Origin of the sequence: Nocardiopsis gilva YIM 90087 (assembly GCF_002263495.1) — a bacterium.
Classification (GTDB): Bacteria; Actinomycetota; Actinomycetes; order Streptosporangiales; family Streptosporangiaceae; genus Nocardiopsis_C; species Nocardiopsis_C gilva.
Map to the genome: position 1 here is coordinate 4,447,384 of NZ_CP022753.1, position 461,373 is coordinate 4,908,756.

Consider the following 461,373-nt stretch of genomic DNA (forward strand, 5'->3'; position numbering starts at 1 on the left):
CGGCGTGCAGGAGCCGGTCACGCACATACCCGCACTCGGCAGCCTTGGTGTCGAGGGTGCCGAGCACCGCGACGGCGCGACCGTCCCGCCCGCTCACGCGTTCTCCATCGCGGGACTCCGGTCCGCCGGGATCTCACGAAAGTCGGGCGCGGCACGCAGCTCCTCCTCGGCCCCCGCAGGGCCGTACACGACGACCAGCCGCAGCACGTCCCACCCGGTGTTGTGGGTGGAGTGCGGGACGCTGCGTGGGATGTGCACGGTGTCCCCGGCCGCGATGGGGAACGCGGCCCCGTCGCCCACGGTCTGCTCCCCGGTTCCGGACAGCACGTAGATGACCTCGTCGGAGCCCTCGTGCAGGTGCCGTTCATGCCCCTTGCCGGGGAAGACGACGACATCGCCCACCGTGATCGCGGTCCCGGGGACGGTGCGTGGAGATACCCGCCATCTGATCCGTCCCCAGGCAAACAGCTGGGTGGGTGGGTCCGGTGGGGTGCCGTCGGAGGAAGTGGTCATGGGGGTCGCCTCCATCGTCGCGACGGGATCCTGGGCGCCGGGGCGCATGCGCACGAGCCTGCCTGGGAGGGAGCCTGGGGTCAACGGCCGGCTCCGGAAAGTAATTCGGGCGACTGGCATCCGGGAACACTGCCACCGTTGGCGAGAGCCGGGCTCAGTCCTCGGTGGAGCAGAGTCGCTCGGTCAGCTCGGCCAGGCGGGCTCGCGCGGTCATGCATACTCGCGCTCCAGCATGACGTTGTCGAAGTCGATGGGCGCCTGGCCGATCGAGGCCACGTTGACCACACGTGCGGGCGTCGATACGGCCAGCAGCGGCAGGAGTCGACACATCAGAACGGAGGGCGCCAGGTGGTTCACGGCGAACCTCAGTTCGTGACCCTGGCGGCTCACCTCGCGACGTGTCGGGTCGGTGCCGCCACTGTCCGTAGATTCGGATATTCGAGGCTGCGGAATAGCCTCGTGGCCCAGGGCTGCTCACTGCGGCGTCGAACAGCTCAGCCGTGATGCCTGCAACGGGTAGCCGCTAGTCCGGTTGCGAGTGCCGAGGTCATCCGGATCATGATGATCCAATGAGCGTGGACAGCGACAGCGTTGCCGAGGCGATCGCGCGAGAGTTGCAGCTGATGAACCCCGGGGTGCGGACATCGAGGCGGCTTGCAGACCAACTGCTCGATCCGGAATTTGTAGAGGTGGGTGCCTCGGGCCGTAGGTGGGACCGGGAGGCGGTACTTTCTGCGCTTCCGGACATGCCGGGTGGGGCCGCGGATGGCCCGCAGTATGAGCCTCTTGGTATGACGGGCACCGTATTGGCGCCGGGCTTGGTGCATCTCACGTACGAGACCACGATCGACGGGCGGCGAGCGCGAAGAGCTTCGATCTGGCGGAAGTTGGATGACGGTTCTGGATGGCGGATGTATTACCACCAAGCCACTCCTGTTCCAGGCGAGTAGACGGGGAAATCAGGATCGCCGGGCGACCTCAGCTGCATAGGCTGTTCTGACGGCCCCGGCCGACCAGCGTTCGGCAGACGTTGGGCTGATCCCGAGCAGGCGTTGAAGGACGGCCGGGGGGGGATCTGCGTGCACAGGTCGAGCAGGGCCGCGCCTCTGCCTCGTCACGCCCAGGCCATGACGGCCGTCCTCAAGAACCTCGAAGAGCGCGGCCTGATCGAACGGTCGGCCCATCCGTGGCATCAGAAGATGCTGGAGGCACGACTCACCCAGGCTGGCCAGGATGCGGTCGAACTCGCCGACAAAGAGGCCGTTCGCATCGAACGGCGCCTCGCCGACGAGTTCACCCCGAAGGAGCGAGAGACGCTCCGCGCGCTCCTGTCGCGCTGTGTCGACGCCATCCAGCGCGACGAGGTGTAACAAAGCGAGGGCGGTTTAGGCGGAGCTGGAAGCGATGTTCTTCGTAAAGATCACTCCATCGGTCTCCACCAGGTGGTCGGGCTCCAAGGCGAAGAAGTACCCGTCGCCGGTCCTCTGATCGGGGCGTCGAGTCGGTTCGGATTCCATGGCGTCCAGTGCCGCGGCCAAGCGACGGGAGTCGAGGACATAGTGGCCCTCCGGAAGGGTGCACAGAATCCCCTCAAGGGTGTCCTCGCTCGGAGTGTCCACGCCGTGGTGCTGGGCGCTGCCCAGGGCCGAGGCGATGAAGGCATAGTGATCACCGATCCGTGGGTCGATGATGGCCCCGGCGCTCCACCACTCCAGGGTCTGGTCGCCCATCTGGCAGTCGCTCCTGTGTCGCTGGAGGTGAAGATTGTGGGCGAACACCAGGGTCGGGCCTTGCCGGGCCTGGTTCGCGGCGATGGCGGTGAGGTTGTCGGACATCATCGCGTCGCGCAGACTCATCAGCCGCTGCCAGCGGGTGGGGGACGTGTCGGCCATTGTGGCGTGGTAGCGGAGCAGGCCTGCTGCGGTGCGGCCGTGGAAATGGGCCAGCCGCCAGTCGGTAGGTGAGGTGGCGGAGACCAGGTGTGGGGACTCCGACGTGAGGAGTGCCAGAAGGTCATCCGTGATCAGACGGAGTTTCGCGACGTCTGAGGAGGAACCCACCGACTGGGACGGATCCATCATGGCATCCGGGTTGGTCCAGCGCTCGTCGTCGCCGATCAAGGCGTCGATGGCGTCGAACGTGCACGGCCGTCGGTCGATGTCCACGTGGGGCGCAAGGTAGTCGTACAGCGTCGTGAGGACCGGGCGGGGGCTGGGCGCGCCGGTGATCTCCGTCGGGGCGTCGAATCCGAAGAATCGCAGGCGGTCCTCGGCGGGACGGCCCCGGTTGTAATCGCGCATCCACTCGACGAGTTCGCGGTTGGCCGCCGATTCTCCGAAGCCGTGGCTGAAGCCGCGCTTCATCACGTCGTCGAGCGATCCCGCTCCCCCCGCGATGTAGTCGTCGACCATCAGACCGGCCACACAGTCGCTCTCGATCGCGATCGACCGGTACCCCTCGTGCTGGACCAGGTACTGGAAAACCCGGTTACGCAGCCGGGGAAACGCCTCTTCCCCGTGCATGGGCTCGCCGAGGCCCAGGAGGCGCGGCTGGGTCGGAAGCGAGTGAAGAAACGACGCGAGCGCCGCGTGCAAGCTCGTGTCATCAGAGAAGGCACAACCGGCGTCGTGAATTGAAGGATGAGTCGTCATTACGGTTCCTGTTCTCTTCGATGAATTCGCTACTCCTTAAACCGTATCGTTGAACATTCGGTGTAATGTTGGAGTCGACTTATGCCGGAAACCGCAGGAAAAGTTTCAACAGGAGTGAACATGGGCCGTGATCGCCTCCGGCCGGTCGACCTCGCTCGGGAGCATGGCCTGTCCACGCAGGCGGTGCGCAACTATGAGGAGGCGGGCATCCTTCCGCCAGCGGAGCGCACGCCCAGCGGGTACAGGGTCTACGGTCCGCTCCATGCCCAGGCATTACGCGTCTTCCTGGCTCTCGTGCCAGCGCACGGCCACCCCACCGCGACGGCGATCATGCGGGCCGTGAACAAGGGGGACGTCGAGGGCGCTCTCGCGATGATCGACGAGAGTCACGCGCAGCTGCTCAAGGACCGGGAGACGCTCAAGGCCGTCGAGCATGCGCTCCGGGACCTGGCTCCGTCGGACCGCCCCGCCTCGATCCGACCAGGGCCGATGTTCGTCGGGCCGCTGGCCCGGCAGCTCGGGGTCCGGCCCGCCACCCTGCGGAAATGGGAGCGGGCCGGGTTGATCCGTCCGCAGCGCGACCCCGCGACCGGTTATCGCGTCTACGCGCCTGCCGACGTCCGGGACGCGCACCTGGCTCACCAACTCAGACGCGGCGGATACCTGCTCAATCAGATCGCTCCACTGCTTGAGCAGGTGCGGTCCGCCGGAGGGCTGGAGCCCCTGGAGTCCGCACTGAGCGATTGGCGCCGCCGACTCACGATGCGTGGCCGCGCCATGCTGGCGGGAGCGGGTGAGCTTTCCGGCTATTTGCAGGAGTGTGGTGATCGCCTGCCGCTCGATGGTGGGGGCTAGGTGCCCTCACGCGCCGCTGTCCAGGTGGTCGACCCACGCTGAGAGGCGGGAGAGGAAGGTCGTCCCCGTCTGCGGGATGGCTTCGTTGAGGATGACTGCGTGAAACACGTGCGGCATGCCCTCGTAGATGTCGAGGGTCGCGTCGACCCCGGCCGCTGTCGCCGCGTCAGCGAATCGACGCGCGTCGTCCAGCATGAGCTCGTCGCCGCCCGCCGCCAGCAGGACGGGCGGCAGTCCGCGCAGGTCGCCGAAGAGGGGTGACTGCGGGGCTTCGTCGGGGGCGGCACCGTTCAGGTAATCCTGCGCCAGGGAGTCGTCGCCCACTCCGCTGATGATGTCCTTGCCCTCGTTGGCCGTCATCGAAGGACTGGAGAAGGTGAGGTCCGTCAGCGGGCCGACCGCCACTGCCCCGCCCGGCAGGGCGGTTCCCTCCTCTTTCAGCACCAGCAGCGACGACAGCAGGAGCGTTCCGCCCGACGACTCCCCCGCCAGGATGATCCGCGACGCCGGCACCCCCTGGTCGAGCAGGCTCCGGTAGGCGGCGGTCACGTCCTCGATGGCCGCCGGGAAAGGGTGGTCCGGGACGAGGCGGAAGTCGACGCGCAGACCGGGGCGGCCGGTAGCGCGGGAGAGACGGTAGGTCAGGACGCGTTCGGCGTCGGGATTGGTGAAACGGAACCCGCCGCCGTGCACGTACATGAGCACGCCCGCTGATATCCCCCGGCGGTCGGCGTCGACCCAGCCCCCGGGGACGCCCCCGGTGTGCGGGAGAAGGTCGGTGGTGTCGGCGTCGGCCGGGATGTCGGCGATTGCCAGCGGCCATGCGGAGAGAAGTTCGCGGACGGCGGCTCGCTCGTCGGCGGTGGCGTCGATTCGGGTTGTGGTGGGCACTACTGTCGTCCTTTCGTGTTCGTGGGCTGGGCGCGCAAATCGTGCCGCGCTCTTAGGAGATGCCGCCGTTCAGCAGCGGGATCAGCTGTTCTTCCTCGTAGTCGAGGTGTGCCTCCACCGCGGCGATCAGGCTGTCGACGTCGGCCAGCGCCTGATCCGCGTCGACATCGCGGCCGGAGATATCCGAGATGCGGGACTGGAGGTCCTGGAGGAGACGTTCCAGTTCCTTGTGCTCGGCGCTCAGCCGGTCCAGGACCGGTGCCAACTCGGGGTGCTGTGCCCGCAGGCCGGGAAGCATCCCGCCGTCCTCCATGGCGTGGTGGTGGTCCAGCCCCTGACAGACCGTGAGGCAGTTGACGCGCAGCTGCGCCCCGAGCGCCCCTGCCCCGCTGGCGGCTATTTCGGCCCGAACCAGCGACAGCTCCCTGCGAAACGCGTCGTGGATCGCCTTGAGGCCGTCGCCGGGCGGCAGGTCCGGCGGGCTCCCGTCGAGCGGCTCCAGCGCGATGACGGGCAGCAGGCGGTCGGCCGTGACCTGGTACTCGCCCCATCCCGGGTCGGCTTCGACCGCGCGGGCGAACATGCGGTCGCGCTCCTCGCCCCGCAGCACCCGCGCCTCGGCGGTGTAGGTGAAGACGCCGTCTTCGACCGTGACCCGCGGGTCGGCGAGGATGTTGTGGTACCAGGCGGGGTGGCGCGGCGCGCCCCCGGCCGAGGCGATGACGATCTTGCGCCCGGTGCCCCCATCCGGCAGGTAGCCCAGCGGAGTGGTGCGGCGGAGCCCGCTCTTTGGTCCGGTGGTGGTGAGCAGGATCAGCCGGGCGCCTTCGAAGAACCCGCCCACGCGGCCCCGATTCGCTCGGAATTCTTCGATGACGTGCAGATGAAAATCGGCCGTGATGGTCGCTCTCGCTTTCTTACGTGAAGACATTAATGGGTACAGAGGCGAACACGGGCACACGTCGAATATGAATGGCCCGTGGGGTGTCGAAAGCAGGCGCTGCCACCACTCAGGCACCGCCGTCCGGGCAGGGAAATTCCATGCTTCGGCGCTGCGGCGACGGCAGCACTGCTGTGCTGAAGAACCGACCCTTCAAGGGCCAAGAAAGATGCGCGGAAGGCTCACGCGAAGGCAGGGAGAGAAACCCCGCCGAACGCGGGCGCGCGCAGGCGCGATGCGCTAGATGAGTCCAAAGAGACGTGCTGTCACGACATCTTCTCCGAGTACGGTGCCGCCCACTCGCCGCCTTACGTGCAGCGGCGCCACGCAGACACGATCGACATTCAATCCGTAATTTCCGTGACCGTCAAGTCGTGCTTCCGGCATTCAGGTCGGCGTCGCTCATCGGACGGGTGGATGCGTGCGCCGCTCTGCCATGCTCATACCTCCACTTCACGTGAGCTCACCGCGGACACGAAAACCGCTCCCCGTGGTTTCCGGGCACCGGAGCCCTTTCCGGCACCGCACATCTCATCAGGTTCGGCTCTCTTTCAGTCCATACCGTGGAAGGGTGGCGCTGTGCTGGAGAACCCCGACCGCCCCGGGCCTGCTCTGGACCACGTGGTGCCCGCCATGGACGCGGCTCTGGCCGCCTACACACGGGCCGGATTCCCAGTCACCGCCGCGCCGCAACGCGCACTTCGTGGCGGATGCCCTGGGGCTCGATGGTCCGACGACGGAACAGGACGACCGGTTGTACTGATCGCCGGACGCCGACGCCCAGGCGACATAGGTTGAAGGTATGAATCCACTGCGCCGCAATGGTCTGTCCCGCCAGGACCGCGCACGGTTGGGGCTGGAACGGGGAGAGCGGGTCCTCGCGCATGCGGAGGCGGCCGAGGGGACACTCGTGGCGACCACGCGTGCGCTGCATCTGCCCGACGGGCACGCCGCCCCTTGGGAGACCATCGACCGCGCCCGCTGGGCCGAGTCGGGGTTCCGTTTCACCGAAGTGGGTGTCGGCGAGCGCGTGTACGCGGTCCCCCACCCGGGACGGCTGGCCGAGGCCGTCCAGGAGCGGGTGACCGCGACCATCGTGGTGAGCAACCGCTACTCCCTCACCGGAGACCCGCGCGAACCGGGCTTCACCCTGGTCGCGCGCAGGCCACCGGGCGAGTCCGACATCACCTGGCGCGTCCACCTGGACGAGGGCGTCCACCCCGATGACCCGCGGCTGAACGAGGTCGTGCCCCGCGCGCTGGCCGCTCTGCGGGCGCAGACCGGTGTTTAGGGCTGTCGATGCTGTGCTTTCTGGCCGACCTGATTCTGGAGTCCGCGCGCTAGTGCCTCGGCCAGGTGCAGTGCGGGACGGCCGGTGTGCTGCTCGATCTGGGTCCGGCAGCTGAAGCCGTCGGCGAGCACCAGGGTGTCGGGGGCGGCGGCGCGGACGGCGGGGAGAAGGACACGTTCGCCGACCGCCGTGGAGACGTCGTAGTGCTCGGCCTCGAAGCCGAAGTTCCCGGCCAGGCCGCAGCAACCGGAGTCGAGCACCTCGCCGTCGATGCCCGCCTTTCGCATCAGCTCACGGTCGGGGTCGAAGCCGATCACGGCGTGCTGGTGACAGTGCACCTGGCTGATCGCCGCGGCGTCGATGTGCGGCGGACTCCAGTCGGGCGCGTAGGCCCGGAGGAACCCGGCGAGGGTGTGCACCGACTCCGCGACCCGTTCGCTCTGCCGCCCCGGCACCAGCTCCACCAGGTCGCTGCGGAGCGCCGCCGTGCAGCTCGGCTCCAGCCCCACGATGGGGACGCCGGCGGCGACGTGTGGGGCCAGAGCGCGCAGCGACCGCCGCATGACGGTGCGGGCCACCCCGAGTTGACCGGTGGAGACCCAGGTCAGCCCGCAGCACACCGGCCCTTGCGGCAGGACGACGCGGAAGCCCGCGGCCTCCAGGACCCGCACGGCCGCCACGGGAACCCGCGGGCTGAGGTGGTTGCCGAAGGTGTCCGGCCAGAGAAGGACCGTGCCCCGGTGACCTGCACCTGTACCGGCCTGGTCCGCCGCACGTAGGGCCCGACCCGCCGATGCGCGGCGGTGCCGCTTGAACCAGCGGGTGAAGGTGGTCCGGGAGAACTCCGGGATGGCGCGCTGCGGCGCGACCCCGCCCAGTCGCTTGAGCGCGTCGCCGAGGTACCGGGCGCCACCGAGCCGGTTCACCTCGGCCGGGGCCAGTGTCGCCAGCCGTGCCCACACCGGCAGCCAGCCCATCGAGTAGTGCGAGGCGGGGCGAACGCGCCCTTGGTAGTGGTGGTACAGGAACTCGGCCTTGTAGGCCGCCATGTCGACGTTGACGGGGCAGTCGCTGCGGCAGCCCTTGCACGACAGACACAGGTCGAGGCTGTCGCGGACCTCCTCCGAGCGCCACCCGTCGGTGATGACCTCGCCGTTGACCATCTCGAACAGCATCCGCGCCCGGCCGCGTGTGGAGTCCTTCTCCTCGCGGGTCACCATGTAGCTCGGGCACATCACACCGGGGCCCTCGTGGCGGCGGCACTTGCCCACGCCCGAGCAGCGGCGCAGGGCGCGGGCGAAGTCGCCCTGGTCCTCCGGGTAGGCGAGCACGGTCAGCGGTGCGCGGGGCGCGGCCGGGACGCGCAGGTCGGCGTCGAGCGGCTTGGGGTCGACGATGATCCCCGGGTTCATCTGGTTCTCCGGGTCCCAGATGGCCTTGAACTCGCCGAACGCCTGGCAGATCCGCTCGCCGTACATCCGCGGCAGCAGCTCCGAGCGCGCCTGGCCGTCACCGTGCTCGCCGGAGATGGAACCGCCGTGCGCCGCGACGAGGTCGGCGGCCTCCTCCATGAAGGTGCGGAAGCCGCGCTGTCCGGCCGGGTCGCCCAGTTCGAAGTCGATGCGGATGTGCATGCACCCCTCGCCGAAGTGCCCGTAGGCCACGCCGTCGCGGCCGTGCCGCCGCATCAGCGCGTCGAACTCGCGCAGGTAGGACCCGAGGCGCTCGGGCGGGACGGCCGCGTCCTCGAAGCCGGACCATGCCTCCGCTCCGTCGGGGGTGCGTGAGGTCAGCCCCGCCCCCTCCTCGCGGATGCGCCACAGCGCCCGGGTGTGGGCCGGGTCCGTGACGACGGCGGCCTCCAGCGGGCGCGCGGCCCCCGTGAGCCCGCGTACCAGGGCCTGGCCGGCCGCGGCCGCGTCGTCGCGGTCGGCGCCGCCCATCTCCACCATGAGCCAGGCATTCCCCTTGGGCAGGGCGACGCCGGAGCGCACCCCGGGGCGGTCGAGCCCCACGAGGAGCCGGTGGTTGAGTCCTTCGACGGTGAGCGGGCCGTGGTCCAGGAGTTCGGGGACGGCGTCGGCGGCCGACGCGGCGTCCGGGTAGCCGAGTACGACCAGCGCTCGGGCCGCCGGGGCCTCGGCCAGGCGCACGGTGGCGCCGAGGACGGTGACGCAGCTGCCCTCGGTCCCGGTGAGGGCGCGGGCGATGTGTCCGCCATGCTCCGGTAGCAGGCGGTCGAGGGCGTACCCCGAGACCCTGCGGGACAGCTGGGGCATGCCCGTCCGCAGGTCGGCCATGTAGGTGGCGGTGAGCTCGCGCAGCGCCGCATAGATCTGCCCCTCGCGGGTGGGCAGGGCGGCGCGGCGGTCGAGCTCCTCGGCGGAGGTGGCGCCCACGGTCATCCGGGTGCCGTCGTAGAGCAGGACGTCGAGGGATTCCACGTTGTCGGCGGTGGTTCCCCACGCCACCGAGTGGGCACCGCAGGCGTTGTTGCCGATCATTCCGCCGAGCGTGCAGCGGCTGTGGGTGGAGGGATCGGGGCCGAAGGTGAGGCCGTGGGGCGCCGCGGCGGCGCGCAGGTCGTCGAGGATGAGGCCGGGCTGCACCCGCGCGGTGCGGGCCGCGGGGTCCAGGTTCTCGACCGCGGTGAGATAGCGCGAGGTGTCGATGACGAGCCCGGATCCGATGGCGTTGCCCGCGATGCTGGTGCCGCCGCCGCGCGGGGTCAGTGGGACGCCGTAGGCGCGGGCGGCGGCCACGGCGGCGATGATGTCGTCGGTGGTCCGGGGGAGGGCGACGGCGAGGGGAACGTGCCGGTAGTTGGACGCGTCCGCGGTGTAGAGGGCGCGAGCGCCCCGCCCGAAGGACACCGTCCCGGAGAAGTCGGTGCCCAAGGCGCGTCGGAACCCGTCGAGGTCGATGTCGTCCGGTGCTGTGATGGTGCGGGGATCGACTGTGTTTTCCACGTGCCCTACCCTCGCGCCGCCGGACGGCGGCTGACAATACCGCCGCGCCGCCGCAAACCGACGCGCGTGCGGCGTGCGCGGCGCAGCGGTGTCCGCGCCGTCATTCCTGACACTTCCTGACACTCGGTGTCAGTCTCTACGCCGATACTTGCCGCTATGACGACGCCATGGAAAACGTTCAGTGATGAGGCGCCCGAGCTGGCAGCGGCGGTACGCGCCCGATTCGAGGCCACCAAGCACCATGTCCTGGCCACGCTGCGCGCGGACGACGCGCCTCGCGTCAGCGGGACGGAGGTCGGTTTCCAGGGCCCCGACATCGTTCTCGGCTCCATGCCGGACGCGCTCAAGGTCCGCGACCTGCAGCGCGACGACCGGTTCGCGCTCCACGCCAACCCCGGCGACGGGTCCATGGAGGGCGGCGACGCCAAGATCTCGGGGACGGCCGTGGAGGTGACCGACCCCGACGAGCTGGAGTCCTTCCGCCAGCCGGGGCAGCCGCCGGGGCCCTTCCACCTGTTCCGGCTGGAGCTGGCCGACGCGGTGCTGACCTCGGTGGAGAACGACCAGCTGGTGATCCGGCTGTGGCGCCCCGGTGCCGGGGTCACGCGGTTCAGCCGGACGTGAGCCGGTCCGGTGGCGAGAGAGCGGCGCGCCGCCCCGTGCCGCTCACTCGCCCTGTTCGAGCGACTCGTCCATAGCGGTGACCAGGTCGGCCTCGGGGTCCATGTCGAGGTTCCACATCATCAGCCCGCCCAGGTTCATCTCGCGAACGTAGGCGCCCTTCATCCGGACGATCTCGGGGGTGTCGAAGGTCCACCACTCGTTGCCGTCGTACAGCCAGTAGGCCCCGTTGATCGGGTCGTGGAAGCGTCGGCCGCTGCGGTACTTGAGTTCTCCGTAGGGGTCGACGGCCTCGCCGTAGGTGCCCTCCGCGCCCGAGTCGGCCGGGGCGTAGCGGCCGAAGTTCTCGGGGCTCACCCCGGTCCAGCCGCGCCCGAAAGCGGGGAAGCCGAGCACCAGCTTCTTCGCGGGCAGGCCGTAGTCGAGGTAGCGGCGCACGGTGCTGTCGGTGCTGGCGTCGTTGGGCGCTCCCTTGGGCGCGTACAGCTGGGAGTGGTGGTCGGTGACGTCGCTCCAGGCACCGGTGAAGTCATAGCCCTGCACCGTGGCGAAGTCGATCGATTCGAACATCTCCGGTTCGTAGCTCGTCGTGAGCTGGTCGGTGCCGTTGGCCAGTGACACCGACAGGTCGTACCGGCGCCCGGTCTCGGCCTCCAGGTCGTCCATCTGGCGCCGGAACTCCTTCACGGCGAGGGTGAGGTTGCGGCGGTCATCGGGGCTCTCGGTGTTGCCCTCCTTGCCGCCGGACACCGGCCACTCCCAGTCGAGGTCGATGCCGTCGAACGCACCGGCGGCGGCGCCCTCGCCGCCCTGGGGTTCCTTCCCGAGGACGGGAAGGTCGCCGCGCAGCCACAGGTCCACGCACGAGGACACGAACTCGCGCCGCGACTTCTCGTCCTTCACCGCCTCGGAGAAGTAGGTGGACCAGTTCCACCCGCCCAGGCTCAGGCTGACGCGCAGGTCGGGATACTTCTCCTTGAGCATGAGGAGCTGGTTGAGGCTGCCCGCCAGCGGCTGGTCATAGCTGTCGGCCTTGCCGTTGAGGCTCTCCTCGGCCTCATACCGCCGCTGGTACAGCTCCCACGGCTGGTCGGTGTCCTCGGGGATCGAGCACCGGCCTTCGTCGTCGACGTAACCGAACGCCCAGATGACGCGCGTGAGGTGCTCGGCGGCCCCGCTCTCGTCGACATCCTTGATCAGGTAGCCGCGGTTCGCGGTGTTCCAGTCGGCGAAGTAGGCCACCCGCTCCAGCCGGCCGTTCCCGCCCCCGGAGTCGGTGATCGCGGTGAACGCGCTGAAGAACAGGGCGCCGAGGACCACGGCCGCGACAACCCCGATGAGGGCGGGTCTGTGCCGCCCGAGTGGCTTCAGCTTCTGCGCCGACATCACCCTCGAAGGTAGCCTTTGCCCGCACACCATCGCACATATCTGGGGCAGAATCGGCCGCATCAGGCCGCCGCCCGGGCCCGCGGGAACTCCCATGCCCCACCACTCGTTAGATTTCTCCAGTTCGCAACGGGACGAGTGGGGGCAGCCGGCACCCGCTCGCCGGGTACTCCAGGTCGAGACCGGTGGTGGGAGGCTACTCCAGGAAGTCCCGCAACATCTGCGCGCGTGAGGGATGGCGCAGCTTCGCCAGGGTCTTGGACTCGATCTGGCGAATGCGCTCCCGCGTCACCCCGAACTCCCGTCCCACCTCTTCCAGGGTGCGCGGATGCCCGTCCACCAGGCCGAAGCGGAGCTGGATGATCCGCTGCTCGCGCTCGGACAACCCGTTGAGCAAGACCACCAGCTGGTCCTGCAGCATGATGAACGACGCCGCCTCGACGGGGACGACGGCGTCGGAGTCCTCGATGAAGTCGCCGAAGTCGGAGTCCTCCTCACCGATCGGCGCGTGCAGCGACACCGGTTCCTGGGCGATGCGCTGGATCTCCTGGACGCGTTCGTCGCCGAAGCCCAGCTCGCGTGAGATCTCACCGGGTGTCGGCTCGCGGCCGAGCTCCTGGTGCAGCTGGCGCTGCACCCGCATCAACTTGTTGATGGTCTCGACCATGTGCACCGGGATGCGGATGGTCCGCGCCTGGTCGGCGATGGCCCGGGTGATGGCCTGCCGGATCCACCAGGTCGCGTAGGTGGAGAACTTGAACCCCTTGGTGTAGTCGAATTTCTCCACCGCGCGGATCAGACCCAGATTGCCCTCCTGGATCAGGTCCAAAAACAGCAGGCCGCGTCCGATATAGCGCTTCGCAATGGACACCACCAGCCGGAGGTTCGCCTCGATCAGCCGACGCTTGGCGCGTTCACCTTCGTTGACGAGACATTCGAGTTCGGCGGCGTGTTCTCGGGAGACCTGGCCCGGCACCGCAGCGTGCTGCTCGTCGTGCAGCTTCTGTCCGGCGTACAGGCCGACCTCGATCGATTTGGCGAGTTCCACTTCTTCTTCTGCCGTGAGGAGCGGAACGCGGCCGATCTCCCGCAGGTAGATGCGCACCAGGTCGTTGGTGGAGGTGCGCCGCCCGAATTCGGACACCGAGGACGGCGGTTCGTCCGCGGCCGGGTCGATGACGTCGACCCCCCGCTGGGCGAGACCGCGGACCACCGGATCCAGAGACTCGGGAGGGGCATCCAGACGGTCCAGGGCGGAGGCGACGTCGGCAACGGTCACCGCCTCCCCGGATCGTGAATCCGCGACGAGTTGCGCCACCTGTCGGATCGGCGGCATTTCGCTGGGCAGCACCGATAGAGCCACCCTTACAGTGTGCCCGCTACCGGCCCCGTATAGAGAGAACTATTTTTGTCACCACGCTGCTACGTGGCACCGGAACCCTGCTCGCGTATCAGGCGTTTCTGCTGCTCAACCTGCATGAGTTCGGTGAAGACCCGCTCATATTCGGCGGCGTCGGACGCCGGATCCAGCCGTCCCAGCCGCGACTTCAGGTTTGCCACTTGGCGATTGATGGAATGAATCTTGATCGTGCCGAGAATTTCCTTGGCGTAATGTTCATCGAGTTCTCCATAGATCTCGATGGGCTCCACCGCCAGTTGCGTGACAAAGGCGCGCTGGGCGTCGTTGGGCGCCGCGTCGCGCAGCCACGTGGCCCACTGGCCGGGGTCGGTGGCCGCGGCCACGCCCCCGCTGCTCCGGATGAGCTCCACCATCGCGCGGTGCTGGGGCGCCGTGAAGGACTCCGCGTCCAGCGCGTCGAACTCCGTGGCCAGCCCCGGGTACTGCACCGCGATCTTCAGCGCCTGGCGCTCGCGCTGCAGTGAAGGGTCGCGCAGGTCGTAGGGGGCGACATCGGCCGCCCCGGGCGGCGGCAGCGCCGGGCGGGGCGGCCGCGCGCCGGGCGGCGCTCGCCCTCGGGGCGCCCCATGTGCTGGGCCACCCGCCGCAGCACCTGGCGCTCGTCCATGAACCCGGTCCACTTGTCGAGGTCCTTGGCGTACTCCTGGCGCAGCCCGGCGTCGCGGATGGTGGCGATGATGGGCGCGGCGGCGTCGATGGCGGCCAGGCGGCCCTCGTTGGTGTCGAGGTTGTGCTCGACGATGCGGCTGCGGATGACGAACTCGACGAGCGGCTTGCGGCTGGCGACCAGGTCGCGCAGCGCGCCGTCGCCCCGCTGGATCCGCAGGTCGCAGGGGTCGAGGCCGTCGGGCTGGACGGCCACGAAGCTGTCGGAGCTGAACCCGTGGGTCTCGTCGAAGGCGCGCAGCGCCGCCTTCTGGCCGGCGGCGTCGCCGTCGAAGGTGAAGATCACCTCGCCGCCCTGGTTGGAGCGGCCGAGCAGCATGCGGCGCAGCACCTTGGCGTGCTCCTCGCCGAAGGAGGTACCGCACGTGGCCACGGCGGTGGGGACCCCGGCCAGGTGGCAGGCCATGACGTCGGTGTAGCCCTCGACGATGACGGCCTGGCGGTTGCGCGCGATCTCGCGCTTGGCGAGGTCGAGGCCGTAGAGGAGGTGGCCCTTCTTGAAGATCGGGGTCTCGGGGGTGTTGAGGTACTTGGGGCCGTCGTCCTCGGGGTCGAGCTTGCGCGCGCCGAAGCCGACGACCTCGCCGGTGACCTCCCGCACCGGCCACACCAGCCGGTTGCGGAACTTGTCGTAGGCGCCGCGCCTCCCCTGGCTGGCGAGGCCGGCGGTGATGATCTCCTTGTCGGTGAAGCCCTTCTTGCGCAGGTGGGTGGTGAGGTTCTCCCACCCCGGCGGGGCGAACCCGATGCCGAACGTCTCCGCGTCGGCCCGGGTGAAGCCGCGCTCGCTGAGGAACCGCCGCCCCTCCTGCGCCCCCGGGCTCAGCAGCCGCTCGGCGTAGAACGCCGCGGCGGCCCGGTGCGCCTCGATGAGGCGCTGCCGCTGGCCCTGGTCGCCGCGCGAGGACCGTCCGCCGTGCTCGTAGCGCAGCTGGATGCCCGCCTGCTGGGCGAGGTGCTCCACGGCGTCGACGAAGCTGAGCTGCTCGATCTCCTGGATGAAGCGGATGACGTCACCGCCCTCGCCGCAACCGAAGCAGTGGTAGAGGCCGCGGGCGGGGGTGACGTTGAACGAGGGCGACTTCTCGTCGTGGAAGGGGCACAGGCCCTTCAGGGAGCCGCCTCCGGCGTTGCGGAGCTGAAGGTACTCGCCTATGACGTCGGCGATGGGTGAGCGCTCGCGGACGAGCGCGATGTCTTCGTCTCTGATTCGGCCGGCCACGCCTACGAGCGTATGTCCCGTCGACCCCTGGTTCATCGCCCTTCTCACTCTTGTGCATGGGATGTGGATTACGGACAGCCGTCGTGCGAAAGTCGGGTGAGGAGTATCACGACCGCGCGTATGGGAGAGCTCATGGAGGGTGGCCGATGATCCGAGCGCCGATCCCTGCTTCCGCGACCTCCGCTGCCGCCGCCGTCGTGCTGTGCCTGGCGGCCACGGGGTGCAGCATCATCGGTCCGGGGCGCGACCCCGACACGGTCACCGTCGTCTACCCGCACTACGGCGCCTTCCGCGCCGCCGACACCATGATGCGCAAGGTCAAGAAGAAGTTCGAGGCGGAGAACCACGGCGTCACCGTCGAGCTGCACCCGGTCGAGGCCCCGCCCGAGGACTACCAGACGCAGGTCAACCTGATGAACCAGTCCGAGGACGAGGCGCCGGACATCATCTTCGAGGACAGCTTCACCATCAACCAGGACGTGGACGCCGGGTACCTGGCCCCGCTCGACAAGTACTGGGCCGAGTGGGAGGACGCCAAGTACTACCGGGAGGCGGCCGACGCCGCGGTGACCGCACTGGACGGCAAGCGCTACGGGGTCATGGTCGGCACCGACACCCGCGGGCTCTGGTACAACACGAAGCTGTTCGACCGCGCCGGAATCGAGACGCCATGGGAGCCCGAAACCTGGGAGGACGTGCTCGACACCTCGCGCACCCTGCGCTCGAAGCTCCCCGGCGAGGTCACGCCGATCAACGTCTACGCGGGCACCCCGGCCGGCGAGGTGGCGTCGATGCAGGGCTTCCAGATGCTGCTGAGCGGCACCGGCGACACGCTCTTCGACGAGAAGGCGCAGAAGTGGGTCGTCGGCTCGCAGGGGTTCGTGGACGCGCTGACCTTCCTCCACACCATCTACTCCGAGGACCTGGCCGTGGATCCCCAGGACATGCTCAACGCCAACGTCGCCACCCTCGTCCATGAGGAGCGGGTCCCCGCCGGGGAGATCGCGATCAACCTCGACGGCTCGTGGATCACCCAGAGCTGGATCGCCACCGCGGGCAAGCCGTGGCCGGAGTGGCCCGAGACCATGGAGTTCACCGGCATGCCCACCCAGCACGGCCAGGAGCCCGGCGCCACCAGCATGTCCGGCGGGTGGACGCTCGCCCTCGGCGCGAAGAGCGCCAACCCTGACCTCGCGTGGGACGTCATGAAACAGACACTGAGCAGGGAGAACGCCACCCGGTTCGCCATCGAGGGGGCGCAGATCCCCGTCCGTGAGGACGTGGCCGAGTCCGAGGAGTTCCGAACGTACAAGCCGATCTCCGAGGAGGCGGCGGACCTGGTCGACGTGACCCACTTCCGTCCCGCCTACAGCGAGTATCCGCGTATCTCGCTGGCGATCCAGGAGGCCACGGAGGCGGTGATGCTGGGTGATGCAACGCCAACGGAGGCGGCCCGGGCCTACGACGAGAAGGTCGAGGAGATCGTAGGCTCCGACAACACCGTTTCCGGTGCGTGAGGCGTCATCGGGGGGAATGACGCCCGCGGCGACGCTGACGCAGACGCCGCAGTCGAGGGGGGAACGGCCGGGCAAAGGCGCACGCCGCGACTCGGACCGGCGCCGGGAGCGGGACCGAGCCCTACGCCGCCTGCTGCCGCTCGTGCCCGCGCTGCTCCTGCTGCTGTCGTTCTTCGCCGGGCCGATCCTGTGGACGGTATGGGCGTCCTTCACCAACGCCGCACTGACCGGCGAGAACGCGTCGCACACCGAGTTCGTCGGGTTCGAGAACTTCGCGCGGCTGCTCGGTGACTCCTCGTTTTTCGACGCCACGGTGCTCACGGCCGTCTTCCTGGTGGGGTCGGGGGTCATCGGCCAGACCGTCCTCGGCCTGGCCTTGGCGCTGCTCCTGTACAACCGGAGCGCCGTCGTACGGATGGCCGTCGGCGGCGTGGTGGTCGGCGCCTGGGTGGTGCCCGAGGTGGTGGCCGGGTTCGTCTGGGTGGCGTTCCTGGAGCGGGAGGGCACGCTCAACGGGCTGCTGGCGGCCATCGGGGTGGCGCCGCAGAACTGGCTCTACACGGCGCCGATCCTCGCGGTCATCCTGGCCAACACTTGGAAGGGGACCGCGTTCTCGATGATGACGTACTCGGCCGGACTGTCCGAGATCCCGACCGACCTGAAGGAGGCGGCGCGGGTCGACGGCGCGGGGCCGTTCCAGGTGGTGTGGCACGTGGTCCTGCCGCTACTGCGGCGCACCCTGGCCACCACGCTGCTGCTGGTGACCCTGCAGACGGTTCAGGTGTTCACGCTGATCTACGTCATGACGGCCGGCGGGCCGGGCGAGCGCAGCATGACGCTGCCGCTGCTGATGTACCGGGAGGCGCTGCGGTTCGGCGAGATCGGGTACGGCACCACGGTGGCGCTGGCGCTGCTGGTGGTGGCCGGGCTGTTCTCGGTGCTCTACGTGCGCGCCCTGCGACCGGAGGAGGTCCGGTGAGACGGTCGATCGCCTCGCCCTCGCGTGCGGTGGCGTCGGTGCTGGTCCACGCCGTGCTGGCGGCCCTGCTCGCGGTGTTCCTGGTGCCGCTGCTGTGGATGGTCCTGGCGGCGTTCGACTCCACGCCATCGCTGCGCGCGCGGCCGCCGACGTCGCTCACGCTGGACCACTTCGCGACGGTGCTGACGCCGCGGACGGTGTTCGTGCCGGTGGCGAACAGCGTGCTGATCTGCGGGGGCGCGGCGCTGGTCACGGTGGTGGCCTCGCTTTTGGCCGCCTACCCGCTGTCGCGCTACAACCTGCGATTCAAGCGTCCGCTGCTGTACGTCCTGCTGTTCGCGACGGGGCTGCCGATCACCGTGATCATGGTGCCGGTCTACGGCCTGTTCGTGCAGGCCGGGCTGCTGGACTCGCGGCTGGCCACGATGCTGTTCCTGGCCACGGCGAGCCTGCCGTTCGGGATCTGGCTGTCCAAGAACTTCCTCGACGGCATCCCCATGGAACTGGAGGAGGCGGCGTGGGTCGACGGGGCGTCGGTGTGGCAGTCGCTGCGCCTGCTGGTGCTGCCGCTGGCGGTGCCGGGGATGGCGGTCGTGGGCATCTTCACCCTGGTGCTCACCTGGGGGAACTTCTTCGTGCCGTTCATCCTGCTCAAGAGCCCCGATCGCCTTCCGGCGGCGGTGCGGATCTATCAGTTCTTCGACCAGTACGGCGGGGCGCGCTACGGCGAGCTCGCGGCGTACTCGCTGCTGTACACGCTGCCGGTGGTCGCGTTGTATCTCGCGGTGTCGCGGGCGCTCAGCGGGCGGTTCACCCTCGGCGGTGCCATGAAGGGGTGACACGGGCGAGCGGGAGCGGGGCCGGACGCGTGGAAGAGGCGACCGGACCCGGGGGGATTGTGGTCTCCGGCCGCCTCATCGAGTTCCCCCGCACCGAGGGGCGGGCGGGAGATCCGGTTCTCAACCTACCGACAGCACCCCCGCCGGATTGCCGCGTTTCCGCCCTGCTGTCCGACCGCGTAAGCGGATCGTGATACCAGGGCCGGAAGTGGTCACGTCGGACACCGGGGAGCATAGTGATCCCCGGGGACGGGTACCCGCCATCCGGCCCGTCCGCCGCCTGGCGGTTCAGGCCGCGCTGTAGACGACGAACGAGACCGCGATGTAGTGGCAGACGTAGGCGGCGATGGTCAGCGAGTGGAAGACCTCGTGGAAGCCGAACCAGCGCGGCGCGGGGTCGGGCCGCTTGGTGGCGTAGACGACCGCGCCGATGCTGTAGAGCAGGCCGCCGGCGATGATCAGGATCCAGGCGGCGGGGTGGGTGCCGCCGATGAGCTGCGGGAAGAAGAGCACCGCCACCCACCCGATGGCCAGATAGAGGCCCGTGGACAGCCAGCGCGGCGCGTTGGGTGTGAAGACCTTGAACAGCACCCCGGCGATGGCGCCGGTCCAGATGAGCGCGATCATCGCGGTGCGCAGTGTCCCGTCCAGGACGAGCACAACGAAGGGCGTGTAGGTTCCGGCGATGATCAGGTAGATGTTGGCGTGATCCATCCGGCGCAGCACCGCGACGGCGCGCTGGGACCACCGGCCCACGTGGTACACGGCCGACGTACTGAACAGCAGCATCGAACTGGCCGCGTAGACCGCGGCCGCGAGGCGGCCCGGCAGGGTCGGGGCCAGCGCGACGAGCACCAGGCCCGCCAGAGCCGCCACCGGGGCCGTCCCCAGGTGCAACCAGCCGCGCAGGCGGGGCTTGAGCGCGGCCAGCAGGTCGGTCTCCCGCAGGTCGGCGGGGAGGCTCGACCGGCCATCGGCCCGCTGGGCGACTGCGTCACCGCGGCGGCGTTCCGCCGCGTCACCGGACTGCTCTGCGGCCATCTGCTCTTCTCCGTCATGTAGCGCTCGGGGGCGGCCGGTCAGGGGCACGCGCCGAGGGGGCGGCGCCGGGTCTCCGCCCTCACTTTACCTACGCGACCGTAAGTTACTACTCGGTCAATCTGTGGCCCTCAGCACAGTCCGGATCGGTGTTTTTTGACGGATTGGATCAAAGTTTCACACCTTGGTCCTGCTACGGTGCAACCAAGCGCATCTGACCTGGCCTATCGCCACCTCGGTCAATCCCTTGAGGCCACTGTGACCCAGGCCATCCGTGCGTCTTTCCTGGACCATTGGTCTACACCGGTCAGGCGCCCATGACCTGGGTAAACATCAATACATGGACGTGGTGGAAAAAAAGTCCGCGGCGGTCTGGGTACAGTCGCCGCAATTCGAGGTCGAGCGACCGAAGAGAAGGAGCATCCCGTGCCCAAGTACGTCTACGAGTTCACAGAGGGCAACAAGGACCTCAAGGACCTTCTCGGAGGGAAGGGTGCGAACCTCGCCGAGATGACCAATCTCGGCCTGCCGGTCCCGCCCGGATTCACCATCACCACCGAGGCCTGCCGGCACTACCTCGAACACGGCCACAACCCCGACGGGCTCGACGCCGAGATCGACGCGAAGCTCAGCGGGCTCGAGGCGGCCATGGGCAAGAGACTCGGCCAGCCCGACAACCCCCTCCTGGTCAGCGTCCGCTCCGGCGCCAAGTTCTCTATGCCCGGCATGATGGAGACCGTCCTCAACATCGGCCTCAACGACGAGTCCGTCCAGGGGCTCGCCGCCCAGTCCGGCAACGACCGCTTCGCCTGGGACTCCTACCGCCGCCTCATCCAGATGTTCGGCAAGACCGTCCTGGACATCGACGGCGATCTCTTCGAGGACGCCATCGAGGCCGCCAAGCGCGCCAGGGGCGTCAGCGACGACCTCCACCTGGAGACCGACGACTTCCAGCGGCTCGTCGCCACCTTCAAGGACATCGTCGCCGAGCAGGCCGGGCGCCCCTTCCCCACCGACCCCCGCGAACAGATGGACCTCGCGATCGCCGCGGTGTTCAACTCCTGGAACGCGCCGCGCGCCGTCCTCTACCGCCGCCAGGAGCGCATCCCCGTCGACCTCGGCACCGCGGTCAACGTCTGCTCCATGGTCTTCGGCAACCTCGGCATGGACTCCGGCACCGGCGTCGCCTTCACCCGCGACCCCGCCTCCGGCCAGCAGGGCGTCTACGGCGACTACCTCGCCAACGCCCAAGGCGAGGACGTCGTCGCCGGTATCCGCAACACCGTCCCGCTGGGCGACCTCGAGAAGATCGACAAGACGAGCTACGACGAGCTCATGGCGATCATGGAGAAGCTCGAGAACCACTACCGCGACCTGTGCGACATCGAGTTCACCATCGAGCGCGGCAAGCTGTGGATGCTGCAGACCCGGGTCGGCAAGCGCACCGCCGCCGCGGCCTTCCGCATCGCCGACCAGCTCGCCGACCAGGGCATGATCACCCGCGAGGAGGCCGTCTCCCGTGTCAACGGCGACCAGCTCGCCCAGCTCATGTTCCCCCGCTTCGACGAGGCGACCGAGCGCCACCGCCTCGGCCGCGGCATGAACGCCTCCCCCGGCGCCGCCGTCGGCAAGGCGGTCTTCGACTCCTACACCGCCATCAAGTGGTCGCGCAGCGGCGAGAAGGTCATCCTGTGCCGCCGCGAGACCAACCCCGACGACCTTGAGGGCATGATCTCCGCCCAGGGCATCCTGACCAGCCGCGGCGGCAAGACCTCGCACGCGGCGGTGGTCGCCCGCGGCATGGGCAAGACCTGCGTGTGCGGCGCGGAGGAGCTCGACATCGACACCAAGAACCGGCGGATGTCCGCGCCCGGCGGCGAGGTGATCGAGGAAGGCGACGTCATCTCCATCGACGGCACCTCCGGCGAGGTCTTCCTCGGCGAGGTCCCGGTGGTCGACTCCCCCGTCGTCCGCTACTTCGACGGGGAGATCGACCCCGCCTCAGCCGACGCCGACGACCTCGTGCGCGCCGTACACCGCGTCATGGAGCAGGTGGACGCCGACCGCCGACTGGACGTGCGCGCCAACGCCGACAACCCCGACGACGCCGCCCGCGCCCGCCGGATGGGCGCGCAGGGCATCGGGCTGTGCCGCACCGAGCACATGTTCCTCGGTGACCGCCGCCAGCTCGTCGAGCGCCTGATCCTCGCCGACACCGAGGCCGAGCAGGAGAAGTCGCTGGCCGCGCTGCTCCCGCTGCAGCGCGACGACTTCGTCGGCATCTTCGAGGCGATGGACGGGCTCCCGGTGACCGTCCGGCTGCTCGACCCGCCGCTGCACGAGTTCCTGCCCGACATCACCGAGCTGTCGGTGCGCGTCGCCGTGGCCGAGTCGCGCGGCGAGAAGCACGAGAACGACCTGCGCCTCCTCCAGGCGGTCCACAAGCTGCACGAGCAGAACCCGATGCTGGGCCTGCGCGGCGTGCGCCTGGGCCTGGTGGTGCCCGGTCTGTTCACCATGCAGGTCCGCGCGATCGCGCAGGCCGCCGCCGAGCGCGTCAAGGCGGGCGGCGACCCGCGGCCGGAGGTGATGATCCCGCTCGTCGGCACCGTCCAGGAGCTGGAGATCATCCGCGACGAGTCGCTGCGGGTGGTGAGCGAGGTCGCCGCGGAACAGGGCGTCGACCTGGACTTCCCGATCGGCACAATGATCGAGCTGCCGCGTGCCGCGCTGACCGCCGGGCAGATCGCCCAGTCTGCGGAGTTCTTCTCGTTCGGCACCAACGACCTCACCCAGACGGTCTGGGGCTTCTCCCGCGACGACGTGGAGGCGTCGTTCTTCTCCGCCTACCTGGAGAAGGGCGTGTTCGGGATCTCCCCGTTCGAGTCGCTGGACGTCGACGGCGTGGGCCGGCTGATCCGGATCGCCGCCGAAGAGGGGCGCGCCGCGCGGCCCGACATCAAACTGGGGGTGTGCGGCGAACACGGCGGGGACCCGGGGTCCGTGCACTTCTTCCATGAGGTGGGGCTGGACTACGTGTCCTGCTCGCCGTTCCGAGTACCGGTCGCCCGGCTGGAGGCCGGCCGGGCCGCGGCGCGCGCGTAGGCGCGGGACAGGCACGGTCACAGCACCGGCACCGACCTGCGGACGAGGGCGGGGAGCGCGACGCTCCCCGCCCTCGTCCATCCCGGAACGAACGGACGTTCCTGGAATACCCGCTCGACTCCGACATCTCGGGCTTGCACCGGTACGGTGTGCACTCCGCGGTAGCCGCGGGCAGAACGGTGCGCGGCGTACCGTTCGTCATCGCCCCGACGTCGGCTATCGTCAGGCGAAATCAGGTACATCGCAGCTGGGGGTGAGAGGTGCGGTCGATGGGGGACGGGCGCGGCGAGGAGCCGCGCGACGAGCGGATGCGCGTCGTCGCCCAGGACGCGGAAGCCACGCGCGTGTTCACGCGCGACGACTCCGGCGCCGCCGACCTCGGCCCGACGGCCGCTGGTGGGTCCGGCGTCGCCGACATGACCGGCGAGCGGCAGCGCTCTCCCACGGGCGCCGACCAGCCCCACGCGGGGGCGACACGGCGGTTCGCCCGGACACCCACCGGGATCGTCGCCGCAGGGGCGGAGGATCCCGGCGCGCACGGCGGGGTCATCGACACGGCGGATCACCCCGGCGGTGAGGAGGAGGCCCCTCCCCGCGCCGATACCGTCGGCGCCGAGCGGACGCGCGCGTTCACCCGGGATACCCGGGACGCACCCCCGACGGCGCCGGGGGACGACCGCACCGGCGGCACCACCGGTGGCGCGGGACGGAGCACACGCCCAGCGCCGCGGCGCAGACGCGTGCGGATCCGCTGGATCGTCGCACTGCTGCTGGCCACCGTCCTGGCCCTGCCCCCAGGTACGTGGGTGTGGGTCTGGTACACCGCCCGCCAGGACGACCGTCCGCAGTCCGACGCCATCATCGTGCTGGGTGCCAGCCAGTACAACGGGCGCCCCTCCCCCGTCTTCGAGGCCCGCCTGCGCCACGCCGCGGACCTGTACCGGGACGGCGTCGCCCCGCAGATCGTCACCGTCGGCGGCAACCTCCCCGGCGACAACTTCACCGAGGCGGGCAGCGGTCGCAACTGGCTGGTGCAGGTGGGGGTGCCCCGAGACCGGATCGTCGCGATCGGCAAGGGCAACGACACCCTGCAGAGCATGACGGCGGTGGGGAAGGAGTTCACCGCGCAGCAGTGGTCCACCGCCGTGATCGTCACCGACCCCTGGCACACCCTGCGCTCCCGGAAGATGGCCGAGGACGTCGGTATCGACGCCAGCACCAGCCCCGCCCGCTCCGGACCGGCCGTCATCGAGCGCAAGACCCAGCTGTGGTACATCACCCGTGAGACGGCCTCGCTCTGGTACTACTGGATCTTCGACGACAGCAGCGACATCCGCGTCAACGCCGCTTGAGGGTGATCGAGCCTGCGGAGGCGGCGATGCCGACTGCCGTAGGCCCATGCGCACCGCCGGTGCAGCAGGCGAGGAACCCGAAAGCGGAAAACAACACCACCCGAGGGTGATCGAGCCTGCGGAAGCGGCGATGCCGACCGCCGGAGGCCCATGCGCACCGCCGGTGCAGCAGGCGAAGAACCCGAAAGCGGAAAATGGCGCCACCTAGCGGCACCCCCTGAGCTGCTGCGGAATCCGTCGAGACCCGCCCAGCGGGCAGGGCCGGACGGGGTTGTCCATCTCACCGGGGTGCGCCCCGGTTCCGTCGCCGCCGCTGCGTACAGTCGGAGCATGTCGCCGATTCCCGAAGCACCCGTCGCCGGTTACAGCGGTCGCGACCGTGAACGCTGGGCGGGCGAATCCGCCAAGAGCCGGGCCCGCGGGCCGTTCGAGCGCGACCGCGCCCGCGTCCTGCACAGCTTCGCCCTGCGCAGGCTGGCCGCCAAGACCCAGGTCGTCCAGCCCGGCGCCAGCGACTTCCCGCGCACCCGCCTCACCCACTCGCTGGAGTGCGCGCAGATCGGGCGGGAACTCGGCCGGGCATTGGGCTGCGACCCCGACCTCGTGGAGGCCGCCTGCCTCGCCCATGATCTGGGCCATCCGCCCTTCGGCCACAACGGGGAGAAGGCGCTGGACGCCGCCGCGGCGGCGTGCGGCGGGTTCGAGGGCAACGCCCAGAGCATGCGCCTGCTCACCCGACTGGAGGGCAAGGTGCTGGACGACGGCGGGCGCAGCGCCGGGCTCAACCTCACCCGGGCGACCCTCGACGCCACCCTGAAGTACCCGTGGCAGCGCGGGTGCGGCGGCACCACGCACAAGTTCAACTGCTACCCGGACGACACCGCGGCCTTCGAGTGGATCCGCGACGGGGCACCGAGCACCCGGACCTGCTTCGAGGCCGAGGTCATGGACTGGGCCGACGACGTCGCCTACTCCGTCCACGACCTGGAGGACGGCCTGTACGCCGGGCTGGTCCTGCTGGACGCGCTGCACTCCCCCACCGAGCGGACGCAGGTCAGCGCGATCGCCGCCCGGCACTACTGCGACGCGGAGGTCGGAGAGCTGGACGAGGTCTTCGCCGATCTCCTGGCCGAGCCGTTCTGGCCCCGCGACTTCACCGGCGACGTGGGCTCGCTGGCCGCACTGAAGAACCTGACCAGCGAGCTCATCGGGCGGTTCTGCCGGGCGGCCGAGCACGCCACCCGCGAGGTCTATGGGCCGGACCCACTGACCCGCTATGCGGCCAACCTCATCGTTCCCCGCCGCACCCTGATGGAGTGCGCGCTGCTGAAGGCGGTGGCCGCGCACTACGTCATGGGGCGCTCGGAGGCCCAGGCGTACCAGGCCCGCGAACGCGAGGTGATCGCCGAGCTCGTCGCCGCCGTCCGCCTCGGCGCCCCGGACACGCTCGACCCGTCCTGCCGCGCCGACTACGAGCGCGCCAGAGACGACGCCGCGGCCCTGCGCGTGGTCATCGACCAGGTGGCCTCGCTGACCGACACCTCCGCCCGCGCCTGGCACCGGCGCCTGACCAAGTGAGGCCTCGCCCCGGTTGATCTCGGGAACGTGCGCCAAATTCCGGCGATTTTTTGGCGCACTTTCCCGAGATCAACGGAGAACGCGGAAGAGGGGCCCGCCGCACGTTCCGGCAGGCCCCTCTATCGCGTCTGTCAGCAGCCGGGGAGGCGCTCCAGCAGGTACATCTCGACCTGGTCGAGGGAGACCCGCTCCTGGGACATGGTGTCGCGCTCGCGGACGGTCACCGCGTTGTCGTCCAGGGTGTCGAAGTCGACGGTGACGCAGAACGGCGTGCCGATCTCGTCCTGGCGGCGGTAGCGGCGGCCGATGGCGCCGGCATCGTCGAACTCCACGTTCCACCGCTTGCGCAGGGCCGCCGCGAGGTCGCGCGCCTTCGGCGACAGAGCGGCGTTGCGGGACAGCGGCAGCACCGCGGCCTTGACCGGCGCCAGTCGCGGGTCGAGGCCCATGACGGCGCGCTTCTCCATCTTGCCCTTGGCGTTGGGGGCCTCGTCCTCGCGGTAGGCGTCGAGCATGAACGCCAGCATCGCGCGGTCGACACCGGCCGCCGGCTCGATGACGTAGGGGATGTAGCGCTCGTTGTTCTCCTGGTCGAAGAAGGAGAGGTCGACGCCCGAGGCCTCGGCGTGCGTCCGCAGGTCGTAGTCGGTACGGTTGGCCACACCCTCCAGCTCGCCCCACTCGCCGCCGACGAAGCCGAACCGGTACTCGACGTCCACGGTGCGCTTGGCGTAGTGCGCGAGCTTGTCCTTCGGATGCTCGAAGAGCCGCAGGTTGTCCTTGGAGACGCCCAGGTCGACGTACCACTGCAGGCGGGTGTCGATCCAGTGCTGGTGCCATTCCTCGTCGCTGCCCGGCTTGACGAAGAACTCCATCTCCATCTGCTCGAACTCGCGGGTCCGGAAGATGAAGTTGCCCGGCGTGATCTCGTTCCGGAACGACTTGCCCACCTGGCCGATGCCGAAGGGGACCTTCCGGCGCGCGCTCTGCTGCACGTTGAGGTAGTTGATGAAGATGCCCTGGGCGGTCTCCGGGCGCAGGTAGGCCAGGCCGGACTCGTCCTGCACCGGGCCGAGGTAGGTGCGCAGCAGGCCGCTGAACGTGCGCGGCTCGGTGAAGGAGCCCTTGGCGCCGCAGTTCGCGCAGGCCAGGCTGGCCAGACCGTTCTCGGGCTGCTTGCCGTGCTTGTCCTCGTAGGCCTCGAGGAGGTGGTCGGCGCGGTAGCGCTTGTGGCAGGACAGGCACTCGGTGAGCGGGTCGACGAACGCCTTGACGTGGCCCGACGCCTCCCAGACCTCGCGGGCGAGGACGACGCTGGAGTCCAAGCCGACGACGTCGTCGCGCTCCTGCACCATCGAGCGCCACCACTGGCGCTTGATGTTGCTCTTTAGCTCAACGCCCAGGGGGCCGTAGTCCCAAGAGGCGCGCAGACCCCCGTAGATCTCGCTGGAGGGGTACACCAGACCCCGCCGCTTGGCGAGGTTGACGAGGGTGTCCATTGCCTCTGACTTGGCGGCCATAAGTTCTCAGACTCTCCATCCGGCTGGCGGTCGGCGGATCGCTCAACGCGATGCTCGAAGATTGACGATAAGCGCCCAGCTTAAGGGACCTGCGGGTACTGGCGCGCACCAAACGGCCACCCCCCGCGGGGGCGATGAGGATCGCACCAACGACAATACGCGCGAACGCGCACGGCATCGAACCGGTTTATCGTGGCCCCGGCGTGTGCCCGGACACCACCTCGAAGGCGGTGGGCTCGTCGTGCGCCAGGGAGAACAGCGGCACGGCCGCCATCCGCACGTCGTAGTCGGACAGGGCCCGCCTGTAGTAGCCGGGGCCCTCCCACTCCGTGACGATGGTCCACAGCATCGGTTCGTCGGCCGCGCGGCCGATCCAGGAGTCCTTGAACCCGGGACGGCCGCCGAGAGCCGTGAGCGCGGCCGATGCGCGCGCAACGAAGTCGTCGGCTTCCCCCAGTGGCACAGTGTAACGGGTGATGACGATCACGCCGCTATCCTCTCACCTCACGTGCCTCCGGTGCACCGGAGGACGACCGGTGCACCAGGGATGTCCGGGCGCGGAGGCCGACCGTCGCCGTTGCGCTCCTCGGCCGCCCCGGAGGGCGGCCGTCACGGACGGGGGTCAGCCGTCGCCGAAGACCCGGTCCACCACACGGGCGGCGGCATGTCCGTCGTCCAGGGGGCAGAACCGGTCGGTGAACGCCCGGTACTTGCCGCTGTAGTCGGCGGCGACCTCGTCGATGTCCAGCAGCGAGGCGATCACGTCGTCGGACTCCACCAGCAGCGGGCCGGGAGCCGTCTCCTCGAAGTCGAAGTAGAAGCCGCGCAGGTTGTCGCGGTAGCTCTCGATGTCGTAGGTGAAGAACAGCATCGGGCGGCCGGTGTTGGCGAAGTCGAACATCATCGACGAATAGTCGGTGACCAGCACGTCGGTGATCAGGAACAGCTCCATGATCTCCGGGTACAGCGACACGTCGTAGACGAAGTCCTTGCCGACGATCGGCACGCTGTCGACGACGCGGGGGTGCCGCCGGACCAGCAGCACGTGGTCGTCGCCGAGCTTCTCGTACATCCGCCGCAGGTCCAGGTGGAGGTCGAGCTTGTGCTTGCCGCGCGTGTAGTACTTGTCGTCCCGCCAGGTCGGTGCGTAGAGCACGACCTTCTTGTCGGCGGGCAGGCCGAGACGGCGCCGGGTGCGCTCGGCGATGGCCTCGCGCTCGGGGGAGAAGAAGATGTCGTTGCGGGGGTAGCCCGTTTCCAGGATCTCCCCGTCGAAGCGGAAGGCCCGGCGCAGGATGGGCGTGGCCCAGGGACTCGGCGAGACGAGATAGTCCCACTGCTTGGTCTCCCAGGCCAGCTTCTCGTGGTAGTCGCGGGACTTGCCGCGGATGTTCTCGATGTCGAAGCCGATGCGCTTGAGCATCGAGCCGTGCCAGGTCTGCACCACCACCTGGTCCGGACGGCGGGTGAACCAGGCGGGCTGGCGGGAGTTGGTGACCAGGTACTTGGAGCGGGCCAGCGCCTCGTAGAAGTCGCGGCCGTTGTGGCGCACCGCCGACACGTCGTCGGGCAGGTTCACCTGGCCGTCCTTGACCAGCCAGGACATCGGATAGTCGGCCCACGTCCCACCCCGCGAGCGCAGCTCGGCGTAGATGCTGTGCGGGCTGTCGGAGACCTGGCGGCCGGTGTAGCTGTCGAAGAGGATCTCCTCGCGCACGCTGTCCTCGCGCAGGACCGGGTAGACCTCCTCGCGCAGCCGCCGCTGGGCGAACGCGCCGCGCTCCTCGGGCCACAGGTCGCTGCCGACCCTGAGCACCGGCATGCCGGAGCCGGTGTGCTCGAAAGTGCAGGTGCGCTGGGGGGTGGTCATCTCCAGCGGCATCCGGCGGGTGACGTCGTCGCCGCATTCGGCGCTGACATCGCAGGTGGTGCCGTCGTCCAGGTGGACACGCCCCCACAGCTGGTAGCCGCCCGCGGGCAGCGGAAGCTCGCCCGACAGGGTGGGGATGGCGGCCGGGGTGAAGACCGCACGGAATCCCGTGCCGGCGCGGCGCACGTCCAGGACGTGCTCCTCGTCGCGGCCGCGCGCCTTGAACACGAGCTCCATCTCGGCGTCGGCGGCGTAGTGGCCGCTGAGCACCAGGTCGCGGTCGGACCAGGCGACCTCGTGAACCGCGGGCCGCGCCCACCCGGCGCGCAGCCGCAGGTGGCCGGTGGAGGTACGGTGCACCGCGACCTCGTGGTGGCTGTCGCCCGCCGCGTGGGCACCGACCTCGATCTCGTCGGGCAGGACTACCGGCAGGGTGCCGCCGTCGGCGGTGACGAGCTCCGCCGCCCACTGCTCCTGGCGGATGACGCCGCCGCCCTCGTCAACGGCGTTGGCGATCAGGTCGGCGGCCGGGACTCGGACGGTGAAGCCGGGGCCGTCGGAGCGCAGGGGGTAGCTGAGCCGCGCGGTGCCGGGCAGACGGGTCAGCCGCAGCTCGTGGGCGCTGGCCGCGGGAGCCGAGACGAACTCGCCGGTGATCTCCAGTTCCGGGCGCTCGCCGGAGTAGTCGACACGGTACTCGGCGACCCTGGCGCGCACCGGGGCCACCGCGATGCTGAGCTGGGAGTCGGCGTTCCACGCCGGGCGGATCCACACGTCACCGTGGACGCGCAGGTAGCCGGGGTTCTGCGGCGGACCGGCGACGGGGTTGCCGACGATGCGGCGGCGGATCAGGCCGCGGTTGAGGACGACGAGCTCCAGCTTCCAGTCGGTGGCCCGCCACTGGCCGGACAGCCGCAGCCGGGTGGGGTCGACCGTGATCTCGAAACCGCCGAAGTCGTGCCGGGCGGCGTTGGGGACGTCGGGCAGCCGGTACTCGGCCGCGCGCCGCACCTTGACCGGGACGCGGACGCGCCGACCGGTGTCGGAGTTGACCGCGAACGCCACCAGCTGCTGCTGCCAGCGGCGGCCGGCACGCAGGTGCAGGATCCCGATGCGCCCGCCGACGACGAGCTTGCCGCCGCGCCACTCCACGCTCTCGGTCTTCTGCCGCACGCGCAGTTCGGAGTCCATCCGGTAGACGCCGCGGGGAACCCCGGCGGCCTCGTCCTCGAAGAACGGGTAGCGGATGAAGTAGTTCAGGCCGCGCCGGACGACGGGGGCCTTCTTCAGCTCGACGCTCTTCTGGAAGGTGATGGCCTCCAGGACCCGCTCGTCCTGGCGCGTGCGCACCAGGTGGTAGTTGAGGCGGTGCAGCGCGGGCAGTCCCTCGACGACCTTGCCGCCCGCCGCGGCGAGGTAGTCGCCCACGTGGTCGTAGTAGCGCCGACGGGCGTCGTCGTCGGCGTCGTCCAGGCCCAGCAGGATCGAGCGCAGGTGGGTGCGCAGCGCCCGGTCGTCCCACAGGGCGCGGTCGGCCGGGCTCAGCGAGTCGGCCAGCGCGGCGATGGCGCCGATGCGGCGGGTCATGGCGTCGATCCGGCTGAGGTTCTCCCCGGACTCCCGGTCGCGCACCAGCAGGACGGGGGCCGTCAGCACGTCGATCGTCTGGGCGGCGAACAGGGCGCGCACCACGGCCAGATCGGCGTCGGCGTCGGTGAAGGAGGAGACGGCGGGAGGCAGCTTCTCCCAGAAGGAGCGCCGCCACATCTTGTTGCCGTGGAGCCGGTCGGCCATGAGCGAGGTGGTGACGCGGATGTCGACACCGGTGCGCTGCTTGGTGAAGACCTTGCGGTGCGCGGAGGAGCGGCGGACGCCGAGGTCGTTGAAGCGGTAGACGTTGCCTGTGGCCACGTCGGATCCGGAGGTGTCGAGGGCGTCGGCGAGGTAGGTCAGGGCGTAGCCGGTGAGGGCGTCGCCGCCGTGGACGAACACGAGGTAGTCGCCGCCAGAGGCGCGGCCACCGCGCTCGCGTGCCTCGGTGTGGGCAGGGGCCGGTTCGGGGAGCAGGGTGGCGGTGACCCCGCTGGGCGGGTCCGCGGCGAAGGCGCGGGCGGTGGCCAGGGCGTCGGCCTCGGCGGCATCGGCGGACTCGCTGTCCTCGCCGCCCTCGTCCCCGCTCTTCTCCGGCTCGGCGCCGGACTCCTCATCGGCAGCGGTGGCGTCGCCGTCGGCTGCGGTGTCGGCGTGGGCGTGGTCGTCGGTGTCGTCGGTGCCGTTGCCGGAGTCGTCGCCGGGGGACACGTCGTCGCCCGCGGCCTCGCGGCGGCTGGTCGTCGGTGTGGCAGGGGCACCGGGCCCGGCGACGGGGGAGAGCACGACCTCGATATCACCGTCGTGGAGCGCCTGCCCGCTCAGCGAGTCCAGGCAGTACTGCAGGTGCGGCTCTGTGACGTCGAACGACACGATGACGCTGAGCTTCGACACGGAAAACTACTCTCCCGGTTGTCACGTGTGGAATGGGGGGCGGGCACACAGATGCGGGACCATGCCAGGGTTTGGCGCCGCTGCGGCGCTCACCTTAGGTCACCGCCGGTAAGCCACTGGTAAGCGAGCGGCACGTTCCCTGCCTCGCGACGGACGTCGTGCGACGGTCCACCACCGCAACAAACATAACGGTTGGAACGAGTGGCTTTATGCACTGAGGAGGACTGTGATCCACCTGTTCGGGATATCGATACCTCAGTAGGCTGCCAGCCGGTGGTACGTCTGAGTTCGAGCAGTCCGAAGGAGCCGCGTGTCCCCCAAGCGCAAGAAGAAGCGCGAGAGCCTCTCCCGCCCGTGCCCGGCGGGTACCGGGTCGGCTCCCCGACCGCTCCCGCCCGGGGAGTCGTTCTTCACCCCGGACGCCGGTCCCCTGCGCCGGGAGATCGAACGGCGCAGCGCGGTCCCACTGGTGTGGCTGCACACCGCCCCGCGGTGGATCCTTCCGGTGGCCATGGCCGGGGTGTTCGTGGCGGGGCTGCTGCTGGCCGGACCGCTGGGCGCGCTGCTGCTGGCGCTGCTGGCCGGGTTCTTCGCCTGGCTGGCGTTTCTGGCGTGGCCGGGACTGCGCGGCGGGGAGCGGGCCATGCGGGCGGTCGTGGTCGTCACCCTGTTCGCGCTCGGCCTCCTGCAAAGCGGACTATTCTGATGGCTTCGGGCAGGGACGGCGCATACGGGATGTTTTGACAACCATTTTCGTTTTCGGCACACTTGACACGTGAACGTCGAATCCACCGGCGCGCCGGACCAGCGCCCCGCTCCTCCCGCGTTCTCCGTCACCGACGCCGTCGTGGCCTACGAGCGCACCCCCGTCCTCCGGGGCGTGACCTTCGACGTCCCCGCGGGCCAGACGCTGGCCATCCTCGGCCCCAACGGCTCGGGCAAGTCCACCCTCATGCGCGCCATGCTCGGCATCACGCCGCTTGTCAGCGGCCACGTCGAGGTGCACGGCACGCGGCTGAACCGGTTCCGCGACTGGGCCCGCATCGGCTACGTCCCGCAGCGCCTGTCCGCCGGGGGCGGGGTCCCCGCGACGGTCCGCGAGGTCGTGGCCTCCGGCCAGGTGGCGCGCCGCCGCCGGTTCCGCCGCGCCACGCCCGACGACCACTCCGCGGTCGCCAATGCCCTGGCCTCCGTCGGCCTCGCCGACCACGCCAACGACTCCGTACACGAGCTCTCCGGCGGCCAGCAGCAGCGCGTCCTCATCGCCCGCGCGCTCGCCGGGCGGCCCGACACCTTCGTGCTGGACGAGCCGATGGCCGGGGTCGACTCCGGCAGCCAGCAGGCCCTCGCCGACACCATCCGCAGTCTCGGCGAGCGCGGCACCACCGTCGTCCTGGTGCTGCATGAGCTCGGCCCCCTGGAGCCGCTCATCCAGCGCAGCCTGGTGCTGTCCGAGGGCCGTATCGCCCACGACGGCCACGCGTCGAGCCAAGGCCACGACCACATCCACCCGCACGCCGGCGAAGCCCCCGCGCCGACGACCGCGGTGCCCGACATCGAGGTACCCCGCCGTGCTTGATCTGCCCCTGCTCGACCTGCTGAAGTACGACTTCATGCAGCGGGCCCTCATCGTCGCCGTGTTGGTGGGCCTGATCGCCCCCGTTATCGGCACCTTCCTGGTGCAGCGCCGCCTCGCCCTGCTCGGCGACGGCATCGGTCACGTGGCACTCACCGGTGTCGCCCTCGGGTACCTGACCGGCAACTCCCCGGTCATCGTCGCCCTGCTCGTAGCGGGCGCCGCCGCCGTCTTGATCGAGCTGATCCGCGTGCGCGCCCGCGCCAGCGGCGACGTGGCGCTCGCGCTGCTCTTCTACGGCGGCATCGCCGGGGGCCTGCTGCTCATCGGCCTGACCCCGGGGGCCAGCAGCGCCACGCTGACGGCCTTCCTGTTCGGCTCGGTGAGCAGTGTCAGCCAGCAGGACGTCTGGGTGATCACCGGCCTGGCGGTGGTGGTGATCGCCGTCATCGGCTACTTCGGCCGCGAGCTGTTCGTGCTCTGCCAGGACGAGGAGGTGGCCCGCGCGCACGGGCTGCCGGTCCGCCTGCTCAGCATGGTCATCGCGGTCACCGCCGCGCTCACCGTCGTCCTCGCCATGCGGGTCGTGGGCGTGCTGCTGGTCAGCGCGCTCATGGTCGTGCCCGTGGCCGCCGCCCAGCAGCTGACCCGGAGCTTTCGGGTCACCATGGGGCTGGCCGTGGGCATCGGCGTGCTGTGCGCGGTGGGCGGCCTGTCCACGACCTACTATGTGGAGGTAGCGCCGGGTGGGGCGATCGTGCTGCTGGCGCTCGCGGTGTTCACGGTGGCGGTGGCCATCGGTCGGCTGATACGCGGACGGCGTGGCGCGCCCCGTACCCCCCGAGAGGAGGTCGAGGTCGCTGGGGCCGGTACGATGCCCCAGACCGATCGGGGGAGCGTATCCACATGAGTACACGTCGCGAGGCCGTCCGACAGGCGCTGAGTGAGAGCTCCGGCTTTCGCAGCGCTCAGGATCTGTATGCGGACCTTCGCTCCGAGGGCTCGAAGATCGGGCTCACGACCGTCTATCGCGCGCTGCAGGCACTGAGCGACGCCGGCGAGGTCGACGTGCTGCGCACCAGTGACGGGGAGGCCGTCTACCGCGCCTGTCTGACCGACACGCACCACCATCACCTGGTGTGCCGTGAGTGCGGTAAGGCCGTGGAGATCGAAGGCCCGGCCGTGGAGAAGTGGGCCGAGAGCATCGGCGTCCAGCACGGGTTCAGCAATGTCACCCACACCGTCGAGGTGTTCGGGACGTGCGCGTCCTGCACCTCGGCAGGGCAGTCGGAGCAGTAGCGGTCACCGGGGCCGTCGGGTCGCCCGGCACCGGGCCCTGTTCGCTCCACGGGCACACCGGCGGAAACAGCAAAGGCGCGCCACCGATCAGCGGATCGGTGGCGCGCCTCATGTGTGCCCGTCAGCCGGTGGGCGCGGCGGCGAGCCGACCGTCAGCGCAGCCGCTCGAGGTTCGGCCGCTTGGGGCGCACGCCATCTCCCGAGGAACGCCCGGTCAGGCGACGGCCGATCCAGGGCACCAGGAATTCGCGCGCCCAGTGCAGATCGTCCTGGCGGGCCATACGCCAGTCCCTGGGTGCCTCCGGCGGCCAGGGCTCGCGCCAGTCGGCGTCGACCGGCAGTCCCAGCACCTCGCACGCGCGCAGCGACAGTCGGCGGTGCCCCTCGGGGGACAGGTGCAGCCGGTCCCAGCTCCAGGCGCGGTGGTCCTGCAGGGGTTTCATGCTCCACAGGTCCACGACCAGGCACCCGTACTCGTCGGCGATGGCGCGCAGGTGCATGTTGTAGGTGGCGATCTTGCCCCGCAGGTGGCGCATGACCGGCTGGAACCCGGTGTCCATGCCGGTGAAGACCACGATGGTCGCGCCGGTCTCGCTGAGCTTGGCGATGGTGCGGCGGAAGATCTCGGCGATCTCGTCGGGGTCGGTGCCGGGCCGGATGATGTCGTTGCCGCCCGCGCAGATGGTGATCAGGTCGGGCCGCAGCTCCATGGCCCGCGGCACCTGGTCGGCCACGATCTGCCGGATGAGCTTGCCGCGCACGGCGAGGTTGGCGTAGCGCACCTCGGCCACGTTGTCGGCGAGGTGTTCGGCCAGGCGGTCGGCCCAGCCCCGGTACCGGCCGTTCGGCGTCTCGCCGCTGTCCGGGTAGGGGTCATCCATGCCCTCGGTGAAGCTGTCACCGAGAGCGACATAGGAGATGATGCCGTTCTGGTCCAAGTCAAAGCCGCGCATGGTATTTGATGATGCCTCGCGAGGCCAGGGTTACGCGATAGTAGGTTCGCTGATTTCACCAATTTGTAAGTGGTATCACGCGCTGGCGTGCAGCTGGATGTCAGTGGTGCGAGCAGCGAATTGTCCGTGGTGGCGGGCATCGGAAGGCCAGTGGCGGCTCCACGGCATGGCCGGACAGGGGGCTGTGGACCGTTGGAGCCGCCAGGGCCGCTCCCTGTCTCAGGCCTCGGCGCCATTCTGCGGCGAGGGGGCGGGCTCGACCGGGTTGGGGACGGCCCCGCCGTAGCGGCGGTCGCGGCTGGCGAAGATCTCGCAGGCATGCCACAGGTGGCGGCGGTCGAAGTCGGGCCACAGGGTGTCGAGGAAGACCATCTCGGCGTAGGCCGACTGCCACAGCAGGAAATTCGACGTACGCTGCTCGCCCGAGGAGCGCAGGAACAGGTCGACGTCGGGGACGCCCGGCTCGTCCAGGTAGCGGCCGATGGTGTCCTCGTCGATCTTGTCGGGATTGATGCGCCCCTCGACCGCTGCTCGGGCGATCTGCGCCGCCGCGTCGGCCAGCTCGGCGCGGCCCCCGTAGTTGACGCAGAACTGCAGGGTGAGCGCGGTGTTGTCCTTGGTCATCTCCTCGGCGTCCTGCAGCTCGGAGATGACGCTCTTCCACAGCCGCCCGGGCCGCCCGGCCCAGCGCACGCGCACGCCCATGGCGTGCAGCTCGTCGCGCCGCCGCCGGATCACCTCGCGGTTGAAGCCCATGAGGAAGCGGACCTCGTCCGGGGAGCGCTTCCAGTTCTCGGTGGAGAAGGCGTAGGCGGAGAGGTTCTCGATCCCCAGCTCCAGCGCGCCCTCGATCACGTCGAACAGCGAGCTCTCACCCGCTTTGTGGCCCTCGGTGCGGGCCAGTCCCCGCTCCTTGGCCCAGCGGCCGTTGCCGTCCATGACGATGGCGACGTGCCGGGGCACGAGCTCCTTGGGGAGCTCGGGCGGCCGGGCCCCGCTGGGGTGCGGATTGGGCCGACGGTATCCCCCGGCGGGGGCGCCGGCCGGCGACTTCGACGGGAAAGATTTGAACAGGCTCAAGAACGCTCCACAAGGCGCAGAGATCGGATTCCGTTTTCCAGGTGCCACTGCAGGTAGGCGGCGACGAGTCCACTGCACTCGTTGCGGTGCCGCTCCTCACTGGCGTCGGCCGTGGCCCAGTCGCCGCTGATGAGCGCCGACATCAGGCGGGTCGACTCGGGCGCGGGATGGGTGGTTCCGTGCGGCCGACAGGGCGTGCACACCATGCCGCCCGCGTGGACCGCGAACGCGCGGTGCTCGCCGCGCGTTCCGCAGCGCGCGCACTCCTGCAGGACGGGAGCGTACCCGGCGACCGCGAGTGAGCGCAGCAGGTAGGCGTCGAGGACCAGCCGGGGGTCGTGGCTGTTCTCGCCGAGCGTCCGCAACGCGCCGATGAGCAGCAGGAACTGGCGCAAGGCCGGGTCCTTCTCGACGACGACGATCTTCTCCGCCGTCTCCAGCATCGCGGTGGCCGCCGTGTAGCGGGGGTAGTCGGTGACGATGGTCTCGCCGTAGGCCCGCAGCGTCTCGGCCTGGGTGATGACGTCCAGCGTGCGGCCGGTGTACAGCTGCACATCGACGTGGCTGAACGGCTCCAGCCGGGCACCGAAGCGCGACTTGGTGCGCCGCACCCCCTTGCCGACGGCCCGCACCAGGCCGGTCCGCCGGGTCAGCAGCGTCACGATGCGGTCGGCCTCCCCCAGCTTCTGGGTGCGGAGGACGACCCCTTCGTCGCGGTAAAGGCTCACGCCTCCATTGTCGCGGATGCGCGAGGCGGACGTGCGCACGCGGGGGATTCGGCCCTCCCCTACGGCGTCCCCGCTCCCCGGTTGCGCGCCCCGCGCGGCCGCGTCCCGCACCGATGCGGAGTCGCCCGCACACCCGAAGAGCCCGCGTTTCCCCGGATTTCAGCCTCATGCTCCCCTTAGGACACGATTTGGTCTACGATCGCGCGAGCACCGACATTCCCTACCGAACGGGGGCTGGCTGTCATGGCACGCGGACGCCGTCGATTGCCGAGAAACCGCGACGAATCGCCCGGGGCGCGGCAGAGACCCAGGCCGTCCACCCGGTCGTCCACAGCGCGCGACCGGTGGAAACGGCCGCTCATCGGGGCGCTGGTCGCCGTTCCCGTCGGGCTCGGCGTGGCCGCCGGGCTGGTCCTCGTCTCGGTACCCCAGGGGCACGGCCCCGCCCAGGCGGGCTCGGACGCCGGGAGCGCGTTCCCGGACGACCGTCTACCACCCGCCGTCTCCGACGACGATTTCTTCGACGACGACACGGACAGCGGCAAGGACGACACAAAAGGCACGGACTCCGCCCCGTCCGCCTCCGGCGACTCCGGCCAGCGCGAGGCCGCCGCGACCGCCGAAGGCAAGGTCGAGGCCTCCGAGTCTCCGAAGGACGACAGCGACGGCTCCGGCTCGTCCAAGGGCGGCGACTCGACCGGGTCCGCGGGATCGTCGAGCGGCTCGGACTCCGCGGGCGGCTCCGACGGCGCAGGGGGCTCCTCCGCGTCGGACGCCCCCTCCTCGTCCTCCCCCTCGGGCGGCTCCTCCGCCCAGACTTCCCAGGTCGTCACCCTCGTCAACTCGGAGCGCGCCTCCGCCGGATGCGGGCCGCTGCGGGTGGACGACCGGCTCACAACGGCCTCCCAGAAGCACAGCGAGGACATGGCCGCCCGCGACTACATGGCGCACGAGACGCCCGAGGGCAAGAGCCCCCAGCAGCGCGCCCAGGAAGCCGGGTACACCGCCTGGTCCGGCGAGAACGTCGCCGCGGGCTACTCCTCCGCCGAAGACGTGATGGACGGCTGGATGAACAGCGAGGGCCACCGCGCGAACATCCTCAACTGCGACTTCAAGGCCATCGGCGTCGGCGAGGCCGACGGCCGCTGGACGCAGAACTTCGGCCGGGAGTAACCCGGCCCCGCAGACACCGGCGGCCGGTGCCCTCCCAGGGAGGGCACCGGCCGCCGCTTTCGCTCCGCCTCGCCCCTTCCGTTGATCTCGGAGATATTGGGGCCTCACGAGCGATTTTGACCCCAATATCTCCGAGATCAACGGAAGGGGCTGTGACTGCGGTAGTGAAAGGTCAGTGGTCGGTCGCGTGGCGCGCGGCCTGGCCGACCGCGCTGCACACGGCCTTCAGCGAGGCCCTGGTGATGTTGTGGTGGATGCCCACACCCCACACCGCGCGGCCGTCGACCTCGGCCTCGACATAGGCGGCGGCGCGGGCGTCGGTGCCCTCGCTCATCGCGTGCTCGACGTAGTCGACCACCCGTACCTTGATGTCGATCCCGGTCAGCGCGTCGCAGAACGCCGACAGCGGGCCCTGCCCGCTGCCGGTGATCTCGCGGATCTCGCCGTTGATCCGCACATCGGCGCTGATGCGGTACTCGGGGTCGTCGGTGCCGCCGTCCGCACCCGGCATGGACCGGTGCGCCAGCACCGCCACGGGGCCGTCGTCGGCCAGGTAGGTGGAAGAGAAGATCTCCCAGATGCGCTCGCCGGTGAACTCGCCGCCTTCGGTGTCGGTGCAGGCCTGCACCGCGTGGGAGAACTCGATCTGCAGGCGGCGCGGCAGGTCCAGGGCGTGGTCGCGCTGCAGGATGTAGGAGACGCCGCCCTTGCCGGACTGGCTGTTGACCCGGATGACGGCCTCGTAGTCGCGGCCGACCTCCTTGGGGTCGATGGGCAGGTAGGGCACCTGCCACGGGTGGTCGGCCACCGGGACGCCCGCCAGTTGGGCGTCGTCCTCCAGCGCGTTGAGGCCCTTCTTGATGGCGTCCTGGTGGGAGCCGGAGAAGGCGGTGTAGACCAGGTCGCCGCCATACGGGTGGCGGGGGGCCACCGGCAGCTGGGTGCAGTACTCGACGGTGCGGCGGATCTCGTCGATGTTCGAGAAGTCGATCATCGGGTCCACGCCCTGGCTGAACAGGTTCAGGCCCAGGGTGACCAGGTCGACGTTGCCGGTGCGCTCGCCGTGCCCGAACAGGCAGCCCTCGATGCGGTCGGCCCCGGCCATGACGCCCAGTTCGGCGGCGGCTATGCCGGTGCCGCGGTCGTTGTGCGGGTGGACCGACAGGCAGACGTGCTCGCGCCGGGTCAGGTTGCGGCTCATCCACTCGATCTGGTCCGCGTACACGTTGGGGGTGGCGCGCTCGACGGTGGCCGGCAGGTTGAGGATGATCTCGCGGCCGGGGCCGGGCTGCCAGACGTCCATGACGGCCTCGCACACCTCCAGGGCGAAGTCCAGCTCGGTGTCGATGAAGATCTCCGGGGAGTACTCGTAGCCGAAGTAGCCGCCCTCGGCCAGGGCGGAGTCGGCCAGGTACTTCTCGGCGAAGCGCATGACGTGGCGGGTGCCCTCGACGGCGATGGCCTTGCAGGCGTCGCGGTCGACCTTGAACACCACGCGGCGGAACTCCGGAGCGGTGGCGTTGTACAGGTGGACGGTGGAGCGCTTGGCGCCGACCAGGCTCTGCACGGTGCGCTCGATCAGGTCCTCGCGCGCCTGGGTCAGCACGGAGATCTGGACGTCGTCGGGGATTCTGCCGCCCTCGATCAGGCTGCGCACGAAGTCGAAGTCGGTCTGGCTGGCCGCGGGGAAGCCGACCTCGATCTCCTTGTAGCCCATGCGGACCAGCAGGTCGAAGATCTCGTGCTTGCGCTCGGGGTCCATCGGCTCGATCAGGGCCTGGTTGCCGTCGCGCAGGTCGGTGGAGAGCCAGCGGGGGGCGGTGGTGATGGTCTTCGACGGCCAGGTGCGGTCGGGCAGGTCGACCGCGGGAAAGGGGCGGTAGCGCTGGAAGGGCATACCGCTGGGCTGCTGCTGCGGAACCATGGAAGATGCTCCTTGGAAGTGTGCTCGCGATGTCGTGGCCGACCAGACCATGGCAAAGCCCCGCGGCGTGGGAGTCGACCTGTTCTTACCGACCCGCGCCGCGGCCGCTAAGGAGGAGCAGCTCGCGCAGCATAACGTTGATCACGCTACCAGACAGGTGACGGCGGGAGACGACACCCCCGCATTCGAACGTCGCGTCCCCGGGCACCGCGCGGCACCGGCGCGGCGAAGCGGAGAAGGGCGCCGCGGTGGCCCGGCCAAGTGGCCACCGCGGCGCCCTGGTCGTGGGCCCGCCCGCCGTCCACCCGCGCGGTGGTGGGGCGGGCCGTGGGCGGCGCGGACTACGCGGGGCCGCTTCGAACTCCTTGACCGCGTTGATGGACGGGCCGTGCGGAGTGTTGGCCTCGCGCTCGATCATGATCTCGACCAGGACCGGCCGCGAGGTGCGGCGCGCCTCCTTGCGGGCCCACTCCAGGGACTCGCGGATGTCCCCCGGATCCAGGACCCGGCGGCCGGAGCAGCCGTAGGCCTCCATGATCTTGACGTTGTCCGTGCCGTAGTCGTCGTAGTGGATGTCGACCTGGTAGTTCATGTCGTAGGGGATCTCCGCCTGGCGGATCAGCCCCAGGTACTCGTTGTTGATCATGATGAGGACGAACGGGACGTCGTACTGGGCGCCCACGGCCAGCTCCTCCACCATGTACTGGAAGCCGTAGTCGCCGACGATGCCGACGACCTCGGCGTCGGGCTCGGTGGCCTCCACCGCCTTGCGGACGCCGATCGCCGCCGGGATCTCCCAGCCGAGCGGGCCCGCCTGGCCGCAGATCTGGTAGTGCCGCGGCTTGTAGGCCTTCTGGTGCTGCCCGCCCCAGATCTGGTAGAGGCCGATGGCGGTGACGAAGTAGGTGTCGGCGTCGAAGACCTCGTTGATCTCCTTGTACACGCGCGGCGCCTTGATCGGCGTGGAGTCGAAGTCCTCGCGGCGGCCCATCGTCCGCTTGAGCTCGGCGATCCGCTCCACCCAGGCGCCCGGCCGACGGCCGGCCTCGCGCCGCTTGGCCGCCTCCAGCAGCGCGCCGAGGAAGCGCTTGGCGTCGGAGACGACGCCCAGGTCCGGCTCGAAGACCTTGCCGAGCTGGGTGGGTTCGATGTCGACGTGGATGAACTTCCGCTCGCCCCGGTAGACGTCCAGCTGGCCGGTGTGCCGGTCGCCGAACCGGGCGCCGACCGCCAGCACCAGGTCCGACTCCAGGAAGGAGGCGTTGCCGTAGCGCTGGGAGGTCTGCACGCCGGTCATGCCGGAGTAGAGCGGACTGTCCTCGTCGAAGGAGCCCTTGCCCATGAGGGTGACCTGGACCGGGATGTTCAGGTAGGCGGCGAGCTCGCGCAGCTCCTCGGCGGCCTCGGCGATGATGACGCCGCCGCCCGCCAGGATCAGCGGGCGCTCGGCCTCCAGCAGCATGTCCAGGGCGCGCTCCACGCGCGGCAGGTGCGGCTCCACGGTGCCGACGGCCAGCGGCGCGTCGATCGCGGGATCGTATTCGATGACCTGCTGGGCGATGTCGAGCGGGATGTCGACCAGGACGGGGCCGGGACGACCCTCGCGGGCGATCCGGAACGCCTCCCGGAAGATCCACGGGGCCTGGCCGGCCTCCTTGATCTGCACCGCCCACTTGGTCACGGGCTTGGCGATGTCGACGATCTCCACCGCCTGGAAGGCCTCCTGGTGCAGCCGCGTGGAGACCGCCTGACCGGTGATGCACACGATCGGGATCGAGTCCGCCAGCGCGGTGTAGAGGCCGGTGATCATGTTGGTGCCGGCCGGGCCGGAGGTGCCGATGGCGACGCCGACCCCGCCGTTGGTGCGGGCCCAGCCGTCGGCCATGTGGGTCGCGCCCTCTTCGTGGCGAACGACCAGGTGCTCGATCCCGCCGACCTCCTCCAGCGCCTTGTACAGCGGGAGGATCGCGGCGCCCGGGCAGCCGAAGGCGGTGTCGACGCCCTCGGATTTCAGGACCTCGACGACGGCGTTCATCGCGGGCATCTGTACCATCTTCACTGAACCCTTCACGTGCTAGGGGGTTTTAGGGGGTCCGCCGGCGGGCCATGGGGTGCGGCCAACACCCCGGTCGCCGGTTCTCGCGCGGAGCACAGATATAAGTCGCGAGTCCTGACGGCCAGAACCGCCGGCGGAAACCCGTTCTCTCGGGTCACACGACCGGGCCTTCTCACTCGACTCCGTTCAGCGGACCCAACCCTCTCAAGATCGGTTACTTCTCGGCCGTCGCGGACAGCTGCTCCACGAGCTTGAGCAGCGCGGAGTGGTCCAGCCCACCGTCGCCCTGCGCCTTGAGCGCGCCCACGAACTGCGCCACCAGGGCGCCGAGCGGAATCGTGACCCCGGCCTCGCGGGCGGCGGTCGTCACGATCTTCATGTCCTTGTCGTGCAGGGCGATGCGGAATCCCGGCGTGAAGTTCCGCTCGCGCATCTGGTCGCCCTTGCGGGTCATGACGGTGCTTCCGGCCAGTCCGCCGTTGAGCACCTGCAGCCCTGCCTCGGTGTCGACGCCGTGCGCCTCCAGGAAGACCAGGGCCTCGGCGACGAGCTGGATGTTCCCGGCGACGATGAGCTGGTTGGCGGCCTTGACCGTCTGTCCCGCGCCCGCGGGGCCGACCAGGACCGGAGTGGTGCCCAGCACGTCGAACACGGGGCGGGCGGCGTCGAAGTCGGCCTGCGCGCCGCCGACCATGATGGAGAGCTTGGCCTCGATGGCGCCGGCCTCGCCGCCGCTGACCGGGGCGTCGAGGACCCGGAAGCCGCGCTCGGCGCCTTCGGCCGCGAGCGCGCGGGAGACATCGGGGCGGATGGTGCTCATGTCGATGACGAGGGCCCCGGGCGCCGCGTTGGCGAACACGCCGTCCTCGCCGAGGAGGACGGACTCGACGTCCGGGGAGTCGGGGACCATCGTGATGACGACGTCGGCGTCGGCGACGGCCTCAGCGATGGACAGGGCGGCGTGGCCGCCCTGGGCGGCCAGCTTCTCGGTCTTGCTCGGGTCGAGGTTGACGCCGGTGACCCGGTAGCCCGCCTTGACCAGGTTGACGGCCATGGGCAGGCCCATGATGCCGAGCCCGATGAACGCGATGCTGCCGTCCCGGACGGGCTCCGGGGCCAGGACGTCGCCCTTGTGGGAGAGGTCGTGCGCGGTGGACATGTCGTGTCCTTTCCTCGTGGAGGTGGAAATCGTGGGGGCCGGGTGCCGTCTCGGCGTCCCGGCGGGAGGGCGCGGACGTCAGCGCTTCAGCCAGCCGAAGCTGTCGGCGCTGGGGACGGTCGGCTTGTACTCCAGGCCGACATAGCCGTCGTATCCGCCGGCCTGCGCGGCGGACAGCAGGGCGTCCAGCGGAAGCTCTCCGGTACCCGGTTCGCCGCGGCCGGGGGCGTCGGCGATCTGGATGTGCCCGAACTCCGTGGCGTGGTCGCGGACGACCGCGGCGACGTCGTCGCCGTTGACCGCCAGGTGGAAGAAGTCGGCGAGGAGGGCCACGTTGGCCGCCCCGGCCTTGGTGGCCTCGGCGACGAAGGCGAGCCCGTCGGCTGCGGTCTTCAGCGGGTAGTCCGCCGAGCCGCTGATCGGTTCGATCAGGACGGTGCCGCCGATCTTCTCGACCGCCTCGGCCGCTGCCAGCACGCTCTCCAGGGCGAGGCGGTCCTGCTCGGCCGGGTCGACACCCTCCTGGCGCAGGCCGTACAGGGCGTTGAACGCCCGGGTGCCGGTGCGCTCGGCGATGCCGATGACGACGTCGATGTTGTCGCGGAACTCGCCGACGCGGTTGGGCTGGGACAGCACACCGCGGTCGGGGCCGGGCAGGGCTCCGGCGAAGAAGTTCAGACCGGTGAGGCGGACACCCGCGTCGTCGAGCGCCGTGGTGAAGGCGTCGACCTCCTTGTCCGCGGGAACCGCGCTCTCGAACGGCCACCAGAACTCGACCGCCTCGAACCCCGCCGCGCGCGCGGCGGCCGGGCGCTCGTGCAGGGGCAGCTCGGTGAACAGCAATGAGCAGTTCACGGTGTAGCGCAGCGTGTGCCCCGATGCGCCGCCCGGTGCCTGGCTCATGTCTCGCCTCCTCGAACAGGGTGTGTTTTCCACGATTCGAAAACTACTTTTCGCTTGAAGGAATGATTTGAGTGTGCGTGTCCGCCGTGGCCTTGTCAACCACCCCCCGACGCCCAACCGAGGGGCGGGGGTGGTTTGTCCGGAATCGGCACGGCGCAGAATCTTGACAACAGCCGTGTGATCGGCGCTACAGTCCGACATGTAAAAGGGAGTTTCTGCACTACGAAATCTGTACGAAGCACGGGGTGCGGCCGCCATCGCCCCTGGTAGCGGCCCGTGGCCCCGTCCGCAGGTCACCGGTTGGCGTGCGCGTTGGCCGACGAGGCCGATGCACGGCCGCCAACCGGAAGACGACCTGCCCACTGGAGAAACGCATGCCTGACAGCACCACGGGAGAGGCGGTGAGCGACCCGGGCCTGCGGCGCGTCAACGCGCTGCCACCCGAGGAGTTCCGCACCGAGTTCGCCCGCTGCCTCGACGTCGACCGCTGGGTCCGCGCCCTGGAGGGCGAGCGCCCCTTCGCCTCACGCGAGGCGCTCCTCTCCGCCGCCGACACCCACGCCCGGCACATGACCGACGACGAGGTGCGGACCGCGATCGCCCGGCACCCCCGCATCGGCGAGCGCGCGGGTGGCGACGACACCGAGTCGACGTGGTCCCGGGGCGAGCAGTCCGCCGTCACCGCGGCCGGCGCCGACGCCGAGGTCGCGTTCAAGGCCGCCAACGCCGACTACGAGGCCCGCTTCGGCCATATCTACCTCGTCTGCGCCAGCGGGCGTTCCAGCGAGGAGCTGCTGGCCGACCTGCGGCACCGGATGGACAACGATCCGGCCACCGAGACCCGCGTCGTCGCCGGGGAGTTCCGCAAGATCGCACTGCTGCGCGTCGGAAAGGTACTGGACGGATCATGAGCCACGTGACCACGCACGTTCTGGACGCCGCCCTCGGCCGCCCCGCCACCGGGGTGCCGGTGCGCCTGGACGCCGCCGAAGACGCGGAGCGCTCCTCCTGGAAGCCGGTGGCCAGCGGCGCGACCAATGACGACGGGCGCGTCCCCGACTTCGGTCCCGACCAGCTGCCGGCCGGGACCTACCGGGTCACCTTCGACACCGCCCGCTACTTCGACCGCACCGGCCAGCGGGGCTTCTACCCCGAGGTCAGCGTGGTCTTCGACCTCAGCGACGAGGACGCCCACTACCACGTCCCGCTCCTGCTGAGCCCATTCGCCTTCTCGACCTACAGGGGGAGCTAGACGACCCACGGAAACCGACGTTTTCCCTCTTCGAGTGCGTGATAGGTCCTTCCGCATGACCAGCGGTCCTCCCTCGGGCGCACCAGACGCGGCACTCCACTGACGCCCCGGAGTCCCCGCCCGGCGGGCCCCGCGTGCGCGGACACCGCGTCGGCAGATCCTCCATACATTCCTGACACCGGATGGAGTTGACCCCACGTGGGAATCCGACTCGGAGACAACCAGTACGGCAAGGCCGAGGTACGCCTGGTCCACATCGACCGCGGTACCGACGTCCACCGCATCAAGGACATCAGCGTCACCTCCCAGCTGCGCGGCGACTTCGACGCCGTGCACGTGGAGGGCGACAACGCCAACTGCGTCCCCACCGACACGCAGAAGAACACCGTCTACGCCCTCGCCAAGGAGAACAACGGCGTCGGCGCCATCGAGGACTTCGCCCTCCTGCTCGCCCGGCACTTCGTCGACGAGCACGACTGCGTCGAGGGCGCCCGCCAGGAGATCGAGGAGTACGGCTGGGACCGCATCGACACCGCTGACGGCCCGCACGACCACTCCTTCGTCCGCCGCGGCGGCGAGACCCGCACGACGGTCGTCACCAAGGACGGCGACCAGGAGTGGGTCGTCTCCGGCCTGGACGGACTGACCGTGCTCAAATCCACGGGGTCGGAGTTCCACGGCTACCCCAAGACGAAGTACACGACGCTCAAGGAGACCACCGACCGGATCCTGGCCACCGATGTCACCGCGCGCTGGCGATACGTCGGTACTGACGGCATTGCCTGGGACAAGGCCTACGCGTCGGTCCGGGCGATCCTGCTGGAGACGTTCGCGACCACGCACAGCCTCGCCCTGCAGCAGACGCTGTACGCGATGGGCACGGCCGTGCTGGAGGCGCACCCGGAGATCGCCGAGGTGAAGTTCTCCATGCCCAACAACCACCACTTCCTGGTCGACCTGTCCCCGTTCGGGCTCGACAACCCCAACGAGGTGTTCTTCGCGGCCGACCGCCCCTACGGCAAGATCGAGGCCACCGTCGAGCGCGACGACGCCCCTGACGCCGGCCGGGCGTGGGAGACGGTCCCCGGCTTCGTGTGATCCCGCGGCGGCGCGACGGCCGGGGCGGTCCAGGTCCCCTCGGCCCCGGCCCGTCATGCGCCGCCCCTTTTCCCCCGCTCCTCCCCCACCCCACTCCCGTGAGAACCGCACGTCCGCGCGTGCGGTGACGGGCGTCGAAGGCGTCGATCCGCCCTCCACCGGCGTCTCCTTCGTGTCCCCGCAGTGCCCAACCACCCGCAACGACCCGATCTCCCACCGGTCGACCTCCCCGCGCCGGTGATCGGGACCGGGCAGCATAGATCGCAAGGGGCTGGAAACCGGCATGAGATTCTCAAAGTCCGCCAAGGACGACTCGGCCGCAACAATCGCCACCGCGAACGACCCGGAGCACTCCACCACGGGCCTCCCTGCTGACGGGAGCCCGCCGACGCGGCCCGAGGACCAGTGGCTCCCCCCGAAACTGCTCCTCCTCTACGGGCTGCAGCACATCCTCACCATGTACGCCGGAGCCGTCGCCCCCGCCCTGGTCCTCGGGGCCGCCGCCGGGGTCGACGCCGCCGGGATGGGCGTCCTCATCAGCGGCGCCCTGCTCGCCTCCGGGGTCGCCACCCTGCTCCAGAGCCTGGGGCACCGGCGCATCGGCGCGCAGATGCCGATCGTCGTGGCGGCCTCGTTCGTCCCCGTGGGCGCGATGACCGGCATCGCCGGTGACCACGGACTGCCCGCGGTGTTCGGCGCCTCCCTAGCCGGAGGGCTCTTCGCACTGTGCCTCACCCCGTTCTTCGGGCAGCTCGTCCGCTTCTTCCCGCCGGTCGTGACAGGCACCATCATCACCGTCATCGGCCTGTCCCTGATGCCGGTGGCCGTGGGCTGGATCACCAACGGCCACACCGCCGTGGTGGACGGGGCCGAGACGTCCGTGCCGACCCTGGGCGACCTCGGGCTGGCCGCCGCGACACTCGGCTGCGTCCTGCTGTTCTCCCGGGTCCTGCCGGGGCTGCTCGGCCGGATCGCGGTTCTCCTCGGCCTCGCCGCCGGAACGCTGATCGCGCTGCCCTTCGGCAAGGTCGACTTCGGCGCGGTGGCCGAGGGGCCGGTGTTCGCGCTCGGCTCCCCCTTCTACTTCGGCTTTCCGGAGTTCCGGGTCGCGGCTGTGCTGACCATGTGCGTCATCATGCTGGTCGTGCTGACCGAGGGCGCGTCGCACATCATCGCGGTCGGCGAGATCACCGGGTCGCGCGTCGACGCCGCGCGGATCTCGGCCGGGCTGCGCGCCGACGTCAGCGCCTCACTGGTCGGCCCGATCTTCAACGCCACCCCGGGCAGCTCGTTCGCGCAGAACATCGGGCTACTGGCGCTCACCGGTGTGCGCAGCCGCTACGTCGTGGGCACGGGCGCGGGCCTGCTGATCGTCCTCGGACTGTTCCCGGTGCTCGGGCGGGCCGTGGCGGCCATCCCCATGCCGGTCCTGGGCGGGGCCGGGCTGGTGCTGTTCGGCAGCGTCGCCGCCAGCGGAATCCGCACCCTGGGCCGGGTCGACTTCTCCGACAACCTCAACCTCATCCTGGTGGCCACGTCGCTGGGCTTCGGCCTCATCCCTCTGGCCGCCCCGGGCTTCTACGAGGGATTCCCCGACACCATCGAACTCGTGCTGCACTCCGGCATCGTCGCCGCGGCGGTCAGCGCGATCCTGCTGAACCTGTGCTTCCACATCATCGGCGGCCGACGGCCCAGCATTCGACGGTGACGCGGTCGTAGGAGATCTCCCCGCCGCCGATGGCGGTGACGCTCCCGACCCGGCGGATGCCACGCCCGCCAACCAGCCGCCGCGGACCCCGCGGTCCCCTCGGTCACCAGCGCGAGGTCGGGCGCGCTGGTGACCGCAGCGGGTTCCGCCCCGAAGAGCAATGATTCGTGCACGGTGGGCCGGGGGCGTAGCGGATGTCATCGAGATGGACAATCCTCCACCCATGATATGGCCGATTGTGGCCAATCGACTCCGCTGCGCAACCGACCCTACCTGCCGAATGCCGGATTTGGCGGCAAATCAGGCACGAGATCTGTCTTGTTCAAGTATTGACGATTCACTCCCATATATCTCAAATGGGCAGTGCAGTTCAGCGCCTCACCTCCCCCACATCCCCCACAGGAGGCACTGTGCAACGGAGCAGACTGTTCATCCCCGCTGCCCTCATCCCCCTCGTTCTGAGCACCGCCATGACCGCCAGCGCCGCCCCCGCGACCGCCGGGGACGAGGCGTCGCCCCAGCGCTACGCGGTCGCGGGCCCCTCGACTCCCCAGGAGCGCACCGAGATCGCCCAGACCGGCGTCGCCATCGACGAGGTGGGCGAGCAATCGGTGGTCATCACCGCCACCCCCGCTGAGGCCGACCGAGTCGACGCGCTCGGCTACGACCTCGTCGAGCTCCCCGATCCCAGCGCGTCCGACGCGCCGGGACTCCAGGACTTCCCGCCGAGCGACTCCGCCTTCCACAACTTCGACGAACTGACCGAGGTCGTGGACACAACGGTCGCCGACCACCCCGACATCGCGAAGAAGCACGTGATCGGCTCCACCTACCGGGGCCAGGACATCATGGCCGTCAAGATCAGCGGCAACGTCGAGACCGACGAGGACGAGCCGGAAGTCCTCTTCACCCACTCCCAGCACGCGCGGGAGCACCTCACCGTCGAGATGGCGGTGTACCTCCTGGGCATATTCACCGACGAGTACGGCCAGGACCCGGAGATCACCGAGTACCTGGACAGCAGGGAGATCTGGATCCTGCCCAACCTCAACCCCGACGGCAGCGAGCACGACATCGCCACCGGCAGCTACCGTCACTGGCGCAAGAACCGCCAGCCCAACCCCCGCACCAATGCGGTGGGCACCGACATGAACCGCAACTGGGACTACAACTGGGGCTGCTGCGGCGGATCCTCGGGATGGCCCTCGTCCCAGACCTACCGCGGCGCGTCCCCCGAGTCCGCCCCCGAGGTCAAGGCCGTCGCCGACTTCGTGCGCGGCCGGGTCGTCAACGGCGAGCAGCAGATCACGGTCGCCATCGACTGGCACACCTACAGTGAGCTGGTCCTGTGGCCCTACGGCTACACCTACGACGAGACCGGCCCGGGCATGACGCCGGACGACTACGACACCCACGCCGAACTCGGCCGCCTCATGGCGGGACCAACGGCTACACCCGGAGCAGTCCAGCGACCTGTACATCACGGACGGGACGATCAACGACTGGCTGTGGGCGAGCAGCGGATCTTCAACTACACCTTCGAGATGTACCCTCCAGCCAGTCCGGCGGCGGCTTCTACCCGCCGGACGAGGTGATCCCCAGGGAGACCACGCGCAACCGCGAGGCCGTCATGCACCTCCTCGACTACGCGGACTGCCCCCAGCGCGTCATCGGCAAGGAGGCCGAGTACTGCGGCTAGGGCCTGTTTTTTGAATCGGCGGGTGGAGTGGGGCTCGCGCTGGCAATCTTGGTGAGCGTGTCCGGCCGTCATGAACTCACCGATGCCGAGTGGGCCCTGCTCGCCCGCTCATGCCCGACAACCCGCCCAAAGGCGGCCAATGGGCCGACCACCGCCGCGTCATCAACGCCGTGCTGTTCCGAACCCGCACCGGGATCCCTGGCGTGACCTGCCCGAACGCTACGGCCCCTGGGAGACCGCGGCCGGGCGCCACCGCCGCTGGTGCCTGGACGGCACCTGGCAAAGGATCGCCGACCGGCTGCGCATCGACGCCGCCACCGGAGAAGACCTGGTGGTCGGCATCGACTCCACCAGCGTGCGCGCCCACTCCCACGCCGCCGGAGCCGCGAAAAAGGGGAAGCGGTACGGGACGAAGCGGACGGCTCGGAAGCACTGGGACGTTCCCGGGCGGGCTGACCACCAAGATCCACCTGATCGCCGACCAGCGCAGGCGGCCGCTGGTGACCGCGACCAGCCCGGCCAGCGCGGTGACGCGCCCATGTTCGAGCCGCTGATGGTCGCCCTGCACCTGCCCGCTCGGTCGGGCGCCCCGGACCAGGCCCGACCGGCTGCTCGCGGACAAGGCCTACTCCTCAGCGGCGATCCGCTCCCACCTGAGCAGGCGCGGTATCAAGGCGACCATTGCCCAGCCCGCCGACCAGCGGGCCAATCGCAGGCGCAGGGATCGGCGGGCGGTCGGCCCCGGCTTTCGACCGGGGTGCCTACCGCGGCCGCAACACTGTAGAACGGGCGATCAACCTGCTCAAGCAGAACCGGGCCGTGGCCACCAGGTACGACAAGCGCGCCGCGATCTACGACGGGACCGTCCAGCTCGCCTCGATACGGATCTGGCTACGCGACCTCACCCGTTCGAAAAACACTGCCTAGCCCGCACCCCTACTCCGTCTCCCGCCGTGTCGGGCAGGGGCCGAGGGACACCCGTCCCTCGGCCCTGCCACCCGCCCACATGCCATCGTGGCGGGAGGGGCTCGACGACAAAATCCGAACGCCCGATCGAGGGCAAACGGCATTCCAGCCGCCATTCGGACACCGGCATCGATTTCATTCCGTTGCGCGGACGCACGCCCGTGTTTCCATGGGTGCGACGCGGCAATTCCGCCATCGGTTTCCGAGTCGAATGAGGTTGGGCGTACCCGCATGCCAGGATTCCCTCCCCTCTACAATATCTTCACCCCACCGCCCCCACCCGAGATAGCGCAGGACTGCGATGCGGCGCCGCCCGACTTTGTCGGCGTGGGAACGATGAAGTCAGGAACCACCTGGTGGTGGTCGATCCTCATGAGCCATCCGAATGTCTTCTCGTCGCGCGAATCCGCTTCTCCCGGTCATCCGCCACGCAGTCTCCACGACCTGAACGATCAGATCTACGGGGCGAAGGAAATTCATTTCTTCAACCACTACGGCGGTGTGCGGGATATCGATCCCACGCTCTACCACCGCTATTTCCCACGACCCCCCGGCACCATCACCGGAGAGTGGACGCCGCGGTATATGTACGATTTCTGGGTACCGCCCATGCTGCGGCGGGCGGCCCCCGATGCCAAGCTCCTGATTCTGCTCCGCGACCCCGTGGAGCGGTTCGTGTCCGCGCTCGCCCACCAGTCGGCCTGGGGATCCGACCTCGACCCCGTCTCCATCGACCACCAGTTCAGGAGGGGGCTGTACTGGCAGCAGGCGCGGAATCTGCTGAGCTACTTCGATCGGGACCAGATCCTGGTGCTGCAGTACGAGCGGTGCGTGCTCGATGTCCACCAGGAGGCCAAGCGCACGTTCGCCTTCTTGGGGCTCGACACGGACACATGGCGACTACCTCAGGACTGGAATCGCCGCGTCGGGCTTGACCACCCCAAACCCGATATCGACCAGGCCACGCGCGATGCCGTGCGCGCTGCCTACCAGCCGGACGTCGAGCGGTTGTTGGCCGAGTTCCCCTCCGTGGACGGATCCCTGTGGCCGACCGCGCCGTGACGCGCGCCTGGTGTCCCACAGCGCGTCGGGCGCGGTCATCCGTCCGCCGAGGAGGGCTCGCTTCGCCCACCGCGACGCCCGGCCGTGGCGGCCCCGGTCAGCTCCGGGAGAGCAGACGGCCCTGCGGGTGGGCGGTGTCGACCCGCTGTCCACGCAGCCAGGTCTGGCGGACCACGCCGGTGAGTTCGCGGCCGTCATAGGCGCTGAGGGGATGCTTGTGCTGCAGCGTCGCGGCGTCGATACGGGTGGAGGCCGCGGGAGCCACCACGGCGAAGTCGGCGTCGTAGCCGACCTGCAGCCGCCCCTTGCCGCGCACGCCCGCGATCTCGGCGGGGCGCCGCGCCATCCAGCGCACCACGTCGCTCAGCGCGTATCCGCGCGCGCTGGCCTCCGTCCAGACGGCCGGGAACCCGACCTGCAGGCCGGACACCCCGCCCCACGCCGTGCCGAAGTCGCCGGTGGCCAGATCCTTGAGGTCCGGGGTGCTCGGCGAGTGGTCGCTGACGACGCAGTCGATGAGGCCCCCGCCCAGGGCCTGCCACAGGGCGTCCCGGTTGGCCGCACCGCGGATGGGCGGGCAGCACTTGAACTGCGTCGCCCCGGCCGGCACCTCTTCGGCCGCGATGGTGAGGTAGTGGGGGCACGTCTCGACGGTGAGCGGGACACCGTCGTCCTTGGCCTCCTTGATCAGCGGCAGCGCGGTCGCGGTGGACAGGTGCAGGATGTGCGACCGGGTGCCGGTGGCCCGCGCGGTGTCGATGACGAGCCGGATCGCCGCGTGCTCGGCCTCGTCGGGACGAGAGGCGAGGAAGGAGTCGTACGCGCGGCCCTGGGCCGGCGGGGCGGCGTCGAGGACCTGCGGGTCCTCGGCGTGCACGATGATCATCCCGCCGAACGCGCCGATCGCGGCGACGGCGGCACGGAACTCCTCGGGGCTCAGGTGGCCGAACTCGTCGACGCCCGACGGCGAGAGGAACGACTTGAAGCCGTAGACGCCCTCCTCGTGCAGGGCGCGCAGCTCCGCGGCCGTCTCCGGTCCGGTGTTCTCCGGTACGGCCCCGCCCCAGAACCCGACGTCGACGGCGACCTGGTCGCGCGCGACGGCGCGCTTGACGTGCAGCCCGTCGACCGTCGTCGTGGGCGGGACGCTGTTCAGCGGCATGTCGACGATCGTGGTGACGCCCCCGGCAGCGGCGGCGCGCGTGGCCGTGGCGAAGCCCTCCCACTCGGTCCGCCCGGGTTCGTTCACGTGCACGTGGCTGTCGACCAGGCCGGGGAGCAGCACCTCGTCCTCGGCGAGTTCGACAGCTCTCTCGGCGTCCAGCCCGGCGCCCGGATCCGCGACGGCGGCGATCCGCCCGCCGCTCACCCCGATCTCGACGGCGCGCTCGTCATCCCCCACGATCGCCCGCCGGGCGCGGATGGTCAGGTCGTAGTCGTGTTGTGCCATGTCGTCCGATTCCACTCGTGGTCCACAGGTCGATTCATCGCGATGGAGGCGCGGCCCGCCGTCCGGGTTGACGGGGTGCAAGGGGTTCCCCCGAGAACCCCGCGTCCGCCATGCCCGGGCGCCGGGGCCGACTCAGCCCACACGGCGGGCGGCCAGCGCGGTGAGGGTGTCGACTCCCGCCCCCGCGGCCTTCTCGACTTCGGTCTCGCCCAGCGCGCCGCAGCGCAGGCCGCGGACCAGGGCCGCGGACAGGGCCTGGGCGGTCGCCGGTTCGTCCTGCACGCCGCTGTCCAGCGCGCCGAGGTAGGCCCTGAGGCGGTCGGCCGCCGGGGCGAACGCCTCCCGGTAGAAGGCGTAGGTGGCCAGGTAGCGCGTGGGGAGCTGGTGCGGGTGCATATCCCAGCCCTGGTAGAAGGCCCGCTCCAGGGATCGGCGGACCAGTCCGGCGTGCAGCCGCCAGGCCGCGTGCACCTCCACCGGCGTTCCCACCGGGAGTACGTTGGTGGAGCCGTCCGACAGCCACACCCCCGTTCCGGCGGCGGCCAGCTGCATGACCGCCTTGGCGTGATCGGCCACCGGGTGGGCCATGCTCTGGTAGGCGGCGGTGACCCCGCACGCGGCGCTGTAGTCGTAGGTGCCGTAGTGCAGGGCGGTGACGCGCCCGGCGCCCGCGTGCACCATGCGGGCCACGGCGGCGGTGCCGTCCGGGGCGAGGACGGACTGCGGGGTCTCGATCTGCAGCTCGAAGCCGAGCCGCCCCGCGTCGAGCCCGAACCGCGACTCCAGCTGCTCGGTCACCCACACCATCGCTGTGACCTGCTCGACCGAGGTGATCTTGGGCAGGGTCAGCACGAAGCCGTCGGGGAGGTCGCCGGCGCCCTCGAGCACGGTCCCGATGAAGAGGGCCAGACTGCGCAGGCCCCGGTGCCGCCCGGCGGCCTCCATGCCCTTCATCCGGATGCCGACGTAGGGCGGGGCCGCGCCCGCCGCCAGATCGGCGCACAGCGCCGCGGCGGCCTCTCGCACGTGCCCGTCCTCCTCGGCGTCGGAGCGGGCGCCGTAGCCGTCCTCCAGGTCGATCCTGAGGTCCTCCACGGGTTCGGTGCGCAGCTTGTCCAGAACGCGCGGGAGGCAGTCGGCCACCATGTCCTCGGCCAGGCCGGTCGCCGTCGCCAGTGCCGCGGCGTCGGGGGCCGCCTCGCCCAGGATCTCCAGGGCCTGGTCACCCCACGCACGCGCGATTCCCGCGTGGACGCGGTCGGCCGGGATGTAGACGGTGTGCACCGGCTGACGCCGCCCCCGCTCCCCCGGATATCGTTCCAGCAGGCTGGCATCGGCATCGGCCAGCCGCCTGTCAAGGGCATCGTTCAGATCGTCCAGGCCGATAGCGGCCAGGTCCGCGCCGCCCTGCGGAGAACCCTGCATACCCACTGCTGATGACCCTTTCCGTGTGTGACTCCGGTCGGCCACGGCCGGGCTTGCCCCTACAGAATCCCGATCCGAGTGCTTCTATATAGCGGACATTAACTTCTACAATTCGGAAGAACAAGAGCAAGCGGCGGAGACACCACCCCCGAGGCCACCACGAACACCACCACCAGGCCCTCGGGAACCCCGAACGGGTATCGTCCACTGCTTCCGTATCGCAGAATAAGAACTCCGAAGAGTGTGACCGCGAGGATCCGCGAACAGCGATCGATCGGAGCGGTCACGTGTTGGGAGCTGGAGACCCTTGGCAACGTCACCGACAGCGGCCGGCGGCAACGGCGCCGCCGATCCCCTCGCCTCCGGAGCCACCGGCGCCCCCGTCGGGTCGGACTCCGATCCCCTGTCCGGCCCCCGCCCGCGCCCCGGCGGGGTCCAATCGCTGGACCGGGCCTTCGCGCTGCTGGAGATCATGGCCGACGCGGGCGGGGAGATCTCACTGAGCGAACTGGCCGACGCCTCCGGCCTGCCCCTGCCCACCATCCACCGGATCATCCGCACGCTGGTCGGCAACGGCTACGTGCGCCAGCTGCCATCGCGGCGGTACGCCCTGGGCCCCCGGCTGATCGGCCTCGGCGAGAGCGCCTCCCGCATGCTCGGCACCTGGGCCCGGCCCCACCTGTCCCAGCTCGTCGAGGACCTCGGCGAGACCGCGAACCTGGCGATGCTCGACGGCGACAAGGTCGTCTACGTCGCCCAGGTCCCCTCCCCGCACGCCATGCGCATGTTCACCGAGGTCGGCCGGCGCGTCCTGCCGCACTCCGCCGGTGTCGGCAAGGCCCTGCTCGCCCAGCTGCCCGAGGACGAGGCACTGGCCACCGTCCGGCGCACCGGCATGCCGGCCGCCACCGACCGCACCATCACCACACCCGAGGCGTTCGCCGCCGAGCTGGCCAAGATCCGCGAGCGCGGATACGCCATCGACGACGGCGAACAGGAGATCGGCGTGCGCTGCCTGGCCGTCGGCGTCCGGGGCGGCCCGGCCATGATGGCCGTCTCGATCTCCGGTCCGGAGGCCCGGGTCAGCTGGGACTTCGTCGAGAAGGCCGCGCCCATCGTGCAGCGCACCGCGGCGTCTCTGGCCGGAGACCTCAACCACCAGAACTGATCGCCCGCGGCGGCGCCGAAACACCTCGCCCCACCCGGAGAGGCTCCGGGTGGGGCGGAGATCAGCGCGGGTCGGCCGCCGACGTCAGGTCTGCTGGTCGAAGCCCAGCCGGCGCAGCTGCTTGGGGTCGCGCTGCCAGTCCTTGGCGACACGCACCCGCAGGTCCAGATAGACGCGGCTGCCCAGCAGGCCCTCGATCTGTTTGCGCGCGGCCGACCCGACCTGGCGCAGCCGCGCGCCCTTCGTGCCGATGACGATGGCCTTCTGGCTCGGGCGCTCCACGTACAGCGAGGCGTAGATGTCGATGAGCTCCTTGCCCGGCGGGGTGTCCGCGCGCGGGGCCATCTCGTCGACCACCACCGCGATCGAGTGCGGCAGCTCGTCGCGGACCCCTTCGAGGGACGCCTCCCGGATGAGCTCGGCGACCAGCATCTCGTCGGGCTCGTCAGTGAGATCGCCGTCCGGGTACAGCGGCGGCCCCTCGGGCAGGTGGCCGCAGAGAACGTCGGTGACGGTGTCGACCTGGAACCCGCTGTCGGCCGAGACCGGCACGATGTCGGCCCACTCCCCCAGCCGGTCCACGGCCATCAGCTGCTCGCCGATCTGCCGCTTGTCGGCCAGGTCGGTCTTGGTGACCACCGCGATGACCGGGGTGTCGGTCTGCGCGGCGAGCTCGCCCGCGATGTAGGTGTCGCCGCGGCCGATCGGCTCGTTGGCCGGGACGCAGAACACGATGACGTCGACCTCGACCAGTGTCGAGCGCACGAGGCTGTCGAGCCGCTCGCCCAGCAGCGTGCGCGGCTTGTGCAGCCCGGGGGTGTCCACGACGATCAGCTGGGCGTCGTCGCGGTGCACGATCCCGCGCACCGTGCGCCGGGTGGTCTGCGGGCGATTGCTGGTGATCGCGACTTTCTGTCCCACCAACGCGTTCATCAGCGTCGACTTGCCGACGTTGGGCCGGCCGACGAAGCAGGCGAACCCGCTGCGGAACCCCTCCGGGTAGGAGGGCATGGCGAGCGGGACTCGCAGCTTCTCGAGGTCGAGGTCGTTCATTACTCCAGTGTCACCTGTGTCAGGAGCGCTCGGGACCAGGAACGGGCGTGCGTCGGCGCACGTGGGCGCCGGTCCCGGGCTGTGTCGTCACGTCAGCTCGTGCCGCCGCGCAGGGAGCCGTCGGGGGCGACCAGCAGCAGCGTGGCCGTCTTCAGATCCGCCGCCACCGCGGTGTCGGTCTCGGGCAGCTCGTCGGCGTCGGTGACCACGACGGCCGCCTCCAGCCGCTCGGCTTCACTGGAGACCGCGGCCGCGACGGCGGCCTGCAGGGCCGACAGGCGCAGCGCGGGCAGGTCGACCGTGGTCGCCACGTACGTGCGACCGGTCTCATCGCGCACCGCCGCGCCCTCGCGCGCCCCGTTGCGGGCGCGGGACGCGCGGGCCAGCGTGATGAGCTTCTCGTCCTCGGGGTCGAGGTCGCGGGGGGGCGTGTCGGTCACGGGTCTGTTCTCCATTCGTCAGGTCACCGGTGAACTGATCACCGATCATGCGGCGGGCCGGGTGCCGGGTGTCAGCCGCTCTCGGCGGAGTCGGGGTGGCCCGTCTCCGCCGGCTCGTCCGGGATCCGTTCCACCAGGACTGTCGCGGTCCGGTTGCGGCGCCCGACCGCGTCCTCGGCGGTCAGCCTGAGCCCAGCGTAGTCCGCCCGGGACCCGCTGATGGGGACCCGCCCCAGGGCGTAGGCCAGCAGGCCCCCGACGGTCTCGACATCGGCGGTGTCCAGCTCCACCTCGAACAGCGCGGCCAGCTCGCCCAGCGGCAGCCGGGCGGTGACCCGCGCCCGGTCCTCCCCGAGCCGCTCGATCGGCGGGATCTCGTCGTCGTACTCGTCGGTGATCTCGCCGACGATCTCCTCGACGATGTCCTCGATCGTGACCAGTCCGGCCGTGCCGCCGTACTCGTCGATCACCACCGCCACGTGCGTGCGCTTGTGCTGCATCTCGCGCAGCAGCCCGTCGATGGGCTTGGAGTCCGGCACGTAGTAGCCGACCCGCATGACGTCGCGCGCGGTGGTCCGCTCGGACGCCGCGGGGTCGCCCTTCTCGGCCCACAGCTCGCGCATCCGCGCGGCCACGTCCTTGATGTAGAGGATTCCGATGACGTCGTCCTCGTCCTCCCCGATCACCGGGATGCGGGAGAACCCGCTGCGCAGCGCCAGGTTCAGGCAGTCGTCCAGCACGGCGTCGTGGTCGACGAACACGATGTCGGTGCGCGGCACCATGACCTCGCGGACCGAGGTGTCGTCGAGCTTGAACACCGAGTGGATCATCTGCCGTTCCTCGGCGTCGATCACATGCCCCCGCTCGGCCAGGTCGACCATGCGCCGCAGCTCGTCCTCACTGCTGAACGGCCCCTCGCGGTCGCCCTTGCCGCGCGGGGTCAGCCCGCGTCCGACGCGGACCAGGACGCGCGCCAGCGGACCGACAAGTACGCCGATCGGCGTCACGAGGGCCGCGCTGGCCAGCGCGATGGACTCGGCGAACTGGCGGCCCAGGATGCGGGGGGTCACCCCGATGAGCACGTAGTCCACGAGGACCATGAGCACGCCGGTCAGCCCGACGGCCGTCCAGCTCAGCCCGAAGCGGCCGATGAAGCCGACCGCCAGCGCCAGCCCCGCCAGGACCTCGCAGACCACCCGGAGCAGCAGCACCACGTTGAGGTGGCGCACCGGATCGGCGGCGATGGCCTCCAGGCGCCGCGCACCGATCCGCCCCGTGTCGACGACGTGGCCGACGCCCATCCGCGCGGTGCGGGTGACGGCGACCTCGGCGCTGACGAAGAACGCGGCGAGCACGGTGAGGACGGCCGCAGCGGTGAACGCGCCGATGGGCGGGATCGCGCTGTGGACCGCGACGGCCGGCGCGACCGGTCCGGCGTACTGCGAGGCGACCGCCGAGAGGACCGAGAGAACAGGGCCTTCGGCGGCGCCGGTGGCGCTCATCGGGTGGTGTCGTTCCTCTCCCCGGCGGAATCGGCGGCCTCAGCCGCGAGGAGTCCCCGCCACCCCGCCAGGATCTCGCCCTGCAGGCCGAACATCTCCCGGTGCTCCTCAGGCTCGGCGTGGTCGTAGCCGAGCAGGTGCAGGATGCCGTGCGTGCACAGCAGGTCGGTCTCGTCCTGCGCGCTGTGTCCGGCCTTCTCCGCCTGCTTCGCGGCCACCTGCGGGCAGATGATCACATCGCCCAGGATCCCCGGCTCCGAGGTGCGCTCCCCGCTTCCCGGACGCAGCTCGTCCATGGGGAAGGACAGCACGTCGGTGGGGCCGGGCTCGTCCATCCAGCGGATGTGCAGCTCGGTCATGGGGCCCTCGTCGACGAGGACGATGGACAGCTCCGCGAGCGGGTGCACCCGCATCGCGTCGAGGGCGTAGCGGGCCAGCCGGGCCAGCCGCTCCTCGTCCGCGGGGACGCCGGACTCGTTCGCGACGTCGATACTCATTGTTCAGCGCGCCTTATCTGTTCGTGGGCCCTACGGGGTCGCCCGCGGGGGGTCATCCGGCGCCGCCGGTGGTGCCGTCGGAGTCGGGCGCAGGGTCCGAGCCGCGCGCGCCCGCCGACGGGGTGCCCGAGCGGGTGCCGGAACGGCCCTTGCGATGGCTGTTGCCCTGCTGGTCGGTCTGCCGGTTGCTCTGCTCATAGTCATACCGCCCATAGGCGTCGACGATCGCGCTCACGAGCTTGTGTCGCACCACGTCGTTGCTGTCGAGCCAGCAGAAGTCGATGTCGTTGAGACCGTCCAGGATCTTCGCGATGGTGCGCAGGCCGCTGGACGTCCCGCCGGGCAGGTCGACCTGGGTGACGTCACCGGTGACCACGATCTTCGAGCCGAAGCCGAGCCGGGTCAGGAACATCTTCATCTGCTCGGGCGAGGTGTTCTGGGCCTCGTCGAGGATGATGAAGGAGTCGTTGAGGGTCCGGCCCCGCATGTAGGCCAGCGGTGCCACCTCGATGGTCCCCGAGTCCATCAGCTTGGGGATCGAATCGGGGTCCAGCATGTCGTGCAGGGCGTCGTAGAGCGGCCGCAGATACGGGTCGATCTTCTCGTAGAGCGTGCCGGGCAGGAAGCCCAGCCGCTCTCCGGCCTCGACCGCGGGGCGCGTGAGGATGATCCGGTTGACCTGCTTGTTCTGCAGCGCCTTGACCGCCTTGGCCATCGCCAGGTAGGTCTTGCCGGTCCCGGCCGGGCCGATACCGAAGACGATCGTGTGCTTGTCGATGGAGTCGACGTAGCGCTTCTGGTTGAGCGTCTTGGGGCGGATCGTGCGGCCGCGCGCCGAGAGGATGTTCATCGTCAGCACGTCCGCGGGGCGCTCGCCGCTCGCGGAGCGGAGCATGGCCAGCGTCCGGTCGACGGCGTCGGGGGTGAGGTGGGCGCCGTTCTTGGCGAGCTCGATAAGTTCTTCGATCAAGCGCACGGCCATCGCGGTCTCTTCGGGGCTGCCGCTGATGGTGATCTCGTTGCCCCGGACGTGGATGTCGCTCTCGAAGGAGCGCTCGACCGTCCGGAGGAGTTCGTCGCCGGATCCCAGCAGGTTGACCATGGTGTGCTCTTCGGGCACCACGATCTTGACCTGGGTGCTGTGTTGTGTTGACTCGACCATGGTGTGGCCTTGCGGCCGTCTCGCCCCTACCTCTCGCGTCCGTCGGCATCATGGTGACTCAGGGGCTCCGACTGAGAGGCGATGCGACCACTCACGCTCAGTGGCGTGATCGCAGAGGTCCCAGCGAAGGCTGCCGTCGATTGAATTCTATCAACGGCGCCACCTCGGGCCCGCGAGCCGCAGGCCTACCCGGGCGGCCACTCCAGACCGCGGCCCCCCAGCAGGTGTCCGTGCACGTGGAAGACGGTCTGCCCGGCTCCGGCGCCGGTGTTGAAGACCAGCCGGTAGCCGCTCTCGGCGATGCCCTCGACCACGGCCACCTCGTGCGCCTCGCGGGCGATCTCGTCCATCAGGCCGAGGTCCGCCCGGCCGACCGCCCCGGCGTCGGGGTAGTGGTCCCGCGGGACCATCAGCACGTGGGTGGGCGCCTGCGGGTTGATGTCACGGATGGCGACCGTGCGCTCGCCTTCCCGCACCATCTCAGCGGGCACCTCTCCCGCGACGATCTTGCAGAACAGGCAGTCGGGTGCGGTCCTGGCCACCGGCCCTCCCTCGTTGTCTCCTCTACGGCCAAGCAAATGTCCACCCCGCACTCTAGCGAGGACTGCGGCCGGACGCGTGCTCCCGCCCGCCCTCAGCGGCGATGCCGAGGCCCGGCCCGCTGGCCGGAGGCGGGCGGGGCCGGATGTGGCGCCGGTTCCCGCCCCCAGGGCCGACCGAAGAGGGCTATTCTGTTGCTTCGCGTGACTTCGCCCACGCCGCGCCGGTTTTGCTATGGTCGCTTCGCTCACGGACGGTGACGGCGCGGCGAATCGCGCCCGAAGGGAACCGATGACCCCTCCCGGCACACAACAGGGTCGGACAACACAATCAGGTGAGAAGAACCGGCATGCCCTTTCGTAAACCCGGCGACAAGGGCGCGCGTCCAACGGACGTGACAGAAACGATGGTCGCGGGAGCCTCCGCAGCGGCGGTGACATCGGTCGGATGGGATGCCGACCAAGCGGTGACTCAGCTGTACAGCGAGCACTATCGGCCCCTGGTCCGTTTGGCCGTCCTCCTCGTTCGCGATCACGCGACCGCCGAAGAAGTCGTCCAAGACGCATTCGTCGCCATGCACGGCGCTTGGCGCCGGTTGCGGGACCCGAGCAAGGCGCTGTCCTATCTGCGCCAGTCCGTGGTCAACCGCGCCCGGTCGGTGCTGCGGCACCGGGCCGTCGTCGAGAAGCACGCGCCCAAGGCGCTCCCCGACGCCCCCAGTGCCGAGCATGGTGCCCTCGGTGAGCTGGAACGCGCGGCGGTGATCGAGGCGCTGCGCCGACTGCCCACCCGCCAGCGCGAAGCTATCGTGCTCCGGTATTACGGTGATCTCTCAGAGGCACAGATCGCCGACGCCATGGGCATCAGCCGGGGTGCGGTGAAGAGCCATACCGCGCGGGGCATCGCCGCGCTCCGCACGGTTCTGGAGCAGACGACATGACCGATCCATACGACGAGGGCATCGATGAGCGCCTGAGCGCCATCCTGCGCGCCGAGGCCGACTCCGTCATGCCCTCTCCCGAGGGGCTGGAGAAGATCCGCGCCCGCACCGAGCAGCGCCGGGTGTGGTCGACCTTCGGTCTGCCCTGGATCCGCCCGGTCCTGGCCGTGGGCGCGGCGGCACTCATCGCCGGGTCCGTTCTGATCGGCACCCCGCAGGTGCGCGACCAGCTCCTGCCGTCGTCGCTCACCTCGCCGACCGGTCCGAGCGACATCACGCGCGAGAGAGACAGCGGCGACCGGGCCGCCGGAGAGCTGGACGGACCGGTCGCATCGGACTCCGGGACGCGCGGGCAGAACCCGGAGCAGAGCCCGTCCCCGACCGATCCCGAGGCAGGGGACGCCTCGCCCGGCGACGGTGCGTCCGGCGACGGTGCGGCCACGGCGGCCGCCTGCCCGCCCGGCCGCACCCCCAGCGGACGGCCGTCCAAGGAGGCCGACAAGGGCGACGGCTCCGACGACACGGACGGCGGCCAGGCGTCGGGCGGAGACCACGACGGGACCGACTGCGTTCCGACCCAGGACCCCGAGAACCCCGACGACACCGGGGGAAACGACCCCGATGGCACCGATACCGGCGGCGACAACGGGGACCAGGGCTCGGGCGGTGAGGACGGCACCGACGGCGCCACGCCCTCGCCCGGTACCAACACCGGCGATACCAACGACGCCTCCGGCGAGACGCCGGTCCCGGCGACCGGCACCCCGGAGATGTAGCCGGACGGGCTACCAGCGGCCGCTGCGGGCCTGCAGAACGGCGAGCGCGGCGACGCCCGCGGTGGAGGTGCGCAGCACGGTCGGCCCGAGGAGCGCACGCACGGCGCCGGCCTCCTCGAAGGCCCGCAGTTCCGCGTCGGTGAACCCGCCCTCGGGGCCCACCACCACGACGATGCCGCCCGCCGGAGCGTCCCCCGCCGCCGCGCCGCTCTCGGGGAGCTTGAGCGCGGACAGCCGCTCGTCGGTGTCCTCGTGCAGGACGATGCCCAGGTCGACGGTGGCGAGCAGGGCGGCGACGTCGCGGGTGGCGGCCAGATCAGCGACCTCCGGGATCCGGCTGCGCCGGGCCTGCTTGGCCGCCTCGCGGGCCGTGGCCCGCCACTTGGCCAGCGACTTGGCGGCGCGCTCGGCCTTCCAGCGGGTCACGCAGCGCTCGGCTGACCACGGCACGATCGCGTCGACCCCGGCCTCGGTCATGACCTCGACGGACAGCTCGCCGCGGTCGCCCTTGGGCAGCGCCTGCACGACCGTGATGGCCGGGCTGGGCCGCGGCTCGACGCGGCGCTCCCGCACGGCGCAGACCACGGAGTCCTTGCCGACGTCGGTGACCACGCAGCGCGCCCGCGTCCCCGCACCGTCGACGAGATCCACGGTCTCGCCGACGGTGATACGGCGGACCACGGCCGCGTGCCGCCCCTCGGGCCCGGACAGCAGCACGCGGTCCTGATCGAGCTCACCCGCCCCGGCCAGGAAAACCGGAGGTGTCAACGCAATCCCCTTGTTTCCCTGTTACCTGGCGCCGAACGCGTCACGCAGCTTGGAGAACAGGCCGCTGTGGCCCGGACTGAACTTGCCCGGCGGCTTGTCCTCGCCGCGCAGCTCGGCGAACTTGCGCAGCATCGCCTCCTGCTCCTCGTCGAGCTTGGCCGGCGTCTCCACGTCGACCTGGATCATCAGGTCGCCGCGTCCGCTGCCGTCGAGCCGCTTGCTGCCCCGGCCGGCCAGCGTCATGACGTGCCCGGAGTTGGTGCCGGGCCGCAGGTCGATCTCCTCGGTGCCGTCCAGGGTCTCGAAGGTGAACGAGGCGCCGAGGGCCGCGGCCGTCATGGGGACGGTGATCGTGCAGTGGAGGTCGTCGCCGCGCCGCTCGAAGATGGGGTGCGGACGCTGCACGATCTCCAGGAAGATGTCGCCGCGCGGGCCGCCGTTGGGGCCGACCTCGCCCTCGCCGGCGAGCTGGATCTGGGTGCCGTCCTCGACACCGGCCGGGATCTGCACCTTGCGGGTGACCTTCTCGCGGACACGGCCCTCGCCCGAGCAGTCGGCGCACGGGTCGGTGATCACACTGCCCTGGCCCGAGCACTGCGGGCAGGGGCGGGTGGTCATGACCTGGCCCAGGAAGGAGCGCGCGACCTGGGAGACCTCACCACGCCCGTGGCACATGTCACAGGTGCGGCGGTGGCTGCCCTTGGCCGTCCCCTCGCCCTGACAGGTGTCGCACAGGACGGCGGTGGGGAATGTCACGTCCTTGGTGACACCGAAGGCCGCCTCGGAGAGGTCGAGCTCGACGCGCACCTTGATGCTGCGCCCGCGGCGCACCCGGTCGCGCGGGCCGCGCCCGCCGCCGGGCTGCCCGCCGCCGAAGAAGGCGTTCATGATGTCGTCGAACGGGAAGCCCGTCGCGCCGAAGCCGCCGGCTCCGGCACCGGCGCCGCCACCGGGCGCGAACGGGTCGGCGCCCATGTCGAACATGCGCCGCTTGCTGTCGTCGGAGAGGACCTCGTAGGCCTGCGTCACTTCCTTGAAGCGCTCCTGGGTGGCCGGGTCGGGGTTGACGTCCGGGTGCAGCTCACGGGCGAGTCGGCGGTAAGCCTTCTTGATCTCGTCCTTGGACGCGTCCCGGCGCACACCGAGGATCTCGTAATAGTCGTTCGCCACTTACTGCCCCGCCAAAATCGTGCCTACGTACCGAGCCACAGCGCGTACCGCTCCCATCGTTCCGGGGTAATCCATGCGTGTCGGACCGACCACACCGAGCTTGGCCAGCGAGTGATCACCGATGCCGTAACCAGCGGAGACGATCGAGGTCGATCTGAAGCCCTCATGGGAGTTCTCTTCGCCGATGCGTACCGTGAGCGAGGAGGGGTCCCCCGCCTCACCAAGCAAACGGATGAGGACCACGTTCTCTTCCAGCGCTTCGAGTACCTCCCGAAGGCTAGCCGAGAAATCCATCGCGGCGAGATTCGCTGTTCCCGCCAGGACGATCTTCTCCTCGCGGCTTTCCACGAGGCTTTCCAGCAGGACCGACAGCACCGACGCCGCCATCCGCCGCTCGTCCGAGGGAACGAGCGTCGGCACATCGGCCAGGGCGGGCGGCACGTCGGTCAGCCACTTGCCGACCAGCAGCCGGTTGAGCAGAGTCCGGAGGTTCTCGACGCTGTCGTCGTCGACCCAGTCGAGGTGGTCGATCACCCGCTGCTCCACCCGTCCGGTGTCGGTGATCAACACCATCATCACCCGCTGCGGCCCCAGCGGCACGAGCTCGACGTGCTGCACGGCCGAACGGGTCAGGGACGGGTACTGGACGATCGCCACCTGCCGGGTCAGCTGCGCGAGCAGCCGCACCGTGCGGGTCACGATCTCGTCGAGGTCGACCGCACCGCCGAGGAACGTCTCGATCGCCCTCCGCTCCGCAGCGGACAGGGGCTTGACGGTGGACAGTCGGTCGACGAAGAGGCGGTAGCCCTTGTCCGTGGGGATGCGGCCGGCGCTTGTGTGCGGCTGGGTGATGTACCCCTCTTCTTCGAGAGCCACCATCTCATTGCGGATCGTCGCCGGTGAGACACCGAGGGTGTGCCGATCCGACAAGGCCTTCGATCCCACGGGCTCCTTCGTGGACACGTAGTCCTCGACGATGGCACGCAGAACCGCGAGTTTCCGGTCGTCGAGCACGCGCTCACCTCCTGGCACTCCGTGGTCTTGAGTGCTAATTCTATCCTCCATCGCAAGGTCGTTCCGGGATCGGACCGGCGGCCCGCCCCCGTCCGGGCTAAGCCGCCCCCGCGACAGCGCCCGCGATCAGGGGCGTCCGCGCCGGGGTGGCCGCCGCCACCGGGATGGCTGGAGGGGCTCCGGTCTTCAGGCGCGGGAATCCGGCTCCCTACGTATGCGGGGCAGGAAACGTCGTTCCGCCCCGGCGGAACGACGTCAGGTAATAGGATGCTCGCGTCAGGTACCGCCGGACGGGCGGGAACGGAGCCGTCAGGCTCGAAAGCCTGTGGAGACCTTGGTAAGACCACCCGAAGCGGCGGCTCTGGTCGCTGAAGCAGGAACCCACCGAGACCCGCAGAGGCGGGTGGCAGGGATCCCGGGCCTGCAGGCCCGGGAGGACGTCAATACAATCCGGGGCCGTGTGCATCCACTCACCCAACAGCAGCGAGACCGGTTCCGGACGGCGGCCCAACGGCGACCGCTACGGCGGCGACGTCCTGGCGGGCGACTGGCGCCGCCCCCGCAAGGGCAGGGTCGCCGAAGTCCCCATCGAGCGCGACCTGGTGGTGGAGTCCGCCGACGAGCGGTTCTGCGGAGCCGTGGTCGATTGGGACAAGACCACCGTCACTCTGGAGGACCGGCACGGCGGGCGGCGCGTGTTCGACCTCACCCCGGCCGCCTTCCTGGTCGACGGTGAACCCGTCACGCTCGTGCGCCCGGCGGCCGCACCGCGCGGGCCGGCGCGCAGCGCCTCCGGCTCGATCGCGGTCCAGCACGCGCGCTCCCAGGTGGCCAAGGAGAGCCGGATCTATGTGGAGGGTGTCCACGACGCCGAGCTCGTGGAGCAGGTGTGGGGCCACGACCTGCGCGTGGAGGGCGTGGTCGTGGAGTACCTGGAGGGGGTCGACCACCTCCCCGAGGTCGTGCGCGACTTCGCCCCGGGGCCGCGTCGGCGGCTCGGGGTCCTGGTGGACCACCTCGTGCCGGGCTCCAAGGAGAGCCGGATCGCCGCCGAGGTGGCCTCGCCGCACGTCCTGGTCACGGGCCATCCCTTTGTCGACGTCTGGCAGGCGGTGAAGCCGTCCGCCGTGGGCATCGACGCCTGGCCGCAGGTGCCGCGCGGCGTCCCGTGGAAGGAGGGGGTGCTGCGCGCTCTGGGCAGCCGGGAGGAGCCCGGGGAGGCCTGGCGGCGCATCCTAGGATCGGTACGGTCGTATGCCGATCTGGAACCAGAACTACTCGGGCGCGTCGAAGAACTGATCGACTTCGTTACCGCCCCGTACGTGGTGGAAGACTAGGGTCGCCTGAGAACCGACCGCGAGCACGCCTCGCGGTGCCCCCAATCCCGGGCGGTCGGACGTGACGATCGGCCCAACGCAAGCGGCATACCCAAGGGACATGATGAGCGAGACCCCGCCCAACGGACCACAGCCCCAGGACCGTCCGGCCGACGGCCAACCGGAGCCCGGCCCCACCCCTCCCGACGCGCAACCGGGTGCGGGGCAGGCGGGGACCGGTGGGCAGCCCGGGTACGGCGATCAGCCCCAGCCCCCGCAGCAGCCCGACTACGCCCAGCCGTACCAGCAGCAGCCCCCGCCGGGCTATGGGCAGCCGCAGCCGGGGTACGCCCAGCCCAGCGGCGGGCAGCAGCCCTACCCCGGGTACGGTCAGCAGCCCTACCCGCCGCAGCAGCCCCAGCAGCCCGGCTACGGGCCGCCGCCCCAGCAGCCTCCTCAGCCCCCGCAGGGCTACGAGCAGCAGCCGGGCTACGCCCAGCCGAGTGGCGGACAGCAGCCTCCGCAGGGCTTCGAGCAGCCGCAGCCCGGGTACGGCCAACCGCCCTACCCGCCGCAGCAGCCCCAGCAGCCCGCCTTCGGGCAGCCGCCCCAGCCGGGGATGGGCTACGAGCAGCAGCAGTTCCCGCAGCAGGGCTTCCAACCGCAGCAGGGGTACGGGCAGCAGGGCGCCGCCGACGACACCACGTGGGCGATGATCGCGCACCTGTCCGGCATCATCATGGCCTGCCTCGGCTGGCTGCCCGCGCTGATCGTCTTCCAGGTGAAGAAGACCCACTCGGCCTATGTCCGGCACCACGCGAGTGAGGCGCTCAACTTCCAGCTGACGCTGCTTATCCCCTACGCGCTGTCGTGGATCGTGTTCCTCGGCCTCGGGGTCTTCTACCCCGACCAGTCGTGGATCGGCTCCGTGCTGATCGCGGTGTTCTGGGCGGTGGCCATCCTGTTCGGGGTGCTGGGCTCCCTCGGCGCCAACAAGGGCGCCTGGTACCGCTACCCCGTGGTGATCCGGCTGGTGAAGTAGGGGTCCGATGCGTCCCTGTGGGCGGTCCGGAACCGGGCCGCCCACAGGGACGTCCCATCGGTGGAAGGGACCCCGTCCTCGCACGTCCCGTCGGCACCGGCGCTACGGTGGCGGAACGCGGACGTGTGACATCGACCGGTGCGGTCGGCAGAAATCGAGGAGATCATGAGCAACCCGTATCCGCCCGGCCCGCCGTACGACGGGCAGAACACCCCCTACAACCATCCCGGTGGGTACTCTCCCCCGCCCGGCGGTGACCCGGGCTACGGCCCTCCGCAGGGCGCTCCGGGTATGGGGCAGCAGCCCTATCCGCAGCAGTACCCGCAGCAGCCCTACGGCGGCCAGTACCAGCAGCCCTATCCGCAGCAGCCCGGCGGGCCGGCCAACTCCGACGACCGCACCATGGCGCTGCTCGCCCACCTCGGTGGCCTCTTCCTGGGCTTCCTTGTACCGCTCGTGCTCTACCTGGTGAAGAAGGACGAATCGCCGTTCGTCCGGCACCACGCCGCCCAGGCGCTCAACTTCCAGATCCTGGTGTTCATCGGCTACTTCGTCTCGGGACTGCTGATGATGGTCTTCATCGGCTTCCTCACCTTCGTCGCGGTCTGGATCGCCTCGATCATCATGGGGATCAAGGCGGCCATGGCCGCGAACAACGGCGAGTCGTACTCCTACCCGGTCAGCATCCCGGCCGTGAACTGACCGAGGTCGCTGCGCCTCCGGAAGAGGGCGGGCGGCCCGGGGCCGCCCGCCCTCTTCCGGTCCGGCGTCAGTGCTGTCTGCTGCGCTCACGCTCCTCCCTCGCTCCACCGCCGAAGCGAACCGGCCTTCGACGATCGGCATCGACGCCTACGCTCGCTCGATCACGTTCGCGTCGGTACTTCCCCCGCGCTCACGCTCCTCCCTCGCTCCACCGCCGAAGCCACCCGGCCTACGGCAAACAGCATCGACGCCTACGCTCGCTCGATCACGTTCGCGTCGGTACTTCCCCCGCGCTCACGCTCCTCCCTCGCTCCACCGCCGAAGCCACCCGGCCTACGGCAAACAGCATCGACGCCTACGCTCGCTCGATCACGTTCGCGTCAGTCGAAGCCGCGGTCGCGCGCGTGGATGCTGACCACCAACCCGATCGCGATGAGGTGGGCGACGGTGGCGGTGCCGCCGTAGGACACGAAGGGCAGCGGCAGTCCGGTGACCGGTGCGACGCCCAGGGTCATCCCGATGTTGATGAAGCTCTGGAAGACGAACCAGGTGGCCACACCGACGCAGACGAGACGCGCGTAGGGCTGGGAGCACCCCGCGGCCACCCGCAGGATGCGCTGGATGATCAGCGTCAGCAGGCCGATGACCGCTATGCCGCCGATGAATCCCAGCTCCTCGGCGGCCACCGTAAAGATGAAGTCCGTGTGCTGCTCGGGCACGAACCGCCCACTGGTCTGCTGCCCCTGGAACAGGCCGGTGCCGTTGAACCCGCCCGACCCGATGGCGATGATCGCCTGGTTGGCGTTGTACCCGGCGCCCTGCGGGTCGGCACTGGGGTCGATCATGGTGGCGACACGGTCCAGTTGGTAGGGCTTGAGCAGTTCGAACCACCACATGCTGAACGCGGCGAGGGCGCCGCAGAACAGCAGTCCCACGACCCACCGCAGCGGCGCCCCCGACAGCGTGAGCATGCCGAGGAAGATGGCGCCCATGACCAGGTCGGTGCCGAGGTCGGGCTGGAGCGCGATGAGGGCCAGCGGGACCGACAGCGCGATCAGGCTGATAACCACGTCGCGGGTGGTGGGGGCGTACTCGCCGTCGCGGGGCTCGCCGAGCAGCATGGCGATGGCGAGGAGCAGCCCGATCTTGGCGAACTCACTGGGCTGGGCCTGGATCCCGAAGATGACGATCCACCCTTGGGAGCCGTTGATGGTCTCACCCAGCGGGGTGAGGACCACCACCAGGCCGATCAGGGAGACCACGTACACGATCGGGGCGTAGGCGCGCGGCGTGCGGTAGTCGACCGCGGCGACCAGCAGGCACAGCACCGCCCCCACGGCGACGTGGAGGAGCTGGCGCTCCACATACCCGAGCGCGCCCCCCGGGTCGCGCGGGTCGTAGGTCGAGGCGCCGACCAGGAGCACGCCGATCGCGGAGAGCGCCAGGACGGCCCCCAGCAGGACCCAGTCGAAGCGGCGCGGTCGCCCCGCGGCGATGAGGCCGCCGACCCGTCCGCTCAGGCTCGGGTGGGGCAGGTGCGGGCTACTGTAGGGAATCATCGCGTGTCCTGCCGCTCCTGGCCGGTGTGGTGCGCCGTTCGCTGTCCTGCCGCCATCGGTTGCTTCCCGGTCCCCCGATCCCGCACGGTCACTCGCCCGCCGCGGCGATGATCCCGTCGGGGCGGATCTCGGGCAGCTCCGAGGGAGGCTTCCCGCCGGGAAGCGCGGGTTCGACCTTCTTCGTGCCCTTCTTGCCGTCCTTCTCGGCGCCGCCCTCGGACGGGGCGAAGCCGTAGATCCCCTCGTAGATCTCCCGAGCGATGGGCGCGGAGGTGGTGCCGCCGGTGCCGCCCTGGGAGACCAGCACGGCCACAGCGAACTGCGGGTCGTCGGCCGGAGCGTAGGAGGCGAACCAGGAGGTCGTCTCCTTCCCGACGATGGTGGCCGACCCGGTCTTGCCCGCGATGGACACCTTGTCCTGCGGGAAGCCGTTGAAGGCGCCCGCCGCCGTTCCCTTCTTGGGCACCTGGGTCAGGGCCTTCTGGAGGTACTTCAGCGTCCGGTCGTCGATGTCGAGCTCACCGGCCTTCTTCGGCGGGATCTCCTTGGTCTGCTTGCCGTCGGCGGAGACGAACGCCTTGCCCACCCGCGGTTCGTACTGCGTGCCGTCGTTGGCGACGGCGGCGTAGGCGTTGGCCAGCTGCAGTGGGGTGACCAGCACGTCGCCCTGCCCGATGGCGAAGTTCACCGCCTCACCCGCGCGCCACTGGTAGCCGATCTCGCAGTGTTCCCTGGCCAGCTTCTTGAGGTAGGCGGCGCGCGACGCGTCCTCGACCTCCGGGTAGCCCGTTTTCGCCCGTTTGCATTTCTGCTCGCGCGTGGCCTCCCAGAAATCGCGCTTCCACTGCCGGTCGGGGATGCGGCCGGCGCTCTCGTTGGGCAGGTCGATGCCGGTGGGCGCGTCGAAGCCGAAGTCGCGCGCCGTATTGGCCATGACCTCCTTGGGGTTCTTCGCCGGCGTGACCCCGCCGTCCTCCTTCCACATGTCGTAGCCGAACTTGTAGAAGACGGTGTTGCAGGAGACCACGATCGCGCGGTGCAGGCTGATGCTGCCGTGCCCCCGGCCGGCGTAGTTGCTGAAGGACTGGTTGCCGACACTGATGGAGCCCGGGCAGGAGTAGGTGCCGTCCAGTGAGGAGCCGTTGTTCACCGCGGCCGACAGCGAGGAGACCTTGAAGGTCGAGCCCGGCGGGTACTGGCCCTGCAGCGCCCGCGATATCAGCGGTTCGCCGGCGTCCTTGCTCAGCATCCTGTCGTAGTCGTCCTGGTCGATGCCGCCGTTCCACACCTCGGGGTCGTAGGTCGGCATGCTCGCCATGGCGACCACCCCGCCGTTGCGGACGTTGAGCACCACGGCCGCAGCCGAGTCGGCCACATACCCCCGGCCGAGGCCGCGGGCGCGCTTCATGCCCCGCTTCAGCGCCTTCTCGGTGACGGCCTGGACCCGCTCGTCGAGGTGCGTCACCAGGTGCATGCCGGGCTCGGGCGGCTTCTCGTCCAACACGCCGATGATGCGGCCCTTGCTGTTCACTCCGAGGGTGCGCACCCCGGCGTTGCCGCGCAGCTGCGCGTCGTACTGCGCCTCCAGTCCGTCGCGGCCGACCTGGTCCACACCGCTGAACTGGACGCGCAGCTCCTCGCGCGCCTCCAGCTCCTCCTGGGTGACCGGCTGGAGGTAGCCGAGCACCTGCGCGGCGCGCTCACCGTGGGGGTACTCGCGGACGGCGTGCTGCTGCGCGGTGATGCCGGGGAAGTCCTCCTGGCGCTCCAGAATCTGCAGCGCGACCTTGGCGTCGACGCCCTCGGCCAGCGTCACCGGCTGGTAGGGCGACCCCGGCCAGCAGGGGCGGCTCACCTCCGGGCCGCACAGCCGGATGCGCTGCCGCAGCTCCTTCTCCGGCACGTCCAGGACCTGGGCCACCTTGCGCAGGACCGCCGTCCCGTTGTCCTCTTGGGCGTGCAGCGCGTGGTAGTCGGCGGAGACGACGAGCTCGGTGCGGTTGCGCACGAGGGGGCGGCCGGAGGAGTCCAGGATCTGCCCCCGGGTGGCCGGGACGATGAGCTTCTGGGAGTGGTTGGCCACCGCGAGGTCGCGGTAGTGCTCGTTCATCGGCACCTGGAGGTACCACATTCGTCCGACCAGCACCGCGAACAGGGAGTACACCAGTACCTGGGCGACGAGCATGGTGATGGCGCCGGGCGGACGGCGCGGGGCATAGCTCGACGGGGGCCGTCGCTTGCGGAGGTGCCAGCCCCTCCAGCTCTTCCAGCGGCGTCTCATCGGCGCAGACTCCCAGCTGCCCACGGCGCTCCGGCGATGGAGGCGAAGTCGTCACGGGACAGGTAGCGCATGATCCGACCGACGGGCAGCATCACCAGGGGGCTCACCAGCATGGTCATGGCCACGCTGAGCAGGACGGCGGAGGCGGCGCCGGCGAGCGAGACACGGGGGTCGCCGATCAGGAGCCCGATGAGGGAGAACCCGGTCGCCACCCCGAAGGCCGTGAGAGCGGCCACCGGGTAGGGGCGCATGCCGAAGGACGGCGCGTATCCGACGAGGTACCCGGCGAGGCAGAGCACGAACGCGTAGCGGCCCAGCTCGTGATCGGCCGGGGGGAGCACGTCCACGGCCAGCCCGGCCGTGAAGCCGATCACCGCGCCCGTCATCGGGGTGGTGGCCAGGGCGACCGCCACCACCGTGAGCACCACCAGGTCCGGGCCGATACCCCACGGCAGCGGCAGCCGGTTCACGACCGCGGTCTGCGCCAGTACCGCGGTGATCAGGAGCAGGGTCGTCACTAGCGGCTTCATCACGCCTCCCCCGATGAGCCCGATGAGATCGCCTCCGGCGGGCGCATGGCCGCGTTGCGCCGCTCCTCGGGCTCCGGTGGGAGCACCGAGTCGCGCGGGTCCTTCTCCGGCCCCGCGACGACCACGCCGACGATGTCCAGCGCGGCGACGTCCGCGGCCGGGTCGACGTCCGCGATGCGGCTGAGAGCGCCCGGTGTGTCGCGCACGTTGGTGACCGTCCCGATGGGAACGCCCGGAACATAGGGAGCGCCGTCGTGCGATCCCAGGGTGACGATCCTGTCCCCCTCTTGGACCTGCGCGTCGGCGTCCATCAGCTCGAATCTGAGCGGAACGCTATCGCCGATGCTCCGCGAGCCGCCCTCGGCCACGCCGATTCTCTGGGATCCTTCGAGGCGTGCCCCGACGGCCGAGGAGGCGTCGGTGAGCAGCAGGACCGTGGACGTGTCCTTTCCCGCGCGGGTCACGCGTCCGACCAGGCCGTCGCCGTTGAGCACGGTCATGTCGGAGTGGACGCCGTCGCGGGTTCCGACGTCGATCGTCACGGCCGACGCCAGGCCGCGGGACGTCACCTGGGTCACCGCCTGCGCCGGGACGATCTCATAGCGGCCGCGACCGGACAGGCCGAGCAGCCGCTCCAGGTCCTGGGCCCGGCGGTCATCGCGTTCCCGGTCGTCCAGGCGTGCGGACAGCTCGGCGTTCTCGGCCTCCAACTCGGCGATCCGGTCCTGTGCGCCCGGCGCCGCGACGAGCGTCCGGTAGGTCCCCTTGAAGGGCCCGCCGACAACGGAGACACCGGCCGAGACCGGTGCGAAGACGGCGTCGCCCGCCGCGCGGGCGACGGCGGAGACGGGGTTATCCCCGTCGCGCGAATCGAGGATGATCAGGGCGAGGGCGATGGCGAGGAGCAGGGCGAGCCGCGACCGTGAGGTGCCGCGTCCCACCCTCACCGCCGCCGTTCCGGGACCAGCACCTGACTGAGGCGCTCATAGTTCTCGACGCAGGTGCCCGACCCGATGGCGACCGAGTCGAGGGCGTTCTCAGCGAGGTGGATCGGCATTCCGGTCTCGTGGCGTAGCCGGTCGTCGAGCCCCCGTAGCAGGGCGCCTCCGCCCGCTACGGCGATCCCCCGGTCCATGATGTCGCCCGACAGCTCGGGCGGGCATTTGTCGAGTGAGGTCCGCACCGCGTCGATGATCGCGGTGACGGGTTCCTCGATGGCCTGGCGGATCTCGACGGCCGAGAGGACCACGGTCTTGGGCAGCCCGCTGATCAGGTCGCGCCCGCGCACCTCGGCGTGCAGCTCCTCGGTTCCGGTGGGATACGCCGAGCCGATGGCGAGCTTGATCTCCTCGGCGGTGCGCTCCCCGATCATCAGGGAGTGCTCCTTCTTGACGAAGGTCATTATGGCCTCGTCGAGCTCGTCGCCGCCGACCCGGATGGACTGGGACGTCACGATGCCGCCCATGGAGATGACCGCCACCTCGGTGGTGCCGCCGCCGATGTCGACGACCATGTTTCCGGTGGGCTCGTGGACCGGAAGCCCCGCGCCGATGGCGGCGGCCATGGGCTCCTCGATGATGTACACGCGGCGCGCCCCGGCCTGGTATCCGGCTTCTTTGACGGCCCGGTGCTCCACTGAGGTGATCCCGCTCGGCACGGCCACAATCACGCGGGGCTTGGCGAAATGCCGTCTACGGTGGATCTTCTGAATGAAATAGCGCAGCATGCGCTCGGTGATCTCAAAGTCGGCAATGACGCCGTCCTTGAGCGGCCGGACGGCCGTGATGTTACTGGGTGTCCGCCCGATCATCTGTTTCGCCTCGATGCCGACCGCGACGATCTTTCCCGTCGAGGTGTTCAGCGCGACGACCGAGGGCTCGTTCAGCACGATCCCTCGTCCACGCACGTACACCAGGGTGTTCGCGGTCCCGAGGTCGACCGCCATGTCACGGCCGAGAAAGGCGAGATTGTTGGTCATGAATCGTCCTCAGCGGCACCAAATCAGGTGCTGCACCCATGGGGCGGCCAATACGGTCTCGTTCCTGCACGAAGCGGATTCAGTACCCGTATCGTAACGCTCGGCACTTCGATGGTTACGCTAAACACACCGAATTGATGGGGCTGTCAAGGACAGAAAATGCCTGGCCACAGCCCGGCAAGGCGGAATAGGCGCCGGGCGGTGCCCGGCGCCGGGTTCCCCGGCGTCGGAATGGATCAGGCGGCCAGGTCCGGGAAGAACAGCTTGATCTCGCGCTCGGCCGAGTAGGTGGAGTCGGAGCCGTGCACGATGTTCTGCTGGACCTCCAGCGCGAAGTCACCGCGGATGGTTCCGGGACCGGCGGCGACGGGGTCGGTGGCACCGGCCAGCGCGCGGAAGGCCTCGACGGCGCGCTCGCCCTCGACCACCATGGCGACCAGCGGCCCGCCGGTGATGAACTCGACAAGCGACTCGAAGAAGGGGCGCTCAGCGTGCTCTTCGTAGTGCGTCTTGGCGATGTCGGGCGTCAGCGTGCGCAGGTCCATCGCGATGATCTTGAGGCCACGGCGCTCGATGCGGCTGATGACCTCCCCGATGATGTTGCGGCGAACGCCATCGGGTTTGATCAGGACAAGGGTGCGCTCCACGGTACTTCTCTCCTCGGCTGATAGCTGATGATCGGCGGGGACTCGGCAGGAGGACACCGCGCCCGAAACAGGGGGAAGAGCTGCGACGACCGCCGACCCGGCCATCCGTAACCCTATCGCCTTACCAACCCTTTCCGAGGCGGAACGGCTGAGTGCGCAAGGGATTCGGAAGACGGGGCGCCGACAGCGGCCCGAGGGGAAGGTGGAGAGGTCGGCTCATCCCCCCGAATTCGGCGCGGAGTTCGCCTGCGCGTCGCTCTCGGCCGCTGCCGCGTAGGCCGCCTTCATGGCATCGGTACGCCGCCCGAGCATGACCCCCGCAATCCACAGCCCGACGAAGATAACGCCCAGCACCGCCAGTCCCGGGACGAGGAAACCGCTGGCCAGGAAGGCCGCCTGGAGCACCCAGGCGGCGTAGAAGCCCCAGCGGAAGCGCTGCAGCGCGGCGAGCACCAGCGCCGCGGCGGCCAGTCCGCCCCACACGCCGCCGGCCAGCGCCGGGGAGTACCCGCCGAGCTGGATGGCCACCGGGATGGCCAGGCCGATGACGATGACCTCGAAGGCGAGCACGACCGCGCAGATCGTCCGCATGGTTAGCGCTCCCCCTTCATGAGGTGGAGGGCGTCCCCGGCGGTGACGACCGAGCCGCTGATCAGGACACCGGTGCCGCCGAACTCGCCGGTCTCCTCGGCCAGGGTGACGCCCAGGTCGATGGCGTGGTCGAGCCGCGGGGACACGTGCACCCGCTCGGCGCCGAAGATCGGCTCCGCGATGTTGCGGAGTCCCTCGGGGCTGAGGCTGCGCGGCGAGGAGTTTCGGGTGACCACAACCTGGGAGAGAAGGGGTTCGAGCGGCTCCAGGATGCCCTCGACATCCTTGTCCTCCATGATCGCGACGACCCCCACGAGGCGGGTGAACCCGAAGGCCTCCTGCAGCGTCTCCGCCGACGCCGCCATGCCCGCCGGGTTGTGCGCGGCGTCCACCAGCACGGTGGGGCTGGTCCGCACGACCTCCAGGCGGCCCGGCGACTCCACCCCGGACAGCGCGGTCGACACGAGCTCCGGGTCCAGCCGCTCGTCGCCCTCGGCGGGGGCGGCGAACGCCTCGACGGCCGCGATGGCCACGGCCGCGTTCCCGGCCTGGTAGCCGCCGAACAGCGGCAGGAAGATCCCCTCGTAGCCGCCGCGCAGCCCCTTGATCGAGAGCTGCTGGCCGCCTACCGCGACCTCGCGCTGCACGACGCCGAACTCCAGCCCCTCACGGGCCACATGGGCGCCGGTCTCCGCGGCGTGCCGCAGCAGCACCTCGGCGGCCGGAAGCTGCTGCTGGGCCAGAACGGCGACCGAGCCGGGCTTGATGATCCCGGCCTTCTCCTCGGCGATGCCCTCGACGGTGTCGGGCAGGAACTCGGTGTGGTCGATGGCGATGGGGGTGACCACGGCGACGTCGGCGTCCACCACGTTGGTGGCGTCCCAGCTGCCGCCCATGCCGACCTCGACGACGGCCACGTCCACCGGGGTGTCCGCGAACACGGCGTAGGCCATGGCGGTGAGCACCTCGAAGAACGACAGCGGCACGTCGGAGTCGGCGTCGACCATGTCGACGTAGGGCCGGATGTCGTCGTAGGCGGCGACGAACTGCTCCTCGGAGATGGGCTCGCCGTCGATGACGATCCGCTCGCGCATGGTGCGCAGGTGCGGGCTGGTGTAGCGGCCGACGCGCAGCTGGCGCTCACGCAGGAGCGCGTCGATCATCCGCGCGGTGGACGTCTTGCCGTTCGTCCCCGTCAGGTGGATGGTGCGGTAGGCGCGCTGCGGTTCGCCGAGCAGGTCGAGAAGGGCTCGGATGCGGTCGGTCGACGGCTCGATGTCGGTCTCGACGCGCCGAGCGGTGATCTCGGCCATGACCTGGGTGTAGCGCTCGTCGGCGCCCTTGCTACTCACGACGGGAGATGGATCGGGGTCTGCACGTCCCTCAGCCTACTCATTCACGTGGCCGGACACGCACACCACGCGAGCGAGGTGCGTGAGCGCGGCACGAACACAGCCGCGCTGGTCGGCGCTGGCCGAACGGGAGTCGGCCCGGCCGCGCGGGTGTTGTATTACTAAGGGCATGCCGAGCTTCGAGACCTTCTTCTCCGAATGGCGCCTCAAGCGCCAGGGCTACCACCGCAGCCTGTCCCGCGCCCTGGACCTGCGGCGTGAGCTGGACATCTCCGAACCCCCCGTGCTGGGGGTCGTGGGGTCCAAGGGGAAGGGGACGACCGCCACCTACGCGTCGGCCTGCCTGGCCGCCGCGGGGCTGAACGTGGTAACGGTCACGGGCCCGAGCTTCCGCAGCCACCGGGAGCGTGTCCGCTTCAACGGCGTGGCGATCGACGAGGCCGCACTGGACGAGATCGCCCAGCGCATCGAGAAGGCCCGGGAGCGCCTGGGGCCGCCGTCGGAGGACGGCTACCTCTCCCCCAACGCGCTGTTCATGACCGCCGGTCTGCTGGAGGCGGAGCGCCGCGGCGCCGATGTCTGCGTTGTCGAGGCGGGGATCGGCGGGCACCGCGACGAGCTGCGGTTGCTGGAGCCGCGGGTGGTGGCGATGGCGAAGGTCTTCGCCGAACACGTGGGGCTGCTGGGGGACACGGTGGCCGAGATCGCGTGGGAGAAGGCGCGCGTGGCCGGGGAGCGGACCGAGGGGTTCGTCCGGCTGGCACAGACCGAGGAGGTGGCCGAGGTCGTGGACCGCGCCGTGGCCGAGGTGACGTCGGGGCGGGTGCGGCCCGACGTGGTGCGGCCCGGGTCGGGTCAGGGTCCCGCGCCGGAGGTGCTCCCGCCTGGTCTGTCGGCGGCGTCGGCGGAGCTGGGCTGTGCGGCCGCGGAGCGGATGCTGGCGGTCCTGGGCCAGGAACCGGCCTCCCCTGAGCGGCTGCACGGGGTGCTGTCCTCACTGCGGCTGCCCGCGCGGCTCTCCCGGCACACGGTCGGCGGCACCGAGCTGCTCATCGACTCGGCGATCAACCGCACCGGTATCCAGGTGGCGCTGGAGCACGCGCGGCGGGTGTGGCCGCGCGTCGACCACGCGCTGATCTGCTTCCCGGACCACAAGGACGTCGACGGTGCGATCGCGGAGCTCGGGTCCATCCCGGTGACGTTCGCCCGGCTGCCCGAAGAGCACCTGCGCTTCGAGCACGACCGTCCGGCCGCGTGGAACGTCATCGAGGCCGCGGCGCTGACCCAGGCCGACATCACCGCCCTCGGTGAGCACGTGCTGGTGCTGGGCACGGTGTACTTCACCGGCCGCGTGCTGGACGTCATCGACGCCGAGACCGAGCGGCTGTTCTCCGCCTGACCTCTCCCGTCCAGCGGCGGCACCCGCGAATCAGCGGGCGGGCGCCGCGCCGATGGCCGGACACACGGTGGCCCGCGGTCCTCTCGGGATCGCGGGCCACCGGCCTGTCAGCGCTCGTGCGGGATCACGAGGTCCCCGCCAGGCGTGTGCTCGCTATCTAGCGGCCGGGCTTGTAGCGCGGCTGGCTCTGCGGGTTGAACTCCTCGTAGGTGACCTTCTCGGCCGGCTTGAGCCGCCGGTCGTCGACCTTGAGGACGTCGAACCCTCGGGCGATCTCGTTGGAGTAGATGTAGCCATTGTAGTAGTACGCCGACCAGCTGCCGCCGCTCACGAGCCGGTCCTCGTTGACGGGGCCGCGGTCGAAGTAGCCGATCTCCTTGGGGTCGCTCGGGTCGTTGAAGTCGATGATGGAGACGCCGCCCTGGTACCAGGCCTGTACGAAGAAGTTCTGGCCCGGGACCGGGATCAGCGAGCCGTTGTGCGCCACGCAGTTCTCGGCGTTGGTCTGGTGGCGCGGCAGCTTGTAGTAGCCCTCGAAGTCGAGCTTGCCGCCCTTGAGGGAGTAGATCGCGTCGGCACCGCGCTGGGGGCCGATGCGCTCGTTGCACGTGGCGGCACCGCCACCGCCGAGCTCGTCGTGGAACAGGACGGTCGTGGCGTCGTTGGTGAAGGTCGCCGAGTGCCAGAACGCGAAGTTCTCGTCCCGCACGCGCTCGGTCACCACCGGGTTCACCGGGTCGCTGATGTCCATGAGGATGCCGTCGCCCATGCAGGCACCGGCGGCGATGTCCTTCGACGGGTAGCTGGTGAGGTCGTGGCAGCCTTCGGTCGGCCGCAGCAGGCCGGGCTGGTCGTGGTTGCCGCCGTCCGGGAAGAGCACCGGCTCGTTCACGATCGCCGCCGAGGCCGGGTCGTTCTTGTCGACCTCGATGATCGTGATCTTGTCGTGCGGCGTCTGGCAGTTGGGGTACCGGTCGGAGGGCGCGTAGGAGGACACGTAGATGTAGTCCGTCTCGCCGTCCTTGCCCGGCACCAGCGTGTTGGTGTGCGAGCCGCAGTCGGTCCGCACGGCCGAAACGTACTTCGGCGCCGACTTGTCAGAGATGTCGAAGATCCGCATGCCCTCGAAGGCGTTGGGGTCCGCCGGGGAGCTCTGCGCCGCGCCGCACTCCTCACCCGCCCGCGGGTAGTCGACGGAGAAATACAGCAGGTCACCGCTGACGGTGACGTCGCCCTGGCCCCCTTCGCACAGCACGGTGCTGACGATCTTCGGGGATTCGGGGGTGGAAATGTCGTAGATGACGAAGCCGTCGTAGTTTCCGGAGATCGCGTAGTCGCCGGTGAACGCGAGGTCGGAGTTGGTGTTGTCCACCGGTGAGGGTTTGGGGAAATTCGCCACGTGGGTGACGTTGTCGCTGGTCTCGACGTCGTCAGCGCTGGAGCCGTCCAGGGCCGCGGCGGGCGCGGCTACCGCCCCCAGGACCAGGGACGCGGCTCCGGCGAAGGTGAGAAGGGTGCGTCTGGCTTGTGACCGAACGGGTCTTCTCGGGGATGGCGTGGGGGATGTGGGCATCTGGACTCCTTTATTCCGATGCACGCCGAAACATCAGAAAACTACATACTCTTCCGGCTTGTTGTACAGAGTTGCCGCATCCCAAGATGAAGTCTGGACAATTTGCCACCCATCGCCCGAGATACGATCACACACCCGTTACCTGGGGCGAACCATCGGGATACTGGACAAATCACACATCGGACGAGTAGAAACTCCGGGGACGGCCGGTGCGGCCGCGCAAGGTTGCTCGATATCGATCAGGGCCGCGCGTCATCGGGCCCGAACCGGAAGGAGCCGTCCGTGCGGCGTTGGATGCTGGCGGCGGGTGCCGCCCTGGTGCTCGCGGGAGCGGCGGCCTGCTCCGGATCCGGGGAGGAGGGCGCGGACGGCCCGCCCGCCCTGGACCCCGGCGCCCCCGGCGATTCGCCCACCCCCGCCTCTGAGGAGCGGTTGGCGAACGCCGCCAAGGAGACCGGACACAACAAGGCCGACGTCGACTTCATGCTGCAGATGATCGAACACCACAGCCAGGCCCTGGAAATGTCCGACCTCGCCGAGGAGCGGGCCGAGGGCGAGGCGATCACGAAGATCGCCGACCGCATCGCCGCCGCCCAGAGCGCGGAGATCGAGTTCATGGAGGGCTGGCTGGAGGAGCACGTCTACGCGCCCGCCCGCGAGAACTCCAACCACCAGAACTACTGCGGCCTCAACAAGGACGAGGAGGACGGCGGGGGCTCCCACCACAGGGGAGACGTCACCTGCCCCACGAACCTCGACCACTCCCAGATGCCCGGCATGGCCACCGAGAAGCAGATGGACGACCTGAGCAAGGCCACGGGCACGGAGTTCGACGAGCTCTTCGCCGAGCTGATGATCGCCCACCACCAGGGCGGCGTCGACATGGCCGAGGACATCAGCATCGATGGCAAGAACACGGCCATCCTGAAGTTCGCCGGTGACGTCATCGCCGAGCAGAACGCCGAGATCAAGCGGATGCGCGAGGCCGTCGACTAGCGTCGGCGCCGCCGTTCCCGAAACACGTGACGGCCGCCGGTGGAACCGGCGGCCGTCAGTACGCGCGTGGTCGGCGGCTCGGACGCCCTAGGCGCTCTTCTCCTCGCGCTCCGGGCCGGCCTCGGTGCGGGGGACGATGGTGGGGTTGACGTGCTCCAGGACGGCCTCGCGGGTGATGATCACCTGGCCGACGTCCTCGCGGCTGGGCACCTCGTACATCACCGAGAGCAGGACCTCCTCGATGATGGCGCGCAGGCCGCGGGCGCCGGTGCCGCGGATGATGCCCTGCTCGGCGATGGCGTCCAGGGCGTCGTCGGTGAACTCCAGCTCGACGTTGTCCAGCTCGAACAGCCGCTGGTACTGCTTGACCAGGGCGTTGCGCGGCTCGGTGAGGATGCGGATGAGCGCGGCGCGGTCGAGGTTGTGCACGCTGGTGATGACCGGCAGTCGGCCCACGAACTCCGGGATCATCCCGAACTTCAGCAGGTCCTCGGGCATGACCTCGGAGAACTGGTCCTCGGACTGCTCGATCTTGGGCCGGATCACGGCGTTGAAGCCCATGCCCTGGCGCCCGACCCGCGACTCGATGATCTTCTCCAGACCGGCGAACGCACCGCCGCAGATGAAGAGCACGTTCGTGGTGTCGATCTGGATGAACTCCTGGTGCGGGTGCTTGCGCCCGCCCTGCGGCGGCACGCTCGCGGTGGTGCCCTCCAGGATCTTCAGCAGCGCCTGCTGCACGCCCTCGCCGGAGACGTCGCGGGTGATCGACGGGTTCTCGCTCTTGCGGGCGACCTTGTCGACCTCGTCGATGTAGATGATCCCGGTCTCGGCCTTCTTGACGTCGTAGTCGGCCGCCTGGATCAGCTTGAGCAGGATGTTCTCGACGTCTTCGCCGACGTACCCGGCCTCGGTGAGGGCGGTGGCGTCGGCGATCGCGAAGGGGACGTTGAGGATCTTGGCCAGGGTTTGGGCCAGCAGGGTCTTGCCGGATCCGGTGGGACCCAGGAGCAGGATGTTGGACTTGGCGATCTCTACGTCCTCCTCGCGAGGGCGGTCACCCTCGGAACGGACGCGTTTGTAATGGTTGTAGACCGCGACTGACAGCGCCTTCTTCGCCTGTTCCTGCCCGATGACATACGAATCGAGGAACTCGTAGATCTCCCGCGGCTTGGGAAGGCTGTCCCAGGTGAGCTCGGTGGCGTCGGCGAGTTCCTCTTCGATGATCTCATTGCACAGATCAATGCATTCATCGCAGATGTAGACGCCGGGGCCGGCAATGAGCTTCTTCACCTGCTTCTGGCTCTTGCCACAGAACGAGCACTTCAGCAGGTCTCCACCGTCGCCGATGCGTGCCACCCAGCTTCTCCTTAAAACGTAGGCCGCCCCGCCATCTCCTCCGCCCGCAATGCGGCGGACCGCGTCTCGCGCTCCCGGCGCATCCCACGCGGATGGCGTGCCCTGTAGTAAAGCAAGCTACCGCTATTGCAGGATATGCGCTCCCGGCGGAGTGATGGTCAGGACGATCTGTGCGTCGCTCTTGTCGAGACTAGGCGAAGAAGTGGACCGGCTTCACCACACGGTGCCCGAGCAGTGTCGGATTCACCGGTCCACATCGACGTTCAACGCCCGTGGGTCGACCCTACTTCAGGGAGGTCTTGCGGTACGGGAGCACGAAGTCGACGATCCCGTACTCCTTGGCTTCCTCCGCCGTGAGGATCTTGTCGCGTTCGATGTCGCGGGAGACCTGCTCCTGGGTACGGTCGGTGTGCTTGGCCAGGGTGTTCTCCAGCTGCTCACGGATCCGCATGATCTCGTTGGCCTGGATCTCGATGTCGCTGGCCGGGCCGAACGTGCCCTCGGTCGCGGGCTGGTGGATCAGGATCCGCGCGTTGGGCAGGCACCCCCGCTTGCCCTTGGTGCCGCCGGCGAGCAGCACGGCGGCGGCCGACGCGGCCTGGCCGATACACACCGTCTGCACGTCGGGGCGGACGAACTGCATGGTGTCGTAGATGGCCATCAGCGCCGTGAACGACCCGCCCGGCGAGTTGATGTACATCTGGATGTCGCGCTCGCCGTCGATCTGCTCGAGGGTGAGCAGCTGCGCCATGATGTCGTTGGCGGAGGTGTCGTCGATCTGCACCCCGACGAAGATGATCCGCTCCTCAAAGAGCTTGTTGTACGGATTCATCTCCTTGACGCCGTACGACGTGCGCTCGACGTACGACGGCAGCACGTAGCGGCTCTGCGGACCCGCCGGCGCCATGCCGCCGGCCGGGCTGAGGTTGTACTCGCTCATGTTCGGGCCTTCCCAAAAGCGCCTATCCACGGACTGGACTCACCGATCAACGGGCCTGCGTACCGGTCACGTCGAGGGTGCCCTCGAGCACCTCGTCGATGAAGCCGTACTCCTTGGCCTCCTGGGCGGTGAACCAGCGGTCCCGGTCGGCGTCCTTCTCGATCTGCTCCTGGGTCTGCCCGGTGTGCAGCGAGATGCGCTCCAGGAACATCTTCTTGATGTAGAGAAGCTGGTCGGCCAGGATCCGGATGTCGGAGGCGGTCCCTCCGATACCCCCGGACGGCTGGTGCATCATGACGCGGGTGTGCGGCAGCGCGTAGCGCTTGCCGGTGGTACCCGCGCAAAGCAGCATCTGGCCCATCGATGCGGCCATCCCCATGCCCACGGTGCGGACATCGTTGGGGATGTACTGCATGACGTCGTAAATAGCCATGCCGGCGTAAACCGAACCACCCGGTGAATTGATGTAAAGCGTGATGTCCCTGTGCCGGTCCTCGGCGGACAGCAGTAGCAGCTCACCCACGATGCGGTTCGCGATCTCGTCGTCGACCTGCTGGCCGAGGAAGACGATGCGCTCACGCAGCAGGCGCTGGGACGTCTGCTCGAAGATCGGGGGAAGCGGCGACTCGGGCGTACGGGCGTCGATTCGCATGGACTCATTGAAGGTCGGCGGCACTCTCGTCACCTGCTCCGGATTCGAAACGGTTGCGACGCTTGCGACACTAACGCGGTTCGGACGCGTGCTCGCACGGATCGCTTTCCTGTTCGCTTTGAGCGCAGGTCGCATCCCCGCCACCTTGGGCTTTGCAGCCCTAAGCGAACGAGCCCCGCGCCCGCCCCTCACGGGGGTGGGAGCGGGGCTCGCCCATGACCACTGGCGCGGGCGCGGCCGATGGCCGGCCCGTCGCCGCCGGGTCAGGAGGTGACGACCTGCGCTGTGGCCTACTCCGCGTCCTTGTCGGCGTCGGCCGCGGGGGCCTCGGCCTCAGCGGAGTCCGCAGCGGTCTCCTCGGACTCCTCGGACTCCTCGGTCTCGTCGGCCTTGCTCTCCTGCTCGACCACGTTGCCGGACTCGTCGGTGATCTTGGCCTTCTCCAGGACCAGGTCCATGGCCTTGGCGCGGACCACCTCGGTGTAGGCGACGCGGATCTGGTTGGACTCGACCAGGTGCTGGGCCAGCTGGTCCGGGGAGACGCCCATGCGCTGGGCCTGCTCCACGACGTACTGGCTGAGCTCGTTGTTGTCGGCGGAGAGCTCCTCCTGCAGCGCGAGCTGGTCGAGGATGAACCCGGCCTTCACGGCGGAGGTGGCGCCCTTGGTCAGCTCCTCCTCGAACTCCTCCTCGCTCTGCTCCTGGGACTCGAGGTAGGACTCCTTGGTCAGACCGCTCTGCTCGAGCTGCGCCTCCAGGCTCTCGCGGCGGCGCTTGACCTCGTCCTCGATGACGGCGTCGGGCAGCGGGATGTCGATCGAGTCGACCAGCTTCTCCAGGGCGCGGTCGCGGCCCTGGGACAGCTGCTGCAGGCGGCGCGTCTGCTCCAGGCGGGAGCGGACGTCGCCGCGCAGCTCCTCGATGGTGTCGAACTCGCTCGCCAGCTGGGCGAACTCGTCGTCGAGCTCGGGGAGCTCCTTGACCTTGATGCTGTGCACGGTGACGGTGACTTCGGCGTCCTTGCCCTCGTACTCGCCGCCGACCAGCTTGGTCGCGAAGGTCGTGGACTCGCCCTCGGACAGGCCCTGGATGGCGTCGTCGAGGCCGTCCAGCATGGTGTTGGTGCCGACCTCGTAGGACAGGCCGCTGGCCTGGACGTCGTCGAGCTTCTCGCCGTCGATGGCGGCGGACAGGTCGATGGAGACGTGGTCGCCGGACTCGGCCGGGCGGTCCGCACCGACGAGGGTGGAGAAGCGCTCACGCAGGTTCGACAGCTGGTCCTCGACCTGCTCGTCGGTGACCGTGGCGTCGTCGACGGTCACCTCGATGCCCTCGTAGTCGGTCACCTCGAACTTCGGCCGGATGTCGACCTCGGCGGTGAAGGCGATCTCCTCGTTGTCCTCCAGCTTGGTGACCTCCACGTCGGGCTGGCCGAGCGCGAAGATCTCCTCCTTCTGGATGGCCTCGTTGTAGAGCTCGGGAACGGCGTGGTTCACCGCTTCGCTGATCACCGCTCCGCGCCCGACGTAGCGGTCGATCAGCCGGGCGGGCGCCTTACCCGGGCGGAAGCCCTTGATCCGGACCTGCTTGGCGAGCGACTTGTAAGTCACGTCGAAGGCATGCTCGAGTTCCTCGAAGGGAACCTCGATGGTCAGCTTGACCCGGGTCGGGCTGAGCTCCTCGACATCGGTCTTCACGGGGCGGTACTCCTAGATTTCCGGCTTGTTTTCCGGGACGACCCGGCTCGAACAGGCACGCTGTCGTGCGGCCACTGGGACCATCCCCGTGCGGACGGGGAGCTGGACTCCACATGATGCCTTCCGGCCACGGTACGGCATACGCCGACGACCGTGGGCTGCGAAGGCGAGCAGTGGGACCTGCCGAGAGGCGGGGTCTTATTCGCGGTTCTTTCTGCTGATCACGCCAAGTCTAGGGCAGGCGCGCAGGAGCTGACGGCAGCCGGACGGACGCGTCCGACGTGCCGTGAGCCGCATTTCGTCGGGGTGGCGGGATTCGAACCCGCGGCCTCATGCTCCCAAAGCATGCGCGCTAACCAAGCTGCGCTACACCCCGTTGACTCATGCCCGTACCCATCGAATGTGTACAAGCAGCCCCACAGAGACGGTAATGTTGTCCCCGTCGGCTCCACGAGTCTAGAGGAAACTCTGACGAGCTGACGCCATGCGGGCGTAGTTCAATGGTAGAACTCCAGCCTTCCAAGCTGGCCGTGCGGGTTCGATTCCCGTCGCCCGCTCCACGTGGCCCAGGGCCAGGGAGCCGGAGGTCTCCGGCTCCCTGGCCCTGGTGCGTTTCACAGCCCTTACGCAGGGGGCCTTCCGCGGAATATTCGCGGCCGCGGGGTACGTTGTCGATGCGGGCGCCGTCGGCACGGCGGCCCAGAAGGTCGTTCGCGCCGGTTGCGAAAGTTGAGTCGATGTCGAGTCCCGATCCGCTGTTCGTGCGTGTGCCCGGACTGGTGTCGCGGTGGTTCTCCGATCCCGTCGTCGAGGTGTCGCCCGCCGTGGTGACCGGCGTCTTCGATGTTCTGCACGTCGGGCACGTGCGTTTTCTCTCGGCCATCCGCGACCGCGGCCTGCCCCTCGTGGTGGGTGTCGAGGACGACGAGCGCGTGCGCGCGTGGAAGGGGCGGGGACGACCGGTGAACCCGGATGTCGAGCGCGCCGAGATGCTCGACGCCCTCGCGTGTGTCGAAGGTGTGTTCATCATCTCCGGCCCGCCCGAGACCGCCGACTGGGAAAGCTACGCCGATCTGCTGCGCCCGCTGAGCCCGGCCGCGCTGGCGTTCACCGCCGGGGACACCTACGCCGAGGCCAAGCGGCGCGGAGCCGCGGCCCTGGGCGCCGAGGCGTGGGAGCTGCCGCTGACGCCGGGGCGGTCCACGACGGCCGCGCTCGGCCGCCTGGCGCGCTCGCTGTAGTCGCGCCCGCCATGCGGGGGAAGCAGCCGGGATCCGCCGGTGTTAGGGCGGATGCGGTGGATACGTCCTGGTGAGTGAGGGCTCCTCTCCCCCGCTGAGCGGGAACCGCGAAACGGGAGTGGACGAGCGCAGTCGCGGGACACGATCCGCCCCGCACCCCGGCCGGCGACGGCGTCGACGGGTTCCGCAGACGGAAGGTGGAGAGCACAGATGATGACGGGTGGCCCGCCTCTGTACCGGACGTTGGTCAACGACGGCAGCGCCACGAGGAGCCAGCTTCCCCCGGGCATCGTCCGCCGGATCGTCTCCTACGCCCGGCCGCACTGGCGCACGATCCTGTTCTTCCTGATCACCACCTCGTTCGGCGCGGCGATCGTGGTCGCCAACCCCCTGCTGCTCAAGGCGATCATCGACCGCGGTGTCGCGCATGGGAACTCCGGGCTCGTCACCTGGCTGGCGCTGGCCGTCGGCGGACTGGCCCTGCTGGAGGCGGCGCTGAGTCTGACGTCGCGGTGGCTGTCGTCGCGCATCGGCGAGGGCGTCATCTACATGCTGCGCACGCAGGTCTTCACGCACGTACAGCGGATGCCGCTGGCGTTCTTCACCCGCACGCAGACCGGGTCGCTGATCAGTCGGCTGAACACCGATGTGGTGGGCGCGCAGCGCGCCATCACCTCGGTGCTGCAGTCAGTGGTGTCGAACCTGATCAGCACGGTCGCCGTCATCACCACGATGCTCCTGCTCTCCTGGCAGATCACGCTGCTCGCTCTGCTGCTCATCCCCCTGTTCGTGCTGCCGGCCAAGCTCATCGGGCGCCGGGTCGCGGGGGTCTCCCGGGACGGTATGGACCTGAACGCCGAGATGAGCTCGCTGATGACCGAGCGCTTCAACGTCGGCGGCGCGATGCTGGTCAAGCTGTACGGCCGCCCCGAGGAGGAGTCCGCCGGGTTCGCCGAGCGTGCCGGGCGGGTGCGCGACATCGGGGTCACCCAGGCGGTGTTCGCGGGTCTGCTGTTCACCCTGCTCGGACTGATCACCGCGCTGGCCACGGCCGTGGTCTACGGGTTCGGCGGCAACCTGGTCATCGACGGCGCGTTCGAGTTGGGCACGCTGGTGGCCCTGACGACCCTGCTGGCGCGCCTCTACGCCCCGGTCACGGCGCTGTCGAACGTCCACGTGGAGGTCATGACCGCGCTGGTCAGCTTCGACCGGGTCTTCGAGATCATCGACCTCAAACCGATGATCTCGGAGCACCACGACGCCGTCGACCTGCCCCTGGGGCGGCTGGCCGTGCAGTTCGACGGCGTGTCGTTCCGCTACCCCGGGGCCGAGGAGTCCTCCCTGGCGTCGCTGGAGCTCACGCCGCAGGCCGAGACCCTGGAGGACACCCAGGTGCTCAGCGACGTCTCCTTCACCGCCGAACCGGGGCAGCTGGTCGCGCTGGTCGGCCCGTCGGGCGCCGGTAAGACGACCCTGACCCACCTGGTCGCGCGACTGTACGACCCGACGCAGGGAGCGGTGCGCATCGGCGGGGTGGACCTGCGCGAGGCCACGACGAGGTCGCTGCGCGAGGCCGTCGGCGTGGTCACCCAGGACGCCCAGCTCTTCCACGACACCGTGGGCCGCAACCTGCGCTACGCGCGCCCGGAGGCCACCGATGAGGAGCTGGTCGAGGCGATGCGCGCGGCCCAGCTCGGCCGGCTGCTGGAGACGCTGCCCGATGGGCTGGACACGATGGTGGGCGACCGCGGGTATCGGCTCTCGGGCGGTGAGAAGCAGCGGCTGGCCATCGCGCGGCTGCTGCTGAAGGCCCCGTCGGTGGTGGTGCTGGACGAGGCCACCGCGCACCTGGACTCGGAGTCCGAGGCGGCGGTGCAGCAGGCGCTGCAGACCGCGCTGACCGGTCGGACCTCGCTGGTGATCGCGCACCGCCTGGCGACGGTCCGCGAGGCCGACCAGATCCTGGTGCTGGAGGACGGCCGGATCCTGGAGCGCGGCACGCACGATCAGCTGCTGGCCAATGGCGGCCTGTACACGGCGCTGTACCGCACCCAGTTCGCCTCCCAGGAGAAGTCCCGCGCCTAAGCGACGCCCGCCCCCCGTGCCGCCCCGAGTGTGGCCACTATCGGCCGATTGCCGTCGGCTCGGCCTCGCCTGCCCGCCCTCTCCCCCGCGTCGGATCGGGCCGTGCGCCCGCCCCGCACTGGCCTCCGAGATGCAGATCACGCATTAGTGCGTTTTGAGAAAAATTGCAGTTGGTGCAAAAATAGCTCTGGAGATGAGGGAGGTGACGGCGATGGGGCTCCGCGAGCGCAAGAAGCGCGCGACCCGCCGGGCATTGCAGCGCGCGGCGGTCCAGTTGGCGATCGAGCGCGGCCTGGAGCACGTCACCGTGGACGACATCGCCGCTGCCGCCGACGTCTCCACCCGCACGTTCTTCAACTATTTCTCCGGCAAGGAGGACGCGCTCATCGGCGATGGGCCGCCCACCCCCGGAGAGGAGGCGCGGCGGGTGTTCGTCGACGGGGGGCCCACCGGTGACCTGGTCGACGACCTCAAGGTCTTCCTCCTCGCGCCGATCATCGACGACGAGGAGGCCCTGCCCCTGCTCGAAGACCTGCGGCAGCGCAAACGCCTCATCGAGCTGGAACCCCAGCTCATCCCCCGTGTCATGGCCACGTTCCACGCGATGGAGCAGGTCGTGGCCGAGGCCGTCGCCGCCCGTCTGGGCGACGCCGCCGACGATCTGCGACCGCAGCTCCTCTCGACCGTGGCGGCGGCCGCGATCCGCTTCACGATGAAGCGGACCACCTGGTCCGGCCAGGAGGGCCCGGAGAACATCCGAGCGATGTCCGACGAGGTCTTCGACGTCCTGCGGCGTGCCTTGGCCCGCGAGGACCGCTGAAGACGCACATTGGAGGGCGGCGACTCCCCCCAGTCCACCCACCCCAGGACCCCCCACCCACCGCACCACCCGATCCACCCGCAGACCACCGGGGCGACCACGCACCGGTTCCACACATGTCCGGTCCTGCCTTACGCACGAGCGCGCCCTCGGCGAAGGAACCGACTGGGGAAGCGAGCACCACTTCGATGACATCGACACCCGCGGCTCAACAGCCGCCCGATCCAACGGCACCGGCGGCGGACGCGTCCACCGGTCCGTTCACCAAGAAGCAGATCCGCTGGGTCTTCCTGGGCGTCATGCTGACGATGCTGCTGGGCGCCCTGGACCAGACCATCGTCTCCACCGCCCTGCCCACCATCGTGGGCGAGCTCAACGGGCTGGAGCACCTGTCCTGGGTCATCACCGCCTACATGCTGGCCGCCACGATCGGGCTGCCGATCTACGGCAAGGCGGGCGACCTGTTCGGGCGCAAGGTCGTCTTCCAGTTCGCCATCATCGTGTTCCTGGTCGGATCGGTCCTGTGCGGCGTGGCCCAGGACATGAACCAGCTCATCCTGTTCCGCGCGCTGCAGGGCATCGGCGGCGGCGGGCTGATGATCAGCGCTCAGTCGATCATCGCCGAGGTCGTCTCCGCGCGGGAGCGCGGCCGCTACATGGGCGCCATCGGCGGCGTGTTCGGGTTCTCCTCCATCGCCGGTCCGCTGCTCGGCGGGCTGTTCACCGACCAGCTCGACTGGCGCTGGATCTTCTACATCAACCTGCCGCTGGGCGCCCTAGCGCTCATCGTCACCTCGGTCGTGCTCCAGCTGCCGCGCCGCGTCGGCCCCAAACCCAAGCTCGACTACCTGGGCACGCTGCTCCTCGCGGCGGCCAGCGTCTGCGTCGTGCTGTTCACCAGCTGGGGCGGCAGCACCTACGACTGGGACAGCCCGCAGATCATCGGGCTGGGCGTCGGCGCCGTGGTCGCCGCGGTCCTGTTCGTCGCCGCGGAGCGGCGCGCCGCCGAGCCGATCATCCCGCTGCGGCTGTTCCGCGACCGCGACTTCGTGCTGACCGCACTCATCGGTATCAGCGTCGGCATCGCGATGTTCTCCACGGTCTCCTACCTGCCCACCTTCCTGCAGATGGTGAACGGGGTCAGCGCGACCGTGTCGGGCCTGCTGATGATCCCCATGGTCGTCGGCATGCTGGTCGCCACCATCGGCAGCGGGCGGAGGATCGCCACCACGGGCAAGTACAGGATCTGGCCGATCATCGGCACCGGCGTGGTCATCGCGGGCCTGGTCCTGCTCGGCGGCATGGACGCGGACACGCCCTATGTGTACAACGCGAGCGGCATGCTGCTGCTCGGCCTGGGTGTGGGCATGGTGCTGCAGAACCTGGTGCTGATCGTGCAGAACACCGCGCCGCCGCAGGACCTGGGAACGGCGACGTCGGCCAACAACTACTTCCGGCAGATCGGCGCGTCGTTCGGCATCGCGGTCTTCGGGTCGATCTTCGTCGGCCGGTTGAACGACCGGATGGCGGACCTCCCGCCGCAGGCGGCCGGGAAACTGCCGACGCAGGGCGGTGAGGCGGGCATCAGCTCGATGACCCCCGACATGCTCCAGGGCCTCCCCGACCAGCTGCGCGAGTTCATCGTGCACGCGTTCGCCGGGGCGCTGGCGCCGATCTTCTACTACGCCGTCCCGGTCGCGGTCGTCGGGTTCGTGCTGTCGTTCTTCCTGACCGAGAAGCCGCTGTCGACGGAGGTCGGGACCTCGGGCGGCGGGAGCGGACCGGAGGCCGTGGCCGCCGACTGACGGAGCACGGCTCCAGCGGGGCGGATCACCGACCGGCGTGGGACGGGCCCACTGGGCACGCGGCTCGTCCCACGCCTCATGGCTACTACTTCTTGGCCTTCTTGTCGGCCTTCTTGGCCGTGGCGGACTTCTTCGCCTTCTTGGCCTTCTTCTTTTTCTTGTCCTTCTTGCCCCCGGGCCGCGCCTCGTCCTTGCGCTTGGCCCTGTCGGCGTCCGCGGCCTTCTTCTTGGCCTTCGCCTTCTTCCGAAGCTTGGACTTCTTCGGCTTCTTGGCGTTCTTGGAGGTCAGGTGGGGCTCCAGGGACTCCGGCACCGGCGCGATTCCGGGGCCGCCCTCGAAGATCCAGTCGTCGAGGTCGTCGATGAGCCGGTCCTCGGTGAACTCGCCGAGCCAGACCGGTCGGCCCCCTCCGGCACGTCCCTGGGCGGAGGGCTGTACGACCACCACGTTGGCCTTGAAGCAGATTCCGAGGCACTTGCTGACGCGGACCGGCACCTGGCGCCCCTCGTGGTCCTCAAGCCCGCTCAGACGCTCCAGCTGGCCCTTGTGATCGACACCCGGCCGCTTCTTCTTTGTGCCACAGCAGCACCCGCGGCACACCACGAGTTGGCACGGCTTCCCTGACGGGGACACCGCTGGTCGTACCTCCTGCATCGGGGGGGAATGCCCACTGAACTGTCCCACACCGTATCGTCGCAGCTCATAACATGTGCAATCGGGCACTGCCGGACAGCACACGGCACAGACCGCGGACAGCGGTGTGCCCCGGCCCGAAACGGACCGGGGCACGCGCGTGGCACAGCGGGGTCAGCGGTCGCGGTCGTCCCGCTTCTCGGCCTGTTCGTCGACGAAGTCCTTGCCCTTTTCGGCGGCCTTGTCGATCTTGTCGTCGTACTTGCCGCCGGTTTTCTTCTTGGCGGCTTCGGCAGCGGTGTCGACCCCCTTCGCGACCTTGTCGCGGTTCTGGCTCGCTGCCTTCTTGAGCTTGTCCATGGCGTCCTTGAGACCGGACATGCGCTCACCCCCTCGTTGGTCCGAGATCGGTGCTCGAAGGCACCGACGACGCCATACCCACCGCGCCTGGGGCCGAACCGCGCGGGCGGCGCCGCCCGGCGGCCGTTCAGGGTCACAGGCCGAGGATCATCTGGGCCACGGAGAAGTAGATGAGCAGCCCGGTGGCGTCCACCAGCGTCGTGACCAGCGGGGCCGAGACCACCGCGGGGTCCACCCCCACACGCCGCGCGATCAGCGGCATCGTGCTCCCGATGATCGCCGCCCAGGTACACACGGCGATGACCGAGATCGCCACCGCGACCGCGACCCCTCCAGGCACCACCAGCCAGCCGACGGTCAGCGCGATGAGGGCCAGCGCGGAGCCGAGCAGGAACCCGACCCGGCACTCCTTCCAGGCCACTCCGGGCAGGTCGCGGACGCGCACCTCGCCGACAGCCAGGGCGCGCACGATCGCGGTCGCCGACTGGGAGCCGACGTTGCCCCCGGTTCCGGTCAGCATGGGGATGAACAGGGCCAGCGCGGTCACCTGCGCCAGGGTCGCCTCGAAGTGGCTCAGGACGGTGACGGTGAGCGTGGAGGCGACGATGAGCAGCAGCAGCCACACCACCCGGGCACGCGCCAGGCGCGCCACCGTGACCGACACGTAGTGTCCGGCGACGGGGCTGGCCGCGGACTGGCGGGCGATGTCCTCGGAGTCGGCGGCCTCGATCAGCTCCAGGGCGTCGTCGAAGGTGAGCAGGCCGACGAAGCGCTCCTCGGAGTCGACCACCGGCATGGCGACGAGGTTGGCCTCCTGCATCAGACGCGCGGCGCCCTCCGCGGGCTCGGTGGCGCTCACACGCGGCACGAAGACGTCCACGATGTCCTTGACCAGGCTCTCGTCGTCGCTCACGACGAGGTCGCTGAGCTGCACCATCCCGGCCAGACGGCGCCCGTCGTCGACCACGGGCAAGACGTAGACGGTCTCGGCGTCGGCGCCCTTGGCCCGCACCACCTCCAGAGCGCGTCCCACGGTGAGGTCGCGGTGCAGGATGACCGTCTCCGGCGTCATGTACCGGCCGACCGACTCCTCGGGGTAGCCGAGCAGCGCGGCGGTCATCTTGCGCTCCGCCGTGCTGAGCCCTGCCAGCGCCCGGGTGGCGATCTTGGCCGGGGCCTCGCCGATGAGCCGCGCCCGGTCGTCGGGGTCCATCTCCTCCAGGAGCTCGTGGAACGCGGAGTCGCGCAGGCCGACCAGGATCTCCTGCTGGTGGACGGGGTCGAGCTCCTCGAAGACCTCCAGTTCCCGGTCCTTGTCGAGCAGCCGGAACGGCACGATCATGAAGCGGGCGTCCATCCGCTCCAGCTCGTCGGCGATCTCGTAGGGCGGATGCTCGGCCAACCAGAGTCGAATGCCGGTCAGGTCGTTTTCGGCGATCATCTCGATGAGGTCTTCGCCGATCTCGTCAGCCATGCTGAGCACCCCCTTGTCGTACCGCGACCCTGCCCCGGGCCGGACCGGCGCGTCCGTGCGACGCAGGGCACGGGGGGTGGGCGTGTGGGATACCCGAATGCGGCGCACCGCCGTGTGGACCCGGCCCCGTGGGCACACGGTCGCCCGAGCGTTCAAGCCATGCGGACGCTCGTGGAAGCCCAGGGATTAACCGAAACCCTACCGGTAGCGGGCTGCGGGGTGTGCCTCCGCCACCGCGGACCGGACGCACCGATCGGTGTGTCGATGGGGGAAGCGGGTCAGGACCGCCAGATCACCACGAGGGCGATGTCGTCGTTCTTGCCCTCGCTGAGCGTGTCCACAACCTCCTCAGCCCCGGTGCCGAAACCGGCGGCGACCAGGCGGCTCGACACGCCCAGCAGGCGTTCGACCCCCGAGTCGAGGTCCTCACCGGGGGTCTCGATGAGGCCGTCGGTGTAGAGCATGATGGCGTCGCCCGGCCGCAGCCGCCCCGCGACGGGTGCGTAGGTCATCCCCGGGATAACGCCGAGGACGACCCCCTTGGCCTCGGTGGCCGACCACGCACCGGTGCCGCGGTCGAACTGGACCGCGGGCGGGTGTCCGGCCGACGTGATGAGGTAGTCGCCGGTGACGAGGTCGAGGCTGAGGTGGACGGCGGTGACGAAGCCCTCGCCCAGTGCGGTGCGGGTCAGGTGATCGTTGCAGTGGGTGAGGAACTCGCTGCTGGGGACGGCACTGAGGAGGCCGCTGAACGCGCCCGAGAGCAGGAGGGCGCGCGTCCCGGCGTCCACGCCCTTGCCGGAGACGTCGACCACGGCGATCTCCAGCCGGTCGCCGTGGCGCATGGAGACGACGAAGTCGCCCCCGAACGAGGACCCGCCGGCTTGCCGGAGGATGGCGGTGGCGCCCCACGCCTTGGGCAGGTCGGGCAGCCGCCCCTGGTCGCGCAGGCGGTCGCGCAGCTCCAGCAGCATCTTCTCGCCGCTGAGCCCCTGCATCCCGAGCCGCTCGCGCACGCCCGACAGCAGATAGGCCAGTACGGCGGTGACCCCGATGGTCACCAGCAGCCCCGGCCCCACGTGCCCGAAGTCCAGGGCGAACCCGGTGAACAGCAGCACGGCGGCGACCACGACGAGGAGGAACGCCAGGCTCTTGCGCTTGAGGAGCAGGCCGCCGGCCAGCACGGTGAGGATCACCGCGCTCGGCGGGAACCATCCGGGCGGCCCCCAGACCGCGCCGACCCCGATGCCGACGGCGAGCGCCACCAGGGTGATGAGCACCAACCGGTAGCGGAACAGCACCTTGCGCCGGAGAAACGCGACCGCGCGCTGCCCCAGCGAACGAACCTGCCGTGCCACCCGGACCGACATGGGGATGGTCATCACGGGCGCGCGAACGGACGGGGAACCCGCGCGGGGGCGCCGACCGTGCGGCGGGCCCGCCGCGGCCCCGTCGAGTGGACGGTCCGATACCCGCCGCATGTCACTCCGGATCTCCAGGCAGAACTACGCATGTTCAAGTATGGCCGGAGAAGGACTCCGCCGTCAGGCGTCCACCGGGGCCGCCGTCGAATCGTTGAAAAATCGCCGACCCCGCCAATCATGAATCCTCAATGCGGCCGGTTCACAATCTACGGCGTATTCGCGGCGGATGCATCGAGGCAGCTCCGGGCGTGCGCCAGAGCGGGCACCACGGCGAAAAACCACTCGCCCGCCCATCGCCCCGGGTGATAGGGACAGGAAGCATGTCGCACTCTCGCTCTGAGGCTTCTCACCCCGCGTCGTCTTCCGCTTCTCCGGCCGGGTCGGACTGGCCCACCCGGGCCATCGCCCCCGACGAACTCCCGACGTTCCACCGCGTCCTCGGCGAGGCCATGCTCTTCGGTGACATCACCGAGACCAGGAGCGAGGCCTACGGCGGCATCATGGAGTTCGACCGCAGCCTGTGCGCCTTCGACGGCTCCCAGATGGTCGGCGCCAGCACCACCCACTCCCTGGAGATGACGCTGCCGGGCGGTCCGCGACCGGTCGCCGGCGTCTCCGCGGTCGGCGTGTGGCCCTCCCACCGGCGCCGTGGTGTCCTCAGCGCGATCATGCGCCGCCAGCTGGCCGACACCCGCGAGCGCGGCGAGAACGTGGCCGCCCTCTTCGCCAGCGAGGGGGCGATCTACGGGCGGTTCGGCTATGGCCCGGCCTCACGGGCGTACGCGGTCACCGTCCGCACCCACGAGGTGGACCTGCGCCCCGACATTCCGCGCGACCCCGCCCTGCGCCTGCGGCTGTCCACCCCCGGAGCGGCCGGCAAGGAACTGGCGACCGTGCACCGCACCGCCGCAGCCCAGCGGGTCGGGGAGTTCCAGCGCGACGAGCGCTGGTGGAAGGCGATCCTGGCGGACGAGCCCGAACGGCGCGGCGGTGCCAGCGCCTACCGGTGCGCGATCGCCGAGGACGACGCGGGCCCGCTCGGTTACGTCGTGTACCGCATCACCGGCCAGTGGACCGACCACGGCACGCCCGACGGGCGGATCGATGTCGCGGAACTCGTCGCGACGGCACCGGCGGCCTACGCCCTGCTCTGGGAGTACCTGCTCACCCGGGACCTGGTGACGACGGTCAGCGCCGAGCTGGTCGCGCCGGACGATCCGCTGCTGCACCTGGTGACCGACCCGCAGCGCATCCACCGGCAGGTGACCAACGGACTGTGGATCCGGCTGGTCGACGTGGCCGCCGCCCTGGAGCAGCGCTCCTACGCCGCACCGGTGGACGTCGTCCTGGAGGTGAGCGACGCCTCCGCCCCGTGGAACGCCGGACGGTGGCGGCTGACGGCGGACACCGAGGCCGCCCGGTGTACGGGGACCGACGCCGAACCCGACATCCGGCTGGACGTCTGCTGGCTCGGCGCCGCCTACCTCGGCGGGACCACCTTGGGGACCTACCGCACGGCCGGACTCATCACCGAGGAGACCCCGGGCGCCGTGGACCGTCTCGACACCGCGCTCAGCCGGTCCGAACAGCCGTTCTGCGGGGAGATCTTCTAGTATCCGCGCGCTGCGGGGGCTTTTCACCGGCGTCGGCGCGTATTACCGTCACGGGCAGGAGCGTGACCGGAAGAAACCTTCGAACCAGCTCGTGAAGCGGGGAGATCCGCACATGGCGCGTACGCACGTCACCCTGTCCGCCGCAATGCGGGCACGGGACGTGTCACGTCCGCGCCCGGATCACGACCCGCCTCCGGCGGAGGCACTCCCGGACCACGCGGACCCCGGCCCGGTCACGGGCGACGGGGGGCACGAGGGACCCGCGCACCGGCAGCGCCGCGGATCCTGCGAGCCGCCCGTCGGATCCCCGAAACCAGCGACCGGGCCGGACGGTCCTCCCACCCCATCGGCGTCCGAGCCCCTGCGCGTTCCTCCGGCGCCCGGACCGCGGAAACGCGGCCGCCGACGGCGCCGGTCGGGCCGTCGGCGGTGAACGACGCGGTCTTCGATCGGACGCCGCGCGGCACTGGCGGCCGGCGGCGTCGTTCCTACGGCAGCGGCGGCAGCTCGCCGGTCCGCTCGTACCCAGAGAGCATGGTGATGCGGCGGGTGTGGCGCTCTTCCCCGCTGTAGGGCGTGGCCAGGAAGAGCTCGACGAGGCGGGTGGCCTCGTCCTGCGAGTGCATCCGGGCGCCGATGCTGATCACATTGGCGTCATTGTGCTCGCGCGCCAGCGTGGCCGTGTCCTCACTCCAGGCCAGCGCGGCGCGGACGCCCGTGACCTTGTTCGCGGCGATCTGTTCGCCGTTGCCGGAGCCGCCGATGACGATGCCCAGGGAGCCCGGGTCGGCCGCGACGCCCTCGGCGGCGCGCAGCACGAACGGCGGGTAGTCGTCCACCGCGTCGTAGACGGCCGGGCCGGCGTCCACGACCTCGTGTCCCCGCTCTTTCAGCCAGGAGACGAGGTGCTCTTTGAGTTCGAAGCCTGCATGATCGGATCCAAGGTATACACGCACGGCACCAGTGTGGCAGGTCAGCGGGGTACACGTGCGCGCGGGAGGGGCCGAGCCGCCGCTCGGCGGCCGGGTCGCGTCGTAACGCACCGTGCCCGCCTTCCGTGAGCGGAAGGCGGGCACGGTGGAGTCCGCGGTCGCGGGACCTCGGCGCCGACGTCTGCGCCAGTGGCCGGGTCCCTAGAAGCCGACGCCGGTCGCCGCGTGGGCGATGCTCAGCCCCATCGCCGCGAACAGGGCCATCGACCCGATCGCGGTGATGTTCGCGATGACCATGAACTTGACGTCCTTGCCCAGCGGGCTGGCCTTGGACTCCTGGGGCTTGCTGCTCAATGTGCTTACCTCGGCTGCTGAAGGGCCTGACATTCCATACCAGATCTTGCCATATGCCGTGGTCAAACCGGACATGACCCTACGTCGGCCCCACTCCTGTCGCGCCTGTGCTCCGCGGCCTACAGCTGGATGGCCTTGACCTCGCAGAACTCCTCCAGGCCGTGGAGTCCCCACTCCCGTCCGACACCGGACCGCTTGTAGCCGCCGAAGGGCGCGCGCGGGTTGAAGCCGCCGCCGTTCACCTCGACCTGCCCGGCGCGCAGCCGCCGCGCGACCGCCAGCCCGCGCTCGGCGTCGGCGGCCCACACCGCGGCCGCGAGCCCGTAGTCGGTGTCGTTGGCGATCTGCACGGCCTCCTCCTCCGAGTCGTAGGGGATCAGCGCGAGGACCGGGCCGAAGATCTCCTCGCGGGCGATGCGCATGTCGTTGCGCACATCGGCGAAGATCGTCGGCCGCACGTAGTAGCCGCGCTCGATGCCCTCCGGGGGCTCGGCCCCACCGGTGACCAGCCGCGCGCCCTCCTGCACGCCGACCCTGATGTAGTCGCGGACACGCCTGCGCTGCGCCGCGGAGACCAGCGGCCCGAGCCGGGTGCCCGCGTCGAGGGGGTCGCCGGGGACGTACTTCTCGGTGGCCTCGGCCGCCAGCCGCACCGCCTCTTCGTAGCGGGAACGGGGGACGACCATGCGGGTGAGGGCGTCGCAGCTCTGCCCGCTGTTGCGCATGACGTCGGCGACGCCCCGCTTGACGGCGGCGCCCAGGTCGGCGTCGGGCAGGATCACGTTGGGGGACTTCCCGCCGAGTTCCAGCGCGACCTTCTTGACGGTCGCGGCGGCCAGCTCGCCCACCCGGGTCCCGGCGCGGGTGGATCCGGTGAAGGAGACCATGTCGATGCCGGGGTGGGCGGCGATCGCCTCCCCGACGACCGGGCCGGTGCCGGAGACGAGGTTGAACACGCCGGGCGGCAGTCCGGAGTCGTCGAACGCCTCGGCGAGGAAGGAGGCGCTGAGCGGGGCGACCTCGCTCGGCTTGAGCACGAGGGTGTTCCCGGCCAGCAGCGCGGGGACCACCTTGAGCACGACCTGGAGCAGGGGGTAGTTCCACGGGGTGATGGCGCCGACCACACCGATCGGTTCGCGGACGACCAGCGAGGTGCCGACCTTCTCTCCGGTGAAGTAGCGCTCGCCCACCTCGTCGGCGACGTCGAGGAAGGTCTCGAACATCACCAGCGGCACCCCGGTGTGCACGCGGGAGGCCAGCGTCAGCGGGGCGCCCAGGTCGGTCACGATGAGGGCGGCGAGGTCGTCGGCGCGCTTCTTGAGCAGGTCCAGGGCGCGGGCGAGGTGGGCGCGGCGCTCGGCGACGGGGAGTGCGGCCCAGGGGCCGAAGGCGTCGGTGGCCGCGGCCACGGCCTGGTCGACATCGGCGGGGTGCCCGGCCGGGACCGAGGCGATGACGTCTTCGGTCGCGGGGTTGACGACGTCGACGGACTCGGAGGAGGCCGATCCGGTCCAGGCGCCGTTGAGGTACAGGGATCGCATGCGATCCACCTTCCCCCAAAGGAGGCGGGTCATCCCCGCGGCGACACGGCGCCGCCCCGGGGATGGCCCGCGCCGTTCAGCCCCAGTGCGGCGGACGGTCCTCCAGCAGCCGGGCGGTGTCGTCGTCGGTGTCGGAGACATGCTCGCCCCACCCGGGACCGCGCTCGTCGCTGGTGGTGTCGGGCAGGATCTCCAGGCCGTCGTCGAACAGGTCGACCGGCCGCTCGTCCTCCGGTGTGCTCATCGCTTTCCTTCGTGCCTTCCGTGCTGTGCGGTCCGGGCGGACAGACCCTGTCCTACGAACGGCCGTCACCCGTCGGCGGTTCCGTGGTGGCCGCTCCCCGTGGACGCGTGTCAGTCGAAGATGGGGTCGCGCGTCCGGCTGCGCTTGAGCTCGAAGAAGCCGTCGGTCCCCGCGACCAGCAGGACGCCGTCCCACAGTTTCCCGGCTTCTTCGCCCTTGGGGGCGGGCGACACGACGGGGCCGAAGAACGAGACCCCCTCGACCGAGATCACCGGGGTGCCGACCTCCTGGCCCACGCGGTCCATACCGTCGTGGTGCGACCGGCGCAGGGCCTCATCGTAGTCCGTCGAGTCCATGGCTTCCATCAGGTCCTCGGGCAGCCCCACCTCGGCCAGGGCGTCCTTGACCGCCGCGTCGGACCGGTCCTTCTCAAGGTGGATGCGGGTGCCCAGCGCCGTGTAGAGGGGACCCAGGACGTCGTTGCCGAACCGCTGCTCGGCCGCGATGGCGAGCCGGACCGGTCTCCACGCATCGCGTATGGCCTGCCGGTACTCCTCGGGAACGTCCTTGTCCTCGTTGAGCACTGACAGGCTCATCACGTGCCAGCGGGCCCGCACCGGGCGGACCTTCTCCACCTCCAGCAGCCACCGCGACGCCAGCCACGCCCACGGGCAGGCCGGGTCGAACCAGAAGTCCACCGGTGTCGGTTCCGTGCTCATCCGTTTCCTCCGCGAAAGTTCGATCATGTGCCCGCCCGTCCCAGGCGCTCGGACGCGCGTTTCTCCTTCCCCTCTCGCAACCCCGCCTCCTGGTTCCGCATTCCGGGGGGAGGCGTGGCAGGATCTAGGACGACGACAACTCAAGGGACGGCCCGCTGTGCGCGGATCCGCACCGCGGGCGGTCATCATCTCCGGCCGGCGAGGACGGCGGCCGTGAAGGGAGTGAACGTGGCGGGCAACCTGACACGCGACGAGGCACGTGAGCGCGCTCGGATCCTCAACGTGGCCTCGTACGACGTGGAGCTCGACCTCACAACGGGCGAGGAGACCTTCCGGTCCGGCACCGTGGTGCGCTTCGACTGCTCTGAGCCGGGTGCCGAAACGTTCATCGACTTGGTCGCCCCCAATGTGCTTTCCGTCGTGCTCAACGGGCGGGAACTGGACACCGGCACCGTGGTGGAGGACGGGCGCATCAAGCTGCCCGACCTTGCCGCCACCAACGAGCTGCGGGTGATCGCCGACGCCGCCTACATGCGCACCGGTGAGGGTCTGCACCGGTTCGTCGACCCGGTCGACGCGAGCGTCTACCTGTACACGCAGTTCGAGACGTCCGACGCGCACCGGATGTACACCTGCTTCGACCAGCCCGACCTCAAGGCGAAGTTCGAGCTGACCGTGCTCGCCCCGGCCGACTTCGAGGTGGTCTCCAACAGCGCGCCCGACGTCGCGCGCGAGGCGGTCGAGGACGCCGAGGGCGGACCGAAGACCCGCTGGCACTTCCCGGCGACCGAGCCGATGTCCACCTACATCACCGCGCTGATCGCCGGCCCCTACCACGTGGCGCGCGACGAGCACGACGGCATCCCGCTGGGCGTCTACTGCCGCAAGTCCCTGGCCGAGCACCTCGACGCGGACGCGATCCTGGAGATCACCAAGCAGGGCTTCGACTTCTACCACGGCCTGTTCGGCCTGCGGTACCCGTTCGGCAAGTACGACCAGCTGTTCGTGCCGGAGTTCAACGCCGGCGCCATGGAGAACGCGGGTGCGGTGACCTACCTGGAGGACTACGTCTTCCGCTCCCGGGTCACCGACGCCCACTACGAGCGCCGCGCCGAGACGATCCTGCACGAGATGGCGCACATGTGGTTCGGCGACCTCGTCACCATGCGCTGGTGGGACGACCTGTGGCTGAACGAGTCCTTCGCGACCTTCGCCAGCGTCCACTGCCAGGCCGAGGCCACCCGCTGGAAGGACGCCTGGACCACGTTCGCCAACGTGGAGAAGTCGTGGGCGCTGCGCCAGGACCAGCTGCCCTCGACGCACCCGATCGCCGCGGACATCCCGGACATGCAGGCGGTCGAGGTCAACTTCGACGGCATCACCTACGCCAAGGGCGCCTCGGTGCTCAAGCAGCTGGTGGCCTACGTCGGCGTGGACGCGTTCTTCGCGGGGGTGCGCGAGTACTTCAAGGAGCACGCCTGGGGCAACACCGAGCTGCGCGACCTGCTGGTGAAGCTGGAGGAGGCCTCCGGGCGGGACCTGGCCTCCTGGTCGCGCGAATGGCTGGAGACCGCGGGCGTCAACACCATGCGCCCGGAGTTCAGGGTGGACGAGAAGGGCGCCTTCACCTCCTTCGCGGTGCTGCAGGAGGCCGCGCCCGACTACCCGACGCTGCGCTCCCACCGGCTGGCCATCGGCCTCTACGACCGCACCGACGCGGGCATCGTGCGCCGCCGTCGCGTCGAACTCGACGTCTCCGGCGCCCGGACCGAGGTGCCGGACCTGGTCGGCGAGGTCCAGCCGGACCTGGTGCTGATCAACGACGACGACCTGACGTTCACCAAGATCCGCCTCGACGAGCGCTCGCTGCGCACCGTGGTGGAGGGCGTCGGGGAGATCCAGGAGTCGCTGCCGCGCGCGCTGTGCTTCTCGGCGGCCTGGGACATGACCCGCGACGCCGAGATGGCGGCGCGCGACTACATCGAGCTGGTCGTCTCCGGTATCAGCGGAGTGAAGGACGTCTCCGTCGCGCAGATGCTGCTGCGGCAGGCGATCGCGGCGCTGCACAGCTACGTCGCCCCGGAGTGGCGCGAGACCGGCTTCAACCGGCTCGCGGCGCGGCTGCGGGACCTGCTCACCGCGGCCGAGCCCGGGAGCGACCTGCAGCTGGCCTACACCCACGCGTTCGCCGACGCGGCCGTCGACAGCGAGCACCTCTCGCTGCTGCGGGGGCTGCTGGACGGCGCGATCACGGTCGAGGGCCTGACGATCGACACCGACCTGCGCTGGCGGCTGCTGCGCCGTCTGGTCGCCGGCGGCCAGGCCGGAGAGAAGGAGATCGGCTCCGAGCTGGAGGCCGACCCGACCGCGACGGGCGAGCGGCACGCGGCCGGGTGCCGCGCGGCGATCCCCACGGCCGAGGCCAAGGCCGCGACCTGGGAGCGGCTGCAGTCGGCCACCGAGATGGCCAACGCGGAGTTCCGGGCCACCCTGAGCGGTTTCAACGAACCGGCGCACCGCGAGCTGTACCGGCCGTATGTGGACCCCTACTTCGGTCTGCTCGCCGAGGCGTGGAAGAACTGGACCGGCGAGTTCGCCCAGTCCTTCGCCGAGGGCGCCTACCCCGGGAACCTCATCGAGGAGGACACGCTGCGCCGGACCGACGCCTACATCGAGAGCGAGGACCCCGCCCCCGCTCTGCGCCGCCTGCTGATCGAGGGGCGCGCCGGTGTCGAGCGCGCGCTGAAGGCGCAGCGCCGCGACGCCCAGGCCGGCTAGCGCCAGCGGAACAGCACTGCGGACGGCCGCCGCGCTCCTGCACCCGGAGCGCGGCGGCCGTCCCTCGTCCGGGGTACCGACGTCGGTTCTTCCGTTGATCTCGGAGATATTGGGGTGAAAATCGCCTCTGAGACCCCATTATCTCCGAGATCAACGGGAGCGGTCAGCGGTGCTGCGCGCACCGGACCTCTCTTCGGTGAGCGGGCGCAGGGCGCGGCGCACCTGCGCGCAGAGCTGGGGGTCGGCGATGAGTTCGTCGAGCAGGATCGGCTCGCCCTCGGCACTGGTCAACGGGATGCGCCAGTTGGGGTACTCGGTGCTGGTGCCCGGCTGGTTCTGCATGCGGCGGTCGCCCACCACGTCGGTCAGCGCGACCCCGATCATCCGCGCCGGGGTGCGGGCGAGGTAGGCGTGCAGGGCCACCACGACGTCGGCGGGGGCCGAGATGGGGTCGGTGTCGGGGGCCAGCAGGCCGAGCTCGATGAGCATCGCCCGCCACACGGCCACCTGCTCCTCGGCGTCAGCCCGCTCCTCCTTGGCCGGGCGGCGCAGCAGGCCGAGGCGGTCGCGGAGCTCGACGTGCTCGGCCGACAGGAACGAGGCCACGGGCGGCAGGTCGTGGGTGGCGACGGTCGCCAGGCACTCGGACCGCCACTCCTCGGGGCGGCGCGGCTGGCCCTTGCCGTCCCTCTCGAACCACAGCACCGACGTGCCCAGAATGCCGCGCTCGGCCAGGTGGTCGCGCACCCAGGGCTGCACCGTCCCGAGGTCTTCGCCGACCACCACCGAGCCGGTCTCCTTGGCCGTCAGGGCCAGGGCGCCCACCATCCCCTCGTGGTCGTAGCGGACGTAGGTGCCCTCGTCGGGTGCGGCGCCTTCCGGGATCCACCACAGCCGGAACAGGCCCATGACGTGGTCGGCGCGAACGCCGCCGGCGTGGCGCATCGCCTGGCGGAGGACCTGCCGGAAGGGGGCGTAACCCTGTTCGGCCAGTCGGACGGGGTGCCAGGGCGGCTGTGCCCAGTCCTGGCCCTGCTGGTTGAAGGCGTCGGGGGGTGCGCCCACCGTGACGCCGCTGACGAGGGCGTCACGGTACATCCACGCGTCGGCGCCGCCGTCGCGCACGCCGATCGCCAGGTCGTGCACGATGCCGACGGACATGCCCGCGGCACGCGCACCGGCCTGCGCGGCGGCCAGCTGGTCGTCGAGGATCCATTGCAGCCAGCGGTGGAACTCGATGTCGGGCCACCGGCGCAGCGCCTCCTTGCCGACGGTGTGCGAGGTGACGTCGCGCAGTCGCTCCGGCCAGTCGCGGTAGTCGGAGCCGTACTGCTCGGCGAGGGCGCACCAGGTGGCGTACTCCACCAGGGAGGCCCCCTCGCGTTCAAGGAAGGCCTGGTAGGCGGCTTCGCGGGCCGCCGTGCGGCGGACGTTGAACAGGGCGAGCAGGGCGGCGCGCTTGGCCTCCCAGACGCTGTCGCGGTCGAGGAGGTCGGCGGTGCGCCCGCGTTCGCGCAGTGGCCGGGCGAGTCGCTGGATGCCCTCGCGCTGAGCGGATTCCAGCCGGGTGTACTCCGGGATGTCCTCGATGCGGATGTAGAGCGGGCTGGCGTAGCGACGGCTGACCGGCAGGTAGGGCGAGGGTTCGATGGGCGGACCCGGCTCGGTGGCGTGCACCGGGTTGATGACGGTGAAGTCGGCGCCCAGGTCGCGTGCGCTCCAGTCGGCGAGTTCGGCGAGGTCGCGCAGGTCGCCCATGGACCAGGAGGCGCGGGAGCGCAGTGAGTACAGCTGCACCATCAGGCCCCAGGCGCGCTGGTCGTGCAGGGCGGGCGGAAGCTCCAACCGGTCGGGCACGACCAGCATCGGGGCGCTTTGGGTGACGGTGGTGGCGGCGCTGCCGTTCTTCGTGACCGGGGCGTGTTCGACGTGGATCCGGTGGACGCCGAGCGGGAGCCCCGGATCGGGCTCGGCGTACTCACCGCTGTCGAGCTCCACCCAGGTGCGGGCGCCGTCGGGCAGTGGGAGGCGGGGCAGGTGCCCCTGGCGGACGACGACGGCGGGTGGCAGCAAGCGGTGCTCCTGCACGGCCCAGTGCGCTTCGAGCGCGGCCCGCGGATCCGACACATCGACGCCGAGCGCGGACAGGACGTGCCGGAGTGTGTCGGCCCCGACGTGCACGGTCCGGCCGCGCCAGTCCTCGTACACCGTCGCAACGCCGTGCTCCTCGGCCAACCGGGCCAGCTCCGCATCCCTCACACCAACTGATGATGCCCTACCACGCGCTTCTGTCACGGCTTCGCCATACCTTGATCGCGCGTTCGGCCCGCCGTAATGCGTTGGTGCGACCCCGGGCTCTCCGGCCTCACGAGTTGCCAAATCATCGCTTTTCAGGGCGGATGGCCGAAACCGGCGCATGGCGAGAAATTCACCCCATGATCCCGACAATGGCGTGCATAATCGGATGGTGCTCCAGTCCTACCGTCGGCTCTTCACGCTCCCCCACGTCTCCTCCCTTCTGGTCTGGTCGCTGGCGTCCCGGCTGTACATGCCGGGTCAGCCGATCGCGATCACGTTCCTGGTCGCCGATTGGACCGGGTCCTACACCAAGGCCGGGCTGATCCTCGGCCTGCTCATCCTGGGCACCGCTCTGGTCGGGCCGATCCGCGGGCGCATGGCCGACCGGGGCGGCGCCGACCGCATGGTGCTGGTGTGCGGGATCGTCTACGCGCTCGGGCTGAGCATCATCGCCCTGCTCCCCGCCCGGCTGTGGTGGGCGGCGCTGCCGATCGCGCTGGCGAGCGGGCTGTTCGCACCCCCGGCAAACCAGATCGTGCGCGCGATGTGGCCGCGCCTCACGACCGGCCGCGACCTCCAGGCCGTCTACGCGGCGGAGGCGACCACGCAGGAGCTGCTGTTCGTCCTCGGGCCGATGCTCGCGGCGGGAGCGGTGGCACTGGCCAACGCGCGCGCCGCGGTCCTCCTCCTGGCGGCGACCGCGCTGATCGGCTCGCTCGGCTTCATGGCGGCACTGCGCCGCGCCGGGGTGGTCGACGCGGTACCGCGCACCGAAGGTGCGGCCGCCCCCGTCCCGGGGCCGCGCCGCTCGCTGCTGCGCTCCGGCTGGCTGCTGCTGTTCCTGCCCATGATGCTGCTGATCGTCGTCGGGCTCATCGGCGTGGACCTGGTCATGGTGGCCTGGGCCAACGAGCTGAGCAGTCCCGGGCTGGCCATGGTGCTGGCCGCGGTCTGGGCGGCCGGCTCCCTCGTCGGGGGCCTGGTCGCGGGCGCTCTTCCGGGCTCCCCGCACCTGTCCCGCCGCTTCTTCGGCGCCGCGCTGGGGGTGGTCTTCCTCGTCCCGTTCTTCCCGCCACTGACGCATCTGCCGACGCCGCTGCTGATCCTCCCCGCGCTGTTCGTCTCCGGCCTCGCCATCGCGCCGACGCTGGCGGCGGCGATGGGGCGGCTCAGCGACATCGCCCCGCCGGACCGCCGGGCCGAGGCCTTCGGGTGGATGACCACGGCCCAGACCACCGGGTCGGCGACCACCGCCCCGGTGATGGGGGCGCTCATGGACTGGGGTGGCGTGGCAGCGGGCGCCGCGGGGGCGGCCGTGGCGGTCGTCCTCGCCGCCGTGATCAGCCCGTTCATCCCCACGGCCGCTGCGGCCCCCGCAGCACGCGAGCAGCGCAGCGACACGGCGACCGCGACCCGCGGCACGTCAGATGACGAGGACGACGTGGCCGGAGAGCCGGAGGTGCACTGACCGCGGTGGCGTCGTGCGGGCCCCGCGCCACCGCCGGTTCGCGGGTGGGAACGGGCCCGCACCCCGCCCGCGGGCGCGCCTGCCCTCACTCGGTCCAGATCGGCGGTGTGCGACCGGCCCACGGCCGCGCCGCCTCCAGCTGCGCCGACAGCGCGAGCAGCGTCGGCTCGCCGCCCATCGGGCCGCTGAGCATGACGCCGATGGGAAGGTCCTGCTCGGTCCAGTGCAGCGGGACGCTGACCGAGGGCTGGCCGGTGATGTTGAACATCGAGGTGAAGGGCGTGAACGCGGTCATGCGCGCGAACTCTTCGACCGGGTCGGTGTCGAAGTGGCCGACCGGTACGGGGGGCTGCGCCAGGGTCGGGGTCAGCACGGCGTCGTAGGCGAGCATCCGCGGGAGCGCGGCACGGACGCCCTGCTGCAGGCCGGTGGTGGCCCGTAGGTAGTCGTGCGCCGTGAGGGACCGCGCCCGCTCGCGCAGCCAGCGGTTGATGGGGCGCAGGTGTTCCTCCCGCTCCGGAGGTACCGGAACGGTCAGGGCCATGGCCGCCCACACGGTGCTGAACAGGTCCAGCAGATCGGGAGAGAAGGGCGGGTCGATCTCCTCGACGTCGTGGCCGAGCGCGACGAGCAGCTCCGTCGCCGACTCGTAGGCCGCGGTCACGTCGGGGTGGACCTCGACACCGGGGACCACCGGCGTGCGGAACCGCGCGATACGCAGCCGCCCGGGGTCGCGGCGGGCGTGGTCGAGGAAGGTCGTGCCGTCAGGGAGCGGCGGGGCGGTGTAGTAGTCGCCGGGCAGGTTCACCGACATGACGTCGAGCAGCAGGGCGGCGTCGCTCACGGTCCGGGTGAGCGGACCGGCGGTGGACAGGCCGATGAGGTCGGGCTTGGTCGGTGCCGCGCTGATGCGGCCGCGCGTGGGTTTGATCCCGAAGACACCGCACACGCTGGCGGGGATGCGGATCGACCCGCCGCCGTCGCCGCCCTGGGCGACGGGGGCCAGGCCCCCGGCCACGGCGGCCGCGGCGCCGCCGCTCGACCCGCCGGCCGACCGGGTGAGATCCCAGGGGGTGCGCGCGGGCGGGGCGATGTCGTTCTCGGTGTAGCAGGGCGAGCCGAACTCGGGGGTGTTGGTCTTGCCGGGGAAGACCGCGCCCGCGGCACGGAGCTGGCCGACGACCGCTGCGTCGTCGGTGGCGGTGTAGTCGGTGAAGGCCTGGGAGCCGTAGGTGTGCCGGACCCCGGCGAGGGGTTCCAGGTCCTTGATCGGGATGGGCACCCCGAGCAGCGGGGGCAGGTCCGCGGGCGTGTCCTGGATCACCCGCTTTTCCGCGTTGCGGGCTTGTTCTCTGGCCGATTCCTGAATGACCGTAATAAAGGCCCCGAGGCGCGCATCGTGCCGTTCGATCCGCGTCAGGTAGTGATCGGTGATCTCCATCGGGGAGAGCTCGCGGTTCCGAACGGCCCGGGCCAGCTCGATCGCCGTGAGGTCGTGAATCTCCGTCATGAGCTGAGCGTAGCGATAAGCGTGCGCAGGCCGGTGCGGCGGCTCCGATGCGGGGTGAGCGCGACCTCTATAGAGATGTCGCCGATAAGAAGTAAACCTTCCCCGTCACGCACCCCTGAACACGTGAGAAACGCCTCGCGCCAGGGAAGAAAAGTGTGAGATTCAATGGACTGTGACTCGCATCTGGTTGGACCTACTCTTTCCTCTGTGGAATCGGCAACCAGAGTCAAAGAGGGCGAGCAGAGCCCTGGACCGACTTACGCGTCCCCCTTCGTCACATCCGATAGCAGTCGTTTTCGAAGTTCCCCCGGCCTCAAAGACGTCGCGTCGAGAACATATGGCTCACTCCTGGCCGGAGAGTCGACGAGACGGTGGGCGATCCGTGGCGGCGCCGCTGTCGTGATCGGCTTGGCCGCCGGATTCCTCATGACCGACTGGCGGATCGGCGTGACCGTCGGTGCCGCCGCGCTCATCGGCATGATCGTCCATTACATGCGCCGCCAGTCCGAGGTGCCGCGATGGCGCACGCCCTCGGCCGCGCAGCGCAAGACCGAGGCCCAGCTCCGGGTGATGCAGAAGATGGGCTACCGGGTCCTGCACGCCCGCGGCATCCCCGGCGGCAACGGGCAGATCGACCACTTCATCGTCGGCCGGCGCGGTGCGTTCGCGATCGACTCCGAGTCGTGGGACAAGCGCCTTCCGCTCCGCAACAAGCTCGAGAAGCTCTATCACGGACGGTTCTCCAAGAACGAGCGCATCGATGAGGCCCTGGAGGAAGCCCTGGTGGCCGAGCGGCTCGTCAGCGAGGAGCTGGGCCGCGAGATCAAGGTGCGCGCGTCACTGGCCATCTACGGACCGGGCATGCCGTGGGACAGCCATCGGCTGCGCGGTGTCGACATCATCCAGGGAACCAAGGTGCGCAAGTGGCTGCGCACCGGAAAGGACCGCCTCACCGAGACCGAAATCGAGGAGATCTACCAGGCGGCGCTCAAGGTCCTTCCGCAGCGCTACTGAGGGGGTGCTCCCACCCGGGACACCCCCCAGTAGCGCCCCTGAGCAGCCTCAACAGGCCCGATCCCCTGGCCCTGGTCGGGCGGGAGGGGGCGGCGCGAAGCGCCGCCCCCTCTCTTTATGTCCTGTGCGGCGCCCCCGACCCCCCGCGCACGCGCTCCGCCGCAGGGGGACGGTCCGGACCTCCCCCGGCCGCCAATCACCCGATGTCTCATCATCCGGACAACAAATCTCCCGAACCGAGACGCGAGCACTGGACACGCACGGATACCATCGATAGGAATCACTCGTATCGACGGGAGTCCCACCCCATGCCCGCGCTTCGCTCACGCACGGTCACCCACGGCAGGAACATGGCCGGTGCGCGCGCTCTCATGCGCGCGTCCGGCGTGGAACGTGAAGACTTCGGCAAGCCCATCGTGGCCATCGCCAACAGCTTCACCCAGTTCGTTCCGGGCCACGTCCACCTTCGCGAGGTGGCCGACGTCGTGGCGGGCGCCGTACGCGAGGCCGGCGGCGTCCCGCGCGAGTTCAACACCATCGCCGTCGACGACGGCATCGCCATGGGCCACGGCGGGATGCTCTACTCGCTGCCCAGCCGCGAGCTGATCGCCGACGCCGTCGAGTACATGGTCAACGCCCACTGCGCCGACGCGCTAGTGTGCGTGTCCAACTGCGACAAGATCACCCCCGGCATGCTGCTGGCGGCCATGCGGCTGAACATCCCCACGGTGTTCGTCTCCGGCGGCCCCATGGAGGCGGGCAAGGTGACGGTCGTCGAAGGCACCGCCACCACGGTCCGCAAGCTCGACCTGATCAACCCGATGATCGCCTCCGCCGACGAGAGCGTCTCGCAGGCCGAGCTGGACGAGATGGAAGAGGCCGCCTGCCCCACCTGCGGCTCCTGCTCGGGCATGTTCACGGCCAACTCGATGAACTGCCTGACCGAGGCCATCGGGCTGGCGCTTCCTGGCAACGGCACCGTGCTGGCCACCCACGTCGCCCGCAAGCGGCTCTACGAGGACGCGGGCCGGCGGGTCGTCGACGCCGCGCGGCGCTACTACGAGGAGGACGACTCCTCGGTGCTCCCGCTGTCCATCGCCACACCGGCGGCCTTCGGCAACGCGATGGCCCTCGACGTCGCGATGGGCGGCTCGACCAACACCATCCTGCACCTGCTGGCCGCTGCCACCGAGGCGGGCGTGGAGTTCGGCCTGCCCGAGATCGACGCGCTCTCCCGGCGCGTGCCGTGCCTGTGCAAGGTCGCGCCGAATACGGAGAAGTACCACATCGAGGACGTGCACCGGGCGGGCGGCATCCCGGCCATCCTCGGCGAGCTCGCGCGCGGCGGGCTGCTCGACACCTCGCTGCCCACCGTGCACGGCCGCACCATCGGCGAGTTCATCGCCGACTGGGACATCGTCTCCGGCACCACGCTGCCCGAGGCCGTGGAGCTCTTCCACGCCGCCCCCGGCGGCAAGCGCACCACTAAGGCCTACTCCCAGGACGTCCGCTGGGACACCCTGGACACCGACCGGGAGAGCGGCTGCATCCGCGCCGCCGACCACGCCTACACCGCCGACGGCGGGCTGGCGGTCCTCTTCGGCAACCTCGCCCCCGACGGCGCCATCGTCAAGACGGCCGGGGTCGAGGAGGAGCTGTGGACGTTCAGCGGCCCGGCCAAGGTCTTCGAGAGCCAGGAAGACGCCGTCGACGGCATCCTCGGCAAGCGCGTCGAGCCGGGCGACGTCGTCGTCATCCGCTACGAGGGCCCCAAGGGCGGCCCCGGTATGCAGGAGATGCTCTACCCGACGAGCTTCCTCAAGGGCCGCGGCCTGGGCAAGGCCTGCGCCCTGATCACCGACGGCCGCTTCTCCGGTGGCACCTCGGGCCTGTCCATCGGCCACGCCTCGCCCGAGGCGGCCTCCGGCGGCGACATCGCCCTGGTCGAGGATGGCGACACCATCAGCATCGACATCCCCAACCGCGGCATCACCCTGGAGGTCGCCGACGAGGAGCTGGAGACGCGCCGCGAACGCCTCCTCAAGGAACTCGGGCGCTTCCGCCCCAAGGACCGCCAGCGCCCGGTCACCCCGGCCCTGCGCGCCTACGCCGCCATGGCGACCTCCGCCTCCACCGGCGCCGCCCGCGACGTCGCGCAGGTGGAATGAGGCCCACGGCGGCCTGACCGTTCTCCTCGCGTATCAGCGCCCCACCGCACCGGAGTCATCCGCGGGCGGTGGGGCGTTTCGTGTTCGGTCGGTGCCGCGCTCGGTGAGGTCGGCGAGCAGGATGCGCAGGAGCTCGGCCAGGTGCTCGCGCTGGTCCGCGGTAAGGCCGTCGAGCAGGGTTTCCTCGTGGCGGAGCAGGTCGTCGACGGTCCGCTCGATGAGGGCGTGCCCCTCGGGGGTGAGCTCGACGGTCGTGCTGCGCCCGTCCGGCCCCTCCTTGAACCGGCGGACCAGCCCCTGCTCTTCGGCGCGGGCCACGCGCAGTGAGACCGCCCCGGGGCTGACCAGCGCGGCACGGGCGATCTGGCCGGGGGTCAGCCGATAGGGCGGACCGGAGCGGCGCAGGGTGCTGAGCAGGTCGCGGGTGGCGGCGTCCATCCCCAGGCGCGCCATGGTGCGCCTGCGGTCGTCGTCGAGGAGCTTGCCGACCTGCCAGATCCGGGTGATGACCCCGATGGAGTCGACGGGGGTGCGCGGCCGTTCGCGCAGCCATGCCTGCTGGATGCGGTCGACCGCGTCCTCGGCGGGTTCCCCGGCGGTCTCGGCCGGGGTCGTCGCTCGCTCTGCACCGCGGTTCGGGGGTTCGACGTCCATGGTGGTACTTTAGCGCTGAATCATCTATTTCAGCGCTAAAGGAGATTTCTGTGACGCATGTCGTGGTGTCCGGCGGCGGGACCGGCATCGGCCTGGCGGTGGCAGAGCGCTTCGCGTCCTCCGGAGCACAGGTGACGATCCTCGGGCGGCGCGAGGCCGTGCTCCAGCGGGCCGCCGAGCGGATCGGTGCCGAGCCGGTGGTCTGCGATGTGGCCGACCCGGCCGCGGTGGCAGCGGCCCTGCCGCACCTGCCGGAGACGGTCGACGTCCTGGTCAACAACGCGGGCGGCAACACCGGATTCGACGAACCGCAGGGGACGGACGGCGGGAGCGACCCGGCCGACGGAGCCTCTCCCCACGGGAAGGAGCTGGCGGAACTGGCGGCGAGCTGGCGGCGGAACATCGAGGCGAACCTGATCTCGGCGGTCCTGCTCACCACGGCGGTGCGGCCACGGCTGGCCTCTGGCGGGCGCGTGGTCACCCTCGGCTCCATCGCCGCACGAACCGGCGCCGCCTCCTACGGGGCGGCCAAGGCCGCCATCGAGGCCTGGACGGTCGACCTCGCCGCGGAACTGGGACCCGGGGGGATCACGGCCAACGTGGTCTCCCCCGGACTGATCTCTGGAACCGAGTTCTTCAGGGGCCACCTCAGCGATGAGCGCGAGGCGCGCCTCGTCGCCGCGACGGCCACCGGTCGCCCCGGCACCACCGACGATGTCGCCGCCCTGATCGCGTTCCTGGCGTCTCCCGAAGCGGGACACATCACCGGCCAGGTACTGCACGTCAACGGCGGCGCCTACCTCGGTCGCTGACCCGGGGCACGGTTACACAGCCGACAGCGCCCAGGACCGGATCGGTCCTGGGCGCTGTCGGCTGTGGTGGCTCTGGGGCGTTCTCGGATTGGTCGTTCGACGCTCCGATGGGGTCGTTAGGCCGCCACTCTGGCCATGTACGGGGCCCATTGGGGGTCGCCGTGGTGTTCGCCGTTGATGAGCCGCCAGTGCAGGCCCCTGGGAACTGTGGGGGTCACGTTGAGTTTCCAACCCAGCTCGTCGAGGAGGCGGTCGGCTTTGCGGTGGTTACACGGTTTGCACGACGCCACGACGTTCTCCCAGACGTGGGCGCCACCGCGACTGCGTGGGATGACGTGGTCGATGGTTTCGGCCCGCTTCCCGCAGTAGGCACAGTGGTGCCCGTCCCGGCGCATGAGCGCCACCCGGGTGAGGGGGACGCGCCTCCGGTAGGGGACGCGGATGTAGCGCCGAAGTCGGATGACCGACGGCACCGAGAGTGCCGTAGTCGCCGAGTGCAGGACGGCGCCTCCGGCGTCGCCGTGCACGACTTCGGCTTTTTCCCGCAACACCAGAAGTATCGCTCGCCGCAACGGTAGGGTCGTCAAAGGCTCGTAACTCGCGTTGAGAAGCAGCACGTGGCGGTGGACTGTGCCGCCCTCCGTACCGCGTGCGGTGCTCATCGCGTCTCCTGTGCCGGTACGCCGACCGGCCAGCTGCCTGTCTCTTCCCCGGCCAGCCGATCGGCCAGCCAGGAAGCCTCCCTGTGAACCGGTCGGGTGACCGGTACTGTTCGCGTTTCCACACGGACCTCCCGTGGGTGGTTCCCGCCGAGTAACGTCCCGCATTCAGTTTGCTTGCTCAACGTGCTTCGCCGCCACCCCAATTACCGGGAGCCAGGGAAAACCTCAAGGAAACTCATCTTCAGGTGAGGGCGTGGAATTCCTCCGGTGAGCCACGCCGAAGCCCGGTGGAAGCGAGTGTGGATAGAGTTCGGACATGCCTGCTGAACGCCGTTACCCCGCTGCCGAGCGCCTGGAACTCAGCGAAACGCTGCACGGCTACGACGTCCGTGACCCCTACCGCTGGCTGGAAGACGCCGACTCCGCCCAGACGAAGGAATGGGCGGCCGCCCAGGACACCCTCTTCACCGATGTCGCGGCCGGCCTGCCGGCCCGCGACTGGTTCGCTGACCGCATCCACGAGTTGATGGGGGCCGGGTACGTCGGCGCGCCCGTGTGGCGGGGGGAACGGCGGTTCTTCACCCGCCGGACCGCCGAGCAGGAGCACGGGGTGCTGCACACCGTGGACCCGGGCACCGACACCGAACGGGTGCTGATCGACCCCACGGCCATCGACCCCAGCGGTGGGACGACGCTCGACTCCTGGCGGCCCGACCGCGAGGGACGGCTGATGGCCTACCAGCTCTCCGAGGGAGGCGACGAGGAGTCGCTGCTGCGCGTCATGGACGTCGCCACCGGGGAGGACGTCGACGGCCCGATCGACCGCTGCCGCTACTCCCCCCTCGCCTGGCTGCCCGGCGGCGACGCGTTCTACTACATCCGCCACCTCGCTCCCGATGTGGTTCCCGAGGGCGAGGACCAGTACCACCGGCGTGTGTACCTGCACCGCGTGGGCTGCCCGGTGGAGGAGGACGTGCTCGTCTTCGGGGAGGGCCGGGACAAGACCGAGTACTTCGGCCTGGCACTGAGCAGGGACGCGCGGTGGCTGGTGCTCACCTCCTCCAAGGGCACGGCCCCGCGCAACGACGCGTGGATCGCCGATCTCACGGAGTCCGGCCCCGAGGCGCCCCGGTTCGTGCCGATCCAGGAGGGCGTGGACGCCGAGGTCTCGCCCTTTGTGGGGCGTGATGGGAGCCTCTACCTGGTCACCGACCGCGACGCGCCGCGCGGCCGCCTGTGCGTGACCGACCCGGCCACGCCCGGATACGAGCACTGGCGCACCCTCGTCGACACCGACCCGGACGCGGTCCTGACCGACCTCGCGATCCTCGACGGTGCGGAGCTGGAGTCGCCGCGGTTGCTGGTCGCCTGGCGGAGGCACGCCATCAGTGAGGTAAGCGTGCACGACCTCGCGTCCGGGGAGCGGCTCGGTGAGGTGCCGCTCCCCGGCCTGGGCTCGATCGGCGGGCTGATCGAGCGCCCCGAGGGCGGGCACGAGGCCTGGTTCGGCTACACGGACAACACCTCGCCGTCCGCGGTCCATCACTATGACGGGCGTACGGGCGCGGTGTCCCTATGGGCGAGCCCGCCGGGCACCCTCGACCTTCCTGACGTCCGAACCGAGCAGGTCACCTACACCTCGCGCGACGGGACAGCCGTGCGGATGCTGGTGGTCTCCCCGGCCGAGGAAGGGACCGGGCCGCGTCCGGCCATCCTGTACGGCTACGGCGGCTTCTCGATCTCCCTGACTCCCGGCTACATGGCCACGGCACTGGCATGGGTGCGGGCCGGCGGCGTGTACGCGATCGCCAACCTGCGGGGCGGCCTGGAGGAGGGGGAGGAATGGCACCGCGGCGGCATGCTGGGCCACAAGCAGAACGTGTTCGACGACTGCGCGGGCGCCGCCGAGCACCTCATCGCCACCGGTGTGACCACCGCCGACCAGCTGGCCGTGATGGGCGGTAGCAACGGCGGGCTGCTCGTCGGCGCGGCGGTCACGCAGCGTCCCGACCTGTTCGCCGCCGCCGTGTGCTCGGCCCCGCTGCTGGACATGGTCCGCTACGAGCGTTTCGGACTGGGGCAGCTGTGGAGCGTGGAGTACGGGAGCGCCGAGGACCCCGAGGCGCTCGGGTGGCTGCTGGGCTACTCGCCGTACCACAACGTCCGCGAGGGTGTGCGCTACCCGGCGACGCTGTTCGCGGTGTTCGACAACGACACCCGCGTGGACCCGCTGCACGCCCGGAAGATGTGCGCGGCGCTCCAGTACGCGACGGGGGCGCCCCTGGCGGAGCGGCCGGTCCTGTTGCGCCGCGAGGCCGATGTCGGGCACAGCTCCCGGTCGGTGAGCCGCAGCGTCCGCCTCAGCGCCGACCAGCTGGCGTTCCTCGCGCACCACACCGGGTTGAAGGTGGACGACCGGTCCTGACCGGGTCATGCGGGGCCGCCGCGGTTCGTGTCCGGGGCATCGGTGGGGCGGGCAGCGCGTCACGGGGCGAGAAAGGGAGAGGGAGATCACCTGGGCCGGGCATCGCTGCCGTCCGTCAACCTGAAACAATCGCCAGGTTGAAATGTGGACCACCGGTGAGGGGATGACAGCAGTGACCGAGCACATGACCGCGACCCCCGTGGCAGAGCGTCCGGGGGACGAACCCCGGCGTCATGTGTACTTCGCGACGATCCGGTTCGCCGACCTCGACCCGTTGAACCACGTCAACAACGTCCGGATGCTCACCTATCTGGAGGACGCCCGCATCGCGCTCCTCAAGTGGGACGCTCCCGACGGCGACGCCCGGGTCGGCGGCATGGTGGTCGCCCGGCACGAGGTGGACTACCTGCGCCCGATCCTGCTGCGCCCGGAGCCGGTGCGGGTGGAGACGTGGGTCTCGGAGATCCGCAACGCCAGCTTCCGGCTGGAGTACGAGATCGTCGACGACGACCACGTGTACGCGCGTGCGGCCTCGGTGATCGTCGGCTACGACCTGGAGACGCAGTCGCCCCGCCGCCTCGACGACAACGAGCGCGCCTACCTCGGCCAGTACCTGCACCCGGGCGAGTGAGACGACCCACGCGCTCGGGGCCGAGGAAGAGAGCCTAGGCGAGGGAGATGCGGACCGGCTCGTCTCCGTCGTCGTCGCCGGACTCGGCTCCGCTCTGGGCCGTCCGCTCGACGCTGATCGAGGTCGGATCGGCCACCTGGGCGGACTGGGCCTGCTCCGCGCTCGCTTCCGGGGCGTTGACCATGCTGTGGGCGGCCATCACCATGTACTCCCACATCTGCCGGTCGAGCGCCGCGGGCAGGGCGATGTCGTCCATGGCGGCGCGCATGTGGTGCAGCCAGTGGTCGCGCTCGCGGGCGCCGATGGTGAAGGGGAAGTGGCGCATGCGGAGGCGCGGGTGGCCGCGCTGTTCGCTGTAGGTGCGCGGACCGCCCCAGTACTGGATGAGGAACAGGCGCAGCCGCTCCTCCGCCGGGCCGAGGTCCTCCTCCGGGTACATCGCCCGCAGCACGGGGTCGCCTGCGACACCCTCGTAGAAGCGGTGGACGAGGCGGACGAAGGTCGCTTCGCCGCCGACTGCCTCATAGAAGGTCATGTGGTCATCGCGCGCGGAAGTCATAATCACCGGACAGCTTATGTGCTTGCGGCCGGAGTGGCGACCGCCGAGCGTGGCGGGAAGGGAACTGCGGATACGGCGCGGCCCGGGTCGCCGCAAGGCGGGCCCGGGCCGTGAGCCGGAGACGTCGCTGGTCAGACGATGGTCAGTCGCGGGTGAGCTTGCGGTGGGTGACCGCGTGCGGGCGCGCGGCTTCCGGACCGAGACGCTCGATCTTGTTCTTCTCGTAGGCCTCGAAGTTGCCCTCGAACCAGAACCAGTCGGACTCGCCCTCCCACGCGAGGATGTGCGTGGCGACGCGGTCCAGGAACCAGCGGTCGTGGCTGGTGATCACGGCGCAGCCGGGGAAGTCCAGCAGCGCGTTCTCCAGCGAGCCCAGGGTCTCGACGTCCAGGTCGTTGGTGGGCTCGTCCAGCAGCAGCAGGTTGCCGCCCTGCTTGAGGGTGAGCGCGAGGTTCACGCGGTTGCGCTCGCCACCCGACAGCACACCGGCCGGCTTCTGCTGCTCGGAGCCCTTGAAGCCGAACGCGGCGACGTAGGCGCGGCTGGGGATCTCGACGTTGCCGACCTGGATGAAGGACTCGCCGTCGGAGACCACCTCCCAGATGTTCTTGTCGGGGTCGATGCGGCTCCGGTACTGGTCGACGTAGGAGATCTCCACGGTGTCGCCGACGGCGATGGTGCCGGCGTCCGGTGTCTCCTCCCCGACGATCATCTTGAACAGGGTCGTCTTACCGACGCCGTTCGGGCCGATGACACCGACGATGCCGTTGGGCGGCAGTGAGAAGCTCAGGTTCTCGATCAGCTGCTCGTCGTAGCCCTTGCTGAGGTTCTTGACCTCGACCACGGTGCTGCCCAGGCGCGGACCCGGCGGGATCTGGATCTCCTCGAAGTCCAGCTTGCGGGTCTTGGCGGCCTCGGTCGCCATCTCCTCGTAGCGCTGCAGACGTGCCTTGCTCTTGGTCTGGCGCGCCTTGGCGTTGGAGCGGACCCACTCCAGCTCTTCCTTGATCCGCTTCTGCCGCTTGGCGTCCTTCTGGCCCTCGACCTTCAGACGCGCGGCCTTGGTGTCGAGGTAGGTGGTGTAGTTGCCCTCGTAGGGGTAGAGCTTCCCGCGGTCGATCTCCAGGATCCACGTGGCGACGTGGTCCAGGAAGTAGCGGTCGTGGGTGATCGCCACGATCGTCCCGGGGTAGGACTCCAGGTGCTGCTCCAGCCACTGGACACTCTCGGCGTCGAGGTGGTTGGTGGGCTCGTCGAGCAGCAGCATGTCGGGCTGCTCGAGGAGCAGGCGGCACAGCGCCACGCGGCGCTTCTCGCCACCGGACAGGCTGGTGACAGGCGAGTCCGCCGGCGGGCAGCGCAGCGCGTCCATCGCCTGCGCCAGCTGGCTGTCGAGGTCCCAGGCGTTGCGATGGTCGAGCTGCTCCTGCAGCTTCCCCATCTCTTCGAGGAGGTCATCGGAGTAGTCGGTCGCCATCTTCTCGGCGATCTCGTTGAACCGGTCCAGCATCCGCTTGGTCTCGGCGACGCCGTCCTCGACGTTCTGCAGGACCGTCTTCTCCGGGTCGAGATGCGGCTCCTGCGCCAGCATGCCGACAGTGAACCCGGGCATCAGCCGCGCCTCACCGTTGGACGGCTGCTCGACGCCCGCAAGGACCTTCAACAGGGTGGACTTGCCCGCGCCGTTCGGCCCGACAACGCCGATCTTGGCGCCGGGCAGGAAGGAACCCGAAACGTCGTCCAAGACGACCTTGTCGCCGTGCGCCTTGCGCACGTTCCGCATGGTAAAGATGTACTCCGGCATGCTCTCCAGCCTAGGGCGTCGGCGCAGGTGCCCTTGACATCACGGCGGATTCGCCCCGTCCCCGTCCGTCGCCGCGCTGTCCGCCCGGCCAGCTGTTTCCTGCCGCTCATGCGCCCTCTCCGGATCCTCCGGGGCCGATCGGACGCTCCGGATCCATGGGGACCGCCGCAGGCGACGCAACCGCCGACCCGGTGAGCGGCGCGACCTCCTCCAGCCACTCGGGGGTCATCGGCTCCCATTTTTCCGGCGGCATCCCGCTGCGTACGGCACGGCGGACCAGTGCCGCCATCGTGTAGTGGGGTGCCGCCTCCTCGACGCGGTCCAGCACGACGTCGGCCAGGGCGATGTCCCCGCTCTGCCAGGCGGCGAAGGCCAGCAGCGACCCGGGGGCCGCGCTGTAGTCGGTGCGCACGTGCCGGAACACCTGCCGCCACAGTCCGACGTGGACATCGAGGTGCGCGGCGTCGATGCGGGCCCAGGCTTCGTCGCGCACCCGGATGGAGCCCAGCAGCAGCCCGAGCCAGGCGATGCGCTCGGGGGCGTCGATGAGGTCGCCGCGCAGCGCGGCGTCGACGGCCGCGCGCACCACGCGTACTCCTTCGCACCGCACGGTGGTGCGCAGGGCCGCCTCGCCGAACGGGAGGAGGCGTTGACGCATCCGCTCGGCGCGCCGCTCGGCGTCGACCGTGGCACGCTCCATCTGTACGCGGCGATGGCCGTTGACGGCGGCCACGAACTCCTCGATCACGCCGCGGTCGCGCCAGACGGTGAGTCCGCCGACGACCGCGGTGGCCGGTACCGCGGAGGTGGCGACGTCGTAGGCGACGCCGTCGTGCGGGCAGCACTCCGTGGAGTCGCAGACGTAGGACCAGTAGCGACCGTCGGCCACCCGCAGCGCCTCGCGCACGGGGATGCCGACAGCGGGGGTGCTGGCGCGTAACGCGTCCACGCACGGGGTGACGTGCCGTGCGGGGCCGTATCCCACCGCGACCACGCTTCCGCAGTCGGCCTCGGCGAGCATGGCGGCGACCTGATCGGCCCATTCCGCGGCGTACGCGGTCAGTTCGTCGGCGAGATCGCAGCGCAGCAGGCAGCGCACCTGGGTGGCGCCGGACCGGATGCCGAGGATGACGATGCTGTCGGCGGGGTGGAACCCGAGGAGGTAGGGGACGGCCGCGATGACGTCGGTCGGGCCGCCGATGGTGAGAGTGGTCTGCTCGGGGACAGGGACGTGCGGGCTGTCGTCGGTAGCCATGACACCACGGTGGGTGGCCGCGAAATCCCGCCACAAGACGCACTTCTCAGGCTGTGGACGAAGCCGGTCCGTCGCCCCCTGCTGATCAGCTCCCCCGCGACCGTAGCTGCGGCTGCCGGGACTCTCGGGCCCGCGGGCACCGCCGCGCGGCGGGGAGGCACACGCGGTCGCGTCCGGCGTCCTTGGCCCGGTAGAGGGCCAGGTCGGCGGCGGCGAGCAGGTCGACCAGGTCATCGCCGTGGGTCCGGAGCAGCGCCACCCCGATCGAGACGGTGATGACCACGCTGTGGTCGCCGACGGCCAGCACTTTGCGCCCGATCTTGGAGCGGAGCCGCTCCGCGACCCTGCACGCTTCGGCCATGTCGGCCCCCGGCAGCAGCACGACGAACTCCTCGCCGCCGAAGCGGCCGACCATGTCGTCCTGCCGCAGCTGGTGGGCGAGTGTGGCGGCCACGCCCATCAGAACGTGGTCGCCGACCAGGTGTCCGTAGGTGTCATTGACCCGTTTGAAGTGGTCGATGTCGATGACCAGCACCGCCGCCGACTGCCGCGCGTGCACGGCGCGCCCCACCTCGGCCCGGGCCTCCCGTTCCCACGTCGCGGCGTTGAGTAGTCCGGTCTTGGGGTCGGTGCGGGCGGCCGCTTGCAGCTGCTGGTACAGCAGGCTGCGCTGCAGCAGCATCACCGGTGGTACGGCGATGAGCAGGAGGACGACCGACAGTCCGGAGAGGATCGCGACGGTGAGCCCGACGCACATCTCGACGCTGTCGACGGTGACGGCCTCGCGGTCCCACAGCAGGCGGCGCCAGGTGGTGTCGGACGAGCTGAGGTGGACGGCCACCGCGATGATCAGTGTGTTCAATACCGTGAACAGGGCGCAGCAGAACACCGCGAGCAGCGCCCCGGACCCCGTTATGAGGATCTCCCGGCCGACCCGCACGGGCAGTCCGGCCGGGCCGACGATGTCGCCGGTCAGGGCGAGGTGGAAGACGGAGGAGGCGATGAAGCCCGACAGCGCCACCGACGCCGCGTTGAACACGCGCCGATGGAGCACGGTCCTCCGGATGCGGAATTGCAGCAGCAGATAGACCGGAATGGGGATGATAAGGGAGTACAGCGGCGGGAGGAGCAGAAGGGTCGGAAACCACCAGGCCCCCAGCAGGTCACGGGTCAGACCGCTGGGCGTGCCCAGTCGGCGCATCGCCTCCACGCAGATCGCGGCGCACACCACGAGTGAGCAGAAGGTGATCATCTCTTCCCGGCGGACGGGGGTGATGGCCAGCGCCACCACGATCAGGGAGAGCGCGCAGGCCAGCACCATCGCCATGAAGACGAGCAGCGCGCGCGGCTGGGTGGTGATCGGCCATTGCCGCGGTGGGCATCCTCGGGAACGCTCACGGTCGGTAACGATCCGCTCCACCACCGCCACGTCGATCCCCCCGCTCGCCACCAGTGCACCCGGAACGGCCTCACTGGCCTTCGCCACCCTCGGTCCCCGGGAACACGGAAGAGGAGGGTGTCACGACCCGACATTGAATCACAGTCAGTGACACCATAATCGCCGATTGTGTATTGGCGTGAGAAAACCGCTAGATTGAGGCACGCTGCAGCCCACCCATTACGGTCAGGCAGCTGCACTCCGGGGGTTCGAACGACGAGTGCGGAGCAGCGATCACGACCGGGGGTGTGGTCCAACCGACCACGGGCGGGCAAGCGACCGGACGAGTGGATGCGGGTGGTCTTCCGTGTCCTCCGAGTTCTCCGAAAGACGCCCGAGCATCGCAACGCACACAGACTGGGGGGGATTATGGCCGCTGGCATCCAGTGGGTCTGATCATGAGTCGACGAATGCGCGGCGCTGGGCGAGGAGGTCCCTCGCCCGGCGCCGCGCTCGCGTCGTGTCCGTGCCCGAGAACGCCCCCCGAGCCCGGCGCGCCCACCCTTCGACGGCCCCTCGGCGCACGCCTGGCACCTCCAGTCGACGGAGCCCGCACCGTCCCGTGCGGGTCGGCACGTCCAGCGGCAGGGGCGCGCGTGCGCCACGGAGCAGCACCATCCCCCGTCCCACGCTCGCGGCAGGTCAGCCGTGCTTCGTCAGAGCCGTGCCGAGCGCCTCGCGGTACTCACGGTAGCGGCCCAGCTCCCGCTCCAACGGCGCGACGACCAGCTCATCGGCGAGAGTGCGGACCTTCTCGGCACTGTCCCGCTCCACCTGGTCGCGCCGCTGGGTGGCGGCGACCGACACGAGGTTGCGACAACCCACATCGGTCAGCCACCCCACGGCGAGGGTCGCTGCGGCGACGGCGCCGGCGAAGCCGAGGTAGATGGGGTCGTCCAGGAGAGCGAAGCCGGTCAGGCCGCCCCCGATCCAGCTGACGAGCAGTGTGCCGATCCAGGCCAGGCCCACTCCTGCCACGGCCACCAGCGTGTACTGCACGATGCGCACGATCTGCCACCACAGCGGGGTGTTCTCGGGGTCGGGCACGGTCTCGCTGATCGCGTTGCCCAGGCCGACCGGAAGGTCGCGGAGGTTACCGCGGGCCGCCGCGCGCAACCGCTTGGGCCACGGCGCGGGAAGGGAGCCGCCGACGCTGTCGGCGATCTCGGCGGTCGCGGTCTCGATCTCGGCCTGGTGGGCGTCAACGGGACCGGCGACGCCGCGCTCGTCGTCGTCGCTGTGGAAACCCATCCGGATCGCGCGCAGGGGGTCCCGGCGGAGCTTGCGCGCCCACCGCGTGACCGGCCAGCCCACGCGCCTGCACCCGCGGCGCTCGTGGGCGGTCTCGGTGGTGTCGGCGATGGCGGAGACACCGCTCGCCGCCAGCAGGTCGGTGACCAGGCGCAGGCGGCCCGCCTCGGACACGCTCGGCGCCTCGGTGGAGCCCTGGTAGCGCTCGAAGCCGCCGATGACCTGGTCGAGGTCGGCGACGAGCCGGTCGATCAGCGCCCGGCGCTCGGTGACCGTCTCGATGAGCAGCTCGCGCAGGCCACGGACGCCCTGGCCGGTGAGGACGGAGGTGGTGAGCACGCGCGGCTGCACGCCGGACTCGGTCTCCAGCAGCCGCCGGAGGTCGGTGAGGAGCTCCTCGAGCTCGTCGTGTTCGACCCGGTCGACCTGGTTGAGGACGGCCACCGTGACCGCGCCGTACCCGGACATCTCTCTCAGGTAGCGGTGGTGCACGGCGGCGTCGGCGTACTTCTGCGGGTCGAGGACCCAGATCAGCAGGTCGGCGGCGCCGATGAGGCGGTCGGCCTCGGCGGTGTGCATGGCCCGGACGGAGTCGTGGTCCGGCAGGTCGAGCAGGATCAAGCCGCTGAGCTCGGAGTTGTCGCTGTCGAGCACGCTCGTCCGGGAGTGGCGGCACCGCCGCGGGACGCCGAGCCAGGTCAGCAGGCCGTCGGCGCCCTCGTTCCCCCAGACGCAGGCGTGCGCGGAGGAGGTGGTGGGCCGGGTGATGCCGACCCGGGAGAATTCGAGCCCGCACAGGGCGTTGAAGAGCGACGACTTGCCGCTTCCGGTACCGCCCGCGAGCGCGACGACGGTGTGGTCGCCGGAGAGGCGGAGCCGCGCACCCGCGTGGTCGAGCAGGTGGCGGGCGCGCGCGATGAGTTCGGGGTCGAAGTCCTCGCGGCCGATGGAGACGATCGTCGCCAGCGCGTCGAGGCGGGTGATCAGCTCTTCGCGCGTGGTGGCGGGCATGGGCTGCCACGGGTCGTTCGAGCTGATGCGGTACTCGTCATCGTCATCGTCATCGTCATCGCCGTCGCCGACGGCCGATGACGTCCAGGCGGGCTCGTCGTCGGCGTGCTCCTGCGCCTCCTCCGTGGCGGAGGCTTCGGTGCCGTCCGCGTCCTGGGCCGCCTCCGTGTGCGGCGCCTTGGTGCCGTCGCCAGCTGGCGTCTTCCCGGCCACCTTGTCCATGGCGCTGAGGACGGCCTCGGAGAGCGCCGGGATCGGGCCGGTACGGCGTCCGGCGATCTTCGAGGTCTCGCTGTCGGCCTCGGTCAGCGCGTCCACCCAGGCGGCGAGCCGGTCGGGGTCGTCGGGATCGGCCCGTTCGCCAGCGGCGCTCTGGCTGTTGTCGTCCGGAGTGTGCGGGGCAGCGGCGTCGCCGTCGGGTTGGGTCGGCGCCACCGCGCGCTTCTTGGGGGCGGCGTGCCGACCACCGCCGGACGGACGCTCGGCGCGGGCGCCGTCCGTCCGCTCAGCCGCATGGCCGTTCTCGCTGCTCTCGCTGCTCGCACTGTCCTGCGCGTGCTCCCCGTCCCGCCCGCCCTGGCCGTCGGGACCGGTCGGGCCGTCAGTCGTATCGGCGGCCTCCGCAGCGGCCTCCGATGCCGACGAACCCATGGCAGCCTGCGGACCTGTGCCGGGGCGCACGCTGCTGACCGGAGCCGCGTCCGTACGCCAGCCCGCCCCGTCGTCCGGGTCGGCGAGCAGGTCGGGGTTGGCCCTGCGCCGTGCGCGGCCCTCGCCGACGCGGTCGACGGCGCGGCGCAGTGACGGGTAGGCGCCCGATGACGTCTCCTCGACCGCCGAGGCTGTGGCGGCGTCGGCCGCGCCTCCGGTGGCCTCCTCACCCGCGGCGTCCGGGCCCACTGCCTGCCCGGGGTGGTCGGTCGACGGCTGTCCCCCGCGCTCGTCCGCGAGGGTGGGGTGCGGGCCGGACTGCATGTCGACGGCCCGGCGCAGCGCCGGGTAGGAGCCCGGCTCCGGCTCCGCGGGACGGTTCGGCGGCCAGGCGTTGCCCGCCGGCGCCGCCCATCCGGCGTCCCTCCTGGCCTTGGCCGGGAGGACGTAGCCCGTCCACTGGTCGTCCCCGCGTGCGCGGTGGGCGCTCTCGGGCGCCTCCGGTGCGTCCCGCGCGGTGTCCGAGGCGGGGGACGCGCCACTATCGGCCTGGGGTCCCGCCACGTCTGGTTCCTCATCTGCGTGAGCGGGGTTCCGCTGAGTCGTCATCGCGCAATCTCAAGGTCGTACGTGGCCTGGGTCAGCTGGACGGCATCGGCTTCTTGGGGCAGTCCCGCGGCGGTCAGGGCGTCGGTGAAGCCCGTGCGCTCGTGTTCCAGCAACTCGGTGACGCACCGCTGCAGGTCGTCGCGTGCCATCGTGCCAATGTTACGCAGCGATTCGGCCCCGAAGAGCCCTTTCAGCAATCGCTGTGGGGGCGGTCCCCCGGAACGCGGTGTCGTCGACTCCACCGACGCGTATCCCAGCAGATCGACGATGAGGACAAGAGTGAACGCGGTGGCATCGAAGGTGACGAACCGGGCGACGGACCGCTTGGTGGCGCCGTCGGCGGCGACCATCTCCGTCACGCGTTTCTGCCAGCCCGAAATCGCCTCCCGCACACGGCGGGCCAGGTCGCCGGTGGAGTCGTCGCCCCGGGCGGACTCCGCGAGCGCCCCCGCGCCGTGGACCTCCTCCCACCGCTCGGTGACCTGCTCGGCCGCGCGCTCCGCCGCGGACACGATGAGGGCCTGCAGGCTGTCGCGGACCGCGCCCTGCAGGGCGTTCACGCGCGCGGCGGCGTCGTCGGACGTCTTCGCCTTGCGTTTGCCGCGGATCCGCATGGTGCGGGCGAGTTCGCCGCTGGCCGCGATGTCCTGCCAGCGGGCCAGCAGGTTGCCGCGCAGCAGCGACCCGTCCTGGACGGACCGGCCCACGTCGGAGATCGCGGTGGCGTAGGCGGTGTTCACCGCCTTCTCCAGGACCCGGCCGACCTCGACCTGCCGCTCGACCTGCTTGGCCAGTTCGGGGACGCGGGTGCGGAAGCTGTCGATGACCCCGATGAAGGTGCGCCGCGAGACGCGGTCGCGCTGGGCGAGGTCACCCGCGACGTCGGCGAGGTAGCCGCGGATCCGGTCGGCGGTGTTGGCGGTGAAGCGCTCACCCGCGATCTGGTCGGTCTCGGGGATGTGGAACCGGGCCGCGTTGCCGAGGCCGTTGGCGTCCAGCATCGCGCCGAAGTGTTCGGTCAGCTGCTGGTGGCCGCGCTCGGGCACACGGGAGAGCACCACCGCGAGTGAGGTGTCCCGGTCGCGGGCGACCTGCAGGAACTCCCACACCCGGGCATCGGCGTAGCGGCGGCTGGTGGTGACGAACACCCACAGGTCGGCGGCGTCCAGGAACTTCGAGGCGAATTCGTGGTGCGCCGCGACCGCGGAGTCGACGTCGGGGGTGTCCAGCAGGGCGACCCCCTCGGGCATGCACTCGCTGGCGGCCAGCACCAGCATGCCGTCCTTGCCCGGCATGGCCAGCCCCTCCTGCCGGACGCGCGGCAGCGTGGGCAGGAAGGAGGACTCGTTGAACCAGTCGACATCGGCCGGGTTGCAGGCGAGCACCGGGCTGTTGGTGGTCGGCCGCCGCACGCCGGTGGTGGTGACCTGTTCACCGACGAGGCTGTTGACGAGGGTGGACTTTCCGGCGCCGGTGGAGCCGGCGACGGCGATCAGCAGAGGGGTGTCGGGGCGGCGGACCCGCGGCAGCACGTAGTCGTCGAGCTGGTGCAGGACGTCGGCGCGCGCCGTCTCGCCCTCGGCGGCGCCGGGCAGGCCTTCGGCGAAGCCGATGTCCCGGATGCTGGCGCGCAGCCCTTCCAGGACCTTCTCGAACCCGCTGTCGTCGGCGACCGCTCCGCGATGCTTGGCCTTGGAGGGGACGGGGGACCGAGCACGCTCATGCCGACCGGGCGTACTCCGTTTCGGGGCCGAGGCCGGCCCTGCTTTCGTTTCACCTGACCCTGTCGATTCCGGCGCAGCAGGCGGCCGGGGCATAGCGCTTCCGCCCTTCTCATCGGTCTTCGCGGTCACCTGATCCGGTTCCCCTCGGGGGATTCGTCGCCACCGGAGCCGTCTGTCCGCACACGCGGCTCACCCGGTCCCTGGTGCAGTATGTCAAGTTCCCGGGCCGCATCCACCACTTCTCCAATGACGATGATGGCCGGAGGACGCACTCCGGAGTCCGCGACTGCCTGCGCGACCGTCCCGAGCGTCGCGATGACCGTCCGCTGCGTGGGCAGCGTGGAGTCCTGGATCACGGCGACGGGGGTATCGGCCGCGCGCCCGTGCTCGGTCAGCGAAGCGGCGATGGCGCCGATGCGTTCCACGCCCATGAGTACCACGAGGGTTCCGTGCTGCCGCGCCAGCCCGGCCCAGTCGACGGTGGAGCGCCGGTCGCCCGGCGCGACGTGGGCGGAGACGACGTGCAGGTCCTGGGCGACGCCGCGGTGGGTGGGCGGGATGCCCGCGCTCGCGGGGCCGGCCAGCGCGCTGGTCACGCCGGGGACGATGCTGACCGGGACGCCGGCCGCGGCGCAGGCCGCCGCCTCCTCGCCGCCGCGGCCGAAGAGGAAGGAGTCGCCGCCCTTGAGCCGCACGACGAACCGGCCGTCGAGCGCGCGCTCGACGAGGATGCGGTTGATCTCGTCCTGCTTCATGGAGCGGCCGTAGGGGATCTTGGCGGCGTCGACGATCTCGACGTCGGCGGGCAGGCGGTCCAGCAGGGAGGTCGGGGCCAGCCGGTCGACCACGACGACGTCGGCCTGGGAGAGCAGTTGGCTGCCGCGCACGGTGATCAGGCCGGGGTCGCCGGGGCCGCCGCCGACCAGGGCGACGCCGCGCAGCGGTTCCCGGCCGCGGCGCGCGTCGAGCGTTCCGTCGGACAGGCCGTCGGTGACGGCGTCGCGCAGTCCGGCCGCCCGACGCGGGTCGCCGTTGGCCACCACGCCCACGGTCACGTCGCCCACTGTGCCGGTGGCGGGTGTCCACGCGGTGGCGGCGTGCCGGTCGTCGGCGCGGACGCACCACAGCCGGGCCGCTTCGGCCTCCTCGGCGACAGCGCTGTTGACCTCGGGGACGTCGGTCGCGGCGTGGACGAGCCAGAACGCACCGAGACGGCCGTCGCGCACGTCACCCGGCTCGAAGCCGCGCTGGTGCCAGGTGATGCGTCCGGAGGAGGCGAGGTCCTCCAGGGCCGCCGTGACCTCGGGCGCGATCACGGTCACCTTCGCCCCCGCCTCCAGGAGGTTGGGGACCCGGCGTTGGGCGACGCGGCCGCCTCCGACGACCAGAACGTCGCGCCCGTTCATGCGCAAGCCGAGAAGATACGTCACCTGGGTTGACCTCCAGATCTGCGACCGTTTCCGAACGCGGGCCACGACGTGCCCGGGCCTGGTCGATCCGAATCCCCGCGATCGCTCCCCGGCGCCGTTCGCCCCCTGATCCGGCACGTGTCCCGCTGTTCCCTGCGCACCCGTGCTCGACAGTGAGGTGGGATGCGTCGATGCCCCAAAAAATACCGTGTCAAACCGGGGTTTCGCCCGCGCTCCCGCACATAACGCACGCCCGCGCCCTGCGGCGATCGCGGTATCGGTCCCCTCTGTCCTTTCATAGCAGCATCGCCGAAACAGGGGGTTATCGGCCACCCACGTTACGACGTGACGAACACACCACGTGCGCTAACACCCGCGTGCGGGAGCGCCGCAGGCGGACCGGACACCCGCCCGGGAGCCGCCCTGCCCTGCAGGAACGGGCCACGACGGCCAGCCGGGCCGCGTCCGAAAGACGAGGGTGCCCCGGGAGGTGCGGCACCACCCGTCGATCGTGCCGCACCTCACCGCGGGGCACGCCGAAGGCGGCAGGAACCCGGCCCGGCCGCACGGCGCAGCGCCCCGCGCTCCTTGCCGTCACGCCCGCTCGGAAACCCCGGCGGAGTCGAAGGTGGCGACACTGCGCAGCGCACGCGCCGCTCCCTGGAGCAGCGGGAGCGCGAGTAGCGCACCCGAGCCCTCGCCCAGGCGCATCTCCAGGTCCACCAGGGGCTGCAGGCCGAGGTGCTCCAGCGCCACGCTGTGCCCCGGCTCGGCGGACCGGTGCCCGGCGAAGCAGGCGTGGTGCACCTCGGGGGCGATGGCCGACGCCGCGAGAGCAGCGGCACCGGCGATCACACCGTCGAGCAGCACCGGGACTCTGAGGGCGGCGGCGCCGAGGATGAACCCGGCGAGCGCGGCGTGCTCCAGGCCGCCCACGGCGGCGAGCACGCCGACCGGATCGTGGGACTCGACCGCGTTGACCGCCAGCGCGCGGCGGACCACCTCGATCTTGTGCTCGTGCATGGCGTCGTCCACGCCGGTGCCGCGCCCGGTCACCTCGGCCGGGTCGACGCCGGTGAAGGCGGCGATCAGCGCGGCGGAGGCGGTCGTGTTGGCGATGCCCATGTCGCCGGTGATCAGGCAGCGGTTGCCCGCCGAGGACAGGTCGCGGGCGACCTCGATCCCCGCCTCGATGGCGAACTCGGCCTGGGTGCGGGTCATGGCCGGGCCCTGGGTCATGTCGGCCGTGCCGCGGGCGACCTTGCGCGGCAGCAGCCCCGGGACCGTGGGCAGATCACCGGCGACACCGACGTCCACCACGGTCACCTCGGCGCCGACCTGCTCGGCGAAGGCGTTGGCGACGGCGCCCCCGGCAAGGAAGTTCTGCACCATCTGCCCGGTGACCTCCTGCGGCCAGGAGGTCACCCCCTGGGCGTGCACGCCGTGGTCACCGGCGAAGATCGCGACGGCGGCGGGCTCGGGGATCGGCGGCGGACACTCCCCCGCCAGCCCCGCGAGCCGAACCGAGACCTCCTGCAGCTCGCCGAGCGCGCCCGGCGGCACGGTCATGCGGGAATGCCGGTCCTCCGCCTCCCGCACGGCACGCTGGTTGAGGGGGCCGATGGCTGCGATGGTCTCCTCCAGCAGACTCGTCGGCTCTTCGCCGGGCAGGCCGCGTCGGCCGTAGTTGTCGCGGTGGACGGCCCAGGAGAGCGGGCGACGCTGGGCCCACCCGCCCAGGGCGAGTTCCGGCTCCGGGGGGAAGTCCTCCACGTAGCCGACGCACAGGTACGCCACGACCTGCAGGTGCGGGGGGAGGTCGAGGGCGCTCGCGACGTCGCGTTCGTCGAAGAAGCTCACCCAGCCGATCCCGACGCCCTCCGCGCGGGCGGCCAGCCACAGGTTCTGCACGGCCAGCGCCGTGGAGTAGGTGGCGGTCTGCGGTTGCGCGTGCCGCCCCAGGGTGTGCCGTCCGCCGCGGGTCGGGTCGACGGTGACGACGACGTTGATCGGCGTGTCCAGGATGGCCTCGACCTTGAGCCCGGAGAACGCGCGAGCGCGGGCGGCCGGGAGCGCGCGGGCGTATTCCTCGCGCTGGGTCTGGGCCAGCTCCTGGACGCGCGTGCGCACGTCGGGGTCCTCCACGATGAGGAAGTCCCAAGGCTGGGAGAAGCCGACCGAGGGCGCCATGTGCGCGGCGGTGAGGATGCGCGTGAGGACCTCGTCGGGCACGGGGTCGGGGCGGAAGCCCATGCGGACGTCGCGGCGCTCGCGGATCGCCCGGTAGACCGCTTCGCGCTCCGCGTCGGCGTAGGTGTGCGGATCGTGGCCCGCGAGTGCTCTCCGCGGTGATGCGTCGGACGGCGACGGCCCCTTGGGCTCGGACTGCGGCGCGAACGGAGGCTCCTGCGACGACTCGGCGCGCTGCTCATAGGCGGCCGGACCGGCCGCGTAAGCCTCGACGGTGGTCGCGGGAACGCGGTCGGGACCGCCTCCTCGCAGCGGGATGACGTTCGGTTCCAAAGGGGGTTCCGTTTCCTGTTCCTGTCCGGTTTCCTGGTGCGGTTCGGCCACGTAGGCCGACGGCGTGGTCGGGGGCGGAGGCACCGACTCGGAGGCCGCGGCGGATGTCGTCGACGTCGGCTCCCGCTCGGACTCGGGCGCGGGGTCGGCGGACGTGTCAGCGGGAGCGGCAGACCGGTCGGCCGACTCAGCCTCCGGTTCCGGCTCCGGTACCGGCTCGGGCTCCGGTGGCGGCGCCGCCGCGGGTTCGGGCCTGGCATAGGGCCCGGGCACGGGCTGCCGTTTCTCCGGCGTGTGGAACGGGTTGGGTCGCGGTGCGGTTCCTCCGGAACCTGTCACGGGTCCCGTGGGCGCCCCCGCGCCCCGGCCCGCCTCCGGGAGACCGTCGAGCAGTCCCCGCGCGGTCGCCTCACGGGCGCCGCGCGGGACATCACGGGCGGGACGACGTGCGGAGTCCCGGTTGTCCTTGGCTCCCCGTCGTCCGGAATAGCGGCGCTTGTCGTCACCGGTCATGATGTTCCTCCGGCGGAACCGGCCACGGCACCGCCCCAGCCGGTCGCGTGTCTCTTCGGCATGTACTCCCCCTTAGTCACCGGCGCCGAGGTCTCCTCGCCCCCAGGCGCGTCCGGCCCTCGGCTCCGCACCCATCCATTCGAGATCACCATCAGCGGGCACCGGACACAAGACGCTTTTTGCCTCCAACTCGGCTACAGCAACTGTGCCAGAACGCGCGTCAGTCGACGGGCGGTATCACGCTCCCGGACGGCGACGCGCAACCAGTCCGGCCCGAGCCCCGGGAAGGTGTCGCAGCGCCGCAGGGCGATGCCGCGCTCGCGCAACCGCGCCCGCACGCCCGCCCCGTCCTCGGCTCTGACCAGCAAGAACGATGCGGCGGCCGCAGGGGTGACGTGAAGGCCGAGAGCACGCAGGTCGGCGGCGAGCCCGGCACGCTCGTCGGCCAGCTCCCGCGCCCAAGCGTCGGCCTCCGCCACCGCCTCGGGCGCGCTACACGCCTCGGTGGCGACGAGCGCGGGGGTCGAGACCGACCACAGCGGCTGGGCGTCGGCCAAGCGCGCGACGAGGCCGGGATCGGCGAGCAGGTATCCGGCGCGGAGCCCGGCCAGCCCCCAGGTCTTGGTGAGGCTGCGCACCACCACGAGCCCGGGAACGTCGGAACGCCCCGCCAGGGATTCCGGCTCGCCGGGAACACAGTCGGCGAACGCCTCGTCCACGACAAGGATCCGCCCCGGACGCGCCAACCGTTCCAGCACGCCCGCCGGGTGCAGGACGGAGGTGGGGTTGGTGGGGTTCCCGATCACGACCAGGTCGGCGTCCTCAGGCACGAGCGCCGGATCGAGGGTGAAGTCCGGCGGCAGGATGGCCCGCTCGACCTGGTGTCCGGCCGCACACAGCGCCGCCTCGGGCTCGGTGAACTGCGGATGCACCACAACCGCCCGACGCGGCGTCAGCACCCGTGCCAGCAGCACGAACACCTCGGCGGCACCGGCGGCTAGGAGAACGTCGGCCGGGTCGCGCCCGTGCCGCCGTGCCACGGCCTGCCGCGCCACCGAGGAATCGGGATAGGCGGCGAGGTCGCCGACGGACGCACGGATGCGCTCGGCCAGCCATGCGGGCGGTGTCCCGGTCCGCACATTCACCGCGAAGTCGAGAAGCCCGGGACCGGTCTCGGAATCACCGTGGTGCCGAAGGTCCACCTCGGACTCCCCGGAGACGGAGCCATCCCCGCCCACGGGCGTCCCCACCACGTCCCGCACCTGCAGCCACCTCGCTGTTCTCCGCGACAACCCGGACGACAGCGCACCCTACACCGCCACATATCGCCCGCACGGCCCCGCCCCGCCGTCGATGATCACGGGAGTCCCTCTGGCTTTGTCCAGCTAGTCCGATGAATCCGCGTAATCACCAGTGGATGAGGGCACAGTGGTCAGGAGTGGCCACCCGGTCCGGTGGGATCCGGGTGGCCACGCGTGCCGTGTCAGTGGCCGTGCCCGTGGGCGTGGCCATGGCTATGCCCGTGGCCGTGGGCGGGGTCGTCCGGGTGGTGGTGGGGTGTCTGCGGGGCGCCGACCTTGTCTTCGAAACCGGGGAGGGCGATGCGGTAGACGCAGGTGTCGCAGTTCATGCGGATGTCTCCGGCCAGGGCCTCGTCGTAGCGTTCGACGATCATGTCCGCGAGGCCGTCGCAGTCGCCGATCACCGGCGCGCAGCGGATGTCCAGGTCGGGGTGGTCGGCGGCGAAGGCCATGGACTCGTCGACGACGCGGTCCGGGAGGATGCCGGAGAACAGGAAGTAGGGCAGTACCACGACGCGGCGGGCGCCCAGGCGGCGGATGCGGTCCAGGCCTTCGCACACGCTCGGCCAGGCCAGGGAGATGAACGCCGGTTCGACGAAGGAGACGCCGCGCTGCTTGGCGTGGCCCTCCTGGAACAGGCGGGCGACCTTGCACACCTCGGCGTTGGCGTCGGGGTCGGTGGAGCCGCGGCCGACCAGGAGGACGGCGGTCTCGCCCGCCGCACCGGTCTCAGCGGACTCACCGGCGGGGTCGGAGTCGGTGCCGAGGACGTCGTCGAGTCGTTCGGCGAGCAGCCGGAGCATGGTCGGGTGCGGGCCGAGCGGGCGTCCGTAGACGTAGTCGAACCCGTCGTGCCGTTCCTTCTCGCGGATCAGCGCGCCGGGGATGTCGCCCTTGGCGTGTCCGGCCGCGACCAGCATCATCGGCACGCTCACCACACGGCGGTGGCCCCGGCCGTAGAGCTCGCCGACCGCGTCGGTCAGCGGCGGCGGCGAGAGCTCGATGAAGCCCCCGGCGACCTCGCGGTCGTCGAGGCGGCGGTCGAGCCGCTCGACGAACGCCATGAAGTCGGCGACGCCCTTCTCGTCCCGGGTGCCATGTCCGACCAGCAACAGCGGGGGTTTCATCGTGGACCTCTCACGTTCTTCTCGGGCTGGCCCCGGCTCGCGGCGGCCGGGGAGATTCATGCGGTGGGGACGGGAAATCGGCCGGACGGCCACGGTCACGGGGTGGGGCCGTAGAGCAGGGCGTTCAGCGCGGCGGCCGCCACGGCCGAGCCCCCCTTCTCCGAGACGTTGCTGACCTGGGGCAGTCCGGACTCGCGAAGGGCGGCCTTGGACTCGGCGGCACCGACAAAGCCGACCGGGAGGCCGATGACCAGGAGCGGATCGACGCCGCGGGCGATGATCTCCTCGAGCGCGGTGGGCGCGCATCCCACGACCCAGACCGCGCCGGGGCCGACCTCGGAAAAGGCGGATCGGACCGCGGCGGCGGAGCGGGTGATGCCGGTCGCGCGGGCCAGGCGCGCGGTGTTCTCCTCGGCGATACGGCAGACGCTGGGGCGGGCGGTGATGCCGGAGGCGACCATGGCGACGTCGGCCACGATGGGGGCGCCGTCGGCCAGGCCTGCCGCGGCCGCGGTCACCGCGGTGTCGTCGATGACCAGGTCGGTGGCGTAGTCGAGGTCGGCACTGGCGTGGATGACCCGTTCGGCGACGGCGCGGCTCAGCGGTGGCAGGTGCCCCAGGTCGACGCGTGACCGCAGGATGCGGAAGGACTCCACCTCGATCGGATGGACCTGACGGTTCAACTGCGTTCCCTTTCTCCGTTCAGCTGTTCACCGCTGTCGGGGATCGTGGTTCCGGTGCGCGGGCCGACCACCGGGTTCGGCGCCGCCCTGGCCTCGGATCACGCACCGGTCTCTGCCGGTCCGTTCTCTGCCGGTCCGTCGCCCACCTCGATGATCGCGTCGGCCGGGCAGACCTCGATGCACTCCAGGCAGCCCGTGCACCGCTCCGGCAGCACGTCGAGCGTGCCGCCGTTGGGACGGAAGGCGTGTTCCGGGCAGGTCAGCAGGCACGCGCCGCACGCCGTGCACGCCGAGGTCACGGCCACGGGCGCCACCGCGCAACCGAGTTCAGGCATGGCTCCCCCACGGTGTCGGACCCGGTACCGCCGCTTCGAGCGGGGCCGCGCCCGGTCACCTTACATGGCCACCGGATCGTGTCCACGCGGCCGGTGGTGCCGGGCGCGGTGCGCCCCCGATGTGGTTTCGGCGTGGCCGCAGGCCCTACGCCGCAGGGGTTTCGGGCCTACTGACGACCGCTATTGCGAATACTTGGCTATTGCGAACCTCGCGGCCAGGGCATACCTTCGTGGAGCCGTGGTGTTCGGGAAGTCCGGTGCGAAACCGGCGCGGCCCTCGCCACTGTGAACGGGAAGCCCGGTGCCCCGCCCGCCGCAGCCAGCGGAACGGACGGCTCACGGCCACTGGGGGACGTCCGGCCGCGGACGCGCCCTTGGGAAGGTCGGCGACGGGCGTCGACCCGGAGCCAGGAGACCGGCCACGGCACGTGACGACCGTCCACGAGGTGTTGGAGATTGGTCCCCCACACATGCATATCGCCGAAGGCTTCCTCCCGCCCGTCCACGCCGTGGCCTGGACCGCGGTCTCAGCGCCGTTCGTCATTCACGGCGTCCGCTCGCTGACCACGACGATCCGGACCAACCCCGAGTCCAAGCTGCTTCTCGGTGCCGCCGGTGCGTTCTGCTTCGTGCTGTCCGCGCTGAAGATCCCCTCGGTGAGCGGCAGCAGTTCCCATCCGACGGGGACCGGCCTGGGCGCGGTGCTCTTCCGACCACCGGTCATGGCCGCCCTCGGCACGATCACCCTGCTGTTCCAAGCCTTACTCCTCGCCCACGGCGGCCTGACCACGCTGGGCGCCAACGTCTTCTCGCTCGCGATCGTCGGGCCGTGGGTCGCCTACGGTGTGTACCGCCTGGTGCGGGGGCTGACCAGGGCACTGCCGGAGCACACGTCGCTGGGGCTCGCGGTGTTCTTCGCCGCCAGCCTGGCCAGCCTGGGCACCTACTCGGTGACCAGCCTCCAGCTCGCACTCGCCTTCCCCGACGCGCAGAGCGGCGTCCTGGGCTCGTTCGTCAAGTTCGGCGCCATCTTTTCGGTCACCCAGATACCGCTCGCGATCATCGAGGGTCTGGTGACCGTGATCATCGTGCGACTGCTGATCAAGGCGAGCCGGAGTGAACTGCTGCGGCTCGGCGTGCTGCGCACCGCCGCGGCCCCCACCACCCCGGTCGAGCGAAAGGCGGTGTGAGCGATGACGTCGACGAACCCGAACACCGAGCGCCCGCCGAGCGGCGAGCCGACGAACGAGCGCAGCCGCCGATGCCCACCGCCGAAGGCCGAACCGCATGGGCGGCGGAGCCGAGTGAGGAGGGGAGCGCGAGCCGAGGCGCAGGACGGCGACCGGCACCCCGCGGCGTGGGCCACCTGGGCCATGGTCGCCGCCATCGCCGTGATCGCGGTTCTGCCGCTGGCGATAGGTGCGGGCGACTCCCGCGAGGAACCCTTCGCCGGCGCCGACGCGCAGGGGCAGCAGGCCGTTGAGGACATCGACCCGGCCTACGAGCCGTGGTTCTCCCCCATCGTCGAGCTGCCCTCGTCCGAGGTCGAGTCAGGGCTCTTCGCGCTGCAGGCCGCGATCGGCGCGGGCATCATCGGCTACTACTTCGGCGTCGTGCGCACACGCTCACGGATGCGCACGGAGCAGGCGCAGGCCACCGGCGGCCCGACCGACTCCACCCGTGCGGGAGACGCGGCCGGTGATGCGGTGGCTGATGCGAGCGGCGCACCTCGGGGTGCGGAAGTCCCGGACGGCTCCGAACCGACGCGCGGCTGAGCAGCGGCGCCCATGCTGGCCATCGATGCCGCCGCCTACAAGAGCCCGTGGCGCGACGTGCACCCCGCCGTCAAGGGCACCCTCTTCGGCGGCCTGCTGCTGTGCGCGCTCGCCCTCCCGGCCTGGCCGGGCGCCGCGATCACGGCGGTGACCGCCCTCGTCGTGGCGTTCGGCCCGGCAGGGGTGGAGCCGCGCGCGTTCGCCCGCGCCGCCTGGGCTCCGCTGCTGTTCATCCTCACCGGATCGGTGACGCTGCTGTTCAGCGTCGGCGCTCCGGGCGACGCGGCCGCCGGCCCCGCGCTGGGGCCGGTGGCGTGGGACCCCGACGGTCTGGCGCGGGCCGCCGAAATCGTCGGCCGCGCCACGGCGGCACTGCTGTGCCAGCTGCTGTTCGCCTTCACCACCCCGCTCGCCGACCTGCTGCCCCGCCTCACCCGCATCGGGCTGCCGGCCGCGCTCGTGGAGATGGTCGCGCTGATCTACCGGATGCTGTTCGTGACGCTCGACACCGCCCGCCGCATCGGCACGGGGCAGGCCGGACGGCTGGGCTACGCCACCCGGCGCGCCTGGATCCGGTCGGTCGGCTCCCTGGGTGCCGCGCTGTTCATCCGCTCCTACGACCGGGCCCAGCGCATGCAGCGGGGCCTGGAATGCCGGGGCTACACCGGCGAACTGACCGTCCTCGTCGACGCGCTGCCGCTGCGTCCCCAGGCGCTCCTCGCGGCGGCCGCCGTCCCGCTTCTCGTCGCCGCGGCGACCATCGGCTCCGGAGTCTGGCTTTGACCTCGCTTGACGTGTCCCCCGGCGGTGCCCCCGCCACCGCACCCGCCGTGCTGGCGGGGCGCGACCTGGCCTTCGCCTATGACGACGCCGACCCCGTCTTCACCGGTCTGAACGTGGCGGTCGCGGCCGGGGAGGTACTGGCCGTGCTGGGCCCCAACGGCGGGGGCAAGACCACGCTGCTGCGCCTGCTGGCGGGCAGCCTGCGGCCGCGGTCCGGGGAGATCCTGCTGGACGGCGCCGGTGTCCCGCAGAGTCGGCGCGGCATCGGCGGCCTCCGCCGCCGGGTCCAGCTCGTCTTCCAGGACCCCGACGACCAGCTGTTCTCGGCGAGCGTGCGGCAGGACGTGTCGTTCGGACCGCTCAACCAGGGGCTGGACACCGACACGGTACGCGAGCGCGTGGACTGGGCGCTCGATGCTCTCGACATCACCGGCCTCGCCGGCCAACCCACCCACCTGCTCTCCTATGGGCAGCGCAAGCGCGTGGTGCTGGCCGGAGCCCTGGCGATGCGCCCCTCCGTCCTCATCCTGGACGAACCGACCGCCGGGCTCGATCCGGCCGGGGTGGAGTCGCTGCTCGCCACGCTGGAGGGGCTGCGCGCGTCCGGCACGACGCTGGTCGTCTCCACCCACGAGGTGGACCTGGCCTACCGGTGGGCGGACCGCGCCCTGGTGATCGATCACGGCGTGCTGGGTGTGGGACCGGTCCGGCAGGTGCTGGGCGACACCGCCCTGCTGTCCGCCGCCCGCCTCCGCCCGGCCTGGGGTCCGGCGGTGGGCCGGGCGCTGCGCACGAGCGGGCTCCTCCCCGACGACGCCCCCGACCCCCGCACGCCGGAGGAGGTCGCGGCGCTGCTCGACAGCGACCGTTGATCTCGGGGATATCGACCGAATAATCGTCGATGTAGGGTCGATATCCCCGAGATCAACGGAAGGTCAGCCTTTCCAGGTGTAGCCGCGGGGGGTGACGAAGCGCCCGGCGACGGCCCGGCTCGCCGAACTGCCGACGAGCACCACGGTGAACATGTCCACGGCGTCCACTCCCCCGGCGAGCATCTCCTCAAGCGTGGTCATGGTGATGTGCTCCCCGTCGCGGGAGGCGTTGTGCACGTGGCCGACGGGGGTGGTCGCGGGCCGGTGTTCCGCCAGGATCTCCAGCGCGCGGGGCAGCTGCCAGTCGCGTTTGCGGCTGCGCGGGTTGTAGAAGCAGACCGTGAAGTCGCCCTCGGCCGCCGCCCGGACGCGGCGTTCGATCGCCTCCCACGGCGTGTGCAGGTCCGACAGCGAGATATAGGCGTGGTCGTGGCCGAGCGGGGCGCCGAGCAGGTTGGACGCGGAAACGGCAGCGGTGATGCCGGGGACCCCCACGACGTCGATGTCGGGACCGGCGAAGTCGAGGGCGGGGCTGGCCATGGCGTAGACCCCGGCGTCGCCGGACCCGATGAGCGCCACGGCCGCGCCGGTCCGTGCCTCCTCGACGGCGGTGCGGGCACGCTCCTCTTCCTGGCCCAGGCCGCTGGTGAGGATCCGGGTTCCGGGCCGCAGCAGGTCGCGCACCTGGTCGACGTACTGGTCGAGGCCGACCACCACGGACGCGCGGCGCAGTTCGGCGACGGCCCGGGGAGCGGTCAGGTCGCGGGCGCCGGGCCCCAGGCCCACGACGGCCAGGCGGCCCGCGGACGCACGCGGGCGACGGCCGCGGTGGCGTTGGCGCTCTTGCGCTTGGCGGCGACCAGCTCGGCACCGCGCCCGGCGCCCGCCGCACCGTGCAGCGCCGCTGCCTCGGCGACGCTCGCGGTGCCGACCTCGGCGCGCACCACCTCGCTGGGGTTGGGCACGTCCACGTCGGCGAGTTCGGCGGCGGGGTAGGTCACCACGTCCCAGCCGCGCTGGGCCGCGGCCCGCAGGATGCCCTCCTCATCCGCCTTGAGGTCGACGGTGGCCACCGCCCGCACCGATTCCGGGGCCAGCCCCGCGTCGGCGAGCACCTGGTCGATGAGGCCGCCCACCTCGTCGGCGCTCACCCCGCGGGCCGAGCCGACGCCGATGACCAGTGAGCGGGGCCGGTAGACGACGGTCGGCGGCCCATCGTCGGCCCGGCCGTCGTCGCGCTGGTCGCTCACCCGGATCACGGCGGCGACCGCCTCCAGCGGCGTTCGCGCGGAGACGGAGACATTGTCCGGGAGGGGCGGGAGCGGCCAGGCCTCCGCGCCCTCCAGCCGGACGGGCTCGCCGGAGAGGACCGCGGCGCCGACGGCGGCGAGCGGCCCGTGATCGGCGATCGTGAACCCGAGCTCATCGCCATAGGAGTCGAGCGGCGTGGTGCGCGCGCTGTCGCTGGCTGTGGTGATGACGGGTCGGCAGCCGAGGACGCCCGCGGCGCGTTCGGCCAGCTCGTTGCCGCCGTGGTGGCCGCCGAGGACCGCGACGGCGTGCTCCCAGGATTCGTCGACGCAGACCACGGGCGGGTCCGTGGTCTTGTCGCCGAGCAGCGGAGCGAGGACGCGGACGGTGGCGCCGACCGCCAGGAAGCTCAACACGGCCCCGCACTCGGTGAACGCGGTGCGCAGCGCCTCGGCGGGGCGCTCGGCGGTGATAGTGCGCACCGTTCCCGGCCATGCCGCGGCCAGCCGCTCGGCGGCGGCCCGCCCGCGTGCCGTGACGGCGATGACGCCGATGTCCCTCATGTCGTGCCTTCCCGTTCCTGCTGTTGTCCAGGGTGGTCGGTCGTGCCCTCGGGCCCCGCCGACCTCCCGATCGTGCCGTGTGCCGGTCGGCCGTCCTCCGCATCGCCCGCGTCGGGCCGGAGCCCCCACAGCAGCGTCACCGGGTTGACGGCGGCGAACCGCAGGGACCCGTTGGGGAGAGGCGCCAGCCGGGACGCCTGGATCTGGGTGCCGGACACCCCGTATCCGGACGCCGCGAGGAGGTCGTGCACGGGGCGGACGCGGTCGACGGAGGCGAGGGCGGCCACCACCCGCTCCGGGTGGTGCCGGCGGAGGGCCTCGCCGATCACCGCGTCGTCTCCGCCGCCGAAGAAGATGGCGTCGGGGGCCGGGCGCTCGGCACGGTCGGCCAGGGACGCGGGAGCGCGGCCTTCGCAGACCTCGACACGGACGCCGTGCGCGCGGGCGTTGCGGCGGATGCGGGCGCAGTCGTCGGGGTTCTTCTCGAAGGCGACCGCGTACGCGCCGAAGCGGGCGCACTCGACGGCCACGGAACCGCTGCCGGCACCTACGTCCCACACCACCGTTCCGGGTCGCGGGGCGAGGTGGGCGAGCGCGAGGGCGCGCACCTCGGCCTTGGTGATCATCGATTCCCGGTGGGCGAACTCCGCCTCGGGCAGCGCCCAGCCGTCCGGGGCACCGTGGTGGCCGGGCATCCAGGTCATGGCCGACGCCACCGCGTGCCGTGGTTCGACGGCGAGCACGACGTTGGGATGCGCCCAGGCCCGCCCGGCGTCGCCTTCCTGCTCGACGCGGGCCACTTCCTCGTCGTCGGTGCCGAGACGCTGGGCGACATACACATCGCGACCGGCGCGCAGCAGTTCGGGGATGAAGGCGCCGGGTTCCGCCGAGCCGGGGGCGGTGAGGATGGCGGCCTTGGGGTGCGCCAGGGCGGCGGCCAGAGCGCGGCGGGCCGAGCGCCCCGACGCGGCGCGCCCGTGGGCCGACAGGATGACAGCGTCGTCCCAGGGCAGGCCGACGCGGGCGAAGGCGGTGGCGACCGAGGAGACGGCCGGGACCACCCGGGGCCGGGCGCCTCGCGCGCGCAGCGCGCGGACGATCCCGAAGAACCCGGGGTCGCCGGACGCCAGCACGGCGACCGGGCCCTCCCAGGCCATGACCTGGTCCAGGACGGGGTCGAGGGCGCCCATGGGGATGCGGTGGGCGCTCTCGGGCACGTCGACGGCGTCGAGGTGCCGACGCGCTCCGGCCACGCAGGTGGCCGTCTGAAGCGCCGCGGTGGCCTGCTCCCCGAGCCGCCCACCGTCGAGCCCGATGACGGTGATCACGTGGGGGTGTCTCCGGCGGTCACGGTACGGATCTGGATGTCGGTCACGGACACCAAGCATCCCAGATCACGACGGCCGCGCGCGCTCCGGGCCGGTCGGCGCCTCCGAGGCGGCGCCCAGATGACGGGGCGGAACACGCGAGGCGGACGCTGTCAAGGGCGCCCACACCCCCGATGGGGGAAATACGAGCACCCCCATAGGGGGATATCCACGCTCCCCCTTACCGGGGTACCGGGGACGCCAATTCAATGGGGCCTCTTGCCCATTCTCGGAACGCTTCTCAAAATGGGACGTAGTCGAGACTCATTTAGTTCATTGATGCATTCTATATTGACACGAAAAAACCAATGACGGCGCCGGGCCACCACCATGGCCGCCGCCCAGCGGCGCCGTCGCGCACACCCACGGGGAACCTGCGCGTTCAGCGCGGCCAGGTGGGGTTGAACCGGACATTCTCAAGGGGCACCGAAGGCGCGACCGGGGTTATGCGCCCCTCCTTCCACGACCACGGCCCGCAGCCCTTCCGGTGCCCGCGAAAGTACGAGGGATCATCATGCCGCCCACGACCACCACAACCGAATTCCGGCTCGGTAGCGCCCCGGGGGGACTTCCCGAGATCGGCCACGCGATGGAGTTCCAGAAACGTCCACTGGAATTCATCACCTCCCTGGCCCCCTACGGCGACCTCGTCCAATTCCGTTTGGGGCCGACACCGGTCTACCTCGTCCGGCACACCGAGCTCATCCAGGAGATGCTGCGCAACACCCAGACGTTCGACAAGGGGGGCGAGATCTTCGAGAAGTCCCGGGCCTTCTTCGGCAACGGCCTGGCCTCCTCGAAGGACGAGACCCACCGGCGCCAGCGCCCGCTCGTGCAGCCGTCCATGCACGTGCGCCGCATCGCCGAGTACGTCGAGGTGATGTGCGATGAGGCCGTCAACGTCACCGGGACGTGGGCGGAGGGCGAGAGCTTCGACGTCACCCCGGCGATGCAGGCCCTGACCACGGGCGTCACCGCGCGGACGATGTTCTCCACCGGCGGCGGCCCCGACGCCATCGCGGAGGTCCAGCACTGCCTGCCCACCATCCTGCGCGGCGTCTACACGCGGATGACCGCGCCGGAGGAGATGATCGAGCAGCTCCCCGCCGCGGAGAAGGAGGAGTTCGACGACGCGCTCACCCGCCTGCACGGCCTGGTCGACAAGATCATCGAGGACTACCGGAGCGCCGGGGCCGACCGCGGCGACGCGATGTCGATGATGCTGAGCGCCCGCAACGAGGACGGCGAGGGCCTGACCGACCAGGAGATCCACGACAACGTCATGAACCTGTTCTCGGGCGGGGTCGAGACCACGGCGTCGTCCCTGGCGTGGACCTTCCACCTGCTCGCCGAGCACCCGGAGGTCGAGCGGCGGATGCACGAGGAGCTCGACGAGGTCCTCGATGGCCGCGCCCCGACCAACGACGACCTCAACCGGCTCCAGTTCACCCGACGCGTGTTCACCGAGACCCTGCGCATGTACCCGCCGGTGTGGCTGGTCAGTCGCACCACGCCAGACGAGGCCGAACTGGGCGGCCACACCATCCCGGCGGAGAGCACGCTGATGTACAGCCCTTACGTCGTGCACCGCAACCCGGAGGTGTTCGACGACCCCGACACCTTCGACCCGGACCGCTGGTTGCCCGAGCGCATGCGCACCCACCCGCGCGGGGCGATGATCCCCTTCGGGGCGGGACGCCGCAAGTGCCTCGCCGACAACTTCGCCATGACCGAGGGCGTTCTCGCGCTCGCCATCATCGGGTCGCGGTGGCGGCTGCGCCACGCCCCCGGCACCACGGTCACCACGCACGTGGCCGCGACGCTGGGTCCTGGACCGCTTCCCATGACCCCGGAAGCGCGCCGGAGCGGGGTGGATCCCGCATCCACCGGCTGACCGGCGCCGACGGGTGAGGGACGACACCTTGGGCGGCATCGTCCCTCACCCTGAGGGCCTCTCTCCCGGCCACCGTCCATCGCTGGGAGATACCGAAACGGCCCCGGGAGCGTGCTCCCGGGGCCGCCCGTCGCTTGAGGGACGCAGAGGCTCAGGCGTCGCAGCAACCGCCCGCCGCGGCGGGCTCGGCCGCCGGGACACCGACCTTGGGCATGCCCAGCAGTACACCGGGCTGCTCCTGCTGCTGACCGTTGCGCGCGGCCCAGGCGTCGCCGGCGCGGGTGCGGCGCAGCGAACGCACACCGGAGTCGGCCACCAGGTGGTGCGGCGCGGCGTAGGTGACCTCGACGGTGACGAGGTCACCGGGGCGGGGCGCGTTGTCGCCCTCTTCCGTCGAACTGTGCTCGCTGTTCGCTCCTCGCAAGCTCGTCGCACTGTGCTCGCTGTTCGCTCCTCGCAAGCTCGTCGCGAAGTGGACCAGGCGGTTGTCCGCTGCCCGGCCGGAGAGCCGGCGCCGATCGCCGTCCTTGCGGCCCTCGCCCTCGGCGACCAGGACCTCGACCTCGCGGCCGACGAGCTTGCGGTTCTCCTCGGCGGAGATGGACTCCTGCAGTTCGACGAGGCGCTCGTAGCGTTCCTGCACGACCTCCTTGGGCAGCTGGCCGTCCATGGTGGCCGCCGGGGTGCCGGGCCGCTTGGAGTACTGGAACGTGAATGCCGCCGCGAAGCGCGCCTCGCGCACGACGTGCAGCGTCTCCTGGAAGTCCTCCTCGGTCTCGCCGGGGAAGCCCACGATGATGTCGGTGGTGATCGCCGCCTCGGGCATCTTCTCCCGGACGCGGCGCACGATGTCGAGGAAGCGCTCCTGGCGGTAGGAGCGGCGCATCGCCTTGAGCACCTTGCTCGACCCGGACTGCAGCGGCATGTGCAGCTGGGGCATGACGTTCGGAGTCTCGGCCATCGCGTCGATGACGTCGTCGGTGAAGTCGCGCGGGTGCGGTGAGGTGAAGCGGACGCGCTCCAGGCCCTCGATCTCGCCGCAGGCGCGCAGCAGCTTGGAGAACGCCTGGCGGTCCCCGAACTCGCTGCCGTAGGCGTTGACGTTCTGTCCGAGCAGCGTCACCTCGATGGCGCCCTCGGCGACCAGCGCCCGCACCTCGGCGAGGATGTCGCCGGGGCGGCGGTCCTTCTCCTTGCCGCGCAGGGCGGGCACGATGCAGAAGGTGCAGGTGTTGTTGCAGCCGACCGAGATCGCGACCCACGCCGCGTAGGCGGACTCGCGGCGGGTGGGCAGGGTGGAGGGGAAGGTCTCCAGCGACTCCTCGATCTCCACCTGCGCCTCGCGCCCGATGCGGGCGCGCTCCAGCAGGGTCGGCAGCGACCCGATGTTGTGCGTACCGAACACGACGTCGACCCACGGGGCACGGCGGACGATCTCGCCACGGTCCTTCTGCGCCAGGCACCCGCCCACGGCGATCTGCATGCCGGGGTGGGCGTCCTTGACGGGGCGCAGGTGCCCGAGGTTGCCGTAGAGGCGGTTGTCCGCGTTCTCGCGGACCGCACAGGTATTGAAAACGACGATGTCTGCGGTGCTGCCCTCGGCTGCGCGCTGGTACCCCGCGTCCTCCAGCAGACCGGATAGGCGCTCGGAGTCGTGGACGTTCATCTGGCAGCCGTAGGTCCGCACTTCGTAGGTACGACTCTGGCTCACCGTTCCAGGCTAGTTGCTTCACGGCCCCCGGTGATCCGCCGCCGGGCAGGGCGGATGGGAAGCGGATGAGCAACCGCCCGCGGACGGGAACGGGACCGAAACCCGCAGGCGCGGGATGTCCGGTGGCGACGGCGGGCACACGACCTGGTTGTTACACAACGTCAGGGATCCACCGCGCACCAGTGACACCACGTAGCACACCTACCACCTGACCACATCCGGACATAGAGGCGTTTCTGCACTGTTTCCCGCATAACGAATCCGCTACTAGCAGGGTCGACGCACCGACTTAGTGGTGACAAACACACTCGGCTGAGGCTAGGTTCCGGCACATGACCGCTACTTCCCTCGTCGTGCTGGAGAACGTCAACAAGCACTTCGGCGAGCTCCACGTGCTGCGCGACATCAACATCACCGTCGACCGCGGTGAGGTGGTCGTGGTGATCGGACCCTCGGGCTCCGGCAAGTCGACCCTCTGCCGGACCATCAACCGCCTGGAAACCGTCGACACCGGTGTGATCATGATCGACGGGGAGCCCCTCCCCGAAGAGGGGCGCGGTCTGGCGCGCCTGCGCAGCGACGTCGGCATGGTCTTCCAGTCCTTCAATCTCTTCGCGCACAAGACCGTCCTGCAGAACGTGACCCTCGGACCGATCAAGGTCCGCAGGCAGAACAAGGCACAGGCAGAGAAGCGGGCCTGGGAGCTGCTGGACCGGGTGGGCATCGCCGACCAGGCCGAGAAATACCCGGCGCAGCTCTCCGGCGGCCAGCAGCAGCGCGTGGCGATCGCCCGGGCGCTGGCCATGGACCCCAAGGTGCTGATGTTCGACGAGCCCACCTCCGCGCTGGACCCCGAGATGGTCCAGGAGGTGCTGGACGTGATGACGTCGCTCGCCAAGGAGGGGATGACGATGGTCGTCGTCACCCACGAGATGGGCTTCGCACGGCGCGCCGCCAACCGTGTCGTCTTCATGGCCGACGGCCAGATCGTCGAGGAGAACACCCCCGACGCGTTCTTCACCCAGCCGACCACCGATCGCGCCAAGGACTTCCTGTCCAAGATCTTGACCCACTGAACCGGGCCATAAGCCCGATCCCGCTCCTCCGTCACCGCGGCCGGAGCACGTCACAACGAAGAGGTTAGGGATCATGCGGATTCATTCCATCTCCAAGGCGACGGCCGGTGTCGCCGCTGTTGCTCTCGCGCTTACCGCTTGCGGCGGAGGAAACGGCGGCGGCGAGGACGGTGGTGACGGCGGCACGATCACCATCGGCGTCAAGTACGACCAGCCCGGCCTCGGCCTGGAGGAGGGCGGCGACAAGCCCACCGGCCTGGATGTGGACGTGGCCACCTACGTCGCCAAGGAACTCGGCTACGACGAGGGCCAGATCGAGTGGACGGAAGCCGCCTCCGCCAACCGGGAGACCTTCCTCCAGCAGGGCACCGTCGACATGGTCGTGGCGACCTACTCGATCACCGACGAGCGCAAGAAGCTCGTCGACTTCGCCGGGCCTTACTACGTCGCCCAGCAGGACATCCTGGTCCAGGACGGCAACGAGGACATCACCAAGGCCGAGGACCTCGCGGGCAAGAAGCTGTGCTCCGCCTCGGGCTCCCGTTCCGCGCACACCATCACCGAGACGCTGGAGATCGACGCCGAACTGCGCGAGACCCAGAACTACTCGGAGTGCCTCCAGCTCCTCACCGACGGCCAGATCGACGCGGTCACCACGGACAACACCATCCTGGCGGGCTACGCCGCCCAGCAGCCCGGCAAGTTCAAGCTGCTCGGCCAGGAGATCCAGGAGGAGCGGTACGGCATCGGCCTGCCCAAGGGCTCGACCGAGCGCTGCGAAGCGGTCAACAAGGCGATCTCGAAGATGTACGAGGACGGCTCCGCCGAGAAGTACCTCGACGCCAACTTCGGTGAGGCCAAGTTCGAGTACGAGAAGGAGCAGCCGGAGTTCGAGGGCTGCGCGTAACCACCCGACCCGTATGACCGACCGGGGCCCCCGCAGTGGTCCCCGGCGGTCGTCTTGACCGGCTTGGACCTATGGAAGCCTTCCTCAGCAACTACGAAGCCATCATCGACGGCTTCTCCTGGACCGTCCGCCTGACGCTGATCAGCGCGCTGTTCTCGTTCATCCTCGGCATCATCCTGACGGCGATGCGGGTCTCCCCGGTGCCGCTGCTGCGCGGCATGGCGACCGTGTACGTCGAGGGCATCCGCAATACCCCGCTGACGCTGGTCCTGCTCTTCTGCGGGCTGGGCCTCAACAGCGGGCTGGGCCTCAGCTTCGCCGAGAGCGTGGAGTGGAACGTCTACTGGCTCGCCGTGCTGGGGCTGTCGGCCTACACCGCGTGCTTCGTCTCCGAGGCGCTGCGGTCGGGCATCAACACGATCCCGTTCGGCCAGATCGAGGCCGCACGCTCACTCGGGCTGACGTTCCTGCAGAACATGCGGATGATCGTGCTTCCCCAGGCGCTGCGGTCGGTGGTCGGCCCGCTGGGCAGCGTGCTGATCGCGCTCATCAAGAACACCACCGTGGCGTCGGTCGCCGGCCTCGGGGTACAGGAGGCCTCCCGAGAGATGAAGCTCATGTTCGACCAGGGCGTCGTTCCGGTCATCCCGACCTTCATCGGGTTCGCGATCGGCTTCCTCATTCTGTGCCTGCCCACGGGCTACCTGTTCGGCTGGCTGAGCAAGCGTCTGGCGGTGGCACGGTGAGCGTTCTCGGACAGAAGCAACCAACCCGCCTGTTCGACGCGCCCGGCCCCAAGGCCAGAGCCCGGCAGCGGGTCTACAGCGCACTGGCGACCTTCCTCGCCATTGGCGTCGCCGCGTTCGTCTACCTCGGCTTTAACGACACGTGGGACGAGGTCGCGGCCGCACCCGGCCAACTGTTCTCGGCCGACATCTGGCGGATCGACGAAGCCGGCCAGTGGAGCGCCGAGAAGTGGAACCCCTTCCTGGACCCGGAGATCTGGTCCGACATGGTCCTGCCGGGCATGATGAACACGCTGCACGCGGCCCTCGTCGCGGCGGTGCTGGCCATCGTCTTCGGCATCGTCTTCGGGGTCGGCCGCCTCTCCGACCACTGGTGGATCCGCGCGCTGTGCGGGGCCGTCGTGGAGTTCTTCCGCAGCATCCCGCTGCTGATCCTGATCTTCTTCACCCTGGCCGCTCCCCTGGCCGCCAACCAGCTGCTGGGCATCCCCTTCGGCACGTTCCAGGTCGACCCGCTCACCGCGGTCATCGTCGGCCTGACGCTCTACAACGGGTCGGTGCTGGCCGAGGTGTTCCGGGCCGGGATCAATGCCGTGCCGAAGGGGCAGGCGGAAGCCGCCTACTCACTGGGCATGAACAAGACGCAGGTCATGGGGTTCATCCTCATCCCGCAGGCCGTCACCAGCATGATGCCGGCGATCGTGGCGCAGCTCGTGGTCCTGCTGAAGGACTCCGCCCTCGGCTACATCGTGGCCTTCCCCGAGCTGCTGCGCGGCTTCTCGCTGATCGGGACGCGCTTCAACAACGTCATCCCGGCGGCGATCGTGTGCGCGACGATCTACATCATCATCAACATCTCGTTGAGCCGCCTGGCCATGTGGCTGGAGCGCCGCAACGCCCAGCGCGGCAAGCCGACGCCCGCGGCGGCGACCGCGCCGGGCGGCCCAGATGCCGGACCCGGCGATACCGCGGCAGCCGCGGAGGCCGAGCCGCCGGAGTCCGGCGAGCCCGTGAAGCGGCGCCACTGATGGCCCCGTGGCGCGTCCCGTGGGGGCGGTAAGTCCACCGCACCCACGCGGCCCCGCTGCGCCCGGCGCGGCGGGGCCGCGCCTCGTCCACGGCGCACGGCCTTACCCGATCACACCCCGACAACGGATGCCCCCCGCCTACCTCCATTCGGCATACAGACGACTAAGGTCGACATGTCATCTCATCCCCACTCACGAGTGCGAAGTTCATCCATGATCGACCGAGTGACGGCCCCCCACGGCGCCTGGCCATCGCCGATCGTTGCGCGTGACGTCGCCCGAGCGGAGAAGCGGCTGGGCTTCCCCTCCGTTGTGGGCGAGGAGATCTGGTGGGAAGAGGCCCGCCCCGAGGAGGGCGGACGCACGACCGTCATGCGCCGGGACGCCGACGGAACCGTGACCGAGCTCCTCGCCGCCCCGTGGAACGCCCGCACCCGCGTGCACGAGTACGGCGGGCGCTCCTACCTTCCGGTACCGCGCCGCGACGACAAGGCGATCACGCGCTACGGCATCGTCTTCGCGAACTTCACCGACCAGCGGCTGTACCTGCTGGACCGGCTGTCGCCCGAACCGCGGCCGATCACGCCCGAGCCCGCGGCCCCCGGCGCGCTGCGCTACGCCGATATGACCCTGGCCGCCGACGGCAAGCGCGTCATCTGCGTGCAGGAGCGCCACGCCGAGGACGGCGGCGTCAGCCGCGCCATCGTCTCCCTGCCGCTGTCGGGCCGCGCCGCGCACGACCCGGATGCCGTCGTCGAACTGGTCACCGGCGCGGACTTCTACGCCTCCCCCACGCCCTCCCCCGACGGCCGGCACCTCGCCTGGGTGTGCTGGAACCACCCGCGGATGCCGTGGGAGGGCACGGAACTGCGGGTGGGCACGCTCACCGACAGCGGTGTGACCGACGCCTACCTGCTCAAGGGCGGCGTCGCCGAGTCGGTGCTGTCCCCGGTCTGGCGGGACGACGACCACCTCTACTTCGTCTCCGACTGGCCCGGCTGGTGGAACCTCTACGAGATCGGGCTCACGGGGCAGGCCATCGCGCTCTACCCGGCCGAGGAGGAGTTCACCGGCGGGTTCGCCCAGCTCGGCGTCGAGCCGTACGTCCGGCTGGACGATGACCGACTCGTCGCTCTCCACGGCCACGCCGACCTGCGGCCGGGCGTGTACGACCCGGCCACGGCCGAGCTGACGGAGATCTCCTCCCCGCTGACCACCTGGGAGACGCTGGCCACCGACGGGCGCACGGTCGTGGCTCTGGCCTCGGGACCCGGCGACCCGCAGAGCCTGGTCCGGCTCGACCCGGACACCGGGCGCGTCGCCACGCTGCGCCGGTCGCTGGACTCCGTGCCCGACCCCGACTACCTGCCCACGCCCGAGGCCGTGACGCTGAGCGGGCGCTACGGCGCGGAGATCCACGCCAACGTGTACCCGCCGACCAACCCCCGTGTCGCCGTGGAGGGCCCGGCGCCCTACATCGTGTGGGTCCACGGCGGCCCCGTCTCCCGCGCCACCACGCGCCTCGACCTGGCCAAGGCGTTCTTCACCAGTCGCGGCATCGGGATCGTCGACGTCAACTACGCGGGCTCCATCGGGTTCGGCCGCACCTACCGGCAGCGGCTGCACGGTCAGTGGGGCGCGCTCGACGTCGAGGACACCACGGCGGCGGCCCAGGCCCTGGTCGACCAGGGCGTCGCCGACCCGGAGCGGCTCGCGATCCGCGGCGGCAGCGCCGGAGGCCTCACCACGCTGCTCGCGCTCACCGGGGACACCTTCGCCTGCGGCACCTCGCTGTACGGTGTCACCGACCTGCTCCGGCTGGCCAAGGAGACCCACGACTTCGAGTCACGCTTCCTCGACTCCCTGATCGGCCTCCTTCCGGGCTACGCCGCGACCTACCGCGAGCGCTCTCCGATCAACCGCGCGCAGGAGATCCAGGTGCCCGCCCTGGTCATCCAGGGGGCCGACGACCCGGTCGTCCCGCCCGCGCAGGCCGTGGCACTCATCAAGGCCCTGGCCGACCGGAAGATCCCCCACGCCTACATCGAGTACGAGGGCGAGGCCCACGGTTTCCGCAAGGCCCAGTCGCTGGAGCACGCGCTGGAGGCCGAGCTCGCCTTCTACGGGCAGGTCTTCGGCTTCACCCCGCCCGGGATCCCCTCGATCGAGCTCGTCACCGAGTACGAGGAGCCGGAAGCGGCCGGGGAACTCGAACCGGAGCCCGCATCCGCCCAGGCGAGCGCCGAGGAGAACTCCGCGCGGGAACCGGCCCCCGAGACCCCCTCCTGACCTCTCACCACCGATGTCACCGGTTTCCCCGTTGATCTCGGCGATATCGACCGAATTTTGGCGGGAATTCCGTCGATATCGCCGAGATCAACGGAGGATGGTCGTCACCGGGCGGTCTCCGTAGCGCGCGACTCGCGGATGACGGTGACGCGGATGCGCCCGGGGTAGGTGAGTTCGTCCTCCACCCGCTTGGCGACGTCGCGGGCGATGACCTGGGCTTGGATGTCGTCGACGGTGTCCGGGCGGACCATGATCCGGACCTCCCGCCCGGCCTGCATCGCGAAGACCTTCTCCACCCCCGTGTTCTCGTGGGCGATCTCCTCCATCCGGTGCAGCCGCTCCGTGTAGGACTCCAGGGACGCTCGGCGGGCGCCCGGACGCCCGCCGCTGATGGCGTCGGCGGCCTGGGTCAGCACGGCCTCCACCGTGCGCGCCTCGACCTCGTTGTGGTGGGCTTCGATCGCGTGCACGACGTCCTCGGACTCGCCGTACCTGCGGGCGGCCTTCGCGCCGACCAGCGCGTGGCTGCCCTGTGCCTCGTGCGTCAGGGCCTTGCCGATGTCGTGCAGCAGGGCGCAGCGCCGCATCACCACGGGGTCCATGCCGAGCTCGGCGGCCATCATTCCGGCGAGGTGCGCCGCTTCGACGGAGTGCTTGAGCACGTTCTGCCCGTAGGAGGTGCGGTACCGGAGCTTCCCCAGCAGGGTGGCCAGTTCCGGGTGCATGTCGGTGATCCCGGTGTCGACGAGCGCGTCCTCACCGGCCCGCACGCACCGCCCGTCCACCTCGGCGCGGCTGGCCTCGTAGACCTCCTCGATGCGCTGGGGGTGGATGCGCCCGTCGAGGACGAGCTTCTCCAGGGTGAGGCGCCCGACCTCGCGGCGCAGCGGGTTGAAGCAGGAGAGCAGGACCGCCTCGGGGGTGTCGTCGATGATCACGTTGACGCCGGTGGTCGTCTCGAAGGCGCGGATGTTGCGCCCTTCCCGCCCGATGAGGCGCCCCTTCATCTCCTCGCCCGGCAGCGGGAACACCGTGACCACCGACTCCGTGGTCTGCTCGGTGGCCAGCCGCTGGATGGCCGTCGTGATGACCTCGCGCGCCCGTGTCTCCCCGTCCTTGAGCGCGTCCTTCTCCATCGAGCGGACGAGCACCACCGACTCCCGCTTGGCCTGCCCCTCGGCCTCGGCGACGAGCGCGGCCCTGGCCTCTTCGGCGGTGAGGGACGCGGCGGTCTCCAGCGCCCTGCGGCGCTCCTCCTCCACCTCGGTGACGCGCCGTTCGCGCTCGTCCAGCAGGGCCGTACGCTCGTCGACCCGCCGATGGGAGTCGGCCAGCCGGGCGAGGTCGTCGTCGAGCCGCCGCTCGCGCTCCACCAGCCGGGCCTCGCGCCGTTCGAGTTCGCCGCGACGGTCGGCCAGCTCGGCGCGGACGGCCGCCCACTCCTGCTCCGCGTCGGCGCGCCGCGCGGCCAGCTGCTCCTCGGCGTCCTGGATCTTCTGGGCGGCGGCCCGCTCCGCCTCGGCCGCGACGCAGGCGGCCCGGTCGCGTGCCGCGGCGATCTCCGCCCATGTGGCCGCCTGGCGTCGACGCACGGCACACGCGGCTCTGCTCAGGGCGACGACGACACCCCCCAGCGCGACGAGGGCCACGAGTCCGACGAGTAGCAGGCCGTCACCGACAGCCCCCAATTGCCCCACCCCCACACCGTGTCCGCGACGGCGGGAATCCCCCGTCCGCCGTCCAGCCGACTCCGGCAACGACCCCACGCTCTGCCGGACCGATACTCCTGGTGCACGCGTCGTCTCTCTGCGCGAGATGGCTACCCCCGCACGTGACATTGACTCGTCGTTCACTTCGCCGCTGCGGCGAGGTTAGGGGCGCGCACCCCCAGCGGCAACCGGAATGGGCGGCTGACCTGCGGCGAATCAGAAGGCCGGGTGGAGTGGAGCGGGTGCCACCTGGGCGGACGACGCGATATCGGACGTCCGCGGGGAGAGTAAAGTTCGCCCCGGCACCGGGGCGGACATCCGGCCACCTGGAACTCCGGGCCGAGCCCCCGGGGCACACGGCAGGGTCCGCGTACTACGTGCCGAGGTCGGGGTCGGGCAGATCGAACTCGGAGCCCTCGGCCTCCAGCTCCTCGCGGACCACACGGTAGGCCAGGCCCGCCGCGTACCCCTTGCGTGCCAGCATGCCCATGACGCGGCGCACCCGGGTCGCGTCCGGCGCGCCGCGCGAGGCGTCGAGCTTGCGCCGGACCAGCCGCCGGGCGGTGGCCTCCTCCTGTTCGGCGCTGATGTCGTCGACGGCGTCGCGGACCGTCTCCTCGGCCACGCCCCGACGCCGCAGCTCGGCGGCGAGCGCTCGGCGGCCCAGCCCCCGCCCGGTGTGCCGGGAGTCGACCCAGGCGCCGGCGAACGCCACGTCGTCGATGAGTCCGGCCTCGCTGAAGCGGCCGAGGACGGACTCCGACACCTCTTCGGGGATGCCGCGTTTCCGCAGCGCCGCTTCGAGCTGGGCGCGGGTACGCGGCGCGGACGTGAGCAGCCGCAGGCAGATGCCGCGCGCCTTGGCCTCCGGGTCATCGTCCGGCCGGGTGGCCCCGGCCGGAACGGTCGCGTGCTCGGCCCCCTCCTCTGTCGCCCCTGATGCGGGATGCGTCAGATCGTCCTCCATCTCCGCGAGCGGATCACGCATCCGTCGACGGGGTGGCCTTGGACTTGGTGGTGCGCTTGGCGGCGGCCGCGGTGGTCCCCTTGGCCGGGGCCTCCTTGGCGGCGGCGTCGTCCTTCGCGGCATCGTCCTTCGCGGCGCTGTCCTTGGCTCCGGCGGCCGCGGTGGAGCCGGCGCTGTCGTCGCCCTGCGTGGGAATGCCCAGCTTCTCCTTGATCTTCTTCTCGATCTCGTTGGCCATGTCGCCGTTCTCACGCAGGAAGTTCCGCGCGTTCTCCTTGCCCTGGCCCAGCTGGGTGCCCTCGTAGGTGTACCAGGCCCCGGACTTGCGCACGATGCCCTGTTCCACGCCGAGGTCGATCAGACCGCCCTCGCGGGAGATGCCGACGCCGTAGAGGATGTCGAACTCCGCCTGCTTGAAGGGCGGCGCGACCTTGTTCTTCACGACCTTCACGCGGGTGCGGTTGCCGACGGCGTCGGTGCCGTCCTTCAGCGTCTCGATACGGCGGACGTCGAGGCGGACCGAGGAGTAGAACTTCAGCGCCCGGCCACCGGTGGTGGTCTCGGGCGAGCCGAACATGACGCCGACCTTCTCGCGCAGCTGGTTGATGAAGATGGCGGTGGTCCCGGTCTGGTGCAGCGCACCCGCGATCTTGCGCAGCGCCTGCGACATGAGCCGGGCTTGCAGGCCGACGTGGCTGTCGCCCATCTCCCCCTCGATCTCGGCGCGCGGCACGAGCGCGGCGACGGAGTCGACGACGAGGATGGAGACGGCACCGGAGCGGATGAGCATGTCGGCGATCTCCAGCGCCTGCTCACCGGTGTCGGGCTGGGACAGCAAGAGGTCGTCGGTGTTGACGCCGATCTTCTTGGCGTACTCGGGGTCGAGCGCGTGTTCGGCGTCGATGAACGCGGCGATGCCCCCCAAGCGCTGGGCGCTGGCCACCGCGTGGAGTGCGACGGTCGTCTTACCGGAGGACTCCGGGCCGTAGACCTCAACGATCCGCCCCCGGGGGATCCCTCCGATACCCAGCGCGACGTCCAGGGAGATCGCGTCGGTGGGGATGGACTCGATCGGCGGGCGGTCGTCATCGCCCAGGCGCATGACGGAGCCCTTGCCGAACTGGCGCTCGATCTGCGCGAGCGCGGTTTCGAGAGCCTTGTCTCGGTCAGCAACTGCCACGGGGAACCCCTGTTGGGTCGGTGTCTTCTTCTTCATCTCGGGAGTGACGCTACGCGGTCGCTCTGACATTCGACGACGGTTCCGCGTCACCCTGTGGACGCCCGCCGCGCCGGTAGCGCTGTGTGGGCCCGGCGACCTTCCGCCATCATGGGCGATCCCTCGACAACTAGTGTCTCACGCCACGTCCGCGGACTCCGATTCCACGACCACACTACCCGAACTTCTGTTCGACTGTTCGAGGCGGGGTGTCGGCGCGGCGCGGCGCCGCGGCGTCGGGGACCAGCCGCCGCGTGATGGCCCCCGGAACACTGTGCTCGGCGGCCCACCCGGGACGGATGCGCAGCCACACCACCCCCTGCCGCGCCCCGATGACCACATCGTCGTGGCTGCGGGCCAGACTGAGGTCGCGCACCTCGTGGAAGTCCACCGCGCCGGGCCCGTAGGCGTCGACCAGACGGTCGGCCCGCTCCGCGGCCGCGGCGAGTTCCGCCTCGTGTCCGCGATGGACGCAGACCCGGACGGAGGCGCGGTCCTCACACACCTTCGGCTTGCGCGGGTCGTACTCCACCCACGCCCACGCCGGGTACTGCGGGACCACGGCGAGCCCCACCCCCAGCATCACCGTCGCCACACCGTAGGGCGCGACCGACTGGCGCCGACCGACCCGCACCACGTGCGCGGCCAGCACCCCCGCGACGACCACGACGAGGGAGAAGAAGGCCAGGCGGAAGGCCGCGAACGGACGCTCCTCGCGCATCCCCAGGTGCGGCGGGTCCGCTGCCACGGCGGGGGCGAGCGCGCCCCACTGTCCGAGGACGTCCGGCAGGTACAGGATCAGCAGCGCCGCGCCGGCCGCGGCAGGCACGGCCAGCGGGGCGGCCAGCACCGCCCCCACGAGGTAGCCCAGGGCGACGAGTGCCGCGAGCCCGAGGAAGGCGCCGCCCACGACCAGCGGGTCGGGGATGCCGTAGTCGACCCGCGCGGCGGTCTGCCACAGCAGCGGCAGCAGCCCCAGCAGGTAGGCGCCGAGGAACCAGCCGAGGGCGGCGAGGACATGGCACCCCACGGTCGGCCATCCGGCACGCACCTGCCATGCCTGGGCGAAGATCCGGGTGCGGGGGGTGAGGCGGGACGCGATAAGGGCGGAGGACGTCGCCGCCAGGACGGCCGGCAGCCGCGTCCGCTCGGCGATCACTCCCGAGGTGTGGGTCCAGTCCGGAGCGGACAGGGTGAGCTGGTCGGCGGTGGCGTACCAGGTGAACAGGGTGATCGCGGTGGAGGGCAGGAGGAGCAGCAGGGGAGGCAGCGGCCAGCCGACGCGGTGGAGCCGCGGGCGCATCACGGCCCTCCCTGGGTTTGCCGAGTGTCCGCGCCGTTCCTGACGCGCGAGGCGGTGATGCCGACGCTCGACTCGTGGGGCGGCGCCCCGCTCTCCAGCGGCGCCTCCGCCGCAGCAGTGGGGCTTCCCCGGAAGACGATCCGGCCGCCTGCCAGCACCGCCACCTCATCACACATGTCCGCGATGTCCGCCATGGCGGACGCGGACAGGATGACCGTGCGGTCGCGCGCCAGGCGGGCGACGATCACGCGCAGCCGCGCCCGCTGCTCTTCGTCGAGGCCTTCGGCGGGCGCGTCCATCACCAGGATCTCGGGGTCGTGGGCGAGCGCCGCGGCCACCCCCACGCGGCGGCGCTCGTCAGCGGAGAGAGCGTGGATCCGGCGCCGTTCCCGCCCCGTGAGGCCGACCAGGCCCAACGCGCGTTCGGCGGCGGCGTCGCACGCGTCGCGGCCCACGCCGCTCACCCACGCGGTGTAGGCGACGGTGTCGACCACGGTGAGCTCTCGCGCGAGCGTGTAGTTCTGCGGTACGAAGCCGATCAACCGCCGGGCGGCACGCCGCCCCGAAGCGCGGGTGAGATCCTGCCCGCCCACAATCAGGCGGCCGCGCTGCGGCCGTTTCAGCGTGGCGATGATCGACAATAGCGTCGTCTTGCCCGACCCATTCTCCCCCACCAGTCCAGCGACCCCGGAATGGACCACCCAGGAGGCCCTGTCGAGCACCTTGGATTCCTTGGAGTAGCTGAATTTCACACCTTCAGCCAGGACCTTCATGGAAACCGCCCCTTGTCGATCACCGGTTCGCACCGGATTCGGAAAAGTGCACGGATTCCATTCTACGACCACCCGGTTTTGGAGGGACTAGAAAGTGTGAAAGAACTGGACCGGCGATTTCAACAATTGAGCGTTTGTCGAAATGGGGGAATTCTCCTCCGTCGCCGTCCGCTGGGGACGGGCCGCCTGTGCATCGCGCGGAGAGCCCGTGCACCCGTCCAGGGGTGAGCGCCGCTCCGACTATCTGACGGTCGAGGGCAGGTCGAAGGTGTCGCAGACCGCGCGCCAGACCTCCTTCGCGCCGATACCGTCGGCGAGGGCCTGCTGCACCGTGCGTGAGCCGAGGGCATCGATGACGTAGTCACGCGCGAGGCTTTCGGCGTAGGTCTCGCCGAACTGCTCGTACATGCGGTTCCAGAAGTGGGAGAGTCTCATCCCCACCAGTATCGGGGTCGGCACGCGTGGTGTCGATTCGCAGCTGGGAGCCGCCGCGCGGAGGGCCACCGCGGTTTCGTCGCCGGCCCGATGCACACTGGGGCCATGAGCTCCGATCCGGACCGTGCGGGCGGCCGCGACGCGCTGGCCCGCTTCTCGCCCGCCACGCGGGCCTGGTTTCGCGACGCGTTCCCCGCCGGAGCGACTCCGGCGCAGGAGGGTGCCTGGGAGGCGATCGCCGGAGGCGAGAACACCCTGGTGATCGCGCCCACCGGGTCGGGCAAGACGCTGTCGGCGTTCCTGTGGGCGCTGGACCGCTTGGCCGAGGCGCCCGAGGCGTCGCCGGACCGGGCGCGGCGGTGCCGCGTGCTCTACGTCTCCCCGCTGAAGGCGCTGGCCGTGGACATCGAGCGCAACCTGCGGGCGCCGCTGTCGGGCATCCGGCGCGCCGCCGAGCGGACGGGCGAGCGCGTGCCGGAGATCTCCGTGGGCGTGCGCACCGGCGACACCCCCGCGGCCGAGCGCCGCAAGATCGCCACCGCGCCGCCCGACATCCTCATCACCACGCCGGAATCCCTGTTCCTGATGCTCACCTCGCAGGCGCGCGGCGGCCTGGGCGGGGTCGAGACGGTGATCGTGGACGAGGTGCACGCCCTGGCCGGCACCAAGCGCGGCGCCCACCTGGCCCTGAGCCTGGAACGGCTGGACGAGCTGCTGGACCGGCCCGCCCAGCGCATCGGACTGTCCGCCACGGTCCGCCCCGCCGCGGAGGTCGCGTCGTTCCTGGGCGGCGCCCACGCGGCGGCCATCGTCGCCCCGCCGAACCGGCCCCACCTGGACCTGCGGATCTCCGTCCCGGTCGAGGACATGACGGAGCTGGAGGCCACCGTCGACCCGTCACGTGCCGACGACACCGCGGCCAAGGCGCGCACCTCGGTCTGGCCGCACGTGGAGGAGAAGGTCCTCGACCTCGTGGAGCGGCACCGGTCGTCGATCGTCTTCACCAACTCCCGTCGCGTGGCGGAGCGGTTGTGCGCGCGGCTCAACGAACTCGCGACAGAACGCGCGAACGAACGGCCCCTGCCCCCGGACGCGATCGCGGCCGAGATCTCCGGACAGTCCGGGCAGAGCCGGGGCTCCGAGGCGGTGATCGCACGGGCGCACCACGGGTCGGTGTCCAAGAGCGAACGCGCGATGATCGAGGACGATCTGAAGGAGGGGCGGCTGCCCTGCGTGGTGGCCACCTCCAGCCTGGAGCTGGGCATCGACATGGGCGCGGTCGACCTGGTGATCCAGGTGGAGTCGCCGCCCTCGGTCGCCAGTGGCCTGCAGCGCGTCGGACGCGCCGGGCACCACGTCGGCGAGGTCTCCCAGGGCGTGCTGTTCCCCAAGTTCCGCGGTGACCTGCTGGCCACCACGGTGGTGGCGGAACGCATGCGGTCCGGGGCGATCGAAGAGCTGCGCATGCCCCGCAACCCGCTCGACGTGCTCGCCCAGCAGATCGTGGCGATGGCCGCGATGGACGAGTGGGCGGTAGCGGACATCGCGGCGCTCGCCCGGCGCGCCGCCCCATTCGCGTCACTGCCGGACTCGGCGCTGTCCGGCGTGCTGGACATGCTGTCCGGCCGCTACCCGTCCGACGAGTTCGCCGAGCTGCGCCCGCGCCTCGTGTGGGACCGGGAGGCGGGGACCGTCAAGGGCCGACCGGGCGCGCAGCGGCTGGCCGTGGTCAGCGGCGGGACGATCCCCGACCGCGGCACCTATGCGGTCCACCTCGCCGACGGAACCGCGACACCGGGCACCCCGGCCCCGGACGACAGCGGGCGGCGGGCGCGCGGGGCCGGTCCCACCCGCGTGGGCGAGCTCGACGAGGAGATGGTCTATGAGTCGCGCGTCGGCGACGTGTTCGTCCTCGGCGCGAGCGCGTGGCGCATCGAGGGCATCACCGCCGACCGGGTGCTGGTCTCCCCCGCGCCGGGCCGCCCCGGACGGCTGCCGTTCTGGAAGGCCGACGCGATGGGGCGGCCGCTGGAGCTGGGCCGAGCGATCGGCGCGCTGACGCGGGAGCTCGGCGGGATGGACGCCCCGGCCGCGCTGGAGCGCGCCCAGGCGGCCGGACTGGACGCGTGGGCCGCCGCGAACCTCGTCTCCTACCTGGAGGACCAGCGCGAGGCCACCGGCCACGTCCCCGATGACCGCACGATCGTGGTCGAGCGCTTCCGCGACGAGCTGGGCGACTGGCGGGCGGTCGTCCACTCGCCGCTGGGCGCCCGCGTGCACGCGCCGTGGGCGCTGGTGATCGGCGCGCGGCTGCGGGAGCGCTACGGCCTGGACGCGCAGGTGGCGCACGATGACGACGGCATCGTGCTGCGGCTGCCGGACGTGGAGGAGGCGGTGGACCAGGGCGGGGGGACCACCGCCGCCGGTGGGTCGAGGGGCACCGGCCGGAGCACGCGGGCGCGCCGGTCGGGGATGCTGCCGGAACTGCTGACCCTGCATCCCGACGAAACCGAGAACGCGGTCACGGCTGAGGTCGGCTCCTCGGCCCTGTTCTCGGCCCGGTTCCGGGAGTGCGCGAGCCGGGCGCTGCTGCTGCCCCGCCAACGGCCGGGGCGGCGCATGCCGCTGTGGCAGCAGCGGCATCGGTCGGCACAGCTGCTGGCGGTGGCCAGCCAATTCGGGTCGTTCCCCATCGTGCTGGAGGCCGTGCGGGAGTGCCTGCGCGATGTGTTCGACGTGCCGGGGCTGACCGAGCTGATGTCCGACATCGAGGCGCGGCGCGTGCGCGTCGTGGAGGTCGAGACGCAGCGAGCGTCCCCCTTCGCGCAGTCCCTGCTGCTCGGCTACACGGCCGCGTTCCTCTATGAGGGGGACGCACCGCTGGCCGAGCTGAAAGCGCAGGCCCTGACACTGGACTCCGCCCTGCTCGCGGACCTGATCGGCCAGGCCGACCTGCGGGAGCTGCTGGATCCGGACGTCGTCGCGGAGCTGGACGCGCGGCTCCAGCGGCTCACCGCCGAGCGGCGGGTGCGGCCGGACGACGGTGTGGAGGGCATGGCCGACCTGCTGCGCGAGCTGGGACCGCTGAGCACGGACGAGGCACGGGCGCGTACCGCAGCGGAGCCGGAGGGCTGGCTGTCCGATCTGGAAGGTCAGCGGCGCGCGATCCGGGTGCGGGTGGCCGGAGAGGAGCGCTGGGCGGCGGTCGAGGACGCCGCGCGGCTGCGCGACGCGCTCGGCGTGGAGCTGCCCCCGTGGCTGGCGGCGCCAGAAAGCGACGGCACGGCCGCCGACGCGTTCGCGGGAACGGCCGAGGCGTTCACCGAACCGGTCGCCGACCCACTGGCCGACCTGGTGTCGCGCTACGCGCGCACGCACGGCCCGTTCACCGCGGACGACGTCGCCGCGCGGTTCGGCCTCGGCCGCTCGGTGGTGCTGGACACCCTGCGTCGCCTGGGCACCGGCGGCCGGGTCCTGGAGGGCGAGTTCCGGCCGGGTGGGCAGGGGACCGAATGGTGCGACGCCGATGTGCTGCGCCGGTTGCGGCGAAGCTCGATCAGCCGGTTGCGCCGCGAGGTGGAACCGGTCCCGCCGCGGGCGCTGGCCCGCTTCGTGCCCGCGTGGCAGCACGTCGGCCCGATCACCGGCGCGTCCGCGCCCAGCACGCCCGGCAGGACCGGCCCCGTCGCGCGGCGCCGGCTGCGCGGCCCGGACGCGGTGTTCACCGCGGTGGAGTCGCTGCGCGGCGCACCCGTCCCGGCGTCGGCGCTGGAGTCTCTGGTGCTGCCCGCTCGGGTCGAGGGCTACGTCCCCGCCATGCTGGACGAACTGACCCAGGCCGGTGAGGTGGTCTGGGCGGGCGCCGGAGGGATCACCTCGGGAGGCGGCACGGCGCGCGCCGCCCGTTCCGGTGGCGGGGGACGGCCGGGCGCTCCGTCGCCCGTGTCCGACGGCTGGCTGTGCCTCCTGCCCGCGGACGAGGCCGACACCCTGCTCCCGGAGCGGTCCGACATCGACCTCTCCCCGACGCACGAAGCCGTGCTGGAGACACTGCGGGACGGCGGCGCCCTGTTCTTCCGAGACATCGCCGACCGGGTGATGAAGCGCGAGGGGGTCGCGGCGGTCTCCGACGCGGGGCTGGTCGCCGCGCTGTGGGACCTGGCGTGGGGCGGGTGGATCACGAACGACACTCTGGCACCGCTGCGCTCCCTACTCGGTTCGGGCGGCACGACCCACCGCAGCCGCTCCCGGCGCCCCGTCCTGCCCACACGGACCGGGCCGCCGACGGTCGCGGGCCGCTGGTCAACGCTGCCCGACCGGGAGGGCGACCCGACGCTCCGGGGGCACGCGGGGGTGGCGGCCCTGCTGGACCGCTACGGCGTGGTGACCCGGGGACCCGTTGTGGCCGAGCAGGAGCGCCGGGGCGACCGGCGCGGGAACGGGGGCGGCCAGCGCAGAGCGGGCGGGTTCAGCGCGGTCTACCCCGTCCTCCGCGCCTTCGAGGAGGCGGGCAAGGCACGCCGCGGCTACTTCGTCGACGGTCTCGGCGCCGCCCAGTTCGCCCTCCCCGGAGCCGTCGACCGCCTGCGCTCCGTCGGACCCCCGGCTGACAGGGGCACCGACGCGAGCGCCGACACGACCACCGTCCAGGAGCCGGCCCTGGTCCTCGCCGCCGCCGACCCGGCCAACGTGTACGGCGCGGCCCTGCCCTGGCCGGAGACGCCGGAATCCGGAGCCCGGCCCGGCAGGAAGGCGGGCGCACTGGTGGTCCTCGACAACGGCGCCCTGACCCTCTACCTGGAGCGGGGCGGCCGAACGGTCCTCACCTTCGGCTCCGACGTTCCGACCCTCACCCGCGCGGCATCGGCACTCGCCGACCTCATCCATACCGGGTGCCTGTCCACCCTGACCGTCGAACGCGCCGACGGAGAACCGGTCTTCGGCACGCCGCTCGACTCCGCCCTGACCTCCGCTGGGTTCCACCCCACCCCCAAGGGGCTGCGCCTGAGGTCGTGAGTAGCCCGGAAGGAGGAGGCCGCTGGGTCTGCTGGGCGGCCTTGTCGGCGTTCGTCTTTCCGGTGTTCGGTGGTGAAAAGCGGCACCGAGGGCGGAGGGGTGGGGCGCGCCGGTCCCGTGGCGGGTGCAGCGAGGCCGGGGTAGCTCCGGCGGCCCGCACCGCCGGGCACCTCCCCGGTGGAGCGGGAAAGGCGGAAGCGCCGGTTATGCCCGTTTTGGCACAAGTTCTCTGCGATGATCATGGGAATTCATACGACAAAACGGACAGAATCAGAGGAATTCCCATGATCATCGGTGGAGGAGGCCCGCAGCAGGGCGATCCTCCCGCATCGCGGAAGCACCTTCACGCGCAGCGAGAGGAGCCTCGCACGCCGCGAACCGGGCCCGCCGTACCCCTTAGGGGACCGGCGCCCCAGCACCCCTCCGCCCTCGGTGCCGCTTTTCACCACCGAACACCGGAAAGACGAACGCCGACAAGGCCGCCCAGCAGACGTGATGCCCCAGCAGAGCGCCATCGTTTCGGTGGGCGCGGACCACGCGCGACCGCTCCCCCACTCTCCCCGCCGCGCTCGCTACGAGCGCGGGGGCGCGAGGGTGGAGGAGAAGACCTCCTCGCGGGCCTGCTGGAGGGCCGACAGGAGGGCGCCGCGGAGGACGGGGCTGTCCACGCGGCCGATGTCGACCTTGGGGGCGTTGGGGCCGATCCGGGTGGTGGCGTCGGCGACGCGCCGGGCGAGGTCCGCGCCGACGGCCTGGGCCATCTCGCCGCCGAGGACCACGAGCCCGGGGTCGAGGACGACGCACACCGACGCCACGCCCCGGGCGACGCGCTCGGCAACCTCGTCAAGGAAGGCCTCTCCCCGGGCCGGCCTCGCGTGCGGAGGCGAGGGCCGCGGTGACGTCGGCGGCGTCGCCGTGGTTGACGTCGGTTCCGGCGAATCCGTGTTCGGCGGCGAGTTCGATGATCGCCTGCGCGCCCACCAGCGCCTGGAAGCCGTGGGCGAGCGAGGGTCTGCCATAGGCCGTGCGCAGCGACTGGTAGCCGCCGGGGAGGCCGACGTCGTCGGGGAGCGGCGCGCCGGGGACGGGCAGGTAGCCGATCTCGCCCGCGCCGCCCGAGAACCCGGTGTGGATCCGGTCGTCGAGCACGATCGCCATGCCGACGCCACCGCCGCTGCCGAGCCAGATGAGGACGAAGTCCGAGGTGTCCTCGGCCGCCCCCTCGGCGTGCTCGGCCAGCGCGGCGAGGTTGACGTCGTTCTGTATCGTCACCGCGCTGCGCAGGTCCGCCCGCAGGCGCTCCAGCACGCCCTCGTGCCAGGCGTGCAGGTCGAAGGAGAAGCGGACGTCGCCGCTGCGCGGGTCCACCACGCCCGGCGTGCCGATGATGCAGGCGCTGAGCCGGTCCTGCGGGATGTCCGCGCCCTCCAGCAGCTTCAGGACGGTGGTGTGCACGAGTTCGACGGGGTCGGGGGCGTCCGTCGGGTCGATGCTGATCTCCCCGACGACCTGGCCGGTGATGTCGGCGACGGCCGCACTCACCCCGGTGGCGCTCACGTCCAGGGCGGCCACGTACGCGCTGGAGGGCACCACGGCGTACAGGGCGGCGTTGGGGCCCCGGCCGCCCGCCTGGCTGCCCACGACGTGCACCAGCTCGCGCTCCTCCAGTCGGGAGAGCAGCTGGGAGGCGGTCACCTTGGACAGTCCGGTCTCGCGTCCGAGCTGGGTGCGGGTCATCGGCCCCGAGGCCAGCAGCAGCTCCAGAGCGGCGCGGTCGTTGAGTTGCCGCAGCAGCCGCGGAGTCCCTGGGCGTCGAGACATAACCGTGATACTCCATTCCCTATTTATTAGGAAACTTTCTTGTTAATTTAGCGGCCAACCCACAAGAGGCACGTCCCCACACACCATCAACGGGACGCTGCGGCAGCAGCCGGACCAGGTGGACCGGTGTACGTGCTATCTCAGCACACCCCGCACAAATGACGAAGCCCGCGTCACGCGTTCGCAGCCGGCCCCGAGATGTATCAGGGGCGTCTCGTCCGACGCAACACGTCGTCGGCGCGGTGACGCGCGAAGGGAGAATTCTGGTGAGGTTCCCGAAGATCACGGCCGCCGCATCGGCCGTCCTGATGCTCACCGCGGCTTGCGGTGGCGGCGGAGGCAGCGACACCGGTGCCGCGGACTCGATCGAGATCTGGCGGATGGGAGACGCCAGTGAGGCGCAGAACGAGTTCATGGACTCGGTGACCAAGGAGTTCCAGGAGCAGTACCCGGACACCGAGGTCGAGATCCAGTGGATCCCGTGGGACGAATTCTCCCAGCGCTTCCAGACCGCCATGGTCAGCGACGGCCCCGATGTCGTCGAGATCGGCAACGACCAGGTGCGGACCTGGGCAGAGGCCGAGGCGCTCTACGACGTCTCCGAGTACGCCGAGAAGTGGGAGAACCGCGACGATTTCCTCGAGGGCGCCTACGCCAACGGCACCTTCGACGACGCGCAGTACAGCGTCCCGTGGTACAGCGGCGTCCGCGCCCTCTGGTACCGCTCCGACTGGCTGGAGGACATCGGCAAGGAGCCGCCGACGACCTGGGAGGAGCTGCGCGAGGTCGCCACGGCCATCAAGGAGGAGAAGGACGCGGTCGGCTTCGCCGCCCCGACCGACTTCATGAACGGCATCGCCAGCTTCGTGTGGAGCGCCGACGGCGAGTTCGCGACCAAGGACGGCGACAAGTGGACCGGCCAGCTGGACTCCAAGGAGACCAGAGAGGCCCTGGAGTTCTACGCCGACCTCACCAAGGACGGGATCTCCCCCGAGGCGTGCGTCGGGCTGAACGAGGTCGACTGCGCCCACGCCGACTTCGCCAACGGCAAGCTCGGCATGTTCATCGACGGTCCCTGGGCCAAGCAGCAGATATCCGGCATCAACGACGAGGGTGTCGAGCACTGGGCCACCGCCCCGATCCCGGGCGAGGACGGCATCGCCCCGGCCTTCGGCGGCGGCTCCGACCTCGCGGTCTGGGGGACCACCGAGCACCCCGAGGTGGCCTTCGACTACATCAAGGTGCTGGACAGCAAGGAGAACGCGCTCGCCTACAACGAGGTCTCCTCGATGTTCCCCGCCTACACCGACCTGCTGGAGAGCGACACCTTCTCCAAGGACCCGATCCTGGCCGGGGCAGCGAAGCAGGCCACCGGTGACCTGCGGCTCTTCCCCGACACCGCCAACTGGGGCCACGTCCAGTGGGAGCTGGCCACCGTCCAGACCGCAGTCCGCCGACTCGCGGACGGCGAGGACGCCGACAAGGTCCTGCCCGAGCTCAACGGTGAACTCACCGATGCGCTCAACCGGTCCGAGGAGTGAGCTGACCGCCGCGTGAGTTGACCGCGCAGCGGGCGGCCACCGGTCCACCGACCGGTGGCCGCCCTCGACGAACCGAGTGAAGAGCGCCCCATGACACGAACGCTTGACCGTCCCGGAGCCGAGGTCCCCACCCCGGCCGGGCAGGACCCGCCCCAACGGCGACGACGGCGCGACCGCACCGCCCTCATCCCCTACTTCCTGATCCTGCCGGCGCTGAGCCTGCTCGCCGTCGTCCTGCTGTGGCCGATCGTCCAGATGGTCTGGATGTCGCTGACCGACTACGGGCTGCGGCAGCTGCGCGGCGAACCCGCCGAGTGGAACAACTTCGCCCACTACGTCTCCATCCTCACCGACGACCGGTTCTGGACGATCTTCCGGAACACCATCGTCGTCTGCCTGCTGATGGTCGCCATCACGATGGTGCTGGGCACGCTCGTCGGCATCCTGATGAACCGGCTGCCCACATGGCTGTCCACCACCGTGGGAATCGCGCTGATGCTGGCGTGGGCGACCCCGGTGATCAGTGCGGCGATCGTGCACCGGTGGCTGTTCGACGCGCGCTACGGGCTGGTCAACGCCACCCTGGCCCGGCTCCCCGACTGGCTCGTCGGTTCGGGCTGGGAGAGCTTCAACTGGTTCAACTCCCCCGGACCGCTGTTCTCGGTGCTGATCCTGACGGTGGTCTGGCAGTCCTTCCCCTTCGTCGCCGTCAGCGTGCTGGCCGGGCTGAAGAGCATCCCCGGCGAGCTCTACGAGGCCGCCCGGGTCGACGGCGCCGGGGCGTGGCGGTCCTTCTGGAACGTCACGTTCCCCATGCTGCGCCCGCTGTTCGCGCTCCTGCTGATCCTCCAGATCATCTGGGACTTCCGGATCTTCACCCAGCTCAACATCCTCGCCGGGGGCTTCACCAACCGCGACGTCTTCCTTCTGCCGTACTACTCCTACCAACTCGGCTTCTACTCGACGCCGCCCAACTACGGCCTGGGATCGGCGATCGCCGTGGTGATGACCGTCCTCGTTCTCGCCATCACCGCCTACTACCTGCGCGTCATGATCCGGCAGGGGGAGACCAGATGAGACACCGCCTCCTGAAGAAGGCCGGCCGCGTCGGCGACTACCTGGCGGCCGCCGCCATCATGCTGTTCGCCCTCTTCCCCGTGTACTGGGTGCTGACGACCGCGCTCAAGCCCAACGGGGAGATCTTCACCCGCGACCCCACGCTGTTCCCCCGCGAGCTGACCCTGGAGCACTACAAGCGCGTGCTGTCCGGCGTGCTCATCCCCGAGACGTCGTTCTGGTCGTTCCTCACCAACAGCCTGCTGGTGACCCTCGGCTCGGTGGCGATCGCGGCGGTCTTCTCGCTGCTCGCGGCCGTCGCCGTGGCACGGTTCCGGTTCCGGCTGCGCACCGCCTTCATCGTCCTGCTCCTGGTCATCCAGATGGTGCCGATCGAGGCGCTGATCATCTCGATCTTCGTCAACTTCCACCACCTCGGCACGGCCACGTCGCTGCCGCTGACCGGCAGCCTCCTCGGGGTGCTCGTCGTCTACACCACCGTCGCGCTGCCCATCACCATCCTGATGATGCGCAGCTTCGTGGCGGCCGTTCCCCGGGAACTGGAGGAGGCGGCCGCGATCGACGGCGCGACCCGCTGGACCGTCTTCTGGCGGATCCTGATGCCGCTCGTGGCCCCCGGCCTGGTGGCGACCAGCATCTTCGCGTTCATCACCGCCTGGAACGAGTTCGTGGTGGCCTTCACCTTCCTGCAGAGCAACACCACCTCGTTCACCCTGCCGATCTCCCTGAAGTACTACTTCGGCCGCGTCACGGTCGAGTGGGGGTCGATCATGGCCGCCTCGACCCTCCTCACCATCCCGGTGATGGTGTTCTTCCTCTTCGTCCAGCGCCGCATGGTGTCCGGACTGACCATGGGAGCGGTCAAGGGCTGACGTCGGACCTCCCCCTCACACACCCCACCCGCTCGCACTACACGCCACCACGTACGCGACGCCGCTTTCCGCTGCCGCGCCCCCGATGAACGGAGCCGTGATGCCCGCAGATCCGACCCTGGATCGCCTCGCCAACGCCACCCTGTTGGTGCCGTTCGAATCCCACCGCGCGCCCCGGTGGGTCCTCGACGGCCTGGCCGACGGTATCGCCGGAGTCTGCCTCTTCCACAACAACATCAGCGGGGCCGAACAGGTCACCGCGCTCAACCGCGAACTCGCCGCGGCCGCCGACGCCCCGCTCATCTCGCTCGACGAGGAGGGCGGCGACGTGACCCGCATCGGCCAGAGCGCGGGCAGCGACTACCCCGGCAACGCCGCTCTCGGCGCGATCGACGACACCGCTCTGACCCGGGCGGTGCACCGCGCGCTCGGCGCTGAGCTGCGTTCCCTCGGCTTCACCCTCGATCTCGCCCCCGCGGTCGACGTTAACACCGTCGACGACAACCCCACCATCGGCACCCGCTCGTTCGGCTCCGCCGCCGGACTGGTGGCGCGGCACGCGGCGGCGGCCGTCGCCGGTCTGCAGGACAACGGCGTCGCCGCCTGCGCCAAGCACTTCCCCGGACACGGCGCCACCCACCAGGACTCCCACACCGAGCTGCCGGTCGTCGACGCCGACCCCGATCTGCTGGCCCGACGCGAGCTGGTGCCGTTCCGGTCGGCGATCGCGGCGGGGGCGCGCTCCGTCCTCACCGCGCACATCTCCCTGCCCGCCTTCGGCACGCCGGAACCGGCGACGCTGGCGCCGAGCATCGTCACCGGGCTGCTCCGCGGCGAGCTCGGCTTCGACGGCGTGGTCATCAGCGACGCGCTGGAGATGGAGGGCGTCAGCAACGGGATCGGCGTCCCCGAGGCCGCCGTGCGGGCGCTGATCGCCGGGTGCGACCTGCTGTGCGTGGGCCGCTTCGTCTACGGCGACGAGGTCGCCGCGGTTCGCACCGCCATCGTGCGGGCCGTCCGCGACGGCCGGTTGAGCGGGGAGCGCCTGGAGGAGGCCGCGGCGCGCACCCTGGCCCTGCGGCGGTGGACGCGGGAGCACCAGGTCCACACGGTCCCGGACGGGCCAGCGCCCGGCCTGCCCGCCGCCGACGCGATCGGGCTGGACGGCGCCCGCCGGGCGGTCCGGGTCGACGGCGTCGTCCCGCCGCTGCACGACCCGGTGGTCGTGGAGTTCGACGCGCCGCCCGGCATCGCCGTGGGCGAGGTTCCGTGGGGGCTGTCGCCGTGGTTCCCCGGGACCGAGCGCGTGGACCCCGCCTCCGCCGACATCGCGGCCCTGCTGGAGCGCGCGGCCGACCGGGACCTCGTCGTGGTGGTGCGCGATGCCCACCGCCACGTGGCCACGCGCCGCCTGATCGAGGACGTCTGCCGGGCCCGCCCCGATACCGTCGTCGTGGAGATGGGGCTGCCCGCCTGGCGGCCGGCGTGCCAGGCCCACGTCAGCACCTACGGAGCGGCCCGGGTGAACGGGCAGAGCGCGGCGGAACTCCTCGGCGCGGCCCGTGCGACGCCGGTACGCTGACCAGCAAAGGCCCCGGTCGGCGGTGGAGTGACCAATGCCGCCCTCCGGGCACCCGCCAGCGCCATCAGCCCGGTAGGAGGACCGATGCCGCGTCTCAGCATCGTCACGTCGGCCGAACACCACTGCCCCATTGACCCGATCTCCCCTCGATTCACGGCATAATCGCAGCATGCGCCTTTCTGCCCGGGTCGATTACGCGTTGCGCGCCGCGGCCGAACTCGCAGCCGCCAGTGGCGGCCCGGTTACGGCCGAACAGCTCGCGCGCGCCCAGGCCATACCCGGAAAATTCCTGGAGAACATCCTGACCCAGCTCCGCCGTGCCGGCCTGGTCCGCAGCCAGCGAGGACCAGTGGGCGGTTACTGGCTGGCCCGCCCCGCCCCCGAGATCTCGCTGGCCGACATCATCCGCGCCGTGGACGGCCCGCTGGCCAACGTGCGCGGGGAGCGCCCGGAGGACGTCGACTACGACGGCGCCGCCCGCAGCCTGCAACAGGTGTGGATCGCGCTGCGCGCCAGTGAGCGGTCGATCCTGGAGAGCGTCACCCTGGAGCACCTCGCGACAGGCAAGCTCCCCGAGTCGGTGCGCTCTCTGGCCGAGAACCCGGACGCCTGGGCCAGCTGAACCGGCACCGCATCCTCGCTCCTCTCCGGCCGCACGCCGCATGAGCGGCGGGAGCGTGGCAGGACACAGCACCACAGCGGGCTCACCGAGCCGAAAAAACGGGAGCGCCGACCACCTCAGGGTGGTTGGCGCTCCCGCTGAGACGAAAGGGGCGTTACACGCCCACCATGTCGACGACCTCGGGAACGCGATCGGGCACCGAGTCGATGCCGATGCGGTCGGGGGCTGGAACGGTGTCGGCGGGAACCGATCCGTCGAGGAGAGCGGCCTCCTGCAGCTCGGCGAGCGCCAGCTGGTCGGCGACCTCACGCAGCACCTGGGAGAGGGGGACGCCCAAGGCACCGCAGATCGAGGAGAGCAGCTCGGACGAGGCTTCCTTCTGCCCCCGTTCGACCTCCGACAGGTACCCCAACGAGACACGGGCATCGGCCGACACCTCGCGGAGAGTGCGGCCCTGCCGCTGCCGGAGCTGCCGTAGCACGTCACCAAGTAGGTGACGAAGCAGGACCATCATTCGCGCTCCCTCCCACCGGTAGCGACCATCATAAAAACACCGTACCTGCCCTGCGCCCGATCGTCGCACCTCACCGCTTCCTGTTCGCTGGAGGGGTAACACGATCTTGGTGACGGTTTGTTCCCCCGAATCCGCGAATTGAACGGATCAGGCGGGCCTATTTGCCGGTAAACGCCTTCACCAAATCGGCGACCATGCGCAGTGCCTGCAGCGTTGTTGACGACCGTACCTGGAAACGGTCCCCCGGAAAGGTGAACTCCCGCACATCCTGATCGCCACCGGGTCCGGCGACGGCGATGTAGACGAGGCCGACGGGACGGCCGTCCTGGGGTTCCGGTCCGGCGACCCCCGTGACAGCGAGACCGAAATCGGCCGCACATCGGTCCCGAACCCCGATGGCCATCAATCGGGCCACGTCCGGATCCACCGCGCCCTGCCGCTCCAGCAGCTCCCGGGGCACACCCAGGACCCCGCACTTGAGGTCGGTCGCGTAGGCAATGGCGCCGCCCCGGTAGGTGGCCGACGCCCCGGCCACACCGGTGAGCACCGCGCCGATGAGCCCGCCGGTGAGCGACTCGGCCGTCGCCACGGTGGCCCCGGCCTCCCGGAGGAGCCGGTGCACCGTCGCGGCCGCCTCCTGGGCGGCGGCCTGATCGGCGATCACCTGACCGGTGGCGGCCTCCTCGGCGGATTCGGGCATCGTCCGCGCTCTAGCTCTCCGCGTCGCGCCGGGCCGCCCGGCGCAGCCGCATGGCCTGGACGACGTAGTCGACGCCGGTCCACACGGTGACCACGAGCGCCGCCCCCATGAGCGCGTGGGGGACATACAGCAGCGGGACGGGCATCCAGGCCGGCATCGGGATCAGGTAGGCGGTGATCGCGACGATCTGCAGCACCGTCTTGAGCTTCCCGCCGCGGCTTGCCGGAATCACCCCGTACCGGATGACGGCGAACCGCAGCAGGGTGATCCCCCACTCTCGGACCAGGATCGCGATGGTCACCCACCACCACAGCTCGCCCAGCATGGACAGCACGACCAGGGCCGCCCCGGTCAGCGCCTTGTCGGCGATGGGATCGGCGACCTTGCCGAAATCCGTGACCAGATTGCGCCGCCGCGCCAGCTCGCCGTCGATCCGGTCGGTGATGGCCGCCAGCACGAACACCCCCAGCGCGGCGAGGCGCCACCCGGGAGGCTCCAGGAACATGAACACGACGAAGAGCGGCACCATCACGAGCCGACTCATCGTCAGGATGTTCGCGATGTTCCAGACCGGAACATGGCGGGGGACGGGGGTGGCGGGGGAGTCCTGCGGGCTCATTGCGTATCCGGGGTGTCCAGGGTGTCGTCGGCCGCCGCGTTCCGGCCCTCTGTCTCTGCCACTACCTCAGCCTCCGCCACCAGGTCGGCGCCCATCGCCGCGGTCACGGTCGCCGGAACCAGATCGCCGACCTTCAGACCCTCGCCGTGCACGATCGTGCTGCCGTCCACTTCGGGCGCCTGGTGCGCGGCACGGCCCTCGTAGGTGCCGTCGTCCAGTTCGGCCTCGATGAGCACCTCCACGGTGGTTCCGACGCGCTCCTCCGAGCGCTGGGCCATGAGCTCCTCGGCGAGCCGGTTGAGGCGGTCGACGCGCTCGGCGACGACGTCGTCGGGCAGCTTGCCCTCGAAGTCGGCGGCCTCGGTGCCGTCCTCGTCGGAGTAGCCGAAGACACCGATGGCGTCGAGCCGGGCCGACTCCAGGAAGGCCACCAGCTCCTCGAAGTCCTCCTCGCTCTCGCCGGGGAACCCGACGATGAAGTTCGAGCGGGCACCGGCCTGCGGCACCGCCTTCCGGGCGGTCTCCAGCAGTTCCAGGAAGCGCTCCCGGTCGCCGAAGCGCCGCATCCGACGCAGCAGTGGGCCGCTGGCGTGCTGGAAGGAGAGGTCGAAGTAGGGCACGACGCCGGGTGTGGAGGTCAGCACGTCGATCAGGCCCGGGCGCACCTCGGCGGGCTGCAGGTAGCTGACGCGGACGCGCTCGATCCCCTCGACCGCGGCGAGGCGCGGCAGCAGCTTCTCCAGGGCCCGCAGGTCGCCCAGGTCCTTGCCGTAGGAGGTGGAGTTCTCGCTGACCAGGAAGAGTTCGCGGACGCCCTCGCCGGCCAGCCACTCGGCCTCGCGCACGATGTCGTCGGGCTGCCTGGAGATGTAGGCACCGCGGAAGGCGGGGATGGCGCAGAAGGTACAGCGGCGGTCGCAGCCGGAGGCGATCTTGAGGTTGGCCACCGGGCCGCCGGTCAGCCTCCGACGCGGGATGCGCGGCCCGGACGCGGGCGCGATGCCCTCGGGCAGCGGTTCGAACTCGGCGTGCCCGGGAACGTGGGTCTCGGCCCCAGGCCGTTCCACCGGGGAGATCGGGAGCAGCGTGCGCCGGTCGCGGGGCGAGTGCGGGGCGAGCTCGCGCCCCTCCAGGACGTCGTCGAGGCGCTCGGAGATCTCCGCGTAGTCGTCGAACCCGATGACCTCTGCCTCGGGCAGGGCCTCGGCGAGCTGGGAGCCGTAGCGCTCCGCCATGCAGCCCGCGGCGACGACCTTCGTCCCCTCCTCGGCGGAGTCGAGCAGAGCCTCGATGGAGTCCTGCTTGGCGGCCTCGATGAACCCGCAGGTGTTCACGACGACAACGTCGGCCTTCTCGTCGCTCTCGGCGTCGAGCAGGTCCCAGCCGCCGGCCGAGAGCCGCCCGGCGAGTTCTTCGGAATCAACCTCATTCCGCGCGCACCCCAGGGTGACGAGCGAAACAGTACGGCGCGATGACATGGCTTCCAAGGTTCGACAGACGATTTGAGGGTGCGGCGATCCGCCACGGCAACCAGCCTAGACGCCCTGCCGCGAACTTCGTCCACGTGGCTTCCGCGAACCCCCGTGGGCGCGGGGGTGAACTTCGGGTGCGCACGGCTGTCCGCAGCGCGCGGCCGCACGCTCCACCCGGCCCGCAGCACGGCCGGACCGGTCGACTCAGTAGCGCGTGCGCTGGGATTACGCGTCGCTGTCCGAGCGGTCGTTGCGCTTGCTCGCGAACTCCCGGTCAATGGTGATCCGGGTCACTTCCCCCTTGGTGCCCGGCACACCCCGCTGCCGACCGTTGACGTCGAGCAGGATGCCCCCCGCGTTGCCCAGGTCCAGGCGCAGCTCCTCGGGATGGGTCCACTCCCGCTGCTCGCCGGAGCGCAGGAAACCGGTGAACCTGTTCTCACCATCGCCGTCGATGACCCGGATCCAACTGCGCGCACGGGCACTGACCGTGACCTCGACCTTGTCGGGCAGCTCGCGTTCGCGCACTTCGGCGACCATCGTGGCCTGCCCCTGCTCCCGTTTCTCCGCGGTCCGCTTCGCGGCGTCCGCCCGGGACTCGGCGATGCCCGACGTATCCGACATCGACGCCTTCATGAAGCCGTCGGCGGCCTCACTCCCGCTCCATGCGTGGATCCCCGCGACGACCGCGGCGGCGGCGAGCGTCAGGGTCACCGCCGTCGACCAGTAGCGATTCGCGGCGGCGGCGAACGCCGCCGCGATCCGGGCGCGCGCCGCCGCATAGCGCTCGCCCTCGTCGGCGGAGCCGTCGCGCGGGGGCGGGGGCGGAGGCGGCTGGACGGGTCGGACGTTCTCCGGGCCGTCCTCCTCCGGGGGCACCTCGCGCGGCTCCGGCCGCGGGCGTTCGCGCTTGCTCTTGGGCCGTTCGCGCTTCCCCCGCGCCTTGCGCACGGCCTCCGCCCACCGCCCGAACACCTCGGAGGCGCCGGTGGCGACCGCCTGGTCCGTGGTCTCGGACCGGTCGCTCGGCGGGATGGCCGGAACCATGCCCACCTCCTCGCGGGAGGCGTGCTCGCGGTCGTACTCCTCGATCAGCGGGGTGTGGTCGACCCCGATCGCGCGGCACACCGACCGGATGTGTCCGCGCGCGTAGAAATCCCCTCCACAGGGGGCGAAGTCCTCCCGTTCCATCGCGGCGAGGACGGTTTCTCTGATGCAGGTACGAGCACTGAGTTCGTCGATCGAGTAGCCGACCCGTTCGCGGGCAGCGGCCAGAGTCCGGCCGATCGTGGTCATGTCCGTCCTCTCCCCCCAAGAGCGCTTTTCCACGGACCGCTACGCAATCTGTACCCACTGTGCTCGTCACACCGTGCGAAGACGCCCAGACACTCCCCGTCGATCAGTTAAAAGTCGGTCAATGACGGCATCTTCCGAAGTTTGACCTCGCGCGAGAACCGCGGTGGGGGCGCGGAAATCACCCTCCTCGGATGGCCGCGAGCACCCCGGGCAGCTCGTCCGGGGTCACCAGCACGTCGCGGGCCTTGGACCCCTCGCTCGGGCCCACGACGTCACGGCTCTCCATGAGGTCCATCAGCCGCCCGGCCTTGGCGAAGCCGACGCGCAGCTTGCGCTGCAGCATCGAGGTGGAGCCGAACTGGGTGGTCACCACGAGTTCGACGGCCTGCAGCAGCAGATCGAGATCCTCGCCGATCTCCTCATCGATGTCCTTCTTCTTCGCTTCGGCGGTACCGACGTCCTCTCGGTAGCTGGGCTCGGACTGCTTCTTGCAGTGGTCGACGATCGCCCGGATCTCCTTCTCCGAGACCCAGGCGTTCTGCAGCCGGATGGGCTTGCCCGCCCCCATCGGCAGGAACAGGGCGTCACCCTTGCCGACCAGCTTCTCCGCCCCCGGCTGGTCGAGGATGACCCGGCTGTCGCTCAGGCTGGAGGTGGCGAACGCCAGCCGCGAGGGCACGTTCGCCTTGATCAGGCCGGTGACGACGTCGACGCTGGGCCGCTGGGTGGCCAGCACCAGGTGGATCCCGGCCGCGCGGGCGAGCTGGGTGATGCGTACGACCGAGTCCTCGACGTCGCGCGGCGCGACCATCATCAGGTCGGCCAGCTCGTCCACGATGACGAGCAGGTAGGGGTAGGGCTCGTACTGGCGCTCGCTGCCGGGCGGCGCGGTCAGCTCACCGGTGCGCACGGCGGCGTTGAAGTCGTCGATGTGGCGGTACCCGGACGCCGCGAGGTCGTCGTAGCGCCGGTCCATCTCGCCCACCACCCACTGCAGCGCGTCGGCCGCCTTCTTCGGGCTGGTGATGATCGGCGTGATGAGGTGCGGGATGCCCTCGTACATGGTGAGCTCGACGCGCTTGGGGTCGACCAGGATGAGCCGCACCTCGTCGGGCGTGGCCCGCATCATGATCGAGGTGATGAGGCCGTTGATGCACGTCGACTTACCGGCACCGGTGGCACCGGCGACCAGCACGTGGGGCATCTTGGCCAGGTTGGCGACGACGTTGGCGCCCTCGATGTCCTTGCCCAGCCCCACCAGCATGGGGTGGTTGTCGGATGTCGCGGCGGGCGACCGCATGATGTCGCCGAGGCTGACGATGTCCTTGTCGGTGTTGGGGATCTCCACCCCGATGGCCGACTTGCCGGGGATCGGCGACTGGATCCGCACGTCGGAACTCTTCACCGCGAGCGACATGTTCTTGGTGAGCGCGGTGACCTTCTCGACCTTGACGGCCGGGCCGAGCTCGATCTCGTAGCGGGTGACGGTCGGCCCCCGGGTGAAGCCGGTGACCTCGGCGTCGATGTTGAACTGCTCCATGACCCCCGACAGCGCCGCGACGACCTCGTCGTTGGCCTTGGTCCGGGGCTTGGGCGGGGTGCCCGGCTTGAGCATCGGGGGCGGGGGAAGCTCGTAGTCGCCGTCGACGACGCGCGAGGGAATCGAGAGCTGCTCGGCGGCCTCCGGAGCGGGAGTGGGGTCGGGCGGCGTTGCCGACGCCGTCTTCGCCTTCCCCGGTTTGGCCGGCGTCTCCTGCGCGGCCGTGGCGACGACGGGCTGTCGTAGGGCGCTCGTTGTCGCCCGCGACGGTCGTCGGTTCGTCGGCGTCGGTGGCCTCGGGTGTGGCCCGCGGCTTGCGTTTGCGTTTGCGCTGGGGCTTGGCCGGGGGGTCGAGGATGCCGACCCCGGCGTTGGGTCCGCCGTCGCGCTCCATCATCGGCCCGAGCAGCCCGGCCAGGCGCTCGGGGATGCGGTGGATGGGGGTCGCGGTGACGACGAGGATGCCGAACGCGAAGACCATGCACAGCAGCACCCCGGTGATCCACGGGGTGATGAGGTGGCTCAGCGGCCCGGACGCGGCGAAGCCGATGAGGCCTCCGGCCGCGCGGACCTTCTCGGCGCCGTCGGCGGGCCACGGGATGCCGTGGGCGATGTGGATCAGGCCGAGCAGCCCGATCATCAGGGCCGAGTAGCCGATGAGGAGCCGCCCCACATCGGCCTGGCCGTCGTTGCCGGGGGTCCGCATGAGCCGCCACGCGAACGGGATGAACAGCAGCGGGAGCACCGGGGAGAACGCGCCGAAGGCCCCCACGACGATCATGCGGGTGACCTCGGGCAGCGGTCCGTCGGTATCCCACCACACGGCGGCGGCGATGAGCAGGCCGAGGGCGAGCAGCACCATGCCCAGCCCGTCGCGGCGCAGGTCGGGGTCGAGGTCGCGGGCGCTGCGGCCGACGGCGCGGGCGATGCCGCCGACGGTGTGCGCGAGCACCCTCCAGATGAACATCAGGGCGTGCCCCATCCAGACGGCGAACATCTCGATGGGCCCTTGCGGAGGGCTGCTCTTCCGGGCGGGCCGGCGTGTGCGCGACGTGGACGACCCGGAGGTCCGGCGGGCCGGGGCCTTCTTCCGGCCCGAACCGCCGCCGCTTCGGGCCGCTCCACCACCGGAACGCTGGGAGGACTTGGGCGATCGGGTGGCCATGGCGCTCAGCCTACTAAGGAAGACGCCGCAGATCAGCGACAAAGGGCCCCGGGCGTGTCGCGCGCCCGGGGCCACCCTCTCCGTTGATCTCGGGGATGTCGACCGAATACTCGTCGGTATTACGTCGATATCCCCGAGATCAACGAAAGAGGAGTGAAACAGGGAGGTGACGTCAGACCTCGACGATGACCGGCACGATCATCGGACGACGGCGGTAGTTCTCGTTGACCCACCGTCCGGTACCGCGGCGCACGAGCTGGCGCAGCTGGGTCGGGTCGGTGATGCCGTCGGCCGCGGCGCGCTCCAGGGAGTCCTGGAGCTTCGGGATGATCTCGTCGTAGGCTTCGACGTCGAGGCCCGCGCCCCGCGTGTGGATCTCCGGCTCGCCGACGATCTTGCCCGATGCGGTGTCGACCGCGACGACGACGGAGATGAACCCCTCCTCGCCGAGGATCCTGCGGTCCTTGAGCGCCGACTCGGTGACGTCGCCGACGGAGCTGCCGTCGACGTAGACGTACCCCGCCGGGACCGCGCCGGTGATGCGCGCCCGACCCTTGTACAGGTCAACGACGACGCCGTCCTCGGCGATGCAGATGCGGTCCTCGTCGAGCCCGGCCAGCGCGGCGATCTTGGCGTGCTCCCGCATGTGCCGCCATTCGCCGTGCACCGGCATGAAGTTGCGCGGCCGCACCATGTTGTGCACGTACAGCAGCTCGCCTGCGGACGCGTGCCCGGAGACGTGCACCAGCGCGTTGCCCTTGTGCACGACCTTGGCGCCCCACCGGATCAGGCCGTTGATGACCCGGTTCACCGAGGTCTCGTTGCCCGGGATGAGCGAGGAGGCGAGCAGCACGGTGTCGCCCTCCTCGATGCGGATCTGGTGGTCCCGGTTGGCCATCCGGGTCAGCGCCGACATCGGCTCGCCCTGCGATCCCGTGGAGACCAGCACCGCCTCGCCGGGCGGGAGGTCATCGAGCTGCTTGACGTCGACCAGCAGGTCGCCGGGGATGGTCAGGTACCCCAGGTCGCGCGCGATGTTCATGTTGCGCACCATCGAGCGGCCCACGAAGGCGACCTTGCGGCCGTGGGCCTTCGCGGAGTCGAGGACCTGCTGCACGCGGTGGATGTGCGAGGCGAAGCAGGCCACGATGATGCGCTGGGCGGACTGGGCGAAGACCTTGTCGATGGCGGGCGCGATGTCGCGCTCGCTGGTGACGAACCCCGGCACCTCGGCGTTGGTGGAGTCGGCCAGCAGCAGGTCGACGCCCTCGTCGCCGAGCCGGGCGAACCCGGCCAGGTCGGTCAGGCGGCCGTCGAGCGGCAGCTGGTCCATCTTGAAGTCGCCCGTGTGCAGCAGCGTGCCCGCGGGCGTGCGGATGGCAAGGGCCAAGGCGTCGGGGATGGAGTGGTTGACCGAGAGGAACTCCAGGTCGAACTCGCCGAACGAGCGCCGTTCGCCCTCCTCCACCTGTACGGTCACCGGTTTGATGCGGTGCTCGCCGAGCTTGGCCGAGATCAGGGCCAGCGTCAGCCGCGAACCCACGAGCGGGATGTCGGCCCGTTCACGGAGCAGGAACGGCACGGCGCCGATGTGGTCCTCGTGTCCGTGGGTGAGGACGAGGGCCTCAACGTCGTCGAGCCGGTCCCGGATGTACTCGAAGTCCGGCAGGATCAGGTCGACGCCGGGCTGCTCCTCCTCGGGGAAGAGCACGCCGCAGTCGACGATCAGCAGCTTGCCGCGGTACTCGAAGACCGTCATGTTCCGGCCGATCTCGCCAAGGCCCCCGAGGGCGACGACCCTCAGCGCGTCCTTGGCGAGCGGCGGCGGAGGGCCGAGCTCGGGGTGCGGGTGACTCATGCGGATCCTTCCGTCAGGCGTTCCACACCCACCACGCTGGCCGGGACGGCCTGGTGCGGGGCGAGGCCGGTCGGCCCCTTCACGCCCGCTGCCGCCAAGTCCTCACGAAGCAGCGCCTGCAGTTCGCCCGAGGCGTCCGCGAGCGGCGTGCGCACCGTTCCGCCGGGCAGGCCGAACATGTTCAGCACCGCCTTGGTGGTGATCACGCCCTGCGTGCGGAAGATCCCGGTGTAGACGGGAGTGAGGCGGCGGTGGATGGCCAGCGCCATCGCCACGTCGCCGGACTCGTAGGCATCGATCATGTCGTGCAGGTCCGCGCCGACGATGTGCCCGACGACGCTGACGAACCCGCAGGCACCGACCGACAGCAGCGGCAGGTTGAGCATGTCCGAACCGCAGTAGTAGGCGAGGTCGGTGCGCTCCATGACCCAGGAGCTGGCGCCGATGTCGTCCTTGGCGTCCTTGTTGGCGATGATGCGGGGGTGCTCGGCCAGCCGCACCAGCGTCTCCGACGCGATGGGTGTCCCGGTACGTCCGGGGATGTCATACAGCATGACCGGCAGCTCTGTGGCGTCGGCGATCGCCGTGAAGTGCCGGATCAGCCCCTCCTGGGGAGGCTTGTTGTAGTAGGGGGTCACGGTCAGCAGCCCGTGCGCACCGGCGCGCGCGGCCGCCTCCGCGAGTTCGATGCTGTGCCGGGTGTCGTTGGTGCCGACACCGGCGACGACGGTGGCGCGGTCGCCGACGGCCTCCACCACGGAGCGCAGCAACCGGTCTTTCTCGTCGTCGTCCGTCGTGGGCGACTCACCAGTGGTACCGCTGATAATGAGGCCGTCATTGCGCTGCTCATCGACCAGATAGGCCGCGAGACGGGCGGCACCGTCGTAGTCGACGTCGCCGTTCTCGTGCATGGGGGTGACCATCGCGGTCAACATCTGGCCGAAGGGCGCGTTCGGCTGAGAGCTGCCTGCCATATGCAAAACGTACCGCGCTCGGACGCCACCTGCGGCCATGCGACCCGGTCGAAGTGGATTTTTGGGACGTAGGCCGACCTTCCAACGCGCCTCCGGCACACCCCCGGCGCCGCGCGCGTTCCTGCGGCATGCTCGGGCTTCCGGCCCCGCGACCCCGGCGACCCGGTGACACGGCTAACAGCCCGCGACACGCGCCCACATCGGCGGTGACCCGACATGAAGAGCCGGTGCCCTGGGGCACCGGCTCTGTCACACGGCAAGGGCTCGGCTAGTCGTCCCCGTCCGGGAGGAAGAGGCTGAGAAGCCAGCTGACCACGGCGATGACGATCGCACCCCAGAAGGCGGGCCAGAAGCCGTCGATGGTGAAAGGAAGGTTGAACAGGCCCGCGACCCACTCGGTAAGCATGAGCAGCAGGGCGTTCACGACCAGGGCTACGAGGCCGAGCGTGAGGGCGTAGAAAGCGCATCCCACGGTCTTCACGATCGGCTTGATGACGGCGTTGACGAGACCGAAGATCACCCCGACCGCCAGATAGACGATGATCTGGTCGGCAGGGTCCGTGGCCGCGACGTTGATCCCGTTGATCAGGAACACCGCCGCCCACAGGGCGATCGCATTCACGAGGATTCTGATGATGATGCTCACGGACTCGATATTCCCACGTACGGGCTGGTACGCGAACTCGAGCGCCGACTTTTCCGGGCAGAACCCGGGTCCACCCCGATCCGCTCTCAGGGGCGCGGCCGCCGCCGGGCCCGAACACGCCACCCCTGTGGATTTCCCCGAAGGGCACCGGCGGTGGGACGATTTGGCGTGTTGCCGCGCCGCCCCGTCGACCGGATGAGAGCCTCCATGCCCGAACAGCGATTCGTCCGATCCGCCCGTGTGGAGGACATCGACGACGTCGTGGCCGTTCAGGTCGCGGCGTGGCGCTCGATGTACGGGGAGACGCTGCCCGACGCCGTGCTCGACGAGCTCACCGGGGAGGAGGCCGGGGCGAAGTTCCGCGAGCAGTGGCGGGTCGCGGTGCAGAGCCCGCCCACGTCGCGGCACCGGCTTCTGGTCGCCACCGACGAGCGGAAGGTCGTGGGGTTCGCCTCACTCGGCCCGGCCGAGGACGACGACCTGTGGCCGGGCACCGACGCCGAGATCTACGCCCTGCACGTCCACCCGGACCACCTGCACCACGGGCACGGCAGCCGCCTGCTGAACTCCGTCGTGGACCACCTCGTCGACGACGGGTTCCATCGCGTGGTGATGTGGACGCTGGAGGCGGACAACCGGCTGCGCGACTTCGCCGAGTCGGCCGGGTGGCGGCCGGACGGCGCCCGGCGCGAGCTGGACATGGGCGAGCGTGTGCCGATGATCCGGCTGCACGCCGCCATCAGCGCGTGACCTTTCGGCGTGCCGGGGTGGCACGCCGGGGCCTTCACGCCCCTCAGCGATTCCGGCGCTACGGTTGAAACGCGGCGCCACGAGCGCGCCGACGAGGCACAGCACACCACCGATCCGGGCACCGCGCTGCCCGGACGGAGGCGGAGAAGTAGAAAGTGGGGCCGAGGCGTGGCCACGCTCAACCAGTGGGTCGCGGGGGCGCGCCCGCGCACCTTGCCGAGTTCGATCGTTCCGGTCGCGGTCGGTACGGGGGTCGCCGTCGGTGTCGGCGCACCCATGTGGTGGAAGGCCCTGCTCGCGATGGTGGTGGCGCTGGCGCTGCAGGTCGGTGTCAACTACGCCAACGACTACAGCGACGGCATCCGGGGCACCGACACCGAGGAGCGGGTCGGCCCCGTGCGGCTGACCGCCGCCCGACTGGCGCCTCCCAAGCAGGTGTTCTGGGCGGCGTGGGCGTGCTTCGCGGTGGCCGGGGTCGCGGGCCTGGTCCTGGTAGCCACGTCGTCGTGGTGGCTGCTGCTGATCGGGGCGCTGGCGATCGTGGCCGCCTGGTACTACACGGGCGGCAAGAACCCCTACGGCTACCGGGGCCTGGGCGAGCTGTCGGTCTTCGTCTTCTTCGGCCTGGTGGCGGTGGTCGGAACGGTCTTCGTCCAGCTCGACTACGTGCCGTGGCAGGCGTGGGTGGTGGCCATACCGGTGGGGCTGCTGTCGTGCTCGGTACTGGTCATCAACAACCTGCGGGACATCCCCACCGACTCCGAGACCGGCAAGATCACCCTGGCGGTGCGCCTCGGCGACATCTGGACCCGGCGGCTGTACCTGGCGTGCGTGGCGGGTGCCTTCGTGATCGCGCTGGCTGCCTTCCCCGCCAGCTGGTGGGTGGCGCTCGTGCTGCTCGCCGTTCCGCTGGCGGTGGGACCGGTGCGCCGGGTGACGGGCGGGCAGACCGGCCGCGACCTCATCCTCGGCCTGGGCGAGACGGGCAAGCTGCAACTGGCGTTCGGGATCCTGCTGACGGCGGGGCTGGCCCTGGGGGCGCTCGGCTGAGCGCCCGGGACGCAGCGCCGACGGCAACGGTTCCCCCAGCGCACCGGCCACATCCGGTCTGCTCCCGAGCCGTCGACCGCGGTGACACGTCCGAATCTTCCCCGATACGCTCCCCGGCATGGTTTTCCCCCGAAGTACCGGAACATCCCTGATGTCGCTCACCGCGTGCACGCTGCTGCTCACGGGGTGCGGCGTGTTCGGCGGCGACGATGGCGGTTCCTCGGAGGCGTCCAAGGAGCCGGTGAACGGCGGCAAGGTCGATCCCGGCGACGCCGAGGCCCGCGAGACCCTGGCGAGCCAGGACATCAGCATGATCGGCACGGACCTGCACTACGCCGTGCACGAGCTGTCGCGCGGCGCCAAGACCGTGGAGCTGACCTTCTCCGTCACCAACATCGGCGATGAGGAGTCCGGGATCGTCTTTAGCTTCCTCGGCAGAGGCGGCAAGGAGGACGTCTCGGGTGTCAAGTTGATCGACCCCGACAACGGCAAGGTCCACCTCCCCGCGACGGACAGCAACGGCGACTGCGTCTGCTCCTCCTACAGCGGCTCGATGTCATTCGAGCCGGACGACTCCGTTCTGTACAGCGCGACCTACGGCGCTCCCCCGGAGGACGTGAAAACGATGGACGTGTCGATCCCCAACGTCGGAACCCTGACCGATGTCCCGCTCAGCTGACGCCCGCGTGCGGCTGGTGGCGGCGTCGTCCGCACTACTGGTGCTGGGGGTTCCAGCGGCCGCGCGGGCGGACGCCCCGGATGAGCCGCGCGAGACCGTGGCCGAGGTTAAGGGCGGGGAGGTCGCCGAGGCTCCGATCCTGGAACTCAGCCCGCCCGTTCTGGATATCGAGGGCCCGATCGACGACCTCACCTTCGCGACCGAGGACGCCGACGGCGCGATCACGGACGCGGAGAACGACGAGGAGCGCGTCGTGACACTCGCCGCGGATGTCCTCTTCGAGTTCGACCAGGCCGACATCAGCGACGACGCTGAGGAGGCGTTGCAGGAGGCGGCCGACATCCTGCTGCGCGACGCCGACGGGAAGACCGTGGACATCGACGGCTACACCGACGCCAAGGGCGACGACGCCCACAACCAGGCCCTGTCCGAGGACCGCGCGAAGGCCGTGGAGAAGAAGCTGTCCGAGCTGGTCGGCGACGACGCCGACGTCACGTTCTCGGTCAGCGGGCACGGATCGGCCGACCCGGTCGCGCCGAACGAGATCGACGGCAAGGACAACCCCGAGGGCCGGAAGATGAACCGGCGCGTGGAGATCAGCTTCCCCCGCTGACCGCGTCTCCCTCCTGCGCACCCTGGGCGGCCCGGCGGGCTCCGGGCCGCCCGATTCACGTTGCTGCAGGCCCCCGGTGCAAGAACGCGTTCCGCGCTCCTCCGGCCGAGCAGGCGCCTGCTGGGGCTTCCCACCTGGAACGGGTCCCGCTCCGACCTCACGGTGCGTGCACTAGCACAGACCTCGCTAGTAGTACAGGTCACACATTCCAGTACTATCGCCGTGTGACATTGTCGTACTAGGGAGTGGTGGTACCCCGCATGGCTGGCAGGATCCAATCGATCGAGCGCGCCGCCGCCATCCTCCGGTTGCTGGCCGGCGGTGCCCGTGGGCTGAGCCTCGCGGAGATCTCCCGAACCCTGGAGCTGCCCAAGGGCACCGTCCTGGGTCTGCTGCGCACCCTGCAGCACGTGGGGTTCGTGGAACAGGACAGCGAGACCGGCCACTACCAGCTGGGTGGAGGGGTGCTCCGGCTAGGCACCCGTTATCTCGACGGCAATGAGCTGCGCACCCGCGCCCTGAACTGGGCGGACTCCCTCGCCGCGCGCAGCGGTGAAAGCGTGCGCATCGGGACGCTGCACGAGGCGCAGGTCCTGGTGGTGCACCACGTGTTCCGCCCGGATGACACGCGTCAGACGCTGGATGTCGGCTCCCTCCTCCCTCTGCACGCCACGGCGCTGGGCAAGACGCTGATGGCCTTCGACCCCCTCGCAGCCCCCGTAGACCTCGCCGAGGAGGAGCTCAAGAGCTTCACAAACCACACCATCACCGAGGTCAGCACGCTTCTTGACGAGCTGGACGAGATCCGGCACCAGGGGTGGGCCGCGGAGATGGAGGAACTGGTAGAGGGCGAGGTCGCGATCGCCGCACCCATCCGTGACCGGCGGGGAATGACCGTGGGCGCGATCGGGCTGTCGGGGGCGGTGGAGCGACTGTGCAACGGACACGGATTGCTCATGGAGCAGGTCTCCTACGTCCGCGACGCAGCCCGGTCAATATCGCGTGACCTGGGAGCTCATCCCTGGTAGGCGCAAAGGTGTGATGATAGGCGGATATCGTCATGAAACAGTCACGGATTCACATTCTTGGCTTGACACGCCCTAGAGACCTGACTCACACTCGTACCACGCGTTCTACATTGTCGTACGCCATGCGTAATCCCCTGAAGCGACTACCTACCGGTCGCACGGGGGACCCCGCCGCCCCAATCCCTTTCGCCGGAGGCGAGTAATCGGATGACCAGCCAGTACATTGCCGCGATCGACCAAGGCACCACGTCCAGCCGGTGCATCATCTTCGACCACGACGGCAGGATCGTCTCCGTCGGTCAGCGCGAGCACCGGCAGATCTTCCCCCAGCCCGGATGGGTCGAGCACGACGCCTCTGAGATCTGGGACAACGTCAAGATCGTCGTCGAAGAGGCCCTTGAGAAGGGCAACATCACCCGCGAGCAGCTCGCCGCCGTCGGCATCACCAACCAGCGCGAGACCACGGTGGTGTGGGACCGCGAGACCGGCGAACCGGTCCACAACGCCATCGTCTGGCAGGACACGCGCACCGACGACCTGATCCATGAGCTTGCCGGCGTCGTCGGCCAGGAGCGCTTCCGCGAGCGCTGCGGCCTGCCGCTCGCCACCTACTTCTCCGGGCCGAAGCTGCGCTGGCTGCTCGACCAGGTCCCCGGCGTACGAGAGCGTGCCGAGCGCGGCGAGCTGCTGTTCGGCACCATGGACACGTGGATCATCTGGAAGCTGACGGGGCGCCACGTCACCGACGTGACCAACGCCAGCCGCACCATGCTGATGAACCTGCGGACCCTCGACTGGGACCCGTTCATCCTCGACGCCATGAACGTCCCCCGGAGCATGCTTCCGGAGATCGCCTCCTCCGCCGAGGTCTACGGCGAGGCCCACGAGTTCCTCAAGGGTGTTCCCGTCGCCTCCGCGCTGGGTGACCAGCACGCTGCCCTCTTCGGCCAGACCTGCTTCGACCCGGGCGATGTCAAGGGCACCTACGGCACGGGTACCTTCCTGGTCCTCAACACGGGCACCGAGCCGGTCATGAGCTCCAACGGCCTGCTTACCACGCTCGGCTACAAGATCGGCGACCAGGACGCGGTCTACGCCCTGGAAGGCTCCATCGCCGTCACCGGCTCCCTGGTCCAGTGGATCCGCGACAACCTCGGCCTCATCTCCAGCGCCGCCGAGATCGAGACGCTCGCGCGCACGGTCGAGGACAACGGTGGCTGCTACATCGTCCCGGCGTTCTCCGGCCTGTTCGCGCCGCACTGGCGCAGCGACGCCCGAGGCGTCATCAGCGGCCTGACCGGCTACGTCAACAAGGGCCACATCGCCCGCGCCGTTCTGGAGGCCTCCGCCTGGCAGACCCGCGAGGTCGCCGACGCGATGCGCCAGGACTCCGGTACCGACCTGCACAGCCTGCGTGTCGACGGCGGTATGACCGCGGACAACCTGCTCATGCAGATCCTCGCCGACGTCCTCGACGTCGAGGTCGTGCGCCCGATGGTCGCCGAGACCACCTGCCTCGGCGCGGCCTACGCCGCCGGTCTCGCCGTCGGCTACTGGCCGACCATCGACAGCCTGCGCGCCAACTGGCACAAGGCCGCCGAGTGGTCGCCGAAGATGGAGCCCGCGGAGCGCAACCGCGAGTACTACAACTGGAACAAGGCCGTCCAGCGGACCCTTGGCTGGGTCGAGCGCGAAGAGGCCTGAGGGGCCACGCCCTTGTGCGCGGGCCGTCATCGCACAGGCGGCCCGCGCCCCATAGCGACGGGGGAAGCCCCGCACCTGATGCCGAACGATCGGCACGTTTCACCGGCCGCAGCAGGCAGAGCAGCCTCCGGCCACCCCACCCGGCGCCCCGCATGCGCCGCTCCACCATCCCCTGGGACAGCCCTGTCCCGGACGGTTCACTCCGTACAGGAGGTCCTTCATGGTTTACATCGCTGAATTCGTCGGAACAGCAATCCTCACCCTGCTGGGTTGTGGTGTTGTCGCCGGTGTCGTCCTCGCCAAGACGAAGGCGCACGCTGGCGGCTGGATCGTCATCACGTTCGGCTGGGGTATGGGCGTGGCGATGGCCGTCTACACCGTTGGGCAGTACAGCGGCGCACACATCAATCCGGCCGTGACCATCGGACTTGCATCGATCGGTGATCTCGACTTGAAGCTGGTGCCGGGCTACATCGCGGCTCAGCTCGCGGGCGCCTTCTTCGGCGCGGTGTTGGTCTACCTGGCCTACATCAACCACTGGAAGGAGACCGAGGACGCGGGCACCAAGCTCGCGGTCTTCAGCACTGCGCCGGAGGTCCGCAACATCCCGGCCAACTTCGGCACTGAGGTCATCGGCACGGCGATGCTGGTTTTCGGTGTCCTGGGCATCGGTTCCAACATCAACCCGATCGGCAAGGAGACCGACCTGGCCCTCCTGTTCGGTAGCGGTATCGCTCCCCTGCTGGTCGGTCTGCTGGTCTTCGCGATCGGCCTCTCCCTCGGCGGCCCGACCGGCTACGCCATCAACCCGGCCCGCGACCTGGGCCCGCGCATCGCCCACGCGCTCCTGCCCATCCCGGGCAAGGGCGGCTCCGACTGGTCCTACGCCTGGGTCCCGGTCGTCGCCCCGATCGTCGGCGGTGTCGTCGGCGCCCAGGCCTTCACCCTCCTGGGCTTCGGCGGCTAGCACCGATCTCGTCTCGACCACAAAGGGCGCGAACCTGAGGGGGGTTCGCGCCCTTCGTGTTTTCGGGGATCAGGTCGCTATCGCCGCTGAGGGACAGAGCCTCGGCGATCAGGCGATGCTCCACGCGCTGTCACGCAGGTCGTAGGCCAGGTAGAACCACACATGCCGGTGGCTGACCCACCCGCTATCGCCCCAATCGGTGGCGAACGCGTCGAGCAGCACCAGCCCGCGCCCGGTCTCGGAACCGGTGTCGAACCCGGCCGGATCGATGCGCAGGTATTCACGGACACCCCGGTAGCCATCCGCCATGCCGTTGTCCCGACAGGTCAGCTTGATCCCGTCCAGGGAGCGTTCGGCCACCAGGGTGTAGGTGTCCTCGCTGGTCCCGGAGTCGGAATGCTGGAGGGCGTTGTTGGCCAGCTCGCTACCCAAAAGCGTGAACAGGTAGCGGTACTCGGGGTCGCGCGAGGCCGCGCAGGTGTCGAGAAAGGCCCGGACCAGGGGCATGAGCTCAGGCATCCCCCAAAAGTCGAACCGGCGCCGGTTGTAGGGGGTGTCCCAGGTCCCATTGAAGTAGTGCCGATGGCCGGTCGGGATGAACCGGTTCAGCGGAACGGTCACCTCGGGCAGCGGAGCCACGGGCGTAAGCGAAGACGGCATGAGGGCACTCCTCACATGCAGGTTGGAGGGGGTGGAGGACCAACCAGGTGCCCGCAGGTTCTTCGCGATTCCTGAGATTCTGAAAGCGGACACCCCGTAGCGTGACCGATATAGACCCTGGGTTATGCGCTGGTCACTGGCTACACACTCAATAGTGATAGTGGATTCCACTATGGTCAAGCAGATTCAAGTGGAATCCACTATTAGTTTTGGTGATCACTCCCCTAGACTCCCCACATGCCTGCTCCCTACAGCCCCAGCGTCCGCCGACGCCGCCTCTCAGCTGAGCTCAAGCGCCTACGCAAAGAAGCCGGGTTGACCCTTCTCGATGCCGCGAAAGGGGCAGGGATGGGCAAATCGAACCTAAGCAAGATCGAGCAGGCCGAGTCGAAGACAGTCCCCGCTAAGACACTGGACAGGCTTCTCGACCTCTACAAGGTGACCAGCCCGCAGACCCGCGAAGCCCTGCACGCGCTTGCTCGCGACGCCCAGCAACGAGGCTGGTGGTCCAAGTACAAGGAGATCTTCAAAGAACAGGCCCTCCCCGACTTTGAAGCAGAGGCTTCGCTGATCAGAACCTTCGAAGCACAAATGATCCCGGGACTGCTCCAGACTCCCGAGTACACGGAGGCGCTTCTGATGGGGCGCCGCTACACAGCCCCTGACACCATCAAACGCAAGGTCGAGGCGCGGATGGCGAGGCGGGAGATCCTACACACATTCAACCCCGCCAAACTCCGCGCCGTGATCGACGAGGCCGCACTTCGCCGAGTCATCGGAGATCCATCCACCCACCTGGAACAACTGAAACACCTTCTCCACATGGCCCAGCTACCCAACGTGGACGTGCAGATCCTGCCGTTCAGCGCCGGTTCCCATGCTGCGCTCGGCGCACCGTTCACCATCCTCGACTTCCCCGACCCTCTCGACCTCCCCATCGTTTACGTCGAAACCGCGTCAGACGGTCTATTTCTGGAAGATCCGGACGAAGTCGAACAGCACAGTGCTACCTTCGGCGATGCCCAGGGCTCGGCCATGAGCACCGCGCATTCTGCCCGGTTCATTACCGAGGTACTGAACTCTCTAGAGAGCTATGCATGAGCACTGACCTTGACTTCCGCAAGAGCAGCTACAGCGGGCACGGACAAAACTGCGTCGAGATCGCTCACTTCCGGAAGAGCACCCACAGCGGCCAGGGCCAGGCCTGCGTTGAGGTCGCCGATGCCCTCACCGGCGCCGCCCTCCGAGACTCCAAACACCCGCACCACGGCCATCTCCCCTTCCCCTCCCCCGAATGGGCCGCCTTCCTCACCGCCGCCCGGACCCGAAGACTCTGACCGCCAACCCCCAGGTGGCCATCGACCATCGATGGCCACCACCTCACCCCTCTCAATAAGGGTGGCCGCTTCCGGCTGGGTTAGCTGAGACTGCGGGGCCATGGGCCCCTGTTCGGACATCGGGACACCGTCTGCTTCTCACGGTCGCCGCCGCACGCGCGGTTGGAAATGGGCGTTAGCCGAGTTCCCCCCGAGCTTCAAGAAACCATGATGCGAAGTCGGGCGAACGGAGAAAGTCCGAGTGGCCGCCGGAGAAGACATGCTGTGAACATGCCCCGTGGGTAGCGTGCTCCCACTCACCGATCCCGGCATCCGACGTCAGTGGATCCGAGTCTCCACGGACCGCCAGTACGGGGCAGCGGACCGGCTTGCACTGCAACGCGGGGAACTGTCCCAGCAGGCGAAGATCATGCATCGCGGTCTCGGCAACGACCTCTCGCCATTCCTCTGATGGCAGGTCGGTCAGCGCAGTGGGATCAACATTATCGAGGTACGCGGCCGTGCCCGACGGTGTGCTTGTGGCCGATGCCGGCACCGCGATCCGTGTGGGCGCGGTGGCGCCGACCACCACTAACGCGGAGATCGCCCTGCCGGCTTCCTCCAGCATCGCCGCAGTCGCGTACGCGACACAAGCACCGAAACTGTGCCCAAGCAGCACCGGGCACTCCAGTTGCCGAGTGCTCACCTGCTCGGTGCACAACCGCACGACCTGATCGAAAGACTCGGCGGGAGTACCGAAGTCTCTGCCGAACCGTCCGGGATACTTGGCAAGCCATGCCAATGGTTCGAGCTCTCGAATCAGTGGCCGGAACTCACCGCCGAACGAACCGGCACCGGGAAAGAGCACTGTGCCGCGGGGTGTCTCGCTCACTGTCACCTCCCAAGAAAACCGGGGTCATACATACACGCGTGTGTCGTCGGTCTTCGAGGTTCGGCGACCAAGAGCAGCGACCCCCAGCCAGACCACGGCAAACAAGACCCAGGACAGCCACAGAGACGGTCCGGCCAGCATCGTCACCAGCAGAACCGTCACGACACACATCAATGTGACAAGGCGTGCGATGTTCCCGCGGGCGAGCCTGGCGAATGCCGCTGCGCCGACTCCGTACAGCACGAAGTAGATTCCGCCGGACAAAACGAAGAGCCACTCGAATCGGAAGAGACCGCTGGATGCGAGGACCACGATCACCGCCAGCGTCGAGCCGACCACGATCACCGACGTCACTGGGTTAAGGTCCCGCTCACGTACCTTGCTCAGCGGAGCGGGCAGGTAGCCGCTCCGCGAAAGCCCGAACACCAACCGGGACAACGCCAGCACCGAGGCGAATACGTTCGCCGTAATCGAGGCGATCACCAGCAACAGGGTTGCCGGGCGGGCCAACTCACCGAGAGAGCGCTCCGCGAGGATCAACAGAGGCGCCGAATTCAGCCCGGCGTCATTGGAGTCGACGGCGGCGAACAGACCAAGTAGCAGGAGGGCGTAGAGCACCACCACGATCACATAGGAAGCCGCAAAAATACGTGGGATCAGATCAGAACGCTTGTGCTCCTCGAATGTGAAGGCCACCGTCTCCCAGCCGGTGAACGCCACGAAGACGGCGGTGAGCACAGCACCGACGCTGCCCACCGAGGGAAGGTCCGTGCTCGGCGGCTCAATCCCATGGACCTTCAGTGCGATCACCGCAGTACACGCGACCATCGCGAACAAACCGAGAATCAGTCCGACCTGCAACGTTCCCGACACGTTCGCACCGGCCAACGCGATCCCGGTGGCACCGGCGAGCACCACGACCGGAAACACCCACTCCAGGGAGCCTATACCCGAGAACTCCGCCACATAGCGTCCCCCGGTTATGGCCGTCGCCGGGATTCCGGCTGTCAGCGCGAAGGTCGCGAGCATCCCTGAGGTACGTCCCGTGATACCCCCCAGAGCCACCTCGGAGTAGTGGGCAACACCCGAAGCCGATGGATAGCGCCGACCGAGCCACGAATAGCAATAAAGCAGCGGTATGACAGAAATCGCGGCGACGGCCCATGGTACCCACGCCGACCTATCCAGCTGGTGATAACTCATCCCGGGGAGGATCATCATCCCACTCCCCAGAATTGTAGACAACGCTACAAACGTGCCTACGGTGCCGCCCATAGACTTTTGCAGCTTAACCAAGCTGCCCTCCTCATGTAGACGCGATGGCCGAGTCGACAGTGCGCTCGAGAGTACTAACCGGAGTCTCGCCGAGCATGTTCCCCCACGCCCCAACACCAGGTGAAACTCGCGTGAGGTGCGATCTTGCCACGCGGCGCTCTGACCCGTCCCGATGAATCTGTCACCACGTGCGGCTAAGACATGCAGAGTTCCGATACGGCTGATTGAGTTCGCAAACATAGCGCGTTAGTCGGCGACCATGGCGTCTGGTCGCGCGCCAGCAGCGATCTCAGACGGAATTTCTTCGTCGTTGAGCAATTCTGCTGGGAACCCGACTTCCGCGAGCATCTCTCCGATCTGGGAGTCCGCATAGGCAGACATCGTCGGTATTCGCTCTTCGGCGTCGGGACACGGTGTATTTAACAGCAACACCCCGACCGGCTTGGCAGACCTCGAAGAAAGGACTCCAGAAAGGCAGACCGCTGATAGTCCCCCCATGCTGTGCCCCACAAGGATGACATGGTCTGCCGCCGCTTCATCTACAGTCTTCTGGAGCTCGTTTAGTACCTCCTCGTGCCACTCTCCTGGCACGGTGGCTCGCGGCGGAGAGAAACTGGTCCTCGACGACGTCGTGTGCCCCGCGGCCCCGGCCATCGAGGACGATGAACTCCACGAGGTCCAGGTGGTCCTTGACGCGGCCGAGCGCCCCCGGCTGCGCGTCCACAGCCGATCGTTGTCCGATGAGTCCGCCCCCGCCTGGACCACGCACTTTGAGGCCAGACCCCTGCCCACCGAGTGGCAGGAACCGGCCGTTGCGCCGGTTGACCGGGAACGCTTCATGGCGTCGGCGCGGAAGGAGATCGGAGGCGCGGAGTTCTACTCCTACTTCCGCGAGCTGGGCTACACGCTCGGTCCCTCGTTCCGCTGGATCGACAAGATATGGCTCGACGGCGACGAGGCCCTGGTCCGATTTGCCTCTCCGACGCCCCTGCCCGACATGGAACCGGGCTTGGAGTTCCACCCCGGACTGATCGACTCCTGTTTTCAGAGCATCGCGGGATTCATGGTCGAGGAACACGCGGTCGAGGCGCAGTAGCTGGCGATTCCGTTCTCTGTGGCGCGGCTGAGCCTCACCGGGCGGCCGCGGTTCAACGACACCGTGTACGGCCACGTCAGGGTCCGTGAGTCCAGCGGCCTCTCCCACGGCCGGCTGCGGGTTGAGTCCGCCGACCTCTGCTGGTCACCGAGGCGGGGCACGTTCTCCTGAACGCGGAGGACTTCCGGGTACGTCCCGCACCGCGTGCGGTCCTCGCGCCCTCGACCCCCGAGGGATCTAGGCAGTGTTTTTCGAACGGGTGAGGTCGCGTAGCCAGATCCGTATCGAGGCGAGCTGGACGGTCCCGTCGTAGATCGCGGCGCGCTTGTCGTACCTGGTGGCCACGGCCCGGTTCTGCTTGAGCAGGTTGATCGCCCGTTCTACAGTGTTGCGGCCGCGGTAGGCACCCCGGTCGAAAGCCGGGGCCGACCGCCCGCCGATCCCCTGCGCCTGCGATTGGCCCGCTGGTCGGCGGGCTGGGCAATGGTCGCCTTGATACCGCGCCTGCTCAGGTGGGAGCGGATCGCCGCTGAGGAGTAGGCCTTGTCCGCGAGCAGCCGGTCGGGCCTGGTCCGGGGGCGCCCGACCGAGCGGGGCAGGTGCAGGGCGACCATCAGCGGCTCGAACATGGGCGCGTCACCGCGCTGGCCGGGGCTGGTCGCGGTCACCAGCGGCCGCCTGCGCTGGTCGGCGATCAGGTGGATCTTGGTGGTCAGCCCGCCCGGGAACGTCCCAGTGCTTCCGAGCCGTCCGCTTCGTCCCGTACCGCTTCCCCTTTTTCGCGGCTCCGGCGGCGTGGGAGTGGGCGCGCACGCTGGTGGAGTCGATGCCGACCACCAGGTCTTCTCCGGTGGCGGCGTCGATGCGCAGCCGGTCGGCGATCCTTTGCCAGGTGCCGTCCAGGCACCAGCGGCGGTGGCGCCCGGCCGCGGTCTCCCAGGGGCCGTAGCGTTCGGGCAGGTCACGCCAGGGGATCCCGGTGCGGGTTCGGAACAGCACGGCGTTGATGACGCGGCGGTGGTCGGCCCATTGGCCGCCTTTGGGCGGGTTGTCGGGCATGAGCGGGGCGAGCAGGGCCCACTCGGCATCGGTGAGTTCATGACGGCCGGACACGCTCACCAAGATTGCCAGCGCGAGCCCCACTCCACCCGCCGATTCAAAAAACAGGCCCTAGGCCCATCGCCTACGGCCTCGACTGGGTCCCCGCCCACCGCCCCGTCACGACGGGCCGAGCCTCCCTCACTCTCGTGGGTCGTTACGTCGCCGCCACGCGGCTGAGGAACGAACTGACCGCCCAGGGGGTGGAGGTTCACTCGATTGACTCGCCCTCGGCAGGTACCGACGACGGGGCGTCTCCCGTCGTCGACCTACTGTGGATCGAACTGGACGCGGGGTGGAGTCCGTCGGTACTAGCCCGGGAGCTCGACCGTGCAACGGCACCCGACGTGCACGAGCCGCGCCTGCGCATCGGCGGGGATGGAGTCACGGTCCCCCGACTCGTCGAGCTGCCAAGCTCCCCGCAACACGATGAGTGGGACGGAAGCGTCCTGATCACCGGAGGCCTGACGGCGCTCTTTCACCTCGCCGGACCCCTCCGGATCGCGCCCTCGAGAGTCTCGACCACGCTGACTTCGCAGAGGTCTTCGCCGGGGAAGGCCGACGGCGCTCAGATCGTCGCGGAATCCATACACCCTGTGCGGCTGAGAACGCTGGTGTTCTTCTCCTCCGCGGCCGCGGTCCTGCGCTCGGCGGGGCAGGCGAACTACGCGGCGGCCAACGGGTTTCTCGACGGTCTGGTCCTGCGCCGCTCCCTCCACACGCTGGATCGAGCGGAATGGGCTGAGAGGCTGCTGGCCAAACTGCGGTCGCTGGTCGCCGAGGTCCTGGGAGACGCCGATGCCGTCGAGAGCGAGACAGAGTTCACCGACATGGGCGTCGACTCGATTATGGCGATCGACATGCGTACCCACGCCGAAGAGGGTTTGGGCGTAGAACTCTCGGCCACCGTGGTTCTGGATCACCCCACTCCCAAGACCCTGAGCGAGTACCTGGTCGAGTTCTTGGACGGGGACGAAGTACCAGAGAAAGCCGGGCACGGAGGTGGACTCGCCCACGAGGAGGGACGATGAGTGGGGCATTTCTCGTCGCGCGGTACCACCCCTTGTCCCCTGGTGCAGACGACCTCTCCGATCGACGAAAAATCAGGTAACGGACAGTCCGAATTGGGGCGCCATTCGATCACCATAAGAGTACGATGAGGACGGAATTGGTATGTCGGAGTAATGTGGAGTTTCGATGGCACAGTGGACCGTGTTGGGAATTTGTGGGAGCCTGCGGCAAGGGTCGTATAATGCTGAGCTATTGCGTCTTGCGGCTGAGCTCTGCCCAGAGGTATCGATCGTTGGCCGTCAAGCAGCTGGCCGTCTTCCCCTTTTCAATCCCGATATTGAGGATGAGGAAGTGATTCCGGAGCCAGCGAGAGAGTTTCGGTCGCTTGCTGATGTCTCCGACGGGGTCATCATCGCCTCACCCGAGTACGCTCACGGTCCTTCCGGTGTCGTCAAGAACGCCATGGACTGGTTGGTAGGTTCGGGTGGCCTCGCAGGGAAGCCGACGCTTCTCATGAGCGCGTCTCCCGGGCAGGCTGGCGGTATGCGCGGTCATCTGCCATTGATACCGACGTTAACGCTGATGGGTGCGGTTCCCGTCGATTCGGTGACGGTGTCCGGGGCACCCGCTCTGGTCGACGACCACGGTGAGTTCCATGATCCGGCGGTGCGCGAACGAATGAGGCTGGCCATGGAGGCCTTCTCCAGGGCACTGTCCTACTCCCGACAGAAGTCGGAGAACCTCCGATTGGTTGACTCCCCGACACGCTAATACGGATTTCTCTCCTTTCCAGCCCAGCTGGCCTGGTCACGGTTCTGCCGTGGTCATCCCGACCTTCGACATGACCATTGTCGCCTCAGAGGAGGAGCAGGAGCGGGCGAGTCAGTACCTGACCAGGGTCCACGTCGACGGAGTGCTACTCGTCTCCGAGCACCGAGACGATCCGCTGCCGGAACGGCTGGCCGAGTCAGGGGTGCCGTACGTGCACGGCGGCCCCCGCTGGGCCTGGCACGGGAGCATGTCAGCTACGTCGACATCGGCGGCGGGTACATGGCGACACGGCACCTGCTGGCGGGTAGCCGACACAGCCATCGCGACGATCAGCGGGCCGCAGGACATAATGGCCGGTGTGGAGCGGCTGCGCTGCTATGGGGTGGCGCTGCGCGAGGCAGGCCAACAGTCGACACCGGCGCGGATCGCGGCCGGAGACTTCAGTTGCGAGGGGGCGCGCGGGCCATGCACGAACTGCTGCGCACGGTCCCCGACCTGGACGCGGTTTTCGTCGCCTCGGACCTGATGGCGGTGGCGGCGCTGCGCGTACTGCGTGAGGCCGGTCGCGCCGCCCCCGACGATGTGGCCGTCGTCGGCTACGACGACATCCCCCTCGCGCTGCACACGGATCCGCCACTGACCACACTGCATCAGCCCGCCGAGCGGATGGGGTCAGGAGATGGCGCGGCTGCTCGCCGGCCGGATCTCAGGAAGCCGCAGCGGCCACTCCGAGGACAACGCTCCGGAGACGGCCACGCGCATGCTCGACACCCACCTGGTTATGCGGGCCACCGCCTGAGCCACGCCGACACGCCAAGAGGTGCGAAGACAAGCGCGGCACGGCTCTCCTCGCTCTCCTTGGCTTCGCCGAGAGGGCGTGAGTCGGGTAGTCGGCCGCAGAACGTCACCGAGTGCGTCGGCTCTGTTCGCTCCTCATCCCAGAATGCGGGTGTCTAACGGCCAGGGGCCAATGGCAGCCCATCCCGGGGGCACGGGGGGCTGTACCGAGACGCCGACCCGCTCACCTCCGACGAACCCACCTCCGCCCTCGATGCCCGCGCCGAACACCAGTTCCTCGAAACCCTGCGCGCCCGCACTCAGGGGCGAACGGTCGTGCTGATCACCCACCGGCTGGCCTAGGTGCGCATGGCGGACCGCATCATCGTGCTCGAGATGCGCCGCATCCGCGAGACCGGTACCCACGACGAACTCCTGCGGGCGGACCGTCGGTACGCCGAGTTCTACCGAATCAGAACCTCCGCCTACCACGGGCAGGTCCTTGAGCAGATGGGCGATGCGGGGTACGTCGTATCCGGCGTCCAGCACCGCCAGGACCGCCGGATCGCCCTGCTTTCACTGGCCTGCGGCGGCGAGCCGCTCGACGACCTGGCGAACCTGGACCGTAGTCACCGCAGCAACATTGGCACCTGGCTGCAGGCGGACTGCGTCCAGCACCGCGGTCCACGACGTGCGGCCGGTCTCCAGTGCCGCCACGATCGAGTACGGCCAGCCCGGGACCATCTGGTGCTTGCCCTCGCCCCCGCCAAAGGTAGGGCAGAAAGGACCGGTCAGAGCAGGCGTTGGCGTCCAGCCACAGCCACGGCGAGACGTCCGCGGCCAACACGATTCGACCATCCGCTGTCCCTGGCAGCGGCGTCCCTGTCAGCGCACGACGCAGCCGGGACACCTCGATCCGTCCCTGGTTGAGGCCACTGTAGAGAGCTTCGTGCCCTCGGAGGTGCTCCGGCGCGAGCGCGAGGTCCACCAGCGTCCTGCCCGGACCTCCGTGCCGAGGAGCCCATCCGTCAGCTCGAACAGCGCGCCCTGGCGACCCCGAGGCATGCCTACAAGTCCGCCCGGGACTGCGACAACGCCGCCAGTGACGCGCCCCGGGGCATCGGTGCGCACACGTCTCACGCCGAGCGGTCCCGCCCCACGTCGAACTGGAGCAGGCGCGGCGAGGACTCGAACCCGTGGCGGGAGTAGGCCGGGACCGCCCGGCCGCTGGAGTGCACCGTCACCCGCTCAAGGCCCAGATCACGCGCCCGCGACAGGACCGCGTTGATCAGTTCGCCGCCCAGGCCGCGGTCACGCTCGCCCGGCACCACATACACACACTGCACGTCGCCCGACATCCGCTCGAACGCACGCGGATGCGGCACACGCTGCGTGATCGCCAACCAGGCCATGCCGATGACCGCGTCGCCTCGGACCATCACCATGCACCGGTGTGAGGACGCGTTCTCCCCGGCCCATGCCACGAACCGGGGTACGAACTCCTCCAGCGCGGTGTCGGGCGTTCCATAGATCTCCCGCACCCAACGCCAGCGAAGCTCAGCCACGGCTGCCAACTCGCTGGGCCGGGCAGGGCGGATCGCGATATCGTTCACGGCCTCATCTTGGCGCAGAAGCGCGGGCACAAGGGACCCTTGAGCCGCTTTAGCCGCTCCCGCACCACCAGGACTCTGGACGTGACACCGGACTGCACGGCAGTCAGGGCCCCACTTCCTTGCACGACAAGCTAAGAGGGGCCCAGTGCGCCTCAGTCGACGAATGCGTTCACACCGGTCAACTCAGCGGACAGCGCCCACAACCGGGCGGCGTGTTCCGGATTGATCGCGTAGGAGCGCACACCGGACTCCGACGGCCCGTCATCTGGGGCGGGCTCGGCGATGTCGCAGTCCTCGCAGTACACGCCACCCATGCCGTCGAGCTGGGAAGATGTCACCGTCCACACCTGCGTGGCCGCGCCCTGCTCCGGCGTCTTGAATGCGGAATGCACCGGATTGCGGTCCTCGTCGATCCACCCTGCGTCGACCATCTCCTCCGTGGCCAAGTGGCGTTGCAACGGAGTCAGAATGCCACCGGGGTGCAGCGAAAACGTTCGCACTCCCTGGTCACGGCCCAGAGCGTCGAGATGGACGGCGAACAGCACATTCGCCGTCTTCGACTGCCCGTAAGCCGCCCACTTCTCATACCCGTCCGAGAATCGCCAGTCGTCCCAGCGTACGGGCGAGAAGTGATGTGCCACCGACGACACCGCCACGACGCGCGCGCCCGGCTGAATCGCCGACCACAGCCGGTTGACGAGCGCGTAATGGCCGAGGTGGTTGGTGGCGAACTGCAATTCCCACCCGGGCCCGACTCGGGTCTCGGGGCAGGCCATGATCCCGGCGTTGTTGATGAGGATGTCGATGCCGCGCCCGGAAGCAAGGAAGCGCTCGGCGAAGCCGCGGACGCTGTCGAGGTCGGCGAGGTCGAGCTCGTCAACCTCGACACCACTGATCCCCTCCAGGGCCTCCCTTGCCGGGGCGACCCTGCGCGCCGGAACCACGACCCGGGCTCCGGCCTTGGCCAACGCCCGCGTCGTCTCCAGGCCGAGCCCCGAGTAGCCGCCGGTCACAACGGCCGTCTTCCCCGTCAGGTCGATCCCCCGCAGAACCTCATCCGCGCTGCTTCGCGCCCCGAAACCGGAGCCGATCTTGTGCTGAGGTGTAGTCATGGCGTGAACGCTAGAAGCTAGAGCACGCTCTAGGTCAAGCGCATAGCCTTGGAGCCATGACCGACACCGCGCAGGAATTGACCATCGGCCAAGCAGCCGAGCGGACCGCCCTGAGCGTCCACACCCTCCGCCTCTACGAACGCGAGGGCCTCCTCCTCGACCCCGTCCGGCGGCGCGCGAACGGCCACCGCGCCTACACCGAGCAGGATCTGGAGTGGCTGGCCCTCATCACAAGGTTCCGCGCGTCGGGCATGCCCCTGTCCACGATCCGCCGCTACGCCGACCTCGTCCGCCAGGGCCCTGGCAACGAACGCCAACGGCTGGAACTGCTACAGGAACACCAGACCCACGTCACCGCCCAGATGAGGGAACTCCGCGAGTGCCTCGAACTGATCGGCTTCAAGGTCGAGACCTACCGAACCCAACTGGCCAGTGACTCACCCCGGGACCCCTTCCTGACCCGCACCCCGTGATCTCCCAGCCCATCCCGCGCCGGATGGGGCGCCCCAGCGATGTACTCTCCGAGGCAATCGCACAAGGTCGAGCACGCGCTCAAAATGCGAGGGCGCCCGGGAAAAGCTGTCCGTTCCCAACCATCAGAGGCATCAGGGAACGATCACGGTGCGGTCGCGCTCGAGCCTGACCAGCCCAGTACGCAGTCCGTTCCAGCCGTATCCGTGACCGTTGTATCGCATGCTCCCAAACGACCACCGGAGGTTTCCGGCGCAGAAGGTACCGAGCGCCTCGGTGTAGGCCCGCAGGTTTCATGGGAATCGCCCTCGAATTGCCTCTGTCGGCTCCGATGCCGGCGGGCTGCCATGGCCAATGCCACCGGGCAGGCCCACCCGTCGCGTTCGATACGTCTAGGGCCGGTGGGGAGCCAGGCCAGCCGCTCGGCAGTCAGTTCCGGCCTGGGCAACCCTATGGGTCGGGCTTGGGATCGGAGGGCAGCAGCCACTGTGGATAACGCCCCAACGCATTCGCGGCCAGCCAAACCAGCTCGATGGCCAGTGCAAGCGCCGCAAGTGTGGCAGCGGCGACGCGCGGCCAGTTCAGGCTGTCCGGGATACAGATCAGCACGATCCCGGCCAGGAACGCCACCAGCCCGACCCGGTAGGTCAGGCGGGCTCGGTAGACGTAGCGGACCTCCAGCTCGGCGTCCATCGCCTGCACCCGCTCCACACGGGCCATCAGCTCCGCATCACTGGAAGCCGAGGGGAACCACATCAGCCGTTCCTCAGGGGTGGCCGCATACCCCAGCCCGGCCGCGGTGAACTGCACGCAGAACACGAACCCGACCGCGGCTGCCACGAAGGCGATCAGCGCCCAGTCCACCAACACCGGCGGCGCCTCGGCGGTGACCAGCGCCGCGGTCGCGGCTAGGCTGAAGCCGCCCAGCAGTGGGGCGGCGATCGTGCCCATCGCCCGGATCGACTCGGTGCGGCCGTGCGGCAGCGGCACCCGCCACCGCGGCACCACCGGAACAGACGGCCGCGCGGAGGCCACGGCGTGCCGCCGCCGTCGGCGCAGGAATCTCATCAGCGGGGCCGGGCCGGGCACTCGGGCCGGTGGGCCGGCGGCTTCTCCTGGCAGTAGGGGCAGCGGGAGGGGTACGGGGGGTCCCCACGGCGGTTCGGCGGCCCGGGGGGCGGTGGCCTGGTCATGGCGGGCTCACTCCTGTTCGTCGGCGAGGCGCTGGGCGGCGTCACGGGCAGTCGCGACGATCCCCTCCAGGACGTCTTCGGCCTGCTGGCGTGGAGCGAGGGAGGCCACCACGGCGCCGAATCGCACCCCCTCGACCTGCTCCACCGCGGCCCGGACCTGGTCCAGGGTGGTGGGGGCAGGCGTGTCGCCCAACAGGTGCAGATCCAACGCCGCGTTGCCGAGACCCGCTGGGTCGGGGCAGCCGATGGTCAGGGCCGAGAGGAGGGCGGCGGCCAGGTGGTGGGCCAGCCCCCCGGCCACATCACCACCGCGTCCCAGGTAGCTGCCGAGGTTGTTGTGGCTGACACCGACCGTGCGGGGGTCGGGAGGCCGGGGGCGGTATTTGTAGCGCAGCGCGTTGTGCTCCAGCGCCGCGGCCCGCTCCCCCCGGCCCCGCTCGTGTTCCAGGTCGGCCAGGGCGGTGAAGACGTCGCCGAGGTCGTCCCAGGCCTGGTGGCGCTTGTAGACGGTGCGGCAGGCATCCAGCAGGGTTTCGGCCTCCGCCAGGCGGCCGAGGCGCAGCAGGGGACCGTAGTTGTTGAACCGGGTGCGGGTGGCCTCCAATTCGTGGGCGCCGCGCTGTTCCTTCGAGCGCTGGATGCGGGCGGTCAGGTCCAGGCACCCCTGCCAACGTCCCAGTCCCAGCGCGGCAGAGCACGCGGTGTCAAGGAGGGCTTCGCGGACCCTCCACTCCTCGATGGTCTCGGTGGCGGGGTCGGCGGCGGGCAGGTCATCGGCCTCTGCCAGCAGGCGGTAGGCCTCACCCAGCACCCGCTCGTGCTCGCCCTTCCGGTTGAGGATCTGCAACCGCTGCCCTTGGTCGGCCAGGCGGGTCCAGGGGCCCCGGCCCGCCCGCTCGGTGTGGGTGGCCTCCTGCTCGGCCATCTCCAGCGCCTCGTCCAGACGCCCGCCCGCCTGGTAGCGGTCGGCCAGGTAACCGGCGACCGACCCGGCCTTTTCGTGGTCGCCGGAGGCGGTGAGTCGGTGCAGCAGCGCCGCCATCCGCTGCTCGCCCACCTGCGTGTCCACCCCCACCAGCACCCGGGCCAGCAGGAACTCGGCTTTGTCCTCGTGGTCGGTACCGCGGGCCTGGTACGCCGCAGCACGCAGCACGGGCAGCAACGCACCGCGGGTGGCCGCCGAGGCATCACGGACCAGGACCTCCTCGATCAGGGCCAGGGCGACGTCGAGGTGGCCGGTGCGTCGCAGGTAGGGCAGGGCTCGGCGGGCCGCGACGAGCAGCAGCGGCCCCGCCCCGTGCTTGGTCTCGCTGTCCAGCGCGTGCCGTGCGATCGTGGTCTGGTAGGCGGCCAGTGCGCGATCGACAGCCTCACGCACACCCGGCGGAGCCCCATGGGCCAGGGTCGCGCCCACCTCTGGGTGCACCAACACCCGCACCGCCTCCCCCTTGATGGGCTGGGTGAAGGACAGCGCCCGGGCCTCCAGAGAGGCCAGCAGCATCCGCCACTCGGGCACTGGGCCCTCGTGGCCCAACCGCTGCCAGACACCCGCCCATGTGTCATCCAGCACCTGTGAGTGGCGGTCATCTTCTTCCAGGCAGGCCAGCACCTCGGCCAGCAGCCGCTCCGCCTCCTCGGCCCCGGCCAGCGCCCGGTGGGTCCAGGTGTGCAGCACCGCCGTGTACGCCCCGGCTTGGGCGACAGGCTCTCCTCCAGACAGGTAATCGGCGCTGTCGAGCCCGCGCTCACCCCACTCGCGCTCGTGGTCGGTGAGGAAGGCCTCCAGCTCCTCCCAGCTGGTGGCGTGGCTGTCGGCGAACTCGATCAGCTTGGGGTGACCCTGGGTGGCGGCCAGCATACGGCGCACCAGCTGCCCGTCATCAGTCGTGGGGTCGCGGTCGTGGGCCTCCATCAGAGCCCGCAGGCGGGGCTGTTCGCGGGCCAGTAGCACCGCCTCGTCCGCCGGAAGGGCATGCACCGGTTCGACGCCCACGTGGGGAGGAAGGTCAGCTGGCCGGAACCGGCTGGTCAGCAGGACACGGGAGTGGCCCTGGTGGTCCACAACAGCGTTGAGGAACAGCCCCCAGCGGGGGTCTCTCCAGTTCCCGGCGTCGGTGAGCAGGGGTTCAAGGTTGTCGATGACCAGCAGGATGCGCTCATGGCGCATCCAGGCGGTGAGCTCTGGGAGGAAGGCACGCAGCTGCTGGATGTCGTGGAGCCGGTGGACCAACTGGAGTCCAGGGATCTTCCGTTCCATCTCGCCGACCAGGTTGTCCAGCGCACCGTAGAGATCTCCCTTGCCTTCCTCGGGCACCTGGAACCACACCACATGGGAGAAGTCGTCGCGACGCTGCCAGAGCAGTTCGGTCGCGATCGCGGTCTTGCCCGCCCCGGCCATGCCGAAGAACAGCACTCCCGGCACGCGGCTGTCATAGTGCAGCACTCGATGAATACGCGCCATGACCCTGACCCGTCCGACGAAGTGCTCGTGGGGCGGGGGGAGGTCGGAGCCCTGGAGATGCCCCTCCCGCCTTCTCTCAGCGTTCTCGGAGGTGGCCGGTCGGGCCGCAGGCGCGGCTACCCGCAACCCAGCTGCCCCTGCCCCGATCAGGACGGGGGTGATCGAGCTGATCGCCGGGACAGCGGGGGTCGGCGTCTCGAGGTTCGTTTGGGAGACGGTGTGGGCCAGCGCCCGGCCCAGCAGGTTCTCCTTCCCCAGCAACTGTTCGTACAGGCGGTTACCGAAGGCGATGGCGTAGTCGTCAGTGACCGGGTAGCGCATCCCCACTACCGCGCAGCCCAGTTCCTGCGCCAGAAGAGGGGCAAGCGCTGATATCGCCCCCTCCTCCTCACTCCCGATATCGCTGTTCGGCGCGCCCGGGTCGCGACGAGCCGGTCCAAGGCCCAACAACCGGACCTGCTCCTCGTATGTGGCGTCGGCCGAAGAGCACGATGAGACCACGGCCAGCCGGGTGCGGCGCGCCAGCGGCGCCAAGAGTTCTGCCAGCTCCTCGGCTGAGACGGCATGCGGCGTACCGTCCTCTTTCTCCAGAAGAAACGCGCCCTGTTGGCCATGGCCCGACAGGTGCAGCACGTCCCACCCGTATCCGTCCTGGACCACCTCTCGCAGGGCGCTCGTGGTGGCGCCGTACTGGACCACGCGCAGCTCGATTGCCTTGCGCTGGGTCCTGGCGATGCCGTCGATCAGGCGCTCCAAGGCCCGGCGCTCCTTGCGCAGGTTCAGCGCGCTCCCTCCCTCGGGCAGGCTGAACAGCGCCAGTACCCGCAAGGAGTCCCCCACCGGATCCTTCTCGTCCTCCCCAATGGCGAGGGCCTCATCTGGTGGGCGGACATCCAGTACCAGCACCACGCCGCAGCGGGACAGCGCCCGACCGCTCTTGAGGACGGCCGCTCCCAGCGGCCGGTAGGCGAGGATCCGTGCCTCCCAGGGGATCTCCACCCGCACTACCGCGCCACCCCGCAGGCGCCCCAGCTGCGTCAGGATCTTCGACCCGTAGATCTCCGCGGCGACCCATTCGCCCAGCTCAGCGACAATCTTCTGCTCTTGCTGCAAGCGGACGTCGGGGGCTGTGTAGGTCTGCAGGTAGCCGTACAGGTCGGTGAACGCTGCGAACTGCCATGACCCCGCATCCAGCCACACCGCTTTGTCGGCCAGCGGTCTGCGGCGCGGCGTGGACAACGTCCAATGCCACCCCATCCCCCGGGCATCGGAGACGAACTCGGTGACCGTCAGAACCCGGTCCTCCACCCGCACAGCCCTCCACCCGTAATCGAGCGGTGATCAGCCCCGCACACGATCCAGGTATTTCAGGCTAGAGACGACATCGCCGCCAGACGCGGGATTTCCGAAATCACGCGTAAACGGACCTGCCCGGCGCACCCGGGCACGTGTGTTCAGGGGGGCGGCGTGAAGGCTGAACGCTCGGTCGCCACCCGTTGGCGGGTGACGCAGGTGGCCACGTGGTCGTTGATCAGAGCCATGGCCTGCATGAACGCGAATGCGGCGTTCGATGCCGTCGGCCAGTGCGGAGCCCGCCATTAAGCACCCACTCCCCCAGGTGGACATCGCCCCCGCTGGCCATCCCACGTCTGTCAATAAGAGTGGCCGTTCCCGGCCGGTCTTGCTGACCCTGCAGGACCTGATGGTTACCGTCACTTCATGGATAGTGATCCCCCCGGCCCCGACGACCTCGCCGCGCTCGCCGACGCGGACTGGGGCACCGCCCTCCGTGCTGCACCCCGCCACCTCTTCGTCCCCGACCGAGCGTGGACCGCGAAGCACGCCCTCATCGACCGCGCCGCGGACCCTGGCACCTGGTCGAAGGCAGTCGGCAGGGACCTGCCCGTGGTGACCCAGATCGACGATGGTGCAACTGAACTCACCGACCAGTCGCCGTGGATGACCACCAATCACACGAGCTCGTGTTCGGCGCCGAGCATGGTCTTCGACTTCTTGCGGCTCCTCGACCCCTGCCCGGGGGATCGCGTCCTGGAGATCGGGACCGGCACAGGCTGGACCGCCGCGTTGCTCTCAGCACGTCTTGGGGCGGGCAGAGTCACGACGTTGGAGGTGGACGAGGCGGTCGCCAAGCAGGCAGCGGCGAACCTGGAGCGGGCGGGGTTCGCACCGAAGGTCGTGGTCGGTGACGGCTCCGACGGCTGGGCGCAGGGGGCGCCCTACGACCGGGTGCACGCCACGTGCGGGGTGCGGGAGGTCCCCTATGCGTGGGTAGAGCAGACCCGCCCTGGCGGGGTGATCGTACTCCCATGGATGCACGGGGTTCTGGGCGGTGGGCATAAGGCCGTGCTCACGGTGACCGACGGCGTGGCGGTGGGCCGGTTTCGGGGGGACTGTGCCTACATGATGCTGCGCGGCCAGCGGGAGCCTCAACGGCCGATCGATGAAGAAGCCCGCACAGCGCACCCAAGCATCGACCCGCGACGGATCGCTTCGGCCGACCGGGGGCTGTCGTTGTGGCTGGCCGGTGCTCTGCCTGGTGTCGGTGTCAGCAGCGGGAACCAGCGTCTGGATAGGTCGTTCCGAATGGTGGCGTGGGACCAGCTGGGCGACTCCCACGCCCGCCTCGACTACTGGCCGGAGGACCGCCGTGGTGAAGTCACCCTACGCGGCCCCCGCGACCTGTGGAACGAAGTCGAGGCGGCCTATGCACGCTGGGCCGGTGCGGGCGCACCGGAGGCCGACCGGTTCGGGCTGATCGTGGGTGCTGGTGGCCAGCGGGTGTGGGTTGACCGCCCCGAGTTCGTAGTGGAAGGAGTCTGAGGTGGGCAAGCACGGCAAAGAGCAGGAGTGCTCCCTGTGCAAGGGGTCGGGCGAGACTGAGGTGTGGAACGACGGGACGAAGGAGGTCCGGCCCTGCGTGGGCTGCGGGGGCACGGGGAAGGTGTGACCGGGCGCATTCCTGCCGTGGGGTGCGCCAGCAGCAGCTATTCGCCGTCCTGGCGACCCATGCCGACCGGGCTAGGAGCGTCGGGGCGCCGAGTGTCGCCCCGTGGGGAGACCCAGCCCGTGCAGACGAGGGGATCTCAGAAATCCTGAGAGGACTCGCGTGGGGCGTTTCCCGGTCGGAGGGCAGTGGCCCGCACGCGCTGGATATGAACCAGGCGGCCGAGTCGGATCAGCGGCCGGAGCAAGAGTTCGACGCTGCCGGCAAGGAAGCACCACGTTCCGAAGGTCGTCCAGGCGGTGGAAAAGAACATGATGCTTCCGGTGATGAACCACAGCGCGATGAGGACGTCGTTGACGATGCTCACCGCCTCGTAGCGCCGCCGGATGACCAGCTCGTCCGGGCCAATATGCACGACCAGCGGTTTGTCGGGTCCCGAATCCGGCATCAGCCCTCCCGGCGACCGAGCGGCTGGGGCGCGGCGCCCCAGCCGACCACTCTAGTAAACTCAGTCACTCACTGTAGTCATTCGAGTTCACAGAAGCCGCAGATCAGGGTCGAAAGCGATTCAGCAAACCTCCATCAGCGGTCACTCGGTAGCCGGTTCGCCCAGTCGCACGGTCAGAGTGGTCCCGTCAGAGAAGGTGACGGTGATCGGTGACGCCCCGGGGTTAAACGCCGCGTAGGCACGTGCGCCGCTGTCCTCGAACACCGCGTAGTGGGCGGTGTCGGCGGTGACAGAGGTGTCGACGCGGCCCAGCTCGGCGAGCGCCGTGAGCCACTGGTAGGTGTGCGCCTTCGACGACCCCGCCTCAGGTTCGTAACTCTGCCACTGCCCCTCGAAAGCACCCAGCGCGCTGGCTACCCCACGACAGAGGGCCAGCGCAGTGAATCCACGGCAAACGTCGACCCCATGCGGATCAGCCGGGCCGACTTCGGCTTGGGAATGGCGGTGGCGGGGCTGATGCCAGGCATTCACGTCAATGGGTTGGGAGACGGCGGGGACCGGCTGGGGCTCCGGCAACCCGACACCGGTTCCTACGCGTTGGCGGTCCCGGCTGGAGGCACCGTGAAAGCCGAGGTTGCAGAGCATGGCCCGCGTTCGCTGTGGACGGAGCTGGAGGCCGCGTACCTGGCGTGGGTGGGGTGGGGCTCTCCAGGTCTGGAACGGTTCGGTGTGGCTGTGACGCCGGACGGTCAGTTCGTGTGGCTGGACCGCCCAGACAACCCGATCAGGAAGGTGTAACCAGCGTGGGGAAGCACGGCGGGGTCGACTGCTCGATGTGCGGCGGGAGCGGCCGAATCACGATCACGAACGATGGCACACAGGAAGAACGGCCGTGCCCCGGTTCTAGGGGCACCGGGAAGGTGTAGGCATCGCCACCGCGAGCGCGATCGCCCTCATCTGCGCCTTCTACGGGCTGAATCGACGGGGATTGATGAGGGCTATCAGGTCCTCGCCGCTGAAACGCACTTCTTCAAGAGTCCTGTGAAAAGTCGTGCGGGGCGTTCCCCGCGAAGCGGGAGGATGGCGCGGCTGCGCACCGACCGCATCTCGCGACCCCGGCGGCTACCTCTCGGATGATGGTCCGGAGGCGGCCGCCGCGGTCCTCGACATCTACCTACCCGTGCGGGAGACCACCTGAGTCACGGCCGATCCCCCAATCCGTGCCCGTGACGGCAGCGGTCTGGCCGCGGAGGTCTATCGGGTGGCCCAACGGCTGTCGCGCCATTCGGAGGCGAGCATGGCGTAGTGGAGCTCGCCGCCCCACTCACCCTTGAAGATCTCTGACTCGATGAAGTGGGCCTCCTTGCGCATGCCGAGTCGCTCCATGAGGTGGGCCGACCCGGTGTTGCGGGGGTCGCAGCGGCCGATGATGCGGTGCAGCTTCAGCTCCTCGAAGCCAAGGCGGAGCATCTCGACCGCGGCCTCGGAGGCGTACCCCTTCCCGTGGTACTCGGGGTGGAGGACGTAGCCGAACTCGCCCTGCTGGTTCGTCTCGCTGAGCCAGATCAGCAAGGTGTAGCCGATGGCCTTGCCGTCGAGCACGACGGCGAGCATGAGGGTGTCGCCTTCGGCGCGGAGAGCGGTCTGTTTCTGCCGTACTCCCAGTTCCTCGGCGTTGTTCTCGCGGGTGCGCGGCTCGTTGAACAGGTAGCGGGCCACGTCGGGGCGCGACTCGAACTCGAACATGTCCGCTTCGTCATGTTCGGTGAACGGCCGGAGGACCAGGCGCTCGGTCGCGATCGGGGAGCTGATCTCGATCATCTATTTTCCTTTCTGGATTCGGCAGCAGCCGTGCAAGCGGGGAGCGGGCGTGGACGCTCCCCGCGGGGTGGTCAGGTCCTCGAATGGGGCCAGGAGCTCTGGTATCCGGTAGGACCTTCCGTCAACGAAGACGCGCTCGATCCGTGCGGCGTCGTTGATGTCGTTGAGCGGGTCGCCGTCGATGGCAAGCAGGTCCGCCCGGGCGCCTGGCCGGACGACGCCCAGGTCGGAGGCGCCCAGGCAGCGGGCCGCGTTGGTCGTGGCTGTCTGCAGGGCTTCGCGGGGGCTGAACCCGTACTTCACCATCGCGCGGAGATTCTGGTGGATGCCGACCCCGACGTCGTCGAGCGGGGCGTCGGTTCCGGCCACGACGGTTCCGCCCGCTTTGTGCACGCGGAGCAGGAGGTCGACGTCGCCCTCGGTCCACGCCTTGTTGATCTCGTTGTCCGGGGCCTCTCGGACCTTCTCCAGCAGGCGTTCGTACTCCCACCACGGGAAGAGGACCTTCGTGCGCCGGTCCTCGATGAGGTCCGGCGTCTCCAGGAACATCTCGTGGGCGAAAAGCAGGGTGGACGAGACCCACATGTGCGATTCGCTGAGGAGCTGGATGGTGTCGTCGGCGGTTCTCCCTCCGGCGGCGCTGAGGGTTCGGGAGTAGCCGAGCCGATTGCCTCCCCCTGTGTGCTCCATGCCGTTGAGGCCGGTCGCCACCGCGGGATACAGGTAGTGCGAGACCACAGGGATACCCGCCCGGCGCAGGTGGCGGACGAGAGTGCGTTCGAGAGCAACGGGGAGCCGCTGGTAGGACTTGACCACGTTGTAGTCGAGCCCGATGATCCGCTGCAGCTCACGCAGGAGCTGCTCCTCGGATGTCACGCAGCGCATGAATCCGAAGTAGCAACGGGAGCCGTCCAGCGGTTCTCCCGAGCCGAGGAAGCGGGGGCCCACCCGGGCACCGGAGTGGATCGCCTCGCGCGTCTCCAGCATGTGGTAAGCGGGATCGCCGGTGGACCGGCTGGTGGTGACGCCGTAGGCGAGCCAGAGGGGTCCCTGGCGGCTACCCCACTGGCGCCCCCGGAAGTGCCAGTGGTTGTGGACGTCGATGAGCCCCGGGATGACCGTCGTGGCCTCCACCGAGGGGGTGTTCTCTGGGCGCGCGTCCTCAACGGCGGTGATAACGCCGTCCTCGACGGTGATGTCGACGTCGTTCCGGTAGCCGTCGGACCGGCCGTCCCAGAGGGCGCCCGCCCGGATGACCTTCCTCGGCGGCGGGTCGGGCATCGTGCACGTGATGGGCGGAACGTACTGGCGGTCTCCGAGGAGGACCAGCTTGCCGAGGGAGAGGAACAGGACGTTCCCTTCGGCGGACACCGAGACAGAATCGGCGACCATGGGCGACAGGGCGACGGGCGCGCCGGTGACAGTCCCATCGGAGGCGACGGGTACACGGTGGACGAGGCTCTCGATGACGGCGAGCATCGACGCGCCGTCGGGCGACCACACAGGGCCGTCGTCACCGCGGGTGGCGATCGAGCGGTGCGGGGCAACAGGCTGTGTGGTGGCCTTCCCCGTCTCGGTGTCGACGACCATGATGTGGTTGTGTCCGGCGGTGTCCCGTTCGGACGCGGCTTCGACAACGGCCATGGCTACGCGTCGACCGTCCGGCGACCAGGAGGGCTTGCCCGGGAAGTAGGTGGCCTCCGCGATCTGTCGGGTCTTCCCGGAAGCGACGTCGAGCACGTGGGTGGCACCCGACTCGTCCTGGAACGCGATCCGGTCGCCGGTGGGGGCGACGCTCGGCACCATCGCGCCATTCGGCAGGTCGGTGAGGCGCTCGTCGCCGCCGCCGAAGGTGTGCCGCCACAGGTTGGGGACGCCGCTCCGGTCGCTGGAGTAGACGATCGAACGCCCGTCGGGGAACCACGCGGGATCGGAGCTGAAGTACCCGTCGTCGACGATCTTCTCGGCCTTCCCACCGAGCCGGAGGAGCCAGAGGGCGCCCATCGCGCGGAAGCAGACCGAGGAGGCGTCCGGAGAGAGCGCCGGGCCCGCGACTCCCCGCACGGTCGACTCCTTGGGCGGGGCGAGCGGGGTGCGGATCCGCGGCGGCCGCCCCGGCGGGGCGAGCGCGACGCTGAACGGGATCGCCTGGAGCCCGGAGCCGTCGATGGCGCGCCGACGTATCTCGCCGTCGGCGCCGTAGGCCAGTTCCTTCCGCGAGATCCACGCGGGTGGGAGCTGCGCCGGCTCCTCATCCCGCCCGGTGAGGGCCCTCCCGTCGAGGTAGAGAGTGGCACGGGGGCCGTCGACCAGGATGTAGGCGAGTTCTCCGCCGGGCCCGTAGGAGGTTCCGCGGAACCACTGCCCCTCCGGTGCCGTGTGCAGGACCTTCCGTCGGCCGCTCGGCAGGTGCAGCGTCTCGATGGTGCCCTCCCCGGCCACGTAGGCGATCCTGTCGCCGTCGGGGTGCCAGGTGGGCGCGTGGTAGGAGCGGTCGTCATCGGCGCCGACCAGTGATCGGGGGCAGCCGCTGTCCAGGTGGAGCAGCCAGACGGCGCTGCGACCACCGGTGTCCGAGACGTGGACCAGGCGTCGTCCGTCGGGGGACACGCTCGGGTCGAGGTCGTACTGCGGGCCGCTGGTGAGCCGCTCGACCTTCCTGGACGACAGGTCTACGGCGCAGATGTCGTACGCACCGTCGCGGAACGACTGGAAGGCGACCCGCTTGCCGTCGGGGAAGAAGGAAGGCCAGGTCGCGTCCTCCGCGTCGTCCGTGAGTCGCCGGGCCGAGCCGCCGGCGACCGGGAGCAGCCACAGGCTGTTGACCGCGTCGAAGACGATGCGCCCGATGCCGCCGTGATGGGACAGGGCGATGTTGGTGGCCTGGCGGACGACCATTGCGGAGTCGTCCGCCAAAGCGAGCGGCGGGTCACGCCGATCCAGCGCGACCGCGCCGCCGAGCACAACGCCGCCCCTGAACAGGGTGCGTCGTGACAGTGTCATGGGGTCCTCAAGCTTCCGCGATCACGTAGCGGGGGAATCCGTCGTGGTCGGTGTGGCTGGTCAACGACGCGAATCCGGCCGACCGCAGGATGTCGATGACCTCGTCGGCCACGGCATCGTAGTGTTCGATCGCCAGCACGCCGCCCTTGCGCAGCAGCCGGACGGCAGTGGCGGCCACCGAGCGGGTGAGGTCGAGACCGTCCCATCCCGAGTAGACGGCTTCCCTGGGCTGGTGGACCGCCCACTCCGGCGGGATCTGGAGGCTGTGCGGAACGTAGGGCGGGTTGGCCGTGATCAGGTCGACACCACCCTGCAGGTCGCTGAGCAGTGCCGGGTCGGAAACGTCGCCTTGCAGGAAGTCGACCCCGGCGGGGATACGGGCGCCCAGCTGTTCGGCGTTGCGCTTGGCACACTGGACCGCAGTGGCGGACACGTCGACACCGGTGACGGTCGCACCCGGCCGCAGATGGGCGATGGACAGGCCGATGGCGCCGGAGCCCGTGCACAGATCGACAACTCGGGGACGCTCGGCGGCGCAGCGTGCGAGTGCGTCTCGGACCATCGCCTCGGAGTGGACGCGGGGGATGAAGACGCCCTCACTGACGTCGAACTCCAGGTCGAACAGGCGCGCCCGGCCGGTGAGGTACTCCAGCGGCACCCGGTCGGCCCGTCGGCGCACCAGGGTCCGGAACGTCTCGGCCGTGTCGCCCGGGATGGCCGCGTTCAGGTCGAGGTCCTCCACGGATCGGTCGGTCGCATGCGCGGCGAGGGCTAGCGCGTCCTTGCGGGGTGTCCACACCTGGGCCGCAGCGAGGGTCTCCTGCGCCTTCTCGACATGATCGCGCAAGGTCGGACTCTCGGAGCGCGCCGGAGGCCCGAACCGTTCCCGGCAGTTGTCGTAGTAGGAACGCATCCACTCGACCATGGTCGGGTGCAGCCGGGAGGACGCGAGCAGTTCCGGAGGCGGGGTGAACTCGGTGTCGATCTCGTCCGCCCAGCGCGTGTAGATGGGCTTGAGGTCGGCGGCCAGGTACTCCTGCCAGTCGGTCGGGATGTTCCAGTGGTGCTCGTAGCCGGTCGCCAGCATGTGCTCGACCGTGGTGTCGATGACCGTCTCCCGGGACACGCCCGCCAGCGGCGCGCGCTCGGGCGCGAACGCTTCGAGGTCCAGTTCGGGCTGGTCGCCCGACAGCCGCCCGGCGAACTCCCGGGCCAGGAGGGGCGACAGGAACAGGCCGTCGCGGTAGGTGCCGGTCATCATCCACAGGCCGTCCAGCGGTGTCTCCCCCAGCAGCGGGAAGCCGTCGAGCGACACCGGCCGGTTGCCCACGTTGATCTTGACGATGTCGCTGGACCACAGGTTCCGGCGGATCTGCCGGTGGGCGCACCCGATCAGGAACTCCAGGTCGCGCAGGACGGGGTTGGCGAGCGGACGCGGATTGATGATGTTGGTCGCGCCGACGTACACACGGGCCATACCGCGCGGCACGACGTGCAGGCCGCAGGCGAACGCCCGGTTGGGCGTGCGGATCACCGACTCGGGCTGCGTGCCGTCCTGGGTGGTCATCTCAACCGACACCCCGTACCCGGCGACGAGGCGGGGAATGAGGTCGCCGAGACCGGGCACCGATTCCACCAGGTCCTGCGAACCGACGCCGGACGCCAGTACAACCTGCCCGGCGCTCAGCGTCTCGCCGTTGTCCAGCACGACGCCGCTCGCCCGGTCGCCGTCGGTGACGACCGCGGTGGCTTGGGCGTCGACGACACGCACGCCGCGATCGCGGGCGGTACGTTCCAGCCGCCGCAGCAGTCGACCGGAGTCGACCGCGTGCTCGCCCGGGATGTGCAGGGCCTCCAGCGGCCGGGAGTTGGGGTCGGGGTCGAGCCAGGCGATGTCGTCGGGGTCGACCCTCTCGTACGGCTCGTCGTACTTGTCGAGCATGGCGCGGATCGCCGCGAAGTTGCCCGAGTCGATGTGGTCGGTGCCGACCGTGTTGAGGAGCACGGTCGTTCCGGAGGCGGTGAGGATGTCGCGTCCGTCCGAGACGCCACCGGAGATCGTCTGCAGCCATTGCGGCCAGATGTCCTTGGCCTTGAGGTCGAGGTCGAACTTGGCCTGGCCGTAGGCGTTGTCCAGCAGGGACGTGGTGACCTCGCCGAAGCAGCCGAGCATGGCGCCGGCGGCCGAGGATGCCGCGTAGGGGCGATGGGCACGGCCCACCAGCGCGACCGACGCGTGGCGGCCGGCCAGCTCGACGGCGAGCGACGACCCGAGGGCGCCGTTGCCCACGACGATCACGTCAAAGCCCGACACGGACGTTGGGGAGTTCATCCTGGGTACTCCTGATCTCGTTCAGACGGTGGTGAGGTGGCGGGCGATCGACTCGATCTGGTCGGGCGTGTGACTCGCGGAGATCGCGAACCGCAGCAGCCCGGTGCCCTTGGCGACAACGGGGTAGAAGACCGGGAAGCACAGGACGCCGGCCTCGCGGAGCCGCACGGCGCTGGAGAAGGCGGCCTCTTCGCTGGGCATCTCAAGCCCGCGGATCGGCGACCGCACGCCCGCGTTGACCAGCTTCCGGTCATGCGACTGGTCGAACAGCTCGACGTTGGCCCACAGCGCCGCCTGCAGCGTGGCCACGGTCCCGTCCAGGTGCATCCGCGCCGATTCGGCGTTGGCCACCACGTGGGTGATCATGTTCGAGTGCCCGAACACCATGGGGTTGGCCTCGCGCCGCAGGATGGTCGCGTCCTCGGCCGAGTGGGTGAGGACGAAGCCGCCGGATCCGCCGAACGCCTTCGACAGCGAACCGACCAGCAGGACCTCCGGGGGGACCCGGCCGTCCAGCGCCTCGACCGCGTATCCGGCGCCGTGCCGCCCGGTAATCGAGATGCCGTGGGCATCGTCGATGTACAGGTAGCCGCGGTGTTCGGCGACAGCCGCCCGCAGGCTACCGACGTCGATCAGCCCGCCCATGGAGCCGATGCCGTCGACGAGCACGACCGGTGTGCGGCGCTCCGCTGTGGCCCGGTTCAGCGCGTCCGTGAGCGTTTCGGGGGCATCGCTGCGGAACCTCGTCACGGGGCCGACCTGTTCGAGGACGCCCCTGATCGCCTGCATGGAGGCGTGCGCCGTCCGGTCGATGATGAAGAGCGGGCCGTCGGCGGACATCGGGTAGCCGGGGAGGACGCCCGCGCCGAGGAGCGGCAGCACGCCCAGGTGCGCGCTGCTGACCGAGTTGAACACCACGCTGGTCATGCCCGGGTAGATCTCGCCGAGCAGCTCTTCCAGTTCGTTGATCTCGGTCGGCTGCATGCTGTTGCGGGAGGACGAGAAGTGCGTTCCGTACGTGGCGAGGGCGGTACGCACCGCCTGCACCAGGCGCGGGTGGTCCTCCAGCCCCAGATACGAGCAGGAGACGAACTCGACGCATTCGCTTCCGTCGGACAGCCGCACCGTCTTGCCGGACCGGCCGGTGATCGTGTGCCCGGTCAGGCCGGCCGTCACGGCCCGGTCGTACATGTCCGTGGTGGCCGCTGATCTGCGGGCGATCCTGCTGGTCGGCAGCACGTTGTTCATACCGGTCACGTGGCTCCTCGGGTCGGGGCGTGCGTTGGCGGTTGGTGGGTCGGGGCGCGCCGGGACACCAGCGCGCCCAGGACGTGCGCGGCGTCGTCGGCGAATCCGTCGAGGTCGTCGCCGAACCAGTCGCGCAGCCGGGCGAACTCCTCGCGGAAGTCGGCGTCGTCGCCCGTCCCCACCTGGTGGTCGAGGTCCTCGATCGAGGCGAGGAGGGCCTGCCGGGCGGTGTCACCGGGCTCGCCCGAGCTCTGGATGTCCCAGTAGGTCTCTGCGTCGGCCGTGAGCACGCGGGCGGCCATGGCCAGCAGTGCCCTGGTCGGCGGCGGCGCGCAGGCGATCACGTCGGTTGGCGGGAGCCCGAGGCGGGGCAGCGCCCGGGCGAAGCCGAGGACGGCGGCGTGCGTGACCGCCTGGACGGACGTGACGTACCGGTCGTGGTCGTCGGGGTCCAGCGTGTGCACCCGGGCGCCGGTGCCGCCGATCAGGTCGAGTAGCCGTGCGGCGGCCGGGCCGCCGCGGTCGACCGAAGCGGTCACGGTGTTGCCCGCCCAGCCGAGGGACGGATGGAACAGCGGGTTGAGGCTCACCAGTGGCCGTGGGGCGAGCCGCTCCGCGGCGGCCTGGCGGAACCGGTGCTTGTGGGAGAGTGTCTCGACGACGGTGGCCTCCGCGCCCACGCAGGCGTCGAGGACGTCGACGGCCGCCAGCGCGGCGCGTTCGGGCACCGAGACGATGACCATGTCGACACCGGCCAGGATCTGCCGTAGCTCGTCGGGCGGCGCGCAGATGTCGGCCCGGACGATGTCCGGACCGCGTGGCGCGCCGTGCTCCACGGGGGCGTGGGGCTCGGCCGGTGGGTGCGGGTCGACCGCCGTGATGTGCCAACCCGCCCCCGCGAGCAGGCCGCCGAACAGCCGGCCCACGTTGCCGTAGCCGACCACGGCCGCTCGGCCCGGTTCGTGCTGCTGTTGTCGGGACATCAGTGCTCCTCGATGGATGCGCCGAGAGCCGACACCATCGCCCGGGACTTCACGAGCGTCTCGGTGAACTCCTCCTCCGGGTCCGACAGCGCGACGATCGCGCCGCCGACGCCGAAGGTGCAGGAGTGCTCGCTGTTGACGACGGTGCGGATCACAATGCTCAGGTCGGCGGCGCCGCTCAGGGAGATCCAGCCGACGGCGCCGGAGTAGTAGCCGCGCGCCCGCCGCTCCAGGTCGTCGATGATCTCCATGGTGCGGATCTTGGGCGCGCCGGTCATCGACCCTCCGGGGAAGGCCGAGCGGATGCAGTCGACGGCGGTGAGACCTGGGGCGAGCCGCCCCTCGACCGTGCTGACGAGCTGGTGCACGTGCGAGTACGTCTCGATGTCGAACAGCTTGGGAACGCGTACGCTGCCGACCGTGCACACCCGGTTAAGGTCGTTGCGGAGCAGATCGACGATCATCAGGTTCTCGGCCCGGTCCTTGGGGTTGTGGGCCAGCTCGTGGCTGAGCTCGGCGTCGGCCTCGGGCGTCGCGCCCCGCGGCCGGGTGCCCTTGATCGGCTTGGCCTGGACCCGGCCGTCCCCGCGCACCTCCAGGAAGCGCTCCGGGGAGGCGCTCAGCACCGCTGTCGGTCCCGCCCGCAGGTAGGCACCGAAGGGGACGGGGCTCGTCGACCGCAGCCGCAGGTAGGCCTCCAGCGGCGCGTCGAGGGAAGCGGCCTCGGCGGTGTTGGTCAGGCAGATCTCGTAGGACTCGCCGTCGGTGATCGCGTCCAGGCACGAGGCGATGCTGTCGAGGTACTCAGCGCGCGGCTGGTCGAACCGGAACCGGGGAGGTTCCGCCGCCCGGTCACCACGCGGTTCCGTCGGCCCCGCCCCGGCCGACGGTTCCGGGGCGGCGGAGTGCCGGTGGACCGCCGGGACCGTGCGGTCCAGCCACTCCGCGGCGCTGGGGACGGTGTCCGGCGCATGCGTGTCGACCAGTGCCAGCAAGTAGGTGCACTGCTCCTGGTGGTCGACGGCGATCGCCCGGTCGGCGAAGAGCAGCTGGCCGTCGGGAAGCGGCGAGACATGCCGGGACCGTCCCCCGGTCTCGGCCTTCAGCTCGTACCCGAGTGCGCCGACATAGCCGAGGTTGAAGTCGAAGGGCAGTTCCGGGGGATGCGCGACGCGGCGCAGCGCCAGCTGCTCGTTGAGGTAGTCGAAAAACGGGGCCTCGACCCGCGTGGTTCCCACGCCGCACGTGATGCTCCAGGCCTGTTCGGTGACCGAGTAGGCGAGGTGCTCGGCCAGTGGGCCCGAGTCGTCGCCCATGAAGGTGAACCGGCTGAAGGCGGTGTCGGTCCGGGAGCTGTCTAGCCAGAAGGCGTACCGCGCGTCGGAGTACAGGTCGACGAACAGGGACTGGGTGTCGGGGTGGGCGTTGACCTGTCGGCATTCGATCCGGTAGCGCGGGCGACCGCGGTCGGCAACGGATGCCGCCGTCCGGCCGGGCCCGGCGGCCTCCACGAGGGCGCGGAAGTTGTCGAGGAGCTTGGCGCCGTTCTCCGTCAGAATCGACTCAGGGTGGAACTGGACCCCCCACTGCGGCGCCCGCAGGCTGCGGACCCCCATCACCACGCCGTCGGCGGTCCACGCCAGCGGCTCCAGCTCGGCGGGCAGGTCGGTGGCCGCCAGCGAGTGGTAGCGCACGGTCTTGAAGGGGGAGGGGATGCCGTCGAAGAGGTCGCTGCCGGAATGGTGCACCTCGCATACGCGCCCGTGCATGGGCTCGGGAGCGTGGCCGACGCGTCCGCCGTGGAGGTGGCTGATCCCCTGGTGGCCCAGGCAGATGCCGAGCACCGGGACGGCCGTCTGCTTCAGTGCCAGGGCCGAGATGCCCAGGTCGCTTTCCCGCTGGGGCCGGCCGGGGCCGGGGGAGACGACGACGCAGTCGTAGGCGTCGAGGTCGATGTCGGACCAGGGGGTGTCGTTCGTCACCACGTGCGGGGCCCGGCCGTTCACCCGGTGGATGAGGTCACTGAGGTTGTAGGTGAAGGAATCAAAGTTGTCGATGAGCAACGTTCGCAGCATGGGAATGCTCCACATCTCTCGTGCGCGGTCCACCACATGTAGGTGCGGTCACCGCGCCGAAGTGTTTCCCATCACAAGGTCTTCCACCCGGCAGGTTTCGCCGATGATGAGATCGTAAAGACGGCGCAGGAAATCCGGATCAACGCCATGATCCTCGCCGTATCTCGCGGCCCGGTCCTGGACGATTCCTATTCGGTGGGGCTGCATCATGGGGATGTCGTGTTCCCGCTTGTGATGGGCGATTCTGACACAACAGTCGATGCGCTCGCGGATGATTTTCAGGAGGCGCCCATCGATGCCATCGAGCTCCATTCGAAGCTCCGATAGAGCGTCTGTCTCATTCCGGGAATCTGCCATGGATATCGGCCTCGCCCTGAGTCACTTGTCTCGAACTTCGGATGGGATTCAAGCACACACAACACGGCAGAATCCAGCGCTTGTCAGGTTCCTGCCAGAAAGCCGAACGCCAGACGTGCACACATAATTACTTTGTGTGAATGTCACGAGGTGAGGCCATTTTGCAAGGGGAAATGCAGGGATGGGGCTATCTGGGCAGCGTGCTATCGTCCGCTGCGGCAGGACGTTTTCGTCACCTCGCCCACGGACGCATTCACCCACGATCGTCTACGAAGTCGGGATGCCTGCGGCACGTGTCCGACTCAGCCGAATAGGCAACGGAGCCTTGCACTGATTGTTTACCCGGCCTCTCCGTGCCGTACATCGAGAATTTCCGGCGGGGTGCATCCGAATTCAGTTGGCGCCCCAGGTTTCTCCATGGACAACCAATGATTCGCCACACTCTCCATCGATCATCGCAGGCGGTGTGCAATGACCATGTCCCTCAACCCGACGACCGCGGCGGCCGCGCAGCAGCCCGACTGGCCGGACGGTGATCTCCTCGGCCATGTCCGGCGAACCCTGCGTGAGCTGCCAGGACTCACCACTGAGGAGGAGACGGAACAGCTCGGCACGGCGCTGGCCGAAGCGGCACGCGGAGAGGCACTGGTGCTCCAGGGAGGCGACTGCGCCGAGCGGTTCCACGACGCCGTGCCCGCCCGAGTACGTCGCAAGCTCGATCACCTGCAAGGATTGGCATCGGTTCTGCGGGCGGGGACGGACCTCCGCGTGGTGCCGGTCGGCCGAATGGCAGGCCAGTACGCCAAACCGAGATCGGACTCCTACGAGACACTGCCGGACGGCCGTCGGGTGCCGAGCTACCGAGGCGACGCGGTGAACGACCCGGCCGCCGATCCAGCGCTCCGCACGGCTGACCCCACCCGGCTGGTCAACGCCTACGACTGCTCCCGCTCAGTGCTGCGGACGCTGCGCGCCTCCTGGACGGACCGACCGGCCGACGAACGCGTGTACACCGGCCACGAACTCCTTCTGCTCCCCTACGAGGAGTCGCTGGTCAGGACGGGAAGACGGGGAGACTACGCCGCGTCAACGCACTTCGGCTGGATCGGGGCGAGAACTCGTTCTCTGGACGGAGCGCACGTGGGGTTGGCCGCCTCGGTGCACAATCCGATCGGGGTGAAGATCGGGCCGCGCACATCGCCGACCGAGGCCGTCGAGCTGGTCCGGAGACTCAACCCCGACGCGGTTCCCGGACGGCTGACGTTCATCGTGCGGATGGGCGCCGAGCACCTGGAAACGTATCTGCCGCCCCTGGTCGAATCGGTGGCGGCCTACGGCGCGCCCGTCGTCTGGCTAAGCGACCCAATGCACGGCAACACGTTCCGCACGCCCGACGGGGTCAAGACCCGGTCCATGTCGGCCATGCGCGCGGAGATGGAGGGCTTCGTGCGGGTCCTGCGGCAGCACCGGCAATGGCCAGCTGGGATGCACCTCGAACTGACGCCCGATCCGGTGACCGAATGCGTGGACTTTCCCGAGGCCGCCGCAGACCGCCGTGCGTTTCCCGACTTCCGCTCCGCCTGCGATCCGCGGCTCAACCCCGCACAGGCCGAGCGGATCGTGCACGCCTTTCTCGACCTACTGTGAAGCGGGACGTGGAGGCCATCGTCTTATTCGACCCTGCAGCAGATCCAGCCCTCCTGCACCGCTCTTACTCCGGCAGCAAACCTGCTGGTCGCGTTGAGTTCCTCCATGACATTGGCGATCCTGCGCCGGACGGTCCGCACGCTCAGCGAAAGCCGTCGAGCGATCTGCTCGTCGGTGTATCCGAGTGCCAGGTACAACAGAATCTGCTGTCTCACGTCGACGCGTTCGTCGCCCGTGCAGATCAGGCATATGCTCGGACGATCCGTACCCGTCGTCGGCATGTTTTTCCAGCGTGCGGACTCCGAAGAATCGCGGCGGGGCACGGGCACCTTGGACACGAGTTCAGGCATGACTGATTCCCCCTGGTAAAAGTCAACGCTGAAGTCCGGCGCGAATGGTTGACGGCATTCGCGTCGGACGGGTGAGATGGGTCTACCTCAACGCACTGATAATGGAGGGCAAGGCGGACGATGGGTACCACTCTCGTCCATCGGCCTCCATTTATCACGTTCCGCGCAGATAGGCTGACCTGTCACACGCAGGTCTGCACGTAGTTCCAACGATAGGGAGCGCCTCAGGGGTTCCCTCAGGACTGCGGCGCACACCACTGGACTCCCAAGGAACTCCTTCGCCGTCACGGCATGGACGTCACCGGTCGGAACGCCTCGGGGCCGAAGTGCAGGATGCGATACTCGCGCGGCGGAATGCCGTAGGTGGCGCGGAACAGGCGCGAGAAGTAGCTCGGGTCTCGGAACCCCCAGCGCGCGGCAATCACGCTGACCGGCTGCGACCGCTGCCCGGGGTCGACCAGGTGGCGGCGGCACTGCTCCAGCCGGCGCGTGCGGATCCACTCGACGACCGTGGTCTCCTCAGGCTCGAAGAGCTTGTGCAGGTACCGCGTGGAAATGTGATGCGCGCTGGCGATCTGCTGCGGAGACAGGTCGGGGTCGTCGAGCTGCTCATCGATGAACGCGTAGATCCGCGTCAGCAATGCGCCGCGATGGCTCTCCGGCGGAACGTCCGACTCTCGTTCCAGCTGCCGGGCAAAGGCGACGGCCAACAGGTCCAGCAGCGCGGTCGACAGGCGCACTCCGTCGGACCCTTCCACCGGGTCGCTCTCCAGGCTGTCGGACAGCCCGACCAGGAAGTTGGAGACCAGCTGTCCCATGCCGTGCTTCCCAGGGATCCGCACCGCGGTGAGGGGGCGAACGTTATCGACACGGATGGGCAGGAGATGGCGAGGAAACGTCACAGTGACGGCGCGCACCGAGGACTGGGGCGCACAGACCAGGTGGGAAGGCCGTGTGACATCGAGCAGGCCGAAATCACCGTTGTCGAAGTCGGCCTGCCTGCCGTCCTGGTTCAGGACGACAGCAGAGCCCCCCATCTGCAGTTCGAGGAGGTACTCGTCCGTCTCGTCCTGGCGAATCTGCCGTGCGCTGCGGAAGATCTCGTAACTGCCGCTCGCGGAGTATTCGACGAGCGAGTAGTGAACCGCGCCAAGGTTGGTCGACACCACGCGACCCCAGAAGCTGTCGTCCTTCTGATCGATTCGCGTGGTGCACCGCACAAAGTTCTCGGAGACCATGTGCTGCCAGTAGTCGATTCGTTCTCCGGGCGCCACGTCATCCGTGCACACTCGGTCCACCATGTTTCCCCCGCCCTATGCGTCTATCACAGGATATGCGCCAGCATAGGGCGAATCACCGACCGGGCCCTTCGTAAGGGGCACCAGCGTCGCCTGTCAACTGGAATCGTTGGCAGGAAACTGCCAATTCCCCCCACTGCTGCCATTGTTCCGCCCCGAAGTTAGCTGGGCCACAGACGACTCGTCGTCATCCGCCCATTTCCGTGACCCGACGGACACGTGAATCACCCGGCCAGTTCACTCAGGCGGCTCCGTGTGCACTTCCGTCCCAGTCGTGAGCCCCGCACCAGGTGAAACTGCTTTGCCCGGACCATTCAGCGCTGGCTAAGGTTGCCGCCGTCTATCGGGAGTGATCCTCCATCGACTCCGCCCGGGACGATTCCGTTTCCGGTGAGCCCGCATTGGAATGGACGCAATGAACTCTGCCGACGCATCCCTGTCCGCGCCTTCATCGACAGTCTCCGAACGAGCGACGCCGCGAGAATGGGCGGCGCTGGCGGTCCTGACGCTCCCCGTCTTGCTGATCTCCGTGGATATGACGGTGCTCGGCTTCGCTGTACCGCACCTGAGCGAGGACCTGGCGCCCACCTCGGTCCAGCTGCTGTGGATCGTCGATGTCTACTCGTTCGTCCTGGCCGCGCTGCTCGTCACGATGGGTGCGCTCGGCGACCGCGTCGGTCGGCGCAACCTGTTGATGCTGGGTGCGGCGGGCTTCGGTGCGGCCTCCCTCGCCGCCGCCTTCGCACCGAGCGCCGAGGTCATGATCGCGGCTCGGGCGCTACTCGGTCTCGCGGGCAGCACCTTGATGCCCTCGACGCTGGCCCTCATCCGCAACATCTTCCGCGACAACGTCCAGCGCAAGTTCGCCATCGCCGTCTGGTCGTCCGCGCTGGCCGGTGGCTCAGCGCTGGGGCCGGTGCTCGGCGGTACCCTGCTGGAGTTCTTCTGGTGGGGCTCACTCTTCCTCATCAATGTGCCGGTCACCGCTCTCATCCTGGTGCTGACACCGTTCCTGGTACGCGAGTACCGTGCCACACACCCGGCATCCATCGACGCTGTCAGCGCCCTGCTCGTGGCCGCCGCCATGTTCCCGGCGGTGTACGGAGTGAAGAAGCTGGCCGAACACGGTCCCGCGCTCCTGCCTGTGGTGTCGGTGGCAACGGGCGTGCTCTTCGGCTACGTGTTCGTCCGCCGTCAGCTGCGGAGCGAGAATCCCATGCTGGACGTGCGCCTCTTCACCATCCGGGCGTTCAGCGTCGGTGTCTGGCTCAACCTCATCACGCTGTTCACCATGATCGCGGCCCTGTTCTTCCTCACCCAATTCCTGCAGATCGTCCTCGGCATCTCGCCCCTGTGGTCCGGCTTGGCGTTACTGCCCGGGCTGACGCTGGCCATCGCCGCCAGCCTCCTCGCGGTCGGCGCGGCGGCCCGGGTGGGCTTCAGAGGCACGCTCACGGCAGGCCTGGCACTGATGGCGGTGGGTTTCATGGTGCTGACCCAGCTCCCGCAGGGGTCCGCCGCGGTGGCCGCAGTCGGCTTCGCGTTCATCTGCTTTGGCATGGGGCTCACCCAGACGCTCACCAACGACGCCGTGGTGGGATCGGTGCCCGAGCAGCGCGCGGGAGCTGCCTCGGCGGTGTCAGAGACCGGCTACGAACTGGGGGCGGCACTCGGGATCGCGATTCTCGGCAGCGTGCTGTGGGCCTCCTACAGCTCCAAGCTCCATGACGTGCCTGGAGTCCCCGGCGGAGCGATGGAGTCGGCCCGCGACACCCTCGGCGGTGCGGTGCAGGCCGCGGAGTCCCTGGCGCCGGACGCCGCGAATGGCCTCGTCTCCGCAGCACACATCGCCTTCGTCGACGCGATCCACGTAACCAGCGCCGTGGCCGCAGGCATACTCGTCCTCGCCGCAGTCCACACCGCCTGGACGCTCCGTGGCTCCACGACCGTGTAGCAGTCGAAGCCACCTCCGTCAGCGGTCACCCGGTGGCCAGCTCGCCCGGTCGCACGGTCAGAGTGGTCCCGTCGGAGAAGGTCACGGTGATCGGTGACGCGCCGGGGTTGAACGCCGCGTAGGCGCGTGTGCCGCTGTTCTCGAACACCGCGTAGTGGGCGGTGTCGGCGGTGACGGAGGTGTCCACGCGGCCCAGCTCGGCGAGCGCCGTGAGCCACTGGTAGGTGTGCGCCTTCGACGACCCCGCCTCGGGTTCGTAGCTCCGCCACTGCCCCTCGAAAGCACCCAGCGCGCCCTCAGGGTCGGAGAGTGCGCGGTGCGCCCAGTGGATGTCGCGCCACACCTCGGGTTCCCGGCCGAGCCGGTTCACCAGGGAGGCGTACATCGCTCCCGCGTGCTCGGGATCGTGCCCGAGGTAGAGGGAGCTGGCGGTGATCGGCAGGTAGTTGATGCCGTAGTGCTCCTCGTCGGCGCCGTCCCACCAGATCCGGTAGTCGCCGCCGTCGCCCCAGACCATGGCGGCGACGTCGGGTTCGAAGTTCGCGGGGAACGTGTCGGCGTCGGCGTTCTGCCAGTACCGGCTCATCGTCGAGGCCTGGGTGGTGTGCAGGTACACGCCCAGGTCCCGCAGCTCCTCGTCTCCCGTGAGCGCGCCGAAGAGGGCGGTGGCGGCCGCGAAGTGCATTCCCTCGGACGAGGACTCCTTGTTGTTGCCCGAGGCGAAGCCGGCGTGGCCGGAGGCCCAGCCGTGGCCCGCATAGGGGGAGAAGGACCTGAGGAAGGGGAACATGGCGTCGTCGTGGTCTGGGCTGGCGACGTCGCGGATGAGCAGCTTGACCATGCCGCCCCACGCGTCGTCGGCGGCCCAGTCGGGGTCGTAGCGGGCGACGGTGGCCGCGGCCTGGACGAAGTACCCATAATGGAAGTCGTGGTCGTTGAGCTCCGTGTCCGACCCGAAGCCGGCGGGATAGCCGATGAGGGTGTGCCACGTCCCGTCGTAGTAGAACCGACCGCCGCCGCCCGCTGTGGCGGTCAGCCAGTCCTCCAGCCTCCCCCGGAGCAGGTCCAGGAGCGCGTCACGTCCTTCGGGGTGGTCCACGGCCTCGGCGATCGGCACCAGTTGCGCGAGCCGCCCCAGGGCCTTGCCGGTCCAGTAGGTGTCGGCCGCCCCCTTCCAGGGGTCGTCGGCGTTCAGCTCCTCGTCGACCAGTCGCCGCAGCCGGTCGTGGTCGGCCTCGTCGACGGTGGGCATGCTCGGCAGCAGTCCGTGGGTGGTGAGCTCGGTACCGAAGCCGTCGCCCGCCACGACGCGCATCTCCCCGCGCGGGGACGTGTAGCGCAGATCGCCGAGTTCCGCGTCGGTCTCCTTCCACTGGTGGGGGTAGAGGGCGAGCAGGGTCCCGGTCTGCGAGCCCTCGCGGGCCTCGGTGGCGACGCGGTAGTCGGTGGTCAGCACCGCACCGGCCTCGTCGTAGTCGTAGGACACGGTGGTGCCGGTCACGAAGGAGTAGGCGTAGCGCTCGAACTCCGGCAGGTCGTCGGGGCTCATCAGCAGCGCCACCGAGACGTAGCCCGGGGCGTCGGACTCGGTACGCAGAACGGTTTCAGAGCCCGTCCAACCGGTGTCGGAGGGCGCGAACAGCGCGTAGCGGTTGCCGTTGACGGTGGCGCCGACGACGGCGCCTTCGTCGTGCCAGATCTCGGGCTCCGCGGCGAACGTGACCTCGGCCGCTCCGCCGTCGAGGTCGGCATAGGCGAAGGGGAGGCCCTGCCCGACCGTGGTGCGCAGGGTTCGCCGCCCGTCAGCCCACTGCGCGGTGACGGTCCAGTCCCCGTAGTCGGCGACGCGTGTGTCGGGGGAGGCGAGGTTCTCGATACCGAGGGTCAGGTCGGTGGTGTGGCCGAACTCGTACTTCTGACCGTCGGCCACGATCTCTTGGTCGCTGGGGTATCCGATCTCCAGCCCGGCCGCTGAGGGGCGGAACGACAGGGGGTGGGCGAACAGGTTCTCGCCGTACGGGTTGTCCGGGTAGCGGGGGAAGATCAGCGACGACCACCAGTCGTTGGTAGCCGGCGACTGGTCCAGGTCCTCGGTGACCATGGGCTCGACGGGCGCGCCGACCACGTCGCTGGGAGCGGACTCGCCCGGAGGGAGGGCGGTGGTGTAACTGCCCGACCCGATCTCGACCTCATCGGCCGTGGCCGGCGCGGACGTAGCAGGCGCGGCATGGGTCGCGACGAGCACGGCGCCAAGGAGCGCGGCCGTGGCGGGGATACGCCGCCGTCGGCGGCGTGCTGCGGGGGGCATGCGGGGGGTTCCTCTCGTGGGGCGTAGGAGTTGGGAGCGCTCCCAATATGATGTGTAACACGCGGACGGCGTCCGTGAGAACCGGGGCTCGGCGAGGAATTGCGAGACGCGAGGGGCATCCCTCGTTCGTGATGTGGAGAGACCCGGTAACGCCGCTGCGCGGCCCGCCTCCTGGCACACCCCGACCGGGGTAACGATTGCATTGCGCCGCATGGCGCGGGATTGACGCGCTCGACTGGCCCGGGTTGCTGTTGTGGGAGCGCTCCCACACCACGGGTGCCGGGAGGCGATCTGGTGGTTTCGCCTAAGTCAAGGGGTCGCACAATGACCAGACGTGCACGCGGTGGTCGAGCCGTCACCGCGATCGTGATGAGCGGAACGTTACTGGCGGCAGCCGGGTGCAGCAGCGGCGGAGAGGGCGCCGGCGGCGACGTCGAGCTGGTAGTCGAGACGTTCGGGACATTCGGCTACGAGGAGCTCATCGAAGAGTTCGAAGCTGAGACCGGCATCTCCGTCGAGCAGCGGGTCTACGGCGAGCTTGAGGACTACAACGAACAGCTCACCCGGAACATCGCCGCGGGCAGCGGCCTCGGCGACGTGGTGGCGATCGAGGAGGGAATCGTCCTCGACGTCATGCAGTCGGCCGACGCCTTCCACGACCTCAACGACTACGGGGCCGGCGAGATGGAGGACGACTTCCTGGCGTGGAAGTGGGAGCTGGGGCACACCCCCGACGGGCAGCTCCTCGGCCTTGGCACCGACATCGGCGGAATGGCGATCTGCTACCGCGCCGACTACTACGAGGAGGCAGGGCTCCCCAGCGACCGGGACGAGGTCTCGGAGCTCTGGGACACCTGGGAGGACTTCGTGGAAGTGGGTACGGAGTTCGCCGAGTCCGACGTCGACGCCGCCTTCGTGGACACGACCACCGAGTTCAGCAATGCGATCATGCGGCAGTCCGGCGACGTGATGTTCTTCGACGAGGACGGCGAGCTGATCATCGAGGACAGCGAGTCCGTCGCCTACGCCTGGGACATCGCCGGAGAGCTGATCGAGCGGGATCTCACCGCGGAGCTGGAGATGTGGTCCGACGACTGGACCGCCGCGATCCAGGCCGGCGCCTTCGCGACGATGCCCTGCCCCTCCTGGATGCTCGGCCAGATCGAGGAGAACGCCGGTGAGGACGGCGAGGACCTGTGGGACGTGGCCAAGGTCCCGGGCGGCGGCGGCAACTGGGGCGGCTCCTGGCTGGCCGTGCCCACCCAGACCGAGCACCCGGAGGAAGCCGCGCAGCTGGCCAAGTTCCTGACCGGCCGCGAAGGGCAGCTGGGCGCCTGGAAGGCCCGGAACAACCTGCCGTCCTCCCCGGAGCTGCTGCGCAGCGACGAGGTGCGGGAGCACACCAACGGCTACTTCCGCGACGCGCCGGTCGGGGAGATCTACGCCGAGGGCGCGCTGGAGCTGGAGCCGGTCTTCTTCGGCCTCCACCACTTCCCCGTGCAGCAGAGGACCAACAGCGAGGCGCTCCTGTCCTGGGAGCAGGGGCAGGCCACCCGCGAGGAAGCCTGGGACCAGGCCGTGGCGGAAGCCGAGCGGATCGCCCGCCGATAGCCCGCTGAGCTGCCACGACCACCCACAAGGGACGTAGGAGAGAATGAGAGTCCTCAACCGAAGCGGGGGCACCGCGGATGCCGGGCCGCCCGCCCCCGCACCGCCGGGCGCCCAGGCGCCGCAGGCCCCAGGCGGACGCGGGAAGGGACACCGGCAGGGACGCGGGCGCTGGCAGGCGCTGCGCTCCTGGCTGGACCTGCGGGTGTCCCCCTACCTGTTCGTCGCCCCCTACTTCGTACTGTTCGGCGTTTTCGGCCTGTTCCCTGTGCTCTTCACCTTCTGGATTTCGCTGCACGACTGGGGGCTGCTCGCGGGCAACCAGGGGTTCGCCGGGCTGGACAACTACGCGTTCCTGGTCGGCGACGCCAAGTTCTGGCAGGCGCTGGTCAACACCCTCGGGATCTTCGTCCTGGCGGTGGTGCCGCAGCTCATGCTCTCGCTGCTGCTGGCGGACACCCTCAACCGCCGGATCCGGTGGCGCGGGTTCTTCCGGGCCGGGGTGATCCTCCCCTACGTCACCTCGATCGCGGCGATGGCGGTCGTCTTCGGGCAGCTCTTCGGCCGGGATTTCGGGCTGGTCAACTATGCGCTGGACGTCGTCGGCCTCAGCCCTGTCGACTGGCCCAACCAGCGCCTCGCCTCCTGGGCCGCGATCGCCGTGATGATCGACTGGCGCTGGACCGGGTTCAACACGCTGATCTACCTCGCCGCCATGCAGGCGATCCCACGGGAGCTGTACGAGGCCTCGGCCATCGACGGCGCGTCGCGGATGCGGCAGTTCTGGCAGATCACCATCCCGATGGTGCGGCCCACCATTCTGTTCACCGTCATCATCTCCACGATCGGCCAGATGCAGCTGTTCACCGAGCCGGTCGTCTTCGGCCGGGGCTACGAGGGCGGCACCCAGGGCCAGTTCCAGACCGTGGCGATGCTGATGTTCCAGGAGGTCATGGAGTACCAGAACTTCGGCTACGGTGCCGCGATCGCCTGGGTGATCTTCCTGCTGATCGTGCTGTTCGCGGTGATCAACCTGCTGTTCGTCAGTCGCATCCGCGGTGCGGCCTGAGTCACGGCGGAGATGGAGATGACGCCCATGCCTGTGTCCTCGGACGCGCCCCGGCTGCGCCCGGCTCGCGGCTGCACGCCCGTCCGGCCGTTCCGGCCCTTCCAGCGGCACCCCGCCCACGACGGCGCTTCGCGCCGCGAGGTCGGCCCGCTCACCTACCTCGCGCTGACCCTCGCCGTCCTCTTCTCCGCGTTCCCGCTGTACTGGATGTTCGTGGTCGCCACGCGCGGCAACGCGGCGATCGCCCAGCGGCCGCCCGCCATCGCTCCCGGCGGCGAGTTCGCCGAGAACGTGGTGCGCACCCTGGAGAACCCGCAGGCCAACTTCGCGCTGGGCCTGGTGAACTCCGCCATCGTGGCCTCGGTCACCGCGGTGTCCGTGGTGCTCTTCTGCTCCCTCGCGGGGTTCGCCCTGGCCAAGCTTCGGTTCACCGGCCGCAACGCGATCACCCTCGGCGTCGTCCTCACGATGATGGTGCCGGTGCAGATGGCCGTCGTCCCGATGCTGATCATGATGGACGCGTTCGACTGGCGGGGCGATCTCAAGGCGGTCATCGTGCCGTTCATGGTCACCGGGTTCGGCGTGTTCATGATGCGGCAGTACGCCCTGCAGGGGGTGCCCACCGAACTGCTGGAGGCGGCCAGGATCGACGGCTGCTCGATGTTCCGGGCGTTCTGGAGCGTGGTGCTGCCCGCGCTGCGCCCGCCCATGGTCGTGCTCGGCCTGCTGACCTTCATGCAGAACTGGAACGAGTTCATCTGGCCGATCGCCGTACTCGGCCCTGACAATCCCACGGTGCAGGTGTCGATCCACCAACTCAACAGCGGCTACACCACCGACTTCGCGCTGATGTTCACCGGTGCGGCCTTCGCGACCCTGCCCCTACTGCTGGTTTTCGTCCTGTTCGGCCGCCGTCTCATCGGCGGCATCATGGAAGGTGCGGTCAAAGGGTGACTTCCCGCTACTCTCTCTCCTCTCGCTCCTCGCTCGTGGTCACGCCCCCTGTTCCGGAACCGCCGGAGCCGGAGGCGTCCCGCGAGGTGCGCTTCCCCGCCGACTTCGCGTGGGGCGCCGCCACAGCCGCGTTCCAGATCGAGGGTGCCACCCGGGCCGACGGGCGGGGCGTGAGCATCTGGGACACGTTCGCGGCGACGCCCGGGCGTGTCCTCGGCGGCGACACCGGGGAACCGGCGGCGAACCACTACCGGCGCTACGCCGAGGACGTGGCGCTGCTCCGCTCCCTGGGGATCGGCAACTACCGGTTCTCCCTCGCCTGGCCCCGCATTCAGCCGGACGGGACCGGGCCGGGCAACCCGGCGGGCCTCGACTTCTACGACAGGCTCGTCGACGAGCTGCTCGCCGCGGGGATCGAGCCGTGGCCGACGCTCTACCACTGGGACCTGCCCCAGCCACTCGAGGACGCCGGTGGCTGGCCCGCCCGGGACACCGCTCTGCGGTTCGCCGAGTACGCCGCCATCGCCCACCGGCGGCTGGGGGACCGGGTGCGCACCTGGTGCACCATCAACGAACCGTGGGTCGTGGCCTTCCTCGGCTACGCCTCCGGGGAGCACGCCCCGGGACGCCGTGAGCCCGCGTCCGCCCTCGCGGCCACGCACCACCTGATGCTCGGCCACGGGCTGGCTGCCGCGGCGATTCGGGGCCAGGGAGCCACAACGACCGGTACACGGCCGGGCACGCCCGCGGTGGGGATCGTGCTCAACGCCCAACCGATCCGGCCACACGAAGGTTCCGTGGCCGACCTGGACGCGGCGCGCCGCGTCGACGGCGTGCGCAACCGGATCTTCCTCGATCCGCTGTACCACGGCCGCTACCCCGACGACGTCCGGGCCGACCTCGCCGACGTCTCGGACTTCGCCTTCGTACGGGACGGGGACCTGACCACCATCGCCGCGCCGCTGGACTTCCTCGGGATCAACTACTACAGCCCGGCGAGCGTGACGGGGGCCGCCGGGAAGGTCGATCCCGAGCTGCTGGAACCGGCGGGCGACGGCCCCTCCCGCCTGGTGGGGTGCGAGGACGTCGGCGTCCTGCGCGGGGCGGAACCCCGCACCGACCAGGACTGGGAAATCGACGCCACCGGCCTGACCGAGCTGCTCCTCCGACTGGCGGTGGACTACCCCGGGACGCCGTTGTACGTGACCGAGAACGGGGCCTCCTACCGGGACGAGGTCGCCGACGACGGCGCCGTTCACGATCCCCGGCGGGCCTCCTATCTCGACCAGCACGTGCGCGCCACCCACGCCGCCCTCACGGCAGGCGCGCCCGTCAAGGGGTACTTCGTGTGGTCCCTGCTGGACAACTTCGAGTGGGCCTACGGCTACAGCGAGCGGTTCGGGATCATCCACGTCGACTACGACACCCAGCGCAGGACCGTCAAGGACAGCGGCCGGTGGTACGGCCGTCTGGCCGCGACCGGTGCCGTGCCCCCGCTCGCTGGGTCCGACTGACAGGGGGGGCACAGGACACGACGAACAGACCCCTGGTGTGCGCGAAGATGGAAGAGGGCGCGTCTGAGAAGTCCACCGGCGCGCGAGGTGAGGACTGGGGGCGAGATGAGGGGCCGACGACGGCCGACGCTGGAGATGGTCGCCGAGCGCGCGGGTGTCGGGCGCGGAACGGTGTCCCGCGTCATCAACGGCTCCGCAAGCGTCAGCGAGCTGACCAGGCGGGCCGTGCTGCAGGCGGTGGCGGATCTGGGTTACGTGCCCAACCAGGCCGCGCGCACCCTGGTCACCCGGCGCACCGACACTGTGGCGCTGGTGGCCTCCGAGCCGCACGAGCGGGTCTTCGCCGAGCCGTTCTTCGCGCAGGTCGTCAAGGGCATCAGCGGGGTGCTGAACGAGCGCGGCCTCCAGCTGCTGCTGAGCATGGTCGCCTCAGGAGCGGAGCAGGAGCGGGCGAGCCAGTACCTGACGCGGGACCACGTGGACGGGGTGCTGCTCGTCTCCGAACACCGGGACGATCCGCTCTCGGCGCGGCTGGCCGAGTCGGGGGTGCCGTGCGTGCACGGCGGCCGCCCGTTGGGCCGGGCGCGGGAACGTCTCAGCTACGTCGACATCGACAACGTCGGCGGCGGGTACATGGCCACGCGGCACCTGCTGGCGAGTGGCCGCCATGCCGTCGCGACGATCACCGGGCCGCAGGACATGGTGGCCGGCGTGGAGCGGCTGCGCGGTTACGAACGGGCCCTCCGCGAGACCGGCCACCAGCCCGTCCCGGAGCGGATCGCGACCGGCGACTTCAGCTACGACGGCGGCGCGCGGGCGATGCGCGAGCTGCTACGTACGGCCCCCGACCTGGACGGGGTCTTCGTCGCCTCGGACCTGATGGCGATGGCGGCGCTGCGCGTCCTGCGTGATGCCGGTCGAACCGTTCCCGGCGACGTGGCCGTGGTCGGCTATGACGACATCCCCTTCGCGCTGCACGCGGATCCCCCGCTGACCACGGTGCACCAGCCCGCCGAGCAGATGGGGCAGGAGATGGCGCGGCTCCTCGTCGACCGAATCTCGCAGACCACCGGCCGCCACTCGGCCAACGGCTCCCCCGAGGAGGTCGCGGAGGAGGCGGCAGTGGTCCTCGACACCCACCTGGTTGTGCGGGATACCGCCTGAGGCGTGGCTCGCGCATTCCGGAAGGGAGCGGGGTTCTGGCGAAAAGGTAAGGATCGCTAAGACACCGCTTCCGACCACGATTTCCATACCGGGTCCAGGATCCGGTCCGCCTCGTAGGCGTGGTGGGTGACAGACCGGTACAGGGCACCCGGCCCTGCGAGGTCCAGGCGGGCCGGGGCCGGTTCGCCCGGTGGGGTGCGGCCGAAGAGGGCGACCTGGCTGACGACGCGGGCGTGGCCCAGGATGCCGGGGAGTTCGCGGGTGGCGGGGTCGCGGAGGTCGAGGTCCTCCACGAGCAGCTCGTGCCCGTCGTGGGTCACATGGGTCATGGACCGCAGGGCGCCGCCGTGTTCGTGGGTGCGGCCCAGCACGAGGGTTTCGTGCCACAGCAGCTCGGCTCCCGCAGCGAGGTCGGCGCGGACCTCGCGGTGGACGTCGGCGCCGTCGGAGAGAACGAAGGGCTGCTCGCGCCAGTGCAGGACGGCGCCCTCCCCCAGGGTCACCTCGGCGCGCCAGGACGCCGTGCCGCCGCGGGCGTTGTAGGCGAGGGTGCCGTTGGGGTCGACCAGGTCGACCCGCGCGCCGGGGCCGACCTCGACACGGAGGACGAAGTCGTCCCCGGCGCACAACGACGCGCGCACGCCGGCCAGGGCGATCTTGACGCCCGGACCGCGCGATGCCATGGGGCGCGGAGAGATGAAGGTGCCCTGTTCCAGCACTCGCGCCCGGGACCGGCCGTCCACCGTGTCCACGACGATGCGGGCCGGGTGGTGGATCGACACGTGGTCGTGCGCCGCGTCGAGGGTCATCGAACTCATGTGTGGGCGTGCTCCGGCGCGTGATCGTGCTCGTGGTCATGGCCGTGTCCATGACCATGCTCGTCCTCGGGACCGTGGCTGTGCGGCGCCATCGGGCCGGGGTCCTGCGGGATGTGCTCGCCCGAGCGGTGGGCGTTCAGGACCGTGCGGACCCAGTCGCACAGCTGGGCGACCGAGGCCGGGTCATGCTGGGAGAGACCCAGCACCGCGCGGCCGTCCCGGGCCTTGGCGGCGTCGGCGACCATCCGCTCGGCGTCCACGTTCACGTACGGCGCCAGATCGACCTTGTTGACCACGAGCAGGTCGGCGCGGCCGATGCCGGGACCGCCCTTGCGCGCCACGTCGCCGCCGCCCGCGACGTCGAGGCAGAAGATCTGCGCGTCGATGAGGGCCGGGCTGAACGTGGCGGTGAGGTTGTCGCCGCCGCTCTCCACCAGCACCAGGTCCAGCGGGGCGAACTCCTCCTCCATGTCCTCCACAGCGTCGAGGTTGGCGGTGATGTCGTCGCGGATGGCGGTGTGCGGGCACGCCCCCGTCTCCACGGCGTGGATGCGCTCGGTGGGCAGCACCCCGGCCGAGCGGAGGAAGCGGGCGTCCTCGTCGGTGTAGATGTCGTTGGTGACGACGGCCATCGACAGCTCACCCGACAGCTCCCGGCACAGGGTGGCGATCAGTGAGCTCTTGCCGGTGCCCACGGGTCCGGCGACCCCCAGGCGCAGGGTGCGGCGCGTCTCGCTCTCCGAAGCGGTGCTCTGGTCAGGCATGGAAAAGTCTCCTTGTCGAATGTGCGTGTGCTCCGGCCCACTGGTCGATCAGCGGGGCGGAGCAGGCGGGCAGCCGGTCGGCGCCGGTGACCGCCAATGCGGCGGCGACGCTTTCTTCGAGGGCGTCGTGGACGTCGAGGACCCACTCGACGGCCGTGGCCGGGTCGCCGGGCAGCAGCTTGAGCGCGGCCGAGGTGACGGTCTGCGCGTCGTCGTACAGGACGGCACGGGCGACCTGCTCCTCGCACATGTCCAGCGCGGCGCCCAGGACGCCGAGGACCACCGGCCGCATCGGGCGCAGCCCCGGCGTGGGCGCGGAGGCCGAGGGCAGCGCGAGCACGGCCGGGTGGTCGCCGCGCAGGCGGCGTGCCAGGCGGGCGAGGCCGCGTCCGAGCGAGGCCGAGGCCTCGCGCAGCGGGGCGCTGGGCGTCCGTGCGGCCAGTGCCGCCTGGACCGGGCCGTAGTCGATGGCGGAACCGTCGGGTGTGCCGCCACCGTTGCCACCGACACAGCCGCTGGCGTCTCCCGCTGCGGTTTCGGCGTCCCCCTGGGCCTCCCGCGCCGTGCGCAGGACCAGAACGGCCGCGGCCGCCTCGGTGCGGGCGACGGTCCGCAGGCGCGCCTCGATGTAGGCGGGCACGCCCTTGGCGTCCAGCCCCGCCGCGACCGCGCCCTCCAGGGTGGCCGAGTGGGCGTGACCTCCGGTGGGCAGCCGCGCGTCGGCCAGCAGCAGCGCGCCGAGCGCGCCCATACCGGCCCCGGCGGCCGTCGCGGCGGCCGCTCCCGGTCCCCCTGTGCTCGGCTCGGCCTCGGTCATGCGTGCGGTCCGGTCATTAGAAGAGGCTGTACCGCTGGGCCAACGGCACCTCGGTCGCGGGTTTGGCAGCGGCCTGCTCGCCGTCGATCGTGACGACGAAGGTCTCCGGGTCCACCTCGATGTCCGGCAGGGCGGTGTTGTTCGGCAGGTCGGTCTTGCGCACGTCGCGCGTGGGCCGGACACCGGCCAGGCGGCGGCGCAGGCCGAGGCGCTCGGCCAGGCCGTCGTCGAGCGCCTTCGGGGACACGAAGCTGACCGACAGGTCGGCCGCGGCCCTGTTGACCAGCCCGGGCCGGAGCAGCACCGGCTGGTTGGTGGGGATCGACGCGTTGGGGTCGCCCAGAGGCGCGTAGACCGCCCCGCCGCCCTTGACCACGATCGCCGGGCGGATCCCGAACAACGCCGGGTCCCACAGCACCAGGTCGGCCATCTTCCCGGGCTCCACCGACCCGACCTCGTGGTCGATGCCGTGCGCGACCGCCGGGCAGATCGTGTACTTGGCGACGTACCGCCGCGCGCGCTCGTTGTCGGCGGGCAGCCGGGAGTCGGTGCCCCGCTGCTCCTTCATCACATGCGCCAGCTGCCACGTCCGGCAGATGACCTCGCCGATCCTCCCCATCGCCAGCGCGTCCGACCCGATGATCGACAGCGCGCCGATGTCGTGCAGGATGCCCTCGGCCGCCATGGTGGTCTCCCGGATGCGGGAGTCGGCGAACTGGATGTCGGCCTCGATGGCGGGGTTGAGGTGGTGGCACACCATCAGCATGTCGAGGTGCTCGGCGTGCGTGTTGACGGTGAACGGCAGTGTCGGGTTGGTGGAGGCCGGGAGCACGTTGGGACGGGCGGCGACGGTGATGATGTCGGGCGCGTGCCCGCCCCCGGCGCCCTCGGTGTGGAAGGTGTGGATGCTGCGGCCGCCGATGGCGTCGATGGTGTGCTGCACGTAGCCGGACTCGTTGAGGCTGTCGGCGTGCACCGCGATCTGCAGCCCCCACGCGTCGGCCCCCTTGAGGGCGGCGTCGATGGCGGCCGGGGTGCTCCCCCAGTCCTCGTGCACCTTGTACGCCCCGGCACCGGCGAGCGCCTGCTCGCCCAACGCCTCGGCGCTGACGGTGTTGCCCTTGCCGAACAGGATGAGGTTGAGCGGCACGTCGTCGAGGGCCCGGTGCACCGTGCTGATGTTCCACGGTCCCGGCGTCACGGTCGTGGCCTTGGACCCCTCGGCCGGGCCGGTCCCCCCGCCGACGATGGTGGTGATGCCCGTGGCGGCGGCCTCGTACAGCGCGTCGGTGGTGATCAGGTGGACGTGGCTGTCGATGCCACCGGCCGTGAGGATGCGCCCCTCACCGGCGATGACCTCGGTACTCGGCCCGATCACCAGGTCGGGGTGGACGCCATCGGCGGTGTCGGGGTTCCCGGCCTTGCCGACGGCGGTGATGCGGCCGTCGCGCACGCCGACGTCGGCGCGGACGATCCCCCAGTGGTCCAGGATGACGGCGTTGGTGATGACGAGGTCGAGCGCGCCACCCGCGCGGGGCACGGTGGACTGCAGCATCGACTCCCGGATGGACTTGCCTCCGCCGAAGACGGCCTCGTCACCGCCGAAGCAGTGGTCGTGCTCGACTTCGATCCAGAGGTCGGTGTCGCCCAGCCGTACCTGGTCGCCGACGGTGGGACCGAACCGGTGCGCGTACTCGTCGCGGTCGATGCGGCTCAACGGGTCTCCTCCCCCTCCTTCGCGGGGGCGCCCGTGGCGATCTCCGCTTCGGTCTTGTCGCGCTGGATGCCGGGGACGCGACCGGTGCCGCCGAACGGGACGATCGCGACCTCCTTCGCGTCGCCGGGCAGGAACCGGATGGATCCCCCTGCGGGAATGTCGAGGTGGTGGCCGCGCGCGGCGGCGCGGTCCAGTTCCAGGGCCGGATTGGCATCAGGCAGGTGCAGGTGCGAGCCCACCTGGATCGGCCGGTCCCCCGTGTTGGTCACGATGACGGTGCGGACGGGTTTGCCCGCGTTGAGCTCCAGTTCACCGCCTGGGGTGCGGATCTGGCCGGGGATCACTGGATCGGCTCCGTGATCGAGACCATCTTCCGGCCGTCCGGGAAGGTCGCCTCCACCTGGACGCTGTCGATCATCTCGGCCACGCCCGCCATGACGTCGGAACGGTGGAGCACCTTGCGCCCGTCGACCATGAGGCTCTCCACGGTCGACCCCTCGCGTGCGCGCTCGATCACCCAGCACGAGAGCAGGGCGGTGGCTTCGGGGTAGTTGAGCTTGATACCGCGGTCCAGGCGGTCACGCGCGACCATTCCGGCCACGCTGAGCAGTAACTTCTCCGTGTCGGACGGAGTCAAATACATTCGTCGCCTCCTCCAGCGCGATTCGACCGCACCGTGTGCACATGGTCTCCGACGCCAGAAAAGCACCGTTTCCCACGTGTTACGGCAAGATTAAACCTGTTTGTCGTACTCGCTCCACTGGGGTGGCGGAAGGGCCGTGTGAGTGAAGTGACCACGGAAAACAATGGTGACGGCCCCGAGTTCGGAGCCGCCACCATTGGTGAAGAACTGACGAGTCGTGCCGACCGCCGCGGGTCACAGGCCGAGCAGCGGCTCCAACCCCACGGTTAGCTGTTCGGGCAGGTCGCCCACGGACCGCACGCCCAGCAGCACGCCCGGCATGAACGACTCGCGGTTCATCGAGTCGTGCCGGATCGTCAGCGTCTCGCCGTGCGTGCCGAAGACGACCTCCTGGTGGGCGATCATGCCCTGGATGCGCAGCGCGTGCACCCGCACCCCGCCGACCTCGGCGCCGCGGGCGCCGTCAATCTCGGAGGTGGTGGCGTCCGGCATCGGCTCGGTCCCGGCGTTGGCGCGCGCCTGGGAGATCAGCTCGGCCGTGCGGTAGGCCGTGCCGCTCGGCGCGTCCGCCTTGTTCGGGTGGTGCAGCTCGATGATCTCCGTGGAGTCGAAGTACGGTGCCGCCTTCGCCGCGAAGTTCATCATCAGCACGGCCGCGATCCCGAAGTTGGGCGCGATGAGCACGTTCACACCCGGGTGCTGGGCCAGGATGTCGCGCAGCTCGGCCGTCTTGGCGTCGTCGAACCCGCTGGTGCCGACCACGGCGTGGATCCCGTTGGCGGCCAGCCAGCGCAGATTGTCCATGACGACGTCGGGATGGGTGAAGTCCACGACGACGTCGGCGCCGCGCACCTTCTCCCGCTCATCCGCCGCATCGATACCGGCCACCAGCTCGGTGTCCGCGGCCCCCTGGACCGCCTTGACGACTTCGGACCCCATGCGCCCGTGGGCGCCGAACACTCCTACCTTGATCACGGGGACGAGCGTACCGGAGCCACTGCGACCGGCTGACGTGGGATCATGGGTCCCAGGGCCTCGATCAACGCGCTGGCGGGAGGCGAGACGCGATGGATGGCACGGGGGACGCCGAGAACTTCGGGTCCGGGAGGGCGAACGGGTCCGACGGGTCCGACCGATCCGACCACCCGGGGCACCGGGAACCGCACCACGCGAGCATGAACGCCCGGCTCAACTGGCTGCGGGCCGGGGTGCTGGGCGGGAACGACGGCATCGTCTCCACCGCGTCCCTGGTCATCGGGGTCGCCGGTGCGACAGCGAACAGCACGGCCATCCTCATCGCGGGCGTCGCCGGGATGTTCGCCGGTGCCCTTTCCATGGCGGCCGGCGAGTACGTGTCGGTGAGCACCCAGCGCGACACCGAGGTGGCGGCGCTGTCGCGGGAGCGCCGGGAGCTCGCCGAGGAGCCCGACGAGGAACTCGACGAACTGGCCGACATGTACCGGGACCGCGGCCTGAGCCCCGGCCTGGCCCGGAAGGTGGCCGTCGAACTCACCGCGCACGACGCGCTGCGGGCGCACGCGGAGGTGGAGCTGCGCCTCGACTCCGGTGAACTGACCAACCCGTGGGTGGCCGCGACGGCCAGCTTCCTGGCCTTCACCGTGGGCGCGCTGATCCCGCTGCTGTTCATCACGCTGAGCCCCGCGGAGTGGCGCGTCCCCACCACCTTCGTGGCGGTCGCCTGCGCGACCGCCGCCACCGGCGCGATCAGCGCCCGCCTCGGCCGGGCCCCCGCCGGACGCGCCGCCGTGCGCTCCGTGCTCGGCGGCGCGGTCGCGATGGCCGTGACCTTCGGGATCGGCTCGCTGGTCGGCACCACGACCGGCCTGTGACCCCTCTCCCCTCTCCCGAAGGGCCGCCCTCCTCCCGGCGCGACACGTACCCGGTCGTCAGACCGTCCAGCGTCCGCGCACCTCCGCCAGTGCCGACCGGTACTCCGTGTAGGCGTTCTGGTAGAACTCCGCCTCCTGCGGACGGAACGCGACCGTCGTGGCCGCCTCCAGCCAGCGTTCCTCGTCGACGGGGTCCCCCAGGGCCCGCGCGGCGACCATTACCGCGCCGCGCGTCCCCACCCCCGGCTCATGGGGGATGGTGATCGGACGCCCCAGCACGTCGGCGAAGATCTGCGTCCACTCCGGCGAGCGCATCCCGCCCCCGCACGCGTACAGGGCGCCGTCGAGCCCCGCCTCCTCCAGGCAGTGCCGGGCTGCATAGGCCACCGACTCGCACAGCGCCCGCACCACGTCCGCGCGGCCGCTCGTCAGGCTCAGCCCGGTGAAGCGGGCGCGTGCCGCCGCGTCCACGAACGGCGCGCGCTCCCCCGACTCCGCGAGGAACGGCAGTGCCCGCACCCCGCCCGCGCCGGGCCCCGACTCCGCGAGCATCGCGTCGGTGTCCTCCACGCGCGCCCCGAGCAGCTTGCAGGCCCACTCCAGGCCCGCGGTGCCCACCATCGCCGCCATCGCCCGCAGGTACTCGTCGCGGCGCGGGGTGGCCAGCAGCATCCCGGCCGGTTCGGAGTCGCGGTCGAACTCGGGCCCCTGGCGCAGCACCTCGCAGGCCAGGGTGGTGCCGACGATCAGCACACCGTCGCCCGGTCGGCGCACGCCCGCGCCGATCGCGCAGGCCGGCATGTCGAACGGCCCCGCGGTGACCGGAAGCCCCTCGGGCAGGCCCAGCAGGCGCGCGCCCTCGGCGTCCAGGCGGAGCACCGTCCCCGGGGCTGCCGGTTCGGCCAGTAGGCCGCGGCGGTGGGACAGCCCGCACGCCTCGATGGCGGAGTCGTCGTACCGACGGGTCTCGGGGTTGAGGAAGGGCAGCGAGGCGTCGGAGACGTCCACCGCGACCGTCCCGGTGAGCCGCTGGGCGACGGCGTCGACGCAGTACCCCGCGACAGCGGCCCGGTCCAGTGCCTCGGGTTCCTCCGCGTCCAGGTGCGCCAGGAGTGCCGCCGCGCAGCCGGGGAAGAGGCCCGAGCCGGTGCGGCGGAAGACCTCCTCGGCCACGCCGTCGCTCTGCCACTTGGCGACCAGGGAGGCGGCCCGGCCATCGAGCCAGGAGATGGCAGGGCGCACCGGCCGCCCCTGCTCGTCGCGCAGCCAGAGCCCGTCGCCCTGTCCGGTCAGCGCAAGGGCGGTGACCGGGGCGTCCACCCCGGCGGCGACCTCGCGGACGACCTGGGCGACCGTACCCAGGACCTCCTCCAGGTCCTGCTCGACGCGCCCGCCGGGCAGGCTGCGCAGCTCGGTGGCGGCGCCCGCGTTGGCGATCGCCGCGCCGTCGCGGTCGAACACGACCGCCTTCGTCAGCGACGTCCCGATGTCCACACCGATGATCATGGCGGCTACCGGTCGAGAACGGCGGGGTTGGCGAGGAAGGCCAGGGCTTCGCCCCGGTCGTACCGCCCCACTTCGGCGGCGACGATATGCGCGGCGCGCTCCGCCGTCTGGCGGCTGGCCCCGGCCAGGTGCGGGGTGGCGATGACGTTGGGCGCGTCGCGCAGGGCCCAGTCGGCGGGCGGTGGTTCGACGTCGTAGACGTCGAGCGCGAGGGCGCCGAGACGCCCGGAGCGCAGCGCTTCGGGCAGGGGCGCGTAGTCCATCAGCCCGCCCCGCGCGGTGTTGACGAGGACGGCGCCCTCCGGCATCAGCGCCAGCCGGTCGGCGTCGATGAGGTGGCGCGTCTGCTCGGTGAGCCGGGCGTGCAGGCTCACCACGGCGCTGCGTCGCAGCAGGTCCTCCAGTTCCACGGGCTCCGCGCCGTCGTCGGTGATCCGCGCGGGGTTCGCGAACGGGTCGGAGACCAGGACCCGGGCACCGAAGGCGACGAGGACGCGGGCGACGCGGGAGCCGATCGCGCCGTAGCCGACCAGACCGACGGTGGTGCCGTCGAGTTCGACACCCGCGTTGGCGTAGGCGTAGTAGTCGCCGCGCCAGGTTCCGGCCAGCAGTTCGGCGGAGGAGGTGGCGATCCGCCGCATCGCCGCCAGGATCATCCCGACCGCGAACTCGGCCGCCGCGGCGGCGTTGCGCCCGGGGGCGTAGGTGACGGCGACCCCGGCGGCGGTCGCAGCGTCCAGGTCGACGTTGACCGGGCCGCCCCGGCACACCGCGACCAGGCGCAGGTGGGGCGCGGCGGTGAACACCTTCTCCGTGAAGGGGGCCATCTGGGTGACGGCGACCTCGGCGTCCGCGATCGCCTCGATCATCCGCTCCTCGGTGCCGCTGGCCTCCTGCACGTTGCCGACCGGACCGAAGGGCTCGATCGGCCAGGGCAGGCCCAGCTCGGTGAACTCGGGGTCGCCCGGACCGCCGGGGACCGTACCGAGTTCCTGCCGGACCGCGCCGGTGAGCAGCCCGGTCCCGACGAATTCATCTCCCGCAGCCAGAATGCGCAAGGTCATCCCTCTCTTGCCATCAACGGTAGTCAGGCGCGGCCGACGCCGGCCGCCCGGCCCGCACGGTCACGGTCGTCCTGACCGGTGGTGTGGGGGTAGTGGGTGGTTTCGTAGGCGGTGATACAGGCGACCTTCGCGGCGCTGGGCGACGCCTCGTCGAAGGTGTAGCCGAGCCACTCGGTCAGGATCTTCTCCGCCGCCTCGGGGCCGATGACGCGCGCCCCGAAGGTGATGATCTGGCAGTTGTTGGACTTGATCGAGCGCTCGGCGGAGTAGGAGTCGTGGGCGACCGTCGCGCGGATGCCCGGCACCTTGTTGGCGGAGATCGCGACGCCGATGCCGGTACCGCAGACCAGCACGCCCCGGTCGGCCTCGCCGCGGGCGATCAGCTCGGCGGCGGCCACGGCCGGGACGGGGTAGGCGCTGTCGTCGGAGGCGTCGGCCACGCCGACGTCGGTGACCTCGGCGACGCGGGCGTCGGCGCGCATCAGGTCGCGCAGCCGGTTCTTGAGGTCGACGCCCGCGTTGTCGGCGGCGACGACGATGCGCAGCGCCCCGTTCCGGACGCCGGTTGCCTCGCTCATCAGAATTCCTCCGTGAATACGCCCGTTGTCAGGCAGGGGTGGGAACGGATTCCCGCGGGGCAGGGCAGGTGACGGCGCGTGGCCGCGGGGCGCGGTGCCGCCCGCCCGACGGCCCGCGCGAGTACGCGGTGGAGTGCTCCGGCGGGAGTGCCGGCTCGGCCATGTCGGCCGGTCCAGCCGTGGGGCCGGTTCGATGTCGGGCCGGTGGCCTCGGCGTACGACCTGTGGGCGGTATCCCGGGCCGCGCCGTTGGTGCGGCGCGGCGGCCGTCGATCACGCAGCGGGCTCGACCCGCGAGGGGTGGATCCTCCTGCTTCGGCAGGGAACGACGTCATGCCGAGGTGATCCAGGGTCTGCCCGGCATGGGTCCCAGGCTCAGCGCCGAGTTCATCGCCGCGACCGGCGGCGAGATGGCCGTGTTCGGCACCGCCGACCGATTGGCGGCCTTCGCGGGGCTGGCTCCCGCACCGCGTGACTCCGGACGGGTGAGCGGCAACCTGCGACGACCGCGCCGGTTCAACCGGGGCCTGTTGCCGGTGTTCTACCTGTCGGCGCTGGCCAGCCTCACGTGCTGTCCCGGGTCGAGGGCGTTCTACCGGCGCAAGCGATCCGAGGGCCAGGGGCACAAGCAGGCCCTGCTGGCGTTGGCCCGTCGCCGCGCCAACGTGCTGTGGGCGATGATCCGTGACGGAGCGTGCTACCAAGCCACACCACCGGTCATGGCTGCGGCTGGACATCAGCATTGGGAAGCTCCTTGTCGGTCAGAGCCTGCTGGGCGGTCTCGGCCACGGCGCCGACCAGCAGAGCGAACGAGGTCGCCCCCGGGTCGGGGTGGCCCTTGCTCCGGGCGGCCAGGCGGGCGGCGCGCCCCTTGGCGGGGGTCAGGTGGGCGGTGGCGAGGGCGGCCAGGACGGCCTGCTCGGCGGCCTCGGCCCAGCAGGCGGCGGCTTCGGCGCGGCCCGCGAGGGCGTCGGCCTCGGCCGCGCACGCGCGCAGCCGGGCGCGGAACGGCTCGATCGCGTCGAGCATGGTCTTGTCCCCGGGCGGGCGCCGCCCAGGTCGACGAAAGCGCGGACGGCGCCGTCGACGGCGTCGGCCAGGACGGCGGGGGTGATGTCCCCGGCGTCGATGCCGCGCAGGCCCGCGCCGGTCTCGGCGAGCAGCACCCCGTACAGCGCGCCGGAGGCGCCCCCGGCCACGTCGGCGAAGGCGGTTCCGGCCGCGAGCAGCGCTCCGGAGACTCCGTCGCCCGCTTTCTCGGCGCTCCGCGCGGCGGCGACGGCGGCGCGGAGGCCGCGCGTCATGCCCAGGCCGTGGTCGCCATCGGCGGCGACCGCGTCGAGGCGGCCGAGCTCGTCCTCGTTCTCCTCCAGGCGGAGCATGGCGGCGGTCAGCGCATGGTCGACCGGTCCGGCGACGGGAACCTCACCGGGCCGCTCCAGACCGGCGTCGTCGGTGCGCACGGGCTCGACTGGCCCCAGGTCGGCGCCGGTGCCGCGGTAGCCGGGGGTGTCGCAGGGGGCCGCGTACAGTTCGGCCAGCTCGTCGTCGAGCACCATGACCGAAAGCGACAGCCCGGCCATGTCCAGGGAGGTGACGAACTCGCCGACCTCGGTGTGGACGGGGGTGAGCCCCGCGCCCGAAAGCCGTTCGTGGATGCGGCCGAAGACGACGAACATCTCCTCGTACTTGGTCCGGCCCAGCCCGTTGACCAGGACGGCGACGCGCCCGCTGGCCGGCAGTTCGGGCAGCAGGCCGTCGACGAGCTCGTCGGCGAGGCGCGCGGGGTCGAGGCGGCCGACGGTGCGCACCCCGGGCTCCCCGTGGATGCCCAGCCCCAGCTCCATGGCGTCGTCGGCGACGGTGAACAGGGGCTCGCGGGCGCCGGGGAGGGTGCAGCCGCCGAAGGCGACCCCGAACGTGCGGGTGGCGGCGTTGGCCTTGACGGCGGCGGCGTACACGCCGTCGAGGTCGTCGCCGCGCTCGGCCGCTGCCCCGGCGACCTTGAAGACGAGGAAGTCTCCGGCCACGCCGCGTCTGCGCTCCGGCGCCTCGGCCGGGCCGCTGGCGATGTCGTCGGTGACGAGGATGGTGCGGCTGTCGATGCCCTCGGCGGCCAGGCGGCGGGCGGCCAGCCCGAAGTGCAGGACGTCGCCCTGGTAGTTGCCGTATCCGAAGAGCACTCCGCCGCCGTTGTCGGCCGCGCGGGCGGTGCGGTAGACCTGCTCGGCGCTGGGGCTGGTGAAGACGTCGCCGACGACGGCGCCGTCGGCCAGGCCGGGGCCGACCAGCCCGGCGAAGGACGGGTAGTGGCCGCAGCCGCCGCCGATGACCACGGCCACCTTGCCGGGTCGGGGCGGGCGCCGGACCACGACGCCGTAGGCTCCGGGCACCTTGCGCACGGTGCGGCCGTAGGCGGTGGCGAACCCGTCGAGCCAGTCGCGTTTGAAGGTGGTGGCCGTTCCCAGGACGGTCATCGCCGCGCTCCTTCCGGTTGGCGCTCGCCGCCGAGGTGGGCCAGGAGCAGCGCGCGGGCGTCGTCGTTGCTCGCGGCGATGTCCGTGGCCAGCGCGAGGGCGTCGGGCTTGGGCGGGTAGGTCGGGTTGGGCAGGGCGACCACGGTCAGTCCCGCAGCCGCGGCGGCGCGGATGCCGTTGCTGGAGTCCTCCACGGCGAGGCATTCGGCACCGGTGCGGCCGAGGCGTGACGCCGCCTCCATGTAGACGTCGGGGCTGGGCTTGCCGCGGGCGACCTCGGCGCTGGAGACCGTGGTGGTGAAGGCGGCGTTGAGGCCGTGGGCGGCCAGTACGGCGTCGATGACCGGGCGCGCGGCCGAGGAGGCCAGCGCGATGGGCACGCGCGCCGCGACGTCGCGGACCATGGCGGCCGCTCCGTCGAGCAGGGGCGCCTGGCCTTCGCGCACGGCGGTGATCATCCCGTCGACGACGGCGCGCTCGGCGTGCTCGGCCTGGTCGGGGACCCCGCTGCGCGCGGCAAGGTAGGCGGCCCATTCGGGGGCGCTCTTGCCCTGGCAGGCCGCGGTGTCCTCCGCGCTCCAGGTGGCGCCGTGGTCCGCCGCGTAGGCGGCCCAGTTCTTCTCCCAGAGGTGTTCGCTCTCGACCAGGACGCCGTCCATGTCGAACACCACTGCGGCGAGTGTCATCTGCAATGTAGCCCCTCTCACATTCTCACTGCGAACTTAACACTCAAAGAGTTAGATGTCACGGCCGAGTTCACACAAATCTGCGCGTAACCGCACCCTGATGCGCGATCCTGATTCCCATGAGCAAGGAGACGCCGAGCGGCGGCAGCGCACGTTCCCGCACCATCCGGCAGCAGCGGATCACCGACTACGTCATCAGCCGGGGCTCGGCATCAGCGGCCGAGCTGGTCGAACTCACCGGGGTCAGCCTGATGACCGTCCACCGCGACCTCGACGAACTGGCCCGCCGCGGGCTGCTGCGCAAGTTCCGGGGCGGGGTGTCCGCCCTGCCCTCCACCGTGTTCGAGAGCAACGAGGAGTACCGCCGGGCCGCGCATGTGGAGGCCAAGGCGGCGATCGCCCAACGCGCGGCGGAGCTGGTCGAGCCGGGGATGTCGATCATGCTCGACGACTCCACCACCGCCCTGGAGGTCGCCCGCCTGCTCCCCGACCTCGGCCCGCTCACCGTGGCCACCAACTACCTCGGCGCGATCGACGTGCTCAAGCGGGCCGAGGAGATCCGGCTGATCTGCATCGGCGGGGACTACTTCGGCACCCACGACTCCTTCAACGGCATGGACTGCATCGAGGCCGTGGACCGGCTCACCGTGGACCTGGTGTTCCTGTCCACCTCGTCCATGACCCCGTCGATGACCTTCCACCAGGAGCCGGAGATCGTCATGGTCAAGCGGGCGATGATGGGTGCCGCCCGCACCCGCGTCCTGCTGATGGACTCCAGCAAGATGCCCCGGCCGGCCCTGCACCGGCTGGCCCCGCTGTCCGACTACCACCGCCTGATCGTGGACGCCGGAAGCCCCGACGACCTGGTCGAGGAGGCGCGGCAGCACACCGAGACCGACGTCGCCCCCTGGTGACCGTGTCTCTCCACACCACCGCGGCCCGCTGACAACACCACTGGAACGCAGCCCCACCGCACCGGCCCCGACTCCGGAGACCGGCGGCCGCATGAACCGATCGAGGAGGCGCGGCCGCACCCCAGGAGCGCCGCCGCCCCGGGGTGACCGCCGGAGACGCTCGCATGGCAAAGAAATCGAGGAGATTTGATCTCACATATTGCATGTGAACTTAACAACACTCATGATGTGCTCCAGGTCTCACTCTGGAGGACACATGAACGCAGTCCCACCGACAGCCACTCCCCCCGCCCCCTCGCCGCTGGCCCGGTTACTCGACCGCGTCGGCCTTCCGGCCCCGCTCGCCCTGGGCTACCTGGGCCTGCTGATCTTCATGATCGGCGACGGCATCGAGTCGGGGTTCATCGCGCCGTTCATCGCCGCCAACGGCGCCGGTGGCGACATCCGGGCCTCCTACGTCGTCACCGCCTACGGCGTGACCGTGATGCTGGCGTCATGGCTGTCGGGCGCGCTCTCGCAGCTGTGGGGGCCGCGCCGGGTGATGATCACCGGCCTGGTGATCTGGCTGGTCTTCCACACCGCCTTCCTCGGCGTGGCCGTCGTCGGAGAGAACTACCCGCTGATGCTGCTCTTCTACGGGCTGCGCGGATTCGGGTACCCGATGTTCGCCTTCGGGTTCCTGGTGTGGATCACCGCGGTGGCGCCGAACGCACGGATGGGTGCCGCGGTCGGCTGGTTCTACTTCGCGTTCACCGGCGGCCTGCCCACCCTCGGCGCGCTGGTCGCCAGCTTCACCAACCCGATCCTGGGCCACTACGGCACACTGTGGCTGTCCCTCGGCGTCATCGCGCTGGGCGGGCTGATCTGCCTCAGCGTCCGCGAACGCACCGGCTACACGCGCCTGGCCGCGCCCGGAGTCCGGCCCCTGCAGAGCCTCATGTCCAGCATGTCCATCGCCTGGCAGAACCCGCGGGTCGGCCTGGGCACGCTGGTGCGCGTCATCAACACCGCACCGATGTTCGGCATGCTCGTGCTCTTCCCGACGATCTTCGCCGACCGGATCGGCTTCGGTGAGGGCCGCTGGCTGCTGCTGGTGTCGACCATCTTCGGCACCAACATCTTCTTCAACCTGATCTTCGGGGTGGTCAGCGACCGGCTGGGGTGGCGCACCACCATCTTCTGGTTCGGCGCGGTGGGCTGCTCGGTCACCACCCTGCTGCTGTACTTCGTCCCGGTGGCCGCCGGGGCCGACTACTACTGGCTGGCGCTCATCGTCGGCGCGATGTACGGCGCGACGCTGGCCGGGTTCGTCCCCATCTCGGCCCTCCTGCCGTCCATGGCCCCGGAGAACCGGGGCGGTGCCGTGGCGCTGCTCAACTTCGGCGCCGGAGCCGCCACCTTCGTCGGACCGGCGGTCGTCAGCCTGCTGCTCGGCCCCGCCGGTCCGGGCGGCGTGGTGGTCACCTTCGCTGTGCTGTACGTCATCGCCGCGGTCATGACCCGTTTCCTCACGGTGCCCGGCGAGAGCGCCGGAGCCGCGCAGCCGACCGGCCGCGCCGAGGAGCCGGGCACCGTCCGGGTCCCCGCGGGCGAGTCCGGTTAGGGGACGGCCACGAGCAGGGCGAAGTCACCGTCCGGGTCGGTCCACCAGTGCGTGAGGGTGAGACCGGCCCGGGCGAGTTCGCCCTCGATGCCCTCGCGGCGGAACTTCGCGGAGATCTCGGTACGCATCTCCTCGCCCTCCGCGAACCCGACGTCGAGGTCGAGCGCGCCCACGTGAACGCGCTGACGGCGGGTCGAGCGCAGCCGCATCTCGATCCACTCGGCCTCGGCGTCCCACGGGGCGACGTGCGCGAAGGCATCGGGGGCGAAGTCGGCGTCCAGTTCCCGGTTGATGACGCGCAGGACGTTGCGGTTGAACTCGGCGGTCACGCCCTGGGCGTCGTCGTAGGCCGCGCGCAGCCGGGCAGGGGCCTTGACCAGGTCCAGCCCGAGCAGCAGCGCGTCGCCCTCGGCCAGGGTGCCGCGCAGCTCGGCCAGGAAGCCGAGCCGTTCGGCCGGGGTGAGGTTGCCGATGGTGGAGCCGATCATCGCCACCAGCCGTCGCCCGGCCGTCGGCAGCAGGTGCAGGTGGCGGACGAAGTCGGCGACGACCGGGCGGACGTCCACACCGGGATACGACGCGGCGATGCCCGCGGCGGCGTCCCGCAGGAAGTCGCCGCTGACGTCGACCGGGACGAACCGGCGCAGCGTCCCGCCCGCCCCGAGCGCGTCCAGCAGCAGTCGGGTCTTCTCCCCCGAGCCCGCGCCGAGCTCCACGAGGGTGTCGGACCCGGTCACGGCGGCGATGTCGGCCGCGTACCGCTCCAGGATGGCCCGCTCGGTGCGGGTCGGGTAGTACTCCGGCAGCTCGGTGATCCGCTCGAACAGGACGCTGCCCCGCTCGTCGTAGAACCACTTCGGGGGCAGGGTCTTGGGGCGGGAGGTCAGGCCGTCGTAGACGTCCTCGCGCAGGGATTTCGCGAGGTCGTCGGCGGTCAGGTGGTATTCGATCGGGAGCATGGCGCCCCTTTCGTCTGTTCAGATCGTCGTGACGTCGACGCCGTCGCGATCGGCGATGACCAGGGATCCGTCGGGGACCCGCTGCCAGGCGGGGTCGTCGTCGAAGGGCTCGGAGGCGATGCACATCCCGTCCGGGCGCACCCGGGTGTAGAGGGAGTCGCCCGCGGCGGTCGCGGCGAGGCGATGCCCGTCGGAGGCGAGCAGGTTGTAGCGGCCGCCGGAGTGGGAGCGGGCCTCCCGTACCACGTCGGCCAGGGCCAGGCCCAGGTCCTCCCCCTTGCGCCACAGGCGCATCGCGTGGGCGAACAGCGGGGCGGAGTCGACGGGGGTGCGGGCGTCCAGCACACCGGAGGGCGCGGGCGGGGAGAGGCGTTCGGCGAGCGCCTCATCGTCGTCGACGGCGCCGTTGTGGCTGAACAGCCAGGGGTCACCGCGGCCGGGGTCGCCCCGGAACGGCTGGGCACAGGACTCGTCGGACCCGAAGCCGGGGGTGGTGTCGCGGACGGCCGCCACCACGCATTCCGACCGGATGACCCGCGCGGCGTCGGCGAACGAGGTGTCGGCCCAGATCGGCAGGGAGCGCCGGTAGCGCAGCGGCGCGTCGCGGCCGGGGTCGTACCACCCCACGCCGAACCCGTCGGCGTTGACGGTGCCGTGCAGCTGCGCGCGGGGGGCATAGGACTGCCGCTCCAGTGAGAAGGGCGGCGCGTAGAGCAGGTCGTGCAGAGTGGTGGGCGTCCCGAGGTAGGCCAGGTGGCGGCACATCAGCGCCCCTCCTTCCCGGCGGCGGCGCCCGCAGGGTGCGCGAATCGCGGCATCACTCCACCTCCGCGTTGCGTGCGCAGCGGAACCCGCTGAAGATCTGGCGGCGGATGGGGTGGTCCCAGTTGCGGAAGGTGCCCCGGATCGCGGTGGGGTGTGTGGCCCAGGAGCCGCCCCGCAGCACCTTGTAGTCGCCGCCGAAGAAGACCTCGGAGTACTCGGGGTAGGGGAACGCCTGGAAGCCCGGGTAGGCGGTGAAGTCGGAGGCGGTCCACTCCCACACGTCGCCGAGCATCTGCTGGGCCCCGCTCGGCGCGGTCCCGCCGGGGTGCGTTCCGGCGGGGGTGGGGTGCAGCAGGCGCTGGCCGAGGTTGGCGTGGTGGTGGCCGGGCTCGTCGGCGCCCCACGGGAAGCGCAGCGAGGTCCCGGTGGCCGGGTCGTGGCGGGCCGCCTTCTCCCATTCGGCCTCGGTCGGCAGCCGTTTGCCCGCCCAACGGGCGTGGGCCTCGGCCTCGTAGAAGGACACGTGCTGCACCGGCTCGTCCGGCGGCACCGGTTCGACGCGCCCGAACCGGCGGCGCAGCCACTGTCCGGCGTCCCGCCGCCAGAACGCCGGGGCGTGCTTCCCGGTGCGGCTGCGCCAGGCCCATCCCTCCTCGCTCCACCAGCGGGAGTCGTCGTAGCCGCCGTCGGCGATGAAGTCCATGTGGGCGGCGTTGGTGACGGCCCGGGTGTCGATCCAGAAGGCTGGGAGGTCGACGGTGTGCGCCCCGCGCTCGTTGTCGTAGGCCCAGGGGTCGTCGTCGGTCCCCATGGTGAACGGCCCGCCCGCCACCAGTACCTCCGACGGGCCGGACGGCAGGGCGGGCGGTGGCACCGCTCCGACGTCGAGCACCGGGTCGCCGCGGCGGAGCTGGTGGGTGGCGAGCATGGTCTCGTCGTGCTGGTGTTCGTGCTGGATGACCATGTGGTAGACGAATCCGCTGTCCAGCAGCGCCGTTCCGGAGTCGAAGGAGACGTGCTCCAGCGAGTCCAGCACCATGCGCCGGACCTGCGCGTTGTACTCCTCGGCCTCGCGCGGACGCAGCAGGGGCAGGGTGACCCGCTCGGCGCGCGGGTTCTCGAAGGCGTCGTAGAGCACGTCGATGTCGGGGCGCAGGGCGTCGCGTCCGGCCGCGGCGCGCACCAGCCACTGCTCCTCGTAGTTGCCGACGTGGGCGAAGTCCCACACCAGCGGCGACATCAGCGGGGAGTGCTGGGCGATGAGGTCGGCGTCGTCGAGGACGCCGACGGTCAGCCCCTCGCTGCGCCGCCGCCCGCTGTCGAGTTCGGCGGCGATGCGCTCGCGGAGAGTGGACGGGGTAGACGTCGAAGGGTCAGCGCTCTGCGTGGGGTCCGGGTTCTCGGTCATACCGCTCCTTCGGGAGTGAGCGCGTCGTCCGCGGGGCAGCGGCCGCGCTCGACGTAGCGTTCGCGGTAGGCGTCGACGACGGGAACGAGTCGGGCGGCGCCCATGCGGCCCAGGGCCTCACTCGCGGCCGCGAAGCAGGCGCGGGCGCAGGAGGCCAGGTCAGGGTCGGTGAGGGCGTCGCTCGCCGCGACGCGCCAGGTCGCGGGCGCGGTGCCGTGCGGCAGTCGGCCGGTGGCCTCGATCGCGACGGCGGTCGCCGCCGGATCGTCGAGCAGGGCGGCGACGACGGCGAGCGGCACCGGCCACCACCGTTCCGGAAGCGCGTCGATCATCCGGAGTTCGAGGTGGCCGCGCGGGCGCACCGGCGGGAACAGCGTGCTCAGGTGGTAGACGAGGTCGTCGTGCGTGGGTCGGCGCGGATGTCCGCTGTCCAGCCACTGGGCGAAGGTGATGCCGGGTGAGCACAGCCAGGGCTGGTCGTCGCGGCGGATGGTCATCAGCTGGGCGTCGAGGGCGTATCGGGTCCAGGAGTCGACCGGGTCCCCGACGGGGACCGGACGGGTCCGGGAGGCGTCGATTCCCGCCCAGATGACCCAGCGCGTGGAACGCCAGCCGGTGCGGCGTCCCCGCCAGATGGGCGAGTTGGCGAACGCCGCGACGAGGAGGGGGCCGAGCGCGTGCGCCAACCGCCAGCGGCGTTCGGCGTCGCCGGGGTCGGCCCCGATGTCCACGCAGACCTGGAGTGAGGCGGTGCTGCACATCATGGTGCGCCCGGACGCCCCGCCGCCTTCGGCGAAGAACCGCTCCATGGCGGCATAGCGGGGCAGGCTGAGCTGCTGGGTGGGTGGTCGGCGCGGGTCGAGTCCGAGACCTTCCAGGCGGAGCCCCGCGTCGTGCAGGTGCTTGCCGATGTGGGTGAGGTCGGTGGTGAGCGCCGAGTGCGCGGATGCGGGTCCGGGGAGTGGCGGCGAGCTGAGCTCCAGCTGCCCTCCGGGTTCGTAGGTGACGGTGCTGCCGCTGGGCGGCGGTCCCGCCTCGTCAACGAGGTCCGATAGCAGGTTCAGGGATACGGGCTGGTCCGGGCGGTGCGGGTCGGTGACGAGCCATTCGGCTTCGGCTCCCACCCGCCCGGGTGGGCCGGTCTTGAAACAGATGCCGTGTACGTAGTCGCGGACGTCGTCCTTGGCAAGGTACGCCATGCTCGCTCCTGGTCTTTTTCCTGATCGCAGACGTACGCACTTCTTCTGCCCGGTGAGTAGACACTCGAACGTGCGCCCGAGGATCCGAATCGTCATGAGGCCGACACTCGCGGGAAACCAGTGCATGTCGTGATTGTGATGTCCGTCACACACGGTGGCGAGTTGGCGGAGTTCCCCCACCCCCGAGACCAGGGAGCCGCTGTGGATCACCCGCGCTATCCAGGGCCGTTCCTACCCGAACGCCCGCCACGCGCCGCGCCTGTGCTTCCGTCGGGGCTCGGGGCCGATAGGTTGGCCCGCGATGAATACGAAGCCGAACTCCCCAGATGACACGCCCCGAGAGCCGGAGGGGCACGACGACGCCACGTCCCCCGCGGAGGAGACCGCGGACACCGCGGCCGACACCACCGACCGCGACGCCGACGAGGCCGCGGACCACGACGCGAACGAGACGGTCGACGAGGACGCGCTGCTGGCGCCGCCGACGGCCGGGCTGTTCTCCGCCGAAACGTTCGCCATCGCTTCGCTCTTGGCCATCGGCGGCGCCCTCATCGGAACCCGCCTGACCGAGATGCTCATGAACGTCTCCGCGGCCGACCAGTCCTCCGCGGTGACGGCGATGGTCCTCGGCGACGGCGGGACCGCCCTGATCGGCGTCCTCTTCGGGCTGCTCAGCCTGGGCCTGACCACCGAGTACAGCCGCCCCTGGGCGCGTTGGGCCGCCATGGCCGCCGTCCTGGTCGGCGTCCTCTTCATCGCCGCCTCGGCCTACGTCTTCACCCAGGTTCCGGCCCCCGCCGCCGTCCCCGGATTCTGACCGGTCGCGGGCCGCTGGGCACCGCGCCCACGGGGTCATCGGCGCACCCCGCGTGTTCGCTCACCTCCGCACACCGGGAGAGTGGTACCACGGTGCAGACGACGACTGGGGGGACGCCATGACCGACCGGAACGCACGGGTCGACGACGCGGTGCTGCGCGAACTGCTGGACGGACGCTGGGCGCGGGTCCGGCAGCAGGCCCGCGACCAGGTACGCGGCGACCGGTTCGCCTCCGTCACCGGGCTGAGCATGGCCGACCACCGCGAACGGGTCATGGACCAGCTCACGGCGATCGCCACGACGGAGGTGCCCGGCTACGGCTTCCCCGCGGCCTGCGGGGGCGCCGACGACGTGGGCGCCTCGGTCGTGGCCTTCGAGATGCTGGTCTGCGACCTGTCGCTGATGGTGAAGGTCGGCGTGCAGTGGGGCCTGTTCGGCGGCGCCATCCAGGCCCTGGGCACCGAGCGCCACCACGCCGAGTACCTGCCCCGGGTGATCTCCCTCGACCTGCCCGGCTGCTTCGCGATGACCGAGACCGGGCACGGCTCGGACGTGCAGCGGCTGCGCACCACCGCCACCTATGACGCCGACACCGAGGAGTTCGTGGTCCACACGCCCGACGAGGCGGCGCGCAAGGACTACATCGGCAACGCGGCCCGCGACGGGCGGATGGCCGTGGTCTTCGCCCAGCTCATCACCCAGGGCGAGAACCACGGCGTGCACGCGCTGCTGGTGCCCCTCCGCTACGCGTCGGGCACGCCGCTGCCCGGCGTCCGTATCGAGGACTGCGGACCCAAGGCGGGCCTCAACGGCGTGGACAACGGCCGGATCTGGTTCGACCAGGTGCGCGTGCCCCGCACCGCCCTGCTCGACCGCTACGGTGCCGTCGCGCGCGACGGCACCTACACCAGCCCCATCGACAGTCCCAACCGCCGCTTCTTCACCATGCTCGGCACCCTGGTACGCGGCCGCATCAGCGTCGCGGGCGGGTCGGGGACCGCGACCAAGGCCGCACTGGCCATCGCGCTGCGCTACGCCGACACCCGCCGCCAGTTCGAGCGCTCCGGGACCGGCGAGGAGGTCGTGCTGCTGGACTACCTCGCCCACCAGCGCCGCCTGCTGCCCGCGCTCGCCCGCACCTTCGCCCTCCACTTCGCCCAGGAGGAGCTGGTCAGCGCGCTGCACGACAGCCAGACCGGGCGGGCTCCGCTCGACGAGCACGGCCAGCGCGAGCTGGAGTCGCGCGCCGCCGGGCTGAAGGCCGTGGCCACCTGGCACGCCACCCGCACCATCCAGACCTGCCGCGAGGCGTGCGGCGGCGCCGGGTACCTGGCGGAGAACCGGCTGCCCCAGCTCAAGGCCGACACCGACGTCTTCACGACGTTCGAGGGCGACAACACGGTCCTGCTCCAGCTGGTCGCCAAGGGACTGCTCACCGACTACCGGGACGCGTTCGGCGACCTCGACCCGCTGCCCATGGCGCGGCTGGTGGCCAGGCAGTTCCTCGGTGCGGTCATCGAGCGCACCGCCGCGCGCTCGGTGATCGAGCGCCTGGTCAGCGCCGCGCCCGGGCGGGGCGAGGAGGCCGACCTGTATGACCGGGGCTGGCAGCTCGCCCTGCTGGAGGACCGCGAGAAGCACATCGTCGAGGGGCTGGCCCGGCGGCTGCGCCGGGCGGGGGCGGAGGACGCCGACGCGTTCGAGGTGTTCAACAACGCCCAGGACCACGTGCTGGCGGCCGGGCGCGCACACGTCGACCGGGTGGTCCTGGAGGCGTTCGTCGCGGCGATCGACCGCTGCCCGGAGGGCGGCACCCGGGTCCTGCTGGACCGGTTGTGCGACCTGTACGTGCTGTCGATCGTGGAGGAGGACCGCGCCTGGTTCCTGGAGCACGAGCGGCTCTCGGCCTCGCGCGCCAAGGCGGTCACCCAGGCGGTGAACGCGCTGTGCCAGGGCCTGCGGCCGCACGCCGTCGACCTCGTCGAGGGGTTCGGGCTGCTCGACGAGTGGCTGGCGGCCCCCATCGCACTGGGCGCGGAGGCCGCCCGGCAGGACACCCAGCAGCGTGCGGCGTCGCTGGGCGGTGCGCTGCGGCGCTGAGGCCAGCGGCCGCCGGGCGGGTCAGGACGACCAGGTCCAGTCCCGGATGTCCGGCGGGTCCTCGCCGTGCTCGCGCGCGTAGTCGTGGCAGCGCAGCCGTTCGTCCTGCATGCGCTGGCGCAGGTGCGCGGCGCGCACCGCGAGTCCGGGGATGCGGTCGATGACGTCGATGACCAGGTGGAAGCGGTCGAGGTCGTTGCGGAGCACCATGTCGAAGGGCGTGGTGGTGCTGCCCTCCTCCTTGTAGCCGCGGACGTGCAGGTTGTCGTGCCCGCTGCGGCGGTAGGTGAGCCGGTGGATCAGCCACGGGTAGCCGTGGAACGCGAAGATGATCGGCCTGTCCGCGGTGAAGAGCGTGTCGAAGTCGCTCTCGGAGAGCCCGTGCGGGTGCTCCTCGGCCGGGACCAGCCGCATCAGGTCGACGATGTTGACCACCCGCACCTTGAGCTGGGGCAGGTGCTGGCGGAGCAACCGCGCCGCACCGAGCGTCTCCAGCGTGGGGACGTCGCCCGCGCACGCCAGCACCACGTCGGGCGCCCTGCCGACGTCCGTGCTGGCCCACTCCCAGATTCCCGCGCCGCGTGTGCAGTGGGCGATGGCCTCCTCCATGGAGAGGTAGGTGAGCGCGGGCTGCTTGCCCGCGACGACCACGTTGACGGTGTCGCGCATGCGCAGGCAGCGGTCGACGGTGTGCAGCAGCGTGTTGGCGTCCGGCGGCAGGTAGACGCGGATGATCTCGGGCTTCTTGTTGACCACGTGGTCGAGGAAGCCGGGGTCCTGGTGGCTGAACCCGTTGTGGTCCTGGCGCCACACGTGCGAGCTGAGCAGGTAGTTGAGCGAGGCGATCGGACGGCGCCAGGGCAGACCGCGGGTGATCTTGAGCCATTTGGCGTGCTGGTTGAACATCGAGTCCACGATGTGCACGAACGCCTCGTAGCTGTTGAACAGGCCGTGCCGCCCGGTTAGCAGGTAGCCCTCCAGCCAGCCCTGGCACAGGTGCTCGCTGAGCACCTCCATCACGCGGCCGTCGGGGGCGAGGTGCTCGTCGGTCGGCTCGGTCTCCAGCCCCCACGTGCGGTCGGTGGCGTCGAACACCGCGCCGAGCCGGTTCGACGCCGTCTCGTCGGGTCCCATGATCCGGAAGGTGGTCGGGTTGCTGCGCATGACGTCGCGCAGGAAGCCGCCGAGCACACCGGTGGCGCCGACGCTCCGGACGGCGGGTGCCGGGACGTCGACCGCGTGCCGCCGGTAGTCGGGCAGGGACAGGTCCTTGAGCAGCAGCCCGCCGTTGGCGTGCGGGTTGGCGCTGATCCGGCGGGAGCCCGCGGGGACTGGCGCGATGGTCTCAGGGTTCGGCGTCCCGTTGAAGTCGAACAGCTCCTCGGGATCATACGAGCGCAGCCAGTTCTCCAGCAGCCGGAGGTGTTCGGGGTTGTCCCGGACCGCGGCGAGGGGGACCTGGTGCGACCGCCACGTGCCCTCGACCTGCTGGCCGTCGACCAGGGACGGGCCGGTCCACCCCTTGGGCGTGCGGAAGACGATCATCGGCCAGCGGACCGGTCCGGTGTCCCCCTCCTCGCGGACCCGGCGGCGGATGGCGCCGATCTCGCCGAGGACCGTGTCGAGGGTGGCCGCCAGCTGCTGGTGCATGGCCTCGGGTTCGTCGCCCGAGACGATGTAGGGCCGGTAACCGTACCCCTCCAGCATCGAGACCAGGTCGCCTTCGGGGATGCGGGCCAGCACCGTGGGGCTGGCGATCTTGTACCCGTTGAGGTGCAGGATCGGCAGCACCGTGCCGTCATGGACCGGGTCGACGAAGCGGTTGGCCAGCCAGCTTCCGGCCAGCGGCCCGGTCTCGGCCTCACCGTCACCGACGATCGCCGCCACGATCAGGTCGGGGTTGTCCAGGGCCGCGCCGTAGGCGTGCGAGAGCGCGTACCCCAGTTCGCCGCCCTCGTGGATGGACCCGGGCACTTCCGGCGCGACGTGGCTGGGCACCCCGCCCGGGAAGGAGAACTGCGTGAACAGGCGGCGCATGCCTTCGACGTCCTGGGTGACGTCCGGGTAGATCTCGCTGAAGGTGCCGTCGAGCCACGCGGTGGCGACGGCGGCGGGGCCGCCGTGCCCCGGGCCGACGATCCAGATCATGTCGATGTCGCGGAGCTTCACCTGCCGCGACAGGTGGGCGTAGAGGAAGGACAGGCCGGGCGTCGTGCCCCAGTGTCCGAGCAGGCGGGGCTTGATGTGCTCGGGGCGCAGGGGCTCCCACAGCAGCGGGTTGTCGAGCAGGTAGATCTGCCCGACCGAGAGATAGTTCGCGGCCCGCCAGTAGAGGTCGACCCCGCGCAGTTCGTCCCGTCCCAGTGGTTCCCGGCTCGGCGCCGTACTCGCGTCGGTCATGCTGTCCCCCAGATCGAGTGCGCGTAGGGACGCGTCGCGAGGCACTTACCCGTGTGCGCACCGGGTTAAGGGAGACCGAAAGTCATATCCCGCCCAGCCTTCCGTTGATCTCGGAGATATTGGGGTCAAAATCGCCCGCGAGGCCCCAATATCTCCGAGATCAACGAAGGGTCTCTTCGAGCATCCGGGTCCACTGGCCGACGACGCGGCGCCGCCGCGGTTCGTCGTCGGTCAGGAGGCTGGCCAGCCCCAGGCCGCGTGCGAGGTCGAGGGTGGCCTGCACGGCCTCCCGCACGCCGGGGGCGGTCTCGTCGGCGCCGAGCAGGTCGACGGCGGCGCGGTGCGCCTCGCGTCCGACGTGTTCCTCCAGCGGGATGACCTGGGAGCGCAGCCGCGGATCATTGGCGGCGGCCGCCCAAAGTTGGAGGGCGGCGGAGAACTCCGGTCCGGTGTAGGCGTCGATGAGCATCTCGACCACGGCCCCGGTGCGGGCGGCGCCGTCGGGCAGATCGGCGGCGCGACGGCGCAGCTCGGCCAGCCGGTTCTCGCTCATGTGCAGCAGCGCGGCGGTGAGCAGGTCCTCGCGGGTGCGGAAGTGGTGCTGGGCCGCGCCCCGCGACACCCCGGCGCGCTTGGCCACGACACCCACGGTGGCCCCGGAGAAGCCGACATCGGACAGGCACTCCACGGCCGCCTCCAGGAGCCGCCGGCGGGTGGCGCGGCTGCGGTCCTGACGCGGTTCCCGGCCCGGCGCCGCCGTTTCGAGCTCGATGCGATCCCCCTCAGATCCCCCATCCGACCTGCAGCAAAATGTACACGGGCGCAGCGGCCGCGGTTCTGCGAAGCAGCCGTCGTTTTCCCAGGTGATACCGGGCGATGCGGACGCTGGAGGGCGTCCGTTGTCACGCGGACCCGATCTGTGGGCCACAGGGGCCGATTCCTGCGGCCTACCGCTCGCCCGCGGCGTCCTCAGTACGACTTCGGCAGGCCGAGCGAGTGCTGCGCCACGTAGTTGAGGATCATCTCCCGACTCACCGGGGCGATCCGGCCCAGCCGGGAGGAGGCGATCGCGGCGCCGAGGCCGTACTCGCTCGCCAAGCCGTTGCCGCCAAGCGTCTGCACGGCCTGGTCGACGGCGCGGGCGCAGACCTCCCCGGCCGCGTACTTGGCCATGTTGGCGCACTCGCCGGCGCCCGCGTCGTCTCCGGTGTCGTAGAGGAACGCGGCCTTCCGCGTCATCAGCCGGGCGAGTTCCAGCTCCACCTTGACCTGCGCCAAGGGGTGGGCCAACCCCTGGTGGGCGCCGATGGGGGTACCCCAGACCGCGCGCTCGTTGGCGTAGGCCACCGCGCGGTCCAGCGCGTTGCGGGCCGATCCGGTGGCGAGCGCGGCGCCCATGATGCGCTCGGGGTTGAGCCCGGCGAACAGCTGTTGCAGCCCGGTGTCGGGGTCGCCCAGCAGCGCGTCGCCGGGCAGCCGGACGTCGTCGAGGAAGAGCGCGAACTGGTGGTCGGGGCTGACGAGGTCCATCTCGATCGGGCGGGCCTCGAAGCCGGGGGCGTCGGTGGGAACCAGGAACAGCGCGGGCTTCAGCCTGCCGGTGCGCGCGTCCTCGGTGCGGCCGACGACGAGGACGGCGTCGGCGACATCCACCCCGGAGATGAAGGTCTTGCGCCCGTTGAGCACCCAGTCGTCGCCGTCGCGCCGCCCGGTGGTGGTGAGGCGGTGCGCGTTGGACCCGGCGTCGGGCTCGGTGATGGCGAAGGCCACGATGGTCTCGCCGGAGGCGATGCCGGGCAGCCAGCGCTCCCGCTGGGCGGGGGTGCCGAATCGGGCCAGGACGGTGCCGCAGATCGCCGGGGAGACGACCATCATCAGGGTGGGACACCCCGCCGCGCTCAGCTCCTCCAGGACGGCGGCGAGGTCGCTGATCCCGCCGCCTCCGCCCCCGTAGGCTTCGGGCACGTTGACACCGAGGTAGCCGAGGCGTCCGGCCTCGGCCCACAGCTCGGTGAGGTAGGCGCCCTCCTTGGCGCGGGCGCGGTAGTACTCGGCGCCGTACTTTCCGGCGAGCCCGGCGACGGCCGCCCGCAGCTCCGCGCGCTCGGCCGGTTCAACAAAGCTCATCGACTACCTCCAAGCCCCCGCTCTCGCGGGGACGAATCGGACTTCCTGCGGAGCAGGGCGCGCCACCGCGCATCACCGGCCGCCGGAGCGCAACCGGCCGACCGCCGTTCGCCCACGGCTGCGATCGGGGGTGCACGCCCCTCAACAGCCAGGGTGGAGTCAACCTGGACACCCTCGTACGGAACCTGGCCATGGCACGCCACACCGCGCCTCCGGAGCGGGCCGACACCAGCCGGTACGGCCGAAGGCCCCACCCGCGGGAAGGTGGACCACGGCACGTCAGCCAGACGAGAGGTCAACGGCTCCACCTGCTCTGCTGTCGTGTGCGTCGGGCCGACGAGCTGCGGGCGCATCGCCGCTGCGGTCCTCCTCGCTGCCGTCTGCGGCCGAACCATCCGCGTCGACCACGGCGAGCGCCGCGCCGGCGTCCACGCGCTGCCCCGGGGAGACCGGCAGGTCGGTGACGGTCCCGGCGGCCGGGGCGGTGATGCGGTGCTCCATCTTCATCGCCTCCAGCCACATCAGCGGCTGGTCCGCGCTCACCGGCTGCCCGACGGCGACCGCGATCCTGCCGACGGTCCCGGGCATGGGGGCGAGAAGCGTGCCCGGCGCGATATCGACGCCGGGTTCGGGGAAGCGGGAGAGCGGTCGCAGCGTCACCGCTCCCAGCGGGGAGTCGACGCAGGTCGGCCCGTCGGGTCCGTAGGCGGCGACGGTGAACGTCCGGCGCACTCCGTCGACCTCCAGCACGACCTCCTCCGGCGCGGCCCGCTCCACGCGCACACCGTCAAGGTCAGCGGGCTGGAAACGGCCGTCGCGGGTGCACCGGTAGGCGACCTCGAACTCCGTCCCTGACCCGCTTCGGTACCGCTTGACCTGCGGTTGGGAGGGCAGGTTACGCCATGCGGCGGGCAGGCCGCCCAGAACGTGAGCGGCGCGGCGGTTGGCGGCGGTGTCGGCCAGTGCGGCGGCCAGGGCCGCGAGGCGCTCGGTCGCGGGGTCGGCCAGCGGGCGGGCCAGGGCTCCCGGCCCCTGCCCGTCGGCGCCCGCCCCGGTCAGGAACCGCGTGTGCACGTCACCGGTGTGGAAGGCGGGGTGACGCAGCACGCGGACGAGGAGGTCGCGGTTGGTGCCGACGCCGTGCAGGCGGGCGCGGGCCAGTGCGGCGGCCAGCCTGCGGGCGGCGTCGCCCCGGTGCGCGCCCCAGGCGATCACCTTGGCGAGCATGGGGTCGTAGTCGACGCCGATCGTGCTCCCGGCTACCGCTCCGCTGTCCACGCGGATCCCGTGGGCCGTCAGCGCGCCGAACTCGGCGGCGGCTCCGGGGATCTCGAACGCCTCGATCGTGCCGCCCGAGGGCCGCCAGTCGTGCTGCGGGTCCTCGGCGTACAGGCGCGCCTCGATGGCGTGGCCGCGCGGGGACGGCGGCCCCTCCGGAGGCAGCGCCTCCCCCTCGGCGATCCGCAGCTGCCACTCGACCAGGTCCAGGCCGGTCACGCACTCGGTGACGGGGTGCTCGACCTGCAACCGGGTGTTCATCTCCAGGAATGCGGGCGTGCCGTCGGCGTCCACGAGGAACTCGGCGGTCCCGGCGCCGGTGTAGCCGATGGCGGCGGCCATCCGCCGGGCGGCCTCGTGCAGCCGCTCGCGCAGCTCGTCGGGGATGCCCGGTGCGGGCGACTCCTCGACGACCTTCTGGTGGCGGCGCTGCAGGGAGCAGTCGCGTTCGCCCACGGCCCACACCGTGCCGTGGGTGTCGGCGAGCAGCTGCACCTCGATGTGGCGCCCGCGTTCCAGGTAGCGCTCGCAGAACACCGCCGGGTCGCCGAACGCGGCGGCGGCCTCGGCGCACGCCGCCCCGGCTTCGGCGGGCAGCGCGTCGAGCGCGCGCACGATCCGCATGCCCCGCCCGCCGCCTCCGGCGGACGCCTTGATGAGCACCGGGAGGTCGGCGGTGGTGACCTCGTCGGGGGCCATCGCGGCGGCAGCGGGCACGCCGGCCCGCCGCGCGATCTCCTTGGCGCGGATCTTGGAGCCCATGTCCTCGATCGCCTGGGGCGGCGGCCCCACCCACGTCAGTCCCGCCGTGCGCACGTCGCGGGCGAACCCGGCGTTCTCCGAGAGGAAGCCGTAGCCGGGGTGGACGGCGTCGGCTCCGGCGCGTTCGGCGGCCGCGACGAGTGCCGGGCCGTTGAGGTAGGTGTCGGCGGGCGTGTTCCCGGGCAGCCGCACGGCGGCGTCGGCCTCGTGGACGTGCGGGGCGTGGGCGGCAGCGTCAGCATCCGAGTACACCGCGACGGTGCCGATGCCCAGGGCGCGACAGGTGCGCAGGACCCGCCGGGCGATCTCGCCCCGATTGGCGACGAGCAGGGTGGTGATCACGTGGGCCGTTCCCCTTCTGACATCGCTCACATCCGAAAGACGCCGAAGCCGCCGCGCACGCCGCGCACCGGGGCGTTGTGCACGGCCGACAGGCACAGGCCGAGCACGGTCCGGGTGTCGCGCGGGTCGATGACGCCGTCGTCGTAGACCCGGCCGGACAGGAACAGCGGCAGCGATTCCGCCTCGATCTGGTTCTCGACCATCTCGCGCATGGCGGCGTCCTGCTCCTCGGTGTAGTCGCGGCCCTTGGCGGCGGCGGACTGCCGCGCCACGATCGACAGCACCCCGGCGAGCTGCCGCGGGCCCATGACGGCCGCCTTCGCACTGGGCCAGGCGAACAGGAATCGGGGGTCGTAGGCGCGGCCGCACATGCCGTAGTGCCCGGCGCCGTAGGAGGCGCCGAGGAGCACGGACAGGTGGGGGACGGTGCTGTTGGAGACTGCGTTGATCATCATCGCGCCGTGCTTGATGATGCCGCCCTGCTCGTAGTCGCGGCCGACCATGTAGCCGGTGGTGTTGTGCAGGAAGATCAGCGGGGTGTCGGCCTGGTTGGCGAGCTGGATGAACTGGGCGGCTTTCTGCGACTCCTCGCTGAACAGCACGCCCTGGGCGTTGGCGAGCACACCCACCGGATAGCCGTGGAGGCGCGCCCAGCCGGTGGCCAGGCCGCTGCCGTAGGCGGGCTTGAACTCGTCGAAGTCGGAGTCGTCGACGACGCGGGCGATCACCTCGCGCGGGTCGAAGGGGATCCGCAGGTCGTCGGGGACGATGCCAAGAAGTTCCGCGGGGTCGTGGCGGGGGTCGCGGGCGGCGGTGGGCGCGGGACCGGGTTTGGTGTGGTTGAGGCGGGCGATGATGCCGCGTCCGATGCGGATGGCGTCGTGCTCGTCGGCGGCGAGGTGGTCGGCGAGCCCGGAGACGCGGGCGTGCATGTCGGCCCCGCCGAGCGACTCGTCGTCGCTCTCCTCCCCCGTCGCCATCTTCACCAGCGGGGGTCCGCCGAGGAAGACCTTGGAGCGTTCGCGGACCATGACCACGTGGTCGCTCATGCCGGGCACGTAGGCGCCTCCGGCGGTGGAGTTGCCGAAGACCACGGCGAGCGTGGGGATCCCGGCGGCGGAGAAGCGCGTGAGGTCGCGGAAGAGCCGTCCGCCGGGAATGAAGATCTCCTTCTGGCCGGGGAGGTCGGCGCCGCCGGACTCGACCAGGTTGATCAGCGGCAGCCGGTTCTGCTCGGCGATCTCCATGGCGCGCAGGGTCTTTTTCCCGGTCCACGGGTTGGAGGCACCGCCGCGCACGGTGGGGTCGTTGGCGATGACGACGCATTCGACGCCCTCGACGACCCCGACTCCGGTGACGACGCTGGCGCCGACCGGATAGTCGCTCCCCCAGGCCGCGAGCGGCGACAGTTCGAGGAACGGGGAGTCGGGGTCGAGCAGCAGCTCGATGCGCTCGCGGGCCAGCAGCTTGCCGCGGGCACGGTGCCGGTCGACGTAGGTCGGGCCGCCGCCGGCGAGCGCCTTGGCGTGCTCGGCCTCGACCTCGTCGATCTTGGCCAGCATCGACGCGCGATTATCGGCAAAGGCGGGATCGTCGGGGTCCAGCCGCGAGCGGAGCACGGTCATGACAGGAACGCCTCCGGAATGTCCATGGACCGGCCACGCAACCACTCGCCCAGCCCTTTGGCCTGCGGATCCGACCGAGTCCCCGATCCCGCCCCGCCGCCCAGCAGCCGCTCGATCACGAAGTTCACGGCCCGCAGCCCCGGCAGCACGTGGCGGGTCACCGGCAGCCGAGCGGTCTCGGGCAGCAACCGCTTCAGTTCGTCCACCGTGAGGGTGTGCACGAGCCACCGCCACTCGTCCTCGCCGCGCACCCAGACACCGAGGTTGGCGTCGGAGCCCTTGTCACCGCTCCGCGCCCCGGCGATACGGCCCAGCGGGGCGCGGCGGGTGGGTCCGGGCGGCCAGGGGTCGGGCGGTGGGGGTTCGGGGACGGGGGTGAGCACCGCGGTGTCCTCTGGTGGGGGCACGTCGACGCGGGTGCCGTCGGGCAGCACGGCGGTGTGCGGGACGGCGGACGCCGGGCGGTAGGCGGCGCTGAAGCCGACACCATCGGGGCGGGCGTCGCCGGGAGGCGCGGTCGCGTGGAAGCCGGGAAAGCTCGCCAGCGCGAGTTCGACGGCGGCGGCGCCGAAGGATCGGCCCACCTTGCGCGGGTCGGGGTCGGCGGCCTCGATGTGCAGGTGGACGGTGGCTCCCTCCTGCGCGGGGGAGTCGGGATCCCCCGAACCTCCGAGGCGTCGCCAGGCGTGCGTGCTGGGGTCGAGGGCGGGGGAGCCGCTCAGACGCGGCGGGTAGGAGCGGCGGAACTCCAGAAACGCGGGTTCCCGGCCCGAAAGGGCGGCCCGCACCTGCCGCTCGGCGAGGTCGGCCTTGGCGTCGATGTCGAGGCCGGTGAGCACGAGCGTCATGTCGTTGCGGAACCCGGACATGCTGTTCAGCCCGATCTTGAGGTCGGGCGGCGGGGCCTCTCCCCGCACCCCGGAGACGCCGACGCGGTCCGGCCCGTCCTGCGTGAGCCGGACGGTGTCGAGCCGTGCCGTGACATCGGGCCCGAGGTAGCGCGCTCCGGCGACCTCGTAGACGAGCTGCGCCGTGACGGTCCCGACGGTGACCGCGCCACCGGTGCCGTCGTGCTTGGTGATGACCGCCGACCCGTCGTGGTGGATTTCGGCGATGGGGAAGCCGGGGTGCGTGAGATCGTGCCCCGCCGCCGCGAGTTCGGTGAAGAAGGCGTAGTTGCCGCCCGTGGCCTGGGCACCGCACTCGATGATGTGCCCGGCGACGACGGCTCCGCCCAGCGCGTCGTAGTCGTCGCGCGCCCAGCCGAAGTGCGCGGCGGCGGGTCCCACGGCGAGGGCGGCGTCGGTCACGCGGCCGGTCACCACGACGTCGGCCCCGGCACGCAGGGCCTCGGCGATGCCCCAGGCTCCGAGGTAGGCGTTGGCGGTCAGCGGACGCCCGAGGTCGAGCTCGGCGGCGCGGGAAAGCAGGTCGTCGCCTTCGACGTGAGCGACGCGCACATCGACACCGAGCCGCGCGGCGAGGTCACGCAGCCGATCGGCGAGCCCCGCAGGGTTCAGCCCACCGGCGTTGGCCACGACCGCGACCCCCCGGTCGGCCGCGAGCCCAAGGCAGTCCTCCATCTGCCGCAAGAACGTGCGCGCGTATCCGCGCTCGGGGTCCTTCAGCCGGTCGCGGCCCAGGATGAGCATGGTGAGCTCGGCGAGGTAGTCACCGGTGAGGACGTCCAGCGGACCATCCTGCAGCATCTCCCGCATCGCGGAGAAGCGGTCCCCATAGAACCCGGAGGCGTTGCCGACCCGCAGCGGTGTCGTGGGCGTCACGCTCATGGGCACGAGGGTCGCAGCCCCGGGAAAGAAAAACAAGCACGGGTGCTTGTTTTTCTGCGGCACTGGATCCGGTTGGACATGGCGCGCTCCGGTGGGAGGAGGCGACTGGGCTCCGCGAGGTGCCCCAAAGCGCCGAGTCAGGAGCGGTTGTGGGCGGTCTGGGACCGGGGCCCGCCGGCGGTGATTCAGGCGAAGGTCAGCAGCACATCGTCGGCGAATCGTCCAATTATCCGCCAGGCCAGGTCGGAGATGGTCCCGCCCCCTCAGAAATTCCGGCGTCGGCGAGCCGGTCCGCCTCGGAGAACCAGGAGACGGGCACATACAGCTCCCGGTCCACTAGCACCCGATGGTTGTCGGGATTGGCTGAAGAGCAGACCACCTGATCCGGCAGTTGGTGATCTTGCCGGCGGTGCCGGTGTACTGGCGCTGCACTCCCGCCGAGTACCGGCCCAACTTCTTCTCGGAATTCACAAGGGTGCGCAGTAGGCAGCTACGCCCCCATCATCACTACGGATGCCCCACGCATTTTACTGACGTGTCTGTAATCCTTCGCAGTCTTACGGCGCTAGTCGGAAGTCACGCGCCCAGGGGTGCCTGCCCCAGAGCCCGGCTCTTTGCGACTGCTTTGAACGTCGGCCGCGATGTTGGCAAGACGATGGTCGTCCGGCGGTACATCGATGTAGAAGAGGGCCTCGTAGGGCTTCGTGTCGTCGCCGCCCCACCGGACGACACCTCCCAGCTCGGCGAGGATGTCGCGGACGACGATCTTCTCGTGAGGGAAGAATCCGCCGCGCACGCCTGGAGGGTAGGAGCCGGGGCGAATGGCGACGGCGGTTCCGGATGCCTGGTTGCTCTCCGGAAGCTTGGTGTTCACCTGATTAGGGTCCTGCCAGCCGATGACGTCACCGGCGCGGAGAGTGTCGATCTCATAGTGGAAGCGCTGCACGACGTGCACGAGCACGGCCTCCACCTCGCCGATACGGGTCGCGATGTCGAATTCTGTGGCGGGAACTGGGCGTGTCCACACTGAACCGCCCTTGTCAGTGGCATTCTCCATCTCCCAACCGTTGGCGCTGGGCCTGCCGGTGCGGATCTCTCGCTGCTTCTTCTGCGCCTCGTCGATGGCTTTCTTGTGCTTATCGTACTCCGAGTCGGCCGCCGCAGCGGGTGAGGCTAACAGCGAGGTTCCGCCCAGTGCGATAACAGCACTGGTTCCTATCAATCCTGCGCCACGCTTCAGTGCTATACGCCGTGATATTTCTGTCATATGTTGTTCTCTTTGTCCGTGCGCATGTGTCGACCATTGCGGCCCTGATAAACCGCCGTCGCTGCACATGCGGTGGCAGCCGCAAGGAATGCTATTAATGCCGGATTCACGTACCAAGGGACGATATCAATAGTCACGCCATCTTTCCAGGAGCACACTGAACTGATCGGAAACAGGCTGTCCGTGGATGAAACCAACTCAGGAAGCCTGAACCCATCGAATTGCCCGTACCGCTCATAGGTACAGTTGTGATATCCGGTCTCCAGTCTGAAAGTGCGCAGCAAGCCGTAGGTGTAGCAGGCCGTCGCTCCGGCGAAGAGCCCGACAGATCGGTGTCGCCACTTATTCCGGTGCTTATTCCTCCTCCTGGTTAGGCCAGCCAAAATAAGCAGCGCAATTGTGGCCAGTAGACCGATCAGCATAAGGAGAGGGTGGTACAGGCTTTGTCCCGTATCAGTGGCCAGCAGCATGGGCCTCAGGTGCTCCTCAATGGGGTAAAGTGCTTCTCAAACACCTGGTAGAGACCGATCTGGATCTGGCTGTCAATCTCCGCTTCCTCTTTGAACCCCCGATAGCGCTTCAACGTGAGCCGGGTGTTCTCTTCACTGTAGTCGAGATTCGGGCGGGGGATCCCTACGTCGTGCGCTCCCCAGATGAGAACGTGAGCTGCGGTGGCGATATTGAAGGAGTCGTCTTTGTAGAGTTTCTGCCAGATTCTCCAAACGTGGGAATCGTTGTCGGGGTCGAGGATCGATGCCACTATATATCCTCGCCGAACCGCAAGGTTCCGCGCAGGAATCGCTGGTCGTGCTGCGAAGATCTGCCCGAGTCCCGTACTGCTGTCCCGCTTGATCCACTCATCCGTGGGATCCCAGTCACCTTTGGTGTGGTAAGTGACAACACCATCGTCGGCGAGGTCATCCATATTCGTGAACTTCCGGATTTCCCACAGGAGAGGACATATCAAGAGTGCCTTGCGGATCTTCAGTTTCCTGGCCACGTTCGTGATCAAACTGTCGTACTTCATGATCACGCTGAATGCGTCACCGGTTGAGTTCGGCTGTACCACGCCCTCTAAGAGGGAACCGCCTTTCTCGGGAATGCCCTGCGATTCCAGATACTTCCGGACATCACTCAGGAGCGCGTTCCTGCGGGACATGTCAAATTTGACGTCGAGTCCGCTGGCGGCCGGCTTGGGATCGAAGCTCTTCTCCCCGATATCTCTGCCCGAGGCAATGTTGTTATCGATCTCGATCTTTCCTTCTCCTGATCCCACTTTGATCGTGGAGATCTGATCAAAGGCCCAGTCGATCGGAAGAGTGTATCCCAGGTTTCCGGAGAACCCGGTTGACATGTCGGAGACGAAACTCGCCGTACTCAGCCCCTCGCCGGCGACGCGTGAACACACGTTACGCGGCCCGTATATGCCGATGTCGTATTCGGGGCCGTTCTCGCTCATCACGCTCTGGATCCCACGGAAATGGGGGATGATATTGCTGGTGACCTGGTGATCGACCGCGTCAAAGTCAACAGCGAAGTAGATGCGGGCTCCGGCTTTGAATCCGTGGTGACGGGCCCATTCCAGCGCACTATAGGCGTCGCTGGCTCCCTGACTGTAGTTGAAGTAGGAAGCTGCTCCGCCGTAGGTCTGGTAGATGGGGAAGGATCGGAGCCCGTTGGTGGCGATGCGTTTCAGCTCACCAGGCTTGATCACCTTGTCGAGATCGCTTCCGGGAACGTTGGACAGATAGCGACCGACATACTTGTAGCCCTTTGAAACCAGAGTCTTGGCACGTGCGTTGGTGATCTCGGTGACACAGTCGCATGCTGTTCCCTTCCGGGTGGGGTCCCCGGTCGAGACCAGCAGAGACGCCCACGTCTGGTAATCGCCTCTGCCCGTTGCGGGAAGGTGAGCAAACAGCTGGAACTCTTCAACGGCTTCGGAGTGCGCCGCGGTGAAGGATCGCCCCAAGGACACGTCACGCTTGTTGAGGACCAGGGCTGCGTTGAATAGCAGCGCCCAGGTTCCCTTCGTACCCACGGCAACGGTGTGCTCCTTGAGTCCGGCCCTGGTTCCAGGACCGAAGACACCGTTGGCGACACCGTCCTCCATATCCAGTTCGTACTGGATAGCCAGCATGAGGGCCTTTTGTACGCTGCGGGAGTGGTGACCGTCGCAGGGGATGATGAAGAAGTCACGGCGGTCGGCATAACGCCCGTTCAGCCACCGCTGGATCTCCTGGATCTGACTGCTGCCGTCGTTGACGACGACATAGGGATCCATGTTGAGCAAACCTTTGAAGAGCTTCGGGGTGATGTCATCGCCAGGGTAAGTCGCGGCCACACCCATGTCGGCCTTGAGCTTGCGGACTGCAGCGGAGACACGGTCGTTGTACTTGCCATCTATTTCGCCGCCATCGTAGCCCTTGCAGTAGAGGCCGGACTGAATGATGCGGCAGAAGTTGGCCGAGGGCACAGTGGAAGCGTTGAGCTTGGGATACTTGACCTGTAATGCCCCCAGGGTGCCCGGTCCGAAATTATTGGACAGGCCAGTTATACCCAGTTCGTGCTGCAGACAACGAGTAAGGGCATACATGACGTCCCAACTGGTGCGCCCGTTCTCCTCGACCTCGTATATGCCGGAGACGCCCCCATAGGTGACATTGATGAACTTCTGGGCGCGAAGGACTAACTCGTCGATGACTTTCTCCTAGCTAGGGTATTCAATCCGAACTCAAGACTTAAAGCACACAAAAAAGCACGAATACGTCTAACGTGAAGCCGAGTCCGGCGCCAGGCATCAATAAAATACCGCGGCCATATTCCGATCTAATGTCGCGATCGACGCCACTGGAGCGTAGTCAGAATTTTGTTCGAAGACAACCCCTTAGAAGTCCAGGACTTTGCCGACTTCGCGAGTGAGCCCGAAGTATTTCTCACGGTGTCATGGCTGCGGACAATCCTGAAGCACCACCCGAGGCTCTGTCAATTTTCTTTCTTATATCCTGGTCAGCGCACCGGAATAGGCTGTGCGATCTTCTACTGGCTCTGGATCATTGATGGGGGGTTGCTGACCCGCCTGCACACATGGCGAAGGGCGCCGAGGATCGGTGTGTGACGACCGACCTTGACGCCCTTCTGACCGCAATCTACGTCCATATTGTTTGTCTCCCCGACCAGGTCCGCGATACGGCGCACCCTGGTGCGGACGGCACCGCCGTCGCGCCACACGCGGCATGGTGAGCGGCACCGCGCGTGGCGCGGCCGCTGTCACTTGCGGGGTTCCACCACGGGGCGGTGCACGACCTCGTCGATGACCGTGAGGGTCTGGGTGGAGGTGACGCCGGGCAGGGCTTGCAGGCGGGTCAGGATCAGGTCGCGGAGTTGGTTGGTGTCGGCGACCCGGACCAGGAGGACGATGTCCGCTGAGCCCACGACGTACCAGCAGTACTCGATCTCCGGGTAGGAGGAGAGGATCTCCCGGTTGGCGCGCCAGTCGGGTTGGCTGCCGGAGATCAGGACCAGGGCGGTGACGCCCAGGCCCATCTTGGAATGGTCGGTGACGACCGAGTATCCGCGGATCACGCCGTCTTCGGTGAGGCGTTTGATCCGGTTGTAGGCGGTGGCCCGGGAGACGTTCGCCATCGCGGCGACCTCGGTGATCCCGGTCCGGGCGTCCTGCGCGAGCGCGCTGATGATCGTCTCATCCGTGGCGTCCGGGAGCCGGGCGGCCCTGTTGCGCCGCGCGCCGTCACGCTCCTCATTGGCCATAGGCGAGCTCCTACCGCGTAGTGCGCCAGTGGCGACGCTGCCACTGACATCCGATCTGTCGTTGCGTTGGTATTGCGCACTCATTATCAAGACATGACCTGCGTTTTGACCAGACGCGCGGCGCGATCATCGCACTTTGGCGGCGGAGCGGGTGGCCCTTTGGCGCCGAATCGGGCAGTCTTGGCAGAGATCGGAGCTCTCGCCCTCCCCGGCCACGGCCGCACCCCAAGGAGGATGGTGGCGATGCCGGTGCCAAGCGCCGTCCGCGATCGCGCGCGGGGCTTCCTGCCCGCCGACGCCGAGATCCGGTACATCTTCCCGGCCTCCTGGAACGAGTCGGCCTTCTTCATCTTCGTCGTCACCGATTCGGCCATCACGGTGCTGGCCAACCGGTTCTGGAGCCGGTCGCGGCCCAAGAACATCTGGCACGTGTTCCCGCGCGACGTCCACGTCGGCCCGGTGCGTACGCACCTCATCCCAACGTTCGACCTGGGCGGACACACCTTCGAGGTGGACGAGGAGTACGTCGCGGTCATCAACGCCTGCGACGCCGAGCTGTCCCAGGACACCGCGCTGCCGCCGGACCCGCTCCCCGACCTCTAGGCGCGCACCACCCGAGAACGACCACCCCGTCACGGTTGATGCTGGGTTGATGCCGTGTGTCGTTTTCAGGGGTCCATGCCTCGTGGATTTAGACGATGGCGGACAAATCTGCTGAAGATGTTCCCGTTTGTTTTGACTTCAGCGCCAAATCTAGCGCGTCTGTAGATTCTGTGACGACAATCATGTCAAGGACAACCCTGCTTACCACCCAGGTCACAGGAGAGCCGCCTGACATGCAGACCCATGAGTCCCCCACCGCGGACACCCCCGCCGCGGTCGTCGACGACCTCCCACCCGAGGTGTCACGCTCGCTCTACCGCGACATGCTCACCGCCCGGCTACTGGACACCGAGGCCATCGCCCTGCAGCGCCAAGGGGTCTTCCCCGCCTACGTGTCGCTGCGCGGCCAGGAGGCCGCCCAGGTGGGCAGCGCCGCCGCCCTCGACCGCGAGCTGGACTTCGCGTTTCCGACCTACCGGGAGATGGCCGTCGCACTCACGCTGGGCGTCGACATGGTCGGCTACATGGCCAGCCACCGCGCCCTGTGGCACGGCGGCCTGTACGACCCGGTCAAGTCCCGACTCTCCTCCTTCAACGCCGTCGTCGGCGGCCCCGTCCCGCACGCCGTGGGCTGGGCACTGGGGGAGCAACTAGGCGAGCGGCACCGACGCGAGGACGATCGACCGAACGGAGCCGCCGATCGCGAACCGCCGCAGGCCCACGGCGATCGGCGGCAGAGCGAGGGAGGAGTTCGAGCGCGGAAGGGATACGGCTGCGCGATCTCCTACTTCGGCGACGGTGCCAGCTCCGAGGGCGACATCCACGAGGCGATGAACTTCGCCGGGGTGTTCCACGCGCCCGTCGTCTTCTTCTGCCAGAACAACCGGTGGGCGCTCTCGGTCCCCAACGAGCGGCAGATCGCCGGGGGCTCGGTGGCCGCCCGCGCCGCCGGGTACGGGATGCCCGGCGTCACCGTCGACGGCAACGACGTCGCCGCTGTCTACACCGCCACCCGCGCGGCCCTGGAGCGCGCCCGCTCCGGCGCGGGCCCCACGCTCATCGAGGCCCTGACCTACCGGGTCGAGCCGCACTCCACGTCGGACGACCCCACCCGCTACCGCGACCGGGACGACGAGCTGGCCTGGCGCGATCTCGACCCGCTGCCCCGTCTGCGCACCCGACTGGAGGAGGGCGGGCACGCCGACGCCGCCTTCTTCGAGCGGACCGAGGCCGACGCCCGCGCCGAAGCCGAGCGGATCCGCGACGGGGTGAGCACCGCCCCCGCGCCGTCGGGCGCGGACCTGTTCACCCACGTCTTCCGCGAGCCCACCGAAGAGCTCGCCCGGCAGCAGCGCGTCTGGCGCGAGGAGGTCGCAGAGCTGTGATCGAACTGAGCGTTGAGAAAACCCCGACCGGCGCCGAGACGCCGCCCGTTGAGCTGTCGATGCAGCAGGCGATCAACCGGGCCCTGCGCCGACTCCTCCAGGAGGACCCGGCCACCCTGGTGTTCGGCGAGGACGTGGGCCGCCTGGGCGGCGTCTTCCGCGTCACCGACGGCCTGCAGCGCGAGTTCGGCGAGAAGCGGGTCTTCGACACCCCGCTCGCCGAGTCCGGCATCATCGGGCTCGCCGTCGGCCTGGCCATGAACGGCTACCGCCCCATCCCCGAGGTGCAGTTCGACGGGTTCGCCTACCCCGCCGTCGACCAGATCGTCAACCAGATGGCGCGGATGAACTACCGCTCGCGCGGCGCCGCGCCCATGCCGATCACGCTGCGGCTGCCCAGCTTCGGCGGCATCCAGGCGCCCGAGCACCACGGCGAGAGCCTGGAGGCGCTGTTCGCGCACGTGCCGGGGTTGAAGGTGGTGGCGCCGTCCGACCCCACCGAGGCCTACCGCACGCTGCTGCAGGCGGTGCGCTCCGACGACCCGGTCATCTACATGGAGCCCAAGGCCCGCTACTGGGACCGCAGGCCCGTGGACCTGCCCGAGCCGCCGCTGACGGCCGAGGCCGGGGACGAGACCGAGGGCTTCGACCCGATCGGAACCAGCCGCGTCGTGCGCTTGGGGCGGCACGCCACGCTGATCGCCTGGGGCGCGATGGTGCACCGTTGCCTGCAGGTGGCCGAGCTGGCCGCCGAGGACGGTGTCGAGCTGGAGGTGCTGGACCTGCGCTGGCTCAAGCCCATCGACGCCGACGGCCTGGCGGCCTCGGTCGCGCGCACCAAGCGGGCCGTGGTCGTGCACGAGGCCCCGCTCACCGCCGGCCTGGGAGCGGAGGTGTCCGCGCTGATCACCGAACGGGCGTTCCGCGACCTGGCGGCGCCGGTGCAGCGGGTCACCGGCTTTGACGTGCCCTATCCGGCGGGTCCGCTGGAGCCGCAGTACCTGCCCACGATCGACCGCGTCCTGCTCGCGGTGCAACGGACCCTGGAGTTCTGACGACTATGGCCGAACAGACGTTCACCCTGCCCGACCTCGGCGAAGGGCTGGTCGAAGCCACCGTTCTGGAGTGGCTCGTGGAGCCCGGGCAGCACGTGGAGCGCAACCAGCCGCTGGTGGAGCTGGAGACCACGAAGTCGGCGGTGGAGATCCCCTCCCCGCACAGCGGCGTCATCTCCCGCCTGCACGGCGCGGAGGGCGACGTCGTCAAGGTCGGCGACGCCCTGGTGACGTTCGAGGTGGAGCAGGCCGCCGGAATCGTGGGGACGGTTCCGGCCGCCGACGAGAAGCCGTCGCGGCGGGTGCGGCTGCGCCCGCCGTCCTGAGCCGGGCGGCCGAGGCGGGGGATACGGTGCGGGCACAGCACGGAGCGGCGCCGATAGGGTCGTGCGAATAGCGGCATTTCGCCGGGGCCGACCCTTCGGGGGAAACGTCCGGACCGATGCACGTGGCGGCATGACCCGATCCGACCGGCGCACCGCGGCATGCCGCTGGCGTATCCCCGCTTATCGACAACTACAACAACCCCCCAACCAATCGGCACGCTATTTCGGCGTAAACTCCGAAGCCGACATAAGTCGGGGTCTGATAAATGCCGGAACTCCAGGCGGAAAGAAGATTCCCCAGATGTACGCGACCCTCACTGGCGACGTTACTCTGCGTTATGTGGACACGGGCCCGGGCACCGACTCGGCCCGCCCTCCCGTCCTCCTCGTCCACGGATTCGGATCGAGCTACGAGATGAACTGGGAGCGCACCGGCTGGCCGGGTGTGCTCACCGTCGAGGGACTCCGGGTCATCGGCCTCGACCTGCGCGGACACGGCGGAAGCGACAAGCCGCGCGACGACGACGCGTACCTGCCGGAGGTGTTCGCCACCGACTTCGAGCGGCTGCTGGACGCGCTCGACGTGCCGCGGGTCGACATCGTCTCCTACTCGATGGGGTCCCGCGTGACCTGGGAGTTCGCCCTGACCCGCCCGGAGCGGGTGCGGCGCGTGGTGCTGGGCGGGTTCGGTCCGCGCAACGCCTTCGAAGGCACTGACCTGGACAATCTCGCTAACGACAGCAGCCGCTTCGGCGACGTGTTCCGCATGGTCGCGTCCCTTCCCGGCAGCGACGCCGAGGCGATGACGGCCTGCGTCCGCGGCCAGGCCGCCCGCCCCTTCACCCCCGAGCCCGCGCCGAGCGTGCCCCTGCTCTTCGTCGCCGGGGAAAAGGACGTCATGGCCGAGGGCGTCGAGGATCTGGCCACGCGATCGGGCGCGGTGGGGGCCGTCCGGGTACCGGGACGCGACCACGCCACCGCCGTGTCGGCACGGAGGTTCAAGACCGCCGCGGTGGAGTTCCTCGCCCGCGCGACCGCGGAGGCCCCGGCCGACTGAGCAATGGTTGCGGAGCGTAGCTACCGGCCTTCGCTCCGCCGCCGCATTCCACGGTGATCCGCAATGGGGCGATTTGGAGTTTCCTCCAATCGCACCCTTCGACTAAAGTCAGCGTTTCACACAGCTCAATACCAGAGGTCAGAGGTAGCATGGACCGTTGCAGGTGTGCTATTTATAACGTCCGTGTCACTCTGCTCTCGCCTTCATAACAACCTTTCTCAACCGATTGGTGGCTTTTCCTCCAACAGCTATCGTCCGGCTGCAGAACCCGGCGAGTCCGCCTGAGGCAGGGACGTGGTCCGGGCCCATTCGGGAGGAAAAACACGTGAGACGAAGAATCGCTGCCAAGGGCGCGGCCGTCGCGGCCGCAGCAGTACTCGGCCTGGCCATGACGGCCTGCGACAACCCACAGCAAGACGGCAACGACGGCGACTCCGCACAGGGCGACTCCGAGCTGCGCATCGGGCTCGCCTACGACGTCGGCGGCAAGGGCGACAAGTCGTTCAACGACTCCGCCTTCCGCGGCCTGGAGCGCGTCAAGGACGAGCTCGGAATCACCGACGGCAAGGACTTCGAGCCCAAGGAAGGCGAGGCCGACTCCGACAAGGAGGAGCGCCTCAAGCTCATGGCCAACGAGGGCTACGACGTGATCATCAGTGTCGGCTTCGCCTACGCCGAGCCGCTGAAGAAGGTCGCGCCGCAGTTCCCGGACGTGGACTTCGCCATCATCGACTCCCGGATCGAGGACCACGACAACGTCACCAGCCTCGTGTTCGCCGAGGAGCAGGCGTCCTTCCTGGCCGGTGCGGCCGCGGCGCTGAAGTCCGAGGAGGACCACATCGGCTTCGTCGGCGGTGTGAAGACCCCGCTGATCCAGAAGTTCCAGGCCGGGTACGAGGCCGGGGCCAAGGAGATCACCGACGACATCGACATCGAGGTCTCCTACCTGACCCAGCCTCCGGACTTCGGAGGCTTCTCCGACCCGGCGCGCGGCGAGTCCACCGCCAAGGGCCAGTTCGACAAGGGCGCCGACGTCGTCTTCCACGCGGCCGGCGCCTCGGGCAACGGTGTCCTGCAGGCCGCCGCCGACAAGGAGAAGCTCTTCATCGGCGTCGACAGCGACCAGTACGAGAGCGCCGCCGACGACCAGAAGCAGTACGTCGTCACCTCCGCGCTCAAGAACATCGACACCGCCGTGTTCGACTACGTCAAGTCGGTGCAGGACGGCAAGACCCAGTCCGGTGTCCAGGAGTTCGACCTGTCCGACGGAGGCGTGGACTACGCGACCTCCAACAGGGAGCAGATCTCCGACATCCAGGACCAGCTCGACGAGCTCAAGCAGAAGATCATCGACGGCGACATCGAGGTGCCAACCAAGCCGTAGCGCCGGTCCCCTCGCCACAGCGCGGCACCGGGTCACGATCAGCACATCTGTTTCGCTGTCCCGGTGCCGCGCCGCATTCACCGCCCAGCTAGCACCGCCCCGCACCCCGCGCCCCGTCTCAGAGGCACGCCCTCGGAGACACACCGCACCGCGGCGGCCCACAGCCACGAGGAGACGGATGAGCAGCACCCCATCGACGGGCGGGGCGGCTCCACCCCCCGCCGTCGAGCTGCGCGGGATAACCAAGAGGTTTCCCGGCGTCGTGGCCAACCACGACATCGACATCACCGTGTCGCCCGGAACCGTCCACGCGATCGTGGGCGAGAACGGCGCCGGCAAGTCCACCCTGATGAAGACCCTCTACGGCATGCACCGGCCGGACGAGGGCACCATCGCGATCAACGGCACGCAGGTCCGCCTGCACTCCCCCTCCGACGCCATCGCGCACGGCATCGGCATGGTGCACCAGCACTTCATGCTCGCGGACAACCTCACCGTGCTGGAGAACGTGGTTCTCGGCGCCGAGGGCCGCAACGGCATCGGCGCCAAGGCGCGCGGCGCGATCCGCGAGCTGTCCCAGCAGTACGGCCTGGGGATCGAGCCCGACCGGCTGATGGAGGAGCTGGGCGTCGGCGACCGGCAGCGGGTGGAGATCCTCAAGGTGCTCTACCGCGGCGCCGGGATCGTCATCCTGGACGAGCCGACGGCCGTCCTGGTGCCCCAGGAGGTCGACGAGCTCTTCGCCAACCTGCGCGAGCTGAAGCGCGAGGGCCTGACGGTCATCTTCATCTCGCACAAGCTGGACGAAGTCCTCTCCGTCGCCGACGAGATCACCGTGATCCGGCGCGGCACCACCGTCGCCACCGTCGACCCCGCCCAGACCACGGCGCGCGAACTGGCCACCCTCATGGTCGGCGGCGAACTGCCCGTCCCCGAGCTGCGCGAGTCCACGGTCACCGACCGCACGATGCTGGAGATCGACGGGCTGAGCGTTCTCGCCCCCAGCGGGCGGCCGGTCGTCGACGACATCTCCCTGTCCATCCGCTGCGGCGAGATCGTGGGCATCGCCGGAGTCGAGGGCAACGGCCAGTCGGAGCTCATCGAGGCGGTCATAGGCCTGCGGGCCGCCGATCACGGCCGCATCAGCCTCGACGGCACCGACATCACCGGCGCCAGCACGCTGGCGATCCGCGAGTCCGGGGTCGGCTACATCCCGGAGGACCGGCACCGCCACGGCATCCTGCTGGAGTCGCCGCTGTGGGAGAACCGGATCCTCGGCCACCAGCGGCAGCGGCCCAACTCCAAGGGCATACTGGTCGACCGCCCCGGCGCCCGCGCCGACACCACGCGCATCGTGTCCGAGTACGACGTCCGCACCCCCGACATCGACGTCAACGCCGACGCGCTGAGCGGCGGCAACCAGCAGAAGCTGATCATCGGGCGCGAGATGAGCAACGCCCCCAAGGTGCTCATCGCCGCCCACCCCACGCGCGGCGTGGACGTCGGCGCGCAGTCCGCCATCTGGGCGCAGCTGCGCCGGGCCCGCGCCGAGGGGCTGGCGGTGCTGCTCATCTCCGCCGACCTGGACGAGCTCATCGGCATGTCCGACACGCTGCACGTGATCCTGCGCGGCCGACTGGTCGCCGAGGCCGACCCGCACACGGTCACCCCCGAGCAGCTCGGCTCGGCCATGACCGGCGCCGGCCTCAACGGCGGGGACAGCGAGAACGGCGGCGACGGCAGCAGCGGGGAAGGCGGCGACGAATGAGAATCTCCCTCCCTCTTCCGGCCGCGGTCGCGCTCACCGCGCTGCTCGGCGTCGGCGTGACGGCACTGGCCGACCTGACCCTCCTGGCCCCGGCCGCCCTGGCCATCGGCGTCGTGCTGGCGTTCGGCGCGGTGGTGCTGCTGATCGGCTCGGGGACCCCCGACGCCACCTCGACGGTGCACCGGACCCTGGTCACCCCCATCGCCCTGGTTTTGTCCGTGGTGACGGGCCTGCTGGTCGCCGCCGTCCTCGACTGGTGGCTGATCGAACCGGCCGCCTACCCCCTCGGCGCCCTTGTCGGGTCGCTGGCGGCGTTCGGGCTGTACCGTCGCCTGTCGACGACGCTCGCGCTGGCGTTCGGCGCGGTCGGCGCCGCGGGTGTGCTCGCCCTGGTCGTCACCGCTGTGGTGCTGTGGGGCAGCGGCGTGGACGCCCTGCACGCGTTCTCCCGGATGATCGAGTTCGGCACCCGGCCCGACAGCCTGGTGACGATCGTCAACAACGGCACCACCTTCTACCTGTCCGCCGTCGCCGTGGCCATCGGCTTCAAGATGCGCCTGTTCAACATCGGCGTCGACGGCCAGTACCGGCTGGCGGCGCTGCTCGCGGCGGCGGTCGGCGGGACGTTCGTGCTGCCCCCGGTGATCCACCAGGTCGTGATCATCGTCGTCGCGGTGGCCGTCGGCGGCTTCTGGGCGGGGATCGCCGGGTACCTCAAAGTCACCCGGGGCGTCTCCGAGGTGATCTCGACGATCATGCTCAACGCCATCGCCACCGGGATCACCGCCTACCTGCTCAACACCAACCGCCTCGCGGTCAGGATCAGCGAGAACAACATCGGCACCAAACCGATCGTCGAGTCCGGCTGGGTGCCCGGCATCCCCGCCGGGTTCATGGGGTCGGGACGGCCGATCTTCGGCCTGGTGCTGCTGGCCATCGCCGTCGGCGTCGGCTACTGGTTCATGCTCAACCGCACCCGGTTCGGCTTCGAGCTGCGGGCCACCGGCCAGTCCGGGACCGCGGCCCAGGCCAGCGGCATCGACGTCAAGCGCATGGTGTTCATCTCGATGCTGATCTCCGGGATGGTGGCCGGCCTGGTCGGCATGCCGCAGCTGCTCGGCCAGTCGCACTACTACGCGCTGGACTTCCCGGTCGGCCTCGGCTTCACCGGCATCGCGATCGCGCTGCTCGGCCGCAACCACCCCGTCGGCATTGCGTTCGCCGCCCTGTTCTGGGCCTTCCTGGACCAGTCGGCGCAGATCCTGGACATCGACGGCATCCCCAAGGAGATCGCCGTGGTCACCCAGGCGACCATCGTGCTCACCGTGGTCGTGGTCTACGAGGTCGTGCACCGCTGGGGCCGCCGCTACCAGCAGCAGCAAGTCGGTAAGGAACTCGCCCGGGCGGAGGTGGCGTCGTCATGAGCCAGGAAATGACAGTGGCGACGCCGGAGACGGCGCCACCGCCGGTCCGCTCCTCGGCCCGCGTGCGGTGGCGGATCGTCGGACTGGTCGCGACGGTGTTCGTGGCCCTGGCGGGGGTCCGGTTCATCACCGGCCAGCCCATGCTGACCGACATCGGCACCATCCAGACGACCCTGGCCTTCGCCGTGCCGATCGGCCTGGCGGGCCTGGGCGGACTGTGGGCGGAGCGCTCCGGGATCATCAACATCGGCCTCGAGGGCATGATGATCCTGGGCACCTGGTGCTCGGCCTACTTCGCGTGGAGCCTCGACAGCCCGTGGGCCGGGCTGGTCGCGGGCATTGTCGGCGGCATGCTCGGCGGGCTGCTGCACGCCGTGGCGACGGTGACCTTCGCCGTCGACCACATCGTGTCGGGCGTGGCGATCAACATCCTCGCCCTGGGCGCGATGCGCTATCTGTCCATCCTGTTCTACGACGGCATCCCGGGCGCCGGTGCCGCCCAGTCGCCGCCGCTGCCGACCTTCCCCCGGGTGGGGCTGCCGTTCGTGGCCGACCTACTCAAACCGGCGCGGGACACCGGGTGGTTCCTCATCTCCGACCTGGCCTCGCTGATCGCCGGGCTGACCACCAATATGTCGGTGGTGACGCTGCTGGCGATCCTGCTCGTGCCCGGCAGCTACTGGGTGCTGTTCAAGACCAAGTTCGGGCTGCGGCTGCGGTCCTGCGGAGAGAACCCCGACGCCGCGGAGTCGCTGGGTGTGCCCGTGTACACCTACAAGTACATCGCGGTCACCGTCTCGGGCGGGTTCGCCGGTATGGGCGGGGTGTTCCTCGCGATGGTCGCCTCCTCGATCTACCAGGAGGGGCAGACCGGTGGCCGCGGGTACATCGGTCTGGCCGCGATGATCTTCGGCAACTGGCGGCCGGGCGGTCTGGCGATGGGCGCCTCACTCTTCGGCTACGCCGACGCGCTCCAGGTCCGCGGCGGTGGCGCCGCGGTCCACGCGCTGCTCCTGCTCATCGCGGCCGCGCTCGTCGCGGTGGCCGTCTGGCAGTGGCAGCGCGGTGCGCGGCGGACGTCGATCGTCGCCGCCGTCGGCGCGGTCGTGCTGCTGGTCTGGTACCTGCTGACCGACACGCTCCCCGGTGAGCTGGTCACCTACAGCCCGCACATCGCGACGCTGCTGGTGCTGGCCTTGGCCGCGCAGCGGCTGCGGGCGCCCGCGGCGATCGGCCGGCAGTGGCGGCGATCGTGACCGGCTCTGCGTCCGGCGCCGCCGCAGCGACCACCGTCGACTGGCCGCGGCTGCGCGCCGCGGCCGGTCAGGCCATGCGCAACGCCTACGCCCCCTACTCCCGGTTCCCGGTGGGGGCGGCGGGGCTGACCGACGACGGGCGGACGGTGACCGGGTGCAATGTGGAGAACGCCTCCTACGGGCTGACGCTGTGCGCCGAGTGCGGCCTGGTGTCGGCCCTGCACGCCTCGGGCGGGGGCCGCCTCACCGCGTTCACCTGCGTCGACGGTGAGGGACGGCTGCTGATGCCGTGCGGCCGGTGCCGCCAGCTGCTCTACGAGCACGGCGGCCCCGGCCTGCTGATCGACACGCCGGAGGGCATCCTCCGCATGGCCGACGTGTTGCCGCAGGCGTTCGGGCCCGACGATCTCGAACGCTGACCCCAGAGAAGAGGACGCACGTGGACGTCATCGACATCATCGTGACCAAGCGCGACGGCGGTGAACTGACCCCGGGGCAGATCGACTGGGTGATCGACGCCTACACGCACGGCGCCATCGCCGAGGAGCAGATGGCGGCGCTGAACATGGCGATCGTGTGGCGCGGCATGACCCGGGCCGAGGTGAGCCGGTGGACGGAGGCGATGCTGTGCTCCGGTGAGCGGCTCGACTTCACCGACCTGCCCCGTTCGACCACCGACAAGCACTCCACCGGCGGGGTCGGCGACAAGATCACGCTGCCGCTCACCCCGACGGTCGCGGCGTGCGGCGCGGCCGTGCCGCAGCTGTCCGGACGCGGGCTGGGGCACACCGGCGGCACCCTGGACAAGCTGGAGTCGATCCCCGGGTGGCGGGCCGAGCTGTCGCCCGTCGAGATGCGCCGCACCCTGACCGAGGTGGGCGGGGTGATCTGCGCGGCCGGTACCGGACTGGCCCCGGCCGACCGGAAGCTGTACGCGCTGCGCGACGTCACCGGAACCGTGGAGTCCATCCCGCTGATCGCCAGCTCCATCATGTCCAAGAAGCTCGCGGAGGGCACGGGCGCGCTCGTGCTCGACGTCAAGGTCGGCTCCGGGGCGTTCATGAAGGACACCGCCTCGGCCCGGGAACTGGCCCGGACCATGGTCGACATCGGGACCGACAACGGCGTCCGCACGGTCGCGCTGCTCACGGCGATGGACACCCCGCTGGGGAAGCAGATCGGCAACGCCCTGGAGGTCGCCGAGGCGCTGGAGGTCCTCTCCGGCGGCGGCCCCGAGGACATCGTGGAGCTCACCGTGCGACTGGCGCGCGAGATGCTCGCGGCCGCCGACCTGCCCGATGCCAAGGACCCGGGCGAGGCCCTGCGCGACGGCTCGGCCATGGACGCCTGGCGCCGCATGGTCCGCGCCCAGGGCGGCGACCCCGACGCCCCGCTGCCCGTCGCCGCCGAACAGCGCGAGATCCTGGCCCCGACGTCGGGCACCCTCACCCGCCTGGACGCCTACGCGGTCGGCATGGCCGCCTGGCGCCTGGGCGCCGGACGCGCCCGCAAGGAGGACCGCGTCTCCGCGGGCGCGGGCGTCACCCTCCACGCCAAACCGGGCGAGCAGGTGCGGGTCGGACAGCCGCTGTTCACCCTGCACACCGACGACCCGGACCGCTTCGAGCGCGCCGCCGAGACCCTCGCCGACGCCTTCGACATCAACGGGGACGGCGAGCGGCTCCCGCTGGTCATCGACCGCATCTGCTGATTCCGGACGGGCGTCCCGAGTTCCGGGGCGGTCCCGCCGACACCTCGCCACATCCCGGGGGACGGCTTTTCGGTCGTCCCCCACTCAGGGTTTCAGCAGCGCTTCCCCAACGCGCTCATCGGTGTTCACCGGCCGGTGCCAGACTGCCGAGCATGAGCGCACCATCGTTGGGCGGGGTTCCGCGCGAGATCACGGAACAGGACCTGCGCGAGCGCTGCGACGAGATCCTGGACGCGCTGGAGCGCGGCCGACCGGTCACCGTCACACGCGGGGGACGCCGCATCGGTGACCTGCTGCTGACCGGACGCCGACCCGCCACCACCGCCAAGCCGTTCACGGAGGAGGACGACGGCTGACCCGCGCCCTGCCTCCGGACCACCGTCAGGTCTGCGGGAACAGCCGGCCCACGGCCTCCTTCAGTGCCTCGATGTGGGCATCGGCCTCGGCGCGGGTTTCGGCGACCTCTCCGTCGACCGGGAGGATGACCTCCAGGTAGGCCTTGAGCTTGGGTTCGGTGCCCGACGGACGCAGCGTGATGCGGGCGCGGGCCGGGCCGCCGAGGCGGTAGCGCAGAGCGTCGGTTGCGGGCAGGTCGCCACGGCCCTCGGCGAAGTCCTCGATGGCCTCGACCTCCAGGGAACCGAAGGCGCGCGGTGGCTCGGCGCGCAGGCGGCGCATGGTGTCGGCCAGCAGGGCAAGGTCGCTCACCCGCACCGCCACCTGTGCGGTGCGGTGCAGGCCGTAGCGGCGCGCCTGGTCGTCGAGAAGGTCCAGAAGAGTGCGCCCGCCGTCGCGCTTGGCCTCGGCCGCCATCGCGGCCACGGCCAGGGCCGCGCTGATGCCGTCCTTGTCGGCGACCGGCCGGGAGGTGTCACCGCCGAGGCAGTAGCCCAGCGCCTCCTCGTAGCTGAAGACGTTGCGCTCCCCCGGGCCGCCCGCGCGGGCGAGCCACTTGAAGCCGGTCAGTGTCTCCACACAGCGGACGCCGTAGTCGGCGGCGATCTTGGGCAGCAGTCCGGCCGAGACGATCGTGGTGGCCACCACCCGGTCGCCGCCCGCGGTGTGCCGCAGGATGTACTCGGCCAGCAGGCCGCCGATCTCGTCGCCGGTGAGCAGCCCGTGACCGGGCACGGCCACGGCGACGCGGTCGGCGTCGGGGTCGTTGGCCACCACCAGGTCGCTGCCGTTGGCGCGGCCGACGGCCAGGGCGAGATCCATGGCGCCCGGTTCCTCCGGGTTGGGGAACGCCACGGTCGGGAAGTCCGGATCGGGCTCCGCCTGCTCCGGCACGAGGCGCGGCGCGGGGAACCCGACCCGCTCGAACGCCGCCCGCAGGGTCGAGGCCCCGACCCCGTGCAGGGGCGTGTAGGTGACGGAAACGGCGCGGTCGGAGCCCAGCGGCACGGCGGTGATGGCACCCAGATACCGCTCGACGATCTCCTCGTCGACGACGGTCCAGCCGCTTCCGACCTTGAGCTCGCTCACCGGGCCCACGGCATCGATCGCCGCGGAGATCTCGGCGTCGACCGGAGCGACGATCTGGCTTCCGGCACCCGGGCCCTCGCCGCCCATGTAGACCTTGTATCCGTTGTCCTGCGGCGGGTTGTGGCTGGCGGTCACCATGATGCCCGCGTCCGCCCCCAGGGCGCGCACCGCGTAGGCCAGCACCGGTGTGGGCAGCGGCCGGGGCAGCAGCAGGGCGGTGCATCCCGCGCCGGTGAGCACGGCGGCTGTGTCCTCCGCGAAGTCCGCGGAGCGGTGGCGCGCGTCGTAGCCGATGACCACGCACCGGCCCGAGCCCAGCCACCGCGCCACTCCGGCGGCGGCGCGCATGACCGTGACCCGGTTCATCCGGTTCGGCCCGGCGCCCAGCGCGCCGCGCAGCCCGGCCGTCCCGAATTCGAGCCGGGCGCCGAACCGCTCGGCCAGGGCCGCGTCGTCACCGGCGTCGAGGATGGCCTTCAGCTCGTCGCGGGTCCGCGGATCGGGGTCCTGCTCCAGCCAGGCCTCGGCCTGTCCGCGGAGGGATGCGGCTGTGTCTCCCACTCCCGTACCGCCCATACCGCTCATGATGTGCGCGTCCTTCCAAGTGAGCCGCCCTTTCCCCGTTGATCTCGGGGATACTGGGGTAAAAATCGGCTCTGAGACCCCAATATCTCCGAGATCAACGGGGGATCGGGTGGGTGGGGGTTAGAGCTTGTCCACGACGGCCGTGAGCAGCTCGCCGACGTCACCGGCCGCGTCGCGCCCGGCCGCCAGCACCTCCTGGTGGTCGAGGTTGGCACCTTCCAGGCCCGCGGCGATGTTGGTGACCAGCGAGACCGCCATGACCTCGGCGCCCTGCTCGCGCGCGGCGATCGCCTCCAGCGCGGTGGACATGCCCACCAGGTCGGCGCCCAGAGAGCGGAGCATCCGGATCTCGGCGGGGGTCTCGAAGTGCGGGCCGGGCATGGCCGCGTAGACGCCCTCGGGCAGCGACGGCTCGGCCTCCTTGGCGAGCTCGCGGAGCCGCCGGCTGTAGGTCTGGCTGAGGTCGACGAAGTTCGCGCCGGTCAGCGGGCTGCGCGTGGTGAGGTTGAGGTGGTCGGCGATGAGCACCGGGGTTCCGACGCCGAACTCGGGGTTGAGCGAGCCGGCGGCGTTGGTCAGGATCACCGTGGACGCCCCGGCCGCGGTGGCGGTGCGCACTCCGTGCGCCACCGCGTCGGTGCCGTGGCCCTCGTACAGGTGCGTGCGGCCGAGGAAGACCAGCAGTCTCTTGTCGCCTCGGGTGACGCTGCGGATGCTGCCGCTGTGGCCCTCGACGGCGGGCGGCAGGAAACCGGCCAGGTCGCTGGCGGGAAACTCCACGTCCGCCGCGCCGAGCATGTCGGCGGCCGGCGCCCAGCCCGATCCCATGACGAGCGCGGCGTCGTAGGAGTCCACCCCCGTACGGGAGCGCAGTTCCTCTGCCGCCTTCTGGGCCAACTGCTTGGGGTCGGTACTCACTGCTGGTTCTCCTCACGGTCACAGTGCTGGGCGGAAGGGCCCGCGGGGCGATCTTGTCCCGTCCGCGCCTGTCGGGGCAATGCCGAACCGCCCACTGGGGCGGAACCTTTGGTCAACTCGGAGCTGCGGTTGCGTCAGGCGATGGGGCGGCGCAGCACCAGCTGGGGTCCCACGTCGCCGCCCAGGTAGCGCCGCCCGGTCCGCTCGAAGCCTCCGGAGAGGTAGGAGCGGAGGGCGACGGAGTTGTGCTCGTTCACGGTCAACAGGATCTCGACCGCCTTGGGCGCGATGGCCCGCGCGAGCGGGTCGAGGGCGGCACAGGCGGCGCGGCCGACGCCCCGCCCCTGCCACTCGGGGGCGATGTAGAACGCCCGCAGCAGCACGGCCCGCTGCGGCGCGTCGGTGATCTCGGGGAGGATGCCGAGGCGGTCGAGGATGCCGAACCCCACCACCTCGTGGGCGCGCAGGACGGCGAACGGGGTGCGGTTGGGATCGGCGTCGGCCCGCGGCAGCGTCTCCACGGCATCGCCCGCGAGGCGGCGCTGTCCCGGTGCGAGCCGGATCTTGAGCACCGTCGCGCGCGCCCGCGCGACCTCCGGCGTCTCCTCGTCGAGGCGGAGCACCGCCACGTCGGCGTCGTTCACCATGGGTGCCGGTTCGGCCATCCGTAGATCCACCTCCGCTCCCCCGCGTCGTCGTCGGTTGCCCTTTTCTCTGCTCTCCCCTGGTTGCCGTCGAGATCCCGGTTCAGACCCCGATGGGGTGCCAGACCGTCTTGATCTCCAGGAACGGCTTCATCCGCCCGATGCCGGGGTCCGCCAGCCAGTCGGTCCCGTCCGTGGGTCGCAGCACCCGCTTCAGCGTGCTCGCGGCGCTCTCCTCCAGCTCGGTCGCCAGGTCGCCGGCGCCGGTCAGGTCCAGCCCGTTGACGTCGGCGTGCGCGGCCAGGTGCGGCGCGAGCTCGGCGGTGCGGCCGGTGAGGATGTTGACCACACCGCCCGGCAGGTCGGAGGTGGCCAGCGCCTCGGCCAGGGAGACGGCGGGCAGCGGGGCCCGCTCGCTGGCCACGACCACGGCGGTGTTCCCGGTGGCGATGACCGGTGCGATCACCGACACCAGCCCCAGCAGCGGGGCCTGCGGCGGTGCGATCACCGCCACGACGCCGGTGGGCTCAGGCGCCGACTGGTTGAAGTACGGCCCGGACACGGGGTTGGACCCGCCGATGACCTGCTGGAACTTGTCGGCCCACCCGGCGTAGTACACCCACCGGTCGATGGCGGCCGAGACGAGTGTCTCGGCCTTGGGTCGGCTGGCCCTGTTTGCGGCCGCCGCCGCCACGTCGGCGACGAACTGGGCACGGCGGCTCTCCATCATCTCCGCGACGCGGTAGAGGATCTGTCCCCTGTTGTAGGCGGTCCGCCCGGACCAACCGCCGAACGCCTTGCGTGCGGCCACCACGGCGTCGCGGGCGTCCTTGCGGGAGGCCTGGCTCGCGTTGCCGAGGTGATCGCCCTTTGCCGAGGTCACCGGATAGCTCCTGCCCGATTCCGAACGGGGGAACGCCCCGCCGACGTAGAGCTTGTGGGTCTTGCGGACCGCGAGGCGCTGGTGGGTCGCCGTGTTCTTCGCGGTCCCGTTGACCGCGCCCGTCTCCTTGTCAGACAAGGTAACCCTCCAGTCCGTGGCGTCCGCCCTCCCGGCCGTAGCCGGATTCCTTGTAGCCGCCGAAGGGGCTGGTCGGGTCGAACTTGTTGAACGTGTTGGACCACACGACACCGGCCCGCAGCCGCTCGGCGGTCCACAGCATGCGCGACCCCTTCTCCGTCCACACACCGGCGGACAGGCCGTAGGGGGTGTTGTTGGCCTTGGTGATGGCCTCCTCCGGGGTGCGGAAGGTCAGCACCGACAGCACAGGGCCGAAGATCTCCTCGCGCGCGATGCGGTGCGCCTGGGTGACACCGGTGAAGAGGGTGGGCCGGAACCAGTATCCGCGCTCGGGCAGCTCGCAGGACGGGGACCAGGACTCGGCGCCCTCGTCCACCCCCACCTGGGCCAGCTCGGTGATCCGACCGAGCTGGGCCGCGGAGTTGATGGCGCCGATGTCGGTGTTCTTGTCCAGCGGGTCGCCGAGGCGCAGCCGCTCGACGCGCGCCTTGAGCCGCTCCAGCAGCTCCTCGGCGATCGACTCCTGCACCAGCAGCCGGGAGCCCGCGCAGCACACGTGGCCCTGGTTGAAGAAGATGCCCGAGACGATGCCCTCGACCGCCTGGTCCAGGGCCGCGTCGTCGTAGACGATGTTGGCGCCCTTGCCGCCGAGCTCCAGGCCGATCTTCTTGCCGGTCCCGGCGACGGAGCGGGCGATCTCCCGGCCGACGGCGGTGGAACCGGTGAAGGCGACCTTGTCGGCCCCGGGGTGGGAGACCAGCTGGCGGCCCGTCTCCCCCGCGCCGGTCACGATGTTGACGACGCCGGGCGGCAGTTCCGCCTCCTGGCAGATCTCCGCGAAGACCAGGGCGGACAGCGGGGTCGTCTCGGCCGGTTTGAGCACCACCGTGTTGCCGGCCGCCAGGGCGGGCGCGATCTTCCAGGCCAGCATCAGCAGCGGGAAGTTCCACGGGATGACCTGCGCGGCCACGCCCAGGGGGCGCGGCTCGGGCCCGACCCCGGCGTACTGGAGCTTGTCGGCCCACCCCGCGTGGTAGAAGAAGTGCGCGGCGACCAGGGGCAGGTCGACGTCGCGGGTCTCCTTGATCGGCTTGCCGTTGTCCAGCGTCTCCAGAACCGCCAGCTCGCGGGAGCGCTCCTGCAGGATTCGGGCGATGCGGAACAGGTACTTGCCGCGTTCGGCGCCGGACATCGGGCCCCACACCGTGTCGAAGGCGCGCCGGGCCGCCGCCATGGCGCGGTCGATGTCGGCCTCGCCGCACACGGCGACCTCGGCTAGGGCCTCCTCGTCGGCCGGGTTGACCGTGGTGAGGTACTCGCCGGTCTTGGCCGGGGTGAAGTCGCCGTCGATGAACGGCTCGTAGGTCGGCCGTACGGAGACGACCGCGCGCGACTCGGGCGCCGGCGCGTAATCGAAGATCTGCTCTGCCACTGCTCGGCCTCTCAGTCCAGCGTGTAGTAGTCGGGGCCGGGGTAGCTGCCGGTCGCCAGCTTGGTCCGCTGCATCAGCAGGTCGTTGAGCACGCTGGAGGCCCCGAGGCGGAAGTACTCCGGGTCCAGCCAGGCGGGGTCGGCGACCTCGTTGACCAGGACGAGGTTCTTGATGGCGTCCTTGGTGGTGCGGATGCCTCCGGCCGGCTTGACGCCGACGCGCCGCCCTGTGGCGGCGTAGTGGTCGCGGACCGCCTCGAGCATGATCAGCGTGACCGGCAGCGTGGCGGCGGGCGCGATCTTGCCGGTGGAGGTCTTGATGAAGTCGGCTCCGGCGTGGATGGCCAGCCAGGAGGCGCGGCGCACGTTGTCGTAGGTCGCCAGTTCGCCGGTCTCCAGGATGACCTTGAGGTGGGCCGCCCCGCAGGCCTCCCGGACGGCGACGATCTCGTCGTAGACCTTGCGGTAGTCCCCGGCCAGGAACGCGCCGCGGTCGATCACCATGTCGATCTCGGCGGCGCCGTCGGCGACGGCCCGGCGGGTGTCGGCGAGCTTGGCCTCCAGCGGGGCCCGGCCGGAGGGGAAGGCCGTGGCGACGGAGGCGACGCCCACGCCCGTTCCGGCGAGCGCGTCGACGGCGACCGCGACCAGGTCGGGGTAGACGCAGACGGCCGCGACGTGCGGCGCGCTCGGGTCGGCGGGGTCGGGGTGCGCCGCCTTCGCGCTCAGTGCCCGCACCTTGCCGCGGGTGTCGGCGCCCTCCAGTGTGGTCAGGTCGACCATGCGGATCGCCAGGTCGATCGCGGTGGCCTTGGCGGTGGTCTTGATGGAACGCGTGGCGAGGTCCGCGGCGCGGGCCTGCACGCCCACGGCGTCCACGCCGGGGAGTCCGTGCAGGTACGCGCGGAGCGACGCGTTGGACGCCGCCACCTCGGGCGCGAAGGCGAAGGCGAATACGGTATCGGGCACAGGGCACCTTCGTGGGTCGGTCGGGGTCGCCAGGGGGCCACCTTAACGCGCACCGTGGCGCCCGCCGCCGCGCGCGGGTGCGTGGGGTGCGTGCGCGGGGTGGATCGGGCTCCGCCCCGCGGGGAAGGATCGGCGTCCGCTGGCTCACCCTGTGTCGGTTTTCGACGGTGATCCAGGTCATGTGATGTCGATCGGCCGTCATCGTACCCATCTGACGCACGAATCACCGACATCCGGAACATCGGGCGACGTATCCCCAAGACTTCGTAGACGGCCACGAATCAGGCGCACTGTTCCTGGATGTCCCTACAAGAAACCCGGTGCGGCAGCGGGGCCGCCCACGGCGGCTAGCCTGGAAGGCCGGGGCACCCCGACCGCGGGGCGACAGCGTGTGGCAGAGCGAGGGGACCAATGGCCGAGTTCCGGATCACGTCCGACGACGACGGGTTCGACCTGCGCAAACTCGCCGCCGCGCTGGCCGAGTCCCAGGGCTGGCCGCGTGACCGGGTGAGCATCTGGGAGAACCGCGGGGGCGGGGGTGTGGTCGTCACCGTGGACGACGCGCTGCTCACCCACCACGAGCCCGACCCGCTCACCCTGCCCATGCACACCCTGAGCGACGTGCACAAGGCGTGCGAGCTGCTGCGCCGCCGCGACCCGTCGCTGCGCGGAGTCGACTTCCTCGCCCTGCGCGACGAAGCCGCCCGCTTCTTCTCCGCCGGCTGGTCGATCGCCGACCTGCTGCACGCGCTCAGCCACCGGCACGACGGCGCGCCCTGGCCGCGCGGCGAGGGCTACCAGGGCATCGAGTGGCTGGAGCACCGGCTGCGCAGCTGGAAGACGCCGAGCGGGGACATCCGCCCGTCGGTGTCCCAGGAGACGGCGCAGCTGCGGATCGTCGGCCGCGCCGGGCTCCCGGACGACATCGGAATGCCCGACGAGGCGCCCGTGGCCCCCCGCCGCTCCGCCACCCCGGAGTCGGCGCGGGCGGCGGCCGACGACGCACGGCGCCTGATGCGTGCGGGAACGCGCACGACCAGCGACGGTCTCGGTCACCGCGAGCGGACGGCCGCGCAGATCACCCGCCCGGGCGGTCGGCGCAACCCGGGCCCGGGCGACCCGCGCTAGAAGATCTCCGTCAGCTTGCCGATGGGGCTGACCGTGTGGAAGCGGTCGTGGTTCTCGGGCAGGTCGTCCTGCTCCAGCACCCAGGTCATCGGGTTGGGCACGAGGACCGCGCCCATCCCCGCCTTCAGGGCCGGCCAGATGTCGGACTTCGGGGAGTTGCCGATCATCCAGGTCGCGGCGGGCTCCAGCCCTTCGGTCGCGGCGAAGGAGTGGTAGGCCCGCGGGTCCTTCTCGGGCACGATCCCGATCCCGGCGAACAGGTACGCCAGACCCGACGCCTCGATCTTCCGGCGCTGCACGTCCTCATACCCCTTGGTCAACAGGAAGAGCCGGTGCCGCGCGCCAAGGGCGTGCAGGGTCTCTTCGACGCCGACGATGAGCTCCAGCTCGCGCTCGGTGATGATCTCGCGGAACGACCGCAGGAGCGCGCGGTCGGCGTCGTTCACCGGGGTGTCGGGCCGGAGCCGCTCCAGGCACTCGGTGAGGCTGCGCTCGAACACGGCGGCCCCGTAGCCGTGGACGGCGGCGTTGGCGCGTTCGATGTCATCCAGGATCGCCCGGACCTCGGCTGGGGAGAGCGTGGGGTGGTCCAGGTAGTCGACGAACGCGGCGGTCGCGCGCTCGAAGAAGAGCGTCTCCTCCCACAGCGTGTCATCCGCGTCGAAGATCAGGTCGTACCGGCCCATGCGCCGTCCCCTCTGTCTGCATCGCCCTCGTCACGCAACGGCAACGCCGCCTCCGCGGGCGGGGCGGCGCCGAATGGCACGACGCTACCGGTATCGGCGCGGAGAATTCGGACGAAGCCGACCACGACATCGGAGAGTGGCTTACGTTACATTCGGGCGTCCACGGCATAGCGTTGAACGGTGGCTTTCCCAGCCGGGCACACGCGCCGTATCGGGACTCGTCACCAGGAGGTGTCCATGACGGAACCGCCGCTCTCCCGGTTGCTGCCGGTCGATGCCATCATGACCACGGTCCACGTGTCCGACTGGCGCTCCGCCATACGCATATCGGGAGAGCTGCTGGTGGCCACGGGGGTCAGCACGGACGACTACGTTGACCAGATGCTGAAGGCCGTCGACGAGTACGGCCCCTACATCGTCATCACCCCGGGGCTCGCGCTGGCCCACGCCCGCCCCTCCCCCGCCGTCCTGCGCACCGGGCTGTCCTGGGCCGGGCTCGCCGTGCCAGTGGCGTTCGGCCACGCCCAGAACGACCCCGTCCACCTGGTCATCGGGCTCGCGGCCGTCGACCACGACGCGCACTCCTCGGCCCTGTCCCGCCTGGCCCGGATGCTCGCCGACCGCGACCGGCAGGACAAGCTGCGCAGCGCCGCCACACCCGAGCAGGTGCACGCCCTCATCAGCGAGTACGAGGAGTCGGAGAGCAGATGAAGATCCTCGCCGTGTGCGGCATGGGGATCGGCACCAGCGTGATCCTCACGACCAACATCTCCAAGGCAGCGCACGACCTGGGCCTGGACGCCGAGATCGAGGTCGCCGACATCTGGACGGCGGACGGTGCGGCGGCCGATGCCGACGTGGTCATGACCTCCGGCGAACTCGCCGCCGAACTCGGCGACGTCGGCGTCCCCGTCGCCGTGATCGACGACTTCCTCGACGCCGACGAGGTCCGCGCCCGGCTCGCGGCCGCGATCGGGCACTGAGCCCGGCGCGGCCAGGCGCCGCGCCCTCACCGATACACGCGCCGGCGCAGCAGCGTCTCGGCCGGCCCCTTCCGGCGTGAGCGCTCCAGGGAGACCGCGATCCCGACCGTGAGCAGCCAGGTGCCGATGGCGAACACCGCGATCCCAGCGCTGTCCAGGCGCCCGCCGAGTCCGAACCCCCACGCCGACAGCACCGGGGCGAAGACCAGGGACTGCGCCAGGTAGCAGGTCAGCGAGCGCTTGCCCACGGCGGCCAGCGCGGCGGTGACGAGACCGCGGCGGTTTTTCAGGCGGTACCCGAGGATCCCGAACAGCGCCGCGAACGCCAGCCCGCCGCCGATGCCGGTCACCCGGTGCAGGGCCAGCATCCACATCTCCACCGACGGCGACACCTCCGCGGCCCCGGCGGCGGCCAGGGCCGCGGGGAGTCCGCCCAGCAGCGAGACGGCGAGGCCGACACCGACGATTTTGCGCAGGGTCGGCAGGTGGCGGGCGGGGTCCTCCAGCAGCCGGTGCCGGGCCGCGACCGCACCGAGGAGGATCGCGGGCAGGACCGAGCTCAGCATCCCCTCCAGTACCCCGGCCGGCCACTCCGCCAGCCGCAGCAACGGCGCGGCCAGCGGATCGGGGGTGGCCGCCGAGGCGAGGGCGCCCCCCGCGTCGAGCTCCCCGCTCGTGGCGTCGACGGTCTCCACCAGGCCGAAAAGCACCGCGACGAGGGAGAGCAACAGCGCGCTCACCGCCAGGAACACCGCCGACCAGATGTAGAGGCTGCGGTCGTCGCGGAACAGGAACAGGGCGCCGATGATCAGCCCGGCCGCGCCGTAGGTCCCGAGGATGTCGCCGCTGAACAGCAGTACGCCGTGGACGGCCCCGAAGAGCAGCAGCCATACGTGGCGGCGGCGCAGGAGCAGTTTCGCGCGGGCGCGGTCGGCGCCGTGGTCTTCCTGTCGGCGGAGGATCTGCACCATCCCGTAGCCGAAGAGGAAGGCGAACAGCGGGTAGGAGCGGCCGTCGACGGCGATCGTCAGGGCGAAGTTCACCGCCCGGTCGACGGCCGTGCCGTCGACCGGGTGCCCCATGGGGGCGTGGCCGTGGCCGAACATGTAGGCGCTGGTGTTGGCCAGCGCGATGAGCAGCAGCATGAAGCCGCGCGCCAGGTCGGGGGCGAGCACGCGGGCGCCCGAGCGGACCGGGCCCTGATTCGAGGCGTCGAGGAGGGTCATGGTGGAAGGATTTACCGCCTATTACTTATGCTTTGCTTAAGCGGAACGCAGGGGGGAGCCAATCCATCATTCGTTTACCAGGCCGAATCCCATTCTGCTGCGTCGGCCTCGCCATGGAATATCAGCGCCAACGCGCCGAAGAATACCGACCTCCCAGAGGGTACGCACCTCGGGGCGGCCGCGCCATCCCTCGGAAGTCGCGGCTCCGCGCGCTCGACCGCCGACTTTCGAACACTCGAATAAACCAGAGTTTAGGTCGATCGGCGGGGGTGTTCAGGGGATGTTTCCCGAGGTCATCCGCTGCTACTCTCCCGATGTCGCCTGAAGTACCGGGGGAGTTTGATAATGCGGGTGCTCGTAGTCGAACCGCAGACGATCGTGCGAGCCAGCATCAGCGCGCTTCTGTCCGAGCTTCCAGGAATCGACGTGGCCGACGCGACCGGTTCCGGGAGGGACGTCGTCTCCCTCGCTCGACATTCGCGCGCCGATATCGCGCTGATGAACGCCGATATGGAGGATATCGACGGATATGCGCTCACCCGTACGCTGCGCGAGGACAGCAGTAGGCGGATCGACATCATCCTGCGGCTGTCGACAACACGCGCCCAGGACGTCCAGCACGCCCTCGACGCCGGTGCCGCCGGAATTCTGACCCGCGACAGCTCCCCCGATGTCATGGCCGACGCCATCGACTGCGTCGCGAAGGGCCGCATCTTCCTGGAACCCGCCACCATCCGCCACCTGGTGACGGCGGCCATGTCGGTTCCTCCCCACGCCCGGACGGGCGAGCACCCGTGCCTGTCCGAGTTGACCGACCGCGAACTGCAGATCCTGCGCCTGGTCGCCCGCGCCCTGAACAACCGGCAGATCGCCGCCCACCTGATGATCAGCGAGGGGACGGTCAAGGCCCATCTGAGCCGGGTCCTCGGAAAACTGCGCCTCACCTCGCGCACCCAGGCCGTCGTCTTCGCCTACGACTGCGGCCTGGTCACACCCCACCCGCACAGTCGGAAGTCCGCCTGACACGGGGCGCAATTCCCCCTGATCCACATTTCCGTGACGTGCAATTCACGCCGCGCGGCAATCGCACTCGGCTCCGCCCGCCACCGAAAAAGAAGAGGCCAGGGGGCGTTGGCCAAATGTGGCCAGGACCTGAATCGATCTTGCGGGAGCCATAGCGCGCACTGGTAGGTTCATCGTCGAATTCACCGCACGTGAATTCGACGTCGAAAGCGCGGGTCCGACCTGTGACCGTCCGGGCCGCCGATGCGGCCGGGACAGCGAATCCCCGGGGGAGGACCGTCCCCTCCCCCGGGGTCCGTCGGACATCCGCCGCCTTACAGGTGCAGAACGGGCTCGGCCGTGCTGTCGTCCGACCCCTCGTCCACCTGCTCCTGCTGCTTGGGCCCCATGAACCACGCCAGCAGGGCCGCGGCGGCCATGACGGCGGCGGCGATACCGAACGACAGGTGCATGCCGTCCAGGAACGCCAGGTGGCTGGCGGAGGTCACGGCGTCGGCGACCGCGGCGGACGCCCCGTCCGGGATGACCGCACCGCCCTGGGAGACGGCGCTCTGCATCCCGGCGACCTCGTCCGGTCCCGGTTTCGGCAGCCCTGCGGCCGCGAAGTGTCCGGGCAGCGTCCGGGAGACCGTCATCGCCAGCGCCGCCCCCAGGACGGCGGTGCCCAGTGAGCCGCCGAGCTGCATCGCGGCCTGCTGCATGCCGGAGGCCACACCCGCCAGGGAGACCGGCGCGCTCGTCATGATCGCGGCCGTCGCCCCGGTCATGACGAAGCTCAGCCCGACGCCGAGCAGGATGAAGGCGATCGACGTGTACACCCAGCCGATCTCCGGGGTGAGCCGGGCCAGCATCGCCATGCCCACCGTCGAGGCGACCAGGCCGCCGATGGTCGGCAGCCGCGCGCCCACGCGGTCCACCAGCCGCCCGGCCGGTGTCCCCCAGATCGCCATCATCGCGGTCAGCGGGAGCAGCTGCAGCCCCGTCTGCATCGGGCTCAGCCCGCTCACACCCTGCAGATAGAAGGTGATGAAGAACAGCGAGCCCATCAGCGCGAGGGCCATGAGGATCATCAGCACGGTGCCGATGGAGATCGGCAGCGAGCGGAAGATGTTCATCGGAAGCAGCGGCTCTTCGGCGCGCAGCTCCCACAGCACGAAGGCGACGCCGAAGACCAGCGCGAGGCCGAGGGCCGTCAGCGTCAGCGGGTGGCCCCAGCCTTCGGCCGGCGCCTCGACCAGAGCCCAGACCAGGGCGAAGATCGCGATGCTGAGCAGCACGATGCCCGCCAGGTCGAACTGGGAGCCGGCGTCGGTGGGCCGGTTCGGGCCGACCAGCCACGCGGTCAGGCCGATGGCGGCGAGCGCGATGGGCACGTTGATCAGGAAGACCGAGTGCCAGCCGAAGGCCGAGACGAGCACGCCGCCCAGGATCGGACCGGCGGCCGTGGCGCCGCCGAGGAGGCTGGCGAACACCCCGAACGCCCGGCCGAGCATGTGCGACGGGAAGCCGGAGCGCATCAGCCCCATGGCGGCCGGACCGATCGTCGCGCCGAAGACACCCTGCAGGATGCGGAACGCGATGAGCACCGCGACGCCCGAGGACATCGCGATCGCGACCGAGGTGAGGGCGAAGCCGACGACGCCGATCAGATACATCCTGCGGTGGCCGAACCGGTCGCCCAGCTTTCCGGCGGTGATCAGGAAGACCGCCAGGCCGAGGAGGTAGCCGTGGGTGACCCACTGCAGCTCGGCGAGCGAGGCCCCCAGGTCATGGGCGATGGCCGGGTTGGCGACGGCGACGATCGTGCCGTCGAGGGCCACCATCATCACACCGAACGCTGAGGCCAGCAGCGTCCCCCATGGCCCGCGCAAGCCCCGCGCGGGTGGCGACGGCGGCGCGTCCGCGGCGATCGTGGTCATGTCGTTCTGTCCCCCTGTCTCGGCACCTTCCACGTGCCCTCGTCCCCCGGTCAGTACCGGCTCAGATTATGTCAGTGACTGACAAGTGGCAATCGCTGACGTATTTTGACAATCGCCGGGTATCCTCTCTCACGCAGGACGAACAGCACGGACCGCGAGGAGAGGTGGTCACGATCACAACGGTCGACGACACTCCCGGCCTCGGACTGCGCGAGCGCAAGAAGGCGCGCACCCGCGAGGCACTGGTCGAGGCGGCGCTGCGGCTCTACAACGAGCAGGGCTTCGCCGCGACCACCACCGAGGAGATCGCGGCCGCAGCCGACGTGTCCCAGCGCACGCTGTTCCGCTACTTCCCCAGCAAGGAGGAGGTCCTCCTCTCCCTCCAAAGCGACATCGAGGAGACCTTCCAGGCCAAGCTGGCCGCCCGCCCCGAATCGGAACCCCCGTACGACGCCCTGGTCAACGCGCTCACCGACGCATGGCGCGAACTCGACGAACGCGCCGTGGTCGCCCAGCAGACCCTCGTCAGGCTCTGCGGTGAATCACCCCAGCTGCTCGCCGCCTACCTGCGACGCTCCAGCGAGCACCAGGAGCGCGTCGTCGCCCTGCTCGCCCGGCGCTCCGGCCTCGACCCCGACACCGATCTGCGCCCGCGCCTGGTGATGGCGGCCTTCAGCGCCGCCATGCACACCGGCATCATGCGCTGGTGCCACGGCGAGGAGACGCCGAGCGCCGACGACCTCTACGACGGGATCCGGGAATGCCTGACGGGCATCGTGCCCGCCCTCACCGAGAACTGGCACACAGCACCCGCGCAGGACACGGCACCGGAACCACGGCCGAGGTCGGAGCGGGAACACAGCGGCTGAACCGCGTGCTCCTGCCCCCGACATGGACACAGATCCTGTCATCCCACACCCGAGCGGCGCCACTGATTTTTCGCCCCGTGACGCCCCGCAGGCGCGCGGCGTAGCGTCGGTTTATGGACACTGACGACTACGCATGCATCCTCATCGAACGCGACGGCGGCTACGCCACCATCACGATGAACCGGCCCCAGCGCCGCAACGCGCTCTCCTCCGCCCACATGCGGGAACTGATCGCCGCGTTCGAGGAGATCGGCGCGACCGACGCCCTTGGGATCACGCTGGCCGCCAACGGCCCCGTCTTCAGCGCCGGACACGACTTCGCCGAAGTCGCCGACGCCGACCACGCCCAGGCGCGGGACCTGCTGCAGACCTGCGCCCGCCTCATGCGGACCATCCAGTCCGTCCCCCAGGTCGTCATCGCGCGCGTGCACGGGCTGGCCACGGCCGCCGGATGCCAGCTGGTGGCCACCTGCGACCTCGCCGTCGCCGCGCAGAGCGCCGGATTCGCCGCGCCCGGCGGTAAGGGCGGCTGGTTCTGCCACACACCGATGGTGGCGATCTCCCGCAACATCGGCCGCAAGCGCGCCATGGAGATGGCGCTGACCGGCGACATCGTGGACGCCGCGACAGCCGCCGAATGGGGGCTGGTCAACCAGGCGGTGCCCGACGACAAGCTGTACCAGGCCACCCAGGATCTGCTGGAGCGCGCCACCCGCGGCGGGCCGCGCAGCAAGGCGCTGGGCAAGCAGGCGATGTACGCCCAGCTCGACCGCCCCGAGGCCGACGCCTACAGCTACGCCACCGAGGTGATGGCCGCGAGCAGCCAGACGCCCGAGGCGCGCGAGGGCATAGCGGCGTTCCTGGAGAAGCGCCCGCCCGAGTGGCCGACCTGAGGTCGCGGCGACGCCAGCGCGGCCGACCCCGAGGAGACCGGCCGAAGGCCGGTCTCAGCCCCGCGCCGGGCCGTCGGCGCGCGGCAGCAGCAGGGGGCCGAGGTCGGCGAGCCACGCCAGGCCCCGTTCCAGCGGCCCGCGGCCGACGAGCAGCCGCCACAGCGTCGCGATGACCAGCGAGGCGATGACGAACAGCTCCAGCCGGAACGGCGCGACGTCCAGGAAGGACATTCCGAACAGCGCCATCACCACGATGTGCCCGGCGTACAGGGTGAGCGCCATGGCCCCGGCCGCGGCCAGCGGGTAGAGCACCGCCCCGGCCACGTCGGCGAGCGCCATGCAGCCGACGAGGACCAGCAGCCCGACACCGAGCGCCCCGGCGATCTCGAAGCTGGTCCCGCTGTGCGGGGAGGCCACCAGCAGCCACCACACGCTGTCTGTGGGCACCTGGCCGTGCAGGTCGTAGATCTGGTCGACCATCCACGCGCTGATTGGACCGAGCAGTGCGGGATCGACACCGCTGAGGTCGGGTCCGGCGTCCGACACCAATCGGGTGAGACCGCCCAGCGGGTACACCAGCAGCCAGGAGCCCCCGTAGCCGAGCACGGCCAGCCCCGCGCCGGTTCCGGCCAGTCCCAGCCGCACGCGGGGCGCGCTGAGGTCGATGCGGCCGACGGCCATGCCGGCGATCACGAAGGCCATGAAGGTGCAGGCCGGGTAGTAGCCGGTGAGCAGGAAGTCGGTGAGCCCGCCGATGGAGGACGCGCGGTCGGACGCGAGGTGCAGCTCGTCGCGCACGACGTACGACACCTGCGGGCCGAGCAGCCCCACAGCGGCCGCGACGGCGGCCAGCGCGGGAGCGCGCAGCTTCAGCAGCGGGAGGGCGAGGAGGAAGAACCCGGCGTAGTACGTCAGGATGACGGCGACGGGGACGCCCAGCAGGTCCAGGGCGCCGCCGAGCAGAGCCAGCACCACCACCCGCACAAGGATGCGCGCGCTCACCCGGTGCAGCGGGGCGCCCGACAAAGGGACGCCGCGCCCCGTCATCAGGGCCAGCGACACCCCCGCGAGGAACGCGAAGAGCGCGGCGGAGCGTCCTCGGGTCAGGCCGTGGACCGCCTCTGCGGCTTCGACATCCAGCAGGCCGATGGAGCCCACGCCGAGGTGGACGGTGAACATACCGAAGATGGCGAGCGCGCGGGCGGCGTCGACCCCGGCGATCCTGCCGGGGAGTGCGACGGCCGCCGATTCCGGCGCGGCACCGGATACCTGCTGGGACACGACGCCCAGACTAGGGCGTCTCGGGCATCCCTGTCGTCTCCCCCAATCTCCCTGCCGCCCCGCACCCCCGATCCCCCGTTGATCTCGGCAATATTGGGGTCTCACGGCCGTTTTTTACCCCAATATCTCCGAGATCAACGGAGGTGGGGCGGGCGGAGCGCTGCGTCAGGAGGTGGAGCGGCCCTGCTCCTGGGCGAGCCGGGTGAAGAAGTCCAGTGCCTCGGGGTTGGCGAGCGAGTCGCGGCTGGCCACCTTCTCCGGCCGCTCCCCCATCAGGATGCGCTTGACCGGAACCTCCAGGACCTTCCCGGACAGGGTGCGCGGGACCGCCGCGATCGCGTGCACGGCGTCGGGAACGTGCCGCGGCGAGCAGTCCTCGCGGATACGGCGCGCGATGGCCTTCGTCAGCGCGTCGTCCAGCGCCACGCCCTCCCGCACCACCACGAACAGCTCGATGCGCGACCCGCCGTCGGGCTGCGGGACGTCCACCACCAGCGCGTCGACGATCTCGTCCAGTGCCAGCACCGCCCGGTAGATCTCGCTGGTCCCCATGCGGATGCCGCCGCGGTTGATGGTGGAGTCCGAGCGGCCGTAGATGATGGCGGTGCCGCGCTCGGTGATCTCGATCCAGTCACCGTGCCGCCACGTGCCCGGGTACATCGAGAAGTAGCTGTCGCGCAGCCGCTCGTCGTCGGTGTCGCCCCAGAAGTACAGGGGCATCGACGGTGCGGGCTCGGTCACCACCAGCTCGCCGACCTCGCCGACGACCTCCTTGCCGTCGGGGTCCCACGCCGCGACGGCCATGCCCAGCGCGCGCGCCTGGATCTCGCCCTCGTAGACGGGGAGCGTGGGCGCGCCGCCGACCAGGCAGCTGCAGATGTCGGTGCCGCCGCTGGCGGAGAAAAGCCACAGGTCGTCGCCGAACTCGCGGTAGCACCAGGCGAACCCCTCCGGGCTCAGCGGGGAGCCGGTGGAGCCGATGGCGTGCAACGCGGACAGGTCGCGGCCCTCGGTGGGGTGGATGCCGTCCTTCATACAGGCCGACAGGTATCCGGCGCTGGTGCCGAAGACGGTGATCCCGGCGCGCTCGGCCAGATCCCACAGCGTGCCGAGGTCGGGGTGGCCGGGGCTGCCGTCGTACAGCACGATGGAGGCCCGACTCAGCAACACGCTGACCAGCAGGTTCCACATCATCCATCCGGTGGTGGTGAACCAGAAGACCCGTTCGCCGGCCTGGGTGTCCAGGTGCAGTTCGAGGTTCTTCAGCTGCTCCAGCAGGATGCCGCCGTGCCCCTGCACGATGGCCTTGGGCAGGCCGGTGGTGCCGGAGGAGTAGAGCACCCACAGCGGGTGGTCGAAGGGCACCGGTTCGAAGGCGAGCTCGGCGCCCTCCCCGGACTCTTCGAGCTCCTCCCACGTCAGCGTGCCTTCGACGGGCTGCCCGGTCAGGTAGGACAGCACGACGGTGTGCTCCAGCGTGGGCAGTTGCTCGCGCAGGGCGTCGAGGACGTCGGTGCGGTCGAAGTCCTTGCCGCCGTAGCGGTAGCCGTCGACGGAGAGCAGCACCTTGGGTTCGATCTGCGCGAAGCGGTCGACGACACTGCGCGCGCCGAAGTCGGGCGAGCACGAGGACCACACCGCGCCGATGGAGGCGCAGGCGAAGAACGCCGCGGTGGTTTCGGGGATGTTCGGCATGTATGCGACGACCCGGTCACCAGGCCCGACACCCAGCCGCCGCAGCCCGGCGGCGATCGCGGCGGTGCGCCGCTTCAGCTCGCCCCAGGTCCACTCGCCCAGGACCCGCAGCTCGGAGGCGTGCCGGATGGCAACGGCGTCGTCGTCGCGGTCGCGGAAGATGTGCCGCGCGTAGTTGAGCTTCGCTCCGGGGAACCACTCGGCGCCGGGCATCTCCCGTCGCCCGAGCACCCGTTCACAGGGGGTGTCGGCCTGGATGTCGAAGTACTCCCAGATCGCCGACCAGAACCCGTCGAGGTCGGTCACCGACCAGCGCCACAGCGCGTCGTAGTCCTCGACCCGCACCCCCCGGTTCTCCTCCACCCACCGGGCGAATGCGGTGATCTGCGCGCGCTCACGCCGCTCGGCACTCGGCTCCCAGAGCACCGGTGGCTGGGAATGTGACCGTTGGGACATGGTTCAGCGCCTCCGTCAGCTGTGGGCTCACATGACTCTGGGACACATCTAACAGCAAACGGTCCCGCGCGATATGTGCTGGGGGCACGTTGTTTCACACCGACGCCGAGCCCGGGCCGCACGGAGGAGGCCGAGGAGCGGGGGAGAGCGATCGTCCACCCCACGTCACCCGCCGCGGAGCGCGATCCCATACCTCAGCTCGGTGAAGGTAACGCCGTACCTGGTCTTGGAGCGGGTGGCGCCGTCCACGGCCCAGTCCCTACGGGTGTAAAAGGCGCGGGGACGCTGGTTGTCCTCGGCGGTCCACAGGGTGGCCCAAGCGAATCCCCTGCGGGTGAGATCGCCGAGGGCCGCGTCCATCAGCCGGTCGGCGGTGCCGGTCCCCCAGGCGGAAGGGTGGACGTAGAACATGTGCAGCTCGCCCGTTCCCGCTCCGGCATCGCGGTCCGCGGACGGGCGGGTGAGGGCGAAGCCGGTGATCAGGCCATCGGACTCGCTGACCTGCACCGTGGCCTCGGGTGCCCGGACAGCCTGGACGAACATCTCCTCCTTGAGGCGTTCGGCCCGCAGTCGCTCCGGCGGGAGGAAATGCGACCATCCGGCCAGCCCCGCCGCGTGGAAGACCTCGCTGAGGCTCAGGCAGTCACCGTGTCGGGCCGGACGTATCGACGGCATTCCACCATTCTGGCACCGGTGGCGGCGAGGGCCTGAAGGCGCCGACTGTCGGATGGGCGGGCGCCGTGCCGTGGACGCGGGCGAATTCGGCGGCGTCCCAGGTGCCGTCGACTTCGGGGGCGAGGGACGCGCGGGCGGTCGCGGCGAAGTCGGGCGGGGAAAGCCGGGTGACGCCCGACGGGAGCGCGCCGAGCAGGGGGGCGCCGGCCATTGTGCTCAGTTCCGCCACGTTGCACCGCATGGCGAGGTCCGGGGTAGCGGGCCAGGAGCCGATGACGACGCCGGTGCAGGAGGCGCCGCGTGCGCGGATCGCCTCAGCGGTGAGGGCGGTGTGGTTGAGCGTGCCCAGGTCGGGGCGGGCCACCAGCAGGAGCGGCGCGTCCAGGGCGGTTGCCACGTCGGCGATGGTCGCCTCCTCGGCGTTGAGGCGGACCAGCAGCCCGCCAGCGCCCTCGACGATGACCAGGTCGTGGTCGGCCCGCAGTTCAGCGACCGCGTCGGCGATCGCCTTCAAAGGGACGCCCGACTCCCCGACGCGGCGGGCTGCCGTGGCCGGGGCCAGGGGGTCGGGGTAGCGGGCGAGTTCGCGGGGCGTCGTCCCCTGGGCGAGGCGGGCCACCTCGGCGGCGTCCCCCGGCTCCTCGGAGCCCACGCCCGTCTGGGCCGGTTTGAGCACCGCCACCCGCTCTCCCCACGCCAGCGCGGTGGCGGCGACGGCGGCGGTGACGGCGGTCTTGCCCACCTCGGTTCCGGTCCCGGTGACCACGAGGGTCCTCATCGCACCTCCACCGAGACGCGTGCGGCGGCCAGCATCCCGTCGGTGATCCGCTCGATGTCGGCGTCGGCGCAGACATAGGGCGGCATCGCGTAGATCATGTCGCGGAACGGGCGCAGCCACGCTCCGGCGTTCAGGGCGGCCTCGGTGGCGGCTGCCATGTCGACCGGGCGGTCGAGCTGGATCACGCCGATCGCTCCGAGCACCCGCACGTCGCGGACTCCGGGCAGGTCGCGGGCCGGGGCCAGGCCCGCGCGCAGGCCGGATGCGACGCGCGCGACGTCGCCCCGCCAGTCGCCGCTCCGCAGGAGGTCGATGGAGGCGACGGCGACCGCGCAGGCCAGCGGGTTGCCCATGAACGTGGGGCCGTGCGCGAGGACCGGGACCTCGCCCTCGGCGATGCCCTGGGCCACCTCCGCGGTGCACAGGGCCGCCGCCAGGGTCATGTAGCCGCCGGTGAGCGCCTTGCCCACGCACATCACGTCGGGGGCGACCCCGGCATGGTCGGCCGCGAACATCTCTCCCGTGCGGCCGAAGCCGGTGGCGATCTCGTCGAACACCAGCAGCACGCCGTGCCGTTCGGTGATCTCGCGCAGCGCCCTCAGGTAGGCGGGGCTGTGGAAGCGCATGCCTCCGGCGCCCTGCACCACGGGTTCGACGATCACGGCCGCGAGTTCGTCGGCGTGCTCGGCGACGAGACCGTCGAGGTGGTCGATGTAGGCGGGGTCAGGCGCGGCGTCGTACCCGGCGGGCGGGGCGTCGGCGAACACCTGCCGGGGCAGGACATCACCCCACAGCGCGTGCATGCCGCCCTCGGGGTCGCAGACCGACATCGCCTGGAAGGTGTCGCCGTGGTAGCCGCCGCGCCAGGTGAGCAGGCGCTGCTTGGCCGGGCGGCCCTGCGAGCGCCAGTACTGCAGGCACATCTTCACGGCCACCTCCACCGACACCGATCCGGAGTCGGCCAGGAACACGTGCCGCAACGGGGCGGGCGTGATGTCGACGAGGGCGGCGGCCAGCCGCGCGGCGGGTTCGTGGGTGAGACCGCCGAACATGACGTGCCCGAACCGGTCGAGCTGCGCGCGCACGGCCGCGTCGAGCACCGGGTGGGCGTAGCCGTGGATCATCGACCACCAGGAGGACATGCCGTCCACGACATCGCGCTCGACACCGTCCTCGCCGGTCAGGCGGATCCGGGTGCCCGCCGCACCGTGCACGACGCCGGGGGCGGGGCCCGAGCCGATGGAGGAGTAGGGGTGCCAGAGGTGGGCCCGGTCGACCTCACGCACCCACGCGGGATCGGCCCCTGCGTCAGGAGCCGGTGCCGGTCGTGTCTCCGGTTGACTGGTCACTCGTGGCGTCATGGTCGCCCATCCTGCCAACCCGCCCCCGGCCGGCCGCATGCGGACTCCTCCACAAAATCGGCCCCGATCTTTGTCCCGTTCCACCGATGACAAACGGTCGCGGGCATGTGAGAGTCGTGTCCGCCTCCTAGCACCGTGTGCCTCTGCCCTACCGGCGCGAACACGAAGGAGCGAGCGGAAGCGTCCCATCTGACGGTCCAGCGCCGGACGGTGGTGGCGGTGACGCGCGCGAGGAGGGCAGGCGCGGCAGGCCCCACCGCCGCGACCAAGATCTTCAGTGGCCGCGCAATTGGCCCGGTAGGGCAGAGGTACCGCGCCACCCGTGCGGGCACCCGCCCGTGCGCGGGCAGACCAGCGCGTGTCCGGGCTCCGCAGTACCCTCGACCACGGCTCTACCGTCGGCCCGATGCGCCGAAGGCGCATCGGGCGTCCCGGATCTGACCGGCGGAAACCGCCCTCTCCCGACCAGAAAGGCCACGGCAGCCCCCGGAGAATCGACGTGCACCCTTCCCCACCTCAAGCAGGCGGATTCCTGGCGCGGGACGCCCCACAGCTCAGCGCCCCGGAAGGCCGTACTCCCCCAGTCCCAGCCGGGGCGCAACCCGCCCGGTTCGCTACCAGAAAGCCAGGGAGTTCTGTTCCCTCCTGGTTCTCGACCGGCACGGTGGACGCGCCTGGTTCTCGCAACGCACGCGGTACACCGCACCCGATCACGGGGGCGCTCTCTCGCCCGGCGGACGAAACCCCGAGCTCGCCCTGCTCCGGAGGGGAGCGATTCCTCCCCCGGCCCACGCCGGGGGCATCCGCGAAGGAGACCCGGTGACGACACATCCCCCCGGCCGCGCGTCGGACGCTCAGGGTGCGGCCGCATCCGGCCGCACCGACCCGTTCGGCTGGTTGGACGCCGCCGCGCGCGAACGGGCGGAGGCGGGGTTGACCCGCAGGACACGGCCCCGCGCCCACGACGACGACCTGCTCGACATGGCGGGCAACGACTACCTAGGACTGACCCGGCACCCCGACGTCACCCGGGCGGCGGCGGAGGCCGCCCGGCGCTGGGGGGCGGGGTCCACGGGGTCGCGGCTGGTCACCGGCGACACCACCCTCCATGGTGAGCTGGAGGCCGAGCTCGCCGCGTTCTACGGGACCGAGGCGGCGCTGGTCTTCTCCTCCGGGTACGCGGCCAACCTCGGCGTGATCACGTCGCTGTCCGGCCCCGGCGCGCACCTGGTCTGCGACCGGTACAACCACGCCTCCCTCATCGACGCCACCCGGCTGGCCAAGGCCGCGGGCGCGCGCGTCTCGCTGTTCGACCACGCCGACGCCGAGGCCGCGCGCGCCGCTCTGGCGGCGCACCCGGCCGAACGGCGCCTGGTGGTCAGCGACACGGTCTTCTCCGTGGACGGCGACCTCACCGACCTGTCCGGACTCGCCCGCGCGTGCGCCGACGCGGGGGCGGCGCTCCTCCTGGACGACGCCCACGGCCTGGGCGTCATCGGCGACGGTGGCCGCGGGGCGCTGAGCGCGGCCGGGATCTCCCCGGCCGACCGCGGCGGCATCGTCGTCACGGCCACGCTGTCCAAGTCGCTCGGTGCCCAGGGCGGTGCCGTCCTCGGTCCGCGCCGGGTCATCCGCCACCTGGTGGAGACGGCCCGCACCTTCATCTTCGACACCGGCCTGGCCCCGGCCGCGGCCGCCGGGCGCTGGCCGCGCTGCGTGTGCTGCGCGCCGAACCGGGGCGGCCCGAGCGGCTCCGCGCGATCGCCCGGCGACTGGCCACGGGCTTCCGCGAGCTGGGACTCGACGCGAGTTCCCCCGACGCCGCGGTCGTCTCGGTCCGCGCACCCGCGCCGGAGGAGGCCGTGGCCTGGGCGCGGCGCTGCCGCGACGCCGGGGTCCGCGTCGGCTGCTTCCGCCCGCCTTCGGTGCCCGACGGCCGTTCCCGCCTCCGCCTCACGGCCCGCGCCGACCTGGACGAGGTCGAGATCAAGCGCGTCCTGGACGTCGTCACGACGACGCGGCCGACCTAACGCCCCAGCGGGAACGGCCCGCCCGACACCCCCGTGCCCGACCGGGCGGCCCGGTCGGCTGTGCTCCGGATCACCCGTGTCTCGGCCGCTCCCGGTCACGCGTGCCCCCGTCCGATCAGGGGATCCGGCCGGTACTCTGCCTCCAGGGTCGCGCCGCCGCCGGACCCGAGCAGGAGGCGGCGCAGAACGAGAGGCAGAACGCGACAGTGCGCATACCGGAACTCCCGCGGCGGACCTGGGTCCTGGGCTCCCTCGCCGTCTCCCTCGTGCTCGCCTGCGTCATCGTCATCGCCGTGCCGGTCACCCGCACCGGCATGCTGGGCCTGTGGTGCGAGGTCACGGGCCGCGGGTGTGCCGAGCAGCCGCCCCCGCCCGACGACGCCCCCGAGGTCCCCGACTGGCGGGTGGAGATGTCCCCGGTGGATGCCGCCACCTGGGGCCACTATGTCGCGCTGGGCGACTCCTACTCCTCGGGTGACGGAGCGGGCGACTACCTTCCTGGCACCGCGAAGTCCGGCGGCTGCTGGCGGTCGGCCAACGCCTACCCGCAGCGGATCCTCAGCGCCTACGACTTCGCCGGTGACCTCGGCTTCGTCGCCTGCAGCTCGCAGAAGGGCCGCGCCATGCTGAAGGAGGTCGGCTCGGCCGACTCCCAGCTCGACCGGATCACCCCGCACACGTCCCTGATCACCCTGGGCGTCGGCGGCAACGACCTGGGGTTCACGCCGGTGCTGCGCACGTGCATGGTGCGGCTGCCGCTGGTGGAGGCCGACGCCTGCACCGGCCAGGAGAAGGACGTCGAGAAGCGGATGGAGAAGTTCAAGGCGACCTTCGACGACCTGCTCGCCGAGATCCGCGACCGGGCGCCGGACGCGCGCGTCGTCGTGCTCGGGTATCCGCGGCTGTTCCCCGCGAAGCCCCAGGGGATGTACTACACACTGACCGTCGGCGACCAGAAGTGGCTCAACGACACGATCAAGCGGTTCAACCTCCAGCTGGAGAACGCCGTGAACCGGGCCGACGCCGAGATCGCCGACGAGAGCCAGGTCGGCAGCGTGGAGTTCGTCGACATCTACACGGTGTTCAAGGGGCACGAGGTGGACGCCGAGGAGCCGTGGCTCAACGGGGTCCTGATCCGCGACCTGAGCGAGGGCATCAAGGTGGATCGGAGCACCTTCCATCCCACCGCGGCGGGGCAGGCGGCGTTCACCGACCGCGTGGCCGAGCGCATCGCCTCCGGACCCGGCCGCGCGCTGTACGTCACGCGCGACACCCTCGACAACGCCGATCCCGACGTGCTGGTCGCCGAGGTCGAGTAGGACGTACCGGCCTCCGCCCCGTCCCAGGTGCGGACGGACGGGACGGAGGCCGGGCCAAACCGCTGTCCCGGGCCGGTTCCGGCCGCGGGGAAGTGCCGGTCAGGGGCCGCGCGCTAGCCCTTCTCCGCGCGCAGTTCGGCCAGGACCTCACCGAACCGGTCCAGCGCCCAGTTCAGGTCGTCCTCGGTGACGACGAGGGACGGCGAGAGCCGGACCGTCGAGCCGTGCGTGTCCTTGACCAGGACGCCCTTCTTGGCGAGCCGCTCGCACAGCTCCCGCCCGCTGGCCAGGGACTCGTCGACGTCGACCCCCGCCCACAGCCCGATGCTGCGCGCGGCCACCGCGCCGTTGCCGACGAACTCCTTGATCCGGGTGCCCAGCACCTCGCCGAGCCGCTGGGCGTTGTCCAGGTAGGGCCCCTCCCGCAGCATCCGCACGACGGTGCGGCCCATCGCCGCGGCCATCGGGTTTCCGCCGAAGGTGCTGCCGTGCTGGCCCGGCTGGATCACGCCGAGGACGTCCTCGTCGGCGACCATGGCCGAGACGGGGAGGATGCCGCCGCCCAGGGCCTTGCCGAAGAGGTAGGCGTCGGGGATGACGCCGGTGTGCTCGCAGGCCGTCACGGTGCCGGTGCGGCCGAGGGCCGACTGCACCTCGTCGGCGATGAACAGCACCCGGTTGTCGTCGCAGATCTCCCTGATGCGGGGGAGGTAGTCCGGGGGCGGCACGATGACCCCGGCCTCGCCCTGCACGGGCTCGACGATGACCGCGGCCGTGGTCGCGTCGATGGCCGACGCGATCGCGTCGGCGTCGCCGTAGGGGACCACGCGGAAGCCGGGGGTGTAGGGACCGAAGCCGCCGTAGGCGTCGGGGTCCTCGGAGAAGGAGATGATGGTGGTGGTGCGGCCGTGGAAGTTGCCGCCCGCGACGATGATCGTGGCCTGCCCGTCGGGGACGCCCTTGACGTCGTAGGCCCACCGGCGGGCCACCTTGACCGCGGTCTCCACCGCCTCGGCGCCGGTGTTCATGGGCAGCACCTTCTCCTTGCCGACGAGGTCGGCGAGGGCGGTGACCCAGGGGCCGAACTGGTCGTGGTAGAAGGCGCGGCTGGTGAGCGTCACCCGGTCGAGCTGGTGGTGTGCGGCCGCCAGCAGGTCGGGGTTGCTGTGGCCGAAGTTGGTCGCGGAGTATCCGGCGAGACAGTCGAGGTAGCGGCGGCCCTCGACGTCGGTGACCCACGCGCCCTCGCCTTCGGCGATGACAACGGGCAGGGGGTTGTAGTTGTGCGCCGAGTGTGCCTCGGCCAGTCCGATGTGGTCGCTACTCGAAATGACGGGACCGGTGTGATCCCCACCGGCCGTGTATTCGCCCAGACTGCGGGTGTCGCTCATCCAGGTTTCCCTTCGATCGCCGTTGATCGGAACAGCAGTGATCGTTATTCGATTTTCAGATACCCGTTCGGTTAACGCACGAAGCACCGCCTCAGGCGGACTCCAGCAGGAGAACAGATGGTGCCCCCGATGCACAAGAGGCGGCACGTGCCGCTCCCCACCAGCCCCATCCGGGACCCTGGGCATCGCGGAATCGTTCCCTCATCACATTCCTCCCCCGTCTCCGCGGCGCCGCACGCCGCGGACGTCGTGTCGTACCGGGGCGTCCCCTACGCCTCCCGGCTTCCCGACGCGTCGACGCGACTACTACCCATACGATGCCGGTACACACGGGGCCGCGTCACAGCATCGTGTCCGAAACTTCCCCACACAGCGCCGAACCGTCCCCCTCGGCCGCCCCTAGACTGGGGGCGCACCGCCCGCGGCGGCGGTCGCCCAGCTCACTTGCTCCCATTTCCTCCCGCACCCATTCAGACGAAACGCGAGACATGGCGAAGTCAGTCGGTACTCACCTCTTCAACGCGTTCCGCGGCGCCCTCATCGGGACCGCGGAGGTGGTCCCCGGCGTCAGTGGCGGCACCGTCGCACTGATCGTGGGCATCTACGAAAACCTCATCACCTCCGCGGGCCACGCGGTGAACGGAATCCGGCTGGCAGCCGGCGACCTGCCGCGCGGCCGTGGCGGCGCGCGCGCCGCCGAGGAGTTCCGCAAGGCCGACTGGGGCGCCATCATCGCCGTGCTGATCGGCATGGTCCTGGCCGCCCTTGTCGCCGCCAAGTTCCTGGCCCCGCTGGTCGAGCACGAGCAGCAGTACGCCTACGCGGTCTTCTTCGGCCTGATCCTGGCCTCGCTGTGGGTGCCCTACAGCGGCTCCGGGCGCACCTGGAGGCCCGGCGACTACCTGGTGGCACTGGCCGTCGCGGCGGTGACGTTCCTGCTCACCGGCCTGCCCCCGGCCCACGTCGAACCCAACTTCTTCATCGTCGTCGGCGCCGCGGCCATCGCCGTCTGCGCGCTGGTCCTGCCCGGCGTCTCCGGCTCGTTCATCCTGCTCACCTTCGGCCTGTACACGGCCACGATGGACGCGCTGAACGCCCGCGACTTCGGCTACATCGGGACGTTCGCGCTGGGCGCGATCATCGGCCTGGCGTTCTTCGTCAAGCTGCTGCAGTGGCTCATGGAGAGCTACCACCACATCACGCTGGTCGTCCTGACCGGACTGATGGCCGGTTCGCTGCGCGCGCTGTGGCCGTGGCAGGACGAGCACCGCACGCTGCAGGCGCCGCAGGGCGATATTCCGGTCACCGTCGCCCTGGCGGTTCTGGGCTTCGCGGTCGTCGTCGCCGTGCTGCTCTTCGAACGGCGTGTCCAGGCCCGGCGGCAGGGTGCCGCGAACGGGGCCGGTCAGACTCGGGGCCGCCACCGCTCGGCCGACCCGGTCGACTCGGCCGAGCGCGGCTGACGGGCACCCCGACAACTCCATCCAACGTCCATCACGGCGCGGGGTGCCGGGAGACGATCACCCGCTGGTGATCAGCCGTCCCGGCTGAGAGCACACCCGTCGAACCTGATCTAGCTCGTACTAGCGAAGGAACGCCAATGAGCGGCTACAACATCCTGTCCATCGCCGGCAGCGACCCCAGCGGGGGCGCCGGCATCCAGGCCGACCTGAAGACCTTCTCCGCGCTCGGCGGCTACGGGATGACGGTCATCACCGCCCTGACCGCCCAGTCCACGAGCGGTGTCACCGGCGTGCACGCCGTCCCCGCGGAGTTCGTCTCGGCGCAGCTCGACACGCTGCTCACCGACGCGCGGGTGGACGCGGTGAAGATCGGGATGCTGTCCGACACGGGCGTCATCGGCGCGGTCGCCGCGGCCATCGACCACTACGCGCTGCGCAACGTGGTGCTCGACCCGGTGATGGTCGCCAAGAGCGGCGACCGGCTGCTGGCGCCCGAGGCGGTGGCGGGGGTCCGCGACGAGCTCCTCCCGCGCGCCGATCTCATCACGCCCAACATCCCCGAGGCCGCCGAACTCCTCGGCGCGGACGAGGCCGGCAGCATCGAGACGATGGGTGCCCAGGCCGAGCGCCTCCTCGTTCTGGGCGCCCGCCGCGTGCTGCTGAAGGGCGGCCACCTCGGCGGCGCGGACAGCGGCCACAGCACCGACCTCCTGGTCGAACCGGACTGGCCGCCGCGGACCTTCACCGCCGAGCGCGTCCGCACGCACAACACCCACGGCACGGGCTGCACCCTGTCCTCCGCCATCGCCGCCCTCCTCCCCCAGCGCGACGACGTCCCCGCGGCCGTGCGGGACGCCAAGGAGTACCTCACCGAGGCCCTGCGCCACGCCGACGAACTCGACGCGGGCCGCGGCAAGGGCCCGGTCCACCACTTCCACGCGTGGTGGGGCGCTGTCGCGGCCGACCACTAAGGCTTCCCCCACGGCCCTCGCCCGTTTCCCCGTTGATCTCGGGGATATCGACCGAATATCGGCGAGTATTCGGTCGATATCCCCGAGATCAACGAAGGCCCCGCCCCGCGTGGTCTGCGGGGCGGGGCCTGGAACGGGTCACTGCTGGCGGACGTCGGGGACCTTGATGTCCGGGTTCTTCCAGTCGGGGTTGCTGAAGTACCTCTGCGTCTCCTGGACGATGACCGGGGAGAGCAGCAGCAGGCCGATCAGGTTGGGCAGCGCCATCAGGCCGTTGGCGATGTCGCTGGCCACCCAGATGACGTCCAGGGAGGCCACGGCACCGACGTAGATCATGGCGACGAACACCACGCGGTAGACGGGCACGCCCCTGTGGCCGACGAGGAAGTCGATGCAGCGCTCGCCGTAGTAGGACCAGCCGAGGATGGTGGTGAAGGCGAAGACCGCGACGGAGATGGCCACGATGTAGCCGCCCATGGCGCCCAGGCCGGGTGTGATGGCCGACAGGCCGCTCTGCAGCGCCTCGGAGGTCATCTGGGCGCCGTCGCCGGTGCCGTCCTCCTCCCAGACGCCGGTGACGATGATGACCAGGCAGGTCATGGTGACGACGATGAGCGTGTCGATGAACGTCTGGGTCATCGAGACCATCGCCTGGCGCACCGGCTGGTCGGTCTTGGCCGCGGCGGCCGCGATGGCGCCGGTGCCCAGGCCCGACTCGTTGGAGAAGATGCCGCGCGCCACGCCGGCCTGGATCACGACGAACACGGAGGCCGCGCCGCCGCCGGCGGCGGCCTGCCCGGTGAAGGCGTCGGTCAGGACGAGCGCCAGCGCCGCGGGGATGTCGCCGACGTGCACGATCAGCACGGTCAGAGTGATGCCGATGTAGAGCACGATCATGATCGGCACGATCCCGGCGGCCACGCGGCCGATGCTCTTGATACCGCCGAGGATGACCGTGCCCGCGATGATCACCATCGCGACACCGGCCACCCAGGTCGGAACGCCCCAGACGTTGTTGAGCTGCTGCGAGACGGTGTTGGCCTGGGTGCCGTTGCCGATACCGAAGGCCGCGATGGCGCCGAACACGGCGAAGAGGACGCCCAGCGCCAGGCCCAGCCCGCCGGGAAGACCGTGGCGGAGGTAGAACATGGGGCCGCCGCTCTGCTTGCCCACGCTGTCCACCTGCCGGTACTTCACGCCCAGCAGCGCCTCGCTGTACTTGGTGGCCATACCGACGAGGCCGGTCATCCACATCCAGAACAGGGCACCGGGACCGCCCATGCCGATCGCCAGCGCGGCACCGGCGATGTTGCCGACACCCACCGTGGCGGCCAGCGCGGTGCTCAGCGCCTGGTAGTGCGAGATGTCGCCCTGGACGCCCTCGGCCTCCTTGCGGCGGACCAGTGCCAGCCAGAGGGCGTGGAAGAGCTTGTGGAACTGCAGCAGCCGCAGTCGGATCGTCAGGAACAACCCAGTGAGCAGCAGCAACGGGATGAGGACGTACTCACTCCAGATAATGCCGGAGAGGGTGTCCAGCATGTCCGTGAGTTGATCCATGGACGAACTCCCTATGTGTTCGAGCGAGGGGGTAAGGATCCGCCGCCCTCCGCCCGGGTGAGGACGGGGTAGGGCGACGACGGCACGACGCACCGCCGCGATCAACGTGATGCAACGCACTGCCACATTTACCTGGTTTTTTGACCGGTTTCGTCACGTATGCGTCACGTTTCATCCTCGGACTGGTCGCTTCTGCGTTCTGTAACAGGCGTATGACCAGCGGAATTCACGGCGTGTCGGGCGACTCCGGCGCCTGGGCGAGCGCCAGACGGCTGAGCACGGCCGCCGCCTCCACAGGGTCGGCTCCTCGGCCGACGGCGACACCGAGCAGGTAGGTGGTCAGGGGCGCCGCCGGGCGGGCGACCGAGTGCGCGGCGTCCCGGGCGAGGTCCAGGATCCGATCGACGTCGCCCTTGCCGATCTCCTCTCCCAGCTCCAGCTCGGCACTGACGAGCTCTGCCCATTCGACGAGGGTCATGCGGCGCTCCTGATCCGTGGACGCGTGATTGGCGACAGCTCGCGATCCTACGGCCATCCGTGCCGAAACACCTCCACTGACGCGATATCGGTCCGGACCGTCGCCGACCCGCGCTTCGCATACCCGGAGGAAGATCGTCAATCGGGCGCCCACCGCAGGTCCGGAGGGGTTTACGTGCGGTACCTAGCGTGCCGGGTAGGAGCCCCCCGCCGTTGGGAGATACACCGTGCCTGCTGCCGCCTCCGCGCCCGTTCCCCCGCCTCCCGCCGCCTCCCAATCCGCCTCCCCTCTCCGCGTCGCGATCATCAGCGAGTCCTTCCTTCCCCAGGTCAACGGCGTCACCAACTCGGTCTGCCGGGTCGCCGAACACCTCGCCTCCCGGGGCCACCAGGCCCTCATCCTCGCTCCGGGCACCGGCCCCGCCCGCTACGCGGGGTTCCCGGTGGTACGCCTTCCGGGCGTGCCTCTGCCCTTTTACCGCGGTTTCACCGGCGGGCTGCCGTCGCGGCGGCTCGTCACCGCCGCGCTGCGCGCCTTCGGCCCCGACGTCCTCCATCTGGCCTCCCCCGCGCTGCTGGGGCACACCGCAGTGGACATCGCGCGCCGCTGGGCGCTGCCCACGGTCGCCGTGTACCAGACCGACCTGCCCGGATTCACCGCCCGCTACGGCCTTCCCGCGGGCGACCTGCTCTGGCCCTTCCTGCGCCGCGTCCACTCCGCGGTGGACCGCACCCTGGTGCCCTCGTCGGCGACCCTGCGCGAGCTGGCCGACCAGGACTTCCCCCGGCTGAGCCTGTGGCAGCGCGGCGTGGACACCACGCGCTTCGACCCGCGCCACCGCGACGCCGCGCTGCGCCGACGGCTGGCCCCCAACGGGGAGGTCATCGTCGGCTACGTCGGCCGCCTGGCCCGGGACAAGCGGGTCGACCTGCTGGCCCACGTGGCGAAGCTGCGCGGGGTGCGGGTGGTGGTCGTGGGCGACGGTCCCGACCGGGCCCGGCTCCGCCGGCGGCTGCCCGGAGCGGTGTTCCTCGGCCAGCGCACGGGCGAGGAGCTGTCCCGGCTCTACGCCTCCTTCGACGTCTTCGTGCACACGGGCGCCGACGAGACGTTCTGCCAGGCGGTGCAGGAAGCCCTGGCCTCGGGCGTACCGGTCGTGGCCCCCGCCTCCGGCGGCCCGCTGGACCTGGTGGTCCCCGAGCGCAACGGCCTGCTGTACGCCCCGAATTCGGTGCGCGAACTGCGCCTGGCCACCGGGCGCCTGGTGCACAACGCGGCGCTGCGCGAGCGATTGGCCGCCGAGGCACGCAGCACGGTCGAAGGGCGGACCTGGGAGGTGATCGGCGACCAGCTCCTGGAGCACTATCGGGCGGTGATCGCCCCCACCGGCGCACCGCCCCTGGAGACGGCGACGGCGTCGAACGCCCGCGGGGGCGGCGCTCCGCTCGGCCCCGGCCTGCTGACCCGCCGCTGATCGCCCCGCGCGTCCCGAGGACCGCGGCGACAACGTGGAGGAGCGGGACCGGCCCCTCTCCGGTCCCGCTCCTCGCCCCCGTTGCCGCTTTGGGCCGGGCTCACCAGGCGGTGGCCACTCCGTGGGTCGTCGTCCTCTCCTCCCGCGCGCTCATCCGACCTCGCCGCAGGGCACCCGGTCGTTGGACAGAAGCTGGTCGAGCACGTCGTCGAGGCGGTCCAGGTGCGCCCGGATCCACGGCAGGGCGAGGGGGTCGTCGGCAGCGAGGGCGGAGTAGCGCTGCGCCTCGGTCTCCCCGTAGAGCAGGCTGGTCGCGATGCGCATCCGCAGCGCCCGCTCGTCCTCGCCGAACTCCGCCGCGGGCAGCGTTCCCATGCCGTAGGAGTCCAGCAGCAGGGCGCACAGCTCCGGGCCGGTGGTCACCCCGTGGTCGGCGGCCAGCGAGCCCTTCAGGCCGTCGAAGTCCGGGTAGAGGTAGAAGCCGGCCTGCGGCGGGGCGACCAGGGCTCCGGCGCTCACGAACCGGTCGGCGACGGCGCGGGCGACCAGGCCGTGCAGCCGCCGGCTGCGGGCGATGTGGTCGGTGATCTCGGCCGGCTCACCGAAGGCGTAGGTGGCGGCCTGCTGGATCGGCGTGGCCGGGGTGGACCAGATCTCGCTGGCCACGCCCAGCAGGTCGCTGCGGAGCCGGTGCCCGATGTCGCTGTCGGGGAGCCGGGTGACGCCGAGCCGCCAGCCGCCCAGGGCGAGGTTCTTGCTGAGCCCGGTGGTGACGACCGTGCGCTCCGGGGCGAACTCCGCGGGGCTGTGCACGACGGTGCCGGGCTCGTGGACGAGGTCGCGGTAGATCTCGTCGGAGATGATCACCAGGTCGAGCGCCCGCGCCGCGTCGGCCAGCCGCCGGATCGTCCCCCGCGAGGGCACGGTCCCGGTGGGGTTGTCGGGCGTGGTCACGATGACCGAGCGGACGTCGCGGCCGTCCATGCGGGCCCGGGTCACCGCGTCGGTCAGCAGGTCGGGCTGGGGCGCGCCGCCCTGGGCGGGCGCGGTCGGGACGAAGACGACGCTGTGTCCGGCCAGGTGCGTCTGGGCGGCGTAGCTGACCCAGCTCGGCGCGGCGATGGCGGCGTCGCCGCCGATGCTCAGCAGCAGGCTGTAGAGCAGCGGCTTGCTGCCGGGGCCCGCGATCACCAGCTCGGGGTCGGTGGGCAGTCCGCGGCGGTCCCAGTACCCGGCGGCGGCCGTCCGCAGCGACGCCAGTCCGGCGACCGGACCGTAGGCGTTTCTGTCACCTCCCGCTGCCAGCGCGTCCCGCATCGCGGGGTGCACAGGGAGTCCGGCCTCGCCGAAGCCCAGCGGAAGTACGGGCAATCCCTGGTGCCGCCGCTCGGCGAGCGCTTCGTTGACGGCGAGTGTCGCCGACACGCTGACAGACATGAAGCGATCAACTCCGCATACGTCCGGTGACTGGTGTGCGGGCCGGGATGTGTGTTCATCCCGCATCCACTTTCACCCTGCCGCGCCGCGTCCATCACCACAAGCGAGTCTTTTCTATGGCCAGCGTAAGATGACCTTATGCTCGATCTCCGGCGGCTCAAGATCCTCCGAGAATTCGCAGAGCACGGCACCATTGCTGGCACTGCGCAGGCACTTGGCTACACAGCGTCAGCTGTTTCCCAACAGCTGTCCGCTCTGGAGCGCGAGGTGAGCGCCTCCTTATTGGACCGGACCGCCCGCAGCGCCGAGTTGACCGATACCGGACGACTCCTGGCAGAGCAGGCGGAACAGATCCTTGCCCTGGTCGAGGCCGCGGAGTCGGCGCTGGCCGCGCAGACCGACGTTCCCCGCGGCCGCGTCACGGTGACGGCGTTCCCCACCGCAGCGGTGGCCTTCGCCCCCAAGCTGGCCGAGATCCTGCGCCGACACGAGCGCATGCAACTGGTGCTGCGCCAGGCGATGGAGGGCACCGGTGCGCACAAGGTGAGCGCCGGAGAGATCGACGTCGCCGTGGTCGACGACTGGAGCGGGCTCGCGCCGGACACGCGCGCGGGCAAGCTCCGCCACATCCACCTGTTGCGCGACCCCATGGTGCTGGCGCTTCCGGCGGACCACCCCCTGGCCGATCCGCGCCGGCCGGTGGATCTGCACCGCCTGCGCGACGAGGCGTGGATCGCCGCACCGCACGGCGAGCCCTCCCGCCAGGGCACCGACCGACTGCTGGCCGACATCGGCGGCGCCCCCTCGGCGGCCTGGGAGTTCGAGGGCCTGGGCACTATCCTCAGCCTGGTGGCGCGGGGCATCGGCATCGCGGCGGTCCCCGCCCTGGCCCTCGTGTCCGGCAGCAGCGGACTGGCCTACCGGCGCTTCCCCGAGGACGCCCCCTCGCGCGACATCTACGCCGTCATCCGGGCGTCGAGCCTGCGCCGCCCGTCGATCGACGTGACGCTGCGCGCGCTGCTCACCGCCGCCTCGGAGATGGACGAGACGCTGAGCGACACCCTCGAAAGCGAGGGCCACGGCGGCATCCTCCGGCGTCCGGACCCCGGTACCCCCGGCGGCGGGGATCAGCCCTCGGCGTAGCCGTCGACCGGGCGCAGACGACGGCGCCGGACCCGTTCGAGGCGGCGCCGCAGCCGCCGCGCGATGTGCAGGGCCCGGTCGCGGTCCTCGCGGGTGTTCCACCAGCGCGCGTACGCCTCGATGCGCTGCCTGCGCAGGTCCTCCAGCTCGCCCTCCAGCCGCTTCACCCGCAGGTCGAGGGCGGTGTGGTCGCGCTCGAAGACGGCCATGTCGGCCTCGTGCTCCTGGGCCTTGAGCTCGACGCCGCGAAGCCGGGCGGCGACGGACTCGACGTCCCCGCCTAGTAGGCCTGCCCCCACGAACCACACACTAGGTGTGTATCCCGAGACAGGGGGCTACCATCGAAACGTAATGCAAAAAACACGGAAAGTAACCCTGTATGCGGGGATGCATAGGGCTATGCCCGAGTTCGCGGTGAGCTGTCCGCAACCCGCGTCAGCGTCCGCGGTCGCGCGCCTCGCGGCGCCCCGGAGGCACGCGGCCCGCGTCCGTCGCGCCCCGGGGCCGATTGCCGCGCGGCTCTCTAGGCGGCCACCCCCTGGCGCCGCCGCGCCTCGGTCCGGCCGATGACCGAGAAGCGGCGCGCGGCACGCGGCACCGGTCGCGGCCGGATCCCGGCGTAGATCTCCTCGAAGCGGTCGAGGGAGCGGCGGTGGTCGTGGGTCTGGGCGATCTCCCGGCTGGCCGCGCCCATGGCGGCGCGCCGGTCGTCCGAACCCAGCACGTCGAGCAGCCGGTCGGCCAGCGTCTCGGTGTCCCCCGGCGTGTAGAGGTAGCCGTTGCGGCCCCGGTCCACCAGGTGCGGCAGCGCGAGCGCGTCGGCGGCGACCACCGGCAGGCCGGTCGACATGGCCTCCAGGGTGGCGATGCTCTGCAGCTCCGCCACGCTGCCGATGGCGAACACGTCGGCGGCGACGTAGACCAGCGGCAGGTCCTCGTCGGGGACGAACCCGAGGAAGTGGACGCGGTCGGCCACGCCCAGCCGCCGCGCGAGGTCCGACAGCTCCGCCTGGCGCTGCCCGGTACCCGCCAGCGCCAGCTGCAGATCGCGCTCCTTGAGCACCCGCGGCAGCGCCCGGATCAGGTCGTCGATGCGCTTCTCCTCGTCCAGGCGCCCGACGAACACCATGGTGTCGCGGTCGGGCAGGCCGAACCGGTCGCGCGCGGCCCGCCGCTCGTCCGGCCGGGGGTGGAAGCGGTCCAGGTCGATGCCGCAGGACACGGCCTCCACCGGGCGGCTGAAGCCCTTGTGGCGCAGCAGCTCGGCGGCACGTTCGGTGGGGGTGGTGACGTAGTCGGCGTCGTAGGCCACCCGGATCATGTCGCGCCAGGCCAGCGCTCCGGCCGCGCCGTGCAGCCGCTCGGGGATGTGGGCGTGCGCGAACAGGTTGTCCGGCATGAAGTGGTTGGTGAGCAGCACCGGAGTGCCGGAGAGGCGACCGCAGCGGATCGCGGCGCGACTGACGGTGAAGTGGCTCTGGGAATGCACCACGTGCGGGGCGAGGCGGTCGATCAGGCGGGCCACATGCCCGGTCACGCCCAGCGGCACCGCCGTGCGCATCGTCGGGTGGACGAGGACCGGCGCGGAGCGCAGCCGGTGCAGTGTCACGCCGGAGTCGTGGTCGATCCCCGGCCGCCCCGTGTCCGAGGCGCAGACCACGTGCACGTCGTGTCCCCGCCCGGCGAGACCGGTGGCGAGCCGATAGGTGAAGTACCCGGCGCCGTTGACGTCGGGCGGATAGGTATCGGTCCCGATCACGACGCGCATTGGGGAATCACCGTCCCGGCCCGCTCGGCTCGCGCGAGGAAAGGGAAGGTCGTTCGACGGTGTCATGCGGCTTCTCCTGAACTGATGGTGACAACAGCGTGTCCGGACGACCCGCGCCGAATCTCCGGACGGCTTCGGGGTTGCGTGTCTTAGCACGGGCCAGGACGGCCGTTCCGACGATCGCCACGACGGCGGAGATCGCGGCGAGCACCTGGGCCAGCGGGGTTCCCGGCAGCCCCTCGCCGAGCATCACCGAACCGATGCCGACGCCGGTGATGGGGTCGGCGATGAGGAGCATCGCGTAGGCGGCGGCGAAGTGGCCGGTGCGGTAGGCGTTCTGCATCAGCATCCCGCCGAACAGCGCGAGCGCGACGGCGAGCACCGTCAGCAGGCTGAAGATCGCGGTGACGTCGACGACGGTCTGCGCGGCGACCACGCGGGCGATCCCCGAGGTGGTGCCCAGCGCGGTGCCGCCGGCACCCGCGAGGAGCAGGGCGCGCATGCCGGGCGGGACCCAGTGCGCGCACAGGTAGATGACGACGCCGACCGCCATGACGGACCCGGCCAGGATCATCGCGGTCGTGTCGGTCATGATCGGGGCGTCCTGGCCGTGCGGGAAGAGCGCCAGCACGCCCACCAGCCCGACCATCACCGCGCCCCCCGCGAGGATCTGGCTGCGCCGCACACGCAATCGGTTGAACAGCGCGGACAGCACGATCGCGAACACGAGGCCGGTCACGCCGATCGGCTGGATGATCGTGAGGGGGGCGCCGCTGAGCGCGATCAGGTGCAGCGTGGCCCCCGCGCCCGCCGCCACCGTGCCCACCAGCCAGCGCGGGCGCTGGGCCAGGTGGAAGAGGAAGTCCATCCGGGCGACACCGTGTCCGGGGGCGCGGACGGCGTCACGCTCCTGCAGTGCGGACCCGAGTGCCAGGCAGAACGCTCCCGCGAGCGCGATGGCGACGGACACGTAGATCACGGCGACCACGTCCTACGGGGCCGACCGGCCGATCTTCGGTGATCCGGCACGATGCTTCCCCCCTTCAGGTCGTCGCGGCGCCAGGGCGACGCCGTCCATGTTGTGGACGATACGGATCGGCCATTCACCTGGGCGATATGGTCACCACCCGGATGATGGTGGTGCCGACCCCACCCTCGATTGGCGGCGTCCACCTCCTACAGCACGCACAGTCCCTTCTTGCTTCTCCTCCGTACCCGGCAGCGGTTTCCCGGTTACCACTCCCACCGTAGATAACGCGGCTACCGGTTCGCGTCCGTCAAAAGATCGAGGAGTGCGCGGAAACATTTGGTCAAAAGTCGGTGGCGGACACCCACCATCGACGGCATTTCACATGACCGGAATCGATCATCGGCCGCGCACCACAGTTGGGGCATACCCCACCAAACACGCACGTCACAGCCGCCCTACATGCGACGCGACACAGCATGCGGCGTGACGGGCGGTGCCCCCGCGCCCATCGGGGAATCCTCCGCGGGTATGAGGCGCCGGATACGCCGGAGTAGTGACACCCGGATTGTCAAGCCCTGTCAAGAGCACGGCCCGGCGGCCTCGAAGAGGACGAAAGCGATATTGGGCAGAATGAGCCGAAATCCCCCGAACGAGGTAGGTGACGATGGAGCTCGACGCCATTGATGCGGCGATCGTGCGTGAACTGCGAATCGACGGACGACTGCCCTTCGAGACCCTGGCGGGGCGCATCGGACTGTCCCGCGCGGCCGCCCGGCTGCGGGTCCGGCGTCTGCTCGACTCCGGAAGCCTGCGCATCATCGGCGTCGCCCACCCGACCGTGCGGGGCATCAGTACCCTCGCCCACCTGGCGGTCCGCGTCCGTGGCGGCGCCGCACCAGTCGGCGAGGCCGTGGCGCGGATGCCCGAGGCGCGCGAGGTGCGGCTGACCACGGGGCGCTTCCCGCTCTCGGTCGAGGTGCAAGGGAGCGACCTGCCGCGGCTCAGCGCCGCGATCGACCGGATCCGGTCACTCTCCGGAGTCCGGGAGATCGACACCACGGTGTACACCCACGTCCTCAAGGACCCCGTGCTCGCCGCCGCCGAACCCCCGGGCGTCGAGCCGGACGAGGTCGACCGGTTACTCATCGACCTGCTGGAACGCGACGGCCGTCTGTCGTTCGCCGAGCTGGCCGGGCACGTCGGCCTCTCCCCCGGCGCGGTGCGCGGCCGAGTCATGCGGATGCTGCGCGAACGCGTGCTGCGCGTGACAGCGCTGCTCGACCCCACCGCCGTCGGCCTGATCCGGCGGGGCGGCTTCGCACTCCGGCTGGAGTCCGACGGCCACGAGGCCGTCAAAGAGGTCTCCGCCTGGGACCACACCCGGTTCCTCACCCGCTGCCTGGGCAACGCCGACCTCATGGGCACCGTGGCCGCCGAGTCGGTGACCATCCTGCACACCGTCTACGAGCGACTGCGCGCGCTGCCCGGCGTGCACGTCACCGAGACCTGGATCCACCTCGACGACGTCCGGCCGCCCCGCGACCGCAACGGTGGGACGCCGATTGGCCGATAGTGGCCGTCTTCGTGCCCGCCGGTGAACGCTCGGGGATGTCCGCACCGCTCCGCGACGCCCGGAATTCCCTGTCCCTTTTCGTCCGCCGCGTGGCACGATGACACCCCCTGGACGTGACCGGATGGGAGCCCCCCGCGTGCCCGACATCGCGCTCGTGCCACAGCCCGCCGAACTCACCGCGAGCCGTGCGCCCGGACCGGCACTGACCAGCGCCACCCGGATCGACGCCGACGCCGCTGCCCAGGACACGGAGTCCTGGCTGCGCGCCGAGCTCGGCGCCGCGACGGAGTTGCCTCTGCCGCCCGGGGAGGGCGGCGACGCGCCGATCCGGCTCCGCGTGGACCCAGCGGCGGGCCTCGGCCCGGAGGGGTACCGGCTGACCACCGACGGCGCGGGCGTGCTGATCGTCGGGCACGACCCCGCCGGCGTCTTCTACGGCGCGCAGACGCTGCGCCAGCTCCTGCCTCCGGCGGCCTACCGCCGCGCCCCCACGGCACCGCCCACCTGGACGCTTCCCGCGGTGCGCGTCACCGACCGGCCGCGGTTCGGCTGGCGCGGCTGCCTGCTCGACGTCGCCCGCCACTTCCTGCCCAAGCACGACCTGCTGCGCTTCATCGACCTGCTGGCCCTGCACAAGATCAACGTGCTGCACCTGCACCTCACCGACGACCAGGGATGGCGGATCGAGATCCGGCGCTACCCCCGCCTGACCGAGGTCGGCGCGTGGCGGCGGGAGACCCAGGTCGGCCACGCCCGACCGGCCGCCTTCGACGGCCGTCCCCACGGCGGCTTCTACACCCAGGACGACATCCGGGAGATCGTCGCCTACGCGGCCGCCCGGCACATCACGGTCGTCCCTGAGATCGACATCCCCGGCCACTCGCAGGCCGCCATCGCCGCCTACCCCGAATTGGGCGAAGGCGCCCCGGTCGAGGTCGGGCGCGAATGGGGCGTCATCGACACCGTCCTCAACGTCAGCGACACCGTGCTGGACTTCTACCGCGCCGTCTTCGACGAGGTCATGGAGCTCTTCCCGAGTACCTACATCTGCATCGGCGGCGACGAGTGTCCGAAGGCCCAGTGGAAGGCGAGCGCCACCGCCCAGCGGCGCATCGCCGAGGAGGGCCTGGCCGACGAGAACGAGCTGCAGAGCTGGTTCATCCGCCAGTTCGACGCCTACTTCGCCGAACGCGGGCGCCGCCTGCTCGGCTGGGACGAGATCCTGGAGGGCGGCCTGGCGCCCGGCGCCACGGTCGCGTCCTGGCGGGGCACCGAGGGCGGGATCGCGGCGGCGCGGGCCGGCCACGACGTGGTGATGTGCCCGACCCGGACCTCCTATCTGGACTATCGCCAGTCCGCCTCCGCCGCCGAACCGATCCCGGTGGGAACCGTGCTCACCGTCGCCGACGTCTACGCCGCCGAGCCTGTTCCCCCGGAGCTGGCCGACGCCGGGGCCGAGCGCGTGCTGGGGGCGCAGGTCAACGTCTGGACCGAGAACATGGACTCGCCGCGCACGGTCGACTTCATGGCCTTTCCGCGGCTGTCGGCGTTCGCCGAGGTGGCGTGGTCCTCCGCCGAGCGTGACTTCGCGGAGTTCCTGCCCCGGCTGCGCGCCCACCTCGCCCGGCTGGACGCGATCGGCGTGGAGTACCGCCCGCTGGACGGCCCGCACCCCTGGCAGCAGCGCCCCGGAGTGCCGGGCTGGGGATGACCCCCGCCTGCCCCCGTTGATCTCGGCGAAGTGCACCGAAAAACCGCTGGAATTTGGTGCACTTTGCCGAGATCAACGGAATAGGGAGGACTGGGTTAGAAGTACGTCGTCAGCACGTCGACCACGGTGTGGTCGTCGTCGACCACCGGGATGAAGCGCCACCGGTCGAAGGCCGTGCAGGGGTGGGAGATCCCGAACATCACCAGGTCGCCGGGCTCGAGCGGGAGCCCATCGGGCAGGCGGAGGTAGGCGTGGTGGTCGTTGAGCTTGGTGACCTCGATCGCCGAGGCGTCCGCCTCCCGCCCGTCGGCGCGCCGCACGACCTTGGGGAGCGGCAAGCCGGCGTCGAAGTTGGCCTCGCGCTTGCCGACCGTCGCGATGGCCAGGCCCCGCTCCGGGATCGAGGAGATCTGCGCCCAGATCTCCAGCGCGGCGTGCAGGGGCGCGTCCCCGCCGCCGAGTCGGCGGAAGGGGGTCGTCTCCCGGTAGAGGCCGTCGTCGTGGGCGATGTAGGCCCCGCTGCGCAGGATCGGCCACACGTCCTCGCGGCCGCCCAGCTCGTCGGCCACGACATCGAACCAGGCGCTGCCGCCCACCGACACGATGGGCCGGTCCCCGGCGAGCCCGGCCTCCCGCATCGACCGCGCGTCGGTGACCAGCGCGCGCACCAGCTCGCCGACGGCTTCGCGGGTGTCGAGTCCGCCCTCGTACGCGGCGACCCCCGCCAGCTCCAGACCGGGCGTGGCGTCGATGGCCGCGGCCATCTCCAACATCGCGCGGCGATCCCGGCATCCGGTGCGGCCGCCGGGAAAGCCGCGCTCCACGAGTACGCGCAGCGGGCGCCCCTCCGGGCGGTCGGCCACGGCGGACGCGGCCCGACGGAAACCGGGGCCGGATTTGTCGATGTAGCAGAGGAAGTCGAAGTCGGGGTCGCGGTCCAGCTCGGCGACGATCCACCGGAGCGCGGTCGCGTCGAGGAGTTCGTTGGCCAGCAGCACGCGGGGGACGCCGAACCGCCGGTAGGCCAGCACCTGGTTGGCGGTGGCCGCGGTGAGGCCCCAGGCCCCCGCGTCGAACTGCGCCTGGAACAGCTGGGGCGCCATGGTGGTCTTGCCGTGCGGGGCGAAGCTCAGGCCGTGCTCGCGGGCGAAGTCGGCGAGGACCGCGATGTTGCCGTCCAGCGCCGAGCGGCGCGCCACCATCACCGGCCAGGTGAAGGAGCCGTCGAACAGGTGCGGGCGCCGCTCGGCGAACTCCCCCGTGGTGATCGCGGGTCCGGGCCACCAGAACCCCTTCGCCCGCCAGTCGATCCGTTCCTCGGGGATGTCCAACCGAACGCGTTCCACGGCCCACTCCATTGTCGTGCCCTGTACTGCCGCCCCCATTTCAGCAGCACGGCGGCCCCGGGCGCTGCGCAGGGCCCGGGAACCGCCGCACCGACGCGCGCGTCAGGGCAGGACCGGGGCGGTCTCCCGCTCTTCGGCGGACCGCTCCTCGGCGATGACATCGGCCAGGACATCGGGGCGGTCGGAGATGATTCCGTCGACGCCCATCCGAATCGCCCGGCGCATCTCGTCGCGCTCGTTGAGCGTGTAGGTCACCACGTGCATCCCGGCGGCGTGCACTTTGCGCACGTAGGAGGCGTTGATCGTCGTGTGGTTCGGGTTGATCATGTCGGCCCATGACCCGTACCGGTCGATGTCGTCCTCGTCGACCCTGCCGAGGATGCCGTGCGGGACGTGCTTCAGGATCTTCTTCGACCTCTTGACGCTGTCCCGGTCGAAGCTCTGGATGACCAGCCGGTTCGCGCTCTTGCGACCGGACGGGAGCAGCCAGTACGGGTTGTCCCGCATGGTCCGCGCGATGTCGGACTCGATGCCGGGGTAGAGCACCGGGGACTTGATCTCCAGCAGCAGGTTGCGCCTGTGGTAGGCCAGCAGGTCCAGCGCCTCCTGCAGCGTGGGCACCTCCGCCCCCGCGTACTCCGAGCCGAACCAGGAACCGGCGTCGAGCTGCTTGATCTCACTGAGCGTGAAGTCGCGGACGTTGTAGGGCGCGCGCCCCGGAAAGCGCTTCTCCACGTCGGTCGTGCGGCTCAGGGTGGTGTCGTGGATGACCACGAGGTGGCCGTCCTTGCTGCGCTGGACGTCGATCTCGACCGCGGTGGCGCCGATGTCCGCGGCAACGTCGATTGCGGCGAGGGTGTTCTCCGGGGCGTAGGCGGACGCGCCTCGGTGAGCGACGTCGAGCACCGCTCGCTGGGCTTTCTCCCGGGTGTAGGGATCGGGGTCGGTGACCGCGGCAGCTGTGCCACCGCCCGTGGCCAGCGCCAGCATCGTGGCGACACTGACGATTCCGAGCCGTCGGAACATGCCATTCCCTTCGCAAGTACCGGTTCACTGACCTCCTCCAGGCTGTTCGCGCATGGTTACCGACAGGTGTCGGGGAGGCGAGCCCCTGGTGCAGTGGCCAGGAACACCCTTGGGTGTATCGGCATCTAGGTGGTGAACCTGCGACACGAACCACTCATTGTGAGCATTTGGACACGTGATGTGCGACTTTTGATAGTGGTTGCATATTCACAAACACAGTGTTTCCCCGTTGGGACACTTTGTAGTCAAACGAGAGGGCGAAGCATGCGCAAGCACCACAAGAGGTGGATCGCGCTCGCAGGTGCAACTACCACCTCCCTGGCCGGTTTCGGTGTCCTCGGCGGAGCCACGGCTGCCGCCGCCGACACGCCCCAGCCAGCCCCGCAGGTCGTCGAGGGGCGGGATACGCACTACGCGCTGGGCGGCTTCGAGATCACCTACCTGCCGCCGGGACTGGAGCGGTACGGGATTCGCGCGAAGATGTCGACCGGCACCCGTGACCGCGTCGCGTTCATCTCCTGGATCCAGGGCGGCGACGAGGTCCACGGCCAGGTCAGCGTCATCCGCAGCGACTCCCTCAAGACCATCGACGACCTGCGAAGATCCAGATATCGCCACCTGGACGACGACGCGCTGGAGAAGATCGACAACGACGGGCGCGAGGCCTATCTGTCGGAGGAGACCGGCGAACTCTTCTGGGTCGAGGAACCTGGTGCGGCCGTGGCGGTCTACCTGCATCCCGACCGGTGGAAGCGCGAGGAGCTCACCAAGTTCGCCGCCGCTGTTCAGAAGCAGGAGTCCGACGTCCCCGCATCAGTGCAGAACGCGCTGTTGGACATGATCGGCCTGCGAGAACAGCAGCACCAAGCGGCCGACCGGCCCGAGCAGGCCCAGGCGCCCGAGCAGGACGAGCAGGAGCCGGACGCGGAGCCCGGGACCGGTGCTTCCGACGACGCGGCCGCCGAGAACGCGGGCGGGGAAGGAGCCGAGGGCGACGACACGCCGGTGTCCAAACCCGGAATGCCTTTGCCCGACGAGCAGGAGGAAAGCGCCCCGGCGCTGCCTCCGGGCATCACCGCCGAGAGGGTCACGACCTGCCTCACTCGGGACCTGCTCGACGCGAGGGACGTTGACGTGGCCAGGATCGACAAGGTCGACCGGGCCACCTTCGCCAAGGTCTGGCGCGGCGCCAGCGGGGCCGAGCGCGCCCGGTCGGTCACCGACTGCGCCGAAAAGCTCAACGCCGAGCGGTCGGCCCCCGGTCCCGACTCCCTCGACGAACTCGTCGCAGCCATTTGGGCCATCGTCGACGAGACCTTCGCCGACCTCAACGCGCTGGAGGATGAGGAATCGGACGAGTTCGAAACGACCGAGTTCACCACGACCGAGGTCACCACATTCGACAAATCGGGCCCGCGCAACCTCGAGGTGAGCACGGCCAGCGGCTTTCCGTGGATTGTGCCGAAAGTGACGATCGGCGGAAAGAAGTGAACGTCGCGGAACGGCGGAAAGGGGGGACCGCACGGACGGTTCCCCCTTTCCACTGCGTCCTGTCTCCCTCGGCTAGTGGCCGGCGGGCCGCACCGTTCCGGTGACCTCGCCCAGGGAGATGGAGCCACCGCCCATCCCCGTCGCGCTCGCCGAGATGGTGACGGTGTCCCCGTCCTCGAGGAAGGTGCGGCTGGACCCGTCCGACAGGGTCAGCGGCTCCTTGCCGCCCCAGGACAGCTCCAGCAGCGAGCCCCGCTGGCCCGACTCCTCGCCCGAGATGGTCCCCGAGGCGTAGAGATCGCCGGTGCGCAGGGACGCGCCGTTGCACGTCATGTGCGCCAGCATCTGGTCGGGCGTCCAGTACATCGCCGCGTACGGCGGCCGGGAGACGACCTCTCCGTTCAGCTCCACCTGGACCGCGAGGTCGAGCCCCCAGTCGGCGACGCGCTTGAGATACGGCAACGGCTCCGGGTCCTGCTCGCGCCCGGCGAAGCGGGCCGCCCCCAGCGCGTCCAGCGGCACCACCCACGGCGAGACCGAGGTGGCGAACGACTTGCCGAGGAAGGGGCCGAGCGGGACGTACTCCCAGGCCTGGATGTCCCGCGCGCTCCAGTCGTTGACCAGTACCACGCCGAACACGTGCTCGGCGAAGTCGCCGACCGGAACACTGCGCCCCAGCGGGGTCCCCGCCCCCACGACGAAGCCCAGCTCCGCCTCGATGTCCAGGCGCGCGCTCGGACCGAACACCGGCGCCTCACCGCCGGGCTCCATCCGCTGCCCCGTGGGGCGCACAATGCCCGTCCCCGACGGCACCACCGTCCCCGACCGTCCGTGGTAACCCACGGGCAGGTGCTTCCAGTTGGGCTTGAGCGGCGCGTCGTTGGGCCGGAAGATCCGGCCCACGTTGGACGCGTGCTCGATCGAACAGTAGAAGTCGACGTAGTCGGCGACCTCGAAGGGCATCCGCAGCTCGACCTCGGAGAGCGGGATCAGGTGCGGCTCGGCCGCCGGACGCCCTTCCGGTGATCCGAGCATCCCGCCGAGCTTGGTGCGGACCGCCAGCCACGTCACCGGGCCGCGCGCCATGAACGGGTTCAGCGAGGAGGCGAAGAACTCCGGTTCGCCCAGGAGCCCGGCGAGGTCGAGGACATAGTCGCCCACCCGCACACCCACCCGCGGTGCGGCCCCGCCGCGCGAGAACACGCCGTAGGGCAGGTTGTCGGCTCCGAACCCGGACTCATCGGCTCCGGGTACCCACGTTGTCGTCACGTTCCTCCTCTTGTCGGTGGCGCGGTCGGCCCACGCCGCCTTCTCATATGTCCCAGGACCCCAGCAGCCCCAGCCGCCCGGCGTCGCGCACGGGGTCGCCGGTGCTGCACGAGCCGTACCCGACGAACAGCTCCCGGGCTCGCGCGGCGGTGGCCGGGTCCAGCCGGAGGATCTCCCGGGCCAGCGCGTCCGCGTCCCGCTCGGCGAGCGCGGACCGCACCTCCGCGCTGCCGCCGCCGTCGGCCGCCACGGCGCTGGCCAGCAGCAGGTTGAGGTACCCGTGGTGGGTGAACCTCGTCTTCGGGTCGGTGTGCCGGGCGGCGTGGTGCAGCCCGGCCGTCGCCTTGAACGGGACGCCGTGGTCGCGGCAGGCGGTGATGAAGTCGTCGAGCTCGGGGATGCTCGGGAACAGGTCCGCGCGCACCCCGCCGCAGCGGACCTTGGCCCCCAGCGGGCGTGCCCCGGCGAGGACGGCCACGGCGTCCAGCCAGCCGGGGCCGCGCTTCGGCTCGAAGTAGACCGTGCGGATCCGGCCGCCGATCTCCCCACTCCGCAGCAGGTGGGCCGCCTTGCGGATGTCGGCGGCGTCGGCCGGGATCTCGCAGTGCGTGACCCGGATCCGCGGGTCAGGGTCGGGCAGCGTCCCGGCCACGCCCGCCTCGCGCGCGAGGATGAGTCCGACGTCCATCCGCTCGCCGAGTTCGGTGGCGCCCGCGTCCCCGTCACCGTCCGGCCGCCGCCCAGGGCCCGGCCACCCGATGTCGGTGAGCCGCCGGCGCAGCTCGTCCCAGCGGTGGGCCGGGCACAGGAAGCGGTGGGTCAGCATGGGGTGGGCGACGATCCGGTCGGACCGGTGCCGCTCGACGGCCTGCGCCATGGGCAGGGCCGTGGGCGGGAACAGGCCGGCGTCGTCGACCAGCCCGCGCAGCAGGGTCTGCGCGGCCGTCTCCGTCGTCCCCGTCGGGCCCGCCATCACCGCGCCCAGGTCCAGGCGTAGCCGGGGTCCTCGGCCTCCCGGCCGGCCGGGCCGATGTCGAGCGGCCGGAAGGTGTCGATCATGACCGCCATCTCGCTGGTCTCGCGCGCGCCGATGGCCGCCTCGGCGGCGCCGGGCTGCGGCCCGTGGGTGAACCCGGCCGGGTGCAGCGAGATCGAGCCGATGTCGATGCCCGACCCCTTGCGCGCCGCGTAGTCTCCGGCGACGTAGTACATGAACTCGTCGCTGTCGACGTTGTGGTGGTTGTAGGGAATGGGCACGGCCTCGGCGTGGAAGTCCAGCGGGCGCGGGCAGAACGAGCACACCACGAAGTTGGGGCCCTCGAAGGTCTGGTGGACGGGCGGCGGCGCGTGCGTCTTCTTCACGATCGGTTCGAAGTCGTGGATGTTGAAGGCGTACGGGTAGAGGTAGCCGTCCCATCCGACGACGTCGAACGGGTGGTGGGCGAAGGTCATCCGGGTCAACCCGCCCCGCGTGCGCACGAGGACCGGGGTAGCGGACTGGGCCTCGCCCCCGTTGACCACCATGGGCCCGTCCGGGCCGCGCAGGTCGCGTTCGCAGTAGGGCGCGTGCTCCAGGAACTGCCCGTAGTTGGACAGGTAGCGCTTGGGCGGGCGGATGTGCCCGGAGGCCTCGATCACCAGGGCGGTGACGGTGCCGTCGGGAACCCAGCGGTGGATCGTGCCGGTCGGGATGGTGACGTAGTCGCCCTCCCGGGCCTCGATCACGCCGTAGGTGGACTCGAAGCGGGCCGCGCCGGACTGCACGTAGACGGTCTCGTCGCCCACGGAGTTGCGGTAGAGCCCGCTGGGCGCGTCGGTGCGCGCGAAGCTGAGGCGCACGTCGCCGTTTCCGGCGAGCAGCCGCCGCCCCTCGACCAGGTCGCCGCCGGTCTTGAGGTCCTGGGTGCGGAAGTGCCGCGGCGCCAGCGGCATGTTCGGCGTGGTGTCCGCCATGTCGGCCGGGACGTCCACGGGTTCGGACTTGACGATGGCGGTGGGCAGGAAGCGGTGGTAGAGCAGCGAGGAGTCGGAGGAGAAGCCCTCCTCCCCCATCAGCTCCTCGTAGTAGATGCCCCCGTCGGGCTTGCGGAAGACGGTGTGGCGCTTGCGGGGAACCTCACCGACCGCGCGGTAGTACGGCATCGTGAGTTCCTTTCTCTTCGGTGTCCGCGCCGGTCCCGGCGCACGGGCACGGGGTGGTCACGGCTGGATGAGGGCGGGCGATTCCTGGCCGCAGGCGCGGCGGATGGCGGCGAGCACGGCGTCCGCCGCCTCGGCGTGGTCGGAGGCGGCGGCATCGAGGACGGCGCACAGGTGGGCGTCGGGCCGCACCACGTGCACCGTCCCCGCGGAGCACCGCAGGGCCGCGGCGAGCGAGCCGTCGATGTCGATGTCCTCCAGGGCGTAGGCGGCCACCTCCACCGGAAGCTCGGCGGTGGCGTCGGCCAGGGCGCGGGCGCGGCCCGCGCCGGCGGTGATCAGCGTGAATCCGGGGCCGAGGAGTCGGCGCAGGCGGGTGACGGTCGTCTGCCCCGGGACACGGGCGGGGCCGTCGGGGCAGATCACGCCGGGGACGGGGGGACGCGGCCGTCCGGCCTCGGCCGGAATGGGTTCCTCGACGTCGGGCGGGGTGGTCAGCGGCGACGCGGGGTACCAGAACGGCTCGGCGAGCTTGCCGGAGTCGATGCGGTCGCGGGCGGCGCGGTCGGTGACGGCGCGCTCCAGCGTCTCGCGGCGGCGCCGGGTGTCGGCTTCGCCGTGGGGGACCAGGAAGCGCATGGTGTCGCCGGTGACGCGCAGGTTCTCCTGGGCGGCGGCCCAGCGCTCCGCGTGGTAGCTGGAGAGCAGTGTCTCAGCGGCCTCGGGGGCGACGACGCGGGCGTAGGCCAGCTTCCAGCCGAGGTTCTCGGCGTCGTGCACGCCGCTGTTCAGCCCGCGCGCGCCGAAGGGAGCGTACAGGTGGGCGGCGTCTCCGGCGAGGAACACCCGGCCCTCGCGGAACGACTCCGCACAGCGCTCGTGGAACCGGTACACCGACGACCACACGATCTCGTAGGGCTGGTCGCCGACGATCTTGCGGATGCGCGTGTCCAACGCCCCGCTGGCGCGTTCCTCGTCGATGTCGTAGCTGTCGGGGACCTGCCAGTCGATGCGCCAGGTGGAGTCGGGGCACTGGTGGACCAGGACCTGGCGGCCGGGGTTCCACTCGGGGTCGAAGAAGAACCGGCGCTCGTTGGGGAACGGGAGGTCGGCGCGGATGTCGCAGATGAGGAACCGGTCGGCGAAGGAATCGCCGGGGAAGTCGACGCCGAGCAGGTGCCGGATGGTGCTGCGGGGGCCGTCCGCGCCGATCAGGTGGGAGCCGCGCGCGGCGAAGGGACCGGAGGGGGTGTCGGCGGTGGCGGTGACGCCGTCGGCGTCCTGGCGCACGCCGGTGACCCGGTGCCGGTAGCGGATGTCGATCAGCGGCTCGGCGTGGGCGCGGCGCAGCAGCTCCTGCTCGACGCGGGCCTGGGAGATGTTGATCCACGGCGGCAGGTGGACCTCGCCGCTCATGGCGGGGAAGGTCACCGTGCGCACTTCGTGGTGCCGGTAGTAGGTGCGCGCGGTGGTCCAGGTGACGCCCTCGGCGAGCAGCGGGGCGGCGGCGCCCATCCGGTCGAATGCGTCCAGGACGTCGCGCTGGAAGCAGATGGCCTTGGATCCGGCCCTGCGGAAGTAGTCCTCGCCGCGTTCCGCCTCGGCCTCCAGCACGAGTGAGGGGACGCCGAAGCGGGCGAGGGTCAGGGCGCCGCACAGTCCCACCGGGCCGGCTCCGGCGATGAGTACCGGCGGAGCCGTGCCGTCCGGCGTGCTTCGGGCTCCCTCGCCGGTCGCGGGTTTGCGCGGGGGGCCGTCATCCGGCGCCGCCGGAGACGGGACAATGGGCGTCATGGTTGCTCCTGGTTGATCCGACTGAGGAGTGCCGCGCCTGCCGGGCACCGCTGTTCTCCTCGCGCCGGGTCGGACCGCCATCCGACCCGTCGGAGTCGCGTGTGCCCGACGGCGCCCTCCCCGCGGCCGGTCCGCCAACCGGCCGCGGGGCCCGTGTTCGTGGGGCTGTTCGTGAACGTCGCTATCTGGTTCCTTCCCCGGCTCAGTCCTGCAGTCGCGCCCACACCTCGCGGTCGCGCTCGGCGGTCCAGATGGTGGGCCGCTCCACGCCCTCGTACTCCTCCCACAGTCGCGCGACGTCGAAGGGGAGGCAATGCTCGAAAATCGGCCACTTGCCGAACTTCGGGGCGAGCGCGGTGTGGGCGGCCTCGAAGGCCTCCTTGAGGGTGCCGCCGCGCTTGTGGACCCCGCCGACCTGCTCGCGCATGGTGTCGAGGAACCCGCGCGTCTGGTCGACGGCGGCCGCGCACGCGTCGGCGCCCTTGGCCACGGCCCCGCGCCCGCCGATCAGGGCTTCGGCGCCGAAGTCGGCCACGCGGTCGAGCGTCCCCGTCGCCCAGTCGTGGTGGAAGGCGTCGCCGGTGTAGAGGGCGGCCTGGGCCTCGACGAGGTCGCCGGTGAACAGGATCTTGTGCTTGGGCAGCCAGGCGACGATGTCGCCCTCGGTGTGGCCGCGCCCGCAGTACTGCAGCACCAGGTCGCCGCGGTCGCCGCCGAGGTCGATGGTGAAGCGGTCGGAGAACGTCGCGGTGGGCCAGGTCAGGCCGGGGATGGAGTCGGGTTCGGCGAACAGCCGGGGCATCCGCCCGTACTCGCTGGCCCAGTCCTGTTCGCCGCGCTCTGCGATGAGGGCGTGGGTGTTCTCGTGCGCGACGATGACATCGGCGTCGAAGGCGCTCGCGCCGAGCACCCGGACCGCGTGGTAGTGCGAGAGCACCAGGTAGCGGATGGGCTTGTCGGTGTGCTCGCGGAGCTTCTTCAGCCAGGTGCGCGCGGCGACGGGGGTCGCCAGCGCCTCGAAGCAGACGAGGAAGTCCTCGCCCTCGATGGCACCGACGTTGGGGTCGCCCTCCGCGGTGAGCGCGTAGACCCCGTCTGCGAGGACCTCCAGGGTCTGCTGCTTCTCCTCCAGGTCCGCGGAGCTCGCGAACGGCTTGGCCATGCGACCGCACTCCTTGTGATCGATTATCGAACTCGGTGTTCCTATTTAGAGTCAGAGTACGTGTGACCCGGACCACCGACAAGGGGCCGACGGAGGTTTTCCTACCCGGCCGCACGCGCGAAGGCGAAGCCCCCCGTAAATCTTTCGTGTTCCTCCGGCGCCATTCCCACGGGATCCACCGCCCGGACCTCCACATTCGTGACAGAACGCAGAATGCATGAAATTTCAACCTGAATCGCCATTCCTCACTGGAATTCCGACGGGTAGCCTTGCCGAACCCCCGTCACCTGTCGGCGCGAGAGAACGGGACGCAACGCACCCGAGCCGTCGGGACGCCCCACGCCCCTCCGGCGGCCACGGCACACGGAAGGCGATCGCATGCCCGACTTCACCACCCGGCCCGAACTCCGCGGCGACTTCGGCATGGTGTCCTCCACCCACTGGCTGGCCAGCGCGACCGGGATGTCGGTGCTGGAACGCGGTGGCAACGCCTTCGACGCCGCCGTGGCGGCGGGCTTCACCCTGCAGGTGGTCGAGCCGCACCTCAACGGCCCCGGCGGCGAAGTCCCGGTCCTGTTCCACCCGGTGGGCGGCGCCCCCACGGTGCTGTGCGGCCAGGGCCCGGCCCCGGCCGCCGCCACACTCGCGGCGTTCGACGGCCTCGACCGGATCCCCGGCAGCGGCGTACTCCCGGCCTGCGTCCCGGGGGCCTTCGACGCCTGGATGCTGCTGCTCCGCGACCACGGCACGCTCGCCCCGCGCGACGTGCTCAGCTACGCCATCGGCTACGCCCGCCGCGGCTATCCGGTCCTGCCCCGGATCGCCGCCAAGATCGCCGAGGTCCGCGAGGTGTTCGCCCGGTGGTGGCCCGGCTCGGCCGCGCTCTACCTGCGCGACGGCCGGGCACCCCGCCCCGGGTCGTTCCTCGCCAACCCCGTCCTCGCCGCCACCTACCAGCGCGTCGTTGAGGAGTCCGAGCGCGCCGCGCGCACCCGCGAGGGACGCATCGACACCGCCCGCCGCATCTGGCGGGAGGGCTTCGTCGCCGAGGAGATCGTCTCCGCCCTGGCCGAGCCCGTGCCGGACCAGACCGGCACCCGCCACCGCGCCCTGCTCGACGGCGACGATCTCGCCGCCTGGCGCGCCACCTACGAGGACCCTGTCAGTACCGACTACGCCGACCACACCGTGTACAAGACCGGGCCGTGGGGCCAGGGCCCGGTGTTCCTGCAGCAGCTCCGGCTCGCCGAGGCGCTGGGCACCGGCGCCATGGACGTGCTCACCGCCGAGTTCGCGCACGCCGTCACCGAAGCCGGAAAGCTCGCCTTCGCCGACCGCGAGGCCTGGTACGCCGACCCCGCTCACGCCGACGTCCCGCTCGACGATCTGCTCGGTACCGCCTACGCCGAGCGGCGGGCCGCGCTGGTCGGGGCCGAGGCTTCCCTCGAGCTGCGGCCCGGCTCCCCCGGCGGGCGCACCCCCTTCATCCCCGCGCCGCGCAGAGCCGCTCCGGACGCCCCCGACGGCCCCGGAGGAGAACCGACCACCGGACGCACCGGCGAGCCCCTGGAGAGGACCGTGAACGGGCGGGCGACCACCAACGGACACGCCTCGGCCACGGGCCTCGACGACCTGGAGCGGCGGCCGGGCCCGCGCCCCTCGGCCGACCAGCGCGGCGACACCTGCCACCTGGACGTCGTGGACCGCCACGGCAACATGGTCGCGGCGACGCCGAGCGGCGGCTGGCTCGCGGGATCGCCCGTTATCGCCCGCCTCGGGTTCCCGCTCGGCACCCGCGGCCAGATGTTCTGGCTGGACCCCCGCTCGCCCGGGGTCGTCGCGCCGCGCAAGCGGCCCCGCACCACGCTCTCCCCCACCCTGGTCACCCGGGGCGGAGACCCGGTACTGGCGTTCGGCACACCCGGCGGCGACCAGCAGGACCAGTGGTCGTTCACCTTCTTCCTGCGCCTCCTGCACGGCGGGATGAACCTGCAGGAGGCGATCGACGCGCCGATGTTCCACGGCAACTCGTTCCCCTCCTCGTTCCACCCGCGCGAGATGGCCCCCGGGGAACTGGTCGTGGAGTCCAGGGCCGGGGAACGGGTCATCGACGCCCTGCGCGCCCGGGACCACCGCGTCGTCGTGTCGTCCCCCTGGTCGCTGGGACGGTTGGCCGCCGTCGGGCGCGATCCCGCCACCGGGGTGCTGTGCGCCGCCGCCAACCCGCGCGGCAACCAGGGCTACGCTGCGGGGCGCTGAGCCGCCACCGGCGACCCGCGGGTGCGTTATGCCACCATGGGGCACATCTCCAGGGAAGGCGGGCGGAGCGCCGGGACCCCCGCCAGGCGGGCGAACCGGTGCCCCGACCGACCGGCGAGACCACACCGAACCGGCGACGAGGAGTCTGGATGACGGAGAGCGGGACCGCGGCCGACAGCGGAAAGCGGGCGGACGCGCCAGGAACGCGCTCACAGACGCTCGACCGCGGCATCCGCGCGCTGGAGGTGCTTCACGAGGCGCCCGGCCCGATGAGCATCGCCGAGCTGGCGCGTGCCCTGGAGGTGCACCGCTCCATCATCTACCGCATCCTGCGCACGCTGGAGGACCACCGGCTGGTCAGCCGCACCCGGGACGGCACCTACGAGCTCGGCCTCGGCCTGCCCGCGCTCGCCCGCGGGGTGTCGCGGGGCCTGCAGTCCGCGGCGCTGCCCGCCCTGTCGTCGCTGGCCGACGCCACCGGGATGACCGCGTTCCTGGTGGTGCCCAGCGGGGACAAGGCCATCACCCTCGCCAACGTGGAGCCGCGGCAGTCGGTCGCCCACATCGCCTACGCACCGGGCATGCGCCACCCGCTGGACCGCGGCGCCCCGGGGCTGGCCGTGCTGGCGGCGCTGCCGGCGCGCGAGGACGAGCGCGCGGAGGTCGGGCAGGTCCGCGAGCGCGGGTGGGCCTACTCGCGCAGTGAAGTGCTGCCGGGGATGTCGTCGGTGGCCGCGCCGATCTCCACGGCAACGGACGTCGCCTCGGTCGCGGTGATCTACCTCGAATCGGCGTGCCCGGATGAGCGGGACCGGCAGGAACTCGGCGAACGGGTTCGTTCGGCGGCCAAGGAGATCATGGCCGATTTGCCCTAGGGCGGAAACTTCCGCCCTCCTTTTCGGGGGAGAAGGGGGACGGGTTACGCTCTTGCCAAATCGGTCGGTCGCTGCTTTCCTAGTCCGGTAGGCCGATTCAGTTCTATTTGTGAGCCGATCGTCCGATATTCGAATACCTTCACGCAGGGCCGTTTCGCTGGCTCCCCCTCCCTCAGTGACTGCCCTGCTTCCCCTCCTCGCCGAGGCCGACCTTCCCCTCCCGGACGGCATCTTCGGCCAGGAGCGAAGGGGCGGTGCCGGCGCGGCACCGCCCCTTCACCCTTCGCAGGGGATCGATTCCGCAGTGACCGGATCCGGCCAGAATCCGGCCCGATGCCACTCCACGCACACAGCAGCGCCGCTCCCCCATCCGTCGAAGGGAGACCGGCGCCGTCACGGTTTCGGCCCGCCGCGCCCGCAGGCGCGGGGGCGGCGGTTCAGTCCTGGACGTGCACGCGCACCACGCCGGCCATGTTCTTCGTCCGGACATCGGTGACCCGAACGTTGAGCCCGGTGCGCGGGGCCTCCAGCATCTTGCCGTCGCCCAGGTAGATGGCCACGTGCGAGATGTAGTCGGGCGCGGTGGGGTCGTTCCGCCAGAAGATGAGGTCGCCGCGCTGAGCGTCCTTGTACTCCAGGTGCTGCCCGGCGTACCACTGGTCGTGGGTGACGCGCGGGATGGCGACACCGTTGCGCGCGAACGCCCACTGCAGCAGGCCCGAGCAGTCGAACCCGCCCTCCGCCAGGGACTCACCGCCCCAGACGTAGGGCACGCCGACCATGGACTCGGCGTCGCCGATCACGCGCTCCATGGTGGAGCCGCCGACGGGGCGGCCCGCGGCGTCCGACGGGCGCGGATCGGGGTTCTCGGCGAGCAGCTGCAGCGAGGCGTCCTCACCCAGCGTCTTCTCCAGGTCGTCCTTGAGGTCCCACAGGTCGGCGTCGGGCGCGGAGATGATCAGCCCGTTGCCCTGGGGGAAACCAAGTTCCTCGGCGGTCGCGCGGGAGATGATGGCGTCGATCCCGGCCACGCCGGAGGTGGCGTGCGTCCAGACCTCGCGGGTCACCTCGCCCTTGGCCCCGGCGATGTCGACCTCGCTGCCGACGTCCAGCCCACGCTGCTTGCCCGCGTCGTCGGAGAGCGCGACGCGGCCCTCGGCGATGCCCTGCCAGATCTCATCGGACTCGGCTGAGGGCCGGGGCGCGTAGTTGCGGAACTCCGAGGGGTCGACGCCGAGCACCGCGGTGCTCTCGTCGTCGATGTTCACCCGTGCCGCGTCGACCACCTCGACGCTCTCCACGCCGTCGAGCTCGGCCACCTTGGCGACGGTCTTCTCGGACAGCGCCTTCGGGGACACCGCGAAGTACTCGCGGGAGCGCGCCTTGTCGAACGGGGCGACCTCGACGTCGTCATCGAGCGTCGCGGTGTCCGCGACCTCGGGCGCGCCGTCCTGCGCGCGCTCCGTTCCGGAGGCCGCGGTGGTGGGACCGGCCGCCGCGCCCTTCTGGGCGTCGATCGGCGGGCGGTTGCGCACATGGGGTTCGGGGGCGGCCCAGGCGGGAGCGCCGAAAGCGGTGAACGCGACCGCGAAGGCGGCCGTGGTTCCCACGCACGATCTCAGCCGGTGACCCACCATCAACCTCTTTCCAGTGCCCTAGGTGATCGAGTGTGTAGAGGGAGAAGTATGCCGTAAAAGGATGAGTGGTGACAGTTTCCCTCTTCAAGCGCATCCCGGTGAACGATTGACATACGACGCCTCATCCATTCCCCGTCGCGGTGGACCCTATGCCGACCGCTCCGGCGTGAACCCTCACGCATCGGCGTAGCACTCCACGACCGCGATATCCAGCGGAAACCTCACCGGCGTGGCGCCGAAGACGAGCGTGCGGGCTTCCTCGGCCGCCTCCCGGACCTGCTCGACGGCGCTGTCGGCGATCGCCTGCGGGACGTGCAGCACCAGTTCGTCATGCTGGAAGAAGACCATCTGCGGGACACCGTGGGAGGTGTCGAGGCCGGTGAGCCTGCGGCGCACCGCCGCCATGAACACCAGCGCCCACTCCGCGGCGGTCGCCTGGATCACGAAGTTCCGGGTGAACCGCCCGCGCGACCGCGCCTGGCGGGCGCCGTCCGGCCGCTCCCGCCCGTTGTCGGCGGCGGCCACGTCGTCGCCGAAGACGATGCGCCGCCACATCGCCGACGGCGGCGGGCTGGTGCGGCCGAGCCAGGAGCGGACCAGCCGCCCCTCCTCCCCCGCCCGGGCCGCGTCGTCGACGTACTCCATCGCGCGCGGGTAGGCGTGGCGCATGGTGCGCAACAGCGGGGCGGCGTCGCCGCCGGTCTGCCCGTACATCGCCGAGATCATCGCGACCTTGGCCCGGTCCCGGTCGCCGCCGAACGCGTCGGCCAGCGGCGCGTAGAGGTCGTCGGCCTTGGCCGCGGTGGCGAGCGCCGTGTCCCCCGAGACGGCGGCGAGGATGCGCGGCTCCAGCTGCCCGGCGTCGGCGCTGATCAGTGTCCAGTCGGGGTCGGCGACCACCGCCCGGCGCACCACCTTGGGGATCTGCAGCGCGCCGCCGCCACGGGTGGCCCAGCGCCCCGAGACCACGCCGCCGACGATGTAGTCGGGGCGGAACCGGCCGTGGCGCACCCACTGCTCCAGCCACGTCCAGCCGTTGGCCGCGTGGAGTCGGGCGAGTTCCTTGTAGCGCAGCAGCAGCGGGACGACGGGGTGATCGACGCGTTCGAGCGCCCACGATCGCGTGGACTCCACCGGGTGCCCGATGGCGGCGAACGCCTTGACCAGCTGCGCGGGGGAGTCGGGGTTGACGTCGCGGCCGAACTCCGCCGAGATCCGCGTGGCGAGGTCGGCCAGCACCGGGGGGCGCGTCGCGCCGGTGGGCCGGGGGCCGAGCTGTTCGGTGAGGATGGCGTCGTGGACGTCGGCCCGCCAGGGGACGCCCGCGTGCGCCATCTCGACAGCGGCGAGGGCACCGGCCGACTCCACGGCGCACAGCAGCGCGAAGCGGGACGGGTGGGGGAGCTCGGCGATGCGGCGCTGCTGGTCGGCGTGGACCTCGATGAGCGCGGTGAGCCGGTCGACGTCGGGCGGGACGGTGCACAGGTCGGGTTCGAACAGGGTGGGCTGCGGCTCGGCCCCCTCGCCGGGGCGCTGCCCGGGATCGGGCGGGACCTCGCGCCCGTGCAGCCGCGCCCACGCGGCGCCCAGTGAGCGGGGTTCGCCGCATCGGCCGTGGTAGGCGAGGAGCAGGGACTCCACCAGGGCGACGTCGTGGCAGCGGGAGACCCGCAGCGAGTGGTCCATGAGCGCCGAATACAGCTCCTCGGTCGACGCCCAGACCCAGCGCGCCGTGCCGCCGGTGTGCTCCTCGTAGTCGGCGATCGCCCCGGAGAGGTGGCCGACCCGCCACAGGCTGCCCTCCCCCGCGTCGCTGGAGCCGACCTCGCGCAGCCTCCCCCCACCGTGTCCGTCCGACACCACCGCTATGCGCATGGCCCCAGTGTGGCCGGGCCGACGGACATTTCCCAGTCTCAGCGCCGGGTGGGGACCACGTTCCGCAGCGGCTCGCCCGCGGCCCAGCGCCGCACCTGGGCGTCGACGAAGCTGCGGGCGCGCGGGTAGAAGGTCGCCGATCCCCCGGCCACGTGCGGTGTGATGGCCACGCCGGGCGCGTCCCACAGCGGGTGGCCGGCGGGCAGCGGCTCGGGGTCGGTGACGTCCAGGGCCGCGCGGATCCGGCCCTTCTCGGCGAGCAGGGCGGCGGTGTCGATCAGGGGGCCGCGTCCCACGTTGACCACGAGCGCGTCGTCGGCGAGCAGCGCGAGCTCCGTGGCTCCGATGATCCCTTCGGTCTCGGGGGTGTGCGGGGCGACCAGCACGACGATGTCGGCCTGCGGCAGCAGCCGGTGCAGGTCGGCCACGCCGTAGACGTCCCGCTCGGGGCGCGCGGTGCGGGCCACGCGGATGACCTCGCACTCGTTGGGCCGCAGCCGCTCCTCGACGGCCGCGCCGATGCTGCCGTAGCCGATGATGAGGACCCGCGATCCGGCCAGCGAGCGCGTGTAGTGCGGATACCACGTGTGCGCCTCCTGGTCGATGGACCATCGGGGCAGTTCACGCTGGGCGGCGAGCATCAGCGCGAGGGCGTGCTCGGCCGTGCTCGCGTCGTGCAGTCCGCGCCCGCTGCACAGCGTCACTCCGTCGGGCAGCACGCCCAGAACATGCTCGTATCCGGCGGTGAGCAGCTGGACCACGCGCAGCCGCGGCATCCGCTCGATCAGGTCGACGCGCTGGGTGCGCCCGTAGGGCACGACGTAGAAGACGACGTCGGACAGGTCGCCGGAGGGCTCGCCGCCACCGTCGTACACACTGCCGCGGACTCCCTCCGGCAGGTTGCGCAGGTTCTCCTCCCACGGCACCAGCACACGATCGGCCATGCTCTTCCCATCCCCTCATGCCAGGCTGTCGCGCCCCACCCTAGATCGCGGCGCACGGCACCCGACCACCGCGAGCCCGCCGCACGTGGCCGTCCGCCGCCCAACCCCGACCGCGCCGGAATTCGGACATCCGGAAACGCCGGTCCGGTCGCGCGCCGCCGATTACAGTAAGCGGCATTTCCACCCACGCCGACCCCCAGGGAGCGGTGGCATGATCCCCGATTCCGGTTCACCCCGGTCCGACCCTCCTGATCTGCCCGTGAACTCGTGGGCCATTCTGGGACTGCTCTCCTTCGGCCACGGGCTGTCCGGTTACCAGCTGCGCCAGTGGGCCGGAAACATCCTCGGATACTTCCACAGCGTCCCGGCGATGAGCCAGATCTACACCGAGCTCAAGCGCCTGGAGGCGCACGGGTTCGTGCGCCCAGTCGGCACCGACGTCGGTGCCGACCACCGGTCGCGCCGCAGGTACGTGATCACCCCCATCGGGCGCTCCGCGCTCTCCGGCTGGATCCGCGCCTCCCCGGTCGAACCCGCCACGTGCCGCAACGGGGCTCTGCTGCGGGTCTGGCTCGGTGAGCACAGCGATCCGGCGCGGCTCCGCGAGATCATGCGGGAGCACCGCGACCGCAGCGAGGAGATGCGGACCTCAGCGTCCCGTTCGCGCGAGGATACCGAGACCCCCTACGTTCGCCACCGCTACGCCGACATCGTGATGCGCTGGGCCGAGCGCCGCTACGCGGCCGAGCGGGACATCGCCGACCAGATGCTCAGCGAACTCGACGCCCTCGACCACGACTGACACCCGCCCCTTCCCCCGTTGATCTCGGAGATAATGGGGTCTCAGAGGCGATTTTCACCCCAATATCTCCGAGATCAACGGGGAATCTAGGACACGGTGCGCACCAGCTCGTAGCAGGCGATCGCCGCCGCGGCGGTGACGTTGAAGGAGTCGACGTCGCGCCCGGCCATCGGGATGCGCACGCCGACGTCGGCCTCGTCGAGCCAGTGCGAGGACAGCCCGTCCCCCTCGGTGCCCAGCAGCAGGGCGATCCGCCGGTCCCGCCCGGCGCGGTCGAGCGCCTCGGCCAGCGGCAGCGATCCCGCGCCGGGGGTCAGTGCCAGCAGCCCGAAGCCCCGTTCGCGCACCGGCTGAAGTCCGTCGTACCAGTCGTCCAGCCGGGTGTAGGGCTGGGTGAACACCGCCCCCATCGACACCTTGACCGAGCGCCGGTAAAGGGGGTCCGCGCAGCGGGGGGCCAGCAGGATGGCGTCGATGCCCAGCCCGGCGGCGCTGCGGAAGATGGCGCCGACGTTGGTGTGGTCGACGATGTCCTCCAGCACGACGACCCGGCGGGCGCCGCGCAGGACGTCGTCGACGGCGGGCAGCGGACGGCGGCGGAAGGACGCCAGGGCACCGCGGTGCAGGTCGAACCCGACCAGTGACGCGGCGACGTCCTCGGTGACGATGTAGAGCGGGGCGTCGACGGAGTCCAGCACGTCGTCGAGGGCGTGCCGGCGGCGGTCGGTGAGCAGCATCGACCGGGGTTCGAACCCGGCGCGCAGCGCCCGCCGGATGACCTTCTCTCCCTCGGCCATGAACAGGCCGTGCTCGGCCTCCAGGCTCTTGCGCAGGTTGACGTCGCGCAGCCGGACGTAGTCGGCCAGGCGTTCGTCCGACGGGTCGGGAACCTCGATGACGCTCATGACCCCCAGTATCGGCCCGCCCGGAGGTGGTCGGGGTCGCGCGAGGCTGCTAGCCCAGCGGCTCGGTGAGCGGGCGCAGCCGCTCCCAGCGGGCCTCTTCGCAGGAGTTGGTGCGCTTGACGGTGGTCTCGATCTCCACGCCGTCCCAGACGCCGGTGATGGTGGCCTCCTGCGGGCCGTACTCCTTGTCCCGGCACACCGCGTCGTCGGCGACCTCGACGAACGGGTTGCTCTCGCTGTCCTCGCCGTCGGGGTCGACCGTCAGCTCGGCGACCTTCGCGCAGGCGGCGGGGTCGGTCGCGGTGTTGCCCTCGCAGGTGAGGTTCTGCACGTAGGCCTGGGTGCGGTCGGTGACGTGGACCTGGAGCCGGCCCACGGGGCCCGCGGGGATGTCGGTGAGCTCGCTCACGGCGCTGACCTCGGACTCCACCGCGGTCGCCGGCACCACGGGCACCAGGGAGGTGCCCACGACGAGGAGGTAGCCGAGCGCTCCGGCGCAGCACAGCGACGCCAGGAGTGCGGTGCCCGTCGTCCGGGGGGATCGACGGTGGGGGTTCAGCTTGGACATGGCCGCCACTCTATGCAGTCGTACCGATGATTCGGGCCGTATCGGCGCAACATCCCAAATGCCCCTTACCTGCGCGCCACCCCCCGAGCACCGGCCACCACGGGATGCCGCAGCTGCGGCGGCCCCCGGCGTGATCCGGAGCACTCGAACGCGCGGTTCCGGCGTGCGCCGAACCCGCATCCTAGCCATGCCTCAGCCGCCAGGTCACCTCCCGTCCTCAGTTCGATCACGTTCGCGCTCGACTCTTTCCACCCGCGTTACCAGGCAGTAATGTCACGCTCACGCACGTGCCGCGCCTACTCGGAGTTGATGTGCCCACTGGACGACATCGCATGGCCCCTGGACCCGGCGGCCCGCCGCCCGATGAGAAGCGCGGGGTACTGCGCTCCCCGCTCGGGATCATCGCGGTGGCGGCCGGGATCGTCGTCCTGCTCGGCATCGCCGTTCCCGTCGGACTGCGCTACCTCGGCTGCGGGGAGACCCGCTATCTGCGGGTGGCCACCACGCTGAGCATGACGCCGGTGCTGCAGGAGGCCGCCGACGAGTTCAACGACGGCGACCCGACCTACTCCGGGGTCTGCGTGTTCGCCCAGGCCAAGGAGATGGCGCCGCACCGCATCACGACGGAGCTGTCCGGGGGCGGCACCGGCCGTTCCACGCTCACGCCCGACGTGTGGATCCCGGAGTCCTCGGCCTGGGTGGAGCTGACCCGCGTCTCGGAGTCCGGGGCGCGCGCCATCGAGACCACGCCCCGCCCGCTGGCCACCTCCCCGGTCGTTCTCACGGCGCCCGAGGACGCCAAGGGCGTGCCCGACCCGGAGCGCGTGAGCTGGAAGGAGATCCTGCCCGGCGAGCGCTCACCCGATCGGCCGATGGTGATGGTCGACCCCAACCGCGGCGTCGACGGGATGACGGCGATGTACGCGGTGCGCCAGATCCTCGGACGGGGCGACAAGGCGGACACCGCGATGACCGACTTCGTGCACGACGTGCAGCGGGACACGGCGTTCGGCGAGATCGACCTGACCGGGGTTTACCCCAGCGCACTGGGGGTGGACCCGCTGACGGTCGTCCCCGAACAGGCGGTGGTCCGGTACAACGACCGGACCTCCAACACCCCGCTCCAGGCGCTCTACCCCACCGAGGGAACGGTCGAGCTGGACTACCCCTACGTGTCCATCGGGGACGACCCGGTGATGCGGGCGGCCGCCGACGACCTCTACGACCTCCTGATGGGTGACACCTACCAGGACCGGCTGCGCGACCTGGGGTTTCGCGACCCGGACGGCACGGCCTCCGGCGACCTGGGCGACCGCGAGGACATCATCGCCGAGCCGCCCGCAACGCACGACGACCTCACCGGGGACGCGCTGCTGGGCGCCCTGGAGGACTGGAACCGGCTGTCCATGGCCACCCGCGCGCTGGTGCTGGCCGACGTGTCGAAGCACATGAGCTCCGACCTCAACGGCGGGCCGTCCCGCCTGCAGGTCACCAAGGACGCCGCACAGCTGGGCCTGACGCTCTTCCCCGACCGGGCCGACATGGGCCTGTGGCTGCTCTCCAGCGGGTTCGGTTCCTCGGGCCGCGACGAGGTCCGGGGCATCGCCGAACTCGGCGGGTCCGACCGCGAGGACGCGAGCGCGACCCGGCGCGAGGCGCTGAGCGGGATCGCCGAGGACATCTCGGTCGAGGGCGGGGAGCCGCAGCTGTACGACAACATCCTGGCGGCCTATGAGGAGGTGGAGGACGCCTATGACGAGGAGAAGATCAACACGGTCATCCTCCTGACCGCCGGGCAGGACGGCGGGTCCAGCGAGATCTCGCAGCAGGAACTGGTGGCCGAGCTGCAGGACCGGTTCGACCCGGACCGGCCGGTGACCATGTTCATCATCGCGGTCGGCGACCAGCCCGACGAGAGCGGGCTCCGCGAGGTCGCCGCCGCGACCAGCGGTTCCCTGTTCGTCACCGACGACCCCGACGAGATCGGCGAGATCTTCCTGAGCTCGGTGTCGCGGCGCCTGTGCGTGCCCAACTGCGACGAGTAAGCCCTTTCCTACGCACCACCGAATTAGGTCACGATGAAGTAACGGTATCCACGTCCGAAACCCCAGAAGCACCCCCGTGATCGGGTGGAAGCGCAGGTCACGACCGCACGGCTGACCGGGCCTTCAGGGGCGTTGCCAAGATCACCCGACGGTCGGAAACGCCCGGAGTTCCCCACCGCTCCCGCCTTCTCCCTCGATGCGGTCTTCAGTACCGTTCCGATCCACACCCCCATTCGCATCACACCCCCCGTGAGGAAACCTTGGGACGCCATCGCGAGAACTACGCAGGTGACGAGGGCCGCCCGGCCCGCAGAGAGCAGAGCCGCACCCGGCGCCGTCGGGGACGCGGCGGCGCCTTCGTCGCTCTCGCGGCGGCCTTCGCGATCATCCTCGGCCTAGGGATCACCGGCTGGTACACGGTGAACAACCAGGACGGCTGCGGCGGCAAGGACATCCCGCTGAGCGTCGTCGCCAGCCCGGAGCTGGCCCCGGCCCTCGACCGTGTCACCTCGGAGTTCAACGACGCCAAGCACGGCGTGGACGGCCGCTGCGTCCGCGTCGAGGTGCGGGGCGAGGACTCCGCCAACGTCGCCTACGGCATCACCGGCGCCGGGCCGACCCTGGGCGACACCGACTCCGACGTGTGGATCCCCGACTCGCGGCTGTGGCACAACATCGTCGAGAACCACAATGGCGGGGCGGCCCTGACCGACACCGGGACGTCCGTCGCCTACTCCCCGCTGGTGCTGGCCCAGCCGGCCGCCGCGGCCAAGAAGTCCGACGAGGAGCCCTCCTGGGACGCGCTCGTGCCGACGGCCGCACCGACCGGGGGCACCTCGACCAACGCCGTGCGCGTCGTCGACCCCATCCGCAGCGCGTCGGGGATGGCCACGCTCGCGCTGATCTCCGACGCCATCGGCGGTGAGGAGAAGGACCAGCCGCAGCTCGTCGCCGCGCTGCAGACCCTGCAGCGGGGGGTGACCCCCGACGAGAAGGCCGCGTTCGGCGTGCTCAGCCAAAACAGCGACACCCCGCCGCTCATGGTCCTCTCCGAGCAGGCCGCCTGGCGGTACAACGCCGACCACCCGGACGCCCCGGCCCACGTCACCTACCCCGAGGGCGGTACCTACACGCTCGACTACCCCTACATCGTGCGAGCCGAGGACCCGATCCTGTCGCGGGCGGCCGAGACCTTCCGCGCCGCACTGTCGGGCAAGAGCGTCCAGAAGGCGATGCTCGCCGAGGGGTTCCGGACCGCCGAGGGCACGGCCGACCCCGACGTACTGACCTCCGAGAACGGTTTCCAGAAGAAGGCGCCGGAGAGTCTGCCCGACCCGTCGTCGGGCACCGTGGAGCAGCTCGGGAAGGCGTGGAACCAGCTCAAGCTCGACACGCGCCTGCTGACCATCGTCGACATCTCGGGCTCCATGCTGGAGACCGTGCCCGGCACCGACAAGAACCGGATGCAGGTCACCACCGCGTCCGCCATCCAGGGGCTGGAGATGTTCCCGCCCGAGTCGGAGCTGGGCCTGTGGGAGTTCTCCACCGCCCTCAACAACGAGCTCGACTACCGGGAGCTGACACCGGTCCGCGAACTGAGCGCCAAAGGCGACGGGGGCACCCACAAGCAGGGGATCGCCTCGGCGCTGGGCAAGCTCGAACCGAAGCCCGACGGCGACACGGGGCTGTACGACACCTACCTCGCCGCGTTCCGCGAGATGTCGCGCAACTACAAGGCCGACCGCATCAACGCCATCCTGATGCTCACCGACGGCAACAACGACGACCCCAACGGCATCTCGCTCGAACACCTCCTGCAGACGCTGCAGACCGAGGGTTCACGGGAGCGGCCGGTGCCCATCTTCACCATCGCCTTCGGCCCGGACATCGACCCCGCGCCCCTGGAGAAGGTCGCCAAGGCCACGGGGGGTGCCACCTACACCACCAAGGACCCCACCGAGATCGGCGACATCTTCCTCCGCGCCTTCGCCCAGCGCCTGAAGGGGCCGGAAAGCTCGGAGGACGACGGGTAAGCGAGCCACCGCGGCAGCGGAGGGGTTGCTGGCCTTTACCGTCCGTGGCCAGATCCGGCCACCAGATCGTGGTGGCCGGATCTCCGCACGCCCACAGGGTCCGTGTGGTTCTTCCGGACCCACCCGGGTCGTCCCGGCGTGCGTCCATGTGACGTGGCCTGCCACGTCACATGGGACCCACGTCCACCCCGTGCGCAAACCACCAGATTTCCACGCGATCGCAATCTTCACGGTCACGGAGATCCCGGCTATGGACTCGGCCGTCGTTTTGGCGTACTCAGAGTAGTGCGGTAGGTGTGCGATCGGTGAGAGGGTGGCGACCGTGGCCAACGCGTGGATGCCAGGCGCCGGACGAGTCCACTGCACGACCACCGGGGGCCTCTATAGAGGAGGCGCCCCTCGGGCCGTATGGCTGACCGCGGAGGCCGATCCCACCACCCATTCGGCCCGGACCATCGCCGGACGCTACAGCGACAAGGAACCCACCGCCCACCTGGTGTGGAACCCGGTGACCGGGGAGACCGTCCAGCTGCTGCCGGCCACGGTGCCCGCGATCGGCCGCCTCGGCTGCGACCCGGACCCCGCCCGCGAGGGGCGGATCTGCCTCGTCATCGAGGTGATCGGGCAGGCGTCGGACCCCTTCACCGACCGCCCGCTGACCGGCGTGGACCCCATCCTGTCGTGGCTGGACTCCTGGGAGGTCGCCCGCACCTGGCCGGCCGGACCTCCGCCCCCGCCGGACAGGCCGCCCTATCAGCGCACGGCGACCGCGCGCCTGTGGGCGCTGGGCGGGCATTTCGGCCATTCCCAAGTGCCCGGTTCCCGGGCCGCCGGCCCCGGCGCGATCTCGCCCGATCGGCTCCTGGGCTCCCACCTGCCCGGGCTCCTGGGCAAGACGGAGGAGCACAACGCCCCCGCCACCGCGCACGCCTTCGTGCCCAGTGACAACACCACAGGACCGCATCCGGCGATGGCGCACACGTGAGCCGAAAGCGCTGACGCCTACGCCCATCCGCGCCCCTCGACCAGCCCGCACAGCCCCGCGGTCCGGACGGAGCGTGACGTTACGCTCCGTCCGATGCCCGGCCACTCTGGGACGATGGGCGGACCAGTGGTTATCGCCAGTCCCATAACCCCTTAGTCTGTCCGCCATGGGTGGATCGATCGAGCCGGGCTGGTATGCGGATCCGCACGGCGAACAGGGCATGCTGCGATGGTGGAACGGCGAGGAATGGACACAGCACGTCCGCTCGCTCCAAGAGCTGCAACAGGCGGGACAGCCGGAACAGAGCGCCTCGGGCACGGACGACGCAGAGGCGACCGCCGACCTGAGCGGCGCGATCCCCGGCGGTGACGCGCCGGGACGGACGACCTCGGGTCCCACCGCTCCCCCGTCGGCCGACGAACCGAGCACGATGCGCATCGACCCCGCGCATCTGTCGGCCTCCACCACTTCGTCCAACGACGAGCCGCAGACCATGCGCTTCGACCCCGCGCAGCCGTCGGCCCCGACGAACGCGGGCGCGGACGACACCGAGTCGACCGCCGACCTCAGCGGCGCGCGCGGACCGGCTCCGGCCACCCCCGCGGGCGATGAGCCGAGCACGATGCGCATCGATCCCGGCCAGTTCGGCGGACCATCCACTCCGGCCACCCCGATCGGCGACGAACCGCAGACCATGCGCGTGACGCCGCCCAGCGACCCGTCGACCACCGTTCCCGTCAACGACGTCCCCGCAGCGGACGCGGGCGCGGACGGCTCGACGATGCGGATCGACCCCAACGCCGCCCAGCAGTACGGGTCCGGTGCCCCCGCCCCCGGCGACGACGACCCCACCGTGGACGTCACCGGCGACGCGGCCGGATCCACCATGCGCGTGGACCCCTACAGCGCCGATGACGGCCCCACCGCCGACCTCAGCGACGACGCCCCCAAGACGGCGGTGTTCGGCTCCGGGGACGCGCCCAAGACGGCCGTCTTCTCTCCCGACGCTTCGAGCGACGACGCACCCAGGACAGCGGTCTTCAACCCTGACGACGCGACCTTCGCGGCGCCCAGCGGCGGCGAGGACGCACCAGAGGAGAAGGGCTCCAAGTTCAACAGGTTCCTCGGCGACCTCAAGGAGGGGATCTCCGAGATCGCCGAGGAACGAAAGCAGCAGAAGGAAGAACAGCGCAAGAAGGCCGAGGAGGAAGCCCGGAAGCGCGCCGAGGAACAGGCCAAACAGGCTGAGGAGGCCGCCAAGCGCCACGCCGAGGAACAGCAGCGGCTGGCCAAGGAGGCGGCGGAACGCCCGCAGGCAGGCCCTTCCGGAGCAGCGGGAGCAGCAGGCGCGGCGGGCGCCGCCGGAGCCTTCGGAACGCCGCCCGGCACTCCCCCTTCCGGCCCGCAGCAGCCGTACGGCGCGCAACCGCCGTCAGGCGGGTACCCCGCCGCTCAGCCGCCGTCCGGCGGGTATCCCAGCGCCCAACCGCCGTCGGGCGGCTACCCCAGCGCGCAACCGCCATCGGGCCCCCACCAGCCCTTCGGCGGCCAGCAGGGCGGCGGCTACCCCGGCCACCAGCCGCCCCCCGGCCGCCAGCCCACCGGTGGGCACCCCGGCGGACCGCAGGCGTTCGGCCCTCCGCAGTCGGGTGGATACCCGGGCCAGCGGCCCGGCTACCCCGGCGCGCAACCGCCCTCCGGCCCCCAGCAGTACCCCGGCTACCCGCAGCAGGGACAGCAGGGTCCTCCCCGGGCTACCCGCCGCAACCTCCGGTCGCGCCCAAGAGCACGGCCGCAAGAAGAAAAAGAACAAACAGCAGCCGCCGTCGGCCCAGCCCTACCCGGGCGGCCCCCAGCGCGGCGCCTACCCGCCCGGCCCGCAGGGCGGCCCGGCTACCCGCCGCAGCCTCCTCAAGGCCGCGGCGGCCAGCAGTACCCAGGACGCCCCCCACAGGGCGCCCCGGGCTGGGGCGGGCCCGCTCCCTACCCGCAGCAACCGCCGAATAAGAAGAAGGGCGGCTGCGGGGGCTGCATGGGCTGCTTCCTGTTCGTGATCCTCCTGCTGGTCATCGTCGTCGGCGGCCTCGGCTACCTGCAGTTCGGCGAGGGCTACGACATCCTGGGCGCGTTCGGGATCTACATCTAGCCACGACCTATGCGGGCGGCCCGGGTGAGCGTGCGATCGCACGCTCACCCGGGCCGCCCGCATTTCGACCAACAATCGTTCTCCCCGCCCCACGCGCACCGCCCCACCAGGCGCCGGCGCTCGCGACGCGAACTGCCACTCCTCAGACGCCCTAAGCTGACCGGTATGAATGACTGCCTGGTGTGGATCGACTGTGAGATGACGGGGCTCGACCTCGAACGCGACGCGCTGATCGAGGTGGCCTGCCGCATCACCGACGGCGACCTCAACCAGCTCGATGAGGGCATCGACGTGGTTATCAAGCCGCCGCAGGAGGCGCTTGACCAGATGGGCGAGTTCGTCACACAGATGCACACCACCTCCGGGCTGCTTGACGAGCTGGACAAGGGTGTGACCCTGAAGGAAGCCGAGGACCTCGTCCTGGCGCACATCAAGCGCTACATCCCGGAGCCGAAGAAGGCCCCGCTGTGCGGCAACTCCATCGCGACGGACCGGCTGTTCCTCGCCCGCGACATGCCCCGCATCGACGAGTACCTGCACTACCGGATGGTGGACGTCTCCAGCATCAAGGAGCTGCTCCGCCGCTGGTTCCCCCGCATCTACTTCGCCAGCCCGGAGAAGAACGGCGGCCACCGCGCCCTGGCCGACATCAACGAGAGCATCCTGGAACTCCGCTACTACCGCGCCGCCGGCTTCGTCCCCGCCCCGGGTCCGGACAGCGCGACGGCCCGCGCCATCGCGGCCGACATCGCCGCCGGAGGCAAGGGTGTGCCGAGCACCACGGAGGAAGAAACCGAAACCCACGAGGAAAAGTGAGCGAAGCACCCTCCGACGTCCGCTAGACTCTTCAATGAACGCAGGCGCTGAAGCCACTTCAGCCCCGCGATCATGGTGGGTGTAGCTCAGTTGGCAGAGCACTTGGTTGTGGTCCAAGATGTCGGGGGTTCAAGTCCCCTCACTCACCCCAGAGCAAAAGCCCTGGTCATCGCATGCGATGACCAGGGCTTTTTCGTTTGTCGGACCGACACTCAACCGGCGCAATGCCCTTGTCCAGGGCCCTGGCGGGCCGTCCACGTTGAGCCTGATCCGGCGGGTCCACCCACGGACGCCTGGTCGAAGAAGCCGTTTGCCGACCGGTCAATCCCGTCCGTCGTCGTCATCGCCGTGCTGCTCTACCGATGACCGAGGCGCAGGGGCCAAGTTCACCACCCGGGCGTGCATAGCCCCACTCCGTGCCGCCTCTGCGCTTCAACGGGTGTGCCGTGTGATCAGCATCGGATGCGGCGGTTATTGAGTCTGGCCGTCATCGGCGGTGATCTTGACCAGGGTCTTCTGGCTGTTACCGGTGATCGTGTCGGTGACCTGACGCGCTCCTCTTCGGCCTGCCCACCGACGTGAAATCGCTATTCATGAGCGCGAGTGCCCGCGCCGGAGGCACCCGGAGGCTGCCCGCTGGGCTCACTCTCTCTGCCTCCGGCGCCTCTGCTCGGTCCCAGCGACACCGCTACGGCCCCTGTCTCGTGGCGACTGGGACCGGATTCGCGGCTGCGCTCACGCTGATCGTGCGCGGGTGGCGCTGACCTACCTCGGCCGTAAAGAGCTGCTTTCCGCTGCTACTCGCTATCTCCGGGACGTGCCGACACGAACGTTCCCCTCTGCGGGACGGTGTAGACGTATCCCTCATCACGGAGGTAGCGAACCGCGCGGCGGGCAGTATCCCTGGCGACGCCCCAGCGCTGGATCATCGTTGCTTCCGAAGGGATCGGCCGGTTCGGTTGCAGAACCCCGCGCTCGATCTCACCAATGATGACGGCCGCAATCTGCCGGTAGGGCGGAGTCGGCGCATCGTAGTCGATCTCATCCTCGGACATGCGCCAGACGGTAGATGACTGCCTTCAAATATCCACAGATCCATACGTCGGTAGACGAGGGTATAGGAGTTGCCTTACTGTCGATTGACAGAAGAAGACCCCGGCGACGAAGGCCCTCGTCCCGGGGCATGGCCCCACTCGCGCAAGGAGTGAGACATGTCCATCCTGCCATCGCGGCGATCCCGCCGCGTCCGCCCCTACATCAGCGCGCTGGAAGCCCGCCGCTCCATCGAGGAGCGCCGCTTCCGGCAGTTCGCCGGACGGGTCTCCCTGCGGACCATGGAGGTCACCCGATGACCTCCAACATCACGCGGGCCGTGCGCGGTGACTTCAGCGTCACCTATGACCCCGAACTGCCCCTCATGCTCTGCTTCACCGTGCGCGGGCTTGGCGGGCGGATCGTACGCCTGCGCTGCCCCTACTTCGAGGCCCACCGCGCCCTGGTCCGCGAATGCGGGTTCACCAAAGCCGAGGCGTCCCGGTTCCTCGACCAGGCGATCGGAGACCAGTCGTGACCAATACGAACAACGACCCACTCCTCCGCCTGCTCCGCGAGCACTACGGCCACCGGTGGACCATCCGCCGCACCGAAAACCTGTGGGTCGCCACCGCTAACGACCCCGAGGCCGACCACGCGCCCACGATCATCCAGTCAGACGTCAACGAATTTCTCTACGACCTGGAGAACCCGCCTGCACGAGCGGCCAAGACCTGCAACGGCTGAGCAGGAACTGCCCGGTCCCCGTCGCCCCACCAGCGGCGGGGACCTTCTCGACGCCCCAGACCGGTGTGGGCTGCGCAGTTTCTCTGGAGCGCAGAAGACCCGACGTCGTGTTCGCATCTCCTAACCGACCGATCGCTCTACCCCCACCCCCCGGAGAAGAGCAGGCATCCCCCACGTGAACCGCGGCCCTTACTGACCGGGCACATTCCGGAGGAGAAGATCGGCGCATGCCGTCGCTTCCGTCCCCCTGTCCACAGGGCGACCACACCCGCTTCACGCCCTGATCGGCCTTCATTACGATAAGAATTCGATCCGCCGCACGAGCCCTGTGAGATCGCGGCACTGGGAACCACCTCCGCATGACCTCGCCGTCCAAGCGCCTATCTCGAGGGGCTTGCAAGGTGACCTTCTCCCGTCCCGGGCGCCCCGGCACCGTACCGTCCCGCACGCCAGCGGAAGCCACCGTGCGCACGGGGCCCACCGCCGCCGTTGCGCTGCTGGTCGATATCCCGGCCACCGGACAGCTCGGGGACACGTGTGCCCGCCGCTTCCCTCTCCCCCGCGATAGCCGCCGCATATTCTCGGCGAAGTCCTCTGGAGCGGTCGGCCTCGACACCAGCGCGGAGTTCATCGATTTCGCCACCGAGCGGATCGGCGAGGGTCAGAAGGTCATCGCCCTCTACCCGACATGGCGCGCGGAAGCGGCCGAACGCACCATCCACTTCGCCCGGGGAGCGCTGCGCACCGACCACATCGCCGCCGTCGGCCTGGACCTGTCACCACTCGCCATGTCTTTGCTCGCAGATCAGCTCGCGTACCTCGCGCCGTATCTGTCCGCCGGGCTGACCGCGGCGATGGCCACCGAACTCCCCAAACACATGCTGGCCGGCGCCTGGCTACGCAGTGTCGGGTCGCTCGCCACCCTGCCGACCTCGATCAGCCAGCACCTCGGCTCCTATGTCCCCGGCGTCGCCTTCATGGCCTACTGCGCACCGGAACAGCGCGTCCGTCAGGTCCGCCAGGGTGCAGACCTCGCCGACGGCATCCCCCACCACCCGCAGACGCCCACGCAGGTGCTCTATTCGGTCCCCGAAGGTCTGCGCACCACGTTCCTGAACGACGATCTGCTCCCCGCCCTGGCCCCGGACCGCTCACTGCCGCTGCCCCCGCAGCCACTGGCCACCGAGTACTGGGGAACATCGGGCCACATCGACTTCGTCGCGTTCAGCGCACACCCTTGCGCACTCTCCGACACCCTCACCGAGCTCGCCTCGACCATCTGCACCTGGTGCCGCGAACGGATCACCACCCGCGTCTGCCCGTTCTGCCACGCGGCCAACCGTCCGCCCCGCAAGCTGCAACGAAGCATGCCCCACCCCCGCAGCCGCTCCCTCGCTCCAAGTACGACCGCTCCAACCTGCCGAACGCCCACCCCGCTGGAACCAGCACCATTGGAGCAGCTGCAACAACGGGAGCCACAGGAGCCGCCGCCCCTGCCGACCTGCCCTTCCCCGGACGGCGAGGAAGAACCCGTCCCAGTCAGCATTAGCAGCCGTATGGAGGCCATCCGCCTCCGCGCCCGGGCGTCCCACGCGCCCCTAACGTCACTCCCCGAGCGGCTCCCGAAACCACCAGAGCCCTCCCCGGTTCCGCCACCCCGAATAGGCCATGACCAGGGAATTCAGCACAGAAATCCACCCTCGGCACTGCCCATGGCACCAAATGGACGTCGGGATCGCACCCCCTGAACGCCGACACCACCCCCCAAAGGCCGTATGATCCTGACGCGGCCTTTGGGTCGGTGTCTCAGCGTCCCGCAAGTGATGACGCCCATGGGCAGCAACCTCGCGCTACACAATCGTGACAATATGTCCACAATTGGCCATACTTGAACCGAGGGTCACGATTCCAAGTGCAATTCGAACGATTTTCCGGTAAACCATAACCCTATGTGACATGCGCCCCCGCTGAGACCCGCTCAGGGGCGAACTGCCGTGGCGTCAACCAGTGGCAGCGCCCTACGCTGTCTCAGCGGATTCGCAGGTGGCCTACTGCGCCCCAACACCGAAGCACGACCCCCATCCCCCGGGAGCCACGCAAAGTGTCCACCGACCCTTCCAGGTCTCACTGCGTTGTCGCTCTGCTCGCTGACATCCCCACTACCGGACACCTCGGGGATGCGCAGGCCGAGCGCTTCACCTTGAAGGGTGACGACCTCGCCGCCCGGTCCGCCGGTTTCCTCGACTTCTCGGCTCGGCACCTCGCCGCAGGCAGGAAAGTCATCGCGCTCTACCCGCAATGGCACTCAGAGGAAGCTGAGCGCGCCGTCCAGTTTGCCCGCCTCTCTCTGGGTACGGACCACATCGCCGGCATCGACGTCGATATCGCGCCGCTGGCCCTATCCCTCATGGCTGACCAGCTCGCCTATCTAGCCCCTTACCTCCCGTCCGGTTTGGTGGCCTCCCTCGTTGATGAGTTGCCGCAGCACATGCTGTCCGGCGGGTGGATGAAGAGCGTTAGTGGATTGTCGACGATCCCCATCACCCTCAAGCAGCATGTTGGCTCCTACCTGCCGACGACCACGTTTCTGGCCTTCTGCACACCGGTCAAACGTGTCGGCAGGGTGAAGGATGACAACCCCGCGCCAAACATTCCGCAACGGCCGATGGAGCCGGTGCAGATCCTCGTCAGCGCGCCGGAGAAGGTTGAGCACTCCGACTTCAACGACCAGTTCATTCCCTCGCTTGGTTGCCAGATGGCGGGCGGCCTCCCAGAGCAGCCGCTGGGGTGGAAGTACTGGGGGACTACCAAATACGTGGAGTTCGTGGCGTTCAGCGCCCACCCCCAGGCACTGACGCACCCGGTGAAAAGCATCCGCGCCACCCCGTGCCTGTGGTGCCGTGAACCGATCTCCGCTGGAGTGATCTGCCGATTCTGCCGCGGAGCCAACCAGCTGCCCGCAGGTCGGCCGCCGAAACAGGGCGCGGATGTACCCGCACCTCCGGCGAAGACGACTGGAGAACACATTCGACCGTCCTGGGTCGCCCAACAGTCGAGTTCGGCTGACGGCCGTACCCAACGTCCCCCGGCCCGACAAGGCAACACCGGCACAGGGCCGCAGTCACAGTCAACCGATCCAGCGGATTCCACACCCCCTGCCCCCCGAAGCTAAGAACGGAAAGCAAGCGTATGAACCCCCGTCAGCGGCGCGGCATCCTGCTGATGATCGTGGCCGGTATTGGAGCAGTGGCGGTCACCTTCAGCGTGATGAGCTACGTAGCCACGCTCAACGCCGAGCTCGGCAGCTACCAGACAGTATTGCGGCTTACCCAGGATGTCCCCGCATACCAGCCGGTCACTGCGGACATGGTCGAAGAGGCCAAGGTCCCTGCGAAGTTCTTCGAAAAGAGCTTCATCTCCGACCTGCAGGCTGACCTCGAACTCAAGCCCGGCGAGGTCCCGGTATCCGCCGCCGCGCTAGACAAGGGTCTCCTGCTGCAGAGCAGCATGCTCAGGCCAGCCCCCGATCTGAAGGCCGGGGAGCGCGAGATCGCGATCATGGTTGATGCGGAGACAGGCGTGGCCGGCAAGGTCGGCCCTGGTTCCCGCGTGGACGTCTATGCCACGTTCAAGGGCGATCAGGAGAACCCGCCCTGCGCGGTGCGGGCACTCACCGACATTGAGGTGCTCGAGCTCGGCGTCGTCCGTTCCGAGGCCGAAGAAGAAAGCGGCACTCTGACCGGCAATGTCCCGGTCACCTTCCGCCTCAACCCCGAGGACACCCTACGGCTCACCTACCTGGAGAGCTTCTCCAGCACCTTGCGGCTTGGGCTCGTGAGTGGAGAGGGCAGTGGTAACCCCGGTAACGAAACGATGTGCAGCGCGGACATCGCCGAGGTCATTGGAGCTTCCGGCAAGAAGAGCGACGGCGATGATGAGCAGCAGAACGACCAGCCCTAGCTCACTGCCGCACCGCTGTTCGAGGATGGAGAACGACCGCAAATGACCTACCAGGTGATGCTGGGCGCACCGACCGAGACGATCGAGTCGACCCTCACCGCAGGTTTCGAGGAACTGGCCGACAGCCAGATCGTCAGCGTGCACCGCTCCTCAAAGGAGATCATCGACACGGTGCCCAAGCTGCCCAATCTCGACGTGGTGCTGATCCACGAAGAGCTCGGTCCGCTCCCCGTCCTGGACATCATCCGGGAGCTCTCACGTTCGCACCCGCAACTCGCCGTCATTCTCCTGGTCGAAGAGGTCCTGCCAGATACCTTCAACCAGGCGATGGAGGCGGGCGCGCGTGGTGTCCTCGCCACCAGTGCCACGGTCGAGGAGCTGAGCGCCCGGATCAGCACAGCGGCCGACTGGTCACGGACACTGCGTCGCCACCTGGAGGCCGCCTCCCTCGACATCCCAGTCAGCGGGAGTCGTGGTTCGGTTGTCGCCCTGTCGGGCTCCAAAGGCGGTATCGGCACCACCACCACAGCGATCCAGCTCGCCATGGTGGCGGCCAAGGCCAAACGGTCGGTCTGCCTCGTCGACCTCGACCTGCAGTCGGGCGACGTTCCGAGCTTCATGGATCTCACCCACCGGCGCAGCATCGTCGATCTGGCTGAGGTCGCCGACAACATCAGCGCCGCAATGCTCTCGGACACGCTGTACGTGCACCCGGATGGGATCCACATTCTGCTGGCGCCGGGCGAAGGCGAGCGGGGAGAAGACATGACCGCCAGCGCCGCCCGGCAGATCCTGGGCGCGCTGCGCTCCCGCTACGAGGTCGTCATCGTGGACTGCGGCGCCTACCTGACCGAGGCAAGCGCGATGGCGGTGGAGCTGGCGGACACCGCCATCGTCGTGGTCTCCCCCGACCTGCCGGCCATCCGCGGCGGACAACGCCTTGTCGCCATGTGGGAACGGTTGCAGGTACGTAAGAAAGACGAGGTCACCGCCCTCCTGACGCGCCACAGCCGAAAGAACGAGATCCAGCCGGACTTCGTTCGCAAGCTGCTGGGTACGCCGTTGTTCAAGCATGTCATCCCCGCCAACTATCGGGCGCTGGAAGAGGCCACCAACACCGGTGATCCACTGCGGATCAGCGACGATGGGCTCCGCAAGGCATTCCGTCTGGTCGCCGACGAAGTCGGACTTCTCGTCACTCGCGCTTCAGAGACGGAGGAGCCGAACAGCGACGATCAGAAGACCGGTGGCAAGAAGACGAGCCTCAGCGGGCTGCTCAAGAAGGACAGCACATGAGGTCACGCACTCTGCGTAGGCGAAAGGGCGACAGCGGCGTCGCCCTGATCGAGTTCGCCTCCCTGGTACCGCTTCTCGGCTTGGCGCTGCTCCTTGTATGGCAGGTCGTACTCGTGGGATTGACCTCCATGTACGCCAGCCACGGCTCCGCCGAGGGAGCCCGGCAAGCAGCGGTCACCCCTTACTCCACCGACAAGATCGACCGTGAGGCGCGGAAGCGCGTCGCTCCTCCCTGGAACGACGACGATGCGATGTCCGTCGAAGTCGTCGAGGATCCGGCCGACGGGTCCTTCGTCCAGGTTCGCATCAAGACACCCGCGGTACTGCCAGGATTCGACACCCCGTGGGAGATCGGGGCCGAGACCCGGATCGTCCCCGAGGGACGCTACTGACCGCGATTTCGTAACTCACCCAGCCACCACGGACAGAAAGGAGGTGACTCGAAGCCATGGTGTCCCTCCCCTCCGCGCTCTCCCGCCGCCGGAGCAGCGACTCGGGTGCGCAGATGATCGAGTTCGCGGTCTACTTCCCAATTTTGCTGCTGTTCGTGACCCTCGTGATGGAAGTCTTCGCCTCGTTCACCGCCATCGAGCGCGTTGAATCCGCGGCCCGTGCCGGAGCTCGGGTTGCCGGTGCCAGCGGTTACGGCGTGGCTGAGTCGACCGCACGTGCCTCCCTGCCCGACTGGCTGGACGATGCCGACATCACCGCCGGCCCGAACGGCAGCGGAGGTGTGTACACGGAGGTGTCGGTGACGACACCCATCATGTGGAGCAATGCCCCCTTCAAGATCGAGCTCAAGCGTCGAGTCGAGATGCCCACCGTGTGACGTAGGGGTCGATACACCTCTGCAGGGCCAGCGCCCCCGCGTCATCGAACGACAGACACCTCTGGCAGTAGCCCCAACCGAAGGACAGCATGGGACTCAAAGACCGCCTCGCCGACGACCGTCTGGTCGAGCAGGGTGCTGACCGCGGCAGCATCTCGCACTGGCGGCAGCGTCTTCTCCAGGAGATCAACCTCGACGACCTGGCGATGCTGTCGCTCGCCCAACGACGTATTCGCCTGGAGAAGATCGTCGGGCACATCCTGTCCCGTGAAGGCCCTGTGCTCTCTGACCGGGAGCGAAGCGGCATCATTCGGCGTGTCGTCGACGAAGCCCTAGGCCTGGGCGTTCTTGAACCTCTCCTAGCCGACGAGACCGTCACCGAAATCATGGTCAACGGTCCGGACAACATTTACATCGAGCGCCAGGGAAAGGTGCAGCGCATCGAGACCACCTTCGCCAGTGAGGATCAGCTGCACCAGACCATCGACCGCATCGTCTCCCAGGTCAACCGCCGCGTCGACGAGTCCAGTCCGATGGTCGACGCCCGGTTGCCCTCGGGCGAGCGTGTCAACGTGATCATCCCACCGTTGTCCCTTTCGGGGCCTATCCTCACCATCCGACGCTTCCCGAAACCGTTCACCATCGATGAACTTGCCGCGAAAGGCAGTCTTGACGCGGCCACCGGCGTTCTGCTGGCCGCGCTCGTGCGGGCGCGATTCAACGTCGTCGTGGCGGGTGGTACCGGTACTGGTAAGACCACCTTCCTCAACGCACTTTCGGCCTTCGTTCCCGGTTTCGAGCGGATCGTCACCATTGAGGACTCCGCCGAACTCCAGCTCCAACAGGAGCACGTGATCCGGTTGGAATCCCGGCCGCCCAACATGGAGGGCGCCGGCCAGATCACCATCCGCGACCTCGTCCGGAACTCGCTACGTATGCGGCCGGACCGGATCATCGTCGGTGAGGTCCGCGGCGGCGAGACCCTGGACATGCTCCAGGCGATGAACACTGGTCATGACGGCTCCCTGGTGACCGTCCACGCCAACTCCGCCGATGATGCGATCTACCGACTCCAGACCCTGGCCTCCATGAGCGAGGTGAAGATCCCCTTCGAAGCGATCCGGGATCAGATCAGCAACGCCATCGACGTCATCGTGTATCTCGACCGCGCCGCGGACGGCGCACGCCGGGTCGGTGAAGTGGCGGTCGTCGCTTCCACACGCCGGGAGGAGTTCCGGCTGCAGAGCGTCATGGAATTCGTCAAGGAACCGATGGGAGCGGACCGCAAGGTCCGCGGCGAGTTCCATCACCGTCCCCTGCCACGGCACATTGCGCAGCGCCTCATCCACGGGGGCGAAAGCCTCCCCGGAGCCTTCGGCGTTGCCGATGATGACGATCAATCCTTCGCGAGGGGCGTGGCATGATCCACCTCCGCATCCCCCGACGTACCCGATTCCGCCACGGAGCCCCCCGGTGAACTATCCCCTACTCATCCTGGGCATCACCATCGCCACTCTCGGGGTAGCGATGGTGGCCCTCTACGACATGCTCGCCGGAGCCCAGCAGAACCGCGCTCTGCGCGCCCGCAGCGCCATGCTGGAAGTGGAGGCCCGAGCCAACCATCCGCTCGAGCGGTTCGACGTCATGCTCCAGCGCACGGAGATCGGCAAGAAGATCGGTCTGCGGATCGCGCGTGCCGGCGTGAACGTCCGGACGTCGACGTTCGTACTGCTGATGAGTGCGGCCGGGGTCGTCGCCATCGTGTTCGTCTGGCAGGCGCTCGCCCCCATCTTCGGAATCCTTTCTGCGGGTCTGGTCGGCTGGTTGTTCTTCTCCTACCTCAAACGCCAGGAGGAGCGCCGCAAGGAGGAGTTCACTGCGCAACTCCCCGAACTGGCCCGGGTCCTGTCCAACGCCACCCAGGCCGGGCTTGCGCTCCCGACAGCTGTGGACATGGCAGCCGATGAACTGAGCGATCCGGCGGGCACTGAGCTCAAACGCATGGCCAGGTCTCTCTCCGTGGGCCAGTCCTTCGACTCCGCGGCTAAGGACCTCCGGGAGCGGATGCCTTCGCGCGAGATCGGGGTCCTGGTCTCGACGCTCCTCGTCGCCGCGCGATCAGGTGGTGCGCTGGTCACGGCGCTACGAAACATCTCCACCACCCTTGAGGAGCGCAAGGAGACCCGCCGGGAAGTAAAGACCATTCTCAGCGAGACCACTGCGACCGCCTGGGCGCTGACCGCGATGAGCGTTGGTTCGCTGTTCCTCGTCAATCTGATCTCACCGGGGGTTATTCGAACCATGACCGAGAGCCTGGGGGGACAGGTCGTCCTGGCGATCTCCTGCTCCCTCTTTCTCGTCGGTGTCGTCTTGGTCCGCCGCATCACCAAGATCAACTACTAGTCGAGTCACGGAACGCGAACTGACATGCCGACGATCAGCTTCTCCCTCCCAGTCCTCCTCCTGATCAGCCTCGTGGCTGGTCTCCTATGGATCACCGCTGTGTGGGGGTTCCACCTCTACACCTCAGAGAACCGCGTCAATACCGACGACGAGCTACTCCCGAAGAAGAAGGCGGGGGACCAGCCCTTCATCCTCCACCGCATCACCGCGATGCTCGGCAGGCCGCTCACCAAAACAACGCTTGACCTCCTCGGTGAGCAACGTCAAGCGTCCGTCCGTCGTCGCCTGGAGGCCGCGGGACGCCCCGACGGCCTGACCGTCGAACTGTACGCCCAGCGCAAGGCGGGCGAAGTCCTTCTCTACGGTTCGTTGGGGCTGTTCTTCCTCATGGGTGGCAGTGTCCTGTTCGCTGCGATGGCGTTTGCCTTCACCTTCATGAGTGACCTCGACCTCTATGCGCGTTCCCAGCAGCGGCAGAACCAGATTCAGGAACAGCTCCCCGACTTTCTCGACGTTCTCGCGGTGACCGTCGGCGCCGGCCTCTCCTTTCGCCAGGCCCTGGAGCGCGTTTCGGAGGCAATGCCGGGTGTGCTCTCGGATGAGTTCCGCACCGCACTCCGCCAGATGGACCTCGGGACTAGCCGACGCAAGGCGTTCACGGATCTTCGGGAACGCAACAAAAACGAAGCCCTCGGCAAGTTCGTTACTGCGCTTCAACAGGCTGAGGAGCTAGGCGCACCCCTGGCCCAGTCGCTCCACGAAATCGGTCAGGACATGCGTCGAGACGATGCCCAGTACATGCGCCGCAAAGCGCAGAAGCTCAACCCGCGTGTCACAGCAGTATCTGCTGGCACGCTGCTACCCGGATTGATCCTGCTCGTCGGCGGCACCATGGTCTTCGGCCTGGGCACCGATTTCAGCAACCTCACGCCCTGACAACCAGCTCATTCAATCTCTTGGGGAGCCAGAGAACAGCATGAAGACCGACCGGACACCGTCTCCAGCCGCACGTACGCGGCTGGATTCCACTGTGCGGTTGCTACTCCACCTCCGGCTGCTCCTGACCGGTGTCGCTCTGCTCTTCCTTCCCCGTGAGCGAATCGACGTCGACATTCTCCTGATTGTCTGCGCGTTCGCTCTGCTCACCTGGTTAGCAGCCCGTTACTGGAACCGGCTTACACCACAACTATCCCAGCTCCCCCTCCTAGCCGCCGGAGACGCCTTTGTCGCTGCCGTGGTCCTGGCTGTCGACGGCCCGGATGGCCCCTTTTTTATGGCAACCGTGTTGACGACCAGCATCGCAGGTGTCCTGTTCAGTTGGCGCGGCCTCATGGCCATCGCATTCTGCCAGGTGATCTTCTACTACGCGGCGCTTCTGTCCTACACGGGTCTCAACGGTTCCATGCCTGCGAACATCACATTCCAGGTGCTGTTGGTGCACCCCTTGCTCTACCCCATCGCCGGATACGTCGGATCGCGCCTGCGTGCAATCTTCGAAGAGTTGGCAGCCGAACAGGCGGCCCGGCAGCTCGCTGAGCGCTCCGCTGCCGCCGCTGAGGAACGCGCCCGCCTCGCACGCGACATGCACGACTCCGTCGCCAAAACCTTGCAGGGAACGGCCATGGCCGCCCAAGCGCTTCCGCTGTGGGTGGCCCGGGATCCGCAACGGGCCAGTTCCGAGGCATCTCGGATCGCCAAGGCTACAGAACTCGCGGTTGCCGAAGCTCGGGAACTCATCTCTGACCTGCGCACCAACCGGCCCGACGCCGACATCGCCACACAGATAGCTGACATCGCCACCGACTGGGCGAACCGGTCCGGAATCCCGGTCCGGGTCTCCCTTCCAAACACTTCCCAGGGCAGTTCGATCAAGCTGATGGTGATCGCCGCTCAGGAGATGGTGGCCATCCTGCAGGAGGCATTGACCAATATCGAACGCCACTCCAAAGCATCCACAGTCAAGGTGGCGCTGGAAGCGGTCGATGGCCACGCCGTCTTACGGGTCATCGACGACGGCACGGGTTTCGGGCCGGTTTCTTGGGACAGCAGGACCCAGGCCAGTCAAGAACTTCCTGAGCCGATCGGTCACTACGGGCTCGTTGGCATGCACGAACGTGCCGCGCATGCCAACGGCTCACTTAGCATCACCAGCGCCTCGGGAAAAGGAACCACAATTGGGGTGCGCATGCCGATGGCCGCACCGGAGGACAGCTTGGGAGAGACCTACGCCCACCCGATGTCGGGCACCGACACCTCCCACAACGCGAAGAGGAGCGAGCAATGAACGCGCAACGCTCCCACCCAGCCTGGGTGTCTTGACCCCCGCCCCTCAGTTCACGGACCGAATTCACAGCAGAATCCTCCGATCACTCGCCAGGGAGATCCCCCCATGACCTGCCCACCCCATCGTGCCCTTGTTGTCGACGACAACCTTGTCGTACGCGCTGGCTTGGTGGCCCTTCTTGAGGCGACTGGAGAGATCACTGTCATTGGTGAGGCAGGTGATGGGCAGGAAGCCATCGACCAAGCTCAGCGCCTCAGACCGGACGTCATCCTGCTCGACGTGCGAATGCCCTTGGTCGACGGGATAACAGCGGTGGAGCAGCTCGTTCCGATCGCCCCGGTGCTCATGCTCACGCACACCGAAGACCCCGAGATCATCCGCACCTCTCTGCAACGTGGCGCCTCAGGCTATCTGGTCCACGGAGCATTCAGCATCGAAGAACTGAACAAGGCCGTGGCGAATGTGGTCGCTGGTGACGGCAATCCCCTGTCCCCGGTAGCGGTCCGCGCACTCGTCGATGCCGTCCGCGAGCCCGAGGTCAAGGCAGCGCCGCCACCCCCTAACCATCCGCCCGGCTACCTGGGCCTCACCCAGCGAGAGATGGAGATCCTCAACCTCATCGCCAAGGGACTCACCAACAGGCAGATCGCCGAACAGCTCTTCCTTACAGAGAAGACCGTGAAGAACCACGTCAACCGCATCTTCACGAAACTCCAGGTCAGCTCTCGGGCAGCAGCCATCGCCCGTTGGAACGGCACAGATGAAGCATCGTGAGGCCTTCACCGACCAGGCAATTCAATCCTGCCGCTAGTGGCGTTCGCGCTACCGAGGAAACATGCCCAGCACAATTGGGCCCGAGCCGATGCGGGATTGGGCCCACAGACCCTATGGGTCCAACTCTGAGCAGCATAGATTGATGATCGTCACCGACAGCGAACGAAGCGAAGAACCGCTGATCTCGCACTACAGACTTCCACAATCCAAAGTAGGAGCCTTTTAGATGACGAATCCCCTGCTCCCTGTTATCGTCCGTACTCAGATCTTCGTTGCGATGCGCCGTGAACAGCTGCGTAACCGTCTCACTGACCGGGGAGCTGGCCTAGTCGAGTACGGTGCGCTTATCGTTCTCGCCATCGCAATTCTGACGGCGATCTATCAGACAGGCATCATCGACACCGTAAACAAGAACACCAAGCAGGCCCTGGACGACCTCTTTAACCGAGAGTTCCGAGGCGACTAGGAGCACCCGACCACAAAATATAGGGATCTCGGATGATTCTACGATCGCCGCGGAGACCCACCGGAGAGGAGGGACAGGCTACCCTGTTCCTCCTCCTCGGCTTGTCCTTTTCTATACTCGCAATCATGTTGCTGTTCGTCCGTCTGGGAAATGCTAATGACCTGCGCTCCCAGGCGCAGACTGCAGCGGATGCGTCCGCCCTTGCTGCGGTCGCTGATACCCAGGACAGGATGGCGAAGGAACTAGCTGCGGGTAATATCGTCCACTTTTCCAGTTGGAACAAGGAAACCAGTGAGGCCGCAGCCGACAAGTACGCGCGACAAAACAAAGCTGTTGTCACAGACATACGAGCCAGCGACAACATGTATGGCTGGACAGGAAATCACGTCCGGGTCACGGTTCGCGGTGCGCAGTGCCAGCGGGAACTAGAGGAAGACCGAAGTCGGCACTGGAACGACACGATCTGCCAGGGAGATGAAGAAGAGAAGGAGATCGACACCTTCTCCGGCGAGGCCGCTGCTATCGCCCGGATCGACAGTCCGACTAACTGCTCGATGGCGCCCGGAACTTGGGACAAGGGCCGTGTTCAATGCGACGGAAAAGTTATCCGTAGCGAAGCTGACGCCCGGTCAGTCATCAACGTCCAGCTGGTGGATCAAGAGGGCCGTTGGTTGTACCAAGGCTTCTCCATGGTGTCACTCGGTGACCACCCTGACGCAGGTGGGCCCATGGGTCCGTGCGACGAGCCGGGCGCTGGCACGGTCACCCCACTCACCTGTGCCAGTTACAAGGCGCTTCGAGCGCAGTTCCCTGAATACAAAGTATCTGGTTCCGGCTGCTATCGCGCTAACGGTGGCATCAAGGGAGGCGGCGAACATCCAAAGGGCCGGGCCTGCGACATGATGGTCAACAACACCGGAAGCGTCGCCAATGGCTCCCAGCTCGCCCTCGGTGACGCCACAGCTGCATGGGCACAGGAGAACGCCGAGGAGCTCGGCGTCATGTACATCATCTGGAAGCAACAGATCTGGAGCCCAACGCGGGCCAGCGAGGGGTGGCGTTCAATGGACGACCGTGGGTCACCCACGCAGAACCACTGGGACCACGTTCATATCTCCTTTGTCGGGTAATATACCGTGCGCTCAACATCGAGTGAGAGTCCTCACGGAAGGAAGCACGATCATGTGGAAACACGATGAGTACGGGCCGAAGGCCAGTGCGCTTCCCTGGCCCATACGAGTCGGTGCCCCGTGCGCGCTGACTCTCGCTCTCCTTACCGGCTGTGTCAGCGGGAACTCGGATGACCAGCCCGGAGGCGCCGCGGGCGACGGCAATGCTGCCAGCGAACAGCAGAAATCCGGCAAAGGTCAAGGCGATGGCAAGTCGATCTACTCCACGACGGCAACCTACCTTCCCGAAGCAGCGCAGCTCGACATCATGAGTCTGGAACGTGTGAGCGCCGAAACCGTCGTCCTCAGGTTTCGGATCACCAACAACTCAGCAAAGAGGTTGGTGATGCTTTACAACATGAGTGATGACGGTGACCGGGAAGCAGACAAGACCGTTTCTGGAGTTTCCCTAATAGACCCCGATGGGCAGAAACAGTACTTCCCCTGGTTTACTGAAAACAGGACGTGCTATTGCAGCGAGTGGGATAACCATAACTTCCCCCCAGGTGAAACGTGGGATTTCTGGGCTGCTTACCCAGCACCCCCTAAAGGTGTTGACAAGCTTTCGATCTCCACCCGAATCGCAGCACCCATAAATGATATTCCCATTACAGATGGGACTGCACCTGAGGAACCTAGTGGCGATCTAACGGATCCAAAAATCTTGGACATTCGCAAACTCGAGGAAGACCTAGACTCCGGAACATCTCGAGACGAGTCTGGAGATGACGTTAGCGTGATGCTGTCCTCCGATGTCCTCTTCGATCTCAACGAGTCCAAACTGACCGGCAAGGCCGACAGCATCCTAAAGAAAGTCGCAAAGGAGATCGACGATTCTTCGGCGACCACCGTAAAAATCGACGGCTACACGGACTCGTCTGGAAACGATGCGATCAACGAGCCGCTTTCCGAGGATCGAGCAAAGTCCGTAGAGAAGAAGATCAAGGAGCTCACTTCCAGGTCAGGTATCACCTACGAGGTCGCCGGTCATGGATCAGCCGATCCAGTCGCAGATAACAACACTGAAGAGGGCGCACAGAAGAATCGACGAGTCACTGTCACCTTCGCCAAATAATCCTATCTACTTCCAGAGGATAACTCATGGCTCACCAGCGAATCTGTCTCGTCACTCTGACTACCGCGATCCTTCTTGCCAGCATCTCCTCCACGTCGGCTCTTGCCCAGCAAGGGTCCTCGACTGACCAAAAGAATTCAACACCCGACGAACCCCCCGTCCTCGGCAGCGCCAAATACGAGAGCAACGTCGCGGATCTGTCCATCGAAGTGAACGCCGTTGACCGTTCCGCAAGCGGCGGTCTGACGTCTCTGACCTACACCATCGTCAATCATGGTGATGAGAGGTCGGACGTGATATCAAACCTCCTGAGCGAGAGCGAGTTTTCGTATCCTCCAGCTCGTCTCGCAGCACCTTCTCTCCTGGACGAGAACGAACAGGTCCGTTACTTCACGATCATGAATACGGCCGAGGATTGCGTTTGTCCAGCAGGCGCTGGGGACGATGGAACACCAACACGGGTCCCCGGAGGAGAATCTCAGTATGTATGGAGCACATTTATCCTGCCGGACAATGTCAGCAAGGTGACCGTTGAGTTCCCCGACTTTCCTCCGATCAAAGACGTTCCGGTGAGCTGACCTCCTGCAAGCCTTTCTCCCTCACAAAAGGAGCGAACCGGTGGCCGTTCGAAATATCCGTGCCCTGAGATCGAAGCTCATACGATCTGATCGTGGTGTCAGCATGATCGAAACTATGGCTGCGCTCATCTTTGTCACGGTGTTGATTACGGCCGTCGCAGCCACGAATCCAGGAAATTATTTCCACGACTACATTCGCAAGTCCATCTGCCTCGTCGGCGGGCCGGAGTGTGAGGGGAAATCCTGGATCGAAGTAGAGGACACCAACCCTCCTCAACGCCGCCCGGTCACGTTCGGGGCAGGTATCCCCGCAGGAAGCGTGAAGAACGAGGCCAACCGGGAGCTCGGCAAGGGGCTGGCCGCTGAACGCGGCTGGGACGGCGCCGAGTGGGAATGCCTCGATAACCTCTGGCAACGCGAAAGCGGTTGGGATCACACCGCCATCAACCCCAGTTCCGCAGCAGCCGGCATCCCCCAACTACTGCCCAGCGCTGGCCATGACATCCCCCAGGGCTTCTACGACGATCCCACCGTCCAGATCAAGTGGGGTCTAAATTACATCGCGGAACGCTATAAAACTCCTTGCGCCGCATGGGCTCACTGGCAGAACCCTCCCAAGGGAGATAAATGGGGACACTGGTACTAGCAACTACAACCCGATAGGAATCTGGCAGACGGCCAGGAAGGTCATGCTGTCGCTAACCAGAAGGTAACTATTTCGAGATCCCGACATAAGGGGCGGCACGCCACCGGTTTAAGGAAACCATAATCTTGCTTCGGTGGATTATCGTCCACTTGCGACCACTTTGTCACCGAATAAGAATACTGACGCGCCTAACCCTTCAGTTGGAGATCAGCGACAGTGCGGTAGTTCATTATGAGGCGCGGGGCGGTGGCTGTGCGGCGGCTCGCGCAACGGTACGGACACGCTTGCGCCGTTGGTGGTGGTCACGGGCCACGGTCCGGTGACAGCGCCGCCAGTGCGACCAGGCCAGGCCCCTCCGCACCCGTTCGCCGTGCGGGAGCAGGGGCTGTCCCAGCACCAGCAGGCGGCGGATCTCGTAGGCGGTGAACCGGGCGGGGACGATGCTCCTGCTGTGCCCCACGACCCCCTCTCGGCTCCGGTGACACGGACGGAACCGGCGGCGCGCGGGCCGCGACGGCGTCGTGAACGGCGAGGAAGACAGCAGCAAGCATTGCCTGGCTGACGTGCCGATACCAGCCGCCATAGGAGCACACTTCATAGTCGGCCAGCCCGCAGGCCGACTTGGCCAGCCTGATCGCCTCCTCCACCCGTCACCTGGCCCTGGGCACGGTGACCAGTTCTTCTACCAGTGCCTCCTCGGGCCCCAGGCCAGGAGGTAGTCCCGCTCCGTCGGTTTTCGGGGCGGTGCCGGGCGATGATCCACCGCGCCCAGCCCCGTCTCCCACCTCGGTCTCGGGGTCGGGGATCCACCGCACCCACCACTGCCACGCCCGGCTTTCGAGCTGGCTTGGCCCTGGGGGCAGCTCCACCCAGTCCTGATCAGCGGCGGCCCGCTCCACCATACGGGCGATGTGCCGCCACCCCGGGCGAGGCAACACGATCTGGTTGGCCTGCACCGTCACCGCGTAGGGTCAGCGGTGGGTTTCCAGGAAGGCCCGAAACGCGCCGTCGCGACCGTATACCTCGTCGGCGGCCACCCAGCCCCGGCCCTCGGGCAGGGCGGGCAGGATGCGTTCGATGATCCGCTCGGCCAGGCGCGGCTTGGTCACAAAGCCGACGTCGTCGGGGACGTGTGCGGACCGGCAGCGCGCCCGGTCATCGGCCCACTCTCGGGGTAGATACAGCTCGCGGTCGATGAGCACCTATCCCCAGGCGGTGGCCCACGCCGCCATCACCCCCACCTGGCAGGGAAAGACCCCGCCCAGGGAACCGGTGAACTGGCGGGCCACCCCGACCGAGGTCCAGCCTTTCTTCGCGAACCCCGCCTCGTCGGTGATCAGCATGCCCATGCCGCTGGGGCCCAGGCCGGTGCCGTCGTCGTCCAGGCCCTCGACGGCGTAGCGGCGCGTGAAATCGCTCAGTTGATCGGCGTCCTAGCGGACGCGGTTCAGCAAGTGCTGCTGGCCGTGAGGAGTGGCATCGCCGGCGTGCTCGGGCAGTTGCCAGCGGTTTTGCGCGGCAGCGGGGGCGAGCAGGCCGCGCACACACGCGGCCGCCCGGCGTCGCAGGTCCGCCCGCGGAAAGACCCGCCCCACGTCCACCAGTAGATCCTCCAGTTGGTCGGCCCACTCATCGACATGTTCTCGGTCGGTGACGGTCGGGGAGATAACCAGCAACTGTGCGTGCATGAACCGGAGTTATCCCGCACTCGAGATCGGTGAAGTACCACAGTGTCGCTGGTCTCCAACTGAAAGGCTAGAGATCGATACCGGTCAGCTGATCACGATCGACGGCGCGGTCGGCGCCGTAATCACGGAGAACGAGACCGCAGAAGCACCCGTGTGGCGCGATCGGAACTGCGGATCGCGCCCAGCGCTGCGAGTCGCCGAGGCTGATCCGTTTGCTCCACCGAGAGCACGGCAGCCGGATCAGCGCATTCGACGGAGGTACTCCTCGGGCAGCTGCTTGGGCGCCCGGTCGAGCCATGCCTCGACCAGCACTCTCTCCAGTTCGGGCACGGGGATGCGGTCCAGCCATACGAGGATGATCAGGTATTCGTCGAAGTACGGTGTCGTGATGTACACCTCGGGGCCTGTCGCTATGAGCGACTCCTCGACGCCGACATCGGGCATGTGTGCCGCCAGGACGGCAGCCTCAGGGGCGGTGTCTCCCAGTGCCGTGATGTCGGTCTTCCTCAATGGACGTTCTCAGGTGAACTTCTTGCCCTGGACCGTCCACGCGGTGGACCCGTACGACGAGCCCTCGGTCGTTTTGGGCCTTGAGCCGCCACCGGTCACCTTGGTAAACCGCTGGCTTCGCTGACCCGACTTCTGGCTGTCTTCCAATCGCAGGGCCACCACCGATGGACTGCAGGAAGCGTGGTCGCGAAGCTGATGCCGAGCGCGTGGAAATCGCCTGCAACGGCCGGTACGGACGGACTGGCACTGCGCTGGGATAACGCGCTTTACTGGAAGGAGTGCCGAATCGACAAGCAGTCGCCTAAGCGAGACAGAACTACTCTTGATGGGCCACGGAGACGGCGTGGCAACGGCGATTCGTCGCCCAATTCCGGTAAAGTTCGCCGTTGGTCACGGCCACCTTCTCGCCATCTCCAAATACACCGTCCGCACACCGCAGGATCTCCTGGCCATCCAGGGCACCTGGCGCGTTCCACGGACCCACCTCCACCAACCACTCCACCCTCGATCGCCGCAGCCCCACTCGCCTCGACGCCGCGCTCTGCCCTTTCTTGGCTGGCCTGCACCACCAACCGGGCGTAACTCCGACCATGAGGTCAGAGCAGTGTCGGCACTGACGACTTTTGAAATGATGCTTTTCTGCGGTCGGCTCGTTTCATTGAAACAGATCATCTAGGCTGACCTGATCGAGGAGGTGCTCCTCGGCCAACACCTGTTCAACCTCGGACATTCTCTGAAAATATTGCTGGATCGATACATTTCCAGCAAGAATATATCCGGTTTCAATTGGAGTGGATTCGGAGGTGATTCTGTATAGGTGGCCACCGAATGAGTGACTTGGAAATTGTTGCCATTCCCTTGGATGGGCGTCTAATTCAACTCGATCAAGTCTAAACCCTCTCCATTCCATGCTGACGCGGGCGCGCGCTACGCCGGAGAAGCAAATGAGGACCATTCTTTTCGTGTCGTCATCTCTGCCGACGATATACATGGGAGAGAGGCCGGAATGCCAGGCCCTGATGCGGAATTTCCAACTGCAGGGGAGTTCAATTTCAGGCAAGTTTCCAATACTCCCTGTGTGAAGTCTCTTGATATTATAGTCGGTTAATCCTCTGCGTAAATTCCGGTTATTCCCCATTTATCGCCGAGGTATGGAGGGCGCTTGGTAACCTCTATCGAGCAACTCTCTGCGTGTACAGTTCCACTCAGGAGTGTTCCGGACTTCTCATCTATCCATGTGAGTCCGTACTCAGATATCGCATCCCTGGCGTTTGAGAGGGATACTTCAAGGTATGGCATTCTCTGAGGAACGTCGAGGAAGGCCACGCCAAAGAAGGCCACGTTCACGGTTTCTGTATACCCCCATGTGGCGCGAGAGGTCAATAGGAGGGACCGCCTCTTTGCTGTCAGATATTGAACAATAAATGGGCGATCTGAGCGAGCGAGGACAGTCTGCATTCTCTGTTCATTCATGCTTTCTCAGTATTTCGCGAGAGTCTTTGGTCATACACGCATCGTTTCTAGCGTGATTCCTGATTTCATGTTAAATTCCAGAAAAATCGACCTTCCCGATCAAGTTCTTTTTGGAAAGATAGTAAAGTTCCCATGTAGTATATCCACCATTTCCATCGGGTCGCAGGAGCCCGTCTTCACCTTTCTTGGCGATTCCATATTTATCCATTGTTTCGTATATATCGACGGCGTTCTTTATTTTTTCATCGAGCGTTTTCCCTGGAAGTGTACTCACATCAAACTCGATTTTGGCGTCCGCATCGTTTACGAATTCCTTGAATTTTTCTTCGAATTGGAGACCACTCGTGTTGCCGAGATGGATTCCTCCGTTCTCCCTTGCCTTGTTCTTGTATCCCGACTCAGCTGAGCCCAAATATAGAACATTCGGTTTTGTGGGTACGTAGTCAAGCTCGTAGTAGCTCTTGGACGCATCACCGCACGGTAGCTCATTGTGAACGAGCAGATTCGTGCCGGGACCTGTAGAGACGAAGTAGGTGTGCAGGCCTTCGACTGTGAGGTTGTAGACGTGCTCATCGGTGGTGCTGTGTGCCTCGACGGCCGAAACTTGCACCCAGGATCCGGCTGACGTGCGCAGCCAGGTACCTGGTTGCACGTCGATGGCGTCGACCCACTCGGCGATCTCAGGGGCCCAGAAGGGGTGTTCGTCGGTAGCGGTGACCGTCTCCGTGTTGCCGCTGTCGTCAGTGATGGTGATCTTGACGAGGGTCTTCTCGCCCTGGCCCTCGATGGGCGCGGTGACCTGTCGGGGGCCTTCCTCGCCCGTGAGTGGGTCGAACGCCCAGACCTCGTCGCCGACCTGGATCTCTTCGATGGGGATCAGCGACCCATCACCAGCCAGTACGGGGGTGCCGGGCACGAAGCTGTTGTTGGGACAACTGACTCCGCTGTCGCTGTCCTCGTCGTCTTTCTTCCCACCGTCGCCGGAGTCGCTCTTGTCCCCGCTGTCAGAGCCGTCGGGTTTCTTCTCGCCGTCGGCCAGGACTTGGCCGTCCTGGCCACCATCCTTCTTTCCGCCCTTACCGCCCTTGGGGCCGGGAAGGTTGGGCTTGGCATGCCTGGCCTTGCTGAACGGGTTGAACATGTCCAGAGCGTTGACCGCGGTCCGGCCAACGCCACCCGCGATCTCACCTTCGGAGAACAACTCACGGGTGTCCTCGTCGAACAGGGCGCCGCCGAGGGAGAACGGAGACTCGTCGAAATGGAACTTCACCATGTCGGCGCCTGCTCCGAGGACGGCCCCCGTGTGGTCGCCGGATCTCCACCTCTCCACGAAACGTAGGGCAGAGGCCTCGGCGCTATCGCGTGTGACCTGGTAGACCCCCACGGCCTGGTCCTCGACGAAGCCAACGGGATCCTCGACGACCTCCTGTGCGTCCTCGACCGACTCCTTGCCGATCTCCCAGGCGCGTTCCCCGGCTGCGGCTCCTGCCGTTTTGGTGGTGTCCCAGGCGTCGCCGGCCGCTGCCATGGCGTCGTCCCACAATCGGTAGTGGGTCGTGGGGGGCTCGGGGCTCGTCTGGGGTGCGGAGGAGTCGCCGCTGGGAGCGGCCACGGGGCCGGAGTTGGGGGATGATGCGGGGTCCTGCTGAGAGGGCGGGACAGCGGGGTCGCCCCCGGCCGGGCCCGGGTTTCCCGACTGGCTGCCATCTGCGGCGCTGTGGTCGTCTGGGCTGTCGCTGTCGCCTTGGGGACCGCCGGTGTTCTGGCCGTTGGCAATGGACTCCAGAGCCTGCCCGATGCCCTGGGAGATGCGGTCGGCGATGCCGACGCTCATGACCACGCTGACGATCGACGCGACGAGCAGAACGACAGCGGCGTACTCGATGAGGGAGGCCCCGTGTTCGGGGTTGTGGATTTTGCGCAGCACAGGGGGATCCCAGGGGAGAGGGGGCGGCTGGGGGGAGGTGAAGGGAGGATGCCGGGTGACGGAGCCGGGTCAGGCAGGGGTGCCGCGCAGGTAGGCACGGGACGCGGGCCGCAGAGCGAAGAAGCCGATCAGGGCGAATACCACGAGCGTGAGGATGTTGAAGGTGATCAGGCTGAACAGCAGGGCGAGCGCCGTGTAACCGATGGTGCCGTAGAAGACCCAGGAGCGGCGCGGGGCCATGCTCGCGGCGAGGGTGAGGGTGCCGGCCGCTTGCAGTGCGAAGGTGATGACGCTCAACGCCTGGGTGCCGGAGTCGATGTTGAGATCGGCCAGGGCAAAGGTGAAGAATCCGGCCACGCTGATCCCGCCGATGATGAACAGCAGCACTCGGACGGTCTTCAGATCGATGGGCATCGGGGCACTCACGGGGGTTCTCCAGGGGGTTCAGGGGACGGGGAGAGATCTGGGGCGAATGTGCCGTGACGGAAACAGAAAGTAGTGACGGTAGCGCTCACTGGAATCGGAGAACCAAACCGGTGACCACCTCTGGACAAACGTATAGATCGTCGATTGGGTTTGCCATATAGAGCGGCGTCTAGTGGGGCGCCAGCTCCACCCTTGGGGAGTCGGGCGGAGTGCCGCTCGGGCTCTGGGTGTAGAGGGTGCATTGGCGGGGGTGCAGTTCGAAGCTGTCCACAGCGAGCAAACTTCCGTCCGCCTCCACCTTTTGGTGCGTCGTGTGCTCGTGCGATTGCCGCGCGCGGCCGACAGATACAGAGTCTCGCAACTCCCGCGGAAACAGTCAACACATAATCGGTGGGAAGCAACAGATTGTCGATCAAGTGCGAGGTGACGTCCGGTGGGGGAGACTGTTGGCGAATTCGGTAGAGGGCTGGCCAGGGCGTGGAAACAGAGAGACGATCCGCGTGGGCCCGGGGGCGTCTGAACCCAGAGGTGATCGTCGTGTCCCTTTAATCCCCACCCTCCCAATGAGGTCCCGCCACTGACCGCCTGCATCGCCCGCCAGGCGTTCCCCCACGGGTGCCTGTGCATACGCATGCGCGACAAGCTCGACCCCCCTGTTCACCGACCAGGAGTTCGCCGGCCTCTACCCCACCCGCGGCCGAACCGCCCTGCCCGCCCACCTCCTCGCCCGCGTATGCGTGCTGCAGTTCCTCGAAGGGCCCTCCGACCGCCAAGCCGCCGCGGCCATGCGCGGACGCATCGACCGGAAATACCTGCCGGCCTGTAACTCACCCACCCTGGATTCGACCACCCGGTGCTCAGCGAGTTCCGCGACCGCTGCACCGCCGCCCCCGACCGGCCGCTCGGAGCTGTCTTGGACCGGCTGCGCAAGGCCGGGCTGCTCGCCCCCCGCCCGTCAGCGCACCGACTCCACCCGCGTCCCGGCGGCGGCGCGGCGGCTGAACCGGCTGGAGAACACCGCCGAGCAGCTGCGCGCGGCGCTCAACGCCATCGCCTACCAGGCACTTGGTTGGCTCGCCCGGCAGGTGCCGGCCTCCTGGTTCGACGGCTATGGCCGCAGCATCGAGGACGACCGCCTTCCGCGTGGCGAGGCCCAGCGCACCGCATTCGTCGAGCAAACCGGCCGGGACGGCCTGGAGCTGCTGCGGGCTGTGGACAGGCCCCTCCGGGCTGGGGGACCTGGCGGCCCTCACATCACTGCGCACATGCTGGCAACAGCAGTTCCACGTCGATGAACAGGGGCGGTGCCGGATACGGAAGGCGGCCGACACGCCACCCTCATCACTACGTGTGGAGCCCCCTACGATTCCCACGCCCGGTACTGCGTCAAGCGGTCGGCCGACTGGAGCGGCTAGAAAGTGCACCTGAGCGAGACCTGCGACGAGGACGCCCCGCACCTGATCACTCATGTGGCCACCACGCCGACCACCGTCACCGATGTGGAGATGGCCGAGCCCGTCTATGCCATCCTGGCCGCCAAAGGGCTGTTGGCCCCAGAACACCTGGTCGACCGGGGTTATGTCAGCGCCGAGCTGCTGGCTACCAGCGTCGACCGGCACGGGGTGGAGGTCGGTGGGCCGATCCGTGAGGGCGTGACGTGGCAGGGACGCGCCCGGTCAGGGGGTCGAGGTCGATTCGTTCGCGATCGACTGGCAGGCACGGCGGGCGGTGCGCCCCGCGCCCGGTGCGCGCCAGATGCACCCGCTCTGCCAGCGGCCCGAGGATGATGAGGGTCGGTACCCGTGCCGAGCACGAGGCGATCCGCGTGTCCACCCTTCAGGGGGAATGCCCGGATTGACCGCCTTCCGGCTGTCCCGGTCGATGGCGAAACCGTCGGCGTCAAAGGCCTCGTCGACCGTGGATTGCCGGGTCACATCGTCACGGGTTGGACCCGCAGCCTCTCCCGTATCGGTCAGTACCGGTGGCCACCGGTTCGGAGCTGTCACGGTTGACGAGATGCCATCCGTCCGACCGGCCGCTGGCGCGCAGACGGGCGTATGGATCCGGTGGGCTCCTCTCTTGTGATGGCACCTAATAGCCGGCTGCCCTGACACCACCGTCCGCGCCACGCCCGGGTCGAGGGGCGGATCGGGGCGCTGGGGACCGACATCAGTGCCGCTGAGAAGCAGGTCGCAAAATTGCCGGGAAGGTTCTATGGCGGCCACTGATGCCGGACGGCATTTGGCCGGGATCTCTCACAGGCTGTATGCCATCCGCGCGGGGCGGGAGGAGCTGCGCTGCTCCCTGCCTCGCGGCCAGCGTCGAGGATGCGCGCATCTTGATCGCAGGACTCGAGTTGAGGGCAGCCAGATCTACCGCTCGCGCCCAACCCACACCGCTATGGCCCTTGTCTGGCAGCCTTGGGTGCCGGGACTGCCGACACGCTGACCCTGATCAGGTGCGGGTCGAGCTGACGACGGCGGGGGCAGGCACCCTCCAGCGTCAGTACTCGACGGTGACCCCTGCGGCGCCAACGCCGAGGGCGGCGGCGCGGTGGAGGATACGCAACGGTGCATCCAGAAGCTCGGCCGCGTCAAGGTCAGGCTCGTCGCCCATGCCCGATGCCCACTCGGTAACCTTCTCCAGGACCCGAGCGCGCTGGTCACCAGTGGCCCCGAGCACCTCCTCCGCCAGTTCCAGAGCGTCACCGACCGCCTCGGGCCGCAGCGCGAACTCGCCGAAGCGCCCCGGCAGCTGCGCCGTACCGGAGGGACCAAGGCCATGGCAGAGAGCTGCCGCCGGGTCCATCTCGCGGGCGGTCACGGTGAAGCGCTCCTCCTCCGCCGCGGCGCCTAGCGCGTCGACAGCCGTGTCCCGTGTGTGGTCCGGTAGACGCGCAGCAGCCACGAGTTCGGCGAAGCGGTGCGCGGCAGGGGTGGGCACGGACGTACTCGGGTCGCTCTGCGAAGAAGTGAAGAATGGCTCCTCCGATCCGCTTGTGCGCCACCAGTTCAGTTCGTCGGCATAGCCGGGCGGGAGTGGGGCCCCCTCCATTTCTTCCGCCAGCCGGGTTGCATCTTCGGCTGGGAGCGCCCCCACGATCCACATCCCCATCGAACTCATGGCGTCATCCTCATTGCTGCGCGATGGTGTTGTGCCCACCGGGGAAGGTGCCATGTCCGCCACTCGATCACCAGTGGTATGCCCGTTGTCATCCAGTCACTCGGTCAGGTGGATGGGGCCAGTCGCGCCATCGGATACGTCCTGACGCGACGTGTGACCACCGCCTGGCTACTGGTGCAGAGGGTCTGCGGACCGATGAACTGGCCGCCACGGCGCCCGGGCGGGCCTCGCGGAAGCTGTCCGCGTGCGCCAGCGCCGAGGGGCACCGTCTCTACGACTAGGTCTGGATCAGGGTGTGAAGGGGCGAGTGAGGGGCGGCGTTAGTTGATGGTGCGCCCCACCGTCGCATTGGCGAGCTGGCTTTCTCTCGCCGCTATGCGCCCCCGGCTGTTCGCTCTCACCGTGCTGGTGGGGATGGCCGGACGCCGCTGGAGGGTCGAGGAGTGCTTCCAGCGGCCCAAGGGCCTGGCCCAGCTCGATGAGCATCAGGGTCGCGAAGACACCTCCTGATACAGGTAGCCAGTCCTTCCTCTTGCCTGCGCCGTCCTTGCCGCCACCAACGCGATCGAGTGTGCCGCTCACTTAACCTCGGACGGGCTGATCCCGTTGACCTGCAACGAGCTCTGATGAGCGATCGGAAATGTGCTTACTGGCCGGGATCCTGCCCTGGGCATCGGCTGCGCTAGTCGCGGTAGAGGCGCTGCCATCAATCGCGTGCTCCCATTTGCCATAACCAGCGACATCTGGCCGCAGATGGATGATCCCCGGTATCTACGACTGGCGTACAACACGCCACGGACGTGCAGAGGCGCGTCGGGCATTCGATGTTCTCTTCGGACAACATTGGAGTCCCAGCTCTCAACACAAACTCGGCGAGGCGCAAGAGCCTCTGGTGTAGCGGGTCTTCCTGGTCTTACGCCGATCACCAGGAACTTCTCACTGTCAGAAGCGATTCCAGACGGCCAGTGCGAGTCTGTCATCTGCGCCTTCAGCATGGCGAGGGGTCATCCTCATTCTGCTGACACGGTCTTCTCCGTGAGCTTTCCTCCTGCACTCCTCGCACACAGGAAGGTCTTCACATCCACCTCGCCAAATGTGACAGATGCCACATTCATCTATTTTTGCTGATCTGACCTGCAGCTCTACACCATACACATTCAAGAGGTTGCGCGATACGGCACAAATAATGATCTTGTGTGATGAAACGTGACGAACGCATGTATATAATTCTGCGCTCCTCCGCCATCCTCCCCCAGGAACATTCGCGTGCTCAGACGAATCCACGACCCCCAGCGTGGCGCCTCCTTCACTCAATACGCGGCTGTTGTCGTGCTGTGTGCAGCGATCCTGCTTGCTCTCGTAGGGAGCGGGATGCTTAGCACTATCACCTCGAATGTGAGATCGGCCGCCGAGGGACTTTTCACCTCTGAGACACCAGGCTCAGGAGAGGGAGGAAAGGGCGGCAACCCGGAAGACGGATCCGATGCTGGTCATGCCCCAGAAGAGGACTCTGACTCGGATTCTGGAAACGGCAACGGCGGTACCTCATCCTCCGACGGCTCTCAGGACGGGGAATCGGGCGCCGACGAGGGCGGCGGCTGGCTTGACGGCCTCGCTGACAAGGGTCGGCGCTTCGTCGGCGGCGCGGCGGATGCAGGTAGGAACGCACTGGACGACGCGCAAGAGTCCATTAAAGGTCTCCAGCAGGGCGTTGAGAACTTCATCGATGATCCTGCGGGCTGGGTCGACAACAAGGTCAACGAGACTCGTGAGGATGTCGACACTATTGTCGATGCGGCCAAGAACGACCCCGTGGGATTGGCGCAGGATTTCTTTGCCAGCGATGAGGCTCAGGAGCGCTGCCGCAGCGGAGATCGTGCGGGCTGCACCGGAATGATCGTCGTCGAGAACGCCGAGGCCCTCATCCCCATCTGGGGTTGGAACAAGAAACGTGAGCGTCTCGATGATCTCGCCGACGCAGCCCGCCGCGGAGACAACAATGGTGGCTCCAACACCGACCACGAGACCCAAGCGGACGGCTTACCTGCTCCGTCTTCACGGGGGAGCGACTCGGGCGACGGTTCAGACAGCGATCAAGGCGATCGAGACGGCTCATCGAACGACGGCAATGGGACACCCTGCTCCTGCAACTGCCCCAACAGCTTCCTGCCGGGAACCCCTGTCCTCTCGGGTGACGGACATCTCGTCCCCATCGAGGACATCAGAGTCGGTGACACCGTGTGGGCCTTCGATCCGACCACGGGAGAGGAAGGCCCCAGGGAAGTCCTGCGGACGATAGAGAACACCGAAGACAAGACGCTCGTCGATATCAGCGTCACCGGGGAAGGTGGAAGCGGGGATGTTACCGCCACCGCCAGCCACCCCTTCTGGCTCCCCGAACTGGCCGAGTGGGTGCCTGCGGACGAGCTGTCGCCTGGGGCGTGGCTGCGTACGTCAGCGGGGACGTGGGTGCAGGTCACCGCGATCGACCAGCGCAACGTCCCCCAACAGCAGGTCCACAACCTCACCGTTGAGGGTCTCCACACCTACTTCGTCGCCAGCGGTGATGAGACCCTACTCGTACACAACGACGCCCCCGAGCGCGAGAGCAGCTGCCCCGACTGGCTGCGCGAACAGAGGGAGGAGGGCAACAAGTTCAACCGGGAGAGGGAGCCCCACTACACAGCCCGCGGTGGTGCCAACGAGGTGCACGTCGGGGAGCCAACTGACAAAGGCCAGTACGTACGCCTGGACTCCTACGTCCCTGGTGAAGAGATCGTCTCCCGGAAGTACACTCAACTCGGTGATGTCCAGCCACAGACCGCCATCAAATATCTTCGGGAAATCCCGCAGAAGTACGGGCCAGGCACACCCATCGCCGATACACCAACCAACCGTCGAGACCTGGGGAGCGACAAGATCGGCAGGGGGCTGCGAGGCAAGATGATCCTCGAGGTTCCCCCACAGGGATCCCCGATTCCCCAGTCGGTCATCGACGAAGCGGACGGACTTAACATCACCATCCGTGATTCCAACGGCAAGGTCTACAACTGAGGCCGGGGAGGGATATGAGCATCAGCGGAGTGACTTACTGCCAGAACTGGAGTACCAAACTCAAGGGCCCAGGACGACCTCTCACCGAGTCGGCTGCCCGTAGGCGGTGGGACAAGGGTGACGCTTTCACTGCAGTCATCCCCCCGCTTGAGGCAGACGGGCAACCGACCCTGGTCACGGTCTGTTGGCGCAACAACTACCTGGAGACCGTCTTCCTCGATCGTTTCGGTCGGCAAACGACCGCGTACGAGTTCCACCGTGTCGATGACGAACATCTCTTCCTCGAGAGAGTCTGGCTCCATCGGTACCCCAGCGACGACCCCAGTCTCGGGCTGAACGGTGCCGACCGAATCGAGTGGATCCTCTATCACGCCGAGGATCGCATGACGCACCACATCACCGACAAGACCGAGCATTTCAAGGAGAAGGTCGAGTACTCGGATATCGACTTCACGCCGAACTGGGAGCAGCTTCCTGAGTTCGGTGACTGGGCTTCCGTTGCTCGCTACGAGCGAAAGCAACCTCCGATCGGCGGAGCCGGCGGACAATGATGAGTTCTCGTCTCATCTCTCGTGCGCTCGCGCCTCAGGTAACCGTCGCGAGCCTCGGCCTCCTCCTTGCTGTTGGCTGCTCACCAGCGACGGAGGACGGAGAATCGACTGCCCCGACGCAACAGGTACAGGTCGGAGCAGTGATGTACAACCTGCCCGCCGATTGGGTACGCGACGAGGATGCAGGGGAAGGGTGGGTCCGCTATCTCGGCTTCCACCCGAGCCATCCCAACGTCGCTGCCGCAGAGTTCCTGACCTATGAGCACATTCCCCACGACAGTGCTCTCGAAGACGCAGCCGACATCCTTTCGATCGGTTACCCCACAGATACAGACTTCAAGATCGACGACTCAGGTGCCACCGTTGTCCCGGGAGCCGAAGAGGCCCTACGCACGGATCTGAGACAGGACTTCGATCGCCCTGAATTCGAGACCCTGCACATCTCCGACTACGCAATACGTACCAGTCAGGGCAGCGTCACCGCGTTCAGGATCTCAGCGGTAGAAGAGCTGGTCGAAAACGGCGTCCGAGACGACGTTGTAGAGGATCTCCTCTGAACAGACGGCGGGTGTGTGGAGTCACACCGCGCATCGCGATATTCTCTGGTCATCGTGAACCTGCGGTACCACTGACGGCTCTCAAACGCGTTCTATGACCGTGTCTCTTGCATAGTTATCGACAGGAGATAAGTCCTGTCGCCACCAGCGAGAGGCCCCCTCCCCTTCACCCGCCTCGTACGTTCTGTACGGAGAGTCCGTCTCTTCGCCGTCCTACAGGAACGACGTCAGGTCTGCTAAGTCAGTGGTCTCTCCTGAGCATCAAGCCACAGGCAGTAGGACGAGGGACACCCGAGCGAGATGACGGGCCCGAACCATGAACGCCTCTCTCATCGCCGATTGATCTCGTAGGTGCGCAGGTAGACATCAGCGGTCTCGTCGTCCGAGTAGAGAACGAGCCCTTCGGTCTGCGTTCCGGACTCCTGGTCGATTCCGGTGCACTCGCGGGTCTCCTCCCCCGCTTTCGCCGCGACATCGGCATCGATACCGAAACGCTGCTGTTCCTCGGTTGACGTCCCCTCCAGGTGAGGCAACCAGCCCTTTACCTGGCGGCAGACTTCCTCAGCTTCGTCCGGCGACCCGGAAAAGTGCACCTTGTACTCAACGTTTCCGTCGTCGTCACGCTCTGCGGTAATGTCCGGCTCATCCACGCCGTCAGGAAGCTGAACACTCGAGTACTCCTCAAACGCACCAAGAGAGGTGTCGATATCAGCCGGATCTCCCTGGCGTAAGGCGTTGGATCCAGCCGAACATCCGGCGGCGAGAAGCGACAGCGCCAGTGCCTCAGTGACCATGCCCCCATGGCTATGTCGCCCCCATCGTCCTGTTTCTTCCTTGGTGGTCTTTTCGGATCGGCCGTGCATCATGAACTCTTGAGCAATCCCGGCACGGTGCATCTCCGCGGGCGTCCCATCCGAGACGTTGAAGGATCCGATGTTGCTGCTTTTCCCGCCATCCCAGTTGTAGTTGAGGTTGTACTACCAACCACCGATCGCATAGAACCAGTTCCGGCTCACCGAAGCCCTGTTCGTTTAGTGCCGCATCACCTGGAGGATCCGGCTTGTCCTCGGGGTCTTGGTGGAGCCCCGGTCGGTCTCGCGTTCGTCCGCCGCGTTTCGTCCTGTCTCGCGCCAGCCGTGGTCGAGATCATCATTGTCCTCGACTCCAGCAGAACGTAGTTGGCCGCTGACACGACGCCCTGGCCCGATCCTTGAGCGCCCACGCTGACGGTCTCGAAGGGGACGACCATACTCGCCATTCTCGCTGGCCTGGTCACCCGAGGCCCCGGAATCAGCAGTCCCGACTCCGGGTTTCACTGTGGACAGCAGCCCGCTGCTGTATATCGCCGCAAGCACCGCGACACACAGCACCACTACAGCGATCGTGGCAAGTTCACGCGTGTACCAATGGCTGATGTTCAAATTTCGGCTGAGGAACACGGGTGTGGCGGCCGAACACCGACACCCTGCCCAGACCTGAGATAGCCTCTCCACCCGACGAATGGCAGCTCCCTTCCCACATACCTGCCCGACCCCCGAAGGCCTGGTGAGCATGACCATGACGAGACGAGCGATTGCGACACTGGCGGTTTCCCTCCCACTCCTGGCCGGCGGGTGCGTGAGCCCTCCCGAGAATGAGCAGTCGGTTGGAAACGGGCAGGACGGAGGCGATCCGGAGATGGAGGCCACCGGTCGCGGTGAGCGAGGTGGTCCTACAGATGTCGAAGTCGACGGTGAGCCGATCCTGGAGATCGGTGGGGTCAAGACCGAGGCGACGGCCAGCGACACAATAGAGCTGTTCACCCGCCCCGCCGATTCCGACCAGGATGGACCCCTGGGAGACGCCAGCCCCGACTGGACCTCGCGGCTACGCATCACCTTCACGTCGGCTGAACGCGACGGTGTCGACATCACCTTTCACGGAACCGCGGCGTATCTCCATGACGAAGGTGCCTACGTCATCCACAGCATGGACTTCAGCGTGCTGCTGCCGGAAGAACAGGCTGACGCAAGCGGAGACGGGACGGCCAACCCCGGTTTCCGAACCTTTACTGCGGGGGCTGCGGAGCCGCTGGTCACGCTGACCCAGGACAAGCCCGAGCAGGAGTTCGACGTGACGATCGCTGGTGTCCCGGAAGAGGACGAGGCCATGCGCCTCCCCGATGGCCTACCGAGCCGCTACGTCCAGTACGAGACCCCGGAGACGCTCTGGGGACACAAGTTGGACCCTCCCGACGACTTCACTCCTGGGCGGCTTTGCTACGGCGAGGGGGATACTTGGCACGATGTCGAGCTGTTCGAGTTCACGGACATCCCGTGTGGTTGAGGGGAATCCACCACGCCTGCGAAGCTCCCGCGATAGTTCCCTACTGTGCCGAAAGCTATGACAGAGGCTGCAGCACCGTGGGTCGCCTCGGTCGGGCTTCTTGCTCCGACCAACCGCACGGAACACCCCTTCACCCTGCGCTCCCCCACTTCTTCCGGCGCCGAATAGACGAGCGACAGTCGCCCATGCACTCCGCGGTCCTCCAGGCTCTGTCCCTCGCGATACCGGCGAGGGACTCGTCCCCGCCCAGGGCCAAGACGAACAGCAAGGGGTGTTGTCTGCCCCGCGGCGACATGGGCCTGGCTGGCGGACGTTCGTGCCTGGAAACATCCGAACAGGACGGTCTACGCTGATGTGGTTTCCCGAGCGGGTGACCATCTCTGGGTCTCGGCGAAGAAGTCGTTGATCGGCACCGTCTCTTCAGCGTTCCGTGCGAGGTGGTAGACGTGCATTCCGACGGCGAGGTCGAGGACCCCCAGGCCGAACGGTGAGAAAACCACAGGCTTGTCATCTCCGATGTGGGCTCTCCCCTTGATGACATCGGCGAGAGTTCCGGTGATGAATCCGCGGTGTCCGTACTTCTGCTCTGCCAGGTGCGGGGAGGTGCCCGCGGTCAGGCAGTGCTCAATGTCGTCCAGAATGTTGTAAGACTCGCGCACGACTTCCGGCCCGATATCGCGCAGCGAAATATTGAGCACGACCTGCCCGGCGGAAAAGTCATCCGGCTCAGTGATATAGGGGGTACCTGCCGTAGTGGCCAGGATGACTACGTCGGCTCCGGAGACGGCTTCCTGCCTCCGAAGCGCTGTATGGGCCGAGTATCCGAGCTGCTGTTGTGTGTAGTCGGCGAGCGCCTGGCTGTACTGGGGGTTCTGGTCGTGGATGGCGAAGGAATCGACGTGCCACTGCTGGGCGGCGAAGAACTCGAGGATATTGCGTGCGATGATGCCGCTGCCGATCACGGCGACCGTTCCCGCCCGGCGTCCGCCGGTCAGGCGTTCGGCGGCGAGGGCCGCTGAGGCCGCTGTGCGGGCCGCGCTGATCTGCGAGGCCTCCAGGCAGGCGAACGGGTATCCGGTGGTGTAGTCGTTGAGCAGCAGCACCGCTGAGGCGCGTGGAATTCCCGACTCGATGTTCCCCGGGAAACTGCCGATCCATTTGATTCCGGCGACGTCGTTCTCGCCGCCGAGGTAGGCGGGCAGCGCGATGATGCGGCTGTCCGGCTTGTCCGGGAACTTCAGGAAATAGCTGTTTGGGTTGACGGACTCACCCCTGTCATGGGCCAGGTAGGTGTCCTCGACTGTTTTCACGAGTTCCGATCGGCTACCGGAAATAATCGAACGGGCGGTCTGCCCGGTGATGACATGGAAGGGGAACATGAGAGATGGCCTCCTTACCGCCACAGGGAGAACTTCTTGGTCAGCGGATCGATGATCTCTTTCTTTCCGAACGCCGCGACGCCGTAGTAGTCCAGTTCTTCCTCGGGAGTCTGGGCCATGCGGTCCAGCTGTTCGCGGTAGGTGTCACCGGTCATATCGGAAGTGAAGTCGGTGAAGCACACGTCGGCGGCGATGAAGTCATTGCGCAGGCGGCGCAGCCATGCGGGGCGGCCCTGCAGGACGGCCAGCGACAGCCCGGAGAGCGGGCTGTGGCTGCCGCCGTCGGAGTCGGCGAAGTCGAGGAAGGACATGTGCGCGAGCTGATCGTCGCCGCTGCGTGCGGCTTGCGCCACCAGCCCCAGAGCGAGGTGGCTGGCTGCGTTGAGCGCGACCCCCGAATCCAGCTTGGCCTTCAGGGCCACGACGAACTTGTAGTCGGTGAAGACCGCAGGTTCAGATGAATTCATGATGCACTCCTTTTCTGGTTTCTGGACTTCTACTGCGTGCCCGGGTACCACATGACCGAGCTGACGGTGGCGGGATTGAGCCGGTAACCCGGACGTCCCTGGAGCACGTCATCCTGGCCGATCGCATCGCCCATGACGTCCGTGCAGGCGATACGGAACCGTCGAATCGCCTGCACCAGCGAGGCCGTGGAGCGTCCGGTGCTCTGCGCGAGCTCGCCGGCCCGCAGGAAGGCGGGCTCTTCACCGCGTTCCCTGCTGCGGTCGAGCTCGGACGCGAGAGCTGAGAGGATCGCGCGCAGTGCGGGCGGGCATTGGGAGTAGACACGGAAACCGTCGACGAACAGTTCGTTTCCGTGCAGGGCAATCTCGACGCGGTTGACGGTGTCCCGCTGCAGCTGCCACGCGCTGAGTAGCTCCAGCATCGAAGCGAAGTCCGGCACCGGATACTTGGCGCGTTCGGCCAGGTAGGTCATTGCGGCGGTCATCGGAGAGTCCGTGTCGGTACTGTTCAACGCGTCGATCAGTGCCGAGACGAGCCTCGGAGCACGTTTCCGGAGCCCGTGGACGTGTGGAGCGCACCATTCCGCAGCGCTGTCCCGTCCGTGCAGTGCCCAGGTGAGCAGCGTGGTGTCTAGGCGCAGGACATCGAGCTCCGCGGACAGTCCGGCGTTGCGCAGTCGCTCCTGGACCTCGTGGAAGGCGGAAGAGAGGGCTACCGGGTCCACTTTGCGCCGATACATCAGCAGCAGGTGCCGCCACATCGCATCGACCGGAAGATACACGTTGGCGTCATTTCGTTCGCCGAGTGCGACATGCCCGACCCGGGCGAGAATATCCGGATACGAGGAGTCCAGGAACGTCCGCCAACCGTTGGAGAAACGGTCAAGCGCGCCTTCCAAGTGGCTACGCGACTGCCAGCGGACCGCGCTCAGGAGTGATTCGCTCACCCCGACGTAGCGCCACAGCAGCCCCGCGTCCTCGTCCCGGAGCACGGGGTCGCGGAGGACGGCCTGCTCGACGAAGGTCTGATAGCGGCCGGAGTGGACGTCGCCGAGATGAAAAGCGACGCGTCCCGTCTCCGACGCCGAAGCCGTGCGTTCACGGAGCACGGTCTCCACGTAGGAGCGCTGCTCTTCTGCGGCCGTGGTGGCTCGATCTGGCAGACCGAGCATGATGTCGACCATAACCAGGTCGGAGTACAACCACGCCGTATCAGCGTAGTAGTCATAGGCCCGATAGCGCTGCAGAGAACGTTCCAGGAATTCATGGGCGGACTTTCCGCCCCCCTCTTTGGCCGCGGCGAGCCCGCGGAGCCACAACACGTAGGACGTGTCCTGGAATTCCGTGAGGCTGATTTCTGGCGACATCGTCCGGGCCAGCTGCCAGAAGGCGGTCGGGAAAACCGTCTCGGCGTAGTCCGGCCATCCCTGGCTGGCATGGTCGCACACCTCGATCACGGTCGCCACGGACTGCTCCGCGACTGCGTCGCGGAGCAGTCCTATCGCCTCGGTCACTCGTGGAAGGATACGTCCGATATAGAGGATCGAATCGCTGGTGAAACGTTCGCATAGGCTGGTGAGATCAGGCCGATTATCCGGTTCGCGGAATATATCTGAGCCGAGCTCGCAGAGCAGGACCAACATGGCGAGCTCGTGTTCGCTGACCTTGTTGACCAAAACACCAGGGTTCGTCCTGGCCGTGCTGATCGCTTCTTCTGCGAGCTCCGGTCCGAAGTCTCCGAAGAAGAGGTGTTCCAGCCGTCCTGTCATTTATTTACGCCGCCTTGCTTCTAGTTACCCAACAATGCTTATACAACCCCCGAGCGCATGGTTAACTGCTACTTCTGAGTTGATGCTGTGTATTATATTGCCAGAACGGCCTGAGACGCGTTCTCGCCGTTCCCCCGTGCATCGGTCCCGTGACACTAGCCACTCGCGCGGACGGGAAGCCAATGATTGCTGAGTGCCTCCTCCGAGCATCCGGCGGAGCGCAACCACGCCGTGTTGTAGATGGTGCTCGCATATTTCTCCCCAAGATCGGGGCACAGGCAGCAGACGTCCCGAGCATCCGGGGTGTCGGCCAGATACCGGAGGCACGCGGCCAGCACAGCACCTGACGAGGCACCCAGGTAAAGTCCGTGCTCCTCGAGCATGGCCCGGCACGAGGCGGCCATTTCGGCCAACGTGACCGAGCGGAAATCATCGATCATCCAGTCGTCGAGGAATGTGGAGCGCCGACTGGCACCGATTCCACTCACTCTGCGTGGCGCTGCCGTTCCACGATACGCAATCGATCCATCGATATCTACCGCGACGACAGCGGTGGAGGGGCTGGCCTGCTTCATGTCGGCGCTGACTCCGGCCAGTGTGCCGCCGGTGGAAATCGCCAGAAATACCGCGTCGAGGTCGAGGGCGCCCCGCTCCCTCATCTCGGGTCCGGTGGTCATCTCGTGAATGCGGGGATTGGCGGGATTGTTGTACTGGTCGGTCCATACGCGTCGTGGGTCGCTGTCGAGTAGTTGGCGGACACGGCCCAAACGGCTGAGCAGGTAGCCGCCATTATTGTCTCGCTCGTGCACCATTTCGACGCGCGCGCCGAGTTCACGTAGTCGGCGCAGTGCCCCGTCGGTGATCAGGGGGTCGACCACCGTCGTAACGCGGACGCCGAGATATTTGCCGAGCAGGGCGAGCGCGATTCCCAGGTTTCCCGACGTGGATTCGACGATCTCGGTGTCCGGCTCCAGGCGCCCACGCTGGGCGAGGTCGCGTACCAGCCCGTAGGCGGTACGTGCCTTGATGGAACCCCCGATGTTGTGTCCGTCCAGCTTGAGCCGAAGCGTGCGCGGAATGTCGTTGATGGTGATGTCCAGGCGGGTGGTCGGTGTGTCGCTCACCAACCGACCGAAGCCGTCGACACGGTCCAGTGTCGTGGCGGTCACATCCTTGCCTTTCGTCTCGCGTAGGAGCGTTCGTGTCGGCGCCACATGCGGTGGAGGAGGTGCCGGCCGTCCCCGATGGCACGGCGTCGTGTGGCGTGGCCACGCGCTGTCCGCATCCGCACCGCCTCAGCGCGGTGTGGCCAGGACGATCCAGTTGTCGTGCCGGTGCGGATACGGCCGGAAGTCGCCGTGCGGCGGGTCGTCCCAGCTCCGTCGGTACAGCGAGGTGATCTCCCACTCGGAGAACAGCTCGCGGACGCTGTCCTCGTCGTAGTAGCGGAACAGCGTGTCCTTGTAGGCGAACGTGTGCGGTGCGATTTCTTCGCCTTCGCCATACGTGCCGTCCTCGGGGGTGAACGCGTTGACGACGAGTGTCCCTCCGGGGCGCAGAATCCTGCGGGCCTCACGGACCAGACTGCTCGGATCCTGGATCTGTCCGAACACGTCGAAGCAGGTCACGGCGTCCACCGAGTTATCGATCAGGCCGATATCCGTGGCATCGGCCCGCAGCAGGAACGCCGGCTGCGCGGTCGTCCGTGCGTGCGCCAGACCGGTCGGGGCGATGTCCACACCCATGCAGCTGAACCCGGCGGCCACGAGTGCGGCGAGATTGCGGCCATCCCCGCATCCGAGGTCGACGACCGAACGCGCACCCGCTGAGCGCAGCAGTTCGATCGCGTCATCGATGACCGGAATAGCCGCCTCCTGCCACAGCGGCTGCTCGGTGTCCTGGTGCTGGTAGGCGAGCTCCCAGCCGTACTGCAGCTCGCCGAAGTCGACGTTTGTCGTCATCATCTCTCCTTTCGATGCCTTGCGTATGTCATGTTATTGGTCTCTAATGACATGTCAATGTCATTGACCAAGTTTCGGCGTACTTCGAAGGAGGGGGTGTGATCTCCGTGGTGGAGGAGTCAGACACGTCTCGGGGCCCAGGCCGCACGGTGGTACGCGACGCGTCCGCCCTTGCCCTGGCCGTGGCCGCCTACGGCGTTTCGTACGGGACACTGGCGACGAGCTCGGGGCTGGGCATCTGGCAGACGCAGGCCCTGTCGCTCCTGATGTACAGCGGTGCGTCGCAGTTCGGACTGGTGGGCGTGCTCAGTGCCGGCGGCTCCGGCGGAACCGCCGGGGTGACCGCGGTGCTGCTCGGCAGTCGGAACCTCTTCTACAGCTTCGGCCTGGCCACGTCGCTGCGCGGCGCGGGCAGACGATGGCTGTTGCCAGCCGCCCACCTGGTCAGCGACGAGAGCGCGGCGATGGCCATGGCCCAAGCCCCCGGAGCCCACCGCCGATTCGCCTTCTGGACAACGGGGCTACTCGTATTCGGCTCGTGGAACCTCGGGACCCTGCTCGGAAGCGTAGCGGGATCGCTGCTCGTCGATCCCGAGGCACTCGGCCTCGACGTGGCGGCCGCCACTGCCTTCCTCGCCCTGGTCGCGCCCCGCCTGCGCGAGGCCGGTAACGCCGTACTCGCTCTGGCCAGCGCCGTGTGCGCCGTTGTGCTCATCCCGGTGCTGCCCTCGGGCCTTCCCGTGGTGGTCACCGCGCTCATCGTGCTGACCGTCGCCGGGCTGCTACCCCGCAGGCTCCCCGACGCCTCGGAACAGCAGTCCGCTCCGCCCACGAAAGAACAGGAGCACAGCCGATGAGCTGGACAGCCCTGCTCAGCGCCTGCGCTGCATGCTTGGCGCTGAAGATGGCCGGCTTCTTCCTCCCCCAGGCCTGGATGCAGCACGCGCGGGTCCGCTGGCTCACCGAAGCCGTTCCGATCGTCCTGCTCAGTGCACTGATCGCCACTCAGGTGTTCGCCACCGACCAGCGGATCGGTGTCGACGAGCGCGTCGTCGGGTTGGCGGCCGCCGGTGTGGCTCTGTGGCTGCGGGCGCCGTTCCTCGTCGTGCTGGTCACCGGCGCGGCTGTGACCGCGCTCGTACGGGCCGCGGTCGGATAGGGGGCGTCGTGTTCGATCTCGCCATCATCGGCGGTGGTGCGGCCGGCGCGTCCCTGCTGGTGCACCTGCTCAATGCGGCCGACGACGCGGAACCACGGATACGGTCGGTGGCCGTTGTCGATCCGGGAGAGCCGGGGCGCGGCCTCGCGTTCGCGCGACCGGAGCCGTATGTGCTGTGCAACACCAGCGTGGCGGTCAATACCGTCAACCCGACCGATCCGGCCCACTTCGAGCGCTGGCTGCGAAGTCACCCGGACCGATGTCACCAGTGGGGTTGGACCTGCACGGATGTGCACCCCTCCGCGTTTGTCCCGCGCGGGCTGTACTCCGATTACCTGGCCGATCAGCTGCACGCAGCGCTGCGGCGCGGGCGGCAGCGCGGAATCGGTGTGGACCACATCCGGGCATGCGCGACCTCGATCCATACCGAGGACTCCGGGACGGTCATCCACACGCCGCGGGGCCGCACGATCAGGGCCCGCCGAGCCGTGGTCTGCTCCGGCCTGGGCACATCCTCGGCCACCGCACACCGGGAAGCCGCCGCTGACGGCCTCCTGCGAGCGGTATACGACATCCCGTCCTATCGCGAGTTCGTCCCCGCCACCGGCACCGTGGTCGTGCTGGGAACGCGCCAAAGCGCGGTGGATGCCGCGTTACTGGTCGCCGGGACCCAGCCGGACGTCCGCATCGCGATGATGTCACCCTCCGGACGGTTCCCCGCCGCACGCACCTCGATGGTGGAAGTACCCGGCGAATGGTTCACCACGGACCACCTGCTCGCCGCCGGGTCCGCCGCACCCGGCGAACTCGTCCGCCGCTGGGCGATGCTGCTGCGCGCCGAGGGGGCTCCCCACGCCGCGGTCGAGCGAGCTCCACGGCACGCCGACCTGGACGGCGTCGATCTGCTCGCCGACGACCTGGCCCGGACCACGGCCGGTCGGCAGGCGTGGGAGATCGTCGTCCCGAACGCACTGACCGTGGCCAACGAGGTGTGGCCGACCATGGCGCCCGCTCAGCGAGCCGCGATCAGGCAGGCCTTCACCGGACTGCTGCGCCGCTACGCGGCCGCGCTCCCCGCCCGCAACGCCGAACGGATCTGCCACCTGGCCGAGGAGGGGCGGCTCTGGGTCACGCGCGGGCCGCGGCGCTGGCGGAGGACACGGCGCCATCTGGAGTTCGAGGACGCCGAGGGCCGGGTCATCCGAGCGGACCGCGCGGTCGACGCCACCGGGCTCACCGCCTTCGGCCGCGTGCGCGGCCTCGCGGTGGAGGGACGGAGCCTACAGGCGGCCGCTGCGGCCGTGGACCCGGTCTCGCTCGAGGCCGCACCCGGAATCCATCTGCTGGGACCTCCACTCGGCGACACATTCGCCGTGAACAACTACGCGAACGCCACCCACCGGCAAGCCGCCCGGCTGGCCGAACACCTCACGGCCGGCAACGACGCGAACCGCTACCGAGGAGCACAGGCATGGTGAAGACCGTCGCCCTGGTCGACGGATACTCGACCGCACGGCACCTCCCAGAGGAGTTCCACCGCTACGGCGTGGACGTCGTCCACGTTCCCAGTTCCCCGGAGATACCGGAGATCCTGCGGCCGTCGTTCCGGCCGGACAGCTACGACGCCGAACTCCCGTACGCCCCCGCCGACGAAACCGCGGCCCGGCTCGCCGCCTACGAGGACGTGCGGGTCATCGCCGGAGCCGAATCCGGCGTGCGGTTCGCCGACCGCCTCTGCGAGCTGCTCGGGCAGGAGTGGAACGTCAGCGTGCTGTCCGACACCCGCCGGGACAAGTTCGAGATGATCCGCGCCCTCCAACAGGCTGGCCTGCCCACTGCCGAGCAGATCAAGTCCGGCAGTCCGGAGGAGATCGTGGCGTGGTCCAGGACCCAGCGGGACTGGCCCATTGTGGTCAAGCCTCCGCACTCCTCCAGCTCGGAGGACGTCTACTTCTGCCACAACGCCGCCGATATACAAGCCGCGGTCACCCGGATCGTCGGCAAGGTGAACTTCCTCGGGCTGCGCAATGACACCGCCGTGGCCCAGTCGTTCCTCGAAGGGCCGATCTATGTGGTGAACACCGTCAGCCTGGACGGTCGGCACCTCACCACCGACGCATGGTGCTTCGAGTTCGTCCCCGGTACGCACGAGCGGAGGGGCGGCAGCGGAATCACCTTCACGGACCATTACCTGATCACGCCGGACAGCGATGTGCTGGAACCGCTGATCGAGTACAACGAGCGAGCTCTCGACGCCGTAGGTATCCGCAACGGCCCAGCACACAACGAACTTAAGGTCACCCGGGACGGGCCGAGGCTTGTGGAGACCAACGCCCGGCTGATGGGGGCCACGATCGAGAGCGGACCTTTCCGGAAGGTGCTCGGGGACACGCAGCCCGAGCTCACGGCGATGGCTATGTGCGACCCGGACGGCTTTCGCGATCGCCTCAGGCGGCCGTACCGACCGACCCGCCACCTCAAGATCATGTGGGTCCATTTCCCGGCGGACGGCGTCATCACCGATGACGCAGGCTGTCGGCGCCTCGAACGCTTGCCCTCCTTCGCGGGCTATTTCGGTGCTCCCCGCGTCGGCGACGCCGTGCGCCCCTCCACCGACACCACTGGCCGGGGAGGCTTCGTGTACCTGCTGCACAGCGATGCCGATGTGGTCGAGGCGGACGCCGCCCGTGTCGGCGAGTGGATCGACGGGTGCGCGCTGTTCGACGTGCGACCGGAATCCGCGGCCGTTCTTTGACATCCGGGAAAGGACGAATCCGTGATCAACGGACACAACCATCATGCCCGCGGGGTGGCGGCGCTCGCCGGAGCGTCGGCGTTCATCGCGACCAGCAACGTGGTCTTCGGCGCAGTCGTGCAGACCGTACCGCCGTTCGTACTGGCGCTGCTCACGTTCACCGTCGCCGCGGCGATCTTCGGGGTCGCCAACCGTGGCCCGCAACCGTCGATGAACGGCCCGGCATGGCGGGCCGTCGTCGGTCTGAACCTCGCCTCGGCCGGGGTGTTCGTTCTGCTCTACACCGGCTTGGAGTACCTGGAGCCCGCGCTGGCCAGCGCGTTGCAAACGGGGGCGTCGCCGGTCTTCGGGCTCCTGCTGGCCGGGCTGCTCGGCCGCCACTGGAGCCGGAGCCGGCGGGAGTGGGTCAGTGCCGCGACCATCATCGTCGGCAGCGTGCTTCTGGGGTGGGTCTCGGCGACCGGCAACTCCGGCTTCCAGGCGCCGGACCGATTCGGCAGCCTGCTGGGCCTCCTGGCCGTGCTGGGCTCGGGACTGTGCATGGCGTTGCTGACGTGGTTCGCGCGACGGCTGGTCGACCTCGGTTGGTCCAACCGCAACATCCTCGCGCACCGCAATTACGCCACCATCGTCGGCTGCGGGTTGCTGAGCCTCACTGTTCCCGTCGACTGGAGTGCTGTCGGGGAGCAGGCCTGGCTGATCGTCGCGTTCGGTGCCATCGGCCTGGCGCTTCCGCTCGGGCTGCTCCAGGTGGGGGTACGGCACGCGGCCCCCTTCGTCGTGCTGGCGATGACCAACTGCAACCCGGTCCTGACCTACCTCATCCAGTTGTTCGATCCCCGGGTGTCGCCGTCGCCCTACACCCTGGCCGGCATTGCCATTGTCTTCATCGGCGTCATCGCCGCGATCACGCCGTCTGGCGGCAATCGGGACTCCGCTCCCGAGGCCCCTGCGGTGGACACACCGGAATCCGCGCGGTAGCGGATAGTGCCCCGAAGCACCGCCTCACCGACAGGTGTCTCCCTGGGGTCCACGCGAGGTCCCGTCCTCGTGCCACAGCTACGCGCCTTGCCACGCAAGCGGTCTTCCCTACCGCCGCCGCTGAGGTCTGGACCACAGCTCCCCCCGAGGAGTAGCTTGGCTGCTAGTAGGCAAAAGATGCGGGGCAGCATATGGATGATCGCGAGCGCCTGGTCGCCCTGGTCCGTTCGATGCAGCGGGACAGCATGCCAAGCCTGCTGCGCGTGCAGGAAGACGACGACCTGTCGCTCATCCACATCGCGCTACTGCAGGTGCTGGACCGACAACGCGAATTGCTCGACCGGGACACGGACCCGACCGTGAAGGATCTGGCCGCGCTCATCGGCCGTTCGGATTCGCGGACGAGTCGATTAGTGGACCGGATGGTGCGCCGCGGCCTGGTCGAGCGCTACGAGGACGACGCCGACCGCCGCGCCAGGCGGGTGCGGCTCTCCGACGGCGGGGCCGCCGCCCTACACCGGATCAGCGTCGCGCGCACCGAAGCCCAGATGGCGCTGTGGGGCCATATGACCCGAGACGAGCAGAAAGCCGTACTCCATTCCATGGAAATCTTCGCCAAGGCCGCAAGGAGGCTCCGCGATGAACAACGTGACCAGCCTGACTGAGATCGACGCCAGCGTGATCGCGCTGGTGGGCGGTAAGGCCACCGGACTCGGTGAGATGGTCGCGATGGGCGAACGCGTGCCCCCGGGCTTCTGCCTGACGACCGCGGCCTACACCTCGGGAGAGCTCCCGGAAGCCGAGATCGTCGACGCCTACGAACGAATGGGCGGCGGGCGCGTGGCGGTGCGGTCCAGTGCCACCGCCGAGGACCTCCCCGATGCCAGCTTCGCCGGCCAGCAGGACACCGTTCTCAACGTCGAGGGCACTGCCGAGCTGATCGCTGCGGTGCGTCGATGCTGGGACTCGCTGTACTCGGAGCGCGCCGTCGCCTACCGCGAGGCCAACGGCATCCCGCACGAGAGCGTGCACATGGCGGTCGTCGTCCAGCGCATGGTCAACGCCCGCGAGGCCGGAGTCCTGTTCACCGCCAATCCGCTCACGGGAAGCCGCTCCGAAATGGTCGTCGACGCCGCCCCCGGCCTGGGGACCGCGGTGGTCGACGGCACTGTCGACGCCGACCACTATGTCCTGAGCCGCACGGGGCCGATCGGCCAAGAGAATGGCTGCCTGGGCCCCGCCCAGCTCGACGAACTCCGCGAAGCCGGGGAGCGCCTCCAGGAGCACTTTGGTTCGCCGCAGGACGTGGAGTTCGCGTTCGACGGCGACGGCACCCTCTGGCTGCTGCAGTCGCGCGCCGTCACCACACTCTTTCCACTACCTGACCCCACCGATCAACCACAGCCCCGCCTGTACCTAGAGGTCGGCAATATCCAGGGCATGCTCCGCCCATTCACCCGTATGGGCGTGTCGGCGATGATGGTGATGCTGGCGCAGTGGTGTCGCCACTACGGCATCAAGATCGATCCGTATAGCAGCTCCTCACCTGTGGTCGTCATCGGCGGACGGCTCTACATGGACCTGACCGACTTCATGCACAGCAAGCTGACCCGAGACGATCTGCCCGAGGTCGTGGCGATATACGGTGCACGGGTTCGGTCGGCAATCGAGCAGATGCTCAACGATCCGCGCTTCGCCCCGCGCCGACGGCTGCCCTTCTCACCGAGCAGCGCGCTCAAGGTGACACTGCGGCTCGCGTCTCCCATGGTCGTCGGCATGACGCACGCCATCGCCCGCCCGCAGGTGGCGCGCGCCCAAGCGTTCCGCGGCGTCGAAGAGGTCAGGCGCGCGAGCCGGGGACCCGCGGAACCGGCCACCGCCGCCGAGCGGCTGCGCTTCGTCACGGAGACGTCAGCCGGCATGATCCTCAGCCCGGGGTTGTTGAAGACCTTTGGGCCCACGATGGCCGGGATTCTCCTGTCGGTGGTGCCCTCGACGCTGCTCAAGGGCATCGCCGCCGAAGGAGAGGTGGAGACCACCCTGGGCGGGATGCCGCACAACGTCACCACGGAGATGGACCTGGCCCTGTGGCGGCTGGCCGAGAACGCGACGGAGCACCGCGAGCTGCTCCTGACCACCCCACCCGAGGAACTCGCGGCCAGGTACCGCGAGGGCACACTGCCCGACATCGGGCTGGCCGCGTTCCTGGAGGTATACGGTCACCGCGCCGCAGGCGAAGTCGACATCGGTGTCCCGCGTTGGGGAGAGGACCCCTCGCCGCTGTTCGCGACGATCGCGAACTACCTGCGGCTCGACGACCCCGAGCAGGCCCCTGAACGCCGATTCGAGCGGGCGGCGGCGAAGGCCGAGGCCATGATCGAGGAGCTGTCCCGGCGGGCACGGCGTCGGCGCCCCGTACGCGGCCGCATCGCCTCCGTCCTCATGCGCCGCTCACGCGAGCTCACCGGCCTGCGCGAGCTCATCAAGTTCACCTGGCTGATCCCGTACTACGAGATGCGCAAGCAGCTGCTGCTGGTCGGGGAGGATCTCGTCGCGCGCGGCCAGCTCGAGCGCCCCGACGACATCATGTTCCTGGATCTGCGTGAGGCGCACGCCGCTGTGCACGAGGGAGCCGACCACCGGAAACTGGTCGAGGAGCGCCGGGCGGTTCATGAACGTGAACTGCGGCGTCCCAGCGTCCCGGCCGCCATGCTGTCCGACGGCACCGACGTCGAGTCCAACGCGCCGCCTTCGCCGGTCGAGGAAGGGGCACTGGTCGGGCTGGGCGCGGCACCCGGCATGGCGACCGGCAGGGCACGGGTGATCCGCGACCCGGCCGGGGCCCACATCGAGCCGGGGGAGATCCTCGTGGCCCCGACCACCGACCCCGGCTGGACCCCGCTCTTCATGACGGCCGGCGGCCTGGTGACCGAGACCGGCTCACCCATCGCCCACGGCCCGACGGTGGCACGTGAGTACGGCATCCCGGCGGTCATCTGCGTCCGTGACGCCACCAGGCAGATCGAGACCGGTCAGCTGATCACGATCGACGGAGCGACCGGCACCGTGATCACAGAAGGGGAAACAGTGGAGGCGCGAGTGTGAGGCGGTGGGGCCAGGGGGATGGCCCAGTCTGGCACTGCGCATGATCCGGCTGACCCGGCCGCTGCGCGGCGCGGCGGCCGGGTCAGTGCGTTTCGCCTAGGTACTCCTCCGCCAGTCGCTTGGGTGCCTGGTCGAGCCATGCCTCGACCAGTAGTTCCTCCAGCTCGGGCACGGGTATGCGGTCCAGCTGCACGAGGATGATCGGGTACCCGTCGAAGTGCGGTGTCGTGAAGTACACATCGGGGTCTGTCGCCACGAGCGATTCCTTGACTCCGGCGTCCGGCACGCGCACCGCCAGGACAGCTCCCTCGGGGGCGGCGTCCCCCAATGCCGCGATATCGGCCTTCCTCAGGGGTCGTTCCCAAGTGAATTTCTTGCCCTTGACCGTCCACGCGGGGGACCCGTAGGAGGTTCCCTCGGTCGTTTCCGGTAGCCCAAGCGCGATGCGCGCCACGTCCTCCCACGTCGCCATGGGCAGCAGCGTAGCCGGTTCGTCAGGCGCGGTCGTGGCAGCGTGCCGCGAGTAGGGCCGGGACGCCGTCCATGAACCCGGCATCGTCGATCGCCTGATGATCGGCGCGTGAACAACCCTGGTCGTGCCCACCTCACAGGCTGAGGGAGGAATACACTCTCGCCGTGACGACACACTGGGAGCCCACTGCGGCAGGGGTGCTCCGTCTGCCCTCGGGGCGGCTCATCCGAGGTCGCGGGCTGCGTCGCCCCCTTCCGACGGGCCCAACGCCCACGTTCGCGCTGTATCTCCTGGGCCATGAGCCGCCGCCGGTCGCCTGGGAAAGCCAGTGGCTGAAGTGGCCCGACTTCTGGCTTCCCTCCGACTGCGCGGTGACCGCTGACGCACTGCGTGAAGCATGGGCGCGCGCCGCGACGGAACGTGTCGAGATCGCTTGTAATGGCGGATACGGACGAACCGGCACCGCTCTGGCCTGCCTCGCTGTCCTGGACGGAGTACAAAACCAGGAGGCTGTCGCCTACATCAGAGAGCACTACTCCCCACGAGCCGTTGAGATGCCCTGGCAACGCCGCTTCGTCGTCCGCTTTCGGTAGCTGACCATCCTGCAGTTTTCAGGGAAGGACAGCGAGTGCCGCCATCGACTTCATCCTGTACGGCGACGGATCGAAGCAGCGCCGCGGCTCTAATGAAGTGCTCGACATCGACTTCGACGAACCTGTACCTGACGGGGCGGCCCTCTCGGAGACCCGCAGAGCATGGCTTGACGTCACCAGGACATATACGGGGAGCCCCTGATGTCCGAGGCATCCAGACACGGCAGCTGCAGTCGCCGCTCAGCCCTAGACGTCGTCAAGCACGTTGCACGCCTTGCGCCTCTCGGAGATCTTCGGTCGACCACTGATTTGCTAATACGACGAATCGCGCAAGTCCTGCACTTAGGTTCGCCGCCCCCTCAACAGCGGCGTCTCGGACTCTTTGGACAGTTTCACCAGGATCTGCCACTTCGCGACTGGTCAACATATCGATGTCGCGACGAATACTATCCTTCTCAGTCCTAATAAACGGATTTCCGGGATCCGAATATTCAGTGAACACCTCAGGCGCAATCTCTCGTGTAACATTCTGAGAAATGGCATCTATGACGTCCAGGCACATGCAGACTCCAAAGATTGCCGCCTCTCGTGAATCACCCAACCTCAGATAATAGAGTGAATTATACATTGCTTGTATAACTTCAATTTTCCAGTAGACAGGTGTGTAGAGGTCGAAGTCATCATCCTCATCATCCTCGCCATCGCAATACGGCCATATTTTCAATATTTCTAAATGTAATTCCCTCTCTCGATCGACATCGCCCCCAGGTACCGAACAGCGCCATATTGCATTAACTGCCGCCGCATACACTTTCCTCTCTTCTTCTCCAGCGAACACGTCATGAAGAGCAGAAATTTGAGTTAGACTGCTAGCCAACAGCGCTAGCTGTTTCCATTCTGGCATCTCGACAACAACGGGAGAAATCTCATCCTTCATGCAACCCACGACCGATCTCACTGCCACCAAAAATACGGAACCCGCCGTCGCGCCTGCGCACGACCTGATTCGCGACCCCAGCGACGCGGCGGGCGAAGGAAACCAGGGGCTCGCCGTTATAGCCCTGGTCTGCCCAAAGCAGCTGCGGGGCTCCCGCCGGGCTTGGGGGGCGGGTATGAGTGCGGCGATCAGCTCCCATTCGGTGTCGGACAGGTCGGTGGGGCGGGGAAACATTCGGCCACGGATGCCTCCGAACGTAGGGTGTTCCCTACCAGTCTGCGACGCCGTAACCCTTTTCCATACGTCCTCTAGTTACGTTCGGGTGATACGCAAATTCGTCCCGGATCCGGGAGGCTCTCCGGGGGTTCATCTGTATACCAGGCGTACTCGAGGGCACTGAGCCGACCGTTCTCCGTCCATAGAAGCAGTTCACCAACGAGTTCGCCTTCGTCGCTGGCGACCGTCGCCGTCAGCGGAAGCGGGCCCTCCGCAATCTCGGCACGTGAGCGTAGGACATCGACGCTCAAATCGATACTCGGCGATTTCGATCCCCATGCCCGAGTGACCACGGCGCTGTCGATCTGATCGCGCAGCTCCTGAGCCCAGGAAGCTGGAACAGACAGGAGCGCCGTGATGACATCCCGCTCCAGCTTGGACAGGGGGCGGGGAAAGTCGGAGTCAGCCATGGTTCTCCGCTCTCTTAGTAGCAATCATCGGCCAGGGAACTTGCTTGCGATGTAGGCAGTACCCAGCCTGGGCACCCCATTCACCATGGCACCACGGATGGTAACCGTCTCGCCGTCGATCACACGATTGACCTGGAATCGCCCAGCTTCCGGCAGATCGGCCTCTTCCCCTAGGCTATTGATAATCCGGCGGAGCGCTTGCTCGCGACCGCCCGAGTTCCGAACAATGTCCTCGAAGCCGTGCTTCGGCGGGTCGATGACGTGTTCCAGCTTGGCTGGCGTGTTCGACTTTTCGAATGCCTCATCCAAGGCCTGCTGGGTGAGGCAGCTACCGTCATTGTGGACCAGCAAGCGTTTCGTGCCACCGACCACATAGTACGTGTGGATACCGGCGACGCTAAGGTTGTGAACCTGCTGATCGGCCACGGTGTGCTGTGTGACTGCCACGACCTGCACCCAGATTCCGGCCGAGGTGCGTAGCCAGGTACCTGGTTCCAGGTCAATGGCATCGACCCACTTGGCCAGCTTCGGGGCCCAGAAAGGGTGGCTTGCAGTGGCGGTGACGGTTCCGCTGCCACCATCCTCGTCGTCGACCGTGATGTCGACGAGGACCTTGGTACCCTCCCCATCGATTAGGGCGGTGACAGGTCGAGGGCCCTCCTCACCCGTCAAGGGGTCGAATGCCCAGACCTCATCCCCGACGGCAATGTCCTCAATGGGGGAAAGAGACCCGTCGCCAAGCAGGACAGGAGTTCCGGGCGCAAAGCTGTTAGTGCGGCAGCTGCCCCCATTTTCACCCTTCTCTTCGTCATCGCTCTGTTTATCATCTTCGTCTCTCGTACCGCCCTCGCCCTGCTTATCTTCGTCCTCGTCTCGCTTTCCACGGTCGGGCTTGGAATCCCCGCCAGCGAGTTCGTGGGTCGAGGTCTCGGTCGATTCTCGACCGTCACCGCTCTTGTCTTTACTAGCAGCTTCAGCAAGCTCGTCGAGACGCTCCTTCTTTTTGTTCCATCCCCAAATCGGGATAAGACCTTCAGCGTTCTCTACAATGCCCATCCCAGCGGCCCCGGCCTTGTCGCCGTTCCGCCACTTCTCCTGGGCCTCATCACTGAAGAAGAAGTCTCTCGCCAGGCCAACGGGATCATTCTCAGCTCGATCTCGAACGTCCTCCGCCGTTTGCTCGAGCTCATCCTTTTTATCCTTGGCCCACTTTTCAGGATCGTCAATCAGATCCTCAACGCTCTCCTTGGCATCCTTGATATCCTCGATGCCATCATTGACAGCGTTCTCAGCCGCTTTTCCTGCGCCGCGAAGTGCGCGGTCTCCCTTGTCGAGCAGATCATCGAGGAGCCCACCCGAACCGGTCGACGGCGCGGCTTTAGTCCCGCCTCCCTGACCGCTCTCCTTGTCGGCCGCCTCATCCTTGGAGTCCGATCCTTCTGATGCGCCACGGTCGTCGCTATCGTCGGCCTCATCCTCGTCATGGCCTGCGCCAGGCGGGGACGACGAATCAGGGGCACCGTCAGTAGCAGAGTCCGGCCCCGATCCCCCATCGGAACCATTACCTTCGCTGCCGCTGTCGGATGAGCCGCTCCCGCCTCCATTGGGCGAGGAGCCTCCGTCAGCTCCCGGATCTCCGAAAAGACCCTCGGTAGCCGACTGAACTCCCGAAGCAACGGTTCCGACAATTCCACTGCTCATCAACGCAGCAAGAATCGCCACGACCAGAACGACGACGACACCATACTCAACGGCCGAAGCACCACGTTGTGGATCGTGTATCCGTCTCAGCACTCGATTACCTCGGGGGATTAGTATTGGGAGATCTTAAGGCAGGGGGACGAAGAGTCGGACCAGAAAGTACGCGGCCTAACGCCGTGGTCAGATCACAGTTCGTGACCGAAAAAGATGTTCCGCGCTACACAGGTATCAAGAATGCAGAAAGTAGGCACGAGACGAAGGCCTCATGACCAAAATCAGAATGAGAACGGGAAGCAGCAGCTGTGTGACAGTACTGTCTCCGGCCAGCGTCAGCAGGATATAGATCGTGAAGAGAGATGCCACAGCCACGATCCCCCCGAAAACCAGACGACCCTTCTTCCTGATCCACAATCCGAGCAACAGAAAGACGACCCCCGGAATAGTCTGGAACAATGCATAACCGAAGGCGAAGGCATCGGCACCCAGCGCGAAGAATACCCCTACCGCAGCAACAAGATTAAGTCCAGCAAGGACGAAGAGTAGGATCCTGATCCACTTCACAGATCTTGGGAGTTCCTGAGACACCGCGTCTCCCTTGGTTTGGAGGGTCACCACGATACAACTTACCCCACCACCCGAGCGGCTGCGGAAGCAAAGGCAGCGGGTGGCAGATGCACCAGCTCTAGCGGCGCTGGAGAGCAGCCGATCTCACAGCTGTCTTTCGTTTCATGTCTGCTGAAAGATCCTTATGCCCAGTGCCCAGCCGCTCAGTGCTCCAGCAACGGTGGCCAGCTCGCGCATTGACCAGTAGAGCAGATTGGGATCAGAGCTGAGGAACAACTGAACCGTCTCCAACATAAGGACCAGCACTGGAATCCCGAGCACTGCGATCAGGCGGAGCAGGGGGAGCTGGTTGGGTACCCGCTTGTAGAGCCAGGACGCTACGAGGGTGATGAGGAGGAAGAGCAGGAACTTGGTCGGCATCACCCAGGAGAGGGTTCCCCACACAGACTGCAATGTCTCCAAGCTGGCGAACGAGATCATGATCCGGCGTCCCGCTATCGCGCCGACCACCCACAGCACCAGGGCCGCGGCCCAAGGCCGTACGAGGTCCATATTGTCTCCCGTTCGTCTACCTGCTTATACGTATAAAGCGTGGTGGATGTCCACACATGGAGATTTCCTCGCTGCGGGCGAGCTGCGAGGTGCTAGTTCACTCGAATACTATTGACGATCTTCTCTCGCTCTTGGGAATCGATCGCGTCGTCGGCCACATTGAGCCGGAATGCGACACCCTCGTTGTCCTCAGTGATCAAAGCGATGTCGATAACGTTGCTGAAGTCGATTTCGTCAATTCGGGACTGTTCGACAAGGTAGTCGTTCCGCGCGGCGCTCCGGGCACCCGGAACCTCGATTTCCTGGTCACGGTCCATCTCTCGGATCCGATTTCCGAGAGTAACTTTTCCTGAGAGCGCCCGCGTGATCGCCTTCGCGGATTCGGTGGTCTCGTCGACACCGTTGATTGGTACCAGGCCGGCGGTCATGACGATTGTGCCGTCTTCATCGACGCCCTCATAGGCGTTCGTCAGCTCGTCATTCTCTTCTTCGGGGGGCTCCCAGTCAGCAGGGACCGAGTAGCTGATCAGGCCCGCGTCGATCTCCTGGTAGCCCTCGGGGACGGCTCCGGTTCCTCCACCAGCCTGCTCGTTCTCGTTGCGTTCCTGGTCCTGTTCGGATTCTCGGCCAGCTTGCTCATCCGATCCGCTGAAACAAGCAGTCAGTGTGAATCCCACGATTATCGCGGTGGCAATCGGCGCAGCCTTCGCAAGGCCGAACTTTTCCTTGAATCGGTCCATCATATCCGGCATTCCCGCCTCACTCGACACTGCAGTCCTCGTACTGGACATATTCACGCCGACCGTCAACCGGGGCAGCTAGGTACTCCGCACTCGTAACCGTGGTTTCCTCGTCCACGTTAGTGTAGGTATAGCCCACCGATACCCCGATCTTGACTTGAAGTCCGATCGTCTCCTCCGAGGTGTCCTGGTCGTAGGTCGTCTTCATCGAGTTTCCCTCGTTGAAGATCAGCTCCTGGAACGGGTCGGCGTTGTCCGGCAACTCGGTTGGTGCCATATCGTCCCACGTGATGGGGAGGGCCTGGCCTCCGGGGATCCAGCCGAGCCACTCCTCAGCGATTTGGCGCTGCTCCTCGTTCTCCAACGACAGCTGTGTCGTGGTGATCGACGGACCATCGCTGTCTGTCGTTGTCTGGGTGATGACGATCTCCGTGAGGTTTCCGTCGGCGTCACGGGTCACCTTCATGGCTCCGGTCCGCTCGATGTTCGGGTTATAGGAGTCGACCACCCAGTCCGCCCCGAAAGAGGCCTCTCCGCCGAGTTCGTAGATGTCCGACGTGCTGCCGTCCTCATTCGTCTCGGTGGCGGTCATACCACTGACGCCGACGCCAGCGTCGACACCGGGCTCGAGATTGGGAACCCAGTCTCCGGTTGGCTTGACGGAAATGCCTTCGTCTTCCTCGTCGCCGTCTTGACTGGAGCCGTCCTGGTTGGAGGCGTCCTCATCACCTTCGTCCTTCTTCTTGTCCTTCTTTTTCTTGTCGTTGCCCAGAGACAGGCTCAGGTCACCGTTAGCGCCAACATCGACTTCATGCTGTGAGCGGACTGATGTGGGCGGCGGCAAGTCTCCGGAATCGTCAGCCCACGACTCAAAATCATCGAAGTCCCATTTCGAGACGTCCTCCTTGGCCTTGTCCCGAATCTGTTGCTCGAACTGGTCGGCCTCCTCAGGGCTGTCGAACTCCCAGATAGCGGATTCAGGGAATCCGTATTCGAGCCCGACATTGGCTTCCGCGCTCGCAGAGGCGAGCGGCCCGAGGCCGACCGTGCCCCCGACACCGACATCACCGCCGATCGACGACCCGTCGACAGCGATGAACCGAACGGTTCCGTCCGAGAACTCCTCACGGATGAAGGTCGTACCCGTGGTGCCCTCCACCACAACGCTCGCGCTGTGCTTGGTGCCGTCGGCATTACGACTGACCATGCACCGGTCCGGCTCGTAGTACTCATCGGATCGGAACTCGGGATCGCAGCCGGACTCGTCTCCGCCGATGGAGAAGAGGCCACACAGCGCCTTACCAACCGGAATGGTGATGACCGGGCGAGCCAGCATGAACGTGAGCGTGCCGAGAATGACCACGGCGAAAACGATGAGTGCGGCATACTCAACGAGCTGGGCACCGGTGTCGTCACGGCGGCGCTGCACCTGCGGCATGATCGACCACTTTCACGAACAGGGGGACTGACCACGAGGGTCGTGAGGGCAGCATCGACGCTAAACATCCGGAATCGGGCAGGACAGGGCCCACAGGCCCCACGTTTTCTGGGCCCACCGTTTCGCCTGGGAGCAGGCTCGCTGGCCCGGGTGTGGGCGGTTCCCCGTCTGTATGGGACCTGCTCTGGGTCCTGTGTGGAACGTCGACCCCTTGGCCCATCACTCGACGGGGACATCCTCGATGACTCCGTACGCTCCAGCGTCGAAGTTCACCGTGGTCACCCATGGTGGTGGGGCAGCGATATACATCCAGACCCGGTTGGAGCTGTTCGTCCGCGTCACGTAGGGATAGGAGGCGGGACCCAGGTACGTCGGCTCGGCGCCCTTGTCGCTCAGGGAGTTCCTCTGCCCGATCCGCAGGCCGTGGTAGGCCGTTCCTGTCTCCGGATTTACCACCACGAAGCTGCCGAAGTCGGCGCCGGGGTAGGTCGTCGGATCAGCAAACGGCGTGGCCTCCTCGTCAATCTCCTCCGGGCTCTTGTTCGTGATCTGGAAGTTCGCCACTAGATAGGAGCCGTCGCGGTAGAAGGGGAACACTGACATCCGGTAGTCCTGCTCATCGATGGTCGCCTCGGCGGTCGCGACGGGGGAGGCGTCCTCCGCCCGATAGGGGGCAGGACGGGGTACCGACTCGGCTCCCCCCGGCTCCGCTGCATCTCCCTCGCCCTCAGGATCAGCTGACGTGGAAGGTGAGGGCGACGGGTCGTCGGGGGTACCAGGGCTACCCGGCTCCTGAACATCTGCCGTACCGTCGTCAAGAGGTTCAGGATCGTGTGTGCTGCCAGCGCGATCCTCACCTCCGCCTTGACCTTCTCCCCCTTGGGCTGGCTGACCGTCTTCGTCGGCTCCGGCGGACTCTTCCTGGTCGACAGGCTTCGGGACAATGTCGTAGATGATCTCCACCCGCTGGTTGCGCTTGCGGGCGGCCTCCTTTCCGCTGCCCTTCTCCTCGACGATGGGCTGGCTACTACCACGTACCTCGGCCTTGTACTGAAACTCCTCGCCGAACTCGTCCTCCAAGAACTTACGGACGGCAGTGGCCTGGGCCTGTGAGGTCTTCAGGTTTTCGTCGTCCGTTCCCTTCCCACTGGTATGGGCGACGATGGTGAGCAGAGGTTTGTCTGGGTCAATCCGCCCGGACGCGTCCAACCCGGCGCCTGCTAGGAGGGACTCGCCCTCATTGGTCAGTTGGACTCCCTGGGCCTTCTTCTCGTCTTTCTCTTCGCCTTTCTCTTCGCCTGCTTGATCTCCGTCATCTTTGGCGCGGAAGAGGCCTTCGGACCGGAATGTGACGCGCTCCCTGGTGCGCGCGGTGTCACGCTCCTCTTTGCCGCTCTGGGTGATGCCGTACAGGGGCCGGGCGTACTTTCCCGGTTCCTTCGGCATCGGGTCACTCACAACAGGGAGCTCTACGACGTCCCCCGGCCGTACTTCCCGCGGGCCTTCGTCGTCCTCGTCCTCATCTTCGTCATCCTCGTCGCGGGAGGCGTCCTTGTCCGGGTCCTTGTCGTCATCCTTCGTCATGTCGATCACAGGGATTCCAGTGAACTCGCCGGTCGTCCCGGGAGTGAGGACGGTGATGCGTTCAGCCTTCTCAGGAAGTGGCGGAAAGTGCGTCTCCAGGACGTACTCGGCCTCCCCCATTACGGTGTGCGGAAGTTCATTGCCCAGGGTGCGCGGAGCATACTTTTCGCTCTCCGGATCGGCTTCAGCTCCGGCTTTGTGCTTGCTGTTGGGCAGCTGGAAGTACACCCGTTGGCCCATGGGGTCGAGCAGCTGGAAGCCGCCGTCCATCCCGCCCTTGGCGTTGTGCTCCCCCTCCTGGAGGGGCACCGTCGTGTACCGCAGCACAGTGCGATCCTTGTGCCGCTCGACCGCATCGATCTCTATGCGCGCCCGAAACTGCGTTCCTTCTCCAAAGACGCCCTCCCGGATGAACGGGCCATCCGCGGCTATCAGGGTCTCCTTCGGCTCTTCCGTGGGGTCGCTGGAGGGATCCGACGGTGCCGTGCATCCCGCAGCCAAGAGAATGGCGGAACCAACGACACCAAGGATCCGCAGTGGGAACCTGCCGAACATGTGGGGGAACCTCATTCGCGGGAGTGGAGCGGCTAGCCATCGAAGGGTACGACGCCTCACCCGGAGGGTCGGGTTCCGGAACAGGCCGAAGTAGGCCACACACAGAACTCCGACCGCTGGTGGAGGTCGCCAGTGGGGCAGCAAGGGGTCAGGTGCAGGTTGCGTAATCGAGCGTGAAGTAGCCGCCCTGGCCCAGGTCATAGCAGATGCCAACGGGCGGGAGAGTGCCCGCGTTCGGCGTATCCGGGCTCTGGTAGGCGAGTAGTGCGCTTTCCGGAGCTCCAGGGAAGGTGAGTGAAAACCGTCCGTCCTCTTGCCCTTGGGGGGAGTTGGGGTCCGGCGTATAGGTGAAGTCCGCCTGGGGGAGGATTTTCTTTCCATCGGCGATCACGTAGAACGCCTCGTGTGTGAATCCGGGTGCCTGGGCCCGGACCCCGTCGGTCTGCCCGTTGACGGTGAAGGCGATGCCCTCGCCGGTGGACGTCATCTCGTAGACGTAGGCGTAGGTTCCGTAGATGCCGCCCCCGGCACGGGTAGCGAACTCTGCCACGTCCCCGCGTGCGGCCGCGGGCGCTGCCTCCGCGCTATCCGTGGCGGCTTCGACCTTGGCGACGGCTTCCGCCGACGGCCCGGAGGTTCCATCCTCGCCGGGCTCCGCTCCGTCACCGGCGTCGCTGCTGTCCTCGCTGCCCCCGGTACCGCCGCTGTCCTCGGTCGCCCCGTTCCCGGTCTCTCCGCTGTCCCCAGCGTCAGGTGTAGGCGAGGCCGGGTCAGTGCCGGGCGTGGGGTCACCCGACGCCGACCACGGCGCCATTCCAGTGAATTGTGCGGCGCCCGCGGCAGCAGCGGTCAGGACGAGCACTCCGGCGACGGCCCCCAGCACCATGGGAACGCGGCGACGGTTGCGGGGCGGCTTCGGTGCGGCTGCCTCCATCCCGACCCATTCGGCGGCGAGCAGGGCGGGGGCCACTGCGGCCGGGTCAGCGGCAGGGCTGAAGCCCGGGCCGCGAGCCACACCCCACAGTCCTTCGACGGAGCGCAGCGCGTCGACCGCCGTCGGGCGCACGCCCGGGTCCTTGGACAGCGCGGCCTGGACAAGGGGGCGCAGCTCGTTGGGGACGCCGTCGAGGTCAGGTTCGCCGTTCCGGATGCGGTAGGCAAGGGCGTCGGGCGGGCCCGATCCGAACGGTTCGCGGCCGGTCGCCGCGTAGGCCACCAGTGCGCCCCAGGAGAACATGTCGGATCTGTCGGTGAGTGCCCCGTCCACAGCGCCGGACTGCTCAGGGCTCATCCACCCTGTTGTGCCGATGACCCCGCCGGTGCGGGTGAGCGCGGTCTCCTCCAACGCGCGGGCGATCCCGAAGTCCAGCACTTTGGGTCCGGAGGGTGAGAGCAGGACATTGCCGGGCTTGAGATCGCGGTGCACGATCCCTGCGGCGTGTACGGCCGCCAGCGCGTCAGCGAGACCAGCGGCCAGACCCAGCAGCCGCCCACTGGTAAGCGGCCCATTGTGCTGGATGTGCTCGCGCAAGGTGGGTCCGGGGATGTATGTGGTGGCGAGCCACGGAGTCTCGGCGGAGGTGTCCCCGCCGAGGAACTCCGGGACGCATGGGCTGTGCACCCGGCTGACGAGGTCCACCTCGCGCGCGAAGCGCGCACGGAACTCGGGGTTGGTGGCGAGAGTCTCCCTCACAACCTTCACCGCGACGTACTGGCCAGGAGCAGCAGGCGCAGCGAACACCGCTCCCATGCCACCGGCACCGATTCGACCGATGGGCTGGTACGGACCGATACGCCGTGGATCGTCGTCCAGTAGGGGTGCGAAGCGGGTGGGGGATGTGTCGGTCATCCGGAAGGGTTCTCCTGATCGATGGGTGGACGGCACGCGCGGTCGAGACGAGCCGTCAGAGATTCGTCAGTCAGCCGCAGGGGAGGCCGAACTGCGGAAGTGGCGGCATGTCATGCCACTGTGGCCCTTCCTGGTAGCAGAGCCCGTATGCGCTGCGTTCCTGCTCATTGAGTCGGTACCCCCACAGCTCTTCAGGCGGGATGTAGCGGATATAGCGCTGGAAGGGGAGGTCTCCGTTGTCCTCCTCAGGTGGCACTTTGTTGATCGTGAACGTGAAGTCGCTTGTGGGATTTTCCGCGTCAAGCGTCGCAAGCACCCGTGATTCCGTCGAGAAGTAGAAGCCCTCCCAGTCGGGGTTGAAGAGGTTCTTGACGTCCTCTTCCGTGAGCCGATACTTCATCGCCATGAAATCTTTGGTGTGCAGTGTGTAACTGCCCTCATCCCGCAGATACTCGGCGTTTCCGGAGAAGACGACGTCCTCACCCTCGCGGACCGCGGACTCGAAGATGAGTCGCAGTTTCGGTTCCCAATCCCCGACCGTGCCCTCGCCGTTGGACATGGCCTGTTTCGTGGCCAGCTCCAGCGTGTCCGAGGCGACGGGGTTGAACCTCACGGCGCCGATACCGAGGTCTTCACCGGGATTGCCACCGATGAGGTTGGGGCCACCGCGTTCGAGGCTCGCCGCGTCCACGGCACCATCGGCACCGTTCTTTCCACCGCTGCCGGCTCCGCCGCCCGCAGAGTTGGTTCCTCCGTTACCGCCGTTGGCGGGTCCGCCTGACCCGCCCGCATCCGCGCCTGGTGTGGGGGCGGCACCCGTGCCGATGGCGTTCCAGGCCACCGCACCACCCGTACCGATCAGGACGAGAGAGAGGACAGCGGCCGCAGGGACGAGCACTCTGTGGCTGCGCCAGCGGGAGCGTCTGGGAGGCGCCAGGGACGTCCACGTGGTGGTGTCGGCCGATGGCACGTCGATCTGTGTCCACCGCTCGTGGAGCAGACCGGGCAGCACCCGCGTCGCCTCTTCCGGGTCGCCCGAAGCCGAACCGACCCACGCGGCGGTCACAGCCTCCAATGCTTGGGCCGCCGTCGGCCGGTCGGCCGGATTCTTCGACAGCGCAGCGGCGACGACGGGACGCAGTTCGTCAGGCACCCCCTCGAGATCGGGAGCGTGCTCCATCGTGCGGATGGCCAACTCATCCGCGGTTCCGCTGCCGAACGGACGTCGGCCGGTAGCGGCGAACGCCACAAGCCCGCCCCAGGCGAACATGTCCGACGAAGCGTCGGGAGACGCCCCTCCGTACTGTTCCGGCGCCAGCCAGCCGGGTGTACCGAAGAGGCCACCGGTGCGGGTGATCGCGGACTCCTCGATCGCCCGAGCAATTCCGAAGTCCAGCACCTTCGGACCCGATGGGGAGAGAATGATGTTGCCGGGTTTGAGATCACGGTGCACGATTCCCGCTGCATGGATCGCCTGCAGGGCTTCTGCGAGCCCGGCGGCCAAGCCGTACAGCATGTCCCCGGCCAGCGGTCCACTGTCGCGCACCTGGCCGTTCAGCGTCGCCCCCGGCACATACTCAATGCCCAGCCATGGACGCTGCGAGCGCGTATCCGCGTCGACAAACGCAGGAATGCATGTGCCGGACACCCGCCGCATGAGATCCACTTCGCGCGCGAATCGAGCGCGAAACTCAGCGTCAGCGGCGAATTCACGGTGGACGACCTTGAGCGCCAGCGGGGCATCCTTGTCGTCGACCGCCGCGTACACAGCACCCATCCCACCGGCTCCCAGCCGCCCCACGACGCGGTATGCGCCCACATGGGTCGGGTCCTTGTCGGTTCTGGGGGTAAGGCCGGAGGCAGCGAAGCCTGCGGGAGTGGTCTGCACGTTCTGCTCCGAATTTTGGGGGATATCCAGCCGACGAGTGTAGACCGGGCGTGTGTATCCGTGGAAACCGCAGGTTGACACCAGGGAAGCCCCCTACGCCGTCCTCGACAGTCTGATAGGGAGTGGGAGCTCGCCCGCTGCCGCTCCGGAGGAAAAGATCGTGGTCGACGACGGCGCCGGGGGACCGGGGGTGGTTAGCAAGGAGATTGTTCCGCGTAGTGGCCTTTCCGTTGAAGTGTTTGTCCAGTTGAGGCCATAGATGGGCTCCCCACCTGGCTGGTGGGCCGCCTGGAGGGGGTGAATGCAACGCTGCAATGTCTGTGGTGTCGTCGATCTCGGCGAGATGAGGGCTGAGCGCACCGGAGAGAGTATCTGGGTGTGCGGCGAGTGCGGTTGCGTGTGGCGAGACAGTGACGACCTGGCCGGGCCTCCCTGGTCTGACAGCAATTCCTACGCGCCACGGAAAGAGCGCCGCCGACGTCGGTGTCAAGCAGCCTGACGGGCTCTCCCTCGCTCAGCCCTTTGACTTCTCTACGGCGTTGCCAGAGGACACCAAGGCCGACCCGATGTCGGCATCGGATGGCCAGACGTTTCATTCAGTAGTTCCACGGGACCTCACCCTGCCCGACCTGTGTGCATTTCGGGTCGTACATGTTCAACAAGTCGTCCGCGGACGGCTTACCGTCCAGCTTCTCCGTGCACATCCACGGCCACCACTGACCGTCCCCGTCGTAGTACTTGTAGAAGTGGTGCACATTTCCGGGGACAATCTCGAACGTGTCCGTGGTCGTGCCCAGATCGGTGCGGATCTCGAAGCCTCCGTCATCGTCCATGTCTTCCGCCTGGAGACGGTCGAGGCCGACCGCTCTGATGCCGTGGGTCCCGAACTGCTTGATCGAGCCCAGGTCGTCGACGTTCATCGTCACAATCGTCTGGTTCCCAGGCTGCCCCTCCTGCTCGGTGAGCAGAATGAAGAATCCTGCTTCGTCCACCGCCCACAGTTCATCGAAGTCAATCTGATCCGGGAGGACGCGTCCGGTCGCGCTTCCGGTCATGTTGTGGGCGATGACCTTGTCGTCGCTGTTGCGCACCATGTACAGAGCGACCATCCGGCCGGCCCCCATGTGGCTTTCGACCTCGACATTGGTGAGCACCAGTCGCACCGGGTCCTTCCCGCGATACACCATGCCTGGCAGCACATGCACGTCGCCGTCGCAGCCCTCGCAACCGGCAGCGGCGATCAACTTCCGGTCGGCCTCAGGGTCCGGTGTGTAGGCGGCAGATTCGGTGTAGGGATCACCTCCTCCGCCCTCCCCCGTGTTCCCGGTGTCTGCCGAAGGATCCCCGTTGATCTCCGTTCCACCGCTTGTCCAGCCCGGTAACGGTGACCCAGTCGCCCGGTAACTGATGCCCGCGGCCGCCCCTAGGGCAATAGTGATCAGCAGCGCCAACCCCACAGCGCCGCCAAACAAGAGGCGTGTTCGCAGGCGTCGCCGCGACGCCTCCCTGAGCGCCGGGCCCCAGTCCAACGTCCCGGAGTTCTCAATCTCGTGCCACCCCTGATGAAGGGCCTGGGTGACGATCGTCGTGCTGTCCTGAACGCGGGACGCGTCGACGAGCGTCGTCTCGACAGCGAGGCCCGCAAGCCGCTGAAAGAGTTCGGTGGCGTCCAGACGCTGGGCTGGATCTTTGCAGAGCGCACGTCCGACGACTTCAGCCAGTCCCGAGGGGAGGCCGGCGATGTCCGGCTCCTCATTGAGCACCCGGTATGTGAGGGTGTTGATGTCGCCCTGACCGAAGGGGCGTCGGCCACTCGCCGCGAAGGCGACGAGAGCACCCCACGCGAAAATGTCGAGCGAGGGGCCGACCGTTCCCTGGTAGGCCTCAGGCGCAATCCATCCGGGTGAGCCGACCAGGCCGCCGGTGCGAGTGATCGCGCTCTCGTCCACAGCTCGCGCAATGCCGAAATCCAGCACCTTCGGCCCGTCGGGAGCGAGAATGACGTTCGCCGGTTTGAGGTCGCGGTGGATGACGCCTGCTGCGTGGATGGCGCTGATGGCCTCGGCCAGCCCTAGCGCGAGCGCGATGACCTGAGCCACGTCAAGCGGTCCGTGTTGGGTGACGTGGGCCTGGAGGGTCGGTCCCGACAGGAACGGGGAGGCGTACCACGGCTGTTCCGCGCGGATGTCGGCGTCGAGTACCGGAGCTATGCAGGTTGCTTTGACACGCCGCATCAACGCGATCTCGCGGTCGAACCGTGACCGGAACTCCGGGTCGGCATCGAATTCGCCGCGGATCACCTTGACCGCGACGTGCTCTCCGGCCTCATTCAGTCCGGCGTAGACGACGCCCATGCCGCCCGCACCGATACGGCCGATCAGTCTGTAGGGACCGATTCTTTGCGGGTCGGACGGTGTCAGGCCGGGTAGGGACGCCGGTCTGTTGCTGCTTGGGGGAGCCACTGATCTCCTGGTTCACGGTAATGCGGGGGACTTCAGGTTAGAGAAGCGCGACTACGGGACGGTTCCATCGGTGCGTCCCGCAGACGGGCAGGATCCCGTGTACCCCCGGCGAGACTATGGACTCCTCCTCGGTTGTTCACCTGCCGGCCCGCATCGAATCCGTGATCATCGACTCCGGACTCTCCCCATCCTTGGAAGACGTAGTGGTTGATTCACAGAGCGAGAGGAGATGTCGCCAGCGTCTGGCCGAGCTGCGCATAGGCGCTGTGTGTCTGTCGTGCCTAGCCGTGCGCCTGAAGATTCACGCGTTTGGGCGGCTACCCGTGCCCCACCGACGCGGGGCGGGTTATGTCGGCCAGAACACCGCGATCGCCAGCCCCACGACGATGAACAGAACGCCGATCCCGATCCCGACCACGAGGGGAACGATGCTCGACCGCCCCGTACCGACCCAGATCGACGTCGGATCGGACGGGTCGTACGCTACCTCGACCCGCTGCCCTGGCTCGTAGCGCGTCGTGCTCGTCGCGACGGGCGACCGTCGGTGCACCTGCCGCCCGTCGGGCAGGTCGAACAGCACGGTAAAGGCATTCACCCACCCTTTCGGGGACGGGGACGAGGTGTCGACGTTGCGGTGCGTATTGGAGCCGGCCGGCTCGTCCCAGGAGTGAGTGACCGTGGCGAGGGCGCGCCCGGGTGAGCGACGAAGCCTGTTGGTCTCCCCGGCGAACCAGATGCCGCTGATCAGTGCCAGAAAGCCGGCGACAACGAAGAGTCCGCCGAACACCACGTTTTCGGCGTCCCCGAGGGCGTCGCCGAAGAGCCCCAGAGCCAGAACCGCCACGACGATCGCGACGAACAGGGCCCGGTGCACCGTGGAGCGGATGCGAGACTCGCGACGCGGCTGCGGGGCGCCGGGGATCGGGTGGAGGTAGGGGTTGTGGGTGATCTCCACGTTGGAAGGATCGCTGGGATCGAACCGGATGGGGACCCGCCACCCAGCAACCGGGACAATGCCCCCGAAACCTCTCGCGTGTTCGCTCGTGTATTCGGCACCGGAAGAATCACGGAAGCGGAGGGTGAAGGGGTGTTCCAAGCGTCTGGGCGGGTGGAGCGGCCCGACCGCGGCAACGACAGCCTCCGTGCTCACGCCGCGATGCTGCAACCTCTGTCTCCGCAGTCGGGCGAATATCGACTTCACCAGGTTGTATGCGATCACCGCAGCGATGAGGCCCCAGATCAGGACCGAGCCGGGATCGAGGTCGGACACTGCTGTCACCGGTTCCTCGGGTCGGGGAGGGAATCGCCGGAGATCGTATCGTCACCCGATCGACGATCAGGGTCGGGCCGGTCGCGTGATGCGGGCCGCGGCCCTGGAGGCGATCACGCTCTTTGGGCGGCCGACCACGAACAGGTGCTGACCGACCGCTCCTCGCACACCGTGACAGCCGCCGATGCCAGGTCATTCGTCGGTGTCGAGCCTGGCGTGGATATGCATGTCATGCCAGCCGTCCGCATGGCGGATCTCACCGCGTTTCGTGCCTTCCGCGGTGAAACCGGCGCGCCGCGCGACGCCGTAGGACACTGGGTTCATGGTCGAGTGGCACACCTCGATTCGGTGCAACCCAAGCTCGGCGAACGACCAGGACGTCACCGAGGAGAGGGCCCGAGAGGCGACGCCACGGCCACGCGCTGCCGGGAGCACCCAGTAGGACACCTCGGCGAGGCCTTCGTGAAGGTTGAGCCGACACAGGCTGATCTGCCCGACGACCTCCCCCATGCCCGCCACGTCAACGACGGCCCACCCGGCTCCGGTCTCCTTGCACCACCGGTCGGACCAGGAATCGATCCACTCACGTGCCTCGTCGTCAGTCATCGACACGCAATGCCAGCGTTGAATGTCGGGATCTGCGTATCCGGCACGAACGGCCGCTCGGTCCGCGGCCTGCCATGGGCGCAGCAGAACGCCATCGCCGTCGATCTTCGACTGAACGAGTCCGGACATACGGCCGGGCAACACCACAGGTTCTACAAGATTTGGCACGCCCCGATTATCACCTTGGCGGCCCGGACACGGTCAAAGCGATTACCATCCGCCCGTGTCCACTCCGAACCCCCGAGAGAACGAGGGAGCCGCGGACGGGGCGTAGTCGCGTTTCCCCTACGGAGTCGGCAGGTCGGTTAAGGTCAGCCGGGAACTTCCCCCGACCATGAGGGGCGGACCGCCCATGGAAGATATGCAGCAATTCGTCGCCATGCTCGAATCCCGTGGTGCGCGGAAAATTCGCCACCCCGGCGGGGACCTGCTCGCCCATCTCACGCGCGTCGCACACCTCCTGGAGAGCTGGGGTGCGGACGGGGACCTGTGCGTGGCCGGGCTCTGTCACGCCTGCTACGGAACCGACGAATTCGGCGTCGACTTGTTCGATTCGGCACGGCGGGATGAGCTCACCCTCGTCATCGGTCATCGGGCGGAAGCACTCGTCTATGTCTACGCCGCGTGCGATCGCAAGCATGTCTTTCCCCAGTTGGGACGGCAGAACCCGGTCGAGTTTCGGGATCGGTTCACGGACACGACGCGGTTGATGCCGACGGCGGACCTGAATCGATTCATGGAACTCACCGCCGCCAATGAGCTGGACCTCGTTCGGCACAACACCGAGTTCAAGGAGCAGCACGGACACGGACTCCTCGATCTGTTCACCCGTACCCGAAAGCTGCTGAGCGCCGCCGCGTGGCGCGACTGCCAGGAGCTGCTGGAAACGTGAGGAAGGAGTCGACACATGCGATCACCTATGGCGGCACTGATTGACCTCGACCGCTACCCCATCGATCGACCAGACTCCGGGCCGGGAGCGGCACTGTTGAAGGAAACACGCAAAACGTTCGAGGACACGAGCCTGGCCGTATTCGACGGATTCCTGCAGCCAGAAGCGGTCAATCGCGTGGTGGAGGAAACGGTGTCCGGCGTGGGCGAGCGCGGTTTCCGGTTTGAAGGAAGCAACAAGGTCTTCCTCGGTACGGGGGAGAGCGGCGCCGAGGGCCACACGCACACTAAGGCCACGCTCGCCTACGACCTCATCGCCACCGATTCCCCCCTCAAGGCGCTGTACGCCTGGGATCCCCTACTGAGTTTCGTCTCCGCGGTCGTGGGCCAGCCGGTGTACCGCTCGGTGGACCCCGTGGGGGCCATGACAGTCCATGTGCACCACGGGGGTGATGAGCAGGACTGGCACTTCGACGTGTCGGAGTACACGCTCGTGTTGCATTTGCTCGCGCCCGAGGAAGGCGGGGTGCTGGAGTATGTGCCCCGTTCGCGCAGCTCGGTGGAGCAGCACGAGGAGGCGCTGCGCGGCATCGTGGAGGGGAAGCACCAACATCTGACACGCGAGCTGCCCACGGCGCCCGGCGCCCTGGTGCTGCACTCAGGCCGCGCCTCCCTCCACCGCGTTACTCCGGTGCATGGCATTACGCCGCGCATCAGCGCGACGCTGTCGTACAACTCCACTCCCGACGGCCAGCTCAACGAGTACACACGGCAGCTGTACTTCGGGCGGGAGCGGTGAGCGAGCACGACGATGGCGGCGGGCGTAGCGGGGGAGACCGCGAGGAGAAGGTGGAAAAGAGCACCACTGGGATCCCACTGCTCGACCTGAGGGACTGGCACGCCCCGGAGTCGCGGACGGACTTCGCCGAGCGGCTGCGTGCGGCGGCGCACGGTATCGGATTCGTGCAGCTGACCGGGCACGGCGTAGACGCGCGACGGAGCGGGGAGTTACTGAACCTGGCGCGACGCTTCTTCGCGTTACCGAAGCGGGAGCGCCTGGCGGTGGAGAACATCCATTCGCCGCATTTCCGCGGCTACACCGCCGCGGGACGCGAACTCACCGGTGGACGGATGGACTGGCGTGAGCTGTTCGACGTGGGCCGGGAGCGCGCCCCCGTGGCGAGGGACGCCGACGATCCGCCCTGGTTGGGCTTGACCGGCCCTAACCATTGGCCATCGGCGCTGCCGGAGATGCGGCCAGTATTCCTGGACTTGCTGGACGAGTTGTATGGCGTCGGGTACTCGGTGCTGTGCGCGCTGGCAGCCGGCCTGGGCTGTCGGGAGAGCCTCTTCGAGGACTGGTTCGGTCCGGAGTCCCACGCACGGCTGAAGCTGCTGCACTATCCGCCACGGCCGACCGCCGAGCACGAGCAGGGCGCCGGAGCGCACAAGGACTACGGCTTCCTGTCGATTGTGATCCAGGACGGCCAAGGCGGGCTCCAGGTCGACGACGGGAGCGGGGGCTGGGTGGACGCCGCTCCGGTGCCGGGCGTCGTGATCGTCAACTTCGGTGAAACGCTCGAACTGGCCACCGGTGGATATGTGCTTGCGGGCCGGCACCGTGTGGTCAGTCCTCCACCAGACGCGGAGCGGACGTCGATCGCTTTCTTCCTCAACCCCCGCCTCGATGCCGAGATCACACCGGTGCCGCTTCCGCCCGCGCTGGCCACCGAAGCGCGTGGGCAGCGCGCGGACCCGGACAACCCCGTGTTCACCACTTACGGCCGCAACGAGTTCAAGGGCTGGATGCGCGCCCACCCGCGGGTCGCCCGGAGGCACTATCCCGACCACGTGTAGTGGGCGATGGGCGGTGCCCGGGGGCGTGCGGACGTCCTGCCGACCATCCTGCTCGGAGGGATAGGGATGGTCGGCAGGGCCGAGTGGGCCATGGGAGTAGGAGAAAGGCGGTGGGTTGGGCTACTGCTCCCTACTCCGGTGCCTTCACGGTCAGGGTGACCGAATCGGTTGCGGCCCCATCCAGGTCCTGGTCGGGATCGGTGTCCTTCACCTTGACGATGGTGACGGTGTAGCCGCTGTCCAGGGTGCCCCTGTCGTCGGCCTTGCCTTCCACATATTCCCCATCCTCGGACGCGCCATGGCCCTCCTCGTCGATCGACAGCAGCACCGTTCTGTCTCTCGTCGACAGCACGCCGATCTGCAGGCCGGTCGCGCTCGGTGAGCACACGGGTGGTCTCGTGTACATAGCGCCAGGCGGTGGTGGTATTGACCGCGAACCCAGCCGCCAGTTTGGCGAAGGTCTTGCCTTTGCGCAGGTAGACCAGCGCGAGCAGCGCCTGCTGGGCCGATTCCAAAAGCCTCCAGGCCCACCCGATCCGCTTGCGGTGGCCGCGGATGACCCGTGCCGTGTGATTCAGCGCTCGGCGTGACAGGGACAGCGCGGCGCGGTAGATACGCCGCGGCCGACCTGGAGCTGACCGGCGGGCGAATGGATTGGCAGGAGCTGTTCGACGTCGGTCAGGAACGCGCCCTAGCTTGTTCTTTGACCTGCTTGCTTGTGTCCAGCGAGGCTCTTAGTGCCCGTTTTGTTCTTCTTCGGGACCCCGTAGCGGGGAGCGGGACGCTCGTCCCTGCTCCCCGCAGGCCGCCCGGGACCCGGACGGGCGAGTTCCGGCGCACCGGCGGGCCGGTGCAGGTCGGCATGGATGCCGCGGAACCCCCGACGTACACGCGCCGGAGTCATCCGACCCGGTGGAGCCGGGCGTTGCCAGGGCAACCGCACCTCGCGGGCAAGGCACCGGGCAAGGCGCAACTGGGTGTAGGCGGCCATCACGACCCAGCTCCACCGGTCGGCCGCCTCCGGGCCCCGCAGCCGAGGGGTGTTCCACCCCAGGTTCTGCTTGCAGAAGACGTCCGCGTCGCCGCTTTGGTGGTGCCCGGCGGCGACCAGCCGGTCGACCAGGCCGCGGACCTGCTCGGCGGTGGCGGTGGTCGCGTCCTGGCCTGGCAGCAGGCGCCAGATGTCCAGGGGCGCGGTCCAGGACGTGGAACCCTCTTCCAAGGCGACGATCACCGAATAGGGCCAGCCGGGGACCATCTCGGCCTGGCCGGTGCCCCGCCCGTAGGTGTGGCACCAGGAGCGCTGCGGGCTGGTCCAGGCGTCGGGGCGCAGCCAGGGGCTGATGTCGGCGGCCAGTACGACGCGCCCGTGGAAGCGGGGCAGCGGCAGTGCGGTCAGGCTCCAGCGCAGCCGGGCGATATCGATACGGCCCCGGTTGACGGCGGCGTAGGCCGAGCCGTGGCCGCGGCGGTGCTCGGGCTCCAGGGATAGCTGGGCCAGGTGGTGGGCGGGGCCGGGGGCGCAGGTGAGGGCGTCGCACAGATCGAACACTTCGTCGGGGCGCGTGGTCAAGCAGGTGTAGAGCTCCGCGCGGAACCGGGACAATACCGACAGTGGCTCGACAGGGGTAGCAGACTCACCTACGCGGCCTTGGGTTTGGTCACCAGCGTCTCGACAGTGCACATGATCGTCCCAAGGCCGCTCTGCTGTCTGGGGAACGACGAAACCCGTGGCAGGAACAGTGATCCGACCACGGGCTGAGGTGAAACAACAAGCTACTGATCTTTAAGGGGGGATGTCACCTTCGAGATAGATGACATCCCCCAGGCCAGGGCGCATACCTGAAGCATGAGGTATGCGCAGGGCGGAGGACTGACCGCCCAGGGGCGAGCACGCCGCGAGCAGGTCCGGCTCGAGGCCGCCCGGCGGTTCGGCCAGGGCGCCAGCCGCGCCGAGGTCGCCCGCGAGCTGCGCGTCACCCCCACCACCGCGAGCCGCTGGTACAAGGCCTGGAAGAACGGCGGCAGCGCCGCGCTGGCCTCCAAAGGCCCCGCTGCCCGGCCCCGCCTCGACGATGGGCAGACCCAGCGGCTGGAACTCGAACTGGGCCGCGGCCCCCTGGCCCACGGGTGGGCCGACCAGCGCTGGACCCTGGCCCGTATCCGCGACCTCATCCGCCGACTCTTCGACATCGACTACACCGTCCCGGGCGTCTGGTACCTGATGGACCGGCTGGGCTGGTCGGCCCAGAAACCCGCCCGCCAGGCCATCGAGCGCGACCCCACGGCGGTGGAGGTCTGGAAGAAGGACGTCGGGCCGAGCGCAAACAGACCGCGGCGGCCCAGGGCGCCGGGATCGTCTTCGAAGGCGAATCCGGGCACAACCTGAGGCCGCCCATCGCGCGCACCTGGTCACCGCGCGGCAAGACCCCGCTGATCACCGTCAAGCACTCCAACTCCGGACGCACCGCGGTGATGGGCCTGGTGGCCTACCGCCCCGGCCACCGGCCGCGGATGATGTTTCGCACCCGCGACCAGACCCGCCCCGAACTCCGCAGGCCCACCCGCCGGGGATTCGACTGGACCGACTACCGCGGCCTGCTCACAGCGGCGCACACGGCACTGGACGCGCCCATCGTTGTGGTCTGGGACAACCTCAACTCCCGCAAGAGCGGCGCGATGCGCCACTTCATCGAGGCCGCGCCGTGGCTGACGGTGCACCACCTGCCGGCCTATGCCCCCGACCTCAACCCGGTGGAGGGCCTGTGGTCGCTGGTCAAACGCGGGGAGCTGGCCAACCTGGCGGTGACCGGTATCGATCACCTCGCCCGGACGGTCCGACGATCCCTGCGCCGCCTGCAGCACCGCCCCGAGGTTCTCGACGGCCTGCTCGCGCACACCGGCCTGAAGCTCATCGAACAGACCGCATGTGACATCACGCTTTAAAGATCATTAGTGCACAAATGTTCAGGGCGATGGCGTTGGAGGCAGCCAATTTTGTTGGCGGTGTGCAGGCAGGAGATGCAAAATCGATAATGAGCGCCTGCACGCAGAAGGGCAGAAAGGAACACGAAGCTCCTGGTGGCAACAGGATCTCTTGGCTATGATCCCGTTCACCAGGAGCTTTCGCGCGACTACGGTCGGATTCTAGTCACTGGGAACCGTCGGCAGGGTTGGAAAGAGTATCTTCAAGGTCAAAGACTGCCAAGGCAGCATGCCGTGACGAGACTGATGGGTTACTCCCAGGCGGCAGCGCCGCGCAGCAAATTGTGATCGGACATGTTCGCCGAGCGCGCTGCTGCGTCTCCCATAGCGTTCTTGAAGTGCGCTGCGGAGACGAAGATGTAGTCGAGCTTCTTACCATTGGTGTGGGTAGGCTCGCCTGAGCGGCAGAATCGCACCCTAGCTCTCCGGCAGCTTGTGGTGAAACGATCGGTGTCTCGCTCGTCGACCTCCCCGAAACGACCGTGCCCGCCCTGGAAACCATAGAATTTATCCAAGGTGCTGCTTGTGGGGGTCGCGTTGAAGTCCCCGGCGAGGATGATGGGAATTCCACCGGCCCAGGAATTCAGCTGCCGTCTGACGGTTTCGGCCTGCTGTAGCTGGTACGAACCCGAGTAGTGTGTGAGGTGGGTAACGCAACTGAGTGTCGTGCGTCCTTCAATAGACCCCTTCGCGCACAGAAGGCCGCGGGCGTTGCGGTTGGGGTCATTCTGGTCGAGAGGAAGGGACTTGGTGAGGCGCTGTACGGATCCGGTCTTCACGAAGACAGCCATACCAAACCTCCGGTCTTTCCCCCATTTGCCGCAACCCTTAGGGCCGCTGCTGGTGGCGTACCACGCTGGGGCGTAGCCTCGCAGCCGATTGCGCAAGGATTTGTACTGTCCGTAGCAGACTTCTGTGAGCATGATGGAATCGGCGCTCCAGTAGTCGATTGCCTTCTTCACCTTTGATGACCAGCTGGATGCAGTGAAGCCGGGGTAGGGGCATTTCGCCCCGCATGCGTTGTAGGTGATCATACGGACGGATGGAGCCGTGCTGGGGGAGACCGTGTCAGCTATGGCCGTCCCGGATGCAGCTCCGGCCGCCAGTACGACCCCTGCGATGAGCGTTGCTGCGTAGCGGCGCATCCGATGACATCTCATACTTGAGAATTCCTTTTCATGCAGTGAGGGGATAACGCATCTGTCAGATAGGTCTGCCAGGCTGCGCACGAAAGGGATCACGCTACAACAGATCGACAGACATTTCACATCAAGGCCCCTTATTTGAGGGGTCACTGAGCCTTGTCCAGCCGCATACTGCGGTGCTGAGCAGGAAGGCGAGCAATGCTCAGGCCAGGGCTGATATCTGAGCGGTGCTGTACCGGAACCTTGTGCGGGAGCCGGAATAATTTCAGGGTGGCCATAGCCTGTCCGAGGAGATATCGGACGCTAATGATCTTTAAAGCGTGATGTCACATGCGGTCTGTTCGATGAGCTTCAGGCCGGTGTGCGCGAGCAGGCCGTCGAGAACCTCGGGGCGGTGCTGCAGGCGGCGCAGGGATCGTCGGACCGTCCGGGCGAGGTGATCGATACCGGTCACCGCCAGGTTGGCCAGCTCCCGCGTTTGACCAGCGACCACAGGCCCTCCACCGGGTTGAGGTCGGGGCATAGGCCGGCAGGTGGTGCACCGTCAGCCACGGCGCGGCCTCGATGAAGTGGCGCATCGCGCCGCTCTTGCGGGAGTTGAGGTTGTCCCAGACCACAACGATGGGCGCGTCCAGTGCCGTGTGCGCCGCTGTGAGCAGGCCGCGGTAGTCGGTCCAGTCGAATCCCCGGCGGGTGGGCCTGCGGAGTTCGGGCGGGTCTGGTCGCGGGTGCGAAACATCATCCGCGGCCGGTGGCCGGGCGGTAGGCCACCAGGCCCATCACCGCGGTGCGTCCGGAGTTGGAGTGCTTGACGGTGATCAGCGGGGTCTTGCCGCGCGGTGACCAGGTGCGCGCGATGGGCGGCCTCAGGTTGTGCCCGGATTCGCCTTCGAAGACGATCCCGGCGCCCTGGGCCGCCGCGGTCTGTTTGCGCTCGGCCCGACGTCCTTCTTCCAGACCTCCACCGCCGTGGGGTCGCGCTCGATGGCCTGGCGGGCGGGTTTCTGGGCCGACCAGCCCAGCCGGTCCATCAGGTACCAGACGCCCGGGACGGTGTAGTCGATGTCGAAGAGTCGGCGGATGAGGTCGCGGATACGGGCCAGGGTCCAGCGCTGGTCGGCCCACCCGTGGGCCAGGGGCCGCGGCCCAGTTCGAGTTCCAGCCGCTGGGTCTGCCCATCGTCGAGGCGGGGCCGGGCAGCGGGGCCTTTGGAGGCCAGCGCGGCGCTGCCGCCGTTCTTCCAGGCCTTGTACCAGCGGCTCGCGGTGGTGGGGGTGACGCGCAGCTCGCGGGCGACCTCGGCGCGGCTGGCGCCCTGGCCGAACCGCCGGGCGGCCTCGAGCCGGACCTGCTCGCGGCGTGCTCGCCCCTGGGCGGTCAGTCCTCCGCCCTGCGCATACCTCATGCTTCAGGTATGCGCCCTGGCCTGGGGATGTCATCTATCTCGAAGGTGACATCCCCCTTAAAGATCAGTAGCTTGGAACTCCCCGCAGGCGGCCACCTTTATTGGGGGGCGGAGAAATCCCCCACGAACCCCATTAGACATGGCCGCTGCCATGACAACCGCGGTTGTCATCACGGGTCGCTCCGGAAGGCCCGACGGTAGGCACCCGGCGTGGTGCCCAAGGCGCGAAGGAAACGCCTGCGCAGGTTGGTGGCCGAGGAGAGACCGACGCGTCGGGCGACGGCGTCCAATGGGAGAGCGGACGATTCCAGCAGTTCCCGGGCGGCGGCTATCCGCTGAGCGAGCAGCCACTGTCCCGGCCCGACGCCGAGCTGGTCGGCGAACCGGCGGGCGAGGGTACGCGCCGAGACGCCTGCATGCACGGCCAAGTCCTCGACCGTCAAAGGGTCACCGAGTCGCCTGGTCACCCACTCCAGCAACGGCGCGAGAGAACCGTCGATGTGGGCGGGGTGCGGCGGCGCCGAGTACTGCAACTGCCCGCCCTCGCGATGGGGCGGCATGACCATGCTCCGTGCGACGTGCGCGGCGTATTCGGCCCCCTGGTCAGTGCGTACCAGGTGCAAGCACAGGTCGATGCCGGCGCCAGCGCCAGCACTGGTGGCCACGTCACCGTCGTCCACATACAGCACGTCCGCGTCGACCCGGACGGCTGGGAAGCGCACGGCCAACTCCTGCGCCCGCGCCCAGTGCGTGGTCGCCCGTCGTCCGTCCAGTAGACCAGCGTGTGCCAGCCCGAAGGCGCCGGTGCAGATGCTGACTACCCGTGTTCCGCGCTCGTGCGCACGGCGCAGGGCCTGAACGACCGCGGGTGAGGGCGCCTCGTCAACGGGCAGCCACCCGGGGACGACCACGGTGTCCGCTTGTTCGAGCGCCTCCAGCCCCTCGGCCACCAGCATGGCGTACCCGGCGCGCGTCGTGACCTGCCCCGGGCGCTCGGCGCACACGCCGAACGTGTAGCGCGCCGGAAGTCCTTCCCGCTCGGTCCCGAACACCTCAGCCGCGCAACCAAGCTCGAAGGTCGACTGCAGCGGGCGGGCGAGAGCCACCACTCGATGCATGGCAGAAAAGTACCGCATGATGTCATTCCTGACACTCGGCGGGGGCTGCAACGGTCGGGCAGGGTGAACCCATGACGACAGAACACCAAGTGCCTGACTATGTGTGGTCCGCCGTGCAGGACGCCCCTGTTCATGAGCTCTTTCCAGGTATCCGCCAGCGCCCGCTGTGGAGCGGCAACAATGGCGCGACGGCCCAGGTACTGGAGATGGACCCGAACACGTGTTGGCAGGGCATCGATGTCCACGAACCGGGTCCCGAGGAGGTCTTCGTGGTCTCCGGCGTCTTCAACGACGGCGACCGGGACTATCCCGCCGGCTCCTTCATCCACGCCCCAGCGGGTTCCTCCCACGTCCCACAGACGACGACAGGCTGCACGCTGTTCGTCTTCTACCCCGAAGGCTGAATCCCCAACGATCACGAAGAGGAGCTTGGCAACTGGCTATCCGCGGGGAATCTGCACTGGCCGCTGTCAGTCATGATTTCCCGGGCGCGGGAGCGGGCGCCGATGGCGTGGCGGTGATGTTGTCTGGACTCAGCACATCATCATGACCACCGGCGTCCTATCCCTCTTCTTCCCTCACCACTCACCCGATCGCCGTGTCCGGGGTTTCTGGAAGGATGAGCGCTCCACGCAGAGTCGCTTCAGCGGTGGCCCTCCCGCCGCTTTCGCATGTGGCTCTCACGATCACGATGAGGTGATATCGGAGGGGCGAAGTTCCAGGAACATCATGTCCCCCTCGGCGATCGGCGCTACGACGCCCCGACCGTGATTGTCAGAAGGGTCGATTTCTCATTCGGCAAACTTCCCGGTCATGATCCCCGTGTATCGCGATATCGCGATGTCGACCTGCCATCCAAGGTAGATGGCAGTCGAGCGGATGTGATCCTCCACTGTGTGGAGCACGATGTTTTCGCCGACGGTGTGAGCTGGAATCGTAGCGTTTCAACCGCTGAGAGACCCGACTCATGGTGCTCCGGATGTGCTCGCATGAAGGCCGATCATGCCCCGATGGAAGCGGAACGGGCAACAGCCGCGCAGGCCGCGCAAGATGCGTACGAGGCTCGCTACCCGGTCGCGCAACGTTGGAACGAGAGCGAAGCCGCGTACGCGGAACGACTGGCCCATGTGAAGTCGATGATCCGTAGAAACTACTCCCAGGACATCGAGGTGGCAGTCCGGACCCTTGTCCAGCAGCCGGAGGCGACGGGCAAGGATGTCCTGGCCGCGATGATCGACACTCGGTACGGCACCCAGGAACGCGAGACGCTCGACGCGATTCTGGCTCGCCGTGGACGCTTGGAGTGACGGCGTCGGGCCGGGGGATGACTCGCCGCCGCTCGGTCTTCGCCCACCCGACCGGCCTGAGGCCGAATGTCTAGGTACACGTACTTATAGGGGATGCGTAGCCCGGACGATGCCGGGCGGGGCCGGTTCACGGGACCGTGGCTTCCATGAACGGTCTGTACTCCCTCAAGCCATGGTTCGCGGAGCGGCTCGCGCATGTGCGGCGCGGGCTTGTCGAGCGTGGTGTCCGGCCCGCTGTGCTCACGTGGGCTGGTGTCGCGTTCGGTGCCGGTGCTGGTGTGGCCATCGCGCTGGTGCCGATGGGACCGCTTGCCGGGGTCTTGGTCGCTGTCCTTCTCGTCGCACGGTTGGCGTGCGCGAATCTCGATGGTGGTGTCGCCAGGGACAGCGGCCGGTCGACGCGGTTCGGTTTCGTGGTCAATGAGCTGGGTGATCGGCTCGCCGAGTTCGCCGTGCTGACTGGGTGCCTGTTCGTCGCGCCGTCCGCAGTCGTGCTGGCGGCGGCGCTCGCGGCGACGCTGCCTTCGTGGGTGTCGCTGGCGGGCACGGCCGCGGGGGCACGACGGGTGCAAGGTGGTCCGGTCGGCAAGACTGAGCGCTGCGCGCTACTCATCGTCCTCGCCGCCACCGGAGCCGCTGTCCCGGTGCTTTTCCTTCTGGCCGTCGGGTCGCTGATCACGGCGGTGGTGCGGCTGGTCCGTGTCGCTCGGGCACTGAGCGAGACCGACGAGGCGAGCGCTGAAGCCGAGTATGCCGCCGCGGGGACGCTGTCATGATCGGCGCCGCCCAAGCCGCGCCGTACATCGTGGGCGTCCTCGGGGTTGGCGGGGTCGCCGTCTGGGCGTCCGGGAAGCGCGAGCTGGTGCGGCGCTGGTTCTCCTGGGTGATGATCGCGCCCGTGGTCGGTTGCGCCCACTACCTCGGTGCGCCCGGAATCGCCGCGCTGGCGGCGGCGATCGCACTGGTCGCCATGGTGGAGTACGGGCGGGCAGCGCGCCTCGGGCTTCCCGAGACGGTCGTCGCAGCGTCTGTTGTCGCCGGGGCGCCGCTGGTTGCATGGCTTATGCCCGACGTGTTGTGGCGCTTCCTGCTCGTGGGAACGCTGGCCGCGATGCTGGTGCCGGTTCTGGCGGGCGACGAACGCGATGGCGCGCGCCGCGCCGCGTTCGCCGTGTTCGGCATGGCCTGGCTGGCGGGGCTGACCGGCCTGGTGCTACTCGGCCCGACCGCGTTCTCCCTGTGCGTGGCGGTGGCCGTGGCCGACGTCGGTGCGTGGTTCGGTGGCCGACTGCTGGTAGGCCCGCCGCTGTCGCCGCTCTCTCCGGCGAAGCGCTGGGGCGGTGTGCTGGGCGGCGCGGCCACCGGACTGACCGTTCTGGCCCTGTTCGGCGCGCTGACACCAGCACTCGCGATCGCCGTCGTTGTCGCCGCACCCCTCGGCGACCTGCTCGAATCGATGATCAAGCGCGGCGCCGGTGTCAAGGACACCGGCGGGTGGCTACCCGGTATGGGCGGGCTGCTCGACCGCATCGACTCCCTGTTGCTCGCTCTCCCTGTGGCGGTGGTGCTGTCATGATCGGATCGTTGCTGCGTGCTGGCCTGTGGCGGACGGCGCTCGCGAAGGCGGGCGGCTTCAGCATCCAAGGTGAGCGCCCAGACGGACCATGCGTCGTGGTCGCGAATCATTCCTCGCACGCCGACACCGCAGCCCTGCTCGCGGCGCTCCCCGCCAGGCGCCGACCGGCGGTCGCGGCCGCCGATGACTACTGGTTCGGTAATCGGGGACGCGCATGGACGGCACGAGCCGTGGCCGGGGCGTTTCCCGTACGCCGCAATGGTGGAGGACGCGGCGACCTCCTCGCCGCCGAGCCGCTGCTGCGTCGTGGACACATCGTGGTCGTCTACCCGGAGGGCACACGTTCACGCGACGGCGCGCTGGCCCGATTCCGTTCCGGCGCCGCGCACCTCGCCGACCAAGCCGGAGTGCCACTTGTCCCGGTGGCCATCCGCGGCACGCGACAACTCCTCCCCCGCGACGGCCGACTCCACCGCACACCGGTCACCGTGCGGTTCGGAACACCGGTGCACGACATCCACGCAGCCCAAGAGCAGGTCGCGAACATGCTCGACGACACGAGAATCCAAGCTGGAGCCACCCATGTCTGACAACCTGCGCGACTCCCGACTCCACCGCCGCGCCGCTCGACTCGCCCGGTCACAGTGGGGGACAGCACTGGCGGCCACGTGGGGATTCGCGGAGGCGGTGTCCTGGCCGGTGCTTCCGGAAGTGGCGCTCGCGGGGCTGTGCGTGGCGGACCCGAAATCGGGACCGCGACTGTCGGTGGCGGCAGCCGCGGGAAGTGTCGCCGGAGGGCTCACCAGCTACGCCCTTGCCGAACGCGGTGTGGTGCCGCCCTGCCCGCTGACGACGCGCCGGATGCACGACACCGTCGCAACGCAGACGCGGGATGAGGGAGCACGTGCCGTGCGGCACCAGCCCCTGGCCGGAATCCCGTACAAGGTGTATGCGGTGCGTGCAGGGCAGGAACGTGTGGGGGCGATGTCGTTCGCCCAAGCGAGCGCCCGCGCCCGAGGCACCCGGATTGTGACCGCAGGTCTCGCTCTCACTGCCTTCGGCGTCGCTGCTCGGTCCCAGCGACACCGTTACGGCCCGTACCTACTGACAACGGGGACAGGGTTCGCGGCGGCGCTCACACTGATCGTGCGTGGATGGCGCTGACCTTCCGTCCGTCACAGGTGTGATCGCCCCACTGGTCTGCTACTCACGGCGTACGAACGACCCGAGACCGGGCTCCGTGTATGTCAACCCGCGATTCCGCAACCCGCTGAGTGCCTTCTGGGCTGTCGCGGAGGCCACCTCAAACTCTTCTTGAATCAGAACCACAGAAGGCACGCGTGTGCCAGGTGGGTACTCGCCGTCACGGATACGTCGTTCCAGCTCATCAGCGATTTGCCGCCATCTCGGCACGTCTTCCCTGAACTTCACCCGAGCACGCTAGAGCGGGATCGCATGCCTGCCAATGCACAGCATGCCTAGCATGCTATGCCTGTACTCCGATATCATTGGAAAATTAAGGACCCCGGCGAGTGCCGCAAACACTCCCGGGGCGTGGCCACCAGCTGATGTGGAGCTGATGACAATGTCCATCTTGCCACTGCGACGACGTCAACGCGTCCGCCCCTACTTCAGGGCTCTGGAAGCCCGTCGCGCCATCGAGGAGCGTCACTTCCGGCAGTTCGCCGCACTGACTGCCCTGCGAATCATGGAGGTCACCCGATGACCTCCAACATCGTCCGGGTCGTGTGCGGCGGCTACTCCGTCACCTACGACCCCGGCCTGCCCCCCATGCTCCGCTTCACCGTGCGCGGATGGGGCGGGCGCATCGTTCGCCTGCGCGCCCCCTATGGCGAGGCCCACCGCGCACTCGTCCACGAGTGCGGACTTACGAAAACCGATGCGTCCCGGCTTCTCGACCAGGCGAGCGGAGGCGAGTCGTGACCAACACCAACAACGACCCGCTGCTACGCCTCCTCCGCGAGCACTACGGCCACCGGTGGACCATCCGCCGCACCGAGCACCTGTGGGTCGCCACCGCCAACGACCCCGACGCCGACCACGCTCCCACAGTCATCCAGTGCGACATCAACGAATTCCTTTATGACCTCGACAACCCACCCGGACGAGCGGGCAAGCCCTCCGACTGGTGAGTGAACGCTAACCGGTCCCCGCAGCACCACCTGCTGCGGGGGCCACGGTCCCAATATCAGCTTCGTATACACCCGCCGAGTCACGTCGATGCGACACCAACTGCCAACATCCATCCCCTGGCGTGTGATGACCCCTTCAGCGCTGTCACCGTCAACAGGCCAACCGATAGACCCCTCCATCCACTTCCCCGGGATTCGGCCTCGTGACCACCCCGTCATCATCCTCAATCCGATTCACCGGACTGCCGACCGCCGCTCTTGACCTGGTCTGGCCAACTGGAAGTGAAACCCCTCACGTCACAGCATTCGTTACCACGTTTTCCAACTACAGGCGATAATGTCCCCCATACCCGTAATCCGGCATCAGAACAGGTGAGAAGTGAGCGACGAGGTCGGCGTCAATGTCGTCAAGGGCAAGAGCAAGGGTGAGGCCGCCGAGATGCTGGCCGAGGCCATGGTCGGCCTGACGGATACCTTCGAGGCGATGCTTGAGGACATCCGCAGCCCTGCGGCTGAAGCCCCTGTCCGATCGGGATACGACAAGTTCCGTGAGGATACCTCTGTCTTCCTAGGCGAACTGCAGAACCACGGACTCCAGCTCGCCGACAACATCCAGTCTGGCGCATCTGCTGCAGCGAAGAACGACTACGAGAGCTCCGAGGGTTTCGACGACCCTTGGCCCGGTCTCAGCCGCGACGTCAACGGCTGATCATTCTGCTTAATCCCCCTATATCAAGAGAAGACTGTGGCAAAGTTCGAGTTCAATGAGTCCGGATGCACTTTCATCCCGGACAAGACACGTGCAAAGGAAGGCAAGCTCAGGGAGTTTGCCGAGGACTTCGACAAGTTCATGGGGCGCATCACGGGCCGCTCTGGAGATTTACATGACGATCTCAATAACTCATCCCACGAATTCAATGATCTGATTGCATGGAAGATCACAAACGAGGCTGAATATGATCAGTCCAAGTGGAGGGAAGCCGTCATGGCCATTTCCTTCTTGATAGCAACCACTCGAGAGTGGGCAGATGCAGTCGAAGACTACAAGGATGCACGTGAGACAAATATAGAAAAATGGAAACATTCAGAGAAAGAGCATTTGAAGACCATCGAAAAAGCCCGGGCAAATGATCTCCCCGCAGGGTCCCATCCCGGCCCCTACACAACGAAACTGAATCCATGGGTCCCTGATGTTAATCAGGCGATCAAGGCGATGCGAGACGACTTCAACGACCAAAGGGACGCAGCAAAGAAAGACTGGAGCGACTTCCAGGAGAAGGCCGAAGAGATCTCCGGAAAACTGAAACAAGGCGCAACAGAGGAGAACGTTCGCAAGCTCCAGGAGGCAGGATACCTGACGTGGGCGCCATTCAACATCATGGGGGCGAAGTACGATAAACCTGATTTTCCCACGCTGAAAGGCGGCGTGCCGAAGGAAGGTAGTGACCCCAAGAAAGTCAACGCGTGGTGGGAAGGTCTCACTCCATCAGTGCAAGAAGCACTCAAGGCTGAACAACCTGACAGGCTGCGAATGATGGATGGCATCCCTGCTGCTGTCCGGGACGAGCTCAATCGAGAACACCTGACCAAGGAAATACCGCGAATCAAGCAGGAGCATGGCGAGGACAGCACCGAGTACAAGGAGCTCGACAAGCTTAGAGAGAATTTGAATGACGATGATTCCGACGCTTACCTGTTGGGTTTAGACACCAGCGGTGAAGTCGGGCGCGCAATTGTGTCAGAGGGCAATCCGGACACTGCCGCGAATGTTGCGAATCTGGTACCCGGCACTGATACGGATTGGATGAGTGTCAACGGCCAACACGGGAGAGCCTCGCGATTGAAGCAGGCTGCTGATGTAGCTGCTCGCGATCATGGCGAAACACCAGATAATGCAGTGATCAGCTGGATCGGATATGACGCCCCATCGGCATTGGAAGCTCCCCTTGAGGGGAGGGCGAAGACTGGAGCGGAAGACCTTGTCAGCTTTCAGGAAGGTCTGAAGGCATCTCACGAGGGACGGCCTGCGAATACCACGGTCATCGGGCACAGCTATGGATCAACGGTGGTTGGCCACGCGCTGCAGAAGACAGGCACGAGTATAGGTGACGGCGAGTCAAGCGACGGCGCCAAACTTGATGTCGACAGTGTGATCGCCGTAGGGAGTCCAGGTATGGGCGCCCATCATGTGAGCGACTTGGATATTCCGTCGAGCAACGTGCACGTATCGCAAGGCGCTGACGACTGGATTGCCATGACCCCGGTCGCGGTGCATGGAACGGATCCAAGCTCAGATGACTTCGGAGCCACCGTGTTCGACTCTTCGGATTATGGGCATTCCGACTACTTCAATAAACCTAAAGACAAACCGATGAGCTACATGGGAGGCGTAATTGCTGGTATCAAATGAGTTTCGGCGGAAGCCAATGATGCATTCTCTGCGTTTCTTGGCTTTGGTGATGTGCGTCACCATTGCGACTGCCTGTGATGCCTTCGAGGAAACCACAATCAATGAGGACGAAGCGAGCGAGCAGATAGAGCGATATGTGAACGAGGCAGTTGATGTGCTCCCGGAACAGGCGCGGCTTGAACCGTTGGGGAGCTCCACAAGTGCGCCATGCGATGAAGGCCGCATCGACTGGGTGAACGTTGAGCGGAGCTATTGGGTGGAGGATCTCCCGAAAGAGGATGCTCAGCGAAACATCGAACTTATCTACGATCACTGGGAAGAGAGCGGATACGAATTAGTTTCGGAATCGAAGTCAGATGATGTCACTATTAGCTTTAAGAATCCCGAGGACTCATTCACTATGGATGCCTCGGTAAACGGTGATGGCGCAATCCTGATTAGCGTTATATCCCCATGCATTTGGGCGGAGGGGACCCCTCAATGAGATGGGTTTTTGTGGGCTGTGCGATTGGAGTGGTGCAATGAATACCATCTCTCACTCCTTGCTTTTCTTTGAGTTGAGATGAGGGGAGTTGAGCACGAATGATGCAGCTGGTGTTGGGAGGGCCTGAAGTTGGCTCTTCGAATTAAGACTCGCTTGTCTTCTACTGTTATTGCGGCTATGGCTGGCGCACTGGTGCCGTGTCTCTGGCTGCTGGTGACAAGTGACCTCCTTGGAGGATTCGGGTATCTGATCATCCTCTCGTTCTTCAACCCGAAGTTATGGCTCATTCCGTGCGTCATTCTCGCAGTGGTCTGGACTGTGGCTTGGGTGATCCTACGCGCCGCGAATGTTCCCTCCCCTTCAGCAGTCTCAGGACTTGCGACCGTCGCATTGGCTGTGAACGCATTATTGTCGGTCATTTTTATTGGCATATTTTCGGGAATTTGGATTTGGCCAAGTTTGTCGATGAGCCTGGCTGGCGCGGCGGCATGCGCGTCGAGGTCCTATTCTTATGACAGTAACCGGAAGTGGGGCAGAGCGGGTGTCGTTGTTCTATCTGTGACTGCTGTCCTTATTTTATTTGTCGGAATAGTCGTGGACGTTGCACAGAAGGACATGCAGCACCAGGAGGAGCTTCGACGGAATGCGCAACTAATTCGAGATGAGATATCAGATTACGGCCAGGAGTTCGCGGTGCTTGACGGGGATAACTGGCACCCCACGAAACTCGAAGGCAGCGCATACACGAAAGATATTTCTATTGAATATTCCGACAGCCAGCATGAAAGCGTGGAGATCACCTCGAGTGTCGGTAATGGAAACATTCGCCACGACTGCGACTTATACGATTGCCTGCAAGAGGGTGATCTCCTCATAGTTAGCAGAGATCCCGATCTTGCTTGGAGTAACTCCAGCTCCCTGAAGGAGGCGCGTATCCAACTGGACGGGCAGATTATTGTCAGTGTCAGTGGCATGTCCCTCAACAAGGAAAATGTACGGGAGGTGATGGGGCAAGTGCGTGTGGCAACTGTCGAAGACCGTGAAGGACTCGTCAATTCTCTGGCTGTGTCCTATTCTGAGGATCGGCAAGAGCGGAAGTAACTGTTCACGTGGTGGCTAGGATTCGGGCAATCCCGTCCTCGTGGCCCGGTTCTCGGAAAACTGATGCGAACCGGTGCCCCTGGCGGCATGATCGGTTCCATGGGCTCTACCTCCCACGCGCTGCTGGAACGCGTGCTCGCGTGTGGAGGAACCTGAAGCGCGTCGCCAAGCTGGAGGCCGACACACCTGGTTGCGAGCAGAGGGTGCCCCTGGGGCGGCCCTGTGCCCGACCCAGGACCTGGACGAGGTCGTGAACCACTACTGGCGTCTGCACCGGCTGTGCCCAATTCCTTGCTGCGGCCCGCTACCTGGAATGGAAGTGCGGCGTTGCCCGGTCGTCGACCTGCCCGTGCCAGCCGGGCCACTTGTGGTCAGGCACCGCTATAGCCCCTCTCCGGGAGTCATGGTGACAGGCTTCGCGGCTGCGTTTACGCTGATCGGGCGTGGCTTGCGTTGACCTGCCACACCCCAACACGGATTGCTTTGCTGCCCTTCGGTGCCGGAACATCCAGGCGGCAGGAGCCGACCCTGTGGCCCCTGACCGGGACAAGTACGAATTGCGCATAGAGTTCCTGCGGAGTAGTTGGTGGATGGTCACAGACGCAGGGACGGCGATGGGGCAGGACGGTCAGGCGACTGCAGAGGCACTGCACGGAAGCGAGGCCGCGGGGATCGACCCGGAGCGGTTGGAGATCTGTCTGAGTGTGCTCGCGGAGGCAGAGGAGCTTTCGCCCAACCACGCCGATTCCCTTACGCTCCAGCGGGCGACCGCGAAGCTGTTCAAGGCCGTGAAGGTGCGGCGTCGCCGGGAGCGCCGAGCGGCGGAGCAGGCCGCCGATCGGGCCGTTATCGCCAAGACCGCGACCGGGGCGCCGGACCGGACGGATGATGAGACGCGCGGGATCCCGCTCGCCTCGTCCACGACCGATTGGACGGCGGGCGTTTTCCAGCGGGCGCGCCCCTGCTACATCTGCAAGCAGAAGTACCGCGTCGTCCACGCCCACTACCACCAGCTCTGTCCGACGTGTGCGGAAGAGAACTGGGCGCGCCGCGAGGCGCGTGCGGACCTGACCGGGCGACGGGCGCTGCTCACCGGGGGCCGGGCGAAGATCGGGATGTATATCGCGCTGCGCCTGCTGCGCGACGGCGCGCACACGACCGTCACCACGCGGTTCCCCAAGGACGCCGTCCGCCGGTTCGCCGCCATGCCCGACAGCGGGGACTGGTTGCACCGGCTCCGGGTGGTCGGACTGGACCTGCGCGACCCCGCTCAGGTGATCGCCCTGGCCGACTCGGTCGGCGAGCAGGGGCCGCTGGACATCCTCATCAACAACGCGGCGCAGACTGTGCGCCGCTCCCCCGGTTCCTACGCGCGGCTCATCGAGGCGGAGTCGGCCGAGCTTCCGTCGGGGCCGCTGCCCGAGATGGTCACCTTCGGGTCTGTTGGCGGGCGAGGCGCGGTCGACGCGATCGTGAGTGGCACAGGTGAGCGTGAGTTGGCAGGGGTGTCGTCGGGGGCCCGACAGGCCGCCGATCCTGGGACTTCCGCCCCGCTCACGCCAGAGGCGCTTGCCGAGTTGGCGCTGACCAGCGGCTCGGCGACGCCGGAGCGGATCGCGGCCGGGAACGCGATCGACGCGGGCGGTCTCGTACCGGACCTCGTGGCGGAGAACAGCTGGACCCAGCACGTGCACGAGGTCGACGCGCTGGAGATGCTCGAAGTCCAGCTGTGCAACGTGACCGCGCCGTTCCTGCTGGTGAGCCGCTTGCGTCCGGCGATGGCCGCGTCCGCGGCCCGGCGCACCTATATCGTGAACGTTGCCGCTATGGAGGGCGTGTTCGGCCGGGGGTACAAGGGTGCCGGGCACCCCCACACCAACATGGCCAAGGCCTCGCTCAACATGCTGACCCGCACCAGCGCGCAGGAGATGCTGGAGTCCGACGGCATCCTGATGACGAGCGTGGACACCGGCTGGATCACCGACGAGCGCCCGCACCCGGACAAGGTACGGCTTGCCGAGGCCGGGTTCCACGCGCCGCTCGACCTCGTGGACGGGGCCGCTCGGGTGTATGACCCCATCGTCCGGGGCGAGCGGGGCGAGGACCTGTACGGCTGTTTCCTGAAGGACTACAAGCCCGCCGCCTGGTGAGTCCCGCTTCCCCTTTCGGACCGCGCCGATGGTGGACTGCCCGACGCCCCGACGGGATGCGCGCGCGGGGACTCGAACAGAAGGACAATGGGCGCATGCCCAGAATGCGTACCGCGGGAGGACGACCCTGATGAGAACCGTTCCGCGCCGCGTGTGCCCAGCGGGTGGGGCCATCGTGGCGGGTGTGCTGCTGGCCCAGTTGGGAACGGGGTGCGGCATCGGCCAGCAGACGCGGGGCGACGACGATGTCCCGCCTCCGCCGGTCCCCGACGGATTCGTCGGGCACACCAAGGACGGCATCGGCTACGCGCTTCCCGAGGGCTTCGACGATCGGCCGGCCGAGGTCGACGTCATCGTGGCCGAGGACCCCATGGACAGTGTCCGCGACGTCGCGCGTGACGCGATCACCGGCTTCCAGCGGTCCACGCGACTCACCTACACCGACCGGGAGTACGAGTACGCGGTCCCCGGCGCGGAGAACGCGCAGCGCTCTGACTATGAGTTCTCCGCCGAATATGCCCCGGAGTCGCTTCGGCGGCCGGACCGTTCCGGCGCGAGCGCGACACCCTCAAGGGCCAACGAAACCGACGACACCAAGAACACCGACGGAGCTGTCGAGACGATCCGTGGCGTTGACGTCGCGATGCTGCTGGACGACGGTACCGGAATCACCTTCCGGCTCATCGCGTCCAGCGACTACCTCAACGACAACCTGGCCGACCGCGTCCTCGGCACTCTGTACGTGATCGCCTGACTGTCTACTTAGGAGTGGTCGAGGACGACCACGGTCTTGGCGACCTTGTCGTTCAGCGACTGCCGGTTCGGCCGGTCCCACAGCGGCCACAGGCCGTTGACGATGGGGAACAGGTTGGCGAGCACACCGAGAACGGGGATCCAGCCCAGGATGGTGCTGGGTCCGTACCAGACCAGGCTGCGGATCAGCGAGGTGCTCGACGGTAGTCCGCCGCTCTGCTGCACCGGGTTGTCCAACGAGATCACCCGCAGTGAGAACGCCATCTTGCCCAGGGTGCGGCCGTAGCGCGTCAGCATGAATGTCTCGTAGGCGAGCCCGATGGCGAGCAGGACCAGCGAGAGGACGAGAATGAGGGCGAGGTCGGCGCCGGTCCCGACCTCCACCTCCGTGTCTCCCGCCTCGACCACGGCGAGGGCGTAGAAGATTCCGATGACGAAGGCGACAATGAAGAACGGCACCACGACGACGATGGTGTCGATGATGCGCGCCACCAGCCGCTGCCACCACTCGGCCAGGGGGCGGCCGTGTACGGACGGCGCTTCCGTGGGCTGACCGTAGGGCTGCTGCGGTGCCCCGTACGGCTGCGGAGACGGTGGCGGCGGCCCGTACCCGCCGGGGGCGGCGTAGGGATCCTGTGGAGCGCCGCCGTAGGGCTGCTGACCGTAGGGGTATTGGCCCGGCTGCTGTGGACCTGGCGGTTGTTGGCCGGGCTGTTCATGGCCGGGAGGCGGCTGCCCGTAGGACGGCTGCTGCCCCGGGTAGCCCTGCCCGCCACCGGGCGGCTGGCCGTAGGGCTGCTGCGACCCGCCGTAGGGCGGCTGAGGCGGTGGTTGTTGGGGCTGCTGGGGGTGTGGCGGTGGCCCCTGCGGTGGTTGGTCGTACGGCTGTTGGGCACCGCTGTAGGGATCGCGGGATTCGCCGCCCTGCTGTTCGCCTCCGTCCGGCTGTTGAGGCGTTCCGTACGACTCCCCGCCATGCGATGGCTGGCCGGAGGGCTGCTGTGGCTCCTGATCGGGCGGGGTGTCCCCGTCGTCGTTCGGCTGGTCAGGCGGCGGGTAGTTCATCGGAAGTCGCACCTCGTGGGTCTGGTTCGCACCGGAAGGCGTCCACGTCCCATTCCATCACCGCGGATCTCACTTCAGCTCTCGGGCGCGCCGGTACGCACAGGATACGTCGCCGAGAGTGATGGAACTGTGGGTGCCGGACACGCGCAGTGCCCCCACCGGGGACCCGGTGGGGGCACTCGTCGCTGGTGACGGCGGCCGCGTGACTACTTCACGAAGCCCATGTCCTCGTAGTGGATGCTGCCGAGGCCGTTGGCGCCCCAGTTGGCCACCTTCTCGTTGACCGCGTAGGTGCCGGGCCGCTGGAAGAGCGGTACCGCCATGCTCTGCTCCCACAGCATGCGGTCGATCTCGTTGGTGAGCTCGGTGTACTTCTCCGGGTCGGTCTCCTGGGTCAGCTTGTCGAAGGAGTCCCGGATCTCGTCGGTGGTGAAGAAGTGGAGGTTGTTACCCCAGTTCACCTTGCCCTTGTCGTCCTTCCCGACCGGTCCGGCGAAGTTCTCCTGGGAGTAGCCGGCGTACGGGTTGGTGCTGGAGTAGACGAAGGTCGTGGCGTCGTAGTTGCCGGGGACGATGTACTCCTCGAAGTACGCCGTGTTCGGGACGGTCTCGACGTTGACCTTGACGCCGATCTCCTTGAGCTGAGCTTTCGCGATCTCGGCCTCGTCCGCAGAGTTCTTGATGTCCGACGGGACCACCCAGTGGAGTTCCAGCTTCTCGCCGTCCTTGGTGCGAGTCTCGCCCTCGGCCTCCTGCGTCCACCCGGCCTCGTCGAGCAACTTGGCGGCCTTCTCCGGGTCGTACTCGCCGTAGCCCTCGCTGTTGTCCTGGAAGCCGGTCTGCGTGGACTTGATCAGGCGGTTCGCCGTCGGGTCGGTGGTCCACTCGACCCCGTCCAGGGTCGCCTTGGCCATCTGGGCGCGGTCGATGCCGTGCACGATGGCGTTGCGGACCTTGGTGTCCTCCAGGATCCGGCCCTTGCCGCCGTTCATGGTGAGGTGGCGGTAGGCGTTGTCGATCGCGTGGGTGATCCGGATGCCGTTCTTGTCCTTCAGCTGGTCGTAGGCGGCGGCGTCGTAGCCCAGGTAGAAGCCGTCGATCTCACCGTTGTTCATCACACCCGCGAGGGCGTCGTTGCCGTAGTGGTGGAAGACGATCGAGTCCAGCATCGCCGGCTCGCCCCACCACTTGTCGTCCTTGTTGACGGTCACGGTCTCCTTGGTCTTGTCGAACTCGACATCGCCGAAGGGGCCGGCCGTGACCGGGAAGTCGTGCTCGTATCCCTCGTTGAACTTCTTCGGGTCCTCCATGTACTCCTTGGGGTAAAGGGCCTCGAAGAGCCGTGGCCACTCACCGAAGGGCGTGCTGAAGGTGAAGACAACCTCGAATTTGTCCTTGCCCTTCTCCGTTTTCTCGATGCGTTCGTAGCCGGTCGGGTCACCGATCTTGAACTCGTCGGCGTTCTTGCGGTGCCCCCCGATCGTCTCGGCCTGGGCCGCGTAGTCCTCCCAGGTGATCGGCTCGCCGTTGGACCACTTGGCGTCGGGGTTGAGCTCGAAGGTCAGCGTCTTGCCGTCCTCGCTGATCTCGCTCTTCTTGACGTAGTTCTCGTCGGGGTGCGGGTCGCCGGCGTCGTCGTAGTAGTGCGCACGGGGCAGGACAGCCGACGAGATCCGCTCGACGTTACCCAGGTTGCCCTGGGTGTGGAAGCGCTGGTACTGGGTGGGGAACTCGTTGATCCCCCAGTGGAACGTGCCGCCCTCTTTCATGTCGGCGCGGTCCGTCGCGTTGATGTCAGCCGCAGGGATGTCGGCGAGCGTCTCCTCGTTTCCACCGCCGTCGCCACCGCCGCTGCACGCCGCGGCCGCGAGCGCCAGGGCGAGGACGGGCGCGGCCAGCTTCGCCGCTCGTCTCACTGTCATGGGAAAACTCCCTACTGATTCTCTGTGGGGGCATCGGGGCGGGCGCGAAGCGCCCACCCGTAGGTGGTCACAGCAGCTCGCGTTCCTCCGCGTAGTGGCAGGCCGACAGCCGTACGGCGGAGCCACCGGTGGGAGACGTGAGCGCTGGTTCCTGTGACACGCAGAGTTCGCGCTCGCTCTCGCCGAGGACGGCGAACTTCTGGCAGCGAGTGCGGAACCTGCATCCCGACGGCGGGGCGGCGGGGTTGGGCAGATCTCCCTGGAGCACGATGTGCGTTCGTGCCCGTTCCTTCTCCGGGTTCGGCACCGGGATCGCCGACAGCAGTGCCTGGGTGTAGGGGTGCGTGGGCGAACGGTAGATGGAGTCGACATCGCCGATCTCGACGATCTTGCCGAGATACATGACCGCCACCCGGTCTGCGATGTGGCGGACCACCGAGAGGTCGTGCGCGACGAAGAGGTAGGCCAGGCCAAGGCGGGCCTTGAGCTCGTCGAGCAGGTTGATGACACCGGCCTGGATGGAGACGTCCAGCGCGGACACCGGCTCGTCCAGCACCAGCAGCCGCGGTTCCAGCGCCAGGGCGCGGGCGATGCCGATGCGCTGACGCTGCCCGCCGGAGAACTCCTGCGGATAGCGGGAGGCGTGCGCGGCGTCCAGACCGACCAGGTCGAGCAGCTCGTGCACCCGGCCCCGGAGCCGGTCCTTGGGGTAGCCGTGGGTGCGCAGCGGCTCGGCGATGATCTCGAAGACGTGCATGCGCGGGTCCAGCGAGCTCATCGGGTCCTGGAAGACCACCTGCACGTCGCGGCGGATGGCGAACCGCTCCTTGGCGCTGGCGCGCCCGGACTCCTTGCCCAGCACGACGACCTTGCCGCGCTGCGGCTTGTCCAGGCTGAGGATCTCCATCAGCGTGCTCGACTTGCCGCATCCGGACTCCCCGACCAGGCCCAGCGTCTCGCCCTCGCGGATGTCGAAGTCGAGCCCGTCGACGGCGTAGACGGTGCCGACGCGCCGCTTGAACACCGCGCCCTTCATCAGGGGGTGGTGCTTGATCAGGTCGTCGACCTCCAGCACGACCTCGCGGTCCTCGCGGCGGACGGAGGCCTGCGGGCTCGGCGGAATCTCAGGCACGGGGTAGACGTCGCGCGCCTCCCACCCGTTGGCCTCGATCTCCTCGGCGCGGATGCAGGCCGCGGCGTGCCGCTCGGCGCCGATGGTGGCCAGGGGAGGCTCGGCCTCGGTGCACGCGTCGAGAGCGATGGGGCAGCGCGGCGCGAAGGGGCAGCCCGGGGGCATGTCGGAGAGCGACGGCGGGTTGCCCTTGATGGGGATCAGCGGGGTCTTCTCCTCCTCGTCGAGCCGCGGCACCGATCCGAGCAGGCCCATGGTGTAGGGCATCCGGGTGCGGTAGTAGACGTCGTCCACGTCGCCGGTCTCCACCAGTCGCCCGGCGTACATGACCTGCACGCGGTCGACGAACCCCGCGACGACGCCGAGGTCGTGGGTGATCATCACGATGGCCGCGCCGGTCTCGCGCTGGGCGGTCTTGAGCACCTCCAGGATCTGCGCCTGGATGGTGACGTCGAGCGCGGTGGTGGGCTCGTCGCAGATGATGAGGTCAGGGTCGTTGGCGATGGCGATGGCGATCATCACGCGCTGGCGCATGCCGCCGGAGAACTCGTGCGGGAACGCCCGGTAGCGCTGGTCGGCGTTGGGGATGCCGACGAGCGTGAGCAGGTCGACGGCGCGGGCGGCGGCCTCAGCCTTGGACAGGCTGGGGTTGTGCACGCGCACCGCCTCGGCCACCTGGTCGCCGACGGTGTAGACGGGGGTCAGGCCGGACAGCGGGTCCTGGAAGACCATGGAGATGCTCTTGCCGCGCTTGGCCGACATGGCGCGGTCGTCCAGGCCGAGCAGTTCCTCGCCGTGCAGCCGGATCGATCCGTGCACCTCGGCGTAGTCGGGCAGCAGCCCCATGGCCGCCATGGAGGACACCGACTTGCCGGAGCCGGACTCGCCGACGATGCCCAGGATCTCGCCCCGGTGCACCCGATAGCTCACCCCGCGCACCGCTGTGACGTCGGGGTTCTTGCCGCTGCCGGGGAAGGTCACCCTGAGGTCCTCGATTTCGAGGACGGGGGTGGTGTCGTCGCGCCGCTCGTTCACGCTGCTGTCCGTCTCGGTCTCGAACGTGGTACCGGTCATCTGGAGTTGACTCCCGCTATAGCTCGGTGGTGCCGCTCACGACCTGCGCTTGGTCTGTGGGTCGAGTGCGTCGCGGAGGCCGTCGCCGATGAGGTTGACCGCCAGCACGAGGAGGACCAGCAGACCGGTGCAGAACCAGAACGTCCAGGGGAAGGCGAGTGCCTCCTTGGACCCGTCGGCGATCAGGGAGCCCAGGGAGACGTCGGGCGGCTGGACACCGAATCCGAAGTAGGAGAGCGCGGTCTCCAGGATGATCGCCGAGCTGACGTTGATGGTGGCGTCGACGATCAGCAGCGAGGACATGTTCGGGAGGATGTGCCGGAAGATGATCTTGTAGTGGGGCACGCCCATGTAGCGCGCGGCCAGCACGTACTCGCGTTCCTTCAGCGAGATCGTCATGCCGCGCACCATCTTGGCGGTGACCATCCACATGAGCCCGGCCAGCAGGATCACGAACACCAGCCAGCCGCTGCCGCGCAGCGCCGGGTAGAGGATCGCCAGGATCAGGAAGCTGGGCAGCACCAGGAACAGGTCGGTGATCCACATCAGGACCTTGTCGGTGACGCCGAGGAAGTACCCGGCGAACGCGCCGACGACGGCCGCCAGAGCGGTCGTGATGACCGCCGCGAGCATGCCGATGATGATGGACTTCTGCAGCCCCACCATGGTGAGGGTGAAGATGTCACGCCCCGTGCTGCCGGTGCCGAACCAGTGGTCGAGGGAGGGCGGGCTACGGAAGGCGCTGAAGTCGCGCTCGGCGAACTCCCACGGGCTGATCAGAGGGCCCACCCAGGCCAGGAGCACCAGGCCGACGATGATGGCGATGCCGACCAGGACGCGGCGGGCCCGCAGCGCCTCGTTCAGCACGGCCGACCAGCGGCCGGAGACCCGTGTGCGCGTGTCCTCGCCTCCGACGGGGTCTTCGACGCGCTCGGCGGACATGCTCATGAGGTCTTCTCCAACGCTTTCCGGTGGGGTCGGGAACGAGGATGGGTGCGATGTGCGCGCGGGCTCGGGGGCGGCGGAGCACCGAGGCGGGTGAACATGCCGTGCGGGGCGAGATCAGTGGCGAGGTCCATGCTCAGCTCACCCGGACCCGCGGGTCCAGCCACGCGTAGAGGATGTCGGAGAGGAAGGAGGCCGCCATGACGCACAGGGCCATGAAGCAGGTGACCGCGGCGACCGAGTGCACGTCATTGGTGGCGATGGAGTCCACCACCCAGGCCCCCATTCCGTGCCAGCCGTAAATCTTCTCGGTGAATGTCGCACCCGCGAGGAGAATGCCGAACGTGAAGGTGAAATACGTGATCGTCGGAATCATCGCGGTGCGGAGCGCGTGCTTGAGCAGCGCGGCCCTGCGGGTGAGCCCCTTGGCCATCGCGGTGCGCACGAAGTCGGCGCTGAGTACGTCGAGCATCATATTGCGCTGGTAGCGGCTGAACGCGGCGAACAGGGTGAGCGCCAGGGTGAGGGTGGGAAGAACGGCGTGCTGGACGCGGTCGCCGAACGTGGTCCAGAATCCCCCCTCCAGACCAGAGGTGTATTCGCCTCCGTACTGGAACAGCGTGAATCCCAGTGCCTCGTTGATATGGACGGCGAGTACCTGCAGCGTAACCGCGATGACGACGGTGGGAATCGCCAGTACGAAGAAGGCGAGAACGGTGGCGGCCTTGTCGAATCCCCGGTACTGCCGGACCGCCGCGTAGGCACCCATCCCGACGCCGACCGTGCAGCCGATGACGGTGCCGGCCACGATCAGCCGGAGCGTGACCCCGGCCTTGCGGGAGACGGCCTCGTTGACGCTGTCGCCCTTGATGGTCCTGCCGAAGTCGCCATGGGCAAGACCGCCGACCCAGGTGGCGTAGCGCTGCGCGAGGGGGGTTTTGTCGTTCAGGTTCAGGTCGCTGAGCTCGCGTTCGATGGCCTGCTGGCTGGGCTTGGGCTGCAGCTGCTCGAAGTTGCTCCGGGGGTCGAGCGTGGTGGCCGCGAGGAGGTAGGCGAAGGAGGACGCGAGAAAGATCAACACCACATAGTTGACCAATCGCCTGACCAGGAACATCCCCAATTGGGGCCTCCCCCACTAATCGCCCTGCGCGGTTCGCCTACCGAACGCTTTCGGTGTCCGTCCGGCGAACCTCGGCGACTAGGGGCACGAGAGCCCCATGCGCACACGAGGCCTGCGTCCCGCGCCACCGGCAAGGATCAACTCCCGACGGCAACCGAAACGTACACAAATCGGACTCACGGTCAGTGATCCGAATTCCCCCGAGTTTGGGACACTTCTAGACACCGGACGGTCACCGACACATCAAGAAAGCGCAACGAGGACAGAGTTCCACCACTTCAAACGCGCCCCACAAGGGCCATTAACAACCGGTAGATGGGTCATTGCCGAGAGTTTACCGTCCTGGTCGCAACCGCACAGGCGACCATGATTTCCATTGTGGAGCGGCACCCGACCTGCCGCTTTCCGACAAACGCGCAACACACGGAAAAGATCGCATTTATTCGTCGTGCACGATGACTCCGCGGATGTTCCTGCCGTCGTACATGTCCTGATATCCCGTGTTGATCTCGCTCAGGGTGTAACGGCGCGTGATCAGTTCATCGAGCCTGAGCCGCCCCGACTTGTACATCTCCAGCAGGCGCGGCACCTCGGCCCCGGGGTTGCCCATGCCGAACAGAACGCCCTGGATCCGCTTCTCCATCATCGACAGCTCCCAGAGGTTCACCGGAAGCCCGACCGCGCTGGCGTCACCGATGCCAGTGACCACGACCGTGGACCGCTTGGCGATCGCAGAGAAGGCCTGCGCCACGTGGTCGCCCGTGGTGACACCCACGCAGACGATCGCGGAGTCGGCACCCTGGCCGTTGGTGACCAGCCGCGCGAAGTCGGCCGCCTCGTCGATATCGGCGAACGCGTCCGTTGCGCCGAAGAGCAGCGCCTGCTCCCGCTTGAACTCCACCGGATCGACCGCGATCACGTGCGCCGCACCGCGCGCGGCCGCGCCCTGCACCGCGTTGATTCCGACACCGCCGACCCCCATCACGATGACGGTGTCGCCATGGCTGACCCGGGCGCCGTTCTCCGCCGACCCCCAGCCGGTGGCCACCCCGCAGCTCACCAGGGCGGCGACCTCGTAGGAGACATCGTCGGGGATCTTGACCAGGGAGTACTCGGAGGCGACGGCGCGCTGGGCGAACGTGCCGACCATGGTCATCTGGGCGACGTCCTCGCCCTTGTAGGAGGCGCGGTAGGTGCCGTTGGGCATGCACCCGGCCAGTGCGTACATGCCCAGGTCACACAGGTTCATATTGCCCGCGTAGCAGGCGGCGCAGAACCCGCAGCTCGGCACGAACTTCGTGGCCACCCTGTCGCCCACCGCGAACCGGGTGACCCCCGGGCCGACCTCCTCGATGACCCCGGCACCCTCGTGCCCGCCGATGAAGGGGGTCCGGCCGATCGGCATGTCGCCGGTGGCGGTGTGTTCGTCGGAATGGCACAGCCCGGCGGCCTTGAACCGGACCAGGACCTCCCCCACCTGGGGAGGCGCGAGATCGACCTCGATGACCTGCCAGCGTCCCGGCTGCTCGGTCAACGCGGCGGCGTGAGTCTTCATCATCGTGGGGGGCCTTTCCATCCGGAAGGAAGGACGAGATGAGCAGCGTCGCGCCAGGCAGGTACCGGTTCAGCAGGCCGGATTTCAGTGCACCACCGGGGTTCGGGGGTGTCAACAGCCCTTTGTCGCGGGTGTGGACCGTTGTGTTGTGGCTGCCGCGTCCAGCCGTAGGTGGGAACGCGCCGTACTCAGGCGCGGGAGGAGCGGAACGACGGTGCGCTCACGGATGGCGCCGCGCCACACTCCGGCGCCATAGGCGGCGTCGGCGGCGACGCACAGCGCCGTCCAGCGTGCGGGGTCCAGGCGAGGGCGGCTCCGTCGCCATTCCAGGAGATGGGGAAGGGCCAGCGCACCGCCGGCCAGCGCGGCCACACGCGGCGAACGGACGGCGACCAGCGCACCCGCCGCCAGAACCGCTGGTGTCCAGACGCGCCCCATCGCGGTAAGCACTCCCCGCGCCGATCCGAGCGTGCCGAGGCCGACCATCCGCGCCGCTTCCGGCACGGGAGACCGGATTCCGGACATCCTGCGGGCCAGCAGGCCGATCGCCGCGACCGTCAGGGCGGCCGCCTCCGTGGGCTTGCCGAACAGCGCCAGGCCGAGAATGGTGGCGCTCCACGGGGAGAGAACGGCGGGCGCCACCCGCTCGCCGTGCCGAACGGCCAGCGGACCGGCCGAGGTGCCGTAGTCGAAGCGGCGGGCGAGCAGTGCCCCGAGTCGCAGCCGGTGGTCGTGCCGGACGGTCGCGGTGGGCTCGTAGCGCACCGCCCATCCCGCGTCGGTGAGCCGCCAGATCAGGTCGACGTCCTCCCCCACCGGCATGTCGGCGTCGAACCCACCGGGGCAGGCCTCTCGGCGGACGACGAGCGCGGCAGAGGGGACATAGGCGACCGGGCCACCGGGGACGACACCGGCCGGGTCCGCCCCCATGTCCAGGGGCGAACGGACCGCCTCGAAGTGGGCGAGCGCCCCGTCATCACCGCTGTCCAGCGCGAGAATCCTGGGGGCGGCCGCCGCGACCACCGGGTCGGTGAGGTGCGCGAGCGTCCGATCCAGCCAGCCCGGCTCGGGCACGCAGTCGGAATCGAGGAAGGCGACGAACTCCGTGTCGCAGCGCTCCAGCCCGGTGTTGCGTGCCGCCGCGGCACCTCCCCGCTCGGTCCGGTAGACGATCTCGGCGCCGAAACGTTGGCTGATGTTCCCGGTCACCTCAGGCGCGGCCGAGGCGTCGTCCACCACGAGCACCGGCGTACTGGGGGCCGTCTCCCGCAGCCTGGCCAGCAACCGCGCCAGCTGCCGCGCTCGGTCGCGGACTGGGATGACCACGGTGACACGGCCCGGCGGCCGCGTCAGGGCATCGACGCAGGGGTGGGCCACTCCCGTAGCCACCAGCCGCCGTGCGAGAGCCCGCTCGCCCTTCCCACGCGGCGATTGGCCACCCCGCCACCTCCAGACCGCCCGCGCCCCAGTGGCCGACAGCCGCATCACCCGCGTAGGCGAACCACCGATCACCACCCGCCCCGAATCGATGACCCGCACCCGCCGGTCGAGGCGCACCCCGAACCCTTCGGGCAGAGGCACAGACGTGGGCGAAGGCGACACTCGGCCCTCAGCTCTTCCTGTATCGGGGGAAGTCTGCGGTGCTCAGCCGAATCGAGTCCAGCGACGTCGGCAGGCTTACCTCCTCGCCGAACCGGAAGCACTCCCGGTGGATGTACGCACCGTTCTTGGGCTCGGTGAAGAGCGTAATCTCGCCGGTCCGGGGATCGACCAGGAGGTAGACGGGGATTTCCCAATCCGCGTAGATATCGGGAAGCACCAGGGTGTCCCTCCGTGCGTTCTCCCTGGAGACGATCTCCCCCACGAGATCGATGTCGGACGCGGGAACCAGTGCCGCGTCCTCATAGAACCGCGCGGTGGGCGCCACGGTCAGGTCGGGGACCGCGTAGTCGCCCCGGTCGATGTCGGGCGCGATCCCGGGTCCGTTCATGGTGGGCATGCGTTGACCACTCAGTTGCCAATGCAGCTGGGTGTGGATTCGGTTCCCGATCACGTAGTGCTTGGGCACCGGCAGCGGCGACACCATGACGGCTCCTCCGAGGACCTCCACTCGGAGACCCTCGGGGACGTTGAGCCGCCACGCCAGCCGGCGTATGTCGTCCTTCTCGCCAAGCGTCGGCAACTCTCGCGCTTCCACAGGCATGGCCTTCCCTTCCTAACGGAAGATCACGCTAGGGCAGAAAGGCGGCTCGCCGACGGGGTTTCGAATGTTTCGGTCGTCATCCCTGGACAACGTCCGCGCAACCGTTCAGCTGTCGCTCGACCGCTGCCAGATGTTGACGCCGAGGTCGACCGCGTACTTGTCGATCTCGGCCAGCTCGTCCTCCGTGAGGCGCGGGCCGCGGACCGCTGCGACGTTGGCTTCCAGTTGTTCGACGCTGCTGGCGCCGATGAGGGCCGAGGTCACCCGGTTGTCGCGCAGGGCCCAGGTGATGGCGAGTTGGGCCAGGGACTGGCCGCGGCGCTGGGCGATGTCGTTGAGGGCACGGATCCGGTTCAGGGTCTCCTCGTTGAGCCAGTCCGGTTTGAAGGCCTTGCCGGTGCGCAGACGGGAGTCCTCGGGGATGCCGTGCAGGTAGCGGTCGGTCAGCAGGCCCTGGGCCAGTGGGGAGAAGACGATGCAGCCGACACCCTCGCTTTCCAGGACGTCGAGGAGGTTCTGGTCGTCGATCCACCGGTTGACCATCGAGTAGGACGGCTGGTGGATCAGCAGCGGGGTGCCCATGTCGCGCAGGATCGCGGCGGCCTCGGCAGTCCGCTCGGCGGAGTAGGAGGAGATGCCCGCGTACAGCGCCTTGCCCGACTTCACGGCGGTGTCCAGGGCCGACATCGTCTCTTCGAGCGGGGTCGTGGCATCCGCGCAGTGGCTGTAGAAGATGTCGACGTGGTCGAGGCCCATCCGCCCCAGGGACTGGTCCAGGCTGGCGAGCAGGTACTTGCGAGAGCCTCCGCCGCTGCCGTAGGGGCCGGGCCACATCTGGTACCCGGCCTTGGTGGAGATGACCAGCTCGTCGCGGTAGGCGCGGAAGTCCTCGCGGAGGATCCGGCCGAAGTTGAGCTCGGCCGAGCCAGGCGGCGGGCCGTAGTTGTTGGCCAGGTCGAAGTGGGTGACCCCGAGGTCGAACGCACGGCGCAGCACCGCCCGCTGCGTGGCCAGCGGCTTGTTGTCGCCGAAGTTCTGCCACAGGCCCAGGGAGATCTCGGGCAGGTCGAGACCGCTGCGTCCGCTGCGGCGGTAGGGCATCCGGCCGTCGTAGCGATCGGCTTCCGCTTGGTAGACGCCAGCGCTCGGAACGTCGATTCGGGGAACGTCTGCTTCTCGCACCATGGGCCCCATCTTCCCACCAGGCCTCCTGCGCCTGTACAGCGCACCCACCCCCTCATCCCCCGTTGATCTCGGAGATATTGGGGCAAAAATCGGCGCTGAGACCCCACTATCTCCGAGATCAACGAAAAGGGGCGGGGCGCCCCAGCGCCCCGCCCCGATGCCGACCGGCTCGACACGATCCGGCCGCCGCCCCAGCGTCCGGTGTCGTGCTCTTAGCGGCCGACCTTCTTGCCCCGCGTGTGCCAGATCGAGATGACCGAGGGACGCGGGAAGCCCTGCCGGTCGGGCCAGGTGCTCTGCGGAGACTCCACGGTGCCGTCCTCACCAGGGTGCTGCGGCGCCAGGAACACCGTCAGGTTGTCCTCGGTGACGAACGGGCCGCAGCACTCGGCCCCGACCGGAACGGTGGCGAAGGTCTTGAGCTCGCCGCGGAACCGTCCCTCCATCGGGACCGCGTGCAGACCGTCGTTGATGCCGAGCTTCGAGCCCTGGCCGTCCGTGGCGATCCACAGGTTGCCCTGGTCGTCGAAGGTGAGGTTGTCCGGCGCGGAGATCGGCGCCACCTTGGACTTGTCGAACCCGGCGAAGTAGGTGCTCTCGTCGTCGGGGTCACCGCAGACGAGCGGCACGCTCCACGCGAACTTCTCCGCGCCCGCGTCGTTGCCCTGCTCGGTGATCTCCAGGACGTGCCCGAACTTGTTGGGGCCGCGCGGGTTGGGCTCGTCGGCCTGCCCCGGCTCGCGGGAGGTGTTGTTGGTCAGCGCGCAGTAGACCTTGCCGGTGACCGGGTTGGGTTCGAAGTCCTCCGGTCGGTCCATCTTGGTGGCACCCGCCGCGTCGGCGGCCAGCCGCGTGTGCACCAGGACCTCGGCGACGGTGAAGCCCTCGACGAAGCTCTCGGTGGCGTTGCACAGCGGGATCCACTGGCCGGAGCCGTCGAACTCGCCGTCGGAGGGGAGCGTGCCCGAGCCGTCGATCTCCTCCGCGGGGCTGTCGCCGGTCAGCTTGGCGACATACAGCGTGCCGGAGTCCAGCAGCGTGCCGTTGTGCCGCCGGGAGCCGCTCCGGTACTTCTTGTCGGAGACGAACTTGTACATGTAGTCGAAGCGCTCGTCGTCGCCCATGTACACGGCGACCCTGCCGTCGCGGGTGAGCCGGGGGTTGGCGCCCTCGTGCTTGACGCGGCCGAGCATGGTGCGCTTGCGCGGCGTGGAGGCGGGGTCGGTTGGGTCGATCTCGACGACGTAGCCGAACCGGTTGGCCTCGTTGGGGTGCCGCGACAGGTCGAAGCGCTCCTCGGCGCGGTCGAAGCGGCGGTTGCCGTCGCGGGTGTCGCCCTCGACCTTGATGCCGTAGCGCTTGAGCGCGGGCTTGGCCTCGGCCGGGGCGTCCTCGCCACCCACGAAGTACTGGTTGAAGTTCTCCTCGCAGGTGAGGATGGTGCCCCAGGGGGTCATCCCGCCGGAGCAGTTGTTGAGCATCCCGAAGACCTCGGTGCCCGTGGGGTCGCCCTCGGTGCGCAGCAGCTCGGCCCCGGCGGCCGGCCCGGTGAGCTCCATGCGGGTCTTCGCGGTGATGCGGCGGTTGAAGCGGCGCTCGCCGGTGGCGAGCCGCCAGGCGCCGGTGCCCGTGATCCGCTCGATCTCGACGATGGAACCGCCGTGGGCGGCCATGGAGATCAGGATCTGCTCCGGGTCGGCGTCGTTGCCGTCGGTGTAGCCGGCGAACATCAGCGTCTCGTTGGTGTACTCGTGGTTCACCCAGAGCAGGCCGCGGTCGGCGTCGAGCTGGCGGAACCCGACGTAGTCGCAGTTGTAGCCGAACTGCTTCTCCTGGGCCGCCGCGCTCTGGTTCTCGAAGTCGAACTCGGGTGCGTCGGGCAGGACCGGGTCGCCCCACCGGGCGACGACGTTGTGGTCGTAGCCGTGGGGAACGGTGACCTTGTCATCGGTGTTGGGTGCGACGCTCTTGAACCGGAGCCGCGGGTTCCTGGTCCCCCGTCCGCGCTTCGGGTCGGCGTACGCGGGGCCGAGGCCCCCCAGCCCCAGGGCCGAGACACCGGCACCGACCGCGCCCGCCCGCAGCGCGTTTCGACGCGAGAGCGCCGCGGTGAAGATGTCGCCGAAATACGCGTTACCGCTGGTGTTGGGGGCGTCGTGGAAGCACGCGTCACCACAGCGGAATCGACAGGTCGCCCGAGATCTCCCGCCGCCGACCTGGCCGATGAGCGGCAGCAGGGGACGACGAGGCGCGGATTCTGGCACGGGTCCTCCTAGACACACGTACGGGGATGGCCATCCGACCGGCGCGGGGGGCGGAGACGTCGGTCGGACCGGTGGTTGGGACGGGCGGGGGCCGTCCGGACATTCGGGTCAACGGGGGAGGATCCCCGCACAACCCGCTCATGACATTGGCGGACAAGCCACTCGGGACAGTAAATCCGGGGTGAATGCGCTGCCAATTCCCTGCGCACGCATCCACCTCCCGCTGCAGGCCGTCGGCCGAGGAGCCGCGCCCTGGGGGCCGTCCCTCGTGCCGATCATCACGCATCCGATCGGTCGGCCGAATTCGGCCACGCCGAGGCGGTCGAATATCAGCGTTCGGCCATCGACCATATCCATTCTGCGACGACGGCCGAAAGTCTCTTGCCGGACATACCACCCCCACCTGGATCACCAGAAGTCAACCCGCGTATTCTGTCCGTGGACCGGATGTCTCCGCTCGCGGGAACCATCCGCCACGCCAATCCACGCACACCGCTTTCCGACCGCGACCCTCCCCCCGGTCCCCGCATGCCGGGACCGGACAAACCGGCCCGGACACGTGGAGGGGGACCGCACCGACAACACGTCTTCGTGGTACGTCCCCGGACTGATATCGCAGCGCATCGCCGCGGGTGGATACGTGACGGCTCCCTCGGCGGGCCGACGTCAGGACCGACGTGCCCGACTGCCGCCCCTCCCCCGGGCGGCATTCCACCCATCCGTCTCTACGTCCGGCGAAATCCATGGAAGAGCGCCCCATTCCGTACGAGGGCACGGCCCCTCCCACCCGCCGCACGCCCCCGCCCGACCCGGAGGCGTCGCCCGACGCGGCCTTCCTCACCCGGCGCCGGTTCCCGGGACTGGCCAACCAGATCAAACACGCCCGCCGCTTCGTCGAACGGCTCCTGGACACGTGCCCGGAGCTGACCACCGCGACCCTGCTCACCAGTGAGCTCGCCACCAACGCCCTCACCCACAGCGCGTCCGGCGCGGCCGGAGGCAAGTTCGAGATCACCGTCCACCAGGCGCCAGGCTGGGCGCGGGTGGAGGTGCGCGACCTGGGCAGCGCGGAGCAGCCCCGTGCGCAGCACTCCGATCCCTACGACACCAGTGAGCACGGGCGCGGCTTGGACCTGGTCGAGGCGCTGGCGGCCAAGTGGGGCACCGAGCCCCGCCGCGACGGGCTGGGGCGCATGGTCTGGTTCGAGCTGGTGTGGGACGGCGACAAGCCGATCGTTTGACCGTAGCTCCCGGGGCCGCTGTTGGTCGCGGGCGAGCGGGCCTGACACGCGTGGCTGGTTTCGTGGGTCAGGCCCACTCTCCCGAAGTCAGCGGCGCAAACTGAGGATGCTGTGGCTGGTGTGGGGACGGCATGTGGCCGACGACGGGGCGGTGGGGCGCACAAACGGAGCGGGGCCTCCCTATGCGGAGCGGCCCCGCTGGTGGTGATGTCTTCGGTGCGACACCGTCGATGTGAATCCGGGCGAGCGCCCGAGCACTATGTGTCCTCCTCCTCGGGCGGTTCCGCGGGTTGGGGCAGCCGGTACTTCTCGTACAGCTGACGCGCGTAGTCCTTGGCCTCTTGTGACGGCTCCTCGCCGAGTTCCTCGCGTACGAGCTCGTCGAGTTCCGGTTCCGGGTTCTCCCTCTGCATAAGGGCAGCTTGCCGCCTATGCGGGCCCGATCACAAATCTGCGCTACCGCGTTGCGTGTCGCGCAACGGGTAGTCTTCGCGGGACCGCGAAAAGGGAAAAAACGGAGGTCGGGGCGCGGTATTCATCCGCTTCCCCGACCTCCGTCGCGTCGAGGCGCGCCCGTGGGCGACGCCTCAGCGGTGGGCGCGTCAGGCCTGGCCGCTCACATCGGCCCGAGCCTCGGCGTCCTCCTCCTTGTCCCGCTCAGCGGTCGCGGCGCGCTGGGCGGCGAGGTCCGCCTCCCGCTTGGCCTGCTTGCGCTGGGCGCGCCGCTCCTTGCGGCCCTCGGCCATGGCGTAGAGCACCGGGACGAGGATCAGCGTGAGCAGCGTGGAGGTGACCAGACCGCCGATGACCACGATCGCCAGCGGCTGCGAGACGAACGCCCCGCCGCCGGTGATGCCGAGCGCCATCGGGGTGAGGGCGCCGATGGTGGCCAGCGCCGTCATCAGGATCGGACGCAGCCGGTGCCGCGAGCCCTCGACGACCGCCTCGCGCAGCTCCATGCCCTCGTCTCGGTACTGGTTGATCAGGTCGATCAGCACGATCGCGTTGGTGACCACGACACCGATCAGCATCAGCAGGCCGATCAGCGCGGGCAGCCCCAGCGCGGTCCCGGTCAGCACGAGCAGCCCCAGGGAGCCGGTCGCCGCGAACGGGATCGACACCAGCAGGATGACCGGCTGGATCAGGCTCTTGAAGGTCGCGACCATGATCAGGAAGACGATCACGATGGCGGCCAGCATGGCGATGCCCAGCTGAGCGAACGCCTCGGCCTGGTCGGAGCTGACGCCGCCGATGGTGGCGGTGGCGCCGTCGGGCAGGTCGAGGTCGTCGACGGCCTTGTTCAGCTCCTGGTTGACCTTGCCGAGGTCGTCGGCGGTCGGCGAGGCGGAGATCGTCGCGCTGCGCACGCCGTCGGTGCGGGACAGCTCCGGCGCCTGCTTGACCTCTTCCACCTTGGCGACGTCGGAGAGTTCGATCTCGCCGCCGGTGGGCGTCGCGATCTCGAGCTTCTCCAGGTCGCTGACGCTGCCGGGCGCATCATCGACGCGCACCACCATGTCGCGCTGAACATTGTCGATGGTCGCGGTGCCGACCTTGGAGCCCCGGAAGGCGTCCGAGACGGCCTGTCCGATCTGGCCCTCGGTCAGCCCCTTGTCGGCGGCCTTCTCACCGTCGACCTTGACCTGCAGCGCGGGCTGTGCGGCGGCGATGCTGTTCTCGACGTCGTCGGCGCCGGGAATGTCGCGGACGGCGTCCTCGACCATCCCCGCGGCCTTCTCCAGGGTCTCCCGGTCCTCGGCCTTGACCTGGACCTCCAGTCCCGAGCTGCCCCCGCCGCTGCTGTCGGCGAGCACGACGTCGGAGTCGGTGTCGATGTCCTCCAGAGCGGTGCGCAGCTTCTCCTTGTACTCGGCCTGGTCGCCGTCGGGGTCGGTGGTGATGGTGTACTGCGTGGTTCCGGCACCGCCGCCCATCATCGGGCCCATGGCGCCACCGCCACCGCCGACGGACACCTGGTAGGACTCGACGTAGGACAGGCCCTTGAGCGTGTGCTCGACCTTCTCGGCCTCCTTGTCGGCCTCGCCGAGCGAGGTGCCCTGGGGCAGCTCCTGGGTGGCGTTGTAGGTGTTCTGGCCGTCGTCACCGAGGAAGTCGGTCTTCAGCAGCGGGCTGAAGGCCAGCCCGAACGTGCCCACCAGGATCAGCAGCGAGGCGGCCAGGGTGAGGATGCGGTGCCGGGTCGACCACCGGATGACCGGCAGGTAGGCGCGCTGCAGCGGGGAGCGCAGCTCGCGCTGGTGCTCCTCGGCCTTGATCCGCTCCAGCTCCTCGGGCGGAACGGTGCGCGGCCGCATGAACCAGTAGGCGAGCACCGGGACGATGGTCAGCGACACCAGGAGCGACGCCGCCAGGGCGAGGCTGACGGTCAGCGCGAACGGCCGGAACAGCTCGCCGACCATACCGCCGACGAAGCCGATCGGCAGGAACACGGCGATCGTCGTCAGCGTGGAGGAGGTGATCGCGGTCGCGACCTCCCGCACACCGTTGAACACCGCGGTGTGCTTCTCCTCGCCGTATCCGATGTGCCGCTTGATGTTCTCCAGCACCACGATGGAGTCGTCCACGACGCGGCCGATGGAGACCGTCAGGGCGCCCAGGGTGAGGATGTTCAGCGAGAAGCCGAACGCCTGCATGCCGATCATCGCCACGAGCAGCGAGACCGGGATGGACACCGCCGACACCAGGGTGGAGCGCACGGACAGCAGGAAGGCCAGGATGATGACGATCGCGAACGCCAGGCCGAGCATGCCCTCCTCGGCCATCGCGACGATCGACTGGTTGATGTAGGGCGCCTGGTCCCACACGACGCTGATGTCGGCGTCGTCGCCGAGCAGCGGCTTGAGGTCGTCGAGCTTGCTCTTGACGGCGTCGGAGATCTCGACGGTGTTGCCCTCGGGCGTCTTGGTGATCATGACGCCGAGGCTGGGCTTGCCGTCGGTGCGGGTGATGCTGGTGGCCTCGTCGGCCACGAGCTTGACGTCGGCGACGTCCTTGAGCTGGACCGGTTCGGCCTGCGCCGCGGCCCCTCCGGCCGCTGCGGGTGCGGCGGCCGCCGCCGAGGCGGGTGCCCCGCCGGTGCCGGGCATCAGCCAGATGTTCTTGACGTCCTTGAGCGACTCCAGCTTGCCGCCGGTGGTGACCGTCAGCGTGCGGTCGCCCTCGGTGATGTTCCCGCCGGGTGTGAGCAGACCGCTGGTCTTGAGGGCGTTGGTGAGGTCGCCGGCCGACAGGCCCGCGTCCTTCAGCTCGTCCTCGTCCGGGGTGACGGTGACCGTGGAGTCGCGCACACCCGTGACCGTGGCGGCGCGCACACCGTCGATCGACTCCAGTTCGGGGACGACCTGTTCCTGCAGCGGCTCGGCGAGCGCCTGCGCGTCGCCGTCGCCCGCGCCCGCCGCCAGCATCACGACGGGGAAGTCGTCGAAGCTGAACGAGCGGACGGCCGGGTCGACGCCGTCCGGCAGCGCCGACTTGACCTGGTCGACCGCCTGCTGGGTGGACCGGATGACGTCCTGGCTGTCGTCGCCGTAGTCGAACTCGGCGACGACCTGGGCGGAGCCGTTGCTGGAGGTCGAGGTGTACTTGGTGATGCCGCTGACGCCCTTGACGGCCTGCTCCAGCGGTGCGGCGACCTCGTTCTCCACCACCTGCGGCGAGGCGCCCTCGTACTGCGCGCTGACCACCACCATGGGCAGTTCCATGGACGGCATCAGCTCGCGCTTGGTGGACACCGTGGCGATCGCTCCGAACACCATCGCCGACAGCGTGATGAGCAGGATGAGTGCCCGGTTGCGCAGAGAAAGCTTCGCTAGGCGGTTCATGAGCAGCCCCCGCTCATCAGCCGTGCGCCGACCGGATGACAGGTCGAAGCGCGCTCGCCGGGACGGCGCCGGAACAGAGTTGACATGGGTGCTGACGCTCCTCGGAAGGGTTCTCGCATGGCGTTCGGCATCGCTGCGACGAGCGATGGATTTCGTGGGTCCCGGTGGCCGTCGACGGTGATCGGCCCACGTGGGACATGCCGGGCACGCGAGTCACACGCTACTTGGCGGTATGTCCCAGGAACATGCCGTAAAGCACGACATCAGGCACATCTCAGGGATTTGTCAGTGCCGGGTCAGGGGATTCCCCTGACGGATCCCCGAGGAGGGTGCGCAGCGCCAGGGAGCGGGGAGCGCGCGGGCGGCTGTCACGGGGGGAAGGGCGGCGGGGCCGGCGCGGAGGCCGCACCGCCCGTCCACAGGCGCGGAGAAATCAGATGGCCCCGCCGCGGTGCTTCCACGCATGGTGTGAGGGCGGGGACGATGCGGGGATCCACGACTCCGGCCGACGCCGATGCGGGAGGCGCGCGGGTCGCGGTCGGTCGGGCGAGAGGCCGGTTCAGCCGACCTTGATGGGCACGTCCTCGCCCGGGGGCACGTGCTCCTCGGCGACACCCCACACCACGCGCAGCAGGTCGTTGAGCGCGTGCGCGAGAGCCGCGTCGATGAGTTGGTAGCTCACTTGCCGACCACGCGCTGTGGTCGAGACCAACCCGCATTCCCGCAGGCAGGCGAGGTGGTTGGAGACATTCTGCCGGGTAAGACCCAGGTGCTCGGCGAGCTGCGCCGGGTAGCCGGGACCATCCAGCAGGGCCAGCAGGAGCCGACAGCGGGTGGGATCGGCAAGGGCGCGGCCCAGGCGCTGAATCGCGGAGAGTCGCTGCTCGGGGGTCAACATGAAAACCATTTTACAGCATTTGCTGTATTGACAGCCTAGACTGTATAAACAGTTTCGACTGAATAGTTACCTTTGGGCGCGTCGCCGGGATTGTGGGGCGGCGCGACCGCGCCTGGCGTAAGGGAGTTCCGCATGGGCCACGGGCACGGCCACGGACATGGGCAGGTCACCGCAGGAGCCGCCAACCGCGGCCGGCTGACCGTCGTGCTGGGGATGATGCTGAGCGTCGCCGTTATCCAGGTCATCGGCGCGATGACCACCGGGAGCCTGGCGCTGCTGGCCGACGCCGGACACACCGTCGCCGACTCCTTCGGCGTCGCGCTGGCGCTGGTGGCGGTCTGGATCGCCGCGCGACCGCCGTCCCTGAAGCGCACGTTCGGCTTCCAGCGGGCCGAGGTCCTGGCCGCGGCCATCAACGCCCTGGTGCTGATGGGCCTGTGCACGTTCATCGTCATCGAGGCGATCGACCGGCTGACCAACCCCCGCCCGGTGGCCGGTCTCGGCGTCGTAGCCGTCGCCGCGTTCAGCCTGGTGATGAACGTGGTCGCGCTGTTCATGCTGCGCTCCGGCCAGAAGGAGAGCCTCAACGTCCGCGGCGCCTACCTGGAGGTCATGGGCGACGCCATGGCCTCCATCGGGGTCATCGCCGCCGGCGCCATCATCTGGCTCACCGGGTGGGAGCGCACCGACTCCATCGTGTCGCTGCTCATCGCGCTGGTCATCGTCCCCCGCGCGTGGAACCTGATGAGAGAGGCCGTCCACGTCCTCTTGGAGGCCACACCGCGCGATATGGACCTCAACGAAGTCCGCGAGCACCTGCTGCGCCAGCCCGGCGTCCTCGACGTCCACGACCTGCACGCCTGGACCATCACCTCGGGCATCCCGGTGCTGTCGGCCCACGTCGTGGTCGAGGAGGACCGACTGGCCGACTCCGGCCGGATCCTTGACGACCTGCACAACTGCCTGTCCGGCCACTTCGACGTGGACCACTCGACCCTCCAGCTCGAACCCGAGGGCCATTACGATCACGAGGGCGCCACACACGTGTGAGCCCACGGGAGGGCCTGCCGACGCACGGCCCCGCGACCGCCGGTTCCCGGAGGCGGGGAGGACCGAAAGCGACGGAAAGGGAAAGCATGCCGGAACTCTCCGCAACCAGCCATGAACAGGTAACAGATCGACATATCGGCCAGGCGAGTGGCATAGTTTCCCCTCGGGCTCGTGTGAGCCTGTGACGAGGCCCCCCTTCATTTCCGCCGGCGCGCTGCAGCGTGCCGGGACATCGGCCGGAAGGACCGGCCCCTACTGCTGCCTGGGGGAGCGCGGATGACCGAACGCCGCCAAATCGTCGATCTACTTCGATCCGATGTCGTCAGCGGTTTCCTGCTCATAGCGGGAGCGGTCGTCGCCCTCTTGTTGGCCAACTCCCCGTTGCACGACGGCTA

At 69.1% G+C, this 461,373-nt stretch carries 394 protein-coding genes, 3 tRNA genes, 12 pseudogenes and 2 riboswitches (2 of these 411 cut by a window edge); of the genes and pseudogenes, 183 read left to right on the forward strand and 226 right to left on the reverse strand.

What is annotated here, in order from left to right; genetic code table 11:
- The 3 genes from CDO52_RS19985 to CDO52_RS19995 all read right to left on the reverse strand — a co-directional run.
- Nucleotides 1-97, reverse strand: the 5' end (the start) of a protein-coding gene (locus tag CDO52_RS19985; RefSeq protein ID WP_017619322.1) for a Tm-1-like ATP-binding domain-containing protein. 1,157 nt of this gene lie to the left of the window's left edge; only the first 97 of its 1,254 coding nucleotides appear in the window; its start codon is at nt 95-97; its stop codon lies off the left edge, out of view.
- The gene (locus CDO52_RS19990; protein WP_026125911.1) at nt 94-513 is read right to left on the reverse strand and encodes a cupin domain-containing protein; all 420 of its coding nucleotides are present in this window, start codon (nt 511-513) and stop codon (nt 94-96) included. Before CDO52_RS19990 ends, CDO52_RS19985 begins: the two co-directional genes overlap by 4 nt.
- Before the next feature lie 210 nt (nt 514-723).
- Complete coding sequence (locus tag CDO52_RS19995) at nt 724-903, reverse strand: hypothetical protein (RefSeq protein ID WP_017619324.1); 180 nt, start codon at nt 901-903, stop codon at nt 724-726.
- A gap of 179 nt (nt 904-1,082) precedes the next feature.
- Between CDO52_RS19995 and CDO52_RS20000 the strand changes: the two genes are divergently transcribed.
- Nucleotides 1,083-1,463, forward strand: a complete 381-nt coding sequence (locus tag CDO52_RS20000; protein WP_017619325.1) for a nuclear transport factor 2 family protein — start codon at nt 1,083-1,085, stop codon at nt 1,461-1,463.
- 177 nt (nt 1,464-1,640) lie between these two features.
- A complete protein-coding gene (locus CDO52_RS20005) occupies nt 1,641-1,883 on the forward strand; it encodes a MarR family winged helix-turn-helix transcriptional regulator (RefSeq protein WP_017619326.1) in 243 nt (80 codons plus the stop codon).
- Between the two features lie 15 nt (nt 1,884-1,898).
- On the opposite strand, the gene CDO52_RS20010 is transcribed toward CDO52_RS20005, so the two are convergent.
- Nucleotides 1,899-3,107 (reverse strand): erythromycin esterase family protein, encoded by a 1,209-nt coding sequence (locus tag CDO52_RS20010; protein WP_017619327.1) that lies wholly within the window; start codon nt 3,105-3,107, stop codon nt 1,899-1,901.
- A 177-nt stretch (nt 3,108-3,284) separates the two neighbouring features.
- Here CDO52_RS20010 and CDO52_RS20015 point away from each other — a divergent pair, with 177 nt between their 5' ends.
- Nucleotides 3,285-4,019: a MerR family transcriptional regulator gene (locus tag CDO52_RS20015; protein WP_017619328.1), complete on the forward strand. Its 735-nt coding sequence runs from the start codon at nt 3,285-3,287 to the stop codon at nt 4,017-4,019.
- Between the two features lie 6 nt (nt 4,020-4,025).
- On the opposite strand, the gene CDO52_RS20020 is transcribed toward CDO52_RS20015, so the two are convergent.
- The gene (locus CDO52_RS20020) at nt 4,026-4,910 is read right to left on the reverse strand and encodes an alpha/beta hydrolase fold domain-containing protein (protein WP_017619329.1); all 885 of its coding nucleotides are present in this window, start codon (nt 4,908-4,910) and stop codon (nt 4,026-4,028) included.
- 52 nt (nt 4,911-4,962) lie between these two features.
- Entirely contained in the window at nt 4,963-5,754 is a 792-nt protein-coding gene (locus CDO52_RS20025) for a nitroreductase/quinone reductase family protein (RefSeq protein ID WP_017619330.1), read from the reverse strand.
- An 898-nt stretch (nt 5,755-6,652) separates the two neighbouring features.
- Here CDO52_RS20025 and CDO52_RS20030 point away from each other — a divergent pair.
- The gene (locus CDO52_RS20030; protein WP_033300666.1) at nt 6,653-7,141 is read left to right on the forward strand and encodes a hypothetical protein; all 489 of its coding nucleotides are present in this window, start codon (nt 6,653-6,655) and stop codon (nt 7,139-7,141) included.
- On the opposite strand, the gene CDO52_RS20035 is transcribed toward CDO52_RS20030, so the two are convergent.
- On the reverse strand, nt 7,138-10,110 hold the full coding sequence (locus tag CDO52_RS20035; protein ID WP_017619332.1) for an FAD-binding and (Fe-S)-binding domain-containing protein: 2,973 nt from the start codon (nt 10,108-10,110) through the stop codon (nt 7,138-7,140). The two genes, CDO52_RS20030 and CDO52_RS20035, sit on opposite strands and share 4 nt — an antisense overlap.
- A gap of 156 nt (nt 10,111-10,266) precedes the next feature.
- Here CDO52_RS20035 and CDO52_RS20040 point away from each other — a divergent pair, with 156 nt between their 5' ends.
- The gene (locus CDO52_RS20040) at nt 10,267-10,734 is read left to right on the forward strand and encodes a pyridoxamine 5'-phosphate oxidase family protein (RefSeq protein ID WP_017619333.1); all 468 of its coding nucleotides are present in this window, start codon (nt 10,267-10,269) and stop codon (nt 10,732-10,734) included.
- A gap of 42 nt (nt 10,735-10,776) precedes the next feature.
- On the opposite strand, the gene CDO52_RS20045 is transcribed toward CDO52_RS20040, so the two are convergent.
- From CDO52_RS20045 to dnaG, 4 genes are all read right to left on the reverse strand, one after another.
- Nucleotides 10,777-12,117, reverse strand: a complete 1,341-nt coding sequence (locus tag CDO52_RS20045; RefSeq protein WP_017619334.1) for a glycoside hydrolase family 18 protein — start codon at nt 12,115-12,117, stop codon at nt 10,777-10,779.
- 196 nt (nt 12,118-12,313) lie between these two features.
- Complete coding sequence (gene rpoD, locus CDO52_RS20050; protein ID WP_193373679.1) at nt 12,314-13,453, reverse strand: RNA polymerase sigma factor RpoD; 1,140 nt, start codon at nt 13,451-13,453, stop codon at nt 12,314-12,316.
- Nucleotides 13,454-13,539: 86 nt separating this feature from the next.
- Nucleotides 13,540-13,965: a hypothetical protein gene (locus CDO52_RS29310; RefSeq protein ID WP_332459735.1), complete on the reverse strand. Its 426-nt coding sequence runs from the start codon at nt 13,963-13,965 to the stop codon at nt 13,540-13,542.
- An 8-nt stretch (nt 13,966-13,973) separates the two neighbouring features.
- Nucleotides 13,974-15,425, reverse strand: coding sequence for a DNA primase (gene dnaG / locus CDO52_RS20055; protein ID WP_332459736.1), 1,452 nt, complete (start codon nt 15,423-15,425; stop codon nt 13,974-13,976).
- 146 nt (nt 15,426-15,571) lie between these two features.
- Between dnaG and CDO52_RS20060 the strand changes: the two genes are divergently transcribed.
- The 3 genes from CDO52_RS20060 to CDO52_RS20070 are packed head-to-tail and all read left to right on the forward strand — an operon-like array spanning nt 15,572 to nt 18,760.
- Complete coding sequence (locus tag CDO52_RS20060) at nt 15,572-16,942, forward strand: extracellular solute-binding protein (protein WP_017619337.1); 1,371 nt, start codon at nt 15,572-15,574, stop codon at nt 16,940-16,942.
- 16 nt (nt 16,943-16,958) lie between these two features.
- Nucleotides 16,959-17,921, forward strand: coding sequence for a carbohydrate ABC transporter permease (locus tag CDO52_RS20065; RefSeq protein ID WP_083919920.1), 963 nt, complete (start codon nt 16,959-16,961; stop codon nt 17,919-17,921).
- Nucleotides 17,918-18,760 (forward strand): carbohydrate ABC transporter permease, encoded by an 843-nt coding sequence (locus CDO52_RS20070; protein WP_017619339.1) that lies wholly within the window; start codon nt 17,918-17,920, stop codon nt 18,758-18,760. The genes CDO52_RS20065 and CDO52_RS20070 overlap by 4 nt, the downstream gene beginning before the upstream one ends.
- 288 nt (nt 18,761-19,048) lie before the next feature.
- On the opposite strand, the gene trhA is transcribed toward CDO52_RS20070, so the two are convergent.
- Nucleotides 19,049-19,801 (reverse strand): PAQR family membrane homeostasis protein TrhA, encoded by a 753-nt coding sequence (gene trhA, locus CDO52_RS20075; RefSeq protein ID WP_094932610.1) that lies wholly within the window; start codon nt 19,799-19,801, stop codon nt 19,049-19,051.
- A gap of 423 nt (nt 19,802-20,224) precedes the next feature.
- Here trhA and ppdK point away from each other — a divergent pair, with 423 nt between their 5' ends.
- The 3 genes from ppdK (at nt 20,225) to CDO52_RS20090 (ending at nt 25,833) form a co-directional block, all read left to right on the forward strand.
- A complete protein-coding gene (gene ppdK, locus CDO52_RS20080; protein ID WP_094932611.1) occupies nt 20,225-22,903 on the forward strand; it encodes a pyruvate, phosphate dikinase in 2,679 nt (892 codons plus the stop codon).
- A 269-nt stretch (nt 22,904-23,172) separates the two neighbouring features.
- Complete coding sequence (locus CDO52_RS20085; RefSeq protein ID WP_017619342.1) at nt 23,173-24,255, forward strand: YdcF family protein; 1,083 nt, start codon at nt 23,173-23,175, stop codon at nt 24,253-24,255.
- A 330-nt stretch (nt 24,256-24,585) separates the two neighbouring features.
- Entirely contained in the window at nt 24,586-25,833 is a 1,248-nt protein-coding gene (locus CDO52_RS20090) for a deoxyguanosinetriphosphate triphosphohydrolase (RefSeq protein WP_017619343.1), read from the forward strand.
- A 131-nt stretch (nt 25,834-25,964) separates the two neighbouring features.
- Here the strand turns inward: CDO52_RS20090 and CDO52_RS20095 are convergent, their stop codons facing one another.
- From CDO52_RS20095 to CDO52_RS20105, 3 genes are all read right to left on the reverse strand, one after another.
- Nucleotides 25,965-27,353 carry a glycine--tRNA ligase gene (locus CDO52_RS20095; protein WP_193373678.1) on the reverse strand — a complete coding sequence of 463 codons (1,389 nt, stop codon included), beginning with the start codon at nt 27,351-27,353 and terminating at the stop codon, nt 25,965-25,967.
- A 187-nt stretch (nt 27,354-27,540) separates the two neighbouring features.
- Nucleotides 27,541-27,840, reverse strand: coding sequence for an antibiotic biosynthesis monooxygenase family protein (locus CDO52_RS20100; protein WP_017619345.1), 300 nt, complete (start codon nt 27,838-27,840; stop codon nt 27,541-27,543).
- 135 nt (nt 27,841-27,975) lie between these two features.
- The gene (locus CDO52_RS20105; RefSeq protein WP_094932612.1) at nt 27,976-31,707 is read right to left on the reverse strand and encodes a bifunctional glycosyltransferase/CDP-glycerol:glycerophosphate glycerophosphotransferase; all 3,732 of its coding nucleotides are present in this window, start codon (nt 31,705-31,707) and stop codon (nt 27,976-27,978) included.
- Between the two features lie 310 nt (nt 31,708-32,017).
- On the opposite strand from CDO52_RS20105, the gene CDO52_RS20110 reads away from it, so the two are divergent.
- The 4 genes from CDO52_RS20110 to CDO52_RS20125 all read left to right on the forward strand — a co-directional run bounded on the left by CDO52_RS20110 (nt 32,018) and on the right by CDO52_RS20125 (nt 34,582).
- Nucleotides 32,018-32,413: a DUF6703 family protein gene (locus tag CDO52_RS20110; protein WP_017619348.1), complete on the forward strand. Its 396-nt coding sequence runs from the start codon at nt 32,018-32,020 to the stop codon at nt 32,411-32,413.
- Between the two features lie 69 nt (nt 32,414-32,482).
- Entirely contained in the window at nt 32,483-33,286 is an 804-nt protein-coding gene (locus CDO52_RS20115; protein ID WP_017619349.1) for a metal ABC transporter ATP-binding protein, read from the forward strand.
- Between the two features lie 7 nt (nt 33,287-33,293).
- Nucleotides 33,294-34,193, forward strand: coding sequence for a metal ABC transporter permease (locus CDO52_RS20120; protein ID WP_026125916.1), 900 nt, complete (start codon nt 33,294-33,296; stop codon nt 34,191-34,193).
- Nucleotides 34,190-34,582, forward strand: coding sequence for a Fur family transcriptional regulator (locus tag CDO52_RS20125; RefSeq protein WP_017619351.1), 393 nt, complete (start codon nt 34,190-34,192; stop codon nt 34,580-34,582). Before CDO52_RS20120 ends, CDO52_RS20125 begins: the two co-directional genes overlap by 4 nt.
- A 152-nt stretch (nt 34,583-34,734) precedes the next feature.
- Here CDO52_RS20125 and CDO52_RS20130 read toward each other — a convergent pair whose 3' ends face one another.
- From CDO52_RS20130 to recO, 3 genes are all read right to left on the reverse strand, one after another.
- On the reverse strand, nt 34,735-35,535 hold the full coding sequence (locus tag CDO52_RS20130) for an SGNH/GDSL hydrolase family protein (RefSeq protein ID WP_017619352.1): 801 nt from the start codon (nt 35,533-35,535) through the stop codon (nt 34,735-34,737).
- 219 nt (nt 35,536-35,754) lie between these two features.
- Nucleotides 35,755-36,615, reverse strand: a complete 861-nt coding sequence (locus tag CDO52_RS20135; RefSeq protein WP_094932613.1) for an isoprenyl transferase — start codon at nt 36,613-36,615, stop codon at nt 35,755-35,757.
- Nucleotides 36,612-37,343 (reverse strand): DNA repair protein RecO, encoded by a 732-nt coding sequence (gene recO / locus CDO52_RS20140; RefSeq protein ID WP_026125917.1) that lies wholly within the window; start codon nt 37,341-37,343, stop codon nt 36,612-36,614. Before recO ends, CDO52_RS20135 begins: the two co-directional genes overlap by 4 nt.
- A gap of 264 nt (nt 37,344-37,607) precedes the next feature.
- Here recO and CDO52_RS20145 point away from each other — a divergent pair, with 264 nt between their 5' ends.
- Nucleotides 37,608-38,516 carry a CAP domain-containing protein gene (locus CDO52_RS20145; RefSeq protein WP_017619355.1) on the forward strand — a complete coding sequence of 303 codons (909 nt, stop codon included), beginning with the start codon at nt 37,608-37,610 and terminating at the stop codon, nt 38,514-38,516.
- 172 nt (nt 38,517-38,688) lie between these two features.
- Here CDO52_RS20145 and leuA read toward each other — a convergent pair whose 3' ends face one another.
- The 4 genes from leuA to CDO52_RS20165 all read right to left on the reverse strand — a co-directional run bounded on the left by leuA (nt 38,689) and on the right by CDO52_RS20165 (nt 44,558).
- Nucleotides 38,689-40,440, reverse strand: a complete 1,752-nt coding sequence (gene leuA, locus CDO52_RS20150) for a 2-isopropylmalate synthase (RefSeq protein WP_017619356.1) — start codon at nt 40,438-40,440, stop codon at nt 38,689-38,691.
- An 85-nt stretch (nt 40,441-40,525) separates the two neighbouring features.
- The gene (gcl, locus tag CDO52_RS20155) at nt 40,526-42,493 is read right to left on the reverse strand and encodes a glyoxylate carboligase (protein WP_232524524.1); all 1,968 of its coding nucleotides are present in this window, start codon (nt 42,491-42,493) and stop codon (nt 40,526-40,528) included.
- Between the two features lie 217 nt (nt 42,494-42,710).
- Nucleotides 42,711-43,655, reverse strand: coding sequence for a 2-hydroxy-3-oxopropionate reductase (locus CDO52_RS20160; RefSeq protein WP_017619358.1), 945 nt, complete (start codon nt 43,653-43,655; stop codon nt 42,711-42,713).
- Nucleotides 43,656-43,733: 78 nt separating this feature from the next.
- A complete protein-coding gene (locus CDO52_RS20165; RefSeq protein WP_017619359.1) occupies nt 43,734-44,558 on the reverse strand; it encodes a hydroxypyruvate isomerase family protein in 825 nt (274 codons plus the stop codon).
- Nucleotides 44,559-44,932: 374 nt separating this feature from the next.
- Here CDO52_RS20165 and uraD point away from each other — a divergent pair, with 374 nt between their 5' ends.
- The 7 genes and pseudogenes from uraD (at nt 44,933) to CDO52_RS20200 (ending at nt 52,343) form a co-directional block, all read left to right on the forward strand.
- Nucleotides 44,933-45,469 carry a 2-oxo-4-hydroxy-4-carboxy-5-ureidoimidazoline decarboxylase gene (gene uraD, locus CDO52_RS20170; protein ID WP_017619360.1) on the forward strand — a complete coding sequence of 179 codons (537 nt, stop codon included), beginning with the start codon at nt 44,933-44,935 and terminating at the stop codon, nt 45,467-45,469.
- A complete protein-coding gene (gene uraH / locus CDO52_RS20175) occupies nt 45,466-45,810 on the forward strand; it encodes a hydroxyisourate hydrolase (RefSeq protein WP_017619361.1) in 345 nt (114 codons plus the stop codon). The genes uraD and uraH overlap by 4 nt, the downstream gene beginning before the upstream one ends.
- Before the next feature lie 198 nt (nt 45,811-46,008).
- Nucleotides 46,009-46,908 (forward strand): factor-independent urate hydroxylase, encoded by a 900-nt coding sequence (gene pucL / locus CDO52_RS20180; protein WP_017619362.1) that lies wholly within the window; start codon nt 46,009-46,011, stop codon nt 46,906-46,908.
- Nucleotides 46,909-47,191: 283 nt separating this feature from the next.
- On the forward strand, nt 47,192-48,616 hold the full coding sequence (locus CDO52_RS20185; protein WP_017619363.1) for a nucleobase:cation symporter-2 family protein: 1,425 nt from the start codon (nt 47,192-47,194) through the stop codon (nt 48,614-48,616).
- A gap of 410 nt (nt 48,617-49,026) precedes the next feature.
- Nucleotides 49,027-50,315: pseudogene (locus tag CDO52_RS20190) on the forward strand (M14 family metallopeptidase).
- 57 nt (nt 50,316-50,372) lie between these two features.
- Nucleotides 50,373-51,242, forward strand: a pseudogene (locus CDO52_RS20195) (IS5 family transposase).
- A gap of 270 nt (nt 51,243-51,512) precedes the next feature.
- Nucleotides 51,513-52,343 (forward strand): sulfotransferase domain-containing protein, encoded by an 831-nt coding sequence (locus tag CDO52_RS20200; protein ID WP_083920053.1) that lies wholly within the window; start codon nt 51,513-51,515, stop codon nt 52,341-52,343.
- 97 nt (nt 52,344-52,440) lie between these two features.
- On the opposite strand, the gene allB is transcribed toward CDO52_RS20200, so the two are convergent.
- Nucleotides 52,441-53,793: an allantoinase AllB gene (gene allB / locus CDO52_RS20205; protein ID WP_026126178.1), complete on the reverse strand. Its 1,353-nt coding sequence runs from the start codon at nt 53,791-53,793 to the stop codon at nt 52,441-52,443.
- A 132-nt stretch (nt 53,794-53,925) separates the two neighbouring features.
- Nucleotides 53,926-55,218 carry a DUF6986 family protein gene (locus tag CDO52_RS20210; RefSeq protein ID WP_017620745.1) on the reverse strand — a complete coding sequence of 431 codons (1,293 nt, stop codon included), beginning with the start codon at nt 55,216-55,218 and terminating at the stop codon, nt 53,926-53,928.
- Nucleotides 55,219-55,621: 403 nt separating this feature from the next.
- On the opposite strand from CDO52_RS20210, the gene CDO52_RS20215 reads away from it, so the two are divergent.
- Nucleotides 55,622-56,386, forward strand: coding sequence for an IclR family transcriptional regulator (locus CDO52_RS20215; protein WP_026126180.1), 765 nt, complete (start codon nt 55,622-55,624; stop codon nt 56,384-56,386).
- An 84-nt stretch (nt 56,387-56,470) separates the two neighbouring features.
- Here CDO52_RS20215 and era read toward each other — a convergent pair whose 3' ends face one another.
- From era to CDO52_RS20245, 6 genes are all read right to left on the reverse strand, one after another.
- Nucleotides 56,471-57,439 carry a GTPase Era gene (gene era / locus CDO52_RS20220; RefSeq protein ID WP_017620747.1) on the reverse strand — a complete coding sequence of 323 codons (969 nt, stop codon included), beginning with the start codon at nt 57,437-57,439 and terminating at the stop codon, nt 56,471-56,473.
- 92 nt (nt 57,440-57,531) lie between these two features.
- Nucleotides 57,532-57,879 carry a cytidine/deoxycytidylate deaminase family protein gene (locus CDO52_RS20225; RefSeq protein ID WP_017620748.1) on the reverse strand — a complete coding sequence of 116 codons (348 nt, stop codon included), beginning with the start codon at nt 57,877-57,879 and terminating at the stop codon, nt 57,532-57,534.
- Between the two features lie 71 nt (nt 57,880-57,950).
- The gene (locus tag CDO52_RS20230; RefSeq protein WP_094932614.1) at nt 57,951-59,381 is read right to left on the reverse strand and encodes a hemolysin family protein; all 1,431 of its coding nucleotides are present in this window, start codon (nt 59,379-59,381) and stop codon (nt 57,951-57,953) included.
- Nucleotides 59,378-59,878 carry an rRNA maturation RNase YbeY gene (ybeY, locus tag CDO52_RS20235; RefSeq protein WP_017620749.1) on the reverse strand — a complete coding sequence of 167 codons (501 nt, stop codon included), beginning with the start codon at nt 59,876-59,878 and terminating at the stop codon, nt 59,378-59,380. Before ybeY ends, CDO52_RS20230 begins: the two co-directional genes overlap by 4 nt.
- A 52-nt stretch (nt 59,879-59,930) precedes the next feature.
- On the reverse strand, nt 59,931-61,040 hold the full coding sequence (locus tag CDO52_RS20240) for a PhoH family protein (RefSeq protein WP_017620750.1): 1,110 nt from the start codon (nt 61,038-61,040) through the stop codon (nt 59,931-59,933).
- 185 nt (nt 61,041-61,225) lie between these two features.
- Nucleotides 61,226-61,582 (reverse strand): histidine triad nucleotide-binding protein, encoded by a 357-nt coding sequence (locus CDO52_RS20245; RefSeq protein ID WP_017620751.1) that lies wholly within the window; start codon nt 61,580-61,582, stop codon nt 61,226-61,228.
- A 404-nt stretch (nt 61,583-61,986) separates the two neighbouring features.
- On the opposite strand from CDO52_RS20245, the gene CDO52_RS20250 reads away from it, so the two are divergent.
- Both CDO52_RS20250 and CDO52_RS20255 read left to right on the forward strand, forming a co-directional pair.
- On the forward strand, nt 61,987-62,520 hold the full coding sequence (locus CDO52_RS20250) for a SigE family RNA polymerase sigma factor (RefSeq protein WP_026126181.1): 534 nt from the start codon (nt 61,987-61,989) through the stop codon (nt 62,518-62,520).
- Nucleotides 62,517-63,296, forward strand: a complete 780-nt coding sequence (locus CDO52_RS20255; RefSeq protein ID WP_094932615.1) for a hypothetical protein — start codon at nt 62,517-62,519, stop codon at nt 63,294-63,296. The genes CDO52_RS20250 and CDO52_RS20255 overlap by 4 nt, the downstream gene beginning before the upstream one ends.
- 9 nt (nt 63,297-63,305) lie before the next feature.
- Here the strand turns inward: CDO52_RS20255 and CDO52_RS20260 are convergent, their stop codons facing one another.
- The 3 genes from CDO52_RS20260 to hrcA are packed head-to-tail and all read right to left on the reverse strand — an operon-like array spanning nt 63,306 to nt 66,248.
- Complete coding sequence (locus tag CDO52_RS20260) at nt 63,306-64,064, reverse strand: 16S rRNA (uracil(1498)-N(3))-methyltransferase (RefSeq protein WP_017620754.1); 759 nt, start codon at nt 64,062-64,064, stop codon at nt 63,306-63,308.
- 21 nt (nt 64,065-64,085) lie between these two features.
- Nucleotides 64,086-65,234, reverse strand: a complete 1,149-nt coding sequence (gene dnaJ, locus CDO52_RS20265) for a molecular chaperone DnaJ (protein ID WP_017620755.1) — start codon at nt 65,232-65,234, stop codon at nt 64,086-64,088.
- Nucleotides 65,235-66,248 carry a heat-inducible transcriptional repressor HrcA gene (hrcA, locus tag CDO52_RS20270; protein WP_017620756.1) on the reverse strand — a complete coding sequence of 338 codons (1,014 nt, stop codon included), beginning with the start codon at nt 66,246-66,248 and terminating at the stop codon, nt 65,235-65,237.
- Between the two features lie 536 nt (nt 66,249-66,784).
- Between hrcA and CDO52_RS20275 the strand changes: the two genes are divergently transcribed.
- The 3 genes from CDO52_RS20275 to CDO52_RS20285 all read left to right on the forward strand — a co-directional run bounded on the left by CDO52_RS20275 (nt 66,785) and on the right by CDO52_RS20285 (nt 69,308).
- On the forward strand, nt 66,785-67,585 hold the full coding sequence (locus CDO52_RS20275) for a DUF3097 domain-containing protein (protein ID WP_026126182.1): 801 nt from the start codon (nt 66,785-66,787) through the stop codon (nt 67,583-67,585).
- A gap of 100 nt (nt 67,586-67,685) precedes the next feature.
- Nucleotides 67,686-68,606: a DUF4870 domain-containing protein gene (locus CDO52_RS28875; protein ID WP_017620758.1), complete on the forward strand. Its 921-nt coding sequence runs from the start codon at nt 67,686-67,688 to the stop codon at nt 68,604-68,606.
- A 165-nt stretch (nt 68,607-68,771) separates the two neighbouring features.
- Nucleotides 68,772-69,308 carry a DUF4870 domain-containing protein gene (locus tag CDO52_RS20285; protein ID WP_026126184.1) on the forward strand — a complete coding sequence of 179 codons (537 nt, stop codon included), beginning with the start codon at nt 68,772-68,774 and terminating at the stop codon, nt 69,306-69,308.
- 380 nt (nt 69,309-69,688) lie between these two features.
- Here the strand turns inward: CDO52_RS20285 and rodA are convergent, their stop codons facing one another.
- The 8 genes from rodA to CDO52_RS20325 form a co-directional block, all read right to left on the reverse strand.
- Complete coding sequence (rodA, locus tag CDO52_RS20290; protein ID WP_017620760.1) at nt 69,689-70,867, reverse strand: rod shape-determining protein RodA; 1,179 nt, start codon at nt 70,865-70,867, stop codon at nt 69,689-69,691.
- A gap of 88 nt (nt 70,868-70,955) precedes the next feature.
- On the reverse strand, nt 70,956-73,052 hold the full coding sequence (gene mrdA / locus CDO52_RS20295; protein ID WP_017620761.1) for a penicillin-binding protein 2: 2,097 nt from the start codon (nt 73,050-73,052) through the stop codon (nt 70,956-70,958).
- A gap of 92 nt (nt 73,053-73,144) precedes the next feature.
- A complete protein-coding gene (gene mreD / locus CDO52_RS20300) occupies nt 73,145-73,678 on the reverse strand; it encodes a rod shape-determining protein MreD (protein ID WP_017620762.1) in 534 nt (177 codons plus the stop codon).
- On the reverse strand, nt 73,678-74,619 hold the full coding sequence (gene mreC, locus CDO52_RS20305) for a rod shape-determining protein MreC (RefSeq protein WP_033301616.1): 942 nt from the start codon (nt 74,617-74,619) through the stop codon (nt 73,678-73,680). The genes mreD and mreC overlap by 1 nt, the downstream gene beginning before the upstream one ends.
- Before the next feature lie 2 nt (nt 74,620-74,621).
- Complete coding sequence (locus CDO52_RS20310) at nt 74,622-75,656, reverse strand: rod shape-determining protein (protein ID WP_017620764.1); 1,035 nt, start codon at nt 75,654-75,656, stop codon at nt 74,622-74,624.
- A gap of 236 nt (nt 75,657-75,892) precedes the next feature.
- Complete coding sequence (ndk, locus tag CDO52_RS20315) at nt 75,893-76,303, reverse strand: nucleoside-diphosphate kinase (protein WP_017620765.1); 411 nt, start codon at nt 76,301-76,303, stop codon at nt 75,893-75,895.
- Nucleotides 76,304-76,519: 216 nt separating this feature from the next.
- Complete coding sequence (locus CDO52_RS20320; protein ID WP_017620766.1) at nt 76,520-76,894, reverse strand: DUF4233 domain-containing protein; 375 nt, start codon at nt 76,892-76,894, stop codon at nt 76,520-76,522.
- Nucleotides 76,895-76,896: 2 nt separating this feature from the next.
- Nucleotides 76,897-78,207: a bifunctional folylpolyglutamate synthase/dihydrofolate synthase gene (locus CDO52_RS20325; RefSeq protein ID WP_094932860.1), complete on the reverse strand. Its 1,311-nt coding sequence runs from the start codon at nt 78,205-78,207 to the stop codon at nt 76,897-76,899.
- Nucleotides 78,208-78,415: 208 nt separating this feature from the next.
- Here CDO52_RS20325 and CDO52_RS20330 point away from each other — a divergent pair, with 208 nt between their 5' ends.
- Nucleotides 78,416-79,645: a folylpolyglutamate synthase/dihydrofolate synthase family protein gene (locus CDO52_RS20330; RefSeq protein ID WP_017620769.1), complete on the forward strand. Its 1,230-nt coding sequence runs from the start codon at nt 78,416-78,418 to the stop codon at nt 79,643-79,645.
- A 157-nt stretch (nt 79,646-79,802) separates the two neighbouring features.
- Here CDO52_RS20330 and CDO52_RS20335 read toward each other — a convergent pair whose 3' ends face one another.
- Nucleotides 79,803-81,218, reverse strand: coding sequence for an LVIVD repeat-containing protein (locus CDO52_RS20335; protein WP_017620770.1), 1,416 nt, complete (start codon nt 81,216-81,218; stop codon nt 79,803-79,805).
- A 282-nt stretch (nt 81,219-81,500) separates the two neighbouring features.
- Between CDO52_RS20335 and CDO52_RS20340 the strand changes: the two genes are divergently transcribed.
- Complete coding sequence (locus CDO52_RS20340; protein ID WP_026126186.1) at nt 81,501-82,214, forward strand: DUF305 domain-containing protein; 714 nt, start codon at nt 81,501-81,503, stop codon at nt 82,212-82,214.
- Nucleotides 82,215-82,301: 87 nt separating this feature from the next.
- On the opposite strand, the gene clpX is transcribed toward CDO52_RS20340, so the two are convergent.
- From clpX to CDO52_RS20365, 5 genes are all read right to left on the reverse strand, one after another.
- The gene (clpX, locus tag CDO52_RS20345) at nt 82,302-83,573 is read right to left on the reverse strand and encodes an ATP-dependent Clp protease ATP-binding subunit ClpX (RefSeq protein ID WP_017620772.1); all 1,272 of its coding nucleotides are present in this window, start codon (nt 83,571-83,573) and stop codon (nt 82,302-82,304) included.
- A gap of 283 nt (nt 83,574-83,856) precedes the next feature.
- A complete protein-coding gene (locus tag CDO52_RS20350; protein WP_017620773.1) occupies nt 83,857-84,513 on the reverse strand; it encodes an ATP-dependent Clp protease proteolytic subunit in 657 nt (218 codons plus the stop codon).
- A gap of 46 nt (nt 84,514-84,559) precedes the next feature.
- Nucleotides 84,560-85,165 carry a ClpP family protease gene (locus tag CDO52_RS20355; RefSeq protein WP_051060891.1) on the reverse strand — a complete coding sequence of 202 codons (606 nt, stop codon included), beginning with the start codon at nt 85,163-85,165 and terminating at the stop codon, nt 84,560-84,562.
- Nucleotides 85,166-85,455: 290 nt separating this feature from the next.
- Nucleotides 85,456-86,862 carry a trigger factor gene (gene tig / locus CDO52_RS20360; protein WP_017620775.1) on the reverse strand — a complete coding sequence of 469 codons (1,407 nt, stop codon included), beginning with the start codon at nt 86,860-86,862 and terminating at the stop codon, nt 85,456-85,458.
- Between the two features lie 301 nt (nt 86,863-87,163).
- Nucleotides 87,164-87,238: transfer RNA gene (locus CDO52_RS20365), tRNA-Pro, on the reverse strand.
- A 110-nt stretch (nt 87,239-87,348) separates the two neighbouring features.
- Between CDO52_RS20365 and CDO52_RS20370 the strand changes: the two genes are divergently transcribed.
- From CDO52_RS20370 to CDO52_RS20390, 5 genes are all read left to right on the forward strand, one after another.
- A tRNA-Gly gene (locus tag CDO52_RS20370) sits at nt 87,349-87,422 on the forward strand.
- A 177-nt stretch (nt 87,423-87,599) separates the two neighbouring features.
- A complete protein-coding gene (locus tag CDO52_RS20375; protein ID WP_017620776.1) occupies nt 87,600-88,103 on the forward strand; it encodes an adenylyltransferase/cytidyltransferase family protein in 504 nt (167 codons plus the stop codon).
- A gap of 213 nt (nt 88,104-88,316) precedes the next feature.
- Complete coding sequence (locus tag CDO52_RS20380) at nt 88,317-90,188, forward strand: ABC transporter ATP-binding protein (protein ID WP_026126189.1); 1,872 nt, start codon at nt 88,317-88,319, stop codon at nt 90,186-90,188.
- Nucleotides 90,189-90,381: 193 nt separating this feature from the next.
- The gene (locus tag CDO52_RS20385) at nt 90,382-91,008 is read left to right on the forward strand and encodes a TetR/AcrR family transcriptional regulator (RefSeq protein WP_232524262.1); all 627 of its coding nucleotides are present in this window, start codon (nt 90,382-90,384) and stop codon (nt 91,006-91,008) included.
- Nucleotides 91,009-91,196: 188 nt separating this feature from the next.
- Nucleotides 91,197-92,813: an MDR family MFS transporter gene (locus tag CDO52_RS20390; RefSeq protein WP_017620779.1), complete on the forward strand. Its 1,617-nt coding sequence runs from the start codon at nt 91,197-91,199 to the stop codon at nt 92,811-92,813.
- An 85-nt stretch (nt 92,814-92,898) separates the two neighbouring features.
- Here CDO52_RS20390 and CDO52_RS20395 read toward each other — a convergent pair whose 3' ends face one another.
- From CDO52_RS20395 to CDO52_RS20410, 4 genes are all read right to left on the reverse strand, one after another.
- Nucleotides 92,899-93,447, reverse strand: a complete 549-nt coding sequence (locus CDO52_RS20395; RefSeq protein ID WP_026126190.1) for a hypothetical protein — start codon at nt 93,445-93,447, stop codon at nt 92,899-92,901.
- A gap of 174 nt (nt 93,448-93,621) precedes the next feature.
- A complete protein-coding gene (locus CDO52_RS20400; RefSeq protein WP_017620781.1) occupies nt 93,622-93,828 on the reverse strand; it encodes an antitoxin in 207 nt (68 codons plus the stop codon).
- Nucleotides 93,829-93,940: 112 nt separating this feature from the next.
- Complete coding sequence (gene mgtE, locus CDO52_RS20405) at nt 93,941-95,281, reverse strand: magnesium transporter (protein WP_026126191.1); 1,341 nt, start codon at nt 95,279-95,281, stop codon at nt 93,941-93,943.
- Between the two features lie 278 nt (nt 95,282-95,559).
- Nucleotides 95,560-96,663 carry a PP2C family protein-serine/threonine phosphatase gene (locus CDO52_RS20410; protein ID WP_026126192.1) on the reverse strand — a complete coding sequence of 368 codons (1,104 nt, stop codon included), beginning with the start codon at nt 96,661-96,663 and terminating at the stop codon, nt 95,560-95,562.
- 362 nt (nt 96,664-97,025) lie between these two features.
- On the opposite strand from CDO52_RS20410, the gene CDO52_RS20415 reads away from it, so the two are divergent.
- Nucleotides 97,026-98,318 carry a GNAT family N-acetyltransferase gene (locus CDO52_RS20415; RefSeq protein ID WP_051060893.1) on the forward strand — a complete coding sequence of 431 codons (1,293 nt, stop codon included), beginning with the start codon at nt 97,026-97,028 and terminating at the stop codon, nt 98,316-98,318.
- Between the two features lie 488 nt (nt 98,319-98,806).
- On the opposite strand, the gene CDO52_RS20420 is transcribed toward CDO52_RS20415, so the two are convergent.
- The 5 genes from CDO52_RS20420 to CDO52_RS20430 all read right to left on the reverse strand — a co-directional run bounded on the left by CDO52_RS20420 (nt 98,807) and on the right by CDO52_RS20430 (nt 102,108).
- Nucleotides 98,807-99,274, reverse strand: coding sequence for a ribose-5-phosphate isomerase (locus tag CDO52_RS20420; protein ID WP_026126193.1), 468 nt, complete (start codon nt 99,272-99,274; stop codon nt 98,807-98,809).
- A 177-nt stretch (nt 99,275-99,451) separates the two neighbouring features.
- On the reverse strand, nt 99,452-99,604 hold the full coding sequence (locus CDO52_RS27725) for a hypothetical protein (RefSeq protein ID WP_017620786.1): 153 nt from the start codon (nt 99,602-99,604) through the stop codon (nt 99,452-99,454).
- 119 nt (nt 99,605-99,723) lie between these two features.
- The gene (locus CDO52_RS20425) at nt 99,724-101,145 is read right to left on the reverse strand and encodes an aldehyde dehydrogenase family protein (protein WP_017620787.1); all 1,422 of its coding nucleotides are present in this window, start codon (nt 101,143-101,145) and stop codon (nt 99,724-99,726) included.
- A gap of 76 nt (nt 101,146-101,221) precedes the next feature.
- Nucleotides 101,222-101,389 carry a hypothetical protein gene (locus tag CDO52_RS28245; protein ID WP_017620788.1) on the reverse strand — a complete coding sequence of 56 codons (168 nt, stop codon included), beginning with the start codon at nt 101,387-101,389 and terminating at the stop codon, nt 101,222-101,224.
- A gap of 110 nt (nt 101,390-101,499) precedes the next feature.
- Nucleotides 101,500-102,108, reverse strand: coding sequence for a mycothiol-dependent nitroreductase Rv2466c family protein (locus CDO52_RS20430; RefSeq protein WP_017620789.1), 609 nt, complete (start codon nt 102,106-102,108; stop codon nt 101,500-101,502).
- A gap of 228 nt (nt 102,109-102,336) precedes the next feature.
- Here CDO52_RS20430 and pepN point away from each other — a divergent pair, with 228 nt between their 5' ends.
- The gene (gene pepN, locus CDO52_RS20435; RefSeq protein WP_026126194.1) at nt 102,337-104,886 is read left to right on the forward strand and encodes an aminopeptidase N; all 2,550 of its coding nucleotides are present in this window, start codon (nt 102,337-102,339) and stop codon (nt 104,884-104,886) included.
- Nucleotides 104,887-105,036: 150 nt separating this feature from the next.
- Here the strand turns inward: pepN and malQ are convergent, their stop codons facing one another.
- Nucleotides 105,037-107,145, reverse strand: coding sequence for a 4-alpha-glucanotransferase (gene malQ, locus CDO52_RS20440; RefSeq protein WP_094932617.1), 2,109 nt, complete (start codon nt 107,143-107,145; stop codon nt 105,037-105,039).
- A 205-nt stretch (nt 107,146-107,350) separates the two neighbouring features.
- Between malQ and CDO52_RS20445 the strand changes: the two genes are divergently transcribed.
- A complete protein-coding gene (locus tag CDO52_RS20445) occupies nt 107,351-108,652 on the forward strand; it encodes an MFS transporter (protein WP_094932618.1) in 1,302 nt (433 codons plus the stop codon).
- Nucleotides 108,653-108,737: 85 nt separating this feature from the next.
- Here CDO52_RS20445 and CDO52_RS20450 read toward each other — a convergent pair whose 3' ends face one another.
- Nucleotides 108,738-110,162, reverse strand: a complete 1,425-nt coding sequence (locus CDO52_RS20450; RefSeq protein WP_094932619.1) for an amidase — start codon at nt 110,160-110,162, stop codon at nt 108,738-108,740.
- 207 nt (nt 110,163-110,369) lie between these two features.
- Between CDO52_RS20450 and CDO52_RS20455 the strand changes: the two genes are divergently transcribed.
- Both CDO52_RS20455 and ilvD read left to right on the forward strand, forming a co-directional pair.
- Nucleotides 110,370-111,176, forward strand: coding sequence for an NERD domain-containing protein (locus CDO52_RS20455; RefSeq protein ID WP_394296735.1), 807 nt, complete (start codon nt 110,370-110,372; stop codon nt 111,174-111,176).
- A gap of 308 nt (nt 111,177-111,484) precedes the next feature.
- Nucleotides 111,485-113,344: a dihydroxy-acid dehydratase gene (gene ilvD, locus CDO52_RS20460; protein WP_017620795.1), complete on the forward strand. Its 1,860-nt coding sequence runs from the start codon at nt 111,485-111,487 to the stop codon at nt 113,342-113,344.
- Between the two features lie 33 nt (nt 113,345-113,377).
- Here ilvD and CDO52_RS20465 read toward each other — a convergent pair whose 3' ends face one another.
- Entirely contained in the window at nt 113,378-113,998 is a 621-nt protein-coding gene (locus CDO52_RS20465) for a MarR family winged helix-turn-helix transcriptional regulator (protein WP_017620796.1), read from the reverse strand.
- Nucleotides 113,999-114,048: 50 nt separating this feature from the next.
- Here CDO52_RS20465 and CDO52_RS20470 point away from each other — a divergent pair, with 50 nt between their 5' ends.
- Nucleotides 114,049-114,810, forward strand: coding sequence for an SDR family NAD(P)-dependent oxidoreductase (locus tag CDO52_RS20470; RefSeq protein WP_017620797.1), 762 nt, complete (start codon nt 114,049-114,051; stop codon nt 114,808-114,810).
- A 116-nt stretch (nt 114,811-114,926) separates the two neighbouring features.
- On the opposite strand, the gene CDO52_RS20475 is transcribed toward CDO52_RS20470, so the two are convergent.
- Nucleotides 114,927-115,427, reverse strand: coding sequence for an HNH endonuclease (locus tag CDO52_RS20475; RefSeq protein WP_026126196.1), 501 nt, complete (start codon nt 115,425-115,427; stop codon nt 114,927-114,929).
- 361 nt (nt 115,428-115,788) lie between these two features.
- Between CDO52_RS20475 and CDO52_RS20480 the strand changes: the two genes are divergently transcribed.
- Nucleotides 115,789-117,897 carry a prolyl oligopeptidase family serine peptidase gene (locus tag CDO52_RS20480; RefSeq protein WP_017620799.1) on the forward strand — a complete coding sequence of 703 codons (2,109 nt, stop codon included), beginning with the start codon at nt 115,789-115,791 and terminating at the stop codon, nt 117,895-117,897.
- Nucleotides 117,898-118,081: 184 nt separating this feature from the next.
- Nucleotides 118,082-118,528 carry an acyl-CoA thioesterase gene (locus CDO52_RS20485; protein ID WP_051060896.1) on the forward strand — a complete coding sequence of 149 codons (447 nt, stop codon included), beginning with the start codon at nt 118,082-118,084 and terminating at the stop codon, nt 118,526-118,528.
- Between the two features lie 34 nt (nt 118,529-118,562).
- On the opposite strand, the gene CDO52_RS20490 is transcribed toward CDO52_RS20485, so the two are convergent.
- The 12 genes from CDO52_RS20490 to CDO52_RS20545 form a co-directional block, all read right to left on the reverse strand.
- Nucleotides 118,563-119,087, reverse strand: a complete 525-nt coding sequence (locus CDO52_RS20490) for a globin (RefSeq protein WP_017620801.1) — start codon at nt 119,085-119,087, stop codon at nt 118,563-118,565.
- Nucleotides 119,088-119,229: 142 nt separating this feature from the next.
- Nucleotides 119,230-120,891 carry an energy-dependent translational throttle protein EttA gene (ettA, locus tag CDO52_RS20495; protein ID WP_017620802.1) on the reverse strand — a complete coding sequence of 554 codons (1,662 nt, stop codon included), beginning with the start codon at nt 120,889-120,891 and terminating at the stop codon, nt 119,230-119,232.
- A gap of 106 nt (nt 120,892-120,997) precedes the next feature.
- A complete protein-coding gene (locus tag CDO52_RS20500; protein WP_017620803.1) occupies nt 120,998-122,146 on the reverse strand; it encodes a DUF4192 domain-containing protein in 1,149 nt (382 codons plus the stop codon).
- An 85-nt stretch (nt 122,147-122,231) separates the two neighbouring features.
- A complete protein-coding gene (locus CDO52_RS20505; RefSeq protein WP_083920057.1) occupies nt 122,232-123,575 on the reverse strand; it encodes a GGDEF domain-containing protein in 1,344 nt (447 codons plus the stop codon).
- Between the two features lie 651 nt (nt 123,576-124,226).
- Nucleotides 124,227-127,061, reverse strand: coding sequence for a GTPase (locus CDO52_RS20510; RefSeq protein ID WP_332459738.1), 2,835 nt, complete (start codon nt 127,059-127,061; stop codon nt 124,227-124,229).
- Nucleotides 127,062-127,102: 41 nt separating this feature from the next.
- Nucleotides 127,103-128,923, reverse strand: a complete 1,821-nt coding sequence (locus tag CDO52_RS20515) for a GTPase (RefSeq protein WP_026126201.1) — start codon at nt 128,921-128,923, stop codon at nt 127,103-127,105.
- Nucleotides 128,924-128,955: 32 nt separating this feature from the next.
- Nucleotides 128,956-130,236: a uroporphyrinogen-III C-methyltransferase gene (gene cobA, locus CDO52_RS20520; protein WP_017620808.1), complete on the reverse strand. Its 1,281-nt coding sequence runs from the start codon at nt 130,234-130,236 to the stop codon at nt 128,956-128,958.
- A gap of 597 nt (nt 130,237-130,833) precedes the next feature.
- Nucleotides 130,834-133,275: a nicotinate-nucleotide--dimethylbenzimidazole phosphoribosyltransferase gene (cobT, locus tag CDO52_RS20525; protein ID WP_026126202.1), complete on the reverse strand. Its 2,442-nt coding sequence runs from the start codon at nt 133,273-133,275 to the stop codon at nt 130,834-130,836.
- A 194-nt stretch (nt 133,276-133,469) separates the two neighbouring features.
- Nucleotides 133,470-134,528: an Rv2231c family pyridoxal phosphate-dependent protein CobC gene (cobC, locus tag CDO52_RS20530; protein ID WP_232524528.1), complete on the reverse strand. Its 1,059-nt coding sequence runs from the start codon at nt 134,526-134,528 to the stop codon at nt 133,470-133,472.
- Between the two features lie 230 nt (nt 134,529-134,758).
- Nucleotides 134,759-135,703 carry a sirohydrochlorin chelatase gene (locus CDO52_RS20535; protein WP_017620810.1) on the reverse strand — a complete coding sequence of 315 codons (945 nt, stop codon included), beginning with the start codon at nt 135,701-135,703 and terminating at the stop codon, nt 134,759-134,761.
- 95 nt (nt 135,704-135,798) lie between these two features.
- Complete coding sequence (locus tag CDO52_RS20540; RefSeq protein ID WP_017620811.1) at nt 135,799-136,386, reverse strand: precorrin-8X methylmutase; 588 nt, start codon at nt 136,384-136,386, stop codon at nt 135,799-135,801.
- Nucleotides 136,387-136,484: 98 nt separating this feature from the next.
- Complete coding sequence (locus CDO52_RS20545) at nt 136,485-136,721, reverse strand: DUF362 domain-containing protein (RefSeq protein WP_051060898.1); 237 nt, start codon at nt 136,719-136,721, stop codon at nt 136,485-136,487.
- Nucleotides 136,722-136,943: 222 nt separating this feature from the next.
- Nucleotides 136,944-137,159, forward strand: a riboswitch (cobalamin riboswitch).
- On the opposite strand from CDO52_RS20545, the gene CDO52_RS20550 reads away from it, so the two are divergent.
- The 4 genes from CDO52_RS20550 (at nt 137,150) to CDO52_RS20565 (ending at nt 140,151) form a co-directional block, all read left to right on the forward strand.
- Nucleotides 137,150-137,911, forward strand: coding sequence for an energy-coupling factor ABC transporter permease (locus CDO52_RS20550; protein WP_232524263.1), 762 nt, complete (start codon nt 137,150-137,152; stop codon nt 137,909-137,911). Its footprint overlaps the riboswitch before it by 10 nt.
- A gap of 3 nt (nt 137,912-137,914) precedes the next feature.
- Nucleotides 137,915-138,496, forward strand: a complete 582-nt coding sequence (locus CDO52_RS20555) for an energy-coupling factor ABC transporter substrate-binding protein (protein WP_232524264.1) — start codon at nt 137,915-137,917, stop codon at nt 138,494-138,496.
- Nucleotides 138,497-138,508: 12 nt separating this feature from the next.
- Complete coding sequence (gene cbiQ, locus CDO52_RS20560; RefSeq protein ID WP_094932621.1) at nt 138,509-139,279, forward strand: cobalt ECF transporter T component CbiQ; 771 nt, start codon at nt 138,509-138,511, stop codon at nt 139,277-139,279.
- Nucleotides 139,276-140,151, forward strand: a complete 876-nt coding sequence (locus CDO52_RS20565) for an energy-coupling factor ABC transporter ATP-binding protein (protein WP_232524265.1) — start codon at nt 139,276-139,278, stop codon at nt 140,149-140,151. The genes cbiQ and CDO52_RS20565 overlap by 4 nt, the downstream gene beginning before the upstream one ends.
- Before the next feature lie 63 nt (nt 140,152-140,214).
- Here the strand turns inward: CDO52_RS20565 and cobJ are convergent, their stop codons facing one another.
- From cobJ to cbiE, 3 genes are read right to left on the reverse strand one after another with little or no spacing between them, the layout of a single operon-like run.
- Complete coding sequence (gene cobJ / locus CDO52_RS28880; RefSeq protein ID WP_232524266.1) at nt 140,215-140,937, reverse strand: precorrin-3B C(17)-methyltransferase; 723 nt, start codon at nt 140,935-140,937, stop codon at nt 140,215-140,217.
- Entirely contained in the window at nt 140,907-141,965 is a 1,059-nt protein-coding gene (locus tag CDO52_RS28885) for a cobalt-precorrin 5A hydrolase (RefSeq protein ID WP_232524267.1), read from the reverse strand. The genes cobJ and CDO52_RS28885 overlap by 31 nt, the downstream gene beginning before the upstream one ends.
- Complete coding sequence (gene cbiE / locus CDO52_RS20575; RefSeq protein ID WP_232524268.1) at nt 141,962-143,293, reverse strand: precorrin-6y C5,15-methyltransferase (decarboxylating) subunit CbiE; 1,332 nt, start codon at nt 143,291-143,293, stop codon at nt 141,962-141,964. Before cbiE ends, CDO52_RS28885 begins: the two co-directional genes overlap by 4 nt.
- A 553-nt stretch (nt 143,294-143,846) precedes the next feature.
- Between cbiE and CDO52_RS20580 the strand changes: the two genes are divergently transcribed.
- Complete coding sequence (locus CDO52_RS20580) at nt 143,847-145,226, forward strand: cytochrome P450 (protein ID WP_094932623.1); 1,380 nt, start codon at nt 143,847-143,849, stop codon at nt 145,224-145,226.
- Between the two features lie 151 nt (nt 145,227-145,377).
- On the opposite strand, the gene miaB is transcribed toward CDO52_RS20580, so the two are convergent.
- The gene (gene miaB, locus CDO52_RS20585; protein WP_033301670.1) at nt 145,378-146,892 is read right to left on the reverse strand and encodes a tRNA (N6-isopentenyl adenosine(37)-C2)-methylthiotransferase MiaB; all 1,515 of its coding nucleotides are present in this window, start codon (nt 146,890-146,892) and stop codon (nt 145,378-145,380) included.
- Nucleotides 146,893-147,269: 377 nt separating this feature from the next.
- Between miaB and CDO52_RS20590 the strand changes: the two genes are divergently transcribed.
- From CDO52_RS20590 to CDO52_RS20610, 5 genes are all read left to right on the forward strand, one after another.
- The gene (locus CDO52_RS20590) at nt 147,270-148,013 is read left to right on the forward strand and encodes an amino acid ABC transporter ATP-binding protein (RefSeq protein ID WP_017620821.1); all 744 of its coding nucleotides are present in this window, start codon (nt 147,270-147,272) and stop codon (nt 148,011-148,013) included.
- A gap of 73 nt (nt 148,014-148,086) precedes the next feature.
- Nucleotides 148,087-148,920: a glutamate ABC transporter substrate-binding protein gene (locus CDO52_RS20595; RefSeq protein WP_017620822.1), complete on the forward strand. Its 834-nt coding sequence runs from the start codon at nt 148,087-148,089 to the stop codon at nt 148,918-148,920.
- 71 nt (nt 148,921-148,991) lie between these two features.
- On the forward strand, nt 148,992-149,666 hold the full coding sequence (locus CDO52_RS20600) for an amino acid ABC transporter permease (RefSeq protein ID WP_017620823.1): 675 nt from the start codon (nt 148,992-148,994) through the stop codon (nt 149,664-149,666).
- Nucleotides 149,663-150,694: an amino acid ABC transporter permease gene (locus tag CDO52_RS20605; RefSeq protein WP_017620824.1), complete on the forward strand. Its 1,032-nt coding sequence runs from the start codon at nt 149,663-149,665 to the stop codon at nt 150,692-150,694. Before CDO52_RS20600 ends, CDO52_RS20605 begins: the two co-directional genes overlap by 4 nt.
- 213 nt (nt 150,695-150,907) lie before the next feature.
- Complete coding sequence (locus tag CDO52_RS20610) at nt 150,908-152,983, forward strand: S9 family peptidase (RefSeq protein ID WP_094932624.1); 2,076 nt, start codon at nt 150,908-150,910, stop codon at nt 152,981-152,983.
- A gap of 104 nt (nt 152,984-153,087) precedes the next feature.
- Here CDO52_RS20610 and rny read toward each other — a convergent pair whose 3' ends face one another.
- The 6 genes from rny to CDO52_RS20640 all read right to left on the reverse strand — a co-directional run bounded on the left by rny (nt 153,088) and on the right by CDO52_RS20640 (nt 159,386).
- Nucleotides 153,088-154,596 (reverse strand): ribonuclease Y, encoded by a 1,509-nt coding sequence (gene rny / locus CDO52_RS20615; RefSeq protein ID WP_232524529.1) that lies wholly within the window; start codon nt 154,594-154,596, stop codon nt 153,088-153,090.
- A gap of 469 nt (nt 154,597-155,065) precedes the next feature.
- On the reverse strand, nt 155,066-155,680 hold the full coding sequence (locus CDO52_RS20620; RefSeq protein WP_232524269.1) for a regulatory protein RecX: 615 nt from the start codon (nt 155,678-155,680) through the stop codon (nt 155,066-155,068).
- The gene (gene recA / locus CDO52_RS20625; RefSeq protein ID WP_026126207.1) at nt 155,673-156,839 is read right to left on the reverse strand and encodes a recombinase RecA; all 1,167 of its coding nucleotides are present in this window, start codon (nt 156,837-156,839) and stop codon (nt 155,673-155,675) included. Before recA ends, CDO52_RS20620 begins: the two co-directional genes overlap by 8 nt.
- A gap of 211 nt (nt 156,840-157,050) precedes the next feature.
- Nucleotides 157,051-158,178, reverse strand: coding sequence for a hypothetical protein (locus CDO52_RS20630; protein WP_094932625.1), 1,128 nt, complete (start codon nt 158,176-158,178; stop codon nt 157,051-157,053).
- Nucleotides 158,178-158,951: an ATP-binding cassette domain-containing protein gene (locus CDO52_RS20635; RefSeq protein WP_017620830.1), complete on the reverse strand. Its 774-nt coding sequence runs from the start codon at nt 158,949-158,951 to the stop codon at nt 158,178-158,180. Before CDO52_RS20635 ends, CDO52_RS20630 begins: the two co-directional genes overlap by 1 nt.
- A 240-nt stretch (nt 158,952-159,191) precedes the next feature.
- Nucleotides 159,192-159,386 carry a DUF3046 domain-containing protein gene (locus CDO52_RS20640; protein ID WP_083920061.1) on the reverse strand — a complete coding sequence of 65 codons (195 nt, stop codon included), beginning with the start codon at nt 159,384-159,386 and terminating at the stop codon, nt 159,192-159,194.
- Nucleotides 159,387-159,491: 105 nt separating this feature from the next.
- On the opposite strand from CDO52_RS20640, the gene CDO52_RS20645 reads away from it, so the two are divergent.
- Nucleotides 159,492-164,402 carry a DEAD/DEAH box helicase gene (locus CDO52_RS20645; protein ID WP_094932863.1) on the forward strand — a complete coding sequence of 1,637 codons (4,911 nt, stop codon included), beginning with the start codon at nt 159,492-159,494 and terminating at the stop codon, nt 164,400-164,402.
- A gap of 572 nt (nt 164,403-164,974) precedes the next feature.
- Here CDO52_RS20645 and CDO52_RS20650 read toward each other — a convergent pair.
- A pseudogene (locus tag CDO52_RS20650) lies at nt 164,975-166,223 on the reverse strand (ROK family transcriptional regulator).
- 266 nt (nt 166,224-166,489) lie between these two features.
- Here CDO52_RS20650 and CDO52_RS20655 point away from each other — a divergent pair.
- The 5 genes from CDO52_RS20655 (at nt 166,490) to CDO52_RS20675 (ending at nt 171,917) form a co-directional block, all read left to right on the forward strand.
- The gene (locus tag CDO52_RS20655) at nt 166,490-167,764 is read left to right on the forward strand and encodes an extracellular solute-binding protein (RefSeq protein WP_017620834.1); all 1,275 of its coding nucleotides are present in this window, start codon (nt 166,490-166,492) and stop codon (nt 167,762-167,764) included.
- Between the two features lie 90 nt (nt 167,765-167,854).
- Nucleotides 167,855-168,841, forward strand: a complete 987-nt coding sequence (locus tag CDO52_RS20660; protein ID WP_017620835.1) for a carbohydrate ABC transporter permease — start codon at nt 167,855-167,857, stop codon at nt 168,839-168,841.
- Nucleotides 168,838-169,713, forward strand: a complete 876-nt coding sequence (locus tag CDO52_RS20665; RefSeq protein WP_017620836.1) for a carbohydrate ABC transporter permease — start codon at nt 168,838-168,840, stop codon at nt 169,711-169,713. Before CDO52_RS20660 ends, CDO52_RS20665 begins: the two co-directional genes overlap by 4 nt.
- Nucleotides 169,714-169,813: 100 nt before the next feature.
- Nucleotides 169,814-171,295 (forward strand): glycoside hydrolase family 3 protein, encoded by a 1,482-nt coding sequence (locus tag CDO52_RS20670; protein WP_017620837.1) that lies wholly within the window; start codon nt 169,814-169,816, stop codon nt 171,293-171,295.
- Nucleotides 171,296-171,464: 169 nt separating this feature from the next.
- On the forward strand, nt 171,465-171,917 hold the full coding sequence (locus CDO52_RS20675; protein ID WP_094932626.1) for an RrF2 family transcriptional regulator: 453 nt from the start codon (nt 171,465-171,467) through the stop codon (nt 171,915-171,917).
- 154 nt (nt 171,918-172,071) lie between these two features.
- Here the strand turns inward: CDO52_RS20675 and CDO52_RS20680 are convergent, their stop codons facing one another.
- The 6 genes and pseudogenes from CDO52_RS20680 to CDO52_RS20705 form a co-directional block, all read right to left on the reverse strand.
- Complete coding sequence (locus CDO52_RS20680; RefSeq protein ID WP_017620839.1) at nt 172,072-172,431, reverse strand: helix-turn-helix domain-containing protein; 360 nt, start codon at nt 172,429-172,431, stop codon at nt 172,072-172,074.
- A 157-nt stretch (nt 172,432-172,588) separates the two neighbouring features.
- On the reverse strand, nt 172,589-173,131 hold the full coding sequence (locus tag CDO52_RS20685; RefSeq protein ID WP_017620840.1) for a CinA family protein: 543 nt from the start codon (nt 173,129-173,131) through the stop codon (nt 172,589-172,591).
- A 10-nt stretch (nt 173,132-173,141) separates the two neighbouring features.
- Complete coding sequence (gene pgsA / locus CDO52_RS20690; protein WP_017620841.1) at nt 173,142-173,750, reverse strand: CDP-diacylglycerol--glycerol-3-phosphate 3-phosphatidyltransferase; 609 nt, start codon at nt 173,748-173,750, stop codon at nt 173,142-173,144.
- A complete protein-coding gene (rimO, locus tag CDO52_RS20695; RefSeq protein WP_017620842.1) occupies nt 173,747-175,228 on the reverse strand; it encodes a 30S ribosomal protein S12 methylthiotransferase RimO in 1,482 nt (493 codons plus the stop codon). The genes pgsA and rimO overlap by 4 nt, the downstream gene beginning before the upstream one ends.
- A 219-nt stretch (nt 175,229-175,447) precedes the next feature.
- A complete protein-coding gene (locus tag CDO52_RS20700; protein WP_017620843.1) occupies nt 175,448-176,518 on the reverse strand; it encodes a helix-turn-helix domain-containing protein in 1,071 nt (356 codons plus the stop codon).
- A 178-nt stretch (nt 176,519-176,696) separates the two neighbouring features.
- A pseudogene (locus tag CDO52_RS20705) lies at nt 176,697-179,055 on the reverse strand (DNA translocase FtsK).
- Between CDO52_RS20705 and CDO52_RS28250 the strand changes: the two are divergent.
- Nucleotides 179,018-179,380 carry a hypothetical protein gene (locus CDO52_RS28250; protein ID WP_198345911.1) on the forward strand — a complete coding sequence of 121 codons (363 nt, stop codon included), beginning with the start codon at nt 179,018-179,020 and terminating at the stop codon, nt 179,378-179,380. The pseudogene CDO52_RS20705 and the gene CDO52_RS28250 overlap by 38 nt on opposite strands.
- A gap of 15 nt (nt 179,381-179,395) precedes the next feature.
- On the opposite strand, the gene CDO52_RS20710 is transcribed toward CDO52_RS28250, so the two are convergent.
- The 3 genes from CDO52_RS20710 to CDO52_RS20720 form a co-directional block, all read right to left on the reverse strand.
- Nucleotides 179,396-181,081, reverse strand: a complete 1,686-nt coding sequence (locus tag CDO52_RS20710; protein ID WP_017620845.1) for a ribonuclease J — start codon at nt 181,079-181,081, stop codon at nt 179,396-179,398.
- Complete coding sequence (gene dapA, locus CDO52_RS20715; protein ID WP_083920063.1) at nt 181,078-182,055, reverse strand: 4-hydroxy-tetrahydrodipicolinate synthase; 978 nt, start codon at nt 182,053-182,055, stop codon at nt 181,078-181,080. Before dapA ends, CDO52_RS20710 begins: the two co-directional genes overlap by 4 nt.
- 268 nt (nt 182,056-182,323) lie before the next feature.
- Complete coding sequence (locus CDO52_RS20720) at nt 182,324-182,701, reverse strand: phage holin family protein (RefSeq protein WP_017620847.1); 378 nt, start codon at nt 182,699-182,701, stop codon at nt 182,324-182,326.
- Between the two features lie 207 nt (nt 182,702-182,908).
- Here CDO52_RS20720 and CDO52_RS20725 point away from each other — a divergent pair, with 207 nt between their 5' ends.
- The 7 genes from CDO52_RS20725 to CDO52_RS20755 all read left to right on the forward strand — a co-directional run bounded on the left by CDO52_RS20725 (nt 182,909) and on the right by CDO52_RS20755 (nt 189,492).
- Complete coding sequence (locus CDO52_RS20725) at nt 182,909-183,451, forward strand: GNAT family N-acetyltransferase (RefSeq protein WP_017620848.1); 543 nt, start codon at nt 182,909-182,911, stop codon at nt 183,449-183,451.
- Between the two features lie 168 nt (nt 183,452-183,619).
- Complete coding sequence (locus tag CDO52_RS20730) at nt 183,620-184,501, forward strand: 1,4-dihydroxy-2-naphthoate polyprenyltransferase (RefSeq protein WP_017620849.1); 882 nt, start codon at nt 183,620-183,622, stop codon at nt 184,499-184,501.
- Between the two features lie 118 nt (nt 184,502-184,619).
- Nucleotides 184,620-185,180, forward strand: coding sequence for a hypothetical protein (locus CDO52_RS20735; RefSeq protein ID WP_157745650.1), 561 nt, complete (start codon nt 184,620-184,622; stop codon nt 185,178-185,180).
- A complete protein-coding gene (locus CDO52_RS20740) occupies nt 185,164-185,793 on the forward strand; it encodes an OmpA family protein (protein WP_017620851.1) in 630 nt (209 codons plus the stop codon). Before CDO52_RS20735 ends, CDO52_RS20740 begins: the two co-directional genes overlap by 17 nt.
- Before the next feature lie 260 nt (nt 185,794-186,053).
- Nucleotides 186,054-186,821 carry an IclR family transcriptional regulator gene (locus CDO52_RS20745; RefSeq protein WP_017620852.1) on the forward strand — a complete coding sequence of 256 codons (768 nt, stop codon included), beginning with the start codon at nt 186,054-186,056 and terminating at the stop codon, nt 186,819-186,821.
- Nucleotides 186,822-187,028: 207 nt separating this feature from the next.
- Nucleotides 187,029-188,525 carry a glycerol kinase GlpK gene (gene glpK / locus CDO52_RS20750; RefSeq protein WP_094932627.1) on the forward strand — a complete coding sequence of 499 codons (1,497 nt, stop codon included), beginning with the start codon at nt 187,029-187,031 and terminating at the stop codon, nt 188,523-188,525.
- A gap of 220 nt (nt 188,526-188,745) precedes the next feature.
- The gene (locus CDO52_RS20755) at nt 188,746-189,492 is read left to right on the forward strand and encodes an MIP/aquaporin family protein (protein WP_017620855.1); all 747 of its coding nucleotides are present in this window, start codon (nt 188,746-188,748) and stop codon (nt 189,490-189,492) included.
- Nucleotides 189,493-189,600: 108 nt separating this feature from the next.
- On the opposite strand, the gene CDO52_RS20760 is transcribed toward CDO52_RS20755, so the two are convergent.
- Nucleotides 189,601-190,152 carry an ATP-binding protein gene (locus CDO52_RS20760; protein ID WP_026126210.1) on the reverse strand — a complete coding sequence of 184 codons (552 nt, stop codon included), beginning with the start codon at nt 190,150-190,152 and terminating at the stop codon, nt 189,601-189,603.
- A gap of 237 nt (nt 190,153-190,389) precedes the next feature.
- Between CDO52_RS20760 and CDO52_RS20765 the strand changes: the two genes are divergently transcribed.
- A complete protein-coding gene (locus CDO52_RS20765; protein ID WP_026126211.1) occupies nt 190,390-191,253 on the forward strand; it encodes a helix-turn-helix domain-containing protein in 864 nt (287 codons plus the stop codon).
- Complete coding sequence (locus CDO52_RS20770) at nt 191,250-191,489, forward strand: DUF397 domain-containing protein (protein ID WP_017620858.1); 240 nt, start codon at nt 191,250-191,252, stop codon at nt 191,487-191,489. The genes CDO52_RS20765 and CDO52_RS20770 overlap by 4 nt, the downstream gene beginning before the upstream one ends.
- A 175-nt stretch (nt 191,490-191,664) precedes the next feature.
- Here the strand turns inward: CDO52_RS20770 and CDO52_RS20775 are convergent, their stop codons facing one another.
- Complete coding sequence (locus CDO52_RS20775; RefSeq protein ID WP_157745652.1) at nt 191,665-192,360, reverse strand: thioesterase II family protein; 696 nt, start codon at nt 192,358-192,360, stop codon at nt 191,665-191,667.
- A 24-nt stretch (nt 192,361-192,384) separates the two neighbouring features.
- A complete protein-coding gene (locus CDO52_RS20780; RefSeq protein ID WP_332459739.1) occupies nt 192,385-193,875 on the reverse strand; it encodes an APC family permease in 1,491 nt (496 codons plus the stop codon).
- A gap of 352 nt (nt 193,876-194,227) precedes the next feature.
- On the opposite strand from CDO52_RS20780, the gene CDO52_RS20785 reads away from it, so the two are divergent.
- Nucleotides 194,228-194,731 carry a polyketide synthase dehydratase domain-containing protein gene (locus CDO52_RS20785; RefSeq protein WP_017620862.1) on the forward strand — a complete coding sequence of 168 codons (504 nt, stop codon included), beginning with the start codon at nt 194,228-194,230 and terminating at the stop codon, nt 194,729-194,731.
- Nucleotides 194,732-194,968: 237 nt separating this feature from the next.
- On the opposite strand, the pseudogene CDO52_RS20790 reads toward CDO52_RS20785, so the two are convergent.
- Nucleotides 194,969-195,844: pseudogene (locus CDO52_RS20790) on the reverse strand (IS5 family transposase).
- Nucleotides 195,845-196,032: 188 nt separating this feature from the next.
- Here CDO52_RS20790 and CDO52_RS20795 point away from each other — a divergent pair.
- From CDO52_RS20795 to CDO52_RS28890, 3 genes and pseudogenes are all read left to right on the forward strand, one after another.
- Nucleotides 196,033-196,860, forward strand: a complete 828-nt coding sequence (locus tag CDO52_RS20795) for a beta-ketoacyl reductase (protein WP_198345766.1) — start codon at nt 196,033-196,035, stop codon at nt 196,858-196,860.
- 166 nt (nt 196,861-197,026) lie between these two features.
- Nucleotides 197,027-197,611, forward strand: coding sequence for an NADPH-dependent FMN reductase (locus CDO52_RS20800; RefSeq protein WP_083919935.1), 585 nt, complete (start codon nt 197,027-197,029; stop codon nt 197,609-197,611).
- Between the two features lie 279 nt (nt 197,612-197,890).
- Nucleotides 197,891-198,226: pseudogene (locus CDO52_RS28890) on the forward strand (substrate-binding domain-containing protein); the annotation flags it as partial.
- A 318-nt stretch (nt 198,227-198,544) separates the two neighbouring features.
- Here CDO52_RS28890 and CDO52_RS28255 read toward each other — a convergent pair.
- From CDO52_RS28255 to CDO52_RS20820, 4 genes are all read right to left on the reverse strand, one after another.
- A complete protein-coding gene (locus tag CDO52_RS28255; protein ID WP_198345912.1) occupies nt 198,545-198,937 on the reverse strand; it encodes a hypothetical protein in 393 nt (130 codons plus the stop codon).
- Nucleotides 198,861-199,376 (reverse strand): transposase, encoded by a 516-nt coding sequence (locus CDO52_RS29570; RefSeq protein WP_198345767.1) that lies wholly within the window; start codon nt 199,374-199,376, stop codon nt 198,861-198,863. Before CDO52_RS29570 ends, CDO52_RS28255 begins: the two co-directional genes overlap by 77 nt.
- A gap of 148 nt (nt 199,377-199,524) precedes the next feature.
- Entirely contained in the window at nt 199,525-200,001 is a 477-nt protein-coding gene (locus CDO52_RS20815) for a GNAT family N-acetyltransferase (RefSeq protein ID WP_026125968.1), read from the reverse strand.
- 152 nt (nt 200,002-200,153) lie between these two features.
- Nucleotides 200,154-201,113, reverse strand: a complete 960-nt coding sequence (locus CDO52_RS20820; protein WP_017619651.1) for an SDR family NAD(P)-dependent oxidoreductase — start codon at nt 201,111-201,113, stop codon at nt 200,154-200,156.
- A gap of 56 nt (nt 201,114-201,169) precedes the next feature.
- On the opposite strand from CDO52_RS20820, the gene CDO52_RS20825 reads away from it, so the two are divergent.
- On the forward strand, nt 201,170-201,586 hold the full coding sequence (locus CDO52_RS20825) for a MerR family transcriptional regulator (RefSeq protein WP_017619652.1): 417 nt from the start codon (nt 201,170-201,172) through the stop codon (nt 201,584-201,586).
- A gap of 448 nt (nt 201,587-202,034) precedes the next feature.
- Here CDO52_RS20825 and CDO52_RS20830 read toward each other — a convergent pair whose 3' ends face one another.
- Both CDO52_RS20830 and CDO52_RS20835 read right to left on the reverse strand, forming a co-directional pair.
- A complete protein-coding gene (locus tag CDO52_RS20830) occupies nt 202,035-202,652 on the reverse strand; it encodes a hypothetical protein (RefSeq protein ID WP_152471697.1) in 618 nt (205 codons plus the stop codon).
- A 132-nt stretch (nt 202,653-202,784) separates the two neighbouring features.
- Complete coding sequence (locus CDO52_RS20835; RefSeq protein WP_017619654.1) at nt 202,785-206,546, reverse strand: CHAT domain-containing protein; 3,762 nt, start codon at nt 206,544-206,546, stop codon at nt 202,785-202,787.
- A 411-nt stretch (nt 206,547-206,957) separates the two neighbouring features.
- Here CDO52_RS20835 and CDO52_RS20840 point away from each other — a divergent pair, with 411 nt between their 5' ends.
- Both CDO52_RS20840 and CDO52_RS29145 read left to right on the forward strand, forming a co-directional pair.
- The gene (locus tag CDO52_RS20840) at nt 206,958-208,079 is read left to right on the forward strand and encodes a methyltransferase domain-containing protein (protein WP_017619656.1); all 1,122 of its coding nucleotides are present in this window, start codon (nt 206,958-206,960) and stop codon (nt 208,077-208,079) included.
- A 1-nt stretch (nt 208,080) separates the two neighbouring features.
- Nucleotides 208,081-208,206, forward strand: a complete 126-nt coding sequence (locus tag CDO52_RS29145; protein ID WP_017619657.1) for a hypothetical protein — start codon at nt 208,081-208,083, stop codon at nt 208,204-208,206.
- Nucleotides 208,207-208,342: 136 nt separating this feature from the next.
- On the opposite strand, the gene CDO52_RS20845 is transcribed toward CDO52_RS29145, so the two are convergent.
- On the reverse strand, nt 208,343-208,651 hold the full coding sequence (locus CDO52_RS20845; protein WP_017619658.1) for a YrhK family protein: 309 nt from the start codon (nt 208,649-208,651) through the stop codon (nt 208,343-208,345).
- 141 nt (nt 208,652-208,792) lie between these two features.
- Nucleotides 208,793-209,059, reverse strand: a pseudogene (locus CDO52_RS20850) (glycosyl hydrolase); the annotation flags it as partial.
- 643 nt (nt 209,060-209,702) lie between these two features.
- On the opposite strand from CDO52_RS20850, the gene CDO52_RS27735 reads away from it, so the two are divergent.
- A complete protein-coding gene (locus CDO52_RS27735; RefSeq protein ID WP_157745656.1) occupies nt 209,703-209,849 on the forward strand; it encodes a hypothetical protein in 147 nt (48 codons plus the stop codon).
- 56 nt (nt 209,850-209,905) lie between these two features.
- Here the strand turns inward: CDO52_RS27735 and CDO52_RS20855 are convergent, their stop codons facing one another.
- From CDO52_RS20855 to CDO52_RS20885, 7 genes are read right to left on the reverse strand one after another with little or no spacing between them, the layout of a single operon-like run.
- The gene (locus CDO52_RS20855; RefSeq protein WP_017619661.1) at nt 209,906-210,472 is read right to left on the reverse strand and encodes a GNAT family N-acetyltransferase; all 567 of its coding nucleotides are present in this window, start codon (nt 210,470-210,472) and stop codon (nt 209,906-209,908) included.
- On the reverse strand, nt 210,473-213,475 hold the full coding sequence (locus tag CDO52_RS20860) for an amidohydrolase family protein (protein WP_017619662.1): 3,003 nt from the start codon (nt 213,473-213,475) through the stop codon (nt 210,473-210,475).
- A gap of 7 nt (nt 213,476-213,482) precedes the next feature.
- Entirely contained in the window at nt 213,483-215,807 is a 2,325-nt protein-coding gene (gene prmC, locus CDO52_RS20865; protein ID WP_026125969.1) for a peptide chain release factor N(5)-glutamine methyltransferase, read from the reverse strand.
- 21 nt (nt 215,808-215,828) lie between these two features.
- Nucleotides 215,829-217,055 carry an aminotransferase class I/II-fold pyridoxal phosphate-dependent enzyme gene (locus tag CDO52_RS20870; RefSeq protein WP_026125970.1) on the reverse strand — a complete coding sequence of 409 codons (1,227 nt, stop codon included), beginning with the start codon at nt 217,053-217,055 and terminating at the stop codon, nt 215,829-215,831.
- Nucleotides 217,056-217,060: 5 nt separating this feature from the next.
- Nucleotides 217,061-218,038, reverse strand: coding sequence for a prephenate dehydrogenase/arogenate dehydrogenase family protein (locus tag CDO52_RS20875; protein WP_017619665.1), 978 nt, complete (start codon nt 218,036-218,038; stop codon nt 217,061-217,063).
- On the reverse strand, nt 218,038-220,113 hold the full coding sequence (gene pabB, locus CDO52_RS20880) for an aminodeoxychorismate synthase component I (RefSeq protein WP_017619666.1): 2,076 nt from the start codon (nt 220,111-220,113) through the stop codon (nt 218,038-218,040). The genes CDO52_RS20875 and pabB overlap by 1 nt, the downstream gene beginning before the upstream one ends.
- Nucleotides 220,114-220,161: 48 nt before the next feature.
- Entirely contained in the window at nt 220,162-220,470 is a 309-nt protein-coding gene (locus CDO52_RS20885; RefSeq protein WP_051060820.1) for a chorismate mutase family protein, read from the reverse strand.
- 471 nt (nt 220,471-220,941) lie between these two features.
- Here CDO52_RS20885 and CDO52_RS20890 point away from each other — a divergent pair, with 471 nt between their 5' ends.
- Nucleotides 220,942-222,117 (forward strand): 3-deoxy-7-phosphoheptulonate synthase, encoded by a 1,176-nt coding sequence (locus tag CDO52_RS20890; RefSeq protein WP_017619668.1) that lies wholly within the window; start codon nt 220,942-220,944, stop codon nt 222,115-222,117.
- A 23-nt stretch (nt 222,118-222,140) separates the two neighbouring features.
- On the opposite strand, the gene CDO52_RS20895 is transcribed toward CDO52_RS20890, so the two are convergent.
- Together CDO52_RS20895 and CDO52_RS20900 are read right to left on the reverse strand one after the other, a co-directional pair.
- The gene (locus tag CDO52_RS20895) at nt 222,141-222,467 is read right to left on the reverse strand and encodes a response regulator transcription factor (RefSeq protein ID WP_083919937.1); all 327 of its coding nucleotides are present in this window, start codon (nt 222,465-222,467) and stop codon (nt 222,141-222,143) included.
- A 284-nt stretch (nt 222,468-222,751) separates the two neighbouring features.
- A complete protein-coding gene (locus CDO52_RS20900; protein WP_161627253.1) occupies nt 222,752-223,756 on the reverse strand; it encodes a helix-turn-helix domain-containing protein in 1,005 nt (334 codons plus the stop codon).
- Nucleotides 223,757-224,282: 526 nt separating this feature from the next.
- On the opposite strand from CDO52_RS20900, the gene CDO52_RS20905 reads away from it, so the two are divergent.
- Nucleotides 224,283-225,719 carry an MFS transporter gene (locus tag CDO52_RS20905; RefSeq protein ID WP_232524270.1) on the forward strand — a complete coding sequence of 479 codons (1,437 nt, stop codon included), beginning with the start codon at nt 224,283-224,285 and terminating at the stop codon, nt 225,717-225,719.
- 25 nt (nt 225,720-225,744) lie between these two features.
- On the opposite strand, the gene CDO52_RS20910 is transcribed toward CDO52_RS20905, so the two are convergent.
- Nucleotides 225,745-228,027: a glycosyl hydrolase gene (locus CDO52_RS20910; protein ID WP_017619672.1), complete on the reverse strand. Its 2,283-nt coding sequence runs from the start codon at nt 228,025-228,027 to the stop codon at nt 225,745-225,747.
- 324 nt (nt 228,028-228,351) lie between these two features.
- Here CDO52_RS20910 and CDO52_RS20915 point away from each other — a divergent pair, with 324 nt between their 5' ends.
- From CDO52_RS20915 to CDO52_RS20935, 5 genes are all read left to right on the forward strand, one after another.
- Nucleotides 228,352-229,638: an ABC transporter substrate-binding protein gene (locus CDO52_RS20915; RefSeq protein WP_232524271.1), complete on the forward strand. Its 1,287-nt coding sequence runs from the start codon at nt 228,352-228,354 to the stop codon at nt 229,636-229,638.
- Nucleotides 229,639-229,681: 43 nt separating this feature from the next.
- On the forward strand, nt 229,682-230,704 hold the full coding sequence (locus CDO52_RS20920) for a carbohydrate ABC transporter permease (protein ID WP_017619674.1): 1,023 nt from the start codon (nt 229,682-229,684) through the stop codon (nt 230,702-230,704).
- A 27-nt stretch (nt 230,705-230,731) separates the two neighbouring features.
- On the forward strand, nt 230,732-231,658 hold the full coding sequence (locus CDO52_RS20925; protein WP_017619675.1) for a carbohydrate ABC transporter permease: 927 nt from the start codon (nt 230,732-230,734) through the stop codon (nt 231,656-231,658).
- An 86-nt stretch (nt 231,659-231,744) separates the two neighbouring features.
- Nucleotides 231,745-233,172 carry a GH1 family beta-glucosidase gene (locus CDO52_RS20930; RefSeq protein WP_094932864.1) on the forward strand — a complete coding sequence of 476 codons (1,428 nt, stop codon included), beginning with the start codon at nt 231,745-231,747 and terminating at the stop codon, nt 233,170-233,172.
- Nucleotides 233,173-233,277: 105 nt separating this feature from the next.
- Nucleotides 233,278-234,336, forward strand: a complete 1,059-nt coding sequence (locus tag CDO52_RS20935) for a LacI family DNA-binding transcriptional regulator (RefSeq protein ID WP_094932629.1) — start codon at nt 233,278-233,280, stop codon at nt 234,334-234,336.
- A 56-nt stretch (nt 234,337-234,392) separates the two neighbouring features.
- Here CDO52_RS20935 and CDO52_RS20940 read toward each other — a convergent pair whose 3' ends face one another.
- The 7 genes from CDO52_RS20940 to dapB all read right to left on the reverse strand — a co-directional run bounded on the left by CDO52_RS20940 (nt 234,393) and on the right by dapB (nt 240,070).
- Nucleotides 234,393-235,154 (reverse strand): urease accessory protein UreD, encoded by a 762-nt coding sequence (locus tag CDO52_RS20940; protein WP_152471699.1) that lies wholly within the window; start codon nt 235,152-235,154, stop codon nt 234,393-234,395.
- Nucleotides 235,151-235,918 carry an urease accessory protein UreG gene (gene ureG / locus CDO52_RS20945; RefSeq protein ID WP_017619680.1) on the reverse strand — a complete coding sequence of 256 codons (768 nt, stop codon included), beginning with the start codon at nt 235,916-235,918 and terminating at the stop codon, nt 235,151-235,153. Before ureG ends, CDO52_RS20940 begins: the two co-directional genes overlap by 4 nt.
- A complete protein-coding gene (locus CDO52_RS20950) occupies nt 235,911-236,735 on the reverse strand; it encodes an urease accessory protein UreF (protein ID WP_017619681.1) in 825 nt (274 codons plus the stop codon). Before CDO52_RS20950 ends, ureG begins: the two co-directional genes overlap by 8 nt.
- 16 nt (nt 236,736-236,751) lie before the next feature.
- Nucleotides 236,752-238,452 (reverse strand): urease subunit alpha, encoded by a 1,701-nt coding sequence (locus CDO52_RS20955; protein WP_094932630.1) that lies wholly within the window; start codon nt 238,450-238,452, stop codon nt 236,752-236,754.
- Entirely contained in the window at nt 238,449-238,796 is a 348-nt protein-coding gene (gene ureB / locus CDO52_RS20960; RefSeq protein ID WP_017619684.1) for an urease subunit beta, read from the reverse strand. The genes CDO52_RS20955 and ureB overlap by 4 nt, the downstream gene beginning before the upstream one ends.
- Complete coding sequence (locus tag CDO52_RS20965) at nt 238,793-239,095, reverse strand: urease subunit gamma (protein ID WP_017619685.1); 303 nt, start codon at nt 239,093-239,095, stop codon at nt 238,793-238,795. The genes ureB and CDO52_RS20965 overlap by 4 nt, the downstream gene beginning before the upstream one ends.
- Before the next feature lie 234 nt (nt 239,096-239,329).
- The gene (gene dapB / locus CDO52_RS20970; RefSeq protein ID WP_152471700.1) at nt 239,330-240,070 is read right to left on the reverse strand and encodes a 4-hydroxy-tetrahydrodipicolinate reductase; all 741 of its coding nucleotides are present in this window, start codon (nt 240,068-240,070) and stop codon (nt 239,330-239,332) included.
- Nucleotides 240,071-240,162: 92 nt separating this feature from the next.
- On the opposite strand from dapB, the gene CDO52_RS20975 reads away from it, so the two are divergent.
- Nucleotides 240,163-240,945, forward strand: coding sequence for a VIT1/CCC1 transporter family protein (locus CDO52_RS20975; protein ID WP_017619687.1), 783 nt, complete (start codon nt 240,163-240,165; stop codon nt 240,943-240,945).
- Between the two features lie 57 nt (nt 240,946-241,002).
- On the opposite strand, the gene CDO52_RS20980 is transcribed toward CDO52_RS20975, so the two are convergent.
- The 3 genes from CDO52_RS20980 to CDO52_RS20990 are packed head-to-tail and all read right to left on the reverse strand — an operon-like array spanning nt 241,003 to nt 244,093.
- Nucleotides 241,003-242,451 (reverse strand): FGGY-family carbohydrate kinase, encoded by a 1,449-nt coding sequence (locus tag CDO52_RS20980; protein WP_017619688.1) that lies wholly within the window; start codon nt 242,449-242,451, stop codon nt 241,003-241,005.
- Between the two features lie 5 nt (nt 242,452-242,456).
- Nucleotides 242,457-243,515, reverse strand: coding sequence for a 2-hydroxyacid dehydrogenase (locus CDO52_RS20985; protein ID WP_017619689.1), 1,059 nt, complete (start codon nt 243,513-243,515; stop codon nt 242,457-242,459).
- 23 nt (nt 243,516-243,538) lie between these two features.
- Nucleotides 243,539-244,093, reverse strand: a complete 555-nt coding sequence (locus CDO52_RS20990) for a ribose-5-phosphate isomerase (RefSeq protein WP_017619690.1) — start codon at nt 244,091-244,093, stop codon at nt 243,539-243,541.
- A 320-nt stretch (nt 244,094-244,413) separates the two neighbouring features.
- Between CDO52_RS20990 and CDO52_RS28895 the strand changes: the two are divergent.
- Nucleotides 244,414-244,821: pseudogene (locus CDO52_RS28895) on the forward strand (IS110 family transposase); the annotation flags it as partial.
- Here the strand turns inward: CDO52_RS28895 and CDO52_RS21000 are convergent.
- Nucleotides 244,811-246,570: pseudogene (locus CDO52_RS21000) on the reverse strand (dihydroxyacetone kinase family protein). The pseudogenes CDO52_RS28895 and CDO52_RS21000 sit on opposite strands and share 11 nt — an antisense overlap.
- A complete protein-coding gene (locus CDO52_RS21005) occupies nt 246,567-247,256 on the reverse strand; it encodes an HAD family hydrolase (protein ID WP_017619692.1) in 690 nt (229 codons plus the stop codon). Before CDO52_RS21005 ends, CDO52_RS21000 begins: the two are co-directional and overlap by 4 nt.
- Nucleotides 247,257-247,375: 119 nt before the next feature.
- Here CDO52_RS21005 and CDO52_RS21010 point away from each other — a divergent pair, with 119 nt between their 5' ends.
- Together CDO52_RS21010 and CDO52_RS21015 are read left to right on the forward strand one after the other, a co-directional pair.
- Entirely contained in the window at nt 247,376-248,170 is a 795-nt protein-coding gene (locus tag CDO52_RS21010; protein ID WP_017619693.1) for a DeoR/GlpR family DNA-binding transcription regulator, read from the forward strand.
- Nucleotides 248,171-248,426: 256 nt separating this feature from the next.
- On the forward strand, nt 248,427-249,773 hold the full coding sequence (locus CDO52_RS21015; RefSeq protein ID WP_094932631.1) for an MFS transporter: 1,347 nt from the start codon (nt 248,427-248,429) through the stop codon (nt 249,771-249,773).
- Here the strand turns inward: CDO52_RS21015 and egtD are convergent.
- Genes egtD through egtA form a run of 4 tightly spaced genes read right to left on the reverse strand, consistent with a single transcriptional unit; the run spans nt 249,770 to nt 254,104 of the window.
- Nucleotides 249,770-250,732, reverse strand: coding sequence for an L-histidine N(alpha)-methyltransferase (egtD, locus tag CDO52_RS21020; RefSeq protein WP_094932632.1), 963 nt, complete (start codon nt 250,730-250,732; stop codon nt 249,770-249,772). The genes CDO52_RS21015 and egtD overlap by 4 nt on opposite strands.
- An 18-nt stretch (nt 250,733-250,750) precedes the next feature.
- Nucleotides 250,751-251,497, reverse strand: coding sequence for an ergothioneine biosynthesis protein EgtC (egtC, locus tag CDO52_RS21025; RefSeq protein ID WP_017619697.1), 747 nt, complete (start codon nt 251,495-251,497; stop codon nt 250,751-250,753).
- 52 nt (nt 251,498-251,549) lie between these two features.
- Nucleotides 251,550-252,905 (reverse strand): ergothioneine biosynthesis protein EgtB, encoded by a 1,356-nt coding sequence (gene egtB / locus CDO52_RS21030; protein ID WP_017619698.1) that lies wholly within the window; start codon nt 252,903-252,905, stop codon nt 251,550-251,552.
- Nucleotides 252,902-254,104 carry an ergothioneine biosynthesis glutamate--cysteine ligase EgtA gene (egtA, locus tag CDO52_RS21035; RefSeq protein WP_017619699.1) on the reverse strand — a complete coding sequence of 401 codons (1,203 nt, stop codon included), beginning with the start codon at nt 254,102-254,104 and terminating at the stop codon, nt 252,902-252,904. The genes egtB and egtA overlap by 4 nt, the downstream gene beginning before the upstream one ends.
- 301 nt (nt 254,105-254,405) lie before the next feature.
- On the opposite strand from egtA, the gene CDO52_RS21040 reads away from it, so the two are divergent.
- Both CDO52_RS21040 and CDO52_RS21045 read left to right on the forward strand, forming a co-directional pair.
- Nucleotides 254,406-254,921: a hypothetical protein gene (locus CDO52_RS21040; protein ID WP_017619700.1), complete on the forward strand. Its 516-nt coding sequence runs from the start codon at nt 254,406-254,408 to the stop codon at nt 254,919-254,921.
- 118 nt (nt 254,922-255,039) lie between these two features.
- Nucleotides 255,040-257,022, forward strand: coding sequence for an acyl-CoA dehydrogenase family protein (locus tag CDO52_RS21045; RefSeq protein WP_017619701.1), 1,983 nt, complete (start codon nt 255,040-255,042; stop codon nt 257,020-257,022).
- Nucleotides 257,023-257,043: 21 nt separating this feature from the next.
- Here the strand turns inward: CDO52_RS21045 and CDO52_RS21050 are convergent, their stop codons facing one another.
- From CDO52_RS21050 to CDO52_RS21090, 10 genes are all read right to left on the reverse strand, one after another.
- On the reverse strand, nt 257,044-259,422 hold the full coding sequence (locus CDO52_RS21050) for a phosphoketolase family protein (protein WP_017619702.1): 2,379 nt from the start codon (nt 259,420-259,422) through the stop codon (nt 257,044-257,046).
- 160 nt (nt 259,423-259,582) lie between these two features.
- Nucleotides 259,583-260,194, reverse strand: a complete 612-nt coding sequence (locus CDO52_RS21055) for a TetR/AcrR family transcriptional regulator (protein WP_157745734.1) — start codon at nt 260,192-260,194, stop codon at nt 259,583-259,585.
- Between the two features lie 197 nt (nt 260,195-260,391).
- Nucleotides 260,392-261,549, reverse strand: coding sequence for an acyl-CoA dehydrogenase family protein (locus CDO52_RS21060; RefSeq protein WP_017619704.1), 1,158 nt, complete (start codon nt 261,547-261,549; stop codon nt 260,392-260,394).
- A gap of 279 nt (nt 261,550-261,828) precedes the next feature.
- Nucleotides 261,829-263,931: an ATP-binding protein gene (locus CDO52_RS21065; RefSeq protein ID WP_094932633.1), complete on the reverse strand. Its 2,103-nt coding sequence runs from the start codon at nt 263,929-263,931 to the stop codon at nt 261,829-261,831.
- Nucleotides 263,932-263,957: 26 nt separating this feature from the next.
- A complete protein-coding gene (locus tag CDO52_RS21070; protein ID WP_017619706.1) occupies nt 263,958-265,556 on the reverse strand; it encodes an acyl-CoA carboxylase subunit beta in 1,599 nt (532 codons plus the stop codon).
- Nucleotides 265,553-267,346, reverse strand: a complete 1,794-nt coding sequence (locus tag CDO52_RS21075) for an acyclic terpene utilization AtuA family protein (RefSeq protein ID WP_026125982.1) — start codon at nt 267,344-267,346, stop codon at nt 265,553-265,555. The genes CDO52_RS21070 and CDO52_RS21075 overlap by 4 nt, the downstream gene beginning before the upstream one ends.
- A 565-nt stretch (nt 267,347-267,911) precedes the next feature.
- Nucleotides 267,912-268,613 (reverse strand): hypothetical protein, encoded by a 702-nt coding sequence (locus CDO52_RS21080; protein WP_026125983.1) that lies wholly within the window; start codon nt 268,611-268,613, stop codon nt 267,912-267,914.
- Nucleotides 268,610-269,083: a hypothetical protein gene (locus tag CDO52_RS27740; RefSeq protein WP_152471701.1), complete on the reverse strand. Its 474-nt coding sequence runs from the start codon at nt 269,081-269,083 to the stop codon at nt 268,610-268,612. Before CDO52_RS27740 ends, CDO52_RS21080 begins: the two co-directional genes overlap by 4 nt.
- Nucleotides 269,084-269,088: 5 nt before the next feature.
- Nucleotides 269,089-271,209 carry a glycoside hydrolase domain-containing protein gene (locus tag CDO52_RS21085; protein WP_198345769.1) on the reverse strand — a complete coding sequence of 707 codons (2,121 nt, stop codon included), beginning with the start codon at nt 271,207-271,209 and terminating at the stop codon, nt 269,089-269,091.
- Between the two features lie 674 nt (nt 271,210-271,883).
- Nucleotides 271,884-272,384: an Lrp/AsnC family transcriptional regulator gene (locus tag CDO52_RS21090; RefSeq protein WP_017619710.1), complete on the reverse strand. Its 501-nt coding sequence runs from the start codon at nt 272,382-272,384 to the stop codon at nt 271,884-271,886.
- A 243-nt stretch (nt 272,385-272,627) separates the two neighbouring features.
- Here CDO52_RS21090 and CDO52_RS21095 point away from each other — a divergent pair, with 243 nt between their 5' ends.
- The 12 genes from CDO52_RS21095 (at nt 272,628) to CDO52_RS21150 (ending at nt 284,709) form a co-directional block, all read left to right on the forward strand.
- The gene (locus CDO52_RS21095; protein ID WP_017619711.1) at nt 272,628-272,987 is read left to right on the forward strand and encodes a hypothetical protein; all 360 of its coding nucleotides are present in this window, start codon (nt 272,628-272,630) and stop codon (nt 272,985-272,987) included.
- A 233-nt stretch (nt 272,988-273,220) separates the two neighbouring features.
- A complete protein-coding gene (locus CDO52_RS21100) occupies nt 273,221-274,372 on the forward strand; it encodes a thiamine pyrophosphate-dependent dehydrogenase E1 component subunit alpha (protein ID WP_017619712.1) in 1,152 nt (383 codons plus the stop codon).
- A 59-nt stretch (nt 274,373-274,431) separates the two neighbouring features.
- A complete protein-coding gene (locus CDO52_RS21105; protein WP_152471703.1) occupies nt 274,432-275,427 on the forward strand; it encodes an alpha-ketoacid dehydrogenase subunit beta in 996 nt (331 codons plus the stop codon).
- A gap of 5 nt (nt 275,428-275,432) precedes the next feature.
- Nucleotides 275,433-275,753: a biotin/lipoyl-containing protein gene (locus CDO52_RS21110; protein WP_094932634.1), complete on the forward strand. Its 321-nt coding sequence runs from the start codon at nt 275,433-275,435 to the stop codon at nt 275,751-275,753.
- A gap of 301 nt (nt 275,754-276,054) precedes the next feature.
- Complete coding sequence (locus tag CDO52_RS21115; protein ID WP_017619715.1) at nt 276,055-276,810, forward strand: alpha/beta fold hydrolase; 756 nt, start codon at nt 276,055-276,057, stop codon at nt 276,808-276,810.
- Nucleotides 276,811-277,135: 325 nt separating this feature from the next.
- The gene (locus CDO52_RS21120) at nt 277,136-278,194 is read left to right on the forward strand and encodes a BMP family lipoprotein (RefSeq protein WP_017619716.1); all 1,059 of its coding nucleotides are present in this window, start codon (nt 277,136-277,138) and stop codon (nt 278,192-278,194) included.
- Nucleotides 278,195-278,372: 178 nt separating this feature from the next.
- Nucleotides 278,373-279,962 (forward strand): ABC transporter ATP-binding protein, encoded by a 1,590-nt coding sequence (locus CDO52_RS21125; protein ID WP_017619717.1) that lies wholly within the window; start codon nt 278,373-278,375, stop codon nt 279,960-279,962.
- A complete protein-coding gene (locus tag CDO52_RS21130; protein WP_094932635.1) occupies nt 279,959-281,386 on the forward strand; it encodes an ABC transporter permease in 1,428 nt (475 codons plus the stop codon). Before CDO52_RS21125 ends, CDO52_RS21130 begins: the two co-directional genes overlap by 4 nt.
- Nucleotides 281,383-282,642 carry an ABC transporter permease gene (locus CDO52_RS21135; protein ID WP_017619719.1) on the forward strand — a complete coding sequence of 420 codons (1,260 nt, stop codon included), beginning with the start codon at nt 281,383-281,385 and terminating at the stop codon, nt 282,640-282,642. The genes CDO52_RS21130 and CDO52_RS21135 overlap by 4 nt, the downstream gene beginning before the upstream one ends.
- Entirely contained in the window at nt 282,639-283,061 is a 423-nt protein-coding gene (locus CDO52_RS21140) for a cytidine deaminase (RefSeq protein ID WP_269769151.1), read from the forward strand. Before CDO52_RS21135 ends, CDO52_RS21140 begins: the two co-directional genes overlap by 4 nt.
- A gap of 20 nt (nt 283,062-283,081) precedes the next feature.
- On the forward strand, nt 283,082-284,353 hold the full coding sequence (locus tag CDO52_RS21145) for a thymidine phosphorylase (RefSeq protein WP_094932636.1): 1,272 nt from the start codon (nt 283,082-283,084) through the stop codon (nt 284,351-284,353).
- A gap of 152 nt (nt 284,354-284,505) precedes the next feature.
- Nucleotides 284,506-284,709: a hypothetical protein gene (locus CDO52_RS21150; RefSeq protein ID WP_152471702.1), complete on the forward strand. Its 204-nt coding sequence runs from the start codon at nt 284,506-284,508 to the stop codon at nt 284,707-284,709.
- Between the two features lie 25 nt (nt 284,710-284,734).
- Here the strand turns inward: CDO52_RS21150 and CDO52_RS21155 are convergent, their stop codons facing one another.
- The 6 genes from CDO52_RS21155 to deoC form a co-directional block, all read right to left on the reverse strand.
- Nucleotides 284,735-286,414 carry a phospho-sugar mutase gene (locus tag CDO52_RS21155; RefSeq protein WP_051060823.1) on the reverse strand — a complete coding sequence of 560 codons (1,680 nt, stop codon included), beginning with the start codon at nt 286,412-286,414 and terminating at the stop codon, nt 284,735-284,737.
- Nucleotides 286,415-286,543: 129 nt separating this feature from the next.
- Nucleotides 286,544-287,341, reverse strand: coding sequence for a purine-nucleoside phosphorylase (locus tag CDO52_RS21160; protein WP_017619725.1), 798 nt, complete (start codon nt 287,339-287,341; stop codon nt 286,544-286,546).
- Nucleotides 287,342-287,475: 134 nt separating this feature from the next.
- On the reverse strand, nt 287,476-288,006 hold the full coding sequence (locus tag CDO52_RS21165) for a GNAT family N-acetyltransferase (RefSeq protein WP_017619726.1): 531 nt from the start codon (nt 288,004-288,006) through the stop codon (nt 287,476-287,478).
- An 82-nt stretch (nt 288,007-288,088) separates the two neighbouring features.
- On the reverse strand, nt 288,089-289,006 hold the full coding sequence (locus tag CDO52_RS21170) for an aldehyde dehydrogenase family protein (protein WP_094932637.1): 918 nt from the start codon (nt 289,004-289,006) through the stop codon (nt 288,089-288,091).
- Nucleotides 288,999-290,438 carry an aldehyde dehydrogenase family protein gene (locus CDO52_RS21175; protein WP_017619728.1) on the reverse strand — a complete coding sequence of 480 codons (1,440 nt, stop codon included), beginning with the start codon at nt 290,436-290,438 and terminating at the stop codon, nt 288,999-289,001. The genes CDO52_RS21170 and CDO52_RS21175 overlap by 8 nt, the downstream gene beginning before the upstream one ends.
- An 11-nt stretch (nt 290,439-290,449) precedes the next feature.
- Entirely contained in the window at nt 290,450-291,406 is a 957-nt protein-coding gene (gene deoC, locus CDO52_RS21180; RefSeq protein WP_017619729.1) for a deoxyribose-phosphate aldolase, read from the reverse strand.
- 411 nt (nt 291,407-291,817) lie between these two features.
- Between deoC and CDO52_RS21185 the strand changes: the two genes are divergently transcribed.
- Nucleotides 291,818-292,534: a hypothetical protein gene (locus CDO52_RS21185; RefSeq protein ID WP_017619730.1), complete on the forward strand. Its 717-nt coding sequence runs from the start codon at nt 291,818-291,820 to the stop codon at nt 292,532-292,534.
- Here CDO52_RS21185 and CDO52_RS21190 read toward each other — a convergent pair.
- Entirely contained in the window at nt 292,531-293,220 is a 690-nt protein-coding gene (locus tag CDO52_RS21190; RefSeq protein ID WP_017619731.1) for an HAD family hydrolase, read from the reverse strand. The two genes, CDO52_RS21185 and CDO52_RS21190, sit on opposite strands and share 4 nt — an antisense overlap.
- Nucleotides 293,221-293,457: 237 nt before the next feature.
- On the opposite strand from CDO52_RS21190, the gene CDO52_RS21195 reads away from it, so the two are divergent.
- The gene (locus CDO52_RS21195; RefSeq protein ID WP_094932638.1) at nt 293,458-293,931 is read left to right on the forward strand and encodes a PTS sugar transporter subunit IIA; all 474 of its coding nucleotides are present in this window, start codon (nt 293,458-293,460) and stop codon (nt 293,929-293,931) included.
- Nucleotides 293,928-294,203, forward strand: coding sequence for a PTS sugar transporter subunit IIB (locus tag CDO52_RS21200; RefSeq protein ID WP_033300842.1), 276 nt, complete (start codon nt 293,928-293,930; stop codon nt 294,201-294,203). The genes CDO52_RS21195 and CDO52_RS21200 overlap by 4 nt, the downstream gene beginning before the upstream one ends.
- A gap of 26 nt (nt 294,204-294,229) precedes the next feature.
- Here the strand turns inward: CDO52_RS21200 and CDO52_RS21205 are convergent, their stop codons facing one another.
- Nucleotides 294,230-295,429, reverse strand: a complete 1,200-nt coding sequence (locus tag CDO52_RS21205) for a DUF418 domain-containing protein (protein ID WP_094932639.1) — start codon at nt 295,427-295,429, stop codon at nt 294,230-294,232.
- A 345-nt stretch (nt 295,430-295,774) separates the two neighbouring features.
- Here CDO52_RS21205 and CDO52_RS21210 point away from each other — a divergent pair, with 345 nt between their 5' ends.
- Complete coding sequence (locus CDO52_RS21210) at nt 295,775-296,452, forward strand: LuxR C-terminal-related transcriptional regulator (protein ID WP_017619734.1); 678 nt, start codon at nt 295,775-295,777, stop codon at nt 296,450-296,452.
- A 314-nt stretch (nt 296,453-296,766) separates the two neighbouring features.
- On the opposite strand, the gene CDO52_RS21215 is transcribed toward CDO52_RS21210, so the two are convergent.
- On the reverse strand, nt 296,767-298,371 hold the full coding sequence (locus tag CDO52_RS21215) for an MFS transporter (RefSeq protein WP_026125986.1): 1,605 nt from the start codon (nt 298,369-298,371) through the stop codon (nt 296,767-296,769).
- Between the two features lie 164 nt (nt 298,372-298,535).
- Here CDO52_RS21215 and CDO52_RS21220 point away from each other — a divergent pair, with 164 nt between their 5' ends.
- Complete coding sequence (locus tag CDO52_RS21220) at nt 298,536-299,240, forward strand: TetR/AcrR family transcriptional regulator (protein WP_017619736.1); 705 nt, start codon at nt 298,536-298,538, stop codon at nt 299,238-299,240.
- A gap of 113 nt (nt 299,241-299,353) precedes the next feature.
- Nucleotides 299,354-300,133 (forward strand): enoyl-CoA hydratase-related protein, encoded by a 780-nt coding sequence (locus CDO52_RS21225; RefSeq protein WP_017619737.1) that lies wholly within the window; start codon nt 299,354-299,356, stop codon nt 300,131-300,133.
- Nucleotides 300,134-300,187: 54 nt separating this feature from the next.
- On the opposite strand, the gene CDO52_RS21230 is transcribed toward CDO52_RS21225, so the two are convergent.
- From CDO52_RS21230 to CDO52_RS21250, 5 genes are all read right to left on the reverse strand, one after another.
- Nucleotides 300,188-301,414 carry a heparan-alpha-glucosaminide N-acetyltransferase domain-containing protein gene (locus tag CDO52_RS21230; protein ID WP_017619738.1) on the reverse strand — a complete coding sequence of 409 codons (1,227 nt, stop codon included), beginning with the start codon at nt 301,412-301,414 and terminating at the stop codon, nt 300,188-300,190.
- 165 nt (nt 301,415-301,579) lie between these two features.
- Nucleotides 301,580-303,565: an acetoacetate--CoA ligase gene (locus CDO52_RS21235; protein WP_193373681.1), complete on the reverse strand. Its 1,986-nt coding sequence runs from the start codon at nt 303,563-303,565 to the stop codon at nt 301,580-301,582.
- Between the two features lie 165 nt (nt 303,566-303,730).
- Nucleotides 303,731-304,240: a GNAT family N-acetyltransferase gene (locus CDO52_RS21240; protein WP_017619740.1), complete on the reverse strand. Its 510-nt coding sequence runs from the start codon at nt 304,238-304,240 to the stop codon at nt 303,731-303,733.
- Complete coding sequence (gene bioD, locus CDO52_RS21245) at nt 304,209-305,018, reverse strand: dethiobiotin synthase (protein WP_017619741.1); 810 nt, start codon at nt 305,016-305,018, stop codon at nt 304,209-304,211. Before bioD ends, CDO52_RS21240 begins: the two co-directional genes overlap by 32 nt.
- Nucleotides 305,015-306,379, reverse strand: coding sequence for an adenosylmethionine--8-amino-7-oxononanoate transaminase (locus CDO52_RS21250; RefSeq protein ID WP_033300843.1), 1,365 nt, complete (start codon nt 306,377-306,379; stop codon nt 305,015-305,017). Before CDO52_RS21250 ends, bioD begins: the two co-directional genes overlap by 4 nt.
- An 819-nt stretch (nt 306,380-307,198) precedes the next feature.
- Here CDO52_RS21250 and CDO52_RS21255 point away from each other — a divergent pair.
- Nucleotides 307,199-308,409: pseudogene (locus tag CDO52_RS21255) on the forward strand (8-amino-7-oxononanoate synthase).
- A gap of 206 nt (nt 308,410-308,615) precedes the next feature.
- Nucleotides 308,616-309,728: an SGNH/GDSL hydrolase family protein gene (locus tag CDO52_RS21260; RefSeq protein ID WP_026125988.1), complete on the forward strand. Its 1,113-nt coding sequence runs from the start codon at nt 308,616-308,618 to the stop codon at nt 309,726-309,728.
- A gap of 113 nt (nt 309,729-309,841) precedes the next feature.
- Here the strand turns inward: CDO52_RS21260 and rocD are convergent, their stop codons facing one another.
- Entirely contained in the window at nt 309,842-311,119 is a 1,278-nt protein-coding gene (rocD, locus tag CDO52_RS21265) for an ornithine--oxo-acid transaminase (protein WP_017619745.1), read from the reverse strand.
- A 488-nt stretch (nt 311,120-311,607) separates the two neighbouring features.
- On the opposite strand from rocD, the gene CDO52_RS21270 reads away from it, so the two are divergent.
- Complete coding sequence (locus tag CDO52_RS21270; RefSeq protein ID WP_094932640.1) at nt 311,608-312,582, forward strand: DUF368 domain-containing protein; 975 nt, start codon at nt 311,608-311,610, stop codon at nt 312,580-312,582.
- Between the two features lie 29 nt (nt 312,583-312,611).
- Nucleotides 312,612-312,731, forward strand: a riboswitch (TPP riboswitch).
- Complete coding sequence (gene thiD / locus CDO52_RS21275) at nt 312,720-313,553, forward strand: bifunctional hydroxymethylpyrimidine kinase/phosphomethylpyrimidine kinase (RefSeq protein WP_017619747.1); 834 nt, start codon at nt 312,720-312,722, stop codon at nt 313,551-313,553. Its footprint overlaps the riboswitch before it by 12 nt.
- Nucleotides 313,554-313,691: 138 nt before the next feature.
- Here thiD and CDO52_RS21280 read toward each other — a convergent pair whose 3' ends face one another.
- Entirely contained in the window at nt 313,692-315,110 is a 1,419-nt protein-coding gene (locus CDO52_RS21280) for an alanine/glycine:cation symporter family protein (protein ID WP_017619748.1), read from the reverse strand.
- Nucleotides 315,111-315,336: 226 nt separating this feature from the next.
- Nucleotides 315,337-315,588, reverse strand: a complete 252-nt coding sequence (locus tag CDO52_RS21285) for a DUF6457 domain-containing protein (protein ID WP_017619749.1) — start codon at nt 315,586-315,588, stop codon at nt 315,337-315,339.
- Nucleotides 315,589-315,814: 226 nt separating this feature from the next.
- On the opposite strand from CDO52_RS21285, the gene CDO52_RS21290 reads away from it, so the two are divergent.
- On the forward strand, nt 315,815-317,062 hold the full coding sequence (locus tag CDO52_RS21290; RefSeq protein WP_017619750.1) for a glycosyltransferase family 4 protein: 1,248 nt from the start codon (nt 315,815-315,817) through the stop codon (nt 317,060-317,062).
- 150 nt (nt 317,063-317,212) lie between these two features.
- On the opposite strand, the gene CDO52_RS21295 is transcribed toward CDO52_RS21290, so the two are convergent.
- Nucleotides 317,213-318,499 carry a pyridoxal phosphate-dependent aminotransferase gene (locus CDO52_RS21295; protein WP_017619751.1) on the reverse strand — a complete coding sequence of 429 codons (1,287 nt, stop codon included), beginning with the start codon at nt 318,497-318,499 and terminating at the stop codon, nt 317,213-317,215.
- A gap of 138 nt (nt 318,500-318,637) precedes the next feature.
- On the opposite strand from CDO52_RS21295, the gene CDO52_RS21300 reads away from it, so the two are divergent.
- Complete coding sequence (locus CDO52_RS21300) at nt 318,638-319,642, forward strand: LysR family transcriptional regulator (RefSeq protein ID WP_051060826.1); 1,005 nt, start codon at nt 318,638-318,640, stop codon at nt 319,640-319,642.
- Here CDO52_RS21300 and CDO52_RS21305 read toward each other — a convergent pair.
- From CDO52_RS21305 to CDO52_RS21315, 3 genes are all read right to left on the reverse strand, one after another.
- Complete coding sequence (locus CDO52_RS21305) at nt 319,627-319,941, reverse strand: hypothetical protein (protein ID WP_232524274.1); 315 nt, start codon at nt 319,939-319,941, stop codon at nt 319,627-319,629. The genes CDO52_RS21300 and CDO52_RS21305 overlap by 16 nt on opposite strands.
- Before the next feature lie 224 nt (nt 319,942-320,165).
- Complete coding sequence (locus CDO52_RS21310; protein ID WP_017619754.1) at nt 320,166-321,410, reverse strand: glycosyltransferase; 1,245 nt, start codon at nt 321,408-321,410, stop codon at nt 320,166-320,168.
- Between the two features lie 7 nt (nt 321,411-321,417).
- Entirely contained in the window at nt 321,418-322,389 is a 972-nt protein-coding gene (locus CDO52_RS21315) for a DMT family transporter (protein WP_193373682.1), read from the reverse strand.
- A 655-nt stretch (nt 322,390-323,044) separates the two neighbouring features.
- Between CDO52_RS21315 and CDO52_RS21320 the strand changes: the two genes are divergently transcribed.
- On the forward strand, nt 323,045-323,953 hold the full coding sequence (locus CDO52_RS21320) for an Lrp/AsnC family transcriptional regulator (RefSeq protein ID WP_017619756.1): 909 nt from the start codon (nt 323,045-323,047) through the stop codon (nt 323,951-323,953).
- 136 nt (nt 323,954-324,089) lie between these two features.
- Nucleotides 324,090-325,664 (forward strand): beta-N-acetylhexosaminidase, encoded by a 1,575-nt coding sequence (locus CDO52_RS21325; RefSeq protein ID WP_394340763.1) that lies wholly within the window; start codon nt 324,090-324,092, stop codon nt 325,662-325,664.
- A gap of 95 nt (nt 325,665-325,759) precedes the next feature.
- Here CDO52_RS21325 and CDO52_RS21330 read toward each other — a convergent pair whose 3' ends face one another.
- Nucleotides 325,760-327,022, reverse strand: a complete 1,263-nt coding sequence (locus CDO52_RS21330; RefSeq protein ID WP_017619758.1) for a type III PLP-dependent enzyme domain-containing protein — start codon at nt 327,020-327,022, stop codon at nt 325,760-325,762.
- A gap of 90 nt (nt 327,023-327,112) precedes the next feature.
- Nucleotides 327,113-328,036, reverse strand: a complete 924-nt coding sequence (locus CDO52_RS21335) for a glycerophosphodiester phosphodiesterase (protein ID WP_017619759.1) — start codon at nt 328,034-328,036, stop codon at nt 327,113-327,115.
- 264 nt (nt 328,037-328,300) lie between these two features.
- Between CDO52_RS21335 and CDO52_RS21340 the strand changes: the two genes are divergently transcribed.
- A complete protein-coding gene (locus tag CDO52_RS21340) occupies nt 328,301-329,527 on the forward strand; it encodes a hypothetical protein (RefSeq protein WP_017619760.1) in 1,227 nt (408 codons plus the stop codon).
- A 72-nt stretch (nt 329,528-329,599) separates the two neighbouring features.
- Here CDO52_RS21340 and fahA read toward each other — a convergent pair whose 3' ends face one another.
- From fahA to CDO52_RS21365, 5 genes are all read right to left on the reverse strand, one after another.
- The gene (gene fahA, locus CDO52_RS21345) at nt 329,600-330,796 is read right to left on the reverse strand and encodes a fumarylacetoacetase (protein ID WP_017619761.1); all 1,197 of its coding nucleotides are present in this window, start codon (nt 330,794-330,796) and stop codon (nt 329,600-329,602) included.
- 43 nt (nt 330,797-330,839) lie between these two features.
- Nucleotides 330,840-331,769, reverse strand: a complete 930-nt coding sequence (locus CDO52_RS21350) for a hypothetical protein (protein WP_017619762.1) — start codon at nt 331,767-331,769, stop codon at nt 330,840-330,842.
- On the reverse strand, nt 331,769-332,938 hold the full coding sequence (locus tag CDO52_RS21355; protein ID WP_017619763.1) for a homogentisate 1,2-dioxygenase: 1,170 nt from the start codon (nt 332,936-332,938) through the stop codon (nt 331,769-331,771). The genes CDO52_RS21350 and CDO52_RS21355 overlap by 1 nt, the downstream gene beginning before the upstream one ends.
- Before the next feature lie 57 nt (nt 332,939-332,995).
- Nucleotides 332,996-334,729, reverse strand: coding sequence for an FAD-dependent monooxygenase (locus CDO52_RS21360; RefSeq protein WP_017619764.1), 1,734 nt, complete (start codon nt 334,727-334,729; stop codon nt 332,996-332,998).
- 202 nt (nt 334,730-334,931) lie between these two features.
- Nucleotides 334,932-335,891: an MBL fold metallo-hydrolase gene (locus tag CDO52_RS21365; protein ID WP_017619765.1), complete on the reverse strand. Its 960-nt coding sequence runs from the start codon at nt 335,889-335,891 to the stop codon at nt 334,932-334,934.
- A gap of 378 nt (nt 335,892-336,269) precedes the next feature.
- On the opposite strand from CDO52_RS21365, the gene CDO52_RS21370 reads away from it, so the two are divergent.
- The gene (locus CDO52_RS21370) at nt 336,270-338,150 is read left to right on the forward strand and encodes a gamma-glutamyltransferase family protein (protein WP_094932642.1); all 1,881 of its coding nucleotides are present in this window, start codon (nt 336,270-336,272) and stop codon (nt 338,148-338,150) included.
- Between the two features lie 149 nt (nt 338,151-338,299).
- Nucleotides 338,300-339,025, forward strand: coding sequence for an IclR family transcriptional regulator (locus CDO52_RS21375; protein WP_017619767.1), 726 nt, complete (start codon nt 338,300-338,302; stop codon nt 339,023-339,025).
- Nucleotides 339,026-339,462: 437 nt separating this feature from the next.
- Here CDO52_RS21375 and CDO52_RS21380 read toward each other — a convergent pair whose 3' ends face one another.
- From CDO52_RS21380 to CDO52_RS21390, 3 genes are all read right to left on the reverse strand, one after another.
- The gene (locus CDO52_RS21380; RefSeq protein WP_193373683.1) at nt 339,463-340,659 is read right to left on the reverse strand and encodes a C40 family peptidase; all 1,197 of its coding nucleotides are present in this window, start codon (nt 340,657-340,659) and stop codon (nt 339,463-339,465) included.
- A gap of 177 nt (nt 340,660-340,836) precedes the next feature.
- A complete protein-coding gene (locus tag CDO52_RS21385; protein ID WP_094932643.1) occupies nt 340,837-342,537 on the reverse strand; it encodes a bifunctional 3'-5' exonuclease/DNA polymerase in 1,701 nt (566 codons plus the stop codon).
- Between the two features lie 38 nt (nt 342,538-342,575).
- Entirely contained in the window at nt 342,576-343,481 is a 906-nt protein-coding gene (locus tag CDO52_RS21390) for a 2-hydroxyacid dehydrogenase (protein WP_094932644.1), read from the reverse strand.
- A gap of 211 nt (nt 343,482-343,692) precedes the next feature.
- Between CDO52_RS21390 and CDO52_RS21395 the strand changes: the two genes are divergently transcribed.
- Nucleotides 343,693-344,283, forward strand: coding sequence for a PadR family transcriptional regulator (locus CDO52_RS21395; RefSeq protein ID WP_017619772.1), 591 nt, complete (start codon nt 343,693-343,695; stop codon nt 344,281-344,283).
- Between the two features lie 86 nt (nt 344,284-344,369).
- Here the strand turns inward: CDO52_RS21395 and CDO52_RS21400 are convergent, their stop codons facing one another.
- On the reverse strand, nt 344,370-345,188 hold the full coding sequence (locus CDO52_RS21400) for a TrmH family RNA methyltransferase (protein WP_017619773.1): 819 nt from the start codon (nt 345,186-345,188) through the stop codon (nt 344,370-344,372).
- Nucleotides 345,189-345,237: 49 nt separating this feature from the next.
- Nucleotides 345,238-345,756: a hypothetical protein gene (locus tag CDO52_RS21405; protein WP_017619774.1), complete on the reverse strand. Its 519-nt coding sequence runs from the start codon at nt 345,754-345,756 to the stop codon at nt 345,238-345,240.
- 332 nt (nt 345,757-346,088) lie between these two features.
- Between CDO52_RS21405 and CDO52_RS21410 the strand changes: the two genes are divergently transcribed.
- The 6 genes from CDO52_RS21410 (at nt 346,089) to CDO52_RS21435 (ending at nt 353,932) form a co-directional block, all read left to right on the forward strand.
- On the forward strand, nt 346,089-347,801 hold the full coding sequence (locus tag CDO52_RS21410) for a substrate-binding domain-containing protein (protein ID WP_017619775.1): 1,713 nt from the start codon (nt 346,089-346,091) through the stop codon (nt 347,799-347,801).
- Nucleotides 347,802-348,061: 260 nt separating this feature from the next.
- The gene (locus CDO52_RS21415; protein ID WP_017619776.1) at nt 348,062-349,834 is read left to right on the forward strand and encodes a substrate-binding and VWA domain-containing protein; all 1,773 of its coding nucleotides are present in this window, start codon (nt 348,062-348,064) and stop codon (nt 349,832-349,834) included.
- Between the two features lie 322 nt (nt 349,835-350,156).
- Complete coding sequence (locus CDO52_RS21420; protein ID WP_193373684.1) at nt 350,157-350,819, forward strand: hypothetical protein; 663 nt, start codon at nt 350,157-350,159, stop codon at nt 350,817-350,819.
- Nucleotides 350,820-350,985: 166 nt separating this feature from the next.
- Complete coding sequence (locus tag CDO52_RS21425; RefSeq protein ID WP_094932645.1) at nt 350,986-352,965, forward strand: DUF2510 domain-containing protein; 1,980 nt, start codon at nt 350,986-350,988, stop codon at nt 352,963-352,965.
- 165 nt (nt 352,966-353,130) lie between these two features.
- On the forward strand, nt 353,131-353,781 hold the full coding sequence (gene orn, locus CDO52_RS21430; protein WP_017619779.1) for an oligoribonuclease: 651 nt from the start codon (nt 353,131-353,133) through the stop codon (nt 353,779-353,781).
- A gap of 75 nt (nt 353,782-353,856) precedes the next feature.
- A tRNA-His gene (locus CDO52_RS21435) sits at nt 353,857-353,932 on the forward strand.
- A 646-nt stretch (nt 353,933-354,578) separates the two neighbouring features.
- On the opposite strand, the gene CDO52_RS21440 is transcribed toward CDO52_RS21435, so the two are convergent.
- Entirely contained in the window at nt 354,579-354,836 is a 258-nt protein-coding gene (locus CDO52_RS21440; RefSeq protein ID WP_017619780.1) for a GntR family transcriptional regulator, read from the reverse strand.
- Between the two features lie 156 nt (nt 354,837-354,992).
- Between CDO52_RS21440 and CDO52_RS28265 the strand changes: the two genes are divergently transcribed.
- The 19 genes from CDO52_RS28265 to CDO52_RS21520 all read left to right on the forward strand — a co-directional run bounded on the left by CDO52_RS28265 (nt 354,993) and on the right by CDO52_RS21520 (nt 371,040).
- Nucleotides 354,993-355,133 carry a hypothetical protein gene (locus CDO52_RS28265; RefSeq protein WP_017619781.1) on the forward strand — a complete coding sequence of 47 codons (141 nt, stop codon included), beginning with the start codon at nt 354,993-354,995 and terminating at the stop codon, nt 355,131-355,133.
- Nucleotides 355,130-355,351, forward strand: coding sequence for a hypothetical protein (locus tag CDO52_RS21445; protein WP_017619782.1), 222 nt, complete (start codon nt 355,130-355,132; stop codon nt 355,349-355,351). Before CDO52_RS28265 ends, CDO52_RS21445 begins: the two co-directional genes overlap by 4 nt.
- Nucleotides 355,348-355,560 carry a hypothetical protein gene (locus CDO52_RS21450; RefSeq protein WP_017619783.1) on the forward strand — a complete coding sequence of 71 codons (213 nt, stop codon included), beginning with the start codon at nt 355,348-355,350 and terminating at the stop codon, nt 355,558-355,560. The genes CDO52_RS21445 and CDO52_RS21450 overlap by 4 nt, the downstream gene beginning before the upstream one ends.
- Nucleotides 355,561-356,024: 464 nt before the next feature.
- On the forward strand, nt 356,025-357,308 hold the full coding sequence (locus CDO52_RS21455) for a hypothetical protein (RefSeq protein ID WP_094932646.1): 1,284 nt from the start codon (nt 356,025-356,027) through the stop codon (nt 357,306-357,308).
- Between the two features lie 353 nt (nt 357,309-357,661).
- A complete protein-coding gene (locus tag CDO52_RS21460; protein WP_017619785.1) occupies nt 357,662-358,732 on the forward strand; it encodes a hypothetical protein in 1,071 nt (356 codons plus the stop codon).
- 17 nt (nt 358,733-358,749) lie between these two features.
- Nucleotides 358,750-359,520: a Flp pilus assembly protein CpaB gene (gene cpaB, locus CDO52_RS21465; protein ID WP_017619786.1), complete on the forward strand. Its 771-nt coding sequence runs from the start codon at nt 358,750-358,752 to the stop codon at nt 359,518-359,520.
- Nucleotides 359,521-359,562: 42 nt separating this feature from the next.
- Nucleotides 359,563-360,816: an AAA family ATPase gene (locus CDO52_RS21470; RefSeq protein ID WP_017619787.1), complete on the forward strand. Its 1,254-nt coding sequence runs from the start codon at nt 359,563-359,565 to the stop codon at nt 360,814-360,816.
- On the forward strand, nt 360,813-361,208 hold the full coding sequence (locus CDO52_RS28905) for a hypothetical protein (protein WP_017619788.1): 396 nt from the start codon (nt 360,813-360,815) through the stop codon (nt 361,206-361,208). The genes CDO52_RS21470 and CDO52_RS28905 overlap by 4 nt, the downstream gene beginning before the upstream one ends.
- Before the next feature lie 113 nt (nt 361,209-361,321).
- Nucleotides 361,322-361,645: a TadE/TadG family type IV pilus assembly protein gene (locus tag CDO52_RS21475; protein WP_152471705.1), complete on the forward strand. Its 324-nt coding sequence runs from the start codon at nt 361,322-361,324 to the stop codon at nt 361,643-361,645.
- Between the two features lie 89 nt (nt 361,646-361,734).
- Complete coding sequence (locus tag CDO52_RS21480) at nt 361,735-363,069, forward strand: CpaF family protein (protein WP_017619790.1); 1,335 nt, start codon at nt 361,735-361,737, stop codon at nt 363,067-363,069.
- Nucleotides 363,070-363,118: 49 nt separating this feature from the next.
- Complete coding sequence (locus CDO52_RS21485) at nt 363,119-364,048, forward strand: type II secretion system F family protein (RefSeq protein WP_017619791.1); 930 nt, start codon at nt 363,119-363,121, stop codon at nt 364,046-364,048.
- 24 nt (nt 364,049-364,072) lie between these two features.
- Entirely contained in the window at nt 364,073-364,984 is a 912-nt protein-coding gene (locus tag CDO52_RS21490; protein ID WP_017619792.1) for a type II secretion system F family protein, read from the forward strand.
- Nucleotides 364,985-365,024: 40 nt separating this feature from the next.
- Nucleotides 365,025-366,332, forward strand: a complete 1,308-nt coding sequence (locus CDO52_RS21495) for a sensor histidine kinase (protein WP_051060829.1) — start codon at nt 365,025-365,027, stop codon at nt 366,330-366,332.
- 105 nt (nt 366,333-366,437) lie between these two features.
- Nucleotides 366,438-367,106 (forward strand): response regulator transcription factor, encoded by a 669-nt coding sequence (locus CDO52_RS21500; protein WP_026125995.1) that lies wholly within the window; start codon nt 366,438-366,440, stop codon nt 367,104-367,106.
- A 226-nt stretch (nt 367,107-367,332) separates the two neighbouring features.
- Entirely contained in the window at nt 367,333-367,572 is a 240-nt protein-coding gene (locus tag CDO52_RS21505) for a hypothetical protein (protein WP_017619796.1), read from the forward strand.
- Between the two features lie 32 nt (nt 367,573-367,604).
- Entirely contained in the window at nt 367,605-368,702 is a 1,098-nt protein-coding gene (locus CDO52_RS21510) for a pilus assembly protein TadG-related protein (protein ID WP_083919944.1), read from the forward strand.
- 52 nt (nt 368,703-368,754) lie between these two features.
- A complete protein-coding gene (locus tag CDO52_RS21515; RefSeq protein WP_232524280.1) occupies nt 368,755-369,816 on the forward strand; it encodes an OmpA family protein in 1,062 nt (353 codons plus the stop codon).
- Nucleotides 369,817-369,842: 26 nt separating this feature from the next.
- Nucleotides 369,843-370,394, forward strand: coding sequence for a hypothetical protein (locus CDO52_RS27745; protein ID WP_152471706.1), 552 nt, complete (start codon nt 369,843-369,845; stop codon nt 370,392-370,394).
- A gap of 103 nt (nt 370,395-370,497) precedes the next feature.
- The gene (locus tag CDO52_RS21520; RefSeq protein ID WP_232524281.1) at nt 370,498-371,040 is read left to right on the forward strand and encodes an aggregation-promoting factor C-terminal-like domain-containing protein; all 543 of its coding nucleotides are present in this window, start codon (nt 370,498-370,500) and stop codon (nt 371,038-371,040) included.
- 229 nt (nt 371,041-371,269) lie between these two features.
- Here the strand turns inward: CDO52_RS21520 and CDO52_RS27750 are convergent, their stop codons facing one another.
- The 9 genes and pseudogenes from CDO52_RS27750 to CDO52_RS21550 form a co-directional block, all read right to left on the reverse strand.
- A complete protein-coding gene (locus CDO52_RS27750; RefSeq protein ID WP_152471707.1) occupies nt 371,270-371,500 on the reverse strand; it encodes a hypothetical protein in 231 nt (76 codons plus the stop codon).
- 190 nt (nt 371,501-371,690) lie between these two features.
- Nucleotides 371,691-371,996, reverse strand: coding sequence for a hypothetical protein (locus CDO52_RS27755; RefSeq protein WP_152471708.1), 306 nt, complete (start codon nt 371,994-371,996; stop codon nt 371,691-371,693).
- Nucleotides 371,997-372,011: 15 nt separating this feature from the next.
- A pseudogene (locus CDO52_RS28910) lies at nt 372,012-372,389 on the reverse strand (transposase).
- 84 nt (nt 372,390-372,473) lie between these two features.
- Nucleotides 372,474-372,728: a hypothetical protein gene (locus CDO52_RS21535; protein WP_017619801.1), complete on the reverse strand. Its 255-nt coding sequence runs from the start codon at nt 372,726-372,728 to the stop codon at nt 372,474-372,476.
- A gap of 240 nt (nt 372,729-372,968) precedes the next feature.
- A complete protein-coding gene (locus tag CDO52_RS21540; RefSeq protein ID WP_017619802.1) occupies nt 372,969-373,238 on the reverse strand; it encodes a hypothetical protein in 270 nt (89 codons plus the stop codon).
- A 655-nt stretch (nt 373,239-373,893) separates the two neighbouring features.
- Nucleotides 373,894-374,298, reverse strand: a complete 405-nt coding sequence (locus CDO52_RS27760; RefSeq protein ID WP_152471709.1) for a hypothetical protein — start codon at nt 374,296-374,298, stop codon at nt 373,894-373,896.
- Nucleotides 374,299-374,342: 44 nt separating this feature from the next.
- The gene (locus CDO52_RS27765) at nt 374,343-374,585 is read right to left on the reverse strand and encodes a hypothetical protein (RefSeq protein ID WP_152471710.1); all 243 of its coding nucleotides are present in this window, start codon (nt 374,583-374,585) and stop codon (nt 374,343-374,345) included.
- Between the two features lie 196 nt (nt 374,586-374,781).
- Nucleotides 374,782-376,638: a Hint domain-containing protein gene (locus CDO52_RS21545; RefSeq protein ID WP_232524282.1), complete on the reverse strand. Its 1,857-nt coding sequence runs from the start codon at nt 376,636-376,638 to the stop codon at nt 374,782-374,784.
- Nucleotides 376,639-376,707: 69 nt separating this feature from the next.
- Nucleotides 376,708-377,052, reverse strand: a complete 345-nt coding sequence (locus tag CDO52_RS21550) for a hypothetical protein (protein ID WP_017619804.1) — start codon at nt 377,050-377,052, stop codon at nt 376,708-376,710.
- Between the two features lie 719 nt (nt 377,053-377,771).
- On the opposite strand from CDO52_RS21550, the gene CDO52_RS27770 reads away from it, so the two are divergent.
- Both CDO52_RS27770 and CDO52_RS21555 read left to right on the forward strand, forming a co-directional pair.
- Nucleotides 377,772-378,359 carry a hypothetical protein gene (locus tag CDO52_RS27770; RefSeq protein WP_269769201.1) on the forward strand — a complete coding sequence of 196 codons (588 nt, stop codon included), beginning with the start codon at nt 377,772-377,774 and terminating at the stop codon, nt 378,357-378,359.
- Nucleotides 378,360-378,482: 123 nt separating this feature from the next.
- On the forward strand, nt 378,483-378,851 hold the full coding sequence (locus CDO52_RS21555) for a hypothetical protein (RefSeq protein ID WP_026125996.1): 369 nt from the start codon (nt 378,483-378,485) through the stop codon (nt 378,849-378,851).
- A gap of 715 nt (nt 378,852-379,566) precedes the next feature.
- On the opposite strand, the gene CDO52_RS21560 is transcribed toward CDO52_RS21555, so the two are convergent.
- Nucleotides 379,567-380,187 carry a hypothetical protein gene (locus CDO52_RS21560; protein ID WP_017619805.1) on the reverse strand — a complete coding sequence of 207 codons (621 nt, stop codon included), beginning with the start codon at nt 380,185-380,187 and terminating at the stop codon, nt 379,567-379,569.
- A 375-nt stretch (nt 380,188-380,562) separates the two neighbouring features.
- On the opposite strand from CDO52_RS21560, the gene CDO52_RS29150 reads away from it, so the two are divergent.
- From CDO52_RS29150 to CDO52_RS21580, 4 genes are all read left to right on the forward strand, one after another.
- On the forward strand, nt 380,563-380,697 hold the full coding sequence (locus CDO52_RS29150) for a hypothetical protein (protein WP_269769208.1): 135 nt from the start codon (nt 380,563-380,565) through the stop codon (nt 380,695-380,697).
- Between the two features lie 756 nt (nt 380,698-381,453).
- Entirely contained in the window at nt 381,454-383,241 is a 1,788-nt protein-coding gene (locus CDO52_RS21570) for a polymorphic toxin-type HINT domain-containing protein (RefSeq protein ID WP_152471712.1), read from the forward strand.
- A 14-nt stretch (nt 383,242-383,255) separates the two neighbouring features.
- A complete protein-coding gene (locus CDO52_RS21575; RefSeq protein WP_017619808.1) occupies nt 383,256-383,792 on the forward strand; it encodes a hypothetical protein in 537 nt (178 codons plus the stop codon).
- Between the two features lie 143 nt (nt 383,793-383,935).
- Nucleotides 383,936-384,349 carry a hypothetical protein gene (locus CDO52_RS21580; RefSeq protein WP_017619809.1) on the forward strand — a complete coding sequence of 138 codons (414 nt, stop codon included), beginning with the start codon at nt 383,936-383,938 and terminating at the stop codon, nt 384,347-384,349.
- A 329-nt stretch (nt 384,350-384,678) separates the two neighbouring features.
- On the opposite strand, the gene CDO52_RS21585 is transcribed toward CDO52_RS21580, so the two are convergent.
- Nucleotides 384,679-385,143 carry a hypothetical protein gene (locus tag CDO52_RS21585; RefSeq protein ID WP_157745662.1) on the reverse strand — a complete coding sequence of 155 codons (465 nt, stop codon included), beginning with the start codon at nt 385,141-385,143 and terminating at the stop codon, nt 384,679-384,681.
- Nucleotides 385,144-386,026: 883 nt separating this feature from the next.
- Between CDO52_RS21585 and CDO52_RS21590 the strand changes: the two genes are divergently transcribed.
- Entirely contained in the window at nt 386,027-386,674 is a 648-nt protein-coding gene (locus tag CDO52_RS21590; protein WP_017619811.1) for a hypothetical protein, read from the forward strand.
- Between the two features lie 344 nt (nt 386,675-387,018).
- On the opposite strand, the gene sbnB is transcribed toward CDO52_RS21590, so the two are convergent.
- From sbnB to CDO52_RS21615, 5 genes are all read right to left on the reverse strand, one after another.
- Nucleotides 387,019-388,053 (reverse strand): 2,3-diaminopropionate biosynthesis protein SbnB, encoded by a 1,035-nt coding sequence (sbnB, locus tag CDO52_RS21595; protein ID WP_017619812.1) that lies wholly within the window; start codon nt 388,051-388,053, stop codon nt 387,019-387,021.
- 14 nt (nt 388,054-388,067) lie between these two features.
- On the reverse strand, nt 388,068-388,520 hold the full coding sequence (locus CDO52_RS21600) for a DUF2000 domain-containing protein (RefSeq protein WP_017619813.1): 453 nt from the start codon (nt 388,518-388,520) through the stop codon (nt 388,068-388,070).
- 29 nt (nt 388,521-388,549) lie between these two features.
- Nucleotides 388,550-390,289 (reverse strand): hypothetical protein, encoded by a 1,740-nt coding sequence (locus CDO52_RS21605; protein ID WP_152471714.1) that lies wholly within the window; start codon nt 390,287-390,289, stop codon nt 388,550-388,552.
- A 155-nt stretch (nt 390,290-390,444) separates the two neighbouring features.
- Entirely contained in the window at nt 390,445-391,458 is a 1,014-nt protein-coding gene (locus tag CDO52_RS21610) for a pyridoxal-phosphate dependent enzyme (RefSeq protein WP_017619815.1), read from the reverse strand.
- A gap of 126 nt (nt 391,459-391,584) precedes the next feature.
- Nucleotides 391,585-392,253: a class I SAM-dependent methyltransferase gene (locus tag CDO52_RS21615; RefSeq protein ID WP_198345770.1), complete on the reverse strand. Its 669-nt coding sequence runs from the start codon at nt 392,251-392,253 to the stop codon at nt 391,585-391,587.
- Nucleotides 392,254-392,348: 95 nt separating this feature from the next.
- Here CDO52_RS21615 and CDO52_RS21620 point away from each other — a divergent pair, with 95 nt between their 5' ends.
- The 7 genes from CDO52_RS21620 (at nt 392,349) to CDO52_RS21650 (ending at nt 400,250) form a co-directional block, all read left to right on the forward strand.
- Nucleotides 392,349-393,107: an AzlC family ABC transporter permease gene (locus CDO52_RS21620; protein ID WP_157745664.1), complete on the forward strand. Its 759-nt coding sequence runs from the start codon at nt 392,349-392,351 to the stop codon at nt 393,105-393,107.
- A complete protein-coding gene (locus CDO52_RS21625) occupies nt 393,104-393,409 on the forward strand; it encodes an AzlD domain-containing protein (protein ID WP_094932648.1) in 306 nt (101 codons plus the stop codon). Before CDO52_RS21620 ends, CDO52_RS21625 begins: the two co-directional genes overlap by 4 nt.
- Before the next feature lie 8 nt (nt 393,410-393,417).
- Nucleotides 393,418-394,887, forward strand: a complete 1,470-nt coding sequence (locus CDO52_RS21630) for an FAD/NAD(P)-binding protein (protein WP_017619820.1) — start codon at nt 393,418-393,420, stop codon at nt 394,885-394,887.
- Nucleotides 394,881-396,164, forward strand: a complete 1,284-nt coding sequence (locus CDO52_RS27775) for an ATP-grasp domain-containing protein (RefSeq protein WP_017619821.1) — start codon at nt 394,881-394,883, stop codon at nt 396,162-396,164. Before CDO52_RS21630 ends, CDO52_RS27775 begins: the two co-directional genes overlap by 7 nt.
- 21 nt (nt 396,165-396,185) lie before the next feature.
- Nucleotides 396,186-397,145 carry a DMT family transporter gene (locus CDO52_RS21640; protein ID WP_094932649.1) on the forward strand — a complete coding sequence of 320 codons (960 nt, stop codon included), beginning with the start codon at nt 396,186-396,188 and terminating at the stop codon, nt 397,143-397,145.
- A gap of 191 nt (nt 397,146-397,336) precedes the next feature.
- A complete protein-coding gene (locus CDO52_RS21645) occupies nt 397,337-397,810 on the forward strand; it encodes a MarR family winged helix-turn-helix transcriptional regulator (protein WP_017619823.1) in 474 nt (157 codons plus the stop codon).
- On the forward strand, nt 397,785-400,250 hold the full coding sequence (locus CDO52_RS21650) for a PEP/pyruvate-binding domain-containing protein (protein WP_017619824.1): 2,466 nt from the start codon (nt 397,785-397,787) through the stop codon (nt 400,248-400,250). The genes CDO52_RS21645 and CDO52_RS21650 overlap by 26 nt, the downstream gene beginning before the upstream one ends.
- 82 nt (nt 400,251-400,332) lie before the next feature.
- On the opposite strand, the gene CDO52_RS21655 is transcribed toward CDO52_RS21650, so the two are convergent.
- Nucleotides 400,333-400,722: an MmcQ/YjbR family DNA-binding protein gene (locus CDO52_RS21655; protein ID WP_017619825.1), complete on the reverse strand. Its 390-nt coding sequence runs from the start codon at nt 400,720-400,722 to the stop codon at nt 400,333-400,335.
- Between the two features lie 164 nt (nt 400,723-400,886).
- On the opposite strand from CDO52_RS21655, the gene CDO52_RS21660 reads away from it, so the two are divergent.
- Nucleotides 400,887-401,315 (forward strand): protein-tyrosine phosphatase family protein, encoded by a 429-nt coding sequence (locus CDO52_RS21660; RefSeq protein ID WP_083919948.1) that lies wholly within the window; start codon nt 400,887-400,889, stop codon nt 401,313-401,315.
- A gap of 256 nt (nt 401,316-401,571) precedes the next feature.
- On the opposite strand, the gene CDO52_RS27780 is transcribed toward CDO52_RS21660, so the two are convergent.
- The 13 genes from CDO52_RS27780 to CDO52_RS21715 form a co-directional block, all read right to left on the reverse strand.
- The gene (locus CDO52_RS27780) at nt 401,572-402,252 is read right to left on the reverse strand and encodes a hypothetical protein (RefSeq protein ID WP_152471717.1); all 681 of its coding nucleotides are present in this window, start codon (nt 402,250-402,252) and stop codon (nt 401,572-401,574) included.
- Nucleotides 402,253-402,560: 308 nt separating this feature from the next.
- Nucleotides 402,561-402,938, reverse strand: coding sequence for a hypothetical protein (locus tag CDO52_RS27785; RefSeq protein ID WP_152471718.1), 378 nt, complete (start codon nt 402,936-402,938; stop codon nt 402,561-402,563).
- Nucleotides 402,939-402,962: 24 nt separating this feature from the next.
- Nucleotides 402,963-404,732 (reverse strand): Hint domain-containing protein, encoded by a 1,770-nt coding sequence (locus tag CDO52_RS21665; protein WP_152471719.1) that lies wholly within the window; start codon nt 404,730-404,732, stop codon nt 402,963-402,965.
- A 135-nt stretch (nt 404,733-404,867) separates the two neighbouring features.
- Nucleotides 404,868-405,224 carry a hypothetical protein gene (locus tag CDO52_RS21670; RefSeq protein ID WP_026126000.1) on the reverse strand — a complete coding sequence of 119 codons (357 nt, stop codon included), beginning with the start codon at nt 405,222-405,224 and terminating at the stop codon, nt 404,868-404,870.
- Between the two features lie 141 nt (nt 405,225-405,365).
- The gene (locus CDO52_RS21675; RefSeq protein ID WP_017619829.1) at nt 405,366-405,755 is read right to left on the reverse strand and encodes a hypothetical protein; all 390 of its coding nucleotides are present in this window, start codon (nt 405,753-405,755) and stop codon (nt 405,366-405,368) included.
- 92 nt (nt 405,756-405,847) lie between these two features.
- Entirely contained in the window at nt 405,848-406,507 is a 660-nt protein-coding gene (locus tag CDO52_RS21680) for a hypothetical protein (protein ID WP_157745666.1), read from the reverse strand.
- A 7-nt stretch (nt 406,508-406,514) separates the two neighbouring features.
- Nucleotides 406,515-407,933 (reverse strand): hypothetical protein, encoded by a 1,419-nt coding sequence (locus tag CDO52_RS21685; protein ID WP_017619831.1) that lies wholly within the window; start codon nt 407,931-407,933, stop codon nt 406,515-406,517.
- A 219-nt stretch (nt 407,934-408,152) separates the two neighbouring features.
- Nucleotides 408,153-410,072, reverse strand: coding sequence for an OmpA family protein (locus CDO52_RS21690; RefSeq protein ID WP_157745668.1), 1,920 nt, complete (start codon nt 410,070-410,072; stop codon nt 408,153-408,155).
- Between the two features lie 148 nt (nt 410,073-410,220).
- Nucleotides 410,221-411,921 carry a serine/threonine-protein kinase gene (locus tag CDO52_RS21695; protein WP_094932650.1) on the reverse strand — a complete coding sequence of 567 codons (1,701 nt, stop codon included), beginning with the start codon at nt 411,919-411,921 and terminating at the stop codon, nt 410,221-410,223.
- Between the two features lie 70 nt (nt 411,922-411,991).
- Nucleotides 411,992-413,809, reverse strand: coding sequence for a serine/threonine-protein kinase (locus tag CDO52_RS21700; RefSeq protein WP_152471723.1), 1,818 nt, complete (start codon nt 413,807-413,809; stop codon nt 411,992-411,994).
- Between the two features lie 596 nt (nt 413,810-414,405).
- Complete coding sequence (locus tag CDO52_RS21705; RefSeq protein ID WP_269769154.1) at nt 414,406-416,271, reverse strand: serine/threonine protein kinase; 1,866 nt, start codon at nt 416,269-416,271, stop codon at nt 414,406-414,408.
- Between the two features lie 346 nt (nt 416,272-416,617).
- Entirely contained in the window at nt 416,618-417,226 is a 609-nt protein-coding gene (locus CDO52_RS21710; protein WP_157745670.1) for a DUF3592 domain-containing protein, read from the reverse strand.
- A gap of 507 nt (nt 417,227-417,733) precedes the next feature.
- Complete coding sequence (locus CDO52_RS21715; RefSeq protein ID WP_198345771.1) at nt 417,734-418,294, reverse strand: GNAT family N-acetyltransferase; 561 nt, start codon at nt 418,292-418,294, stop codon at nt 417,734-417,736.
- Nucleotides 418,295-418,499: 205 nt separating this feature from the next.
- Between CDO52_RS21715 and CDO52_RS21720 the strand changes: the two genes are divergently transcribed.
- From CDO52_RS21720 to CDO52_RS21730, 3 genes are read left to right on the forward strand one after another with little or no spacing between them, the layout of a single operon-like run.
- A complete protein-coding gene (locus CDO52_RS21720; RefSeq protein WP_026126003.1) occupies nt 418,500-419,039 on the forward strand; it encodes a DUF6817 domain-containing protein in 540 nt (179 codons plus the stop codon).
- A 15-nt stretch (nt 419,040-419,054) separates the two neighbouring features.
- Nucleotides 419,055-419,837 carry a HalD/BesD family halogenase gene (locus CDO52_RS21725; protein ID WP_152471724.1) on the forward strand — a complete coding sequence of 261 codons (783 nt, stop codon included), beginning with the start codon at nt 419,055-419,057 and terminating at the stop codon, nt 419,835-419,837.
- Nucleotides 419,834-420,895: an isopenicillin N synthase family dioxygenase gene (locus tag CDO52_RS21730; protein ID WP_017619839.1), complete on the forward strand. Its 1,062-nt coding sequence runs from the start codon at nt 419,834-419,836 to the stop codon at nt 420,893-420,895. Before CDO52_RS21725 ends, CDO52_RS21730 begins: the two co-directional genes overlap by 4 nt.
- A gap of 130 nt (nt 420,896-421,025) precedes the next feature.
- Here CDO52_RS21730 and CDO52_RS27790 read toward each other — a convergent pair whose 3' ends face one another.
- From CDO52_RS27790 to CDO52_RS21740, 3 genes and pseudogenes are all read right to left on the reverse strand, one after another.
- Nucleotides 421,026-421,223 (reverse strand): hypothetical protein, encoded by a 198-nt coding sequence (locus CDO52_RS27790; protein ID WP_152471725.1) that lies wholly within the window; start codon nt 421,221-421,223, stop codon nt 421,026-421,028.
- 55 nt (nt 421,224-421,278) lie between these two features.
- A pseudogene (locus tag CDO52_RS21735) lies at nt 421,279-421,410 on the reverse strand (helix-turn-helix domain-containing protein); the annotation flags it as partial.
- A 176-nt stretch (nt 421,411-421,586) separates the two neighbouring features.
- Complete coding sequence (locus CDO52_RS21740) at nt 421,587-422,579, reverse strand: transposase (protein WP_083919957.1); 993 nt, start codon at nt 422,577-422,579, stop codon at nt 421,587-421,589.
- A 165-nt stretch (nt 422,580-422,744) separates the two neighbouring features.
- On the opposite strand from CDO52_RS21740, the gene CDO52_RS21745 reads away from it, so the two are divergent.
- Both CDO52_RS21745 and CDO52_RS21750 read left to right on the forward strand, forming a co-directional pair.
- Complete coding sequence (locus CDO52_RS21745; protein ID WP_017621929.1) at nt 422,745-423,284, forward strand: winged helix-turn-helix domain-containing protein; 540 nt, start codon at nt 422,745-422,747, stop codon at nt 423,282-423,284.
- 8 nt (nt 423,285-423,292) lie between these two features.
- The gene (locus tag CDO52_RS21750) at nt 423,293-423,841 is read left to right on the forward strand and encodes a transposase (protein WP_232524533.1); all 549 of its coding nucleotides are present in this window, start codon (nt 423,293-423,295) and stop codon (nt 423,839-423,841) included.
- A 290-nt stretch (nt 423,842-424,131) separates the two neighbouring features.
- On the opposite strand, the gene CDO52_RS21755 is transcribed toward CDO52_RS21750, so the two are convergent.
- The 5 genes from CDO52_RS21755 to CDO52_RS21770 all read right to left on the reverse strand — a co-directional run bounded on the left by CDO52_RS21755 (nt 424,132) and on the right by CDO52_RS21770 (nt 427,566).
- Complete coding sequence (locus CDO52_RS21755) at nt 424,132-424,914, reverse strand: endonuclease/exonuclease/phosphatase family protein (RefSeq protein WP_157745672.1); 783 nt, start codon at nt 424,912-424,914, stop codon at nt 424,132-424,134.
- Nucleotides 424,915-425,338: 424 nt separating this feature from the next.
- On the reverse strand, nt 425,339-425,518 hold the full coding sequence (locus tag CDO52_RS28270; protein ID WP_198345772.1) for a hypothetical protein: 180 nt from the start codon (nt 425,516-425,518) through the stop codon (nt 425,339-425,341).
- 373 nt (nt 425,519-425,891) lie between these two features.
- A complete protein-coding gene (locus CDO52_RS29575) occupies nt 425,892-426,161 on the reverse strand; it encodes a helix-turn-helix domain-containing protein (RefSeq protein ID WP_394340796.1) in 270 nt (89 codons plus the stop codon).
- A complete protein-coding gene (locus tag CDO52_RS21765) occupies nt 426,056-426,430 on the reverse strand; it encodes a helix-turn-helix domain-containing protein (RefSeq protein ID WP_198345773.1) in 375 nt (124 codons plus the stop codon). The genes CDO52_RS29575 and CDO52_RS21765 overlap by 106 nt, the downstream gene beginning before the upstream one ends.
- A 170-nt stretch (nt 426,431-426,600) precedes the next feature.
- A complete protein-coding gene (locus CDO52_RS21770) occupies nt 426,601-427,566 on the reverse strand; it encodes a helix-turn-helix domain-containing protein (protein ID WP_017620471.1) in 966 nt (321 codons plus the stop codon).
- Nucleotides 427,567-427,619: 53 nt separating this feature from the next.
- Between CDO52_RS21770 and CDO52_RS21775 the strand changes: the two genes are divergently transcribed.
- From CDO52_RS21775 to CDO52_RS28280, 6 genes are all read left to right on the forward strand, one after another.
- On the forward strand, nt 427,620-427,952 hold the full coding sequence (locus tag CDO52_RS21775; protein ID WP_051060870.1) for a cupin domain-containing protein: 333 nt from the start codon (nt 427,620-427,622) through the stop codon (nt 427,950-427,952).
- 585 nt (nt 427,953-428,537) lie between these two features.
- On the forward strand, nt 428,538-428,855 hold the full coding sequence (locus tag CDO52_RS21780; RefSeq protein ID WP_017620468.1) for a hypothetical protein: 318 nt from the start codon (nt 428,538-428,540) through the stop codon (nt 428,853-428,855).
- Between the two features lie 146 nt (nt 428,856-429,001).
- On the forward strand, nt 429,002-429,631 hold the full coding sequence (locus tag CDO52_RS21785; RefSeq protein WP_017620467.1) for a CDP-alcohol phosphatidyltransferase family protein: 630 nt from the start codon (nt 429,002-429,004) through the stop codon (nt 429,629-429,631).
- Nucleotides 429,628-430,431 carry a phosphatidate cytidylyltransferase gene (locus CDO52_RS21790; RefSeq protein WP_017620466.1) on the forward strand — a complete coding sequence of 268 codons (804 nt, stop codon included), beginning with the start codon at nt 429,628-429,630 and terminating at the stop codon, nt 430,429-430,431. The genes CDO52_RS21785 and CDO52_RS21790 overlap by 4 nt, the downstream gene beginning before the upstream one ends.
- Entirely contained in the window at nt 430,428-431,021 is a 594-nt protein-coding gene (locus CDO52_RS28275; protein ID WP_198345774.1) for a lysophospholipid acyltransferase family protein, read from the forward strand. The genes CDO52_RS21790 and CDO52_RS28275 overlap by 4 nt, the downstream gene beginning before the upstream one ends.
- Entirely contained in the window at nt 431,014-431,595 is a 582-nt protein-coding gene (locus CDO52_RS28280) for a hypothetical protein (RefSeq protein WP_152471793.1), read from the forward strand. Before CDO52_RS28275 ends, CDO52_RS28280 begins: the two co-directional genes overlap by 8 nt.
- Before the next feature lie 39 nt (nt 431,596-431,634).
- Here the strand turns inward: CDO52_RS28280 and CDO52_RS29580 are convergent, their stop codons facing one another.
- Nucleotides 431,635-431,862, reverse strand: a complete 228-nt coding sequence (locus CDO52_RS29580) for a GntR family transcriptional regulator (RefSeq protein ID WP_083920019.1) — start codon at nt 431,860-431,862, stop codon at nt 431,635-431,637.
- A gap of 291 nt (nt 431,863-432,153) precedes the next feature.
- Here CDO52_RS29580 and CDO52_RS21805 point away from each other — a divergent pair, with 291 nt between their 5' ends.
- The 8 genes from CDO52_RS21805 to CDO52_RS21830 all read left to right on the forward strand — a co-directional run bounded on the left by CDO52_RS21805 (nt 432,154) and on the right by CDO52_RS21830 (nt 439,483).
- Nucleotides 432,154-432,375, forward strand: a complete 222-nt coding sequence (locus CDO52_RS21805) for a hypothetical protein (RefSeq protein ID WP_017620465.1) — start codon at nt 432,154-432,156, stop codon at nt 432,373-432,375.
- Nucleotides 432,372-432,584 (forward strand): hypothetical protein, encoded by a 213-nt coding sequence (locus tag CDO52_RS21810; RefSeq protein WP_017620464.1) that lies wholly within the window; start codon nt 432,372-432,374, stop codon nt 432,582-432,584. The genes CDO52_RS21805 and CDO52_RS21810 overlap by 4 nt, the downstream gene beginning before the upstream one ends.
- A 379-nt stretch (nt 432,585-432,963) precedes the next feature.
- Nucleotides 432,964-433,293 (forward strand): hypothetical protein, encoded by a 330-nt coding sequence (locus CDO52_RS21815; RefSeq protein ID WP_017620463.1) that lies wholly within the window; start codon nt 432,964-432,966, stop codon nt 433,291-433,293.
- A 36-nt stretch (nt 433,294-433,329) separates the two neighbouring features.
- Nucleotides 433,330-434,994: an alpha/beta hydrolase gene (locus tag CDO52_RS21820; protein WP_083920018.1), complete on the forward strand. Its 1,665-nt coding sequence runs from the start codon at nt 433,330-433,332 to the stop codon at nt 434,992-434,994.
- A gap of 16 nt (nt 434,995-435,010) precedes the next feature.
- The gene (locus CDO52_RS27800; protein WP_152471792.1) at nt 435,011-435,478 is read left to right on the forward strand and encodes a hypothetical protein; all 468 of its coding nucleotides are present in this window, start codon (nt 435,011-435,013) and stop codon (nt 435,476-435,478) included.
- A 177-nt stretch (nt 435,479-435,655) separates the two neighbouring features.
- Nucleotides 435,656-436,579 carry a hypothetical protein gene (locus tag CDO52_RS27805; protein WP_157745674.1) on the forward strand — a complete coding sequence of 308 codons (924 nt, stop codon included), beginning with the start codon at nt 435,656-435,658 and terminating at the stop codon, nt 436,577-436,579.
- 614 nt (nt 436,580-437,193) lie between these two features.
- A complete protein-coding gene (locus tag CDO52_RS21825; protein WP_017620461.1) occupies nt 437,194-438,729 on the forward strand; it encodes an SDR family NAD(P)-dependent oxidoreductase in 1,536 nt (511 codons plus the stop codon).
- Between the two features lie 130 nt (nt 438,730-438,859).
- Nucleotides 438,860-439,483 (forward strand): hypothetical protein, encoded by a 624-nt coding sequence (locus CDO52_RS21830; protein WP_017620460.1) that lies wholly within the window; start codon nt 438,860-438,862, stop codon nt 439,481-439,483.
- Nucleotides 439,484-439,491: 8 nt separating this feature from the next.
- On the opposite strand, the gene CDO52_RS21835 is transcribed toward CDO52_RS21830, so the two are convergent.
- The 10 genes from CDO52_RS21835 to CDO52_RS21880 all read right to left on the reverse strand — a co-directional run bounded on the left by CDO52_RS21835 (nt 439,492) and on the right by CDO52_RS21880 (nt 453,947).
- Nucleotides 439,492-440,547, reverse strand: coding sequence for an RDD family protein (locus CDO52_RS21835; RefSeq protein WP_083920017.1), 1,056 nt, complete (start codon nt 440,545-440,547; stop codon nt 439,492-439,494).
- Nucleotides 440,548-440,753: 206 nt separating this feature from the next.
- Nucleotides 440,754-442,469 carry an ABC transporter family substrate-binding protein gene (locus CDO52_RS21840; RefSeq protein WP_017620458.1) on the reverse strand — a complete coding sequence of 572 codons (1,716 nt, stop codon included), beginning with the start codon at nt 442,467-442,469 and terminating at the stop codon, nt 440,754-440,756.
- A 67-nt stretch (nt 442,470-442,536) separates the two neighbouring features.
- Nucleotides 442,537-444,675 (reverse strand): dipeptide ABC transporter ATP-binding protein, encoded by a 2,139-nt coding sequence (locus CDO52_RS21845; RefSeq protein ID WP_017620457.1) that lies wholly within the window; start codon nt 444,673-444,675, stop codon nt 442,537-442,539.
- 36 nt (nt 444,676-444,711) lie between these two features.
- The gene (locus CDO52_RS21850) at nt 444,712-445,623 is read right to left on the reverse strand and encodes an ABC transporter permease (protein ID WP_017620456.1); all 912 of its coding nucleotides are present in this window, start codon (nt 445,621-445,623) and stop codon (nt 444,712-444,714) included.
- Between the two features lie 133 nt (nt 445,624-445,756).
- Nucleotides 445,757-446,740, reverse strand: a complete 984-nt coding sequence (locus CDO52_RS21855) for an ABC transporter permease (RefSeq protein ID WP_026126126.1) — start codon at nt 446,738-446,740, stop codon at nt 445,757-445,759.
- Nucleotides 446,741-447,179: 439 nt separating this feature from the next.
- Complete coding sequence (locus CDO52_RS21860; protein ID WP_094932651.1) at nt 447,180-448,298, reverse strand: NDMA-dependent alcohol dehydrogenase; 1,119 nt, start codon at nt 448,296-448,298, stop codon at nt 447,180-447,182.
- A 108-nt stretch (nt 448,299-448,406) separates the two neighbouring features.
- On the reverse strand, nt 448,407-449,897 hold the full coding sequence (mftF, locus tag CDO52_RS21865) for a mycofactocin biosynthesis glycosyltransferase MftF (protein WP_094932652.1): 1,491 nt from the start codon (nt 449,895-449,897) through the stop codon (nt 448,407-448,409).
- 7 nt (nt 449,898-449,904) lie between these two features.
- On the reverse strand, nt 449,905-450,498 hold the full coding sequence (locus CDO52_RS21870; RefSeq protein ID WP_017620451.1) for a Uma2 family endonuclease: 594 nt from the start codon (nt 450,496-450,498) through the stop codon (nt 449,905-449,907).
- Between the two features lie 105 nt (nt 450,499-450,603).
- Nucleotides 450,604-451,683 (reverse strand): L-glyceraldehyde 3-phosphate reductase, encoded by a 1,080-nt coding sequence (gene mgrA, locus CDO52_RS21875; protein WP_017620450.1) that lies wholly within the window; start codon nt 451,681-451,683, stop codon nt 450,604-450,606.
- A 212-nt stretch (nt 451,684-451,895) separates the two neighbouring features.
- Nucleotides 451,896-453,947, reverse strand: a complete 2,052-nt coding sequence (locus CDO52_RS21880; protein ID WP_017620449.1) for a PhoX family protein — start codon at nt 453,945-453,947, stop codon at nt 451,896-451,898.
- 743 nt (nt 453,948-454,690) lie between these two features.
- On the opposite strand from CDO52_RS21880, the gene CDO52_RS21885 reads away from it, so the two are divergent.
- Nucleotides 454,691-455,188, forward strand: coding sequence for an ATP-binding protein (locus CDO52_RS21885; protein WP_017620448.1), 498 nt, complete (start codon nt 454,691-454,693; stop codon nt 455,186-455,188).
- A gap of 257 nt (nt 455,189-455,445) precedes the next feature.
- Here the strand turns inward: CDO52_RS21885 and CDO52_RS28285 are convergent, their stop codons facing one another.
- The 3 genes from CDO52_RS28285 to cmtR all read right to left on the reverse strand — a co-directional run bounded on the left by CDO52_RS28285 (nt 455,446) and on the right by cmtR (nt 459,937).
- The gene (locus tag CDO52_RS28285; protein ID WP_017620447.1) at nt 455,446-455,601 is read right to left on the reverse strand and encodes a hypothetical protein; all 156 of its coding nucleotides are present in this window, start codon (nt 455,599-455,601) and stop codon (nt 455,446-455,448) included.
- 189 nt (nt 455,602-455,790) lie between these two features.
- Nucleotides 455,791-459,030: an efflux RND transporter permease subunit gene (locus CDO52_RS21890; RefSeq protein WP_094932653.1), complete on the reverse strand. Its 3,240-nt coding sequence runs from the start codon at nt 459,028-459,030 to the stop codon at nt 455,791-455,793.
- A 559-nt stretch (nt 459,031-459,589) separates the two neighbouring features.
- Nucleotides 459,590-459,937, reverse strand: a complete 348-nt coding sequence (gene cmtR / locus CDO52_RS21895; protein ID WP_026126123.1) for a Cd(II)/Pb(II)-sensing metalloregulatory transcriptional regulator CmtR — start codon at nt 459,935-459,937, stop codon at nt 459,590-459,592.
- A gap of 123 nt (nt 459,938-460,060) precedes the next feature.
- Here cmtR and CDO52_RS21900 point away from each other — a divergent pair, with 123 nt between their 5' ends.
- Nucleotides 460,061-460,978, forward strand: a complete 918-nt coding sequence (locus tag CDO52_RS21900; RefSeq protein ID WP_017620444.1) for a cation diffusion facilitator family transporter — start codon at nt 460,061-460,063, stop codon at nt 460,976-460,978.
- Between the two features lie 276 nt (nt 460,979-461,254).
- Nucleotides 461,255-461,373: the 5' portion of a Na+/H+ antiporter NhaA gene (nhaA, locus tag CDO52_RS21905; protein ID WP_017620443.1), read on the forward strand. 1,132 nt of this gene lie beyond the right edge of the window; only the first 119 of its 1,251 coding nucleotides appear in the window; its start codon is at nt 461,255-461,257; its stop codon lies off the right edge, out of view.

Coding starts and splice junctions, on each gene's coding strand:
- CDO52_RS20350 (WP_017620773.1), bottom strand. CDS start 84,513: ATGAGCGAGTACAACCTCAGCCCGGCCGGCGGCATGGCGCCGGCGGGT.
- CDO52_RS21330 (WP_017619758.1), bottom strand. CDS start 327,022: ATGGAGTGGGCCGTGGAACGCGTTCGGTTGGACATCCCCGAGGAACGG.
- CDO52_RS20400 (WP_017620781.1), bottom strand. CDS start 93,828: ATGTCCGGTCTCAAGGACGCCATGGACAAGCTCAAGAAGGCAGCGAGC.
- CDO52_RS20445 (WP_094932618.1), top strand. CDS start 107,351: ATGGTGCTCCAGTCCTACCGTCGGCTCTTCACGCTCCCCCACGTCTCC.
- CDO52_RS21790 (WP_017620466.1), top strand. CDS start 429,628: ATGATCGGCGCCGCCCAAGCCGCGCCGTACATCGTGGGCGTCCTCGGG.
- CDO52_RS20040 (WP_017619333.1), top strand. CDS start 10,267: ATGACGACGCCATGGAAAACGTTCAGTGATGAGGCGCCCGAGCTGGCA.
- CDO52_RS20735 (WP_157745650.1), top strand. CDS start 184,620: ATGGTTTTCCCCCGAAGTACCGGAACATCCCTGATGTCGCTCACCGCG.
- CDO52_RS20885 (WP_051060820.1), bottom strand. CDS start 220,470: ATGGCAGATTCCCGGAATGAGACAGACGCTCTATCGGAGCTTCGAATG.
- CDO52_RS21580 (WP_017619809.1), top strand. CDS start 383,936: ATGTACAACCTGCCCGCCGATTGGGTACGCGACGAGGATGCAGGGGAA.
- CDO52_RS21625 (WP_094932648.1), top strand. CDS start 393,104: ATGAGCTGGACAGCCCTGCTCAGCGCCTGCGCTGCATGCTTGGCGCTG.
- CDO52_RS20415 (WP_051060893.1), top strand. CDS start 97,026: ATGTCGCACTCTCGCTCTGAGGCTTCTCACCCCGCGTCGTCTTCCGCT.
- CDO52_RS20965 (WP_017619685.1), bottom strand. CDS start 239,095: ATGTATTTGACTCCGTCCGACACGGAGAAGTTACTGCTCAGCGTGGCC.
- CDO52_RS20250 (WP_026126181.1), top strand. CDS start 61,987: ATGGTCGCGGGAGCCTCCGCAGCGGCGGTGACATCGGTCGGATGGGAT.
- ilvD (WP_017620795.1), top strand. CDS start 111,485: ATGCCCGCGCTTCGCTCACGCACGGTCACCCACGGCAGGAACATGGCC.
- CDO52_RS21840 (WP_017620458.1), bottom strand. CDS start 442,469: ATGACAGTGAGACGAGCGGCGAAGCTGGCCGCGCCCGTCCTCGCCCTG.
- CDO52_RS20745 (WP_017620852.1), top strand. CDS start 186,054: ATGGCTGGCAGGATCCAATCGATCGAGCGCGCCGCCGCCATCCTCCGG.
- CDO52_RS21015 (WP_094932631.1), top strand. CDS start 248,427: ATGAACGCAGTCCCACCGACAGCCACTCCCCCCGCCCCCTCGCCGCTG.
- CDO52_RS20975 (WP_017619687.1), top strand. CDS start 240,163: ATGGATGGCACGGGGGACGCCGAGAACTTCGGGTCCGGGAGGGCGAAC.
- CDO52_RS21775 (WP_051060870.1), top strand. CDS start 427,620: ATGACGACAGAACACCAAGTGCCTGACTATGTGTGGTCCGCCGTGCAG.
- CDO52_RS20895 (WP_083919937.1), bottom strand. CDS start 222,467: ATGCCTGAACTCGTGTCCAAGGTGCCCGTGCCCCGCCGCGATTCTTCG.
- CDO52_RS28285 (WP_017620447.1), bottom strand. CDS start 455,601: ATGCAGAGGGAGAACCCGGAACCGGAACTCGACGAGCTCGTACGCGAG.
- ureG (WP_017619680.1), bottom strand. CDS start 235,918: ATGCCTGACCAGAGCACCGCTTCGGAGAGCGAGACGCGCCGCACCCTG.
- CDO52_RS21520 (WP_232524281.1), top strand. CDS start 370,498: ATGATCGAAACTATGGCTGCGCTCATCTTTGTCACGGTGTTGATTACG.
- CDO52_RS21755 (WP_157745672.1), bottom strand. CDS start 424,914: ATGATCACCTACAACGCATGCGGGGCGAAATGCCCCTACCCCGGCTTC.
- CDO52_RS21770 (WP_017620471.1), bottom strand. CDS start 427,566: ATGCGGTACTTTTCTGCCATGCATCGAGTGGTGGCTCTCGCCCGCCCG.
- CDO52_RS21210 (WP_017619734.1), top strand. CDS start 295,775: ATGCGGGTGCTCGTAGTCGAACCGCAGACGATCGTGCGAGCCAGCATC.
- miaB (WP_033301670.1), bottom strand. CDS start 146,892: ATGAACGTCCACGACTCCGAGCGCCTATCCGGTCTGCTGGAGGACGCG.
- CDO52_RS21535 (WP_017619801.1), bottom strand. CDS start 372,728: ATGCACGCACAGTTGCTGGTTATCTCCCCGACCGTCACCGACCGAGAA.
- CDO52_RS21200 (WP_033300842.1), top strand. CDS start 293,928: ATGAAGATCCTCGCCGTGTGCGGCATGGGGATCGGCACCAGCGTGATC.
- CDO52_RS21375 (WP_017619767.1), top strand. CDS start 338,300: ATGACGGAGAGCGGGACCGCGGCCGACAGCGGAAAGCGGGCGGACGCG.
- CDO52_RS20160 (WP_017619358.1), bottom strand. CDS start 43,655: ATGTCCACCGCGCACGACCTCTCCCACAAGGGCGACGTCCTGGCCCCG.
- CDO52_RS20240 (WP_017620750.1), bottom strand. CDS start 61,040: ATGGTCGAGTCAACACAACACAGCACCCAGGTCAAGATCGTGGTGCCC.
- CDO52_RS20130 (WP_017619352.1), bottom strand. CDS start 35,535: ATGCGCGGCTTTGACTTGGACCAGAACGGCATCATCTCCTATGTCGCT.
- CDO52_RS20660 (WP_017620835.1), top strand. CDS start 167,855: ATGACACGAACGCTTGACCGTCCCGGAGCCGAGGTCCCCACCCCGGCC.
- CDO52_RS20210 (WP_017620745.1), bottom strand. CDS start 55,218: ATGCAGGGTTCTCCGCAGGGCGGCGCGGACCTGGCCGCTATCGGCCTG.
- CDO52_RS21605 (WP_152471714.1), bottom strand. CDS start 390,289: ATGACAGGACGGCTGGAACACCTCTTCTTCGGAGACTTCGGACCGGAG.
- CDO52_RS20555 (WP_232524264.1), top strand. CDS start 137,915: ATGACGTCGACGAACCCGAACACCGAGCGCCCGCCGAGCGGCGAGCCG.
- CDO52_RS29150 (WP_269769208.1), top strand. CDS start 380,563: ATGCGCCCCCGGCTGTTCGCTCTCACCGTGCTGGTGGGGATGGCCGGA.
- CDO52_RS20480 (WP_017620799.1), top strand. CDS start 115,789: ATGCCTGCTGAACGCCGTTACCCCGCTGCCGAGCGCCTGGAACTCAGC.
- CDO52_RS21475 (WP_152471705.1), top strand. CDS start 361,322: ATGATCGAGTTCGCGGTCTACTTCCCAATTTTGCTGCTGTTCGTGACC.
- leuA (WP_017619356.1), bottom strand. CDS start 40,440: ATGGTTCCGCAGCAGCAGCCCAGCGGTATGCCCTTCCAGCGCTACCGC.
- CDO52_RS21390 (WP_094932644.1), bottom strand. CDS start 343,481: ATGGCCGATCGTGTGCTGGTGCCGTGGGAGGAGAACCTGCGCAACCTG.
- CDO52_RS21195 (WP_094932638.1), top strand. CDS start 293,458: ATGACGGAACCGCCGCTCTCCCGGTTGCTGCCGGTCGATGCCATCATG.
- CDO52_RS21150 (WP_152471702.1), top strand. CDS start 284,506: ATGAGCGCACCATCGTTGGGCGGGGTTCCGCGCGAGATCACGGAACAG.
- CDO52_RS21505 (WP_017619796.1), top strand. CDS start 367,333: ATGACGAATCCCCTGCTCCCTGTTATCGTCCGTACTCAGATCTTCGTT.
- CDO52_RS21470 (WP_017619787.1), top strand. CDS start 359,563: ATGACCTACCAGGTGATGCTGGGCGCACCGACCGAGACGATCGAGTCG.
- CDO52_RS20760 (WP_026126210.1), bottom strand. CDS start 190,152: ATGCCGTCTTCGCTTACGCCCGTGGCTCCGCTGCCCGAGGTGACCGTT.
- CDO52_RS21385 (WP_094932643.1), bottom strand. CDS start 342,537: ATGCGCATAGCGGTGGTGTCGGACGGACACGGTGGGGGGAGGCTGCGC.
- CDO52_RS21870 (WP_017620451.1), bottom strand. CDS start 450,498: ATGCCTGTGGAAGCGCGAGAGTTGCCGACGCTTGGCGAGAAGGACGAC.
- CDO52_RS20670 (WP_017620837.1), top strand. CDS start 169,814: ATGCCCGCAGATCCGACCCTGGATCGCCTCGCCAACGCCACCCTGTTG.
- CDO52_RS21860 (WP_094932651.1), bottom strand. CDS start 448,298: ATGATGAAGACTCACGCCGCCGCGTTGACCGAGCAGCCGGGACGCTGG.
- CDO52_RS20485 (WP_051060896.1), top strand. CDS start 118,082: ATGACCGCGACCCCCGTGGCAGAGCGTCCGGGGGACGAACCCCGGCGT.
- CDO52_RS21115 (WP_017619715.1), top strand. CDS start 276,055: ATGTACGCGACCCTCACTGGCGACGTTACTCTGCGTTATGTGGACACG.
- CDO52_RS21095 (WP_017619711.1), top strand. CDS start 272,628: ATGCCGGTGCCAAGCGCCGTCCGCGATCGCGCGCGGGGCTTCCTGCCC.
- thiD (WP_017619747.1), top strand. CDS start 312,720: ATGAGCGGCTACAACATCCTGTCCATCGCCGGCAGCGACCCCAGCGGG.
- CDO52_RS20920 (WP_017619674.1), top strand. CDS start 229,682: ATGAGAGTCCTCAACCGAAGCGGGGGCACCGCGGATGCCGGGCCGCCC.
- CDO52_RS21400 (WP_017619773.1), bottom strand. CDS start 345,188: ATGAGCGTCATCGAGGTTCCCGACCCGTCGGACGAACGCCTGGCCGAC.
- CDO52_RS20085 (WP_017619342.1), top strand. CDS start 23,173: ATGGGGGACGGGCGCGGCGAGGAGCCGCGCGACGAGCGGATGCGCGTC.
- CDO52_RS20325 (WP_094932860.1), bottom strand. CDS start 78,207: ATGGCCGAGATCACCGCTCGGCGCGTCGAGACCGACATCGAGCCGTCG.
- CDO52_RS20060 (WP_017619337.1), top strand. CDS start 15,572: ATGATCCGAGCGCCGATCCCTGCTTCCGCGACCTCCGCTGCCGCCGCC.
- CDO52_RS20640 (WP_083920061.1), bottom strand. CDS start 159,386: ATGAGACTCTCCCACTTCTGGAACCGCATGTACGAGCAGTTCGGCGAG.
- egtD (WP_094932632.1), bottom strand. CDS start 250,732: ATGCTCCCGATCGAATACCACCTGACCGCCGACGACCTCGCGAAATCC.
- CDO52_RS20685 (WP_017620840.1), bottom strand. CDS start 173,131: ATGCCCGAATCCGCCGAGGAGGCCGCCACCGGTCAGGTGATCGCCGAT.
- CDO52_RS20620 (WP_232524269.1), bottom strand. CDS start 155,680: ATGCGTGATCCGCTCGCGGAGATGGAGGACGATCTGACGCATCCCGCA.
- egtB (WP_017619698.1), bottom strand. CDS start 252,905: ATGACCGAGAACCCGGACCCCACGCAGAGCGCTGACCCTTCGACGTCT.
- cobA (WP_017620808.1), bottom strand. CDS start 130,236: ATGAACGGGCGCGACGTTCTGGTCGTCGGAGGCGGCCGCGTCGCCCAA.
- CDO52_RS20385 (WP_232524262.1), top strand. CDS start 90,382: ATGAGGGAGGTGACGGCGATGGGGCTCCGCGAGCGCAAGAAGCGCGCG.
- CDO52_RS21010 (WP_017619693.1), top strand. CDS start 247,376: ATGAGCAAGGAGACGCCGAGCGGCGGCAGCGCACGTTCCCGCACCATC.
- CDO52_RS20710 (WP_017620845.1), bottom strand. CDS start 181,081: ATGAGTCACCCGCACCCCGAGCTCGGCCCTCCGCCGCCGCTCGCCAAG.
- CDO52_RS20925 (WP_017619675.1), top strand. CDS start 230,732: ATGCCTGTGTCCTCGGACGCGCCCCGGCTGCGCCCGGCTCGCGGCTGC.
- CDO52_RS21890 (WP_094932653.1), bottom strand. CDS start 459,030: ATGAACCGCCTAGCGAAGCTTTCTCTGCGCAACCGGGCACTCATCCTG.
- CDO52_RS27740 (WP_152471701.1), bottom strand. CDS start 269,083: ATGCTGCTGGCCACTGATACGGGACAAAGCCTGTACCACCCTCTCCTT.
- CDO52_RS21445 (WP_017619782.1), top strand. CDS start 355,130: ATGACCTCCAACATCACGCGGGCCGTGCGCGGTGACTTCAGCGTCACC.
- CDO52_RS20755 (WP_017620855.1), top strand. CDS start 188,746: ATGGTTTACATCGCTGAATTCGTCGGAACAGCAATCCTCACCCTGCTG.
- CDO52_RS28905 (WP_017619788.1), top strand. CDS start 360,813: ATGAGGTCACGCACTCTGCGTAGGCGAAAGGGCGACAGCGGCGTCGCC.
- CDO52_RS21045 (WP_017619701.1), top strand. CDS start 255,040: ATGACCGACCGGAACGCACGGGTCGACGACGCGGTGCTGCGCGAACTG.
- cmtR (WP_026126123.1), bottom strand. CDS start 459,937: ATGGTTTTCATGTTGACCCCCGAGCAGCGACTCTCCGCGATTCAGCGC.
- CDO52_RS21040 (WP_017619700.1), top strand. CDS start 254,406: ATGAATACGAAGCCGAACTCCCCAGATGACACGCCCCGAGAGCCGGAG.
- cbiQ (WP_094932621.1), top strand. CDS start 138,509: ATGCTGGCCATCGATGCCGCCGCCTACAAGAGCCCGTGGCGCGACGTG.
- sbnB (WP_017619812.1), bottom strand. CDS start 388,053: ATGTTCCCCTTCCATGTCATCACCGGGCAGACCGCCCGTTCGATTATT.
- CDO52_RS28875 (WP_017620758.1), top strand. CDS start 67,686: ATGATGAGCGAGACCCCGCCCAACGGACCACAGCCCCAGGACCGTCCG.
- CDO52_RS28250 (WP_198345911.1), top strand. CDS start 179,018: ATGAACATCAGGGCGTGCCCCATCCAGACGGCGAACATCTCGATGGGC.
- CDO52_RS21125 (WP_017619717.1), top strand. CDS start 278,373: ATGAGCAGCACCCCATCGACGGGCGGGGCGGCTCCACCCCCCGCCGTC.
- CDO52_RS21285 (WP_017619749.1), bottom strand. CDS start 315,588: ATGACCCTCGTCGAATGGGCAGAGCTCGTCAGTGCCGAGCTGGAGCTG.
- pabB (WP_017619666.1), bottom strand. CDS start 220,113: ATGCTGCGAACGTTGCTCATCGACAACTTTGATTCCTTCACCTACAAC.
- CDO52_RS21885 (WP_017620448.1), top strand. CDS start 454,691: ATGGAAGAGCGCCCCATTCCGTACGAGGGCACGGCCCCTCCCACCCGC.
- CDO52_RS21270 (WP_094932640.1), top strand. CDS start 311,608: ATGGCGAAGTCAGTCGGTACTCACCTCTTCAACGCGTTCCGCGGCGCC.
- CDO52_RS21690 (WP_157745668.1), bottom strand. CDS start 410,072: ATGTTCGGCAGGTTCCCACTGCGGATCCTTGGTGTCGTTGGTTCCGCC.
- CDO52_RS21085 (WP_198345769.1), bottom strand. CDS start 271,209: ATGTATGCCCTTACTCGTTGTCTGCAGCACGAACTGGGTATAACTGGC.
- CDO52_RS21130 (WP_094932635.1), top strand. CDS start 279,959: ATGAGAATCTCCCTCCCTCTTCCGGCCGCGGTCGCGCTCACCGCGCTG.
- CDO52_RS21190 (WP_017619731.1), bottom strand. CDS start 293,220: ATGGGCCGGTACGACCTGATCTTCGACGCGGATGACACGCTGTGGGAG.
- CDO52_RS21560 (WP_017619805.1), bottom strand. CDS start 380,187: ATGAGTTCGATGGGGATGTGGATCGTGGGGGCGCTCCCAGCCGAAGAT.
- CDO52_RS28280 (WP_152471793.1), top strand. CDS start 431,014: ATGTCTGACAACCTGCGCGACTCCCGACTCCACCGCCGCGCCGCTCGA.
- CDO52_RS21600 (WP_017619813.1), bottom strand. CDS start 388,520: ATGAATTCATCTGAACCTGCGGTCTTCACCGACTACAAGTTCGTCGTG.
- bioD (WP_017619741.1), bottom strand. CDS start 305,018: ATGAGGACCCTCGTGGTCACCGGGACCGGAACCGAGGTGGGCAAGACC.
- CDO52_RS21585 (WP_157745662.1), bottom strand. CDS start 385,143: ATGGTCACTGAGGCACTGGCGCTGTCGCTTCTCGCCGCCGGATGTTCG.
- CDO52_RS21090 (WP_017619710.1), bottom strand. CDS start 272,384: ATGGCCAATGAGGAGCGTGACGGCGCGCGGCGCAACAGGGCCGCCCGG.
- rocD (WP_017619745.1), bottom strand. CDS start 311,119: ATGAGCGACACCCGCAGTCTGGGCGAATACACGGCCGGTGGGGATCAC.
- CDO52_RS21590 (WP_017619811.1), top strand. CDS start 386,027: ATGGAGGCCACCGGTCGCGGTGAGCGAGGTGGTCCTACAGATGTCGAA.
- CDO52_RS27785 (WP_152471718.1), bottom strand. CDS start 402,938: ATGGCTGACTCCGACTTTCCCCGCCCCCTGTCCAAGCTGGAGCGGGAT.
- CDO52_RS20375 (WP_017620776.1), top strand. CDS start 87,600: ATGTCGAGTCCCGATCCGCTGTTCGTGCGTGTGCCCGGACTGGTGTCG.
- CDO52_RS20915 (WP_232524271.1), top strand. CDS start 228,352: ATGACCAGACGTGCACGCGGTGGTCGAGCCGTCACCGCGATCGTGATG.
- CDO52_RS21655 (WP_017619825.1), bottom strand. CDS start 400,722: ATGGCGACGTGGGAGGACGTGGCGCGCATCGCGCTTGGGCTACCGGAA.
- CDO52_RS21845 (WP_017620457.1), bottom strand. CDS start 444,675: ATGACCGGTACCACGTTCGAGACCGAGACGGACAGCAGCGTGAACGAG.
- CDO52_RS27745 (WP_152471706.1), top strand. CDS start 369,843: ATGGCTCACCAGCGAATCTGTCTCGTCACTCTGACTACCGCGATCCTT.
- gcl (WP_232524524.1), bottom strand. CDS start 42,493: ATGGTACAGATGCCCGCGATGAACGCCGTCGTCGAGGTCCTGAAATCC.
- CDO52_RS21785 (WP_017620467.1), top strand. CDS start 429,002: ATGAACGGTCTGTACTCCCTCAAGCCATGGTTCGCGGAGCGGCTCGCG.
- CDO52_RS21495 (WP_051060829.1), top strand. CDS start 365,025: ATGAAGACCGACCGGACACCGTCTCCAGCCGCACGTACGCGGCTGGAT.
- CDO52_RS21205 (WP_094932639.1), bottom strand. CDS start 295,429: ATGACCCTCCTCGACGCCTCGAATCAGGGCCCGGTCCGCTCGGGCGCC.
- CDO52_RS20310 (WP_017620764.1), bottom strand. CDS start 75,656: ATGACCAACAATCTCGCCTTTCTCGGCCGTGACATGGCGGTCGACCTC.
- CDO52_RS20005 (WP_017619326.1), top strand. CDS start 1,641: ATGACGGCCGTCCTCAAGAACCTCGAAGAGCGCGGCCTGATCGAACGG.
- CDO52_RS21615 (WP_198345770.1), bottom strand. CDS start 392,253: ATGATGACGACAAACGTCGACTTCGGCGAGCTGCAGTACGGCTGGGAG.
- uraD (WP_017619360.1), top strand. CDS start 44,933: ATGCCTGACAGCACCACGGGAGAGGCGGTGAGCGACCCGGGCCTGCGG.
- CDO52_RS28885 (WP_232524267.1), bottom strand. CDS start 141,965: ATGAGGGACATCGGCGTCATCGCCGTCACGGCACGCGGGCGGGCCGCC.
- CDO52_RS20500 (WP_017620803.1), bottom strand. CDS start 122,146: ATGGCTACCGACGACAGCCCGCACGTCCCTGTCCCCGAGCAGACCACT.
- CDO52_RS21510 (WP_083919944.1), top strand. CDS start 367,605: ATGATTCTACGATCGCCGCGGAGACCCACCGGAGAGGAGGGACAGGCT.
- CDO52_RS20335 (WP_017620770.1), bottom strand. CDS start 81,218: ATGCCCACATCCCCCACGCCATCCCCGAGAAGACCCGTTCGGTCACAA.
- CDO52_RS20825 (WP_017619652.1), top strand. CDS start 201,170: ATGACCGACACCGCGCAGGAATTGACCATCGGCCAAGCAGCCGAGCGG.
- CDO52_RS20410 (WP_026126192.1), bottom strand. CDS start 96,663: ATGACCATCCCCATGTCGGTCCGGGTGGCACGGCAGGTTCGTTCGCTG.
- CDO52_RS21105 (WP_152471703.1), top strand. CDS start 274,432: ATGCAGCAGGCGATCAACCGGGCCCTGCGCCGACTCCTCCAGGAGGAC.
- CDO52_RS21050 (WP_017619702.1), bottom strand. CDS start 259,422: ATGACCGACGCGAGTACGGCGCCGAGCCGGGAACCACTGGGACGGGAC.
- CDO52_RS21320 (WP_017619756.1), top strand. CDS start 323,045: ATGGAGCTCGACGCCATTGATGCGGCGATCGTGCGTGAACTGCGAATC.
- CDO52_RS20465 (WP_017620796.1), bottom strand. CDS start 113,998: ATGGACGTCGAACCCCCGAACCGCGGTGCAGAGCGAGCGACGACCCCG.
- CDO52_RS20950 (WP_017619681.1), bottom strand. CDS start 236,735: ATGACCGAGGCCGAGCCGAGCACAGGGGGACCGGGAGCGGCCGCCGCG.
- CDO52_RS20820 (WP_017619651.1), bottom strand. CDS start 201,113: ATGACTACACCTCAGCACAAGATCGGCTCCGGTTTCGGGGCGCGAAGC.
- CDO52_RS20680 (WP_017620839.1), bottom strand. CDS start 172,431: ATGATGGTCCTGCTTCGTCACCTACTTGGTGACGTGCTACGGCAGCTC.
- CDO52_RS20845 (WP_017619658.1), bottom strand. CDS start 208,651: ATGCCGGATTCGGGACCCGACAAACCGCTGGTCGTGCATATTGGCCCG.
- CDO52_RS20380 (WP_026126189.1), top strand. CDS start 88,317: ATGACGGGTGGCCCGCCTCTGTACCGGACGTTGGTCAACGACGGCAGC.
- CDO52_RS20725 (WP_017620848.1), top strand. CDS start 182,909: ATGCCCGAACAGCGATTCGTCCGATCCGCCCGTGTGGAGGACATCGAC.
- CDO52_RS19990 (WP_026125911.1), bottom strand. CDS start 513: ATGACCACTTCCTCCGACGGCACCCCACCGGACCCACCCACCCAGCTG.
- CDO52_RS27780 (WP_152471717.1), bottom strand. CDS start 402,252: ATGAAGGATGAGATTTCTCCCGTTGTTGTCGAGATGCCAGAATGGAAA.
- CDO52_RS21005 (WP_017619692.1), bottom strand. CDS start 247,256: ATGACACTCGCCGCAGTGGTGTTCGACATGGACGGCGTCCTGGTCGAG.
- CDO52_RS21685 (WP_017619831.1), bottom strand. CDS start 407,933: ATGCCGCAGGTGCAGCGCCGCCGTGACGACACCGGTGCCCAGCTCGTT.
- CDO52_RS21725 (WP_152471724.1), top strand. CDS start 419,055: ATGCGATCACCTATGGCGGCACTGATTGACCTCGACCGCTACCCCATC.
- egtA (WP_017619699.1), bottom strand. CDS start 254,104: ATGGCGTACCTTGCCAAGGACGACGTCCGCGACTACGTACACGGCATC.
- CDO52_RS20635 (WP_017620830.1), bottom strand. CDS start 158,951: ATGAAGGTCCTGGCTGAAGGTGTGAAATTCAGCTACTCCAAGGAATCC.
- CDO52_RS21360 (WP_017619764.1), bottom strand. CDS start 334,729: ATGACGCCCATTGTCCCGTCTCCGGCGGCGCCGGATGACGGCCCCCCG.
- CDO52_RS21110 (WP_094932634.1), top strand. CDS start 275,433: ATGGCCGAACAGACGTTCACCCTGCCCGACCTCGGCGAAGGGCTGGTC.
- CDO52_RS20000 (WP_017619325.1), top strand. CDS start 1,083: ATGAGCGTGGACAGCGACAGCGTTGCCGAGGCGATCGCGCGAGAGTTG.
- CDO52_RS21675 (WP_017619829.1), bottom strand. CDS start 405,755: ATGGACCTCGTACGGCCTTGGGCCGCGGCCCTGGTGCTGTGGGTGGTC.
- CDO52_RS20045 (WP_017619334.1), bottom strand. CDS start 12,117: ATGTCGGCGCAGAAGCTGAAGCCACTCGGGCGGCACAGACCCGCCCTC.
- CDO52_RS21765 (WP_198345773.1), bottom strand. CDS start 426,430: ATGAGGTATGCGCAGGGCGGAGGACTGACCGCCCAGGGGCGAGCACGC.
- CDO52_RS20980 (WP_017619688.1), bottom strand. CDS start 242,451: ATGATCATCGGTGTGGACATCGGGACGTCGCTGACGAAGGCGGTCGTG.
- CDO52_RS21250 (WP_033300843.1), bottom strand. CDS start 306,379: ATGACGCCACGAGTGACCAGTCAACCGGAGACACGACCGGCACCGGCT.
- CDO52_RS20595 (WP_017620822.1), top strand. CDS start 148,087: ATGCGGATTCATTCCATCTCCAAGGCGACGGCCGGTGTCGCCGCTGTT.
- mgtE (WP_026126191.1), bottom strand. CDS start 95,281: ATGGCTGACGAGATCGGCGAAGACCTCATCGAGATGATCGCCGAAAAC.
- CDO52_RS20675 (WP_094932626.1), top strand. CDS start 171,465: ATGCGCCTTTCTGCCCGGGTCGATTACGCGTTGCGCGCCGCGGCCGAA.
- CDO52_RS20740 (WP_017620851.1), top strand. CDS start 185,164: ATGTCCCGCTCAGCTGACGCCCGCGTGCGGCTGGTGGCGGCGTCGTCC.
- CDO52_RS21410 (WP_017619775.1), top strand. CDS start 346,089: ATGGCCCCTGGACCCGGCGGCCCGCCGCCCGATGAGAAGCGCGGGGTA.
- dapA (WP_083920063.1), bottom strand. CDS start 182,055: ATGGCAGGCAGCTCTCAGCCGAACGCGCCCTTCGGCCAGATGTTGACC.
- CDO52_RS21720 (WP_026126003.1), top strand. CDS start 418,500: ATGGAAGATATGCAGCAATTCGTCGCCATGCTCGAATCCCGTGGTGCG.
- CDO52_RS20940 (WP_152471699.1), bottom strand. CDS start 235,154: ATGAGTTCGATGACCCTCGACGCGGCGCACGACCACGTGTCGATCCAC.
- CDO52_RS20285 (WP_026126184.1), top strand. CDS start 68,772: ATGAGCAACCCGTATCCGCCCGGCCCGCCGTACGACGGGCAGAACACC.
- CDO52_RS21575 (WP_017619808.1), top strand. CDS start 383,256: ATGAGCATCAGCGGAGTGACTTACTGCCAGAACTGGAGTACCAAACTC.
- CDO52_RS21405 (WP_017619774.1), bottom strand. CDS start 345,756: ATGTCCAAGCTGAACCCCCACCGTCGATCCCCCCGGACGACGGGCACC.
- CDO52_RS21060 (WP_017619704.1), bottom strand. CDS start 261,549: ATGAGCTTTGTTGAACCGGCCGAGCGCGCGGAGCTGCGGGCGGCCGTC.
- CDO52_RS20860 (WP_017619662.1), bottom strand. CDS start 213,475: ATGACACTGTCACGACGCACCCTGTTCAGGGGCGGCGTTGTGCTCGGC.
- CDO52_RS21805 (WP_017620465.1), top strand. CDS start 432,154: ATGACCTCCAACATCGTCCGGGTCGTGTGCGGCGGCTACTCCGTCACC.
- CDO52_RS20700 (WP_017620843.1), bottom strand. CDS start 176,518: ATGACCACGATCGGCCGGACTCTGGCCGCTGCCCGCGAACGGGTCGGC.
- CDO52_RS20800 (WP_083919935.1), top strand. CDS start 197,027: ATGGCACAGTGGACCGTGTTGGGAATTTGTGGGAGCCTGCGGCAAGGG.
- CDO52_RS20990 (WP_017619690.1), bottom strand. CDS start 244,093: ATGAGCGAGGCAACCGGCGTCCGGAACGGGGCGCTGCGCATCGTCGTC.
- CDO52_RS20330 (WP_017620769.1), top strand. CDS start 78,416: ATGCCGAGCTTCGAGACCTTCTTCTCCGAATGGCGCCTCAAGCGCCAG.
- CDO52_RS20890 (WP_017619668.1), top strand. CDS start 220,942: ATGACCATGTCCCTCAACCCGACGACCGCGGCGGCCGCGCAGCAGCCC.
- CDO52_RS21310 (WP_017619754.1), bottom strand. CDS start 321,410: ATGCGCGTCGTGATCGGGACCGATACCTATCCGCCCGACGTCAACGGC.
- CDO52_RS20840 (WP_017619656.1), top strand. CDS start 206,958: ATGGATAGTGATCCCCCCGGCCCCGACGACCTCGCCGCGCTCGCCGAC.
- CDO52_RS21680 (WP_157745666.1), bottom strand. CDS start 406,507: ATGCCGGATATGATGGACCGATTCAAGGAAAAGTTCGGCCTTGCGAAG.
- CDO52_RS27805 (WP_157745674.1), top strand. CDS start 435,656: ATGGCTGGCGCACTGGTGCCGTGTCTCTGGCTGCTGGTGACAAGTGAC.
- CDO52_RS20630 (WP_094932625.1), bottom strand. CDS start 158,178: ATGCGCCCGCGGCTCCACCGCGTCGGCTGGCCGCTGCCTCCCCTGCTG.
- CDO52_RS21075 (WP_026125982.1), bottom strand. CDS start 267,346: ATGAGCGTGACGCCCACGACACCGCTGCGGGTCGGCAACGCCTCCGGG.
- prmC (WP_026125969.1), bottom strand. CDS start 215,807: ATGAACTCCCCAACGTCCGTGTCGGGCTTTGACGTGATCGTCGTGGGC.
- CDO52_RS20765 (WP_026126211.1), top strand. CDS start 190,390: ATGCCTGCTCCCTACAGCCCCAGCGTCCGCCGACGCCGCCTCTCAGCT.
- CDO52_RS21825 (WP_017620461.1), top strand. CDS start 437,194: ATGGGGCAGGACGGTCAGGCGACTGCAGAGGCACTGCACGGAAGCGAG.
- CDO52_RS21835 (WP_083920017.1), bottom strand. CDS start 440,547: ATGAACTACCCGCCGCCTGACCAGCCGAACGACGACGGGGACACCCCG.
- CDO52_RS21300 (WP_051060826.1), top strand. CDS start 318,638: ATGCTCGATCTCCGGCGGCTCAAGATCCTCCGAGAATTCGCAGAGCAC.
- CDO52_RS21650 (WP_017619824.1), top strand. CDS start 397,785: ATGAACAACGTGACCAGCCTGACTGAGATCGACGCCAGCGTGATCGCG.
- CDO52_RS21240 (WP_017619740.1), bottom strand. CDS start 304,240: ATGCCGTCGATACGTCCGGCCCGACACGGTGACTGCCTGAGCCTCAGC.
- CDO52_RS20910 (WP_017619672.1), bottom strand. CDS start 228,027: ATGCCCCCCGCAGCACGCCGCCGACGGCGGCGTATCCCCGCCACGGCC.
- CDO52_RS20390 (WP_017620779.1), top strand. CDS start 91,197: ATGACATCGACACCCGCGGCTCAACAGCCGCCCGATCCAACGGCACCG.
- CDO52_RS20430 (WP_017620789.1), bottom strand. CDS start 102,108: ATGAGCACGGAACCGACACCGGTGGACTTCTGGTTCGACCCGGCCTGC.
- CDO52_RS20870 (WP_026125970.1), bottom strand. CDS start 217,055: ATGAACAACGTGCTGCCGACCAGCAGGATCGCCCGCAGATCAGCGGCC.
- CDO52_RS20590 (WP_017620821.1), top strand. CDS start 147,270: ATGACCGCTACTTCCCTCGTCGTGCTGGAGAACGTCAACAAGCACTTC.
- rpoD (WP_193373679.1), bottom strand. CDS start 13,453: ATGCCGCCGATCCGACAGGTGGCGCAACTCGTCGCGGATTCACGATCC.
- CDO52_RS21440 (WP_017619780.1), bottom strand. CDS start 354,836: ATGTCCGAGGATGAGATCGACTACGATGCGCCGACTCCGCCCTACCGG.
- CDO52_RS28245 (WP_017620788.1), bottom strand. CDS start 101,389: ATGAGCACACCGGAGGACGAGCGGCCGGTCGACCTGTTCGACGACGGC.
- CDO52_RS20355 (WP_051060891.1), bottom strand. CDS start 85,165: ATGCGAATCGACGCCCGTACGCCCGAGTCGCCGCTTCCCCCGATCTTC.
- CDO52_RS21745 (WP_017621929.1), top strand. CDS start 422,745: ATGAGGTATGCGCAGGGCGGAGGACTGACCGCCCAGGGGCGAGCACGC.
- CDO52_RS20985 (WP_017619689.1), bottom strand. CDS start 243,515: ATGACCTTGCGCATTCTGGCTGCGGGAGATGAATTCGTCGGGACCGGG.
- CDO52_RS21080 (WP_026125983.1), bottom strand. CDS start 268,613: ATGACAGAAATATCACGGCGTATAGCACTGAAGCGTGGCGCAGGATTG.
- CDO52_RS21480 (WP_017619790.1), top strand. CDS start 361,735: ATGGGACTCAAAGACCGCCTCGCCGACGACCGTCTGGTCGAGCAGGGT.
- CDO52_RS21500 (WP_026125995.1), top strand. CDS start 366,438: ATGACCTGCCCACCCCATCGTGCCCTTGTTGTCGACGACAACCTTGTC.
- cobT (WP_026126202.1), bottom strand. CDS start 133,275: ATGACCGGTGACGACAAGCGCCGCTATTCCGGACGACGGGGAGCCAAG.
- CDO52_RS21900 (WP_017620444.1), top strand. CDS start 460,061: ATGGGCCACGGGCACGGCCACGGACATGGGCAGGTCACCGCAGGAGCC.
- CDO52_RS20855 (WP_017619661.1), bottom strand. CDS start 210,472: ATGATCGAGATCAGCTCCCCGATCGCGACCGAGCGCCTGGTCCTCCGG.
- mreD (WP_017620762.1), bottom strand. CDS start 73,678: ATGAAGCCGCTAGTGACGACCCTGCTCCTGATCACCGCGGTACTGGCG.
- CDO52_RS20230 (WP_094932614.1), bottom strand. CDS start 59,381: ATGAGCGCCACCGGCGCCGCCGAAGGCCCTGTTCTCTCGGTCCTCTCG.
- CDO52_RS21185 (WP_017619730.1), top strand. CDS start 291,818: ATGGCCGAGTTCCGGATCACGTCCGACGACGACGGGTTCGACCTGCGC.
- CDO52_RS21370 (WP_094932642.1), top strand. CDS start 336,270: ATGCCCGACTTCACCACCCGGCCCGAACTCCGCGGCGACTTCGGCATG.
- CDO52_RS27775 (WP_017619821.1), top strand. CDS start 394,881: ATGGTGAAGACCGTCGCCCTGGTCGACGGATACTCGACCGCACGGCAC.
- CDO52_RS20580 (WP_094932623.1), top strand. CDS start 143,847: ATGCCGCCCACGACCACCACAACCGAATTCCGGCTCGGTAGCGCCCCG.
- CDO52_RS21695 (WP_094932650.1), bottom strand. CDS start 411,921: ATGACCGACACATCCCCCACCCGCTTCGCACCCCTACTGGACGACGAT.
- CDO52_RS20185 (WP_017619363.1), top strand. CDS start 47,192: ATGAGATTCTCAAAGTCCGCCAAGGACGACTCGGCCGCAACAATCGCC.
- CDO52_RS20015 (WP_017619328.1), top strand. CDS start 3,285: ATGGGCCGTGATCGCCTCCGGCCGGTCGACCTCGCTCGGGAGCATGGC.
- CDO52_RS21215 (WP_026125986.1), bottom strand. CDS start 298,371: ATGACCACGATCGCCGCGGACGCGCCGCCGTCGCCACCCGCGCGGGGC.
- CDO52_RS21340 (WP_017619760.1), top strand. CDS start 328,301: ATGCGCAAGCACCACAAGAGGTGGATCGCGCTCGCAGGTGCAACTACC.
- CDO52_RS20450 (WP_094932619.1), bottom strand. CDS start 110,162: ATGACGGAGATTCACGACCTCACGGCGATCGAGCTGGCCCGGGCCGTT.
- CDO52_RS20165 (WP_017619359.1), bottom strand. CDS start 44,558: ATGAGCCAGGCACCGGGCGGCGCATCGGGGCACACGCTGCGCTACACC.
- cpaB (WP_017619786.1), top strand. CDS start 358,750: ATGAACCCCCGTCAGCGGCGCGGCATCCTGCTGATGATCGTGGCCGGT.
- CDO52_RS20535 (WP_017620810.1), bottom strand. CDS start 135,703: ATGAAACCCCCGCTGTTGCTGGTCGGACATGGCACCCGGGACGAGAAG.
- CDO52_RS21335 (WP_017619759.1), bottom strand. CDS start 328,036: ATGTTCCGACGGCTCGGAATCGTCAGTGTCGCCACGATGCTGGCGCTG.
- trhA (WP_094932610.1), bottom strand. CDS start 19,801: ATGGCCGCAGAGCAGTCCGGTGACGCGGCGGAACGCCGCCGCGGTGAC.
- CDO52_RS21165 (WP_017619726.1), bottom strand. CDS start 288,006: ATGGCCGAACCGGCACCCATGGTGAACGACGCCGACGTGGCGGTGCTC.
- CDO52_RS27800 (WP_152471792.1), top strand. CDS start 435,011: ATGATGCATTCTCTGCGTTTCTTGGCTTTGGTGATGTGCGTCACCATT.
- CDO52_RS28265 (WP_017619781.1), top strand. CDS start 354,993: ATGTCCATCCTGCCATCGCGGCGATCCCGCCGCGTCCGCCCCTACATC.
- allB (WP_026126178.1), bottom strand. CDS start 53,793: ATGGCACAACACGACTACGACCTGACCATCCGCGCCCGGCGGGCGATC.
- CDO52_RS21830 (WP_017620460.1), top strand. CDS start 438,860: ATGAGAACCGTTCCGCGCCGCGTGTGCCCAGCGGGTGGGGCCATCGTG.
- CDO52_RS20425 (WP_017620787.1), bottom strand. CDS start 101,145: ATGCGATCCCTGTACCTCAACGGCGCCTGGACCGGATCGGCCTCCTCC.
- CDO52_RS20610 (WP_094932624.1), top strand. CDS start 150,908: ATGATCGACCGAGTGACGGCCCCCCACGGCGCCTGGCCATCGCCGATC.
- CDO52_RS20875 (WP_017619665.1), bottom strand. CDS start 218,038: ATGTCCCGACAACAGCAGCACGAACCGGGCCGAGCGGCCGTGGTCGGC.
- ybeY (WP_017620749.1), bottom strand. CDS start 59,878: ATGAGTATCGACGTCGCGAACGAGTCCGGCGTCCCCGCGGACGAGGAG.
- CDO52_RS21155 (WP_051060823.1), bottom strand. CDS start 286,414: ATGGGCGGTACGGGAGTGGGAGACACAGCCGCATCCCTCCGCGGACAG.
- ettA (WP_017620802.1), bottom strand. CDS start 120,891: ATGCCGGAGTACATCTTTACCATGCGGAACGTGCGCAAGGCGCACGGC.
- CDO52_RS21135 (WP_017619719.1), top strand. CDS start 281,383: ATGAGCCAGGAAATGACAGTGGCGACGCCGGAGACGGCGCCACCGCCG.
- CDO52_RS21235 (WP_193373681.1), bottom strand. CDS start 303,565: ATGTCCCAACGGTCACATTCCCAGCCACCGGTGCTCTGGGAGCCGAGT.
- CDO52_RS20090 (WP_017619343.1), top strand. CDS start 24,586: ATGTCGCCGATTCCCGAAGCACCCGTCGCCGGTTACAGCGGTCGCGAC.
- CDO52_RS21550 (WP_017619804.1), bottom strand. CDS start 377,052: ATGCCCATCGATCTGAAGACCGTCCGAGTGCTGCTGTTCATCATCGGC.
- CDO52_RS21070 (WP_017619706.1), bottom strand. CDS start 265,556: ATGACCGTGCTCCGCTCGCGGCTGGACCCCGACGATCCCGCCTTTGCC.
- CDO52_RS20030 (WP_033300666.1), top strand. CDS start 6,653: ATGAATCCACTGCGCCGCAATGGTCTGTCCCGCCAGGACCGCGCACGG.
- rodA (WP_017620760.1), bottom strand. CDS start 70,867: ATGATTCCCTACAGTAGCCCGCACCTGCCCCACCCGAGCCTGAGCGGA.
- CDO52_RS21490 (WP_017619792.1), top strand. CDS start 364,073: ATGCCGACGATCAGCTTCTCCCTCCCAGTCCTCCTCCTGATCAGCCTC.
- orn (WP_017619779.1), top strand. CDS start 353,131: ATGAATGACTGCCTGGTGTGGATCGACTGTGAGATGACGGGGCTCGAC.
- CDO52_RS20830 (WP_152471697.1), bottom strand. CDS start 202,652: ATGAGATTCCTGCGCCGACGGCGGCGGCACGCCGTGGCCTCCGCGCGG.
- CDO52_RS21645 (WP_017619823.1), top strand. CDS start 397,337: ATGGATGATCGCGAGCGCCTGGTCGCCCTGGTCCGTTCGATGCAGCGG.
- rimO (WP_017620842.1), bottom strand. CDS start 175,228: ATGTCATCGCGCCGTACTGTTTCGCTCGTCACCCTGGGGTGCGCGCGG.
- CDO52_RS20515 (WP_026126201.1), bottom strand. CDS start 128,923: ATGCCCCGGCCGCCTGCTGCGCCGGAATCGACAGGGTCAGGTGAAACG.
- CDO52_RS21395 (WP_017619772.1), top strand. CDS start 343,693: ATGATCCCCGATTCCGGTTCACCCCGGTCCGACCCTCCTGATCTGCCC.
- CDO52_RS20935 (WP_094932629.1), top strand. CDS start 233,278: ATGAGGGGCCGACGACGGCCGACGCTGGAGATGGTCGCCGAGCGCGCG.
- CDO52_RS20095 (WP_193373678.1), bottom strand. CDS start 27,353: ATGGCCGCCAAGTCAGAGGCAATGGACACCCTCGTCAACCTCGCCAAG.
- CDO52_RS21100 (WP_017619712.1), top strand. CDS start 273,221: ATGCAGACCCATGAGTCCCCCACCGCGGACACCCCCGCCGCGGTCGTC.
- CDO52_RS20200 (WP_083920053.1), top strand. CDS start 51,513: ATGCCAGGATTCCCTCCCCTCTACAATATCTTCACCCCACCGCCCCCA.
- CDO52_RS21350 (WP_017619762.1), bottom strand. CDS start 331,769: ATGGCGGGCCCGACGGGGACGACGGAGACGGCCGCGCAGACCCTGCTG.
- CDO52_RS21425 (WP_094932645.1), top strand. CDS start 350,986: ATGGGTGGATCGATCGAGCCGGGCTGGTATGCGGATCCGCACGGCGAA.
- pgsA (WP_017620841.1), bottom strand. CDS start 173,750: ATGAGCCCGCAGGACTCCCCCGCCACCCCCGTCCCCCGCCATGTTCCG.
- CDO52_RS20645 (WP_094932863.1), top strand. CDS start 159,492: ATGAGCTCCGATCCGGACCGTGCGGGCGGCCGCGACGCGCTGGCCCGC.
- CDO52_RS21280 (WP_017619748.1), bottom strand. CDS start 315,110: ATGGATCAACTCACGGACATGCTGGACACCCTCTCCGGCATTATCTGG.
- CDO52_RS20770 (WP_017620858.1), top strand. CDS start 191,250: ATGAGCACTGACCTTGACTTCCGCAAGAGCAGCTACAGCGGGCACGGA.
- CDO52_RS20320 (WP_017620766.1), bottom strand. CDS start 76,894: ATGCGGACGATCTGCGCGGTCGTGCTCGCCTTCGAGGTCATCGTCATC.
- CDO52_RS21225 (WP_017619737.1), top strand. CDS start 299,354: ATGGACACTGACGACTACGCATGCATCCTCATCGAACGCGACGGCGGC.
- CDO52_RS21515 (WP_232524280.1), top strand. CDS start 368,755: ATGTGGAAACACGATGAGTACGGGCCGAAGGCCAGTGCGCTTCCCTGG.
- CDO52_RS20545 (WP_051060898.1), bottom strand. CDS start 136,721: ATGCCTGAACTCGGTTGCGCGGTGGCGCCCGTGGCCGTGACCTCGGCG.
- mrdA (WP_017620761.1), bottom strand. CDS start 73,052: ATGCTCGTCGCCCAGGTACTGGTGTACTCCCTGTTCGCGGTGCTGGTC.
- CDO52_RS20065 (WP_083919920.1), top strand. CDS start 16,959: ATGACGCCCGCGGCGACGCTGACGCAGACGCCGCAGTCGAGGGGGGAA.
- CDO52_RS20255 (WP_094932615.1), top strand. CDS start 62,517: ATGACCGATCCATACGACGAGGGCATCGATGAGCGCCTGAGCGCCATC.
- CDO52_RS21355 (WP_017619763.1), bottom strand. CDS start 332,938: ATGCCGTACTACCGCGCGGTCGGTGAGGTTCCCCGCAAGCGCCACACC.
- CDO52_RS20490 (WP_017620801.1), bottom strand. CDS start 119,087: ATGACTTCCGCGCGCGATGACCACATGACCTTCTATGAGGCAGTCGGC.
- uraH (WP_017619361.1), top strand. CDS start 45,466: ATGAGCCACGTGACCACGCACGTTCTGGACGCCGCCCTCGGCCGCCCC.
- CDO52_RS21850 (WP_017620456.1), bottom strand. CDS start 445,623: ATGAGCATGTCCGCCGAGCGCGTCGAAGACCCCGTCGGAGGCGAGGAC.
- mgrA (WP_017620450.1), bottom strand. CDS start 451,683: ATGGTGCGAGAAGCAGACGTTCCCCGAATCGACGTTCCGAGCGCTGGC.
- CDO52_RS28275 (WP_198345774.1), top strand. CDS start 430,428: ATGATCGGATCGTTGCTGCGTGCTGGCCTGTGGCGGACGGCGCTCGCG.
- egtC (WP_017619697.1), bottom strand. CDS start 251,497: ATGTGCCGCCACCTGGCCTACCTCGGGACGCCCACCACTCTGCACGAC.
- era (WP_017620747.1), bottom strand. CDS start 57,439: ATGAACGACCTCGACCTCGAGAAGCTGCGAGTCCCGCTCGCCATGCCC.
- CDO52_RS21295 (WP_017619751.1), bottom strand. CDS start 318,499: ATGTCTGTCAGCGTGTCGGCGACACTCGCCGTCAACGAAGCGCTCGCC.
- CDO52_RS20125 (WP_017619351.1), top strand. CDS start 34,190: ATGAGTACACGTCGCGAGGCCGTCCGACAGGCGCTGAGTGAGAGCTCC.
- glpK (WP_094932627.1), top strand. CDS start 187,029: ATGACCAGCCAGTACATTGCCGCGATCGACCAAGGCACCACGTCCAGC.
- CDO52_RS20600 (WP_017620823.1), top strand. CDS start 148,992: ATGGAAGCCTTCCTCAGCAACTACGAAGCCATCATCGACGGCTTCTCC.
- CDO52_RS21365 (WP_017619765.1), bottom strand. CDS start 335,891: ATGGCCAAGCCGTTCGCGAGCTCCGCGGACCTGGAGGAGAAGCAGCAG.
- CDO52_RS20780 (WP_332459739.1), bottom strand. CDS start 193,875: ATGTTTGCGAACTCAATCAGCCGTATCGGAACTCTGCATGTCTTAGCC.
- CDO52_RS20665 (WP_017620836.1), top strand. CDS start 168,838: ATGAGACACCGCCTCCTGAAGAAGGCCGGCCGCGTCGGCGACTACCTG.
- CDO52_RS21780 (WP_017620468.1), top strand. CDS start 428,538: ATGAAGGCCGATCATGCCCCGATGGAAGCGGAACGGGCAACAGCCGCG.